Below are 455084 nucleotides of genomic sequence, written 5' to 3'. Positions count from 1 at the left end.
CAGGACGCGGCGGCCGAACCATTGCGCGAAGTCGTCCACGTAGGTGAACACGGCCGGCACGACCAGCAGGCTGAGCACGGTGGAGGTGAGCAGGCCGCCGATCACGGCCACCGCCATCGGCGAGCGGAAGCTCATGTCCGCGCCGCCCCAGGCCATGGCGATCGGCAGCATGCCCGCGCCCATGGCGAGCGTGGTCATGATGATGGGCCGGGCCCGCTTGTGGCAGGCGTCCAGCAGGGCGTCCCAGCGGCCCATGCCCTGGTCGCGCCGCGCGACGATGGCGTACTCCACCAGCAGGATGGAGTTCTTCGTGGCGATGCCCATGAGCATGATGAGCCCGATGAGCGACGGCATCGAGAAACTCTTGCCGGCGATCAGCAGGCCCACGAAGGCGCCGCCCAGGGACAGCGGCAGCGCCATGAGGATGGTGACCGGCTGCAGGAAGTCCTTGAAGAGCAGCACCAGCACGAGGTAGATGCAGACCACTCCGGTGAGCATGGCCAGGCCGAAGCTGGCGAACAGCTCGCCCATCATCTCGGCGTCGCCCACGTCGATCAGGCGCACGCTGGCCGGCTTCTGGCGCACGGAGGGCAGTTGCCGCACGGCCTCGGTGACCTCGCCCAGGCCCTGGGTGCCCAGTTCGATCTCGAAGTTGACGTTGCGGGCGCGGTCGTAGCGATTGATGACGGCGGGGCCGCTGCCGACCTCGAGCCGGGCGACCTCGCCCAGGCGCACCGGCCCGCGCGATCCCGGCACCGCCAGGCGCTCCAGCACCGACAGGTCTTCGCGGGCCGCGTCGTCCAGGCGCACGACGATGGGCACCTGACGCTGGGGCAGGTTGAGCTTGGGCAGGTTCTGGTCGTAATCGCCCACTGTGGCCACCCGCAGCGTCTCCGCGATGGCGCTGCTGGTGACGCCCAGGTCCGCGGCGCGGGCGAAGTCCGGGCGCACCACGATCTCCGGCCGCACGAGGCTGGCGCTGGAGCCGATGTTGCCGATGCCGGGGATGGTGCGCAAATCGCGCTCCACCGCGCGTGCGGTATCGGCCAGCGCCTGCGGATCCTCGCTCGCGAGGGCGAGCACGTACTTGTCGTTGGAGCCACCCAGGCCGATCTTCACGCGCACGCCGGGCAGGTCCGCCATGGCCGCGCGCAGGTCCTGCTCGATGGCCTGCTTGAGCGGGCGCTCGCCCCGGGCCACGAAGCGCAGCGTGAGGGTGGCCTTGCGCGGGTCTCCCGCGCTCGATCCGCCCGCCATGGGGTCGGCGCCCGCGGAGCCGCCGCCGATGGCGGTGTAGATGCTGCGCACGTGGCCCACCTTCATCGCGCGCTCCGTGGCCTGGGCCACCGCGGCGCGGGTTTCGGCGATGCGGGTGCCGGGCGGCAGCTCCAGGTTCACCTGGGTCTGGGCGTTGTCGTCCGGTGGAATGAAGCCCGACGGTAGCAGCGGGATGAGTGCGATCGAACCCGCGAAGAACAGCAGTGCGCCGAGCAGCGTCAGCACGCGGTGGCGCAGTGCCCAGGCGGAGGCGCGCATGTAGGCGGAGAGCCAGCGGGGCTCCTTTTCCTCGCCGGAGAGGGGCTTGAGGATGTAGGCCGCCATCATCGGCGTGAGCAGCCGGGCCACGACCAGCGAGGCGAACACTGCGAGCGCCGCGGTCCAGCCGAACTGCTTGAAGAAGCGCCCGGGAATGCCGCTCATGAAGGCCGTGGGCAGGAACACCGCGATCAGGGTGAAGGTGGTGGCGATCACCGCCAGGCCGATCTCGTCGGCCGCCTCCATGGCGGCCTGGTAGGGCGTCTTGTCCATGCGCAGGTGGCGCACGATGTTCTCGACCTCGACGATGGCGTCGTCCACGAGGATGCCCACCACGAGCGAGAGGGCCAGCAGCGTGATGATGTTGATCGAGAAACCGAGCAGGTACATGCCGATGAAGGCCGGCAGCACGGACAGCGGCAGCGCCACCGCCGAGACGATCGTGGCGCGCCAGTTGCGCAGGAAGAGCCACACGACGATGACGGCCAGGATGGCGCCCTCGTACAGCAGGCGCATGGAACTGTCGTATTCGCCACTGGCGATTTCCACGAAGTCCACCGTGCGGGTGAGGTGCAGGTCCGGGTGTTCCGCCACCAGCTGGTCCAGGGCGCGCTGCACGCCCGCGCCCACTTCCACCTCGCTGGCGCCGCGGCTGCGCGAGACCTCGAAGCCGATCACCGGCTTGCCGTCCAGCAGCGCGGCGGTGCGCGGCTCGGCCACCGTGTCGGTGACGGTGGCGATGCGGTCCAGGCGCACGTGCCCGCCGGCAGACAGCGGAATGTCGAGCGCGGCGATCTCCTGGGCCGTGCGGACGGTGGCGATGGTGCGCACGGGCTGCTCGGCGCCGCCGAGGTCGGTGCGCCCGCCCGCGCTTTCGGTCTGCACCAGGCGCAGTTGGCGCGAGACGTCGGCCGCGGTGGCACCCAGCGACTGCAGGCGCAGCGGGTCGATGGCCACGCGCACCTCGCGCTGCACCCCACCCACGCGGCTGACAGCGCCCACGCCGGGCACGGCCAGCAGGCGGCGCGTGAGCGTGTCGTCCACGAACCAGGACAGCGCCTGGTCGTCCATGCGGTCGGACGCGATGGCGAAGGCGAGGATGGGCTGCGAGGAGAGTTCGAGCTTGGTGACGATGGGGTCGCGCAGGTCGGCAGGCATGTCCGCGCGCACGCGGGAGACGGCCGAGCGCACGTCGTCCACGGCTTCCTGCACGGGCTTTTCCAGCCGGTATTCGGCCGCGATCGTGGCCGTTCCGTCCACCAGGGTGGTGGTGATGTGCTTGAGGCCCTGCGTGGTGGCGATGGCGTTCTCGATCTTGCGCGCCACGTCGGTCTCGAGTTGCCCCGGCGCGGCGCCGGGCAGGGCGGCGGTGACCATCACGACCGGCAGGTCCATGTCCGGGAAGTTCTGCACCTTCATCGCGCGGAAGGACAGCAGGCCCGCGAAGGTGAGCAGCACGAACAGCATCGCGGCCGGGATGGGGTTGCGGATGGACCAGGCGGAAAGGTTCATGGCTGCGGGCCCTCGGGGCTCTGGCGGAAATGCGGATGCGGCATGGGCGGGGTCGGCTCTTGTTGCTTCTCTGCTCTATCGTGCGGCGCTGGCACTCTTCGCGGCCGGGGCGGCGGCTGGCGCGGCTGCGCCGGATGCCTCGACGCGCACGGTATCGCCATCGTTGAGGAATGCGCCGCCGCGTTCCACGAGGGTGGCGCGTTCCTGCAGTCCCGAAAGGATCTCCACGCGGTCGCCGTTGCGCTGGCCGGTCTTCACCTGGCGCATCGCCACGCGGCCGCCGTCGCCGACCTCGAACACGGCACTGAAACCGTCGCGCACGACCACCGCCGATTGCGGGATGGTGAGCGTCTCGCGCTGCGCGAGCAGGAAATCGCCGCGCGCGAACATGCCGGCGCGGATGTCGGGGTGGGCGGGCAGATCGACATAGACGAGGGCGTTGCGCGTCTGCGGGTCCACCGTGGGTGCCACCACGCGCACGGTGCCTTCCACTTCGGCGCCGCTCGCGGCGGTGATGCGGGCGCGGATGCCCGGCCGCACGCGCGGCAGCTCGCTGGAGGTGACCTCGGCGCGCCATTCGAGCCGGCCCTTGCGCACCATGCGGAACAGCTCGGTGCCTGCGCCCACCACTGCGCCCACGGTGGCGGTGCGCGCGGAGATGACGCCGCTGTCGGGCGCCAGCACCTGCGCGTGCTTCAGGCGCAGCTGCTGCGCGGACAGTGCCGCCTGGGCGGCTTCCACGCGCGCTGCGGCGGTCTCGCTCGCGGTGGTGTATTGCTGGATCTGCTGCTGGCTCAGGGCGCCGGAGGCCTGCAGCGTGCGGGCGCGCTCGGCGTTGGCGGCGGCCTCGGCGGCGCTCGCGCGGGCTTCCAGCAGGCTGGCGCGGCTCTGGGCCAGCTCGGCCTGCACCGTGTCTGCGGAGAAGACGGCGAGGACCTGCCCTGCGCGCACCGTGTCACCGACGTTGACGCGCACTTCGGTCAGCCGCAGGCCGTTGCTTTCGGTGCCGATGCTCGCCTCCTGCCAGGCGGCGACGTTGCCGTTGGCCGGCAACCGGGCAGCGAGGGACTCGCGGCGCGGCGTGGTGGTGGTCACGGTGAGTGCGGGGCGGGGCGCCGGCGCGGCGGCATCCTTGCCCTTGGCGGCTTCGGCGTGGGAGGCGCCGGGCGTGGCCAGCACGAGTGCGCCGCCGGCGACGGCGGCGAGGCAGGCGGCCGACAAGGCCAGGAGCAGGGAAGGGCGTGAACGCAGGCGCAGCATGGAAAGGGTCCGGGAGTTGCGGTCGTTGAAACGGTTCGGGGCAGGGCGCTGGAGGCGCTGGTCGGTGTAGGGCCGGGTGCCGCCGCGCACTAGCGGGCCGCCACCGGTGTGGCAGGCGGTTCCCAGCCGCCTCCAGCGGCGCGGTAGAGGCCGATCCACGCCGCCATGCGCTCCTGCCGCAGAGTGATGAGCGCGGTTTCGGAGTTGAGCGCGGTGCGGCGCGTCTCCTCCAGTTCCAGCAGGCTCGCGAGGCCGCCGCGCCAGCGCGCTTCGGTGGCGACGAAAGAGGCCCGGTAGCCTTGCGCGGCGCGCTCGGCGTCGGCGCTGCGTGCGGCCGTGCTCGCGAGCCGCACGAGGGCCTGTTCCACCTCGCTCACCGCGCGGCGCACGTTGGCGCGGTAGAGTTGCGCGGCTTCTTCGTAGCGGGCCTCGGCGGCATCGACCTGGGCGGCACGCCGCCCTGCATCGAAGAGGGGCAGGCTGATGCCCACGGGGCCGATCGACCAGGTGTTGGTGGCGACGCTGGTACCGCCCGTGCTGCCCCATGCCCGGCCGATCGACCCGGCCAGCGTGAGGCGCGGGAAACGCTGGGCGCGCGCGTTGCCGACATCGGCACTGGCCGCGGCCACCTCGCGCTCGGCGGCATACACGTCGGGCCGCTGGGCCAGGACGCGGGCCGGCAGGGCATCGATGGCGAAGAGCGCGTCCGGGAGGGCCTGCGGCGCCGGGGACGCGGCCGCCCGGGCGCGCAGCTCCGCTTCCGGCATGCCGGTGAGCGCCACCAGTCCCTTCAGGTCGATGTTGCAGGCCATGCGCTGCTGCTCGGCGCGCACGCGGCCTTCGGCGCCGCTGGCCTGCGCGAGCGCCAGCGTGGCGGGCGCGGTGAAGCCCGCGCGCTCACTGGCTTCGGTCAGGCGCGCGCTCTCCGTGCGGGAGCGGGCATCGGACTGCGCCACCTCGGTCAGCCGCAGGCACTGGCGCCATGCATCGTATTGCGTGGCCACCTCGGCCGCGACCGAGACGCGGGCCTCGTGCCATTGGGCCTGCGCGCCCGCGAAACGCTGGCGGGCGGCCTCCTCGGCCGCAGCATTGCCCCCGAAAAGATCCACTTCCCAGCCCGCCTGCACGGTACCCTGGACGGTCGTGGCGAGGCCGGCGGCCTGCTGGCTGGTGCCCCGGCTGGCATTGCCCTGGGCATCGAGCGTCGGCAGCAGCGCGGCGCGTGCAGCCACCTGGGTGGCACGTGCCTGCTCCACACGGGAGCGTGCCTGGGCGATGTCCGGGGACACATCCTGCGCCCGGCCGATCAGCTCGGTGAGCAGCGGGTCGCCCAGGCGGTCCCACCAGCGGGCAAGGTCTTCGACGCGGCCCTGGTGCGGCAGCGGGGCCTGCCAGCCGGCAGGCATGGCCGCTTCGGCGCGCGGCGTGGGCGATGTCACCGCGCAGCCGGACAGGGCCAGCAGTGCGGCGGCGCAGAGAAGGCGGCGTGGGCCAGGAAGGAGGGTCAGCGTCATGGTTTCGGCGTCTTGCGGCGGGCCGGTGCAGGAGGGGCGGAGGCCCTGGCAGGTGCCCGGGCCGGGGCGGGCGTGGCATGCCGCCAGGTTTTCTCGGCCGCGATCATGGCCAGCGCATAGTCCACCATGCGGTCGGCCCAGAGCTCCACGGCCTCGGCCGTGGCCAGCAGTTCGGGCTTGATGGCCTCGATGTCGTCGCGATGGCCCCACAACTGGAACGCCATGCTGGAGAGGGTCAGTGCCAGCCGGTGGATGGCGAGATCCGCCGTGGCGACCCCCAGGTGGCGGCGCAGCAGGCGCACGAGCGCGTCATGGGGCTGGCGCACGTCCTTGTCCAGCGCGCGTTCCCACTGGCCCGTGGGCTCGAGCATTTCCCGGATGTGCAGTCGCACGCTCTGGCGGGCCAGTTCGCCATGGCTGAGGGGGGCGAGCGCTGCGTGGAAGTAGCGCCGCAGCGCCTCTTCCATCGTGATGCCGGGCTGGGTGAAGGCGGAGCGCAGCGACTCGTGGTCCCACGTGGGTTCGGTGAAGACGGCGCTGTAGAGCGATGCCTTGTCGCCGAAGTAGTAGCTGACGGCCGCCACGTTGGCCTGCGCAGCCGCGGCAATGGCCCGGACCGAGGTCTTGGTGTAGCCCTGCTCGGAAAACAGACGCAGGGCGGCGGACAGCAGGCGCGCCCGCGGGGAAGCCGGCTCCTCTCCCGTCGGGGCTGGAGACGATGCCGGAGGCGGGACCTCGGCAGAACGTGGACGTCGTGCGGGCATGGCCGCGGATTACACCACATTCAATCAAACGTTTGTTTGAATGGATTGGGTGCTCCGACCGGCGTCCCGCCGTAGTCCCGCCATATCGGCTGGACGGTGGGTGCCGTTCAGGCGGGAGCGCGGGCCTCGATGAAGTCGCGGCAGCGTTCGGCGCTTTCCGGGCCGAAGACTGCCGTCCAGCCTGCCGGAACCACCAGGAAGTGCGGCCACAGGGACGCCTGGCCTGCGGCGTTGTGCAGCACGAGAAAGAGGCCGTTGCTGTCGTCAAGGGGATGGGTCATGGGAAAGCTCCGTTGCAGTTTTTCTTCATGGCTACGCAAGGGCCGGCTGCAGCCGGCTGCGTTCCGCCGGCCGGGGCAGGTTCTCCAGGGCCTGGGCGATGCTTGCCAGCGCGTCGTATCCCGCAAAGGCATCCCGCAACGCCTGGGCGCGTTGCCGGTAGGAGGCATTGCCGAGCAACTGGTGGATCGCGTCCGCGATCGCGCGGCTACCGGGCTGCCCGGTCTTCAGGTTGATGCCTGCTCCCGTCCACGCGATGCGGGCCGCGATTTCCGGCTTCTCCTCCGTGCTTCCGGCCACCACCATGGGGATGCCGAGGCTGAGGGCATGGTTGACCGAGCCATAGCCGCCGTTGGTCACCAGCGCGTGCACCTTCGGCAACAGGCGGTCATAAGGCACGAAGTCGAGGACGCGGGCATTCGCGGGAACTGCTGCCGCGACCCCGGGCGGCACGGGCCCGCCCGTGGTGGCGATCACGTGCAGGTGCGGCATGTCGGCCAGCGCCTTGAGCGTGGGGACGATCAGGTGGTTCGGGTCCTCGTTGGCCAGCGTGCCCTGCGTGACCAGCACCACGCTGCGGCCATCGTCCAGCGTATGCCACCACGGCGGCGGCTCGAAGCCCTGCGAGGGCGGCGCGAGCAGCGGTCCCACGAAGCGGACCGTTTCGGGCAGGTCGCTGCGCGGGTACTCGAACGCCTCGGCCGTGAGCTGCAGGTAGAGGTCCGGCAGCGTGAACATGGCATCGGCGAAGAACCCTGGAAGCGGCGGACACCCCAGTTGCGCGAGCACGCCGTCGAAATGGCGCTGCACATCGTCGAACGTCGTTCGCCGGACCATGGCCTGGAGCGCCTGGTATTGCAGTCGCTGCTGGGCGGTGGCGGGCGGCGGCAGCGCCGAGCCGAACATGGCCGTGTCGGCGCTGGAGAGCGCCAGCGCGCTGATGCCCAGCCCGACCACGGGCGGCCTTGCGCTGCGCGGCCCCAGCAGCAACGGCATGGTGCCGCAGAACATCGTGTCCGTGACGATGGCATCGGCGTCGAAGCCGCCGTCCAGTATGCGCCGCAGGCCTTCGTACTGCAGCGCGATGGCGTCGGCGAAGAAGTGCTTGAGGCCGTAGGCGAGCCGGGGTGGGCCAGGCGGCAGCCGTTGCAGTTGCGGATGCTGCTGGCCGAATTCGCGAAAGTCTTGGCCGATGCCGGGCAGCAGCGGAACGAAGCTGGCGCCGGTACCTTCGGCCTGGGTGCGGAAGATGCCGCCGGTGTGGATCCGCACTTCGTGGCCGAGCTGGACGAGGTGCCGTGCCACTGCCAGGACGGGCATCACATGTCCGGGCAGGGCGGTGGCGGCGAGCAGATAGCGTGCCATGGATCAGTTTCTCCTGCGATGGGTCAGCCGAGGGCCACGGCGGGTTGCGCGCCGGCGGCATCGGCAGCGTCGCCGATGCCGAGGTGCTCGAAGTAGCGCCGCAGCAACTCACGGTCCGCCGAGCGGATCGGTGCCCCCGCGGCTTGCAGCCGTTCCTGAGTGGCAGCGGCGCAGACGATGGCCGGCACGGAGTTGTGGAGGTCGTAGCCGTCCAGGATCGTGAGGAGTGCCGCCAGGTCGAGGTCCTGCGTGATGGCCAGGCGCTGTTGCGCATGGCGCATCCAGTCGGCGAAATCCGTGGACTGCAGCGGCCTGCCGATCTGCTGGAACACGACGCTCATGTCGTTGACGTGCAGCGGATCGGATCCGAGCAGATGGAAGACTTCGCCCCACGAGTCCTGCCGGAGCGAGAGCCGCACGATCGCCTGCGCCACCTCGTCCACGGGCGTCAGGCTGATGGAAAGATCCAGATGGGGCGACATCCCCAGCTCCGCATACAGCCGGGCCAGGCGCCAGAACATGTCGGTGTCGTTGCAGATGGCCCGTGCCTTGTCTCCCGTGACCGCGCCCAGGCGGTAGATCGCCACGGGCAGGCCCCGTGCCTGCGCGGCCCGGGCCAGGTGGTCGGCCACCCACTTGCTCTTCGCGTAGCCGTTTCCCAGTCCGTCGGGTGTGGACAGGGCGGCCCGCTCGGTCACCACGGGCGTTTCGGGGTTCATGCCGATCACGGCCAGCGTGGAGACGTAGTGCAGTACTTTCGGCCGGCCCTGGGCCGTCCATTCCAGCAGGGTGACCACGCTGTCCACGTTGGACGGCTTCAGGGTCTCGTAGGGATGGAGGTAGTCCACCTGTGCGGCGCAGTGGTAGATGGCATCGCATTCGGCCACGCGCCGGATGGCGTCTTCGGTCATGCCGAGCCGCTCCGCGGCGAGATCGCCGGTGGCGATCTCGACGCGGGAGGCATCCCACGCCCCGCCGAGGCGGCGCTCTGCCAGCGCGTGCTGCAGGCGTTGCAGTCCCGCGCGCTCGTCGGGTGCGCGCACATGGCAGATGATGGTGGCGGACGTTTCGCGCAGCAGCGTGGCCAGCAGGTAGCTGCCGACGAAGCCGCTCGCGCCGGTCAGGAAGACCCGCTGGGGGCTGGCCGGTGGCGCGGGCAGGTCCGGCTTGCGGATGTGCCCGGGCAGCGCGATCTGGGCCCTCAGGTCGGTGGCGGGGCGCATGCCCCCGTTGGTGTCGAACCAGACCGCGAGCTCTGCGATGGTGTGCCGGTTGTAGAGTTCGGCCGGCGGAAAATCCGGGTGCATGTGTTCGCGGATCTTCATTCCGAGCTGCATGGCCATGAGCGAATGCCCGCCAAGGTCGAAGAAGCTGTCATGGATGCCCACCTTCTCCACGTGCAGCGCGCTGGCCCACAGCCCTGCGAGCTTCTTCTCGATCGCGGAGCGCGGAGCGACATAGCCCGGGTCAGAAATGCAGGCGGTGGGAGCTGGAAGCGCCCGGCGATCGAGCTTGCCGCTCGGCCCCAGCGGCAGTTCCGCCAGGGTGACGAAGGCGGAAGGCACCATGTATTCGGGCACGCGCTGTGCCACATGGGCCCTAAGGGAGAAGTCGTCCAGCCGGTCCCCGGCAGCGGGCACGCAATACGCCACCAGCATCGTGCTTCCGCCGGAGTCCTCCCGCATCACGACGGCAGCCTGTTGCACGCCGGGATGGCGCATCAGCGCGGATTCGATTTCGCCCGGTTCGATGCGCAGGCCGCGTATCTTCACCTGGTGATCGGAGCGCCCGAGGAATTCGAGCGTGCCATCGTTGCGCCACCGCGCGAGGTCACCGGTGCGGTACATGCGGCTGCCCGCCGGCCCGTGAGGATCCGCGATGAAGCGCTCCGCAGTGAGCGCAGGACGGTTCAGGTAGCCCAGCGCCAGGCCGTCGCCTGCGATATACAGCTCGCCCGTGGCACCCACCGGCAAGGGTTGCAGGCCCGGGTCCAGCACGTACATGCGGGTATTCCAGATGGGGCGCCCGATCGGGATGCGTGCCAGGCCGGCACATGCCTCGGGCGTGCATGCCCAGGCGGTGACGTCGACCGCCGCCTCGGTGGGGCCGTAGAGGTTGTGCAGTGCGCACCACCCCAGCATGCCGTGGAACCGCGCCGCCAGCGAAGCAGGCAGGGCCTCGCCGCTGCAGACCACCCGGCGCAGCGTGTGGCACGCAGCCGCCGCAGGCTCCTGCAGGAACAACTCGAGCATCGAGGGTACGAAGTGGGTGGTGGTGACGCTTTCCCGCGCGATGAGGTCCGCCAGGTAGGAAGGATCGCGGTGCCCGCCGGGCCGTGCGATCACGAGCGTGGCACCTGCGATCAGCGGCCAGAAGAACTCCCACACCGAGACATCGAAGCTCGAAGGCGTCTTCTGCAGCACGCGGTCTCCGGACTCCAGCCCGTACTCCGCCTGCATCCAGCGCAGCCGGTTGACGATGGCGGAGTGGGGCACCACGACGCCCTTGGGCCTGCCGGTGGACCCCGACGTGTAGATGACGTAGGCCGGTTGCGAGGGGTGCAGCGCTGCGGCCGCGGGGGCGCCGGCAGGCGCATTCTGCTGGACGCCGGCCTGTGGTTCCGCGGCATCGACGAGAAAGCGCGGAATGCCGCCATCGAACCGCCCGGAGAGCTCCTGCGTGGTCATGAGGCACACGGGCTGTGCGTCGTCCAGCATGAAGGCGAGGCGGTCGGCGGGAAAGTCCGGGTCGATCGGCAGGTACGCCGCCCCGCTTCTCAGGACCGCGACCAGGGCTGCCACCAGCTCCAGCGACCGTGGAATCGCCAACGCGACGAGGCGGTCCGGGCCGGCACCCATGGCCGCCAGGCGGCGGGCCCATTCCCTGGCCTGGCGGTCGAGCTCGCCACGGGTCATGGAGCGGCCTTCGAAGCGCAGCGCGACCGCGCCGGGGTCGCGCGACAGGCCGGCGTCCAGCAATTCGGCCAGGTGGGCCCCGGGCTCCGTACGGACCGTTCCGCCGCACCTGGACAGGAAGGCCAGGCGTTCATCCTCGGTGATGACCTCCACGCACCCGATGGCCTGCGCGGGAAGATCGGTAAGGGTGTCGAGCACGCCGAGCAGCCGGGCCTGGTGCGCTGCCAGTTCGGGGACGGTGTAGAGATCGGCATGGGCGTCGAAGTCGATCCGCAGGTCCTGGCCATTCCCGTGCTCATACATGAAGATGCCGAGATCCTGGGGGGATCCGTTGGTGAGGTTGCGGGTCTCGATGGAGCAGTCCCCGAAGCGCAGTGCGTAGTCGAAGGGCTCCACGTTGACCATGGTGGTGAAGAGGGGGTGGTCCTTCGCCTGCAGTTCCAGGTCCGTGCGCAGCTGCTCGGAGCGGTAGGCCTGGTGGCGCAGGATCTTGCGCATCTGCTGGCTGACCTCACGCAGCAGGGCCGTGAAGGGCAGCTCGGGCCGCATGGACAGGCGCAGGGGCACTGCGTTGGCGACCATGCCGGGCACGCGCCGCATGCGGTCGTTGTAGCGCGCCGTCACCGGAACGCCGATCACCAGGTCGGACACGCCCGTCATGCGGTAGAGATAGGTGGCCGTCGCGGCGATGAGGATCTGCGGCAGGGTGGAGCCGTGCAGCGCGGCCGTATCGCGCAGTGCGGCGACGCGCGCCGCCGGCCAGTGCGCCGTTTGCCGCAGCAGGCTGCCGATGTTGTTGCTGCGCCGTTCCGCGAGGGTCAGCGGCTCGGGGCGGTCGCGCATCCGCTCCATCCAGTATTCGCGGTCTTTCAGGGCGCGCGCGGAGTCGCGGTAGGCCTGGTCCTCCTCGATCAGGACGGACAGTGGTTTCAGCTCCGAATCGGCCGGCGCAGCCGTGCCGTTCACCAGCGCCGTGTACAGGTCTGCCGCCCGGCGCGCGACGATGACGGCGGCGAAGCCGTCGTTGGCGTAGTGGTGCCCGCGCTGGTACCAGATGTGGTGGTCCTGAGCGATGCGGAGCACTGCGCTGTACCACATGGGTTCCCGCTCGACATCCGTGCGGCGGGCAGAATTTTCGACCATCCATTGTTCCGCCGATGCCCGGGGATCGCCTTCGCCACTGAAATCGAGCAGGGAGATGCTGCCCGAGAACTCGGGCTCCAGCCACTGCCGGGGGCCCTGGGGCGTGTCTTCGACACGCAGCCGGAGGGACTCTGTCTCCGCGCACAGGGTGCGCAAGGCCTGCAGAAACAGCTGGGGATCGAACTTCCCCCGAATCTCGATGGCCTCCGCGATATTGAAGTGGGCATCGGGCGGCGCGAAACGTGTAAGGAGCCACATGCCCATCTGGGCTGCGGTCAGTGGAAGGTAATGGACAGGGGAATGACTGGCGCGCATGGCGGCTCCGTTCGGCTCGTTGACAACGATGGAATGGGAGACGGACCAGGAGATCGCCACGGGCGCGGGCCCGCGGAGTGGTTCGTTGGCACAGCCGCGCTCGACGCGCTGAGGGTGCAACCCCAGGCGCCGAATGACCGTGTACAGGCAGGATGCCCTCCCTCTTGACTTCGGCCCCTCGAGAGGCTCTTCAAAGCGATGAGTCCGCGTCTCCAGCGGTCATCGGCACGCTGTTGTGTAAGTTCTTGTTGCTAGCGCGTATCGTTGCCAAAAAGCTCCCCCGCATCAATGTCCCGCCATTTATGGCTGGGATAAGGGAAGTCCCCTACTTTGCTTCGGGAAGGAGGCGAGACGCCGCGGGGAATGGCGGCGGCTTTGCGCCGCCGCGGGGCATCACGTAGCCGTCGTGCCGCCGAACACCGCCCGCCACAGCGCCATCACCGCCTCGCGCTCGGCATGCAGCGTGGAGGGCGCCACGCGCGTGGGCTCTTCGTTGAGCCGCGCGCGGTGCTGCACCTGGCGCAGTGTCCGGTAGGCCGACGCGGCGGCCGCACCGACGCCCGCGGGCAGCAGGCCGGCGGCCTCCGCGCGCTGCAGCAGCGCGATGTTGCCGACGTTGTCGCACAGGCCCGGGTGCTCGCCCGCGTGCGCGAGCACGAGGTACTGCACGGCGAATTCCGCATCCACCATGCCGCCCACGCCGTGCTTCACGTCGAACTGCCCTGGGGGCACCGGATGCGCGGCACGCACGCGCTCGCGCATGGCGACGATCTCCGCGTGCAGGCCGGCGGCATCGCGCGGGGCCGTGATGACGGCCGTGCGCACGGCGTCGAAGCGGTCGCGCAGCGCGTCGCTGCCGAGCACGAAGCGCGCGCGCGTCATGGCCTGGTGTTCCCAGGTCCAGGCGGTATTGCTGCCGCGGCGCTGCTGGTAGTTGGCATAGGCCTCGAAACTCGTGACCAGCAGGCCCGAGCTGCCGTTGGGCCGCAGGGCGGTGTCGATCTCGTAGAGGTCGCCTTCGCCGGTCTTCACCGTGAGCCAGTTGATGAGCTTGCGCGCGAAGGCGGCATAGATCTCGGGTGCGCGGTCATCGTCGTCGTCGAACACGAAGACGATGTCCAGGTCGCTGCCGTAGCCCAGTTCCTTTCCGCCGAGCTTGCCGTAGCCGATGATGCCGAACTGCGGCACGTCGCGGTGCCGGTTGCGCAGCCGGTCCCAGCACCACGCGGCGGTCACGCGCAGCACGCAGTCGGCCAGGGCCGACAGGTCGTCGGCCACCTGTTCGACGGTGATGCGCCGCTCCACGTCGCGCGCGAGGGTGCGGAAGGTCTCCGCATGCTGGGCGCGGCGCAGCAGATTGAGCAATGCCTCGTCGTCGTCCTCGCCGGTGGAGCGCAGCGACCCGATGCGCAGTTCCATCTCGTGCTCGAAGTCCGCCGGGACGAAGCGCTCGGACAGCAGCGCGTCCCCGGCCAGTTCGTCGATCACGCCGGGATGCTGGAGCATGTAGCGGGCGGGCCACTGGGCGGCGCCCAGGAGGTGCATCAGATGCTCATGCACCGACGGGCGCTCCAGCAGCAGCGCGAGGTAGCTCTCCCGGCGCAGCAGCGGCTCCAGCCAGGCGACGAGCCGCACCGCGGCGTCCTCGTTCACACGGCCTTCCGCCAGCCAGCGCGCCGTGCGCTGCACCAGCCGCAGCAGCCGGGCGCGGGCTTCATCGCGCAGCGCGGCCACGCGTGGATGGTCGCGCCATTCGGCCACGCGTTCGCGCACTTTCGGGGGAAGTTGTTCCAGCAGCGTGTCGAGTTCGGGCACCGGCGCCGATTGCGCGCGCGGGCCGCCGCAGCCGCCTCCACTGCACTGGCGCTTGCCGGGGCCACCCAGCAGCGTGTCGAACTCCTGCGCCACCAGTTCGCGGTGCGCGTCGAGCTGGTGCAGGAAGGCGCAGCAACCAAGCCCCAGCGTGCTGGCGATCCAGGCGAGGTCGTCGTCGCGCGTGGGCAGCACATGGGTCTGCTGGTCGTCCAGGTACTGGATGCGGTGCTCCACGCGGCGCAGGAAGGTATAGGCCTCGGCCAGCGCATCGGCCGTCTCCTGCGGCATGAGCCCGGCGCGCGCGAGGCGCTGCAGGGCTTCCAGCGTGGGGCGGCAGCGCAGTTCCGGGAACTGTCCGCCGCGCACCACCTGCAGCAACTGAACGGTGAATTCGATCTCGCGGATGCCTCCGCGCGAGAGCTTGACGTCGTTGGCCCGCTCGGGGTGGCCCGCGCTGCGCTTCGCGGCATGGTCGCGGATCTGCCGGTGCAGCGAGCGCAGCGAGTCGAACACGCTGTAGTCGAGGTAACGGCGGAAGACGAAGGGCAGCACCACGGCACGCAGCCCCTGCACGGCCGGATGGCCCAGGCCGTCGCGCGGCGCGACGATGCGGCTCTTGAGCCAGGCGAAACGCTCCCATTCGCGGCCTTGCACCTGCAGGTATTCCTCCAGGGCGGCAAGCGAGACGGCGGGCGGGCCGGAGTTGCCGTTGGGGCGCAGGGCCAGGTCCATGCGGAACACGAAGCCGTGCTCGGTGGTCTCGCCCACGAGGGCATGGATGGCCTTCACGGCCCGCCCGAAATATTCCTGGTGGGAGAGGCGGCCGCGGCCGCCGTCCACCCCGGCGGTCTCGCCTTCGTGCTCATAGACGTAGATCACGTCGATGTCGCTGGACACGTTCAGTTCGCGCGCACCCAGCTTGCCCATGCCGACGATCCAGAGCGCCACCGGCCCGCCATCCGGGCCCTGCGGCGGGCCATGGCGGGCGTCCAGCTCCTGGCGGGCGTGGCGCAGGGCTTCGTCCAGCGCGAGTTCCGCAAGTTCGGTCGTGGCCCGGGTGACGTCGGACAGCGGCGCGCCTTCCTCGCAATCCAGCCGGATCAACCGCTCCATGACCAGCTGCCGCAGCACGCGCAGGGCGGCGCCCGTGTCGTGCCCGCGCGCACGCAGGGCCTGCAGGGCCTCGGCCATGGTCTGGCGGGTGGGGGCTCCCGGCGGCAGCAGCGCGGTTTCGCCGGCATAGCGGCGCTGCAGCCGCTGGTGGAATCGGGAATGGGCGGCCCCGGCGGCATGCTCCGCGCAGGCGCGGCCGGGTTCAGCGAACGGCGTGGACATATGGCAAGGAAGAGGCACTGAAACTGTACATACCGACACCCTTTGGGGCTGAACCCGCACAGCGGGCGCGGGTCATAATTCCTGCCACATCCAAGCCCACCATGATTGAGACGACACCGCACCCCTCCCGCCTGCTCCGATGCATGGCGGGCCTTGCGCGGTGGTCACTGGGACTGCTGATCGCCTTCTGGCTGCTGGTCGCCGTGGCCTGGGGGGTGCTCCACGGCTGGATTGTGCCGCGAATCGGGGAGTGGCGCCCCGCACTGGAAGCCCAGGCCACGAAAGCCTTGGGGGTACCCGTGCGCATCGGGGCCCTGTCGGCGCGCTCGGAAGGACTGGTGCCGGCCATCGAACTGACCGACGTGGCCCTGCTCGACCCGCAGGGCCGCGAAGCCCTGCGCCTGCCGCGGGTGGTGGCGGCTCTCTCGCCGCGCTCTGCGCTGCGCCTGGGATTCGAGCAGCTGTACATCGAGCGGCCCGAGCTGGACGTGCGCCGTGAAGCCGACGGCCAACTGGTGGTGGGCGGCATCCGGTTGCATGGCGGGGCGGGCTCCGGCGACGGCGGCTCGGCTGCCGACTGGGTGTTCTCGCAGGGCGAGGTGGCGCTGCGCGGCGGCACGGTGCGCTGGACGGACGCGATGCGTGGTGCGCCTCCGCTGGAGCTTTCGGATGTGGACATCGTGCTGCGCAACCGGGGCTGGCGGCATGCCATGCGACTGGACGCCACGCCGCCTCCGGCCTGGGGCGACCGGTTCACGCTGATGGGCCGCTTCCGGCAGCCGCTGCTCACCACCCATGGCGGTGCCTGGAGGCAATGGAGCGGACAGTTGTTCGCGCAGTTCGGCCGGGTGGACGTCTCCCGCCTGCGCCAGCATGCGGACATCGAAGGCATCGACGTGGCGCAGGGGCGGGGTGCCCTGCGTGCCTGGCTGGACGTGCGGCGGGGCGAGGTGGCCGGCGGCACGGCGGACGTGGCGCTGGCCGACGTGGAGGCCACGCTGGGACAGGGCCTGGAACCCCTGGCGCTGGCTTCGGTCGCGGGCCGCGTAGGTGGGCGCTGGCTGGAAGGCGGCTTCGAGGCGTCCACCGAAGGGCTGCAGTTCCTGACCCGCGACGGCCTGCGCTGGCCTGGCGGGAATGTGTCCATCCGGCAGGCCGGCAGGGACCCGCGTGCACCCGAGCGCGAGCAGGGCGAGTTGCGCGCCGACCGGCTCGACCTGGCGGCGCTGGCCCAGGTCGCCAGCCGCCTGCCGCTGGGCGACGCGCTGCATGGGGCGCTCGACCGGTTCGGTCCGCGGGGCGTCGTGGAGGAGATCCAGGCGAGCTGGCGCGGTCCCCTGGATGCTCCCCGGCAATACCAGGCCCGGGGCCGGGTCGCGGGCCTGGCGCTGGCCGATGGCGCTGCGGTGAAGACCTCGGGCACGCCAGGCGTGCGGGGTGCCGCGGTGGATTTCGAGCTCACCCAGGCGGGCGGCAAGGCGTCCGTCGCGATCGAGGACGGCGCCCTGGTGCTGCCGGAGGTCTTCGAAGACCCCGCCGTGCCGCTCGAGCGGCTGTCCGCCAGCGTGCGCTGGCAGGTGGAGGGTGAGCGCATCGCACTGCAGATACCGGACCTCCAGTTCTCCAACGCCGACGCCCAGGGCGAGGCCCGCGTGGCCTGGACCACAGGTGACCCGAAGCGGTCCTCCAGCCGCTCCCGCTTCCCGGGCGTGCTGGACCTGAGCGGCGAGTTGCGCCGCGCCGACGGCACGCGCGTGCACCGCTACCTGCCGCTGACCATCCCCGCGGAAACCCGGCACTACGTGCGCGATGCGGTGACGGCCGGCACGGCGTCCAGCGTGCAGTTCCGCGTCAAGGGCGACCTGCACGACATCCCGTTCAACCATCCCGGACAGGGGGAATTCCACATCGCCGCCAAGCTCCGGGACGTGACCTATGCCTATGTGCCGCCGGGCCTGCAGCATGCGGGCGATCCGGTCTGGCCGGCGCTCACGCAACTGGCGGGCGAACTGGTGTTCGACCGCTCCAGCATGGCGGTGCGCGGGGCGACAGGCAGCTTCGCGGGCACGCCGCGGCTGCGCGTGGACCGGGTGGAGGCGCGAATTCCCGACCTCGCCCACAGCGTGGTGGGCGTGCAGGCCCAGGCACAGGGCCCGCTGGCCGACATGCTGGCCTTCATGGCGGCATCACCGCTCTCGCGCCTCACATCGCATGCCCTGGACCAGGCGACGGGCACCGGCAACGCCGGCCTGCAGTTGTCCCTGAGCCTGCCGATCAGCCACATCGACCAGTCGAAAGTGCAGGGCAGCCTGGCGTTCGCGGGCAACGATGTGCGCATCACACCGGACGTGCCCGTCATCACCCGCACCCGGGGCGCGGTGCAGTTCAGCGACACCGGTTTCACCCTGGCGAACGTGCAGGGGCGGACGCTGGGTGGCGACCTGCGGCTGGAGGGCGGCATGCGGTCCGTTGCATCCGGGACGAGTGCGCTGGAGTCCTCGGTGCAGGTGCGGGGCCAGGGCGTGGCCACGGCCGAGGGCCTGCGCGAGGCCGTGCAGTGGCCCGGGCTGCCCGAGCTGGCCCGCCATGCCACGGGCAGCGCCGCGTATGCGCTGACCCTGGGCGTACGCCGCGGCCTGCCGGAGGTGCTGGTGACGACCAATCTGCAGGGCATGGCGCTGGACCTGCCTGCACCCCTGGGCAAGGCCGCCGATGCCGTCCGCCCGGTGCGGTACGAATCGCAACTCGCCCGGGAGTCGGCCGCGCCCCCCTCGGATGCCGGCGCCGAGCCCCCGGTTCGCGAGCAGATGACGGTGGACATCAGCGGCATCGGTTCCGCGAGCTATGTGCTGGACCATTCCGGTCCGGTGCCCCGCGTGCTGCGCGGTGCCATCGGCATCGGCCTCGCGCCCGGCGAGTCTGCGGTCATGCCGGAGCGGGGGGTATCGGCCAACGTGCATACCGACCTCCTGGACCTGGACGCCTGGCAGAACGTGCTGGGCCGGCAGGCGGCAGGAGCCGCTCCGGCGTCCGCGCCGGATGCGGGCGCTTCCACCGCTGGTGCTGCCTCGGGCGCCAGCGCGCGCATGCCCGAAGGTGGCGCGCAGGAGTTCCTGCCGACGGTGCTGGCCGCGCGCGCAAAAACACTGGTCCTGCAGGGGCGCACGCTGCACGATGTCGTCGCAGGAGGTTCCCGCGAGGGCACCACCTGGCGGGCCAACCTGGATGCCCGCGAACTCAGCGGCTATGTGGAATACCGCCCGGACGGCGAGGGCGACGAGTCCGGCGGCCGCGTGTTCGCCCGCCTGTCCCGGCTCTCCGTGCCCCAGAGCGAGGCCCAGCAGGTCGAGGAGTCGCTGCTGGACAGCCGCACCGAAAGCACCACGATGCCCGCGCTGGACATCATCGTGCAGGACTTCGAACTGCGCGGCCGCAGGCTCGGGCGCATCGAGGTGGAGGCACAGAACCGCAGCGGCGCAGGCACTCCGAGGGAATGGCGCCTGTCCAAGCTCAACCTCACGGTGCCGGAGGCCACGTTCACTTCCAGCGGCAACTGGGTGCTGCTGGGCGGCGGGGCCGCGGGAGCGCGCCGCCGCACCTCCATGGATTTCCGGCTCGACATCCGCGATTCCGGACAGTTGCTGGCCCGCTTCGGCATGGAGGGCGTGGTGCGCCGCGGCAAGGGCCGCATGGAGGGGCAGGTCGCCTGGATGGGGGCTCCCCTCGATCCCGACTACCGTTCCATGTCGGGACAGATCAACGTGAACGTGGAGTCGGGCCAGTTCCTCAAGGCCGACCCCGGCCTGGCCAAGCTGCTGGGGGTGCTGAGCCTGCAGTCGCTGCCGCGGCGCCTGACGCTCGACTTCCGCGACGTGTTCAGCGAAGGCTTCGCTTTCGACTTCGTGCGGGGCGACGTGCGCATCGAGCAGGGCGTGGCCACCACCAACAACCTGCAGATGAAGGGCGTGAACGCCGCGGTGCTCATGGAGGGCAGCGCCGACCTGGACCATGAAACCCAGAACCTCCATGTCGTGGTGGTGCCCGAGATCAACGCCATGACGGCATCGCTCGTGGCGACGGCCATCAACCCCGTGGTGGGGCTCGGAAGCTTCCTGGCGCAGGTGTTCCTGCGGGGACCGCTCATCCAGGCGGCGACGCAGGAGTTCCGCATCGACGGTACCTGGACCGACCCGCGCATCGCGCGCGTGCCGCGGCGCCGCACGGGGGCGGAGCCGCCTGCAACAGCGTCCCCCGAAGGGGCCGCGGCCCCTGCGCCAGCTTCCGCTGCTTCCCAGCACAAGGCGCCCGCATCCAGTGGCGCAGAGGAGAAAGAGCCATGATGAACGCCGCCGCACTGCAGATGGTTTCCGGCCTCCAGGTCCAGGACAACCTCCGGCAGGCCCGCCGCCTGCTGGAGGATGCCGCTACCCGCGGCGTCGAACTGGCGGCCCTGCCCGAATATTTCTGCGCCATGGGCGCCCGCGATACCGACAAGCTGGCATTGCGCGAAACCTTCGGCGAAGGGGTGATCCAGGATTTCCTCGCGCAGGCGGCGCGCGAGCTGCGGATGTGGATCGTCGGCGGCACGCTGCCCCTGCGCTGCGGCAGCGAGCACCACGTGCGCAACACCACCCTGGTGTTCTCGCCCGCGGGCGAGTGCGTGGCGCGCTACGACAAGATCCACCTGTTCCGGTTCGACAACGGGCGCGAGCGCTTCGACGAGGCCGCCGTCATCGAGGCCGGCGGCACGCCTGCGCGCTTCACCATGACCGCCCGCGACGGCTCTGCGTGGCGCGTGGGGCTGTCGGTGTGCTACGACCTGCGCTTTCCCGAGCTCTACCGCGACCACGCACGTGCCGGCGTGGACGTGCTGCTGGTGCCCAGCGCCTTCACCCACACGACGGGCCAGGCCCACTGGGAGGTGCTGCTGCGCGCCCGCGCGGTGGAGAACCTTGCCTACGTGGTCGCGCCGGCGCAGGGCGGCACGCACGAGAACGGCCGGCGTACCTGGGGCCACAGCATGGTGGTGGACCCGTGGGGGCAGGTGCTGGCGCAGCAGCCCGAAGGCCCTGCCGTGGTGGCGGCACCCCTCGACGAGGGCCGACTGAGGCAGGTACGCGCCCAGCTGCCTGCGCTGGACCACCGCGTCCTGTGAATACGCCGTGAGCACCGCCCCGACGCCGGAAGCCGGCACGGAAGCCGACGGGCCCGCTCCTCTGCAGCCCGCGGCGGGCGCGCTGGCGCGCTGGCCCTGGCGCCGGTGGCACATCGCATGGCGGCGCTGGTCGCTCTGGACCGCGCTCGTGCTGCTCGTGGCCGGTATGCTGGTCACGCAGGTGTGGCTGGCAGGGCGCTACGAAGCCTCCGAAGTGCAGAACCGCCTCGACCGCGACGCCGCCGATGCCGTGGCCGACATCCGCACGGGCTTCACCCACAACCTGCAGAACCTCCAGGCGCTGCAGGCGGGCGGCCCCGACAGCGCCAGCTGGGAGGCGCGTGCCGCCCAGCTCCTGGGCAGCCGCCGCGAACTGGTGCGGATCGAATGGCGGGACCCCGCCCTGCGCGTGCGGGCGCATGCCGAAACGCCCTACCGGCCCGTGCAGTGGGACGCGGAAACCCGCAGCGGCACGCACTCCAACACTGCCCTGGCCTGCGGCAATGCGCGGCGCGTGGGCGGGCCCTCGTATTCGGGCAGCTACTACCAGCCGCTGGGCGAGGGCCGGGGCGCGGAAATGATGGAGCTGTGCATCCCGTTGACGAACGAAGGGGTCAACACCGGCTACCTGGTCGCCACGTACTCGCTGCAGAACGTGCTGGTGGAGATGGTGGTGCCCGGGCTCAAGCGCGGCCAGGAGGTGTCGTTCACCGAGGCCGACGGCACCCGGCTCGCCATGGTGGGCGCCAACCGGCGCGGCACGCGCATGTTCAGCACGCAGCAGCTCTTCGACCTGCCCGGCACGGCCCTCGTGCTGCGCATGGACAGCTGGCACAGCGCGCCCAGCGTTTTTCCCAACGTGCTCACGGCGGTGGTCACGGCCATGTCCATCGCGCTGATCACCGTGCTCGTGGTGCTGGTGCGCGACAACCGCCGGCGCCTGCGTGCCGAGCGCGACCTGGGCGATGCGCTCGCCTTCCGCAAGGCCATGGAGGATTCGCTCGTCACCGGACTGCGTGCCCGCGACCTCCAGGGGCGCATCACCTACGTCAACCCCGCCTTCTGCGAAATGGTCGGATTCTCCGCGCAGGAGCTGCTGGGGCAGGCCGACCGGCTGCCCTACTGGCCGCCGGAGTTCGCCGACGAATACCTGCGCCGCCAGCGGGTCCGGCTGTCGGGGCAGCATCCTCCTCCGCGCGAGGGCTATGAATCCACGTTCATGCGCAAGGACGGCACTCGCTTTCCGGTACTGATCTTCGAGGCGCCGCTGATCAATGCACAGGGCCTGCATACGGGCTGGATGAGCGCCTTCCTGGACGTGAGCGAGCAGCGCCGCATCGAAGAGCTTTCGCGGGCCTCCCAGGAGCGCCTGCAGGCCACCGCGCGCCTGGCCACCGTGGGCGAGATGGCATCGCTGCTGAGCCATGAACTCAACCAGCCGCTCGCGGCCATCGCCAGCTACGCCTCCGGGTCGATCAACCTGCTGGAATCGGCGGAAGCCGCGCCAGGTGCCCACGGTCCGGCGTCGTTCCTGCCGGACGTGCGGGTGGGCCTGCAGCGCATCGCGCAGCAGGCCGAGCGCGCTGGACGGGTGATCAAGAGTGTGCATGACTTCGTGCGCCGCCGTGACCAGACCCGCGAGCCCGTCGCCGCGGAAGACCTGCTGGACGCCGTGCTGCCCCTGATCCGGCTGCAGGCGCACAAGCTGCGCGTGCAGATCCGCATCGGCGTGGAGCCGCAACTGCCCCGCGTGCTCTGCGACCGCACCATGGTCGAGCAGGTGCTGCTCAATCTCGCGCGCAATTCCATGCAGGCCATGGACGAGCCTGGCACGCCGCACCGCCTGCTGGAGCTGAGGGTGCGGCGCGCGGCCTCCAATGCGCAGAATGCGTGGCTGGAATTCCAGGTGATCGACGCCGGCCCGGGCATCCCGGACGACGTGGGCGCCAAGCTGTTCACGCCGTTCTTCACCACCCGCGCGGAAGGCATGGGGCTGGGGCTGAGCCTGTGCCGCACCGTGGTCGAGCAGCATGGCGGCTTCCTGGGCCACGCGCCGCATGCGCCGCGTGGTACGGTATTCACCTTCACCCTGCCGGCCTGTCCTTCCGCCGGCACCGAACCCGACACCGAACCCCGGAACGCCTGATGGAACCTGTCTCCAACGCCACCGTTTACATCGTGGACGACGACGCCGGCGTGCGCGAAGCGCTCGCCTGGCTGCTGAGGTCGCGCCGCGTGCCCAGCGAGTCCTTCGACAGTGCGGAGGCCTTCGAGGCCATGCTGGGCGACAGGCCCGTGCTGCGCCAGCCGTGCTGCCTGCTGCTGGACGTGCGCATGCCCGGCATGAGCGGGCTGGCGCTGTTCGACCGGCTGGCCGAGCGCGGGCTGATCGGTGCCCTGCCAGTGATCTTCCTCACCGGCCATGCCGATGTGCCCACGGCGGTGGCCACCGTGAAGCGCGGCGCTTTCGATTTCTGCGAGAAGCCCTTCTCGGACAACCTGCTGGTGGACCGCATCGAGCAGGCCCTGGCGCAATCCGCCCGGTACCTGGAGGAAGCGCACCAGCGCAACGACCTGCGGCACCGGCTCGCCGAACTCACGGAGCGGGAGAGCGACGTCATGCGCCTGGTGGTGGAAGGGCTGCCCAACAAGCTGATCGCGGACCAGCTGGACATCAGCGTGCGCACGGTGGAGGTCCACCGCGCGCGCGTTTTCGACAAGATGCAGGTCAAATCCGCCGTGGAGCTGGCGAACCTGCTGCGCTCGGCCGGTTGACCGTGCGGCAGGCGGGCGTCAGCCCTGGCGCGGGCGCTCGCCCACGTAGATCTCCACGCGGCGGTTGCGTGCCCGGCCTTCGGCCGTGTCGTTGGTGGCCACGGGTTCGCGTGCGCCCCGGCCTTCCACCTGGATGCGCGCCCCGCTCACGCCGCGGGAGGTGAGGTAGTTGCGCGTACTGGTGGCCCGGTCGAGCGACAGCGGATTGTTGATGGAGTCGTTGCCGGTGGAGTCGGTGTAGCCGACGATGCGCACCTCTGCATTGGGATTGTTGCGCAGCCCTTCGGCGAAACGGTCCAGCACCGGAGCGAAGTTGGGCTGGATGTCGGAGCGGTTGGTCGCGAACGAAATGTCGCTGGGAATGTCGAGCTTGAGCTGGTTGTCCTGCGTCTGGGTGACCACCACGCCGGTGCCCTGCGTCACCTGCTGCATTTCCTGCTTCTGGCGCTCCATGTGCTGGGACCAGATGTAGGTGCCCAGGGCGCCTACGCCAGCGCCGATCAGCGCGCCGGTGCCGGCATTGCCGCCCGTCACGGCGCCCAGTACGGCGCCGCCGGCGGCACCCACGCCTGCGCCGGTGGCGGTGCGGCGCTGGGTATCGGTCATGTTGGCACAGCCGCTGGCGAGCAGCACGGCAGCGGTGGCGGCGATGAGTGTGCGGGAAGTGCGCATGGAAGTTCTCCTGTTGTCGTTCGGTGGGACGCCATGGCCAGGCCCGCGGTGCAGCGGAGTGCGGCCGGCCCGGCTGGCGCCTGGAGGCATTTTTCGCGTGCCCGAACCCGTCCGTGACCCGGCGGAGGCCGCCTGCCCTTGCAGGCCCCGTCCTACTTTTCGCCGTCCGGCGGCCGGCTGTCCGGCGGGGGCAACTCGCCCCGCCGCCGCCCGGAGAACATGGTCCACCACACGATGGCGACGAGCACGGCGAGCGCCAGCAATGCTTCAAGCAAAATCAGCCCCATGAATCTCCGTCTCCTGCGCCTGGTGACAACGGCGCTGATTGTAGGAACGCTGGCTGCCTGCTCCACGCCGCCGCCCGTTCTGCCTCCGGCCACCACGCCTTCCGGCCCGCTCATCACCCTGCCTCCGGGGCCCGGCGTACCGCTGCCGCCGGAGCCGGGCGGGCCGCTTCCCCCCCCGATGGCGCAGCCCAAGAGCCGCTGGATCCCGGTGCACTGGTCCGAGTTGCCCGGGTTCTCCAACGATGCGCTCTACGAGGCATGGAACGCCTGGCTGCGCAGCTGCGAGCGGCCACTGCCGGCCTTCGCGCCGCTGTGCCCCGAGATCCGCCGCCTCTCCATCGCCACGCCGGAAGAGCAGCGCGAATGGATGGTGTCGCGCCTGCAACCCTACCGCATCGAGTCGCTGGACGGCAATCCGGACGGCATGCTCACCAGCTATTACGAGCCTTACCTCGATGCCAGCCGCACGCCGGGCAACGGATTCACCGTGCCGCTGTACGGCCTGCCGGCAGGCTACGGCCAGCGCAAGCCCTGGTACACGCGCCAGCAGATCGACACTCTGCCCGAGGCCCAGGCCGCCCTGGCGGGCCGTGCCATCGCCTGGGTGCGCGACCCGGTCGAGGCGCTGGTGGTGCATATCCAGGGCTCGGGCCGGCTGCGCATCCAGGAACCCGACGGATCCGTGCGCCTCGTGCGCGTGGCCTTCGCGGGCACCAACGACCAGCCCTACCAGAGCGTGGGTCGCTGGCTGCTCGACCAGGGACTGGTGCGCGACGCGACCTGGCCCGGCATCCGCGCGTGGACGCTGCAGAACCCGCAGCGCGTGCCCGAGATGCTCTGGGCCAACCCGCGCTACGTGTTCTTCCGCGAGGAGCCGCTGCCGCCCCTGGACGCCGCCTTCGGTCCGCGCGGTGCGCAGGGCGTACCGCTCACCCCGGGCCGCTCCATCGCCGTGGACCGGCAGAGCATTCCCTACGGCACCCCTGTCTGGCTGGCCTCTTCCGGCCCCACCGCGCAGCTGCAGCGCCTGGTGCTGGCGCAGGACACCGGCTCGGCCATCCTGGGCGCCGTGCGGGCCGACTACTTCGCCGGCTGGGGCCAGGAGGCGGGCGACCTGGCGGGGCGGCTCAAGCAGGGGTTGCGGCTGTGGGCGCTGTGGCCGAGGCCATAACTTGGCGGACGTCTGTAATGTATATATATAACTGATGCATTTTATAAGCAAAGATATTTTATAAAAATATTCCTCCACTGCAGAATGCCGGAATTTTCTGGAGGATTGCATGCTTCTGCGCTCGGTATGGCTGTTTTTTCTTCTGTCTTTCGGTAACGCATTTTCGCAGGGGCTTCCTGTAGTCACGGTGACTGCAAGCGGAATATATGATTTTGGTTTTGAAGGGTATGGACCGCAGTCGGTGGGCTCCGTGGGTATTCATGAGCCTTTTCCAGGTTATGTGCAACTCGTCGCAGGTGCCGAGCGTTACATTCAGGCATCCAACGTGCGGTGCAGTGCCACCGGAGACCTGAAGAATGTCACTTCGCAAAGCTCCGTGGAAAGCCGGTGGCTTGCTGCGGAACAGGTTTATCGGAGGTTGAAGGTGTTCGACGGTTTTTGGTCATACTGGGGCAGATCGAACAGGCCGGATGACAAGGGTTTTTTCGTAGTGATCTATGCCGATGGATATGAGGAGCAGTGGGCTGTCCTGAATCCCACATTCTCGGCAGTCACGCCAGGACATCCTATGCCTGGAACGTTGAAGCCAGGCAAGGACGCAGGCGAGGCAGGGGCGGTACAAAATCACTCTGTATGCGGTTGAAAAGCTATAAGGCATTGGGAATGCTGTTCGCTGCCGGGCTGGTGGTCGTGCTCATCGTCCACCTGGCTTTCAAGGGCAGAGGCGGAGCGCCGGAAACAAAGGAGGCGCAGACCATCGTCGTGGCGCCTGTTCCGGAAACCACGGAGCAGGCTCCTGCGCCTGCCGCACCGAGCCCAGGAGGGTCTGCGGCAGAGAAGGAAGAAAAGCGGCAGTCAGGATGGACGGTTCTGTTGCGGCAGGCAAGGGACTACAGGGTTCTATTCCATCAAATGGTCGGCAGCCCGAGGGATGGAAATGGCTTGTATGCGCTAACAATTCTTTTACGGTGCGCATCCGTGCGAGACGAGCCTGCTCCGCCCAGTTGGATCCCTCAATCTGCAGAGCAGCAGAAAGCCAAGATCCTGCGCGAGGAGCGTTGCGCGTCATTCATCGACCAGGAACTGTCGGGTGATGCCATGCTGGCCCTGACCCGGGATCCGAGGGTCGCCAATGACACATACCGGCGCCTGGGAAAGGAGTGGGCGAGCGTTTCAAGCGATCCTCAGGCGCGCATGCCTGTCCTGGAGCGGGTGCTCCGCACCGGCGATCCGCTGCTGATGGAAAACTTGGCTGGATCGCTCTTCCATGCTCCCGATGGAGCCTCGATCGTGTTTTCCGGAAAAGCCTATACCGATGCGGCCGATCAACGTGTGCTGGCCATTGCCTGGGTGGCGGCTACTTGCGGGGCCGTGCCGGGTTGCGATGGCCCGGGAGATGATTATCTCGTCAATGCATGCGCTGCCCGGAATTTGTGCGTTGATTCTCGGCAGGTACTTTTCGCATTGGACGCGCAAGAACGTTTCGGAGACCGGGGGGCTGCGCTCTATGCCGAGGTGTATCCGCAAATGGTGGAGGCTATCCGCCAGCGCGATGCTGGCGTATTCGCTTCTCGTGTGAAGGCTTCCTGAGTACGCGCAGCACGGACACCCGCAGGCTTCCAGTGTCTCATCCGCACAATGCATATCGTGTAGTCTGCTCCTTCCAAAACATCATAGGGAAGGAGAACCGATGACACCGATCCGCACAGCGATCCTCCACATGGCCGCGCTGCTCGCCTGCAGCGCCGCCTGGGCCCAGGCTCCAGCCAATGCCGCAGCCGCCACGGGGCCCGTGCTCCGGCCGGACACCACCGGGCGTTTCATCCCCTTCGTCACCCCCCTGGGCGAAGCGTCCCGGCCGCCGAAACTTCAGTTCGAGGTGCGCACCCCGCCCGGCAGCCCGCAATCCGCCGCCCGCGGCTTCGCCGTCACGATGGACACGGGCTCCACCGGGGTGGTGATCTCCGCGGCCGATCTTCCCGGCTATTCCGACGATGAAGCGGGCCCGGCGGGCTGGGAGTTCCTGTCGAGCAGCAAGCGGCTGTGGGTGGGGCGCTGGGTCGTGCGCGACCTCGTGTTCCGCGCCGCGGAGGGGGGCGTCGTGGCCCGCGTGCCCGTCCTGGCAGTCCAGAAGGAAATGATCTGCCCCTGCTGGGACGAGAAAGCCAACCAGCCGGTCTGCGAGCAGCCCACGAAGACCACGGTCCGCCCCAAGGGGATCGTGTACATGGGCGTGGGGTTCGGGCGCGAACACGATGGCCAGCCGCAGGGCACGCCGGACAAGAATCCACTGCTGAACCTGGTCGCCATCGACGGCCGGCCCGTGCGCGAAGGCGAAGTGCATGCCGGCTACATCGTGACGAAATCCGGCGTGCACGCCGGGCTCACGCCGGCCAATGCTGCGGGCTTCGGCGCCACCAGGCTGCAGCCTGGAAGCCTCCTGGCCAACGGGCAGCCGGCATCCAGCGACCCGCGTGACTGGCAGCAGGCGTCCATGGCCGTGTCCGTGGCCGGCCGGGCACCCGAAGCAGGATCGGTGCTCGTGGATACCGGCATTGCGCAGATGTACCTCACGGTGGCCGACCCGGCGTCGCTGCCGACGCAGCAAATCCCCAACCCCAGCCGTCCGGGCCACACCAGCAATGGCCTGAAGGAGGGCACGCCGGTGCAGGTGCTGTTCCCGGACGCGCAGGCGCCGGTGGCCCGGTATGTATTCAACGCGGGCGGGGCCGGTGCGCCGCGGGCCGTGCTCGTCAACCGGCCGCCCTCCGGCTCTGCCGGCTCCACCTGCGCGGCTGGCAGCACCGTCGCCCAGGGGGCTTCTGCGCCATTCGGGCGCCCGGCCTTCGTGAACACCGGCATGAACCTCCTGCAGCAGTACGACGTGCTGTTCGATGCCGAAGGGGGCTGGTTCGGACTGCGGCCTTTGCCGCGATAAGGGGCTGATACGCGGCGGCGCCAGCCGGTTCAGCGCTCCAGCTCGACCAGGTAGCGGGTCACCACCGGCGGCGCATCGGCCACGTGGAATGCCAGCTTGCGGTCGCGCAGCGCCACATCCGAGGCGGTGACGCGGTCGAAGCGCCGCAGGTGTTCCGTCCAGGACTCGTCCACGATGCGCTCCACATAGCGGGCAGGATCGGCGATGTCGTGCTGCAGCTGCCAGTCGAGCGCGCCCTGGCGCAGGCGGCTGCGGCGGCTCTCCTGCATGGTGTCGCGGAATTCCAAGGCCCGGGCCGGGTCGATCACGTATTCGATGGTCACCACCACGTGGCCCTGCTCGGGCGTCGTGGGGGCGGTGGGCACCTTGAAGGCGCGCGAGGGGCTGAGATCCTCCTCCATGGACCGGTCCGCCACGGTGCGCTGCACCAGGGCCATGGCCGCGGTGCCGGTGAGCGCGGCGAGCGCCAGGCTCACGTGCACGCTGGTCACGGAGGCCACCTGCCCCCAGAAGGCCGCGCCGGCCGCCGTGGCGCCCATGATGGCCATCTGGTAGATCGACATGCCGCGCGCGCGCACCCAGTTCGGCAGCGCCAGCTGTGCCGACACGCTCAGCGAATTCGCCGTGGTGATCCAGGCCATGCCGCCCACCACCATCGCCGGCACCGCCACATAGACGTTCGGGGCGATCGCGACCACCGACGTGGCGAGCGCCTGCAGCAGCGCTCCGCGGCCCACGAGCGTGTCGCGCGGCATCGCCTGGCGCAGCCGCGGCAGGAACATCGCCGCCGCGATGGCCCCGGCGCCCATTGAGGCCAGCAGCAGCGTGAAGGTGCCCGCGCCGCCGCCCTCCAGGTCGCGCGCCACCAGCGGCAGCAGCGCGAGCAGGGCGGTGGCGTGCAGGAAGAAGATCGAGATGCGCCAGAGCACGGCGCGCATGCGCGGCGATTCGCGAACGAACTGCACGCCCACGCGCATCGCGCTGCCGAGCCGCTCGCGGCCCAGCGGATTGGGCACGTGCGTGCGCTTCCAGCGCATGATCGTGAAGCCCGCGATCACCGACAGCACGGCATTGAGCACGAACACCCAGGCGCTGCCCGCGCTCGCGATGATCGCGCCGGCCAGCAGCGGCCCGACGATGCGCGAGGCATTCATGGCCACGCCGTTGAGCGCCAGCGCCGCGGGCAGCTGCGCGCGGCTGACCAGTTCCGGCACGATGGCCGCGAACACCGGCCACCGCATCGCCAGCCCGATGCCGTTGGCAAAGGTCAGGCCCAGCAGCAGCGGCGCCGTCATGCCGCCCGCCAGGATTGCCAGGCACAGCACCAGCGCCACCGCGGCCACCCAGAACTGCGTGGCGATGAAGTAGCGCCGCCGGTCCAGGATGTCCGCCAGCGCGCCGCTGGGCAGCCCCAGCAGGAACACGGGCAGCGTGGAAGCCGTCTGCACCAGCGCCACCAGCACGGGCGAGGTGGTGAGCGTCGTCATCAGCCATGCGGCCGCGACGTCGTTCATCCACATGCAGGTATTGGCCGCGAGCCAGGTGAGCCACAGCATGCGGAACACCGGCACCCCGAGCGGAGCGAGAGGAGAGAGCTCGGCACGCCGCGCGGCGTCCTGGCCGAGCTGTGCGGCCGCCGCGGCCTCGGCGGTGGCGGCTGTCCGGGCGGCGGGTGTGGCGGCCGGGTCTTCGATCAGGCGGCCAGGGGGCAGGGACGTGGAGGAGGAACTGTCGTGGGGCGGCTGGGGTGGCATGTCCTTCCGATTCTGCGGGAGTTAACGGCGATGCGCCATGGGCGACGCGTTCTTCCCGCCTGCGCTCCAGGGCATGCGAGGGGTGGACGGGCACGGAAAGCAAGCAGATCAGCGCTTCGACCTCAGGCTGGCCTGGCATTGCCGGCGCAGAGCTCTCGTCACGGCAATGTCAGTTCCTCGGGGTCTTCTTCGATTCCCAGCCGGGACTGCAGGTCCGGGCCCAGCCTCGACAGCGCCGGTCCCGCGCACGCATGGTGCGCCACCATGGCGCCGTCTTTCCAGACCATCACTCCGTCTTTTTCGCCCCAGCGGCCGAAGGCACTGAAGACCACGTAGGAGTAGGCACCTCGATGGACGCGCAGATAGTTGCCCCCACCTGCCGAGTACCAAAGTCGCTTGGCCTTGAATTGCTCACGCCAGTTGCTGCTGTCCGTCTTGTCGGGAACGTTGATTTCCAAGTTCCCGGGCTTGCCGAAGCGGTACTGCATGTAGCCTTGCGGGCCGCCCGGCTGTCTGGAGGCACAGACGGCAACTGCTCGCTGATTCTTGATGGTGCATGCGAAAACAGGCTCTTCTCCCGATCGGCAGAGGGAAGTTCCGAGGTTTTGCGTTGCGGCAGCGTGGCCGGTAGCCACGGCAGTGAGGCAGACCACACCGCCTGCTGTCCAGATGACTTTCCAGAAAGGATGCATGGCTTTGCGGCAATTATCCAAATGCTTCGTCATCGCCGCAAATGCGCCAGCGGCAACGCCCCTCCCGCCTTCACCTCCCCCAGCGAAAAGCTCGTGTGCATGTCCTTTACGTTGGGAAGGTTCAGCAGCACGCCGCGCGCGAACTGCGAGAAGCTCTCCAGGTCGCGCGCCACCACCTGCAACTCGAACGTGCCGGTGCCGCTGATGTAGTGGCAGGCCACCACTTCGGGGATCTTGGCGATGGCCTCTTCCATCTCGCGCGTGAGGCCGCCGGTGCTGCGGTCGGCATCCAGCCGCACGAAGGCCAGCACGCCCAGGCCGATCCGGTGCCGGTCGATCTCCGCGTGGTAGCCCTTGATGAAGCCTGCCTCCTCCAGGGCCCGCACACGCCGCCAGCATGGCGCGGCCGAGAGGCCCACGCGCTGCGCCAGCTCGGCATTCGTCAGCCGGGCATCGGCCTGCAGTTCCGCGAGGATGGCGATGTCGAATTTGTCGAGTTCTTCCATTTCGTTATTGTTTTCAGAAAGGATCTTTCTGAAACGAGGGTAAACACGGCACGAAAACGAAAGGACATATCCGTTCGTCCTGCCTACACTGGCATGCAAAGCCCGCCCCACCGGGCGCGCCGCCCTGCCCGCGCCCACGAGGCCGCGGCATCCCCGACGATGATGGAGAGACAACCATGAACGCACCGCTGCCGGAGCACATTCGCCGCGCCCTGGAAACAGTGTCACTCGATGACAAATACACCCTGCCGGAGGGCCGGGCCTTCATGAGCGGTGTGCAGGCCCTCGTGCGCCTGCCCATGCTGCAGCGCCAGCGCGACGCCATGGCCGGGCTCAACACCGCCGGCTTCATCAGCGGCTACCGGGGCTCTCCGCTGGGCGGCTACGACCAGGCGCTCTGGGCGGCCCGGAAGCACCTGGCGCAGAACCACATCGTCTTCCAGCCCGGCGTGAACGAGGAACTGGGCGCGACGGCCGTCTGGGGCACGCAGCAGCTGGACCTCTATCCCGACAAGAAGAAGTACGACGGGGTGTTCGGCATCTGGTACGGCAAGGGCCCCGGGGTGGACCGCTGCTCCGACGTGTTCAAGCACGCCAACATGGCCGGCACGGCGAAGCACGGCGGCGTGATCGCCATCGCGGGCGATGACCACATCAGCAAGAGCAGCACCGCGCCGCACCAGAGCGACCACATCTTCAAGGCCTGCGGGCTGCCGGTGTTTTTCCCGAGCAGCGTGCAGGAGATCCTGGACATGGGCCTGCATGCCTTCGCCATGAGCCGCTTCTCGGGCGTATGGTCGGGCATGAAGACCATCCAGGAAGTGGTCGAGTCGTCCAGCAGCATCTCGGTCGATCCGGACCGCGTGAACATCGTGCTGCCCGAGGATTTCGCGATGCCTCCCGGCGGCCTGCACATCCGCTGGCCCGATGCGCCGCTCGAGCAGGAAGCGCGCCTCATGGACTACAAGTGGTATGCGGCCCTCGCGTACATCCGCGCCAACCGGCTCAACTACAACGTCATCGAAGGGCCGCAGGACCGCTTCGGCATCATCGCCAGCGGCAAGGCCTACAACGACACCCGCCAGGCCCTGATCGACCTGGGCCTGGATGACGACACCTGCCGGCAGCTCGGCATCCGCGTGCACAAGGTCAACGTGGTCTGGCCGCTGGAGGCCACCATCACGCGCGATTTCGCGCAGGGCCTGCAGGAGATCCTGGTGGTGGAAGAGAAGCGCCAGGTCATCGAATACCAGCTCAAGGAAGAGCTCTACAACTGGCGCGCCGACGTGCGCCCCAACGTGCTGGGCAAGTTCGACGAGGTGGAGGGAGACAACTCCGGCGGCGAGTGGAGCATGGCCAACCCGAGCCAGAACTGGCTGCTGCGCCCGAAGGCCGACCTGACGCCCGCCATCATCGCGCGCGCGATCGCCAAGCGACTGAAGAAGCTCGGCGTGTCCGACGACGTGGTGGCGCGCATGGACGCGCGCCTGTCCGTGATCGACGCACGCGAGCGCTCGCTCGCCGAGACCGCCGCCGACACGGGCGACCGCACGCCGTGGTTCTGCAGCGGCTGCCCGCACAACACCAGCACCCGCGTGCCCGAGGGCTCGCGCGCCGTGGCCGGCATCGGCTGCCACTACATGGTGAACTGGATGCCGGGCCGCAACACCTCCACCTTCACGCAGATGGGCGGCGAGGGCGTGACCTGGGTGGGCCAGCAGCCGTTCTCGCTGGACAAGCACGTCTTCGCCAACCTGGGCGACGGCACGTACTTCCACAGCGGCCTGCTCGCGATCCGCCAGAGCATCGCTGCCGGGACCAACATCACCTACAAGGTGCTCTACAACGACGCCGTGGCCATGACCGGTGGCCAGCAGGTGGGCGAGCGGCCCGAGGGCCACTCGGTGCTGCAGATCATGAACAGCCTGAAGGCCGAGGGCGTGGCCAAACTGGTCATCGTGACGGACGAGCCCGCCAAGTACGACGGTGTGCCGCTCGCCGAGGGCGTGGCGGTGCACCACCGCGACGAGCTGGACCGCATCCAGCGGGAGTTCCGCGAGATCCCCGGCTGCACGGCCATCATCTACGACCAGACCTGCGCCACCGAGAAGCGCCGCCGCCGCAAGCGCGGCACCCTGGCCACCCCCGACAAGACGGTGGTCATCAACGAACTGGTGTGCGAAGGCTGCGGCGACTGCTCCGTGCAGTCCAACTGCCTGTCCGTGGAGCCGCTGGAGACCGAATTCGGCCGCAAGCGCCGCATCAACCAGAGCACCTGCAACAAGGACTATTCCTGCCTGAAGGGTTTCTGCCCGAGCTTCGTCACCGTCGAGGGCGGCACGCTCAGGAAGCCGAGGAAGGAGAAGAAGGGCGACCTGTCGGCGCTGCCGCCGCTGCCCGAGCCCGTGCTGCCTGCGGCCGAATCCGCCTGGGGCATCGTCGTGGCCGGCGTAGGCGGCACGGGCGTGATCACCATCGGCTCGCTGCTGGGCATGGCCGCCCACCTGGAAGGCAAGGGCGTCATCACCCAGGACGCTGCCGGCCTCGCGCAGAAGGGCGGAGCCACGTGGAGCCACGTGCAGATCGCCAACCGCCCCGAGGCCATCTACACGACCAAGGTCGATACCGCCAAGGCCGACCTCATTATCGGCTGCGACTCCATCGTCGCCTCGCTCAAGACCACCATGGCCGCGATGCAGCCGGGCCGCACCTTCGTGGCGCTGAACAACCACGGTTCGCCGACAGCGTCCTTCGTGAACAACCCCGACTGGCAGTTCCCGGGCCAGCACTGCGACACGGCCATTGCCTCGGCCGTGGGCGAGGAGCTGCTGGGCAGTTTCGATGCCGAGGAGGTGGCGGTGCAGTTGCTGGGCGACAGCATCTACACCAACCCCCTGATGCTGGGCTACGCGTGGCAGAAGGGCCGCGTGCCGCTGTCGCGCGCCGCGCTGATGCGCGCCATGGAGCTCAACGGCGTGCAGGTCGACAACAACAAGGCTGCCTTCGAATGGGGCCGCCGCTGTGCGCACGACCTGGCCGGGGTGCGCGCGCTGTTCCAGACGGCGCAGGTCATCCATTTCGCGAAGAAGCCCGCGCTCGCCGAGATCATCGCGCGCCGCGAGGAATTCCTCACGGGCTACCAGAACGCGGCCTACGCGGCCACCTACCGGGCCTTCGTGCAGAAGGTGCAGGAAGCCGAGGCGCGCTTCGGATCCACCACCCGCCTCACCGAGGCCGTGGCACGCTACCTCTTCAAGCTCATGGCCTATAAGGATGAATACGAGGTGGCCCGCCTGCACACCGACAGCGCCTTCACCGGGAAGATCGCCGGCATGTTCGAGGGCGACTACCGCGTGGTGCATCACCTCGCGCCGCCGCTCACCGCGAAGAAGAACGAGCGCGGCGAACTGGTGAAGAAGGCCTATGGTCCCTGGATGCACAAGGCCTTCGGCGTGCTGGCGAAGATGAAGGGGCTGCGCGGCACGGCGCTCGATCCCTTCGGCCGCACCGAGGAGCGCCGCACCGAGCGCGCGCTGATCCAGGAATACCGCGCCTGCATCGAAGAACTGCTGGCCGGTCTCACGGCGGAGAACCTGCCCCTGGCCGTGGAGATCGCACGCATTCCCGAACAGATCCGCGGGTATGGCCACGTGAAGGAGCGGCACCTGGAAGCGGCCCGCAAGCAGTGGACCGGTCTCATGGCCCGGTGGCGCGGCGGTCCGGCGGAGGTGGCGCTGCGGCAGAGTGCCTGAGGGACCCCGGGGGGCGGCGGAACTGCGCCGGCCGTATAGTGTCCTCCGGAGGAGCGGCTATCCATGAGAATCATTCCGCGCCATACCCCTGCACGCATCGCACGGGCGCTCTCTTTGTCGCTGGCGGTAACGTCGTCGCTGGGAGGCGTTGCGCTGCCTGCGGTTGCAGCATCCGAATCGTCCCGCGTGCCCGTCGATCCGGCGTTCTCTCGGCCCGATCCGCGGCGGATGCCAAGCCGGGCCGCATTGCGTTCGTTTTTGGCTGCAAAGGCCAGCACATCGCATGCGAACACCTTCTGTTTCGTGCAGAGGCGGCTGGACAGGCCCGATACATCGGAGCCGGGCACGAGTGTGCTGTCCATGATCTGGTACGAAGGCGAGTCCGTGCATCGGATAAACCGCGTTCGACCAGGTCAATCGTACGTACCTGACAGGATGGACCCGGACACGGAGGGCCGGATGCTGGCCTATGCCACCGGCGTCGTGAATCTGAAGACCGATGTCGTACCAACGGATACGGATGTTGGCACCAGTACATCCCTGGTGAGCCGGTCGTGGGTCGATCGAATACTCATGCAGTGCCGGCGTGCAGGGACTACGGTTCGGATACCGGCGTTCAAGCCACCCATGCCGAAGCAATAAGTCAGAAAACAAATCGCGGATATCCGAGGGGGAGTTTCCATGGCCAATGCCATCCTGAAATACATGCACGGCAATCCCGTGCCGGGCACGATCACTCTCGTCGAGGGCAATGTTCTGCGCGTCAAGCTGGAGAAGATAGACAAGCGCTACACGCTGGCGGCAGTGAGCGATTACCCCAACGTGCTGGAGGTCACGGGCACGACGCACAACAGCCGAGCGGATGCGTAGGGTTTCACGGTGGCCGCGCGCAATGCCGGCAATGCCAAGCTCATGCTCCAGTCCGAGCGCGGCGCCAGCGCCTCTGTGCTGACGATCACGCCGGCGCTGGTAAGCGTCACGGTGAAGAAGGTGGTGCGTCTGCCCGGCCCTGAGTCTGATGCTGGCCTCCTGGTGCGGCTCTTCCTCGTAGAGATGCCTGCGCCCCAGGAGTGGACGAGGGCCGGGATTGGAGGGCCGGATGCGGCTATGGACGGAATGCGCATGATGCGCAGGGTGATCGCCAACCGGCTGGGCTCCGGCAGCGCCAAGGAGTTCATGGCGGCCGGCGCCCGAAATATCCGGGACATCGTGACTGCCAGTGACCGAGGGCAGGTGCAATTTGCCGGTTTCCAGCATTACCCGCAGATTGCCAGCGGGAAGCAGGAATTGATAGATGCCCGGATGGCCATCGTCAACGATGCCACCAACACGGCCTGGCATGCGAAATACGTGGCGTTTTACGAGGCCGCGCTTTTGGCTGCAACGGAGCCGCTGCCACCAGATCCCAGCCCGACAGGGCTGTTTGGATGGCGGACGGACGACTCCGGGGCCCCCTCGCCCGACTTCGTGGAGTTCAAAACCGTGGGAGGCAATACCTTCTTCACGCACAGGCGCCTGCGCATCCCTGGCCGCTGAGCCTTCCGTGCCTCGGATACGGCTCGGCCCCTGCATAACCCAACGGCCCGCGGGTTATGCCGCCAGGTCGCTGAAACACGCCGCATACAATCCCCTGTTGCCCTGCGGCAGGCGCCCATGCGCCTCTGCGTGCACGATCGGCCCGGTGACCGGGCCGGACGACCCTCTTTTCACCGGAGCCTGTAGCCGTGTTTATCTCTTCCGCTTTCGCCCAGACCGCCCCGGCCGCCGCGCCCGCCGGCGGCATGATGTCCTCGCTCACGAGCATGCTGCCGCTGGTGCTGATGTTCGTGGTGCTGTACTTCATCATGATCCGGCCCCAGATGAAGCGCCAGAAGGAGCACCGCGCCATGATCGACGCGATCGCCAAGGGCGACGAGGTGGCGACGGCCGGCGGCATCCTGGGCAAGGTCACGCGCCTGTCCGAAGGCTTCCTGCACATCGAGATCGCCTCGGGCGTGGAAGTGCAGGTCCAGCGCAGTTCCGTGTCCCAGGTCCTGCCCAAAGGCACGGTGAAGTGAGGGGCAACCCCCTGAGCGGCTGCGCCGCTTCCCCCTTCTCTCGCGCTGCGCGTGGGAAGGGGGACGACGCCAGCGCGGCGGGGCGGCCCTTGCGCGGCGTCTGCTGGCCTGCGCCGCGCCCATTCCAGGCGCCGCACGATGGTGCGGCACGCCGTGGTCAATTGAGATGATAAGAGCGCGATCATGAATCGTTATCCGGTCTGGAAGTACGCGATCCTCGTGGTCGTGCTGCTCGTGGGGATCCTGTACTCCCTGCCCAATGTGTTCGGCGAGGCGCCCGCGGTGCAGGTGTCCTCGGCCAAGGCCTCGGTCAAGGTCGATGCCTCGCTGCAGCGGCGTGTCGAAGAGGCGCTGCAAGGCGCCGGCATCACGCCCGACGCGGTGAGCCTCGACGGCAACTCGGTGCGCGCGCGCTTCGACACGCCCGACACCCAGCTCAAGGCCAAGGACGTCATCCAGAAGGCCCTGGTGCCCGACGCGGCAGATCCGCAGTACATCGTCGCGCTGAACCTCGTCTCCCGTTCGCCCGCATGGCTCACGGCGCTGCATGCGCAGCCCGTCTATCTGGGCCTGGACCTGCGCGGCGGCGTGCACTTCATGCTGCAGGTGGACATGCAGGCGGCGCTCACCAAGAAGGCCGAGTCCTTCGCGGGCGACCTGCGCACCTTCATGCGCGACCGCAACATCCGCCACGGCGGCATCAGCCGCGACGGCCAGACCATCGAGGTGCGCCTGCGCGACGAGGCCGCGGCCACGGCCACGCGCAACCTGATCTCCGACCAGTTCCCCGACCTCGTGGCCACCTCCAGCCCGGACGGGCAGGGCGTGATCGTGCGCGCGACCATCAAGCCCGAGGCCCTGCGCAAGGTGCAGGACCAGGCGCTCAAGCAGAACATGACCACGCTGCACAACCGGATCAACGAACTCGGCGTGGCCGAGCCGGTGATCCAGCAGCAGGGCACGGACCGCATCGTCGTGCAGCTGCCCGGCGTGCAGGACACCGCCAAGGCCAAGGACATCCTGGGCCGCACCGCTACGCTCGAGGTGCGGATGGTGGACGAGAGCACCGAGGCGCGCGGCGCCGAGCGCGGCTCCGGCCCGGTGCCGTTCGGCAGCGAGCGCTACCCCGACCGCAACGGCCAGTTCGTCATCGTCAAGAAGCAGGTCATCCTGACGGGTGAGAACCTGACCGACGCGCAACCCGGCTTCGACGGCCAGACCCAGGAGCCGACCGTCAACCTGACGCTCGACGCCAAGGGCGCGCGCATCTTCAAGGACATCACGCGCGAGAACATCGGCAAGCGCATGGCCATCGTGCTCTTCGAGAAGGGCAAGGGCGAGGTCGTGACGGCCCCGGTGATCCGCTCCGAGATCGGCGGCGGCCGCGTGCAGATCTCCGGCCGCATGACCACGGCCGAGGCCAACGACACCTCGCTGCTGCTGCGCGCCGGCTCGCTGGCCGCGCCGATGGAGATCATCGAGGAATTCACCATCGGCCCCAGCCTGGGTGCCGACAACATCAGCCGCGGCATCCACAGCGTGGTCTGGGGCATGGTGGCCATCGCCGTGTTCATGTGCGTTTACTACGCGCTGTTCGGCGTGTTCTCCACCATCGCGCTGTCGGTGAACGTGCTCATGCTGATCGCCGTGCTGTCCATGCTGCAGGCCACCCTCACGCTGCCCGGCATTGCCGCCATGGCGCTCGCGCTGGGCGTCGCCATCGACTCGAACGTGCTGATCAACGAGCGCATCCGCGAGGAACTGCGCGCGGGCGTCGCGCCGCAGGCGGCCATCCATGCGGGCTACGAGCGCGCCTGGGCGACCATCCTCGACTCCAACGTGACCACGCTCATCGCCGGCCTCGCGCTGCTGGCCTTCGGCTCGGGCCCGGTGCGGGGCTTCGCCGTGGTGCACTGCCTGGGCATCCTGACCAGCATGTTCTCGGCCGTGTTCTTCTCGCGCGGCCTGGTGAACCTCTGGTACGGCCGCAAGAAGAAGCTCAAGAGCGTGTCCATCGGCCAGGTGTGGAAGCCCGGTCCCGACACCCCGGCGGTACCCTCCGCGCCGGCCAAGACGAACTGACCGAAGGAAGACTCGCCATGGAATTCTTCCGCATCAAAAAAGACATCCCCTTCATGAAGCACGCGTTGGTCTTCAACGCGATCTCCTTCATCACCTTCGCGCTGGCCGTCTTCTTCCTCTTCACGCGCGGGCTGCACCTGTCGGTGGAGTTCACGGGCGGCACCGTGATGGAGGTGGCCTACACGCAGGCGGCCGACACCGGCAAGGTGCGCGAAGCCGTTTCGCGGCTCGGATACTCCGACGTGATCGTGCAGAACTTCGGCACCTCGCGCGACGTGATGATCCGCCTGCCCGTGCAGAAGGGGGCGACCTCCGCTCAGCAGAGCGAGCAGGTGATGGGGGCCCTCAAGGAGCAGGACCCGGGCGTCACGCTGCGCCGCACGGAATTCGTCGGTCCGCAGGTGGGCGAGGAACTCGTGCACGGCGGCCTCATGGCGCTCGCCATGGTGGTGGTCGGCATCGTGGTGTACCTCGCGTTCCGCTTCGAATGGAAGTTCGGCGTCGCGGCCATCATCGCCAACCTGCACGACGTGGTCATCATCCTGGGCTTCTTCGCGTTCTTCCAGTGGGAGTTCTCGCTCGCCGTGCTGGCCGGCGTGCTCGCGGTGCTGGGCTACTCGGTGAACGAATCCGTGGTGATCTTCGACCGGATCCGCGAGGCCTTCCGCAAGTACCGCAAGATGACCACGCACGAGGTCATCGACCACGCCATCACGAGCACGATGAGCCGCACGATCATCACCCACGCTTCCACCGAGGCGATGGTACTGTCGATGTTCTTCTTCGGCGGCCCGAGCCTGCACTACTTCGCGCTCGCGCTGACCATCGGCATCCTGTTCGGCATCTACTCCTCGGTGTTCGTCGCCGCTGCCATCGCCATGTGGCTGGGCATCAAGCGCGAAGACCTGGTGAAGGCTCCGGCCCGCAAGGAAGGCGACCCCAACGATCCCAACGCCGGGGCCGCAGTCTGAGCTTTTACGCCACATTCCGGCCCCCGGCGGGCGGCCGGGAGCGGCCTGGTTAGCATTTGCGCCGATGGAATTCCGCGGGGTGGTTCGTCCGTTGGATCTCTGCAGATTCCCGTATGCCGACAGGCCTGTAGCGCGCTCATAATCCGCGGCGTATGGAGACTTCGTCCACCTTCCCGTCAAACGCGAGGCGCCTGGCCCGCCTGGGGCGCCAGCGTTTCATCGAGGGACTGGGCGAAGGCCTGCCCGCCCTGGACGCCGAGCTCCAGGAGTTCACCACCCACCTCATGGGGCTGACGGCCACCCAGCGCGTCATGCAGGAGCGCCGCGACCTGTGGATGCGCTACCAGCAGTTCCATGGTGCGTGGATCGCCGGCGCGGCGCGGTCGCTGCGTGATGCGGTCACCACGCTCCCCAGTACGCGCAGCGCCGCGCTCGCCGGGGGATTTTCGCTCGCAGGGCTCGAGCTGGTGAGCGACGACGTGGTGGAAAACAAGATCCTCGCGTCCCGCATCGGCCTGTCCGTGGCGGAGCGGGCCGGCCCTGCCTTCGACGCGGTGCGCAGGCACCTGCAGCATCTCGAAGGCGAGGAGCCCGGCGAGCGAGACCTCCTGCGCCCCGAAGTCCTGGCCCTGCATCTCGTGGATCCGTGGGTGGCCTGCGGCCTGCTGCGCGCGGACCTGCAGGCCCTGCTCGAGCCGCTGCAGCGCGCCCTGGGTGCGCTGGTGCTCGCGCAATACGAGGCCCTGGTCCGCTTCTTCGAGGAGCAGGGCGTGCGACCGGACGACGACCTGCGTTCGCGCGTGCGCCGTACGGGCGGGACGACGGTGCAGGGAGGGCTCGGGTCCCCTCCTGTCTCCGGAATGGGGGCAGGCATGGCCATGCCGCAGGCCGGGGACCCGTCCACTGGCGGTGGATTGCGCGCTCCTTCCCGGCCCATGGGGACCATGCCGGGCGGGGTTTCGGGTTTCGCCGGCACGCAGGCTGCTGCCTACGGCTCGCCCCTGGCCCGGGCCCGCCAGCGCGCGCAGGGCGTGATGGGGCAGTTGCGCCGGATTCTCGTGCAGCCGGCCATCGCGGCGTTCAGTCCCTCGGGCGCCGGGCGCATGGCGGGCGATGCTCCTGCTCCGGCGGCACCGGCGTCGGCGGCGCTCCAGCAGGCACTCGCGGAACAGCGGCTGATGGCCGACAGCTTCTACCAAAGCGAGATCGCCACCCTGGTCCTGGACTATCACAGCCCCGCCGCGGTGGTGCAGGTGGCAGGCGCTGCGCGCGAGCGCACCGCGGAGCTCAAGGCCAAGGCGGAAACGCCGGGCGAGAAGGCCATCATCGAGGTGGTCGCGCTGATGTTCCAGAGCATCCTGAGCGAAGACCGCATCCCGCCCGCGGTGCGCGTGTGGTTCGCGCGGCTGCAGGTTCCCGTGCTGCGGGTGGCCCTGGCCGAGCCGGAATTCTTCAGCGACATGGCGCATCCCGCCCGCCAGCTCATCGACCGCATGGGCGGCGTGGTCCTGGGGTTCGATACCGCGGCGATCCAGGGCAGCGCCCTGGAGGCCGAGATCCGGCGCGTGGTGCAGGTGATCGAGCAGTATCCGGAAACCGGACAGCGGGTGTTCCAGCTGGTGCTCGCGGAGTTCGAGGCTTTCATTTCCAGGTTCCTCACGGCGCCCCAGGCCACCTCGCGCATCGTCAGCGTGGCGCAGCAGGTGGAGCAGAAGGAGACGATGGCGATCCAGTACACCATCGAGCTGCGCAACCTGCTCAAGGACATGCCGGTGCGCGACGAGATCCGCAGCTTCCTGTTCAAGACCTGGGCCGAAGTGCTGGCGCTGTCGGCCGTGCGCAGCGGCGCGCAGCATGCGGACACCGCGGCGTTCAAGCGGGCGGCTACCGACCTCGTTTGGGCCGCCAGCGCCAAGCCCCAGCGGGCGGAGCGTGCGCAGGTCATCCAGAGCCTGCCGGGCCTGCTGCAGCGGCTGCGGCAGGGCCTGGAGCTGCTGGGCGTGACCGGCGCGCCGCAGGACGTGCACATCAAGATCCTCACCGACACGCTCGCCGACGCCTTCCTCTCCAAGACGGCGTCCATCCCGCAGGCGCACATCGACGCGATGGCCCGGCGACTGGACCACCTCGAGGACTACATGAGCGACGCCACGCTGGGCGACATGCCGCTCGATGCCGACTACCTGGAAATGATGCTGGGCATCGATGCCTCGTCCATCCACGTCGCGGCGGACAACGGCACGCCCGTGGACGAGGCCATGGTGGCCTGGGCGCGCGAACTGCAGCTGGGGGCGTGGTTCACGCTGGACCACAACGGTGCCTCGGCGCAGGTGCAGTACGCATGGCACAGCGAGCGCCGGCAGCTGCATCTTTTCGCGGCGCCGGACGGTAGCAGCTACCTGTTGCAGTTGCGGCGGATGGCCGCCTACCTGCAGGCAGGCCTGCTGGTGCCGCAGGAAGAGGAAGCCCTCACGATGCGCGCTACGCGCGATGCGCTCGCCAAGATCGACGCGAACCCGGAGCGGCTGCTGGGTTAGCCCCGACTGCCGGTTCTCGGCTGCCGGGTGGACCACATGGTGGCTTCTTCATTCCGGCAGGTCGCCGTCGTTCTCCATCCGGCCGCCGACCACGCGCCGCACCACGTCGCCCGGGAAGCCGCGAGCCGCGAGGAAACGCATCTGGCGTGCACGCTCCTGGGGTGTTTCCGGGGGCGTGCCGAAGCGCTGGCGCCAGACGGCAAGGGCGCGCGCAGCCTCGGTGCCGCGCAGGCGCTCGGCCGTCTCGCGCACCAGCGCATCGTCCAGCCCCTTGGCGCGCAGTTCCTGCACCACGCGCTGCGTGCCCAGTCGCGCCGCGCGGCGGTTCACCACGGATTCGGCCACGCGGCCGGCATTGATGAAGTCCCTGGCCTGGAGTTCATCGAGCACCGCGTGCAGGTCGTCGCCCTCCTGCACGTGCCGTGCAAGCTTCGCCTCCAGTTCGGAGCGCGAATGCTCGCGCTGGGCCAGCAGGCGCAGCGCGCGGCCCTTGAGGGAGAGGGGGGAAGAAAGACCCATGGGAGTCGCAGCCGCGCCGGCCCGCCGCGCAAGGCGGCAGGCCGGCGCTTCGGATGCCCAGTGGATCAGGCCTCGTCGCCGGCAGCGGCGCCGGCTGCCACGGGCGGCAGTTGCGAGACGCCCAGGCCGTCGCGCACCTTGTTCTCGATCTCGCGGGCCAGGTCGGCGTTCTCGCGCAGGAACTCGCGTGCGTTGTCCCGGCCCTGGCCGATCTTCTCGCCGTTGTAGGCGTACCAGGCGCCGCTCTTCTCGATGATGCGGGCGTTCACGCCCATGTCGATGATCTCGCCCTCGCGGCTGATGCCTTCGCCGAAGAGGATGTCGAACTCGGCCGTCTTGAAGGGCGGGCTCACCTTGTTCTTCACCACCTTCACCTTGGTCTCGTTTCCGATGGCCTCGTCGCCCTTCTTGATCGTGCCGGTGCGGCGGATGTCCAGGCGCACGGAGGCGTAGAACTTCAGCGCGTTGCCGCCCGTGGTGGTCTCGGGGCTGCCGAACATCACGCCGATCTTCATGCGGATCTGGTTGATGAAGATGACCATGCAGTTCGTCTTCTTGATCGTGGCGGTGAGCTTGCGCAGCGCCTGGCTCATCAGGCGGGCCTGCAGGCCGGGCAGCGCGTCGCCCATCTCGCCTTCGATTTCGGCCTTGGGGGTCAGTGCGGCGACCGAGTCCACCACGATCAGGTCCACGGCGCCGGAGCGCACGAGGCTGTCCACGATTTCCAGGGCCTGCTCCCCGGTGTCGGGCTGGCTGATGAGCAGGTCGGGCACGTGCACGCCGAGCTTCTGGGCGTACTGGATGTCGAGCGCGTGCTCGGCATCGACGAAGGCGCAGGTGCCGTTCTGCTTCTGCATCTCGGCGATGACCTGCAGCGTGAGCGTGGTCTTGCCGGAGGATTCGGGGCCGTAGATCTCGATCACGCGGCCGCGGGGCAGGCCGCCCACGCCGAGGGCGACGTCCAGGCCCAGCGAGCCGGTGGAGACGACCTGGATGTCCTCGATGGCTTCGCCTTCGCCCAGGCGCATGATGGTGCCCTTGCCGAACTGCTTTTCGATCTGGGCGAGGGCTGCCTGCAGGGCCTTGGCCTTTTCGCTATTGGCGGCGTTGTTCTTGACGGGTGCGTCCATGGAGTGCTCCTGAAAGAGGAAAACGTGGAAGAAAAGGCCGGCGAATGCGATGCCAGGGGTGGCTGTCTTCAATCACAGGCTGGATGCTTGACCAGTAGTGTAGGGGCGTCATACTTTCCGAACAATGCATTTTTTGGTCAGTTTGCCTGACAATTGACGCATGGCCTTCTCCCCGTATCCGCAGCCTCCGTCGGCCACCCTGGCTACCCGGGACGACGCCTGGCGCCTCACCCACCTGGGCCGCCTGCTCGGCCATGCCATGCGCCGCTTCGACGCGCGTGTGCTCGAACTGATGGCGCACGATGTGCAGGTCCCTCTGGCGCTGTCGCACCTGGCCGCCCGCGACCAGGTCAGCGCGGCCCACATCCACATCACCCGCCACCTGTCGCTGCAGGGCGACCGGCTCACCGACCTGGCGGCGCGCGCCGGCATGGCCAAGCAGTCGATGGCCGCGCTGGTGGACCAGTGCGAAGCCTGGGGCCTCGTGGCGCGCGAGCCCGACCCGCACGACGCGCGGGCGCGACGGGTGCGTTTCACCGCCACGGGCCTGGCTTGGCTGCAGGCCTTCCGCAGTGCGGTCGCGCAGGCCGAGGCGGAATTCGGCGCGGAGGTGGGCGATGCCGTGGCCGCTGTCGTGCGGCTGGGCCTGGAGGCGTATGCGGGAGGCGATGGCGGGGAGCCGTGATCTGCGTCCGTCCCGTTCCGTCACATCCCGACCAACGGCCGATGTCCCTAGAATCGGCGGGACGCCCGGATGCCGGCCAGACCGGCTGCGGCGCAATCCCAAGAACACCGGAGACAGGCCCATGCGCATCCTCATTGCCGAAGACGATCAGGTTCTGGCGGATGGCCTGCTGCGCACGCTGCGGGGTTCCGGCGCCGCGGTGGACCATGTGGCGAGCGGCAGCGATGCCGACACCGTGCTCGCGACGACGCAGGAATTCGACCTGCTGATCCTCGACCTCGGCCTGCCGCGCATGCATGGGCTGGACGTGCTCAAGCGGCTGCGTGGCCGCGGTTCGGCGCTGCCGGTGCTGATCCTCACGGCGGCCGACAGCGTCGACGAGCGCGTGAAAGGCCTGGACTACGGCGCCGACGACTACATGGCCAAGCCCTTCTCGCTGCAGGAACTGGAGGCGCGCGTGCGCGCCCTCACGCGCCGCGGCATGGGCGCCACCAGCAGCACCATCCGGCACGGCCCGCTCGTCTATGACCAGGCAGGGCGCATGGCCACCATCGATGGCAAGCTGGTCGAGCTGTCCGCCCGCGAACTGGGCCTGCTGGAAGTGCTGCTGCAGCGTGCCGGGCGGCTGGTGAGCAAGGAGCAACTGGTGGAGCGGCTCTGCGAGTGGGGCGAGGAAGTGAGCAACAACGCCATCGAGGTGTACATCCACCGCCTGCGCAAGAAGATCGAGCGCGGGCCGATCCGCATCGCCACGGTGCGGGGGCTGGGCTACTGCCTGGAGAAGGTCGCCGCCTAGCGCGACCTCCTGCTGCCGCGGGCGACGTGCCTTGAAGATCTTCCAGCGCGAACAGCGGTCGCTTTTCGGGGAGATCCTCGACTGGATGCTCACGCCGCTGCTGCTGCTGTGGCCGGTGAGCCTGGCGCTGACCTGGCTCGTGGCCCAGGGGCTGGCGAACAAGCCCTTCGACCGGGCACTGGAGTACAACGCCCACGCACTCGCGCAACTCGTCACGGTGCAGGACGGCCGCGCGCAGTTCAACCTGCCGCAGCCCGCGGGCGAGATCCTGCGCGCGGATGAATCCGACATCGTTTACTACCAGGTCCTGGGCCCCCGGGGAGAGTTTCTGTCCGGCGAGCGCGACCTGCCCCGGCCGCCGCCGCCCGACGACGACCGCCCGCTGTCCGGCCAGGTGCGGCTGCGCGACGCGGAGTTGCGCGGCATCGAAATCCGCGTGGCGGCCATCTGGGTGCGTCTGCCGGTGCCGGGGGCTCCCGCCGCGCTGGTGCAGGTGGCGGAAACACGGGAAAAGCGCAGCGTGCTCGCCACCGAGATCATCAAGGGCGTGATGCTCCCGCAGTTCGTCATCCTGCCGCTCGCCGTGCTGCTGGTCTGGCTCGCGCTGGCACGCGGCATCCAGCCGCTGCACCGGCTGGAAGAGCGCATCCGCGCACGCGATCCGGACGACCTCTCCCCGCTGGACCACCGGGCGGTGCCGCTGGAAGTGGCTCCGCTCGTGGATTCGGTGAACGACCTGCTGCGGCGCCTGCAGGATTCGCTGGCCACGCAAAAGCGCTTCCTGGCGGACGCGGCCCACCAGCTCAAGACCCCGCTGGCGGGCTTGCGCATGCAGGCCGACCTCGCGCAGCGCGAAGGAACCAGCACCGAAGACCTCAAGCGCTCGCTGCAGCAGATCGGCCGCGCCAGCGTGCGCGCGACCCACACGGTCAACCAGCTGCTGGCGCTGGCGCGCGCGGAAGCGGGCGGTGCCGTGCTGGCGCGGCAGCCGGTGGATCTGGCGCGCCTGGTGCGCGAGGCCGTGCGCGACTGCGTGCCACGGGCGCTGGAGAAGTCCATCGATCTCGGCTACGAGGGCGCCCAGCCGGCGGACCCCGGCGTGTGGGTGGACGGCAACCCGACCCTGCTCAAGGAGCTGGCGCGCAATCTGCTGGACAACGCGATCAACTACACGCCTTCGAGCAGCGGCCGACCCGGGGTGGTGACCGCGCGCGTGCTGGCCGATCCGTTCGGCCGCATCGTGCTGCTGCAGGTGGAGGATTCCGGCCCCGGTGTGCCGGAGGCGGAGCGCGAACTGGTGTTCCGCCCTTTCTACCGGGCGCTGGGCACCGATGCCGACGGTTCGGGCCTGGGCCTGCCCATCGTGCTGGAGATCGCGCGCCAGCATGGCGCGCAGGTGCGGCTGGAGGATGCCCATCCCGGCCTGAATCCACCGGGGGCATGTTTTTCGGTGCGATTCGCTGCCGGGGACGATCCGCAGCCAGCGTGAGCCAGTCGCCCTGCCGAAAAGCTCACACCGAAAAGCTGCGGCAGGCACGCAAAAGCCCGCCGGGCGTTGCCGGGCGGGCTTTTGCATCACCCACGGCTCCCGGAACCAGGAGCCGTGGGCAAGGGCGTGGTCATCAGTTCGTCATCGGCACGGTGCCGTGCTCGTACATGCTGGCCACGGCGCTCACGTCACCGCCCAGACGGCGAACTTCGGCGACGTACTCGGGGCCGCTGCGCAGACGCTGGTACTCGGCCAGGCGCTCCTGGTACACGGGGTCGCTGGCCAGGGAGCGTTCACCTTCCTGGAACTTGTCCAGGCCGGCGCGGCGCCACAGGTTGGCATCGGCGATCACTTCAGCGCGCGACAGGGGCTGCTGGCTGGACTGCGCGGCCACCGGGGTGGGGCCGGCCCATTCCTCCTGGGACAAGGGGGCTGCCGTGGCGGCGGTGGCACCTGCGAAGGCGATGGTGGCGATGGCGATGAGATGCTTGCGATTCATGGCGATGAGTCCTTTCTTCGACAAGGGGAACAATGTGCAGCGCGCCGGATTGCGTTCTGCATGGGACGAAGTTTGCGCCTCATCCCTGCCGCTGCATGTGCGAAAACGCACGGATTCGTGTAGGTCTGTGTCCGACCGGCCTGTGCTACCGGGAGTTCCGCAGCGTGGGAGAACAGGTGGTTTCAGACGCAACGGAGGGTGTCGCTCAGTTGCCGCCGGTGGCAGTGCCCTGGCCCGCCACGGTGCTTGCTTCTCCGCCCTGGCGGCGCACTTCGGCCAGGTATTCTGGGCCGCTGCGCAGGCGACGGTACTCGGCCAGGCGCTGCTCGTTGGCGGAGTCCGCGATGAAGCTGTGGTCGCCCTGGCTCATGCCGCGCAGGCCGGCACGATTCCACAAAGCGAGGTCGGCGGCCACTTCGGCGCGCGACAGCGGCTTGCCCTGCGCGGCGGGCTCGGCGCCGAACCATTCTTCCTGCGAAGCGGGTGCGGCCGATGCGGCGCCGGCGAAAGCGAGTGCGGCCAGGGCGAGGATGAGGGCGGAGGGACGGCGTGCGTTCATGATGGTTTCCTTTCGGTTGGGTCATCGCCGCGTTGCGTTGTTGCGTTGCGGCATGGAGGCAAGTGTGTCCCCTCGACCCCGTCCAGGTCTGTGCGAAAGCGCACAGCTTGCGTCAGATGGCCGCAGCGGAGGCTCAGCCGGCGGAGGGCATGCGCAGGGACGACGGCCGCGCCACGTGCAGCACATCGAGGGGCCGCGAGCGCCCCCGCACGGTGATCGCGCCGGGTATGCCGAGCTGGTCCTGCATGCCTGCCAGGCGCGCCACGTCCGCCGAGAGCACGAGCCGCGCGCCCACCACCTTGGAGTGGTCCTGCAGCCGGCTCGCGGTGTTCACTACCTCGCCCACGGCCGTGAAGGTGGTCGTGTCCTCGAAACCCACCTGTCCGACGGCGACGGCGCCCGCATGCAGTCCCATGCCGAAATCCAGCGCGTGGCCGAATTGCCCCCGGAAGGCTTCGTTCCACGCCTCCATGCGTTCCTCGATGGCCGCGGCGGCCGCCAGGGCCTGGCGGCAGGCCGTGGGAAGGTCGCAGTCCAGCCCGAAGAGGGCCATCACGCTGTCGCCGATGAACTGGTTGGGCAGCCCCCCGGACTCGCGCACCGCGCTGCCCACGCGCTCGAAATACTGGTCCAGCACCCAGGCAAGATCGAAGGGCCATTGGCGTTCCGCCAGCCCCGACCAGCGGCGCAGGTCCACGAACAGTACGGCAACCTGGCGCTCGCTGCCCAGCCGTGCGGCCGCCGGGCCGGCCCCGGGCTGGAAGAGCGGCGTGACGCGCACCCGGCCCTGCGGCCGCAGCTGGCAGGCCAGGCGCACGCCCTCCGGTGCGTTCACGCGCTGCAGCGTGCGCAGTTCATCACGCCCGGGCGGGGGCAGGGCGCCGTCTTCCGCTTCCACTCGCACGCGGCAGGTGGAGCAGCGCGCCCGTCCCCCGCACAGGGACAGGTGCGGGATGCCATGCAGGCGGCTGGCTTCCAGCACGCTGGTGCCCCGGGCCACCTGCACGGTGCGGCCAGGGTATTGCAGCGTCACGCAGCCTTCGCCGCGCAGGCGGCGCAGCGCACCCGCCGCGAACCGGAACGCCACGAGGGCTGCCAGCGCCATCAGCCAGCCGAGCTGCAGGCCCTCGCCCAGGGCGCGCGCGGCCTCCGCGGCCGGGCGCGGCGGTCCGGGTGCGCGCACGGCTTGCGCGGTCCAGGCGATTTCCCGGCCCATGGCCAGCGTGCCCAGCAGCGCGAGCACCGGCAGCAGCACGGCCGCCGCCAGCAGCAGCGCCTGGTGGCGGCGCCATGCCGCGCGGTGGCGCATGGCCAGGTGCAGGCCGAGGCAGCCATGCAGCCAGGCGAGTGTCAGGAGCAGCGCCTGGCGCGCCAGTGACTCGGGCGACCAGATGGCGCGCACGATGCGCAGGTAGGAGGGCTCCACGCCCCAGGTGCTGGCCAGCCAGCGTGTGCCCACCACGTGCGTGACCAGCAGCAGTGGCAGCAGCAATCCCAGGGCGATGCGCAGGGCCTCGACGGGCGGCATGCGCCAGCTGCGCCGCTGCCAGAGGGCGGTGCCGGCCATGGCGAGGTGCACGGCGAAGGCGCCGTACAGCAGCACCGTGCCGGGAGCCGTGGCCCACGCGGCATGCACCGCGCGGCGCAGCACCTCGGCTGCCTGCAGCGATACCAGGCCCGCGGCATGCGTGGCCAGGTGCAGCGCCACGTAGAGCCACAGCGTCAGTCCGCTGGCCCAGCGCAGGTCGCGCGCCGAGGGCCGGCGGCGCGGGCGGGCGGGGAGGTCGGCGGGATCGGGGGCGGAACGGGACATCGGTGAGGGAGCGCGGCGGCTGAGCATAATGCCCCGAGGCCGGCGGTGTCCGTCAGCCGGCCCTTTCCCTTTTTCCGTGGTTTTCGCATGGTGTCCGCCCCCCGACGCAGTTCCTCACCCGCCGCCCCCGTTCCTTCGAGTTTCGCTCTGCGGGGGGTGGCGCTGTTCGAGGGGCTGGATGCGCAGCGGCTGGACCGGATCGCCCAGCAGTGCCGCTGGCAGCAACTGCCTGCGCGGCGGCGCCTGTTCTCGCGCGCCGCCGCGGGAGCCGAGGTGTATTTCATCCTCACCGGGCAGGTGCGCGTGACCACCTACTCGGCCAACGGCCGGCAGGTCACTTTCCGCGACTGCGGCCCGGGGGAGCCCATCGGCCTGCTGGCCGCGCTGGACGGCGGCGCGCGGTCGGCCGATGTGGTCACCCTGGCTCCCACCCTGGCCGCGAGCCTGCCGCCGGAAGACTTCCGCCGGCTGATGGCCGAGGAGCCCGCCGTGGCGCAGCGCGTGGTGGAAGGCCTGTGCGTGCTGGTGCGGGAGTTGTCGGAGCGCGTGATCGATCTCAGCACGCTGGGCGTGCAGAACCGGCTGCATGCGGAACTGCTGCGCATGGCCCGGGCCTCGGGCGGCGCGGATGCCGCAGGCCGGGCGCGCATCGATCCGGCGCCGGCGCATGCGGAAATGGCCAGCCGCATCAGCACCAACCGCGAGCAGGTGACGCGCGAACTCGGCGTGCTCGTGCGGCAGGGGCTGCTGGAGAAGGCGGGACGCGCCTTCGTGGTGACGGACCTGGCGCGGCTCGAGCGCATGGTGGCCGAGGTGCGCGGAGGCTGACCCCGCCGGTCAGGCCGCCGGGACCGCGGGCGGTTCGGCCTGCTGCAGGAGCCAGGCGCGGAAATGGCCCAGCGCGGGGGGCTGGGGGCGTCCGCCCTCATGGCAGAGCCAGTAGCCCCGCCGGCTGGTGAAGCCGGCGTCCGGCAGCGGTTCCGTGACGGTGCCGGCCGCGATTGCGTCGCGGACGAGGCAGCGGGGGACCAGGCCGAGGCCCAGGCCCATGGCGACGCCGCGGATGACGCTCTCGAACAGATCGAGCACCGGGCCGTCGAAGCGGCCCAGCCTCTGCACCCCATGGCGCTCGCCCCAGTGCTCCCAGGCGTCGGGTGACGACACGTGCCGCAACAGCGTGTGTCCTGCGACGTCGGCGGGCCTGCGCAGCGCCGGCAGCGGGTGCTCCGTGCCGCCGGCTCCGGGCGGCGGAGCGATCAGCGCCACGTCGTTGCCGGCGATGTAGTGGGCATGCATGCCGGGCCAGTGGCCGTCGCCGAAGAGGATGGCGCAGTCCGCCTCCGGGCCAGGCAGGGTATTGATGACCTGCCGTGTCAGGTGCAGCGTGATGCGCGGATGCCGCTGCCGGAAATCCGCCAGCCGGGGCACCAGCCACTGTGCCGAGAAACTGGGCAGGGCTGCCACCTGCAGGGCGCCGCCGTCGTACTCGCTGGCCACCAGCTCGAGCGTGGCGGCTTCCAGTCGGACGAGCAGCGACCGCACCGCCAGTTCGTAGCGCTCGCCCGCCGGCGTGAGGATCAGGCGCTGGCGGCTGCGCTCGAACAGCGGTACGCCCACCCAGCGCTCGAGTTCCTGGATCTGCTTGCTGACGGCGCTCTGGGTGAGACCCAGGGGCTCCGCGGCCGCCGACACATTGCCGCAGCGGACCACGGTGCAAAGCGTACGCAGCAGGTGCAGAGGGGGGTTGAGTCGGCGCAGGGGCATGGGGCAGGGTTCAGGAGCGTGCGGCGATGAGGGTATGCCGAATCGGAATGCTAACCGGCACGCCCTTTGCGTCATTCGTGCATTTATTCCATTAATCTCATCGATAACCTCAAAGGAAACCATGCAGCGTCGTTCCTGGCTCGCGGCCCTGGCCGCCTCACCCTTCATCGGCAATTTCGCGAGGGCGCAGGAGGGCAGGCCGATGCGCATCGTCGTGCCCTTTCCTCCGGGCGGCGCGACCGACATCGCGGGACGCGTGCTGCAGGAGCCCCTGCAGCGCCTGCTGGGCCATCCGGTGGTGATCGACAACCGTGCCGGCGCGGGCGGCTCCATCGGCATGGCCGAGGTGGCGCGCTCCCCGGGCGACGGGCTGACCTTCGGCGTGGCGACCGTGTCCACGCATGGCGTGAACCCTGCCGTCTTCTCGCGGCTGCCCTACGATCCGGTCCGCGACTTCGCCGGGGTTACCGAGATCGTGAAGGCGCCGGGCATCCTCGTGGTCAATCCGCGGGAAATGCCGGTGCGCAGCTTCGGCGAGTTCGTGGCCTACCTCAAGGCGCGGCCCGGCCAGGTGTCCTATGCATCGCCGGGCAACGGCACCATCGGCCACATGTGGGGCGAGCTGTTCAAGATCAGCACCGGCACCTCCATGGTGCATATTCCCTACCGCGGCGCCGGCCCGGCGGTGAACGACGTGCTGGCCGGCCAGGTGCCCGTGTATTTCGACCAGGTCGCCTCCGCGCTGCCCTACGTGAAGAGCGGCCGGCTGCGGGCACTCGCCGTCTCCTGGCCGCAGCGGCTCGCGGACGTGCTGCCCGAGGTGCCCACCTATGGCGAGCTGGGGCATCCGCAGGCCAACGAGCCGTCCTGGTTCGGCCTGGTGGCCCCGGCCGCCACGCCGCCGGCGGCGGTGCTGCGCGTGCAGCAGGCCGTGGGCACCGCCCTGAAGGAGCCTGCGGTGCGCGACCGGCTCGCCGGCCAGGGCCTCTATCCCACGGGCACCGCGCCCGCGGACTTCTCCCGGCAGATCGAGCAGGAGATCGCCAAGATGCGGAAAATCGCTGCCTATGCCCAGATTCACCTCGACTGACCCGATGAACGGAGCCCGCCGATGCCCGCCCCGCAGCCGATGAGCCCCGTGGCCGCCGCCGTATCGGTGGTGCCCGGCAACACCCCCCTGGTCCTCGATTCGCCGCACAGCGGCACGGATTACCCCGACGACTTCCGCGCCGCGCTGGCCCGGGACGTGCTGCGGCGCGCGGAAGACACCCATGTGGAAAAGCTCTACGCCTTCGCGCCTGCCCTCGGCGTCGCATGGGTGGAGGCGCATTTTCCGCGGATCTACCTCGACGCCAACCGCGACACCACGGAGATCGACACCACGCTCTTCGATGCCGGGTGGCCCGACCCCGTCACCGCCGATCCGGCGGTGCTGCAGAAGGTGCGGCTCGGCAAGGGCCTCATCTGGAAATGCACCGACGAGGGCCTGCCCATCTATGACCGGCCGCTCTCGGTGGCCGAAGGGCGCGCGCGCATCGAGCGCTGCTGGCGGCCCTACCATGCCGCGGTGCAGCAGGCCATCGAGGCCGCGCATGCGCGGCACGGCTACAGCCTGCACCTGAACTGCCATTCGATGCCCTCCGTCGCGGCCAGCCATGCCACGCTGCATCCGGGCCTCGTGCACGCCGACTTCGTCATCGGCGACCGCGACGGCACCACCGCCGACCCGGCGCTGTCGCAGGCGCTCTGCACCTTCCTGCGCGGGCGCGGCTACGGGGTGGACTACAACCATCCCTACAAGGGCGTCGAGATCGTGCGCCGGTACGGAGACCCCGCCCGCGACCGGCACAGCATCCAGGTGGAGATCAACCGCCGCCTCTACATGGACGAGCACACGCTGGCCTTGCACCCTGAGGGCTTCGCGCGCCTGCAGGCCGACCTGCGCGCGCTCGTGGAGTGGCTGCTGACGGTCGATCCGCGGCGCCCCACGGGCGGCTGACGCGGCGCTGCGCACCGCAGCGAGTCGTGGCGGGCGGTTCGCATTTCGCGACACCGCGTCGTACGGGGGCGGAGCAGGGAAGGGGGCGCCCCCTAGATTGGAGGCGAGCCGCTTTCCATGTCCTTCACCGCCCCGCTGCCATGACCTCGCCCCTGCTCACGGCGCCTTTCGGCGCCTCCGTCCTGTCCTTCATGCCCCCGGAACGCGGGGGGGCGTTCGCTGCGGCACGCCAGGCCGCAGCCTCCCCCGGCACGCCCCTGCTGCACGCCTGGTACGAGGCGCTGCAGGCCTGGTGCGAGGCCGATGCGGCCCGGCAGCCGCCGTGGCAGGGAGGCGCCTCCGAGGGGTTGCGGGGCCTTTTTTCGGCGCGGCGGAGCAGGGGCGCCGTCCGCGATGAGCGGGCCGAGGCGTTCGCCGGCCGCTGCCGGGAGTTCGCCGCGGCCGCGGCCCGGATCCTGGAGCGTGGAGACGCTGCGTTCGGCGCCGCGCAGGGCGGCCTGGAATTGCGAGAGATCGCCGTGGGCCGCCTGCTGCTCGCCCATGCCGAAGGCGCCCCCGCGCTGGACCTGCACGGCCTGGGGCTGACCGACCTGCCGCCCGGCCTGGAAACCCTGGACATCCTGGAGCGGCTGGATATCTCCTGGAATCCGGGGCTGGGAGCGCTGCCCGAGCGGCTCGCCCGCTGCCGCGGGCTGCGGGCGATCGATGCGCGCCACTGCGGCATCACCGAGGTGCCGCCGCAGATTGTCTCGCTGCCCCGGCTGGAAACTCTGGACCTTTCGGAGAATGCGGAACTGCGCGCGCTGCCCGCCGGATGGCGCCTGGACGACCCGCGCCTGCGGCTCGAAGGCACGCCCCTGCAGGGCATCGCCGGCCTGCTGCGCCCCCTGCCGCTGACGCCGCGCCAGCGCGGCACGCTCGCGGAGCATATGGACACCATCGCCCGCGCGTGGCCCCTGCTGCAGGCCCGGATGCGGGCGGAGCCCCGTGTCGCGGACCAGGTCGGCCTGCTGCGCGCCCGGCTGTCGCTCGCGGTGCGCACCGACGGCATGGGCACGCAGGAAGCCTGCGAGGACGCGCACCAGGCCATCGCGGAGTGGCTGGACAACGGGGATCCGCTGACGACCGCACGGATCATGGAACTGGGTTGGCGCATCAACTTCCGCCCGTCCGGCACGGGCCTTTTGCGCACGCAGGAATACGCCGACGATCTGCCCGGCCCCCAGGGCGCCGGAGCGGCTGCCGGCGCGGGCCGGCCGTCGCCCTGCGCGCTGCCGCCGCTGCTGGCGGCGCTCGAGTCCTGGCTGTCGGCGGGCGATGCGCCCGATGCGGCGCTCGATCCGCTGTCCGCCATGGAGCGTGCCGTGCTGCTCTACCGCGCCCTGGTCGTCCTCCGCCCGCTGCACAAGGGCAACGAGCCCACGGCCCTCGCGGCCATGGACTGGGCCCTGCAGGAGCAGGGCCTGCCGCCGGTCCTGCTGCCCGACGACCCGGCCCTGCCCACGGCGGTCCTGTTCCGGTTTTCGGGCATCGCGGCAGCGGATGCGGCGGCAGAGCTGCTGCAGGAAACCGTCCGGCACATGGACGCGCTCGTGGCGCGGCTGGTGCAGCACGGCCTCGCAGTTGACGCCGCTGACTAGCCCACGGTGCGCCTGTGTGACGGCGGCTGCCTCGCGCGCGCGGTTCTTCCATTCTCGATTCACCAGCCATGACTCCCTCCCGCATCACGACGACTGCCGAACCGCGACGCACGCGCTCCTATCCCTTCGGGCCGTCCCAGGTGAATGGAGGATCAAGCCCGCGCAGCGAACCCGGGGCCTCCAGGGCGAGGAGCGCTGGATGGCTGGCCGGACTGGAGCCCCGGCATGCGGGGCCGGGGCGCGAAGGCGCGGGGGCCCTGCGCAGGGGCCGATGGGCGGGGTCTCCGAACGCCGGGCACGGGGAGTGGAGCCGGGCCCTGCGTGATTGGTGCGCCGCGGACCCCCATCGGGCCCCCCAGGGCGGTTTCTGGTCGCGCATGGCCGGCAGCTTTTCACGGCAATCCGGCACGCAGAACCACCAGGGAAGCTTCATCGAGCAGCGGGAAGACGCCGCCGCCCGCATCCTGCAGGCCCATGCGCAGCGCTCCACGGCGCTGGATCTCAGTGGTCTTGCGCTGTCGGAGCTGCCCCCCGGACTGGGGCGGCTGGACCATCTGGAAACGATCGATCTTTCCGACAACACCGGGTTCTACCGCCTGCCCGAGGTGCTTGCTCAATGCACCGGCCTGCGTGCCATCTCCGTCCGCAACAGCTTCGTCACCGAAGTTCCTGCTGCGCTGTTCGCGTTGCCCCATCTGGAAACGCTGGACCTGTCCGCGAATTTCGAACTGTGCGAGTTGCCGCAGGAGATCGGACAGGCTGTACGGCTGAGGCAGTTGCTGCTGTCCCACTGCCGCTTTTCCACATTGCCGGCTGCCGTGGCCGCGTTGCCGGCGCTGGAACTGCTGGACCTGTCCCACAATCCGCGGCTGCACGCCGTGCCCCCCAGCGCTGCGCCCGGTGCCTGCCGGGTGAAACTGCAGGGCACGCCTGCCGAATTCACGGCCCAACTGTTGCGCGCGCCCGCGTGGACCCAGGCCGAGCGCACCGCGCTGTCGGACCGCCTGCGTGCGGTGGCATCCCGCGCCACCGCCATGCAGGGTGCCTCCGGCGCGGCGTTCGACGATGGGCCGCGGCTCGCGTTGTTCCTGCAGGAGCGCGCAGACGGCACGGCCACGGCGCAGTCGTGGAAGGATGCCGCACGCCTGGTCGATGGCTGGGTGGGGGCGGGGCGCCCTTTCAGTGCGGATGCGTTGCTCGAGCTGGGCTGGATTGCCAATGGCCGCCCATCGACGGGGCCGAGCCTGCGTTCGCACGAGTTCCAGCGCGTGCCTGCAGGCGGCGGTGTCGAGCCCGCCGTGGCGGCGTTCCGCAGCTATCCCCCCGTGCAGTCGTTGCGGGGCCAGATGGAGGAAATCGCCGCGCAGCTGGAGCGCCGGCTTTCCCGGGACGATCCCCTCGCGGCCGTCGAGTGCGCCGCGCTGCTCTACCGGGCCTTTGTCAGCTTGCGCCCACTGCCCGCCGGCAATGCGCCAGCTGCCTTGCTTGCGATGGATTGGGCGCTGCTGCGGCAGGGGCTGCCTCCCATGCGGCTGCCCGAGGGGGATGACGAGCTGTGCGATGCCATGATGTTCTCGGACGGCAGGTCACCGGACGGCGCACGGGAACTGGTGCACCAGGTGGCGGAGGGCCTGGCGCAATGGGAGGCCTCGCGAGTTCCGGGCCGGGCTGCCGCAGATTAGCCGCAGTTGCGCAGTGGCCGGCCCGCGAGGGCCGTGCGCAGCTGCGTTTCGGCCTGGGCACGCAGCGCGGGCGTGGCCGCCGGCAACCGCAGCACATGGCCGGTGGCGTCCGAGCGCTCCTGCACCACCCGGGCCGTGCGCACGCCCTGCGTGCCCAGCGCCGCCAGCGCCCGCTCGGCGGCCTCCTCGGTCGAGAAGCGGCCCAGGGACAGGCCCGGCTCCAGGGCAGGGCCCGGCCGGTCGTAGGCGACCTTGCGCGCACGCAGTTCGGCGCGTTTTTTCTCCAGCGCGTCTTCGTCGGCGAAGCGCCCCATGTACACCATCCACCGGCTTGCGACCGACACGGGTTCCAGGCTCCAGCTGTTTGCGGGCAGGGCGGCGGCGGCCGTGCGCAGCGCCTCGGTCTGGCGCGCGTCGAACGGGCCGGCCTGCAGGCAGGCCGTGCTGTCGGCCGCCGCGGCCTGCGCCGGCCCCGCGGAGGCGGGGGCGGGGTGGGATGCCTCGCTGGCCGGGGTGGGAGAGGAAGAGGGCGCCGCCGGCGGCGGGGACGCGGGCGCCGATGCCGCATCGCCGGACACCGGTCGGCCGATGCGCAGGTTCTCGGGCTGGATCTGCTGCTCCAGCCGCTGGGGCTCCGACTGTTCGGCCGGCGCGAGGCCCCAGTCGCGCAGCAGGCCCTGTGCCCAGGCGTAGTAGCCGGCATTGGCCAGCAGCAGGACGAGGACGGCGGCGCGCAGCATGGTGAACGGCTCCTTTCAGTTCCGCGGCAGCGCCTGCCCGGCCGGCCGCACGCTGATCTCTGCACTGGTCACGGCCTGCAGGCCCTGGGCCGTGCGCACCAGCAGCGCCCCGTCCGCGGCCACGCCCTGCGCGGTGCCGGCGGTGCCGTCGCTCAGGACCACGTCGCGGTCGCGCAGCACGTCGCGCTGCAGGAAGCGCGGCTGCACCGGTGCGAATCCATGGGCCTCGAACGACTGCAGCATCGCGACCAGCGGCGGCACGGTGCGCAGCAGTGCCGCGGGGGCGTCGAGCCGGGCGTCGATCTCCTGCAGGCTGCCGGGCGGCGTGGACAGGCCCTCGGCCGGCGGAGGCCGCACGTTGATGCCCACCCCGGCCACCACGTAGCGCGCGGCGCGGTCCGGCCGGCCGCCACCCCAGGCGCCGGCAGCGCCCACGAGGCTGGCGGTTTCCACCAGGATGCCGCCCAGCTTGCGGCCATCGTCCAGCCAGAGGTCGTTGGGCCATTTCAGGCCCAGGCGGGGCTGGCCGGCCCGGGGCACCGGCTGCAGGCTCTCGGCGATGGAGACCCCCACGGCCAGCGACAGCCCGGACCAGTCCGCCGGCGCGAGCGGCAGGCCCAGCGAGAACATGAGCGAATCGCCCGCGGCGTTCTGCCAGGCGCGGCCCAGGCGCCCGCGCCCGGCCGTCTGTACCTCGGCCACGAGCAGCGTGGGCTCGCATTGGCCTGCGCGCGCACGGCGCATGAGTTCGGTGTTGGTGGAATCGATGCTCGGCAGCACTTCGACGGTGAAGCCCGGCAGCAGCGGGGCCACGGCCTCCCACACCGCCTCGGCGGGCCAGCGCAGCGGCTGCGCCGTGCCGGTCATCGGCGTGCGCCCTTGCGGCCGGCCTTGGGCGGCGGCGCGGAGGGCCCCGGCGGCGCCCAGCCGCGCTTGGGCGCCAGCAGCGTGCCGCGGCAGCTGGCGCTGCCGCAAAAGCAGGGGTACTCGGCCTTGAGCTTGGGGGTGTAGCGCTCGTCGATGATCAGGCCGTAGTCGTAGTTCAGCTCCTCGCCCGCATGGATGTTGCGCAGCGCGGTGATGAAGATGCGGCCGTCGCGTTCGTCGGCGTAGCAGTTGGGCGCGCAGCTGTGGTTGATCCAGCGCGATGCATTTCCGCCATGGTTGGCATCGATGACGCGGTCTTCATCCACATGGAAATAAAAGGTATGGTTCGGCTGCAGCGGATCGTGCGGGTGGCGGTCCTGGGCCTCCTGCCAGCTGATGATCTCGCCCGTGTATTCGATCAGCACTTCGCCTTCGGCGATATCCTGCACCGCGAACACGCCCTTGCCGTGCACGCCCGAGCGCCGCACCTGGATGCGGCGGCCGCCCCTGGCGGCGGAAGGGTCGGCGGCGGGCGTGGCGGTTCGGGGCATGGCGAAACTCTGTTAGTTTGAATAGGCACACATGCGCAGGCGCGCGTGTGCATGCGCGTGTACGCGCGAGAGACCGGAATTGTAGAAGCGCCCTCCGGGGCCGACCCCACAGAAAATGACCAAGACCCTGGTAATCGCAGAAAAACCGTCGGTGGCGCAGGACATCGTGCGCGCGCTCACCCCCGTGGCCGGCAAGTTCGACAAGCACGAGGACCACTTCGAGAACGACCGCTACGTCGTCACGAGCGCGGTGGGCCACCTGGTCGAGATCCAGGCGCCCGAGGAATTCGACGTCAAGCGCGGCAAGTGGAGCTTCGCCCACCTGCCGGTGATCCCGCCGTACTTCGACCTGAAGCCGGTGGACAAGACCAAGAGCCGCCTGAACGCGGTGGTCAAGCTCGCCCGCCGCAAGGACGTGACCGAACTCGTCAACGCCTGTGACGCGGGGCGCGAGGGCGAACTGATCTTCCGCCTCATCGAGCAGTACGCGGGCGGCGCCAAGGGCGGCCTGAACAAGCCCGTGCGGCGCCTCTGGCTGCAGTCCATGACCCCGCAGGCCATCCGCGACGGCTTCGGCAACCTGCGCTCCGACCAGCAGATGCAGGGCCTGGCCAGCGCCGCGCGCAGCCGCTCCGAGGCCGACTGGCTCGTGGGCATCAACGGCACGCGCGCCATGACGGCCTTCAACTCGCGCGACGGGGGCTTCTTCCTCACCACCGTGGGCCGCGTGCAGACGCCCACGCTCTCGCTCGTCGTCGAGCGCGAGGAGAAGATCCGCCAGTTCGTCAGCCGCGACTACTGGGAAATCCACGCCGGCTTCCATGCCGAGGCCGGCGAATACCTCGGCAAGTGGTTCGACCCGCAGTGGAAGAAGGTCGCCGACGACCCCGAAGCCCGCGCCGACCGCGTCTGGAGCTTCGAGCGCGCCCGCGAGATCGCCGACGCCGTGCGCGGCAAGGCCGCCACCGTCACCGAAGAAAGCAAGCCCACCACCCAGGCCTCGCCCCTGCTGTTCGACCTGACCAGCCTGCAGCGCGAGGCCAACGGCAAGTTCGGCTTCTCGGCCAAGACCACGCTGGCACTGGCGCAGAGCCTGTACGAGCGCCACAAGGCCCTGACCTACCCGCGTACCGACTCCCGCGCCCTGCCGGAAGACTACCTGCCGGTGGCGAAGGACACCTTCGGCATGCTGGCCACAAGCGGCATGCGCCACCTCGCGCCTTATGCCCGGCAGGCGCTGGACGAGAACTACGTGCGCCCGAGCAAGCGCATCTTCGACAATGCCAAGGTGAGCGATCACTTCGCCATCATCCCGACCACGCAGGCGCCCAGCGGCCTCTCCGAGGCCGAGCAGAAGCTCTACGACCTGGTGGTGCGCCGCTTCATGGCCGTGTTCTTCCCGAGCGCCGAATACATGGTCACCACCCGCATCAGCCAGGTGGTGGGGCATTCGTTCAAGACCGAGGGCAAGGTGCTGGTCAAGCCCGGCTGGCTGGCCATCTATGGCAAGGAAGCCGCCAACGAGGTCGAGGACGGCAAGGCCGGCGACAAGGGCCAGCCGCTGGTGCCCGTCAAGCCCGGCGAGATGACGCACACCGAATACGCCGAGGCCAAGGCCCTGAAGACCAAGCCGCCGGCCCGCTACTCCGAAGCCACGCTGCTGGGCGCCATGGAAAGCGCCGGCAAGCAGGTGGAAGACGAAGAACTGCGCTCGGCCATGCAGGAGAAGGGCCTGGGCACTCCGGCCACGCGCGCCGCCATCATCGAAGGCCTGCTCACTGAAAAGTACATGCTGCGCGAGGGCCGCGAGCTCATCCCGACGGCCAAGGCCTTCCAGCTCATGACGCTACTGCGCGGCCTGGGCGTGGAAGAACTCTCGCGCGCCGAACTCACGGGCGAGTGGGAATACAAGCTCGCCCAGATGGAGAAGGGCCAGCTCAGCCGCGAGGCCTTCATGCAGCAGATCGCCGCCATGACCGAGCGCATGGTGAAGAAGGCCAAGGAATACGACCGCGACACCATCCCCGGCAACTACGCGACGCTCTCCACCCCGTGCCCCAACTGCGGCGGCGTGGTCAAGGAGAATTACCGGCGCTATGCCTGCACGGGCGCCGACGGGCGCGGCGACGGCTGCGGCTTCTCGTTCACCAAGTCGCCCGCGGGCCGCACCTTCGAGCCCGCCGAGGCCGAGGCCCTGCTGCGCGAGCGCCGCATCGGCCCGCTGGAGGGCTTCCGCTCCAAGGCCGGCTGGCCGTTCACGGCCGAGGTCACCATCGTGCGCGACGAAGAGGCCGGCAATTTCAAGCTGGAATTCGACTTCGGCGACGACCGCGCGGGCGAGGCGTCGGGCGAACTGGTCGAGTTCACCGACGAACCGCTGGGCCCGTGCCCCATCTGCGGTGCGCCCGTGCACGAGCACGGCAGCAACTACGTGTGCAGCAAGGCTGTGCCCACCGCCGCCCAGCCCACGCCCAGCTGCACCTTCAAGAGCGGCAAGGTCATCCTGCAGCAGCCCGTGGAGCGCGAGCAGATGGCCAAGCTGCTCGCCACCGGCAAGACCGACCTGCTCGACAAGTTCGTGAGCATGCGCACGCGCCGCAACTTCAAGGCCTTCCTGGCCTGGGACAAGGAAGCCGGCAAGGTGAACTTCGAGTTCGAGCCGCGCGAGAGCAAGTTCCCGCCGCGCAAGTTCGCCGGCAAGGCCGGCGCGGCTGCCGGTGCGGCGAAGGCGGGCACCGCGGCCGCCGCCAAGAAGGCCGCCAAGCCCGCTGCCAAGGCCGCGGCGAAGAAGTCCAGCACTGCCGCCAAGGCCCCGCGCAAGACCGCAGCCGGCAAGCCGCCGAGCGCCGCCCTGGCCGCGGTGATCGGCCCGGAGCCGGTCGGCCGGCCCGAAGCAGTGAAGAAGATGTGGGAATACATCAAGGCCCACAATCTGCAGGACCCCAAGGACAAGCGCACCATCAATGCCGACGCCAAGCTGCGCGAGGTGTTCGGCAAGGAATCGGCCGGCATGTTCGAGCTGGCGGGCATCCTGGGCAAGCACCTGCAAGGAGACAGCGAATGACCCCGCGCGATACCGCAACCCCCCGTCATGCCTCCGCCCCCCCGCGTGCCTGGGCGGCGGCCGCCCTGCTGGCGGCATCGGCGGCCCTGGCGGGCTGCGGCACGGTGGCCTCCCGGCCCGCCAACGACCCGGCCACGGGCACCGGCGCCCAGGCGGGCGAGAGCGGTGTCACGGTGTTCGGCACCATTGATACCGGTGTGGGGGCTGTGCGGTCCTCGCGCTGAGGCAGCCGGCCTCCGGCCGGCTTGGCCGGCACCGGTGCCGTGAATTTCCCTCGCAGTTACGCCCTACGGTTGCGTTACGGTGTGTACGCAACCTTATCAACATCCACCGCGGGTTTTCGTCAGGAACGAATAAGCATCCGCCCTTATAAGGTGTTTCGGAATGAAACAACTATGGGAGCGGAGAAGGCATGGAGACATGGATCCCAGCCTTGGGCGAGTGCGCTGCACGCATGGCGTCCGAAGATCGCCGGCTGGCCACGCGGCTGGAACGGAAACGCGGAGAAGACTATTTGCTTTGGCGGGATGCGCCCGCCGGGCCAAAGCAGACACGGCCCGACTTCGCGATGCTGCACTCGTGTCGGGGCGCGCTACTCCTGAAAGCAGAGGACTGGCGCCAATTCCCCCTCCGCACTGCCACGTGTAAGTACTTAGCGATTGCGCCAAGTGATCAGCCCCGAGGGGATGATGATCACCCTGCAGTAAGTGCGGGATTGAGCTATGCAAAGGCGGTATGGCGTTGTTGTGCCGCTATTACACGGATATGGAGGAGTGCGCTACCACCTTGGAGCAAAAGAAACTATCGCACTGCGTCCAAAAAATGGTTAGACGAATCCAGGTCAAATCACTCCTGCATCCTTGTCTTTCATGAAAGCCATGAGCAATTGTTCTGATATTGACTGCTTTCTGAAACCTGCCTTAACAGGAGGGCAGCTTTGGCGGCGGCGCTAAAAATTTGCTTAATCTTAAACTAAGCAGAGTCACTTCCGTAGAAAAATTTCGGATAAACATCTGTCGTCTAAATCTAACCCCTCTTGGATTGGTTAAAAATGAATAGCATCGTCTCAAACCACGGATCAAATGAAGTCCCGAAGGTTAGCTTAGGGAATGGTGAGCTTGTAAGCATGAAAATCGTGCAAGAAATTTATGCAGAGCTGACTGGCAAAGAGGAGTCGCTTGATAACCAATATAATGTCAATCACGAAGTTGGCTACGACGATTTATATCAGCTAAATGCAAAAATATTCCAATTAACTGAGCAGTACAATATTATTGCCAGCAACTGCAGTCTTACTATTTATCACCAAAACAATCAACGACAAAATTTTAGCAGCTTTGAAAGGTTTTCGATTTATGACAAGAGTGTGCCGTCGCCCACTGATCGTCTTATTATTGAGTACAGCTTCTTGATCCTCCTGCCACAATCACAAAAACCACAATCCTATAAAATTACAATATCACTTGGATCTCGAGCCGCGCATATAAAAACGCTGAAGAAAGAAAGCAGGTTTAAAAATCATATATTTTTTGAAATGCTTTCGGATGTGACTGGCGAGTCAGAAATTAGATTCATTGATTACAGTGTTGCTCGGAATTTTCAAATTACTATAAAAGATTGGTTTGACTCTCTTGAGTCAAATCAAGAGCGAAAAATTATTAATATTCTAAAGAGGAGCAAGCACCATTTCGCATCGATACTATCTACAATCGCAGTTGTTATTTTTGCAATATCTACTGCGTACTATTTTTCACGGCAAGCAGAAAGTTTTGGTGATTCGGTAAAATTTATCACTCTCACCGTAGTCGGCTCGCTTTTGATTAACAAGATATTTGTTGATGTCGGGCATTATATGGCCATTGCTATCTCGAGAATTTTTCCAGTATCACTTATAAAATTGACAAAGGGGGACGAGTCTTTGGCCAAAGAAGTTCGTCAAGATAATAATTTAAATTTTCTCAAATTCATTTTGACCCCGGCATTATCAGTTGCACTAAATATTCTATCAACTTGGCTGTGTGTTAAGCTCGCAATTGGTTGAATAATTATTTGTTAATACAATAGGGGACCTCTCAAAACCTCCGAATTCGCAAATTGAAGCGTCGTGACTCGTTGATTTATAAGAGCACTGAGTGCCCGATGTCGGGGTTTTGAGAGGCTCCAAATAGCGTACAGAATATGGGTGCGAGGTGCAAATTCCATTTGGTAAATGCGATTCAAAAATAACCAGGCGGTCTCAAACCTGAAGTGCAGCGCATGCTACGGCTGGCAAGGTGCATCTTGTTTGCGATGAGTCCGAATTGAGCAGCCCGCGTTTGACCAGCGCACCCAGCGCATCGGCGGCGCTCTGGTCGCTCATCTCGAGCATGGCCTTGAATTCACCGCGCAGCATTTCTTTGCCACTCAGGACTATGTAGTGCAGGCCGCGAGGGCCGCTTGGCGGACGCCTTGTTTGAGATGACTTCGTGGGCCGGGCAGGCTTCGATCCGGTTCTTGATGGCCTCGAAGTCCAACAGACCTGCCATGAAGCGGACTTGGTCCAGGCAGGTGTCCCGCACTTAGTGGACCCGCGCGATCAGAGCTTGCTCGCTCAGCTTGCCGCCGTACAGGTCGCCACGGTGCAGGCTGTGAACGTCGACCAGCAGCGCGTGTACATCCGACTGTTTCGCCAAGATCGATTCGCGTCTAAATATATGAAAGCAAAAGATTTTTTGGTGAATTGCCAACCTCTTTGCCAAGTTCTTTGACGGCCATTCCACGCTCCGGGCAGAACAGACTTCGTGTGTTGTTGGCCACGTCGCCTTGCTAGCGTCTTCTGCTGTTGCGCCTCGTCGAACGATAACGCCCGACGTTACAAGCGCGGGACTTCACTGGACTAACGCATAGGCCACATTCCTTCCCCCACCCTCCACCCGCACCAACACGCCCTTGCCCAGCAGATCGGTGATATCGCGCAGCGCAGTATCCGACGAGCATTTGGCAATGGCCGCCCACCGGGCGTTGCTCAGCTTCCCCTCCATCCCATCCAGCACACGGTTCAGCACCAGCGTCTGCCGCACGTTCATGGGCACATCCGCCCAGCGCTGCCAGAACTGCGCCTTGGCCAGCACATCCGCCACCAGGTCGTCGGCGCCCTGCACGGCGCGCAGCAGGCAGCCCAGGAACCAGGCCAGCCAGGGCGTGACGTCGAGCGTGCCGCGCTGCGTGGCTTCCAGTTGTTCGTAGTAGCGCTTGCGTTCGCGCTGGATCTGCGCGCTCAGGCTGTAGAAGCGCTGGGCGCTGCCCTCGGCGCAGGCCAGGGCCATGTCGCCTACGGCGCGGCTGATGCGGCCGTTGCCGTCGTCGAAGGGGTGCAGCGTGACCAGCCACAGGTGCGCCAGCCCGGCATGCACGATGGGGTCGCCTGCCGGCGGCGCATTGAACCACTGCAGGAAGGCAGCGGTTTCTGCGTCCAGCGCCGTGGCGGGCGGCGCTTCGTAATGCACCTTCTCGCGGCCGATGGGGCCCGAGACCACCTGCATGGGCCCTGCCGCATCGTCGCGCCAGGCGCCGGTGCGGATGCGCAACCGGCCGCTGTAGCCCGTGGGGAACAGCGCGGCATGCCACCCGAAGAGGCGTTCCGCGGTCAGCGGCTCGGCAAAGCGCTGGGTGGCGTCCAGTACCATGTCCACCACGCCGTCCACATGCCGGTCGGACGGGGCCAGCGCGCCGATGCTCACCCCCAGGCGGCGCGCGATGGACGAGCGCACGGCGTCCAGGTCCAGGGATTCGCCCTCGATGGCGCTGGTCGTGACGACTTCCTGGGTCAGGGCGCGCAATGTGGCCTGGTCGCGTTGCGCCAGTCCCACCCCGGCCATGCGTCCGGCCAGGTGGCCCTGGGCGCGGTGCACCTCCGCCAGGGGCGCGGCGAGCGCCAATGCGTCGAAGCGCCACTGCGGCCAGTCGGGGCGCTGCCAGACATAGGTACGGCGGCGAGGGGAGTTGTCGGGCCACATGCGGTGATTATGGCGTTTATTCGCCGCAGAATCTGCGGCGAATAAACGCCGGCACGGTTCCGCGACCACGCGAACCGGACGCTGCATGGGCGAAGCGCCCCCCGCTGTCGTCCCAGGATCCTGCGCGAGAATCCGGCACCGAACCCGGCCCGACCGTGGGCCCCTCCATCCATCCATCCAGCCATCCAGCGAGCGATGCCATGACCCTTCCCGTGAGTGCTCCCCCGGACGACCGCGACGATCCTTCCGGCCTCGAATACGTCGGCTTCTGGGCCCGCCTGGGCGCGACGCTGCTCGACACGGTGCTGCTGCTCGTCGTCACCGTGCCGCTGCTGGCGGCGGTCTATGGCTGGGACTATTTCAAGCAGACGGAGCGGCTGGTCGCGGGGCCGGCGGATTTCCTGATCTCCTGGGTGCTGCCGGCGGTGGTGGTGCTGCTGTTCTGGTTCTGGCGGCAGGCCACGCCCGGCAAGATGAACATCGGCGCCCGCGTGGTGGATGCGGAGACGGGCCGGCCGATGACGCCCGGGCAGGCGGTGGGACGCTACCTGGCGTATTTCGTGTCGGCGATCCCGCTGTGCCTGGGCTTCGTGTGGGTGGCGTTCGACCGGCGCAAGCAGGGCTGGCACGACAAGCTGGCGGGCACGGTGGTGGTGCGGCCGAAGCAGCGCAAGTCCGAGGCGGTGCTGTTCGCCAAGGGCCGGTATTAGGAGCGTGAGTGAGCGAGACCGTGCGTTCAGACTTCCTGTTTATCCCCTTCGCTTCGCGAAATAGCCGCAACGGCGGCGGCAAGCCCTGAATAATTGACAGGCTTTCTCTTGGACCCAGGAGCGCTCATGGTTATTGCGCGCAATTTCCCTTCAGTTGCAACACCATCCCCAGTTCACTCGGAAACCCAGGCACCGGCTACGTCGGCCCTGCTGCCCGAGGCGCAGTCGTTTAGAAGTACTGCACCTTTTGGCTTGCCGGCGGGGCTGACGCGACGACAGGTGCCCGTCCACGGCGGCGATCCGTCGCCGCGTGCTCCGCGTGCCGGTCTGGATCGGCTCTCACGCGCCGCGCAAACCGGTCAGCCGGCGAAGACCGCCGGGACTTCGGTGGGCTGCACCGATATATTTAATCGCCTGAAGGAAAAGTTTGGCCGTCATGCATGCAGCCCTCCTTCCGATAAAAGCCTTTTCGAGTCGAGTCTTCAATACGGACTTGTGCAAGCGACGGGTCTCAAGACTGCGTTCGGGAGCGACAAAATAGGGTCGGGTGGGGTGTGCGCCGGACTCTCCACCATATGGATGAATCTCCACTGTGCCGCTCCCGATGGAAGCGTCAATACGAGACTGAGCGCGGTGGGGTCGTTCGAGGGCATGCAGCACGCCCTCATTTTTCAAAAAGCATATCACATGAACCACGAGCATTTGAGACGTGGCTCTGGCTTCGGACGATCGCTGGAAACGAAGGCGCGAGCAGACCTCGACGGGCTGTACGGAATCACCAGGGACATGCGGCCGATCAAAAGCACGAGTTCTGCGGCGAAAATAGCCGCCACGATGGCGAGCATTGATGGCTATGCCAGCCTCATTTTCTATCGCACAGATAAGGCCTGGAAGACGACCGGCCATGAAATGGGCCTGCACCGAAATCCTGAAGACGGCATGATCACGTTCTTCGACCCGAACCATGGGGAGTTTCGATTCAAGTCCGAGGACGCAGCCCAGTTCCTGCGAACGTTGCGAGAAAAGTACAGGCTGAAAAGCGATGTGTCCTTCGACTGGGCATTGACCAATGTCCGGCCGAACAATACCGGTTCGAGTACGCCACTCGACTTTTTGGTGGACTACGTAAAAGCGGATCAGGAGCGCTTGTCTCGTTCCTAATTAGCGGTTCGACACCACAGATGGCCCGGTCCGATTACAGGGCTGTTGTGGGACCGCATTGGCTGAAAATATCGGATCCGCGCGCATGGGCGACGCATGGCCGACCTGGCGGCCGCTACGATCCCTCTCCCATCCAGCAGTCCGGCGCACAGCCCGGCCTGGCCGGCAAGGCCTTTCCAGGAGACACATCGCATGTTCAGCCACGTCATCGTCGGCGTCACCGACCTCGAGAAATCCAAACGCTTCTACGACGCGCTGCTCGGCACGATCGGCGTGCCGCCCGGCATGGCCAACAAGAGCCGCTATTTCTACCGCAGCCCCGGGGGGCTGTTCGGCATCACGCTGCCGATCAACGGCGAGCCCGCCACGCACGGCAACGGCAGCACCATCGGCTTCGCGATGCAGTCGCCGGAGCAGGCCGATGCCTTCCATGCGGCTGGCGTGGCGAACGGCGGCACGACCTGCGAAGACCCGCCGGGCTACCGCGAAGGCCCGGTGGGCCCGCTGTACCTGGCCTATCTGCGCGATCCGGACGGCAACAAGCTCTGCGCCATGTACCGGCCACCCAAGGCCTGATCACGGCAGGTCCGCGAGGAAGCGCGCGACGCGCTGCGCGAGCTCATGAGGCCGCTCGCGGTGCGGCACATGCGCCGCGCCGGGCAGGATCTCCACGCGCGCAGGCCCGGCCGCCCAGCGGGCGATGCGCGCGGGCTGCTCGAGGGATCCGTATTCGTCCCGGTCGCCATGCAGCGCGAGCACGGGGCAGTGCACGCGCGCCAGCACGCCGGCCTGCGACCAGCCGGCGAAACCGGGATCGAGCCAGGTATCGACCCAGGCGTGCAGCACCCACCGCGCCTTGTGCTCGTCGCCGCCGTGGTGGCGGGCGAGTCGCTGCAGTGCCTCGGGGCTGTGCTGGAACTGGTCGCGTGCCTCGCGGATGCCCGCCAGCGTGCGTTCTTCCACGCAGGCCTGCGCGGCCACGGTGACGAGGGCGACGCAATCACCGGTGCCGCTGCCGTCCGCCGCGCAATGGGCGGCCATGGCCCCACCCACGCTGTGGCCGAGCGCCACGTAGCGGCCGATGCCGAATTCCGAGCACAGCGCGGGCAGGCTGGTGTGCGCCTCGGCCGCGATGAAATCCGGCGCCAGCTCGCCTGTGCAGGGACCGGATCGGCCGAAGCCGGGCCGGTCGTAGGCGAGCACGTCGCGGCCGGTGGCCCGGCACAGTGCCGCAGGAAAGTCGCGCCACAGCGCCACGCAGCCCAGCGAGTCGTGAAAGAGGACGACGGGGGCCGGCGCGGTGCCGGGGTTGGCATCGCGCGGCGCAGGCTGCCACCGGCGGGCGAACAGCCGGCCCCGGGCCGATTTCACCCAGGCATCGTGCGCGATCGGCTCCGGCATGTCAGCGGGCAGGGCGTGCGGAGGGGCGCTCATGCCCGGCATTGTGCGGCGGCCCATGGGGTGCGGCCGTCACCGGGGTGCCAGCCTCCGGGGGCGATACGGGATACTCCCTGCCGCCGAATCCTTCCCATCCTTTCTTCTTTCATCCAGCTCAGCAAGGACCTGCCTTTGAAATCCGCCAGCGCCACCCTGTTCGACGAGGCCTATTACCAGCGCTTCTATTTCGACAAGAAGACCAGCGTGGTGGACCCGCAGCACATGGAGCGCCTGGGCCAGTTCGTGTGCAGCTACCTCAAGTACCTGCGGGTGCCGGTGGAGCGCGTGCTGGACGTGGGCTGCGGCATCGGGCTGTGGAAGGACATCGTGGCGCGCCATTTTCCGCAGGCGCGCTACCAGGGGCTGGAGTTCAGCGCCTACCTGTGCGAGCGCTACGGGTGGCAGCAGGGGTCGGTAGTGGACTATGCCGCCAGCGAGCCAGCGGACCTGGTGGTCTGCCAGGGCGTGCTGCCCTACCTGAGCCCGCCGGACCTGAAGGCCGCGCTCGACAACCTGGCGCGCCTGTGCCGGGGAGCGCTCTACCTCGAAGCGGTGACGCGAGAGGACTACGAGCAGGACATCATCGATGAGGACCTGACGGACCCTGCGCTGTTCCGCCACCGCGCCGAGGCCTACCGGCGGGGGCTGTCGCGCCATTTCCGGGCCGTGGGCGGGGGGCTGTGGCTGCGGCGCTCGCTGGAAGTCCCGCTGTTCGAACTCGAATACGCCGGCGAATAACCGCCGGCACTGTGCTTTCCATCAGGCAGAAAGAAATTGTTTATCGCATAAAATTTCAAATAGATACAAATCAGCAGAGAGAAGGAGGCTCCCCGTGGCGACTTTCATTCCCGCCATCGGCAGCTGTACATCCCGCATGACCGCGGGCGAACGGAGGCTGGCCCAGCGGCTGGAGCGCAAGCTCGACGGCGATTACTCGGTCTGGTACGACGTGCCGGTGGGGCCGAAGCAGACCTACCCGGATTTCGTGGTCCTGCATCCGCGGCGCGGGGTGCTGATCCTGGAGACCAAGGACTGGCACCTGGAGACGGTGCGCAAGGCCACGCGGCAGTACTGGGAGATCGCCCCGGACGGCAGCGCTCCCAAGATCGTGAAGAACCCGCTGGAGCAGGCCCGCCATTGCGCGCTGGAGTTGGTGCGTGCGCTGGAGCGCGATCCGCAGCTGGTGCAGCCCGCGGGGCCGCACCAGGGCAAGCTGGCGTTCCCGTGGGGACACGGCGTGGTGTTCACGCGCATCACGCGCCGGCAATTCGAGGCGGCGGGGCTGGCGGAGGCGATCGCGCCGGACTACGTGGTCTGCCAGGACGAAATGCTCGAGGACGTCGAGCCCGAGGCTTTCCAGCAGCGGCTCTGGCGCATGTTTCCGCATGCCTTCGGCGGTGCGATGTCGCTGCCGCAGATCGACCGCGTGCGCTGGCACATGTTCCCCGAGGTGCGCGTGCCCGTGCAGGGCGCGCTGTTCGCGCAGTGCGGCGGCGTGGACGAGGTGCCGGACCTGCTGCGCGTGATGGATCTGCAGCAGGAGCAGCTGGCGCGCTCGCTGGGCGAGGGCCACCGGGTGATCCATGGCGTGGCGGGCTCGGGCAAGACCATGATCCTGGGCTACCGCGCCGAGCACCTCGCGAAGCTGCACGGCGCGCTGCCCGATGGCGCCAAGCCGGTGCTGGTGCTCTGCTACAACGAGCCGCTGGCCGTGAAGCTGGCCAGCGCCATGGAGGCCAAGGGGCTGGGCGACCGCGTGCACTGCCTGCATTTCCACAAATGGGCGCGCGCGCAGCTCGTGGCCTACGGGCAGGGCCTGCCGGCGCCGTCGCTGCCGCGCGAGGCCTTCTTCGCGGACATGGTGGACCGCGTGGTGCGCGGCGTGGACACGGGCCACATTCCCAGCGCGCAGTACGCCGCCGTTCTGATCGACGAAGGGCACGATTTCGAGCCGGAGTGGCTCCGGCTCGTCTCCCGGATGGTGGACCCGGCCACCAACAACCTGCTGGTGCTCTACGACGATGCGCAGAGCATCTATGCCCGCGCGCGGCAGAAGCAGTTCAGCTTCCGCAGCGTGGGCATCCAGGCCCAGGGCCGCACGTCCATCCTGAAGATCAACTACCGCAACACGCGCCAGATCCTGCAGACCGCCCACCTGATCGCGGCCGACCTGCTCGCCCCCGAAGACAGCGGCGAGGACGGCGTGCCCCTGCTGCAGCCCGTGAGCTGCGGACGCGACGGCGAGGCGCCGGTGGTCGTGCGCCTGCCCTCGTTCCGCGCCGAGGCCGCCCAGGTGGCCGACCGCCTGGCCGCGGCCCACCAGGAAGGCCACGCCTGGGGCGACATGGCCGTGCTGTGCCGCCACTATGCGCAGATGGAGGAGTGCGCCACCGCGCTGCGCCACAAGGGCCTGCCGCACCAGGTGCGCAAGGGCACGGGCAGCTTCCACCCGGCGGACGACACCGTGAAGGTGATGACCATGCATGCCAGCAAGGGCCTGGAGTTCCCGGTGGTGGCACTGGTGGGCGCGGGCCACATGCCATCCGACGGCGAGGACGAGCGCGAGGAGGCCCGGCTGTTCTACGTGGCGGCGACGCGCGCCACGCACCGGCTGGTGATCACCGCGAGCGGGGAGGGGGCGTTTGCGCAGCGGCTGGATGGGGTGGGGGTGGCGGCTTGAGCCCTGCGCGTTTTACTCGAAAATAGGAAAGGGACGGTTGCGTGACTGATGCAGCTAATCTAAAACTCGCGGACATTGCGGCGTTGGCACCCATAATTCTTGGTGTAGGCCTGTTTCTTGCTTTTGTTTTTACTTTATATATTACGAAGTCACTTCATATGCTGCGCCGTCGCCTCTGGTCTCTGGTGCATGGCAAAGATGAGATATCCGATTCAGTAGTTCGAGCTTATGTAGATGAGTTGACTAATGTGTCGGCCTTCCGATTTTTTTCGGGTGTCTCCATGCGAGACATACAGGGTGTGCATGACATAGTGAAATGGTGCCAATTTTACAAGGTAGATTTGAAGGATTTGCGCGATTGCGGAGAGTATTTTGACTTCAGTTGCAGGAGAGTGGTGGAGGAGAAGCTTCCTGGTTATTTAAATAGATGGATGACATTCGGCTCTTCGTTGGTGCTTTTGATCGTCGGGGCAATCATCATAGCGTCATCCATTTCCCCATCTCTTGGCTTGGTGTTTACGGAAAGTCAGCGTTATTTTTTTGCAAGAGAAACATACGTCAGAAGGATATGGGCTTCTGAGGACGAAAAATTTGTTATTGAAGATTGCCAAAAATCAAGAGAGTTGGAGGCGGTGCGTACAGGATTTCATATTGATGAATTAAATTTGATTTGTAAGTTCATGCCTGATAAATCATTCAAGAATTATTATTCTGAAAAACTTGCCGAGCAGCGGGCTGCGTCTGTTATTTTTGGCATGATTTTTATTATTTCTGCTTGGTTTGTGCTTGGAAAGCTTATTCGCTATACGGCTGCAATGAAGTTGCTCAGGCGCCGTTTGAGTCCGCATGTTTCTGCAGGCCAGATGGAGCTTGATTTTGGAGGGGCTGATCAAAAGTAAGATCAAGTGTTACACCAGAGTGTTTGCATTCACGTATTCTGGTTCCAGAATTCAACACATGCCAACCTTTCCTCACCAATACGTCCCGCTGCAGCCCGCCCGGCGTGCCTTCTGCCGCGCAGTCGCACTGCTATCCGGTGCCGTGGGCCTGGGCGCGGCGCTGATCACGCCGCCCGCGCAGGCCCAGCCCTCCTACACCATCACCACGCCGCAGATCCAGGACGCCCTGGCCGAAAAGCTGCCGCGCCGCTACCGGCTCGGCGGACTGCTGAACCTGGAGGTGCAGGTGCCCGCGCTGCGCCTGCTGCCGGCACAGAACCGCATCAACGCGGTGCTGCCCGTGGTCGCTTCAGGGCTGGCGGTGTCCGATGGCGCACGCGATGCCTCCGGCTCGCTCGACGTGGATTTCGGGCTGCGCTACGAGCCCTCCGACCGCACGCTGCGCGCGCAGCAGATCCACGTCAATTCGCTGCGCATCGATGGGCTCCGGTCGTCTGCGTCCGAGATGCTCAACGCCTACGCGCAGCAGCTGGCCACGCAGTCGCTCGGCGAGGTGGTGCTGCACACCCTGCGCCCGCAGGACCTGGCGCTGGCCGACGGGCTGGGCATGCAGCCCGGGCCCATCACGGTGACGGAGCGTGGCCTGCGCGTGGATTTCGTGCAGAAGCCTATGCCTTGATCGCATCGCATTCATGCAAGTGGGGAGGAAGTTCGTGATGGCCCTGGGACCCGGACCATGAACCCCGCAGTCTGTCCGGTGTGCGGTATCTCGGGAGCGGACGAGGCGGGCCGTGGAGGCCCGCAGGGGGCCTGGGTGCAGTTCATCGACTACGAAGGCACCGAGGCGTCCGGACTGCGGCATCCCGAAGGACTGGCCTATTTCTGCGCAGCGCACCACCCGGCCGCACAGGCGCTCGTGCAGCTTTCCTGTGTCGAGGCGCTGGCGCAGTTGCGTGCGCAGCACCCTGGCGCTGTGTGACATCGCCACACGGGTTGGCGGGACGGGGCGGAGCCGTCCTACAGCACACGGAATGGCGCGGGCTGCACAGTGGGAAAGGCGCTTGCAAGCCGCCGTGTCGTGCCGCGGGCCCGCCACGCGAGGCCGCGCACCGACTCCCCCGTGCCCGCCCATGAAACGCAGCATCGATCCTTCAACCCTTTCCTCTGTCCCGGATCCGGCGGCTTCTGCCCATGCCCCCGCCGGGCCCATGCCACCGCGCGCGGTACATGCCGAAAGCCTGGCGGACATCCTCGACCAGATGGCGGCGCTGGCCGGACGGTCCGGCGCGGTGCGCGTGGAGGACATGGTGGCGGCGTTCGGCCGCCGCAGCTACGGTCCGCTGCTCGTGGTGCCGGCCCTGCTGGAGCTGTCGCCGGTGGGGGCGGTGCCCGGGGTGCCGACGGCGCTCGCGTGCGTGGTGGTGCTGTTCGCGGCGCAGATGCTCGCGGGCCGCCGTCATGTGTGGGTGCCCGGCTTCCTGGCCCGGCGCAGCCTGGGCGCGGCGCGGTTGTCGCGTGCCGTGCGCGCGCTGCGTCCCTGGGCGGAGCGCGCCGACCGCTGGTTCCACGGGCGGCTGTGCGCGCTGACGGGCGGTGTGTTCACCCGGGTGGCGGCAGCGGGCTGCATCGCACTGGCCTGCACGGTGCCGCCGCTGGAACTGGTGCCGTTCGCCAGTTCCGCGCCCATGTCGGCGGTGGCGATGTTCGGCCTGTCGGTGATGGCGCGCGACGGGTTGCTGATGCTCGGGGCGATGGCGCTGGCCGGGCTGGCCGTGGGGCTGCTGGTCTGGATGGCCTGACGGCGCCGTGCCGCATCCGGCCTTTCGTGCCGCAGTGCATGGCTTCGGAGCGTGCCACGCCCCGGGGATGCGGCGGGCGCATGCTGGAAGGCATGTCACCGCGATCCACCGCGGAGTGCTGGCGCATCGCCGGCCACGCCGTGCCTCGCATCCGGAGCACAACGATGAAATCAGTCACACGCTTGTTCAACCAGGGGGCCCAGATAGTCCAGGGCGGGTTCAGCCAGCTGTCCGCGAGGGCCCGCGGCTATACCAAGCTTCCCTCCTCGGGCAAGCAGCATGCACAGCCCGAAGGCCTCAGTGCCCGCCACAACAGTTCGCAATCCGCGTCGATGGCGCCGCGCAACGCCGCGCGGCCCGGGACCGCGGGATACGCCGCCCCACAGGGGCAGACCCATGCGCAGCCCATGCGTTACGGCGCGGCCCCCAGGCCGCAGGGGGCGACGCCTCCTCCGACGCGGCCGGCTCCGCATGCCTTCGGCACGTCGCTCCATCCGATGGCGGCGCAGCATTTCCAGCCACCGCCGCAGAAAACACCGGCCGCCGGTACCACCCCGGCCCGCATGCAGCGCGTGCCGGGGCCGGCAACGCACGAGGCGGCCGCGCGGCCGCCGGTCGGCCTGCAGCACGTCGCTGCCATGGCGGCGGAGCCGGCAGCGACGCCCCTGTCGGCCCGTGCGAGGCCCTCCGCATCCGGAGCGCGGGCCGAACGACACGGCGGGGCGGCCTTGCACCGCCATGCGGTGCCCGCAGCCAGCCCGGGCCGGACGCAGCAGTCGCATGCGGCCCAGGTGGCCGAGGCGGCGAAGGCGCTGCAGGAGCGGCTCAATGCTTCGTCCAGAAAAATCAACGACCTGGTCATGCTGAGCGGTGAAGCCGAGGAGGCGGGCGACTACAAGACGGCCGACGCTGCAGAGGACGCCATCGAGGCGCTCAAGCAGGAGCGCGAACCCATCATCCTGATGAACAACATCCTGAGCGGAGCCGACCGTGGCGGTGCCCGGCAGATGCAGGCGCTGCGCGGGTTCTCTGGCGCGCCCGCTCCGGTGGACCCGCGCTCCCTGCGCCATGCGGGCGAGTTGCGCCTCCAGGCCCAGGCGCTGCGCAGCAATGCCGCAGCCCTGCGCAGCGCGCAGGCGCAGTTCGGCCCCGTCAGGGATCTGGCCGGAAAGGCCGAGACCCTCAGGACGGCGCTCAAGCAGCATCAGTTGCCGCCCGCGGCGCGCCATGAGCTGGAAGCCGTGCTGCGCGGTTTCGAGAACTACGCCGCGCTCGACGCCATGGTGCGCGATGCCGATCGCTCCATTCGCCGCATGGGCGGCATGGGCCTGATGGACGGCATCCCGACCACCGCCGCCGAGCGCATGGCCGCCGACGATGCCGAGCGCAGGGCCGCCCAGGAGGCGCTGGACAACGGCTACTGATCCGGCGGGACCAGGGGCGCGTCCGGCATCGTCCTACGCGGCCGTGCCGCCGCATGGCCTACAACCGGGGCAAGAGCCCGGCCACAAGGGCCGGGCATCGCTTTTGCAGGATATCTCCATGCCCCTTTCCGACGATCCCGATCGCGCCCTGCGCGAAGATCCCTCTTCCTCCGATCCCGAGACGGCCGACGCGGACGCGCAGGCCCGGGAGGCCGACGCCGCCCACGTGCCTGAGCATCCGGTGGTAGTCATCACGGGAGCCTCCAGCGGCATCGGCCATGCCACCGCACTGGCCTTCGCGCGCCGCGGGGCCTGCCTGGTGCTGGCATCGCGCAACCCCGATACGCTGGCCCCCGTGGCGCTGGCCTGCCGCAAGGCCGGCGGCCATGCCATCGGCGTGCCCACCGACGTCACCGATGCCTCCGCGGTGCGCGTGCTCGCGCAGAAGGCGCTGCGGCATTTCGGGCGCATCGATGTCTGGGTGAACGGCGTGGGCGTGGGTGCGATCGGCCGCTTCGACGAGGTGCCCGTGGAGGCCCACCGCCGGGTGCTGGAGGCCAACCTGCTGGGGCACCTGCACGGCGCGCATGCGGTGCTGCCGCATTTCCGGGAGCGCGGTGCGGGCCGGCTCATCAACCTCATTTCCCTGGGTGGCTGGGTGCCGGCGCCCTACGCCGCGGCCTACACCGCCAGCAAGTTCGGCCTGCGCGGCCTGTCCGAAAGCCTGCGCGCCGAGGTGTCCGACCTGCCGCACGTGCACATCTGCGACGTGGCGCCGACCTTCGTCGATTCGCCCGGCCTCTCGCATGGCGCCAACTACACGGGCCGCCGCATCCGGCCGCCGCTGCCGATGGTCGATCCGCACCGGGTCGCCGAAGCCGTGGTGGGGCTGTCGAGGGCCCTGCGCCCCCGCTCCGTGACCTGGATGGGCCTCGGCGCGCTGCCTGGCCGGGTGGCGCATGCGGTGGCTCCGGATACCGTGGCGCGCTGGATGCGCTGCCTGTCCGACTGGGGCCTCGCCAGGGCACACCCGGAGCCCGAAAGCGATGGCAACCTCTTCGCGCCCTCGCAGGGCACGGCGGTGGCCGGCGGACACCGCAAGCGCCGTGCGGGCGCGCTGGGGCTGGTGGCGGCCCTGGGCGTGGCGGGCATCGCCTACGGCTGGTGGGCCGGGCGCCAGCGGCGCTGACCCGCAGACCACGCCGGCCGCTCCGGGCGGCGACAGCTCATCCATACCTCGACCGTGGCGAGGGGGCATTGCGGGCGCGGCACAATGCCGCGTTTTTGCGGGTCCGGGCGATGCCGGGGCCCGCGACAGACCGCCCTTCCATGGTGTTTTCGCTCTCCTGGTTCGTACCCCGTGGGCGTGCGCTGCTGCGCAGTCCGTGGCTTCCCCTGCTGCTGGTGGGCCTGCTGGCCCTGGGCCTGATCGTGCTGGGCCACGACGGCAAGCGCGTGGCGCAGCTCGTGGCACTGGCCGCGCCCCCCTTCGTGTGGCTGTTCCGGCCCGTGCGCCGCGCCTGGGTGCATCGCCTGCGGGCGGCGCTGCTGTGGGCCTGGGCGATGGCGTTCGCGCTCGACGGCGTGGCGCGCGCCTACCTGCTGGATGCCTACCAGGCCGCGCCGGACAGCGCGATGGTGCTGGGTGCCGTGGCCAATACCAATGCGCGCGAGGGCGCGGAATACCTGCGCATGCACTGGCGCGCCGCGCTGCTCGCGGCATGCGGCGTGATGGCGGTGGCGGTGGTCCTGGCGGCCTGCCTGTCGCGGGGGCTGCGCAGCCCGGAGCCATCGGCCCGGGAACGGCCCCGGCCACCATCGCGCGCGCGCCGCGCGGCCCTGTGGGGGCTGGGCGGCGCGGTGATGCTGCCGGGTGCCGCGGCCTATGCCAGCAAGCCGTGGCGGCGGCTGCACCCGGTGCTTTTCTGGACGCAGTGGGGCGACAAGGTGGAGCACGTGCGTGCCGACTGGGCCGGCCAGCAGGGCGCGCGGCAGGCGCTGCTCGAACGCGCGCGCGCCGATGCCCCCTCCATGGCGGAAGACGGGCCCGCGCTCGTGGTGCTCGTGATCTCCGACAGCGTGAACCGCGACAACATGTCGCTCTACGGCTATGGCCGGCCCACCACGCCGGGGCTGCAGGCGCAGCAGGCGGTGCTGGGCGAGGCGTTCACGGCCTTTCGCCATGCCTGGTCGGCCGATGCGACCACGCTGCCCGCGCTGCGCAATTTCTTCCGCTTCGGCGAGCCCGATGCGGCACACCCCCAGCATGCGCTGGCCATCGCGCGCGCGGCCGGCTACAAGGTCTGGTGGATGAGCAACCACGACGACGTGGGCATCGAGCAGGTGCATGCGCGCATGGCGGACATCACCGAGATGAACAACCGCACGCCCGGCCGCTCCGGCGCCTCGCTCGACGGCGAGGTGCTCGACTGCCTGGAGGAGGCGCTGGCCGATCCCGCGCCGCGCAAGCTGCTCGTGCTGCATCTCATGGGCGCGCACCCGCATTACGACCTGCGCTTTCCGGAGGGCGCCAATCCCTTCGACGACCGGCCGGATGCGGTGGATGCCAGCCTGGCACGCGCCGGCAGGCCGGCCTGGCTGCGGGACCGGCGCGAGGAATACGACGCCGCGGTGCTCTACCACGACGGCATCGTCTCCACCATCCTGCGGCGTACCCGCGAAGGCGGCACGCCAGGCGGCTACCGGGCCTTCATGTACCTCTCCGACCATGGGCAGGAGGTGGGCCATGGCGCCAACTGGGCCGGGCACAGCCCCTCCACGCCCGCGGGCTACCGCATTCCCGCCATGGTGTGGCACAACGGCCGCGCGCCGCGGGCCCCGCAGGGGCTGGAGCGGCGCCCGCTGCGCGCGGACTGGGCGGGCCATACGCTGGTACAGCTGCTGCGCATCGACTGGAAGGGCTACCGGGCCGACCGCGACGTGCTCAGCGGGGCCTACCGGTGGTCTCCGCCCGAAGTGGCGGCCCTGGCGGAAGCGCGTGGCGCGCAGGCACAGCCCGGGCCGGCCGCGCACTGATGATCGCGCGGAAGGGGGAGTGGCCGTGTGGGGCCTCCTCCTACAGCCGCTGGCGCGATGCGTGCCTAGGATGGCTCCAGCCGCTGCGCGCGGCCTGCCCCGCCGCATGCCGGTTCCGGCTGCTTCCCCGAACGCTCCACGGCGCCGCGGCACCACCAGCACAGGACACACGCCATGAAGTCTTCCGCCCCCACCGCCGGCGTCCGCGCTGCCGCTGCCGCGCCCACTGCCGTGCCCTTCACGTTCTACGCAGCCAACGGCCGCGTCTATGCGAGCAACGTGAAGGACAAGCTCATCGACCTGGGCCGCCTGGACCGCGACGGCACCGGCTACGCCTACCAGCTCGATGCCGACGAGAAGATCGCCGCGGGCGGCTTCGAATCGCCCGAACATGCGCTGGCTGCCATCGTGGGTGCGATCACCTTCCTGTTCCTCGACGGCCAGTTCACCGCGCTGGCCGACGTGGGCGGCGAGCGGCCCGATCTGATCGACGCTCCGCAGATCCACGTCACCCTGGATGCCCTGGGCAAGGGCGAGCCGGCCATCGCGGCCGATGTCTGAGCCCGCAGCGCTGGCGCCGGTACGGCCGGGCCGCCACGTGCCGGAGCCATCCTGAACAGGGTGGCAGGGCAGCCCTGGCCATGGGCCGCTGCCGCATTTCTTTCCTTTCTTTTTTCTTCCACCGACGCCGCTCCGGCTCCTCCCCATCGCGGGAGGCGGGGCGGGCCATCGAGCAAGGAGCTGCATGCTGAACGACGCCCCCTCCACCGCCTCCCTCCTGTCCTGGTTCCGCGACGAGACCGTCTGGGGCCTTTCGCTGTCTAGCATCGCGCTGGCCGTCGCCTCGGCGCTGGGCGTGTACCTGGGCATCACGCTGCTGCTGGGCCTGGCACAGCGGCGCTCCCGGCGGCTCGCCGAGGCGCGTGCCGCGCAGGGGCGCGAGGGGGCGGGCAGCGTGGCGGCCGTGGCCGCCGAAGTGCTGGGCGGCACCAGCCACCTGCTGATCCTGCTGGTGGCGCTGCTGGTCGGCGTGGGCATGCTGGACCTGGCGCCGCGCTGGCAGGCGCGCGTGGGACAGCTCTGGTTCATCGCGCTGGCGCTGCAGATGGCGCTGTGGGGAACGCGCGCGATCGGCATCGCCATCCGGCGATACGAGGCGCGGCACCTGGGGGCACCGTCGGTGCAGGTGAGCGCCTCGGGAACGCTGATGTCCTGGGGGCTGCGCACCCTGCTGTGGGCCACCATCGTGCTGGCGATGCTCGCCAACCTCGGGGTCAACATCACGGCCTTCGTGGCGAGCCTGGGCGTGGGCGGCATCGCCATCGCCCTGGCCGTGCAGAACGTGCTGGGCGACCTCTTCGCCTCGCTCGCCATCGCGGTGGACAAGCCCTTTGAGGTGGGCGATTTCATCGTGGTGGGCAGCGTGGCGGGCACGGTGCAGCAGATCGGCGTGAAGACCACGCGCATCCGCAGCCTGGGCGGCGAGCAGGTCGTGATGTCCAACACCGACCTGCTCAAGCAGACCATCAACAACTACCGCTACCTGCAGGAGCGGCGCATCGTCTTCACCTTCTCCGTGAGCTACGCCACCACCGCGGCGCAGGCCGAGGCCGTCGCCCAGGTGGTGCAGCGCATCATCGAGGCGCAGGACAAGGTGCGCTTCGACCGCGCGCACCTCAAGGGCTTCGGCGCCAATGCACTCGAATACGAGGTGGTCTATATCGTGCTGGACGCAGGCTACAACGCCTACATGGACGTGCAGCAGGCCATCAATCTCGCGATCCTGCGCGAGCTGGGCACGCTGGGCGTGCAGTTCGGCGTGCCCGTGCGCCAGGTGCAGATGGTTCCACCCGCGCGTGCCGACGTCCCGGAGGCCGGCGGTTCTTCCCAGGAGGTGTCCCCATGATCGAAACCCCCCGCATCGTCCAGATGGAGGCGCAGCCGGCCGCGCTCTGGCCCGTGTCGTGCACGCGCGAGGAAATCCAGCAGGTCATGGGCCGGAGCGTGCGCGCCCTGATGGACGCGCTCGCCGCGCAGGGCGTTTCTCCCGCCGGGCCGCTTTTCACCCACCATCTGCGCCGCCCCACGGACACCTTCGAGTTCCATCTCGGCGTGCCCGTGGACAAGCCCGTCGGCCCCGGGCCGGACGGCGGCCTGCAGCCCGGCGAGTGGCCGGCCATGCGCGTGGCGCGCACCGAGTACCGCGGACGTTATGAAGACCTGCCGCAGGCGTGGGAGACATTCCACCGGTGGATCGGTGCCCAGGGCGTACGGCCGGCGGAGGATGTGTGGGAGCGCTACCTCACCGGGCCGGAAACCGGCAGCGACCCGGGCGGGTGGCGCACGGAGCTGATCCAGCCGCTCGCGGACTGAGACGGTCCCTGAGGCGGCCCCGCAGGAGGAAATCCTTATGCGAGGTGTGGCCGGATGGCTGCCCGTATATCCGTTTTTCGAGTTTTCAGCCACATCCCGGAGCGCGTGGCACGTGCATGGCTTCGGGCTGCATGTCCCGGCTTCGGCCGGTGATCGGGATTCCATGGAAGGGAACCGCACAGTTTCCCCATCTTCATGTCTTTTCTCCGATCATGGTTTCCTCTCCATCCATCACGCCTCCTTCTTCCCCCCGTGCCACGACCGTCCCGGCCGGCGCCGGGAGCCCGTCGTCGTCCGGCACCTCCGCAACGTCGGGCCGCTCCGGCAGGCTGCCCGAGTCCGGCGCACCACGGCGGTCTGCTCCGGCGGCCGCGTCGGCATCGGGCGCACCGCGGCCGCGTGCCGCCGTGTTGCCGTCGGTGACAGGTGCGGCGGGTGCGGCGGGTGCGATGGCCGCCGGGGCGCGCCCGGCCCTGTCCGATGCGGCCTGGGAGCGCATCGCCATGCTGCCGCCCGCGCAGCGCCAGCGGTTGAACGCCCGGGAGCGGGAGACGCTGGCGGCCGCGGTGCAGGCGCTGCGCAGCCATGTCGAGGCCGAAGGGCTCGATTTCATCCCCGTGTTCGGCCACTGGTCGCTGCGCACCGACAACTACCGGGAGCTCGGCAAGGCCAGCCAGGAGGAGGTGCGGGAAGGCCGTGACACGGTTCCTGCACGCATCGGCGACTACGGCATGGATTTCGTGGCGAGCACGGAATACCGGGGCCGGCCGCAGCATCCCGGCGCCGTGGCGTCCATCGCGCCGTCCCCTGGCGGGCAGGTGCCCGGCACGCTCCTGAAGCTGCCCTTCGATCGGGCGGAGGAATTGCTCACCGTGCTGCTGACGCGCGAGATCGGCGCGGAGGCGGACCTGCGCGCGCCACCCGATGCGCAGGGCCGGCCCCGCTCCAGCCTGATGTACCAGCCGGCGGTGCGGCCCGTCACGCTGCAGGACGGCAGCACGGTGCATGCGCTGCTGTTCGAGACCAACCCCGATGGCGCCAAGTCGTTGCGGAGCGTGTTCGGCGACTCGGCGGGGCTGACCGCCGGGCGGCTGGCCTTCTTCATCGCGGGCGAGGGCGGGTTCGTGCGCGATGGCAAGCGCTACGGCGGGCCGAGCGCCGACTACTGGAAGGCAGGGATGCAGCGGCTCGAAGCGTCGGGCGATGCGCCCGATCCGTTGCTGGCCGAGGCCTACCGCATCGCCACGTCCAGCCGCTCCGCGGACGGCGGCCTGTCGCTCGATGCCATGGTGGGCGCCGCCGTGCCGCGCGGCACGTGGCACGGGCACCAGGGCTGGCTCGGCCGGGCCGAGGCGCGGCTGCCGGCGGTATATGCGCAACCCGGCAGCCCGGCCGCGCTCGCCGCGCACCGGCAGCACCAGCGGACGCTGGATACGGCCCTGGCGGCCTGGCTGTCGGGCGAGGGTGCTGGCGCGGTCCGGTTGGAGGGCGGCGACCTGCGCGCGGCCCTGGCCCATGAGCTGCCGGCGCTGCTGAAGGGGCAGGGCTTCGACCCCATGGTTTATGCGGCCTCCGCCATGGGCGAGCAGGGATATGGCCGCCATCTGCTGTACAGCGAATCGGATGCCCGCAGCGGCATGCAGGGCCTGTTCAGTCTGCAGGCCGTGGCCTTCGACGTGCAGCGGTACCCGCAGGCCCTGGCGCATCCGGAGGTGTGTGCGGTGTTCGATACGCCAGAGGGCATCGCGGTGGCGGTTTTCCTGCATCGCGATATCGACGGCGTGTCGGGCGGGCTGGAGCTTCCGCTGCAGGATCCCTTCGACGCAAAGCGCCGGCGCCTGCATTGACAGCTCTGCGGCGCACCCGTGGGCAGGGACGATCGTTCCACCTGTGCGCCGGTGCGTTGCAGGCACCGGGCCTTGGGACTGTCGCGGACACCCCCACGTGTTTTGGAGCTTTTCTGGAGAATCCACGCATGTCCACCCCCTCCCCCCTGCTCGGCAGCCAGCCCCTGGGCCCGCTCTGGCCCACGCTGGACCCCTTCCTTTTCTGCGCCCACCACGACGATGCCTACCCGCGCGGCAATGGCCGCCTGGGGCCCGACGCGCCGCTCACGGGCCGGCAGATCGGGCAGGATTTCTCGCGCAAGGACGGCTGGAGCATGTACCACGGCGACGAGGTGCCCGGCTTCCCGCCCCATCCGCACCGCGGCTTCGAGACCGTGACCATCGTGCGCACCGGCCTCATCGACCATGCCGATTCGCTGGGCGCTGCCGCCCGCTTCGGGCAGGGCGACGTGCAGTGGCTGACCGCGGGCCAGGGCATCGTGCATTCCGAGATGTTCCCGCTGCTGGACGCGCAGCAGCCCAACCCGCTCGAGCTGTTCCAGATCTGGCTCAACCTGCCCGCGGCGGACAAGATGGTTCCGCCGCACTTCACCATGTTCTGGGCCGGCGACATCCCGCGCCTGGTGTCCACCGACGCTGCCGGGCACCGCACCGAGCTCACCGTGATCGCCGGGCGTGTGCCCGGAGCGAATGCGGAGCCGCTCGCACCGCCCCCGCATTCCTGGGCCGCGCGCGATGCCTCGGACGTGGCGATCTGGACGCTGCGGCTCGATCCCGGCGCGCGCTACACCCTGCCTGCCGCGGTAGGGGAGGGCACGCGGCGCATGCTCTACCACTTCGCGGGCGAGGGCGTGCGCGTGGCCGGCGAGACCGTGGGCCATGCCGCGCTGGAGTTGCGCGCAGGCGCCGCGGTGGAACTGGTCAACGGCAGCACCGAACAGGTGGCCGAGTTCCTGCTGCTGCAGGGCCGCCCGCTGGGCGAGCCCGTGGTGCAGTACGGCCCCTTCGTGATGAACACCGAGGCGCAGGTCCACCAGGCGCTGGCGGACTATCGCCGCACGCAGTTCGGCGGCTGGCCCTGGGGCGACGGCGCACCCGTGCACGGCCCGCAGGCGCGCCGTTTCGCGCGGCGTCCCGGCGAGCCTGCCGACGAAGTGCCCGCGGCGATCGCGTCCTGATCCGCTCCGTGATCCCGCACCGGGCCCGGGGCCGGCGGCGTGCGCTGCCAGCCGGTGATGCGGGACAATCGGTGCACGTTTTTTTCTTCCGACTCCACCGTACCGCCAGCACCCTGCCGCCATGAATATCTCCAAGGACACCGCCGTCACCCTGAGCTACAAGATCACCAGCCCCGAGGGCAAGCCGCTGGATTCGGGCCACGTGGCCTACCTGCACGGCGGCTACGAGAACCTGTTCCCGAAGGTCGAGGCAGCGCTGGACGGCCAGGCCCCCGGCTTCGCCACCACCGTCGAGCTGGCGGTGGCGGATGCTTTCGGCGAGCGCGACGAGAGCCTGGTGCGCACCATTCCCAAGGCCGAATTCCCGCCCGGCGTCAAGGTGGGCGGCCAGTTGCGCGGCGTCGGCGACGACGGCCAGCCGCAGCTCTTCAATGTGGTGAAGATCAAGGGCCCCGTGGTGCACCTGGACGGCAACCACCCCCTGGCGGGCCAGGCCCTGCGCTTTTCCTGCAAGGTGACCGAGGTGCGACCGGCCACGGCCGATGAGGTCGCCCACCGCCATGTGCATGGCGGGCACGGCCACCACCACTGATACCGCTCAATACTCCACGTCCACCACCACGTTGTCCTGGTACACCCCGGGCGGCGGCGGTGCCTGGTCGCCGTAGATGCGCGCCGTGTAGGGCAGCACGATGGGCGTGGTGCCGTCCGTGACGGCCGTTCCGGCCGTGCGCGTGCCCGCGGCCGTGCCCCAGAGGCTGCCGTCGGCCCGGAACAGGTCGTAGGCCAGCCGGTTCGCGCCGCTGGCCATCTGCCTGCGGCCAGCCGACGGATAGGTACCCGGGCCGAGCCCCACGGTCACGGAGAGCCCGCGCGTGCAGACCACCGAGACATTGCCGGACACCGCCGGGAAGGCTGCCGGCAGCGGGGCGGAGCCGAACTGCACGTTCGGCGCGGACAGGGTGCAGTCGTTCGTGACCACCAGTTGCACGGTCAGCAGGCGGTTCACGTTGCCATTGCGCGGCGTGCCCACGCAGAGGCCGCCCACCCCGAGCAGGCCTTCGCAGATGTTGGCGTAGGTCCAGTTCACGGTGAGGGTGTCCGTATAGGTGCCGGCGGGCACGTTCGCGCCCACCGCGGTGGTGACGCGCAGCGGCACGGAGGCCGTGTTGTTGCTCAGCAGCGCGAGCACGTTCGCGCCGCTCGCATTGATCACCAGCAGGCCCTGCGTGTAGCTGGCGCCCGCCAGGTTGGTGATCTGGTAGGGAATGGCCGGCTTCGCCCCGTCCTTGAGCGTGAGCCCGGTCGTGGGGCTCACGAATTTCGCCTGCACTGTCGGCGTGCCCAACGTGGACAGCACGATGCCGCCGCACCCCAGCGTGAACTGCGCCGTGGTGGTGATGGCAGGGCCGGAAAGCACGCGCTGCGAGGGCACGGTGCCGAGGTTGCCGCCGGTTTCGCTGTTCACGCAATCGGCCGACGCCGTGTGGCAAAGGGCGGCCAGCAGGCCGGCGGTCGCCAACGGCAGGACGGTGCCCCGCGGCTGCCGTGCCGGGCGTGGTGCGCCGGTCACAGCGCCTCCTCCGCAGTCTTGGCAGTGGAGGGCTGCGCCCCGCCCTCGCGGCAGACCACGCGCAGGTCGCGCTGCGCCGCATGCTCCGCGGCATCGAAGGCGGCCCGGCATTCCCGCCCGTCGGGGGTGCGGACAGCGAGCGTGTTGCGCGTGTGCAGCGCGGTCAGGTAGACCACGCCGTCCCACCCCACCACCGTGGGTACCTGGCCCTGCTCGTGCACGACGGCGCTGCCCGGCGGCAGCGGCACGCCATCCGCGTCCACCAGCGTCAGGGTGGCCGTGCGCATGCGCAGCACCGGCATGCGCACCAGCGTGCCCGTGCCTCGCGCCACGGCCACGCGGCGTTCCAGTGCGGGGGTGTGCACGTCCGGCGGAAGCGACAGCGGATCGATCGCATAGCGCGCGGGATAGTAGGCCGGCACGTTGGGTACCAGCAGGTAGCCCTGCCCGTCGGTGCGCCCCGCGGGCTGGTGGTTGACCGTGATCGGCACGCCGGGCGCACCGTCCGTCGAGATGAGCGCGAAGCCGTCCGTGACGCGGTTGGCGGCGAACACGTAGCCATCCATGGCGCCCAGCGACCCGGAGGCACCCGCCCAGTGCGTGGTGTCCGCGGCCGCGCCGAAGAGGCCGCCCTGCACCATGCCGTGCCGGCCCTGGTACTGCGCGCTCGCGAGGCGGTAGTTGCCTCCCGTGCCGCCGGCAGGGCCGCCGCCGCGGGTCTGGGCGATGCGCCAGCCGAAGCCGCCGTCGCTCGGCAGGCTGCGCTGCAGCCCGAGTTCCCCCTGCGTCCGTCCGTCGGTGTGCGCCGCGGCGGCCTGCGCCGTCAGCAGCGGGTCGAGCAGGTAGGTCAGCTGTGCGCGCACCTGGGTCTCCCCGGTTTCGACGGTGCGGCCCGCCGTCAACGAGAAAAAGGCGTCGCGCCCGAGGGGCGTGCTGTAGCTGGCGTAAGCGAGCCGGCTGCGCTCCGCGCCCGCGCCGCGCAGATCGACCCATCCCGCGCCCAGCGACGCGGAGCCGACCACCAGACTTGCATTCACTTGACGGCTGAGGCGCGATGGCTGCAGGCTGCCGCCATAGTCCGCGGCATCTCCGAAGCCGTGCAGGCGCCGCGTTTCCAGCAGCGAGATCCCGCCGCGCGGCGTGTTGTACTGGTAGCCCGCGCTCCACTGCCAGCCTCCGCGCCGATCGGACAGGAGGGTGTCGCCAGGCACTGCGCGGCCGTAGGTGAGCGATGCATTGAACACGCCCAGCGTGCCCCAGCGCACGAGCCCGCCCGCGCCCAGCACGCCCAGGCCGCGGGCGGCCTGGGCCTGGGCCTCGACCGTGACCGCATCGGTCACGCCGCGCCGCAGCACGCCTGCGGCCAGCGGCCGGCCATAGGCGAAGCTGCGCAGGCCGTAGCCGCGCCGCAGCGCCCCGAGCGAGACCGAGTAATCGGTCCACCCCGGGCGCAGCAACTGGCTGCTGACGTAGAACGGCACGGACGTCACCACCTGGCGGCCCAGGGCATCGGTGGTGACCACGGACGCCATGCCGGCGCCGTTCACGGCCGGCAATTCACCCAGAGTGAACGGTCCGGGCTGCACGGTGTGCCGGCTGGCGCGGAAGCCGTTGACGAAGACGTCCACCGCCGACGGTACGGCCGCCTGCCCGGCGAATTCGGGCATCGGATACGTCACCAGATCGGGCCGTGCTGCGAAGTTGCGCGCCCATTGCACCCCGCCCAGGCGCACGGGCGTGGTCCAGGGCAGCGCGCCGGTGATCAGGTCCCCCGCCGTCCAGGCCGTGGCACTGCCGGCGTCGATATCCGTCCAGGCGGTGTCGTAGCGCAGGTAGCCGTTGCCGCTGCCGCCGTCCACGCGGCGCAGCACGCCCGTGTGGGAAACCACCCCGTGCAGGCCGAAAAAGCGCTGCTCCGTCCACAGCGAGGCGGCCGTGCGGCCCTGGGTACGCGTGGCGTAGAACTCGTAGTTCATCAGCAGTCCGGTGCCCCGGGAGAGCGCCACATCCTCCGGCGATTCCCCGGCCAGCCGCTGCATGGGCAGCCACTGCGCCGGCACGTCGATGCGCAGGCGCTGCGCGAGGCTGTCATAGGCCACGGAAACGCCCGGCAGCGTGTCCACGGCCACGGGCGTGCCGTCGGGCTGGTCGGTCTGCACGTGCAGGCGCCGCAGCGCAGCCGCATCGATTTCGAAGTGCGATCCGCGCTGGCGGACCGCAACGAGTCCTTCTCCGGGCCGGCCGTTCACTTCCACCTCCAGGTAGAGGGCGGTGGCTTCCGTGGACGGGCCCGCGGCGGATGGCGGCGGCGGAAGGTCGCCTGCGGACAGCCATGGGGGCAGGCAGGCCAGCAGCGCTGCCAGCCGGCGGGCACGCGCGGGGGCAGGGCGGCGGCCCGCGGTGTCATGGCTCGGCACGGGGCAGGGACGCCTCGCGTCCGTTGATGGTGGCAAGCAATTCCGGCTTGGCGGGGGGGGGCTCGTCCAGCACCCAGCGCCGCTGGCTGTGTGGCAGCACGTAGCCGAGCAGCCCCGGGGTGACGACCGGCCCGTCCCGGCCCGGGGCCTGCCAGCGCACGGCCGTGAGCCGCGCATGGCCGGCACCCGTGTTGCGGACCACGAGGTGCTGCCTGCCGTCCGGGCTGCGGTCCACGCTCCAGCGCAGCTCCGGCTCCAGCGTGTCACCCGGCGCCAGGGAGGACAACAGGTCCGCGTGGGTGGCGGGCATGCGCGGACCCAGCGTGCCGGGGGCATAGACGAACAGCGGGATCGCATAGCGGATCTGCAGCCGCACGCCGAACTGGGCGGGGGGCGCTGCCCGCGAGGCGCCCTGCATGGCTCCCGGGGCGGGGGGCGCCGGCAATTCGTCGAGCAGCACCCGGAAGGCCTGTTCCTGCCCGGGCGGTACGGGCTGGGTCGCGATCAGCCGCACCATCTGCCGCGCCCCCGGGGGGATCTGGCTGATGGGCGGGCTCGCCACCACGGCCTGCTGGGGTGTGAAGTGGTCGTCGCCCTCTTCCTGGTGCCAGGCGAACACCCGGGCCTGCATGGCCACCGGCTCCGTCCCCCGGTTCTCCACCCAGAGCGCGACGGCCCGCTGCTCGCCCGCGATGACGGGATCCACCGGCCAGATCATCAGCGGCGCAGCCGCGTGCGCCGTACCCGGCAGGGCCGCCGGCAGCGCGCAGGCCAGCGCCGAGGCGGTCAGCCGCAGGCAGGCCCTGCGGTCCGGGCTGCGAAGGGGGGACGGCGGACCGCTACCTACCACGACAGCGTCACCTGCACGGTATCGGTATAGACGCCCGCCGGCAGGCCGAACCCGGGGAACGTGGCCGTGCCCTGGAACGGCAGGGCAGCGGCACTGCCGCCGAGCGTGAGGCCGGCAGGCACGTTCGGGACGAGCGCCGTGGCGGGGGCCGTGGCCAGCGCCAGCGCGTAGGGCACATAGGCGCCCGCGCTGTTGGAGAGCCTGCGCTGGCTGCCCTGCGCGTTCTGTCCGGCATCTGCCGCCACCTGCACGGCCGTGCCCGGAGTGCACTGGATCAGTGCCTGCCCGCCGGCACCGGAGCCGGAGAGCCGCGTCTCGCTGCCGGTGCGGACGGCGGAGTGCGTGCCGAAGTCGATCGTCCCGAAATTCACGCCCGTGACCTGCCCGGGAGCACCCGACACCAGGCAGCCGCGCACGATGGCGGCGTTCACCGACAGGGTGGCCGTGGTCGGGATCGTGGCGGGTACCGCGGGCAGCGGCAGCAGCGTGGCCAGGCACAGCAGCGGAGCGGCCGAAGTCCGCACTGCCGGCCGGCCGGCAGCCCCCCCGCGCCACGCCGCGGCGCGGATGGCATGTGGCATCGAAAGATCTCCCTCGCCGCCGGAGGCACCGGCGGTCCGTGTTTCAGAAGGTCAGCGTGACCTGCAACTGGTCGGTGTAGAGGCCTGCGGGGAGCGCCACCGCGTTGGTCTTGTTCACCAGGCCATAAATGGGCAGGGTGAACGGATTGCCAGCCGACGGCACGGCGATGCCCGTGACGGCCGTGGCCGCCGTATAGGGCACCGTATGGCCCGGATCGCGGTACACGTCGTAGGGAAGGAAGGCGCTGCCGTTGGACATCGCGCGCGTGCCCGTGCCGATGCCCGCGCCTTGTCCAGCATGGGTGCCGCTGTCGATCGTGATGCTGAACGCGGTGATCTCGGGCGAGCACACGATCTGCGTGGCCCCCGCGCCGCCTTCGCCGCCGCTGGCCGTGGCGGTGGCCGTGCCCACGAACGTCGCAGGCCGGGATCCGAAGTCCAGCGTGCCGAAATCCGCGCCCGATACGGTGCCCGGGCCGCCGTTGATCACGCAGCCGGAGGTGAGCATCATGCGCGCGCCGAGCACCCCCGACAGCGTGGCCGCACCGAGCGGCGCAGCGCCTGCGGCCAGCGCCAGCACGGCTGCGGCAGCCAGGGGGCGGGCCTTGCGCCCGGCAATCCGGCCCTGTCGCGGTGCCGGATGGGTGGATATCGCTTCCATCGCTTTCTCCTCCACAGAAAAAACCGGTGCGGAAGCTGCGGCCTGTGCCGCTCGCCGCCGTCCGTGGCGTTTTTGCCCCTGCCCCCTGAAAAGCTGCTTCCTGCTAGGGAAGCGCGGATGGATCAAGCCACCACTGATGCGTTGTTGTACAGCATGTTGAACGCGATGGGAATGCCTGTGTATAGGGGGAATTCCATAGCAAGCGGCAGCCGCCGCCGACGGCCTGCGCTACTGCCGAGTTGCATCGGCACGGCGCGGCGCCGGCTAGCGCCGCAGCAGGGCCTGACGCAGCAGCCGGGCCGCGCGGTCGCGGATCCGGAAGGGACTGTGCCCGGGCGCAGGTCGCGATTTCGCGCGGATGCAGGCCGCCAGGAAGTCATGCAGGATCGGCGCGTCGTCCATGGTCTGCGAGGCGCCCGGCTTGAAGAATTCCGGGTGCCACTGCGTCGCGGCGATGTAGCCGCGCCCGGAGTGGGCGTTGCGGCGGATCGCCTCGGGCACACCGTCGGGATGGCTCCAGGCCTCGATTTCGAAGCCGGGCGCCAGGTTCTTGATGCCCTGGTGGTGGATGCTGTTGACCACCATGCGCGGCTGCTGCGGATACAGCTGCGACAGCCGCGTGCCGGGCACGATCTCCACCTCGTGGAAATGCTGGTCGTAGGTGACCGCGTTGCGGTGCTGCTGGGCACCCGGGTGCTGGGTCTCGATGTCCTGGTAGAGCGTGCCGCCGAAAGCGACGTTGATGAGCTGCAGCCCCCGGCACACGCCGAAGATCGGCTTGCCGGCCTGCTCGAAGGCCTCCACCACGGCCAGGTCGTACAGGTCGCGGATGCGGTCGCCGAGCCAGGCATCCTTCAGCGGCACCTCGCCATAGCTGCCGGGCCACACGTCGGCGCCGCCATGCATCACGACACCGTCCAGCCATTCGGCGTAGTGGGCCAGGGTCACGTCGCCGCGGGCCGTTTCACCGGTCGGGCAGGGCACCATGACGACCATCGCGCCGGCCGACATGATCCAGTGCGCGATGGATTGTTCGACGTACTGCAGCGTCTTGTTGGTGAACAGCGACCGGGCGGGGTCGGCATGCGAGAAGCAGGCGGACAACCCGATCTTGAGCCGCTGGGCGGCCGGAAGTGCCGGGGCACGCCGCGCAGGGGACGTGCCGCGGAAAGGGGGGACATCAAGCATGGGGAATTTTTAGCCCATCCCGCGCGACTCTGCTGTAGGAACCCGCCGCCCGCTCGCCGGGGTCTCGTGCCCTTCGTGCCCTGCCTTCACCGACCCATGGGGCGGCGAACGTGCGTGCCTTTGTGCGTGAGGTTGCGCGTTCCGTCACCTTTGGAAGCACAGCCGTGGCGGGGCACCTCTTGCATTTCCGGAAGCCGCCGCGACTCTCGGGGTGACAGAGCATCTTTTTTTCGTTCCCACCGAGGAGGCATCCATGCAAGTACAGGTCCAGCACGACGAACACATCCAGGGCGGCGAGTCGCTCGTCCAATGGGTCCAGACCGAAACCGCCAGCCGGCTGGCGCGCTTCCGCGACCACCTGACCCGCGTGGAAGTGCATTTGTCGGACCTCGATGCAGGCAAGTCCGGCGGAGGCGACAAGCGCTGCGTGGCCGAGGCGCGGCTCGCCGGCCGGCAGCCGATCGCCGTGAACGCCGATGCCGACAAGGTCGCCGATGCCTTCATGGCGGCCGTGGAGAAGCTGGCCCGTGCCATCGATACCGACCTCGGACGGCTGAAGGACAAGAACGGCCGCGAAACCATCCGGACCGCCACGGAGTAAGGGCCGGCGCGGCCCCGTCCGCCGCGGCGTGCGGAGCGGTGGCTGGCTGCGTCAGGTGCCGCGCCCGGAACGGACGTGCGCGATGCGCCGGCGGGGTACCGTGGCCGGCGCCTCCACCATTCGCCCGCTGCGCTCGGCCGCACCCTGCGCCAGCTCGCCGATCAGTGCGGCCTCCGGCAGGTTCTTCCAGTAGCGCACCGGCATCTCGCGCCGCATCATGTCCAGCTTGAGGCGCGCGGGGTTGAAGGTGTGCCGGTAATAGGTCAGCCAGAGCGCTTCGCCGGCATCCGGCGGTGGCGCATCCGCGCGCGTGGCGGCCGGTCCGGTCTGCAGCGTGGTGCCGTCCCAGTGCAGGCTGCATTCGGGCGTGAGCAGCGCCCACCGCATCTGCGTGAAGCGTTGCACGAAGAAGGCGGCATTGGCCCGCACGATGAAATGGTCCGGCTCGAACCAGGCCACGTGCAGCGGGGCGGCGCCGCCATCCTCCACCGGGCGGAAGCGCACGAAGGCGCGCATCTTGTGCATGTCCCGCCGCACGGCAGCGGCCATGCGCTGCACGCGCGCGATGTCCGCATCCAGCGGATCGTGGCGCAGCGCCGGCTCGTGCGCCATGCGCCAGAGCGTTCGGTAGAGCAGCGCGAAACGGGCCGGGTCGCGGTGCAGGCTGGCGCTCTCGCACAGCGCGACGAATGCCCGCGGCACATGCACGGGCGTGCCAGCCGGGTCCCCTGCGCCTTCCGGGGCGGATGGCGGCGCGGCGCCCTGCGCGTCACCGGCCGCGCCGAAGAGATCGCCTTCCCCCTCGCCGGTGACCTGCCAGGCCACCTGTTCCGGCGCCATTCCGGCATGCAGGCAGGCGCGTGCGCCCGCCCGGAACCCCTGCCAGTCGGCAGGGTGCTGCAGGACGATGGTGCGGTGCGCGGTGCTGCCGGCGGTCATGCGAACAGGCGGGCTTGCGGCGGCTGCGGCGACAGCCAGGCGCGCAGGCGTGCCGGGTCACGCAGTCGCTCGGCCGGACGGTGGTCGGCCACGCAGACGAAGGGCAGCACGCGGGACAGGGGCACGTGCAGCCGGCCCAGGTCGGCATGGCCCAGCCGGCGCACGCGCCGGGCGGCCAGCAGGCGCTCCACCGTGCGCACGCCCAGGCCCGGCACGCGCAGCAGCCGTTCGCGCGCCGCGGTGTTCAGGTCCACGGGGAAGTGCTCCGGGTGCGCCACGGCCCAGGCGAGCTTGGGGTCCATGTCCAGCGACAGCATGCCGCCCGTGCCGTCGCCTTGCGGCACCGGCGGAACGATCTCGTCGTGGGTGAAGCCGTAGAAGCGCATGAGCCAGTCGGCCTGGTAGAGCCGGTGCTCGCGCACCAGCGGCGGCGCAGCCAGGGGCAGGGCCCGCGGTGCATCGGGAATGGGGCTGAAGGCGGAGTAATACACGCGGCGCAGGCCGAATCCTCCGTAGAGTCGCGCGCTCGTGGCCAGGATGGTGCGGTCGTCCGCGCCGTCCGCGCCCACGATCATCTGCGTGCTTTGCCCACCCGGGGCGAAGCGCGGCGCCTCCGCCCGCCGGGCGCGGCCGGGCAGCGAGACGATGCGCTCCGTGCCGGCGCGCGGACCCTGCTGCTGCGCCCGCGCCTGCCGTGCTTCGTCGATGTGCACCGCCAGGCGGCCCATGGAGCGCTGGATGGCGGTGCCATCCTTCTCGGGCGCCAGCGCTGCCAGGCCCTGGGAGGTGGGCAGCTCGATGTTGATGCTCAGCCGGTCGGCGTAGCGGCCCGCGCGCTCCAGCAACTCGGGGGCGGCGTCCGGGATCGTCTTGAGGTGGATGTAGCCGCGGAAATCGTGGTCCTCGCGCAGCGCCCGGGCCACTTCCACCACACGCTCCATGGTGTAGTCAGGGTTCTGGATGATGCCGCTGGAGAGGAACAGCCCTTCGATGCAGTTGCGGCGATAGAAGTCCAGCGTCAGGTCCACCACCTCCTGCACCGAGAAACGGGCACGGGGGACGTTGCTGCTCACACGGTTCACGCAATAGAGGCAGTCGTACTGGCAGTAGTTGGTGAGCAGGATCTTGAGCAGCGAAATGCACCGCCCGTCGGGCGCATAGCTGTGGCAGATGCCCATGCCCTCGGTCGACCCGATGCCCTTGCCGCCCACGGAGTTACGCACCGACGTGCCGCTGGAAGCGCACGATGCGTCGTACTTGGCGGCGTCCGCGAGGATGGCGAGCTTGGATAAGGTGGACACTGTATTAATTTACAGTGCCTGTGGCTGAAGATGCCCAAAGCCCATGCGGAGGGTACGCCTTTGTTTTGATCGACCCTCCCGGCGCAGCGGATCCGGCGCGTCAGAAGGAACTGCCCGGCTGCTGCAGGAACAGTGCCTCGTCGGCGGTCGTATCGCGGCCCAGCACCGCGTTGCGGTGCGGAAACCGCCCGAAGCGGTCCACGATCGCCTGGTGCTGCAGCGCGAAGTCCAGGTTGTTCGCCTGCCCCAGCGCGGTGAAGAGCCGCACGGATTCCGCCTGGATGCGGGCCGACTCGCTGTGCATGAACGGCATGTACAGGAATGCGCACCGGGGCGGCGGCAATGCGGTGTCCAAACCCTGCGCGATGGCCTCCTGCGCGAGCGCCAGGGCCATGCCGTCCTGGGCGAACGACGCCGCCTGCCCGCGCAGCAGGTTGCGCGAAAACTGGTCGAGCACGATCACCTCGGCCAGACGCCCTGCAGCATCCGTGCGCCATTCCCACAGTTCGGCCAGCGATGCCCGGCGGTGCAGGGTTGCGAAGCGCGCGCGGATGGCCTCGTCGAAGGCTTCGTCCTTGCGGAACCATTGTTCGGGCGTGGTTTCATCGAACCAGAAATGCAGGACGTCGTGGGCGGTCATGGGATGCAGTATCGGGCAGCGCCGCGCCGCGCAGCAGAAAAGCCCTGCCGGCGCGGAATGCGCCGGCAGGGCCGGGAGGCCTGGATGGCCTGGAGGGCCTGGACAGGGATGGGGTTCAACGCCCCCGCAGGTTGCCCTTGTCGTCGGCGATGACGATTTCCACGCGCCGGTTCATGGCGCGGCCCTCGGGCGAGCTGTTGTCGGCCACTGGGTAGGTCTTGCCGTATCCGCGGGCGGTGATGCGGTCCGGCGCGACGCCGCGCTGCACCAGCGCGCTCTGCACGGCCTGGGCACGGCGCTCCGACAGGCTCTGGTTGTAGGCGTCGCCGCCCACGCTGTCGGTGTGGCCTTCGATGATGAGCTTGCGGTCGGGGAACTGGCGCAGGAAGTTCGCCAGCTTGTCCAGCCGCGGGCCGGCCTGGGCGGACAGTTCGGCCTTGTTGAACGCGAACAGCACATCGCCCAGCGTCACCAACAGGCCGCGCTCGGTCTGCTGCGCCTCGATGTCGCGCAGTTGCGCTTCCAGGGCGCGGACGCGGGCGGCGTTGTCGGCGGCGCGCTGTTCGGCGCTCGCGGCCTGCAGTTGCGCCTGCTGGGCGCTGCGGGCATTCGCCTCGGCCTGCATGCGGGCCCGGTCGGCTTCGCTGGTCAGGCGCAGGCGCTCGGCATCGGCGCCCGCCTTCTTGATGTCGGCATCCAGCACCCGCGACCGGGCCACGTTGGAGGCGATGTCGGCGCGCTGCGTGGCGAGGTAGGCGAGGTGGTTGGCCTCGGCGGCGTCGTTCTTGTCGCTCCAGACACGGTCCGCACGGGCCAGCGTATCGGTGGCGGCCTTCAGCTCCAGCGGGGCGTTCTGCACGACGGCCGGGTCATTGGCCGCACGGTTGACGGCGATGCGTGCGGTTTCGACCGAATCGAGCGGGGCGCGCGTCGCGCAGGCGGCCAGGAGGCCAGCGGAAACGAGCGCAGCGGCGAGGGCGGTGGTACGGCGGAGGGTATTGCGCATGGTGTGGTTCTCCCTGTCGGGTGTCATTCTGTCGGGGCTCAGCGGGCGGGAGCCGGGGTGGGGGGCACCGGCATGCCGGGCACGGCGGTCGGGTTGGCGGCCGGCCGGGGCGCGATCGCAGGCGCCGCCATGGGCGCAGGCATCGGGGCAGGCACGGCGGCGGCGCCGGGGGCCACCGCGGGAGCGGGATCGCGCCGGGTGATTTCCGACTGGAGCGACTGGATGCTGGTGCGCACCTGCTGCAGCGTGGCGGCGTTGTTGGCTGCTTCGGCCTTGGTTTCGGCGACGCGGGCATCCGCTTCCGCCTCGGCGGCATAGCGGCGTGCCATGTCGTACTGCTTGTCGGTCATGGCCTTCTCGGCCGCCACCAGCTTGTCACGGGCGCGCTGCAGTTCCACGGGCGCATTGGCGGCGACCTGCGGCTCGCCGGCCACGCGGTTGACCGTCGTGCGGGTCACGGCCATCTGGTCGGTCGGGGGCGGCGTGGACGAGCATGCCGCAAGCGCTCCCAGGGCCACAACGGCCGTGGCGGTGCGAATGAAGGTGGCAGTCTGCATGGCGGAACTCCTTGTGAATGGGGGCGAATACCGGAGGCGGCGAGCGCGACGGTAAGGAAGGTTTCCGATTGTTGGCAGCCGGCCCGGCCGGGCACGTAGGTGCAGCGCAGCAGGTGCCGTGGGCCGTTTCTTACGGTTACAGGGCTCCCGCGAGCCGGGCCGTCAGGCAGAAGACGGCACGATGTCGCCACTGCCGGAGCGTCCCATGTGCTCCCGCACGGCATCCAGCAGCAAGGTGGCCAGCCGCTCCGAGGCGGCGTCCATCGGATCCCGGGCGCGCCCCAGCACCAGGTCCATGGACGGCAGTTCAGGCAGGCCGCAGGCCGCGGCCGAAAGGAGCCTGACGTGCGCCGGAAGGCCGAAGGCCGTGCGCACGGACAGCCCGAGCCCCGCCGCCGTCGCCGCCCACAGCGCGCCCAGGCTGCTGCTGTGGAAGGCATGGCGCCAGGGCAGGCCCGCGTGCTCCAGCGCGGCCGTGACGATGCGCCGCAGGGGACAGGGGTCTTCGAGCAGCACCAGCGGCAGCGGCGGGCGCTCCGATGGCGTGGGTGCGTGCCACCCCTGCCACCAGGGCGTGCCGTCCAGCGTATCCGTGCCGGCCGGGCCGATCCAGTGCAGTGGCAGGCGCATGACCGGCTCGGCCCGCATGCACGACAGGTCGATGCCCGCGTCCCAGAGCAGCGCCAGGTCCAGCTGGCCCACGGCGAACCGTTCGCGCAGTTCGGTGCTGCGGGCCACGGACACTTCGATCCGCACCTGGGGATGCGCCCGCGCGAAGCGCCCCAGCACCCCGGGCAGCAGCGTCTCGCCCAGGTCTTCCTGCAGGCCCAGGCGGACGAGGCCGTGCAGCGGGCTGCCACTCACGGCGGCGGCCGCCTCGTCGTTCAGGTCGAGCAGGCGGTGGGCATAGGCCAGCAGGATTTCTCCGGCCTCGGTGAGCACCAGGCCACGGCCGGACTTGCGCAGCAGGGGCGTGCCCGCCTGCGATTCCAGCTTCTTCAATTGCGCGCTCACCGCCGAGGTGGAACGCCCCAGCTTGTCCGCGGCGCGCACGAAGCTGCCCAGCGCCACCCCCGTGGCAAAGGTGCGCAGCACGTCGAGGTCGTAGAGGGTGCGGGCCATGGGAGATCGTCTCCGGGTTTGAATCATCCTGAAAACCAGGATGGTGGATTCATTATTTTCTGATTTTCAGAATGGTTGCGGGCGCGGACACTGCGCCGCATGACGACCTGCACTTCGATGTCCGCGGCCCGCGCCGCGCCGCCTCCCGCTCCCGCAGCGTCCCGCTCCCGGCACCGCTGGAAGGTGCTCGCAGCCGGGGTGTGTGCCAACGCCGCGTTTTCCGTCGCCTTCAGCGGCATCCCCATGACCGCCGTTCTGATGCGCAGCAGCTACCAGCTCGATGCCGCCGCGCTGGGATTGATGCTGGGCCTGATGGGGCTGGGCATCGCCGTGAGCGAAATGCCCTGGGGCGTGCTCACCGACCGCTGGGGCGACCGGCCGGTGCTGCTGGCGGGACTGGGGGGCACCGCGCTGGCATTGGCCGCCATGGCGCTCTGGGCCGCGCCTTCGGCGGGGCACCTGCCGGCCAGGGAGTTGCTCGCTGGCGGGCTGGTGCTGGTCGGCCTGCTGGGAGGCAGCGTCAACGGTGCCAGTGGACGGGCCATCATGCAGTGGTTCGCCGAGGGCGAGCGGGGCCTGGCCATGAGCATCCGCCAGACGGCCGTACCGCTCGGCGGCGCGGTCGGCGCGCTGCTGCTGCCCGCGCTCGCAGGGCACGGCGGTTTCACCGCCGTATACGGGGTGCTGGCGGCGCTGTGCCTGCTGGCGGCGCTCATGGCGGCGGCCTGGGTGCGCGAGCCCGGGCGGGCGGCGCATGCCGCCGCGGCTGCCGCGCCCGCCGCGGGTTCCGGCGGGCCGCTGCGCGATGCACGCACGTGGCGCCTGGCCGCAGGCATCGGCCTGTCGTGCGCGCCCCAGTTCGCGGTACTGTCGTTCGGCACCGTGTTCCTGCACGACTTCGTGCATGCCGGGCTGGCGACCACCACAGCGACCATGGCAGCGGTACAGATCGGCGCGATGGCGCTGCGCGTGTGGAGCGGTCGCTGGACCGACCGCCACCGCAATCGTCCGGCCTATCTGCGGGCCTGCTGCGGATTCAGCGCGCTGCTTTTCGCCGCCATGGCGGCGCTGGCCGGCTGGCGCACGGAGGGGGTTGCGCAGGGCGTGCAGGGGCTGCTGCCCGCATTGCTGGCGGCCTGCGGCCTGTGCGTGTCGGCCTGGCACGGCGTGGCGTACACGGAACTGGCCGTGCGGGCGGGCGCCGGCCGTGCGGGCACGGCGCTCGGCATGGCCAACACCAGCGTATTCATCGTGTGCTTCCTGGTGCCGATGCTCATTCCCCACCTGCTGGCCCCATGGGGCTGGGGCGCTGTCTGGGGTGCGGCTGCGGGCTGCACGCTGGCGGGGCGGTGGCTGATGGTGCCTCGGGTGTCGGCCGCCCCTCCATGCAGCGCGTAGCACGCCGCCTGTGAAAAAGCCCGGCGGCCGCAAGGCCCCGGGCTCGATCGCGCCCGGGCCGCATCGCGGCGGCCGGGCATGTGGCTGGCAGATTACTTGCCCGCCACCACGCGCACCATTTCCAGGCACTTGTTGGAGTAGCCCCACTCGTTGTCGTACCAGGAGACGACCTTCACGAAGGTGCCGTCCAGCGCGATGCCGGCATCGGCGTCGAAGATCGAGGTGCGGGCGTCACCGCGGAAGTCGGTGGCCACCACCTTGTCTTCCGTGTAGCCCAGCACGCCCTTCAGTGCGCCTTCGGACTGGGCCTTCATCTCGGCCTTGATCTCTTCGTAGGTGGCGGCCTTCTCCAGTTCCACCGTCAGGTCCACCACCGACACGTCGGAGGTGGGCACGCGGAAGGACATGCCGGTCAGCTTCTTGTTCAGCGCGGGGATCACCACGCCCACGGCCTTGGCGGCGCCGGTGGAGGAGGGGATGATGTTCTCCAGGATGCCGCGGCCGCCGCGCCAGTCCTTGTTGGACGGGCCGTCCACCGTCTTCTGCGTGGCCGTGGCGGCGTGCACCGTGGTCATCAGGCCGCGCTTGATGCCCCACTTGTCGTTGAGTACCTTGGCCACGGGGGCCAGGCAGTTCGTGGTGCACGAGGCGTTGGAGATGATGGCCTGGCCGGCGTACGTGTCGTGGTTCACGCCATAGACGAACATCGGCGTGTCGTCCTTGGAGGGCGCCGACAGCACGACCTTCTTCGCGCCGGCGTCCAGGTGCTTCTGGGCCGTCGTCTTGTCGAGGAACAGGCCGGTGGACTCAATCACCACGTCGGCGCCGATCTCGCCCCACTTCAGGTTGGCCGGATCGCGTTCCTGCGTCAGGCGGATCTTCTTGCCGTTCACCACCAGCGTGTTGCCCTCCACCGACACGGTGCCCTCGAAGCGGCCGTGCACCGAGTCGTACTGCAGCATGTAGGCCAGGTAGTCGGGCTCCAGCAGGTCGTTGATGCCCACGACTTCGATGTCGCTGAAGTTCTGCACGGCCGAGCGCAGCACGTTGCGGCCGATGCGGCCGAAGCCGTTGATACCGATCTTGATGGTCATGGGTAGTCCTTTATGGAAGTGAAAAAAAGGGTGGAAACAGTGAATTCTGCGGGTGATGTATCTCTGCAGCGGGAATGCATCTCAGCCGTATTCTTTTCGGCGGTACGCCTGCTCGAGCCGATTCTTGTCCCATACCCCGTCCCGTGCCGCCATGAGGAGCATGCCCAGGGTCACCGGGATGGTGGGTTTCTTTTTTCTGAAAGCAGAAAGGAGCCAGAGGCCTTCCGGTTCGAAGTAATCTTCGGAGCGATAATCTCCTGTCGCCACGTTGAATCTGGATGCAAAAGCTTCCATGAACTGGAATGCATCATCTCCCGTAAGACCCAGGTCTTTCACCAATTCGGTGTCCGGGGTGTAGGTAATGCGGCGCCCTAATTGGCGCAGGCCCACCGAGTCGATGTTCGATGCAAGCTGGGTCAGTTGTTCCCACAGGTCGGGGGAGCTTACCATAGGCGGTCTTCCTCCCTTGCGAGCGCGTTGTAGGTCGTTATCGTCTTGTTGACGATCTGGAAAACGTCATAGGCCAATATGGTCCAGCCGACGCCGGGAACCAGGCGTCCAACGAAGGCCCCCAGGTTTTTCGTGAACGTTATCTTGAGCGTGGTCAGACTGGCGCCGGTAATCGTCGGCAGGGAGAATGGCAGGCGGTGCTGAAGTAATCTTCTCGATACGACGGAAGCCACGGAGGTTCCCTGCGTGGCGCCTGCGAACTTGCCGCGCGTCGGCAATATGGGCTGCCCCGAGAGGATGGCCGCCGCAGCAGCAATATCCACGCCACCCAGCTGTTCCAGTGTCTTGTCGATTGCTATCCAGAAGAAAAGCTCCTCTGGAGACAGTTGGGTGAGTCCGTTATAAGCGTAGGTGCCCGCCATGATTACCGCTGCCCTGGGCACCATTCGTTGAAGGTATGTACGCGATCGAACATGGCGGTATGCTGGTTTCAGTAGTTCTCTATGAAATCAACATCGACGGCTCTGCAGGTGCATGCATGGCCGCCAACAACCTTGAACGAAAAAGATGCATGGATGCCCATGCCAAGGTGAAGCATCGCACGACGGCACCCACCGCCACCGTCGCCATGGACATCAGCACCTTGCGCACTTTGCTGCTGGATGCCATCGCTGGATTGACGGGGGTGCGGTCGGTGCAGTGCTGCGGTTTCAGCGGGCCTTCTTCAGCCGCGCTGCGCCGATCGCCACCATGACGGAATCGGCCACGTTCTCCGGCGTGAAGCCGAAATGCTTGAACAGCACCGGGGCCGGGGCCGACTCGCCGAAGGTGTCGATGCCGACCACGGCGGCGCAGCCGTACTTCCACCAGCCGTCGGTCACGCCCATTTCCACGGCGATGCGCGGCACGCCGGCCGGCAGCACGCTGGCCTTGTACTTCGTGTCTTCGCGGTCGAAGGTGGTGGTGCTGGGCATGGAGACCACGCGCGCGGCGATCTTCTTCTCGGCCAGCAGCTTCTGCGCGGCCAGGGCCAACTGCACTTCGGAGCCGGTGGCGATGATCACCGCCTGGGCCTTCTTCTTGATGCCTGCGTCGGCCGGCTCACTCAGCACGTAAGCACCGCGCGAGATGTCGCCCAGGTCGCGCTTGGGGGCATAGGCGAGGTTCTGGCGCGACAGCAGCAGGGCGGTGGGCCGGTTGCGGTTGGACAGGGCCACGCTCCAGGCCACCGCGGTCTCGGCCGTGTCGGCGGGGCGCCAGACGTCCAGGCCCGGAATCAGGCGCAGGCTGGCGGCATGCTCGATCGACTGGTGGGTGGGGCCGTCCTCGCCCAGGCCGATGGAGTCGTGCGTGAACACGTGCACCACGCGCAGCTTCATGAGCGCGGCCATGCGGATGGCGTTGCGGCTGTAGTCGCTGAACGTGAGGAAGGTGCCGCCGTACGGGATGAAGCCGCCGTGCAGCGCGATGCCGTTCATGATCGCGGCCATGCCGAACTCGCGCACGCCGTAGTTGATGTGGCGGCCGCCCAGCTTGGCGGTCTCCGCGCCGCCGGTGTTGACTTCCACCTGCACCACGTCGCCGTTCTCGTCGAAGCGCAGCGCGGGCGTGCTCTTGGTGTTGGTGAGGTTGGAGCCCGTCAGGTCGGCGCTGCCGCCGAGCAGCTCGGGGAGTGCTGCCGTGAAGGCTTCCAGCGCGAGCTGGCTGGCCTTGCGGCTGGCCACGGTCTCGGCCTTGGTGTGGGCGTTCACCACGGTGTCCACGGCGGTCTGGGCGAAGTGCCTGGGCAGGTCGCCCGCCATGCGGCGCAGGAATTCGGCGGCCAGCTCGGGGTACGCGGCGGCGTAGGCATCGAAGCGCTGCTGCCAGTCGGACTCGGCCTGTGCGCCGGCGTCCCTGGCGTTCCAGTCGGCGTACACCTCGGCCGGGATCTCGAAGGGCACGTGGCTCCAGCCGATGGCGTTGCGCGTCAGGGTGATCTCATCGGCGCCCAGCGGTTCGCCGTGGGCCTTGGAGGTGCCGGCGCGGTTGGGCGAGCCCTTGCCGATGGCGGTCTTGCAGACGATCAGCGTGGGCTTGTCGGTGCTGGTCTTGGCGCTCTGCACGGCGGCGGCCACGGCCTCCACGTCATGGCCATCGACCGGGCCGATCACGTTCCAGCCGCTGGCGCGGAAACGGCCGGGGGTGTCGTCCACGAACCAGGGCGCGACCTGGCCGTCGATGGAGATGCCGTTGTCGTCGTAGAGCGCAATCAGCTTGCCCAGCTTCCAGGCGCCGGCTAGCGAGATCGCCTCCTGGCTGATGCCCTCCATCAGGCAGCCGTCGCCGAGGAACACGTAGGTGTGGTGGTCCACGATGGTGTGGTCCACGTCGCCGTTCCTGCGGTTGAACTCGCGGGCCAGCAGCTTCTCGGCCAGCGCGAAGCCCACGGCGTTGGTGATGCCCTGGCCCAGCGGGCCGGTGGTCGTCTCCACGCCGGGGGTGATGCCGTATTCGGGGTGGCCGGCCGTCTTGCTGTGCAGCTGGCGGAAGTTCTTCAGCTCTTCGATCGGCAGGTCGTAGCCCGTGAGGTGCAGCAGCGCGTACAGCAGCATGGAGCCGTGGCCGTTGGAGAGCACGAAGCGGTCGCGGTCGGCCCACTGCGGGTTGGCGGGGTTGTGGCGCAGGTGGCGGGACCACAGCGCGACGGCCATGTCGGCCATGCCCATCGGGGCGCCGGGATGGCCGGAATTGGCTTGTTGAACTGCATCCATTGCGAGTGCGCGGATCGCATTCGCCATCTGTTGAGAATTGGCCATCAGGGGCGGCTCCGGAAGGGGCTGGGAGGGGGAAAACCGCGCATTTTACCGGGCCACCCCCGGCCTTGCCCACGGGAAGTCCGAGCCCTGCACTACAGTGCGGGCCATGCAAGGCCTGCACCTCACCGCCGATCTCCATGGCTGCCGCTGCGCGCCGCGCTGGCTGCTCGATGCCGATGCGCTGGGCGAAGCCTGCCTGGACGCCGTGCGGGCGGCCGGCCTGCAGGCGGTAGGCCGGCTGTTCCATTCCTTCCCCGCGACCGCACACGGGCCGGGCGGGGTCACCGCCACCGTGCTGCTGGCCGAGTCGCACCTGTGCATCCATACCTGGCCCGAGCAGGCCGCCGTCACGCTCGACGTGTACGTGTGCAATTTCGGCGCCGACCATTCCTCCCAGGCCCGGACGCTGCTGGACGCGTTGCTCGCACTGTTCGAGCCCGCCACGGTGCAGCGACATGCGCTGCACCGCGGATGGGTCGCAGACGATGGCGATGGCGCCCGGATTTCCGCTCCATGATTCCTGCATGACGCCTTTCCCGACCTCCACAGGCTCCTTTCCCTCCACTTCCCATGCGCAGCCCCCGGCCATGCTGCTGGCCGCCGGCCGGGGCGAGCGCATGCGCCCGCTGACCGACGCCACGCCGAAGCCGCTGCTCGCCGTGCGTGGCCGCCCGCTGCTGCAGTGGCACCTGGAGGCCCTGGCCGCGGCCGGCGTGGGCTCGGCCGTGGTCAACACGGCCTGGCTGGGCGACCAGATCGGCGAGCGGTTCGGTGACCGGTTCACCGCAGGGGAGGGCTCCGCGGGCACCGGGACGGTGGCGATCGCCTATTCCCACGAGGGCCGCGACTTCGGCGGCGCGCTCGAGACGGCTGGCGGCATCGCACGGGCCCTGCCGCAGCTCGGTCAGGTCTTCTGGCTGGCGGCGGGCGACGTGTTCGCGCCCGATTTCCGGTTCGCGGCGGAGGATGCGGCAGCCTTCACGGCCGGCGATGCGCTGGCCCACCTGTGGCTCGTGCCCAATCCGCCGCACCATCCGCGCGGCGATTTCGGCCTCTCGCCCGAGGGCCGCGCGCTCGACCTGCCGGCGAACGACCCCGGCCCGCGCTACACCTACAGCACGCTCGCGCTGCTGCGGGCGGAACTCTTCGCCGAGCCCTGGTGCGACATCCCTCCTGGCAACCCCGGCGGCGTGGCCGCGCCGCTCGCGCCGCTGCTGCGCCGGACGATGGGGCAGGGGCGCGTCACGGCGTCGCTCTACACCGGGCGGTGGACCGATGTGGGGACGCCGGAGCGGCTGGCGGCGTTGAACGAGCCCCCAGCCGGCACAGCCACCTGAGGCTGCACTCGGTCAGGCACCGGTCCGGATGGCTGCGGGATCGGCTGCGGCCGTGTCTATCGAGGGCTGCAGCATGCCGGTGAGGCTGTGCGCCATACCCGTGATGCCCGCATTGGACAGGCCTGCATCCTTCATGACTGCATCCACGATGGGCTTGGCCAACTGGTACTGCAGCGCCGAGTTCATCACCTGCTCCGGAAAGGTGGCGGCTCCGGCAGCCGGGGCCCCGTCCTGCGGCACGCCGGCAGGGGATCCGCCCGGCATCCCGTTGACCTGGAAGATCCGGATGGAGTCGATCTTCTCCATCGGCCGCACGGCCTGCTCGAGGATGTGGGGCAATTGCTGGAGCAGTTGCGTGCGGACCTGCAGGTCGATCTGCGCGGCCGACAGGGTGTTCAGCGCTTCGTTGATGGCGCGCTTGCCCTCGGCTTCCGCCAGGGCCGCGGCCTGCCGAGCGCGGGCCTCGATGGTGATGGCCTCCGCGCGGTCCATGGCGGCTTCCTTTTCCGCGGCAGCAGACACGCGCACGGAGATGGCGTTCTGCTCCGCCTCTTTCGACGCCTCGATCAACTGGATGTTCTTCTCGCGTTCCGCCACGGCCACGAGCCGCGCCGTGTTCACGGCCTCTTCCGCCTTCACCGCCTCCGAGCGTGCCAGGTTGGCGGCGGCATCGGCATCGGATTGCTCGCGCGACTTGTTGGAGATCGCGATCTGCGTGTCCTGCCGGGCGATCTCGACCTGCTTGCGCTGCTCTGCGCGCTTGGTTTCGGTGTGGCGTTCCAGCTCGATTTCGCGGGTCTGGATCACGAGGTTCTTCTCGATCTCGGCGGACTTGATTTCACGGTCGGCTTCGATGCGCTTCTGGCTCACCTGGCGTGCTGCCTCGATCTGCGCTGCTTCCGCCTCCCGGTTGCGCTCGGCCTGCTGCGTGGCGATGAGGGCGGACTGCTCGGCGCGCGTGTTCTCGATTTCGCGCTTCTGGTAGAGCGAGGCGAATTCCTGGTCTTTTTCGATGGTGAGCTTCTGGCGGGTGGCGTCCAGGTTCTTGGCGCGCACCAGCACTTCCGTGTCCTGCTCGACATCGTTGCGCTGCTTGCGGCGCGCTTCCGTCTGCTCGGTCAGCCGCGTCAGGCCCTCGGCATCGAAGGCGTTGTTGGGGTTGAAGAACTGCTTGTCGGTCTGGTCCAGGCTGGTGAGGGAAACGGACTCCAGTTCGAGGCCGTTCTTCTCCAGGTCTTCCGCCACGGCGTTCTGCACGGCCTGCACGAAGTCCCTGCGCTTGTCCTGCAACTCCTGGATGGTCATGGTGGCCGCGGTGGCGCGCAGCGAATCGACGAACTTGTCTTCCACCAGCGCCTTCAGTTCATCGGGGCTCATGGTGCGGGCACCGAGCGTTTGCGCCGCGATGCTGACGGCTTCCTCCGTCTGCTTGACGCGCACGAAAAACGCCGCCGTCACGTCCACCCGCATGCGGTCCTTGGTGATCAGGCTTTCGCGCTCGCGGCGGACCACCTCGAGCTTGAGGGTATTCATGTTCACGAGCACGCGCTCGTGGAAGACCGGCAGCACGATGGCACCACCGTCCATGATCACCTTCTGCCCGCCCAGGCCGGTGCGGACGAAGGCCGTTTCCTTCGTCGATCGCTTGTACAGGCGCGCGAAGATGAATCCGACCGCGAGCAGGGCGGCCAGTGCGACGGCAGAGATGATGCCCATTTCAATCATGTTGTTCATGGTTTGTCCCGACTCCCTCGGGGTGTTGGTTGGTATGGCATTGGCGATGAAGGCCGCGGCACCGGGCCGCGCTCACATCAGCGCCGGATGGGGGTTGGCGATGCACCGGTAGAACGCCCCCGCCTTGCGGACGATCAGGATGTCGACGCCTTCCTCCAGCACGTCGTCGTCGATGTCCGGTTCCACCATCAGGTAATGGGTGCGGCCGTGCGCATCGCGCACGCGTGCCTGGGCCGCCCAGCCGCGCCGCGCGGTGCCGGCGGACACCACGCCGGTGCGGCCCACCAGCGACAGTTCGCTGACGGCACTGGTTTCGTCGTGCGGCAGGATGTGCGCCACCAGCGCTCCCAGGCCGCGGACCATGACCAGCCCGGAGGGCAGTGCGAGCAGGCCGGCACCCCAGGCGGGCAGGTAGCGGCCCAGCGCGGCGTGAGCCACCATCTGCAGCGCATAGCCGAAGATGGCGTAGCCCGCCAGGAAGAGCACGAGCAGCACGAGCGACGGCACCTTGCCCAGGTGCAGCCAGCCGAGGACCCGGTCGAGTCCCGTATCGGATGCCACCTCTGGCAGCCATCCGTCGATCAGATTGCTGGGGCTGACGGCCACCAGCATGCCGAACCCCTCGATGAGCGCGATCGCGACGATGAGCGCGAAGGCAACGCCGAAGGGCAGGTTCTCCGCAGCGGTGAAGAAGCCCACGATCAGCGGTTGCGCAGTTGCGCCATGCGTTCGTCGATCCGGTGCTGCCGCGTGAGCTCTTCCAGTTCCTTGAGGTGCGCCGCCTGTTCCAGGGCTGCGCCTGCCGCGCCGGGCGCAAGGCCCGTATGGCGCTGGTACAGCCGGTCGAAGGAGCCGGTCGCCGATTCCAGCCGGTCCTGCCGGGAGGCGGGCTTCATGGAGGCGGCGGCCGCCGTGGACTGCGCAGTCGCCCGGCTGCGCATGAAGTCGTCGAGTGCCTCTGCCATCTCGCGCTGTTTGCCCAGCAAGGCGGTGATGTAGCCCTTGAGCTCCTCTTCCTTGTGGACGTGTTCCGCCAGGGCGGACTCGAGCACCGGAAGCTGCGCCTCGATATCCAGCTGCCGCGCCACTGCGGCGCGCGCGAGATCCTCCCGGCCCGCATCCAGCGCGGTGCGCGCCTGGTGCGCGATGTCTGTGTGCTGTCCATTGAGCCTGGCGTGCTGCTGCTGCGCCAGGTGGCGGTTGGCGCTCACGAGCCCCAGCTCGTGCCGCACCTCCGAGATCACGGCCTCCACCTCACGGATGGATTGTTCCATCACGGCTTCGGGTGCGTGGTTCTCCAGCCGGTCCACCAGGGCATGCACGCTGCCTGCGATGACGCGGCCGACGCGGGTTTTCAGGGAATCTGCCATCTCTTACTCTCCTTTTTGATGGATGCTACTGGCCAACTCGACCGCGGCGGCCATGTGCCTGCGCACCACACCGGGGTCGTAGGCCTCGGCATCGGTGGTGGCGGCCTGCCGCAGCAGGCCGGCCGCCAGGGCGAAGGCGCGGCGGACGAGCATGTCCTCCAGCCGTGCGGCGTCCGCTGCCGTGTGGGGGGCGTGGCTGATCACCATGGCCAGGCTGCTGGTGACGTGCTCCAGCAGCAGCTCGAGCACTTCGGAGTGCCGGGATGTCTCGGCCTCGGCGCGCACCAGCGCGTTGCGCGCTGTCGCCGTGATGTCGCGGGCCCAGGCATGTGCGGTGGGATAGTCCATGCCGCCGTCGTGCTGGCGCTTGAGCTGGCCCAGCAGCACGCGCAGCTTGTCGCTGTTGGTCGTCGCGCCTTCCACGGGAAGACGCGCCAGCCACAAATAGAGGTCGCTGGGAATCCGGGCGGACAGAGGTTCCATCGACTGGCCGGGTGGCGGCATGGAGCGGTCCTTTCTTCGGGTTGACATTGATTGTATTCAAATGAATTCAAACGTCAACGCATTGGCGTGCGGCAGGCGCCGCGGAGCGGGAGGGGCGTCGCGCCGCGCCGGATGCCGCATGTCTCCGGATGGCATGACAATGCACGCATGACCGCCCTTTCCTCCCTCCACGCCCGCCGCCGCGCCCACCTCGCCTCCCTGCTGGGCGAGGGCGGCATCGCCATCATCCCCACGGCGCCCGAGCACCTGCGCAACCGGGATACCGATTACCTCTACCGGCACGACAGCTACTTCTACTACCTCACCGGATTCACCGAACCCCAGGCCTGGCTGGTGCTCACCGCGGAAGGGCGCTCCACGCTCTTTTGCCAGCCCAAGGACCTGGAGCGCGAGATCTGGGACGGCTACCGCCTGGGGCCCGACGCTGCCGTGGCGGCGCTGGGCGTGGATGCCGCCCATTCGACGGCGCAGCTCGAGTCGCTGCTGCCGCGCCTGCTGGAGAACCGCGAGCGGGTGTGGTTCCCGTTCGCCACGCACGAAGGCCTGGCGGCGCGGGTGGATGGCTGGCTGCAGAAAGTGCGCGCCCGCGTGCGTTTCGGTGCGCTGTGCCCGGCGCAGCAGGGCGACCTCTGCACGCTGCTCGACGAGATGCGGCTCGTGAAGGACGCGCACGAGCAGGACGTGATGCGCCGGGCCGCCCGCATCAGCGCAGGCGCCCACATCCGCGCCATGCAGTGCAGCGCGCGCATGCTGCGTGCCGGCGAGGATGTGCGCGAGTACCACCTCGATGCCGAGCTGCTGCACGAATTCCGCCGCCATGGCTCGCAGGCGGTGGCATACAACTCCATCGTCGCGGCCGGTGCCAATGCCTGCGTGCTGCACTACCGCGCCGACGCGGCGCCCGTGCGCGCGGGCGAACTGGTGCTGATCGATGCGGGTTGCGAACTCGATGGCTATGCCAGCGACATCACGCGCACCTTCCCGGCCGACGGCCGCTTCACGGGGCCGCAGCGCGACGTGTACGACCTCGTGCTCGCGAGCCAGCATGCGGCCGTGGCCGCCACGAAGGCGGGCGCGCGCTTCAACGACCCGCACGACGCCACCGTGGCCGTGCTGTCGCAGGGCCTGCTGGACCTGGGGCTGATCGACAAAGCGAAGTACGGCTCCGCGCAGGACGTGATCGAGCAGCGCGCGTATTTCCCGTTCTACATGCACCGCACGGGCCACTGGCTGGGCATGGACGTGCACGATTGCGGCAGCTACGTGGAGCCGTCGGAAGTGGGCGACAGCAGCGAGCGCAAGGACCCGCTGTCGGGCGAGACCATCACCAACCGTCCCAGCCGCATCCTGCGCCCGGGCATGGTGCTGACCATCGAGCCGGGCCTCTACATCCGCCCCGCACCCGGCGTGCCCGAGGTGTTCCACCACATCGGCATCCGCATCGAGGACGATGCGATCGTGACCGGAGACGGCTGCGAGCTGATCACGCGCGGCGTGCCGGTGGAGGCGGATGAGATCGAGGCGCTGATGCGCGGGTGAGCGCGGCCGGTCCAGCGCCGGAAGGTGTCCTCGGGCCGCAGTCAGTCCACCAGCACGAGCTGGCCGCGCATGGGTTCGGCGTGCGTGGGAAACGAGCAGTAGTAGGTGTAGCGTTCATCGGTGCGCAGGCGTGATACCGGGAAGGTGACTGAGGCGTGCTCGCCCCCCGACAGCATCTGCGTGGCCGCGATGACGCGCGCATCGCCCCGCGGTACCCAGGCGCGCTCCGGTCCGGCCCGCTGGCCGTCGGCGATCACGGCATCGATGTCCGCCGAACGCGCCAGCACCCAGTTGTGGCCGGCTTCCTGCCAGGGCTTCCTGCCGGTGTGCACCAGATGCACCGTGAAATTCTCGCAGCGGCGGCTCACGCGGATTTCCTGCGTGCTGAAGCGCTTGCCGGGCCGGCCTTCGATCGAGGCTTCGCAGGCGGTGCCGGCGCTGGCCGCGGCAGGCGGATGGCCGGCATGCGTGGCGGGCTGGGCGTGCACCAGCGCGGCGAAAGCGGTGATGGCCGTGAGTGCGAGGCCGCTCAGCACAGGGTGGGCCGGAAAGGGATGGGACATGGAGACTCCTGAGAAGTGAAGGAAAAAGGGGGGCGAGTGGTGCGCGCCTGTCAGGCGGCGGTGAGCCCGTCCACGATGACCTGTGGCAGCCCGCGCGAGCACGGCTCCACGCGCGCCTGCACGCCATATACGCGCGCCAGCAGGGCCGGATCGATGGCTTCTGCAGGAGGCCCGTCGGTCATCAGCTGGCCGTCTCGCAATACCAGCACGCGGTCGGCATGGCGCAGCGCGATGCCCAGGTCGTGCAGCACCACCAGCGTGACCATGCCGTGGCGCACGGTCTCTTCGCGCACCAGCGACATGACGTGGAACTGGTGGTTCAGGTCGAGCGCGGAGAGCGGCTCGTCGAGCAGCAGCACGCGCGGCTGGCGGATCAGCGCCTGGGCGAGGCCCGCCAGTTGTGCCTGCCCGCCGGAGAGCTCGTCCAGGTGCCGCATGGCCAGGTGGCCGATGCCCAGGCGCTGCAGCAGCTCGGCGCTTTCTTCCACTGCCCCCTCGGCGCGCAGGCCGTCGCCGGCGCGCGTGTCGTGGGGCGATGCATTGCGCGCGGCCAGCAGCGATTCGATGACGCGCAGGTGCACGGCCGCTGGCAGTGCCTGGGGCAGGTAGACGATGCGGCGCGCGCGTTCGGCCAGGCTGGCGCGCTCCAGCGCCTGCCCTTCCAGCGCCACGCTGCCATCGGCGCGCACCAGGCCCGCCAGGGCCCGCAGCAGCGTGGATTTGCCGCTGCCGTTGGGGCCGAGCACCGCCGTCACCGTGCCCGGCTGCAGCGCCGGGGCGGTGAGGCCGTCGATCACGCGGCGGCGCCCGTAGGCCACGCCCAGGTGCGCGATGTGCAGCCCGGCACTCATGCGCGCCCCCGGGTGCGCAGCACGATGGCGAGGAAGAACGGAATGCCTACCAGCGAGGTGACGATGCCCACGGGAATGACCACGCCGCCGATCAGCGTCTTGGAGGCGACGGAGGCCAGCGACAGCACCAGCGCGCCCGTGAGGGCGGCGGCCGGCAGATAGAAGCGGTGGTCGTCGCCCACCAGCCGGCGCGCGATGTGCGGCGCCACCAGGCCGATGAAGCCGATGCTGCCCACAAATGCCACCGACAGCGCGGCCAGCAGGCTGATGCGCAGCAGCGCGCCGAGGCGCAGCCGGCGCACGTCCACGCCGAAGCTCGCAGCGCGGTCCTCGCCCAGCCGCAGGGCCGTCAGGCGCCAGGCGTTGGCCAGCGAGAACGGCACCACCGCTGCCAGCGCCAGGGCCAGCACCGCGAGCTTGGGCCAGGTGGCACGCGAGAGGCTGCCCATGGTCCAGAACACCAGGCCCTGCAGCGCCTCGGCCGTGGCGACGAACTGCAGCAGCGACACCAGCGCGTTGAAGCTGAACACCAGGGCGATGCCGAACAGCACCACGCCGGTGGCGCTCATGCCGCCCCAGCGCGCCACGAGGTCGAGCAGCAGCGCCGACGCCATCGCGAACAGGAAGGCATTGGCGGGCACGGCCCATGCCGCGGGAATGCCCGGCAGGCTCCAGTCGAGCACGATGGCCAGCGCCGCGCCGAAGGCCGCGGCCGACGACAGGCCCAGGGTGAACGGGCTGGCCAGCGGGTTGGCGAGCACGGTCTGCATCTCCGCGCCGGCCAGGCCCAGTGCCAGCCCCACCGCCACGGCCATCAGCGCGTAGGGCATGCGGATGTCCCAGACGATCACGCGCAGCGCCGGCGTGGCGTGGGCCGCGTCCAGCAGCGTCTCGCCCAACTGCGCGAGGGACAGTCCCGACGGCCCGGTCGTGAAGTCCAGCAGCAGCGCGGCCGCGATGCCGGCCGCCAGCGCCGCCAGCACCAGCAGGCGCAGCCCGGCCAGCCGCCGGTAGGCCTGCTGCAAAGGCGTCTGCGGTGTGGCGGGGCGGGACGGCAGCGGCAGCGCGGGGTTGATCCGGTCTGCGGCGGTGGTCATCGGGGCGCTCCGCTGGCGGCCGGCTGCAGATCACCCCAATAGGCGCCTTGCAGCGGCAGGGCTTTCAGGAAACGACGGTTGATCTCGTCCTGCGTGGCCTGCGGATCGATGTCGGCGAAGCGGTCGGGATGGAACCACCGGGCCATCGCCTCGATGGCCAGGATGTTGGTGGGCGCGTCGTAGAAGTTGTGCCACAGGCCGTGGGCGCGGCCCTGGCGCACGGCGGAGAGCACCTCGAAACCCTGGCGCGCCGTGAGCGCCTGCAGGCTGGCCGACAGGTCGGCCGGCGCGATGCCGGCGCCGGCCTTGAGCATCAACCGGTTGCCCTGCGGGCGGCTGCCGGTGGCGATGTAGACCGCGGGGTCTTCCGCGATCAGCGCTTCGAAGTGCAGGTCGCCGATGGCCCCGGGCACCTTGCCGGCGGCCACGTTCACGCCGCCCGCGGCGTCGATGAACTCGGCCATGTTGCCCTGGCCCACCGTGTGGCAGCAGCCGTCCCACACGCCGGCCAGCAACTCTGCGAAGACGCGCGGGCGCTGGGCGGGCGGAATGGACTGCACGCGCGATCGCACGCGCTGCAGGTGCTCTTCGTAGAAGCGCGCATAGGCTTCGGCGGCCTCTTCGCGGTGGATGGCCCGCCCCAGGATGCGCATGCTGGCCGGCGTGTGCTGCACCGGCTGTGCGCGGAAGTCGATGAACACCACCGGCACCCCGGCTTTCTCCAGCTCCTTCACCAGCCCGCTCTGGCGCCCGGGGCCGTGGCCGCCCAGGCCGAAGATCGCGATGTCGGGGCGGGTGGAAACGCTCTGCTCCGAGCTCACGCTGTCTTCGGAGGTGCGCCCGATCACTGGAATGCGGTCGATGGCCGGGAAGCGCCGGCGGTAGTCCGCATAGCCGTTGGGATCTGCGAAGGGCAGTTCGCCCTGCCAGCCGGCGATGCGCGCCAGCGGCTGGTCGCCTTCGATGAGCGCCAGGGCGTACAGGAAGCGGCCTTCGCCCAGCAGGATGCGCTCGACCTTGTCGGGAATGGCGACCGTGCGGCCGACGATATCGACGACGGTGCGCGCGGGCGCGGCGATGGCGGGAAGGCACAGGGCGGCACAGAATGCGCCGGCGGTGCAGGCGCGCAGCAGGGCGCGGCGAAGGATTGGGGAAGAGAAGATGGAGATGGACGAAGACGTCATGGCACGGGCCGCATCGCGCGGTCTGCTTGCTTAGAATGCAAATCGTTCTTATTGAAAACGGTGCACTCTAGTGAGGCAATCGACCGATCGGGCCCCGGCCCGGCGCCCGGATGCAATGCCATGTTGCAGGGCGGGCGCCCAACATATTCCATTACAAATCCTCACCGGGGGCGGGCCGGCATGAGCGCGCCGGCGGGCTCCGAGGGGGCGCGCATCCTTGTCGTGGACGACGACCCCGAGATCCGCGAGCTGCTGTGCGATTACCTGCGCGCGGCCGGCCTGCGGCCCGCGGCGGTGGCCGACGGCGAGGCGATGTGGCAGTGGCTGGCGCGGCACACGGCCGACCTCGTGGTGCTCGACCTGATGCTGCCCGGCACCGACGGCCTGGCGCTGTGCCGCGCGCTGCGCGAGTGCACGCACATCCCGGTGGTCATGCTCACGGCGCGCGGGGCGCTGCTTGACCGCATCCTGGGCCTGGAGATGGGCGCCGACGACTACCTGCCCAAGCCCTTCGATCCGCGCGAGTTGCTGGCGCGCATCAACGTGGTGCTGCGCCGTGCGCGCCAGGTGCCCGCGCACCTGCACGAGCCCGAAATGGCGGCCACGCTGCGCTTTGCCGGCTGGTGCCTGGATGCGCGGGAGCGCCAGCTCGTCTCGCCTGCCGGCGTGGTGGTGGCGCTGGCGCAGTCGGACTTCCGGGTGATGCAGGCGCTTGCGCAGAACCCCCGCCGCACGCTCAGCCGCGACTACTTGGCCGAGCATGCCTTCGGCAAGGAGCGCTCGGCGCTCGACCGCGCCGTGGACGTGTGCGTGAGCCGCCTGCGCCAGCACCTGGAAGACGACCCGCGCCAGGCGCGCCTGATCCGCACCGTGCGCAACGCGGGCTACCAGCTGGCCTGCGACGTGGTGGCGCAGCCGCTGCCATGAGTGGCAACCCCGGCAGCCCGGACCATCGCGGCGCGACCGTCCCGCCGGCCCCGCTGCAGTCGGGCCGGCTGCGCCGCCTGTGGCAGTACCTGGTCCGCGCACTCTGGCCGCAGACACTCACCGGGCGCATCGTCGCGATCCTGGTGGCGGGCATGCTGGCCGCCCAGGCGCTCACCGGCACCATCTGGTGGGACATGCGGCGCGGCCAGCTGCTGGAGGTGCCGTTGCGCGTGGTGGCAGCGCGCGCGGCCGACGCGTTCACGCTGCTGGCGTCGCTGCCGCCAGAGGCGCGCGGGGCGGCGGTACGCACGCTGGCCTCGGTGGACCATGGAATCTCGCTGGTCGATGACGGGGACGCAGCCCTGCTGGCCGCCGCTCAGGTGCCGCCGGATGCCGTCCCCGACGCCACCGCGCGCCGGATGGTGGCCGACGTGCTGGACCGGCGGGCCGGCGCGCCGGTGCCGCTGCGCCTGTTGTCGGTGGAGTTGCGCGGCGATGGCGGGCAGGGCACCGGCACCGGCGCGCTGCTGACGGCGCGCGAGCCCGAGGCGCATGTGCACCTGTTGCTTGGCCTGGGCGCCGGCCAGTGGCTGCAGGTGCGGGCGCGCGAAGGCGAATCGGGCTACGCCGTGCGGCCTTACTCGGCGCTGGCGGACTACGTGCTGCGCATCTACCTGCTGCGCATCGCGGTGGTGGTGGCCGTGGCGCTGGTGGCCGTGCGCATCGCCATGCGGCCGCTGGCACGCATGGCCCGCGCGGCCGACGCGCTGGGTCGCGACCTGCAAAGCCCGCCGCTCGACACCAGCGGTCCGCGCGAAGTGCGCCAGGCCGCGCAGGCCTTCAACGCCATGCAGCGGCGCATCGCAGACGGCGTGGCCGAGCGCACGCGCTTCCTGGCCGCCGTCTCGCACGATCTGCGCTCGCCGATCACGCGGCTGCGCCTGCGCACCGAAATGCTGGAGTCCGACGCGCTGCGCGCGAAGTTCCGCGCCGATCTGCAGGAGATGGAAAGCATGGTGTCCGCCACGCTCGACGTGCTGCGCGGCGCCGGCACCCCAGGCCCGCGCCAGAGCGTGGACATCGATGCCCTGGTGGGCAGCCTGGTGCAGGACTTGCACGAATCCACGGGGCAGGCCATCCCGGTGCATGGCATGGCGCATGCGCCGTTGCCGGGCTATGCGCAGAGCCTGCGCCGCTGCCTGCAGAACCTGCTGGAGAACGCCTTGCGCTACGCCGGCAGCGTCCAGGTGCAGATCGAGGACACGGCGCGGGAGCTGGCCATCACCGTGCGCGACGGCGGCCCGGGCATAGCCCCCGCGCACCTGCCGCACGTGCTGGAGCCGTTCTACCGCGCAGAGGGGTCGCGCAATGCGGCGTCGGGCGGGTTCGGCCTCGGCCTGTCGATCGCCGACATGGTGGCGCGCGCCCATGGCGGGCGGCTGGAGCTGGCCAACCGGCCCGAAGGTGGCCTGGACGCGCGCCTCGTCCTGCCCCGGACGGCATCCGGCGCGGGCAACGGCCCGGCCCCCGGGGTCTCCCTCGAAGCGCTGTAACCGGTTTTCATGCAAAATTGAAACCCGATTACATTCCGTTCGCCCATTCCTACAGGAGACTACCCCCATGCGCATCCGCCGAGCCACCAAGATCGTCGCCACCCTGGGGCCCGCGTCGAGCGATCCGGTCCTGCTGGAGCGCATGATCGCCATGGGCGTGAACGTGGTGCGGCTCAACTTCAGCCACGGCACGGCGCAGGATCACATCGACCGCGCCGAGAAGGTGCGCGCCGCGGCCCAGCGCGCGGGCCGCGAGGTGGCGATCATGGCGGACCTGCAGGGCCCCAAGATCCGCGTGGGCAAGTTCGCCGAGGGCAAGGTGTGGCTGGAGCCCGGCGCGCCGTTCGTGCTCGATGCTTCGCGCACCGAGCTGGGCGACGGGGCCGGCGTGGGCCTGGACTACAAGGAGTTGCCGCGCGACGTGAAGCCCGGCGACATCCTGTTGCTCAACGACGGGCTCATCGTGCTGAACGTGAACGCGGTGCGCGGCGAACAGGTCCACACCACCGTGCGCGTGGGCGGCGAGCTGTCGAACAACAAGGGCATCAACAAGCAGGGCGGGGGCCTCACGGCGCCGGCACTCACCGCCAAGGACATGGAGGACATCAAGACCGCCATGAGCTTCCAGGCCGACTACGTGGCCGTCAGCTTTCCCAAGAACGCCACCGACATGGAAATGGCGCGCCAGCTCTGCAACGTGGCCGCCGCCGAGTTCCGCCACAAGCCGGGCCTGATCGCGAAGATCGAGCGCGCCGAGGCCGTTCCGCGGCTGGAGGAGATCCTGCGCGTGTCCGACGGCATCATGGTGGCTCGCGGCGACCTGGCCGTGGAGGTGGGCAATGCCGCCGTGCCCGCGCTGCAGAAGAAGATGATCCGCATGGCGCGCGACATGGATAAGGTCGTCATCACCGCCACGCAGATGATGGAGAGCATGATCACCAACCCGGTGCCCACGCGCGCCGAGGTGAGCGATGTGGCCAACGCGGTGCTCGACGGCACCGACGCCGTGATGCTCAGCGCCGAGACGGCCGCTGGCCGCTATCCGCTGGAGACGGTCGAGGAAATGGCCAAGATCTGTGCCGCTGCCGAGGCTGCCGAAGACCCCGAGCGCGATTCGGATTTCACGGGGCAGACGCTGGGCCGCATCGACCAGTCCATTGCCATGGGGGCGCTCTTCACCGCCCACCACCTGGGCGCCAAGGCCCTCGTGGCCCTGACGGACAGCGGTTCCACGGCGCTCTGGATGAGCCGCCACCGCATCCACATCCCGATCTACGCGCTCACGCCCAAGGTCGCCACGCAGCGCAAGATGGCCATGTACCGCAACGTGCGGCCCCTGCTCATGGATACCAGCGTGGACCGCGACACGGCGCTGGAGCAGGCCGAGAGCCACCTCAAGAGCCGCAACATCGTGCAGCAGGGCGACCTCTACGTGATCACCTGCGGAGAGCCGATGGGCGCACCCGGCGGAACCAATATGCTGAAGATCTGCCGCGCCGGCTGATCCAGGTCCGCAGCACCTGGCGGGCCAGCCATGCGCTGGCAAGGCCCGCCAGGGCGCCAGCGACCACGTCCGAGGGCATGTGCACGCCCAGGCAGACGCGGCTCCAGGCCACCGCGGCGGCCAGGCCGTAGGCCAGCCACCGCCAGGCGGCGGGAGTTCCCCGGCCCAGGCCCGTCATCAGTCCGCGCGCCAGGGCGAACGCCGCCGCCGCATGCATGCTGGGAAAACCTGGGCGCGCGCCTTGTTCGATCCACTGCATGCCCAGCCCCAGTTCTGCCGGGCGGGGAATCGGCACCAGGGACCGGAAAACGCGCACCGTGCACCAGGCGATCAGCATCGACAGCAGTGCCATGACGACGGCCCGCCGCGTGGAAGGCAGCCCCCGCGCGAGTTCGAGCAGCAGCATCAGTCCAGCGAACACCGGCAGGTCCTGCGACAGCCAGCGGGCCGTGGCGATGATGGCCTGCGGCGTCGCGGCGGTCGCATTCAGCGCGAGGAACAGGGGAAGGTCAAGGGCTGGCATGGGGAGCATTGCTTTCCGTGGGCAGGAGGCTGTCGGGCTGCGGATGGAAGCGGCGCAGCGCTGCCATGGCCAGGTCGCAGGCCCATCCCGTGGTCCAGCAGAGCCAGCCGGTCCACAGGGTGTGGCTCATGAAGTGCGCGCCCCGCGCCTGCTGAGCGAAACCCAGCACGAAGCCCGCGGCGAGCGATGCGGCCAGCCACCACCGCGCGGCGCGCGGCAGGTGGCGGCGCAGCACGAAATGGCCGCCCAGGAAGGCAAAGCCGGCCGCGGCATGACCGGCGGGGAAGCAATGGCCGCTGCCCCCGTCGAAGAGGCCGTGCGACCAGTGCGACACGTACCGCGCCACGCCGCCGAACTCGGCCAGGTCCCAGGGGCAACTGGTGGCGCTGGCCCGCTTGAACACGGAGATCACGGCCAGGGCGAGCAGCGCGCTGACCGCCATCTGCAGCCGGCCAGCGGTGGGCACCCGGCGCAGCCAGCCCACGGGCCACCACACCGTCGCGGCCAGCAGCACCATGATCACCCAGCCTGCGCGCCGCGCGCCCTCGTGCATCACCGAGACGAAGACCCAGTCGTCGCGCAGGGGAAACCCTCCGGCATTGCCGAAGACATGCGCCAGCGCCATGTCGAACGGCGTGGCGTCCCAGGCGGCCAGCAGGCACAGGCTGGCCAATGTCCAGAAGAAAGGCGAGGCCGCGAACCGGACCGGGGCGGAGCCGGTCCGCGGGGCCAGGGCCGGAAGGGAATCGGCGGAAGTCGTTGGATGCATGGGCCGCGACGTTAGGGGGCGCCGATTAACGCCGTCTTAATAACCCCGCGCCCCGGTCGGCCGCGGCGTCCCGGGGGGGCCACAATGGCGGCATGAGAATCCTCGTAGTCGAAGACGATGCCGGCATCGCCGCCGGCCTGCGGAACAATCTGCAGCAGCGGGGCTATGCCGTGGACATCTGCAGCAGCGTGGCCGCGGCCTGGAGTGCGCTGCGGTCCGAGCGGTTCGATGCCGTGCTGCTGGACCTCGGGCTGCCCGACGGCGATGGAGGGGAGTTGCTCACCCGCCTGCGCGGCGCCCCCGAGGCGCCGCCGGGTGCCCAGCCGCTGCGGTTGCCGGATCCGGCCACACCGGTGCTGATCCTCACGGCACGCGACCAGGTCCACCAGCGCATCGCGGGCCTGGACCAGGGCGCGGACGACTACCTCGCCAAGCCCTTCGACGTGGATGAACTGGAGGCCCGCCTGCGGGCCCTGCTGCGCCGCGCTGCCGGCCGGGCCTCCCCGGTGATCCGCGTGCACGACATCGAACTGGATCCGGCGGCACGCACCGTGCGGCGCGCCGGCCAGCTGGTGGAGATGTCGCCCCGCGAGTTCTCCGTGCTGCTCGTGCTGCTCGATGCCCGCGGGCGCGTGCTGTCGCGCCAGCAGATCGAGGAGCGCCTCTACAACTGGCAGAGCGGAGTGGAAAGCAATGCCATCGAGGTCCACATCCACCACCTGCGCAAGAAGCTCGGCAGCGAGCGCATCCAGACCATGCGCGGCGTCGGCTATTTCGTACCCTGGGAGTGACGGCATCCATGGCTGCCTCGACACTGGCTTCCGCCCATATTCCCTCGCTCACCCGGCGCCTGCTGCTCTGGACGCTGGGCGTGCTCCTGGTGGTGTGGGCCACCTTCGTCGGCATGGCCTATCTCACGGGCATCGAGGAAGCCGACGAACTGACCGACGGCCACCTGGCCAGCGTGGCGGCCCTGCTGCTCAACCTGCGGCCCGGCGAGACGGTCACCCCCGAAGAGGCCACGCGGCGCGCACCGACGCCGTGGCTGCGGGCGCACGACTACCAGCAGTCGCTCAATGTGGTGCAGTGGGACGCGTCCGGCCACCTGCTCTCGCACAGCGGCGACGCCCCGCTGCCGCCTTTCGACGTCCCCGAAGGGTTCGCCACCCTGCACCTGGGCAAGCAATCCACGCCGTGGCGCAGTTTCTCCCAGTGGGACGGCACGCGCTCGCGCAAGGTGGCCGTGCTGCTCGACCTGGAAGAGCGCGACGATCTCGCCGAAGACATCGCCGCGCAGATGGTGCAGCCCGGCCTGTGGCTGCTGCCGGTGGTGATGCTCGTGCTGGGTTTCGCGGTGCGGCGCGGCCTGCGGCCGCTCTACACCCTGTCGGAGGAGGTGGCGGCGCTGGACGTGGCCGGCGCCGGGCGCCTGCCCACCGGGGGCACGCTGCGCGAATTCGAATCCGTAGTGGCCTCCATCAACACGCTGCTCGACCGGCAGCAGGCCGCGCTCGTTCGGGAGCGCCGCCTGGCCAACGAAGTGGCGCACGAGTTGCGCACGCCCCTGTCGTCCATCGTACTGCAGGCCCGTGCGCTGGATGGCGGCCTGGAAGGCCCGGCCCAGGCCGAGGCGCTGGCCCGCATCGGCCAGGACGCGCTGCGCGCCGGCCATGTGCTCAACCAGCTGCTCGCCCTGGCGCGGGCCAGCCGCACCCGGCTGCATGAGCTGGAGGCCGAGGTCGATCTGGCGGAGCTGGCGCGCAGCGTGGCCGCGGATTACGCCCAGGCGGCCTGGCAGCACGGATCCGCCCTGGGCGTGGCCGCGGACGGCCCCGTGGCGGTGCGCGGCAATGCCGTCTTGCTGGAGATGGCGGTGCGCAACCTCGTGGAGAACGCGCTGCGCCATACGCCCGCCGGGACGCGGGTGGAGATCCAGGCCGGCTCCGCGGTGGGGGGCGGAGCGTGGCTGCAGGTGTGCGACGACGGCCGGCGCGCGCTGCCGGGCGGGCCGGAGGGGCCGGCCGTGCGGGCGCCGGTGGACAGCCTGCACCTCGGGCACGAAATCATCGTCCGGGTGGCCGAGGCGCATGGAGGGCGTTTCGGCGAGGAGCCTGCGCCCGCGCCTTTCACCACGTGTTACCGGGTGGAACTGCGGACGGCCCCGGGGACTGGGACCCCCGGCTAAAATGTGCCGGTTACGAAGCGGTTACCGCCGCCGGGCGCCACCGACAATGCTCCGGCCCCGCCCGTGTCCTGCACACGGTCCGGGCGCTCCATCCCCACCCTTGAATGGAACCACCCCATGCCACTCGTCTCGATGCGCGAAATGCTCGACCATGCCGCTGAAAACCTCTACGGCATCCCCGCCTTCAACGTCAACAACCTGGAGCAGGTGCAGGCGGTGATGTCGGCGGCCGACGAGGTCGGTGCCCCGGTGATCCTCCAGGCCAGCGCCGGGGCCCGCAAATATGCCGGCGAGCCCTTCATCAAGCACCTCATCCAGGCTGCCGCCGAGATGTACCCCCACATTCCCCTGGTGATGCACCAGGACCACGGCACCAGCCCCGAGGTATGCCAGGGCGCGCTGGGCCTGGGCTTCGGCTCGGTGATGATGGACGGCTCCCTGATGTCCGACGGCAAGACGCCGTCCTCGTTCGACTACAACGTCGATGTCACGCAGAAGGTCGTGGCCATGGCCCACAAGGTCGGCGCGACGGTGGAAGGCGAACTGGGCTGCCTGGGCAACCTGGAAACCGGCGATGCCGGCGAGGAAGACGGCATCGGCGCCGAGGGCAAGCTGGACCACAGCCAGATGCTGACCGATCCCGAAGAGGCCGCCCAGTTCGTGAAGGCCACCCAGCTCGACGCGCTGGCCATCGCCATCGGCACCAGCCACGGCGCCTACAAGTTCAGCCGCCCGCCCACGGGCGACATCCTGGCCATCAGCCGCGTCAAGGAAATCCACGCCCGCATCCCCAACACCCACCTGGTGATGCACGGTTCGTCCTCCGTGCCGCAGGAACTGCTGGCCATCATCAACCAGTACGGCGGCAAGATGAAGGAAACCTACGGCGTGCCCGTGAAGGAAATCCAGGAAGCCATCAAGTACGGCGTGCGCAAGATCAACATCGACACCGACATCCGCCTGGCGATGACGGGCGCCGTGCGCAAGTTCCTCGCCGAGAACCCCGACAAGTTCGATGCCCGCGAGTGGCTCAAGCCCGCCCGCGAAGCCGCCAAGCAGATCTGCAAGCAGCGCTACATCGAGTTCGGCTGCGAAGGCCAGGGCGCGAAAATCAAGGGCCGCACCCTGCAGGAGATGGCCGGCCTGTACGCCTCCGGCGCGCTGGCGCAGGTGGTGAACTGACGCACCGGGAGCGGGGTGGCGGGTTCGGGTTAAGCTCGGACCCCGCCTTCCGGCCGGGTCGCGTACATCGCCGCCGCCCGCCCGGATGTCCGCGGGATTCTTCCGCATTCCTTTCGAGGCGCCCAGTTCCGTGAAAAAGCCGCCCCTGTCGTTTCTGCCCGCGCGTGCGGGCCTGTGCCTTCCCCTCGCCGGGGCCGTCCTGCTCTCCCTCGCCGCCTGCGCTCCTGTGCAGCCATCGCTGCCGCACGTCGGCCGGGCCCAGGTCGAACTGCCTCCGGGCGACTGGGAGGTGCTGCAGCGCGGCAAGCAGACGGTCGTGGACGTGCTGCCCGACGACACGGCCGACGACCTGCCGATGGAGACCACCGTCATGGGCCTGCGCGGTCCCGGCAAGGACCGTCCGCTCCTGGCCCTGGTCTTCGTGCAGACCAACGCCACCAACTACCCGCGCGACACCACGCTGTGGACGCTGCCCTGCCCGCAGCAGGACGGCGTGTTCGTGGAGGACCGCACCCGCGGCAGCCCGGCCCGTGCCGATTGCCTGCGCTACCGCCGCCGCGCCGATACGGGCAACTACCTTGCGCTCAGCCGCCCCGGCGTGTCCCGGTGGATGGCGGAGCAGCGCCTGGCCCCCGGCGTGCCCTATTCGCACGTGATGTACCGCTACGCGAACAACGGCGGCGGCTTCATCTCGGTGGACGTGGTCGCGGCCCAGAGCCTGCTGCGGCCCGTCACCCACACCAACGACGAGTTCCTCGTGGCCGGGCGGCCTGCCTTCCGCTGGAGCGAGAAGCTTGCCGACGCGGCGCGCCTGAGCGTGTCGATGATGGACGGACGGATGGTCTTTCCGCCGTTCCCCATCCCGTCCGCGATTTCCCCGCAGTTCCCCCCGCTACTCCCCCGGCCCAGTGATGGCCCGGCCGACCCCGGGCCTCAGCCCCCGGTGGGCGGGCGCTAGGGTAAGCCCAGACACGCACCCGGGGCCGGTACCCCGAGAATGCGGGTTTCTTTGTAACAGCAGGTTCTGGAGACATACAGCATGAACGACCGTCCGTGGCTTGCCGCGTATCCTGAAGGGGTGCCGGCCGACATCGACCCGACGCAGTACCCGTCGCTCGTCGCCCTGATGGAGGAGGCCTTCCAGAAGCACGCGGACCGCACGGCCTACAGTTTCATGGGCAAGGACATCAGCTTCGCCCAGACCGAAGTGCAGAGCCGCCACCTGGCCGCCTACCTGCAGGGCCTGGGTCTCGCGCGCGGCGACCGCGTGGCTGTCATGATGCCCAACGTGCCGCAGTACCCGGTCGCCGTCACGGCCATCCTGCGCGCGGGCTTCGTGGCCGTGAACGTGAACCCGCTCTACACGCCGCGCGAACTCGAGCACCAGCTCAAGGACTCGGGCGCGAAGGCGATCATCATCGTCGAGAACTTCGCCGCCACGCTGCAGGCCTGCATCGGCGCGACGCAGGTGCAGCACGTGGTGCTGTGCGCCATGGGCGACCAACTGGGCCTGCTTAAGGGCCTGCTCGTGAACTATGTGGTGCGCAAGGTCAAGAAGCTGGTGCCGGCCTTTTCGCTGCCGGGCGCCGTGCGCTTCAACGACGCGGTCGCCAAGGGCGCGCGCGGCGCCCTGCAGAAGCCAGACCTGCGGCCCGACGATGTCGCGCTGCTGCAGTACACGGGCGGCACCACCGGGGTGTCGAAGGGGGCTGTGCTGCTGCATCGCAACCTGATCGCCAACGTGCTGCAGTCGGAGGCCTGGAACGAGCCCGCGATGCGCAGGATCCCGGAGGGCGTGCAGCCCGCGAGCGTCTGCGCGCTGCCGCTCTACCATATCTTCGCGTTCACCGCGAACATGATGCTGGCCATGCGCACCGGCGCCAAGACCATCCTGATCCCCAACCCGCGCGACCTCGCCGCGGTGCTCAAGGAACTCTCCAACCACACCTTCCACAGCTTCCCGGCCGTGAACACGCTCTTCAACGGCCTGGCCAACCACCCGGACTTCAACACGGTGGACTGGAAGAACCTCAAGGTGTCCGTCGGCGGCGGCATGGCCGTGCAGGGCGCGGTGGCGCGCCTGTGGCTCGAGAAGACCGGCTGCCCCATCTGCGAGGGCTACGGGCTGTCGGAGACCAGCCCATCGGCGAGCTGCAATCCTGTCACCACGAAGGAATACACCGGCACCATCGGCGTCCCCCTGCCCAGCACGCGCATGAAGCTCATCGACGACGAAGGCCGCACGGTGACAGAACCTGGCCGCGCCGGCGAGATCGTCATCCACGGCCCGCAGGTCATGGCCGGCTACTGGCAGCGCCCCGACGAGACGGCCAAGGTCATGACCGAGGACGGGTACTTCAAGACCGGCGACATCGGCACCATGGACGAGCGCGGCTTCTTCAAGATCGTGGACCGCAAGAAGGACATGGTGCTGGTCAGCGGCTTCAACGTCTACCCGAACGAAGTGGAGGACGTGGTGGCCGCACTGCCGGGCGTGATGGAATGCGCCGTGGTGGGCGTGCCCGACGAGAAGACCGGCGAGGCCGTGAAGCTCGTCATCGTCCGGAAGGACCCGGAACTGACCGAAGCCCACGTGCGCGAGTTCTGCAAATCCAACCTCACCGGCTACAAGCAGCCGCGCGTGATCGAATTCCGCGAATCGCTGCCCAAGACGCCCGTGGGCAAGATCCTGCGCCGCGAACTGCGCGACAGCAAGAAGGCCTGACGGGCCACTCGCCCAGCGGCCGGCGGCGAAGTGCCGCCGGCTTTTCCACCATGCCCCGAACCGCCATCCTCAGCGCCCTGCCCGAAGAGCAGGCCGGCCTCTCTTTTGCCCTGCAGGCGCCTGAACGTGTCGTGCACGCCGGCAGGACGTTCTTCTGCGGCACGCTGGAAGGGCAGGACGTGGTGCTGGCCCTGTCCGGCATCGGCAAGGTAGCCGCGGCCACCACTGCCACGGCGCTCGTCGAGCGCTTCGGCGCCGCGCGCATCGTGTTCACGGGCGTGGCGGGCGGCCTGGGGGACGGCGTGCAGGTGGGCGACGTGGTGGTCGCGCACGACTACCTGCAGCACGACATGGACGCATCGCCCCTGTTCCCTCGCTGGGAACTGCCCGGCTACGGCCGCGCCCGGCTGGCGTGCGACCCGCACCTGGCCGGCCTGCTCTCGGCGGCGGTGGACGGCTGCCTGCAGGATCTGGGCACGCAGGCAGGCGCCATGGAAGGCACCGCCCGCGCACCCTGCCGCCACACCGGCCTCGTCGCCAGCGGCGACCTGTTCGTCTCCACCGCGGACGGTGCCAAAGCCCTGTGTGACGCATTGCGCGCCGAGGACCACGACGTGCTGGCCGTCGAGATGGAAGGCGCCGCGGTCGCCCAGGTCTGCGCGGACTATCGGCTTCCCTTCGCCGCCGTGCGCACCATCTCCGACCGCGCCGACGACACCGCCCACGTGGACTTCGCCCGCTTCGTGGAGACCGTGGCCGCGCGCTACGCGGACCACATCATCCGCCGCTTCCTGCGGATGGTGTGAGGGGGGTTACTTCAGCCACCCCCGCTTGCGGAAATACCACATGGGCCCCACCGCGCTCGCCACCATCAGCGCGATGCCGTAGGCGTAGCCATAGCTCCACTGCAGTTCCGGCATGAACTGGAAGTTCATCCCGTACACGCTCGCGATGAGCGTGGGCGGCAGCAGCGCGACGCTCGCCACCGAGAAGATCTTGATGATCTTGTTCTGGTTGATGTTGATGAAGCCGACCGTGGCGTCCATCAGGAAGTTGATCTTGTCGAACAGGAACGCCGTGTGGTTGTCCAGCGACTCGATGTCGCGCAGGATCTGCCGCGCATCCTCGAACTGCTCGGCGTTCAGCATCTTGCTGCGCATCATGAAGCTCACGGCGCGGCGCGTGTCCATCACGTTGCGGCGGATGCGGCCGTTCAGGTCCTCCTGGCGCGCGATGGCTGCCAGCACCTCGCCGGCGCGCGCATCCGTCACGTCGCCCGCCAGCACCTGGGTGCTCACTTCCTTGAGCTCGTCGTAGATGCCCTCGAGCGTGTCGGCGGAGTATTCCGCGTCCAGGTCGAACAGCTTGAGCAGCACTTCCTTGGCATCCTCGATCAGGCCCGGCGCCCGGCGCGCGCGCATGCGCAGCAGCCGGAAGACGGGCAGGTCCTCGTCGTGGATGGAGAACAGCACGCCCTTGCTCTTGAGCGTGTCGTTGACCAGGTTGAGGATGAAGGCCACGCGCACCGAGCGGGGGTTGTCCTCGTCATCGATCAGGAAGTCGCTGCGGATGTGCAGCTCGCCGTTGTCTTCCTCGTAGAAGCGGGCGGATTCCTCGATGTCCTCGTCCATCGCGTCTGCAGGGATCTGCAGGCCGTAGTGCTGCTTGATCCAGCGCTTTTCCTCGAGCGTGGGCGATTCCAGGTCCACCCAGATCGGCTGGAAGCGAGCGAGGTCTTCCAGGGATTCGATCTCTTCCTGGACGAGGCGGCCGTTGGCGAGCGTGAAGATGTTGAGCATGGGCTCGTTCCCGGTGGGTTGGCGCTGTGGCGCCGTTGGCGAAGGGGTGCGGGGGAGGTGCTTTCAACCCCCCGAAGGCCCTGGGCGTGCCGGGAGTTGAAAGCTACCGACTGGGGTAGGTTTCCACGGAGCTTTCTCCAAAAAAGCAAGCTGCGAATTATCGCATTGCGCAAGAGTGGCCGTGTGACGGCCGCATGACGGCCGTGTATCAGGCCGGGGCCGCGGGAGACGATGCCGCCCGCACGTGGGCGAGCGCCCGGCACAGGTCGGCCCAGGCGGCGGCCTTGGCTTCGGGCGCGCGCAGCAGATAGGCCGGGTCGTAGGTGACGACTGCGGGCGTGCCGTCCGGCAGTTGGTGCGTCGTGGCGCGTAGCCGGCCGAGCGGCTCGCGGCTGCCCAGCACGGCGCGGGCGGCCGGCAGGCCCAGCACCAGCACCATCGCCGGCCGCAGCGTGGCAATGGCGGCCTGCAGCGATCCGGCGGCGTTCCCCGGCCCTTCCGCCGTCCCGGCGTCGGCCCGTTCCACGGCGGAAAAATGCGTGCGCGGATGGCGGTGCAGCCGCATCGCGCGCAACATGTTGTCCAGCAGCTTGCCGGCGTCCCCGGACAAGGGAGCGTCCGGCGACAGGCTTTCCCCGACCACGAGCCAGCCGCTGCCGAGCTCGGTGGGCGTGGCGGCGGGGTCGGCCTGCGGATAGAGAGACTGCGGTGCATGGAGCCGCAGCACGGGCCCGGAGGACTCCGGCATGCGCGCCCCGGCGGCGGGCGCTGCCGGGGCATGCTGCGCGGGGGCGGCGGGCCGCGGCGCGGCTGGCGTGGGTGCCTGCCGGACACCTGCATCCCCGGCAGCAGGCGGGCCCTGGACTGCGGCTGCACGGACCGGTGCGGCCGGCTGCGCGGCCGGTGCCGGGGCTGCCTGTACCGCAGCGGGTGCCACGGGTGCCGGCGCCCATACGGTGATGCCCATTTCGGCCAGCATGGCGCGCTGGCGGGCGTCGAGGTCGAGGCTCATAGGGGTCGGCTCATCACGATGGCGTCTTCGCGGCCCCCGTCCGCCGCGGGGTAGTAGCGCTTGCGCTCCCCCACGGTGCGGAAGCCGTGGGCCAGGTAAATGTCGCGGGCGCGCTGGTTGCTCACGCGCACCTCCAGCCAGAGCCACTGGGCCCGCTGGCCACGTGCCCAGAGCACGAGCGCGTCGAGCAGCACGCGTGCCCAGCCCTGGCGCTGGTGGGCGGGAGCGACGGTGAGGTTGAGCAGGTGGACTTCGTCCACGCCGCGCATGGCCACGAAATAGCCGATCAGCTCCCCGTTGCCGGCCACCAGCAGCGGCGCTTCGTAGCCCGCTGCCAGCGCGTCCGTGAAATTGCCGCGCGTCCACGGGTGCGAGTAAGCCTGCCGCTCGATCTCCAGCAATGCGTCCAGGCGGTCGGGCGTGAGCGGCTCGAAGCGGACTTCGTCCGGGTCAGGGAGATGGGCGCTCATGGCTGCGGGGAGGCGCCTGCGCCCGTGGCGCTGGATGGGTTGCCGGCAACGGATGCCGCCTCGCGGGCCGCGGCCCGCTCGGCCGTGGTCTGCGCCACCTTGTCGCGGACGTAGCGCGGCAGCGCGCCCGAAGCCGGCATCGCCTGGCCGGCGGCCAGCAGCGCGGGCGCCAGGCGCAGCAGGGCTGCGGCCGTGGGCAGGGCGGCCACATGCGCCGCGGCGGGTGTTCCGGGCGCGAGGCGCTCTCCGTAGGCGGCGCGGGCATTGCCGGCCACGGCGTGGCCTTCCGGCACCTGCACGGCCTCCGGGGCGCAGAGGCCGAAGGCGTCGCCGTCCGTTCCCTGCCATCCTCCTTGCGCATGCCATGTGTAGCGTGCCGCATAGACCTCGTCCATCCGCGCGTCGAGCACTGCCACCACCTGCGTGCAGCCGTGGGCGGCGCGGGCTTCTTCGGCCACCGCGAGCAGGGTGTCCACCGGCAGCACGGGCACGCCTGCACCGCCGCGGGCCCCGAATGCCAGGCCCTGGGCCACGGCGCAGGCCGTGCGCAATCCGGTGAAGGAACCGGGCCCGCGGCCGAAGACGATGGCGTCCAGCGTATCGAACGATAGCCCGGCCTCCGCCAGCAACTCCCGGATCGCCGGCAGCAGGCCGGCCGACGCATGGGCCCCGCCCGGAGCGCTGCGCTGCCAGAGGCGCGCCGGCCCACCGTCCGCCGCCTTCCGCTGGACGGCGATGGACAGGGTGTCGGTGCTGGTGTCGAAGGCGAGCAGGTGCATGGTGCGATGGGGGCGGCGGCACCGCGGCCGCGGTGCCGGGCGGGTGGGGCGTGCAAGAAGGGGGATTATCCGCGCTGCGCCCCGGGCGAGGATGCGCCAGGGGGATCGCTAGACTTCCGGACCATGCCCGCACAGACCCTTTCTCCGTCCCGCCGACCTTCCTCCGCTCCCCGGGGCCGCCTGCTGGCCCTGGGGGCCTGCATGGCCTGCTGGGGCCTTTTTGCGCCCCTGGCGATCGCCCAGTCGCAAAAGGCCCTTCAGGCCGCCGCACGCCCCGCAGCGGCGGTCCGCGTGGCAGATACCGCCCTGCCGGCAGCGGTGGAGGCCGCCCTGCAGCGCGCCAAGGTGCCCGCCGATGCCGTCGCCTTCGTGGTGGCCGATGCCGACGGCCGCCAGCCGCCACGCCTGTCCTGGCGCGCGCAGGAGTCCATGAATCCGGCATCGGTGATGAAGCTCGTCACCACCTATGCCGCGCTGGAACTGCTGGGGCCGGCCTACACCTGGGACACCCCGGTCTATCTGGACGCCAGGCCGCAGGGCGGCAGCCTGCGCGGCAATGTGTACATCAAGGGCGTGGGCGACCCGCAGCTGGTGATGGAGCGGCTCTGGCTGATGCTGCGGCGCCTGCAGGCGCAGGGCGTGCAGGTCATCGTCGGCGACATCGTGCTCGATCGCTCCGCCTTCGACCTGCCGGCCCATGACGCCGGGCAGTTCGACGGCGAGCCGCTGCGCCCCTACAACGCCTCGCCGGATGCGCTGCTGGTCAATTTCAAATCGGTCACGCTCACCTTCGTGCCCGACGTGGCGGCCGGGCTGGCGCGCGTGGTGGCCGAGCCGCCGATGGCCGGGGCACCCTGGCCCTCCACGGTGCCGCTCTCGGCGCCGGGCACGGAGTGCGGCGACTGGCGCGCGGCGCTGCGGCCGGAGGCGGCGGCAGGCGATGCCGCGGGCAGCGTCGCCTTCCAGGGCGTGTTCCCTGCGGCCTGTGGCGAACGCGCCTGGTCTGTCGCGCCACCCGATCCACAGGGCTTCGCGGCCCGTGCCGTGGAAGGCATGTGGCGCGAACTGGGCGGCAAGCTCACCGGCAGCGTGCGGGAGGGGCGGGTGCCGGCGGGGCTCGCGCCATCGTTCACCGTGTCGTCGCCGCCCCTGGCCGAAACGGTGCGTGCCATCAACAAATACAGCAACAACGTGATGACGCAGCAGCTATTTCTGACCATCGCGCTGCAGAAGAACGGCACGGCCACCTTCGACGGCGCGCGCAACGCGGTGGCCCAGTGGTGGCGCCAGCGCGTGCCGGGGGCCGAACCGCCCGTGCTGGACAACGGCGCGGGCCTGAGCCGCGAGGCGCGCGTGAGCGCGGCGTCGCTCGCGCGCATGCTGCAGGCCGCATGGGCCTCGCCGGTCATGCCGGAACTGCTGTCTTCCCTGCCCATCGCTGGAACGGACGGCACCCTGCGCCGCTCCGCGATGGGCCGCGCAGCCCGTGCCGCGCACCTCAAGACCGGCACGCTGCGCGACGTTTCCGCGCTCGCCGGCATCGTGCACGGAGCGGGAGGGCGCCGCTACGTGGTCGTGGCGCTGGCCAACCATCCCAACGCCGCGGCGGCCCGCCCGGCCATGGAAGCTCTGGTGGACTGGGCCGCGTCGGAGCGCTGAGCCCACACGAAAAATGCAAATCCGCAGTGCGGAACGCGATACCATGTTTATTGCCGAGCCCGGCGTCCCGTTGCCCAGGCATGCGGTATCGGTAGTTCCCCTGCCCTGCAAGGCGTGCGTGCGGGATTACGATAGGTTCCGGCAAAGTGCACGATCGTGCTTTTTTTCCCAATCCAGACGGAGCAAACGTGATCTCTAAAACCATCTACAACAGAGCGTCCTGGTCCGTGGTGGCCGCCGCCTGCATGCTCGCGGCCTGCGGCGGCGGCGGTTCCGACACCACGCCGGCGGCGCCGGTGACGTCCGTGAAGGTCATGGGCGACAGCCTGGCAGACAGCGGCACCTTCGGCTTCAAGTTCACCGTGCAGGGCACGGCAGCCACGGGTGCAGGTTCCTCGCAGATCTGGCCCGACCGCGTCGCGTCCAACTACAACCAGACGCTGTGCGCCCACTACCTCTTCAACGGCTCCAGCTTCAACACCAGCGCCAGCTGCACCAACTACGCTGTTGCCGGCGGCCGCATCAACAACCCCACGGCGCCCAATGCGCCCACCTCGATCCTCCAGCAGATCAAGGATGCCGGCTCGGCCGGGTTCGCCGACGGCGATCTGGTGCTGATCGACGGCGGCGGCAATGACGCCGCGGACATCATCGGCGCCTACCTGCGCGTGCCCCGCGACGGTGGTGCCGCCTACCGCACGCTGCTGCTCACGCAACTCGACGCGGCCACCGTTTCCAGCGCCTTCGCGGGCGGCGCCACCGGCCTCGCCCAGGTGGGCGGCCTGTACATGCAGGCAGTGGCCACGCAGTTCGCGGCCACCATCCGCTCCAACGTCCTGGACAAGGGCGCCAAGCGGGTCGCCGTGCTCAACGCTCCGGGCGTCACGCTCACGCCGCGCTTCCGCTTCGTGCTGGCCGGCGTCGCCGCCGCCAATGGTTCCGCCGCGGCCACCCAGGCTGCCGCGGTGTTCGACGGCTGGGTGCAGGCCTTCAACGCCAAGCTCGGTGCCTCGCTGAGCGGGGACAGCCGCGTGGCGGTGGTGGACTTCTACAGCAACTTCAAGGACCAGGCCGTCAACCCCTCCCAGTACCAGCTGACCAACGTCACCACCCCGGCCTGCCCGGTCGCGGGCACGGACAGCGACGGACTGCCTACCTACAACTTCCCCACCTGCACTGCGGCCGCCCTCTCGGCGACCACTCCGCCTGCGGGCGCCACCGGCGGCGCAGACTGGTGGAAGAGCTACGGCTTCGCCGACAGCTTCCACCCCACCCCCTACGGGCATCAGCTGATCGGCCAGCTGGTGGCACGTTCGCTCGCCCAGGCGGGCTGGCTCTGAAGCGGACAGGAGTATTCGCCATGGCTCGATTCCTCTCATCCCTTCCTTCCTCCGCCGCGCTGGCCGCTGGCGCACTGGTGCTGCTCGCCTCCTCCGGCGCGTCTGCGCAGGTCGCGGGCACCTGGAGCGTGCGCCTGGGTGCCACGCACATCTCGCCCCAGGTCAAGAGCGGCAACCTGTCCGCCCCGGCCTTCCCCAACACCCAGGTGGACGTGGGCTCGGATACCGCGTTCACGGGCGGCATCAATTACATGGTGACCGACAACTGGGCGGTGGACGTGCCTTTCGGCATGCCGTTCAAGCATGAATTCCGGGGCGCCGGGGCCATCGACGGCGTGGGCAAGGTCGGCGAGACCAAGGTGCTTCCCGCCACCGTGTTCGCGCAGTACCGCTTCGGCGAGGCGAAGTCCGCTTTCCGCCCCTACGTGGGGCTGGGCGTGACCTATGCCAAGTTCTTCAAGGAGCGCACCACCGCCACGCTGAACGGCCTCACGGGCGGCACGCCTGCCAACCCCACCACGGCCTCCATCGACGACAAGTGGGGCATCACGCCGCAGATCGGCTTCGTCTGGAACATCAACGACAAGTGGTTCGTCGATGCGGCCTACTACAAGAGCTTCCTGAAGACCAAGACGCATCTGTCCAGCGGCCAGACCATCGACATTCGCCTGAATCCCAACGTCTTCGCCGTGGGCATCGGCTACCGGTTCTGAACCTCGAAGCGATGGCGCATGAAAAAGCCGACCCCCAGGTCGGCTTTTTACTTGACGCTCCGATGGAGGAGGGCCGCACCGGCGAGGGCCGGTGCTGCGGCAGGGCACATCACCAGCGGGCGCGCAGGCGGTCGTAGGCGTAGGTGCCGAACTGGCGGTGGGCGGACGGCGTCATGTAGATGCTGTCGGCGAACACGTAGCGGTTCTGGTCCGCGCCGCTCACCAGGGTGGATGCATTGCAGCGCAGGGAGCTCACCTGGCCCGTGCCGATGCCGATGTCGTTGCCCGAGGCGACCGACGTGCACACGGGAGTGTCCGTGTTGGTGAAGTTGTAGCCGCTCGGGGAGCCGGTGAACAGGTTGCCGTAGTACTCCAGGTCCACGTACAGCACGGTCTTGCCCAGGTCCTCGATGTTCACGAGCAGGGACTGGTTGAACCGCGTGCTCGCGGTGCTCAGCAGGCTCTGCTGGCCCAGCGCCACGGCCCAGGGGCTCTTGCCGAGGTCGTAGGTGCCGATCACCACGACGTGCTTGGCGCCCGCGTTCGACAGGCGGCGCACCTGGGCGGCCAGATCGCTGCCGGCAGTGGCTGCCGCCGCGAGGAACTGGTCATTCGTCATCGTGCCGGCATTCACGGCCGTCATGCCGGCGACGAGGTCGCTGATGCCGCCGTTCATGAGCACGAGGTTGCTGTCGCCCAGCGTATTGGATGCCAGGAACGTGGTGATCTGCTGGGTGATGGAAGGCGCCGAGCCACCCGCGGCATCGGTGGAGGCAGTCACCCGGGCGTTGCCCTGGGCGTAGGCCGTGCCGCCCGCCGAGGATGGCCTGAGCGTGCCTCCGTAATTGTTGGCGATCTGCAGCGTCCAGTTGTTGGTGGAGCTGTCGTTCACGGTATAGAGGGCACCGTTCTGGCCGACGTCGGTGAAGGCATCGCCGAAGGTGATGATGCGATCGGGCGAGAGTGCCGACTCCGTGGTGCTGGAACCGCAGGCTGCCACGAGCGCCGCCGATGCACAGGCGGCGATCAGGAAGGAGCGGCGCATCCAATTTGCTGCCATATGTTGTTCTCCAGAAAAATTGAGCAAGAGTGTAACGACTGGCGCTGTAAGGCTTTGCAACCGGGCGTGTCGCCGAGGCGTCGCGGTGAATGCGGTTCAGGCGGCGGCAGCCCGCTGCAGGCGGTCCCTCACGCCCTCCCAGTCCGGTGTCTCCGGCGGTGTTTCCACCCAGATGAGTTTTACACCCGCGTCATCGAAGTCCCGCAGGGCCGCGAAAAGTTCCTGGGCCGCGGCTGCGGCAGCTTCCGGCATGCGGCGCAGCACCACGCCGGACGATGGCGAACGGAGAGGGGCGCGTGCGTACACCGCCAGGTGGCGCGCGTCGGCACCCAGCAGCTCCAGCCCGGCCCGCAGGGCCTTGGCGTCCATGAGCCGTACCTTGGCACTGGGCGCATAGTGCGCTTCCAGCGTGCCGGATGCCCGGGGCGTGTGCGACGGCAGCTCTTCCTTCGAAAGGGGGACGAGTCCGCAGGCCGCGGCGATCTCGGCGCGGGTGATCGCTCCGGGGCGCAGCAGCACCGGCACGCCGCGCGTGCAGTCGATGATGGTCGATTCGATGCCCACCGTGCACGGTCCTCCGTCGAGGACCAGCAGGCCGTCCCCGAACTCGCCCTGCACATGCTGCGCGGTGGTGGGGCTCACCCTGCCGAAGCGGTTGGCGCTGGGCGCCGCCACGCCATGCACCGGCTGGCCGCCCAGGGCCGGGTCGTCCGATGCGCAGGCCTTGAGCACGGCCTGCGCCACCGGGTGCGCCGGGCAGCGCAGGCCCACGCTGTCCTGGCCGCCGGCCGCCGCGGCGGCCCTGTCCGGCAGGCGCGGAAGGATCAACGTCAGGGGCCCGGGCCAGAAGGCCCGTACCAGGGCCTCGGCGAAGGCCGGAATGGAGGCGGCGAAGTGCGGTATGCCTTCGGATCCCGCCACGTGCACGATCAGCGGATGGTCGCTCGGGCGGCCCTTGGCTTCGAAAATCTGCGCCACCGCTGCATCGCTGGCGGCATCCGCTGCCAGCCCGTACACCGTTTCCGTGGGCAGGCCCAGCAGTTGGCCGGCCCGCAGCGCCCGGGCTGCCGCATCGATGGAGGAGGGGAGCCGGCCGTCGAGGATCATGTCGGCGGGCCTCAGAACGCGGCGATGCCCAGCAGCGCGGCTGCCTGCAGCGCCGTGGCGCGCGCGGCTTCCGCGGTGGGCGCGGTGACGTTCAGGTGGCCCATCTTGCGGCCCTGCTTGGCCTCGGTCTTGCCGTACAGGTGCAGGTGGGTGCCCGGCAGGGCCAGCACGGCGGCCCAGTCGGGCGTGCTGGCCGCTGCTGCTCCGCGGGCGAACCAGAGGTCGCCCAGCAGGTTCAGCATCACGGCGGCGCTGTGCTGGCGCGGCGCCACCAGCGGCAGCCGTGCCATGGCGCGGACCTGCAGCTCGAATTGCGACACATCGCAGGCGTTCTGGCTGTAGTGGCCGCTGTTGTGGGGCCGCGGCGCGATCTCGTTGACCACCAGGGAGCCGTCTTCGAGGACGAAGAATTCCACGCACAGCACGCCCGTGTAGCCCAGCCCCTCCGCGACGGACCGGGCCGCCGCGACGGCCTGCCGTGCGACCGGCTCCGGCACGTTGCCAGCATGCACTTCGGTCACCGCCAGGATGCCGTCGCGGTGCAGGTTGCGCTGCACCGGCAGGTTGACGCATGCGCCGTCATGCCCGCGCGCCACGATCACCGAGCACTCGAAGGCCAGTGGCAGGCGCTTTTCCAGCACGCAGGGTACGTGGCCCATTGCTTCCCAGGCGGATGCGAGTTCCTCGCGGGTGGCCACCCTGGCCTGGCCCTTGCCGTCGTAGCCGAGGCGCGCGGTCTTGAGGATGCCCGGCAGGAGCGCCGCAGGGGCGTCTTCCAGCTGCCCCGGCGTCTCGATCACGGCGTAGGGCGCGCACGGCACGCCGCACTGCACGAAATGCGCCTTCTCCCGCGCGCGGTCCTGGGCAATCGCCACGGCGTCGGCCGCAGGCGCCACGGGGCGCTCGGCACCGAGCATGCGCAGCGCCTGCGCGGGCACGTTCTCGAACTCCGTGGTGATGGCATCCGACAGGGCGGCCAGGCGTGCCAGTCCGTCCGGATCCTCGTAGGCCGTCCGGATGTGGTGGTGGCTGATGCGGCCGGCAGGGCTTTCGGCGTTGGGGTCCAGCACCGCCGTGAAGTAGCCCATGGCCTGGGCGGCATGCGCGAACATGCGGCCCAGCTGGCCGCCGCCCAGCACGCCGAGGGTGGCGCCGGGAAGGATGGGGTGCTGCGTGGAGCCGGGCATCGTCATACCGCTTCGGTCGGAAGCGCCATCGCGCGGGCCGCAGCGGTCTGCTCCCGGCGGAATGCCTCCAGCCGCTCGCGCAGGGCCGGGTTCTCGCTGGCCAGCAGGGCGACGGCGAAAAGCGCCGCATTGGCGGCGCCGGCCGTGCCGATCGCGAAGGTGGCCACCGGAATGCCCTTGGGCATCTGCACGATGCTGTGCAGCGAATCGACGCCCTGCAGGTGCCGGCTGGCCACCGGCACGCCCAGCACGGGCACGGTCGTCTTGGCGGCCAGCATGCCCGGCAGGTGGGCCGCGCCCCCCGCGCCGGCGATGATCGCCTTCAGGCCACGCTGCGCTGCCGACTCGGCATAGGCGAACATGTCGTCGGGCATCCGGTGTGCCGAGACCACGCGTGCTTCGTGGGCGATGTCGAATTGCTGGAGAATCTGCACTGCGTGTTGCATGGTCTCCCAGTCGCTGCTGGAGCCCATGACCACGCCGATCTGGATGGGTTTCATGTGGAGTGGGGGTGCGCGCGGCGCGCACCCGCCTGAGTGGAACCCGGGATTTTACTTTTGGCGCGCCCCGCCTGCTGCACACAATGATCGACGTCACCGTAGAGAATTTCGAAGCCGAGGTCATCGCCGCCTCGATGGAAGTGCCCGTCCTGGTGGACTTCTGGGCCCCCTGGTGCGGCCCCTGCAAGTCGCTCGGCCCCATCCTCGAGAAGCTGGAAACCGAGTACGCGGGCCGTTTCAAGCTCGTGAAGATCGATTCCGACCAGGAGCAGCAGATCGCCGGCATGTTCGGCATCCGCAGCATTCCCACCTGCGTGCTGATGATGAACGGCCAGCCCGTGGACGGCTTCATGGGCGCGCAGCCCGAGGGGCAGGTCCGCGCCTTCCTCGACAAGCACGTGCCCAGCGCCGATGAACTGCTGGCCGAGGCCGAGGAAGAGGCCGCCCAGGAGGCGCTGGAGGATGGCGACACCGACACTGCCCTCGAAAAGCTCCAGCATGCCGTCGCCACCGACCCCGCGAACGACGATGCGCGCTTCGACTACGTGAAGCTGCTGCTGCAGCTCGGACGCGTGGACGACGCCAAGGTCGCCTTCGCGCCCGTCATCGCCAAGGCCCCCGGCTCGCGCCGGCTCGGCGCGCTCAAGGTGTGGATGGACGCGATCGACGCCGCTGAAGGCGCCCCGGACGCCGCCGCCGCGGAAGCCGCGTTCGCGCAGAGGATAGGCGCCAACAAGCGGGACTTCGACGCGCGCTTCGAACGCGCCCGGTGGCTCATCGCCCGGCAGCGCTGGACGGACGCCATGGACGAACTGCTGGAAATCCTCATGCGCGACAAGGCCTGGAACGACGAGGCCGCGCGCAAGACCTACGTCGCTGTCCTCGAGGTCATCGAGCCTCCCCGCTTGAAGGTCGCAGAAGGGCAGATCCCCCCGGAGGATCCGGTCGTGGCCACCTACCGGCGCCGCCTCTCCAGCGTGGTGCTGAGCTGATGTGACGGGCATGGCGCGCACCGCGCGCGCATTCCAGGACCGCCGCGCCGGAATGTGGCGGCCGTCCCGCCGCGTGGGTTGGCTCGCGATGGCCGTGCTGGCGATGTGCGCCACGGGCTGCGGCATCCTGCCCCCGCCGCCCGATGCCGTGGTGACGGGGCTTGCCTATGCCCGGCAGCGCATCTTCATCCCGTCGGGTGGCGCGTTCGAGGTGGCCATCCTGGACGTGACCGATGCGGATGCGCCGCCTGTCATCGTCGGGCGCCAGACCCTGGAAGAGTTCGAGCGGCTACCGGTGACGCTGCGCATTCCCTACCGCTCCGCGCAGGTGGTGCACGACCGGCGGTACGTCGTCCGCGCCATGGTATCGGTGAACGGCATCGCCTGGATGGCGAGCGAAGGGTTGAATCCGCTGCAGCGCGATCCCGCCTACCGCCACGTGGACGTGCTGCTGCAGCCGCTGCCGCGCATTGCTGCCACCGAACAGGCCACGGTACCGCTCGCGCAAACATACTGGAAGCTCACGGAAGTGGACGGAATGGCTGTGCCGCCCGCCCCTGCCGGCCGGCCGCAGGCGCATCTGGTCGTGCAGCCCCAGGAAGGACGGATCACGGGATCCGGCGGCTGCAATCCCTTCATTGCCACCTACGAGATGTCCGGGGGCGAACTGCGCATCGGCACCATCGATTCGGGGTTGCGGCTGTGCTTCGATACCGGGCTGGCCGAAGGGCTGTACCTCGAGGCGCTGCGCGCCGCAAAGCATTACCGCATCGAGGGGCGGCAACTCGTGCTCGCCCGCGAGGACGGGCCGGGCAAGGAAAAGGTCCTGCTGCGCTTTGAGGCTCCCGAGCTGCGCCTGAAGTGACGCAGCGGGCATGCGGACGCAGCCGGCTCAGTCACTGGCCGCCGGTCAGGCGCTCCAGGGCCTCGCGGTACTTCGCAGCCGTCTTCTCGATCACCTCGCGGGGCAGGCGCGGCGCGGGCGCGGATTTGTTCCACGGGGCTCCGTTCACCTGGGCCTGCTCCAGCCAGTCGCGTACGAACTGCTTGTCGTAGCTGGGCGGATTCTCCCCGGCGTCCAGCGCCGCCTCGTAGCCTTCCACGGGCCAGTAGCGCGAGCTGTCGGGGGTGAGCACCTCGTCCATCAGCACCAGTGTGCCGTCGGGAGCCAGGCCGAACTCGAACTTGGTGTCGGCAATGATCATGCCCTTTTCCAGCGCGATCGCGGCCGCGGCCTCGTACAGAGCGATGCTCGTGTCGCGGATCTTCGTGGCCAGGTCGATGCCCACCATCTCCACGGTGCGCTCGAACGTGATGTTCTCGTCATGCTCGCCCACGGCCGCCTTGGCTGCCGGCGTATAGATGGGTTGCGGCAGGCGCGACGCGTTCGTCAGCCCTTCGGGCAGCTGCACGCCGCAGACCGCGCGGCTGGCCTGGTACTCCTTCCAGCCGCTGCCCGCGAGATAGCCGCGCACCACGGCCTCCACGGGAATCGGGCGCAGCCGCTGCACGAGCATGGAGCGGCCGCGCACCTGTGCGGCCTCTTCGGGCGACACCACGCTTTCCGGCGCGTCACCCGTCAGGTGGTTGGGGCAGAGGTGCCCGAGCTTGTCGAACCAGAACAGCGCCATCTTCGTCAGCAACTCGCCCTTGCCCGGGATCGGCTCGCCCATGATGACGTCGAAGGCCGAGATGCGATCGCTTGCCACCATGAGGATGCGGTCGTCGCCCACGGCGTAGTTGTCGCGGACCTTGCCGCGTGCGAGCAGTGGCAGCGAGGCCAGGGACGAGGTGTGCAGGGCGGAAGGGCTGGGCAGGGTCATGGTGTGAAAAGGGTTGCAAGCGGTAATCCGGCCCCGTGCCGAGAAGCGCGTCGGGACTGCCCGGATTCTAGGGCGCGCCCTGCCGTAAAGCCTGTGCATTGTGCGCCCGTCCCGCCGCCCGGTCACCTGTAACAGCAGTATCCCCGGCCGTGCCGCGGTCAGGATTGCATTTCCCGGCAGTGGCGCGCATAGTGGATTCGACAGCGCATGCATGAGCTCCCTTCCGTCGAGCCGCCACCTCGGTCGCCGAGGCGACGGCGTTTACTTCAACGTGCCAAGGAGACTTGTTTATGAATCTGACGATCAGCGGCCACCACCTCGAGGTCACCCCCGCCCTGCGCAGCTATGTGACGGGCAAGCTGGACCGGATCAGCCGGCACTTCGACCAGGTGGTTGACGTGAAGGTGCTTCTCACCGTCGAAAAGCAGAAGGAGAAGGAGAAGCGCCAGCGCGCTGAATGCAATGTGCATGTCAAGGGCAACGACCTGTTCGCCGAGAGTTCGCACTCCGACCTCTACGCTGCGGTGGACGAACTGGTGGACAAGCTCGACCGGCAGGTCGTGCGCCACAAGGACCGCCTGCAGGACCACCATTGCGCCATCAAGCGGGCACAGCCGGCGTAACCGCGAACCCCAAGTGAGCGTCAAGGATTCCATTCAGCGGGATTGACCGGCTTCCACCCTGGCATCGCCCGCAAAGCCGCCAGAAAGGCGGCTTTTTCATGCCCCTTTCCGGGGGCTCAGGGTTTATGCTAAGGGGTGCATAATCGCAACCCTTCACCATGAACCGTCTAGCTTCCATATTGCCGGCCGCTCAAGTGCTCGTGAGCGTCGATGCCACCAGCAAAAAGCGTGCTTTCGAGGAGGCGGGGCTGTTGTTCGAGAGCCAGCATGGCCTCTCTCGCGCGCTCATCACCGACAGCCTCTTCGCCCGGGAACGCCTGGGCTCGACCGGTCTGGGCCATGGCGTCGCGATTCCCCACGGACGCATCAAGGGCCTGAAGGCGCCCATGGCGGCCGTTTTCCAACTGGCGCATCCCATCGGCTTCGACGCTCCCGACGAGCAGCCCGTGGGCCTGCTCATCTTCCTGCTCGTGCCGGAGGCCGCCACGCAGAAGCACCTGGAAATCCTTTCGGAGATCGCGGAACTGCTGAGCGACGGGCCGCTGCGCGAGCGCATCAAGGCTTCCACCGATGCGGCCGAGCTCCACGGGCTCATCGCCGGCTGGCAATCCGCGCAGGCCACCGCGTGATTCGCTTCTTCCTCGCTGCAACGGTCCGCAACACGTGAAACCCAACGTCGTCAGCGCCGACGTCCTCTTCGAGGCCTTCCGCTCCGCATTGAAGTGGGAATGGGTCGCAGGTCTCGGTGCCTCCGAGCGACGGTTCGACGAAGTCGCCGTGCGGTCCGCCCGCTCGGGTGCGGATCTGGTCGGCTACCTGAACTACATCCACCCCTACCGGGTGCAGATCCTGGGCGAGCGCGAGATCGCCTACCTCGTCAATGCCACGCCCGAGGACTGCAAGCGCCGCATCGCGCGCATCGTGACGCTGGAGCCGCCGGTGCTCGTGCTGGCCGACAGCCAGATGGCACCCGATGCGTTGCTGTCCATGTGCGAGCGCGCGCAGATCCCGATGTTCGCCACGCACGAATCGTCGGCCTTCGTCATCGACGTGTTGCGCGCCTACCTGTCCAAGCACTTCGCCGACCGGATCACCATGCACGGCGTGTTCATGGACATCCTGGGGCTGGGCGTGCTCATCACGGGCGAGTCGGGGCTGGGCAAGAGCGAGCTCGGGCTGGAACTCATCTCGCGCGGCAACGGGCTGGTCGCGGACGACGCGGTGGACTTCTTCCGCATCAACCAGACCACCATCGAGGGCAAGTGCCCCGACCTCCTGCAGAACCTGCTGGAAGTGCGCGGCATCGGCCTGCTGGACATCCGGGCCATCTTCGGCGAGACGGCGGTGCGCCGGAAGATGCGGCTGCGCCTGATCGTGCATCTCGTGCGCAAGGAAACGCTGGAGCGCGAGTACGAACGCCTGCCCTACGAACCCCTCACCCAGGACGTGCTGGGCGTGCCCGTGCTCAAGGTGGTGATCCAGGTCGTGGCGGGGCGCAACATCGCGGTGCTGGTGGAGGCGGCGGTACGCAACACCATTCTCAACCTGCGCGGCATCGATACCTACCAGGAGTTCGTCGAGCGCCACCGGCGCGCCATGGAGCAGCGGGACGGATCCTGAAGAAGGCCGCCCGCCCGGCGCGCAGCGGGGCGGTGTCCGATGCGGTGGTGGTCAGCGGCCGGAGCCGGACGATGCCTTCGCCGCGCAGGTGGCGCACTGGCCATAGAGCGCCATGGAGTGGTCCTGCACCACCCAGCCCTTGGCCTTGGCCACGAGCTGCTGGCGCTTCTCGATCTCGGGATCGAAGAATTCCTCCACCTTGCCACAGACCATGCAGATGAAGTGGTCGTGGTGCTGGCCTTCGTTCAGCTCGTATACCGCCTTGCCGCTCTCGAAGTTGCTGCGGATCAGGATGCCCGCCTGCTCGAACTGGGTGAGCACGCGATAGACGGTGGCCAGGCCGATGTCGGAACGCTCGTCCAGCAGCACGCGGAACACGTCTTCGGCCGTCATGTGGCGCTGCGCGCCCTTCTGGAAGATCTCGAGGATCTTCAGGCGGGGCAGGGTGGCCTTGAGCCCGGTGCTCTTGAGTTCGTCGATGTTCGTCATGACAGGGTCCTTCGGTGTGCCAGGGGCGCGCGCCAAGGCCTGGAAGACCAGCCGCTACAATGGTCCGATCATATCGTCTATGCCTATTTCCATGTCCGTCCACGCCCATCGCAGCGCCCGCATGGGCCTGATCCTGTTGCTCGGCACGGGCCTTTCGGCCTGCGGCAGCTTCGATAGCGCCAGCAACCGCATCGCGAGCATGATCACCCCCTACAAGGTCGAGGTGGTGCAGGGCAATTTCGTGTCCCGCGAGCAGGTCGAGGCGCTGCAGCCCGGCATGTCGCGCCAGCAGGTGAAGGAAATCCTCGGCACGCCCCTGGTGACCAGCCTGTTCCACGCCGACCGCTGGGACTACGTCTTCACCCTCAAGAGGCCCGGGGTCGAGGCCCAGTCCCGCAAGCTGACGGTGTTCTTCAAGAACGACGCCTTCGAACGCGTCGAGGGCGACGAGATGCCCACCGAGGCCGAATTCGTCGCCACGCTCGGCACTTCGCGCAAGACCAAGCCCAAGGTGCCGCAGCTCGAGGCCACGCCCGAGCAGCTCGCCAAGTACCCCAAGGCCGCTACCGCCACGCTGCCGGAGCCAGCCGATTCCGCGGTGCCGCCTCCGCCGTCGAGCTACCCTCCGCTCGAATCCACCACCCGCTGAGTGGCCGGCAAAAGCCACCTCCTTCGAACCCTTCCTTCGCGCGCAATGACCGTATCCGCTGCTTCGACCCCGTCTTCCTCCGGCGCTCCGGCGCCGATCCGCGTCGCCATCGCGGGGGCGTCCGGCCGCATGGGCCGCATGCTGATCGAGGCGCTGCGCGGCAGCGGCGACGAACTGGTCCTCGCGGGCGCCCTGGACGTGCCGGGCAGCCCGTCCCTGGGAACCGATGCCGCGGCCTTCCTGGGCCATGCCAGCGGCGTAGCCATCACGGCCGACCTGCATGAAGGCCTGGCCGGCTGCGACGTGCTGATCGATTTCACCCGGCCGGAAGGCACGCTGGCCCATCTGGCGGCATGCGCGGAGCATGGCGTCAAGGCCGTGATCGGAACCACCGGCTTCACCGACGCCCAGAAGGCCGAGATCGAGGCCTTCGCACAGCGCACTGCCATCGTCATGGCGCCCAACATGAGCGTGGGCGTGAACGTCACCTTCAAGTTGCTGGAGATGGCGGCCCGGGCGCTGTCCACGGGCTACGACATCGAGATCATCGAGGCCCACCACCGCCACAAGGTGGATGCTCCCTCCGGCACGGCGCTCAAGATGGGCGAAGTCATTGCCCAGGCCCTGGGCCGTGACCTCAAGGACTGTGCCGTGTACGGCCGCGAAGGCCTGACCGGCGAGCGCGATCCGTCCACCATCGGCTTCGCTGCGGTGCGCGGCGGCGACATCGTGGGCGACCATACGGTGCTGTTCGCCGGCACGGGAGAGCGCATCGAGATCTCCCACAAGTCCTCCAGCCGCTCGGGCTATGCCCAGGGCAGCCTGCGCGCGGCCCGCTTCCTGGCGGCGCACCGCACGGGCCTGTTCGACATGTTCGACGTGCTCGGCCTGCACGGCTGATCGCCTTCCGCCGGCACGGCACGGCACGGCCCGGTAACGGCAGTTCCGCCCGCCCTTCTCCTTTCTCTTGGTGGCGTATCCATGAACGCGTGGCACTGGTGGCATCAGGGGGACACGGTCACCCGCATCTCGGCCCTGCTGCTGCTGGCCATGTCCATTGCAAGCTGGGTGGTCATCCTCTGGAAGGCGCGCCTGCTGCGGCGCGCCGTGGCCGGGGTGGAGCGGAGCACCGCCGAGTTCTGGCGTTCGCCCACGCTGGAGTCGGCGCGCGAGCGACTGGTGCCCGTCGATCCGGACGGCCTGGTGCGGCCCCTGGTGGACGCCGCCGCCGGCATCGCCAACAACGCCCAGGCCGGCTCGCTGGCCGCGAGTGGCCAGCGCTCCCAGCAGCTCACGCGCGTCCTGCGCGATGCGCTGCACCGGGTCCTGGCGCGCCTGCAGTTCGGGCAGGTGCTGCTGGCCACCGTGGGCTCCACGGCGCCTTTCGTCGGCCTGCTCGGCACGGTGTGGGGCATCTACCATGCGCTCACGGCGCTGGCCGGGGGCGGGGCGGTATCGATCGATCGCGTCGCCGGTCCGGTCGGCGAGGCGCTCGTGATGACGGCGGCGGGCCTGGCCGTGGCCATTCCCGCCGTGCTGGCCTACAACCTGTTCGGGAGGTGGATCGGCCGCGTGGAGGCCGACCTCGAAGGCTTCGCCCTCGACCTGCGCGAACTGCTCCTGGACGAAGCCCCGTCCCGCGGCGGCTGATCCTCCGCCTCCAGCCCGCCTCCGAACCATGGCATTCGGCCGACTCGAACGCACATCCGCCCCCAAGCCGATGAGCGACATCAACATGACGCCCCTGGTGGATGTCATGCTGGTGCTCGTGGTCATCTTCATCCTGGCCGCGCCGCTGCTGGCCAGTGCCATCCGGCTCGACCTGCCGCGGGCGGAGGGCTCCACGCAGGGTGCCTCCGGCGATTCCGTGGAAGTCGCGATCGATGCCGCAGGCCAGGTCTTCGTCGGCGGCGTGCCCGTGGATGGCGCCGCCCTGGCCGAGCGGCTGCGCGGCGTGGCGCAGGCGCATCCGCAAGCCGAGGTGCAGTTGCGTGCCGATGCCGGCGTGCCGTATGGCCGGGTGGTCGAGGTGATGGGCGCTGCCCACGCCGCAGGCCTGCACCGCATCGGATTCGTGGCCGAGCCCGGGGCCACCCCGCCGGCCACGGCCGCCGCCGCGCGCCCCTGAGCCGCCTGCCGGGGCGCTCCCCTCCGGCGGCCGCCGCTGATCACCCGTCCAGGGCCTCGCGCACCACCGGTGCGCCCGGCGCCTTGCCCCGGAAGACGCTCAGGCGCTGGCCGCCTGCCCGCTTGGCGGCATACATGGCCAGGTCCGCGTGGTGCAGCAGCGTGGCGGCGTTCGTACCGTCACGGGGGTACTGGGCGATGCCGATGCTGGCGCCCAGGCTCCAGCACCGGCCATGGAGCAGCACGGGGCGCACCGCGGCCGCCAGCAGCCTGCGTGCGGCCGCGGCTGCCTCGCGGCTGCCGCAATGGGGCAGTACCGCGGCGAATTCGTCGCCCCCGATGCGGGCCACGATGTCGGCCCGCCGCGAGGCACCCTGCAACCGCTGCGCCACTTCGCGCAGGAGGTCGTCGCCGGCCCGGTGGCCCAGCTGGTCGTTCACCTGCTTGAACCGGTCCAGGTCGATGAAGGCGATCGCCAGGCAATGGCCTTCGCGGCGCGCCTCGCGGATCAGGCGCTCCGTGGCTTCCAGGAGGAACGCCCGGTTGGGCAGTCCGGTCACTGCATCCTGATAGGCCAGCCGGCGGACGCTTTGCTGGGTGTGCTCCCGCTCCAGCAGCAGTGCGCACATCCGCGCTCCCGCCTCCAGCGCGTGCAGAGGCAGGCCGTCGCAGCCCAGGGCGCTCCGGCCGTGCAGCGTGAAGGAGCCCAGCAGCCGGCCGTCGCGGCCCAGGACCGGGGCAGACCAGCAGGCCGTGAAGCCCCGCGCGGCCAGCGGCTCCCGCCACGGGGCCCAGCGCGCGTCCGCCGCGATGTCCGTGCAGGCGGCAGAGGCCGAGCGCCAGGCGGCCGCGCCGAGGGCGTCCCCGTCCTGCCCGGCGGGCTGGCCGTCGATGTGCACGGCCAGGACATCTTCCAGCTGGGGGGCCGCCAGGCACCTCAGCCGGTGCTCGCCGTCCAGCTCCAGCACCGACACGGCGATGCCCGGCAGCATGGCTTCGATGTCCTCGCACAGGCCGGCAGCGATTTCGGACAGCGGCAGGTCATGCGCCATCGCGTCGAGCACCCGGTGCTGCAGCCGTTCGCGCACCTTCGTGGCCGTGATGTCGGTCAGCATGCCGGTGAGCAGCCCGGCCGCCGGCAGGAGCAGCGCCTGGACCCAGAGTGGCGTGCCGTCCGCAGGGTGCAGCAGTGTTTCGCAGCGGTAACCGGAGGCTGCCGCGGGCAGGGCGCCCCCGAGCAGCAGCCGGTGCAGGTGGGGATCGGAAGGTGGGCGCGCCAGGAGGTCTGCCATGCGTTGCCCGGGCAGGGATGCGGCCGGCAGCCCCAGCAACTGGCCTGTTCCCTCGCTGGCGCAGGTGAACCGGCCCCGGGCATCCAGGGCGAAGACCGCGCAGCCGCCGTGGCCCATGCCGCACAGCAGCGCCGGCCAGGGCGCATCAGGGCACGGCGGGGGCCGGGCCTCTCCCCCGGAGGGCCGTGCCGCCGGCACGGCAGCGGATTCCATTTTTGCGATGTCTTCCATGCTGCGCTCGCCTCCCACGAGAGTCGTGCCGTCGTACGTGCGGATCGGCTACTATTGTCAGCAATTGGTATGAAATCATCATAGCAAATGGTTCCATCCGGCATGCTAACTTGGTTTGATGGACGAGCGTCGGATTCAGGAGCAGCGGCGGGCACGGCTCGCCGATGCCGTGCGCCGTCTGTCGGAGGGCAACGTGGCTGCCTTCGGTCGCCTGCTGGGCTACCGCGGCGGCGCCTTCGTGCGCCAGATGCTCTGCGGCAACCGTGCCGTGTCGGACAAGACGGTGCGCCACATCGAGTCCCTGCGCGGCATGCACGCCTGGTTCTCGCAGCCGCCGGCGCCGGCCGGCATCCGGGAAACCTCCGTCGCATACGACTTCGACGCAGGACCTGAGATGTACGAGCTCTTCCCGGTCTCCCTGCATTTGCGGCCCGGCATCGCGGATTACGCGATCTGGCCCGACGAGACCGATGAAGATGCTCCCATCACCTTCCACCGCCACTGGCTGGAGCGTCGCGGCTACATGCCCCAGTGCCTGCTGGCCATCCGCGTGCGCGGCTGCGGCATGGAGCCTTCCATCCAGGCAGGCGACATCGTGGTCGTGAACACCTCGGACACCACGCTGCGCGACGGGCAGGTCTTCGCCATCAACGGCTTCGGCGAAGTGCTGCTGCGGCGCGTCCAGCGCGATGGCGGGCGCTGGTGGCTCTCCTGTGACAACCCCGACCAGGCCCGCTACCCGCGCAAGGCCTGGGCCGAGCCGGACTGCATCCCCATCGGCCGGCTGGTATTCAAGCAGAGCGAGTCCATCTGAAGCTGCCCGCGGACCTCCGGCCGCGGCGCCCTGACGAGGGTGTCCGCATCCCGCCTAAAATCCGGCGAACCCCTCCTCCTGCGAAAACGCCGGTGGCCGCCAGTGCGGCCCGGTCCCCTTTTTTCCATGCAAGACAAATACACCCCCGCCGAGGTCGAGCGCGCCGCGCACAGCCACTGGACTGCCCGCGATGCCTACCGCGTGACCGAAGACGCCGGCAAGAAGAAGTTCTATGCCTGCTCCATGCTGCCCTATCCCAGCGGCAAGCTGCACATGGGGCACGTGCGCAACTACACGATCAACGACATGCTCACGCGCTACCTGCGCATGAACGGCCACAACGTGCTGATGCCCATGGGCTGGGACGCCTTCGGCCTGCCGGCCGAGAACGCGGCGCTCAAGAACGGCGTGCCGCCCGCGCAGTGGACCTACGACAACATCGCCTACATGAAGAAGCAGATGCAGGCGATGGGGCTGGCCATCGACTGGTCGCGCGAAGTCGCCACCTGCGACCCGGATTACTACCGGTGGAACCAGTGGCTGTTCCTCAAGATGCTGGAGAAGGGCATCGCCTACCGCAAGACCCAGGTCGTGAACTGGGATCCGGTGGACCAGACCGTGCTCGCCAACGAGCAGGTCATCGACGGCCGGGGCTGGCGCACCGGCGCGCTGGTGGAAAAGCGCGAGATCCCCGGCTACTACCTGAAGATCACCGATTACGCGCAGGAACTGCTCGACCACGTGCAGGTAGGCAACCCGAATGCCACGCTCACCGGCTGGCCCGACAAGGTGCGGCTGATGCAGGAGAACTGGATCGGCAAGAGCGAGGGCGTGCGCTTCGCCTTCACGCATGACATCCGCGGAGAAGACGGCCAGCCCATCGGCGGTGGCCGCATGTACGTGTTCACCACGCGTGCCGACACCATCATGGGCGTCACCTTCTGCGCCGTGGCGCCGGAGCATCCGCTGGCCGCCCATGCCGCGCGCTCCAACCCGGAGGTCGCCGCGTTCATCGAGGAATGCAAGACCGGCGGCACCACCGAGGCCGAGCTGGCCACGCAGGAGAAGAAGGGCGTGCGCACGGGCCTGACCGTCACGCATCCGCTCACGCAAGAGCCGGTCGAGGTATGGGTGGGCAACTACGTGCTCATGGGCTATGGCGACGGCGCCGTCATGGGTGTGCCCGCGCACGACGAGCGCGACTTCGCCTTCGCGCTCAAGTACGGCATCGAGATCAAGCAGGTCGTGCTCGTCGATGGCGAGACCTTCGACTACCACCGCTGGCAGGACTGGTACGGCGACAAGCAGAACGGCGTCACCATCAACTCCGACAGTTTCAGCGGCCTGTCGTACCCCGAGGCTGTCTCCGCCGTGGCGCATGCGCTGCAGGAAAAGGGCCTGGGCGAGAAGAAGACCACCTGGCGCCTGCGCGACTGGGGCGTTTCCCGCCAGCGCTACTGGGGCACGCCGATCCCGATCATCCATTGCGACGAGCATGGTGCGGTGCCGGTGCCCGAGAAAGACCTGCCCGTGGTACTGCCGCAGGACTGCATTCCGGACGGCTCCGGCAACCCGCTGCACAAGCACGAGGGCTTCCATGCCGGCGTGAAATGCCCCGTCTGCGGCAAGGCTGCGCGGCGCGAGACCGACACCATGGACACGTTCGTGGATTCGTCGTGGTACTTCATGCGCTATTGCGACCCGAAGAACCCCGACGCCATGGTGGCCGGCGGCGCCGACTACTGGATGCCCATGGACCAGTACATCGGCGGCATCGAGCACGCGATCCTGCACCTGCTCTATGCGCGCTTCTGGACCAAGGTCATGCGCGACCTGGGCCTGGTGAAGGTGGACGAACCATTCACCAAGCTGCTCACGCAGGGCATGGTGCTCAACCACATCTATTCGCGCCGTACCGAGAAGGGCGGCAAGGAATACTTCTGGCCGCACGATGTGGAGCATGTCCTGGACGAGGCTGGCAAGATCACCGGCGCCCGCCTGAAGAACGCGGTGGGCGACCTGCCGGCCGGCACGCCGATCGACTACGAGGGCGTGGGCACCATGTCCAAGTCCAAGAACAACGGCGTCGATCCGCAGGATCTGATCGAGAAGTACGGCGCCGATACGGCCCGCCTCTACACCATGTTCACGGCCCCTCCCGAGGCCACGCTGGAGTGGAACGACGCCGGGGTCGAGGGTAGCTACCGCTTCCTGCGCCGCGTGTGGAATTTCGGCGTGAAGCTCACGGGCATCGATGCCGCGGCCACCGAGGCCGCCATCCAGGGCGCCGAGAGCCTGAAGGACGTGCAGTTCGGCAAGGAGGCCAAGGCGCTGCGCCTGGAGATCCATACCGTGCTCAAGCAGGTGGACTACGACTACCAGCGCATGCAGTACAACACCGTGGTCTCCGGTGCGATGAAGATGCTCAACGCGCTGGAAGACTTCAAGTCCACGGACGCGCCCGGCGGCCTGGTCGCGCTGATCGAGGGCTTCGGCATCCTGCTGCGCGTGCTCTATCCCGCCACGCCCCACATTGCCCATGGCCTCTGGAGTTCGCTGGGCTACGCGAACACCCTGGGCGACCTGCTGGACGCACCCTGGCCCCAGGTGGATGCCGGCGCACTGGTGCAGGACGAGATCGAGCTGGTGCTGCAGATCAACGGCAAGCTCCGCGGCGCGATCCGCGTGCCGGCCGGCGCCGACAAGGCGGAGATCGAGCGCATCGCCCTTGCAAGCGAGGACTTCCACAAGCACGCTGCCGGCGCCGCACCCAAGAAGGTCGTGGTCGTGCCGGGCCGGCTGGTGAACGTGGTCGTCTGATCGTTTCGCCGCCCGTTTTGAACCCATTGCACCCGAGAGTCCGCACCATGCTGCAGCGCAAACGCTCGTTCCTGACCTTGCTGGCCGCAGCACCGCTGGCCGCCGGCCTCACTGCTTGCGGCTTCCATCTGCGCCGCGCGCCGGAGTTCCAGTTCCGCACCCTCTACATCCAGGCAGGGGCGGGATCTGCCCTGGGCCGTGAACTCGAGCGCACCCTCAAGGGCTCGGGTGGCAACCTCACGGTGCTGCGCGATCCCGCCGACCTGCCCAAGGCCGACGCGGTGTTCGAGCTGCTGTCCGAGCAGCGCGAGCGCGTGGTGGTGGGCTACAACGCGTCCGGCCAGGTGCGCGAACTGCAACTGCGCCTGCGCATCCGCTTCCGGCTGCGCAACCAGCAGGGCACGGAGCTGATCGCGCCGACGGAACTCCTGCAGCAGCGCGACGTGAGCTACAACGAAAGCATTGCCCTGGCCAAGGAGGCCGAAGAGGCGCTGCTCTACCGCAACATGCAGACCGACCTCGTGCAGCAGCTGCTGCGGCGCCTGGCCGCGGCGCGTCCGCAATGAGGATGGGCTGGCCACTTCCCGGGGCCGGTGGTGCGTCGCCATGCAGATCGCACTGAACCAGCTGGCCGCACACCTCCAGAAGGGGGTGCGGCCGCTCTACGTGATCCACGGCGATGAGCCGCTGCTGCAGCAGGAAGCGGCAGATGCCATCCGTGCATCCGCGCGCGAGCAGGGCTATACCGAGCGCAGCAGCCACACCGTGGCGGGTGCGCACTTCGACTGGAGCGCTGTGCTGGCGGCGGGCGGTTCGCTATCGCTTTTCGCGGACAAGCAGGTCGTGGAAATCCGCATTCCCTCGGGCAAGCCGGGGAAGGACGGCGGTGCGGCCCTGCAGCAGATCGCCGCGTCCGCCGCGGGCAACGAGGGCACGCTGACGCTCGTCATGCTGCCGCGGCTGGACAAGGCCACGCGCACCGGCGCCTGGTTCTCGGCCCTCGATCGCGAGGGCGTGAGCGTGCAGATCGACCCGGTGGAGCGCGGCGTCCTGCCGCAGTGGATCGCACAGCGACTGGCGGTGCAGGGCCAGCGCGTGGCCCCGGGGGAGGAGGGCCAGCGCACGCTGCAGTTCTTCGCCGACCGGGTGGAGGGCAACCTGCTGGCCGCCCACCAGGAGATCCAGAAGCTCGCCCTGCTGCACCCGCCCGGTGAACTCTCCTGGAGCCAGGTCGAGGCCGCCGTGCTCAACGTGGCACGCTACGACGTGTTCAAGCTCTCCGAGGCCGTGCTGTCCGGCCAGGTCGCGCGCATGCAGCGCATGCTCGACGGCCTGCAGGCCGAAGGAGAAGCAGAAGTACTGGTCCACTGGACACTCGCTGAGGACATACGCTCCCTGAAGCGCGTGAAGGATGCGGTGAATGCCGGCAAGCCGCTGCCCATGGCCCTGCGCGAGAACCGCGTCTGGGGGACGAAAGAGCGGCTCTTCGAGCGCATCGTGCCCCGTTTTTCCGATGCCGCCGCGTCGCGCCTGCTGCAGTCCGCCCACATCGTGGACGGCATCGTCAAGGGCCTGAAGGTGCCCGACTGGCCCGCGGATGGCTGGCAGGCACTGCATCGCCTGGCGCTGCAACTGTGCAAGGCTTGCGCGTCCCGGTGACTTTCCGCGGCCCCGGCATCCCTGGGCGACCCGCTGATCACGGCGCGGCAGGTGCCGGGGACGGGGACTGGAACTGCCCTTCGCCGGCCTGTTTCACCAGCATCCTGAGCCGCTGGATGGCGGGGTCGCGCATGCTGTGTTTGCGCCAGCCCAGCTCGATGGCATAGCGGGGCAGGGCCAGGGGGCATTCGGTCCAGCGCAGCGGACTGCAGCGGGCCATGGCCAGCGCGGCATGCCGCGGCAGCGTGGCCACGCAGTCGCTGTCCATCAGCAGGTACGGGAGGGCCGCGAAATGCGTGGTCGATGCCTGTACGAGCCTCTTCTTGCCCTGCTCCTTGAGCGCTTCGTCCACGGCACCCACATAGCCGCGAGCGGACACCAGCACATGGCCCCGGCGCAGGTACTCGTCCATTCCCAAAGGGCCTTCGGGGAGGAAGCGGCCATCGCACACGCACGCGTAGCCGGCCGTGCCGATGACCTCGTGTCCCAGCAGGTCGGACGTGATTCCGCCCGAGGTCAGGCTCAGGTCGATCTCGCGGGACAGCAGCATGTCGCCGGCCACGAGTCTGTGCGTCTGTCTCAGGATCAGCCGCAGTCCGGGCATCTGGGACTGGATCCTGGCGATCAGCGGTCCGCCGAGGGCCATCTCGAAATCGTCCGACAACCCCAGCGTCAGCGTTCGCGATGCGTTGCTGGCCAGCCGGGATGACACGGCCAGGCTCTGGCGGCAGCGGTCCAGCGCATCGGCGACGAGGGGCCTGAGTTCCATCGCACGCGGTGTCGGGCGCAGGCCGCGGCCTGTCCGTTCGAACAGATGATCGCCATACAGCACCCGCAGCCGCGCCAGCGCGGCACTGACGGCCGACTGCGTCAGGTTCAGCCGGGCGCCGGCGCGGCCGGCGCCGCCCTCTTCGTACAGTGCCTCGAACACCTTCAGAAGGTTGAGGTCCATCTGTGAGAAATCGATCTGGCTCATATCTGATGGGCATTGTGAACGGTTGATGCGCTGCCCGAACGCACGCACCATGGGCGCATCGACTGCTTCCGGGATCCCGGCCCATGACCGCCATCGCCCCTCAGACCGCCGCGACTGCTACGACCGTGGCCGCCCTCCAGATCGGATCATCGCCTTCGGGCACCGGCCAGTCGCTCCAGGACATTCTGGCGTTCGAGGGGAGAATCCAGGCCAGCGGGGCGAGGCTGGTCGTGATGCCGGAGGCCCTGCTCGGCGGCTACCCCAAGGGCGCCCTGTTCGGGACCCACCTCGGCTACCGCACGCCGGAAGGCCGCGAGGCCTTCGCCCGCTACTTCCACGAGGCGATCGACGTGCCGGGGCCGGAGACGGATGCGCTGGCGGCACTGGCCGCCCGAACCGACGCGACGATCGTCATCGGCGTGATCGAGCGGGCTGGCAATACGCTCTACTGCACGGCCCTGTTCTTCTCACCGCAGGAGGGCTTGGTTGCGAAGCACCGCAAGCTCATGCCCACCGGCACGGAGCGGCTGATCTGGGGGCAGGGCGACGGCTCGACCCTGCCGGTGCTGGCGACGCCGGTGGGACGCATCGGCGCGGCCATCTGCTGGGAGAACCACATGCCGCTGCTCAGGACGGCGATGTATGCCAAAGGCGTGCAGGTCTGGTGCGCGCCCACGGTGGACGAGCGCGATGTCTGGCAGGCGTCGATGCGCCATATCGCACACGAAGGCCGCATGTTCCTCGTCAGCGCCTGCCAGGTGCAGCCTTCGCCCCGGGCGCTGGGCATCGACGTGCCGCACTGGGATGCAGATCGCCCGCTGATACAGGGCAACAGCGTGATCGTGGGACCGATGGGCGATGTGCTGGCCGGGCCGTTGAAGAATGAAACCGGTCTTCTCACGGCGCAAGTCGATCTGGAGGCGCTCACCCGCGCGAAGTACGACTTCGACGTGGTCGGGCACTATGCCCGGCCGGACGTGTTCTCGCTCTCTGTAGATGGACGTCCCAAGGCCGCGGTGTCCTTCCAGGGGTGATGTCGGGTCGCTCAAGAAGGGCGCAGGACTCCACCGGCTTTGTCCACCCAGGCCTGCAGGCTGTCGATCAGGCCGCCCTGGCTGAAAGAGCAGCTTTCCTCCGAAAACAGCGCCGAGGATTCCAGCCGGTCCAGCAGATCCGCCAGCACCTGGGCGTAGCGCGGAGGCAGTGCCTCCAGCAGCGCTGTCTGTGCGCGTGCCTTCTCGCTGAAGGCGTGCGGCGCCATGCGCGCGGAGCGAAGGTCCTCCACGGCCGTGGCGAGGGCGGTGAGCTGGGCGGCTGGCAACGGAGTGGTCGGGGTGGTCGTCATGGCCGGCGAGGGTAGCAAAACCGGGACATGCTGCCCGGCGGGGAAACCCGCGCCGGGCAGGCTGCGCAGCGATGCGTCAAAATCACGCCCATGAACGCGCAGCACATCGCCGAAACCCTCCACGCCCTCGGATCCCAGGCCAAGGCCGCCTCCGCGCTGATGGCCCGGGCGCCATCGGCCGTCAAGAACCGGGCACTGCTGGCGCTGGCCCGCCGCCTGCGCGACAACACCACCGCCCTGCAGGCGGACAATGCCCGCGATCTCGAGCGCGCCCGGGCTGCCGGCCTGGCCGAGCCCATGGTGGACCGGCTCAAGCTCACTCCCAAGGTTCTGGAGACCTGTGCCCTGGGCTGCGAGCAGCTCGCGGCGATGGGCGACGTGATCGGCGAGATATCCGGCATGCGCCAGCAGCCCAGCGGCATCCGCGTGGGCCAGATGCGCGTGCCGATCGGCGTCTTCGGCATGATCTACGAAAGCCGCCCCAACGTGACCATCGAGGCCGCCTCGCTGAGCATCAAGAGCGGCAACGCCTGCATTCTGCGGGGCGGTTCCGAGGCCATCGATTCCAATCGGGCCCTCGCGCGCCTCGTGCAGGAGGCGCTCGAGGAGGCCGGCCTGCCCTGCGATGCCGTGCAGCTCGTGCAGACCACCGACCGCGAAGCCGTGGGGCACCTCATCGCCATGCCGCAGTACGTGGACGTCATCATCCCCCGCGGCGGCAAGGGCCTGATCGAGCGCATCAGCCGCGATGCCAAGGTGCCTGTCATCAAGCACCTGGACGGCAACTGCCACACCTACGTGGACGACCCCTGCGATGTCGCCATGGCCGTGAAGGTGGCCGACAACGCCAAGACGCAGAAGTACAGTCCCTGCAATGCCAGCGAAGGGCTGCTCGTCGCGCGTGGCGTGGCCGCTGAATTCCTCCCGCGGATCGGCGCCGTCTATGCGGCCAAGGGCGTGGAAATGCGCGGCTGCCCGGAGGCCCTGGCCCTGCTGGCCGCCGTGCAGGGCGCCGCGCTCGTCCCCGCCACCGAGCAGGACTGGTCCGAGGAATACCTCGCACCCATCATCAGCATCAAGGTGGTGGACGGCCTGGACGAGGCGATCGGCCACATCAACCGCTACGGCAGCCACCACACCGACGCCATCCTCACGCGGGACCACATGCACGCCCAGCGCTTCCTGCGCGAAGTGGACTCGGCCAGCGTGATGGTGAATGCCAGTACCCGTTTCGCAGACGGCTTCGAGTACGGCCTGGGCGCCGAGATCGGCATCAGCACCGACAAATTCCATGCGCGCGGCCCGGTGGGCATCGAGGGACTCACCTCGCTCAAGTGGGTGGTGCTCGGCGAGGGCGACATCCGCGCATGAGCGGACCGCTGCCGGCACACGCCCTCCGCCCTTCCTCCGTTCCTGCCGCATGAAGATCATCATCCTGGGCGCGGGCCGCGTGGGCGAGAGCGTGGCCGACAGCCTGGTGTCCGAGAAGAACGACATCACCGTCATCGACACCGACGCCCGGCGCCTGCGCGACCTGGAGTCGCGTTTCGACCTGCGCGGCGTCGTCGGCAGCGGCATCGATCCTGAAGTGCTGGCCGAGGCCGGAGCCGCGGATACCGACCTGCTCATCGCCTGCGCCGCGCTCGACGAGACCAACCTGGTCTGCTGCAAGATCGCCCAGTTGCTCTTCAACGTGCCCACGCGCATAGCGCGCGTGCGCTCCTCGGGCTTTGGCACTGGCGACGAGCGGGGCCGAGCGCTGCTCGGCAAGGAGGGCTTGGCGGTGGACCGCATCATCTGCCCGGAAGAGTCCCTTACGCGCTACATCGGCAAGCTCGTCCAATATCCCGAAGCCCTGCAGGTGCGGGAGTTCGCGGGCGGCCGTGCCTGCCTGGCCTCTGTCCGGGCCCGGGCCGGCGCACCGGTCGTGGGCATGCGCATCGCCGACATGCGTGCCAGTGCTCCCGATGTCGCCATGCGCGTGGTCGCGATCTACCGCCGCTTTCCGGAAGAGCCCGACCGCTTCGTGGCCTGCGACGGCACCACCCGCATCGAGGCCGGTGACGAAGTCTTCGTGCTCGCTGCCCGCGATCAGGTCCCTCGGGTGCTCGCGGCGCTGCACCAGCGCGGCGGCGTGCCGCCGCGGCCGGTGCGACGCATCATGATCGCGGGCGGCGGCCGGGTGGGACTGCGGCTTGCGCGCCAGTTGGCGGAGCAGGGCGGCTTCCACGTCAAGATCCTGGAATCGAATGCCGATCGCTGCACGGAACTGGCCTCGGTACTGCCCGCGGAGGTGCTCGTGCTGCACGGGGATGCCACCGACGAAGACCTCCTCGGCGATGAATGTATCGAAGAGGTGGACCTCTTTCTCGCCCTCACCGACGACGACGAGGACAACATCATGGCCTGCCTGCTCGCCAAGCGCATGGGCGCGAGCCGGGTGCTTGCACTGATCAACCGCCGCTCCTATGCCGACCTCATGCACGGCACGCAGATCGACATCGCGCTCTCGCCGGCACAGGCCATGCTGGGCGAACTGCTCGCCTATGTGCGCCGCGGCGATGTCCAGGCGGTCCACAGCCTGCGCCGGGGCGTTGCCGAAGCGCTGGAGATCGTCGCCCGCGGCGACCGAAAAAGCTCGCGCGTAGTCGGCCGCCGCGTCGGCGACATCCACCTGCCGCATGACGTGCACATGGGGCTCATCGTGCGCGGCCTCGGCGAGCACGCCACGGCCGATGCGGGCGAGGGCATGTCCGTCCCTGCCGGCGAGCCGGAGGTCATCATCCCGCAAAGCCACACGGTCATCGAAAGCGGTGACCATGTGGTTTTCTTCCTGCCGCACAAGCGGCTGGTGCGCGAGGTGGAAAAGGCCTTCCGCGTGAGCGCGACGTTTTTCTGACCGCGATGTCCGTGCTTTCCGCGCTTTCCGAGGCCCTGCCGGACCTGCTGCCGGTGCTGCGCGTGTTCGGCGCGTTGCTCGCGATGTTCTCCTGGGCCCTGGGCGTTCCCCTGGGAGCGTCCATTTGGGCGGGCGACGGCCTCTGGCCGGTCTATGCCGGCAGCCTGGGATTCACCTTCGCGTGCGGCTGCGCACTCTGGCTCGGTCTGCGCCGGCATGCGCGGGAACTGCAGCCCCGCCACGGCGTCATGCTCGTGTCGCTGGTCTGGCTGGTGCTGCCGCTGTTCGCATCCCTGCCGCTCATGGTGGCGCTGCATGCCATCGGCCGCCCCATCGGCTTCACCCATGCCTACTTCGAGGCTGTCTCCGGACTCACCACCACCGGTGCGACCGTGCTGTCCGGGCTCGACTCGCTGCCCCTGTCGGTCAACATCTGGCGCACCTTCATGCAATGGATCGGAGGCATGGGCATCCTGATCCTGGCCGTCGCCGTGTTGCCGCTGCTCGGCGTGGGCGGCAGCCAGCTCTTCAAGGCCGAGGCCGCGGGCCCCGTCAAGGACACCAAGCTCACTCCCCGCATGACCCAGACAGCCAAGGGCCTCTGGGGCGTGTATGTCGTGTTCTCCCTGGCCTGCGCGCTCGCGTTCTGGGCTGGCGGCATGGCGGTCCCGGATGCGCTGATGCACATGTTCGCCACGGTGAGCCTCGGAGGGCTGTCGCCGTACGACGCCAGCTTCGGCCACTTCCACTCGCCCCTGCTGGAGGCGATCGCCATCGTCTTCATGGTGCTGGCCAGCTGCAACTTCGCGCTGTACTTCGTCGCCCTGCGCAAAGGGCACTGGCGCACCTGCTGGCGCGATCCGGAACTGCGTGCCACCGTGTGCACCCTGCTCGGCAGCGGCCTGTTCGTGGCGCTGCTGCTCTGGTTCAAGGGCATCTACGGGCCCCTGGACGCGTTGCGGCACGGAATGTTCCACACCGTGTCCGTCGCCACCACCACCGGCTTCGCCACCACGGACTACCTCGGGTGGCCGGTGTTCGCCCCGGTCTTCCTGCTCATGCTGTCCGGCGTGGCGACCAGCGCCGGCTCGACGGGCGGGGGCATCAAGATGGTCCGTGTGCTCATCCTGCTGCAGCAGGCGCGCCGCGAGATGACGCGGCTCGTGCATCCGCGCGCGGTGCAGCCGGTGCGCCTGGGTTCCGCCGTGGTCGAGAACCGGATGATCTTCGCCGTGCTGGCCTACATGCTGGTCTATGCCGCCACCATCACGGTGCTCAGCATGGTCCTGCTGCTCACCGACCTGGACGTCGTCACCGCCTTCAGCGCCGTGATCGCCAGCGTCCACTGCACCGGCCCCGGCCTGGGCCTCATCGGCCCCGCAGCCAATTACGCCGTGCTCACCGACTTCCAGCTCTGGGTCTGCACGCTTGCCATGCTGCTCGGCCGGCTGGAGATCCTCAGCTTCATGGCTTTGCTCACGCCCGCTTTCTGGCGGCGCTGATCCCGCGGCACTTCGCGGCGGAAAAAGCTTGCGAACCCGGCTCGTGCCCCCAAATCCCTACAATCGACTCCACTTTCGGCGCAATGCCGTCTTCCCTGATTTCCGAGGGTACCCCATGGTTCCGCATCTCATCACCGCCCTCACGGGGCCGATCAACGAGCTAGAACAGCGCATCCTCGACGCCATGCCTGCGATCGAGCGCTGGTTCCGGCTCGAGTGGATGGAGCACACACCGCCCTTCTACACCTCGGTGGACATCCGCAATGCCGGCTTCAAGCTTGCGCCCGTGGACACCAACCTCTTCCCCGGAGGCTGGAACAACCTCACGGCCGAGATGCTTCCGCTGGCCGTGCAGGCCGCCATGGCCGCGATCGAGAAGATCTGCCCCGAGGCGCGCAACCTCCTCATTGTCCCCGAGAACCACAGCCGCAACACGTTCTACCTCGCGAACGTGATCCAGTTGCAGCGCATCTTCAACATGGCCGGGCTCAACGTGCGCGTGGGCTCCATCAGCCCCGAGATCAAGAAGCCCACCACCGTCACGCTGCCCAACGGCGACTCGGTCACGCTGGAGCCGGTCGTGCGCGACAAGGGCCGCCTGGGGCTCAAGAACTTCGACCCCTGCACCATCCTGCTCAACAACGACCTGTCCGCCGGCCCTCCGGGCATCCTGGAGGAACTGCACGAGCAGTACCTGCTGCCGCCCCTGCATGCCGGCTGGACCGTTCGCCGCAAGAGCCGCCATTTCCAGAGCTACGAGGAGGTGTCCAAGCGCTTCGGCAAGCTCCTGGGCATCGACCCCTGGCTCATCCATCCGCTCTTCAGCCACTGCGAAGGGCTGGATTTCAGCGAAGGTGCGGGCGTGGAGGCGTTGCGCTCCGCCGTGGATGCGCAACTGACCAAGGTCCGGCGCAAGTACAAGGAATACGGCATCAACGAAAAGCCGTTCGTCATCGTCAAGGCCGACAACGGCACCTATGGCATGGGCGTCATGACCGTGCGCGACGCCAAGGACCTCGACGCGCTCAACCGCAAGACGCGCAACAAGATGGCCATCGTCAAGGATGGCCAACCGGTGACCGACGTCATCATCCAGGAAGGCGTCCTGACCCGCGAGCGCGTGCACGAAGCCGTGGCCGAGCCCGTCGTGTACATGATGGACCGCTACGTGGTCGGAGGCTTCTACCGCATGCATGCCGAGCGGGGCGTGGACGAGAACCTCAACGCGCCCGGGGCGAGCTTCGTGCCGCTCGCCTTTGAGCAAAGCACCCACCTGCCCCAGCCCGGGGCCCGGCCCGGCGCCAGTGCGCCCAACCGGTTCTACATGTATGGCGTGATCGCCCGGCTGGCGATGCTGGCGGCCAGCTACGAACTCGAGGCGACCAACCCCGAGGCCGAAATCTACGAATAAGCCTCTCCGCAGCGCCGTAGCCGCCCCGCCTGGCGCTTAGTTGCTGCCCTGCAACATGGCGCGGCCTGCAGGAGTGCTTTCCCCGCTCCTTGTCACAATAGCGGTCCCCCAATACCGGAACCCCATCCGGCACGGTGCCGGAGGGGCCCTGCAGTGCAACGCTCCAAATCCTCGCTTGCGGCGCTCACCCTCGGCGCCATCGGCGTCGTGTATGGCGACATCGGCACCAGCGTGCTGTATGCCGTCAAGGAAGTCTTCGGCTCCGGCCACGTGGCCTTCACGCCCCAGAACGTCTATGGCGTGCTGTCCATCCTTTTCTGGACGCTCACCACCATCGTCTCGCTGAAGTACGTCGTGCTTGTCCTGCGGGCGGACAACAATGGCGAGGGCGGGCTCATCGCCATGCTGGCCCTGGCTTCCCAGGCCGTGAAGGACAAACCGAAGCTGCGTTCTGCACTGCTGGGCATCGGCGTGTTCGGAACCTCTCTGTTCTATGGCGACGGAGTCATCACGCCCGCCATCTCCGTGCTTTCGGCGGTGGAAGGGCTCGAGGTTGTGTCGCCGCACTTCGGGCGGGCCGTCATCCCCCTCACGCTCGTCGTGCTGTTCTGCCTGTTCGCCGTGCAAAAGCGCGGCACCGGTGGCATCGGGCGCTATTTCGGGCCGGTGACGCTCGTGTGGTTCACCTCCATCGCCGCCCTCGGCGTGCCGCACATCATGGGTCACCCGGAAATCCTGGGAGCCCTGAGCCCGCACCATGCGCTCGGCTTCATCTGGCGCAATCCGGGAACGAGCTTCATCATCCTGGGCGCGGTGGTCCTCTGCGTGACCGGGGCCGAAGCCCTCTACGCCGATCTCGGGCACTTCGGAAAGAAGCCGATCCGCCTGGCATGGTTCAGCGTGGCGATGCCGGCCCTCACCATCAACTATTTCGGGCAGGGCGCCCTCCTGCTCGCCGAGCCGGAAGCCGTCAAGAACCCTTTCTACATGATGGCCCCCGACTGGGCCCTCATCCCGCTCGTGATCATGGCCACCATGGCCACCGTCATCGCCTCCCAGGCCCTGATCACCGGAGCGTTCAGCGTGACAAAGCAGGTGATCCAGCTGGGCTACCTGCCGCGGCTGAACATCCTGCACACCAGCGTACGGGATACCGGACAGATCTACATACCGTTCGTCAATTGGGCACTGTTCCTCGCCATCGTCCTGGCCGTGGTCATGTTCCGCTCCAGCAGCAACCTCGCGGCCGCCTACGGCATCGCCGTCACGCTGGACATGCTCATCACCACCGTGCTCACATTCTTCGTCATCCGCTATGGCTGGCGGTACCCGCTGGCGTTGTGCATCGGGGCCACGGGCTTCTTCTTCCTCGTGGACCTGGCCTTCTTCAGCTCCAACCTGCTCAAGCTGCTGCAGGGCGGCTGGTTCCCGCTGATGATCGGCTCCATCGTCTTCATGCTCATGATGACCTGGAAGCGCGGCCGCGAACTGTTGAACGAAAAGCTGCGCGCCGACGCCATCGACCTGAGGGACTTCCTCACGGCCGTATTCGTCAGCCCGCCCACGCGCGTGGATGGCACGGCCGTCTTCCTGACGGCGGAGCCGGGCGCGGTGCCGAACGCGCTGCTCCACAACCTCAAGCACAACAAGGTCCTGCACCAGCAGAACCTGTTCGTCACCGTCCGCAACCATGAAGTCCCCTGGATCGGTCTCGACAAGCGCCTGCAGGTCGAGGCGCTCGGCGGCGACTGCTGGCAGGTCATGGTGCACTACGGCTTCAAGAACGACCCGGACCTTCCTGGCGCGCTGGCACTCATGCGCGGGCGCGGGTGCGAACTGGAGTCGATGACCACCAGCTACTTCCTCTCCCGGGACGTGGTCACCCCGACGATCGGCAGCGGCATGGCCCCATGGCGGGAAAAGCTCTTCGCCCAGATGCACCATAACGCGAGCGGTGCGGCAGGCTTCCTCAACCTGCCCAGCAATTCCGTGGTGGAGCTGGGCTCCAAGATTGAGATCTGAAAGGACGGGGCAGCCCCGGGCGGCCCGGGGCCATCCTCGTGGAGCGGGACGTACGTCCGTGCCGGGTGACAGAATCCTGCCCCTCATGCGTTCCTTTCTCAGAGATATCAGCCTGTCGGCCGCCGCTGCAGGATTCGTCGCGGTACTGGTGGGGTTCACCAGCTCGGTCACCCTGGTCTTTCAGGCGGCCCAGGCCTTCGGTGCCACGCCCGCCCAGATGACTTCCTGGATGTGGGCCCTCGGGCTCGGCATGGGACTGTGCTCCCTGGTTCCTTCGCTGCTCCTGCGCCAGCCGGTGATGGTCGCCTGGTCCACGCCCGGTGCCGCGGTGCTGGCGTCGGCAGGCCTGGCAGGCGGCTACTCCATGGGAGAGGCGGTAGGCGCCTTCATGCTGTGCGCCGTGCTCATCGCCCTTGCCGGCGCCACGGGCTGGTTCGAGCGCGCCATGCACCGCATCCCGGCAGAGATCGCCTCCGCGCTGCTGGCCGGCGTGCTGGCCCGGTTCGGCATGCAGGCCTTCGCGGCGGCCCAGACCGCACTGCCGCTGGTCCTGCTGATGCTTTTCAGCTACCTCATCGCTCGCCGCTGGTTGCCGCGCTACGCCATCGTGCTCACGCTGGCTGCCGCCATCGCGTTCACGGCCGCCCAAGGCCAGATATCCCTGGCGACCGTCCATCTCGCCTGGGCCGTCCCGGTCTTCACGGCCCCGGAGTTCACCGCGTCCGCAGTCATCGGCCTGGCGCTGCCACTTTTCGTGGTCACCATGGCATCGCAGAATCTTCCGGGGGTGGCCGTCATCCGGGCCTCCGGCTACCCGCTGCCGGTGTCCCGCCTCCTGACCATGACCGGGCTGGCCACCCTGGCGCTGGCGCCCTTCGGGGCCTATGCCCTGAATTTCAGTGCGATCACCGCTGCCATGTGCATGGGGCCCGAGGCGCACGAGGACCGATCGCGTCGCTACACGGCTGCCGTGGCCTGCGGGGCGCTGTACGTCGTCATCGGCCTGTTCGGTGCGGTGGTGACCGGGCTGCTGACCGCATTCCCGCGCGAGCTGGTGGTCGCCATCGCCGGCCTGGCACTGCTCGGAACCATCGGCTCCGGCCTGTCCACCGCGCTGCGCGACGATGCGCACCGTGAAGCCGCGCTCATCACCTTCCTCGTTACCTTGAGCGGTGTCGTGATCGCTGGCGTTGGCTCCGCCTTCTGGGGCGTGGTCGCCGGCGTGCTCACGCTATTTGTGCAACAGTACGGACGCCGCCCTCGCGACGCCTGAAACCACCTTCCCAGCCCTGACGAAATCATGAACATTCTTTTCGTTGCCGATCCGGTCGAACACTTCAAGATCTACAAGGACACCACGTTCTCGATGATGCGGGAAGCCCAGCGCCGGGGGCATGTGGTGAGCGTTTGCGAGCCGGGCCACATCCGCTGGGAGCAGGGACGCAAGGTGACGGCGCGCGTACGCGACCTCCACCTCACGGGTGACGCGCAGGCCTGGTTCACCGTGGCAGGTGAGCGCGAGGCCGAGCTTTCCGGATTCGGCGCCGTGCTCATGCGCAAGGACCCTCCTTTCGACAGCGAGTACTTCTATGCCACCCATCTCCTCGAGCAGGCGGAGCGGGAGAGGGCAAGGGTCTTCAACAGGCCCCGTGCGCTGCGCGACCACCCCGAGAAGCTGGCCATCATGGAGTTTCCCGACCTCATCGGGCCCACGCTCGTGACGCGGGATGCGGGCGACATTCGGCGCTTCCACTCGGAACATGGGGACATCATCCTCAAGCCGTTGGACGGGATGGGCGGCATGGGCATCTTCCGCGTCAAGGCCGACGGACTCAATCTGGGCAGCATCATCGAAACCCTCAACCACGATGGCGCGCAGACCGTCATGGTGCAGAAGTTCCTTCCCGAGATATCCGAGGGAGACAAGCGCGTCCTCATCATCGGAGGCGAGCCTGTACCTTATTGCCTTGCGCGCATTCCCCAGGGATCGGAAGTCCGTGGCAATCTCGCTGCCGGTGGCAAGGGCGTGGCGCGCGCTCTCACTGCCCGCGATGTCGAGATCGGCCGCCGGCTCGGCCCCGTATTGCTGGAGCGGGGCATGCTCCTGGCGGGAGTGGATGTCATCGGCGATTGCGTTACCGAAATCAACGTGACGAGCCCCACCTGTTTCCTGGAGATCTTCGACCAGACAGGATGCGACGTCCCGTCCCTGTTTGTCGATGCGCTGGAGAAACAGTTGAATTTGCGCTGAGGGCGCTTTTTTGTTGCTATACTAGCGGGCTTCGCTACTGAGATTGCTGCGGTTCCTGAGGGGGTTGTGGTGATGGTAGGTGGTGAAGGCGGTAGAAGAGAAAAGTTTTGCTGAGAGTTGCGCTGGTGATAAAAACTGGTGTAGAATTCAAGGCTTCGCTGATCTGAGGTGCTGCAAGAGATTGTGGTGGTTGAGGTTGGCGGGTGGTTGGAAGTCGAAAGACAAATAACCACAAGGTTTGACAGGACTTTAAAAACTCTGTTAGAATTCAAGGCTTCGCTGATTACAGCGAGTTGAGAAGAAAAGAGAAATCTGATCTTCTGGTTCCTTAAAAATATACAGCCGATAAGCGTGGGCGTTTGATGGCGAGTGCCAAGTTCTTCGGAACTAGTGCTTAGCACTACAAACGCTCATGAGAATAGAAGTGAAGTTCACTTCAATTCCGTTTTTATGAGTGAAGTCGAAAGACTTTAAATTTCAAGATCGAACTGTAGAGTTTGATCCTGGCTCAGATTGAACGCTGGCGGCATGCCTTACACATGCAAGTCGAACGGTAACAGGTCTTCGGATGCTGACGAGTGGCGAACGGGTGAGTAATACATCGGAACGTGCCCGATCGTGGGGGATAACGAGGCGAAAGCTTTGCTAATACCGCATAAGATCTATGGATGAAAGCAGGGGACCGCAAGGCCTTGCGCGAACGGAGCGGCCGATGGCAGATTAGGTAGTTGGTGGGGTAAAGGCTTACCAAGCCTACGATCTGTAGCTGGTCTGAGAGGACGACCAGCCACACTGGGACTGAGACACGGCCCAGACTCCTACGGGAGGCAGCAGTGGGGAATTTTGGACAATGGGCGCAAGCCTGATCCAGCCATGCCGCGTGCAGGATGAAGGCCTTCGGGTTGTAAACTGCTTTTGTACGGAACGAAAAGCCTTCTTCTAATAAAGGGAGGTCATGACGGTACCGTAAGAATAAGCACCGGCTAACTACGTGCCAGCAGCCGCGGTAATACGTAGGGTGCAAGCGTTAATCGGAATTACTGGGCGTAAAGCGTGCGCAGGCGGTGATGTAAGACAGATGTGAAATCCCCGGGCTCAACCTGGGAACTGCATTTGTGACTGCATCGCTGGAGTACGGCAGAGGGGGATGGAATTCCGCGTGTAGCAGTGAAATGCGTAGATATGCGGAGGAACACCGATGGCGAAGGCAATCCCCTGGGCCTGTACTGACGCTCATGCACGAAAGCGTGGGGAGCAAACAGGATTAGATACCCTGGTAGTCCACGCCCTAAACGATGTCAACTGGTTGTTGGGTCTTCACTGACTCAGTAACGAAGCTAACGCGTGAAGTTGACCGCCTGGGGAGTACGGCCGCAAGGTTGAAACTCAAAGGAATTGACGGGGACCCGCACAAGCGGTGGATGATGTGGTTTAATTCGATGCAACGCGAAAAACCTTACCCACCTTTGACATGTACGGAATCCTTTAGAGATAGAGGAGTGCTCGAAAGAGAACCGTAACACAGGTGCTGCATGGCTGTCGTCAGCTCGTGTCGTGAGATGTTGGGTTAAGTCCCGCAACGAGCGCAACCCTTGCCATTAGTTGCTACGAAAGGGCACTCTAATGGGACTGCCGGTGACAAACCGGAGGAAGGTGGGGATGACGTCAAGTCCTCATGGCCCTTATAGGTGGGGCTACACACGTCATACAATGGCTGGTACAGAGGGTTGCCAACCCGCGAGGGGGAGCTAATCCCATAAAGCCAGTCGTAGTCCGGATCGCAGTCTGCAACTCGACTGCGTGAAGTCGGAATCGCTAGTAATCGCGGATCAGAATGTCGCGGTGAATACGTTCCCGGGTCTTGTACACACCGCCCGTCACACCATGGGAGCGGGTTCTGCCAGAAGTAGGTAGCCTAACCGTAAGGGGGGCGCTTACCACGGCAGGGTTCGTGACTGGGGTGAAGTCGTAACAAGGTAGCCGTATCGGAAGGTGCGGCTGGATCACCTCCTTTCTGGAAAACAGCATTCAATATTGAACGCCCACACTTATCGGTTGTTGGAAGAAGTCGGTGCTAACCGACATGGGTCTGTAGCTCAGCTGGTTAGAGCACCGTCTTGATAAGGCGGGGGTCGTTGGTTCGAGCCCAACTAGACCCACCAAATCTTCCGAACATAAGATGCGAGGATCAGTGGGGGATTAGCTCAGCTGGGAGAGCACCTGCTTTGCAAGCAGGGGGTCGTCGGTTCGATCCCGTCATCCTCCACCAACCAATATGTCCTGCGGTAGGGCAAAGAAACTAACACCAAAGCGGCTTCGCAAGAGGCCTCTTTGTTGTTGGTCCGGTATAGACCGGGTCAATCGGCTGTTCTTTAAAAATTCATAGAGTCGAATCAGCGTTGCCGGCGGAAAGCAGGAAACTGCACCGTGCCGTCGGCAACAAAAATTTGATTGCGTCAAAACGAATATTCAATTGAGCGAAAGCTGATTGAAATTCAGTAATGACGAATTGTTCTCTAGGTAGCAATACCGAAGAAGAATTCACATTACGGCATAACGCGCGAGGTGAAAGACCTCGCAAGTCCTTGAAAGAAAGCGGAGATGTCTCGCAAGAGATGTCAAAGTTATAGGGTCAAGTGACTAAGAGCATGTGGTGGATGCCTTGGCGATGATAGGCGACGAAAGACGTGATAGCCTGCGATAAGCTTCGGGGAGCTGGCAAATAAGCTTTGATCCGGAGATTTCTGAATGGGGAAACCCACCTCGCAAGAGGTATCGCATGATGAATACATAGTCATGCGAGGCGAACCGGGTGAACTGAAACATCTCAGTAGCTCGAGGAAAAGACATCAACCGAGATTCCGAAAGTAGTGGCGAGCGAAATCGGAGGAGCCTTCTAGTGATAGCACGACTGTTAACAAAACGGAATGGAAAGTCCGGCCATAGTAGGTGATAGCCCTGTATGTGAAAGCAGACGTGTGGTACTGAGCTAGAGAAAAGTAGGGCGGGGCACGAGAAACCCTGTCTGAATATGGGGGGACCATCCTCCAAGGCTAAATACTCATCATCGACCGATAGTGAACAAGTACCGTGAGGGAAAGGCGAAAAGAACCCCGGGAGGGGAGTGAAATAGATCCTGAAACCGCATGCTTACAAAAAGTAGGAGCCCGCAAGGGTGACTGCGTACCTTTTGTATAATGGGTCAGCGACTTACATTCAGTGGCAAGGTTAACCGAATAGGGAAGCCGTAGAGAAATCGAGTCCGAATAGGGCGTCCAGTCGCTGGGTGTAGACCCGAAACCAAGTGATCTATCCATGGCCAGGATGAAGGTGCCGTAACAGGTACTGGAGGTCCGAACCGACTAGTGTTGCAAAACTAGCGGATGAGCTGTGGATAGGGGTGAAAGGCTAAACAAACTTGGAAATAGCTGGTTCTCTCCGAAAACTATTTAGGTAGTGCCTCAAGTATTACCTTCGGGGGTAGAGCACTGTTTTGGCTAGGGGGTCATGGCGACTTACCAAACCAAGGCAAACTCCGAATACCGAAGAGTAGAGCTTGGGAGACAGAGCACCGGGTGCTAACGTCCGGACTCAAGAGGGAAACAACCCAGACCGCCAGCTAAGGTCCCTAAAATTGGCTAAGTGGGAAACGAAGTGGGAAGGCTAAAACAGTCAGGATGTTGGCTTAGAAGCAGCCATCATTTAAAGAAAGCGTAATAGCTCACTGATCGAGTCGTCCTGCGCGGAAGATGTAACGGGGCTAAGCCAGTTACCGAAGCTGCGGATGCACAGTTTACTGTGCGTGGTAGGAGAGCGTTCTGTAAGCCTGTGAAGGTGTCTGGTAACGGATGCTGGAGGTATCAGAAGTGCGAATGCTGACATGAGTAGCGTTAAAGGGGGTGAAAAGCCCCCTCGCCGTAAGCGCAAGGTTTTCTACGCAACGTTCATCGGCGTAGAGTGAGTCGGCCCCTAAGGCGAGGCAGAGATGCGTAGTTGATGGGAAACAGGTCAATATTCCTGTACCGATGTGTAGTGCGATGTGGGGACGGAGAAGGTTAGCTCAGCCAACTGTTGGATATGTTGGTTCAAGCCTGTAGTCGTGCCTGGTAGGCAAATCCGCCGGGCTTAGATGAGGGGTGATAACGAGTCTGCTTGCAGACGAAGTGAGTGATACCCTGCTTCCAGGAAAAGCCACTAAGCTTCAGCTACACACGACCGTACCGCAAACCGACACTGGTGCGCGAGATGAGTATTCTAAGGCGCTTGAGAGAACTCAGGAGAAGGAACTCGGCAAATTGATACCGTAACTTCGGGAGAAGGTATGCCGCAAGTAGGTGAACTTGTACAAAGGGAGCCCAAAGCGGTTGCAAAAAATCGGTGGCTGCGACTGTTTAATAAAAACACAGCACTCTGCAAACACGAAAGTGGACGTATAGGGTGTGACGCCTGCCCGGTGCTGGAAGATTAAATGATGGGGTGCAAGCTCTTGATTGAAGTCCCAGTAAACGGCGGCCGTAACTATAACGGTCCTAAGGTAGCGAAATTCCTTGTCGGGTAAGTTCCGACCTGCACGAATGGCGTAACGATGGCCACACTGTCTCCTCCTGAGACTCAGCGAAGTTGAAATGTTTGTGATGATGCAATCTCCCCGCGGAAAGACGGAAAGACCCCATGAACCTTTACTGTAGCTTTGTATTGGACTTTGAACGGATCTGTGTAGGATAGGTGGGAGGCTTTGAAGTGAGGACGCTAGTTCTCATGGAGCCAACGTTGAAATACCACCCTGGTGCGTTTGAGGTTCTAACCTAGGTCCCTTATCGGGATCGGGGACAGTGCATGGTAGGCAGTTTGACTGGGGCGGTCTCCTCCCAAAGCGTAACGGAGGAGTTCGAAGGTACGCTAGGTACGGTCGGACATCGTGCTAATAGTGCAATGGCATAAGCGTGCTTAACTGCGAGACTGACAAGTCGAGCAGATGCGAAAGCAGGACATAGTGATCCGGTGGTTCTGTATGGAAGGGCCATCGCTCAACGGATAAAAGGTACTCTGGGGATAACAGGCTGATACCGCCCAAGAGTTCATATCGACGGCGGTGTTTGGCACCTCGATGTCGGCTCATCTCATCCTGGGGCTGTAGCCGGTCCCAAGGGTATGGCTGTTCGCCATTTAAAGAGGTACGTGAGCTGGGTTTAAAACGTCGTGAGACAGTTTGGTCCCTATCTTCCGTGGGCGCTGCAGATTTGAGGAAGCCTGCTCCTAGTACGAGAGGACCGGAGTGGACACACCTCTGGTGTATCGGTTGTCACGCCAGTGGCATTGCCGAGTAGCTAAGTGTGGAAGAGATAACCGCTGAAAGCATCTAAGCGGGAAACTCGTTTCAAGATGAGATCTGCCGGGGCCTTGAGCCCCCTGAAGAGTCGTTCAAGACCAGGACGTTGATAGGCTGGGTGTGGAAGGCGTGCAAGCGCTTAAGCTAACCAGTACTAATTGCTCGTGCGGCTTGACCCTATAACTTTGACAACACCGTCAAGGTTGTTATGCCAAGTGACGCAATCAAACACACAAGCTGATTTGCTCTATGAATTCGCCGTCCAGCCCCACAAAGGCTCGATAGCAACCCTTTATGCCTGATGACCATAGCAAGTTGGTCCCACTCCTTCCCATCCCGAACAGGACAGTGAAACGACTTTGCGCCGATGATAGTGCGGGTTCCCGTGTGAAAGTAGGTCATCGTCAGGCTCCTACAGCCCAAGCCGCCCTCAGATCCTCATCGGTCTGAGGGCGTTTTGCTTGGAGGATGGTTGTATCGGGTGTGTGGATGCAGGCGGCAGTTGACTTTTTGCCAAGAAAGTATGGTAGAATTCTGAATTCTTCGGAGGGGTGCCCGAGTGGCTAAAGGGGGCAGACTGTAAATCTGTTGGCTTACGCCTACACTGGTTCGAATCCAGTCCCCTCCACCAGATGTGAGTGATGAAGGTGTCGCGCAAAGACGTCCAGTCGATGCGGGAGTAGTTCAATGGTAGAACCCTAGCCTTCCAAGCTAATGACGCGGGTTCGATTCCCGTCTCCCGCTCCATGTCTGTTTGAAGATTTTTGTCGAGTGATCGACATGCCCATGTGGCTCAGTGGTAGAGCACTCCCTTGGTAAGGGAGAGGTCGCGGGTCCGATTCCCGCCATGGGCACCATAGTTTCAGGGTGCGTCCGATGGGTTGCGCCAATGTCTAGACGTGTTGTATAGATTTTTCCGGAGTAGGAAATGGCAAAAGGTAAGTTCGAACGTACCAAGCCCCACGTGAACGTGGGCACGATCGGCCACGTGGACCATGGCAAGACGACGCTGACGGCAGCGATCGCCACGGTGCTGTCCGCCAAGTTCGGCGGCGAAGCCAAGAAGTACGACGAAATCGACGCAGCGCCCGAAGAAAAGGCCCGCGGCATCACCATCAACACCGCACACGTGGAATACGAGACGGCCAACCGCCACTACGCCCACGTGGACTGCCCCGGCCACGCCGACTACGTCAAGAACATGATCACCGGTGCCGCCCAGATGGACGGCGCCATCCTGGTGTGCTCGGCCGCCGACGGCCCGATGCCCCAGACGCGCGAGCACATCCTGCTGGCCCGCCAGGTGGGCGTGCCCTACATCATCGTGTTCCTGAACAAGTGCGACATGGTGGATGACGAAGAGCTGCTCGAGCTCGTCGAAATGGAAGTGCGCGAACTCCTCGACAAGTACGACTTCCCCGGCGACGACACCCCCATCGTGCGCGGCTCGGCCAAGCTGGCCCTCGAAGGCGACAAGGGCCCCCTGGGCGAGCAAGCCATCGACAAGCTGGCTGAAGCCCTGGACACCTACATCCCGACGCCTGAGCGCGCCGTGGACGGTGCCTTCCTGATGCCCGTGGAAGACGTGTTCTCCATCTCCGGTCGCGGTACCGTGGTGACGGGTCGTGTCGAGCGCGGCATCATCAAGGTCGGCGAAGAAATCGAAATCGTGGGCATCCGCGACACGCAGAAGACCACCTGCACGGGCGTGGAAATGTTCCGCAAGCTGCTGGACCAGGGCCAGGCTGGCGACAACGTCGGCCTGCTGCTGCGCGGCACGAAGCGTGAAGACGTCGAGCGCGGCCAGGTGCTGTGCAAGCCCGGCTCCATCAAGCCGCACACCCACTTCACGGCTGAGGTGTACGTGCTGTCGAAGGACGAAGGCGGCCGCCACACGCCCTTCTTCAACAACTACCGTCCGCAGTTCTACTTCCGCACGACCGATGTGACCGGCGCCATCGAGCTGCCGGCCGACAAGGAAATGGTCATGCCCGGCGACAACGTGTCGATCACCGTCAAGCTGATCAACCCCATCGCCATGGAAGAAGGCCTGCGCTTCGCCATCCGCGAAGGCGGCCGTACGGTCGGCGCCGGCGTCGTGGCCAAGATCATTGCCTGATCAGGAGTCATAGGGGTATAGCTCAATTGGCAGAGCGTCGGTCTCCAAAACCGAAGGTTGTAGGTTCGATTCCTACTGCCCCTGCCAGTCACCTGGCATAAAAAAGCCCGCCAGACACCTGGCGGGCTTCGGTGTCTTGTGAAAGCGCAATTTTGCAACCGGAATGAAGAATGGCAGCGTCTCAGCAAATTGAAACCGTAAGTACAGGCGCCGACAAGGCCAAGCTGGCCGCTGTCGTCGTGTTGCTGATTGCGGGTATTGCCGGTTTCTACCTGCTCTCCAAGCAGGGGGCTGCGGTCCAGTGGGCGGTCCTGATCGTCGCGATCATCGCCGCTGCAGCCGTGTTCGCGATGTCCGAGTCGGGGCGCCGCTTCACCGGTTTCGCCAAGGATGCCTGGAAAGAGGTGAAGAAGGTCGTGTGGCCCACCCGCAAGGAAACCTTGCAGATGACGGCCTACGTGTTTGCCTTCGTTCTGGTGATGGCGCTGTTCCTCTGGTTCACCGACAAGACACTGGAATGGGTGCTCTACGATCTGATCCTGGGCTGGAGGAAATAACATGAATGACGCCGTCGATCAAAATCTCTCGCCTGCCCAGGTGCCTGCTTCGTCTGCCAATCCGGACCTGCGCTGGTATATCGTGCATGCCTACTCCGGGATGGAGAAGGCGGTAGAGCGCAACATCACGGAGCGCATCAACCGCGCGGGCATGCAGGACAAGTTCGGCCGGATTCTCGTCCCGACGGAAGAAGTCGTGGAAATGAAGAACGGCCAGCGCAAGACGACCGAGCGGCGCCTCTTTCCCGGCTACGTGTTCGTCGAGATGGTGATGGATGACGATACCTGGCACCTTGTGAAGCACACCAGCAAGGTGACGGGGTTTGTGGGCGGTGCGAAGAACCGTCCCGCGCCGATCTCCGAGGACGAGGTCCAGAAGATCGTCAACCAGATCCAGGAAGGCACGGACAAGCCGCGCCACAAGATCGAATTCATGGTGGGCGAGTTGGTCCGCGTGAAGGAAGGTCCATTTGCCGACTTCAACGGCTCGGTCGAAGAAGTCAACTACGAAAAGAGCCGCGTGCGCGTCTCCGTCATGATCTTCGGCCGTTCCACCCCGGTGGAACTCGAATTCGGTCAGGTCGAAAAGACCTGATCCGCACCTCCGGGTGCACCCATGCGCTTTTCCTGACTCGGCGCACAGAAGTGGAGTCATCAACCCCGGGGAGCCTGTCCGTCAGGCGCTATCACCCGTAAGGAGTCGCTATGGCGAAGAAAATCGTCGGCTTTATCAAGCTGCAAGTGCCGGCAGGGAAGGCTAACCCCTCTCCTCCGATCGGTCCCGCGCTGGGTCAGCGTGGCCTGAACATCATGGAGTTCTGCAAGGCGTTCAACGCCCAGACCCAGGGCGTCGAGCCCGGTCTGCCGCTGCCCGTGGTCATCACGGCTTTCGCGGACAAGAGCTTCACCTTCATCATCAAGACGCCCCCGGCGACGACCCTGATCAAGAAGGCGATCAAGCTGGAAAAGGGTTCCGCGAACGCCCTGAGCACGAAGGTCGGCAAGATCACCCGCGCACAGCTGGAAGAGATCGCCAAGACCAAGCTGAAGGACATGAACGCTGCCAACGTGGACGCTGCCGTCCGCACGCTGGCTGGCTCCGCCCGTTCCATGGGCGTTACGGTGGAGGGCCTGTAAATGGCTAAGCTGACCAAGAAGCAAAAGGCCCTGCAAGGCAAGGTCGACAGCACGAAGCTGTATGCGTTCGCCGATGCCGTGGTGCTGGTGAAGGAAGCCGCAACCGCCAAGTTCGATGAATCCATCGACGTGGCCGTTCAGTTGGGCATCGACGCCAAGAAGTCGGACCAGGTGGTGCGTGGCGCCGTCGTGCTGCCGAACGGCACGGGCAAGACGACCCGTGTGGCCGTGTTCGCCCAGGGTGCCAAGGCTGAAGAAGCCAAGGCTGCCGGCGCTGACATCGTGGGCATGGACGATCTGGCTGCACAGGTGAAGGCCGGTGACATGCCGTTCGACGTGGTGATCGCTGCTCCCGATGCCATGCGCGTCGTGGGTACGCTGGGCCAGATCCTGGGCCCGCGCGGCCTGATGCCGAACCCCAAGGTGGGTACGGTGACGCCCGACGTCGCCACGGCCGTGAAGAACGCCAAGGCTGGCCAGGTGCAGTTCCGTGTCGACAAGGCCGGGATCATCCACAGCACGATCGGCCGTCGTTCGTTCGACAACGACAAGCTCCAGGGCAACCTGGTGGCCCTGATCGAGGCACTGAACAAGGCGAAGCCGGCAACCAGCAAGGGTCTGTACCTGCGCAAGGTGGCCGTGTCCTCGACCATGGGTGTCGGCGTGCGCGTCGATACGCAATCCATCTCGGCCTGATAGCCAAGAAATCTTGAGGTGCCGCAAGGTGCCTCGGTGGTGGGCCGGCGCAGCGATGCGCCGGGCCATCCAAGACCGCTGGTGTGCAGCCCCGGTTGCATTTAAATCCACGGAGCCAGCGCAGATGGCGATCCCGCTGCAGATGGAATTCGATTCCAAAACAGTTGGTCGCTGCAACAAGAGCGCGCATGAGGGGTTCCCCGAGTGTGCATATGAAGGAGTAGACCTTGAGTCTTAATCGCAGTGAGAAAGAAGCGGTCATCAATGAAGTGACCAGCCTCGCCGCTAAAGCTCAAACGCTCGTGATCGCGGAATACCGTGGCATCACGGTGGCCGACATGACGAAACTGCGCGTTGACGCCCGCAGCAAGGGTGTGAGCCTGAGTGTTCTGAAGAACACCCTGGCCCGCCGTGCTGTGGCTGGCAGCCAGTTCGACGTGGTGGCCGACCAGATGACCGGTCCTCTGATCTATGGCTTCTCCGAAGACGCTGTGGCCGCCGCCAAGGTGGTGGCCGATTTCGCGAAGACCAACGACAAGCTGGTGATTCGCGGCGGCGCCTTCGCAGGCAAGGCCCTGGACGTGAACGGCGTGAAGCAACTGGCCAACATCCCTTCCAAGGAAGTGCTGCTGGCCCAGCTGTGTGGCTTGCTGATGTCGCCGATCTCCCGCACCGCCGTGGTGCTGGGTGCTCTGGCCGCAAAGAAAGGCGAAGGCGAAGCAGCAGCCGCTTGAGGCTTTGCTGCAGTCGTTCCCTCTTTAAACCAATTGTTAGGAAAAAATTATGGCATTCGATAAAGACGCATTCTTGACCGCCCTGGACAGCATGTCCGTGATGGAACTCAATGACCTGGTGAAGGCCATTGAAGAGAAGTTCGGCGTGAGCGCTGCCGCCATGGCCGCTCCTGCTGCCGCTGGCGGCGGCGGTGCAGCAGCTGCTGCCGAAGAGAAGACCGAGTTCAACGTGGTGCTGGCCGAAGCCGGTGCCAACAAGGTCGCGGTCATCAAGGCCGTGCGCGAAATCACCGGCCTGGGCCTCAAGGAAGCCAAGGACCTGGTGGACGGCGCTCCGAAGAACGTCAAGGAAGGCATCGCCAAGGCCGACGCAGAAGCCGCTGTCAAGAAGCTGGTGGAAGCCGGCGCCAAGGCCGAACTCAAGTAATTCGGCTGCTTTGGCAAGGCTGGAGGCTCCGAAAAGGGCCTCCAGCCTTTCCGCGCTTCTGAGAAGCGCAAGTGTGCAGAGCACACCAGAAAGCAGGAACGGGCGCCGGCCTCGGCATCCACCTCCTGTTTCCTAGTGTCTTCTGACAACCCGACAACAGAAGACGCCTTGGTTCGGGCGATGTGCAACGCATCGCCGTCCGCCATGGTTGGTAGTGGCCAACCGCCAAGCCCGCAAGGCCGCGCTCCTTGTGGGGCAGTAGTCGTCGAAGACCCCCATCCATGTCTTTGCCCGGAGATCTCATGGCCCCAACATCCACGTACAGCTATACCGAACGCAAGCGCATCCGCAAGAGTTTCGGTAGCCGCGACAGCGTGCTCAAAGTGCCGTACCTGCTGCAGATGCAGAAGGACGCGTACACCGCTTTCCTCCAAGCGGACATGGCACCGCAGAAACGCACCAACGAAGGCCTGCAGGCCGCATTCAACGCAGCGTTCCCGATCGTCTCGCACAACGGCTTCGTCGAGATGAAGTTCGTGGAGTACAACCTGGCCAAGCCGGCGTTCGACGTGCGCGAGTGCCAGACCCGCGGCCTGACGTTCGCCTCGGCCGTGCGTGCCAAGGTGCAGCTCATCATCTATGACCGCGAGTCCTCGACGTCGCAGTCCAAGGTGGTGAAGGAAGTGAAGGAGCAGGAGGTCTACATGGGCGAGGTGCCCCTGATGACCGACAAGGGCTCGTTCATCATCAACGGCACCGAGCGCGTGATCGTGTCGCAGCTGCACCGTTCGCCCGGCGTGTTCTTCGAGCACGACAAGGGCAAGACGCACAGCTCCGGCAAGCTGCTTTTCTCCGCACGCATCATTCCCTACCGCGGCTCCTGGCTGGACTTCGAGTTCGACCCGAAGGACATCCTGTATTTCCGCGTGGACCGTCGCCGCAAGATGCCGGTCACGATCCTGCTGAAGGCCATCGGCCTGAACCCGGAATCGATCCTGGCGAACTTCTTCGTCAACGACAACTTCCGCCTGATGGACAGTGGCGCCCAGATGGAGTTCGTGGCCGACCGCCTGAAGGGCGAAGTGGCGCGCTTCGACATCACCGACAAGTCCGGCAAGGTCGTCGTGGCCAAGGACAAGCGGATCACCGCCCGCCACACCCGTGAACTGGAGCAGTCCGGCACGACGCACATCAGCGTGCCGGAAGACTTCCTGATCGGCCGCGTGGTCGCGCGCAACATCGTGGACGGCGATACCGGCGAGATCGTGGCCAAGGCCAACGAGGAACTCACGGAAGCGCTGCTGAAGAAGCTGCGTTCGGCCGGCGTGCAGGACCTGCAGGTCATCTACACGAACGAACTGGACCAGGGCGCGTACATCTCGCAGACGCTGCGCATCGACGAGACGGTGGACGAGTTCGCCGCCCGCGTGGCCATCTACCGCATGATGCGCCCCGGCGAACCGCCGACGGAAGACGCCGTGCAGGCCCTGTTCCAGCGCCTCTTCTACAACCCGGACACGTACGACCTGTCGCGCGTGGGCCGCATGAAGTTCAACGCCAAGATCGGCCGCGACGAATCCACCGGCCCGATGGTGCTGTCCAACGACGACATCCTGGCCGTGGTGAAGATCCTGGTGGACCTGCGCAACGGCAAGGGCGAAGTCGATGACATCGACCACCTGGGCAACCGCCGCGTGCGTTGCGTGGGCGAACTGGCCGAGAACCAGTACCGCACGGGCCTGGCGCGTATCGAGAAGGCCGTGAAGGAGCGTCTGGGCCAGGCCGAGCAAGAGCCGCTGATGCCGCACGACCTGATCAACAGCAAGCCGATCTCGGCCGCCCTGAAGGAGTTTTTCGGTGCGTCGCAGCTGTCGCAGTTCATGGACCAGACCAACCCGCTGGCGGAAATCACGCACAAGCGCCGCGTCTCGGCCCTGGGCCCGGGCGGCCTGACCCGCGAGCGTGCCGGCTTCGAAGTACGCGACGTGCACGTCACGCACTATGGCCGCGTCTGCCCTATCGAAACGCCTGAAGGCCCGAACATCGGCCTGATCAACTCGCTGGCCCTGTACGCCCGCCTGAACGAGTACGGCTTCATCGAGACGCCGTATCGCCGCGTGGTGGACGGCAAGGTGACCGACCAGATCGACTACCTGTCGGCCATCGAGGAAGGCAAGTACGTCATCGCCCAGGCCAATGCGACGCTGGATGCCGAAGGCCGCCTGACCGGCGACCTGGTGTCGGCCCGCGAGAAGGGTGAATCCACGCTGCTGTCCGCCGAGCGCGTGCAGTACATGGACGTGTCGCCCGCGCAGATCGTGTCGGTGGCCGCATCGCTGGTGCCCTTCCTGGAGCACGATGACGCGAACCGCGCACTGATGGGCGCCAACATGTCGCGCCAGGCCGTGCCCGTGCTGCGTCCGGAAAAGCCCATGGTGGGCACGGGCATCGAGCGCGTGGCGGCCGTGGACTCCGGCACCGTGGTGACCGCCAACCGCGGCGGCATCGTGGACTACGTGGACGCCACCCGCATCGTGGTGCGTGTGAACGACGCCGAAGCCGTGGCCGGCGAAGTGGGCGTGGACATCTACAACCTCATCAAGTACCAGCGTTCCAACCAGAACACGAACATCCACCAGCGCCCGATCGTGAAGAAGGGCGACGTGCTGGCCAAGGGTGACGTGATCGCCGACGGTGCCTCGACCGACCTGGGCGAGATCGCCATCGGCCAGAACATGCTGATCGCGTTCATGCCCTGGAACGGCTACAACTTCGAGGATTCGATCCTGATCTCCGAACGCGTGGTGGCCGAAGACCGCTATACCTCGATCCACATCGAGGAACTGGTGGTGATGGCGCGCGACACGAAGCTGGGCGCCGAGGAAATCACGCGCGACATCCCGAACCTGTCGGAACAGCAGCTGAACCGCCTGGACGAGTCCGGCATCATCTACGTGGGCGCGGAAGTGCAGCCCGGCGACACGCTGGTGGGCAAGGTCACGCCGAAGGGCGAGACCACGCTGACGCCGGAAGAGAAGCTGCTGCGCGCCATCTTCGGCGAGAAGGCTTCCGACGTGAAGGACACCTCGCTGCGCGTGGACCAGGGCTCCTCGGGCACCGTGATCGACGTGCAGGTGTTCACGCGCGAAGGCATCCAGCGCGACAAGCGCGCCCAGCAGATCATCGACGATGAACTCAAGCGCTTCCGCCTGGACCTGAACGACCAGCTGCGCATCGTGGAGGCCGACGCGTTCGACCGTATCGAGAAGCTGCTGAACGGCCGCGTGGCCAACGGCGGCCCGCAGAAGCTGGCCAAGGGTACGAAGATCGACAAGGCCTACCTGGCTTCCGTCGAGAAGTTCCACTGGTTCGACATCCGCCCGGCGGAAGACGAAGTGGCGACGCAGCTCGAGTCGATCAAGAACGCCCTGGAGCAGACGCGCCACAGCTTCGACCTGGCTTTCGAAGAGAAGCGCAAGAAGCTCACGCAAGGCGACGAACTGCCGGCTGGCGTGCTGAAGATGGTGAAGGTGTACCTGGCCGTCAAGCGCCGCCTGCAGCCTGGCGACAAGATGGCCGGCCGCCACGGCAACAAGGGCGTGGTGTCCAAGATCGTTCCGGTCGAGGACATGCCCTACATGGCCGACGGCACGCCTGCCGACATCGTGCTGAACCCGCTGGGCGTGCCTTCGCGGATGAACATCGGGCAGGTGCTGGAAGTCCACCTGGGCTGGGCCGGCAAGGGCATCGGCCAGCGCATCGGCGACATGCTGCGCGACCAGGCCAAGGCAGCCGAGATGCGCAAGTTCCTCGAAGAGGTCTACAACTCGCGCGGCCGCAAGGAAGACCTGTCGATGCTGAGCGACGACGAGGTGATGGCCATGGCCGGCAACCTGACCAACGGTGTTCCGTATGCGACGCCGGTGTTCGACGGTGCGTCGGAAGCCGAGATCAAGGACATGCTGAAGCTGGCCTATCCGGACGACATCAAGGAGCGCAAGGGCCTGACCGACAGCCGCACGCAGGCCTACCTGTACGACGGCCGCACGGGCGAGCAGTTCGAGCGTCCCACGACGATCGGCTACATGCACTACCTGAAGCTGCACCACTTGGTGGACGACAAGATGCACGCCCGTTCCACCGGTCCGTACTCGCTCGTGACGCAGCAGCCGCTGGGCGGCAAGGCCCAGTTCGGCGGCCAGCGTTTCGGGGAAATGGAAGTGTGGGCGCTGGAAGCGTACGGCGCCTCGTACGTGCTGCAGGAAATGCTCACCGTGAAGTCCGACGACGTGCAGGGCCGTACCAAGGTGTACGAGTCCATCGTCAAGGGCGAACATGCGATCGAGGCAGGCATGCCCGAGTCGTTCAATGTGCTGGTCAAGGAAATCCGTTCCCTGGGCCTGGACATCGAACTGGAACGTTCTTAAGAAGTACTAGGAGATAGGGTTTATGAAGTCTCTACTCGACCTGTTCAAGCAATTCACGCCGGACGAGCATTTCGATGCCATCCGCATCGGCATGGCGTCGCCGGAGAAGATCCGTTCCTGGTCCTTCGGCGAGGTGAAGAAGCCCGAGACGATCAACTACCGCACGTTCAAGCCCGAGCGCGACGGCCTGTTCTGCGCCAAGATCTTCGGCCCGATCAAGGACTACGAGTGCCTGTGCGGCAAGTACAAGCGCCTGAAGCACCGCGGCGTGATCTGCGAGAAGTGCGGCGTGGAAGTGACCCAGACCAAGGTGCGCCGCGAGCGCATGGGCCACATCGACCTGGCCGCACCTTGCGCGCACATCTGGTTCCTGAAGTCGCTGCCGTCGCGCCTGGGCCTGGTGCTCGACATGACGCTGCGCGACATCGAGCGCGTGCTGTATTTCGAAGCCTACGTGGTGACCGACCCCGGCATGACCCCGCTGAAGAAGTTCGGCATCATGTCCGAGGACGACCATGACGCGAAGCGCAAGGAATACGGCGACGAGTTCATCGCCAAGATGGGCGCGGAAGGCATCAAGGACCTGCTCGAAGGCATCGACATCGACCTGGAGATCGAGAAGCTGCGCGGCGACCTGACCGGCTCCGAAGTCAAGGTGAAGAAGAACGCCAAGCGCCTGAAGGTGCTGGAAGCGTTCAAGAAGTCGGGCATCAAGCCCGAGTGGATGGTGCTGGACGTGCTGCCCGTGCTGCCGCCGGACCTGCGTCCGCTGGTGCCACTGGACGGTGGCCGCTTCGCGACCTCCGACCTGAACGACCTGTACCGCCGCGTCATCAACCGCAACTCGCGCCTTCGCCGCCTGCTGGAGCTGAAGGCTCCGGAGATCATCGCGCGCAACGAGAAGCGGATGCTGCAGGAAGCCGTCGATTCGCTGCTGGACAACGGCCGCCGCGGCAAGGCGATGACGGGCGCCAACAAGCGCGCGCTGAAGTCGCTGGCCGACATGATCAAGGGCAAGTCCGGCCGGTTCCGCCAGAACCTGCTGGGCAAGCGGGTGGACTATTCCGGCCGTTCCGTGATCACCGTGGGCCCGACGCTCAAGCTGCACCAGTGCGGCCTGCCGAAGCTGATGGCCCTGGAGCTGTTCAAGCCCTTCATCTTCTCGCGCCTCGAGCAGATGGGCATCGCCACGACCATCAAGGCGGCGAAGAAGGAAGTCGAATCCGGCACGCCGGTGGTCTGGGACATCCTGGAAGAGGTCATCAAGGAGCACCCGGTCATGCTGAACCGTGCTCCGACGCTGCACCGCCTGGGCATCCAGGCCTTCGAGCCGATCCTGATCGAAGGCAAGGCCATCCAGCTGCACCCGCTCGTCTGCGCGGCCTTCAACGCCGACTTCGACGGTGACCAGATGGCCGTCCACGTGCCGCTGTCGGTGGAAGCGCAGATGGAAGCCCGCACGCTGATGCTGGCCTCCAACAACGTGCTGTTCCCCGCTTCGGGCGAGCCCTCCATCGTGCCTTCGCAGGACGTGGTGCTGGGTCTCTACCACGCGACCCGCGACAAGATCAACGGCAAGGGCGAAGGCCTGATCTTCTCCGACACGGGCGAAGTCCAGCGAGCGCTGGATGCCGGCCAGGCGGAGCTGCATGCCCGCATCAGCGTGCGCCTGACCGAATGGACCAAGGACAAGGCCACGGGCGAGTTCGTGCCCTCGACCTCGCTGGTCGACACGACCGTCGGCCGTGCACTCCTGTCCGAGATCCTGCCCAAGGGCCTGCCCTTCAGCAACATCAACAAGTCGCTGAAGAAGAAGGAAATCTCCAAGCTCATCAACGTGAGCTTCCGCAAGTGCGGCCTGAAGGAAACCGTGGTGTTCGCGGACAAGCTGCTGCAGAACGGCTTCCGCCTGGCCACGCGCGCCGGCTTCTCGGTGGCGATCGACGACATGCTGGTGCCCCCGCAGAAGGCGGACATCCTGGCACGCGCCGAATCCGAAGTGAAGGAGATCGAGCAGCAGTACGTCTCCGGCCTGGTGACGGCCGGCGAGCGCTACAACAAGGTGGTGGACATCTGGGGCAAGGCCGGCGACGACGTGTCCAAGGTGATGATGGACCAGCTCAAGGTCGAGAAGACCACCGACCGCCACGGCAAGGAAGTGAACCAGGAGTCCTTCAACGCCATCTACATGATGGCCGACTCGGGCGCCCGGGGTTCCGCAGCGCAGATCCGCCAGCTGGCCGGCATGCGCGGCCTGATGGCCAAGCCGGACGGCTCCATCATCGAGACCCCCATCACGGCGAACTTCCGTGAAGGCCTGAACGTGCTGCAGTACTTCATCTCCACCCACGGTGCCCGGAAGGGCCTGGCGGATACGGCGCTGAAGACCGCGAACTCCGGCTACCTCACCCGCCGCCTGGTGGACGTGACGCAGGATCTCGTGGTGACCGAAGAGGACTGCGGCACGAGCAACGGTTCGGTGATGCGCGCCATCGTCGAAGGCGGTGAAGTGATCGAGTCCCTGCGCGACCGCGTGCTCGGCCGCTCCACGGCCGAAGAGGTGCTGCACCCCGAAACCCGTGCCGTGCTGGTGCCGGCCGGCCAGATGCTGGACGAGGACACCCTCGAAGAGCTGGAAGCCGCCGGCGTGGACGAGGTGAAGGTGCGTACCGCACTGACCTGCGAGACGCGCTACGGCCTCTGCGCCAAGTGCTATGGCCGCGACCTGGGCCGTGGCGGCCTGATCAACCTCGGCGAAGCCGTGGGCGTGATCGCTGCCCAGTCCATCGGCGAACCCGGCACGCAGCTGACCATGCGTACGTTCCACATCGGTGGTGCCGCTTCGCGTGCCGCCATCGCTTCGAGCGTGGAAGCCAAGTCCAACGGCGTGATCGGCTTCAATGCCACGATGCGCTACGTGACCAACAGCAAGGGCGAGCTGGTCGTCATCGCACGTTCGGGTGAAGTCATCATCCAGGACGAGCATGGCCGCGAGCGCGAGCGTCACAAGGTGCCGTACGGCGCGACGCTGACGGTGAAGGCCGACCAGCAGGTCAAGGCCGGCACGATCCTGGCCAACTGGGATCCGCTGACGCGACCGATCATCACGGAATTCGCCGGCCAGGTGAAGTTCGAGAACATCGAGGAAGGCCTCACCGTCGCCAAGCAGGTGGACGATGTGACCGGCCTGTCCACGCTGGTCGTGATCGATCCGAAGCGCCGCGGCTCCGCCAAGGTGGTGCGCCCGCAGGTGAAGCTCGTCGATGCGAACGGCGCCGAGGTGAAGATCCCCGGTACCGACCACTCGGTGACGATCGGCTTCCAGGTCGGCGCGCTGATCCAGGTACGCGACGGCCAGGACGTGGGCCCCGGCGAGGTGCTGGCACGTATTCCGGTCGAAGGCCAGAAGACCCGCGACATTACCGGGGGTCTGCCGCGCGTGGCCGAGCTGTTCGAAGCCCGTTCGCCCAAGGACAAGGGCATGCTGGCCGAGATCACCGGCACGGTGTCCTTCGGCAAGGAAACGAAGGGCAAGGTGCGCCTGCAGATCACCGATCCGGACGGCAAGGTCTGGGACGAACTGGTGCCCAAGGAAAAGAACGTGCTGGTCCACGAAGGCCAGGTGGTGAACAAGGGCGAGTTGATCGTCGATGGCCCGGCCGATCCGCAGGACATCCTGCGCCTGCTGGGCATCGAGGAGCTGTCGCGCTACATCGTCGATGAAGTGCAGGACGTCTATCGCTTGCAGGGTGTGAAGATCAACGACAAGCACATCGAGGTGATCGTTCGCCAGATGCTGCGCCGCGTCGTGGTCGAGAACCCGGGCGAGTCCGGCTACATCGCCGGCGAGCAGGTCGAGCGTTCGGAGATCCTCAACACCAACGAACAGCTGCAGTCCGAGGACAAGATCCCCGCGACCTACAGCAACGTGCTGCTGGGTATCACGAAGGCTTCGCTGTCCACCGACTCGTTCATCTCGGCCGCCTCCTTCCAGGAAACGACCCGCGTGCTCACCGAGGCTGCCATCATGGGCAAGCGCGACGAGCTGCGCGGCCTGAAGGAGAACGTGATCGTGGGCCGCCTGATCCCGGCGGGCACGGGCCTGGCCTACCACCAGGCACGCAAGGCCAAGGAAGCCATGGACGACGCCGAGCGCCGCGCCATCGCCGAAGCCGAGGCGGCCGAGATGGCCACCACGGGTCCCGATGAAGCTCCGGAGGTCGAAGGCTCCGGCGTGGAAAGCGGCTCGGCCGAGTAACCCACGGCCCTGCCTGCAAGCCTGCCGGCCTGCCGCAACGCTCCCGCTCTGTCGCTTGTGGCAGGCCGGGAGCGTTTTTTCAGGTGCGGCGCTGGCTGGCGGGCCGGCGGGCCGTGCCCTTCTTCTTTTTTGATTTCGCGCCTTCGCGGGGGTCCGCGGGGCGCTTGCCATTGCTGCGATGCTGACGACCTGGATTTTTCTGGCGGTGCTGCTGTTCTGGGCGGTGGGCGCCTACAACCGGCTGGTCCGGCTGCGCTCTGCTGCCATTCAGGCGTTCGGCGGCCTGGACGTGCATTTCGTGCGTATCACGGGCATGCTCGGCGAATACGAGGCGGCGCAGAGTCCTGCGCTGCCTGCGCAGTCGGAGGTGCGCACGGCCCTGTGGGCGGCGACCACCCAGTTCGGTGCCTGCCTGGCCGTGGCACGCGCGCGTCCGCTCGATGGCGGGGCCGCGGCGGCGCTGGCGGCTGCCCGCGAGGTGCTGCGCACGGCCTGGGCGGCGGCGGTGCGGGCGGCCCGTGAACCGCGTGAACCGAGCGAGGGCGCAGCCGGGCCCGGCGATGGCGAGGCGAGCGGCCCGGACTCGCCACCGGCCGTGGCAGCCCCGGGCGAAGACGCCCTGGCGCTGTGGGAAACACGGTGGCAGGAGCTCTGGGCCCATGCGGCCCTGGCCACCGGGCAGTTCAATGATGCCGTGGGCTCCTACAACGGGGCCATCCGGCAGTTCCCCGCCCGGCTGCTGGCCTGGCTTTTCGGTTTCCATGCAGCGCAGGCGCTCTGACGGCGCCTGGCGACCTTCCTTCGTCCTTTCCCGGCCCTCCCATCCATGCCAGCATCCCCCGCGCATCCTTCCTCCTCCCGCCCGGATTCGTCCGGAGGGGCGATTCCCCTGTGGCGGCAGCTCGATGCGGTCGTGGATGCCGTGATGGCGGTGCGCGGCGGCCAGTCGGGCACCGCGGCCCTGGCGGCCGTGGACCCGGTGCTGCGCGCCGGGGTGCAGGCGCTGTTCTTCGCGGTGCTGCGCCAGCTGGGCCGTGCGGAAGCGCTGCGGGCGCAACTGGCACCGCGGCGGCCCAAGCCGCGCGTGGATGCGCTGCTGTGCTCCACCCTGGCCCTGGGCTGGCAGGCCGGTGCCGCTCCCTATGAGCCGTTCACGCTCGTGAACCAGGCGGTGGAGGCGGCCAAGCGCCATGCCGCCACGCGCGGGCAGGCGGCTTTCGTGAACGCCTGCCTGCGCCGCTTCCTGCGCGAGCGGGATGCGCTGGTGGCCGCCACCGAGTCGGACCCCGTCGCGCGGTGGAACCATCCGGCGTGGTGGATCGAGCGCCTGCGGAAGGACCATCCCGGCCAATGGGAGCAGATCCTGCGGGCCAACAACGCGCAGGCCCCGATGGCATTGCGCATCCACCGGGGCAAGGTGGACATGGCAGGCTACCTGGCCGCGCTGGAGGCGGCGGGCATGAAGGCCTGGCCGGTGACCGACACCGGGCTGGTCCTGGAGTCTCCGCAGCCCGTTCAGCGGCTTCCCGGGTTCGCAGACGGCTGGGTTTCGGTGCAGGATCTCGCGGCCCAGCAGGCCGCCCCCCTGCTGCTGTCCGGCCTGGACCTGGGCCGGCCGCTGCGGGTGCTGGATGCCTGCGCGGCGCCGGGCGGCAAGACCGCCCACCTGCTCGAATATGCAGGCGCCGGATCGCCGGTCCACGTGACCGCGCTGGAGATCGACCCGCTGCGCAGCGCGCGCATCGGCGAAACCCTCCAGCGACTGGGCCTGCAGGCGCAGGTGCTGGTGGCCGATGCCGGGCGCCCGGAGGACTGGTGGCAGCAGGCCTGCGGCGGAGAGCCCTTCGACGCCATCCTGCTGGATGCGCCCTGCACGGCGTCGGGCATCGTGCGGCGCCATCCGGACGTGCGCTGGCTGCGGCGTCCCGGGGACATCGCGCAGCTGGCCACCCAGCAGGCGCGGCTGCTGTCCACGCTCTGGCCGCTGTTGCGGCCGGGCGGGCGCATGCTGTATTGCACCTGTTCCGTGTTCCGCGCGGAAGGCGATGACACGGTCCAGTCGTTTCTTGCGAACAACAATGATGCCCATTTGCTGCCTTCTCCCGGACATTTGCTGCCCCGGGATCCCGGCGATGGCGGCAGCGTCCGCGAGAATCCATCCCGTGAGCATGACGGTTTCTTCTACGCACTCCTGGGCCGGCAGGCCGCCTGAGGCCAGGCCGGCGCCGGGCTGGCGCGCACGCCTGCAGTCCGCATGCGCCCTGGCCCGGCACCGCGCCTGCTGGACGCTCCTGCTGTGCCTGGGGTTGTGGCTGTCCCTGCCGGCGCCGGCCGCCGCGCAGGCCGGAGCCGGCGAGATCACCGACCTGAAGCTGGAGGCCGCGGATACCGGCCTGTATCTTTCCGCCGCACTGCATTTCGAACTGCCGGACCTGGCGGAGGATGCGCTGCTCAAGGGCATCACCCTCTATTTCGTGGAGGAGGCCGAGGTGCTGCGGGAGCGCTGGTACTGGTCCGACAAGACCGTCGCGCGTGCGACGCGTTACCTGCGGCTGAGCTACCAGCCCCTCACGCGGCGCTGGCGGCTCAACCAGTCCACGATGCCGTTCCAGGCGAGCGGGCTGGGCGTGGCGCTCGGCCAGAGCTATGACGAACTGGAAGAGGCGCTGACGGCGATGCAGCGCATCTCCCGCTGGAGGATCGCCGATATCGACGACATCGACCGCCAGGCCGCGCACCTGGTGCACCTGCGCTTCCGGCTCGACATGTCGCAGCTGCCGAGGCCGTTCCAGATCGGCGCCATGGGCCGCTCCGGCTGGGATCTCGCGATTTCCCGCACCGAACGCCTGGCCATCGAGCCCCAGCCATGAGCCCGACGCCTTCCGATCCCGCATCGCCCCGGGAGCCCGTGACCGTCCGCAGCGGCCGGCAGGCCCGTGCCGCGCGCTGGGCGCTGGGCGTGTCCGTCGCCGTGATGAGCGCCATCGGCCTGGTGCTGCTGTTCCTGCTCACCGTCTCGACGAACAACCGGGCCATGTACGAGCGCAACTACGCGTGGCTCTTCGGGCTGAACGTGCTGGTGGCGCTGCTGCTCTTCGCCGTGCTGGCCTGGGTGGCCGTGCGCCTGGTGGTGCGGTTGCGCAAGGGCCGCTTCGGCAGCCGGCTGCTGGTGAAGCTGGCGGGCATCTTCGGGCTGGTGGGACTGGTGCCGGGGCTGCTGATCTACGTGGTGTCCTACCAGTTCGTGTCGCGGTCCATCGAGAGCTGGTTCGACGTGAAGGTGGAGGGCGCCCTGTCCGCGGGGGTGAGCCTGGCCCGGGCCACGCTGGACACGCTGGCCAGCGACATGGCGGCGCAGGCGCGCACGGCCAGCATCCAGCTGGCGCCGGTGCCGGATGCGGCCGCGGGCCTGGTGCTGGAACGCATCCGCGACCAGCTGGGCGCGACGGACGTGGTGCTTTTCAATTCGGCGGGGCAGCCGGTGGCGAGCGCCGGGCAGTCCCGCTTCGACCTCAATCCCGAGCGACCGGCGCCGCAGCTGCTGCGCAATGCCCGGCAGCAGCGCTCGGCCTTCCAGATCGAGGGGCTGGACGAAGCGGCCGACCCGCAGGCCGTGCAGAACGCGCGGGTGAAGACGCTGGTGATGGTGGGCACCACGAGCGTGGGCCTGCTGGAGGAGCCGCGCTACCTGCAGGCGACGATGCGCCTGCCGCAGGTGGTGGTCGCCAACGCCCTGGCCGTACAGGAGGCGAACCGCGAATACCAGGAGCGCGCGCTGGCCCGCGGCGGGCTGCGGCGCATGTACATCGGCACGCTCACGCTCAGCCTGTTCCTGGCGGTGTTCGGCGCCGTGCTGCTGGCCGTGCTGCTGGGCCGGCAGCTGGCCAGGCCGCTGCTGGTGCTCGCCGAGGGCGTGCGCGAGGTGGCATCGGGCAACCTGAGCCCCAAGGCGGTGCTGCAGACGGGCGACGAACTGGGCGGCCTCACCCGCTCCTTCGCGGTCATGACGCAGCAGCTGGCCGATGCGCGCTCCGCGGTGGAGCACAGCATGGGCGAGGTGGATGCCGCGCGCGCGCGCCTGCAGACCATCCTGGACAACCTGACGGCCGGCGTGATCGTGCTGGACGCGCAGGGCCGCATCCAGTCCACCAACCCGGGCGCGACCCGCATCCTGCGCGCCCCCATGGCGGCGTTCGAGGGCCGACCGCTGGCCGAGGTGCCGGGGCTGGCGGCCTTCGCGGCGGCCGTGCAGGCGCATTTCGACGCCTTCCTGGGCGACCGCGAGCAGCAGCACGGGCTGGACCACTGGCAGCACCCGTTCGACCTGCACGTGGGCGGAGGGGACCCCACCCATGCGGGGCCGGCCGGCAACGGAACGAGCCTGGTGGCGCGGGGCGCGGAGCTGCCCGACGCGCTGCGGCTGCTGGTGTTCGACGACATCTCCGAAATCGTCTCGGCCCAGCGGGCCCAGGCGTGGGGCGAGGTCGCGCGCCGGCTGGCGCACGAGATCAAGAACCCGCTCACGCCGATCCAGCTGTCGGCCGAGCGGCTGGAGATGAAGCTGACCGGCAAGCTGGGCGCTCCGGAAGAGGCGGTGCTGGCCAAGTCGGTCAAGACCATCGTCGACCAGGTGGATGCGATGAAGCGCCTGGTCAACGAGTTTCGCGACTATGCGCGGCTGCCCGCGGCCGAACTGCAGCGCCTGGACCTGAACGCGCTGGTGGGCGACATCCTGCACCTGTATGGCGCGGAGACTGCCACGGTGCCGGTGGAGGCCGAGCTCGACCCGCGGTGCCCGGCGATTGCCGGCGACGCCCAGCAACTGCGGCAGGTGATCCACAACCTGCTGCAGAACGCACAGGATGCGAGCGAGCAGCGCGCGCGCGAGCAGGGCGTGGCGCCCGCCCCGGTGCGCATCGCCACGCGCTGGAGCGAGACCTCGCGCCGGGTGCGCCTCACGGTGAGCGACGCGGGCACGGGCTTCCCGGCACACATCCTGCAAAGGGCCTTCGAGCCCTACGTCACCACCAAGCCCCGCGGCACCGGCCTGGGCCTGGCGGTGGTGAAGAAAATCGCCGACGAACATGGGGCGCGCATCGATCTTTCCAATCGCGTGGAGGACGGCGTGATCCGGGGGGCACAAGTGTCGCTATCATTCGCGCCTGAAACCCCCGTGGTTTATTAACAACACGTTACACGCAGCCCCGCAGCAGCATCCGTACCCATGGCAAACATATTGGTGGTTGACGACGAACTCGGTATCCGCGACTTGCTGTCCGAAATCCTGAACGACGAAGGACACAGCGTGGACCTGGCCGAGAACGCCACCCAGGCCCGGGCCGCCCGGTCGGCGAACGCCTACGACCTGGTCCTGCTCGACATCTGGATGCCCGATACCGACGGCGTGTCCCTGCTCAAGGAATGGGCGACGGCCGGGGCGCTGACCATGCCCGTCATCATGATGAGCGGGCACGCCACCATCGACACCGCCGTGGAGGCCACGCGCATCGGGGCGTTCTCGTTCCTCGAGAAGCCCATCACGCTGCAGAAGCTGCTCAAGGCCGTGGAGCAGGGCCTGGCCCGCACGGTGCCTGCGCCCGCGGCGGCTGCACCGGCCGCGGTGCCTGCGCTGGCCGCCACGCCGGCCTCGGCCGCCGCCGCGCCCGCATCCGACGCACTCCAGGCCCCCGCATCGGCCAGCGCGGGCGGACCGGGGCTCGCCTCCAGCGGCCCCAGCTCGCACCAGGGGTTCGACCTCGACCGCCCGCTGCGCGAGGCGCGCGACGGCTTCGAGAAAGCCTACTTCGAATTCCACCTGGCCCGCGAAGGGGGCTCCATGACGCGCGTGGCCGAGAAGACGGGGCTGGAGCGCACCCACCTGTACCGCAAGCTTCGGCAACTGGGCGTGGACCTGGGGCGGAGCAAGCGCAGCCAGTGACGCAGGGTGCGCTGGCGACAATTTTTCAGAAAATTCGCGGCCAGGGTTCCTGGGGGCGTTTTTCCTGGCTATAATTCAAGGCTCAGGCCCGGTAGCTCAGTTGGTAGAGCAGCGGATTGAAAATCCGCGTGTCGATGGTTCGATTCCGTCCCAGGCCACCAAATCGCAAAGCCCCTGATCTTTCACGAGGTCAGGGGCTTTTTGCTTGGCAGCAACGGCGACCGCGGCAACAGCCTGAATGCCGTGGACGCCACCCCCAGCATGCCGGCGATGCAGAGCATCACCGCCCGGTAGGGGTCATGGCCGTGGTGCTGCGCCCAGGCGGCCAGCAGCCCGGTCAGCCACTGCATCAGCGCCACCCCGAGGAACATCGACATCGTGTAGAGCGACAGCGCGCGGCCCGTCATCTGGGCCGGGTAGGAGGAGCGCACGTCGGCATACTGGAGCACGCTGTAACCCGACAGCAGGCCCATCGCGAAGATCAGCACGACCGTCGCCGCGGCATGGTGCAGGAACGCCATCAGCAGGAAGAAGGCACCCATGAGCAGCGAGAAGAAGGTGATCCACTGGCGGCGGCGCTGCGCACCCGGGTCCAGGCGGCCGAAGAGCGCGGGGACGAAGAGGGCGATCAGCGACAGCACCAGGGCCACGTTGCCGCTCTCGACCAGCGAGAAACCGAACCGGCCCATCAGCAGCGGCCCCAGCCACAGGCCGCGCAGCGTCAGGAACGCGGCATAGCAGCACATGCCGAGGATCAGGATGCCCCAGGTGTGCGGCATGCGGAACAGGTCTGCGAAACGGCTGGCCGCCTGCCCCCAGGATTCCTTGGGCCGACCGTCGGATTGCGGCAGTTCCGGTTCATGCACGCGCAGGTAGATCAGCAGCCAGGACAGCAGCGAGAGCGCCGCCAGCACGCCGAAACCCAGGCGCCAGCCGCCGTGCTGCACCAGCCAGGCCAGGGGCGTGCCCGTGAAGATCAGGCCCAGGCCGCCCACGCCCATGCCCACGCCCGAAAAGAAGGCGAAACGCTGGGCCGGAAAGTGCCGGGAAATGAACACCGTGCAGGCCAGGAAGGCCGGCGAGCAGCCCACGCCGATCAGCAACTGCCCCAGCATCAACCAGCCGTAGCTCGGTGCAGCGGCGGAGACCGCCGCACCGATCACCGCCAGGGGAAACGCCGTCAGCACCGTGCGGCGCAGGCCGTACAGGTCCATGCCGATGCCCATGAGCAGCTGGGTCACGCCGAAGGACAGGCCGAACAGCCCGGCGAACGCGCCCAGCGAATCGGGCGAGATGCCGAAGTCGGCCTGCAGGCCCGTGGCGATGATGCTGGTGACCGTGCGGAAGGCCTGGCTCAGCGCGAAGCCCGACAGCAGGCAGAGGAACATGGCCCACAGGGCGCGGGAGGGCGGGGCGGGGTCTGCTAAGGGTTCTGCAGTGGGGGTGGCGGGTTGAGGTTCGGGCACGGCGAAGGGGATGGGCGAACGGCGGTGGAGGTGGGCCGGATTCCTGGGGCGGGAAGGTACCAGCCTAGCGAATCTGCGCACGGTTGGCGGTCACGCCGCGGACATGGCGCAGGGCACGCCATCGAACGTTCGTTCATGGTGCTCCATCCTGGCCGGCCAATCTGTGCGCAGCATTCTGCAAGCCGCCCAGGATGCTGTCAGCCACCTGCTCGGGAAAGTCCACAGGTAACTTCGTCCGCACCGCCGCGATCACCTGGGGCGTGCGCGCGGTCAGGTCATCGAGGATGAACGCAACCTCCCGACCGTCGTCGGTCACGATGCCATGGCGGGCTCCCAGTGCCAGCCAGTGTCGGCGCAGGATGTCGCGCATCTTCCAGTGCGCGTTCTTCGAGCGCACGGCCATGGCCATCCGCGCCTTGAACGGTGAAAGCTTTCCGGGTTCCTCGCCGAGCACCGGCCAGGCCGACAGCACGTCGTAGAGCGGGGTGAGCTGGTATCGTCCGCCAGGCCTCTGGTGCAGGCTGAAATTCTTGGCGTGGCCGTCCGTGGCGCAGAGCATCCAGAACAGCACCTGCGCCTGGAAGAAGGTTCGGCGGTCATGCTCTCGTGTCACCGAACCTGCCAGCAGATCCAGAATGCGGTCCATCCCTGGGCCGCCATCGGCTTCGTACTTGGCATCGGGATGCGTGCCGGTGGCCTGGCACATGTCCTCCTGGGGAAGCCGGACGAGGCGGCGATCGCCCGCAGGGCTGTTCCACCATGCCCGGTCGAAGCGTTCGACCGCCAGGGCCTTCATGTCCTCGAACTGCAGGAGTTCACACACCGCCACGGGCAGACCGAATTCGCGCAGGATCAGCGAGCACAGCCACTCGTTCTCGACGGAGTCGCGCATGTCGATCTTCAGGCCACCGATCAATCCCAGGGGCAGTTTGAGGATGTGCGTGGTGGGCGTGCTTGCGCGGGGCAGGTGCCATTGCCCATCGTGGTGGAGCAGGGCGGTCTTTTCCTGGGCCCCGGCGATGGAGATCCGGAAATCGTCGTCGCTGCCCACCATGCCCAGGATGTTCGTGGCCGTGGTGCCGCGCAAGATCTGCGCGACCTGTGATTCGTTCAGGGGCTCTGCCTCCAGGGGGACGATGCCCGCCGAGGCCTGGTCGGCAGGCAGGATTTCCAGCGCGCCCACGCAGTCGCGGCCGATCTCTGCCAACAGGTCGAAAGCGTCGGTGGTGCCGGTCCGGTAGCGCCGGGCGATCCGCTCGCGGATGTCCCTGCTGTCGGGCAGCAGGTTCTCGAAGTATGTGCGGACCTGGGGGCCGCGATGCGGCGCATTGCCCGGGGTGAAAGGCAGGGACAGAGACAGCGCTCGCCCTTGCTCCGACCGGGTCCACGCGGTGTCGTACTGCAGGGTGTCAGGCGCGTTCGGAGACAGGTGCCAGGTGCCGACGAATGCACCGTTCATCCAGAGATTCAGAGAGCGCTTGTGCGAACGGCGACCCATGGCGTTCACCAATTCGGAGTGCCGCCCGCCACCCGCAGCGACTCCGGACTCGGGGAAGGTGCCGGCGCGGAATTGTCGAGCACCATCTCCACGCCCAAAACGCTCAATAGCTGCAACAGCCGTGCTGCACCCATGTTCCCGGCGTTGCGCTCCAGCGCGGAGTACGTTTGCTGAGTGACACCCAGGCGCAAGGCCACATCGCTTTGCGTCAGCCCGCTCTGCTTGCGGAAGGCCTGGAGCAGAGCGGGCAGCTGATCTGCCGTGCGTACCGTGAATCCGGGCATACAAACCTTAGGCTGTATTTCGAATTTACAGATTATAAGCAGTAAGTTGGAATAACAGCTTTTGAAATGTAAATTGCTTTTCTTTGAGGGACGCCCGTACACGACACAGTACCTTCATTCCGAGGCCGATTTGCCCTCCTCCTCGCCCCGGATTTCCCCCGCATTGAACGCCTGCCGGTACCGTGCCGCCGCCGGATAGGCCGCGCGGCGCACGCGCATGATCGAGCCCAGGGGGCGGTGCGCGGCCAGGCCGCGCCAGGGGCTGAAGGACAGGCGGTCGTCTTCCTGCGGGCTGTGCTCCGGGTCCCAGGTCGCCTGGGCGGGAACGTGGACGCGCGCGACGGCGACGTAGGGCGACAGGTCCTGCGGCCATTCCACGGAGGCGTCCTCCAGCGGCATCTTCTCGATGTCCACGCACAGCTGCACGCGCAGCTCCCAGGTGCCGCCGTGGGCGCGAAGGGCGTCCGACACCGCATCCCGCAGTGCGTGCGGGCTGGCGGAGAGGTCCACGGGCGCTTCCTTGAGGGCTGCGATCTCCGGCGATACGGGGGCCAGGCTGAGCTTGGCCATGTAGGGGCCGAACAGCAGCGGCACCTGCGTGAAATACGTCTCTCCCAGCGGATGGGTGGCCGGGTGTCCGCCCATGGCCTTGAGGGTGGCGCTTTCGCCGCCGGCCTTCTCGACGAGGCTCTCCAGCCCGCGCAGCGCGGCCGAGAGGATCTTTTTGGCCTGCGGGGCCTTGTCGGTGGTGGCGGCCAGGAGCTTGAGGCTGCGCAGGAACTGCTTCGCCGTGGCCGCGGTGAAGACGGGCCCGTTGACCATGAGGAAGTCCTGCTCGGCGAGGCCGTCGGCCGGGTCCAGGCGGGGGCCGTCCGCACCCAGCACCTTGAGCGCCAGGCCGCGGGGGGTGGAGACGGCGTCGTCCAGCAGATCGCCCGGCGTGCTGGAGATGCGCATCACGACATCGTGCGTGCCCGGCCGCGCGAACAGGCCCTGCGCGAGCGGCGGCAGCAGGGGCAGCACCTCCAGGGTGCCGTGCAGGATGCCGTGGGATTTGGCGTGCACGCTGCGGTAGGCGCGGCCTTCGTCCTTGGCGACGGTCTCGCTGATGCGGCGCATGGCCGCCAGCAGTTCCGCGTTGGTCTGTTTCTCGTCCTCTTCGGGGACTTCGTAGTCCGGGCGGTAGGGCAGGGGATGGGGCGGCGGCGTGGGGGTGGAGTGGGGCATGTGGCGGCGCTGGGAGATGTGGTGTGAAACGTGGTGCTCAGGGCTGCGCTGGATGGGCCGGAGGGACCGGGACGCTGGCCGTGGCCCGCCCGACACGGACCGGAATGCACTTGGATGCGGGGACGTGGCTCTTGTCCGCATGGTGGCCCAGCGGCACGAGCGGGTTGCACTCGGGGAAGTAGCCCGCCACGGAGCCGGCCGGCAGGTCGAAGGGCACGGCCTGCAGGCCCTCCAGCTGCCGCAGGTGGCCGTCGTCCAGCGCGGTCGTCACGTGCACGGCGTCGCCCTTTGCGAGGCCGCGGCGGGCCATGTCGTCGGGGTGCATCAGCAAGACGTTGCGCGTGCCGTGGATGTTGCGGAAGCGGTCGGTCAGGCTGTAGACGGTGGTGTTGAACTGGTCTTCGCTGCGCAGGGTCATGAGGTTCAGCACGTCGGCGTCCTGCGCCGTGGTGGTGTCCGCTGGCGGCACCACGAAGCAGGCCTTGCCGCTCGGGGTCTTCCAGTGGCGCTCACGGGCGGCGTTGGGCTTGGGCAGGCCGCCGGGCTCGTGCAGCCGGTGGTGGAAGTTCCGGAAGATGTCCGGCCAGGTGGCTTCGATGGCGGTGCGCACGAGCGTGTAGTCGCCTGTCCAGGCCTCCCAGGGCACGCGCGGATTGTCCGGCAGCGTGGCCCGGGCGATGCCCGCGACGATCGCGGCTTCGGAACGGAGCGTGGGCGCGGCGGGGGCGGCGACACCGTGCGACGGGTGGATCACGCCCATGGAGTCTTCGATCGACACGGTCTGCGGTCCGGAGGCCTGCGTGTCGATCTCGATGCGGCCGAGGCAGGGCAGCAGGTAGGTGTCCTGCGCGGGAACGGCGTGGGTGTGGTTCAGGCGCGTGGCCACGTGGACGGCGAGCCGCAGGCGGCTCCAGCCCGCCTCCAGCCGGCGCGTGTCGGGCGCGGCGCGCACGAAGTTGCCGCCCAGGCCGATGAAGGCACGCACCGAGCCGTCGATGATGCCCTCGCAGGTGGCGATCGTGTCGCGGCCCTTGTGGCGCGGGGGCTCGAAGCGGTAGAGCCCGGCGAGGCGGTCCAGCGGCGCGAGTTCGGGCTTTTCCGTGATGCCGACGGTGCGCTGGCCCTGCACGTTGGAGTGGCCGCGCACCGGGCAGATGCCCGCGCCCGGCTTGCCGATGTTGCCGCGCAGCAGGAGCAGGTTGCTCACCATCTGCACGTTGGCGACGCCGTGGCGGTGCTGGGTCAGGCCCATGCCGTAGACGGCGATCACGCTGCCGGCCTGCGCGTAGGTCTGCGCGGCCTGTGAGAGCGCGGCGCGCGAGAGGCCGCTGTCCCGTTCGATGTCGTCCCAACGGCTCGCGCGCATCGCGGCGGCGAACGCGTCGATGCCCTGCGTGTGCTGCGCGATGAAGTCCACGTCCAGCACCCGGGTGGCACCGTGCATCTGCGCCTCGTCGTCGGCCTCGATGAGCCATTTGCACAGGCCCGTGAGCGCAGCGAGGTCGCCGCCGTTGCGCACCTGCAGGTACTGGGTGCTGATCGCCGTGTCCTTCGGCGTGAGCATGTCCACGGGCGACTGCGGGTTCGCGAAGTGCAGGAGCCCGGGTTCCTTGATCGGGTTGAAGGTCACCACGGGCACGCCGCGCTCCCGCGCTTCCTGCAGCGGATGGAGCATGCGCGGGCTGTTGGTGCCGACGTTCTGGCCGAAGAAGAAGATGGCCCCGGCGTGCCCGAAATCCTCCAGACGCACGGTGCCCACCGGCACGCCGATGGTTTCCGGCAGCGCGACCGAGGTGCTCTCGTGGCACATGTTGGAGCTGTCGGGCAGGTTGTTGTTGCCGTACAGCCGGGCTAGCAATTGGTACATGTAGCTGGTTTCGAGCGAGGCACGGCCGGAGGCGTAGAAGATGGCTGTTTGAGGGTCTTCGGCGCGCAGCTCCTTGAGCGCATGACCGATGCCGGCGAAGGCTTCTTCCCAGGTGACGGCGACATACCGGTCCTGCGCAGCGTCGTAGCGCAGGGGCTCGGTCAGGCGGCCTGCGGTCTCCAAGTCGAGGTCGGACCATTGCCGCAGTTCGGCGAGCGCGTGGCGCGCGAAGAAGTCCGGGCCCGCGCGCTTGTCCGTGAGTTCCCATGCGGTCGCCTTGGCGCCGTTGTCGCAGAACTCCGCGGCCCTCGGCTGGGCCGGTTTGCCCCACGCGCATCCCGTGCAGGCGAAGCCGTCGGCCTTGTTCTGGTGCCGCAGGGCGGCGAGCGTGGTGAGCGGTGCGCCCTCCTTGAGGACGCTGACGGCGACGGCCTTCATCGAACCCCAGCCGCCGGCGGCGTGCGGGTAGGGCGGAATGGGTTCTACAGGGGGCGTGGCACGGGAGCTCATCGCGTCTCCCTGGCCGAGGCACTGCCCGCCGCGCGGCAGGCAAAAAGAGAGGAGGCGTGATGGAAGCGCATGCGGGCCACGGCGGGGTAGAGGGTGCTCCACTGTGCGCGTGGCGGTCTGGCCGCAGGCGTCAGCCGGACCGTGGCGGCGGCGTAGGAGGCCATGCCGAGCTCGGCAGGTGCCCTGCCGGAAGCCGGCACGCCCTACCGTGCTGGCCAAGCGCAGAACCGCACCTGCGTGCGGTCCGGGCCTTTGGAGCGGCTAACACGACCCTTCTGGCGTCGTTGCCGCATCTGGTCGTACTGCTCGTACTGCCTGCGATGCGGCGCCTAGCCAGAACCGCTTCGCTGGGTCGTGTGAGCCGCTCTTAGCGCGGCCGGCTTCAGCGCGGCAATGCGATGCGCAGCACGTCGAAAGGCAGCAGCGGGGGCGGTGCCTTCTGCCTGTCGAGCTGCCCGTTCACCACCAGCAGCGCGGAGCCGTGCAGGGCCGCGGTGGTCGGGTACTTCAGGCGCGGATCGCGCAGGCGCTGCACGATGCGGCCGCTGCTCCAGTCGCTGGCGAGGGCGACGCGCACCAGCTCGTTGTTCGCGTTGCGCATGACGTAAAGATCGCCTGGGCCTGCGAGCACGAGCCCGTCGCCGTTGCGCAGGTCCCCGCCTTCGAGGCGGACCTCGGCCACGTCGCGCGTGGCGGTATCGATGCGCCAGAGCTGGCCGGTCGCATGCTGCACGGCGAGCAGGCGGCGGCCGTCTTCGGAGGCCACGATGCCGTTCAGGTTCATCTGGTTGGGCTGGTAGCGGATCGGCGTGTGGCGCAGGTCGAGCCATGGCTCCAGCGCGGCGGGCGCACCGGGTGCCGTGGCGATGCGCCAGAGCACGGGCCGGAAGGAGTCGGTGACGTACGCATGCTGCGGCGCGAGCGCGATGTCGTTGAGGAAGGCCTGCCCGTCCTTCGGCCCCTCGATGACGGCGAGCGTCGCGGCGCTCTGCAGATCGACGACGGCCACGGTGTCGGTGGCGCCGCCCGCCACCCACAGGCGTCCGTTGCCGTCCACCTTCATGCCCAGGGCCGCCTGGCGGCCGGGCGAGCCGCCGAGCTGGAAGCGCTCGGCCTTCTGCGTGCCCCGCGCGATGCGGTAGAGGTGGCCTTCGGTGCTGGAGCCGACATAGGCGATGCCCGTGCGCGGATCGACGGCGATGCCTTCGGGGTAGGCGTTGGCGCCTTCGATGGTGGCGCGGCCCTGCACCATGCTGGGCGCGGCCGGCTCGATGAGGCCGCAGGCCAGGCGGCCGCCGGAGTTGCCGGCCGGATCGCTGGCGTAGTCGTCCTGCTTCTCGTGGACGACGAGGGTGCGGCCGAGCACCGAGGTCTTGCCCGCGAGCAGCGTCACATGGGGGTTGGTGAAGCGCAGCGAGCCCTTGCCGTCCGCGCCGACCTGGATGTTGGGCGCCTCGCCCGCGTGCACCTCGTGCGGCGACTGGCCCGGGCGGCCGTGGTTGCGCGCCATGTAGGGATCGAAATGGCCGCCCGCGGCCCCGAAATCGACCACGCGCCCCGTGGCGGCATCGGGCCCGGGAGCGCATTCGCCATTCGCATGGATGTGGAAACCGTGCAGGCCCGGGGCCATGTCCTGCACCTCGATCGCGATCTCCACGCCGCCACCCTGCGGCAATTCCGTGAGCATCGCGCGGCCGGCCGGGGCACCCGCGGCGGTTTTCAGCAGGACGACGGCCGATGTCGCGTCGGGCGCGACCATGTCGGTCGCCGTGCCGGCGCCGCCCGGGATGCCGATGGCGCTTTGCGCGGGGGGCATGTCGTAGTTCTGCAGGGCAGCGCAGCCACCGAGCAGCAGGGCGGCGGCGCCCGTGGCACAGGCACCGGCAAGGGAGGAGAGTCGGAAGGAATGGGTCATGGCGGCACGCAGAGAATGTGGGAGGAGGAGCGAGGCGGCCGGTCAGCGGTTGCCGTGGCTGATGCGGTAGATCACGCCGTTCTGGTCCTCGGCGAGCAGCAGTGCGCCGTCGCGCGCCTGGGCGAGGCCCGCGAGGCGGCCGAACTGCGCGGGCCGGCGGGCCTTGTCCTGCTCCGCGGGTGCGGCCGCGGGGCCGGGCTGCGATGCCACCGCGGCGGGCGTGGACATGAGCCAGCCCGCGGCGAACTCCTCCGTGCCGGTGGGACGGCCTTCGGCGTCGAAGCGCACCCGCACCACGTTGTAGCCGCTGGGCTGCGAGCGGTTCCACGAGCCGCGGAAGGCCACGAAGGCGTCGCCGCGGTACTGCTGCGGGAACTGCTCGCCCGTGTAGAAGACGAAGCCGATCGGCGCGGCATGGGCGGTGTACTGCAGCAGCGGGGCCTCGGTCGTGGGGCAGAAATCCGCCTTGGTGGTGTTCGGCGGTTCGTTGACCTGGAACTTGGTCACCTGCCGGTCGCCCCAGCAGTAGGGCCAGCCGTAGTGCTTGTTGGGCAGGATGGCGTTCAGTTCTTCGGGCGGCGTGTCGTCGCCCTGGAAGTCGGAGCCGTGGTCGAAGCCGTAGAGCACGCCGGTGCGCGGATGCCAGCCGAAGCCGATGGTGTTGCGCAGCCCCTGCGCCACCACTTCGCGGCCCGATCCGTCCGGGCGCATGCGCAGCATCGTGGCCGATTCGCCGTTGGTCTCGCGGCAGTTGTTGCAGGTGGAGCCCACGGTCAGATACAGCCAGCCATCGGGCCCGAAGGCGATGGTGCGGTTGGGGTGCTGGCCGGCATCGGGCAGGTCGTCGGCGAGGATGCGCGGGGCCGAGAGCGTGCCGTCCGGCTGCACGTCGGCCACCATCAGCTTCTTGTCGGTCACGAGGTACAGCTTGCCGTCACGCAGCGCAAGGCCATGCGCGTATTTCGCGTTCTGCAGCACCACCTTCTGCTGGTCCGCGCGGCCGTCGCCATCGCTGTCGCGCAGCCACAGCACGTCGCCCTGCTCGCGGCGGCTGGCGTACACGTCGCCATTGGGCGCGACGGCCAGCCAGCGCACGTTGTTCAGGTCCCTGGCGAACACCGAGACCTTGAAGCCTGCGGGCACGCGCAACTGCCCGAGCAGCGATTCATCGAAGCGCACGGGCGTGGGTTCGAGCACGCCGCCCGTCACGGTGGTGGGGCCGTCGCCGGGCGGGAGCTGCGCCTGCGCGGCGAGGCTGCAGGCGGCCAGGGACAACAGGGTGGCGGCGGCACGGAGCGGGAGTGCAGGGACGGGCATGGAGCGGCTCGCTGGTGAGCCCACCGATGGGTGGGCGGGTGGAATGCGGGGGCTGGTGGGCTCACGCATTCTTCGAGTCCTGTCCACTGCATGCCGGTCGGCGAGACGCCTTCCGCTGTGTAGGAGCGGCTGCGTTGAACCCGCGTTTTCGTAACAGCGATCAACGGCTGACGGGATTCGACAGGCCGTCAGTGGTCTGCCGCGGCAGGGCTGGTGAGGGGGCCGGTGGCTGTGAAGGGGGCGGCGCGGGAGGGAGGTCTCCGGGCGGACGCGGCAGTTCATCGGGGACCTGGTGCAAAGGGTGGTGTGCGGGATCGGTGGCCATTGGGTGTCTCCTGAACGAGATATGTCGGCAGTCACGGACTGCCCACTATCGAGGCGTGTCGGGCCAAGCCGCGTAGGACCGCCGCGCCCGCAACTGCGTCACTCCCCCAATGGCGCCGATGTTTGTATCTTTGTTTTTCTTAAGTAACTTCATGAAAATATAATTGCTCATCAGTGCGGCATGACTGATTGCCCTCTGAAGCAAGCAATCGGCGCGGCTCCGTCAAAGCAAGGCGCCAGTAAGAAGCCCATCCATCACCGTCGAAAGTCTTCATGTACCGATTACGACTCATCGCGATGCTTTCCATCGCGCTGCTCCTTGGCGCTTGCGCGTCGCCCCTGCGGACGAGCCTGACCCCCGAGCAACGCAGCAAGGTCACTGAACTCACGGCCCATGTGGTGGTGGTGCAGGACGAAGTGATTGCCGCTGTGCAACCGTCTACGGTCGGGGCAGCCAATGGCCTTATCGGCGCCATGATCGATAGCCACATCACGAACAACCGGGTGAAGGAGTCTCAAAGCGCCCTCGGCCCTTTCTATGCCGCCATCGAGGATGTCGATTACCGCAAAGAATTCAACCAATCGATCCAGCAGGAACTTTCCGGGTATCCGATCAAGATCAGCCGGTTTACGACGACGCCCCGCGCCGTGTCGAAAGACGAAATCACCCGGTTGCGCTCCGATCTCCAGCCGGGGCAGGCGCTGCTGGTCATCCTTCCCAGGTACACGTTGAGCATGGACTTCCGCACGTTCGATGTGGAGTCGATGGTTGGCATCTGGCTGCGGCCCGGCGAATCGGAGTCCCAGATGCCAAGCCAGCGCGGGCAAATGCGCTATCAATCTGCGCCCGTGGGGCCGGGCGGCAGGGAATCGCTCGCGCTGTGGGCGGCGCAGGGGGCGGCTCCTTTTCGCAATGCCATGCGCGAGTCCATTGCAGAAACGGTCCGGATGGTGATGCTGGACATCGATGTGGCCGCCAAAGCGCCTGAGGAGAAGGATCTCCAGACTTTCCCGTTCAACCAGGGAATGGGGAAAGGGGAGATCAAGGGGCAGGTACTGAAGACGGGCAACGGCCGGGTCATTCTGCTGGGCTCCGATATGAAGCTCTATTCCCTGCCGCACAGCGGCAGCCTCGCGACGACAGCGCAGCAATGATTCCGGGAACCGACATGCATCAACAAACCCAATGGATCACCGGCCTGGCCGTTCTTCTGCTCAGCACGGCCGCTGCTGCGCAGCCCGCGGTGCCTGACAAGGACGCGGCATTCACTGTGAAGATGACATACGACCCGAGCGAGAGCGAGGCAGGCACCATGTCGTCCTTTCAGGCCAGCCCTTGTGTCCTGCACATCGCAACTGCTTCAGATGCCCGGCAAAACAAGGAAACCATAGGGCAGTCGTTCAGCGGCCCGCTTCTGGCGGAAGGCGTCAGCCCGTGGATGACTGAGGGACTCAAGCAACTCAAAGCCTTCGGTTACACCATCGGGAGCACGCCGCCGGACGGCACACCAGCCGCGGACGGCCTGACCGTGCGTACCACCTTGACGCGGGCATACACCTGGCATGTCGGCATGAAGATTTTCAGCATGGTGGGAGTGAAGGCCGAGTTCGCGGACCGCAACGGTGTGCTGCAGCAAAAGTATTACCGCTCCCATGGCGACAAGACCAATATGTGGGGAGCGCAAGGCGAGTACGTGACGACGCTCAACTATGGTCTGAACAACCTGCTGCCTTTTCTGGCGCGGGACATGCAGTCGCTGTGCAAGGGAGAGAAGGTCGAGGGCTATACCTACGCCGGGCCTGACGGGCTGCCGAAATAAGCGGAGCGGGGGCGCGGTGGGGAGTCTTGTTGGCTTCCTACCGGCTTTCTGCGTTCGTTCAGCACCGGGTCGCCTCGCCGCCAGATCTGGCGGCTTCGCATACGGTGACGGCTGTGGACGTTCAATCTACACTAGGTCTATCAACCTCTTCGGCGCCACCAACTTCCGTGATCTGGGCGGTTGCTCAGACTGGGGCGGGCGGCGTGTGCGTTGGCGGTGCATGTTCCGCCTCATCGCGACCACGCATCTAACCCTCAAGTGCTCGTCAACGTATTCCGCGCTTCGGCATCGCCGAGATGCTGCGGCAGGTTTTTGGGGCGGGGACCATAAACTGCCAGAAGCCGCCCGCTGGTCCCGTCATCTCGTACGGTGGGGCTGGGATCACAGCCGATCGCATCTGGATCCAGTTTGGCAGAATACTGAAATTGAGTGACGGGGAAGAGGTCAGCCCATTTGCGGCATGGCGATGGGAAAGATGCATAAAAGAAGAGACGCGATACCGGTCATTGATCTTTTTGCCGGCCCTGGGGGACTTTGCGAAGGATTCTCATCTGTTGTGGACGCGACAGGGAGCCGTCGTTTCGCCGTAAAGATTTCCATTGAGAAGGATCCGGTCGCTCATCGGACTCTGCTGCTGCGGGCGATCTTCCGCCAGTTTCCCGATGGCAAGGTTCCGGGCTGCTACTACGACTACGTCCGCGGCAAGATAAACCGTGAGCAGTTCCTGGCCCATCCTGAGATCAAGGCCGTGGCGGAGCATGCCGCCAGGGAGGCTCGATGCGCTGAGCTGGGCGTCACACCGGCCAGTGAGGTTGACGGCTGGATCCGCGAAGCCCTGGGCGACCAGACAGATTGGGTGCTTATCGGAGGCCCGCCTTGTCAAGCCTACTCGCTCGCAGGCCGGTCACGGCTGCGCAGCAAGGACGTGAAGAAGTTCGAGGCCGATGCCAAGCACTTCCTCTACATTGAATACCTGCGGATCATCCAGCAGTTTGCCCCGGCGGTCTTCGTGATGGAGAACGTCAAGGGGATGCTCAACTCTACCAATTCCGGCAAGCGCATCTTCGAGCAGATCCTCACCGACCTGAAAGCGCCCAAGGCCGGCTTGAGCTATGAGGTCCGCTCCCTTGTGGTTCACAAGGCGGAGGGCGAGCTCGACCCTAACGACTATGTGATCGAGGCTGACGACTACGGTATCCCTCAGAGTCGGCACCGGGTCATCCTCTTTGGCATCCGATCGGACATAGCGGCGGCGACCCAGGCGCTCAAGGATCGCCCGGGGGACTTCCTGCTTTGTAAACAGCCCAAAAAAGTCGGCGTGAGCGCCGCATTGGCCGGCCTGCCGGAGCTGCGCAGCCGCTTGTCCAGAGAACCTGACTCGCAAGAGGCATGGATCAAGGCCGTCAAGGAGTCTCCGAGCACCCTGGTGGGGTGGCGTGTGCCACTGCGGGCTGTCATCGAGTCAGCCATGGAGAAGTTCATCAAGAAGGCCGAGAAGCAATCGAGCTTCGGCGGTCCCTTCATAGAGACAGTCGTCGATCCGGGGAACTGCATGCCCCAGGATCTGCAGGACTGGTATCTTGATCCCAAGCTCGGCGGCGTCTTGCATCACGAGACCCGCAGCCATATGCGCTCGGATCTCCACCGCTACATGTTCGCCTCGTGTTTCGCCGCGACGCAGAAATATGCGCCGGACCTGCGCGACTTTCCGCCCAGGCTGCTGCCCGATCATGTGAACGTGGACGAGGAGACGATCCCCTTCAAGGACCGCTTCCGCGTCCAGATGGGCAAGCATCCGTCGTCGACAGTTGTGGCGCATATCAAAAAGGATGGGCACTACTACATCCACCCCGACCCGGGCCAGTGCCGCAGCTTGACGGCGCGCGAGGCCGCCCGCTTGCAGACCTTCCCCGACAACTACTTCTTTGAAGGGAACAGGACAGAGCAATACGGCCAGATAGGCAATGCCGTTCCGCCATTGCTGGCCAAGCAGATCGGCCAGATCATCTCCGACTTCATGGCTTCGCCGCGCAAGCGGTGAGTAGCCCCGAAGCGCAGGTCAGTCGGCGATGCGGAAGTCTCGCCATTGGCCAAGTTGCAAGCCCGATCCCACTGCCATGCCTCAGCCCTTCGACGGCGCTCTGATCTCGCCAACTGGGGCATCGCTGTCAATCCAGGCCCGCAGGGCATCCGACAAGCCCTCGGCGGTCACTGGATCACGTGTCGAGCACTCCCAGACGTTGAGCACTCGCCACCCCATCTCCGCAAGCTTGTCGGCAGCGCGTCGGTCGCGATCGACATTGCCTTGCAGCTTGGTCGTCCAGAACTCAGTTCGAGTGGATGGCGTCTTGGCGTATTTGCATCCCTGGTGGGCATGCCAGAAGCAGCCGTGCACGAAGATCGCGATTTTGCGGCCTGGCATGGCGATGTCGGGCGTGCCCGGTAGATCGCGACGATGCAGACGGAAGCGGTGTCCCATCGCGAACAGTGCTTTGCGGACCAGCATCTCTGGCAGAGAGTTCTTGCCTTTGATGCCGGACATCATCTGGCTGCGTTTGGCGGGGCTGACGACATCGACCATGGCGGACCACGATACGCTAAGCGAGTCCGGTCTGCCGATCAGGCAACCTTGACTTCCGGGATGTCGTCCGCCGGCTCTGAATAGCTCGCACCCATCACGGCGTCCTTGCACTCTGGCCGCTTGGCCCACTCCGACACCATGCGTCCCCCGGAGGTGGTATGCAGCGCGTCGTTGACTTCCCGGGCCCAAGTGGCGATCTGCTTCATGAGCTCTGGCGAAACGGCCTGCTTTTCCCAGATGCGGTTCAGATCGATGCGCGAACCGAGCTTCTCGGAAAGAACGGATATCGTGTAAGCCGTTACGTTGGCTTGGAAGGCCTGGAACATCGGCCGCAGCAGCTTTTGTGCGTCGCGGTATAGCTTGGCCTTGGCGATCATTGCCTTGAAGTCCGCCACGCTGGGCAGCGGAGCCTCCTGGCCCTCGGAGGGAGACAGCGCGGCCATGAAGCGGTCGAAGTTCTTCTGCGAGCCCATGCTCACGATATCGGGCTTGCAGTCCCAGGCGTTGAGGTATTTGGCCAGGTCCGTCTTGGTCACGCGCCTTACGCTCGGGATTGCATCCTTCAAGGCCCTGAGGCGGGCTGGGGTGTTGCCCTCGCGAGATAGCAAGGTGTTGTAGCTGCCGGCGGCGCGCTCATAGAACCACTGACCAACGCCATCGGGGCAATAAACCGAGCGCGAGAGCTTTTCGATTTCGACGTGAAAAGGTTTGTTGGCGGACAGGTCCGATTGCCGGACTGCGTTTTGGCTGTTTGCGAAGCGCGAGATGTCTGAGACCAGAGCCTCCTCCTTGATGGAGTCGTGCGCTTTCATCACGATGATCTTGGCCGGCACACGCACGCGGCTCAGATCGGTGTCCGGATACTTCTTCTTGGTGAAGTAGAGCGACGCGGTGGTCTGTCCGCCGTTGACGATCTGCAAGCCTTTGAGCCAGGCGATGCCTTGCTCGCCCTGCGAGGTCTTGCCCAGCACCATCTCGTCGGCCACGATGACAATGCCGTTGTTGTAAGCCATGAAGCGCTCGGGCGCGGAGCGAAGCGTCGACTGAATGCCGGCGTTGACGCCCTTGCCCTTGACGCTGAGGAACGAGCGGACATTCGCCTCCAGCAGACGCGCGCCGAACTTCTCATAGAGCAACCGCAGCGCTTCGCCGGGAACGGCTGTCATCGCATAGTTGTAATCGTCGTTTTCGCCCGGGACGTAGACGCAAGGGAGGGGGGAGCCAGAGACCTCGTTGAAATCAACTACCAGCTCATCTCGTGGCTTGCCTTCCGAGGTATGCCGTTGCAGCCGCTCGATGTCCATCACCTCTAGGCGCACGGCCTTGCCGCCTATGTCGCGCGTCTTGAAGCTCTTTGACTTGGCGACCCGGTCGGTGATGACGTAGATGCGGATCTGTTCAAGGTCGTTGTATATGGCCTGCAGCGTCTCGGCCAGCGAGCGCACGTCACTGGATGGGTCGAGTCTCTGAGCCATCTTGCCTTCGGCGCACAGCGTCAAGAAGCGCAGGCAGCGCTCGGCTGCCACTTTCGTCTCGGAATCGGGGATGGGCGTGATTTCTTCGACGCCAGCATAGAGGCTCACGAACAAATCGAGCTGGTCGCCTTCGTCGGAGAGGGAATAACCGCTCAGCCGCAAGATGGCATTGCCCACGGTGCCTTCAAAGTGGCATTCCACGGGCTCGAAGGTCATGCCGATTTCCGACATGTGCTCCATCACGATGCCAGCGAAAACCAGCTCTTCATAGAGAGCGCCTTCACGCATCTGGGATTTGACGGCGGACTGCGTTTCGCGCAGGAATTCCGACAGGCTTGAACTCATATTGCTCCCAATTTCTTCAATGCATCGGCGGTCGGGATGCTCGGTCCCGCGGCCTTGTCCAGATCGATTTCGTATGTGGCCTTCGTGATGCCCAGCGGCACACTGCCTCGGGTGAGGCGCGGAAATCCCTCATTCACCTCGACGACGAGAGTGTCGACCAACGTGAAGCGGCGGATGTAGCGGTCCGCGTGGGCGTCGAAGTAGCCGGCGGCGATCAACCGCTCACTGAGCAGGCGCACGGCCTCGGGTTCGCCCGCGGCGACATCGCGCATCTCCGCCACCAGCTCCGGCAAGCTCTTTCCCGCATCGGTTTGACGCAGCTTGGCGCCGGCTAAAAAGAGCGGTTGGCGCACAGAGTCGTCGAGCTGATCGAGCGAGCCGATCTTGGCGGGAAATCCAGCGGCTGCCAGGGTGGCTTTGACTTCGATCGCTCCCGTGCCCAGCTCGAAGTCGCGGACGCCATCGAGCGGGCCGACCCACGATTCGATCGCGGAGGCCGCCGACACTCCCTCGTCGATGATCACCCGTAGCAGCGTGAGCTCGCCCATCAAGCCGATCTCGGATTCCGGGCTCAGCGACTGAGAGCCCTTGCGCATGAACTCTTGCCAAGCGCCCACCCGACGAAGAAATGCTTGCAGCAGCTTCGGCTCAGCCGCTCCCGTCGCGGCGGCTTCGTCCAGCGCGCCAACAACATCGCAGGCCATGGCCGCGAAAAGCTCGGCGCTGCCGGCGGCTCGGCGAGTCAGCGCGAGCCGAAGCCGACCCGTGCCATTCGAGTCCGCGCGCTCGACGCTGAAGCCTTGGCCCTCGGGCAGCTTCTCGGCAGGCGCTAGTCGAACCGATGAGAAGCCAAGCAGGATTGCTTCGGCGTTGTCAGGAGAGCGCCGACCCGCCTCAATATCGATGGGGCCGGCTGGCGGTAGCGCGATGGCTTGCCAGCCAGGCGCGGGGTCGCTGGATGACAGGGACGACCAAGCCAGCAGAAACTCTTCACTCGGACGGGCCATATTCCTGCAACCAATAGAGGTAGTTGACTTCGTATTCCACGCTGATCGCTTTGTCGCTTGCGGGAAACGCGATGGCGAAGGCCATGATGGGCTTGTCCCAACCAGGAACGATGAGGCGATCACGTGTCTTGACCTTTTCCTTATCGCTTTCCTTGTAGAAATAGGGTGTGAGCGGATAGAGCAGCAGCAACCCGCGATCCGCGTCGCCCCCGAGCTTGCCTCGCGCCGCTCGGATGCCTTTGCCGCTGGGGAAGCTCGGCGGATTGGTGGGGTCGCGCTTGGATGCGGCTTTGGTGAGAGCCAGTGCCTCCCTCCAAGCGCCATCGTCAAGGTCAATGCCTTCGTCCTTCGGATCGATGAGGACGCCGATCGCGAACAGCTTTGGATCTACTCTATCTTCCTCGTCCGGATCCTCCGTCTTGCGGATCGAATAGCTCGTCGACTGCTTTCCTCCGGGAAAAGTGTGCGGAGCGCCGTCGCCCATGCCGCCGCCGAGCAAGGCGACGTTCCACTTGGAGAGCTGACCAATGCCGATCATCTTGACTATGAACTCGGAAAGCAGTGCGGCCTTCGCGCTGCTGGCATTAGGGTGGGTCGTATAGGCGCCCAGGAAAGTCAGCACTTTGGACGCGTCGACATCCTTCCACAGGCGCGCTCCGGGCCAAGAGTCCTGTGCGCCATCCCGCGCGTACTTCGGATCGCAGAGCCAGTTGTCGCCGAGGGATGTGATCAGAGCGTCGGTGGCGTCGAGGTTCCGCTTCTGGATTTCCGCATCCCGGTGGAAGAGGATGGTCTGCGGGCGCGTGCCGCTGTAGCTCAGCGAGAGCGTCTGAGCATTCCGCATCTTCAATGGGGACGTGACGGTGAGCACCTCGTGCGACATGACTTTGAGGCCGTATTGCTCCGGCGTCAGCTTGGCGTCGGCCATGAAATCGAACTCCTCGCGGAGCTCCTCCGACGCGTCGGCGATGTGGGCGAACCACCTGACCAGGTCGGCCGAGGTGTAGAGGCGGCAAAGATCCAGGTAACCCGGGCGATACCCGAACCAACGGCCCATTTGCATGAGCGTGTCATACATCTTCGTCGTGCGGACGAAATAGCTCACGCACAGGCCCTCCAGAGTAAGGCCTCTGGCCAGCTTGTCACCCCCAACCGCGATCACTTTGAGCGCCGCTCCGGGGGTCGCGTAGTCGAGCGCATCCTTGGCTGTGCCGTTGATCGATCGGACCTCGATATCGTCCAGCACGTCGGGCAACGCGCCAAGGACTTCTTCCCAACTTGGCATCGCGGGCGGGCGCTCCTCGGGAGGAGAAAGCTCTGCAACTTGATCTCGGATCGGCAGGAAATCCTGCTCCCAAAGCTCGCGCAGTTGCTTCAGAAGCGCGTCGGCATCGATGCCTCGGGTGATTTTCTGCCGCATGCGCCGAACGACCTCTTCGACCTGCTCGCGTACATGGTTCTGCACATCGACGAAGCGCGTGACGTGGATCAACATCGAGCTGTGCTGGTCCCCCTGGCCGCGCAGCTCCCGCACCGCGCAGGCGAGGACGAACACGCAGATCGCCTCTCGCAACGAAGGAGGAATGGTCTCTTGGCCGTTGTAGGTCGGGACGTGCGTCTTCTTGTGCTTGGGAGGCATCCAGCCCAAGTCGACCTCGGGGTCGTAGTGGTCCCCGATATTCCGCGAGAGCGGTAGCGCGCCCACGCGCCCCTCCTTGGTCATCTTGCCGAACATGCGGGCCGGGCCCACATAGTTGGACGGCGCGGCCAAATTGATGATGAAGGCGCGCGGGAAGAGATCGGGGCCTTCCTTGGCGGTCGCGCCCTTGTGGTGGATGAAGATGTTGGCGAACGGCGTGGCGGTGTAGCCGACATAGGCCTTGCGGGTGAAGGCGTGCAGCACCTGTCGGATCAGGCTGTTGATGGTCTTGGGCTGATGCTCTTCGTCCGGCGTACCGTCGTCGTTGAACATCTGCTCGCCCGTGTCGACCGATGCGTGGTCCGCCTCGTCGTCGATTACCAGCAGCGGCAGTTTCGTCACGAGCTTGCGCCCATCGACAGAGTCGGTGCTGTCGGCCACGCGCGTTCGGATCCAGTTGAGCAGCTCGGTGAGGACGGTCTTCTGCTTCTTCACCACGAAAAGCCAGGGCCGCTCTTCGGGAGAGATGCCATGGAAGTGTTTCGCGATGGACTTGTTGAAGTCGCCGTTTTCAGCGCGGGTCGTCGCGGAGTTGGTCTTCAAATCCTCGCCGAACTCAGCCACACCGATGGGCATACCTGGATCCCGGTCGACCGTTGTCTCGTAGCCGAGGAAACTTTCCTCAAGCCGCATCTGGGTTTGCGAGCGCAGATTGTTGTGCATGCCCGCGAGCACGATGATGATCTTGTAGCCAGCGTCTGCGGCCTTGCAGATGAGCCCCGAGTAGTTGCTGGTCTTGCCCGATTGCACATGGCCCACGACGAGCCCGCGGCGGTCCCAGTCATCCGCGCGCTGAGGGTCCTCCAGCAGGCCCAGGATCTCGTCGGTGGCGTCATTCAGCTCTTCGACGACCTTGTCGGAGAGCTTGGCTTCGAGGAAGTCCCGGTAGCGGCGCCAGTAGTGCCAATCGCGCTTGCGAGCCGCCGAGAGCCAGTCGAAGTGGTTGGTGCTGTCCTTGAGTGTGGTGGACTTGCCGATCCGGTGGCTGAACCGTTGGATCAGAGCGGTGACGGCCTTGGCCTGGTCCACAGCATGCGGCGAATCGCCAGCGAACATCTTCGCCGCGAGCTGAACCTTGTCTGCGATGAAGGCCGGCGTGATCTTGGATGGGTCTTTCTCGGCCTTCACCAGCCGCTGCGCGGTGGCGATGACGTTCTCAAGCAATTCCGCTTGGGCGGCTGCCTCTTCTGCAGCGGTCATTGGTTCCTCCCTAGTTTTGCGACCAGCGTCGGGTATTTTTGGAATGGTTCGGTCCTGAGCAGCGACTTTCGGGCCTCGTCTTCACTCAGTCCTTTGCGCTCGATCAGGTCATCGAAGAGAACGGTGGCTACCTCGATGACCGCGGCCGGGGGCTCGCCCTCAAAACCCGTGCGCGGCGTTTCCTTGTTCTCGGCCGTATCCAGCCAGATGCGCTGGACTGGCACCGTCTCCTCGATGACCCTCAGCATCGCCTTCACCAGCGGCTGCAGATCTCCCGCGCGTTCCAACACGGCGGCCACGGACGCATGCGACTCATCGATACGGTAGCGCGTGCCCGCCTTGAGCTTGTCGACCCGCCAAGCTTGTTCAATGGGTTGATTGCCAGCGGACGGGGCCGGAGATCCACGGAATGCGAATACGCGGCGGGCGCGATCACGGGTGTTGTCGGCCAAGGCCATCAACCACGGGCGCAGCGACACCGGCGGTCGCGCCGTCGACTTGCGAACGTCGATCTTCCAATCGGCATCGGCCGTGTTCGGGATATCCAGCTGGATGCGCGCCAGGCGATGAACCTCCTCGCGATTCCACGCCTTCGGTTTGCCTAGTCCAAGCCATCCGCCGGCGACCAGCAAGCGCTCATTGCGGTAGACGTAGAAGCCTTGCTGCGCGGTCCAGCCGGCCGGACCAGCGTTCGCTTCGTATTCGTTATTGCTCAGCTTGTCACGGTGAGGCAGGACGTGACACTGGACCAACACCAAGCCGCCATTGGTTCGCTGCTGCGCGATGGGCGAGGACCAAGGCTTGGCAGGGTGCCCAGTCATGAATGGATCCCAGGGCGCGACGGGGCGATTGTTGACGAACAGCCTGATCTGCGCCCGCGGCCCCTGGAGCAATCGATGAAACACCATGGCCAAGTGCGCTTCGACGTTGTCCAGAAGGTCGCCGAAGTTGTCCGCCGTATAGCCGGCGGTGACGATGCGGTCCAGCTTTTCCCAAAGCACCAGCGTTCCTGCTGCCCTGCCATCGAGGCCTGCCAGATGCCGCTCGGAGCCGTCGGCCGGGCCTTCGAAGAGCAGCCAGTCGCTTTGCGGGTCTGCCGCCAGCTCATCGAGGTCCCAACGCAGACAGCTTCGCTCGCTGCCCTTGACGCTGGCGACGGTCAGTCGCCGGCACTGTGAAAGCGAGGCGGTCTTCAACCCCATGCCAAAGCGCCCGAGGTCGTGGGCCTCGCGTGTCGCCAAAGGGTTCTTGTCGCCTAGACGCATCGCGCCTTCAAGCTCTGGGTCACTCATGCCGCGCCCGTCATCCAGGATCAGCACGCGGCTTTCGGGGCCGTCCCATCGGAAATCTATTCGGACCTCGCTCGCGCCGGCGGAGATGCTGTTGTCAACGATGTCGGCCAATGCTGCCGCGGTCGAGTAACCCAAGCCCCGCAGGGATTCGAGCATCGCTATCGCGCGAGGCGGAGCTTTACGGGTCTTCGAGGTCATTTCCAGTAACCTTTCCCTGGCCAAAAGGCGAAGCCGAAATCAAGGAGCTTGCGAATCAAAAGGCGGTGCTTGTTGTCGCGGGGTTCAAGAAGCTCCACCCAGATGCTCCCGGAGGTCAGGCGGCTGTCGTCGACCCGGATGCCGAGTTCAACAGCTTGGGAGAGGAGTCGATCGAGGGCGGAGGGCTTCGAGGAGTCGGCCGTTTGGCTGGCCTCGCGCTGCGGCCTTGGCGCAGCCTTGCGCTTGGGCGCCTCGGGATCTGGCTCCGCTTCGGGCGCATCGGCGCCGTCGGATGCGTCCGCGGGCTCCGGCTCATGCCGGCCAGGGGCGAACGGATTTTCCTCGGACTCCAAGCCCAGGACCAGGCGGGCGAAGGGCTCGGAGCGCGCGTGATGCTTGAGTTTTCGGATCGCCTTGGCTTCGATCTGCCGAATGCGCTCGCGTGTCACGCCGAAGCGCTGGCCAACCTCGTCAAGAGTCAGCGCCTCATGGACGCCGATACCGTATCGCAGGCGCAGAACGTGCTCTTCCTTGCGATCCCTGGTCGAGAGCGAGGAGATGTAGCGATCGAGCGCCGCCCTCACCTGGTGCGTTTCGACAGCGTCTGCCGGGTCTGGCAGCCAATATGCGTCGCGGGCATCGAGGGAGATCAGTTCATCGACGGGCGATTCGTCAATGCGCGAGGGCTCCGGCGCGATGCGAAGCAGCGCGGCGAGCTTGTGGCGCGGCATTTCCATGCGCTCCGCCAGCTCGTCGAGGCTTGGCGCACGGTCAGCGAGCATTTCAAAGCGTTGGGCGATACGCTCCGCGCGCTGAGCCTTTTCGTATATGTGGACAGGCATGCGGATCGTCCGGGCCTTGTCGGCGACATAGCGGCTGATTTGCTGCCGGACCCACCAGGTGGCATAGGTTGAGAACCGAAATCCGCGACGCCAGTTGTAGCGATCGACCGCTTTGAGCAGGCCGACGTTGCCCTCCTGCGCCAAGTCGTCCAGCGTCTCGCCGCTGTAAAGGTATTTCCTGGCGTGGAAGAACGCCAGTTTCAGGTTCGCCGCAGTCATGCGGTCGCGAGCGATCCGGAAACTCTTCATGGCTCGAGCGAAAGCGGGGCAAGGCGCCGCGCCTTCCGCCGCATCGATCAGCTCCAGGAGGAAGCGCCGATTCAAGCGCAGGGCGGAAAGCGCCTGGCGGACTTCTTCGGGCGATGCCCGCTGAGGCGCGTCTCTTTCAACGAGCGTCGCTACCCGCTGAAGCGCTTCGGCAAAGGTGGCGTCGCCCGCATCCGTTGGAGTTTGGTCCGTCGACTCGTAATCGACTACCTCTTCTGGCTCCTCCTGCGTTGGCGCATCGGCCTCCAGGCTCTCTGTGGTGGTTGGCTCCGGGTCTGCATCGGCGCCACTGATCCAAATCGACGAGGGCACGCGATCGCCTGCGATGACGGCTGCGCCGGCGGCAAGCGTCAGCGCGAGGCCTTCCGACCACGCCGCCAGGGCGTCGAGCGCAGCCTCGAGACTTGCCTCCATCTCTTTGGCGAGCTGGAGCTCTTCCTCGGCCGTGAGAAGCCGCAGGCGTTGGAACTCATGCTGGTAGATCCGCAAAGGGTCATGTCGCGGCGATGCTGCGCGGTCGATGGCAGCGAAAGCCTCATCAAGCGCCGTCTCCTCGTCGGTCGTCTCCTCGGGAGCGACGAACACCTCGAAGCTCTCGCTGGCGTCGACGTATTCAAAGCGTTCGTCGACTTCGGCTCCAAGGTCGTTAATGACCATGGTCAGAAAAGCCTCAGCCTCGGGATTGGCCGAGCGGTCTTCGTTGGTCGACTGGGCTTGGACATCCAGGCGTGGCACGCTGCCTTCCCGGATAGCCCGAAGCAACAGGCGTCGTAGCAGGGTGCGGCCTTCCGCGTCGTCGATGCGCGCCAGCGGTAGGGCTACCTCGGGGAGGAAAGCCTCGATGTCGTCCCATCCGGTTGAGGAGTCAACCGGTTGGTGAAAGGTGATCTCATCTTGGATCGTAGTGGCCGAGGCCTGGACAACAAGATCAGCCTCGGGCCGCGCGGGCTCATTCTCGGACTCCCAGCCGGACACATCGAATTCCCATGCATCGCTTGCGTCCACAGTGGTCGACAATGGATTGGACGGCGGTTCAGGCGCTGTTGGCAACTGCTCCAGTAGTGCGAGCCTGGAGTGGGCTGCAACCTCAACGGAAACGCTTGCCGCTGCTGCTGTCACATCTACGGCAGTGCCAACACTGGTCGCAGCAAGGGGCTCGGCTGCTGAGCCAAGCTCAACCTCCGGCGCAATGTTGGCCGAAGGAGCGATCGGTTCCGGCGCGCGGACGGCCTCGAGGACCGCGGCAGTGTCACGCGATCCAACGGCGAGGGCAATTTCAAGGGCCGTTTTCCCCGTCGGATCGAGCAGGCGGTGGTCGGCTCCAGCGCTCAGCAGCAACCTGCAGATCGCTGGCTTGTTGCGTGCGGCGGCGAGCATGAGCGGCGTCATACCGCTGGAGTCTCGCGCGTCGAGGTCATCGCCTCGATCAATATGAATTTGAACGGCGCTCTCAACCCCGGCCATGACGGCCATTCGAAGGAACTGGCTCAGGGGGATGGCGTGGGCGACGCTCGGTTCGTTCATCAAGGCGCAGCCATCCCGCCCGCCAGATCAGCGGGTCCTCCCAGATGCGCATCAAGCGCGCTGTCACACTTTGATGTCAGGCGCTGGTCGTGGCCAAGCACTCGCATTTCTCCCTGGACCGTTTCGGTCTTTTTTAAATTATCTATTAGTTACAAATTCTAATGGAGCGAGAAACGCGAGAACGTCCTCGTTCTCACTGATAAGACTGTCAACCGAGCGGTTTCACAGGCGGCGGCTCGGCGCGGCCTCGGGAGATCGTGAGCGGGCCACACGCCTCCGATCAAAAGAGATTGGCAGCCTCCAAGAGGAATTTCTCTGCCTGTCCCCGCATTCCTCTCGCGATCGGGTCCCAGATGCGCTCGGGAAAGCTCCGGGGCAGCCGCGCTTCCACGGACTCTAGGGCCTGACCGACGCCACCAACCAGGCCCTGCATCGCCTCCCAGATTGGAGGGCCGCCGTTTTTCATGGCGAGGGCATGCCAGTGCCGGGCCCGTATGGTGTGGATCTCGTAGTGCGTGTTTTTCGAGCGCAGCGCCATGGCCAGGCGCACATCGCGCAAATGCAGTTGTCCGCGTTTCCTGCCCACGTAGGGCCATACGGACAGCACGTCGTACAGGGGCGCCATGTCGTAGGCATTGCCCTGGCGCAGGAAGATCGAAAAGTTCTTCGCATGGCCGTCGGGCGCTGCCATGAGCCAGAAGGTCAGCTGGGCCAACTGGAAAGCCATGCGGTCCGTGTCCGCATCAGCGCTTCCGGCCAGCAGCGTGAGGCCCGTCGCGACGGACGGCCCGCCATCGCTTTCGTACTTCAAATGTGAGGGCAGGCCCAGCGCCTGGCAGAAGTCTTCCTGGGGGAGCCGGGCGATCCACTGGCCGCCGTCCATCCATTCGCGGTCGAAGCGCTCCACGATCAGGGCTTTCTGGTCGCCGAACGTGGCCATTTCGGTGCGCGCCATGGGCAGGCCGAGCGCCTGGATGATCTGCGCGCACAGCCATTCGTTTTCGACAGAGTCGAACATGTCCACCTGGGTGGTGTTGGCAATCACGCCGAGCGGGAGCTTGAAGATGTGGGTGCTCGGGGTGGCGCCGACGGGGCTGCACCACTGGCCGTTGACCTGCACGAAGGCGGTCTTTTCCTGGGCTCCGGCCAGGGAAATACGGAAGGGCCGAGCTTCATTGGCATGCCGCGCGAGCGGGTCATCGGGCACTGCGCGGAGCGCTGCCGCGACCTGTTCGTCGGTCAGCGGCTCACCTGCCACACGGTTCCACCCGTCCGGGGTCGTTCCTTCCGGAAGCAACTGCACGGCGCCAACGCAGTCACGGCCGATGGCCTCCAGCAAGGTGAACGCATCGCGTGTTCTGGTCTTGAATCGCCGGGCGATGCGCTCGCGGATCCGTTCGTTGTCAGGCAGGAGGTTGTCGAAGTAGTTCGCGACGACCTCTCCCCTGATGTCCAGGGTGCGGGTGAGGGGCAGCGACAGGGACAGCGGACGTGACTTTCCGGACTCCAGCCATGAGGGGGCATACGAAAAGCTGTGGGCGCCCCGGTGGACCCGCCAGGTGCCGACGAATTCGCCATTCATCCACGCATTGAGCGCGACCATTACCAGGAGCCCTTCTTGGGTCGAATGACGAAGTTGCGCATGAATGTCGGGGTGACATCGGCCAAAGGCTGTTTGCGCCACTGGCCCGCCGGTGGAATGTTGACCGGCGATTGCCTGGCCGGCCTGCGGGGCTTGTTTGCAGGAGCCGTGTGGGGCTGGGGGAGGGTGTCCGGCTGGTCTGCGATCACTTCGGGGGTGCCATCCCGCACCACCAGGGAGGCACGCAACGCCGAGAGCACCTTCATCAACTGATCGACGCTCACGGCGCCGGGGTTGCCTTCGATCTCGGCGATGCGGGCCTGCCCCACGCCCAGCATCTGTCCGAGCGCGGCCTGGGTGAGGCCGCGGGCCTTCCGGAGTGCGCGCAGGTGCTCACGGAGTTGGCTGGTCAGGTGGAGGGGGTAGTCCATGGTCATCTCTATCGGTAAAAGCCAATATATCTGTCAAAGCCAGTTTTATCAAGATATTGGTTTTGGTACATGAATGGAGAATATTGGGGATAGCCAATTATTCTGGAGTTGCACGAACGCTTCATCGCGGAGCTGGGGATCAAGTGATCGTCCGAGGTGTGTGTGCCCGCAGTTCAGGACATGCATGCACCGACGGTTCAGGGCTTTCAATCCGGCGAGCCGTCCCGGCCGTGCTCCCTGCGCAATTCCTCCGCCCTGTGGCGTATTCCCTCCCTCTCTTCCGGCCCCACCGTCTCCAGCCGCGCCAGCTGTGCCTCCATGCGCGGCACGCCTGCCAGCAGCTCCCTGTGTCGCAGCAGGAAGTCCCAGTAGAGCGTGGTGAAGGGACAGGCCGTGTCGCCCAGGATGGCATCCGGGTCGTGGCGGCAGGTGGTGCAGGGGCCGCCCATGCGCTGGATGTACTTGCCCGTGGCGATGTAGGGCTTGCTGGCCATCAGGCCGCCGTCGGCGTATTGGGACATGCCGAGGGTGTTGGGCAGTTCCACCCACTCGACGGCATCGACATAGACCGCGAGGTACCACGCATGCACGGCCTGGGGCCGCACGCCCAGCAGCAGGGCGAAAAGGCCGGTCACCATGAGGCGCTGGATGTGGTGGGCGTAGCCGTGGTCCAGCGTCTGCCGGATGGCCTGGCGCAGGCATGCGAAGGGGGTGTCGCCGGTCCAGTACCAGGCGGGCAGGGGCGCATCGGCACCGAGCGCGTTGCGGTCCCGGTAGGACGGCATTTCGGTCCAGTAGATGCCACGCACGTATTCGCGCCAGCCCAGGATCTGGCGGATGAAGCCCTCGGCGCTGGCCAGCGGTACTTTGCCGCTTCGGTAGGCGGCTTCGGTCGCCGCGACCACCTCGCGCGGATGGATCAGCTTCAGGTTGAGCGCCGCGGACAGGTGCGAGTGGTAGAGCCAGGGCTCGCCCGGCCACATCGCGTCCTGGAAGGGGCCGAACGCCGGCAGCCGGTGGTCCACGAAGTCTGCGAGCGCATGCAGGGCCTGCGCGCGGGTGACCGGCCAGGCGAAGTCCTCCAGGAGGCCCGGGTGGTCGCCGAAGCGCCGTGAGACCGCCTGCAGTACCTCGCGGGTGAGGGCGTCGGGCTCGAACCGGCAGCGCGCTGGCACCATTCCCGGCCCTTGCGGCCCGAAGGGGCGCCGGTTGTTCTTGTCGTAGTTCCACGCACCGCCTTCGGGCCGGTCTCCGTCCATCAGGATGCCGTGGCGGCGGCGCATGGCCCGGTAGAAGGTTTCCAGGCGCAGCGGCCGTCCGCCCAGTTGGCGCCGGAAGTCGGCGAACTCGCGCACGGTGGCGAAGAAGTGGCGGTCGGGGCGGGTGTCCAGGGGCAGCCCGGCATCGGCCGCTACGGCGGACAGTGCCTTCCAGACGCGCCAGTCCCCGGGGGCGGTCATCACGAGGCGCTGCGGCCGGTGCGTGCGGATCGCCGCGCGCAACGCATCGGCCAGCGTGCGGCACGGCGCACCGTGGTGGTCGTCCAGCTGCCGGTAGTCCAGGGGGCGACCCAGTGCCCGCAGCGCCTGCGCGAAATGCCGCATGGTGGCGAGGAAGAGGGCGATGCGCGGCCGGGAGGACCAGACGTGCGTGGATTCCTCTTCCACCTCCGCCATCCAGACGAGGTCCTGCTGTGGATCGAACCCGTCGAAGGCCGCTGCGTCCGGATCGAGCTGGTCGCCCAGAACGAGCACCAGGCTGCGCACCGGCCAGGCGGGTGTCGTCATGGCGGGCGGCGGTGATTCCATGCCCGGGAATATAGGCCGCCCGGAAGCCGCAGCAGAAGCAGGGCGTTTGGGTGGCGGGTTAAGATGCCCGCAACGCTCCGGGGTGCACGCTTGTGCTGAGATCCACACCCGAGAACTTGAACCGGGTCATTCCGGCGGAAGAAGAGCTGTCACCACCATCCTCCAGCCTCCGCAGGCGCGCCGCGTGGCGTGCACGGCATGGCCGGCGTGACCTTCGGAGCATCGTTCACAGGTCACGAAGGAAGAAGCTCCATGGACAAGGTCGCTGCGCTGGTCGCGGACATCCTCGCATTCATCGCGATGGAGGAAGAAGGCGGCTGCACCGACGCACAGTTCGACACGCTGGCCCTGCGGCTGTTCGCCCACCAGTATTCCGCCAACCCCGCCTACCGCACCTTCTGCCAGCGCCGCGGCGCCACGCTGCGCAGCGTGGAGCGCTGGAGCGACATCCCCGCGGTGCCGATCGATGCCTTCAAGGCGACGGAGCTGCGCAGCGAGCCGCCGCGGCCGGACGAGCGCGTGTTCATGACCAGCGGCACGACCCGGGGCGCGGAGGCGCGCGGGCGGCATTTCCACCCGCGGCTCGATGTGTACGACCTGTCGATGGCGCGCAATTTCCAGCGGCGCTTCATGCGCGGGGCCGGTCCCATGCCGATGGGCATCCTGTTCCCCGACGAGCACCTGATGCCGAATTCCTCGCTGGCGCACTACCTGGCGCTGGCCCGGGCCGTGTTCGGCAGCCCGGTCAGCCGCCATTTCGTGGGCGCGCACGGCATGCACGTGGTGAGCCTGTGCGCGGCGCTGGAGGCCGCGGAGCGCACCGGCACGCCGTATGCGCTGCTGGGTGCGAGCTACAGCTTCGTGCACCTGATGGAGGCGCTGCATGAGAAGGGCCGCCGCTTCCAGTTGCCGCCGGGCAGCCGCGTGCTGGACACGGGCGGCTACAAGGGCCAGTCGCGCGAGGTGCCGCCGGAGGATTTCTACGCCGGGCTGTCGTACACGCTGGGCGTGCCGCGCGAGCTGTGCATCAACATGTACGGCATGACGGAACTGAGCACGCAGTTCTACGACGACGGCAATGCCGTGGTGCCCTCGGTCAAGTCCGGGCCGCACTGGATCCGGTCGCGGCTGGTGGACCCGGCCACGGGCCGCGACGTGCCGGCCGGCGAGCGCGGCATCCTCGTGCATTGCGACCTGGCCAACTACAACTCCGTGACTACCATCCTGACCGAGGACGTGGGCGAGTGGGCCGAGGGCGGCTTCCTGCTGCTGGGCCGGGCCGAGGGCGCGCAGGCCAAGGGCTGTTCGCTGGCGGTGCAGGACTTCATGCGGGCCACCGGGAAATGACACCCGGGGCGGCCACGACCGGCATGGCCGTGCAGCGGGTGCGGGCGGGCTACCTGCCCGGCATCGACCCGCAGGACGTGGCCTGGCAGGTGCTTCCCTTCGCCCAGGGCGACGTCCGGCTGGAGGTGGAAGTACCCGTGCTCACGCCCGCGCAGATGGACGCGCTGGCCCGCCGCGTGCGCGAGGCCGCTGCCCGCCATCTGCAGCCCATGGCGGTGGAGCAGGTCATCGGCGTGATCGACCGGGCCATCGCCCGCCTGCTGGACCGCGGCGATCCGTTGCGGCGGCAGGCCGAGGCGCTGCTGCCGCTGGTGAGCGGGTACGACGCGGAGATGGTGCGGCTGGGGCTCACGGGATTTTTCAAGACCTTCCGCGCGCCGCAGCTGCGCCGCTTCGTGGCAGAGGATTTTGCCAACCCGCTGGTGCTCGACGGCTTCCAGCCTGCGCCGAAGGGCGGCGCGGTGCGCGCCTTCGGGCCGGGCCTGCTGGTGCACAGCTGGGCGGGCAATGTGCCCGCGCTGGCGCTCTGGAGCTTCGTGTGCGGCCTGCTGGTGAAAGCGGGCAGCATCGGCAAGCTGCCCAGCGCCGAGCCGCTGTTCGCGGGCTGGTTCGCGCAGTTGCTGGCCGAGGTACATCCGCCGCTGGCCGGCTGCTTCGCCGTGGTGTGGTGGAAGGGCGCGGGCGGCGACGACGCGGCGGCGCTCTATGGCCAGGCCGACACGGTGCTGGCCTATGGGGGCAACGATGCTCTGCATGCCATCCAGCAGCGGCTGCCCGTCACCACGCGCTTCCTGCCGCACGGGCACAAGCTGGGCTTCGGCGTCGTCTCGGCGGCCGCGCTCGATGCGCTGGAGGCCCCGGCCGTGGCGCGCCGGGCCGCGTGGGACGTGATGCGCTACGACCAGCAGGGCTGCTATTCGCCGCATGTGTTCTACGTGCAGCGCGGCGGCGCCGTGTCGCCGCGCGCCTTCGCGGGCTACCTGGCGGGCGAACTGGCGCAGTTGCACCGGCGCTTTCCGCGCAGGACGCTGGATGTGGAGGAGTCCGCCGCCGTGGCGGACTGGCGGCAGGCGCTGGAATGGCGCGGCCTCTCGGCGGCCGGCGGTGCCGTGGCCGACGAGCTCATCGGCACGCCCGACGACCCCTGGAGCGTGGCCTATCGCGACGCCCCGCAGCCGCTCGCGCCCACGGCGCTGCAGCGCAGCGTGCAGGTGGTGGCCGTGGATGCGCTGGAAGACGTGCCGCAGGCCATCGCCGGCCACGGGCCCTTGCTGCAGACGGCCGGCATCGCGGCCACCCCGGGAGAGCTGCGGCACCTGGCGGCGCTGCTGGGAGCGGCGGGCGTCACGCGCATCGCCGCCATCGGCGCGATGAGCGTGCCCGAGGCCGGCTGGCACCACGACGGCCGTTTCAACCTGCTGGACCTGGTGCGCATGGTGGAGATCGAGCAATCCGCCGAAAGTGCGGCAGAAGCGTTCGCGCCGTATGTCGACTGAGCCGACCGAGACCGCTGCAATGGCCGGTGCCGGGCAGGGAGGCGGCGATGCCTTTCTCGCCATCGAGCAGGCCGTGTTCGCCTACCCCGGGCGCGCGCCGGTGGTGGACGGCGTGAGCTGGCGCATCGCCGCAGGCGAGGTGCATTGCCTGGTGGGCCGCAGCGGCTGCGGCAAGACCACGCTGCTGCAACTGGCCGCGGGCCTGCTGCGCCCGCAGTCGGGCCATGTGCGCATGCAGGGCCGCGATGTGTCCGCGCCCGGGCCGCAACTGGGCTTCATGTTCCAGGCGCCCACGCTGCTCGAATGGCGCAGCGCCATCGACAACGTGTTGCTGCCCGTGTCGCTGCAGCGCCGGCCCCAGGCGGCCGACGTGGAGCGCGCACAGGCGCTGCTGGACCAGCTGGGGCTGGGCGCGCATGCGCGGCACCATCCGCGCCAGCTCTCGGGCGGCCAGCAGAGCCGCGTGGCGCTGGCGCGTGCGCTGGTGCTGGAGCCCGCGCTGCTGCTGCTCGACGAGCCTTTCGCGGCGCTGGACGCCATCACCCGCGCCGAGCTGCAGGACGACCTGCTGCGCACCTGCCGGCAGCGCGGCACCACCGTGCTGTTCGTGACGCACGACATCACCGAGGCCGTCTATCTGGGCGACCGCATCGCCGTGCTGCACGCGGGCCGCGTGGCGGACGACATCCGCATCGACCTACCCGCGCCGCGCACCCAGGCCATGCGGCACGACGCGCCTTTCAACCGCCTGTGCGCGCGCGTGCGCGCCGGCCTGGACGGGGTGGGCGCATGAGTGCATACCGCGGGCAGGGCGCGCCTTCGTCTGCCTGGCCGTACCGCGCCCTGGGCGCCGTGCTGCTGCTGGCGCTGCTGGGCGCGTGGGAATGGGTGGCCCGGCATTCGGGCCTCTCGGCGCTGGTGCTGCCCGCGCCCTCCGCCATCGCGGCATCGCTGTGGCAGGGGCTGCGCACGGGCTATTTCGTGCCCCATGTGCGGGCCACGCTGGCGGCGCTGCTGCTGGGGCTGGCGGGCGGTGGCCTGGCGGGCCTGGCGATCGGTATCGCGCTGGCCGAATCGCCGCTGCTGGAGCGCGTGCTGCGGCCCTATGTGGTGGTCAGCCAGGTGGTGCCCAAGCTGGCACTGGCGCCGCTGTTCGTGCTGTGGTTCGGCTTCGGCATTCCGTCCACCGCGCTCATCACCGGGCTGATCTGCTTCTTCCCGCTGATGGAGAACACCTTTACCGGGCTGCGGCAGGCGGATGCGCAGCGCCTGCAGCTCTTTCGCATGCTTGGGGCCACGCGCGCGCAGACGCTGCTGCGCCTGAAGTTGCCACTGGCGCTGCCGGCCATCCTCGCGGGCCTGCGGATGGCGGTGGTGCTGGCCCTGGTGGGTGCCGTGGTGGGTGAGTTCCTCGGCGCCAGCCAGGGCCTGGGCGCGGTGGTGATCGCCGCACAGGGAATGATGGATACGTCCCTGATGTTCGCGGCGCTGGTGCTCATCGCGGGCATCGGGCTGCTGCTCTACCAGGCCACGCTGTGGCTGGAGTGCTGGCTGCTGCGGCCCTATGCCGACCGTTCCTGAACGTTCTTTTCCCTTTCTCTTTTTCGACGACATGCAACGACCTGAATTCCTCTCGCGCCGCACGCTGCTGGCGGCGTCCGCAGGCCTCGCGGCCACGCGCTGGGCGGGCGCCGCCACGCCGTCCGCACCTGCCCTGGGCAAGATCACCGTCGCGGGCTGGAGCAAGCCCATCAGCGAGATCACCAACCTGCTGGCCGAGCCCGAGAAGGGTTTTTTCAAGGCGCGCGGCGTGGAGCTGGGCTACCTGCCCGGCGCGGGCGGCGGCGATGCGCTGCGCAACACGCTGAGCGGGCAGGGCGACGTGGCCTTCACCGATCCGGGCTCGTTCTTCATGGCGCTGGACAAGGGCGAGAAGCTCACCGCCATCTACGACATCTACCCGCAGAATGTGTTCAACGTGGTGTCGCTGCAGTCCTCGGGCATCCGCACGCCGGCGGACCTGAAGGGCAAGCGCATCGGCGTCTACAGCCTCTCCAGCGGCACGCGGCAGAACCTGCTGGTGCTGCTGCACCAGGCGGGGCTGAAGGAGTCGGACGTGACCATCGTGGTCACCGGCCTGCTCAACTTCGCGCCGCTGCTGCAGGGCCAGGTCGATGCCACGGCGGCCACCGACACGGGCCTGGCCGTGGGTCGCCGCAAGGGCCTGGGCGCCGTGAACGTGATGCAGGTGCGGGACTACCTGAATGTTTCCAGCGACCTTTTCGTGGTGCGCAGCGAGGTGCTGCCGCAGAAGAAGGCGCTGCTGCGCGCCTTCCTGCAGGGCTACCGCGACAGCGCCGCGTGGATGATGGCCCGGCCCGAAGAGGCCGCTGCGCTGGCCGTGAAGGTCGCGATCGACGGCACGCAGCAGGATGCGAACCTGGAGGTGATCCGCCTGCGCAACGCCTCCGCCCAGCCCTCTGTGCCGGGGCAGCCGCTGGGCGCGTTCAACCTCGCATCGCTGCAGAAAGCGGCCGATGCCTACCGCGCGTTGGGCCTGGTGCAGAACGGCATCCGCGTGGCCGACGTGGTGGACGCCAGCCTGCTGCCCGCGGCGTGACCCGCCAGGCCTTGAGGAGTGAGGAGCACGCCATGAAGTTCAAGGGCCAGGTCGTTCTGGTGACGGGCGCGAGCCGGGGCATCGGCGCGGCCATCGCGCGCGCTTTTGCGCAGGAGGGCGCCACGGTGGCGATCAACCACCTGTCCAACGACGCGGCGGCGGCCGAGACGGTGGCGGCCTGCCGCGCTGCCGGCGGCGATGCCTGGGCCATCAAGGCCGACGTGGGCGACGCCGATGCGGTGCGCGCCATGGTGGATGCGGTGGTGCTGGATGCCGGCCGCATCGACGTGGTGGTCAACAACGCCTTCCGGCCCTATGCCTTCGATGCACGGCGCCGCGCGCTGTTCGACGGCCTGCAGTGGAGCGACTACCAGGCCCAGTTCGACGGCGCCGTGGGGGGGGCCTTCAACGTCTGCCAGGCGGTGCTGCCGCACCTGCGCCAGCGCGCGCGGGGCAGCATCGTGAACATCGCCACCAACCTGGTCGAAAACCCGGTAGTGCCGTACCACGACTACACCACGGCCAAGGCCGCGCTGGTGGCCTTCAGCCGCAACCTGGCGGCCGAACTGGGCCCCGTGGGCATCCGCGTCAATTGCGTGGCACCGGGGCTGGTCTATCCCACGCAGGCGAGCCAGTCCACGCCCGAGGCGCTGCGCGACGCGATCACCGCCGCCACGCCGCTGCGGCGCATCGCCCGGCCCGAGGACGTGGCGGGGCCGGTGCTGTTCCTGGCCTCGGAGTGGAGCGGCTTCATGACCGGGCAGGTGCTGTTCGTCGATGGCGGATTGGTGATGAGGTGACGGCGCGCTGAAGGACCGGGCCCAATTCGCGGCGCCGGCCTACATGGCATGCCGTGCTTCGGGCGCGGCGTTTGCGGATAGTCGGGGCATGTCCGAGAAACTGCTCTTCCTGCTGCAGCGGCTGGTGCGCAAGACCTGGCTGCGCTGCGCGCTGTTCGCGCTGGCGGCCGTTGCGGCCGTCATGCTGGCCACCTGGCTGGGCCCCTGGATTCCCGATGGCGTGGCGCTCCAGCTGGGCTCCGACGCGCTCGACAGCCTGCTGAACATCCTCGCGTCCAGCATGCTCACGGTGTCGATCTTCTCGGCCAGCACCATGGTGGCGGCGTTCTCGGCCGTGGCCAACAGCGCCACGCCGCGCGCATCGCAACTGCTGATCGAGGACTCCACCGTGCAGAACACCCTGGCCGTGTTCATCGGCGCCTTCCTCTACGGCGTGGTCGCGCTGGTGGGGCTGCACGTCCACTTCTATGGCGACGGCGGGCGGCTGGTGCTGTTCGGTTTCACGCTGCTGATCCTGCTGGGCGTGGTGGTGGTGCTGCTGCGCTGGATCGACTATCTCTCGGTACTGGGCCGGCTGGGCGAAACCATCCGGCGCCTGGAGGACGCCACCCGCAAGGCCATCGACCAGCGCCTGGCCAGGCCCTTCCTGGGCGGGCGCCCCCAGCGGCCGGGCGAGCGCGGCGCCCATGCCGTGCGCAGCGACGCGACCGGCTTCGTGCAGCACGTGGCCATGGACCTGCTGCAGGCCCGGGCCGAGGCGCTGGACGGCCACCTGCACCTGCACGTGCTGCCGGGCGCATTCGTGGCGCCCGACACCGTGCTGGTCAGCAGCGACCGGTCCATCGACGATGCGGCGCGTGCGGCCATCCTCAAGGCGGTGCTGATCGGCCACGGCCGCAGCTTTGACCACGATCCGCGCTACGGCTTCGTGGTGATGGGCGAGGTGGCGGCGCGGGCCATGTCGGCCTCCATCAACGACCCCGGCACCGCGATGGACGTGATGGGCGCGGGCGTGCGCACGCTGGCCCACTGGGCGCACCGCCAGCAGGCGGCCGACCGCGAGGCCGATGCCGCCGCAGTCGAGGCGCCGGCCTGCGACCGCGTGAGCGCGCCCGCGCTGCGCGAGGCCGGCATGGTGGAGGACGTGTTCGAGCCGCTGGCGCGCTACGCAGCCGCGTCGGTGGAGGTGGGCGTGGCACTGCAGCGCGCGCTGCATTCTGTGGGCGCGTTGCACTGCGCGCTGCGCGAGCCGAGCGAGCGCCTGTCGGCCTATGCGCTGGAGCGCGCCGCCCATGCCGGCCTGTGCGGCAGCGACATGGCGGCGCTGCAAAACGCCGCGCGGGGGACGCGCAGGTGATTTGAAGTCGCGGGCGCTTTCGCTACAGTGCCGGCATGGCTTCTTTCTCGCGTTCATTGCCCCTGGCGGGCGCCACCAATTTCCGTGACCTGGGCGGCTATGCCGGGCAGGACGGGCGCCCGGTGCGCTGGCGCCGGCTGTTCCGCTCCGACCACCTGGCGTGGCTCACCGGGCAGGATGCCGAGACGCTGGCGCCGCTGGGGCTGTCGCGCGCGATCGACTTCCGCGGCGAGGCCGAGAGCGCCGCGCTGGCCTACGTCCTGCCCGGCGTGGCCTACCACCCGCTGCCGATCGAGCCGACCGTGGTGCAGCGCGCCAAGGACATGGCGCTGGCCAACCGGCAGATCACGCCCGCCATCGCCGTCGAGCTGATGCAGGACACGTACCGCGCCTTCGTATCCGACAACGCGGAGCAGTTCGCCGCGCTGTTCGGGCACCTGCTGCAGAGCGACGCACCGCTGGTCTTCCACTGCACCGCGGGCAAGGACCGGACGGGCTTCGCCGCGGCGCTGATCCTGCTCGCGCTCGGCGTGCCGCGCGACGTGGTGATGCAGGACTACCTGCTCACCAACAGCCTCTACCAGCCGCCGGCCCATTTCACGGGCACCGCGCCGGCGGAGGTGATGAATGTGCTCTGGCGCGTGCAGGAGGAGTTCCTGCATGCCGCGCTGGATGCGGTGGACCGGGACCATGGCGGGCTCGACCGTTACCTGGCGGCGCGCCTGGGCGTCGGCCCCGCGGAGCGGGCGCGGCTGGCGCAGATGTACCTGGACCCGGCGGGCGGGTGATCGCTGCGGCGGCCCCATGAAAAAAGCCGGCATGCGCCGGCTTTTTTCATGCTCGGGGAGCGCGGTCTCAGACCGTGGCGTCCTTGAGCTTCTTCAGCGCGCGGGTCTTGATCTTGACCGATGCGGGCTTGGCGGGGAACCAGCGCTCTTCGCCCGTGAACGGGTCCTTGCCGAAGCGCTTCTTCTTGGCGGGCACTTGCTGCAGGCCGATCTTCATCAGGCCGGGCAGCGTGAATTCGCCGGAGCCCTTCTTGTGCACCGAACCCAGGATCGTGGCTTCCAGCGCGGCCATCACGGCCTTGGCGGCCTTCGGCTCCACGCCGGCCTGCTCGGCCAGGTGCGCGATCAGCGAGGTCTTGGTGAACGTGGCCTTCAGGGGCTTGAGCGCTGCGGGCGCGGCCTTCGCGGCAGGTGCTGCCTTGGGGGCAGCGGCCTTCTTCGCGGGAGCAGCCTTCTTCGCGGGTGCCGCGGCCTTCTTCACCGCGGGAGCGGCCGCCTTCTTTGCCGGGGCGGATGCGGCTTTCTTTGCAGTTGCCATGGTTGGTTTTCTCGTGTTGACGTATTGAGGATTCCAGACGGGCTGGTCGGCGGATTCTATGGCGTTTGCCCGCCTGTGGCGCGGGTTGCACGCGCTTTTGCGGCTGCAAGGTGCGCGCAGCCTCGCATCCGGAGCCTTCGGACACGTGTGCGGCGCGTGCGAAAAGCCTGTAATGGTTGCGTGGATGCAGGGGCTGGCCGCGTTGGTGGAGCCGCGCAATCGCGTTAAGCTGCCACCCACGGCGCCGGTGCCCCGGCGCAACGCAGCGGTATGTTCCGCCCCACGCAAGGAGCCCAGGCCATGAGCAGCAACGACAGCAATTCCGCCGGCAGCGACACCTCCCCCTTCGGTTTCGGGCGGTTCGTGCCGGGCTTCGATTTCCTGCAGAACCTCGCCAAGGGCGCTGCGGCGGGCATGCCGCAGATGCCGCCGCTCTCGGGCTGGGTAGCGCCCACGATCAGCGTGGAAGAGCTGGAAAAACGCATCAGCGAACTGAAGGCGGTGCAGTTCTGGCTGGACCAGAATTCCCGCGCGCTCACGGCGACCGTGCAGGCACTGGAAGTGCAGAAGATGACGCTGTCCACGCTGCAGGGCATGAACGTGGCGATGGGCGACATCGCGAAGGCGTTCACGCCGCAGGCGGCGCCGTCCTCGCAAGGGCCCGCGCCTGCGGCGCCACGCCCCGATCCCTTCGCACGGGCACCCCGTGCCGCGCCGCCCGAGCCGGCACCCGCTCCGGAGCCGGCCGCACAGGCTCCGGCGGCATCGGGACACGAGTCTGCCGGCGACACCGGCACCGAACCGCCTGCCGCCGCGCCGGGCGTGGTGGACCCGATGCAATGGTGGTCCGCGCTCACGGGCCAGTTCCAGCAGATCGCCGCCAATGCGATGAGCGATGTCTCCAAGCTGCCCGCGATGGACGCCACGCGCGGCATGGCGGCGGAGGCGCTCAAGACGGCCACCGACATGGCGACGCAGTTCGCCGCGCAAGGCATGCAGGGCATGCAGGATGCCGCGCGCCAGGCTACGGAGGCCGGCACCGCGGGCACGCGCGCCGCAGGCAAGGGCCAGGACGGCGGCGGGGCGGCCCGCAGTGCGAAGCGCCCGCCTTCCGCGGCGGCCCCTGCGCCGCGCGCCGCCGCCAGGGCCTCTTCCACGAAGGCCTCTCCCGCGAAGGCCCCGGCAGGGGCGCTGCCTGCGGGCGCACGCCGCACCGCCAGTCCCCAGCCCGGGCCGAAGGGCCGTTCCTGACGGGCGCGGCCGCCATCTGCGACCGCGGTCCACCGATGCTTCCGACCATGAAACTCTTTCCCAACGGCCATGCCACCCACCCGCAATGGCGCATGGCCGCCGCGCTGGTGCTGGCGCAGCTGCGCGCGCAGATGGCCTTGCCGCACTACGCCAGCGCGCCCACGCTCGGCGTGCTCTACATCACGGACCACTACGCGGAGGACGCGGAGGCGCTGCTCGATGTGCTCGCGGCCGAACTCCCGGAGGTGACCGACTGGAGCGGCACGGTGGGCGTGGGCGTGGCGGCGAACAATGCCGAGTATTTCGACGAGCCGGCCCTGTCGGTGATGCTGCTGGACCTGCCGCAGGACCAGTACCGCGTGTTCTCGGGCGTGGCGCCGCTGTCGCGCGGCGGTGCTTCCGCGGGCGGCTTCGTGCCGCACACGGCGCTGGTGCATGCCGATGGCGATACGCCGGACCTCGCCGAACTGATCGCGGAGATGTCGGACCGCACCGAGTCGGGCTACCTGTTCGGCGGCATCGCGGCGAGCCGCGGGCGCAGCGTGCAGTTCGCGGTGGGCGGCAACGGCAACATCGCGGGCCAGGGCGCGGCGCGGGGCGTGTTCGGCGGCGGTCTGTCGGGCGTGGCGTTCGGCAGCGGCGTGGGCATGCTGTCGCGCGTGACCCAGGGATGCCAGCCGGTCGGCCCGTTCGCGCAGATCACGCGCGCGCAGGACAACGTGGTGCTCGCGCTCGACGGCGAGCCCGCGCTGGACGTGCTGCTGGGCACGCTGGGCATCACCCTGGAAGGCGATCCACAGCCCGCGCTGCGCGCCCTGCACGCGACGCTGGCGGGCCTGGTGGACGAGGGCTCGCAGCCCATGGGGCGCACGGGCCATTTCGGCACGGACGTGCGCGTGCGGCATCTCGTCGGGCTGGATCCGATGCGGCATGGCGTGGCGCTCGCCGACAAGGTGGAGGAGGGCATGCGGCTCGCGTTCTGCCAGCGCAACGTGGCGGCGGCGCGCGCCGACCTGATGCGCATCTGCGCCGAGATCCGCGAGGAGCTGGCGCCGGAGCCGCAGGAGCCCGCGGCCGCCCCGCCGCCGTCGCATGCGGGCGAACGCGCGGCGCTGATGCGCGCGCTGGACCATGCCACCGGGGGCATGCCCGAGCGCACGATCATGGGAGCCATCTACGTGAGCTGCTCGGGCCGGGGCGGGCCGCACTTCGGCGGGCCCGGCGCCGAAATGCAGATCGTGCGGCACGCCCTGGGCGACGTGCCGCTGGTGGGGTTCTTCGCGGGCGGAGAGATCGCCCACCACCGGCTCTACGGCTACACCGGCGTGCTGACCGTGTTCACCTGCGCGGGCCCGGGCGAAGCTTAGGCCGCGCCCGGGTGCTCAGGCCAGCGCCGGTACGGCGGTGCGGCCCCGCGGCATGCCCGTGAAGGCGAAATCCACCTCGGGCACGATCCCGCTCACGATGCTGGCGATGGCGCGGCCCGAGCCGCAGGCATGCGTCCAGCCCAGCGTGCCGTGGCCGGTGTTGAGGAACAGGTTGGGCAGCTTCGTGCGGCCGATGAGCGGCACGTTGCTCGGCGTGGCCGGGCGCAGGCCCGACCAGAACTGTGCCTGCGAGGTGTCGCCCGCGCCGGGGAACAATTGCTCCACGCGCTTCACGATGGCCTCGCAGCGCACCGGGTGGAGGTCGCGGCCGTAGCCGTTGAGTTCCGCGGTGCCGGCGATGCGCATCACGTCGCGCGCCGGCTGGCCGTCCCGGGCCGCGCGGGTGTAACGCGAGAAGACCAGCTTGTATTCGTCGTCCGTCAGGCTGACCTCGTAGGCGGCGGAGGCATCGCGCACGGGCAGCGTCACCGAATAGCCCTTGGCCGGATAGATGGGCAGGCGCAGGCCCAGCGGCTCGGCCAGCAGCGGGCTGAACGAGCCCATGGCCAGCACGTAGGCATCGCCGCGCACGCGCTCGAAGCGGCCTTCCGCGTCGGTGATCTCCACGTGGTCGATGGCCCCGGCCGCAGTGCGCAGCGCCGTGATGTGGCAGCCCATGCGAAAGCGCACGCCGGCCTGTTCGGCCCGCTGGGCCAGCGCGCGCGTGAAGGCATTGGCGTCGCCGGATTCGTCGGCATCGGTGTAGGTGGCGCCCGCCAGCTGGGAGCGGATGGAAGCCAGGGCCGGTTCGATGCGCACGGCCTCGTCGGCGCTCACCACGCGGCGTTCGCAGCCGAGCTGGCGCATCTGCTCGGCCGGTGCGAGCGCTCCGTCGAATTCCTTGCGGCTGGTGTAGAAGTGCAGGATGCCCTGCGCTCGCTGGTCGTACTGGATGCCGGTGTCGCGGCGCAGCTGCTGCAGCGTTTCGCGGCTGTAGGTGCCCAGGCGCACGATCTGCTCGATGTTGTGGCGCGTGCGCGCCGGCGTGCATTCGCGCAGGAACTGCAGGCCCCAGAGCCACTGGCGCATGTCGGAGCGCAGGCGGAAGAGCAGCGGCGCATCTTCCCGGCCCAGCCATTGCAGCAGCTTGAGCGGGGCACCCGGGTTGGCCCACGGCTCGGCGTGGCTCACTGAGATCTGGCCGCCGTTGGCGAAGCTGGTTTCCGCGCCGGGCGTGGCCTGGCGGTCGATCACGGTCACTTCGTGGCCGAGCTGCTGGAGGAAATAGGCGGAGGTGGTGCCGAGCAAGCCGGCGCCGAGGACGATCACGCGCATCTTCAAACCTTTCGAGGGTGAAGCGCCGGGCGTGCGCGTGCAGGCAGCTATGGGTCGATAGCGTGCAGCAGGCGCGTGGCCCGGCTGCCGCTCCCCCTGTCCTTGGTACCTGAGAGATTCACCCCGCGGCCAACACGGCGCAGGGCTTGCTCCTTCGGTGCGCCACAGGCTGTGGCGGCTCTCCAGACGGCATTCGATGGTGTGCAGTACGGTACCTGAGCGTGTATGGGAGTTTGCGCCTTCGGTGGAACGCCAGCCGGGCCGGGCCGTTCGCTCTCCTGCGGGGCGGATCGTAGCAGCGAAACCGCGCCGCGCATAGCGTCCGGCGCGGCCGCGGGTTCAGCCGGCCTGCGGGAAGACGGCTTCGCCCAGGTTCAGCATCAGCCGGTTGGCCCAGGCGAACAGGGCGGCGGCGTGCAGAGCGTCCAGGATCTCGAGGTCGGACAGGCCGGCGTCGCGCAGCGGCTGCAGGTGCTGCGCGCCGAACGTGCCGGGCGTGCGCGTGAGCGCGGCGCTGGCCTGCACGATGGCGCGTTCGCGCGCATTGGTGCCGGCGGTGTCGGGTTCCTGGAAGATCTGCGCCATCACGTCGTTGCGCTTGGCCAGTTGCTCGAAGCGCTGGGCGTGCACGGAGGCGCAGTACACGCAGCCGTTCACGCGCGAGACCACGGTGCTGGCGACTTCGCGCTCGGCGCGGGCGAGGCCGCCCGGCGCGTACATGATGGCGTTGAAGGCCTGCGAGCGCTCGGACAGCACGCGGGGCTGGTGCGCCAGCAGCAGGTAGAAGTCCGACGTGCGGGCCTTGGGATGGCTGAGGTCGAGCACTGCGTTCTGCTCGGGGGTGGCCGTGGCGGGATCGAGCACGGGCAGCCAGGCTTTCCAGTCCAGCGTTTCGCTGGTGTAGCCGTTCACGCGCAGCGGCTCGCCGGGCGCGGGCAGGTTGGCGGGATGGACGAAGGGGGCGGCGTCCGCCGGTTGCGCTGCGGTAGCGGCCGGCGCGGCGCCTGTCTCGCCCAGTTGCGCCAGCGCGGCCACGCCGGCCACCACGCGCAACTGGTAGGTGACGAAGCCGATCAGCTGGGCGAGCAGCACCGTGTCCGGCACCGGGAGGCCCGCGGCGGGCAGGGCCTGCAGGGCGGCCTGGTCGCTTTCGGCGGGGTGCGTGGCGAGCGTGCGCGCGAAATGCACGATGGCCTGCAGGCGGGCGTCCGCGATCGCGGCGTCGGGCGCATCGACGAGCGCCTGCACGGCCGGCGGGGGATGCAGGGGCTGGAGGGCCGCGCGGTAGTGCGCCGCCAGCGCGGGCAGGCCGCTCACGCGGGCGATGTCGTGCGCCACGGCCAGGCGCTCGGCCTGCGTGAGGCCGCCGGGCAGGCCGGGGCCGAAGAGGGCGTCTTCGCAGCCCTGCGTGGCCGTGGCGACCTTGTCGCGCTGGTGGCGCACGGCATGGGCCGCGCTGCCGGGCACGAGGCCGGCGATGTGGTCGATGGTGTCGCGGGATGCGGTGGTGGTAGCGGCGGTGTCGGTCATTGGCAATCCGTTGCAGTGGGCAGGAAGAGAGGGCGGGGGCGGCAGGTCAGCCGGGCAGGACGCGCCGGGCGGTGTCCGCGGGCGTCCATTCGTCGCCCAGCAGTTCGGGCTCGGCATAGGCCTGCAGCACGCCGAAGTGGTAATCCACATCCTCGCGGTAGAACAGGCTGGCAAGGCCGGTGGCCAGCCGGCGCGCGCCGTCGCTGATGGCAGGGATGTCGCCCGAGACGGTGCCGTGCGACAGCGCGGCTGGATAGCAGAAGCAGTGCACGCGCTCCAGGCCGGGGCAGTCACCGGGCAACTTCTCCCGGAACTCGAACACGGGGCCCAGGTCGGGCGAGTCGGCCAGTTCCTGGTCTTCGTCGCCCGGCGGCGGGGTGTAGCGCGTGCCCCAGGTGCGCACGTGGGGAGCGATGGCCGCGAACTCGGGCTTCTGCGCCCAGTCGATGGCGAAACCGGTCGAGACGATCAGGAAGTCGAAGGCGAAGGTGCCGTGCGGCGTGGCGACATGCAGCGCGCCGTCGGCCGGGTTCTCCCGCACGCCCTGCACCGGGCAGCCCAAGTGGAAGAAGGCGTTGGGGTGGCGCGAGACGCGCAGCGTGCTGCCGTGCGGCGGCGGCACCTGCGTGGTGTTGATGTAGTGGCGGATGCGCCACTTCCAGGCGTCCGGCAGGTCGTGGTGGCCGTGCGTGAGGCCGGGCACGCCCGAGCCCTTGGACTTGTTGATGCGGGGCAGGTCGGGGCGGCGCACCAGCAGGTCCACGCTGGCGGCACCGGATTCCAGCGCCGTGGCGGCGCTGTCCATGGCCGACGAGCCGGCGCCCACCACGCCCACGCGCAGGCCGCGCAGCGTGGCGTAGTCCAGCACATCGGACGAATGCGCCCAGCGGCCGCGGCCGACCCCCTGCATGAAAGCCGGGATCTGCGGCCCGCCCAGGCCGTCGCGGCCGGTGGCCAGCACCACGCGGCGCGCGAACCAGGTCGTGGCCTGGCCCTGCGCCTGCACGTCCACCTCCACCAGCCCGTCGCCGCGCGGCCGCACGGCGGTGACCGCATGGCCGTTGCGCACGTCGGCCCGGGTGACGCGCCGGTACCAGCGCAGGTAGTCCATCCACTGCAGCCGCGGGATCTTGTCGAGCGCGGCCCAGGCGTCGTCGCCCCACTGGGCCTCGAACCACGCACGGAAGGTGAGCGAAGGCACGCCCAGCGCCGGGCCCGTCAGCTCCTTGGGCGAGCGCAGCGTTTCCATGCGCGCCGTGGTGGCCCAGGGCCCTTCGTGGTCCTCCGGCGCGCGGTCCAGCAGCACCGCAGGGATGCCCTGCTGCGCCAGCGCCATGCTGGCCGCCAGCCCCGCCTGGCCGGCGCCGATGATGAGCACGTCGATGACCGGCCGGCCCGCGTGCGTGCGCTGCGGCAGCCAGGCCTTCGCGCGCCAGTTGAGGGTCAGCAGATCGTGCTGCAGCCGCTGTTCAAGAGCAGCCAGCCCGGCCGCGCCCAGAGGGGAGGAGATAGCCATGGAAAAGATCGATGCAGTAGCAGAGCAGGTAGTGCGATGGGATGCGATGGCAATGCCGGGCCGGCTTCGTCACGGCGCCTGAAACCGGCGCGGCCCAAAGCCAGCGACCCCCGCGGAACTGGCTCCGCCAGGCCGCTGGGGGTGCCCCCCTTCCCGAGGCGCGCAGCGCCACGAGAGAAGGGGGGAGCGGCGAAGCCGCTCAGGGGGTTGTCCTCTAGTCCACGCTGATTTTCGCGTCCTTCACCACCTGCGCCCACTTGGCCCGGTCCTTGTGCACGGTCTGGGCGAACTGCTCCGGCGTCTCGATGCGCACCGTGTTGCCCTGCGACTCGAAGCGCTGGCGCACCTCGGGCTGTTCCAGCACCTCGCGCAGCGCGGTGTTGAGCTTGCGCACGATGGCCGGGTCCGTGCCCTTGGGCGCGAAGATGCCGAACCAGATGGAGCTGTCGAAGCCCTGGGTGCCGGGCAGCCCGCTCGATGCGATGCTGGGAACCTCCTTCACGGCGGCCACGGGCTTCGCGGTGGTCACGCCCAGCAGGCGCACCTTGCCGGCCTTGTAGTGCGGCAGCACGGTCTGCACCTGGTTCATGATGCAGCAGGTCTCGCCGCGCACCACCGACGTGATGGCCTCCGGGCCGCCCTTGTAGGGCACGTGCACCATGTTCAGGCCCAGGCGCGCGTTGAATTCGGCGAACGCCATGTGGGTGCCGGCGCCGTTGCCGGTGGAGGCGTAGTTGTACTTGCCGGGATTGGCCTTCACGATGTCGACGAATTCCTGCAGCGTCTTCGCGTCGATCACGTTCGGGTTCACGGTGAGCACGTTGGACACGTCGATGAGCGTGCCCACGGGCACGAAGTCGGCCTCCACGTCGAAAGGCAGCGTCTTGTAGAGCGCGGCATTGCTGCCGTGCGTGGCCGCGGTGCCGAAGGCCAGCGTGTAGCCGTCCGGCTTCGCGCGGGCGACGTACTCGCTGGCGATGTTGCCCGCGGCGCCGGACTTGTAGTCGATGATGACCGGCTGGCCCAGCTTCTGGCTGAGCGGCTCCTGCACGGAGCGGGCCACCACGTCCACGCCCGAGCCGGCCGGGAAGCCCATGATGAGCGTGACGGGCTGGCGCGGCCAGTCGGCGGCGCCGTGCGGATCCGCCGCGAGGGCGGGGGAGGCGGCGGCCAGGGCCGCGGCGGCGAGCGCGGCGGCACCCAGCCAGGAGAAGGAATCGGAAAGACGGCGCATGCGAAGGGTCCCAGGAAAGAACAGGATCCCTGCCCGGACAGGGCCGCCCGGGTGGGGCGGTCCGGTGGGAAGCAAGGAATGCGCCATTGTGGGCAAGGCTTCATGCCCGCCCGCCCATATGGTTATGGGGTATGGCCCCCGGCGCCGGCCGGGCGGCAGGGGGATCAGCGCCGGTAGGGATCGTCGGGCCGGCGGTCGTAGCGGTTGGGCACGCCGTCGCCGTCGCGGTCCCACCCGCCACGGCGCATCTCCCAGCGGCCGCCCTGCTGCACCCAGCCCGGCTGGCGGTACACATAGCCCGGCCGCGCGCGCAGCCAGTGGCCCGGAACCCAGACGTGGCCGCGGCCGCGCCATTCCCAGTGGCCCTGTTCCCAGACCATGCCGCGGCGCGGCGGCGGCACGCGTTCATAGCGGGGCGGGGGCGGCGCGGACCAGCGCTCCAGCACCACGGGCGCGGGCGCGACGTACTGCGGACCGGATTGCACGATGACGGTGGCGCTGGTGGCGGCCTGCGCGGCGGTGGTCACCGTGCCCATGGCGGCGGCCAGCGCGAGCGAGGCGGCGGAGAGGGACAGGGCCTGGCGGTGGGTCATGGAAGTCTCCTGAAAGGCTCGGAATCCCGGTGCCGGGCCCGGTCGGCCCCGGTGGTCCCGGTCATCCATGGCCCCATGCTCGCCGCGGAGCGTCAACGCCGTGTCGCCCCGGTGTCGCCGCCGTGCGAAGCGGTGTGTGCAGGTGTTTCCCGCGTTCGTCCGCACGGGTGTCAGCGCGCCGCGCCCAGCTCCGGCCAGATGGCGGCCCAGTCGTGCGGGCGCAGGTCCTTGCGCGTGACCTGGCCGCCCGTGGCCTGCTCGATGGCCACGCAGTTCAGCGGGGAGGGGATCCGCCGGGCGTAGCCGTGCTGCCACTGCCGGATCTGCGCGTCGCTCTTGATCGGCGACCCGTACTGCGCCATGCGCAGCCGGAGCTGGCGGACGCTCAGGGCGCCGTGCTGTTGGAGGTATTCGTGCAACGTCATGTCCCGCCCCGTGGAAAGTAGCAATTGCTCTGGATTCTATTTTTGCAAAGTAGCAAAAGCAACCGTAGCGTGTGCTACTTTCCGCACCATGGACGAAACCGCGTTGCAACTGTATCGGCGCCAGCGCCTGGATGAGGCGATTGCCCATCTCACGGCGGGCAACGTCACCGCGTTCGCGCGCCTGCTGGGGTACCGCGACGGGGCTTTCGTGCGGCAGATGCTGTCGGGATCGCGCGCAGTGTCGGACAAGACGGTGCGAGCGATCGAGACGCTGCGCGGCATGCGCGCCTGGTTCCAGGCGGACGGAGAGGCGCCCCTGCAGGCGGGCGAGCGGGACCCGGCCTATCCGGATGCGGAGACCGGCGCGGGCATGGATGCCGTGCTGGTGCTGGAGGTGCGCCGCCAGCAGGACCTGGGCGCGCGGCAGGGCGCCGAACCCGCCTGCACGGCGGACGGCGGCATGCGCACCATCGCGCTTACCCACGAGTGGCTGGAGCGCCGCAGCCTGCGCGCGCGCGACCTGATCGCCGTCGCGGTGGGCGACGACAGCATGCAGCCGTCACTGCATCCCGGGGACGTGGTGGCGGTGGATACCCGCGAGCCGTCGCCGGCCGACGGGCAGGTGTTCGTGGTGGACTACGAGGGCGCCTGCCTGGTGCGGCGGGTGGTGCGCGACAGCGGTGCATGGTGGCTGGCCGCGGAGAACGCGCTGCGGTTCCCGCGCAAGCAGCTCACGGCACCCTCTGCCCGGCTCGTCGGGCGGGTGGTGCACGTGCACAGCGAGACGCTGTGAGCCGCGCGCTGCCGCCCCGCCTCGGCGGGGCGCCAGCCCGTCAACTGGAAACGCTTCGCAGCGGCAGGGCGCTCCTCGCCGTCCACACGCCCTGGCGCAACTGCTTTTTCGTGTAGAGGCCCCGCAGGTAGTCCACCTGGTAATCCTCGTGCGCGGGAAGTTCCGAGAACTGGAAGTTGGCGAGGTCCATGAGCCGGGTCGTGTTCGTCGCGGCGTCGTAGCGGCCGATCTGGAAGAGCGGCTCCTGCAGGTGCTGGAGGTGCGACATGCCGTCGGTGAGCATGACGAGGGCGCCGTCGGCCACCGCCACCGCCTGCGGGACGATGGCCATGCCGCAGGAGGTGACCAGCTGCAGGTCCAGGGCCCTGGCCTGCGGCCCCAGCGTCTGCGCCACGGTGTTCATGGCGTTCGCCACGACCTGCTTGGCATGGTCCAGGCACACCTCCAGGCCCACCGCCATCTCGTCCCAGAAAACCAGGTTGTCCAGGTTCTGGTCCGGATTGAGCTGGAAGCTGTAGGTGGTGGTGGGGTCGAGGTTGGCGTGCCAGTCCTGGGGCGGGCCGTCGATGTGGGAGATGTAGTGCTTCTCCATGAGGATGTAGGGCACGCTGGCATCGAGGCGGGCGCGGCTGCCGCGCAGCATGATCGCGGTGTTGAGCAGGTTCATCCGGTGGTCGTCCTGCATCGGAAGCACCGAGCAGACCGTGCCGGCGACAACGACCCAGTCGCGGAACAGCGTCGAGCCCTGGATCACGGCGTAGAGCATCTCGGCCAGCGCATAGCGTGCATCTTCGGGATAGGAACCGAAGCTGGTGTCCCGCAGGAAGCGGTCGCCGGCGGACTCTTCGCGGGAGGCCTTGCGGAAATAGAACTCCGGGGCGATGAACACCTTCAGCGTGCGGGCGTCCTGCATGCCCTCCACGTTCTGGAGGGTGGTGGCCGTCCAGAACAGCACGTTGACGAGGCGCTGGGCGCGCGCCTGCAGGTCCGGATCGTCCAGCCGGATGCGGGGCGCGCCCGAGCGGGAGTCCACGCTGCCGGGCGGCGTGGGATAGAAGGTCGGCACCATGTAGCTCAGCGGCAGGACCGAGGTGTAGCCGCCGGTCGGCAGGATGTCTTCGATGGTGATGGGCACGTGAAACCTCTCTCTCTTGGGGGGGGTGGGAAAACCGGGGCGGCGTGCTTTCGCGCACGTCATGCGGCCTGCCTGAGCAGCCAGTAGATTTCCTTGACGGTCTGCAGGGCGATGGTCTGGTCCTCCGCGGGCACTTGCGCCAGCGGCAGGCCGCGGGACACCGACAGCCCCGGAAAGACCTCGATGGGCACGCCGTTCGTGTCCGTGGACAGCGGACGGGGTTCGGGCACGCCGGCGAAGGCGTGGCGCAGCAGCGAGACGGCCATGCCCAGCGCCACGAGCGCGAGCAGCGCGAGCACCGTGACGAGCAGCCTGATGGGCGGGATGGGGATCTTGCGGATCAGGCTGGCGATGAACATCACGGCCATCAGGGCATCGATGTTCAGTGGCGAATTCAGCACGCGCACCATCTCCGTCTGCACGAGCAGCCCGGGCTGCTGCAGGAAATCGACGGCATAGCTGCGCTGGCGCACGACCACGGGCACCGGGACGCTGCGCGTGCCCAGGGTGTTGTCCTCGGCCTGGTAGGCGACGCGGCTCCAGCCCGGCGAGATCGCCTCGGGCGCGGACAGCTGCAGCCATCCGAAATCGCTGCGCGGCAGGGCGATGTCCGGGGCCGGGGCCTGCACGATGAAGAAGCCCGCGGGACTGCCGGCGCCAGGCCCTGCCGCCTGCCGGTATGCCGTGGGGAAGGCGACCACCACCACCTGCTCCGGCAGCGGGCGCCATGCAGGCTCGGTGCGCGGCATGGGCGGCTCGTGTGCGGGTCAGCCGGCGCGGCCCCGCGCCATGGTCGCTTCGTAGAGCGCCAGGCCCTGGACGATCGCGGCGGCGCTGACGGCGAGCGACCCGAAGATCACCGGCGAGGGCTGCTCGCTGCGCAGGGCCTGCGCCATGAGCGCGTAGCCCGCATCGGCCTCCGGCAGGGCGGTCGCGTTCAGCGCGGCGGCCGCGGCCAGGGGCGCGTCGACGATCGAGCCGGAGGCTGCCATGTCAGGCGCCCGGGGCGGCCGGCAGGTTGTAGAGCTTGCGGATGCGGTCCAGCACCTTGTTGTTCTCTTCGGTGATGACGCGCATCTGCTCGTCGGCATCGCCTTCCACGCCCAGCAGGGCGATGTTGGTGGCCACCCTGGTCATCGATTCGGCGATGTCCTCCACGGCCTTGCCCAGTTCCTCGATGGATTCCTGCGGTTTCATGCTGTCTGCTCCTTGTCTGGGGTGTTGGCGGCTGCGGCCGGCGCGGGGGCCGGCCTCCAGCCGTCGGATTCGGCCATCCGCGTGACCACGGAGGAATTCACGAACCCGATGCATTGTGCGAAGCTGCCGGGGCCGTGCACGACCTCGTGGTCGTCTTCGATCGTGCTGGATGCGAGCACCGAGAGCACGCCCGTGCCCTGGTTGCGGATCACGTAGCAGTCCCCGCTGTCCAGCGCGGCGCTGAAGCCGCTGCGCAGCCTGCCCTCGATCTGCTGCATGAGCAGCCGGTTGTGCTGCTCCATCGGGGCGAGGGTCCGGGAAAGGGATTCGTCCATTCCGCGCTCCTCAACGGGTGGGCAGTGCGCCGGGCACGGCCTGGAGGCCGGCCAGCGCCTGGGCGGCTTCACCGCCGGCGAGCACCTCCGTGGCGGAGCGTGCGGTGGCGGGCTGCAGGTCCTGCACCTGGTTCACCGCCTGCGCCAGGATGGCAAGGTGCAGCCGGTTCATGGCGTCCTGCCGGGCCACCTGGTTCTGCGCGCTCAGCTGGTTGCTCGCGACCTGGTTCGCGTAGGCCTGGTTCGACAGGGCCGACGGCTGCTGGGCGGTGGCCATGCCCGACAGGGCCACGGCTTCGATCACCGCGGCCGGCAGGCCTTCGCCGCCGGTGATGTCCTTGATTTCGATGCGTCCCATGTTTCCTCCCTCGTCGCGGAAATGCGGGGCGGCCCGGGGGCCGCCCCGCCTGCGCCGCCGGTATTACCGGCGGATGCGGGTCACCTGGATGACCACCCCCGGCTTCTCGATGCCGATCTGGATGTCTTCCTTGGCGATGTTGCCCGGGATCAGGATCGGCGTGGCCCCGGGCGGCACGACGAGCATGCCGTCCTGCACGCGCAGGCCCAGGTCCACCAGCGCCTTGAGGTCCTTCAGCAGGCCCTTTGGCGGGATTCCGCCGGGCGAGCCCGTGAAGGCCTGCAGCACGCTCTTGAGGTCGGCGATGGTCTGCGCGAGCTCGTTGCTCGTCAGCACATCCACCGCGGAGCGCGCCTCCAGGGGGCCGATGTTCCCGATGGTGTTGGTGGCCTTGGCCACCAGCGGCAGCCCGAGTTCGCCGACCGCGCGCTGGTTCGACACCGCGTTCTGCTGCCCGAGGTTGCTGGTGCTCACCACGTTGGAATAGGCGAGGTTCGACAGCATCGCCGGCTGCTCCGAAATCGCTTTCAGATTGCCGATCGCCACTGCGCTCACCACTTGTTCGTCAAGCATGTTCTGCCCTCCGTTTCAGGCCCTGCGGCGCAGGGCGTCAGCCCTTGAAGGCCTGCAGCGTGGCCTTCATGTCGGCGATGGTCTGCGCCAGCTCGTCGTTGGTGAGGATGTCCACCGCGGAGCGGGCTTCCAGCGGGCCGAGGTTGCTCACCGTGTTGGAGGCCTTGGCCACGATGGAGATGCCCAGTTCGTTCATGGCCTGCTGGTTGGCGACCGCGTTCTGCTGCGACAGGTTGGTGTTGGCCACCGTGTTCGAGTAGGCCAGGTTGGACAGCATCGCAGGCTGCTCCGAGATGGCCTTCAGGTTGCCGATGGCGACGGCGCTCACTACTTCTTCGTTCAAAGCCATGGTTTCTTCTCCTCGTTGGTCAGGTTGTTGAGATGTGACATGGCGGCTTGCCTACCGCCGCCCCGGAATGGGGAGGATGGCTTGCGCCCGGCCGGGGCCGTGCGCGAACGCATGCGTTGTCCGGGCCGCGCGGCCGGTCAGCCGGCGGTGCCCCGGCGGTTCTGCATCATGTCCATGTCCCGGATCAGCTTCTCGATGTCCCGTGTCAGCTGGTCGATCGTGTCCTGGTTCTTGCAGTTGTCGATCATGGCGATGCTCTTGGCGGTGGCGGCCATCTGCACCTGGTTCATCGCCTGCTGCTGGCTCAGCGCGATCTGCTGCTGCATGTTCTGGTTGAAGATCTGCTGCGCCAGCGCGAGGTTGGCCAGGATCGCCGGCTGCTCGCCGATGGATTTCGCGTTCGAGATCGCGATGGCCTGTATGACATCGGACGGAAGCGAATCTGACATGGAGCCCTCCAGTGGTGTTGTCGTGTGCCGCGGTGTGGCCGCGTGCTGGATGCCATCTTATTTTTGGGCGCCGCGGCCCGGAAGTATCGTTACGGTTAAGCCCGCCGCCGCGTTACCGTAACCGTGCAGGCCCGGCGCAGCGGCGCCGGGCCGGACACTGCGCGCCGCCCACGTAGCACCGCGCGTATCAGCGCTGCCACGGCCGCCGGCCGCACCCATCCCGCTATCCCTCGATTCGTGCGAAGCTTTTCGCGGGGGACGGCTGCCGCGGCACCGCACGCAGTCTCCCCGCATAAGAACGAACAGACGAATGAGGGAATTGACTGTGAAAGACGGGAACGAGGACATCAGGGAGGAGGACGTCCGCGCCGCATGCGATGCGATCGTGCGGAGCGAGTCTTTCGCGAAGGCGCACCGGATGCAGCGGCTGCTGCGCTTTCTCGTGACGCAGGCGATCGCGGGCGACAGCCGCAACACCAGCGAGTACGCCGTCGGCATCGAGGTATTCGGCCGGGACCCGGCCAGCTTCCTGCCGTCGGAGGACCCGATCGTGCGCGTGCAGGTGGGCCGCCTGCGGCAGCGGCTCGACGCCTACTACGCGGGCAACGATCCGCCGCACGGCATCGAGATCCATATTCCCGTCGGCACCTACATGCCGGTGGTCCGGCGCCGCGGCGCCGCGCTGCGCGATGCCGGGTTCGCGCACCTGCTGATGCTCCAGCCGCTGCACTGCATCGCCGAACGGGTGGACGGGCAGGCATTCGCCTACGGGCTGCACGAGGAGTTGCTGGAACAGCTCTACAAGTCGTTCGGCGACGTGCTCATGGCGTCGGGGCCGCCGCCTGCCCCTGCGGCCGCCGCCGGACCGGTGCCGCGGTGCGCCCAGCGCCTGGTGGCGCGCCATTCGATCGAAGGCAGCGTCCGCATCGATGCGGAGCGCATCCGCGCGTCGATACGGCTGGTGGATTCCTCGCTGCGCCGCATCACCTGGGCGCGCAATTTCGACCGCTCCGTGCAACTGGGCATCGAGCAGCAGGAGGAGCTCGCCGCCTGCATCTGCAGCGCGCTGCGCCAGATATTCCGGCGCTGAGGGTCAGCGCCGCATCGCGGTGAAGGCCTCGAACTCCCAGCGCCGCATCGCCAGCAGCACGGTATAGCCCTCGCGGTCGCGCTCGGGCAGGCGCTGGTCGGCGAGGTGTTGTTGCGCGAAATCGTGCGCCACGCGCTGCAGGCGCTCCTGGAAGGCGGGCGCGAGGCTGCGCCCGATGGCGCCATGCACCATCAGCACGCCTTCGCCCGGGCCGTCGAAGCCGCCCGAAAAATAATCGAGCAGGGCATGGTCGCGGAAGTAGTGCATCACCGGGCCATGTGCGCGCCAGCGGAAGGTCTTGGCGAGCTTGAGCCGGTAGCGGTTGAGCGGGCGCAGCTCGATGATACCGATGCGGTCGAGCTGCGCGAGGTACTTGACGCCTTCCGCGTCCGAGAGCCGGTAGGTGCCGAGGATCTGCTCCAGCGTCCACTGGCTCAGCACGCAGATGGCCATGAGCAGCAGCTTCTTGTCGGCCACCACGGCCCGTTCCTGCTCCAGCGAGAGCTGGTCGAGCAGGGGCTGGCTGTCGGCCACGCGGCGCGCGAGGTCGGCGAAATCCAGCCGCAGCGCGCGGCAGATGGCGTCGATGCGCGACAGCGGCATGTCGCCGCGCGCCAGCATGCGCTTGACACTGGATTCGGCCATGCCCAGGGCCTGCGCGAGGTCGGCATACGTCATGTGCGCGGCCTTGAGTTCCTTCTTCAGGGCGATGACGAGGTCGGCGGTGGTGCTCATGGGTATCGATTATGGATACTGCGAGTGGCCGGCGGCAGTGCTGGTTGCACCGGGCGATGCTGAAGGCCGGGCGCGGCACGAGACTGCCCGGCACATCCACTGCACGCGCCTTCCATGCACCCCCTCGCTTCCTCTTCCTGCACCGCGCCCCTGCCGCCGTCCCGCCGCGAAGGCATGCTTTGCGCCGTCCTGCTGGCCGGCGTGGCGCTGGCCCTGGCGGGGCCCTTCGTTCCGCCCGGGCCGCAGGCGTATGCCTATGCCGACCAGCGCACGCTCTGGGGCCTGCCGCATGCCATGGACGTGCTCACCAACCTGCCGTTCGCGCTGCTGGGGCTTTTCGGGCTGGCGCGGCTGGCAGCCCGGGTGCGCGAAGGCGCGCTGCGGGCGGCCACCGCGGCGGCGGCGGGCCTGTTCTTCGCGGGCCTGCTGCTGACCGCCGGGGGATCGGCGCTCTACCACTGGCAGCCCCACGGCATCACGCTGCTGGCGGACCGCGCCGGCATGCTCGTGGCGTTCGCCGGCATGCTGGCGCTCGCGGTGGACGAGCGCATCGGCGCGCGGGCCGCCGCCCTCGCGGGGGCCACGGTGCTGGCCGGCGGCGCGGCTGCGCTGCGCACCTGGGGCATCACCGGCGACCTGTGGCCCTGGGCCGTGCTGCAGGGCGGCGGCATGCTGCTCCTGCTGGCCCTGGCGGCCGATGCGTGGTGGTGCCAGCGGGCCGGCCGGGCACCGATGCCGGGGCGGCTGGGCGTTTCCCTGGCCGCGGTGATCGCCTGGTACGGCCTGGCGAAACTGCTGGAGGCTGGCGATGCGGCGGTGTTCGCTGCCACGGGGCACCTGGTGTCCGGCCACAGCCTCAAGCACCTGGCCGCGGCGATGGCGGCCTGGCCGCTGCTGGCGGCGCTGGCCCCGGGCCGGTATTTCGCGCGCTGCGAGCGCGGCACGCCCTGGCGCGGGCGGCGCGAAGGCACAATGCCCGCCGGCGCGAAGGTGAAATGACGCGATTTCCACACACTCCCCAGGAGCACGGCATGAGCCAGGAACAGATCCGCATGGCGGCGACGGAGGCCGCCTCCCCGCCGGATGGCGGGCACGAGAGCCACCCCAACCAGTTCGCGCTGCTGCGCCAGCGGCGGTTCGCGCCGTTCTTCTGGACGCAGTTCGCGGGGGCCGCGAACGACAACCTCTTCAAGTTCGCCTTCACCGTGATGGTGACCTACCAGCTGAGCGTGTCGTGGATGCCGCCTTCGATGGCGGGGCTGGTGATCGGCGCGCTCTTCATCCTGCCGTTCCTGCTGTTCTCGGCCACGTCGGGCCAGCTCACGGACAAGATCGACAAGACGCGCATGATCCGCGTCGTGAAGAACCTGGAGATCGCCATCATGCTGGTGGCGGCCTGGGGCTTCCTGGCAGCCAGCCCCGTGGTGCTGCTGGGCTGTACCTTCCTCATGGGGCTGCATTCCACGCTGTTCGGCCCGGTGAAGTTCGCCTACCTGCCGCAGGTGCTGTCCGAGCGCGAGCTCACGGGCGGCAACGGGATGGTGGAGATGGGCACCTTCGTCGCCATCCTGCTCGGCCAGGTCGCGGGCGGCCTGCTGGTGGCCGTGCCCGGCGTGGGCCATGCCTGGGTGGCGACTGCCTGCGTGGTCGTCGCGCTCGCGGGGCGGGCGGTGGCGCAGTTCATCCCGAGCGCGCCGGCCACCGATCCGGGCCTGGTCATCAACTGGAACCCGGTCAGCGAAACCTGGCGCAACCTGAAGCTGGCGCACGGCAACCCGGTGGTGTTCCGCTCGCTGCTGGGCATCAGCTGGATGTGGTTCTTCGGGGCGGTGTTCCTCTCGCAGTTCCCCAGCTTCGCCAAGGAGGTGCTGCATGGCGACGAGCACGTGGCCTCGCTGCTGCTGGTCGTGTTCTCGGTGGGCATCGGCATCGGTTCGCTGCTGTGCGAGGTGCTTTCGCGCCGGCAGGTGGAGGTCGGCCTGGTGCCCCTGGGCGCGATCGGCATGAGCGTGTTCGCCATCGACCTGTATTTCGCCTCGCGCGGCCTGCCGCCCGCACCCGCCATGGGCCTGGGCACCTTCCTGGCGCAGCCCGCGCACTGGCGCGTGATGGCGGACCTGCTGCTGCTGTCGCTGTTCGCCGGCCTCTACAGCGTGCCGATGTACGCGCTCATCCAGATGCGCAGCCAGCCCACGCACCGCGCGCGCATCATCGCGGCCAACAACATCCTGAACGCGCTCTTCATGATCGGCAGCTCGGTCATCGCGGGCGCGCTGCTGTCGGCCGGCTGGAGCGTGCCGCAGGTGTTCCTGTTCACCGGCATCGCCAATGCCCTGGTGGCCGGCTACATCTTCCTGATCGTGCCGGAATACCTGCTGCGCTTCGCGGCCTGGGTGCTGTCGCGGCTGGTGTACCGCTTCCGCGTGCGGGGCGATGCGCATATCCCCGCGCAGGGCGCGGCGGTGCTGGTCTGCAACCACGTGAGCTTCGTCGATGCCGTGCTGCTCATGGCCGCGAGCCCCCGCCCGATCTATTTCGTAATGGACCACCGCATCTTCCGCGTGCCCGTGCTGGGCTGGCTGTTCCGGCTCGCCAAGGCGATTCCCATCGCGCCCCAGAAGGAGGATGCCGCCATTTACGAGGCCGCCTTCGAGCGCGCGGCGCAGGTGCTGCGCGAAGGCGACCTGCTGGCCATCTTCCCCGAGGGCGGCATCACCCGCGACGGGCAGCTGCAGCTGTTCAAGGGCGGGATCATGAAGATCCTGGAGCGCGCGGCGGCCGAAGGCGTGCGGCCTCCGGTGGTGCCGATGGCGCTCACCAACCTGTGGGGGTCCTTCTTCAGCCGGGTGGACGGCAACGCCATGGCGCGCCCGTTCCGCCGCGGCCTGTTCAACCGCGTGGGGCTGAACGTGGGCGCGCCGGTGCCGGCGGAAGCCGTGCAGCCCGAGATGCTGCAGGGGCGCGTGGCGCAGTTGCTGGACCGGTGATGCAGGGCGAAGACAGCGGCGCGCTCGCGTTGCGCATCATGGATTTCCTGCGGGGCATCGGCCTGCCGGTGCGCGAGGCGCCGTTGCCGGACGGCTCCTTCCTGCCCGGCGTGCGCATCGAGCGCGGCGGGCTCTGCGTGGACCGTGAGCGGCTGGCGTGGCCGGGCGACCTGCTGCACGAGGCGGGCCACCTGGCGGTGGTGCCTGCCGCGCTGCGCGCGGGCATGGACGACGCGCTGCAGGACCTGCCGGCCGTGGAGCACGGGGGCGAGATCGAGGCCACGGCCTGGGCCTGGGCGGCCTCCTGCCACCTCGGGCTGGATGACGCCGTGCTGTTCCACGATGGCGGCTACCACGGGCAGGCGCAGAGCCTGCGCTTCACCTTCGGCATGGGCGTGTACCTCGGTCTCGCGGGGCTCGCCGCGACAGGCATGGCGCTGTCGCCCGTGCAGGCTGCGGCGCAGGGAGGTGAGCCCTACCCGCGCATGCAGGTCTGGCTGCGCCCCTGAACCGGGGCGCCCGTCAGAAGGTTTCCCAGTCGTCGTTGCTGGAGCGGGCGGGCGGGGTCCTGGCGGAGGCCGGGGCGGCCGGCTTGGCTGGGGCGAGGGCTGGCCGTGCGGCGGCCGATGCCTGCGCCGGTGCGGGATGCTTCGGTGCGGTGGCGATGCCGGGCGCAGGGCGCGGGCTTGTGGCGGGCGCCTTGGCATGCTGCAGCGCGGCGGAAGCGGCACGGGCCGTGTCGCGGCTGCGGGACTGCGCCTGGGCGATGACGGCCTGGGAAGCGTTGGCATCGACCTGGAAGACGCTGACGAGCTGCACGAGGCGTGCGGCCTGGGAGTTGAGGCTGTCGGCGGCGGCGGCGGATTCCTCCACGAGGGCGGCGTTCTGCTGTGTGACCTGGTCGAGCTGGTTGACGGCGTCGCTGACCTGGGAGATGCCCTGCTCCTGCTCGTGGGTGGCAGCTCCGATCTCGGCGATGAGGTCGGCGACGCGGCGGGCCTGCTCGACGATCTCGCCCATGGTGGAGCCGGCCTCGCCCACGAGTTGGGAGCCGGTCTCGACCTTGGAGACGCTCTCGCCGATGAGGGCCTTGATCTCCTTGGCGGCCTGTGCGGAGCGCTGCGCGAGGGTGCGGACTTCGGAAGCGACGACGGCAAAGCCCCGGCCCTGCTCGCCGGCGCGAGCGGCCTCGACGGCGGCGTTGAGGGCGAGGATGTTGGTCTGGAAGGCGATGGAGTCGATGACGCCGATGATGTCGCCGATTTTGCGGGAGGAGTCGGTGATGTCCTGCATGGTGCGCACGACGTTGCCCACGACTTCGCCGCCGCGCGCGGCGGTGGCGGAAGCGGAGGATGCGAGCTGGGATGCGGTGCGGACGGTGTCGGCGTTCTGCTTGACGGTGGAGTTCATCTGCTCCATGGAGGCGGCGGTTTCCTGGAGGTTGGAGGCCTGCTCCTCGGTGCGCTGGCTGAGGTCGGCGTTGCCGGTGGCGATCTGGGATGCGCCGGTGGCGATGGATTCGCTGCTGTGGCGGACCTCGGAGACTACTTGAGCGAGGTTGGCGCGCATGGCGCCCATGGCGGCGAGGACGGAGGAGGAATCGCCGGGGCGCAGATCGACGTGGACGGCGAGGTTGCCGCGGGCGACTTCCTGGGCGATCTGTGCGGCGTAGGCGGGTTCGCCGCCGAGCTGGCTCTTCACGCGGCGCGTGATCGACCAGGCGAGCAGTGCGCCGAGGGCGGCCGAGACGGCGGCGAGGACCAGCATCAGCCGGCTGGCGCTGGCCGCCTGGTTCCGGGCTTCCGTGCCGGTGTCGGCCATCAGTTGCTGCTGGTAGGCGCCCAGGTCTTCCATGGCCTGGAAGTAGGTGCGCTGCAGGGGACGGACTTCGTTCAGCAGCACATCCCGGGCTGCGGCCATGTCGTTCTTCAAACCGAGGCCCACGGCCTTGTTGACGGCAGCGGCATAGGGCGCACGTGCCTGCAGCAGTTGCTGCAGCAGCTCCCGGCCGCGCTGCGAGTGGATGGTGGTCCCCAGTTTTTCGAGTATTTCCGAATTGCGGGCGGTCGCCTTGTCGATCCGCTGCCTTTCCGCTTCCATCTGCTGCGCGTTTTCCAGCAGGGCGATGTTGCGCACGCTGCGGGCTACGAGGTTGACGTTGTCCTTGAGCTCCTGCACCTGTGCCACCTTGTCGATGCGGTCCGAGGTGAGCAGGTCCACGTCTTCGGAAACGGCTCCCAGCTGCAGTTTGCCGACAGAGGCGAGAAGCAGGCCCAGAAGGATAAGGGCGGAAAAGCCGGCACCCAGCATGGTGCCCAATTTCATGTCGCGAAAGATGTTCATGGTGTTACTTCCTGGGAAGGTCATGGGACGCCCCGGGGCCTTGCCGGGACCGGCCGCACAGCGAAGTAACGGATTGTTATTCGGTTGGAAATAAATTGCTGAAAATGATGCATTTTCTGGCGAAAAATGAGGAAATAGGCGAATTTTGCCTACAGTCCTCCTGGCGTTCATTCCGCACGGATGTTCGCGCGCTGCGCGATGGCGCGCATGCGTGGCAATTCCTCCTCGATGCGCGACTGCACGGCATCGGCGGGTTCATAGGCCGGCTCCAGCCCGCTGGCGGTGAGCTTGCTGCGGACCTCGGGCGCCGCCATCGCCTCTGCCAGGGCCTTTTGCAGCCGGGTCCTGGCCTCGGCCGGCAGTCCGCGCGGCGCGACGACGGCCAGCCAGGAGTCCGCGGCGAACCCCGCAAAGCCGCTTTCCGCCACGGTGGGCACGCCGGGCAACTGCGTCGCGCGCGTGGCGCCCATGACCGCGATGGCCTTGATCTTGCCCGCCTTCAACTGCGGCAGTGCCGCCGCCACCGTGTCGATGGTGAAGGGAATCTGCCCGCCCATCAGGTCCGCCATGGCCGGTGCGCTGCCCCGGTAGGGCACGTGCATCGGCCGGATGCCGGTGGCGGCCCATAGCAGTTCGCCCGCGAAATGGCCCGTGGTGCCGTTGCCGAACGATCCGTAGGAAAACTTGTCGGGCGTGCGCTTGACCGCGGCGATCACCTCCGCCAGGTTGCGGGCCGGCACGTCGCGGTGGGCCAGCAGCACCAGCGGCACGCGCGCCACCATGCCGATGGGTTCGTAGCTGCGCAGCGGGTCGTAGGGCAGCCTGGGGTTGAGCGCGGGGTTGCCGGTGAAGGTGGATCCCGAACTGATCAGCAGCGTGTAGCCGTCGGCCGGCGCGTTGGCGACGAAGCCCGCCCCCACGATGGTGCCCGCGCCGGCCTTGTTCTCGACCACGACCGGCTGGCCCAGGGCGTCGCCCAGCGGCTTGCCGATCAGCCGGCCCACGATGTCCACGGCCCCGCCGGGAGGGAAGGGCACGACGAGCTGGACGGGCCTGGCAGGGTAGCCCTCGGCGTGCGCGGCGGGCACCGGGCCCGATGCCGCGATGGCCATGAGGAGTGCGGCACCGGTGCGCCGCAGCGCCGGCAGGTACTTCGTCATATCGGGCCTCCTTCCGGCGGGGAACGGGGGAACAGGCGCGGGGCCGCGGCGGGCTTCAGCCGTTGCGGAACAGGAAGCTGTAGGCGTTGAGCGCCGGCACGCCGCCCAGGTGGGCGTAGAGCACGCGCGAGCCTTCCGGGAATTCGCCGTTGCGCACCATGTCGATCATCCCGTGCATGGATTTGCCCTCGTACACCGGATCGGTGAGCATGCCCTCCTGCCGCGCGCACAGGCGGATGGCTTCCAGCGTGCCCTCGTTGGGCAGGCCGTACTCGGGGCCGCCGTAGCGCGTGTCGAGCACGACGTCGGCGTCGGTGATCTCGCGGCCCAGTTCCACGAGTTCCGCCGTGTTGCGCGCGATGCGCAGGATCTGCTCGCGCGTCTGCTCCGGCTTGGCGGAGGCGTCGATGCCGATCACGCGGTCCGCACGGCCGTCGGCCGCGAAGCCCACCACCATGCCGGCCTGCGTGCTGCCGGTGACCGAGCACACGACGATGTAGTCGAACTGGAAGCCCAGTTCCTTCTCCTGCTGGCGCACTTCCTCGGCGAAGGCCACGAAGCCCAGGCCGCCGCGCGGATGCTCGGAGCAGCCCGCGGGGATGGGGAAGGGCTTGCCGCCGGCGCGGCGCACGTCTTCCATGGCCTGCTCCCAGCTGGGGCGGATGCCGATGTCGAAGCCCGCGGCGTCCAGCCGCACGTCGGCGCCCATGATGCGCGACATCTCGATGTTGCCCACGCGGTCATACACCGCGTCGGAGTAGTTCACCCAGTTCTCCTGCACCAGCACGCACTTCATGCCCAGATGCGCCGCCACCGCGGCCACCTGCCGCGTCTGGTTGGACTGGATGCCGCCGATGGACACCAGCGTGTCGTAGCCGCCCTCGATCGCCTCGGGGATCAGGTATTCGAGCTTGCGGGTCTTGTTGCCGCCGAAGGCGAGGCCGGAGTTGCAGTCCTCGCGCTTGGCGTACAGCTCCACCTTGCCGCCCAGGTGCGCGGACAAACGCTTCAGGGGATGGATGGGCGTGGGGCCGAAGGTGAGGGCGTGGCGGGGGAATTTCTGCAGGTTCATGGATGCGGTGCCAGGGGCGAGAGGAACGGAGGGAGCAGGGCCGGGGCCCGGGTCCGGCGCAGGGCCTGCGAGGCCGTGCACCGTTGACTGCATCGTAGGAAAATGCGCGGGAAACAGGGTTGCAAATGCAGGCGGGAAATCGTGCATGAAATGCATGAGTGGCTGCGTATTGCGTTTTTTGGTTCCAGGAGATCGCTCATGTGCGCAACAAAATTACGCAGGCAGAGTGGCGCTGCCGAGCTGCCACTCGCTCCCCCCGCGCCGCCGCCTGCGGAGATCGACCGCACGGACCGCGCCATCCTGCGCGCGCTGCAGCGCGATGCGTCGGTATCGAACGTGGCGCTGGCCGCCAAGGTGCACCTGAGCCCGCCGGCCTGCCTGCGCCGCGTGGAGCGCCTCAAGCGCCTGGGCCTGATCGACCGCACGGTCGCGCTGCTGCATCCGCGCGCGGTGGGCGCGGGCATGCTGGTGATGATCGGCGTGGTGCTGGACCGCTCCACGCCCGAGTCCTTCGCCGCGTTCGAGAAGGCCGCCGCGCAGATATCGGGCTGCATGGAGTGCCACCTCGTGACGGGTGAGTTCGACTATTTCATGCTGGTGCGCACGCGCGACAGCGACAGCTTCAACCGCCTGCATGCGGAGCAGCTGCTCTACCTGCCGGGCGTGCGGCAGGTGCGCTCGTTCATGGCGCTGCGCAACGTGGTGTCCACCACGGAGCTGCCGCTGGCCATCTGACGGGGGCGGCATGCCGCCCCTGCGCCCTCAGGGCTGGCGCACCATGTGCGGGTAGATCAGGCCGTAGCGGCCCGCCAGGCCCGCCGCGACGCCGGGGTTGGTGAGCTTGATGAACGCGGCGCCGGTCACCGGCAGGCCGGCCGGATCCGGGATCTGCAGCGCGGCCCAGCCGGACTGGAAGCCATTGCGCAGCGGGGCGCGCGCGACGGTGCTGGACAGCGGGGAGACGCCGTTGAAGGCCGCCACCGACACGGTGCCGCACAGGCGCGGCACCAGGGGCAGCGCGGAGGGGATCGCGGCGCCGTTCGTGGACACCGAGGCCTCGCGCGAGAACACCAGGAACGACCAGTTGCCGTTGGCGCTGCACACCTGGTTGCCGGACACCGTGGTGTTGTCGGAATGGAAGAACTGGTCGCCCGTGCCGGCCGGCGGCACGATCGAGAAAGTGCGCGCGCCGGCCGCGTAGTCCATGGCCACACTGTAGCGCTTGGTGGGCATGGCGAACACCCAGTCCGTCTGCGCGGTGATCGAGGATTCGAGCGCGTACTGGTTGCGCACCTCGCGCGCATTGAGCAGTTCCGACACCTCGGCGGCCGTCCTGCGGGCGTTGGCTTCCGAGGCGGGCAGGTGGTAGGGCGTGGAAAGATCGGGCAGGTCGTAGGCGCGTGCCTGTATCACCGCGCTCATGGTCGGCACGGTGGATGTGCCGTCGATGTCCTTCTGCCGCGATGCGAAACCGGCCGACACCAGCAGCGGATCGGCCGTGAAGCGCTCGGGCTGGGCGATCGCCTGGTCGGTGGGCGGGAACAGCACGTAATTGCCGCGCCCCGGCTGGCCGGCCGCGTTCACGGCCTGCAGCGTGGTCATCGGGGAGGAGAACGTGGTCGCGCCGGGCACGTCGATGATGTACCAGGTGCCCCCCACGCCGCCCGATGGCGTGGCGAAGCCGCGGGCGGCAGCGGTGGCCTCGTCGCCAGCGTCCTGCTGCAGGGCGGCATCGATGGCCGACCCCGTGCACGGCGCCACTTCCGACACCTGGCGGATCGCCGTGAACAGCGCCGAGCGCTCCTGCCCGCTCGCGCCGTACACCGCCGCCGAGGGAATGTCGGCGGCGACGATGGCTTCGATGGAGCCCTCGCGCGTGTGGCTGGCGCGGTCGGCCGCGCCCAGGGCGGGGTCTAGCCGGTCGGTGGCGAATGGCTGGGAGACCCCGGCCGCGAGCTGCGGCGACGTGCAGGAGCCGTCCGCGGTGGTGATCTGCGCGCGGCCGTCGGACCCGGCCGTGATGGCCCCGGTCCACATGTCGCCGGGCGAGAGCAGCAGCGTCATGGTGAGCAGGCTGTCGCCGTTGGCGGCGCCGCGCACGCGCAGCTTGATGGCCTTGCCGTTGGACAGATCCGTGTTCGCCAGGTGCAGCACGGTCATCTGGCCCTGCTGCGCGGTGAAGTAGGGCACCAGCAGCACGTGTCCGAGCTGGTTGGTGGCGGGCTGCAGGGCGACCGCGTCCGTCGCGCCCAGCTGGCTGCGCGACGGTGCGCTGCCGGTGCCGGCCACCACGCCGGCCAGGGCGGGCGCGGCGAATCCGCAGCCGCAGAGCAATAGAACGCCCGCGGTACGGGCGAAGTTCGGTGCAGGCATGGGCTCCTCCTTGGGGTCTTGTCCTATGGGAGGCTGCAGCCTAACCGATGGGATTGGGCTTGACCATGGAGCGGCCCATGCATTCGCGGCACCGGCTGGTCATCCGCAGGGCGGCGACCGGCCGGTGCCGCAGGCTACGGTCGCGGGCGGGTGACGATGTGGGGATACAGCAGGCCGTAGCTGGCAGCCATGCCGGGTGCGACCGATGGGTTGACAAGCTTGATGAAGGCATGTCCTATCACCGGTGCCACGTCAGCTCCGGGTACCACTCGTGCCCAGCCAGTCGTCTCCAGGAAATTCGGCAGTTCCCGCGGCCACAGCGCGACGGAGGCCGACAGCATCGACGGCGTGGACGTGGTGGTAAGGTCGCGCTGATGGATCGGCACGACGGTGGCAGCGCCGCAAAACTTCGTGCCCACCGTGTTGCCAATGCCCTGTTTGCCAGCGCGCGTGTAGTCATAAAAGAGCGCGTAGCCGAAGCACACCCGATTGTTTTGAACGGTGGTGTTTTGTGAGTGGACTTGTTGCGGCCCCTCTCCAGCCGGAGGGACGGCTGAGTAGGTGGGCTGCCTGGTCGTGTAGTCCATGCCCACGCTGTAGCGCGTCGTTGGCATGCTGAAGACCCAGTCGGTTTGGGCGGAAATCGACTTTTCCACCGAGAACTGATTGGAAATTTCAGTGGCTGTCAACGCGCGCGACACCTCGTATGCCGTGCGGGCTGCGTTTGCCGGCGATGCAGGCAGCCGGAAGGGGGTGGAGAGATCGGGAAAATCGTACGCCCGGGCTTGCACCACGGCTGTGGCCGTAGGTTCCGACACCACGCCGTCGACACTTTTCACGCGGCCGGAGAGCATGGCCGAAACCAGCAGCGGATCGGACGTGTAACGCTCGGGCTGGTCCATGGCCTGCTCCGTGGCCGGAAACTGCATGTAATTGCCGCGCGCTGGCTGCTCTGCTGCGTTGACGGCCTCCAATGCCGTCATGGCCGAGGAAAACGTGGTGGCGCCCGGAACATCGATGATGTACCAGGTGCCGCTGATACCCCCCGACGGCGTTGCGAAGCCCAGAGCGGCGGCGGTGGCTTCGTCGCCGATGTCCTGCAGCGTTGCAGCATCGAGTGCCGGATCATTGCAGTCTCGCTTATAGACCGGATTGAGGGCTTTCGACAGTGGGGACTCAATGCTTCCGTCCGCATTGCGCCTGTATTGGGGGATGTCGGCTGTCAGGATGGCCTCTACGGTTCCTTCGCGCGTCTGGTTGGCGCGCTCGGCCTGCGAGAGCGCGGGATTGAGGCGGTCGGTCCCGAGCGATTGCGGAACGCCAGTGGCCAGCCGGGGCACGGTACAGGATTCATCGGTCGTCGTGATTTGCGCGCGCCCGTCCGCGCCTGCCGTAATCGCGCCGGTCCAGATGTCTGCGGGTTTGAGCAGAATGGTCATGGACAACAAGCTGTCGCCATTGGCGGCACCGCGCAGGCGGAGCTTGATCGCCTTGCCGTTGTCAGGGTCCGTGTTGACGAGATGCAATACCGTCGCCTGTCCGTTCTGGGCCGTGAAGTAGGGCGTGAGCAGCACATGGCCCCGGTGGCTGGCCGAGCGCTGCATTGCCACCGCGTCCGTGGCGCCCAGCTGGGAGGCCGAAGGCGCGGTGCCGGTGCCGGGAATGACCCCGGCCAGGGCGGAGGCGGCGAAGCCGCAGAGCAGTGCGCCAGCGGCGCGTGGGACGAAGGGCAGCAGGGGCTTGGCAGGCATCGGGTGTCTTCTCCGGAAGCGTTGTCTTTGTGAAGGGCGCAAGCTAACGGAGGCGGCGCTGTCGTGCAAACGGGAGGTCGATGGGAGATTCCGTAAAAAAGTATCGCCTGGCGATACCAGTCGTCCAAGCCCCTGCCACTGCGCCGCTTCTTGAAGCCGGCCTGCCGGCGCGGTGGACATGATGCCGCCCATGTTCCACCACGGGCCGCGAGCCCCCGCTTCCATGCCACGTCCTTCCGCCTCCTCCCCTGCCTCGTCTTCCACGCCCCTGGTCCAGCGCGATACGGCCGCCTGGCAGTTGCAGGTCTGGGTGTCGTTCGGCATCGCCGCGTTCTGCTGCGCCGTGGGCCTGGCCTGGCTGCCGGGCGAGCGGCTGGAGCAGATCTTCATGGTGATGGGCTACGTCTTCTGCCTCTCCGCGGTGTTCATGCTCGCCAAGTTCGTGCGCGACAACCAGGCCGCCGCGCGGCGTGGCGTGGGCGATACGCCGCTCTTCAAGCTGGTGGTCTGGGGCGGCTTCGCCGTGGCGGTGGGGCTGACGGGATGGGGCCTGCTGGACATGGAGATCTCCCCTACCTACAAGGCATTCCTGGGCGTGAGCTGGCTCTACCTGCTGACGACGGCCTTCACGCTGGCCAAGATGCTGCGCGACCGCCACGAGGCCGACCTGGCCGAAGCACGGCTGCTGGGCCGCCGCGAAGCGATGCAGGCTCCGGCCGCGGCCTCTCCCTTGCCGGAAGCGCCCACTGGCGAAGCGTCCTGACCGCGCCGTGAACTGAGTCCGGGAGACCGCCATGTCGCGTTTTTTGTACCGATCCCTGCTACTTCAGGTCACAACTTCCCCACGTGGGTGGGGGGCTGGGCGTTGGCTGGCGGGGCTGGCTCTCGCCAGCGCCGCCATCGTGTCGGCGCCGCCAGCGCGGGCGCAGAGCGATGCTTCTGCCGCGCTGTCGATGCTGCCCGTGGCGTCGGTCGTGGGAACGGCGTCCGTCGGATCCGCGGCTGTCGGCGCGGTGGCCACCGTGCCCGTGGCGCTCTCTGTGGCCGGCGCGGTGCTCACGGTGCGCGCGGTGGAGGCGTCGGCCGCCGGCACGGTCTATGTGCTGGAGCGTGCTTCCGACGGCGCCCGCGTGAGCGTGGAGGTGGCGGGCCGCGCCGCCTCGGGCATCGCGGCGGGCGTGGGCACCGCCGTCACCTGCAGCGTCATCGGCACGGGCGTGGTGCTGTCGGCAGCGGGCGAGGTACTGGCGTTCGTGCCCAATGCGCTGGGCCGGGCGCTGCTGCACAACGAGCGGTTGTGAGCGTGCCGGCCATGGTCCACTTCCGCACCATGCTGCGCCCTGCCGCCGTGGGCGCAGCCCGGCTCCTGCTGGCTGCTGCGCTGGCGATGGGGTCCACCGCGCACGCCGGCCGCTCCTGCGAGGCGCGCAAGCCCACGCCGCAGGCCATCGAACGCGGCATGCAGCTGGCCGAGCGCACCGCACGGGCGCTCGATGCGGAGCACCAGCGCTCCGGCGCGCGGGTCGTGCTGCTGGCCCGCGCCGGGCAGGACCTGTCCAAATACGGCGTGCATTACTCGCACATGGGCTGGGCCTACCGCACGCCCGAGGGCCTGTGGCGCGTGGCGCACAAGCTCAACGATTGCGGCACCGCCGTGGGGTCCCTCTACCGCCAGGGCCTGGGCGAATTCTTCCTGGACGACCTGTGGCGGCACGAGGCCGTGTGGCTGGTGCCCGCGCCCGAGGTGCAGGCACGGTTGGCCGCGGTGCTGGCCGAGCGCTCACGCACGCTCGCGATGCAGCAGCCGGCCTACAGCATGGTGAGCTATGCCTGGGGCACGCGCTACCAGCAGTCGAACCAGTGGGCGCTGGAGACGCTGGCGATGGCCATGGAGCCGGGGGCCGTCCACACACGCGCCCAGGCGCAGGCCTGGCTGCGCGCCCGGGGCTACGAGCCCGCGGTGCTGCGCATCGGGCCGCTCACCCGGCTGGGCGGGCGCGTCACCGCGGCCAACGTGGCCTTCGACGACCATCCGCCCCGTGACCGCTTCGCCGACCGCATCGCGACCGTCACCGTCGATTCCGTGCTGGCATGGATGCCCCGGGCCGGGCTGGGCTCGGACGTATCCACGCTCTCGCTGGACCGCTCTCCCTGAGCACCGCATGATCGGTGCCCTCTTCGAACGAATGGATCAACCAAAGGAGTCCGACATGGGCAAATCCCTGCGCCTGTCCGAAAAGTGGTTCCGCCGCGGCCTGTGGCTGGTGTCGCTGGTGTTCGCCAGTTTCCTCATCGGGTTGGGCGGCACGCTGGTGGGAGACCTGCCGCGCGTGGAAGCGCCGCTGCAGCTCGATGATTTCCTGGACCGGACCGCCGCGGAGGCGCTGCGCAACGAAGTGCGCGCGTCCGACGGGGCAGAGCGGCAGGCGCAGGCCGCGCTGGAGCAGGCCCAGTTGCAGCGCAGCAAGGCGCGCAGCGAAAGCCAGGCGGCGCACGAGAGCTTCAACAACTGGATCGCCACGCGCAGCGCCACGCAGCAGTCGGAGCACAACCCCGAGGTGGTGGCCCGCACGCAGGAACTGGATGCCTTGAAGGCCCGCGAGCGGCAGGCGCAGCGGTCGGTGGAGGCCCAGCAGCAGGCCGCGCTCGATGCCCGGCAGGCCGCGGCCGCCGCGCGCCAGCGCCTGGAGCAGATGGAGGCGGCCGGCTACGAACAAATGCGGGTGGCCCAGCGCAAGGTGGAGTTGCGGGTGTTTCTCTACCGGCTCGCGCTCACGCTGCCGCTGCTGTTGGTCGCGGGCTGGCTGTTCGCCAGGAAGCGGCAGAGCACGTGGTGGCCGTTCGTCTGGGGCTTCATCTTTTTCGCGCTGTTCGCGTTCTTCGTCGAACTCGTTCCCTACCTGCCCAGCTACGGCGGCTACGTGCGCTATGCCGTGGGCATCGTGGTGACCGTGCTGGTGGGGCGCTACGCCATCCTGGCGCTGAACCGCTACCTCGAGCGCCAGCGGCAGGCCGAGGCGCTGCCCGACGCGCAGCGGCGCGAGGAACTGAGCTACGACGTCGCCCTGGCGCGCCTGGCCAAGGGCGTGTGCCCGGGGTGCGAACGGCCGGTCGATTTGAAGAACGAGACGATCGATTTCTGTCCGCACTGTGGCATCGGGCTGTTCGACCGGTGTGGAAACTGCCGTACGCGCAAGAGCGCCTTCGCGCGCTTCTGCCATGCGTGCGGAACCGGCAGCGTGCGGACCGCAGGACAGGCAGCCGGGGAGCCGTAGGCCGGATGGGAGAACCGGCGAAGGACAATGGCTATAAATGATAAAAATAAACAATGAAATAGGGAAATGCAAAAGAGAATCTCTGCGTAAATTGATGTTTTCTTGAATAATTCGGGTCTGGCTGCATCAATTTTTGCTTTCCTCTCCAGAGACTCCCTCCATGTCCTCCCTGCCTGATCCCGCTTCCAGCGACATGCTCGTCGCCTTCGCCCAAGCCATCCGGGCGTCGCAGCCTTCCATCGAACTGGACGCGCGGGGCCATGTGGTGGCGGTCCATCCCGGCTTTCTCGAGATGAGCCAGCATGCGGAGGGCGATGTGGTGGGCCACCACTACCGCAGCTGTTTTCCGCGGGCAGCGGAATGGCTGGATGCCTGCTTCGCCCCGGATGCCGCGGAGCCGGTGCGGAGCGCCACCGGCCGCCATTTCGGCAGCTGGAAGCGGAACTGCGTGACGCGCACGCAGGCCTTCGTGCTGCGGGGCGAGGACGCCGCGGTGCGGCAGGTCGTACTGCTGCTGGAAGATGTGTCGGACCAGCGCGCCGCCCTGCGGGAGCACGAGGGCCACATGAACGCCATCGACCGCTCCATGGCCATCATCGAGTTCGACCTGAAGGGCCATGTCCTGCGGGCCAACCGGAACTTCCTGGACACCTTCGGCTACAGCGCCGAGGAGATCGAGGGGGTGCATCACCGCATCTTCTGCGACGCAGAGCACGTGCGCAGCCTCGAGTACCGCGAATTCTGGGAGCGCCTGGCCGCCGGCGAATTCCAGAGCAGCGAGTACCGCCGCATCCGCAAGAACGGGCAGGACGTGTGGATCCAGGCGTCCTACAACCCCATCCTCGACGAGGACGGCCGGCCCGTGAAGGTGGTCAAGTACGCCACCGACATCACCCACGCCAAGCAGCGCAACACCGAGAACGCCGGCCGCGTCGAGGCCATCGGCCGCTCCATGGCAGTGGTCGAGTTCGCGCTCGATGGCACGGTGCTGGCGGCCAACCAGGCGTTCCTCGACACGATGGGCTACACGCTGGACGAGGTGCAGGGCCGGCACCACCGCCATTTCTGCCAGCCCGAACACGCCGCGAGCCCGGCCTACCGGGACTTCTGGCGCAAGCTGGGCGACGGCGAGTTCGAGGCCGGCGTGTACCGCCGCGTGGCCAGGGACGGGCGCGAGGTGTGGCTGCAGGCATCGTACAACCCCATCTTCGACGGCGAGGGCCGGCAGGTGAAGGTCGTCAAATATGCCACCGACATCACCGCGGAGCAGATGCGCAACGCCGAATACGAGGGCAAGGTCAATGCCATGTCCCGGGCGCAGGCCGTCATCGAGTTCGACCTGGAAGGCAATGTGCTGCATGCCAATGCCAACTTTCTCGACGCGATGGGCTACACCCTGCGGGAGATCGTGGGGCAGCACCACAAGATGTTCTGCGAGCCGGAGTTCGTGCGCTCGTCGGAGTACCGCGATTTCTGGGCCCGGCTCAGCCGCGGCGAGTTCTATTCGGGCCTGTACAAGCGCATCAGCAAGCACGGCTACCCGGTGTGGATCCAGGCAACCTACAACCCCATCATCGGGCCCGATGACAACCCGGTGAAGATCATCAAGTACGCCATCGACGTGAGCGGCCAGGTCGAGCGCGAGCAACTGGTGCAAAGCCGGGTGGCCGAAATGGGCCGCTCGATCCAGCAACTGACGGAGACCATCGGCGAGATCGCGCGCACCACCCGCCACTCCACCGAGCTGGCCGCCGTGACGCAGGCCGAGGCGCGGCGCGGCAGCCAGACGCTGCTGCGTTCGCTGGACGCCACCAAGGCCATCCAGGAATCGTCCGACGACATCAACGCCATCATCCAGGTGATCGGCGACATCGCCAACCAGACCAACCTGCTGGCCTTCAACGCGGCCATCGAGGCCGCGCGGGCGGGCGAGCACGGACTGGGCTTCTCGGTCGTGGCCGACGAGGTGCGCAAGCTGGCCGAGAAGTCGTCGCAGGCGACGCGCGAGATCACCAAGCTCATCGCCGAATCGGTGGCGCGCGTGCGCCAGGGCGGCGACATCTCCTTGCAGGCGGCGGAGAACTTCGAGCGCATCGTGCAGGGCGTGGACCAGACGACCGCATCCATCGCGGGCATCCACACCGCGACCGAGGCGCAGACCGCCGCCACGCGCAGCGTCGCCCAGTTGCTGGATGAACTGACCCGGGTTTCAAGGCGCGCCGGCGTGGATCCGGCGAACGCTGCAACGCCTGCGGCGCGGGTGGGGGCATGACGGCCGGGGCGGCGGTGCTGCACTTCGGAGTCGTTCGCGCCGCGGGCCAGGACATCGCCATCGCTTCCAGTGAACTGGTCGAGGCGGTGGACATGCCTCAGCAACTGCTTCCGCTGCCCGAGCCGTCCTCGGTAATGGCGGGCATGTTCCTGCTGCGGGGTCGGCTGATTCCGGTGCTGGATCTGCAGCGGCTGATGGCTCCTGCCGCGTCCCCTTCTGTCGCCCCTGCCTTTTCGCCGGCGGGCGACGGCGTGCAGCCAGGTGCCGTGGCCCCGGCCGCCCCGGGGGCGGCAAGCCGGCGCCGCCAGGTGGCGGTGGTCGCGCATGGCCGCCGCCGCCTGGGCATCGGCGTGGACACCATCGCGGGCGTGCTGCGCGTGCCGCCTTCGGCCGTCACGCCCCTGGGCGGCGCGCAGGACGGCCTGTTCGGCCACTGGGTGACCACGCAGGAGCCCGCGAGCCGCGCCTTGCCGGTACTGCAGGTACCGGCCTTGCTGGAGCGCACGCCGGGCGTGACGCCTGCGGTGGATCCTCCCGCGGGAGCGCCCGGCGCGGCCCCGGCGCAGGCCGCCGCGGCGACGCGCCGGCATACGCTCGCGTCCCTGGAGGGCCAGGTGCTGGCCTTCGATTTCGCCGATGTGCCCGACATCCTGCCGATGCCGCCCATGCGCGCGTTCTTCGCGGCCGGCGGCCCGCTGCGCGGACTCGTGCCATGGCGCGGCTGCGATGTGCCGGTGGTCGATCTGCAGCGGCTGCTCGGCATGGAGCGCGCTGCGCCGGACGGCGCCCAGGCCCCGTCCCCGGGCGTGTCGAAGCCCCTGCTCATGGTGCTGCAGCGCGGAGGGAGGCGCATCGGCGTGCAGGCGGACGCCGTGCTGGGCATGGAGACGGCAACGCCCGACGCCACGGTGCCCCTGGGCCCCGGCGCCAGCCTGAACCCCGGATGCTATGCCGGCGCCATGCGCACGTCGGCACACGGTATCGCCGCCGTGCTGCGGGTGGAGGGGCTGCTGGCCCATCCGGTCGTCGCTGCTTTCCTCGACAGCCGGCCCGCCGCCGCAGGCACGCAGGCCGGGCCGCAGGCGGCGCGTGGCGGCGGTGCCCGCACCACGTTCCTCGTCTATCGGGCCGGGGGCGACTGCGCCACGCCGCTCGCCGAGGTGGAGGAAATACTCGACTACGCCACGCCGGCCGTGCAACTGGATGGCGCGGGAAGCGGCATGTGCGGCCTGGTGGAGCGAAAGGGCCGGCCGCTGGAAGTCTTTTGCCTGCGCACCCTGCTGGGCAGCGCCAAGGCCGGGCCCACGGCGCAGTCGCGGGTGCTGGTAGTGCGGCACGGCGAGCGGCTGCGCGGCTTCCTGGTGGACAGCCTGGTGTCGCTGGTCGCGGCCGATGCCACGGCGGAGATCGGACACGAGCCCTCCACGCCTTCGGAGGGCTCGCGGCGCCCGGGCAGCGGTCTGGGGCGCATGCTGACCGTGGGAAAGGGGGCCGATGCCGTCACCTGCCGGAAGGTGGGGCTGCACGCGCTGCTGGAGCAATCGCTCCACGATTTTCCGTAAGGCATTTTCTCCTGGTAACCCAGGCCGGGGCTGTAGGCGCTTTCTCCTACACCCCGGGGCCTGCATGCTTTTCAGACTGGGGTACGACGCATTGCAGGAGAACCCATGCCCCTCGACCCCCGCACCGCCGGCCCCCGGCCGCCGTTCAAGGACCAGCAACCGCTCACGCCGCCCGGCGCCGAAACCGACATGCATCCGCAGCCCGACTACGGTGCCGCGTCGTACCAGGGCTCGGGCAGGCTGCAGGGGCGCCGCGCCGTCATCACGGGCGGCGACAGCGGCATCGGCCGCGCGGTGGCGCTGGCTTTCGCGCGCGAGGGCGCCGACGTGCTCATCGCCTACCTGCCCGAGGAGGAGGGCGACGCGCGCAAGACCCTCGAACTCGTCACCGCCGAAGGCCGCCGCGCCGTGGGCGTGCCGGGCGACATCCGCGAAGAGGCCCACTGCAATGCCATCATCGAGCGCGCGGTGAAGGACCTGGGCGGCATCGACATCCTGGTCAACAACGCCGCCTACCAGATGGCGCACGAGAGCATCGACGAGATCTCGGCCGAGGAATTCGACCGCACCTTCCGCACCAACGTCTATGCCACGTTCTACCTGAGCAAGGCGGCGGCCCGCCACATGCCGCCGGGCAGCGCCATCATCAACACCGTCTCGGTGAACGCGGACAAGCCCAACAAGACGCTGCTGGCGTACGCCTCCACCAAGGGCGCGCTGCAGAACTTCACGGGCGGGCTCGCGCAGTTGCTGGCCGACAAGGGCATCCGCGTGAACTGCGTGGCGCCCGGCCCGGTCTGGACGCCGCTGATCCCGTCCACGATGCCGATCGAGCGCGCGCGCGAGTTCGGCAAGCAGGTGCCGCTGCAGCGCCCCGGCCAGCCCGCCGAGGTGGCGCCGGCCTACGTGATGCTGGCGTCCGACCAGGCGAGCTTCATCTCGGGCGCGACGGTGGCGGTGACGGGGGGCGTGCCCATCATCTGACCGTCCGGCACGGCGATACCGTATCAGGCGCCCATCACCACCGGGCCGCCCTGCGCGATCGCGCGCTGGTACGCCGGGCGGGCGTTGATGCGGTCGCGGTAGGCCTTCAGGGCGGTGAACTCGACCGCACCGCTGGCGCGCGCGATCGCGGCTTCCACAGCGAAGCTCATCTGGAAGTCCGCGATGGTGAGCGCATCGCCCGCGAACCACGCATGGCGTGCGAGGTGGTCTTCCATGAAGGCGAGGGCCGTGAGCAGGTTCGGGTCCACCAGCTTCTTCTGCGCCTTGCCGCAGATGGAGTAGGCCACCGGCCGCGCGAAGAACGGCATGGGCTGCGTGGGCAGGGTCTTGAAGACGAGCTTCATCACGAGCCAGTTCATGAGCGAGCCCTCGGCGTAGTGCATCCAGAAGCGGCACTGCCGGTGTTCCGGCGTGCCCGGCCGGGGCACGAGATGGGCCAGCTCGCCCGTGGCCTGCGCGCCGTAGCGCTCGGCGATGTGCTCGATGATCGCGCCGGACTCGGCGATGATCTCGCCGCCGTCGTCGATCACGGGGGATTTGCCCAGCGGGTGGATGCGCTTGAGCTCCGGCGGCGCCAGGCGGGTGCGCGGGTCGCGCTGGTAGCGGCGCAGGTCGTAGGCCACGCCCAGCTCTTCCAGGAGCCAGAGCACGCGCTGGGAGCGGGAGGTTTCGAGGTGGTGGACGGTCAGCATGGGCGCATGGTAAGGCCGTCCCGGCGGCGCAGGGCGTAGGCCGTGGCCGATCCGCCCGCCGATGGTTTCCCGGCCGACTTCCCGGAAGGTGCGCGTTCCTATACGCCCCGCGCGCGGTCGGCCGCGAAGCGAACGCGGAACTCGCCGAAGCGGCCCGCGTCGAGCGACTCGCGGATCTCCCGCATGAGGTTCAGGTAGTAGTGCAGGTTGTGCACGGTGGTGAGCATCGGGCCCAGCATCTCGCCGCAGCGGTCGAGGTGGTGCAGGTACGCGCGGCTGAATCCGCCGCGCCCGCCGTCGGCCCAGGCCACGCCCTCGGTGCCCGCGCAGGCGTGGCAGGTGCAGGTCGGGTCCAGCGGCTGGTGGTCGGCCTTGTGGCGCGCGTTGCGGATCTTCAGGTCGCCATGGCGCGTGAAGATGGTGCCGTTGCGCGCATTGCGCGTGGGCATCACGCAGTCGAACATGTCCACGCCGTCGGCCACGCCCTGCACGAGGTCTTCCGGCGTGCCCACGCCCATCAGGTAGCGCGGCTTGTGGGCCGGCAGGCGGTGCGGCGTGTGGGCCATGATGTCCAGCATCTCGTCCTTGGGCTCGCCCACGCTCACGCCGCCCACGGCATAGCCGGGGAAGTCCATCTCCACCAGCCGCTCCAGCGATTCCTGGCGCAGGTTCTTGTACATGCCGCCCTGCACGATGCCGAAGAGTGCGTTGGGGTTGCCCAGGCGGTGGAATTCGTCCTGGCTGCGGCGCGCCCAGCGCAGGCTCATCTCCATCGACTTGCGCGCCTCGGCCTCGGTGGTCTTGTGGCCCTTGGTCTCGTAGGGCGTGCATTCGTCGAGCTGCATGACGATGTCGGAGTTGAGCGTGGTCTGGATCTGCATGCTCACTTCGGGCGACATGAAGAGCTTGTCGCCGTTCACCGGGCTCGCGAAATGCACGCCTTCCTCGGTGATCTTGCGCATGGCACCCAGCGACCAGACCTGGAAGCCGCCCGAGTCGGTGAGGATGGGCTTGTTCCACTGCTCGAAGCCGTGCAGGCCGCCGAAGCCCTGCATCACGTCCAGGCCCGGGCGCATCCACAGGTGGAAGGTGTTGCCCAGGATGATCTGCGCGCCCATCTCGTGCAGGCTGCGCGGCATCACGCCCTTGACGGTGCCGTAGGTGCCCACCGGCATGAAGATGGGGGTCTGCACCACCCCGTGGTTGAGCGTGAGCGTGCCGCGCCGCGCGTGGCTGGCGGGATCGGTCGCGAGAAGTTCGAATTGAAGCATGATCGGGCGATTGTCCCAGACGGCCGCCTGCGCGCCGGCACTACACTGGCCCGCAGCGGCGCCGCGTTTCGCGGCCCTCCGGCCGGCCCCCAGAAGAAAGGACATTCCCGAACATGCTCAAGATCCTCGTCGCCGTCGATGGCTCCGAACTCTCGCTCGATGCCGTGCGCCACACGCTCGCGCTCACGCGCCAGGGCCTCGCGGCCTCCGTCGTGCTCGCGCACGTGCAGGAGCCCGCCACCCTCTACGAGATGGTGGTCTCGCGCGACCCCGACCTCATCGCCGCCGCCAGCCTGGAGGCCGGCCTGCACCTGATGGCCCCGGCGCGCGCCCTGGTCGATGCGGCCGGCGTACCCTGCGAATCCGAAGTGGGCGTGGGCGACGTCGCCCCCACGCTGGCGGACATCGCCGAGCGCACCCAGTGCGGCCTCGTCGTGATCGGCGCCCGCGGCCAGGGCGCCATCGCCAGCGCCCTGCTGGGCTCCGTATCCCAGGCCCTGGTGCACGCGAGCCCCGTGCCGGTGACCATCGTCAAGCACCCCGACACGACCGCCGCCACGCAGCCGGCGGACCTGCCCGGCGACGGAGGCGAGCCCGATCCGGTGTGAGTGGGAAAAGCTGGAGATGACTGCCAGGCGGTAGAAGCGAAAGCCGCTGAGCCCGGCTGGCTGACTGGCTGGTGAGGCAGGGGGTTCCCATCGGGCAAGCCCTGTGTGCTGCCAGCGGCCTCACCCCTCAGAAGGCCGCGGAGCAGGCCACGCCAGCAGACGCCGCGGGACTGGCTTCGCCAGACCGCTGGCGTCGTCCCCCTTCCCGGCGGGCGCAGCACGGCGAGAGAAGGGGGAAGCGGCGAAGCCGCTCAGGGGGATGTCCCTGTTTATGCCGCCTTGCGGAACCCATCCGGATGCGCGGTGCCGCCACGCTGCAGCTTGCCGTGCGGCAGGCTCGCCAGGCGCGAGAACATGCGGCGGCAGTAGCCGGAGATCCAGAGGCATTTGTTGAGCTCGTCCACGGGCAGCGGGCCCGACACGACGACGATGTCGTTGGCGGCCTGCAGGGCGCCCGCGGCGCGCAGGCGGCGGCGGGTGTTGTTGGCCCACGAGGTGATGCGCGAGGGCGTGCCGTGCTGGTGCACCTGGCCGGTGTGCTGGTCGAACGCGATGGCCACGGTCTCGGTCCTGAGCTTGAAGCGGCGCTCGCCGGTGACGGCGCTGGGTGCCTCGCGCATGTCGTACAGGTAGTACGCGCCGGCCTTGAGTTGGTATTGCATGTCCATGGTGACGACCTCCGAGCAGGCATTGTCGAGCGGCCCCGGACAGGCAATCGCGCGGAAAAGGGCCGGAAAACCGTTCTTATCCGCGCCGCGGAAGAGGGCCGGACTGGCCTTCGGCGCGGGGGCTCGGGCTGCGGCGGAGAGGGGGACACGAAAGGCCTGGGAATGCCGTGCGCCGCGCGTGCCATTGTGTCGGCACGCCCCGGCCGCTTCAACCCGCTGGCCAGGGCAAAGGGTAACGGGTTGTGAGGCGCGCGGCGGTGGGACCGCGCGCCCTGCCTCAGAAGTCCACGAGGCTCAGGCCCACGCTGAGCACAGTGCGCCGGCGGTTGTAGTCGGTGATGGTGTCGCCGTAGCCGCTGAACAGCGCGGTGTGGAACCGCAGGTTGCTCTTGAGACCGCCCAGGTCCGTGCCCACCGCGCGCATCCATTCCAGCCGCACGGCGCCGCGGCCGGTGGAGCCGAAGGCGCTGCGCGCCATCAGCGACAGGGTGTTGTCGCGGTCGTAGTTCCAGCCGAGCTGCACCTCGCCGCGGCCCATGTAGTCGATGATGTCCGGATTGTCGTCGTCCGCGGCGCTTTCCTTGAGGCGCTTCCAGACGCGCGCGCTCACGGTCCAGCGGTTGTCCAGCTCCATGCCGGTCATCAGGTACACGCGGTTCCAGCTGCGCGACAGCGGCAGGTTCTGGCCGTTGGACTGGTGCACCAGCCCGATGCCGCTGTAGCGCCAGCGCCAGCCGAAGGGCAGCTTCGCGTCGGTGGGATAGACGTACATCACCTCCGGCTCGTGGTCGGTGGCGCGGAATGGCCGCGAGATGTCCGGGCTGAACAGTTGCCAGTACGACTGCTGCGTGTAGCCGACCCAGAGCGAATCCTTGAGCGTCGGGTGGCCCTGCGTGAGCAGGCCCTGCGCGATCTTGGTGCGCACCGAGAGCTGGATGCGGGTTTCGGTGGTGCGGTAATCGACCGCCGAGGCCGCGGTGTGGTCGGCTGCCGGCGAAGAGGGCTGGCGGTTCACGGTGTCGGACGCCACGACCGAGAACGAGATCGGCCGGTAGCCGCGGAAGCGGAAGGTGCCGCAGTCGCTGCCCGATTCCAGCTCCCAGAAGCGCGAGAGCGTGCTGTACTGCTCGTCGCGGCAGCCCTCCACCTGCGCCACGTCGATGACGCGCGTGGCCGGCAGCGTGGTGTCCACCGGCGTGGGCGGCGCGTTGTCCCCTGCCGCGGCCGCGGCGGACTTGCCCGTGCCCGTGGACGGCGCGGCGGCCACGGTCGGCGCCTGCTGCCATTTCTGCTGCCCGGCCCACTGGTCGAAGCAGGCCAGCCGCGCCTCGCCGCTGCCCATGGCCGTGCAGCGGCGCCAGGCGTCGCCCGCGGCGCCGGAGGGCGCGGGCGGCTGCTGCGCCAGGGCAGCGCCGGCGGGTGCGCAGAGCGCGAGCGCCAGGGCCCCCAGCCGCACCGGGCGGGTGGCGGCGGGCCGGCCGGCCTGCGCGGCGCGAACGAAAGGCTTCGGTTGTCGTGTGCGTTGGTCCATGGTCCGCGGATCTCCTTGCCGCAACTGCCCCACGCCCACCGGCCCATCCGGTTGGCGTGGATGATGATGAAGTGCTTCTGCCTGCCGCCCGCCGGATGCCCGGGGCCCGCCCGGGATGGATGGCGCGTGCGGCGGGTTCATGGTGCCGTCGGGGCGGGGGACTTGCGTGCCGCGAACTCGGCGCGCAGGGCGCGCAGCTTCTCGCGCGGGTCTTCGCGGGCGGTGTTCTTGTCCAGGCCCATCTCTGCGATGAAGCGGCTGGGCTGGGCGGCGACCATCTCGCGGCCCTTCTTGCGGCGCTTCGTCCAGCTCACGGCCAGGCTGCGCTGCGCGCGGGTGATGCCCACGTACATCAGGCGGCGCTCTTCCTGCAGGCGCTGCAGCGTGTCGTCGCTCACCTTCTGCTGGCGGCCCTCGTCGTCGTCGAGCTTGAAGGGCAGCATGCCCTCGGTCACGCCAACCAGCATCACGTGCGGCCACTCCAGGCCCTTGGAGGCGTGCAGGGTGGAGAGGACGACGAGATCCTCGTCCTTCTCGCGCTCGCTGATGGTGGACAGCAGCGCGATGGTCTGCGCCACTTCCAGCAGGCTCTTGGTTTCCCTGGCCACCACGGCGCCCGCGGTGTCCTCGATCTGCCCGCCCGCGCGCTGGCTCATCCAGTCGCAGAATTCGAGCACGTTGGTCCAGCGCGCGCCGGCCACGGTCTCGCTGTCCTCGCTGTCGTAGAGGTACTGCTCGTAGCCGATTTCCTTCAGCCAGTCGGTCATGAAGGTGCGCGCATCTTCCGCGCCGTGGGTGTGCCGCGCCTTGTATTCCAGGTAGTTGATGTAGCGGCCGAACTCCAGCACGCTCTCGTGCGCCTTGCGCGGCAGCACGGCCTCGAGCATGTGGTTGAAGAGCGCGCCGAACATGCTCACCTTGTGCTGCGTCGAGAACTCGCCGAGCTTGGCCAGCGTGGTGTGGCCGATGCCGCGCTTCGGGGTGGTGATGGCGCGCAGGAAGGCCGGGTCGTCGTCGTTGTTGATCCACAGGCGGAACCAGGCGCACAGGTCCTTGATCTCCGCGCGGTCGAAGAAGCTGGTGCCGCCCGAGACCTTGTAGGGAATGTTGGCCTTGCGCAGGGCTTTTTCGAACGGCTTGGCCTGGTGGTTGGCGCGGTAGAGGATGGCGAAGCTCTTCCAGGCCGGCTGCGGGTTCAGCGTGGCGCGCAGGCTCTGAATGCGGGCCACGGCGCGCTCGGCCTCGTGCTCCTCGTTGTCGGCATCGACCACGCGCACCGGCTCGCCCTCGCCCAGTTCCGAAAACAGCGTCTTCGGGTAGAGCTTGGGGTTGGGCTGGATGACGTTGTTGGCCGCGCGCAGGATGGCGCTGGTGGAGCGGTAGTTCTGCTCCAGCTTGATGACCTTGAGCTGCGGGTAGTCCACCGGCAGCTTCTTGAGGTTGTCCAGCGTGGCGCCGCGCCAGCCGTAGATGGACTGGTCGTCGTCGCCCACGGCGGTGAAGCGGCCGCGCTCGCCTACCAGCAGCTTGAGCAGTTCGTACTGCGTGGCGTTGGTGTCCTGGTATTCATCGACCAGCACGTGGCCCAGCGACTTCTGCCACTTGGCGCGCACCTCGGGGAAGTCGCGCAGCAGGCGCAGCGGCATGCCGATCAGGTCGTCGAAATCCACGCTCTGGTATGCCGTCAGGCGCTCCTCGTAGCGCTGCATGATGACGGCGATGCTGCGCTCGTTGTCGTCCCTGGCCTGGGCGAGGGCCTGGGCGCTGTCCAGGCCGGCGTTCTTCCAGGCGCTGATGGTCCACTGCCACTGGCGCGCGGTGGCGATGTCGGTGGTGCCGCCGGCCGCGTCCTTGATGATGCCGGTCACGTCGTCGGCGTCGAGGATGCTGAACTGGGGCTTGAGGCCGAGCACGTGCCCGTCTTCGCGCACCATGCGCACGCCCAGGGCGTGGAAGGTGCAGACCAGCACGTCTTTCGCCGCACGGCCGATCAGGTGCTGCGCGCGCTCGCGCATTTCCGCGGCCGCCTTGTTCGTGAAGGTGATGGCGGCGATGCGTCGCGGCTCCAGGCCGGTCTCGATCAGGCGGCCGATCTTCATCGTGATCACGCGCGTCTTGCCCGAGCCGGCGCCGGCCAGCACGAGGCAGGGCCCCTCCGTGTAGTGGACGGCCTGGAGCTGGGCGAGATTGAGACCGGCGGACATGCGGCGAGCGGAGACGGGAGGAGGGCTGGAAAGCGTGGGGGCGAGGGCAGCCGCCAGCCCGGGCATGGGCAGCCGGGCCGGGAGGCGGGTGCAGATGATAACGGGGCGGTCCGCCGCCGGGTTGTGCGGGGGAATGCGGCCCGCGCCGATGCGGCGGCGTCCTACAGGCTGCGCGCTGCGAGAATGCCGCGTGCTCTCCGTGCTGGCCGTCACCTTTCCCTTCTTCGCGCTCGTGCTGTGCGGGTACCTGGCCACGCGCGCCGGGCGGCTGCCGCTGGCCGCGATTCCGGGGCTGAATGCCTTCGTCCTGTACTTCGCGCTGCCTTGCATGCTGTTCCGCTTCGGCGCGCGCACGCCCATCGCCGAACTGCTGGACCCTGCGGCCGCAGGCGTGTACCTGGCCTGCGGCCTGGCGCTGGTGGCCGCGGCCATCGCGCTCACGCGCCGCCGGCTGGGCTGGAACGACGCGGCCTTCGGCGCCCTGGCGACGGCCTTTCCCAACACCGGCTTCATGGGCGTGCCGCTGCTGGTGGCGCTGCTCGGCCCGGCGGCCGCGGGGCCCGTGATCCTCACGATGCTGCTGGACATGGTAGTGACCACGGCGGTCTGCGTCGGCCTGTCGCGCCTGGGCGGCGGGGATGCGCCCGGCACCGAGGGCGCGCGGGCGGCGCTGGGGCGGGCCCTGCGCGGCATGGCCGCCAATCCCATGCCCTGGTCGATCGCGCTGGGCGCGCTGGCCTCGGGGCTGCAGGTTGCCCTGCCGGGGCCCGTGGACCGCACCGTGGGCCTGCTGGCGGATGCCGCGGCGCCCGTCGCCCTGTTCACCATCGGTGCGGTGCTCGCGCGCGCGGGCATGGCCGCGCATCCGGGCGAGGCCCTGCGCCCCCGGGACGGCCTGGGCGCGGCGCTGGCCAAGCTGGTGGTGCATCCGTTGCTCGTCTGGGGCGCGGGCCATGCGGCGATCGCCGCGGGCGCGCCGCTGTCCGCCCCGGCGCACACGGCGCTGGTCCTCGCGGCGGCGCTGCCGAGCGCCAGCAACGTCTCGCTGCTGGCGGAGCGCTTCGGCGCGCACACGGGGCGCATCGCCCGGGTGATCCTGGTGTCCACGGTGCTGGCTTTCCTGAGCTTTTCGGCCGCGGTGGCCGTCTGGACCTGACCGCTTCGCATTCCTGGGGCCGGCTTCGGCCCGGTCATCGGGACGTTACGTGGTTTCACGACATTGGCGGCGTTGCAGGCGCCCCGTGCGGCGCCTTCGTGAACCAGGAGTTCCACCATGACCACCCCTTCCGCTGTCCCGGCGCAGCCCGACCCCGTGGCCGCACGGACGTATCTTTCGCAGATAGGAACCCACCTGGGCATGCCGCCCGACCTCCTGACATCCCTGCAGTCCGGCGAGCCCTTCGTGGGGCCTTCCGGCCTGCTGTGCCGCATCCATGTCCGCCGGGACGAAGACCGCTGGGCGGCCTACCCCGAAGTCCTGCTGCCGCTGGCTGCCGCCGAGCTGGGCGGGATGGACGTGCCGCGGCTGCTGGGCGTGCAGGAGCAACTGATCGGCGGCGAGGGCTGGTTGCTGGGCCTGATGGAAGACGGGGGGCTGCTGGGCCTGCGGCCACTGCAGGCGCGGCATGACGCCGCACGCGTGGCGGCCGACATGGACCGCGGCCACCTGCTGGCGCGGGCCGCCCTGGATGCGCTGGTGCCGCCCGGGGACCCCGGGGCATCCGGCGCCGGACCTGCCGCAGCGCCGGCCGCGGGAGCCGCACCGTGATCCGCGGCTCCGAGCAGGCGCTGCTGCGCGGCACGCAAGGCCGTTCCGACCGGTTCGAGGAGTCCGGGGAGTCTTCGGCGCGCGCGCAGGGGAGGGAAACCGTCCCGCCGTCCCGCAGCCTGGTGCCACCCCAGGCGCTGGCGGTACTCTCCGCCGAAAGGCAGGCCCGCGCGGCCGGCCTCGACGCCTCGGCTTCCCACCGGCGGGCAGCCCTGCCGTCGGAGCCCGGCGGCAGTTCGCGGTACTTTTCCGCGCGCCTGGATCCGGGGGATTTGTCCGGGGAGCCGGGCTTGTCGGCCCTGCGGGGCTCACAGCGCGAACGGCCGGACGTCGAGGATTTCTCCCGCAGCAATTCGGGATCGAGGCTGGATCTCGACACCGTGGAGCGGCGCGGCGTGGACCGCGAAGCCGCCGCCCAGGAGGCCAGCGGCGACGAAGGCGACGGGACGGACCTGCCCGTCGTCCGCCTGCGCATGCAGGTCATGGCCCACCTCGGCGCCATGCCGCTGGCCGAGGACGTGCAGGACCGCGCGGAGGTGCAGGCCCAGATGGAGACGGAGTACGTCCAGTGGGCCGCGGACCGCCTGCTGGAGCGCCACAAGGCCTATGGAGCCACCGGGGGCTACCACTTCCGTGAACACATGGAGCCCGTGGGATGGAAGCGTGCCTCCGTGGCCATCGCCTACGAAAGCCTCAAGGGCTTCATGACCTCGGCCACGCGCACGCCGTCGGGCGGCGCGATCTCGACGCTGCGCGACAACGAGGATGGGGACACCGCCTCCAAGATCTGGCCGGCCGTGTACGGCGGCATGATGGCAGGCATGGTGAACTACCTCACCGAGTCCATCGTGGTGCCGGCCATGGACCGCCGTTCGCGCGTGGCGAACATGCCGGGCTTCAAGGCGGTGGACCCGAAGGTGCTGGTCCCCGATCCGGCACCCGTGCAGCTGGAAGTGACCGCCGGGGGCGCCAAGCGTTTCTGGCGCCCGGCGCGGGATTCGGAAGTCGGCCGCACCTCCACCACGGAAAGCGTGGACCGGCCCACCCGCAACGCCCTGCGCGGCGCCGCGTTCGACCACCGCAAGACCGTGGAGACGCGCCAGAAGCTCATGGACGGCAAGGCCGAGGCCGCATTGCTCAAGCCGGTGCTCACGGCCAGCGCCAATGCCACGCGCCGCAGCCTGAGCAGCGAGGAGACGCTGGCGTCGCCCCTGCGCGCCCTGGGCTTCGGCGCAGTGGCCTCTGGCACCGCGTCGGCAGTGAACAAGGCGGTATTGGAAACGACCAAGGCGCTGCCGCGCACCGGGCAGGTGGCGGTGTCCGACCTCGTGGGCGGCACGCAGCGCGTCAACCTGTTCCGGCTGGCGCTGCCCGACGATACCCAGGCGCCGCTGCAGTGGCGCGATGCCCGGCGCCTGCCCGGCTTCGCCTGGAACGTGGCGCAGGAATCCGTGCCGCTGCTGGGCGAGGCATTCCGCACGAGCGCCGGGGCGTTCCATGCCGCGCGCGACTTCTTCGTGCGCAGCGTGGGCGGCAACGTGGTGATCGGCGCGGTGGCCTCCGCGGCCGGGCTGCAGTTCGCCTCGATCGTCCGCGGCCGCTATGGCGTGCCCGACGGCGACGAGCCGCCCAACTCCCGGGGCGGGGTGATGCAGCAGGCCGGGCAGAGCTTTTTCAGCGAACTGGGCTGGAGCGGCTGGAAGGCGCTGATGGGCGACATCAGCGGCGAACTGACGTCGCGCCTGGACCGCCGGCGCGACCAGACGCAGGAGCGCCTCTGGCGCGAGGCCCGCGGCGAGATGCGCGCGCTGGACCCGATGCTGGAATCCCTGCTGAGCGCGTCGATGCGCTCGTTCGTGCCGCCCGCCGGCCGCCCCGCCACGGGGGCCGCGCGGGGCGTGGCAGCCGCGGATTCCTCCGATGCCGCGCTGCGCCGTGCCGAGGAGGGCCGTGCCCCGGCGCCCGCAACCGGGGGCGACGCCGTGCGCGGCCAGGTATCGGAGGCGCTCGCACGCCTGGCGGATTTGATGCGGGCGAGCCCGCAGGGCATCATCGAGCACGGCGCCGTGGCGTCGGCCGCGGACAGCCTGCGCCAGCTGACCAGCGCCCACGGCGAGGACGTCCTGCACCTGCACGGCGTGGACCGCGCCCGGCTGCTGGATGTGCAGGCCCGCCTGGAGCGCGTGGTGCGCCACCTGGAGCAGCGCGAGTCGCTCATCGCCTGGCGGGAAGGGCCCCGGCCGCACGCCGACTGACCTTCGGCCCCGCCGGCCGCGGCCTCCTCAGATCGCCAGCGGATCCACGTCCACCAGCCAGCGCACCAGCCCCCGGTGCGCCGGGTCCGCGCGGCAGGCGTGCAGCAGCGGCTGCCAGGCCGCCAGGGAGCGCTGCAGCGCCGCGCGGCTCGGGCTCTCCAGCAGCATCTGCGCGCGCTCCACGTTGGCCACGCGCTGGATCGCCAGGGGCACGGGCGGGAACACCGTCACCTGCTCCAGTCCCGGAAGGCCCGCCTGCCGGGCCGCCTCGGCGCAGCCGGCCAGGAAGGCCTGCGCCACCTCCTGTGTGCGCGCGTCGGCACGCACCAGCGCCTGGAACGCGAAGGGCGGCATGGCGGCCCCGGCGCGCTCGGCAAGCTGCCGCGCGGCGAAGGCCGGGTAGTCGTGCCGGCGCAGCGCTGCGTACACTGCGTGGTCGGGGTGGTAGGTCTGCACCCACATCTCGCAGGCGCCGCCCTGGGCGGCCACGTAGCCCGCGTCCCGGCCCGCGCGGCCCGCTGCCTGCATGAGCAGCGCGAAGAGCCGCTCGGGTGCCCGGAAATCGCTGGAGAACAGCGCGCCGTCCGGCTGCACCGCCGCCACCAGCGTGATGCGCCGGAAATCGTGCCCCTTGGCGACCATCTGCGTGCCCACCAGCACGTCCACCTCGCCCGCATGCACCTGGGCGAGCTGCTCTTCCAGCGCGCCCTTGGCCTTCGTGGTGTCGGCGTCGATGCGGGCCACGCGCGCGGCGCGGCGCTCCGGCGTGATCACGTTGCGCAGCAAGGCCGCCAGCTGCTCTTCCAGTTGCTCGGTGCCGCGCCCGATCGGCGCGATGTCCGGGTTGCCGCAGCCCGGGCAGGCGTAGGGCACGCGCTGCGCGAAGCCGCAGTGGTGGCAGCGCAGCGAGCGGTCGATCTTGTGGAACACCTGGTGGGCGCTGCAGTGCGGGCAATCGCTCTTCCAGCCGCACTCCGTGCAGTGCAGCACCGGCGCGAAGCCGCGGCGGTTGAGCAGTACCAGGCACTGCTCGCCGCGCTCCACGCGCTCGGTGATGGCGGCCACGAGCGGCGGCGAGAACACGGCGCCGCGCGGCTGCTGCGCCATGTCCACCAGCCGCACGCGCGGCAGCGCGCCTGCGCCGATCCGGCTGGGCATGTGCAGCCGCAGGTAGCGCCCGCCCGGATCGCCCTCGGCGGGCGGCCGGCTCGCGTGCCAGCTCTCGAGCGACGGCGTGGCCGATCCGAGGATCACCTTGGCGCCCTGCTCGCGCCCGCGCCAGATGGCCAGGTCGCGCGCCGAGTAGCGTGCGCCTTCCTGCTGCTTGTAGCTCGCGTCGTGCTCCTCGTCCACCACGATGAGCGCCAGGCCCGGCAGGCTCGCGAACACCGCCATGCGCGTGCCAAGCACGATGCGGGCCTGGCCGGCATGCGCGGCCAGCCAGCTTTTCAGCCGCTGCGGGTTGGTCATGCCGCTGTGCAGCGAGACCACGCTGTCCGCCCCGTAGAGCGGTGCGAAGCGCGCCAGGAAGCGCGCCTCCAGCTGCGGCGTGAGGTTGATCTCCGGCACCATCACCAGCACCTGGGCGGCGGGGGCTGCGGCCAGGGCCTGCTGCACGCAGCGCAGGTACACCTCCGTCTTGCCGCTGCCCGTGCTGCCGTAGAGCAGGAAGGGGCCGGGCTGTGCAGCGATGGCGTCCGTGGCCGCCTGCTGCTCGGCGCTCAGGGCATGGGGTTCGGGCGCATAGGGCGCAGCGGCTTCTCCAGCCGCGGTGGCCGGTGCACGGCGCAGGCGCCGCGCGAGCTGCGCGGGCGTGAGGTCGCGCAGCTGTGGCGGCAGGGCGGCCAACGCCACCTCGCCGAGCGCCCGCTGGTAGTAGCGCGCCGCGAAGGCCACCAGCCGCCGCCAGGCGGCGTCCAGCGGCGCGAGCCCCTCCAGCACGCCTGCCACCGGCCGCACCGCGGCGCCGCGCGGCAGTTCGGGCGCGTCGGCCGGCGCATCCCACACCACGCCCAGCACTTCGCGCGTGCCCAGGGGCACCCGCACCAGCGTGCCCGGCTCCAGCGGGTAGGTGCTCGCATAGCTCAGCGGGCCGCCCACCGCGCTGTGCGCGGGCGTCTGGACGGCGACCGAAACGATCACGCCGCCGCCGGTTGCGGAGGATGGCGATGCGGCGGACGGGGCGTGGGATGGGGGCTGGGACACGGAAGGGACTGGGGCAAAGGCCAGGGCGGCGCCCGAGTCTGCCGCAAGCGGTCGCCGGGTGCACGGAGGGATTTTGGGCCGGGTTGTGGATAACTTTGTGGGCATCCGGGGACATCCAGGGGGCAGGCGGTGCACAGCTGCTTCGCGCAATGGTGTTCCGGTGTTCCCAGGGTGTCGAAAAAATCCTTGTGAATCAAGGATGTTGGGCCAACTGTTTCAAGTTCCGCCTTCGGCCTGCGCCTGTGGATTGCTGCGCCGCCGCATGCGCCGAAGTGTGCATAAGTGGCCTTGTCAAGAGTTCCCCGGCCCCCCGGATTGTGGTAGGCGGGGGCTTCCTGGTGCGGTTCTGCCTTCGGTTCACCCGGCAAGTGCTTGATTTGACGAGGGTTTTGGAGAAATCCAGAGTTTCTGTGGATAACTTTGTTGATATCCACTGCGTACCGCGCGCAGGCCCTTGAAAACACGGGCTTCCATCACGCTGCCCGGAAATTCGGCAGCAGCTCCGCTTTCCATATGAATCAATGACTTGGCGCCGTTCGAAGAAATCGACGGCGCCGTCACGCCGCGTGCTCGCGGGCCGCACGGCTGCACCGCCCTGGTGCCGGCGATGTGAATAAGTCAAGGGGCGCCGCCGGCCCGGCCGCATGCCGCATGGCCGGGCCGGCACGCGTTGGCCTGCTTCAGGCGCGGCCCGTGCCCACCGCCGCGCGCATCGCCCGCGAGTGGCCATGCACCGCCTCCACCAGGGCGGCGACATGCTCCGGCGGCGTGTGCTGGCTGATGCCGTGGCCCAGGTTGAAGATGTGCGTGGGGCCGGTGGTGCCGCGGTCCGTGTGCGGGGCGCCGAAGCGGTCCAGCACGGCCCGCGCCTGGGCGGCGATCGCCTCCGGCGGCGCGAACAGCACGTTCGGGTCGATGTTGCCCTGCAGCGCCTTGCCGGGGCCGCCCACCGCCCCGCCCACCAGGGCGCGGGCCCGTGCCAGATTGGCCGTCCAGTCCAGGCCCAGCACCTCGCAATCCAGGCCCTGCATGTCTTCCAGCCACAGGGCCCCGCCCTTGGTGAACACGATGCGCGGCACGTCGGTGCCGTCCACGCCGGTGCGCTTGAGCTGCGCCAGCACGCGCGTGGTGTAGGCCAGGCTGAATTCCTGGAAGGCGCCATCGGCCAGCACGCCCCCCCAGCTGTCGAACACCATCACCGCCTGCGCGCCCGCGTCGATCTGCGCGTTCAGGTAGGCGGCCACGGCATCGGCATTGATGGCCAGGATGCGGTGCATCAGGTCGGGCCGGGAATACATCAGCGTCTTCACCAGCCGGTAATCGTCGCTGCCCTTGCCCTCCACCATGTAGCAGGCCAGCGTCCACGGGCTGCCGGAGAACCCGATCAGCGGCACGCGGCCATCCAGCGCCCGACGGATGGAGGTGACGGCGTCGAACACGTAGCGCAGCTTTTCCATGTCGGGCACGGCCAGCTCGGCCACCGCAGCCTCGTCGCGCACCACCCGGGCGAAGCGCGGGCCCTCGCCCTCGGCGAACGTCAGGCCCAGGCCCATCGCGTCCGGCACCGTCAGGATGTCGGAAAACAGGATCGCCGCATCCAGCGGAAACCGCTCCAGTGGCTGCAGCGTGACCTCGGTCGCGTAATCCACGTTGGTGGCCAGCCCCATGAAACTGCCCGCGCGCGCGCGCGTGGCCTTGTATTCGGGCAGGTAGCGGCCGGCCTGGCGCATCAGCCACAGGGGCGTGTAGTCGGTGGCCTGGCGACGGCAGGCGCGCAGGAAGGTGTCGTTCTGGAGCGGGGCGAAACTCATGGCGGGCATTGTCGCAGGGCCCGCCGCCGCCCTGCGCCCGCGGCCGGGCCGGCCTTGCCCCAGATCAAGCCTGTGGCCCGCCGCCCGGGGCCGCACCCCGCCGCCCACCGGCCCGCGCACCCCCGCTGCGCGGCGGAAACGGCGCCGCTCCCGCCGGCTGCCGCTCCAGCTGCGCGGCCCGTTCCTGCAGCCGCGCCAGGCTGCGGTCCAGGGCGTCCAGATGATGAGCGTCCAGGCTCAGCGCCAGAGCCTGGTTGATGGCGCGCACCTCCGGCCACAGGGCGGCATGCAGCCGCGCGCCGGCTTCCGTCAGGTGCAGCCCCGCCGGCCGGCCGTCCGCCGGGGGCTTGCGCTGCACCAGGCCCTTGTCCTCCAGCGAGCCGATCGCCCGCGACACCCGCGCGCGGTCCAGCTCCAGCCGCACCGCCAGCACCGAAGGCTGCAGCCCCGGCTCCTGCGCCAGCCACATCACCACCCCCCACTCGCGGCGCGTGATGCCATGGCTGCGCTCGCACAGGCGGGTGACGAGGCGGCCCGACGCCGCCGCCAGCTTCACCAGCCGGTACAGCAGCAGGTCGCCGGGCTGTGCCGGCGCCGCCAGCGGGTTGCCTGCGGAAGGGCCGGAGGGTGCGGAACGGGCGGCAGGACGGGAGGGGCGCGTCGCCATGCGGGAATGTCCTCATCGGGGTTGATTTGAACAATTGTCGCGCCGCTGCGTACAGTGCCTGCCATCCCTGCCGATGGAGTGCACCGCCATGACCCTGCGCCGCGAATTCCTCTTGAACACCCTGGCCCGCCCGGTCCTGGCGGGCGCCGCCGCCTCCCTGGGCGCGGGCGCCGCGCTGGCCCAGCCGCAGGACACCCCCCTGCGCATCGTCGTGGGCTACGCCCCGGGCGGATCGAGCGACCGCGTCGCGCGCATCGTCGGCGACAGGCTGCAGCGCGTGCTGGGCAGCCCCGTCATCGTCGAGAACAAGGTGGGCGCGGGCGGCCGCATCTCCGCCCAGTACGTCAAAAGCGCGCCGGCCAGCCAGCCCATGCTGCTGCTGGCCAACCCGGCCGTGATGGTCGTCTCTCCCCTGGTGGTGAGCGACGTGGGCTACCAGCCCGACCAGGATTTCGTGCCCGTGAGCGAGGTGAACAACTACGTCTTCGGCGTGGCCGTGGGCGCCGCCGTGCCCGTGCGCGAGATGCAGCACCTGCTGGCCTGGATGCGCGCCAACCCGCGCTCGGCCAACATCGGCGTGCCCGCCACCGGCAGCCTGCCGCACTTCTTCGCGCTCATGCTGGGGCAGAAGGCCGGCATCGCCGCCGAAGCCGTGGGCTACCGCGGATCGGCCCCGCTCATCACCGACCTGGTCGGCGGCCAGATCCCCGTGGCCGTGGACACGCTGGACGCCCTGCAGCCCCAGCACGAGGCCGGCAAGCTGCGCCTGCTGGCCGTCTCCAGCGAGCAGCGCCTGCCCGAACTGCCCCAGGTGCCCACGCTGCGCCAATCCGGCGTGGACCTGGCCGCCTCCGGCTGGAACACCCTGTTCGCGCCGCGCTCCATGCCGGCAGCGCAGGTGGACCGCTACGCCGCGGCCATCCACAAGGTGATGCAGGACAAGGACGTGGCCAAGCAGTTCAAGGACAACCACCTGGACCCCGTCGCCAGCACCCCCGCGCAGACGCGCCAGAGCATCGCCGCCTACCGCAAGCAGTGGGAGCCCGTGATCCGCGCCTCCGGCTACCGCCCCTGAGCCGCCCCGCCGAAGGAGACGACGCCATGCCGCAGCAGAAAGAGATGCCGCAAAGACCGAACATCCTCTTCATCGTGGCCGATGACCTGGGCTATGCCGACCTGGGGTGCTACGGCGGGCGCGATGCCGCCTTCGGCCCCGTCTCGCCCGTGCTGGACCGCCTGGCCGCCGGCGGATTGAAGCTCACCCAGGGCTACTCCAACTCGCCCGTGTGCTCGCCCACGCGCTTCGCGCTCATGACGGCGCGCTACCAGTACCGCCTGCGCGGCGCGGCCGAAGAACCGATCCGCACCGCCACGCGCGGCAACGACCGCCTGGGCCTGCCGCCCGCCCACCCCACGCTGCCCTCGCTGCTGAAGGACGCCGGCTACCGCACCGCCCTCATGGGCAAATGGCACCTGGGCTACCCGCCGCACTTCAGCCCGTTGAAATCGGGCTACGAGGAGTTCTTCGGCCCCATGTCCGGCGGGGTGGACTACTTCACCCACTGCGGCGCCAACGGCACGCACGACCTGTGGTTCGGCGAAGAGGAAAAAGCCCAGGAGGGCTACCTGACCGACCTCATCACCGACCACTCGGTGGACTACATCGAGCGCATGGCCGCAGGCGCGCAACAGGGCTCGCCCTTCTTCCTGAGCGTGCACTACACCGCCCCCCACTGGCCCTGGGAAACCCGCGACGACGAGGCCCTGGCCCACGAACTGCGCGACAGCAAGCAGTCCATCTACCACCTGGCCGGCGGCAACGTGGAAACCTACCGCCGCATGGTCCACCACATGGACGAGGGCATCGGCCGCATCATGGACACGCTGCGCGCCCACGGCCTGGAGCGCGACACCCTCGTCGTCTTCACCAGCGACAACGGCGGCGAACGCTTCTCCGACAACTGGCCCCTGGTCGGCGGCAAGATGGACCTGACCGAAGGCGGCATCCGCGTGCCCTGGATCGCCCACTGGCCCGCCGCCATCGCCCCCGGCGGCACCAGCCCCCAGCCCTGCCTGACCATGGACTGGAGCGCCACCATGCTGGAGCTGGGCGGCGCGCAGCCGCACCCCGATTACCCGTGGGACGGCCGGACCCTGGCGCCCCTGCTGCACGATGCGGCCTGGACCGCCGACCGCCCCCTGTTCTGGCGCATGAACCACCGCGGCCAGCGCGCCATGCGGCAGGGCGACTGGAAATACCTGCGGGTGGATGGGGTGGATTACCTGTTCAACCTGGCGCAGGACGAACGCGAGCGGGCGAACCTGGCGCCGCTGCAGCCGGGACGGCTGGCGGAGATGGTGCAGGCCTGGGAAGCGTGGGAGGCGACCATGCCGGCGATTCCGGGGGATGCGACGGTGAGTCTTTGCTACACGGACAAGGACATGCCGTCCAGATAGGCGGCCCGCACGCGGCCGTCTCAGTCGTCGAGGGCCTTGCGCACCTCCACCTGGAACTGCTCACTGTTGCGCAGGCGCTGGTACTCCTGCAGCGCCGCCTGGTAGGCGGGCACCTCCATCCCATAAGACAGCGCCAGCGTTGCGTAACGGTCTGCGCCCGCCCGGCGCCAGAGCGCTAGGTCCGCGATCACTTCCGCGCGGGACAAGCCCGGCGTGCCGCTGGGCGGCGTGGCCTCGCGGGACTGCGAATGGGCGGAAAGCGAGGCGGCGAGCACCAGGACCGCGACGGCGGCTTTGGCGGGGCGATGGGAAGGACGGCTTGCGCCGGGATGTGTGTGGTACATGGCTTGCCTGGAATGACGAGATGGCGAGGAAGGTGCGTCAGCTTCCGGGAGGGAGGCGACGCGCGGAAACGGTGTTAAGGGCGGTCGGGCAGCGGGGTCGGGAGGCTCCTTTCCATGGCGGCGGGTGGGTGGTGCTCCGGGCCGGCGAAGCCGCCGGAACAGGCATCGGCTAGTGGCCGGCGGCAGCAACGGCGGCGGGCTGCGCTGCGGTCCATCCCCCTCCCAGCGCTTTGAAGAGGGCGACGACGGCGCGCGCCGATTCCGTGCGGGCCACGGCCTGCGCGTCCTGCACGCCCAGCAGGCTTTCGTCCGCCTGGAGCACTTCGATCAGGCTGACGACGCCCCTGTCATAGGCCGCACCGGAAGACCGGCGGGCACGCGCGAGCGAATCCGCGCCCTGGTCGAGCACCGATAGCAGGGCCTGCTTCCTGTCCAGGGCGATCAGCGCGTTCTCCACGTCTTCGGTGGCCCGGAGCACCGCCTGCCGGTAGGCCGCCAGCGTCTCGGCCTCCTGGGCGCGGGCCTGGTCGATCTGGGCATCGATGCGCCCGAAGTCGAACAGCCTCCAGCGCAGGCCGGCCCCGGCCCCGGCCTGGGCCGCGCCGCCGGAAAAAAGATTCCCGGAGGAGACGGACGTCGCGCTGCCGATGAGCCCCGTCAGCGAAATCTTCGGGTAGTACTCGGCCATCGCCGCGCCGATGCGTGCGTTCGATGCCGCCAGGCGCCGTTCCGCGGCGATGAGGTCTGGGCGTTCTTTGAGCAGATCGGCCGGGGTGCCGTTCAGTGCAAGGACCGGAAGCCCGGGCACCGGCCGCGGGTCGGCGAGTTCGGCACGGTGGGTGCCGGGCGCGGTTCCCAGCATCACGTCCAGGGCGTTCATCGCCGCCTCCAGCGCCTGCTCCAGTGGGGGAACCGTGGCCTGGGCGCGATGGAGCGCTCCCTCTGCCTGGCGAAGCTGGAGTTCCGGCGCCAGCCCTTTCTTCCAGCGCAATGCCACCGTCTCGCGCAATTGCTGCTGCGTGCGTACCTGCTCCCGGGCGACGCCGAGCCGTGCCTGCAATCCGCGGATCTGGATATACGTGTCCGCCACCTGGGCGGCCACCGCCAGCCGCACTGCCGCTGCGGCCGCGTCCGAGGCCTGGTAGTCCGCGACGGCCGCTTCCCTGGTGCGCCGCAGGCCGCCGAAAAGATCCAGCTCCCAACTGGCCGTGGCATTGGCTTCGTAGGCACTGCCATACCGCGCGAATCCCGGCATGGTGTCGAGCACCCGGCCCAGGGGTGTCTCCAGGGATGAATAGTTTCTCGCGCCCTGGGCGGCCACGCCTGCAGACGGAGCCAGTGCCGCATTCGCTGCCGCCAGCCCTGCGCGGGCCTGCTGCACTCGGGCGAAAGCCTGGGCCAGATCCAGGTTCTGCTGCAGCGCGGCTTCCACGAAGCGGCCGAGCCGGGGATCGTCGAACCGGGTCCACCAGGCCGCGAGGTCCGTCCGCACGGCGGGAGCGGCGGGAGTGCCGGCTGCCAGCACCTTGTGCCCCCTATAGGCATGCGGAACGTCGACAGCCGGGCTCCGGTACGCCGGTCCGACGGTGCAGCCCGCGACAAGGCCGGTCAGGACCAGCAGCAGGGCCGCGGTGGGAAAACGGGGCATGGGCAAGTAACACAGCGTCGTCATGGCTGTGACTATATTACTATTCGGTCACTGGTTGTTGTTTTTCTTGGGGGGAGTAAGCTCAGGGCATGTCCATCCCCACCCTCTACCCTGTTTCCGCACGGGGGCCGGCCGAACACGATGTCCGCGAGCAGATCGTCGCCGCGGCGAAAGAGCACTTCAGCCGGTACGGCTACGAGAAGACCACCGTCTCCGATCTGGCGAAGGCCATCGGTTTCTCGAAGGCCTACATCTACAAGTTCTTCGAGTCCAAGCAGGTCATCGGGGAGTTGATCTGTTCCAACTGCCTGAAAGAGATGGAGGCCGAGGTCCGCCAGGCCGTGCACGCTGCGGACCGCCCTCCGGAGCAGTTGCGGCGGCTCTTCAAGGCGGTGGTGCAGACCACGCTCCGGCTTTTCGCCGAGGATCGCAAGCTCTATGAAATCGCCACTTCGGCGGCCGCGGAGCGCTGGCAGGCGGCTCTGGCATACGAGAAAAGCCTGCACCAGCTCTTGCTTGACATCCTGGAGGCCGGGCGGCTGTCGGGAGACTTCGAGCGCAAGACCCCGCTGGACGAGACTGGCCGGGCCATCTTCCTGATCCTTCGCCCCTACCTGAATCCGTTGCTGCTGCAGCACAGCCTTGAACATGCCGAAGAGGCGCCGGTGCAGCTGGCTGGCCTTGCCTTGAGAAGCCTGTCGCCGTGAATTGCATGTGACCATTGACATTTTTGGTCACAAAACAAAGAATCGTGTCCTGTTTTCGCTCACAGGACCGCCATGCTTCGGCAACGTTTTCTCTCCATCGCCGCCCTCGGCGCGTTATCGCTGGCAGTGGCCGCCTGCGACCAGGCCACGCCTCCGGACCCCCGCACCCGCACGCCCCTCGTCCGGACCGCCTTGGTCACCGCCGGGACATCGCCCGAGCGAACCTTCACCGGGATCGTCGCAGCAAGGGTGCAAAGCGATCTCGGATTCCGGGTGTCCGGCAAGGTGTCGGAAAGGCTGGTGGACACGGGGCAGGCCGTCAGGCGTGGCCAGCCGCTGTTCCGTATCGACCCGGCCGATCTGGCGCTGGCCGCGAGCGCGCAGGACGAGGCCGTGGCCGCCGCCCGTGCACGCTTCGCGCAGGCCGCCGAAGAGGAGGCACGCTACCGGGACCTGCAGGGCACGGGCGCCATCTCCGCATCGGCGTATGACCAGGTCAAGGCCGCAGCCGATGCGGCCAAGGCGCAGTTCCGTGCCGCCGAATCCCAGGCCTCGGTCGCGCGCAATGCTGCGCGGTATGCCGAGCTCACGGCCGATGCCGACGGCATCGTGATGGAGACGCTTGCCGAGCCGGGCCAGGTCGTCGGTGCCGGCCAGGTGGTCGTGCGCATCGCGCGCGCCGGCAAAAGGGAGGCCGTCATCCAGTTGCCCGAGACGCTGCGTCCCGTGCTGGGGTCGGTAGCGCAAGCGAGCCTGTTCGGCAGGGAGCACGCCCCTGTCCAGGCCCGCCTGCGCCAGTTGTCCGACGTGGCGGACCGGGCCACCCGTACGTTCGAAGCGCGCTACGTCCTGGAAGGAACCGGCCCGGCCCAAGCACTCGTGGGCAGTACGGTCACGGTGCGCCTGGCGGGCTCTCCGTCCTCCGCGGCCACGCCGAGCGTCCGTGTGCCCCTGGCCTCCCTCCTGGACGACGGACGGGGGCCGGCGGTCTGGGTCGTCGACGACGGCCGGGTGCGGCGCGAGCCCGTGGCCATCGCCCAGGTCGAGGACGAAACGGCGCAGGTGGCTGGAAAGCTCCGCCCAGGAGAGCGGATCGTGGCGCTGGGCGCGCACCTGCTGACGGAAGGGGCCAGGGTCCAGGTGCTGGACCATGCCCCGGCAAACGCCGCGTCCACGGGAGCCGCCCGTGAGTGAAAGCCGTTTCAATCTCTCGGCGCTCGCTGTGCGCGAGCGTTCCATCACCCTGTTCCTGATCGTTCTGATCTCCCTGACCGGGGTGATGGCCTTCCTGAAGCTGGGCCGCGCGGAAGACCCCGCGTTCACCGTCAAGGTGATGACCATCGTCACGGCATGGCCGGGCGCCACGGCCCAGGAGATGCAGGACCAGGTCGCCGAGAAGCTCGAAAAGCGCATGCAGGAGCTGAAGTGGTACGACCGCACGGAAACCTTCACCCGCCCCGGCCTCGCCTTCACCACCCTCACGCTGCTGGATTCGACGCCGCCCTCGGAGGTGGAGGGCGAGTTCTACCAGGCGCGCAAGAAGATCGGAGACGAGGCCCGGACGCTGCCGGCCGGCGTGATCGGCCCGATGGTGAACGACGAATACGCGGACGTGACTTTCGCGCTGTATGCGCTGAAGGCCCGGGGCGAGCCGCAGCGCGTGCTGGTGCGCGATGCCGAGTCACTGCGCCAGCGCCTGCTGCATGTGCCGGGCGTGAAGAAGGTCAACATCGTGGGCGAGCAGTCCGAGCGGATCTACGTCGAGTTCTCCCATGAACGCCTGGCCACGCTCGGTGTCGATCCCCAGGATGTCTTCGCGGCCCTGAACCGGCAGAACGCACTCACGCCCGCGGGCTCGGTCGAGACCGACGGTCCCCAGGTCTTCATCCGCCTGGATGGCGCGTTCGACGGGCTGCAGAAGATCCGCGACACGCCGATCGCCGCCCAGGGCCGCACGCTGAAGCTCTCGGACATCGCAACGGTCCGGCGGGGCTACGAAGACCCGTCGACGTTCATCATCCGCAACGGCGGCGAGCCCGCGCTGGTGCTCGGCGTCGTCATGCGCGACGGCTGGAACGGGCTGGACCTGGGCGCGGCGCTGGACGGCGAAGTCGATGCGATCAATGCGGAGATGCCCCTGGGCATGGCGCTGACCAAGGTGACGGACCAGTCCGTGAACATCAGCGCGTCGGTCGACGAGTTCATGGTGAAGTTCTTCGCCGCGCTGATGGTGGTGCTCGTGGTCTGCTTCGTCAGCATGGGATGGCGTGTCGGGGTGGTGGTCGCGGCCGCGGTGCCGCTGACGCTGGCCGCCGTCTTCGTGATCATGGCCGCCACGGGCAAGAACTTCGACCGCATCACCCTCGGGTCGCTGATCCTCGCGCTGGGACTGCTGGTGGACGATGCCATCATCGCCATCGAAATGATGGTGGTGAAGATGGAGGAAGGCTACGACCGCGTGGCGGCGTCCGCCTATGCGTGGAGCCACACGGCCGCGCCCATGCTGTCGGGAACGCTGGTGACGGCCGTGGGCTTCATGCCGAACGGGTTCGCGCGGTCCACCGCGGGCGAATACACCAGCAACATGTTCTGGATCGTGGGCATCGCGCTCATCGTGTCGTGGGTGGTGGCGGTGGTGTTCACCCCCTACCTGGGCGTGAAGCTGCTGCCGGAGATGAAGAAGACCGTGGGCGGCCATGCGGCGATGTACGGCACGCCCCGCTACGAGCGTTTCCGCCGGGTGCTGGGCAGGGTCATCGCACGCAAGTGGATCGTCGCCGCGGCGGTGGCCGCTCTCCTGGTGGGGGCCGTGCTGGGCATGGGCCTTGTAAAGAAGCAGTTCTTCCCGGTCTCCGACCGGCCCGAGGTGCTGGTGGAGCTGCAGATGCCCTATGGGACCTCCATCGAGAAGACCAGCGCAGCCGCGGATAAGATCGAAACCTGGCTTGCCGGGCAGAAAGAGGCGGAGATCGTCACGGCCTACGTAGGGCAGGGCGCTCCGCGCTTCTTCCTGGCCATCTCCCCGGAACTGCCGGACCCGTCGTTCGCCAAGATCGTGGTGCGCACCGGCAGTCCGCAGGAGCGCGACGCACTCAAGCTGCGGTTGCGCGAAGAGATCGCGCGGGGCCTGGCCCCCGAGGCGCAGGTCCGGGTGTCGCAGATCGTGTTCGGCCCGTATTCGCCGTTTCCCGTCGCCTACCGCGTGTCGGGCCCCGACCCTGAAAAGCTGCGCGACATCGCGGCGGACGTGCAGCGGGTGATGCAGGCCAGTCCGATGATGCGGACGGTGAACTCCGACTGGGGTGTGCGCGTTCCCGTAGTGCATTTCAGTCTTCAGCAAGATCGCCTGCAGGCCGTGGGGCTCACGTCCGAATCCGTCGCGCAGCAGCTGCAGTTCCTGCTGAGCGGCGTGCCCGTGACGGTGGTGCGCGAAGACATCCGCACCGTGCAGGTGACGGCACGCTCCGCGGGCGCGACGCGGCTGGATCTCGCGAAACTCGGCGACTTCACGCTGGCCACCGCTACCGGCCAGCGCATACCGCTCTCGCAGATCGGAGAGGTGGGCGTGCGCATGGAGGAGCCCGTGCTGCGCCGCCGCGACCGGATGCCCACCATCACGGTCCGGGGCGACATCGCGGAGACGCTCCAGCCACCCGACGTGTCGGCGGCCATCACGAAGCAGTTGCAACCCATCGTGGACGCGCTGCCGCTGGGCTACCGCATCGCCGAGGCGGGCTCCATCGAGGAATCCGGCAAGGCCATGGCGGCCATGGCGCCGCTGTTTCCCATCATGATCGCCGTCACGCTGATCATCATCATCCTGCAGGTGCGCTCCATCTCCGCCATGGTCATGGTGTTCCTGACCAGCCCGCTGGGCCTGATCGGGGTGGTGCCGACGCTGATCCTCTTCGGACAGCCCTTCGGCATCAACGCGCTGGTGGGGTTGATCGCGCTGTCGGGCATCCTGATGCGCAACACGCTGATCCTGATCGGGCAGATACAGCAGAACCAGGCGGAGGGCCTGGACCCGTTCCGGGCGGTGGTGGAAGCCACGGTGCAGCGCGCGCGGCCCGTGATCCTCACGGCCCTGGCCGCCGTCCTGGCCTTCATTCCGCTGACCCATTCGGTGTTCTGGGGGACGCTGGCGTACACGCTGATCGGCGGCACGCTGGCAGGGACGGTGATCACTCTCGTGTTCCTGCCCGCGATGTACACCATCTGGTTCCGGATCGGGCCGCCCGGCGATGCCGGCGCATCCCGTCCCGATCCGGCGCCGGCCGCCGTGCATCCGGTCGCTTGAACCCTGCGCGGGATGCGCCGTTCGACGACCATATGAGTCAGACCCCGATGACCACCCAATTCCTGCGCGACATCGCATCCAACCCGGCCAACGCCGCCATCCTCGGACGCTGGAATACCCTTGCGCCCGAGCTTCCGAACGCATGGCTCGTCGCCGGTTGCCTGTTCCAGACCATCTGGAACCTGCAATCCGACCGCCCAGCGGGTGCAGACATCAAGGACTACGACATCTTCTACTTCGACGACAGGGACCTGAGCGAGGCGGGCGAAAAAGCGGCGCAGGCCCATGCGGACTCCGTGCTGTCCGACCTGGGCATCACCGTCGAAGTCGCGAACCAGGCGCGCGTGCATCTCTGGTACCCGCAGCACTTTGCGCGTCCGTGTCCACCACTCACCTCTTCCGAAGACGGAATCCGGCGCTTTCTCGTCCTCGAATCCTGCGTGGGCGTGCAGCCCGGCAAATGCCATGCTCCCAACGGAGTGCATGGCGTCTATGCCGGCAGGCTGTCGCCCAATCCACTGACTCCGTACCCTGAACTGTTCGCGGCGAAGGTGGCGAGTTACCGCGCGCGGTGGCCCCACCTCCGGAAGACGGCGCCGCAGGCAGACCGCATCTGACCCGAGCGTTCACCTGCGGGCGCGTATTTTCTGCCTTCTTCCTCCGCTCCTGCCCTCTCAGTCCAGCGTCCCACCTTCCACCAACCTCGTCACCAGCGGATGCATCACCTTCCTCGCACTGAAGATCAGGTGAAACTGCTCCTGCACGTCCGCCGTCGTCCCCACCGCCACCAGACCATGCGTGCGCGCCAGGTGCTCGCCCATCGATTCCGGCGCGGGCATCACGCCCATCCCGGTGCTGGCAAAGGTGGCAAGCAGGGCGCTGTCCTCGAACTCCCCCGCGATCCGCGGCCGGATGCGTTCCCGCTCCAGCCAGTGGTCGATGCGTGCCCGGGCGGCGGCGTGTTCGGTCGGTAGCAGCACGGGCACGACGGCGAGGCTCTGGGGGAAATTCCGGGCTGCTGCTTCGGCCCACTGGGGCGGCGCATACCACGCGATGGGGCTGGTGCCCAGCAACTGGCTGGTGGTCTTCAGGGCCGGGTTGGGCGGGGCGGGGCGGTCAGCCAGCACGGCGTCGAGCTTGTGCAGGGCCAGTTCGCCGAGCAGGGGCTGGAATTCGCCCTCGTGGCACAGCAGGCGCAGGTGGGGCGCGTCCAGCACGGGGGTGAGCAGGCGGTGCACGGCCACCTTGGCGATGCCGTCGGAGATGCCCAGGTTCAGCCGCAGCACGCGGCCGGTGGCGGCTTCGGCCACGCGGTGCTGCAGCTGCTCGCCCAGCGCGAAGATCTGGTCGGCCTCGTGCATGGCGGCCACGCCCGCGTCGGTGAGCACGAGGTTGCGGCCTTCGGAGCGCAGCAGGGCGGTGCCCAGGTCTTTCTCCAGCGAGCGCACCTGGGCGCTGATGGTCTGCACGGCCATGTCCAGGCGCTCGGCGGCGCGGGCCACGCCGCCTTCCTTGGCGACCACCCAGAAGTAGTACAGGTGCCGGTAGTTGAAGCTCTGGCTCATTTTTTGTAGGACAAGGAAGCAAAACAGTTCGTAAAAACCGAAGTGATCTTACGGCCGGGCTATCTTCTTTTCCGGGCCCGCAGGCCCGACAGTGCGGGTTCGCATTCCCTCTTTGTCTTCCCCACTTCGATTGCCCTCCATCATGACCACCACCCGACTTCTTCTGGTGCCGCATGCCGCACCGCCGGGCGCCGAGCCAGCCGGGCCCGGCGCTTTTGTCGTTGTTCCATCGACCACCAACGCAATGCGCCGCGTGCGCCGGGAGGGCTGAAGCCATGGTGGAAACCATCGGAACCCCCTGGATGTGGGCCGGCTTCGGCCTGTTCGTGGTCGTGGCGATCGCCATCGACCTGCTGGTCATGGAGCGCCAGGGCGCGCACAAGGTGACCATGAAGGAAGCGGTGAGCTGGAGCCTGCTGTGGTTCTCGCTCGCGTTCGTGTTCGTCGCCATCCTCTGGTGGTACCTGGACGGCTCGCAGGGCCGGGAGGTGGCCAACACGGTGTCGATGCAGTTCATCACCGGTTACCTGGTGGAGAAGAGCCTGTCGGTGGACAACATCTTCGTCTTCCTGATGATCTTCAGCTACTTCGCCGTGCCGGCGGAGTACCAGAAGCGCGCACTCATCATCGGCATCATCGGCGCGATCGTGCTGCGCACGGTGCTGATCCTGGCGGGCGCCTGGCTGCTGGCCACGTTCCACTGGCTGCTGTACGTGTTCGGCGCGTTCCTGGTGATCACGGGCGTGAAGATGTGGATCGCCGCGGGGCAGGAGCCGGACATCTCCACCAACCCGGTGTTGAAGTTCCTGCGCAAGCGCATCCGCATGTCGGATTCGTTCGACGGCGAGAAGATGACGACCGTAGTCAACGGCGTGAAGCTGTTCACCCCGCTGTTCGTGGTGCTGATCATGATCGGCGTGACGGACGTGATCTTCGCGGTGGACAGCATCCCGGCGATCTTCGCGATCACGAGCGACCCGTTCATCGTGCTCACGGCCAACATCTTCGCGATCCTGGGCCTGCGCGCGCTGTACTTCCTGCTGGCCGACCTGGCGGACCGCTTCCACCTGCTGGCCTACGGCCTGGCGATGGTGCTGGTGTTCATCGGCGCGAAGATGCTGCTGATCGACCTCTACAAGATCCCGATCGGCTACGCGCTGCTGGTGACGGGTGCGCTGATCGCGGGCTCGATCGTGGCCTCGCTCTGGACGTCGCGCGGCAAGGATGGTGGCGGCGGCGGTACGCCCCCCGCGCTGCCCGGCACGGGCGCATGAGCCCGGCCTGAACCGGAAAGACCGACACCATGGACCTGACGATGATCGAGGCCGTGATGGCCACCCTGCTGGCCGCGTTCGCGCTCACCACGTTCCTGAGCTGGCGCGGCGGCAACGAGCGCCGCGACGTGCGCCTGCTGGCGGCCCTGACCGGGGCCTGGGGCGCGGCCACCGCGGTGGCGGTGGCGCTGTGAGCGCCGCCGGCTCGGTGGCGGGGTGGCTCGCGCAGCCGCTGGCCCGTGCGATGACCGGCGTGCGCCGTTGGTTGCGACGCCGGGAGCCGGCCACCCGGGCGCTGATGGAGCGGCCGTCCCTCTCGCGGCTGCGCCCCTGGCTGGAGCGGCGCCAGCTGCTGTGCCTGCGTCGCGAGGCGCTGGCGCGCGGTGCGGCGGCGGGGCTGTTCTGCGGGCTGATCCCCGGGCCGCTGCAGATACCGGCCGCGGTCGCCGCATGTGCCGCATTGCGCGGCAATGCGGTGGCCGGTGCTGCAGCCACGCTCTACACCAATCCCCTGACCACGCTGCCGCTCTATGCCCTGGCCTTCCAGGTGGGCGCCTGGGTGCTGCCGGGCGAGCAGCGGCTGCCGGCCTGGGAGGGGTGGTCCGCCACGGGTGGCGTGGAGGCCATGGCTACGTGGATGCACGCATTGGGCGCGCCGCTGGCCGTGGGACTGCCGCTGCTGGCGCTGGGTTTTGCGGTGATGGGGTACGCGGCGGTGCAGGCGCTGTGGTGGGTGCCGGTGTGGCACCGGGCGCAGCGGATGCGGTGAGACGGCGGGAGGGCATGCCGTCCGTGCGCGTTCCCGCAGGCAGCGTCCGGGTGATGCAGGGCACACTGGCTGCCGCCCCGACGCCGTTCAGTGGCAGGCGTTACGCGCGTGTCCGTTCGACGCCCACCAGCATGCGATGGAGTTCGTCGAAGTCCGGATGCTTCAGCAGTTCGACCAAGTCTTCGCGGCGTTGCATCGCCAGCGACACGAAGTCGCCTTCCTGCTTGCCCAGCGTAAGCCAGGGATGCCGCACGCCGCTGCCATAGATATCCAGTTCGCCTTCCGGGACGAAGAGCGGATCGTTGTAGACATAGGTCCAGTAGGGCCAGGAATCCTCTGGCTCTTCAGACGGCGATTCGAACCTCGCCGCTGCGTGGCGCTTGAGGGCGTCCACAAGCTTTCGCGGGGTTTTTTCGGCTTGCTCGGGAGAAAGATAAATACCCCAGTAGAACTCTTTCGGATCCACTTGAAGATGCCACCATTCGAAGCAAAGCAACAACTCCGGTCCCCAGCCGAGTTCGAGTGAAAAGGGCATGGGTTTGGATGCCTTCAGCAAGTTGTCCGATACGCCCCAGTGCAGGGCGGTGCCTGCGGCTTTTGCTGCAGTATCCAGTTGCCGCTGCAATTGCGCCAGCTTCTGCTTTTGCCATTCTGCGAGGCTGTCGCGCATCTGGAAGGCGCTGGCAAGGGATTGTTGATTCGCGGTGAAGGCTTCGGCGATGTGGTTCATGGCGGCTTCCGGTAGATCGTTGCCCATGCGGCGTTGGAGGTAGTTGCAGAGTTCTTCGACGAACCACCGTACCTTCTGTGCCTGGATGCGCGGCAGGCTGTCCTGCAGCCATCCCACCACCTCGGGCCAGAGCAGATAGACGAAATGCCCGCTGCGTATGCGTTCCTCGCACTCCCGTTGGGGCAGGCTCGATGGATCCGGCGCCTGGTGGCCCAGATAGATCAGCATCCAGGAGCCGTGTAGCCCCTGGAGATGGTCGGAGTAGTCGAGCAACTGCTGTCCGCTGTCGCGCGAGTGTCGCCAGGGCTTGTTTTCGATGCCGATGCACCCGCCTTGCAGTTGCACGTACAGATCGATGAAGCGGCCGTTCTTCGTCCCATGTTCCCGCTGGACCTGCTTGACAGGGCTTGCCGCGAGCCAGGTGGCCGCCACTGGCGGGTGGGCTGCCTGCAATTCAGGCGAAGGAGATGTTTCTTCACGGGCGGTGATCACCTGCCGCGGCGCTGGCTGTTGCAGGGCGTTCTGCTGCCTGAGCACCAGTGCCACGAAGCCATCCCAGAACAGCCGGCCCTGGCCATGCGTGCCTTTCGGATCCAGCAGCAGGGCCAGGTGCCGGGAGATGTCTATCTCGTGGTTGCGCTGGGCATCGAACGGAGAAAAATCCGGCGCCAGCAATGGCGCCATGAGCTTCTGCGCGTGCATCCAGCCCTGATAGCGCACTTGCACGTTGCCAAGCAAGGCGCTGGCATCCGCCTTCGTGGGGCCCTCGTCCCTCATCCTTCTTCTCCTTTGGAGCTTGTTTTATGGACGAGCGACAACCTACCACCCGCAAACTGCGCTGCGGCGCCGGTGGCCCCGTCCGCGACGCCTTTTCCCGCGAGAGATCACTCTGGGAGGCGTGCCCTTGCGTTTCGGCGGTCAGGCGCGCCACGCGCTGAACGCCGACACGCCGGCCAGCGCGATCAGCAGCGCGCCGTAGCCGAGCGCGGTGGCATGCAGCCCGTACAGGCCCGTGAGCAGGCCGGCGGCGATGGCGGGCAGGGCGAAGGCGAGGTAGCTCAGCACGAAGAAGCTGGCCATGAGGCCGGCACGGTCCTGCGGGGATGCCATGGGCACCAGGCAGCGCACGGCGGCGTTGAAGCCGCCGCCGAAGCCCAGGCCCGCCACCAGCGTGCCCCCGAAAAATGCCACCGGGCTGTGCCAGGCCACGCCCGCGAGGGTGACGGCCAGGCCCAAAGCCAGCGCCGCGGCGCTGCCCTGCAGCACGCCGCGCGGCGGGCGCTGGCGCACGGCGCCGATGGCCAGGGCGCCGGGTAGCACGAGCGCGGCGATCAGCAGGCCGCCCACGAGTGGCGAGGCACTGTGCGTGACCAGCTTGCCGAGCGACGGGCCGAGCGAGAGGTAGAAGCCGCCGAGCGCCCAGCCGGCCGTGCTGAGCGGCAGGATGCGCAGCAGCGGGGCCCGCGCGGCGTGCGGCACGTGCATGCGCGGCACCAGCGAGCGCCAGGCGCCGGGGCGGCGCGGCACCGTCTCGGGCAGCCAGAAGGCGGCGGCGCACTGCAGCGCGATCACCACCAGCAGCAGCTCGAACACCAGGTGCGTGGGCGAGGGCAGGTACTGCACCAGCACGCTGGTGCCGAGGGCGCCGATGGCCATGCCGATCATGGGGGCCACGCTGTTCATCAGCGGGCCGCGCACGGGGTGCAGGTCCACCAGCAGGGCGCTGAGCGCGCTGGTGGCCATGCCCGTGGCCACGCCCTGCAGCACGCGCGCCGCGACCAGCCAGGCCACGGATTCGGCCTGCCAGAAGGCCGCTACCGAGACGCACTCCAGCGCCAGCGCCGCGATGACCACGTTGCGCCGGCCCACATGGTCCGACAGCGCGCCGAAGCACAGCAGCGCGGCGAGCAGCGCGAACGCATAGCTGGAGAAGATCACCGTGAGGCTGAAGGCCGAGAAGCCCCACATTTCGCGGTAGATCGCATAGAGCGGCGACGGCGCGCTGGACGCCGCCAGGAACACCATCAGCACGGACACCGCGAGCCACAGCGCGGCATCGGGCCCGAGCCGGCGCGCGGGCCAGGCCAGGGGCAGGGACGAGGGGGCGGGAGACAGGGCGGTAGGCATGGTTTTAACGCTAAAAAATTGCGTTAGCGGATTGTCTCACTAAAGCAAATTCTTTGCTTTATGGCCCGCCCGGACGGCTCGCCTCTCCTAGAATCGCCCCATGACGTCTGGAACCACCCGATTGCGTCCCGGCGGGCGCAGCGCCCGCGTGCAGGCTGCCGTGCACCAGGCCGTGCGCGACCTGACGGCGCTGCACGGCCGCGATGCGCTCACCATTCCGCAAATCGCGGCGCAGGCGGGCGTCACGCCGTCCACCATCTATCGCCGCTGGGGCGACCTGGTGGAGTTGCTGGCGGACGTGTCGATCGAGCGCATGCGCGACGAGGCCGGGCCGCCCGACACCGGCAGCTTCCGCGGCGACCTGCTGGCCTGGGGCGAGCAGTTCCTGGAGGAGATGTCGTCCGGCCCGGGCCGGCAGATGCTGAAGGACGTGCTCACCGCCAGCGGCTATGGCGATGGCTCGGCGCCTTGCCAGTGCATGCACATCACGGCCGGGCAGATCACGGTGATGGTGGAGCGCGCGCGGTCCCGCGGGCAGGCGACGCCCTCTGTGGACTGCGTGCTGGACACGGTGGTGGCGCCCATCATCTACCGGCTGCTGATGGGGGTGGACGCGCCCACGGTGCAGCAGGTGGTGCAGTGGGTGGATGCCTGCATGGCGCGTTCGGATGCGGATGTGGGTGCGGGGGGGGCGCGCTAGCACGGTGCCTTCGCCGCGGGACGTCGCGGTGGCGCCCCGCGGATGTGGAATCTCCGCATCTGGCCTGCACCGGAGGGGATGGGCGTGGCACGATGGCTTGCGTTCTTCCCCCAGGTCCGCAGCCGCCATGGTTTCTCTTCCGTTCCCTTGCCTGTCCCGCGTTGCGATGGCGGTGCTGTGCCTCTCCTGGCCGGCCGTGGAGGCGGCGGCCGGAAAGGCTGCCACGCCGGCGGGGGCTGCCGTGCCGGTCTGGACCAATGCACTGGGCATGCGGTTCGTGCGCGTGCCCGCCGGGAGCTTCCGCATGGGCAGCGACGAGCCCGTGGAGCGCCTGGCCCGCGATTACCCTGGCATGGAGGCCCGCCGCCTGGCGGTCCTGGATGACGAGGCGCCGGTGCACCGCGTGCGCATCACCCGAGCGTTCTACATGGGGCAGACGGAGGTCACGGTGGGGCAGTTCCGGCGGTTCGTGCTGGCGTCGGGCTACCGCGCCGAGTCCGAGGCCGACGGCACGGGCGGCTATGGCTACAACCCCGCCTACGATCCGGCCACGACGGTGCGCGGCGACGCGTTCGAGGGGCGCAGTCCGCGCTATTCATGGCGCGATCCGGGCTTCGCGCAGGGCGACGACCATCCGGTGGTCAACGTCACCTGGCACGACGCGCACGCCCTGGCCGCGTGGCTGAGCGCCACCGAGGGCCACCGCTACCGGCTGCCGACCGAGGCGGAGTGGGAATATGCCTGCCTCGCGGGCCGGCAGGCGCGCTACGGCCACGGGAACGATCCGGCGGCGCTGGCGCGCCATGCCAATACGTTCGATCAGGATGCCGCCCCCTACTGGCCGCGCTGGCAGGCGCAGGCCGTGCCGGGCCACGACGGGCACGCGTTCACGGCGCCCGTGGCGAGCTATCCGCCCAATGCCTTCGGGCTGCATGACATGAACGGCAACGCCTGGGAATGGGTATCGGACTGGCATGCGGACGACGCCTACGCGCGGTCCGTGCGCGAGGACCCGCAGGGCCCCGCCACGGGCACGGTGCGCGTGCGGCGCGGGGGCTCCTGGCACACCTGGCCGCTGTATGCGCGCTGCACCTACCGCAACTGGAACACCCCGGAGACGCGATACACGCTGGTGGGGATGCGCCTGGTGCGGGAGGTGCAGCAGGCGCCGCGCTCGCGGCGGTAGCGCGTCATGCATTCCGGGCCGGGCTACAGAGCCGCCAGCGCCGTTCGCAATTCCCTCTCCCCCAGGATCTCCGAGAACACCACCGGCTGCCGGCCGGGCGCCTGCAGCACATAGACCGGCACGCCGCTGCGCCCCAGCTGCGCCAGCGCGGCGGTGATGGCGGGGTCGCGGCGCGTCCAGTCGGCACGCAGCAGGGCCACGTTGCGGCCGGCGAATTCGCGCAGCACGGCGTCATTGGCGAGGGTGGTCTTCTTGTTGAACTGGCAGGTGACGCACCAGGCGGCGGTGTAGTCCACGAACACGGGGCGGCCCTGGGCGAGCAGTTCTTCCGCCAGGCCCGGTCGCCATGGCTGCCAGGCCGCGGTGTTCGGCACGGTCCCTGCCGCGCCAGGGGCTGCAGCGGCCACCGCGGGCGGGGCCATCTCGACGATTTTCGGCACGGCCGCCACGGCCAGGGCGGCGAACACCACCAGCGAGAGCGGCGCCATCGCCATCCGGGCCCGGCCCGCGAGCGTGAAGGCCCACACGACCATGCCGAGCGCCACGAGCAGCGCGAGCAGGGCCGCCGCGCCGTCGATGCCGCTCTGCTGGCCCAGCACCCAGACCAGCCAGACGACGGTGGCGAACATGGGGAAGGCGAGGAAGCGGCGCAGCGTGTCCATCCAGGCGCCGGGGCGCGGCAGGGCGCGCGCGACGGCGGGCACCCAGCTGGCGGCCAGGTAGGGCAGGGCGAGGCCGATGCCGAGTGCCGCGAACACCGCCAGCGCCTGCGCGGCCGGCAGCGTGGCCGTGAGGCCGACCGAGGCGCCCATGAAGGGAGCGGTGCAGGGCGAGGCCACGGCCACGGCGAGCACGCCGGTCAGGAAGGCATCGGCCACGGGGTGGCGGGCCTGCAGGCCGGCCAGGGAGGAGGGCAGCATGCGGCCGAACTCGAACACGCCGGAGAGGTTGAGGCCGATCAGCGTGAACAGCGCGGCCAGCGCCGCCACCACGGCGGGCGACTGCAGCTGGAAGCCCCAGCCGACGGCCTCGCCGGCCGCGCGCAGCGCCAGCATGGCACCGCCCAGGGCCAGGAAGGAGAGCACCACGCCGGCCGTGTAGGCGATGCCGCCCAGCCGGTGGGCGCGCCGGTCCTGCCCGTGGCGCGCGAACCCGGCCACCTTGATGGCGAGCACCGGGAACACGCAGGGCATGAGGTTGAGCACCAGACCGCCGAGCAGGGCACCCAGCAGCGCGGCCGCCAGGACGCCGGCCGGTGCCGGGGCGGCGGGCGCCACCGGGGCCGGTGCCGATGCCTGCTGCGCATTCGCGCGCAGCGCGGCCTCCAGGGCGGGCGAGACGGTGGCCATGGAGGCCGGCCGGGGCCAGCCGCCTTCCACGGGGAGCTCGGCGCGCCATCCCCGGCCGCCCTGCGCGAGCACGACGGGCAGGGGCATGGGGCCTTCGCTGCGCTGGGCGGACAGCGGCACGCGCGCGGTCCAGACGTCGCCCTGCCAGTCCTGCGTGCCGTCGTCGGCGGTCTCGATGATGCCGGGCGTTTCGGGGAAGAAGTCCAGCGGCTTGCCGCGCACTGCCTCGGGCAGGCCGGCCACGGTGAGCACCAGCATGCCGCGTTCCACCCGCGCGTGGCTGCGGGTGCCGCCGGCAGCCGCGGCTGCCGGCGGCGGCAGCGGCTGCGGATGGGCCTGGCGCGCCGCCTCGAAATCCTGCGCCTGCATGGCGGTGGTGCTGGCGATGGGCACCTGCAGGGTGAAGGTGCCCTCTTCGGGAATGCATTCCTTGCGGCAGACCAGCCAGGAGGCATGCAGGGTGAAGGTGGCGTTGCGCGCCAGCGGGCCCGGCGAGAACGCGCCGGAGACGGTCATGGGCACGGGCAGCAGCACCGTGCCCTCGTAGCCGTAGTTGGCCAGCGTGCCGATGGGGATCTTGCGCGGCACGGGCCAGGCGATCTCGCCCGCGTCGATGCCCGGCGGCAACTGGCGCCATTCGATCTGCGTGGGCAGGCCGGAGTCGCCCGGGTTCTTCCAGTAGGTGTGCCACTCGGGCTGGTGCGTGATCGACAGGCCCAGCCACAGCGGCTTGCCCGGCCCCACGCCGTCGGGCGCGTGCGCCACCAGTTCGGCGCGCACGTGCGGGGTGGTGACGGTGCTGCTTCCGGCCACGGGGCCGGCAGGGGCGCCGCCGGCTGGCTGGGAGAGCAGCTGGGCGGAGGCCGGGGCCGCCAGGGCGCAGGCAGCCAGGAGGGCGAGGGGCGGCAGCAGGCGCTGCAGGAGGCGGACGGACATGGCGCGGGTGAGAGCGGCGCGGGCGGCGTTGGTTCCTGGACGCGGGCTCAGGCCGCGAAGCCGAGCACCACGCGGCGGGCCATGGCGCCTTTTTTCTCGATTTTGGTGACGACCACCGCGCCGATCTCTGCGGTGTTGGCGACGTGGGTGCCGCCGCAGGGCTGCAGGTCGATCCGGGGCTGGCCATCGGTGCCCACGCGCACGGTGCGCACCTGGCCGCTGCCGCGCGGCGGCTGCACGCTCATGCTCTTGACGAGGTCGGGCTGGGCGTCCAGCTCGGCATCGGTGATGGCGCCGATGGTGACGGGGTGCGCTTCGGCCACGAGCCGGGCGATGCCGGCGTTCAGGGCGGCGGCGTCCAGCGGGCCGTCCATGTGGAAATCCAGCCGCGCGGCGTCGGGCGTGACCGAGCAGCCGTTCACGGGCTGGGCCACCAGGTGGCACAGCAGGTGGGTGGTGGTGTGGAAGCGCATCAGCCGGTGGCGGCGCTCCCAGTCGATGCGGGCGGTGACTTCCTCGCCCACGGCGGGGGGCTCGGCGCCCGGGGCCGGCACGTGCACGATGGCGGCCGTGGGCTTGCCTTCGGCGTCCTTGGCCTTGCGCGTGTCGGCGATCGGCACCTCGCGCCCGCCGGCCCGCACCAGCACCCCGGCATCGCCCGCCTGCCCGCCGCCCAGGGGGTAGAACACCGTGCGGTCGAGCACGATGCCGCCGTCGGGCAGCACGGCGGCCACGGTGGCGCGGCATTCGCGCAGGTAGGCGTCTTCACGGAACAGGTCGCGGGTGGGAGCGGCAAGGGCATCTTCGTGGGTCATCCGGCGATGGTAGCGCCGTCGTCCTGCACGTCGCTGGGACGCCCCGCGGCCGGCCCTGTCCGAAGGCCGCGGAGCAGGCCATGCCAGTGGACGCCGTGGAACCGGCTTTGCCGGGCCACTGGCGGCGTCCCCTTGGGGGATGGCGCGCAGCGACTCAGGGGGTTACGACCAGTTTTCCGATGGTCCGGCCGCTCTCGATGCGGGCGTGCGCCTCGCGCAGCGTGGCGGCCGAGAGCGGACCCAGGGTGCCGGTGAGCGTGCTGCGCAGGCGGCCGGCGCGGGCGAGTTCCGCCACTTCGGCCAGCAGTCGGCCCTGGGCGGCCATGTCGGGCGTGCCGAACATCGGACGCGTGAACATCATCTCCCAGTGCAGCGACAGGCTCTTGCGCTTGAGCGGCATCACGTCGAGCGAGGGCATGTCGTCGATCACCGCGATGCGGCCCTGCGGGCGCAGGCATTCCACGTACTGCGCGAGGTACTGAGGAGTGTGGGTGAGGCTGGCCACGGCATCGACGGCCTCGATGCCCAGGGCCGCGAGCTGCGGCGCGAAGGGCTCGCGGTGGTCGATGACCGCATGCGCGCCCAGGTCCAGGCACCACTGGCGGGTTTCCGGGCGCGAGGCGGTGGCGACCACGCGCAGGCCGGTGAGCTGGCGCGCGATCTGGATGAGCATCGAGCCCACGCCGCCCGCGCCGCCCACCACCAGCAGCACGGGGGCGTCGGCCGCCGCCGCTGCCGGGCCGGTCGCGGCCCCGGGATGGCGGGCGAAGCCCAGGCGGTCGAACAGCAGTTCCCAGGCGGTGATGGCAGTGAGCGGCACGGCGGCGGCTTCGGCGTCGGTCCAGGTGGCCGGCGCATGGGCGGCGATGCGCGCATCCACCGCATGCAGCTCGGCATTCGTGCCGGGGCGGTCGATGGCACCGGCATAGAACACACGGTCGCCCACGGCGAAGCCGCGCACCTCGGAGCCCATCGCCTCCACGGTGCCGACCGCATCCCAGCCGAGCACCTTGGGCTGGCCGGCCTCGGCGGGCGCGGCGCTCGCGCGCACCTTGGTGTCCACCGGGTTCACAGAGACGGCGCGCACGCGCACCAGCAGATCGTGCGGGCGCGGCACGGGCGCGGGCAGATCGGAAAAATCCTGCAGGCCCTGGCCGGGAGCGGCATCGAGGGCATGGGGGGTGAAATAGCCGACGGCTTTCATGGGGAGTCCTTTCTGAGGGGAGATGGCAACGGCCTGGCGCGGATCGCCCGGGATCGGTAGGGCGCCACGGAAGGGTTGCCATGATTCTGGTGATTCAAAATGCGATTGATAAGCCGCCAGAAATCGCTATCACCTGCAAATGAAATTTGAAAATCTCTCTGATCTGCGCGTGCTGGTGGAAGCCGCGCGCGGGGGCTCGCTCACCGCCGCCGCGCGGGCGCTGGAGGTGACGCCCGCGGCCGCCAGCGCCATGCTCAAGCGCCTGGAGGCGCAGGTGGGCGTGCGCCTGTTCGAGCGCTCCACGCGCGCACTGCGCATCACCGCCCAGGGCGGCACGCTGCTGGAATACGCCGAACGCGCGCTGGAACTGCTGGACGAAGGGGCCGGCCTGGCGCAGAGCGAGACCGGCGCGCTGCGCGGCACGGTACGACTGGCCGCACCCACCGATCTGTCGCGCGTGCTGCTGCCGCGCTTCGACCGGTTCATGGAGCGGCACCCGGGCGTGCAATTGGCGCTTTCAGCCAGCGACCGCCTGCACGACGTGCGGCGCGATGCGGTGGACCTCGCCCTGCGCTACAGCGCGGAGCTGCCGGATTCGCAGTTGGTGGCGCGCGCACTGCACCGCACGCGCCGCCTCGCCTGCGCGGCACCGGAATATCTCGCGCGCCACGGCACCCCGCGGCACCCGTCGGAACTGGCCGCGCACCGCTGCATCGCCATGGCGATCGCGGGCCGGCGCGAGGTGCGCTGGACCTTCGAGCGCGCGCCGGGCCATCCGCCCGAGACCGTCGGCATCACCCTGCGCGCCGAGCGCAGCGTGGACGACGGCGCCCTGGCCCACGCCTGGGCGCTGGCCGGCGGGGGCATCGTCTACAAGTCGCGGCTGGACGTGCAGGCGCATCTGGACAGCGGGCAACTGGTGGAACTGCTGCCCGGGTGGCTCGGGCAGGCGTACACGGTGTACGCGGTGCTGCCGAGCCAGCGGTTCGTGCCCGCAAGGGTGCGGGCGCTGGTGGAGTTCCTGGCGGAGGAATGGCGCCCCGGATGATGCCGGGGCGCCCGCTGAGGTCACGCCCGGGCTTCGGCGAGCCGGAGCGCTTCGCGGGCCTTCAGCGTCTTCTTCACCGTGCCCCAGATCGCCCAGGCGAGCAGCGCGCCCGCCACTGCCAGCAGGGAAGCGCTGATCGGCCGGGTGACGAAGACGGACGGGTCGCCGCGCGACAGCAGCATGGCGCGGCGCAGGTGCTCCTCGACCATGGGCCCAGGATGTAGCCGAGCAGCAGCGGCGCGGGCTCGAAGCGCAGCACCATCAGCGCGTAGCCGACGATGCCCAGCAGGGCGACCATGTAGATGTCGAAGGTGTTGTTGTTCACGCTGTACACGCCCAGCGCGACGAACACCAGGATGGCCGGGTACATCCACGAGAACGGGATGCGCAGCAGCGCCACCCACAGGCCGATGGTGGGGATGTTGAGCAGCACCAGCATGATGTTGCCGATCGCGAAGCTGACGATCAGGCCCCAGAAGAGCTCCGGCTGTTCCGTCATCAGCATCGGCCCGGGGGTGATGCCGTGGATGATGAGCGCGCCCAGCATCACGGCCATCACCGCGTCGCCCGGAATGCCCAGCGACAGCGAGGGCACGAAGGCGGTCTGCGCCGCCGCGTTGTTGGCCGATTCCGGCGCGGAGATGCCTTCGATGGCGCCCTGGCCGAAGCGGCTGGGGTCCTTGGCCACGCGCTTCTCGACGGCGTACGACATTAAGGCCGCGATGGACGACCCCACGCCGGGCAGCGCGCCCAGCGCCGCACCCAGGGCGGAGCCGCGCATCATGGGCTTGACGGTTTCCTTCATCTCCTGCCGGGTGGGCATCATGGAGCGCATGGTGATGTTCTCCGGCTGCTTCTCGGTGTCGGTGGAGTTGATGCAGCGCACGACTTCCGCCACGCCGAACAGGCCCATGGCCAGCGCGACGAGGTTGATGCCGTCCATCAGTTCGGGGATGTCGAAGCTGTAGCGCGCGACGCCGGTGTTGACGTCGGTGCCCACCATGCCCAGCAGGATGCCGAACACCACCATGGCCAGGCCCTTGGCGGCGGAGCCCCCGCTCATCGACGATGCGGCCACGAGGCCCAGGACCATCATCGAGAAGAACTCGGCGGGCCCGAACTTCAGCCCGACCTCGGCGATCATGGGCGAGAACAGCACGAGCAGGATGAGCCCGGACATCGCGCCGACCAGCGAGGCGATGGTGGTGACGAACAGCGCGAGGCCGGAGCGTCCCTTCTTTGCCATCGGGTAGCCGTCCAGGCAGGTCACCGCGGAGGATGGTGTGCCGGGCAGGTTCAGCAGGATCGCCGCGGTGGAGCCGCCGTACTGGGCGCCGTAGTAAACGCCGGCCAGCATGATGATCGCGGCCGTGGGGGGGATGTGGTAGGTGATCGGCAGCAGCAGCGAAATGGCCGCGAGCGCGCCGATGCCCGGCAGCACGCCCACCAGCGTGCCGAGGAACACCCCGAAGAAGCAGTACGCGAGGGTGCTGGGTTCGGATGCGACCTGCAGGCCGAGCCAGAGGTTGTCAAGCAATTCCATGGGGTGTCTCCTAGATGCTCCAGGGCCAGGTCGGCAGGACCATCTGCAGCCCGACGACGAAGATCAGCACGGTGATGAGCGCGACCACCGCCGAGACGGTGAACTGCGTGCGCAGGCGCATCGGCGCCGGCACCAGCGCCACCAGCGACGCGGTGAACGCGGCCAGGATGATTCCGCCGGTGCGCAGCAGCACCGCGAAGACCAGCAGGCTGGCCACCGAGAAGGCCAGGTTTTTCCACTGCACGACGATGGGCGAGCCCTGGCGCCAGAGCGCCGGCAGGGCCACCAGCAGGCCCAGCACGGCCAGCAGCCACCCCAGGACGATCGGGAAGTAGCCCGGGCCCATGCGGGCCGAGGTGCCCATCGCGTAGTGGACGTGGCCATAGACCGCGAAACCTGTGCCGATGACGCCCATGGCGGCACCTCCGATCACGTCGTGGATGTCTCTCAATTTCACTCGCTGTCTCCTTTCAGGTTGAAAAATGGCAAGGCTGCGCCCTGCCGTTGCGGGCATGCGGTCGAAAAATGGATGGGGCTAGAGGAAGAGCAGCGCCGAAGCGGCTATCGCGGTGGGTACGAGGGCGCCCAGCAGCAGCGCCCCCACGCTGACGGTTTCATCCCGGAACCCGCCCTTGAGCAGCGAGACCCCGGCGGGGTTGGGTGCATTGGCGATCACGGTGAGCCCCCCGCCGGCCACGGCGCCGGCCACCAGCATGTACCTGGCGGCGTCCGTCATCCCTTCGATGAGGGAGCCGAGGTAGGTCAGCGCGGCGTTGTCGGTGATGGCCGTGAGGCCCAGCGCGCCGAAGAACAGCACCACCGGCTCCAGCCCTTCGACGATGGGCCGCAGCCACTACTGCTGCATGCCGCCCAGCACGACGAGGCCCGCGAGGAAGAAGCCGACGAGCAGCGCCTCTTTCAGGATCAGGCGGTTCTGGTGCTGCCGGTACGCCTGGGCGATGCCGAGGAACAGCAGGAACAGGCCGAGGAAGATGACCGGGTGGTGCGCGGCGGCGATCACCGCGGCCAGCAGCGCCACGTGCACCGCCACGAGCGGCCAGGGAACGGTGGCGGACGATCCGCCGCGCGCCGGCTCCGGTGGACGGACGAGGTGACTGCGCAGCACGAAGGCCGCGAGCGTGGCGTTGGCGGCCACCGCCAGGGCGGACTTCCACCCGAAGTGGGCCAGCATGAACCAAGAGTCCCAGCCCCAGGTGGCCGCGACCATCAGGACCGGCGGGGCCGCATAGGAGGTGAGCGTGCCGCCGATCGAGACGTTCACGAACAGCACGCCCAGGGCGAAGTACTTAGCGCCCTCCGGCACGTCCTTGCGGAACAGCTGGCCCGAGAGCATGAGGGCCGCGATGGTCATCGCAGCGGGCTCGGTGACGAGCGAGCCCAGCAGCGGGACCACGGCGAGGCCGAGCCATGCGGTGGCCAGCGGCGTGTCCACCGGCAGCGCCCGCGCCGCGCGCTCCAGCAGGTCGTTGATGGTCTGCAGGATCGGCCGGGATGCCGCCATCACCATGACGACGAACACGAAGAGCGGCTCGGTGTAGTTGCGCGATTCCGCGTATTCCACGGCTTCAGAGCCGCCCGCGACGAGGGCCATCACGGCCACGAGGACGATCGCCCACAGGCCGAAGACGACCTCGACCTCGCCCAGGAAGTGGAAGATGCCGGAGTGTTTGGGAAAGCGGTGGGACAGGCGCTCGAACTGCTTCGCGGTGAACGTGTGCAGCAATGCGATGCCGAAAAGGAGAGCCGCAATGGACTCCATGGATGGGTGCATGGGAGATGGTCGGCAGTGATCCGCGAGGCGGCCCGACCTTCGCTAAACCTGCCGCACCCCATGTGACGACACCCTGGCTGGAATTCTATCGGCGTGACCCGGAGTCCGCGTACGCGATATCGCGTACACCCTGGACCGCCGCATAATGCAGGCCGCCGGCGCGCACACCGCATCGGCGTCTTCACACATCCTCTCCCCGTTCCGGTGACTGCCCTCCTGCCCCGCCTTCGCCGCCTGGCCCCGCTGGTCCTGGCGTGGTGGATGCTCGCCTTCGGCATGGCCGCGGCGTCGCCGCTGCTGCACCCGCAGAGCCTGCAGGTGGTGTGCAATGCGGCGGGCGCCGCCAAGCTGGTGGCCGTGCAGGACGATGGCAGCGGCCTGCGCGAGATGGGCCAGCACGGCCTGGATTGCGCGCTGTGCCTCGCGCCCGGGGCTCCGCCGCCCGCGCCGCAGGTGCTGGCGGTGCCGATGGAGCAGCCGCTGGCGCATGTGCTGCAGCCCGTGGAGGCCGCGCGCCTCGCGGCGCTGGTGGGCGCGCCGCTGCCGGCGCGCGGGCCGCCGGCGCGGGCCTGACCGGCCTGCCTTTCTTCCGGCAGGGCTGCCGCGCTTGCTGGCCCCTCGGGGCCGCCTGTCGCGGCAGAGGTCTTCCTTCTCCTTTCGTCTCCCCGCTTTTTTCCCGTCGATGGCCGCGCTCGCGTGGACCTGACGGGCACTGCTTGCACGAGGTGGATATGGACCGGCTTCGTCGTCGTCGCTTCCGTTTGTCTTTTCGTTTTTCTTTTCCTTCTTCGTCTTCTCCCGTATTCCGGCTTCCATGGCCTGTGGCCGTCGGGCGTGCAGTGCGCCGTTCGGCGCCGGCCGCGCTGGCGGCCCTTCCCGTGCTGGCGGCCTGGGGGCAGGAAGTGCCCGGGGCCGCCGGCAGCCATGGCACGGCGGCAACCTCCGCTCCGGCGGAGGCCGGTGCCGCGCTCACGCTGGGAACGGTGGAAGTGCGCGAGGGCCCCGGCGGCGCGCTGCCGGCGCGCAGCGTCTCCACGTCGGTGGACATCGTGGGCGGCGAGGTGCTGCAGGATGCCCGCGTGGACCACACCTGGGAGCTGTTGGGCCGCGCGCCCGGGGTGCAGGTCACGCCGTTCCGGCAGGGGGTGGATGCAGGGCGCTTCTCCTTCCGCGGCTTCAATGGCGAGGGCCGGGTGAACGCGGTCAAGCTGCTGATCGATGGCATCCCGTCGAACGACAACGCGGGCGGCATGCCGTTCCTGGATGCGGTGTTCCCGCTCGACATAGAGGCAGTGGAGGTGGTGCGCGGCACGAACGACCCGCGCTATGGGCTCAACAACATCGCGGGCAACGTGAACGTGCTCACGCGCGCGGGCGGCAACGAAGGCCGCGCGACGCTCACGGCGGGCAGCTTCGGCACGCGCGACGTGCAGGTGGTCAAGGGCATCGAGTCGGGGCCTTGGAGCCAGAACTACGGCGCGTTCTGGCGCACGGGCGAAGGCTGGCGCGACCATGCGGAAGGCACGCAGCGCGCGCTCTCGGGCAAGTGGTTCTACACCGATCCGGGCGGCGGCTGGCGCGCGGGCCTCACGGCGCGATATTTCCGCAACGCGGCGGATGAATCCGGCTACCTGACGCGCGAGCAGGCCGCGGCGCAGCCGCGCTGGTCGCCGCCGTGGTCGTCCTCGGACCACAGCACGCGCGAGACGGGGCAGTTGGGGCTGCATTGGGACGCGCAAGTGGCCGAGCGCCTGTCGTGGACGGCGCGCGCCTACGCCAACCACTATGAGAACCAGCGCTGGGTGCGGTTTTCGCAGGCCGGCGTGCAGCAGGAGCGCGACAACGACGAGGACCAGCGCGGGCTGTCGGGCGTGCTGACGTGGCGGCCCGCGGTGGCCTGGGCGCACGCGTTCACCCTGGAGGGCGGGGTGGACGCGCAGTGGCAGGACAACGGCGCGCAGCGCTGGCGCACGGTCGATCGTGTGCGCACTTCGCAGTTCCGGGACTGGGATTTCGACGTGCATACGCAGGGGGCGTATGTGCAGGCGGTGGTGCAGCCGGTGGCGTCGCTGCGCATCGTGCCGGCGCTGCGCGTGGACCGGCTGGGCGGGGATTTCACCGACCGGCTGACGGGGCAGCGCTACGGCATGCACGGCTACGGCACCATCCGCCAGCCCAAGCTGAGCGTGGCCTGGACGGCGCGCGAGGGCGTGACGCTGTATGCCAATGCGGGCCGCACCTTCCAGGTGGGCACGGGCATCGATGCCTACCGCACGCAGGCGCGCGACCTGGGCCCGTCGATCAACGACGGATGGGAGACGGGTGTGCGCTGGCAGCCTGCACCGGGCTGGGAGGCGCGCGTGGCCACGTGGCAGCAGCGCGCATCGGGCGAGGTGGCGCGCGTTCTCGGCGTGGACGGGCTGCCCGATCCCGGCGGGCTGGGCAACGTGGGGCGCACGCGGCGCACGGGCTGGGACGCGCAGCTCAATGCTCGCCTGGGCGCGCGCTGGACGGGCTGGATCGCCTATTCGCACCAGGTGGCGCGCATCACCGTGCCCGATCCGTCCGCGCCGGACACCGCCGGCCGGGAGGTCGAGAACGTGCCGCACTACCTGGCGAGCGCTGGCGTGCAGGTGCGTGCCACGGAGGTGTTGCGCCTGTCGGCCACGGTGACGGCCCAGGGCGACTATTACCTGGACCGCACCAACACCCAGGGCCGCGCGGGGCGCTACGCACTGCTGGACCTGGGCGCCACCTGGCAGCTCACGCCCACGGCGGATGTCGGCGTGCAGGTGCGCAACGCGACGAACCGGCGCTACGTCTATGCGTGGTATGACAGCGGCTCCTCGGGCTATTCGCCGGGCGACGGCCGCAGCGTCGCGGTCAGCCTGGGATGGAGGTTCTGACCATGGCATTGACCACCAAGACCACCGCGAAGATCACCGCCGCAAGCCTGTACCGCGCGGTGTGGCGCTGGCATTTCTATGCCGGGCTGCTGGTGCTGCCGTTCCTGGCCTGGCTGGCGGTGACCGGCGGGGCGTTCCTGTTCCAGGCCGAGATCGATGGTTGGGTCCACCGCGATCTGCTGCGCGTGGCGCAACCCGTGCCACCGGGCGCGGCCCGACCGCCCAGCGCGCTGGTGGCCGCTGCGCTGGCGGCGCAGCCGGGGCAGTGGTTCCGCTACACGCCGGCCGCGGGGCCGGGTGACAGCGCGAACGTGGGCATCGCCACCGCGGACGGGCGGCGCGTGGCGGTGTATGTGGATCCGGGCTCGGCGCGGGTGCTGGGGCAACTGCCCGAGCGGGGCACGCTGTCCTGGCAGATCCGGCGGCTGCACAGCCTGAAGGTGATCGGCCCGGTGGCGCGCGGCGTGATCGAGATGGCGGCGGGCTGGGCCGTGGTGCTGGTGGCGACGGGGCTGTACCTGTGGTGGCCGCGCGGCCGCCGGGGCGGGGTGGTGTCGGTGCGCGGGCGCCCGGCCGAGCGGGTGTTCTGGCGCGACCTGCATGCGGTGCTGGGCCTGGGCGTGGGCGCGATCCTCGCGTTCCTGGCGCTGACGGGAATGCCCTGGTCGGTGTTCTGGGGCGCGCAGGTGAACGCCTGGGCGAACGGCAGCCACTGGGGCTATCCGGCCGGCGTGCGCGTGCAGCTGCCGATGTCGGCCGTGCCCGTGGCGGACACGCTGGCCGTGCCGTGGAGCCTGCAGCAGGCGCGCGTGCCCGTGGCCTCTGCCGTGCCGGCCGCGATGGTGGCCGGCGGGCGCGGGGGGCATGGCGGGCATCCGGGCCATGAGGGACACGTGGGCGATGCAGGCCAGGACGGGGCCGGGGAGCACGCCGGTCACGGTGCAGAGGCGGCAGCGCCCGCCACCGGGCCGCAGCCCCTGCCGGCCATGCCGCCGATCGGCCTGGACGCCGCGATGGCGGTGTTCACGCGGCTGGGCATGGCGCCTGGCTTCGGCGTGGCTGCGCCGCAGGGCGCGGGCGGCGTCTATACCGCCTCGGCCTATCCGGCCGATCTCGGCCGGCAGCGCGTGGTGCACCTGGACCAGTACAGCGGCCGTCCGCTGCTCGACATGGGCTATGCCGACTACGGGCCGGTGGCGAAGGGGCTGGAGTGGGGCATCAACGTCCACCTGGGGCAGCAGTACGGGGTGGCCAACCAGATCGTGCTGGCCGTGGCCTGCGCCGGCATCGTGCTGCTGTGCGTCGCGGGTGCGGTGGCGTGGTGGAAGCGCCGCCCGGCCGGGGGGCTGGGCGTGCCGCCGCTGCCGGCGCAGCCGCGCGCGCTCTGGGTGGTGGCCGGGATGATGGCCGTGGCCGGCGTGCTGCTGCCCCTGCTGGGGCTGTCGCTGCTGTGCATGCTGGCGGTGGACGCCGCCTGGCGCAGGCGGCAGGCGGGTGCTTTGCAGGGGTAGGGCCCGCAGCGCTCGGCAGTGCGGGCCCGCCCGGCGTCAGAAGGTTTCCCAGTCGTCGTTGTTCTGGCTGGATGCGCGGGCGGGCGCCGGGGCGGCCGTCTGCGCCGGAGGCAGCGCGGGGCGGGCGGCCCCTGCTGCCGATGCCTGCGCCGGTGCGGGATGCTTCGGTGCGGTGGCGATGCCGGGCGCAGGGCGCGGGCTTGCGGCGGGCGCCTTGGCATGCTGCAGCGCGGCGGAAGCGGCACGGGCGGTGTCGCGGCTGCGGGACTGCGCCTGGGCGATGACGGCCTGGGAGGCATTGGCATCGACCTGGAAGACGCTGACGAGCTGCACGAGGCGTGCGGCCTGGGAGTTGAGGCTGTCGGCGGCGGCGGCGGATTCCTCCACGAGGGCGGCGTTCTGCTGGGTGACCTGGTCGAGCTGGTTGACGGCGTCGCTGACCTGGGAGATGCCCTGCTCCTGCTCGTGGGTGGCAGCTCCGATCTCGGCGATGAGGTCGGCGACGCGGCGGGCCTGCTCGACGATCTCGCCCATGGTGGAGCCGGCCTCGCCCACGAGTTGGGAGCCGGTCTCGACCTTGGAGACGCTCTCGCCGATGAGGGCCTTGATCTCCTTGGCGGCCTGGGCGGAGCGCTGCGCGAGGGTGCGGACTTCGGAAGCGACGACGGCGAAGCCCCGGCCCTGCTCGCCGGCACGTGCGGCCTCGACGGCGGCGTTGAGGGCGAGGATGTTGGTCTGGAAGGCGATGGAGTCGATGACGCCGATGATGTCGCCGATTTTGCGGGAGGAGTCGGTGATGTCCTGCATGGTGCGCACGACGTTGCCCACGACTTCTCCGCCGCGCGCGGCGGTGGCGGAAGCGGAGGATGCGAGCTGGGATGCGGTGCGGACGGTGTCGGCGTTCTGCTTGACGGTGGAGTTCATCTGCTCCATGGAGGCGGCGGTTTCCTGGAGGTTGGAGGCCTGCTCCTCGGTGCGCTGGCTGAGGTCGGCGTTGCCGGTGGCGATCTGGGATGCGCCGGTGGCGATGGATTCGCTGCTGTGGCGGACCTCGGAGACTACTTGAGCGAGGTTGGCGCGCATGGCGCCCATGGCGGCGAGGACGGAGGAGGAATCGCCGGGGCGCAGGTCGACGTGGACGGCGAGGTTGCCGCGGGCGACTTCCTGGGCGATCTGTGCGGCGTAGGCGGGTTCGCCGCCGAGCTGGCCCTTCACCTGGCGGGTGATGGACCAGGCGACCAGTGCGCCGAGCGCGGCCGACAGCACGGCCAGCACGATCATGGTGTTGCCGGCGGCATTGGCATCGCTGCTGGCAGTTTCCGCCATGTCCGTGGTCATCTTGCGCTGGTAGGCGATCATGTCCTCCACGGCCTTGAAGTAGGCGTTCTGTGCGGTGCGCATCTCGCCGAGCAGCACGGTGCGCGCGTTGACCATGTCATTGGCGAGGCCGAGCTTCGCGGCCTTCTCGACGGTGGCGAGGAACTGCGGACGTGCTTCGCCGATGCGGTCCATCAGGGCCCGGCCTTCGGGCGAGCGCACGCGCTGCTGCAGCTTGCCCATGAGTTCCGACGTCTCCGCGATCACGCCGTCGAGGCGCTTTTTCTCTTCGGCCATGGATGCGTCGTCTTCCAGCAACGCGAGGTTGCGCACGGCGCGGGCGACGACGTTGGTGTTGTCCTTGACCTGCTGCAGGTGCAGCAGGATGTCGAGCCGGTCGCGCGACAGCGTCTGGAGGTTGGAGCCCGTGCGGTCGAGCTGGATACGCCCGTAGGCAGCGACCAGGAAGCCGATGGCGATCACGATGGCGAAGCCCGTGCCGAGCATGGCTCCGAGCCGGATGTTCTTCAAGAAGTTCACGAATTCCTCCCTTATGGCGATTTGCTGTGGAACATATAAGACGCTATCACTTCGATAATTGTTACTTATTGTTTTTATTTAATACAAGGTGATAAAGGAAGGCGGTGCCTATGCACGCAGTCGGATTGATCGCTTCCGGTGATGAACGCGACCGTGCACGCAGCGTGCCGAGCCTGTGCATGCCCATGCCCTACGATGCGCCCATGCCTTATCCCTCCCGCTTCTGGGCCGAACTCTCCACCCGCGATTTCTCCGAGGCCCGGGCCTCGGGCCTGGCGGCGCGCACCGTGGCCGTGCTGCCCGTGGCCGCCATCGAGCAGCATGGGCCGCACCTGCCGCTCAGCGTGGACGCCGCGCTGCTGCGGGGCGTGATCGATGCCGCGCTGCCGTTGCTGCCACCGGACCTGCCCGTGCTGTTCCTGCCGCCGCAGGATGTGGGCCTGAGCACCGAGCACACGGCCTTTCCGGGCACGCTCACGCTGTCGCCGTCCACGGTGATCGCGCTCTGGAGCGAGCTGGGCGCCTGCGTGGCGCGCGCGGGGGTGAAGAAGCTGCTGCTCTTCAATGGCCACGGCGGCCAGGTGAGCGTGATGGACATCGTGGCGCGCGAACTGCGCCAGCGGCATGGCCTGCTGGTGTACAGCGCGAGCTGGTTCAGCCTGCCGCTGCCGGAGGCGGTGCAGGGCCTGTTCAGCGCCGAGGAACACCGCTTCGGCATTCATGCCGGGCAGATCGAGACCTCGATGATGCTGCACCTCGCGCCGAACACCGTGCGCATGGCGCATGCCGGCCGGTTCCGCTCCACGTCGCAGGACCGCGCGGAGCGCTACGCCATCCTCGGCAACGGCCGCAGCGCGAAGATGGGCTGGGCGATCGAGGACTACCACCCGTCGGGGGCCGTGGGCGACGCGGCCGGTGCCACGGCCGGGAAGGGCCGCGCCGTGGTCGAGGCCGCCGCCGCGCAACTGGCGGCGCTGCTCGGCGAGATCCACGACCTGCCGGACGGCACGCTGGCAGGGGCGCCCGGAGGGTGAGGCGCTGCCGGGCCGCCCTGTTCAGGCGTGCGTCGCCCAGCCCGCGTGTTCGGGCGTATCGAGGTGCGGCAGGGTGTTGAATGTCTGCAGCATCAGCCGCTTGGGAGCGATGCTGAATTCGGTCACCGCGGTGTTGCGGATGCGCATGTTGAGGGCGATGGTCACTTCCGGCGGGGTGGAAAGCACCGCGCCCACGGCGGTGGAGATCGGACCGCCGCTGGAGACCAGCAGCACGTTCTGGCCCGCATGGTGGCGCCGCACGTGGTCCAGCACGGCGCGCACGCCGTCCGAGAATCCCGTCCAGCTCGGCATGCCCGCCGGGCTGATGGTGCCGCCCATCCACTGCGCGAGCGCATCGCACAGCAGGCGGAAGTGCTGGCGGTAGAGCTCGGGCGTGTCTGCGGGCGGCAGGGGCTGGGGATGGATGGCCGTGATCAGGGCGGCGCTGTCGTATTCGTTGAGCGTGGGCAGCGCCTGCAGCGGCTCGGGCGCGGCCTGCAACCCCTCGGCGATGCCGGCCAGCGTCTGTGCATGCCGTCGCAGGGTGCCCGTATAGACGGCGTCGAAGCGCATGCCGCGCTCGCGCCAGTAGGCGCCCAGCCGTGCTGCCTGCTCATGGCCGCGGGGGCTGAGCTGGTCGTAGTCCTCGGCCCCGAAGGAGGCCTGCGCATGGCGTACGAGGTAGAGGGTTCCCATGCACGGCAATGTGGCAGAGCGGCCGGCCGCGCGATGTCGCGGCAGCGACGGGGTGTCGCGGACGCGCCGCACCCCGTGCGCGCATGGCCCGCGCAGCCCGGGTGGCCGCACCTGGTCAGTGGCTGGCGGCGGCCAGCACACCCGCGAACGCCTGCGCGTCCACGTTGCCGCCCGTGAGCGGCAGGCCGACCACCTGGCCGGCAAGCCGCTCGCGCTCCTGCAGCGCGGCGGCCAGGGCGGCGGCGCCCGCGCCTTCGGCCACGTTGTGCGTGTCGGCGAACAGCGCGCGCATGGCGGCCGCCACCTCGTCGTCGGTCACGCGCACCACGTGGTCCAGCCCGGGCGCGAGGATGGCCAGCGCCTCCGGGTCCGCCACGCGGCAGGCCATGCCGTCGGCGAGCAGCGTGGACACGGGGGCTTCCACCACGCGGCCGGCGGCGATCGAATCCGCATAGGTGGTGGCGTGGGCGCTCACCACGCCGACGATGCGCACGCCGTGCCCCAGCGCCCGCTTCGCGGCGAGGGCCGAGCAGGCGCCCGAGCCCTGGCCGATGGGCACGTAGGCCACGTCCATGTGCGGCACGGCGCGCAGGAACTCCCACCAGTAGGTGGCCACGCCGCGCAGCAGGTCGGCATGGAAGCTCGGCACCATGTGCGCGCCGCGCTCGGCCGCCAGTTGCATGGCGTGCTCGCGCGCTTCCTGGAAGTCCTGCCCATGCTCGATGAGCGACACGCCCAGGGCGCGCATGGCGGCGTTCTTTTCCACCGAATTGCCGTGCGGCACGACGATGGTGCAGGCCACGCCGTGGCGGCGCGCGGCCCAGCCCAGGCTCTGGCCATGGTTGCCGCGGGTGGCGCTGATCACCTCGCGCGGCATGGCCCCGCGGCGCGCGAGCTGGTCGAAATACGTGAGGCCGCCGCGGATCTTGAACGCCCCCACGGGGGTGTGGTTCTCGTGCTTGATCCAGCACTCGGCGCCCAGGCGCTCGCCGAGCAGTGCCCAGCGGTACTGCGGGGTGGGGGCGAAGTCGGCATAGACCACCTTCGCCGCGGCCTCGATGTCGGCGAGGCCCGGCAGGGCGGCGTGGGGCCGGGCGGATGCATCGGGCGAGGAGGCGGGCAGGGCGGCGTTCATGGCGTGGCCTTTCTTTCGGTGAAGAGGATCTTGAGGGCGAGCACGCCGAGCACGGTGCCCATCAGGTAGCGCTGCGCGCGCACCCAGGCGGCGCTGCGGTGCAGGAAGCGGGCCACGCGCGCGGCGAACAGCACCAGCAGGGCATTGACCAGCGCGCTGATGCCGATCTGCAGCGCGCCCAGCGTGAAGGTCTGCGCGAGCCACTGGCCGCGCTCCGGGTGCAGGAACTGCGGGAAGAAGGAGACGTAGAACATCGCCACCTTGGGGTTCAGCGCGCTCGTGAGAAAGCCCATGAGGACCAGCTTGCGCGGCCCGTCGTGCGGCAGGTCGCGCGCTTCGAACGGCGCGCTGCCGCCGGGCTTCACGGCCTGCCACGCCATCCACAGCAGGTAGGCGGCGCCCGCGATGCGCAGCACGTCGAAGGCCAGCGGCACGGCCACCAGCAACGCCGACAGCCCCAGTGCCGTGGCCAGCAGGTGCACGCCGAAGCCGGCCACCACGCCCGCGAGCGAAAGCAGTCCGGCGCGCGGACCCTGGGTCAGGCTGCGCGAGACGCAATAGACCATGTTCGGGCCGGGCGTGAGCACGAGCACCAGCGCCGCGAGCGCGAAGAGCAGCAGTTCCTGCGGGGTGAAGGTGAAGGCGGACATCATGGCGCGTTCTCCGGGATCAGTGACGTGCAGTTGACGGTGCCGAGCGGTGTATTGAGGGTCGCCACGAGGCGCGGGGCGCAAGAGCGGCCAGCGGGCGCGCGCAGCAGCCCGTGCACGCCCGCCGCGGCGCAGGCGCCCTGCAGCGCCGCGGCGTCGGGGTGCTCCAGCGCGAGCGACTCCAGCGTGACGCCGCTGTCCGGCAGGCTGTGGCACGGATGGCGCTCGCCCCACTGGATCAGCGTGGGCAGGCAGCCATCCATCAGGCGGGCGCCATCGGGCCGCACGGTGATCCGCCACTCCAGCAGGCCGAAGGGGGTCGGGCGTCCGGCGGTGATGATCTCGCCCCGGTCCACGCCGCGCGCGGCCAGCGCGGAATGCGCCGCGGCGATGTCGGGCACCGAGGCCACCCAGTGGACCAGTTGAGGGCCCTGCCGGGCGACCTGCGAGCGCAGGGCCTCGTCGTCCATGTCGAACCAGCGCCGGTGGCCCGGCGGCTGGGCCGGCCGTGCCTGGGGATCGATGGCGATGACCTCCAGGTAGGCGCGCGGGTGCGCGGGCCCGGAGATGTTCAGCAGCCGGTTGTGGGTGCCCATGAGCGGGTGCGCGCCGCCGGCCGCGGGCTCCACGCCCAGGGTCCGGCGGCACCAGCGGCTGCCTTCCTCCAGCGAGCCGGCCACCACCACGAGGTGGTCCACGCACGCGGCCCGGGCCGGGTCGAAGGCGGCAGGGATCACAGCAGCACCTGTCCATCCACGCAAGTGATGGAGCCGCCCCCCACCCAGATGTGCTCTCCGTCCTGCTCGACATGCACGCGGCCCGCGCGGCCCAGGGCGGTGCCCTGGCTGGCGATGTAGCGGGGCGGGGCCAGGTGGGCACCGATCAGCCATTGCGCCAGGGCGGCGTTCAGGCTGCCGGTCACCGGGTCCTCGGCCAGGCCGTTGTTGCCGGGGAAGAAGGCACGCACCTCGAAATCCGGCGCGTCCGCCTCCTCACCGGAGTGGCTGCCGATCACGCCCACCTTGCCGCGGGGGCCCACCACGCCGACGTCGAGCGCGCCCAGCACGGCCCCGTCGGGCCGCAGCGCGAGCACGGCCTCGGCCGATGAGAGCATCACGCCGCGCCAGTTCGGGCCGTTGTCGCACCAGGCGTGGCCCACGATGTCGGTGCGCTGCAGCCCCAGGCCGCGCGCGATGAGTTCCACGTCCGACTCCGGCAGCGGGCCGCTTTTCTTGAGCGGCGGGGCTGCGAAGGCCAGCCGGTTTCCGTCCTGCCGCAGCGTGACCAGGCCCACGCCGCATTCCTGCACCACGCGGCCCGGGGCGCGGGGCCGGCCGCCGGCCTCCAGCCAGGCGTGGCAGCTGCCGAGGGTGGGATGGCCCGCGAACGGCAGTTCGCGGCCGGGGCAGAAGATGCGCACGCGGTAATCCGCCCCGGCCGCACGTCCTTCGTCCGTCGGGGGCAGCAGGAACGTGGCTTCGGAGAGGTTGGTCCAGTTCGTGAAGTGCTGCATCTCCTCGGTGGACAGGCCTTCGCCGTCGAGCACCACGGCCAGCGGGTTGCCGAGGTACGGGCGGTCGGTGAACACATCGACTTGCTTGAAGGGACGCTGGTGCATGGTGGGCTCCTGTGGAAAAAACGAACGGGCACGACCCTCCCCGGCGGCCGTCCTGGCCGCCGTGGCATCGGGTGGAAACAGCCGCCGCGGGCGGCGTCAGGCGAGCGGCTGGTCCAGCACGCCCAGGGCGCCGCTGCGCGCGCGCAGCGCGTTGAACCAGCGCTCCAGGTGCGGCCGGGCAGGACGCTCCTGCGGCAGGCCCCACCAGCGGTGGATTTCGCAGCCCACGGGAATGTCGGCCATCGTGAAGCGGTCACCTGCCAGGTAGGCATGCCGCGCCAGGTGCGTGTCGAGCAGTTCCATCAGCGGTTCGGTGGCCGCGACCGAACGGGTGATCGCAGCCGGGTCGCGCTGCGCCGCAGGCGTGCGGATCCACTGCAGGAAGGCGTCGCGGCCGGCCGGGTTGAGGGTGGTCTGCTGCCAGTCCATCCACTGCTCGGCCAGGAAGCGCGTGGGCAGGTCTTCCGGATAGAGGTCGCCCGGCGCATGGCGCGCGCAGAGGTAGCGCACGATGGTGTTCGACTCCCAGAGCGAGACGCCCTCGTCCTCGATCAGCGGCACGAGGCCGTTGGGATTGAGCGCCAGGAACTGCGGCTCGCGCACGAGCCCGAACTGGCCGCCCGCGTCGGTGCGCTGCAGCTCCAGCCCCAGCTCCTGCGCTGCCCAGAGGACCTTGCGCACGTTGATGGACGACACGCGTCCCCAGAGTCTCAGCATGGCGTCAGGCCTCCGCGGTTTGCGGCAGGCGCGCGCGGATGGCGGCGGCCAGGGCGGCGATGCCTTCCTGGATCTGCTGCGCGCTCGCGGTGACGAAGGACAGGCGCAGCGTGCGCGCGTCGGCGTTGTCCGCATAGAAGGCCGCGCCGGGCACGAAGGCCACGTTGCGCTCCACGGCTTCGGGCAGGAGATCCAGCGCGCTCATGCCTTCCGGCAGGCGCGCCCAGAGGAACATGCCGCCGTCGGGGCGGTTCCAGGTCACGCCCAGGCCCTGCATCTCGCGTTCCATGGCCGAGAGCATCGCGTCGCGTTGCTGCTTGTAGAGCGCGCGGATGGTGGGCACGTGGCGGTCCAGGAAGCCGCCCTTCATCACCTCGGCCACCATGCGCTGGTTGAATCCGGGCGTGTGCAGATCGGCCGCCTGCTTGGCCTGCAGCAGCTTGGGGTAGAGCGCGTGCGGCGCCACCAGGAAGCCCAGGCGCAGGCCGGGGGCCAGCACCTTGGAGAACGAACCCAGGTAGATGCAGCCTTCCGGGTTGCGGGCGGTGAGCGGCAGCGGCGGGGGCTGGTCGAACCAGAGGTCGCCGTACGGGTTGTCCTCCACCAGCGGCAGGCCCAGCTCGGCGGCCTTGGCCGACAGCGCCACGCGGCGCGCCTCGGTCATCGTGCGGCCGGTGGGATTCTGGAAGTTGGGCAGCAGGTACATGAAGCGCGCGCGGTCCGCGCCCGAGCCCACCTTGGCCGCCAGGTCGTCCACCAGCGGGCCTTCGTCGTCGCTCGCCACGCTGTGCACGTCGGGCTCCATGGGCGTGAACGCCTGCAGGGCGCCGAGATACGTCGGGGTCTCCACCAGCACGCGGCTGCCCGCGTCGATGAGCACCTTGGCCACCAGGTCCAGGCCCTGCTGCGAGCCGGTGGTGATCAGGATCTGGTCGGGCGACACGTCCCAGGGCAGGAAATCCGCCACGGCCTGGCGCAGCGGCAGGTAGCCCTCGCTCGCCGCGTACTGCAGCGAAGATGCGCCGTCGTTGCCCAGCACTGCCGCGCAGGCCTGTGCGAAGTCATCGACCGGGAAGGTCTTGGGGGAGGGCAGTCCGCCCGCCAGGCTGATGATGCCGGGCTTCTCGGTCACTTTCAGGATCTCGCGGATCACCGAGGGGTTCATCTTCGCGGCGCGTTGGGCCAGGGTCCAGGTCGTCATGGAAATCATCTCCTGCGGCAGGCCCGGGGAAGGAAGGGGCCGTGCCTCGTTCGTGTCGTCGTTGTCGAAAAAAGCCGTCGTGCGGCCGGTCGGAGGGGCAAGGGGTGGGCCCCGCCAGGAAAAGAGCTTAACTGCGCGGCGGCCTCCCCGGGGTGGCAGGACCTGCAGGGGCGCGCTGCCCGGCGGGCGCGCTGCGGCCGATGAGGACCGTGGCCATGACGGCGAGCCCGACGCCCAGGCTGGCCGCATCCAGCCGTTCACCGAGCAGCGGGACGGCGAACAGCATGCCCAGGAACGGCTGCACCAGCTGTACCTGGCTCACCCGCACGGTGCCGCCCAGGGCCAGGCCCCGGTACCAGGCGAAAAAGCCCAGCCACATGGAGAACACCGATACGTACGCCAGAGCCGCCCAGGCGGCAGGGGCCACGGACGCCGCGGCATCGGGCGAGGGTGCGAAGAGCCAGGCTGCCGGCAGCGCCACGGGCAACCCCATCACCAGCGCCCAGCAGATCACCGCGCCGGCCGGCATGCGCAGCGACAGGCGCCCGCCAAAGCCGTAGCCCACGGCCGCGCAGAACACGGCGGCGAGCAGCAGCAGGTCGGCCGGGTGCCATGCCAGCCCGCCGCCCCCGGGGCGCTGCAGGGCGAAGGCCACCACCAGCGCGGTGCCGGCCAGCGCACAGAGCCAGAAGCGCGGCGACGGCCGCTGGCGGTGCAGCAGCGCGCCCACCAGCGCGGTGGCGAGCGGCAGCAGGCCGATGATGACGCTGGCGTGTACCGCAGCCACGTGGCGCATGGCCAGCGAGGTCAGCAGCGGAAAGCCGAATACCACGCCGAGCGACGTGGCGGCGAGCGGCAGCCAGTCTTCGCGGGCCGGCAGCGACGCGCGCTGCGCCAGCAGCAGGGCCGCCGACAGCAGCCCCGCGATGGCGGCGCGGGCGATGGCCACGAACGCGCCCGGCAACTGCGGCGCCTCGGGCGTGCCCACGGCCAGCCGCGTCATGGGCAGCGTGAGCGCGAAGATCGCGACGCCCAGCAGCCCCCAGAGCAGGCCGCGGGTTTCGGCGGAACGCACCGCCGCGGGCCGCGGTGCGGGGGATGCCGTGGACGCGGGCACGGCGCTCATGCCGTCACCATCCAGGCGGCGGTGGCCGCGAGCACCGCCGCCATGCCGCGGTTGAACCAGAGCAGGCGGGCGCCGCGGGCCAGCCACTGGCGCAGCAGCGCACCGGTGGCGGCGTAGAGGAAATTGCTGGCGAAGGCGAACACGATCATGACGGGCACCACCACCGCCAGGCGCGGCAGGCTGTCCGGCCGGCCGGCCACCCAGCCCGCCACGATGGTGAGCGCCAGCAGCCAGGCCTTGATGTTCACGAACTGCAGTGCGGCGCCGGACCAGAAGCCCACGTCCATGCGGGCCGCATCGGCATCGGCGAGCCGGCCGCTGCGCGAGAGCTTCCAGGCCAGCCACAGCAGGTAGGCGATGCCCACCGCCTTGATGCCGGTGCGCAGGGCGGGCACGGCCACCACCAGGCTGCCGATGCCCGCGGCGCACACCAGCAGCAGCGCCGACCAGCCCAGCGGCACGGCGCACACGAAGCGCATGGCCGGCCGCAGGCCGCGGTTGGCCGCGATGGCGGTGGACAGCGTGGTGTTCGGGCCGGGCGAGAAGCTCATGGCAGCCGCCAGGACCAGGAGTGCGGTGAATTCGACCAGGGGCATGGGTGCGGCGGAGTTGCGGGCGGGATACGTGCGGTTACGGGACCCACTGTAGGCACGATTCCGCTACAGTACCAATACAGACAGCTGCACAAGTTCATGAACTGTACAGGTGTGATGAGCGACACAGTTTCCAGAAAGCCTTCCATGCTGACCCGCACGCCCGAACGCACCCTGACCGAGCAGCTCGCCGAGCGATTCGCGGAACGCATCCGCAGCCGGCTGCTGCCCGTGGGCGCGCGGCTGCCGTCGGTGCGCGAATGCGCGCGCCAGCAGAGCGTGAGCACCCACACCGTGGTTGCCGCCTATGACCAGTTGCTGGCGCAGGGCCTCGTGGAGGCGCGGCGCCAGCGCGGGTTCTTCGTGCGCGATGCGCTGCAGAGGTCTCCGGCCCCGGTGCCGGGCGCTCCCGCCGGCGCGCCCCCGGCCGCACCGGGCGGACCGGCCGCGGGGGCCTCGATCCTCGGCGCCGCTGCGCTGCCGATGTCGGGCTCGCACATCAACGCCACCACCCTGATCCGCGGCATGTTCCATCAGGCCTCGTCCAAGCCCCAGCCGGGCGCCGGCGTGTTTCCTCCGGGCTGGCTCGAAGACGCGCGCTTCATGTTCGCTGCCGTGCGCCGCGTCACCGCGGGGCGTGCGCTGCAGGATGGCTCCCTGGTCTATGGCGAGCCCCGGGGCGACGCCGGATTGCGCGCGGCGCTCGCGCGGCGGCTGGCCGACCTCAGCGTGCCGGCGGAACCCGCGCAGATCATCACCACCATCGGCGCCACGCATGCCCTGGACATCGTGAGCCGCACCCTGCTGAAGGCCGGCGACCCGGTCATGGTGGAGGAGCCCGGCTGGTCGGTGGAGTTCGCGCGGCTCGATGCGCTGGGCATGCGCGTGCTGCCCGTGCCGCGCGGTCCCGAGGGGCCGGACCTGGACGTGATGGCGCGCTACTGCGAGGCCCATGCGCCCAAGCTGTTCGTGAGCGTGAGCGTGCTGCACAACCCCACCGGCTACAGCCTGTCGCCGGGGCATGCGCACCGCATCCTGCAGCTGTCCCACCGGCACGGCTTCCACATCGTCGAGGACGACACCTACGGCCACATCGCGCCTGACCACGCCACGCGCCTGTCGGCCCTGGACGGGCTGCGCCGCACCATCTACGTGAACGGCTTCGCCAAGATCCTCGCGCCCAACTGGCGGGTGGGCTACTTGGCAGCGCCCGAGGGCCTGGTGGAGCGGCTGCTGGACACGAAGCTGCTGTCCACGCTTACCACGCCTTCCATCCTCGAGAAGGCCCTGGCGCAATGCATCGAGCAGGGCCAGCTGCGCCGCCACGCCGAGCGCATGCGCCTGCGCCTGGCCCAGGCGCGGGCGCGCAGCGTGCAGATCGCGCTGGAGGCCGGGCAGCGCTTCGCGGCCGAGCCCGCGGGCATGTTCGGCTGGGTGGAAACGGGCGTGGACACCGACATGCTCGCCCAGCGCATGCTCGACGAGGGCTACCTCATCGCGCCCGGCGCGCTGTTCCACGCCACCCGCCGGCCCTGCACGCTCATGCGCATCAACTTCACGACCACGCAGGATCCGGGGTTCTGGAAGGTGTTCCGGCGCGCGGCGGGCGGACAGGGTTGAACGGAGCGCGCCAGCCGCTTCACTTCCCCGCCGGCCGCTCCACAACCAGATCGGAGATCACCCGCAGCAACCCCCGGTTGATTTCCTCCAGGTCCATCTCGTGTGCCTCGCAGAGCTGGCGGATCGGTGCGGCATCCTCGGATTCGAGCGCGCACGCCATCTCCAGGCTGGGGGCATAGGGGCCCTGGTGCAGCACGGCCGCGTCGTAGATGCGCTCGGACAGGGGCAGGCGCCGCAGGATGGCGCCCAGCGGCTCGGACAGCAGTTCCCCCAGCTGCGACAGCAGCCCGCAGAGGTAGACCTCGCGCCGCAGGTCGTTTTCCACCCCGGCGTCGAGCAGGCGCTCTGTCAGGTGCGCGCGGATCACCATGGACTCGCGGATGGGCTGCAGGTTGGGATCGGTGCTCGCATGCGGCAACTGGTCGCCCAGCCAGCGCTGGAGCGACCCATAGCCCATCATCACCAGCCCGCGCCGCAGCGAATCCACGCCCGTGCGCAGCCCCAGCGCGGCGGAGTTGGTATAGACCATGAACCGGTAGGCGAGCAGGGGGTCTTCGCCGAGGATCTGCTCGAAGGCTTCCAGCGACTGCTCCGCGTCGATGGCCCGCATCAGCTTGTGCACGGTCTCGTGGGCGGGCTGCAGTTGCTGGTGGCGCAGGCTGTAGAGCACGTCTTCCGAAGGCCAGCCGGCGATGGCGAGCGCGCCGTGCCGGTCCAGGCAATGCTCCATGAGCGGGCGGCTCGCGATGTTCTCGTAGATCTGGCCCGCGATCACCGGGCTGGGCTGGGCGGGGGCGCCGCGGATCTGGCCGCCGGCCGCGCGCAGCGCCGCCATGGCGTCGTTGGCGGACAGCGACAGCAGGCTGTTGTCGAAGCAGGCCGCGACCTCCGCTGGCGGCAGCCGGTCCAGCGCGCCGCGCCAGACCAGTTTCAGGCCCCGCTGGTGCGCCGCCCGCACGCGCTCGAAGATGCCGGTGTCGGCCAGCCATGCATCGGGCACGCTGATCCAGGGTGATCCGCGCGGCGCCTGGGCGAGCAGGTCGATGAGCAGCTGCGGGCTCTGCGGCGACAGCAGCAGCGGCGGCGAGCCCGCGCTCCAGAGCTCCTGCAGCGTGCGCAGCAGGTGCGGCGCATCGACCACGGCTTCGCCGGCGTTGTGGACGTGCAGCTGCACGGCCGTGAGCCGGCGCGCGGCGTTCCAGAGAGGGCGATAGCCCAGGATCAGGCTGCCGAGGACGGATTGGACCATGTTGGGCTTTGCGGGGCGGGCAGGCGGAGGAGGCCGGGCCCGGTGCCCCGCTTGTCTCGCTTCCGCTTAGCTGATGTAGTTGAACAGCGACAGCTTCTGCACCTGGGCATAGGACTGCAGCGCTGCCTGGTAGCCGGTCTGGTTGTTCTGGAAATCGGAGATGCCCTTGATCATATCGAGATCCTCGGCGCGCGAGCGGTCCGCCTCGAGCTGGTCCGCGCGCTTGTCCTGGTCACCCGTGATGCGGTCCGCGCGATTGAGCAGCTCGCCCGCATAGCCGCGCATGTTCTGGATGCGCTCCAGGCCGATGTCGATGTTGTTCAGTGCCTGGCCCACGGCCTGCGCGGCCGCGTTGCCGTTGGTCGCGCCGCCGATGTCGCGCACTGCCTGGTCGATGCTGCTGAAGATGCTGGCGCTGGGCTTGAGCGAAATGGTGTCGCCGTTGGCCGGAGAAAAGTTGTAGGTGCCGTCGTTCTGTTTGGTAGGCGTGCCGGTGATGTTGAAGCTCACGCCCGGGATGCCGGTCACCGCGATCGACACGGGCTTGTCCGCCGGGAAGTCCGGCACCGTGACGGGCGCGGACGCCACGCCGGTGGTCATGTTGGTGATGGTGTAGGTGGCCGTGGTGGTGCCGGCCGTCGCGCCGGGACCCACGCCACTGAACACGATCTGGTAGTCGTCCCCGGTGATGAGGGAGGTGTCCCCTGCCTTCACGCCATCGGTCGTCAGGAGGCGGCCCGTGGGGATGTTGCTCACCGAAGCCGTATAGACGCCGTCGCGCTTGGGCTGGAACATGAAGGCGGATTCGCCGTCCAGCGACATCGGCAGCGAGGTGGCTGAGCCCGAGGCCTGCCCGGGCAACCCGGCGAAGCTGTAGTCGGGGCTGCCCGACTGCGGGCCCAGGAAGGGCGCCAGCGCGCTGCCCAGCGCACCCAGCAGCGGCAGGCCGTTCGTGTCCTTGCGGTTGACCATGTCGGACAGCTGCTCCCGCAGGCCCTGCACCTGGTTCATGATGGTCTTGCGGTCTTCGGGCTTGAGGGTGCCGCCACCCGCACTCACGATGAGCTGGCGCAGTTCCTGCACGATGTCCACGGCCTGGCCGAGCGTGGATTCGGCCTGTGTGACGGTGTTGCGCGCGTTCTCCAGGGCCCGCTGCTCGCTCTGCACGCGCGAGATGCGCGTGATCGCGCGCTCGGCCTGGGCGGCCGCCACCGGATCGTCGCTCGCGCGCACCACGCGCTTGCCGGAAGTGAGGTTTTCCTGCAGGTTGGAGAGCGCGGTCTGGCGCTGCGACAGGTTGCGCAGTGCGTTTTCGTACTGGTTGGCGCTGGCGGTGCGGTAGAAGGTACTCATGGCGTGCTCCGGTGGGCCGGGGGCGATGCGGCGCGGGCGGCGTCAGCGGCCCATCGTCTGGATCAGGTTGTCGAAAATGCTCTGCGCGATCTGCAGCACCTTGGCCGAGGCCTGGTAGGCCTGCTGGTACTGGATCAGCTTGGCGGCTTCCTCGTCCAGGTTCACGCCCGCCACGGCGGAGCGGTCACGCTCGAGGTTGGTGGAGATCGTGGACGAGACGTCCGATGCGTACTTGGCGTTCTGCATGCGCGTGCCCACCTGCGCCATGAGCCCGGCGTAGCCGTCGCTCATGGTGGCATCGTCGAACATCTTCACGTCGCCGAGCGCATCGATCGCCGAGGCATTGCCGGCGTTGCGCTTGTAGGCGTCGCCGTATTGCGCATCCAGCGCATTGCCCACTTTCACGGTATCGCCCGTGCCCGGCGTGCCCTTGAGCGTGATCTCCCAGCCGTCGATGGTGATGGGCTGGCCCGGCGTGTAGGCCAGGCCCGTGGTGCCCGAAGCGGGCGAGGTCGATCCGGTCACGCCGTAGGTGGCCGGCGGACCCGCGGTGAAGGTGAGCGTCACGCCGCCCGGCGTCGGGGGGGGCGTGTAAGGGCTCGCAGTGGCCTTGATGGAACTGAGTTGCAGCGAGCCGTTGTTCGCCGTGCCCATCGCGGCGTTGACAGGGCTCGCGGCGGCGAGGTCGCGCGGCGACAGCACCTTGGCCTCGATGTCCCGCGCCGCGCTGCTGAACGGCCTGAACATCACGCGCTCGCCAGCGGCGCCGGCGGTCGTCATGTTGAACGTGAGCCCGTCGATCTGCTGCCCCGCGAGGTTCGCAAGGTCGGTGAAGGCCGTGGCCTTGCCGTCGGACAGGCGCACCACCTGTCCCGCGGGCGGCGTGGTGAAGCGCACTTCGTAGTCCGAGGCGGCGAACTTGGTGGCGTCGGAGAACGACACATTGCCCACCGCCGTGCCGCTCGTGTAGCCCGGCATGCTGGCCGGCACGGTGAACAGGTCCTTGCCGGCCTGCCCGTCCAGCGTGAGGCCGAGCTTGTGCTGCGCGTTCATCGTCATGCCGATGGCCTGCGCCATGCGGCCCAGCAGGTTGCGGCCCTCGGCCAGGTCATTGTTGTGGAACCGCAGCAGGCCGGAGAGTTCGCCCCCGCCGAGCATCCCGTCGTCCAGCTCGATGGGCTTGGTGCCGGGCGGGCTGAAATACACCTTGAGCTGCCCGCTGCCCGGGAACATGCTCGATTCCTGCACCTGCAGCGGCGTGGCCGTGGTGCCCAGCACCAGCGGCTGGCTCCCCGCCACGAACAGGCCCACGGTGCCGTCGTCAGCCGCCACCTGCGTGGTCTGCACGTACTGGTTGATCTGGCGGATGATCTGGTCGCGCTGGTCCAGCAGGTCGTTGGGCGTCTGTCCGTTGCCCTTCACGCGCGCGATCTGCTCGTTCACGCTCGCCATCTGCTTGGCCAGGGCGTTGAGCGCGTTCACGTCGCCGTTGAGCTGTTCCTTCACCGTGTACTGGATCTCGTCCACGCGCCCGGCCGCCGAGCGCATGCGCGCGGCGGTCTCGTCCATGCGGGTGATGGACACCGTTCGCGCGGTCATGTCCATGGGCGAGGCCACCACGTCCTTGAACGAGTTGAGCATGTCGGTGATGGCCGCACCCAGTCCGCTGGTGCCTCCTCCGAACACGTCCTGCAGCTGCGACAGCCGCTCCGCGCGGGTCTTGTCGGCCGACTGCACCGAGTCCGCCGCCGCAGCCTGCCGCGTCAGCAGCTCGTCGTGGTTGCGCAGGATGGTCTGCACGTCCACGCCCTGGCCGATGTAGCCGCCACCGGTGAATTGGCCCTGCACCGTCTGCAGCGACAGCGTCTGCCGCGAGTAGCCCGCGGTGTTGACGTTGGCGATGTTGTGGCCCGCGGTCTGCAGGGCCACCTGGTTGGCGAGGAGGGCGCGCGCGCCGACGTTGAGCAGACTCATGTGCGTTCACCCGCCTTCATGCCGAGGGCCCCACGCGCAGCGTGCTGTGGATGGCCCGGCTCAGCTTGTGCGCGTACTCGGGGTCCGTGGCGTAGCCCGCCTTCTGCAGCTCGGCCGCATAAGCCACGGCCGAATGCGTCTTGCTGCGGGCCTTTTCGTAGCGCGGGTTGTCGTTGATGAGGCGCGCGTAGTCCTTGAAGGAATCCTCGTAGGAATCGTAGGCGCGGAACTTGGCCGTCACCTTGCGCGGCGTGCCGTTGATGTATTCGGTGGTGGTCACCTCCGCCACCTTGCCCGTCCAGCCCTTGCCGGCCTTGATGCCGAACAGGTTGAAGGAATTGCTGCCGTCCTTGCTGCGGATCTCGCTGCGGCCCCAGCCGGTCTCGTGCCCGGCCTGGCCGAGCATGAAGCTCGCGGGGATGCCGCTTTCCTGCGACACGCGCTCGGCTGCGTCGCGGTGGTGCTGCACGAAGCCGTCGCGGCCCTTGGGTGCAGGGGCGTAGGCGTTGGCAGCTGCTGCGGCGCGCGCGGACTGCTGCGGCTGCAGGCTCAGCGTGGACGGCGGGGAAAACGTGGGCGCGGCCTCCTGGCCGCCGCCGATCTGGCGCGTGAGCTGGCGCTGGATGGCTTCCGAGAGCCCGCCCTGCAGGCCCGACATCTGCACCGAGAACTGCTGGTCCAGCATGTCCTGGCCCAGGTTGCCCTGCTCGCCTTCCATCAGGCCGGACTTCATCGTCGCCTCGCGCATGCTCTTGATCATCTCGCGCATGAAGAGCGATTCGAACTGCTTGGCCGCTTCCTTCGCGGCCTTCGGGTCGTTCTGCCCGGCCTGGAACTTCAGCGCATCCAGCGAGCGCGCATCCACCGCCAGCGCATTCGAGGCCGTGGCGGGGGCGGAGGACGTCAGGCTGAGCGACATGGCGGTCTCCCTGCAGTCAGGCGGTGGCGGACACGGCGGCCATCAGATGACCTCCAGTTCGGCATTGAGCGCACCTGCGGCCTTGATGGCCTGCAGGATGGCCAGCAGGTCCTGCGGCGTGGCGCCCAGCGTGTTGAGTGCGCGCACCACGTCGGCGAGCTGCGGCGAGGGCGGCATCTGGATGATGTTGCCCGGCTCCTGCTTGATCGCGATGTCGCTCTTCTGCGCGACCACGGTCTGCCCCTGAGAGAGCGGATTGGGCTGGCTGATCACCGGCGTGGAACTGATCGTGATCGACAGGTTGCCGTGCGCGATCGCGCAGGGGCCCAGCGTCACGGCCTGGTTGAGCACGATGGAGCCGGTGCGCGCATTGATCACGACCTTGGCCGCCGGCGTGGCGTCGGCCAGCGGAATCTCTTCCAGGTCGGCGATGAAGTTCACGCGGCCACCCGGGTCCTGCGGGGCGCGCACCTGCACCGTGCGGCCATCTAGCGCCGTGGCGATGGACGCGCCCTTGCCGAGCTTGTCGTTGATGGCCCGCGCCACCTTGCGCGCGGTCTGGAAATCCGAGGCGTTGAGCCCGAGGTTGATCGTGTCGCCGTCATTCAGCGGCGTGGGCACCGAGCGCTCCACCTGCGCGCCTTCGGGAATGCGGCCCGCGCTCAGGTGGTTGATCTGCACCTTGCTGCCGCCGGCCGCGGCGCCTGCGCCACCCACCACCAGGTTGCCCTGCGCCAGCGCGTAGATCTCGCCGTCGGCGCCGCGCAGCGGCGTGGCGATCAGCGTGCCGCCCTTGAGCGACTTGGCATTGCCCATGGAGGACACGTTCACGTCGATGAACTGCCCGGGCTGGGCGAACGCCGGCAGCTGCGCCGTCACGATCACCGTGGCCACGTTCTTGAGCTGCGGCGCCGCCGTGCCGGGCGGCAGGCTGATGCCCATCTGCTGCAGGTAGTTGGTGAGCGCCTGCGTGGTGATGGGCATCTGCGTCGTCTGGTCGCCCGTGCCGTCCAGGCCCACGACCAGGCCGTAGCCCGTCAACTGGTTGCTGCGCACCCCCTGCACGGCCGCCACTTCCTTGATGCGCAGCGCGTGCGCGGGCGCCATCGCCCCCAGCAGGGCGAGCGCGGCAAGGCCATGCGCGAGCCCCAGCCGCAGGGCGGCCCGGTGCGCGCGTGCGAGGAAGGAGGTGGGGGCAGGAGACTTCATGGCACCGATTGTGGGATCGAAGGGCGCCGGGGGATGGAGGGAAAAGCCGCCGGATCACCCGCTTTATGAGGGAACAAAGGGGGCGTCCCTCCGTGCGCCGCCGGGCCGCAGAAAGCAAAAAACCCGCACCACCGTGAGGGCGATGCGGGCAGGTGAAAGAGTGCGGCCGGGTTCGAAAGCCGGCGTCGGCTCAGAACGGCGCCACCGAATTGAACGCCCGAGCCAGCCACCCCATGGCCTGCGCCTCGGCCGGGGAGCCCCTGCCGCGCGACTGCACGCGGGCATTCGCCACCAGGGTGGAGCTGACCACGCTGCCCGGCTGCAGCGAGCGCGGGTCCACGGTGCCCGAGAAGCGCAGCACGTCCACGTTCTCGGCCACGCCGATCTGCTTCTCGCCCGCGATCACGAGGTGGCCGTTGGGCAGCACGTCCACGACCGTGGTGGTGATGGTGCCGGTGAAGGTATTGGTACTTTGCAGGTCGCCCTTGCCCTCGAAGTTGTTGGTGCTGTTGCCGCCGAGCTTCAGCTTGCCGATGTCGCTCGCGCCGATGAAGGGGAACGCGGTCACGCCGGCCGTGTTGGCGGCCGTGCGGTCCACCTTGGAGCTGGACTTCTGCGATGCGGAGATCGTCTCCACGATCTGGATGGTGACGATGTCGCCCACGAGCCGCGCGCGGCGGTCCTCGAATGCCGGCCGGTAGCTGGCTGCATGAAAAAGGCTGCCGGTGGCCGGGCCGGTCGCGCGGGGCGCCGTCTGCACGGCGATCGGCGCCTGGGTGGGCGGCATGTCGATCGGCGGCGGCGGATTGACGGAGGCGCAGCCCGTGGCGGCCAGCAGGGCGGCCACGGCGGCGAGGCGCAGCGGGGCTGCGCGGAGGAAGAGGGAGGCGGCGGTGTGCGGCATGGTCGGTGTCCCGGCGGTGGTCAGGAAGGGGAGGGCGCGCATCACAGCTGCGCGAGCTTGGCCAGCATCTGGTCGGATGTCTGGATGGCCTTGGAATTCATTTCGTAGGCGCGCTGGGTCTGGATCATGGACACCAGCTCTTCCACCACGTTCACGTTGGAGGTTTCGAGGAAGCCCTGGCGGATGATGCCCAGGCCGTTGGTGCCGGGCGTGCCCTGCTGGGGCTGGCCCGACGCCGCGGATTCCTTGAACAGGTTCTGCCCGATCGGCTCCAGGCCGGCCGAGTTGATGAAGCTCGCCATGCCCAGGGTGCCGATCTGCTGCGGCGCGGTCGTGCCCGGCACGGTGGCCGAGACGATGCCGTCCGTGCTGATGCTGATCCCCGTGGCGTTGGCCGGCACGGTGATGCCGTTGGCCACGGGCAGGCCGCTGGAGGTGACCAGGCGCCCCTGGGAGTCGAGCTGGAACGATCCGTCGCGCGTGTAGCCCGTGGTGCCGTCCGGCATCGTCACCTGGAAGAAGCCGTTGCCGTTGATGGCCACGTCCAGGTTGTTGTTGGACTGCGCCAGGCTGCCCTGCGTGAAGTTGCGGCTGGTGGCCACCGTGCGCACGCCCAGGCCCAGGTGCAGGCCGGTGGGCAGCTGGTTCTGCTCGGTGGTCTGCGCGCCCACCTGGCGCAGGTTCTGGTAGATCAGGTCCTCGAACACCGCGTTGTTGCGCTTGTAGCCGGTGGTGGAGACGTTGGCGAGGTTGTGGGAGATCACGTCCAGCTGCGTCTGCTGGGCGGACATGCCGGTCTTGGCGATCCAGAGCGAATTGATCATGGCGGTTCCTCGGGGAATGCGGGCTTGGCTTGGCGTGCGGTGAGAGGGGCGTAGGCGCCGGCGTCAGCCGTTCAGGTTGAGCAGCTGGGCGGCCGTCTTGTCGTTGTTCTCGGTCGTCTGCAGCAGCCGCATCTGGGCTTCGAACTGCCGGGAGGCGGCGATCATGCCGACCATGCTTTCCACGGCGTTCACGTTGGAGCCCTCCAGCGCGCCGGACAGCAGCCGCGCATTCGGGTCATTGGGCATCGGATCGCCCGATGCGGTGCGAAAGAGCGCGTCGTCGCCGCGCTTGAGCGGGTCTTCCGGCGTCGGGGTGGCGAGCTTCAGCCGTCCGATCGGGGTGGGCTGCTGGCCCGCCACGCGCGCAGTGATGGTGCCGTCCGAGCCCAGGGTCACGTCGGCGCCGGGCGGCACGTCGATCGGGCCGCCGCCGTCGGACAGCACGGTGAGTCCGTTGGAGGTGCGCAGCTGGCCCTCCGCATTCACCTCGAAGCTGCCGTTGCGGGTATAGGCCTCGGTGCCGTCCAGGCCCTGCACCGCGAACCATGCGTTGCCCACCGCCATCGCATCCAGGTTGCGGCCGGTGCGCTGCACGGGGCCGGGCGTCTCCACATGGCCGGAGGTCGCCTCCAGCGCGAACACGCGCGTCTTGGAGCCGTCGCCCTGCACGGGCACCGAGCGGAAGGTGGACATCTCCGCGCGGAAGCCGTTGGTGGAGGCGTTCGCGAGGTTGTTGGCCAGCACCGCCTGCCGTTGCGCGGCAGCGCTGGCGCCCGTCATGGAGGTGTAGATGATGTGGTCCATCGCTCGGCCTGGATGAAGGAAGGGGGTCGGAGGTCAGTGGCGGATCAGCGGGATCGGGCCGTCAGCGCAGGTTCACCAGCGTGGACATCACCTGGTCCTGCGTCTTGATGGTCTGCGCGTTGGCCTGGTAGGCGCGCTGTGCGGTCATCATGTTCACCAGCTCGGCCGTGAGGTCCACGTTGGAATCTTCCAGCGCGCCGGAGCGCAGCCCGCCGAACTTGCCTTCGGTGGGCGTTCCGAGCACCGGCTGGCCCGACTCGAACGTTTCCACCCAGTTGTTGCTGCCCACCGAGGCCAGGCCCTGCGTGTTGCGGAAGCTGGCCAGCGCCACCTGCCCCTCGGCGCGCGTCACGCCGTTGGAATAGCGCGTCATCACCGTGCCGTTGTTCTCGATGCTGATGCCCGTGAGTTCGCCGGCCGTGTAGCCGTCCTGCGACAGGTTCGACACGGCGAAAGCCTTGCCGTACTGCGACACGCCGTCGAGCTTGATGTTCACCGTGTAGTCGGCCAGTCCGTTCGGGTTGGGCGGCGTGGGTTTCACGGTGAGCGGCATCTGGAAGCCGGTTTCCGGTGCAGTCGCGGTCGGCGAGACGATCTTGCCGCTGTTGTCGAACTTGATCTGGCCGATGGGCGTGGCCACCACCGGCGGCGTGGCCGTGGCGTCGTCGAGCTTGTCGTACACGTCCCAGGTGTTGGCACCGTTCTTCTGGAAATACAGGCTCACCGGCTTGGCCACGCCCTGGCTGTCGTACACGTTGATGGACGTGCCATAGGTGGAGCGCGGCGTGGCGGGCACGGGAGGCGTGGCCGTGGCGTCGCCGGCGGCATCGGGGGCGCGGGCGTCGAGGTTGAATTCCGCCGTGATCGCCGTGGTCTGCTTGGCAGGGATCGGCTTGGACGTGGGGAAGGACAGCGGCGCGGCGTTGCTCGCCGTGCGCTTGCCCGTGATCGGGTCCAGCGCATAGCCCATGACCTGCGCCTTGGTGTTGGTCACCAGCTGGCCGTTGCTGTCGAGCTTGAAGTTGCCGGCGCGGGTGTAGGCGCGCGAGCCGTCGGGCTGCTGCAGCGTGAAGAAGCCGTCGCCGTTGATGGCCACGTCCAGGCTGTTGCCCGTGACGGAGATGTTGCCCTGGTTGAACTGCTGCGCCACCGCCGACAGTTCCACCCCGATGCCGGCATTGGTGCCGCCCGCGGAGCCGATGGCATTGGCCACCATCTCGGCGAATTCGGCGCGCGAGGCCTTGAAGCCGACGGTGCCGGAGTTGGCCACGTTGTGGCCGATCACGTCCAGGTTCTTGCTGGCGGCGTTGAGGCCGGACAGGCCTTGCTGGAAGCTCATGGTGCTCTCCTCGGGGGACGGAAAAGGGGTTGTTGTCTTGCGGAATGCGCGAGGCCGTCAGAGCACCGCGCGGATGTTGCTGTAGTTCACGGTGCCGCCCGTGTCCAGGTTCAGCGTGAGGGCGCCGGCGTTGGAGCCGGTGCCCACCACCTTGGCCTGCATGAGCGGCGTCGCCTCGACGGCACCGTCCTTGGTGGATGCCACCACGCGGAAGCTCAGGTCGCTGCGGGTGCCGCTGTACTTGCTGCCGTCCCAGCTGAAATCGTGGCGTCCTGCCGCGCTCGCGCCCACGTCCACCGTATCGACCACCTGGCCGCCGGGGGTGACGACCTCCACCTTGACGTCGGTGGCGGCGCCCTTGAGGTCGAAGGACCCGGTGCCGGCACTGTCCTTGAAGGTCATCTTTGAGCCCTCGGTCAGCACGTTGCGGCCGATCATCATCGTGCCCTGCAGGGTCTGCATGGTCGTGAACTGCTCGGCCATGGTCTGCATGCTCAGGTTGAGCTGCTGGATGCCCGTCACCGTGTTGATCTGCGCCATCTGCGAGGTCATCTGGGCGTTGTCCAGCGGATTCATCGGATCCTGGTTGTTGAGCTGCGCCACCAGCAGCTTCAGGAAGCGGTCCTGCGCGGCGGCCGGGTCGGTGGCGGAGTTCGAGCTGGAGCCCGTGTTCACGGTGGCCGTGGAGCCGATGGGGTTGAGGATCATGGTGCGGTCCTTGGGGAAGGGATTACTGGCCCATCTGCAGCGTCTTGAGCAGCAGCGACTTGGTGGTGTTGAGGACCTCGACGTTGTTCTGGTAGGAGCGCGAGGCCGAGATCATGTTGACCATCTCTTCCACCGGATTCACGTTGGAGTGCGTGACGTAGCCCTCCGCGTCGGCCTGCGGATGGGTGGGATCGAGCACGCGCTTGCCGGGCGCCTGGCTCTCGCTGATGGCGCTCACGCGCACGCCAGCCGCACCTTCGTCACCCATGGGCGCCGTCTGGAAGACCACCTGGCGTGCCTTGTAGGCCTGGCCGTCGGGGCCGGCCACGGCATCGACGTTGGCGAGGTTGCTGGCCACCACGTTGAGGCGCTGCGCCTGCGCGCTGATCGCGCTGCCGGAGACGCCGAAGATCGAGAACATGGACATGGCGGTGATCGCTTTCCTGGTGCGTTGCGGGCGGCGAAGGCGTGCGTGCGCCCTTACTGGCCCTGGATCGCGCTCAGCATGGTGCGCGCGTTGCCGTTGATGAAACGCAGCGTGGCCTCGTAGCGCACGGCGTTGTCGGCGAACGCGGCCCGCTCGCGGTCCAGGTCCACCGTGTTGTTGTCCAGGCTCGGCTGGGTCTGCACCGTGTAGCCCAGGGTGCCGGGCGCGCCGCTGCCGGTGGTGGCGCCGGGCAGGGGGATGTGGCGCGGATCGGTGGCGCTCTGCTGGCGCTGCAGGGCGCGCTCCACCGCGCTGAACGAGGCACCCTCGCCCTGGCCGGTGGCATCGCGCAGCGCATCTGCGAAATTGAAGTCGCGCGCCACATAGCCGGGGGTGTCTGCATTGGCGATGTTGCTCGCGATGGCGCGCTGGCGCTCGGCACGCAGCATGAGCGCGTTGCCGTGGAAATCCAGCCTTTCGGTCAACTTGTCGAGCATGGGGCACCTTGCGGAAATCGGGGGGGATCGGGGCCGCCGCGCGGCACGGGCCACGGGTTTTCGGCGTGGTCCGATTATGGAAACGGGCCCTTTTTTCTAAAGCGCGAAGAACGCGGGGATTGGCGCGCAGTTCGGTCCATCGCCGGCGGCCCACACGCCCTAGAGTTCAGGTTGTGCAATGGCCCCCGGACCGCCCCGTCCGGCCGGCCCCGTCCATCGCCGCAGCCCGGCTGCCCAGGAGGCCCCCATGTCCCCCCATTCCCACCTGCCGTCTTCCCGTCCCGCCCCGCGCCGCGCCCGTGCGCTGGCCCGCATGGCCGGTGCCGCGCTGCTGGCCTGGAGCGCCGCCGCGGCCGTGCATGCCCAGGGCGCGCCCGCCGCGGACGCGACGGCCGACCTGGGCTCCATCACCCAGCGCTGGCTCGACGACGCCCTGCAGCGCAGCCAGGTGTCGGGCGGCTCCATGCCGCTGCGCATGGAAGTCAGCGTGGGCCAGCTCGACTCGCGCCTGCGCCTCGCGCCCTGCGCCCGGGTGGAGCCCTATCTTCCCGCCGGCTCCCGGCTCTGGGGCCGCACGCGGCTGGGCCTGCGCTGCGTCGAGGGTGCCACGGCGTGGAATGTCTTCCTGCCCGTCACCGTCAAGGCCTACGGTCCCGCCTGGGTGCTTACCGGCAACGTCGCCTCCGGCGCCGTGCTGACCGAGGCCGATGCCACCCAGGCCGAAGTGGACTGGGCGGCTGAGACGACCGCCATCGTGGCCAACCCGGAAAACTGGGTGGGACAGGTGGCATCCCGCCCGCTCATGGCCGGGCAGGCACTGCGCCAGCACATGGTGAAGGCCCCGATGGCCTTCCGCGCCGGCGCCCCGGTGCGGGTCGTTGCCCAGGGACGCGGCTATTCGGTAACATCCGCGGGGCAGGCCGTCACGGCAGGCTCGATCGGGGAGACTGTGCGTGTCCGCATGGACAATGGCCGGGTCATCGCGGGCATTGTGTCCAACGATGGAACGGTGGAAGTCGGCTTGTGACGTCCTGTTTCCGATAAAAGCCTAAAGTCCGCGCTCCGATGGCCGAAAACATTGCTACTGTGCCCCACATCGAACGGGGTGGGAGAGTGCGATGAAGATCAGTCAAAACCCGGAATTGCCGAATTCGCTGACGCAGCAGGTCCAGGCTGCGAAGCAGCAGGCCAAGGCGGCTGCGCCGGCGCCTGCCGCCGAAGAGGCCACCAAGACCGCGACCACGGTCGCCACCTCGGGCGGTACGCCCGTGACGTTCTCCAGCGCCGCCAAGGCGCTGGATCCGTCCCTGCGCAGCAGCGCGGATTTCGATGCCAACAAGGTCAAGGCCGTGCGCGCGGCCATCGAGAAGGGCACCTTCAAGGTCGATGCCGATGCCATCGCCGACAAGCTGCTCTCGAACGCCCAGGAAATCATCGCCCACTCTCCCAAGAGCCACTGATCCCGGCCCTTGTCCCGGCGCGGCCGTAGCGCACACGGTCCGCGCTCCGCATGGGCCGGTCGGCACAGGACCGACCCATGCACCCCTCCTCCGCCTCCCCGTCTTCCCCCCGCTCTCCTGAAACCCTGCTCGGCGCCGTCGAATCGCTCCTGGCCGACGTGGGGGCCCTGCTGCTGCAGGCGGATGCGCCCGCGCTCGAGCGCCGTGCCCCGCTGCTGCAGCAGGCAGCGCTCGACCTGTCCCGCTTCCTGGAAAGCCGGCCCGCCTCCGCGCCGCCCCTGCCGGACGACTGGACGCGCCGCATCCAGGCCGTGCGCAGCCAGCTGTCGCTGCAGCGCGAGCAGCTGGCCCGGCTCGCCGCGCTCACGAACCGCCAGGTGGCCACCTTCCTGCCTCCGGACCAGAACGGCACCACCTATGGCAGCCGCGGCCCTGCCGGCACCGGCATGCACGGCGGCGCTGCCCGGATCTACCGCTCGCAGGGCTGAACGGGCCTGCCGCGGCCCGCAAGGGGGTCTGCGCCACAAAGACCAAGGGCCCCGAGGGGCCCTTTCTCTTTCTCATGGCTGTCCCGGACGGCCGGGATGCCGGCGCCGGGCTGCGTCAGTGGCTGCGCATCTTCGCCCGCAGCCGCGCGATCGACTGGCTGTGCAGCTGGCAGATGCGCGATTCGGTCACGCCCAGCACCGCGGCGATTTCCTTCAGGTTCATGTCGTGCTCGTAGTACATGCCCATGATCTGCTGCTCCCGCTCCGGCAGCGCCTTGATCGCCGCCACCAGGGAGGCGCGCAGGCGCTGGTCGCGCAGCATGGCCATGGGGTCGGCCGCGCTGTCGGCCACGTGGCGGTCGAGGAAGCCGTCATCGTCGTCGCCGTGCGTCATGTCTTCCAGGTAGACCAGCTGGGTGCCGCGCACCTTGCTCAGCAGGGACTGGTATTCCGCGAGGCTGAGTTCCAGCTCCGTGGCGATCTCGGACTCGAGCGGGCTGCGGCCGAGCTTCTGCTCCAGCCGGGTCACGGCATGCTCGATCTCCTTCTGGCTCTTGCGTGAACTGCGCGACATCCAGTCGCCTTCGCGCAGCTCGTCGAGCATGGCGCCGCGGATGCGCTGGGAGGCGAAGGTCTCGAACTGCACGCCCTGCGTCACCTCGTAGCGCGACAGGGCCTCGCTGAGCCCGATCATGCCGACCTGGATCAGGTCGTCCAGCTCCACGTTGGGCGGGAGCTTCGCGATCATGTGGTGCGCGATCCGTCGGACCAGCGGCGCGTGCTGGCGGATCAATGCATCGCGGTTGAGCTGTCCTTTGGCGGTGTACATCGGATCAGTGGCTCCGTGCGAAGGGCTGGGCAGGCCGCTGCGTACCGAAGGGCGGGGCGGCAGCGACCGGCGCGGCGCCAATGGTGCCCGCGTTTTCCAGCAGTTGCAAGGCCAGGCGCTGCAGATCCTGTGGATGGTTGGCCCGCAGGGTGGTGGTGCGCAGTTCGCTGCCCAGGTGCCGCTCGGCGCAGCGCTGCAGGGTGGCGAGCGTGGCGTGGACCCGGTGCAGGCCCGCGGGCCGGTCGGTGGGCAGCACCGAGGCCACCGTGCAGGGGACGCCCGCATGCAGCGCCATGTGCTTGAGCTGGCGGTAGCTGCGCATCGCATGGTCGCCGCCCTCGGCGATCAGCAGCGGCACCGCGGCCGTGTCACGCACCAGGGGCGCCAGCGCCTCCGCCGGGGCATAGATCGCCAGCACCGCGTAGGACCGGAAGAAGGGCTGCAGGGTCTGCTGGGCGGCCACCGCATCGGTGCTCTGGCGGGCCAGCCGGCGCAGTCCGTAGGCGGCCGGCAGCACGGCCAGCGAGGCCGCCGCGGCGCCTCCCGTGTCCAGCGGCGCGCCATCCTGCCAGGACGGCTCGGCCAGCAGATGGGCCAGGCCGGGGGAGGCATCGGTCTCGCGCGCGGTCCCGTCGAGAACGGCCACGGGATACCCCATGCGCTGCAGCGCCGAGCACACCTGGAAGAAGGTTTCGAGCCCATAGGCCGCATCCGGCTGCGCCAGGATGGCCAGCAGGCGCAGGGGCGACTCGGGCATCAGGCGCAGCAGGCTCGCGCCCTGGTGGAAGGCAGTGTCAAGCATCGACCAGGGCCCTTTCCGTGGCGAGTTCGGGAGAGTGCGAGAAGAAGAAGTTCAGGTCCGAGGCCTTCGGGTCGAACGCCGACTTCGCGGGCGAGCGCATGGAGGTGGCGATCAGCTTCTGGGCATCGGCCGCTTCCCAGTCCTCTGGCACGCGCTGGCCGTTGGTCACGCCGCGCAGCACCATCTGGTGGCGGATCAGCGCATCCACGGCCGGGCCGAGCTTCACGGCCTCGTCCACCTTGGAGAGGATCGCCTGCTGCGAGCCGCCGGTCCTGAAGCCGGTGAGCACATCGTCCAGCGTGTCGCCGTGGCAGCCCGCGTTGAGCACCAGAAGGCGGTTCACGCCGGGCAGGTCGAGCACATCGAGCATGTCGCGCTTGCGCGGGTCGCGCGGGGCGATGCCGGTGGTGTCGATCAGCACCATCTTCTTGCCGGCCAGCAGGCCGAGCAGGTCCTGCAGGGCGGCGCGGTCATGGGCGAGGTGCGCCACCACGCCGAGCATGCGGCCGTAGGAGCGCAGCTGCTCGTGGGCGCCCACGCGGTAGGTGTCCAGGGTGATCAGGCCGACGCTGGCCGGGCCGTGGATGCGGGCGCACAGGGCGGCGAGCTTGGCGGTCGTGGTCGTCTTGCCCACGCCGGTGGCCCCCACCATCGCATACACCCCGCCTTCTTCATAGAGCGGGCGCTGGTGCGCATCGGTCTTGAGGTTGCGTTCCAGCACCTCCATCAGCCAGCGCACGGCATGGCCGGCACCCAGCTCTTCGGGCAGGCGCTCCAGCACGGCGCGCGCCAGCGAGGGCGAATAGCCCGCCCGGATGAGCTTGAGCATCAGGTTGGACTGGATCGGGTTCTGCCGTGCCTGGCCCAGCCAGGCCAGCGTGTTGAAGCGGTCCTCGATGAGGTCCTTCATGGACTGCAGCTCGCTCATCAGGTTCTGCTGGCCCGCTTCCTGGGCGAGCGAGGGCACGGGAGCCTGCACGCGGCGTTCGCGCACGGGCTGCTCGGGCGGCAGTCCCAGGGGGATGGCGTGCATCGGGTTGTGCCGCGGCAGCGGGGCGCTGGCGGGTGCCATGGTGCGTTCGGCCATGCGCGGGGCTTCGGGGCGGGACAGCGGCGCTCGCTCGGGCTGCAGGAACTGCTGTGGTGCGGCGGCGGGGGCGGGGGCGGGGGCGGGCGCCGCACCGTGCATGGCTTCGTGGCGGCGGCGCAGCATGCGCTCTCGCACGTAGTCCTGGAAGGAGAGCGTGCTCATCGCCAGCTGTTCCGTGTCCTGCGCCACCGGGTTGCGTGGGGCCTCGGCCCGCTGCGCCGCGCGCAGCGGCCGGCTCGACTGCGCCGGGTTGGCGGCCATGTCGGCGGCGCGTTCCTGCAGCCGGGAGGCGGCCGGGGCGCGTTCCTGGAGCCTGGGGGCGGCGGGTGCCGGCTCGGCAGCGGCGCTCTCCAGCGAGGACAGCGTGTCTTCCGCGGTGGCCATCACCTCGACGCCGCCGGCGATCTGGCGGTTCGACAGGATCAGCGTGCCGTCCCCGAAGGCCATGCGTGCCTTGGCCAGGGCCTCACGGGAGGTGGGAGCGGTAAAGCGTTTGATGTTCATGCTGCACCTTTGAGGATCGGGCCGATGCGGATGGTGTGGGTTTCAGGGATCTCGCTGTGGGCGAGCACCTGCAGGCGCGGGGCGACGCGGCGCACGAGGCGCGAGACGGCGTTGCGGATGGCGTCGGGTACGAGCAGGCAGGCGGGCATGCCCATCTCTTCCTGCCGCATGGCCACTTCCGCGGCCTTCTGCGTGAGGATGTCGGCCACGCCCGGGTCGAGCGAGGGGCCGGAGGCGTTGCCCAGGGCCTGCACCAGCAGGCGCTCCAGGCCCGGCTCGATCGCGATGACGTTGAGCTCGCGGGTCGGGCCGTAGATCTGCTGCACGATGGCCGGCGAGAGGGCGATGCGCACGCGGCGCGCCAGCTCCACCGGATCGCTGACCGTGCCCGCATGCTCGGCGAGGGTCTCGATGATGGTGCGGATGTCCCGGATGTGCACGGACTCTTCCAGCAGCAGCTGGAGCACCTTCTGGAACGTTGCGATCGACACCATTTTGGGAACCACTTCCTCGATGAGCTTGGGGGCCAGTTTGCCGACGTGTTCCACGAGCTGCTGCGTTTCGGTGCGGCTCAGGAGCTTGGCGGCCTGTACTTGCATCAAGTGTGACAAATGGGTGGCCATCACGGTTTCGGAATCAACGACCGTAAAACCCGCCATTTGTGCGGCTTCCTTCTGGTGCTCGTCGATCCAGTGGGCCGGCAGGCCGAATGCCGGGTCGGTGGTGGGCGTGCCGATGAGCGGCGTGCTGATGCCGCCGGGATTGATCGCCAGGAACATGCCCGGGAAGGCCTCGCCCTCGCCCACCACCACGCCGCGCAGCGTGATGCGGTAGGCGCTGGGCTTGAGCTCGAGGTTGTCGCGCACGTGCACGGCCGGGGGCAGGAAGCCCACTTCCTGGGCGAACTTGCGGCGCACCCCCTTGATGCGGGTCAGCAGGTCGCCCTGGCGGCTCTTGTCCACCAGGGAGATCAGCCGGTAGCCGAGCTCCAGGCCCAGCAGGTCCACCGGCTGCAGATCGTCCCAGCTGGCCTCCCCGTCGCCCACGGGGGCGGGCGGCGCCTCCACCGGCTTGGGGGCGTTGGCGCGCTGGTACAGCAGCCAGGCGGCATAGCCGATGCCGCTGCCCAGCACCAGGAACACGGCGTGCGGCATGCCGGGGATCAGGCCCAGCATGATCAGGATCGCGGCGGCCACGCCCAGCACGCGCGGCGACATGAAGAGCTGCTGCACGATCTGGCGGCCCATGTCCTGGTCCTTGCCCACGCGCGACACCACCATGGCGGCGGCCACCGAGATCAGCAGGCCGGGAATCTGCGCCACCAGCGCATCGCCGACGGCCAGCAGGATGTAGCTGTTGGCGGCCTGCGACGCGGACAGGTCGTGCTGCAGCATGCCGATGGCGAAGCCGCCTACGATGTTGATGAGCAGGATCAGAATGCCGGCGACGGCATCGCCGCGCACGAACTTCGAGGCACCGTCCATCGAGCCGAAGAAGTTCGCTTCTTCCTGCACCTCGGCGCGGCGGCGCTTGGCCTCCTTCTCGTCGATCAGGCCGGCGCTCAGGTCGGCATCCACCGCCATCTGCTTGCCGGGCATGGCGTCCAGCGTGAAGCGTGCCGAGACCTCGGCGATGCGCTCGGCACCCTTGGTCACCACCACGAAGTTGATCACCACCAGGATGGCGAACACGATCAGGCCGACGGCGAAGTTACCGCCGATCAGGAAGTGCCCGAAGGCCTCGATCACCGCGCCGGCGGCGCCCGGGCCGGTGTGGCCTTCCAGCAGCACCACGCGGGTGGAGGCCACGTTCAGCGACAGCCGCATCAGGGTGGTGAGCAGCAGCACGGACGGGAAGGCCGCGAAATCCAGCGGCCGCAGCATGTAGGCCGCCACCATCATCACCATGAGCGCCACGGCGATGTTGAGCGTGAAGAAGGTATCCAGCAGCCAGGCGGGGATGGGCAGCACCATCAGCGCCAGGATGGCCACCACCAGCAGCGGGGCCGACAGGCCCTGCAGTGCGGAGACATTGGTGCCGGCCCACTGGCGGGCGGAGGCGATCGTGGGGGTCTTCATGGCGCGTCACCTGCAGTGGAAGCGTCGGACGGTGCGGCCTTCGTGAGCGGATCGAGCTCCGGCGGCACGTAGGGGTCGGGCTGGGCGTCGGGCATGCGGCCTTCGCCGCGCAGTGCGGCCTTGAGCCGGTACACGTAGGCCAGGATCTGCGCCACGGCCGCGTACAGCTGGGAGGGAATCGGCTGCTCCAGCTCGGCATTGGCATAGAGCGCGCGGGCCAGCATGGGCGACTGCAGCACCGGCACGGAATGCTGGTTGGCCAGTTCGCGGATCTTGAAAGCCAGCAGGTCCGTGCCCTTGGACACCACCTGCGGCGCACCCATGGTGGCCTCGTCGTAGCGCAGCGCCACGGCGTAGTGGGTCGGGTTCATCACCACGAAGTCGGCCTTGGCCACGTTGCCCAGGCTGGCGCGGTTGGCGATCTCGCGAGCGCGCTGGCGCTGGCGACCCTTGACCTCGGGGCTGCCCTCGGACTGCTTGTGCTCCTGCTTCACTTCCTCGTGCGACATCTTCTGCCGCGACTTGAAGAAGAAGGCCTGCAGCGGCACGTCGATGAGGGCCGCGAGGAACACGACCAGCAGCAGCAGCGCCATGCCGCCGGTGATCCACTCGGCCACGTAGCGCAGGGCCACGGGGGAGGGCTGCAGCACCAGCATCGCTATCTTCTCGATGCTGGTGCTCATGAAACTCCAGGCCACGGCGGCGAGGATGCCGGTCATCAGCACCATCTTGAGCACGGTGACCATATGCTGCTTCGAGAACAGGTTCGAGAAGCCGGAAAGCGGGTTGATCCGGCTGAAATTGGGCATCACCGGCTTGAAGGTGAACAGCCAGCCGCCGGAGCCGATCGCGCTCGCCACGGCGGCCACGGTGGTCAGCACGGCGAAGGCAAAGCTCGCGGCCACCCCGACGAAGGCCATGTCCTGCAGCCGCTGCAGCATGGAGCCGGTGGCGAGCACCGTCTCGGCGTTGAACGAAAGGTGGTGCGCGATGGCCCGCTGCAGGTGCTCGATCAGGGAAGGGGCCAGCGCATAGGTGCTGACCGCGCCCATGCCGAGGACGGCGAGATGGGAAAGATCCCGGGACCGCGCAGCCTGGCCTTCCTCGCGCGCTTGCTGGAGCTTGCGCTCGGTCGCGGGTAGCTGTTTGTCTTGGCTGGAGGAGTCCATGGTGGCATGACGGAGGGGGTCATGCCGATTGTCGTGAGGGGTGCCGGAATCTAAAGTGCGAATAGACGGCCGGGAAGCCGCTTATTCCTCCGCGCCGTCCAGGGGGCAGGGACGGTGGCCGTGCAGGCCCGCTGCGAAAACGGCCCGCCGGGCCGGAAAAGCCCTGCCCGGCCAGGCAGGGCAGGGCGTGAAACCAGGGGCGGGCCGGCGCAGGGCTGCCGTGCCCGCTGCCGGGCCGGCGGGGGGTCAGAAGCCCAGGCTGGCCAGCAGGTCGTCCACTTCCGACTGGCTGGAGACGACGTTGGGGGTGTTTTCCGGATCCACCACCGGGCCGGCGAGGTGTTCGCGCCGGGGCTCGGGGGCGGCGGCGACCGGGGCAGGCGCGGGCATGACCGGCTGGGCCTGGGGGGGCGCCGTCTGGATGAGCAACTGCACCAGCTGCTGCTCGATCGTGCCGGCCAGGCTCACCACGCGCGCGATCACCTGCCCGGTGAGGTCGTGGAAATCCTGCGCCATCATGATCTCGGTGAGATGCACGTCGGCTTCCTTGGTCACGCGCTCCACGTCGTGCAGGAAGTTCATGATCTCGCCCTTGGCCACGGCGGCCACCGGGTCTTTCACCAGGGATGCCACCACGCGGCGCGTCTCCTCGGCGATGAAATCGTGCTGTGCCTTGGCCTGCTCGACGCGGTTGAGCACCTTCTCCGCGGCTTCGCCGGTGAGCCGGGCGATGTAGGAAAGGCGGCTCTGGGCATCGGGCAGCTCGCCCATGGAACCCTTCAACTGCTCGGCGTAGCCCAGTTCCCGCAACGCATCGTGCAGCTGGCGGGTGAGCTGCCCGATCTTGTTGTGGACATCCGCAGAGTCCGGGGCGTCGTGGTCCGGCGTGTCCATGGTCAGAGTCCCAGCTTCTTGAGGATGAGCGTGACTTTTTCTTCCAGCGTCGCCTTGGTGAAAGGCTTGACGATGTAGCCGGCCGCGCCGCCCTGGGCGGCCGCGACGATGTCTTCCTTGCGGGCCTCGGCCGTCACCATGAGGACGGGCAGGTGCTTGAGTTTGTCGTCCTTCTTGATCTCGGCCAGCAACTGGAACCCGTTCATGTTGGGCATGTTGATGTCGGTGACCACGAAATCGAACTTGCTGTTGCGCAGCTTGTTCAGTGCCACGACGCCGTCTTCGGCCTCGTCGGCGTCGGTGAACCCGCTTTCCTTGAGCAGATTGCGCACGATGCGCCGCATGGTGGAGAAGTCGTCAACGATCAAAAAGCGAAGGGCAGTGGTCACGTGGGACCCTTTCGGTCGGAAATTGCAGGAGCTATTGTCAGGGGCAGCCGCTTTGGTGACAAGACGTTACGGCTGCTGTGTCGATGCTGGATTTTCACGCTTTTCGGCCGCCAGTTCCGATATGGGGATCTGCGGGGCCTTTTTGCCCAGCAGCCGTTCCTCGGCTTCCTTGGTCAGAACCGTGATGGTGATGCGCCGGTTCACGGGTGCGCGCGGGTTCTCGGGCTCCAGCAGATCGCTGGCCGCGAGCCCCACCACGCGGCCCAGCTTGGCGTCGGGCATGCCTGCGGCCACCAGTTCACGCCGTGAGGCATTGGCGCGGTCGGCCGACAGCTCCCAGTTGCTGTAGCCCCGGTCGCCGTTGCCGTAGGGCGCGGCATCGGTGTGGCCGGCCAGGCTGATGCGGTTTTCCACCCCGCCGAGTGCCGCACCGATTTCCCGAAGAATATCGCGCATGTAGGGTTTTACCAACGCACTGCCGCTGTCGAACATCGGGCGGTTCTGGTCGTCCACGATCTGGATCTGCAGGCCATCCGGCGTCACGTCGATGCGGATCTGCGACTTGAACTCCTTCAGCCGCGGGTTTTCCGAGATCAGCGCGTCGATCTTGGCCTGCAGGGCCTTGATGCGCATCTGGTCCTGCCGGGCCTGTTCGGCGCGGGCGTTCTCGATGTTGGTCCGCCGGCTGGTGGCGGTGTCGGAGTCGGAGCGCCGGACCTGGCCGTGCACCTTGGAGAGGTCGTTGCCGCCGCCGGGAATGATGCTGGAGCTGTTGCCCGAGCCGTCGCCGCCCTGCATCGCCACCTTGAGAGGCGACGCGAAATACGCGGCGATGCCCTGCAGCTCGCCCTTGGCCGTCGAGCCCAGCAGCCACATGAGCAGGAAGAACGCCATCATGGCCGTCACGAAGTCGGCATAGGCGATCTTCCAGGCGCCGCCATGGGCGGCATGGCCGCCCTTCTTGACGCGCTTGATGATGATGGGCTGGAGCTTCTTGTCGGCCATGGCGTGCACCTCCGGCGGATGCCCGGATTACTTCTTGCCCTTCACGTGCCCTTCCAGCTCCGCGAAGCTGGGCCGGTCGCCCGAGAAAAGCACCTTGCGGCCGAACTCGATGGCCGTGGCGGGGTTGTAGCCCTGCATGCTGGCCAGCAGGGTGGTCTTGATGCACTGGAGCTCCTTGGCGGCGTCCTCGAGCTTCTGCTCCACGAGGCCGCCCAGCGGCTCCACCACGCCATAGGCGAGCAGAATGCCCAGGAACGTGCCCACCAGGGCCGAGCCGATCATGCCGCCCAGCACCGAGGGCGGCTGGCCCACCGAGCCCATGGTGTTCACCACGCCGAGCACGGCGGCCACGATGCCGAAGGCGGGCAGGGCGCCGGCCAGCCGGGCCAGGGCCGCCACGGGGGCGTGGGCCTCCTGGTGGTGGGTCTCGATCTCGCTGTCCATCAGCGATTCGATCTCGTGCGCGTTCAGGTTGCCCGACACCATCATGCGCAGGTAGTCGGTGGTGAACTCGATCACGTGGTGGTCGTGCCCGACCGTGGGGTATTTCTTGAAGATTTCCGACTCGTGGGGCGCCTCCACGTCCTTCTCGATCGCCATCAGGCCTTCCTTGCGGGCCTTCTGCAGGATCTCGTAGAGCATCGCCATCAGCTCCATGTAGCGCGCCTTGGTGTACTTGGAGCCCTTGAACGCCATCGGCAGCGCCTTGAGCGTGGCCTTGAGCACCTTGGGCTGGTTGTTCACCACGAAGGCGCCCAGGGCGCCGCCCAGGATGGTGACGATCTCGAACGGCAGCGCATGCAGCACCACGGAGATATTGCCGCCGTGTGCGATGAAGACCCCGAAGATGCACCCCAGGCAGACGATGTAACCGATGATGACGAACATGCAGGTGCTCGAGGGTATGCAGGGCCAGGAAAAGGCCGCCTTCCAGGACTATGCGAAGGCGGCCAAGGGAGAATACGGATCGTATCAATGGTATCGGACAGCATTCTCCACACTTGAATGGAATCGGGGCTCCGCTGTCCGTTATTCCGGCAGCCAGGCGCGGAGCCAGTTCTGGAGGTGGGCCCCCTCGAGCATCCAGTCGCGCTCGACAGCGGCCCTGAGCGCGTCGCCCGACCGCGCGGCGGCTGCCGGGTCGTGCACATGGGCGCGGATGGCATCCACCCAGTCCTTGAACCGGTTCTTGACCAGGGTGACCGGCAGCCCGCACTGGTAGGGCCGCGCGTCGCTGGCGATCACGGGATAGCCGCACGCGCCGTACTCCAGCAGCCGCAGGTTGCTCTTGCATTCATTGAAGAGGTTCTGCTCCAGCGGGGCGAGCGCCAGGTCCAGGTTCAGGCTGGCGAGCATGGCCGGATAGCGCTCGATGGACACCGGGCCGTGGTATTCCCGCACATAGGGCTTGATGCGGTCCGGGCACATCCCGAAGAAGATCCAGTCCACCTCGCGGTGCAGTTCTTTCACCACATCGGTGATCAGCTCCAGGTCACCCTGGTGGCTGATGCCGCCCGCCCAGCCGACGCGCGGCCGCCCGCCTGTCTGGCGGCTGCCCTGCAGTCCGCGCCACCAGCGCGGCGGCAGGCGGTTCTGCACCACCCGCATGTCCGGGTGGATACCCTTCAGGGCTTCGGCCAGGGCGTCGGTCGAGACGACGAAGCGGTCCATCATGCCGACGGAGCGGCGAAGCTGCCGCAGCACGTCCTTGGGCATCTCCTGGCGGTGCGTATTCTTGAGAGGCAGGTTGGGCAGGTAGTCGTCCAGCTCGGCCACCATGAACACCGGGCACAGGCGCTGGATGCGCTGGATGAGCTGGAGTTGCTCTTCATTCACCTGGCGCTGCAGCACCAGGGTATCGGGTTGCAGCCGGTGCAGTTCCTCGGGCGTGAAGTAGCGGCTGGCGAACCGCGCATCGGCAATGCCGCTGCCGTGCATGGCGCGCACCGGCTCGATCACCCGGTAGTGGCCGCAGCCGGAATGGTCGGCGGCCAGCGCCAGCACGACGGGTTGGGGCCGCCATGGCAGGGGGCGGCGGTTGATGGCAGCGTCGGTCTCCACGTCGAAGCCGGTGCCGTGCAAAGAGAGGTTGGGGTTGTAGGCCGGGTCGCGTGCCACGACGGGCAGCCACTTCTGGTACATGGCGTCCTGCTCGCCCATGAAGCGTGCCCGCTTGGCCTCCTGCGTGGCCACATCCACGGACTTCTGGCTCACGCTGCCTTCGTGCAGCACGACGGCGTGGGGCGTCCAGACGATGAGGTAGCCGGCCTGGCGTACCTTGAGGCACAGGTCCACATCGTTGTACGACACCTTGAAGGCTTCCTCGTCCAGCCCGCCGACCTCTTCGTAGACCGAGCGGCGGATCATCAGGCAGGCAGCGGTGACCGCGCTGTAGTTCTGGTCCACCTCCAGGCGATTCATGTAACCGGGCGCATCGGCCGGCAGGCCGATGAAGGGGTGGTCTGCCGGGCCGCGCAGGCCCAGCACGACGCCGCCGTGCTGGATCGTGCCATCGGCGTGCAGTAGCTTGGCCCCTACGATGCCGACCTCGGGCCGCTGCGCATGGTTGAGCATGGCGTCCAGCCAGTCGCCGCGCAGCGTGGCCGTGTCGTTGTTCAGCAGGATGAGGTACTCGCCGCGCGCCACGCGCGCCGCCGCGTTGTTGATGGCGGAATAGTTGAACGGATGCGGATAGCGCAGCACGCGGATGCGCGGATCGTCCATCGCTTCCAGCCCGCCGATCCACGCGCAGGCGGACGGATCCGTGCTGCCGTTGTCCACCAGGATGATTTCGTAATTCTGGTAGGCGGTCTTTTCCAGGAGGGAGCTCACGCATCGCTCCACCATGGCGAACTGGTCCTTGGTGGGGATGATGATGGAGACGGACGGCGTGGCCTCATGGCCGTAGTGCACCCGGTAGCGCCCCGGCAGGTTGGCATCGACCCTGGCCTGCACATATCCCCGCGCATGCAGGTGCCGTGCGATGGCCGTGATCTCGTCAGGGCGGCTGGACAGCTGCGGCAGGGCGGAAACGAGCAGCGGCTCGCTGACATGGCCGATGCATTCGATCCCTTCGGCCATGATCAGCCGCAGGATCAGATCCAGTTCCGCTGCCCCTGGGGCCTGCGGATCGAAACCGTCTGCCTGAAGGAATGCGTCACGCCTGAAGAGCCAGTGCCGTGCCATGCCCTGGGGGCACGAAAGCAGCAGGTCCAGGTTGAAGTCGGGCCGGAACAGGGTTCCCAGGCTGCCGGAGCCCGTATCCACCAACTCGTCTGCATAGATGGCCCGGCATTGCGGGGCGCTGCCGGCTTCCAGCAGCAGGGTCCACAGGCCATGGGGAGTGAAAACCTCACCGGCCTCCACGAACAGCAACCAGCCGGAACCGGCCGCGGCCACCTGCCGATTGGCGATCGCCGGCCATTCGGCAAGTGATTGCATTTCCACATGCTCGACCCCCGGCCGGGCCGGCCCGGGAGCGCGTGCAAGCACGGTGGCCTGCAATGCGAGCCCCGGCAAGCGCAGCGCTTCCAGGCTGTGAAGCGTGGCCGCTACCTGGTTGCTGTCGCCCTGGGCATCACGCACGAAGATGTGCACGGACGGGGCGGGCACCACGGTTTGCAGATGACTCTTCATCAACTGCAGCTGGGCCTCGCAGGGCATGCGCGCGGAGAGCCAGGGGCCCAATGCATCCACCAGTGGTGGAGCACCGCTCTGCATGCGCTCCAGGCGCGTGCCCAGATCGACCGTATCGAACATCCCTGGCAGGGCCAGCGGCGTGACGCGGACGAATTGGTTGTTGGTGGCTCGAACCCACCCCAACTGCTTCAGCGTGCGGCTGAAGTAGGCGTAGCGTTCCCGCCCGATATGGGCGTGGAGCCGCCCGAGGTGGCTGGTCTGCTCATTCGAAATGCGCAGGCACGACAGTGGCGCCTGCAGCAACGCGAGGTGGCCCAACCTCAGCAGCTGGACATGCATCGTCACGTCGCCAAGCCAGTAGACGGGTTCGTTCTCCAGCGAAAACTGCCTGCCCGCCAGCGGCAGCACATGCTCCCTGCGCACCATGACGGTACTGGGTTCGCCGATGAAATTCACGGTCCAGTCGGCCAGCAAGGAAACGAGGTCCCCACCTTCGATGAGGACGTCTCCGTTGAAAGGGTACTGGGTTGCCGCGATGTCCGGGTGCCTGCGGCCCTGCTCGTCGATGACCTGCCGGCGCGAGGACACGAGTGAGACGTCGTCATGCCGGTCCAGTACGTCGGCAAGGGTCCGGAGGCATCCCGGCAGAAGAATGTCGTCGTCGTAGAGAAACTTGATGTAGGCACCGCGGGCCAGCCGGATGCATTTGCCGACGTTGCCTTCCTCCCCCAGGGGTTCGGGATTCTTGAAGTAGCGGATGGCAACGGGCGATGTCCGCGGTTGTGAGCTGCCGCAGAGGTAGGGCGTGACCGCTTTCTCGACGGCATCACCCCGGCTGTCATCGCAAACCACGATCTCGAAGCTGTCGAACTCCTGCGCCAGCGCGCTTTGCAGCGCGGCGTCGAGATAGGTCGCCTTGTAGGCCGGGATGGCCACCGTGACCTGCACGGGGGATGCAGAATCCGGCTCGCCTTGCTCGCCGACGCCATCCTCCGCGTCCTTGCGCAGCAGCCAGCTGGGATGGGCGCATCCTGGCTCGGCGGGCTTGCGCCCGATGTGCAGGACGGAGCGGGCGCTGATGCCATGCTCGGAAAAGGCCGCTGCGCCCAGGTCGTCCTGGGTCAGCGAAGCCATCGCAAAACCTGCATGCTGCAGGCGTCCGATGAAGTCCTTCTTCGCGTAGAGCCGTACGTGGTCGTCCTGTCCGAACCGGCGCCAGCGCTCTTCGACCCGGCTCTCCTGGGGATCCTCGTCCGTGGTCGCCGCCGTGGCCAGCAGGGGCACCATCAGGATCGCGCAGCCGCCTGGCGCCAGGACCCGGTGCAGCTCGCGCATCGCCAGCTGATCGTCGTTCACATGCTCCAGGACGTGCGAGCAGATGATGAGATCGAAGGAATCGTCCGCATAGATCCGCATGTCGGTGATGTCCACGCGATCATCTGCGAGCGGGGATTGCAGATCCGCCGACCGGTAATTGCGCCCACCGAGACCTCGCAGCATGCTGGAAAGCGCCGGGGCCGGCGCTATGTCCAGAATCCGCAACTGCGGCAGGCTGGGGCGCAGCAGATGGCGCCGAATGAAATAGGCATACAGGCGATCGCGATCCGAGGCCATGCATGCAGGACAGCTGTAATGGGCGGTGTTCAGCGTCTCGAAGTCCGACATCGAAAACGATGCGCCGTGCTTGCGCAGGGACGAAGCGTAATGATCCGGTACGGGAAGGAAGTGCGTGACGCCATTTCCGCAGACCGGGCACGTGAAAAGGTCGGTGGGGGCAGAAGCCATGGTGGAGGTGCTCTGGTGATGGCGTTAACTGGCTGCGCAGCAGATGGAAAACAGGGAACCTGCAAGATCGGGATATTCCAGTCCCAGCTGGTAGAGGCCCTCCAGCTGGCTGGCCCCCAGGATTCCACCCGCGAACATCGCATTCATCTGGAAGTCGGCAAACGGCTTCAGCATGAGGCCACCTGTATGCACACTGGAAAGTCCTCCTGCCGAGATGTCCCTCGCCAGTTGCACGCGGTCGTAGGTTCGCCTGTGGCCGTGCCGCCGGTCGTTATCCGTCAGTTCATAGAGGTCGTCGACCAGCCCCATGTGGCGTGCCATCTGCCTGGACAGCGCACGCGCATTGGGCACCACAATGAACACCTTGCCACGTGGGGCGAGCAGGGTGCGAACCTTGCGCAGCAGGGCACGGGGGTCGATCACGTGCTCGAGAACGTAGCTCAGGAAAATATGCTCGTACGTCGTCGTGGATTCGAACTCTTCGAACAGCGACTGAATGAAGACCGCGTTCGGAATGCCGTGCGATCGGGCTTTTTGAAGAAAGACGGAGGATCCGTCCACCACCGTGAGGCTCTCGAAATGCGGTGCCAGCAGCTGGGTCATGTAGCCAAAGTCACAGCCAAGCTCCAGCGCATGGCTGTGCGGGGTGAAATGGGGCGTGAATGCCCGCATGGCCATGGACCTGATGGCAGCATCCTGGGGGCTGTCAGCGGTGGTGTAGGTGGCCGCCAGGCTCTCCAGGAACGTCTTTTCATCCATGATGGCTTTCCTCCTGCGATGGGCGGTGTGGGCGCGGCGCGAAACCCTGCTCCGTGAGAAGTTCGATCATGCTCAGGTCGAACGTCGGTATGCCCAGGGTTTTCCGGACTTCCTGGCGTTCGGAAAAGCTGTCGTCCACAAAGATGGGGTGGCCATCGGGCTGGATGTGGGCGGACTTCGTGCTCCCATCGGTAATATGGACCACCCGGTCGAACAAGCCATGCAGCCGGTGCTGTTGCAGTGTCTTTTCAATATCCAGTGCGTGCCGTGTCAGGAGCGTGACGGGCTTTTTGGCATTGATGCACTGAAATATCAGCTTCAATGCTTCCAGGTGCACTTCGCCATTGAGAATGAGCGTGTCGTCGAGGTCGATATAGAGCGCGTCGAATTCAATGTCGTGCCGATAGCGGTTGCGCAGGCTGCGATCCAGTTCCACGCTGCCCTGGTTTTGCTGTATCTGAAGGTTCAATCCGTCCTGTTCCATCAGGCTGAGCAGCGGGAAGTTGATCCCCTGGACCCTGTGGGCCGCCATGGCGCCCGCAACGCGGGGTGCCACCTCCAGCAACGTGAGGGCTCCTGAGGCCGAGCGCTTTACCTGAAAGAACCAGGCGCCCCGCATCTCCAGTTGCGTCGCGATGGCCCTGGCCATGCTCTCGATGCCCGGCAGATCCACGGTCACCGTGCAGTTGGATATGCCGTTGCGGACCCGGTCGCGGCGGCGGGCATGGCAAAAGAGCAGCCCCTGGCGAAGCGAGGAAAAGCAATCCACCGTGTATTCCTCGCCAGGAAGGTATTCGCATACCAGCGGGTCATGGGCGGTTCTCAGGGCGTGTGCCAGTTGCTCCTCGTCATCCGCTCGAAAAGCATTCAGGGAGCCCTGGCCGCGGTCGGGCTTGATGAAGACGGGAAATGTGTCGATGGAGCGAGGGTCGAATACCCTCGGTGTCTGGATGAACGCCTCGAGGCGTTGATAGGTGGCCCGTTTGGATCGCGTGGTCTCGCAGGTGTCTGCAGAAGGAGCGATTACCTTGGCACCCAGCGAGGCCCGCATCTTGCTGAGTGCCGTCAGGGCATCATCGTGTGCAGGAAATACGTAATCGATCTCCAGCCTTCTGCAGAGTCCGGCAATTTCTGATGGGAATGACGGGTGGGTCACATGCGGCAGCACATGGTACTCGCTATAGAGCAGGCGGGCGTGATTGGGAATGTCTTCGCCCGCTGCGAAAAGGCTTGTGTTGCGGCAGCCCTTGAGCGCTGCAAATATCTCCAGGCCGATTTCTGTTCCGGCTGGAAATACAAGCACCCTTCTTTCCGGCATTCCGCCGTTGCCTGCGATCTGCTGCTGCATCTGTGCCGGGCTTTCCATGGATGAACCGGGTTTCCGTATCCTGGCTTACGCTGCAGCTGCGCCGATGCCGATATCTCGGATCAGGGCGGCAATCATCTCCACTGTGCCGTCTGCAAGGGCGGGGTACATCGGCAGGCAGAGGATGGATGCCGAAGCGCGGTGGGCATTCGGCAGGTTCTGGGCATTGGCGGACGGAAGTGCCTTGTACATCGGGAAGCTGCTGATGGGCGGGTGGAAGTATCTCCGGCCATGGATGCCATGGAGCTTCAGGTGCTCGTAGAGCGCATCGCGCGAAATGGGATAGTCCTCGCCGACCAGTATGGGGAAATATGCGTGGTTGTGCCGGTACGCGTCGCTCTGGATGAATGCAACGCCGTCGATCCCGGCCAGCAGCCGACGGTACCGGGCGTGGATATCGGCCCTGCGCGCGATCACCTTGTCGATATGCTGCAACTGCAGCAGGCCGAAGGCGGCATTGACCTCGCTCATCTTGCCGTTGATGCCTGGCGCCACCACGGTCACTTCATCGACGAATCCGAAGTTCTTGAGGTGGTCGATGCGCCGCTTGGTCTTCGCGTCGGGGCTGACGATGGCGCCCCCTTCGAATGTGTTGAACACCTTTGTGGCGTGGAAGCTGAGCACGGACAGGTCGCCATGCCGCAATATGCTGCCCTCCGCATCGCGCACGCCAAACGCATGGGCCGCGTCGTAGATCACCTTCAACCCGTAGTTGTCGGCAATATTCTGGATGGCGGCAACATCGCAGGGGTGGCCGTAGCAATGCACGGGCAGGATCGCAGTGGTCTGGGGCGTGATCGCTGCCTCGATCTTCGCTGGATCGAGGTTCAATGTCTGCGGATCGATGTCCACGAAAACGGGTTTGATGCCGTTCCAGAGAAGCGAATGGGCGGTGGCTACGAAACTGTAGGGAGTCGTGATGACTTCCCCGGTGATACGAAGGGCTTGCAGGGCGGTGACCAGTGCAATCGTTCCGTTCGCGAAGAGGGAGATGTGCTGCAGTCCCAGGTATTCCTGCAGCTTGAGTTCAAGTTCCTGGTGGCAGGGGCCGTTGTTGGTCAGGATCTTCCTGTCCCATATGCCTTTCAGGTAGGGAAGAAATTCCTCCAGGGGCGGAAGGTACGGCTGCGTGACGTAAACCGGTGTTTCTTGCTGCCGTTCTGACATGGGAAGTCCCTAGAAGTTTTCACATGGGCGTATTGTGCGCAAGCGTGGCAGTTGCCAGGTGCGCCGCAGTGCTGCCGGATGACCCCAGGACAACTTCCCGACGAATTGCGGCCAGAACGATCCTCCTGCTGCAAACAGGAAAACCCACCCACAGGGGACGGCGGTGATAACCGCGCGTCGGCCGGCGGGGCCTGTGGCCGGCTTGATGGCTTATTTCAACAGGGACAGCACGCCCTGGGGCAGCTGGTTGGCCTGTGCCACCATCGCCGTGCCGGCCTGCTGCAGGATCTGGGCGCGCGACAGGTTGGCGGTTTCCGAGGCGAAGTCCGCGTCCTGGATACGGCTGCGCGAGGCGGACATGTTCTCGGACGACGTGTTCAGGTTGGCGATCGCGGTCTCGAACCGTGACTGCAAGGCACCGAAGCTTGCACGCTGGCCATTCACCGCGGAGAGCGCGGCATCGATGATCTTCAGTGCGCGCGTGGAGCCGTCCACCGTGGATACGTCGATGGTGCTCACGGATTTCATGCTGGAGGTGGTGGCCGTGGTGGTCGTCATGGTGTCGCCCGTGCCGCTCACCGTGTAGCCCTTGTCGGAGTTGTATTCCACCGTGCCGCGCGAGGCCACGGTGGTGCCGGTGCCGGCCGCCGTGGCGGTGGTGAACGTCAGGTCGCCTGTGGACAGCGTCTGGGTGGCGTCCTGCGAAGCCAGCGTGATGCCCGCGGCGCTTCCTGCGCCATTGGCGATGTTGATGTCCTTGCCCGATTCGTTGGTCAGGATCAGGCCGGTGTTGTCGCTGTTGAGCTTGGCGGTGATGCCCGTTTGCGAAGACACGTCGTTGAAGGCCTTCACGGCTTCGGCCAGGCCCGCAGCGGAACTGTTGGCGGTGACGTTGAACGTCACGTTGGCCGCGGTAGTGTTCTCGCCCTTGACCGCCAGCGAGAAAGAGCCGTTGCCGGAGAACTTCAGTTCGGAGACGTTGCGGGCCGAGGCCGTCACACCGGTGGAATCGGCCACGGCGTTGACGGCCGAGGCGATGTCGGCGGCCGTGCCGGAGGCGGCGACGTTGACGGTCTTGGTCTGCAGGCCGGCGATCACCACCGTGCCGGCGGCGGCGCCTGCCGAACCGGCCGAGGCGCCGGTGGTGGCTGCGCCGGAGGCCGAAGCCGTCAACTGCGCGCCGTAGTTCATGGTACGGAAGTTGCCCGTGGTGGCCGTGATGGTCTGGTTGGCGTTGGCGCCGACCTGGAAGGTGGCCGAGCCGAAGGAGCCGTCCAGCAGCTTCTGGCCGTTGAATTCTGTGGTGCCGGCGATACGGTCGAGTTCGGACAGCAACTGGCCGACTTCCGCCTGGATGGCCTTGCGGTCGCCGGCCGAATTGGTGGCGTTGGCCGATTGCACCGACAGTTCCCGCACCCGCTGCAGGATGTTCCCCGCGCCCGCCAGCGCACTTTCCGCCACCTGGGACAGCGAAATGCCGTCGTTGGCGTTCCGCGCCGCCTGGTTCATCCCCCGGATCTGCGAGGTGAAGCGCTCGGAGATCGCCAGGCCGGCGGCATCGTCCTTGGCGCTGTTGATGCGCAGGCCCGAGGACAGGCGCTGGATGGAGGTGTTGAGCGACGACTGGCTCAGGCTCAGGTTCCGCTGGGCGGTGAGCGAGCTGATGTTGGTGTTGATGGTGGACGCCATGGCGGAACTCCTGCGAGGCTGGGAACAAACATTACTGCCGGCTCAAGCGCTACCCCTCCGGCGGACTTTGTGGGAACGATGGAGGGATTGTTGGGGAGCCCGCCCCGGGGCATTGGGGGGATAAGACACACAAAAACCGCTCAATCCATGTGTTCGTGCCTAAAGTTTTCTGCCGGACACCCGAAAACATCTCCAACGGGACGTATGAGCAGCACTCGAGTCGGCCCGCCGTTCAACAGATGGCCCGCAAGGATCTGTGAACTCTGTGGCCAGGCGGTTCCGGGCCCAGTTGGCGGCAACGCCATATCCAGTCAGTTCTTTTCAGGAGATTTGCAATGGCATCCACCATCAACACCAACGTCAGCTCGCTTACCGCCCAGCGCAACCTGAGCCTGAGCCAGTCGTCGCTCAACACTTCCATCCAGCGCCTGTCCTCGGGCCTGCGCATCAACAGCGCCAAGGACGATGCCGCCGGCCTGGCGATCTCCGAGCGCTTCACCTCGCAGATCCGCGGCCTGAACCAGGCCGTGCGCAACGCCAATGACGGCATTTCGCTGGCGCAGACGGCGGAAGGCGCCCTGAAGTCCACTGGCGACATCCTGCAGCGGGTGCGTGAACTGGCCGTGCAGTCGGCCAACGCCACCAACTCCTCCGGTGACCGCAAGGCCATCCAGGCCGAAGTCGGCCAGCTGCTGTCGGAAATGGACCGCATTGCCGGCAATACCGAATTCAACGGCCAGAAGCTGCTGGACGGCTCCTTCGGCTCGGCCACCTTCCAGGTCGGCGCCAACGCCAACCAGACCATCACGGCCACCACGGGCAACTTCCGTACCAACAACTATGGTGCCCAGCTGACGGCCTCGGCCTCCGGCGCGGCCACCTCCGGCGCCTCGGCCGGCTCGGCAGGCGCCGCCGCCGGCACGGTGGTGATCGCCGGCCTGCAGACCAAGACCGTCAACGTCGCCGCCTCCGGCACGGCCGCCGACATCGCCTCGGCCGTCAATGCCGTGGCCGATTCCACCGGCGTGACGGCCTCGGCCCGCAACGTCTCGGAAATGAAGTTCTCCGGCACCGGCTCCTTCACCCTGGCCGTCAAGGGCGACAACTCCACCGCGGCCAACGTGACGTTCAACGTCTCGGCCACCAGCACGGCCGCCGGGCTGGCCGAAGCCGTGAAGGCCTTCAACGACGTGTCCTCGCAGACCGGCGTCACCGCCAAGCTCAACAGCGACTCCTCCGGCCTGATCCTGACCAACGAATCGGGCAATGACATCAACATCGCCAACGGCTCCAGCAGCGCCGCGGGCATCACGCTGGCATCGCAGGATGCCGCGACGACGCAGTCTTCGGGCACGCTGACGTTCACCACCGCCACTGCGGCGGGCACCGGTGCCACCGTGGCCTCGCGCGGCACGGTGGAATACAAGTCCGACAAGGGCTACACGGTGAGCGGCACGGGCGGCACCATGACGACCACCGCGGCCACCAGCTCCACGCTGACCAAGGTGAGCGACATCGACGTGTCCACCGTGGACGGATCGACCAAGGCCTTGAAGATCATCGACGCCGCACTCTCGGCCGTCAACGGCCAGCGAGCGAGCTTCGGTGCACTCCAGTCCCGGTTCGAGACGACGGTGAACAACCTGCAAAGTACGTCCGAGAACATGTCCGCTTCGCGCAGCCGCATCCAGGACGCCGACTTCGCTGCCGAAACCGCCAACCTGTCGCGCTCGCAGATCCTGCAGCAGGCCGGCACGGCGATGGTGGCACAGGCCAACCAGCTGCCCCAGGGCGTGCTGTCCCTGCTGCGTTGATTGCGCAGGGCTGAAGGCGGGGCCAGGCGGCCCCGCTGCATTCGGGCGGCAGCGATTTCGGTCGCTGCCGCTTTGCCGCTGGTGGCGCGAGCGGGCTGCAAGCGGTGGATTAGGTAGGTTATCCTGTGCTTATCGGCGCGATGCAGCGTCACCGGGACGGGATAATTCCGTCGATACAACGCATCGCATCGACTGAACGGAGGTGATATATGCCGAGCTTTTCTTCGTTGGGCATCGGCCTGGGTGGGAACGTCAATGTCAATGACCTCATCAAGGTTGCCGTGGATGCCGTCAAGCTTCCCATCACCCGGACCAACGGCCTGACGCAGCAGGCGGCCGTGACCAATGCGAAGGTATCCGCCTTCGGCCAGCTCAAGTCGCTGGTGTCCACGCTGTCGGATGCCGCCAGCAAGCTGACCAGCGTCACCGGATGGAACGGCGTGGCTGCCACGTCGTCCAGCACCGATTCCGTGACCGTGACGGCGGTGGGCGGGGCAGCGGCGACGTCGTTCAACGTGCAGGTGCAGAACCTGGCCAAGGCCCAGTCGTCCATTTCCGATGCGTTGACGCCTGCCAAGAGCCCGGTGGGCGCCGGCACGCTCACCCTCACCACGGGCACCTGGAGCGGCAGCCCCAAGAGCTTTGCCGCGGGCCAGGACCCGGCGGTGAACATCGACGTCAGCGCGACCGACACGCTGGAGGATGTGGCCAGCAAGATCAACGGCTCCAAGGCCGGTGTCACCGCGACGGTGCTGACCGATGCCTCGGGGCAGCGCCTGATGCTGCGCAGCAAGACCACCGGAGAGAGCGCGGGCTACCAGCTCGGCGTGACCGACGCGGATGGCAGCAACAGCGATTCCTCCGGCCTTTCCCGGGTGCTCTCCGGCTCGACCGAGTATGCGCAGAATGCCAATGCTACGGTCAATGGCGTGGCCGTGACGTCGGGCACCAACGTCTTTGCGAACGCGGTGGCGGGCGTGACGTTCACGGCGGTCAAGACCATCGCGACAGACGTATCCATCTCGGTGTCCAAGGACAATTCTGCCGTCAAGGCCAACATCCAGGCTTTCATCACGGCCTACAACGCCGTCAACAGCGCGCTGAACGACGCCACGAAGTACGACAAGGACACGAAGACGGCCGGGCTGCTGCAGGGCGATTCGAGTGCGGTGACGCTTCAGAACACCTTGAGAATGACCCTGCAGTCGATCAACCAGTCCGGTGCATTCCGCGCGTTGTCCGACGTGGGGGTGGTTTCCGCCGGGGGGGCCGGCAACCTCTCGCCCGACGGCAGCCTGACCCTGGACTCCGCCAAGTTCGACAAGGCCATGCAGAGCCCCGATGACGTGAAGGCCTTCTTCCGCGGCGCCGACGGCGGCAGCGTCACGGACGGCTTTGCCGGCAAGCTCCAGGCCGTCACCTCCAAGCTGCTGGGTTCCGGTGGCTTCTTCGCCAGCAAGGACCAGTCGTACAAGGATGTGCTCAAGCGCAATGCCGCCGATATCGAGCGCATCACCGACCGTGCCAGCGAGGTGGAAAAAAACCTCACCGCACGCTACACGGCGCTGGACACCAAGATGTCCACCATGAACCAGCTCAACAGCTACATCCAGCAGCAGGTGGTCGGCTGGAATAAAACCCTGTGAAGAGGGGCTTCAGTTTTGTGGCGGAACGCCGATAAATTGAATAACAAATTCCGAGGAGCGCCGCCATGTTCACCGCTTACCAGTCCCGTGCCAATGCCTACCAGCGCATCAATGTTGAAACGAGCATGCACACCATTGACCAGCACCAACTGGTCAGCCTTCTGTATGCAGGGGTGTTGAACTCCATAGCCACGGCGCGTGGTGCATTGGCCCGGGGCGACGTGGCGACCAAGTGCGCAGCCATCTCCAAGGCGGTGCGCATTCTGGAGGAGGGGTTGAGCACGGCCCTCGATCGCGATGAGGGCGGTGTGCTGGCGAGCAACCTGGAGGCGGTGTACGACTACAGCCTGCGTCGCCTGATCCAGGCGAATGCCAAGAACGACGACGCAATGCTGGAAGAAGTCGCGCGCCTGATCGAGCCGATAGCCCAGGGCTGGAACGAGATCAAGAAGGTGGCCGTGGCTGCGGCGGCTGCCAACGACGTGGCCCACCCCGTGGTGGCGGAGGCCTGAGATATGAACGACATGCTGATTGACTACTACAAGGCCATCGAAGACAGCAGCGCGCGGATGCTCGAAGCCGCCAAGCTCAAGGACTGGGACGAGGTCGTACGCTGCGAAGGCGCCTGTGCCGTCCTGATCGAGCAGCTGCGCTTCAAGTCCCAGGACCAGCAACTGCTGCCCGAGCACCGCCGCGAGAAGACGCGCATCATGCAGCGCATCCTGCGCAACGATGCCGAGATCCGCTGCCTGGCCGAACCCTGGCTCGCCCAGTTCGAGCACCTGTTCGAACGCCAGCCGATGATCATGCACTGACCACCTGTGTGCCCGCCATGCCGCGGGCCACGCGTGTCGCCTTCCTGCGGCGCCGGATGCACGAATGCCTCGCTCCTGTACTGGGAGCGGGGCATTTTCTTTAGGGGGATGTAACGACGAAAGGGCCCCTTGGCAGGGGCCCCTTGACCGGCAGACCGCGCCCGGTGGCGTTGGAACCGGAGGTCAGACCTGCATGTTCATGATGTCCGTGTAGGCCTGCACCATCCGGTTGCGCACGTGCAGGGTCGCCTGGAAGCCCACCTGGGCCTTCTGGATGGCGATCATGGTTTCTTCCAGGCTCACGGCCGGGTTCTCCATCTGCACTTCCTGCTGCAGGCCGCTGGCCCGGTTCTGGGCGGCGCTGACGGACTGGAGTGCGCCCTTGAGCGCCGTGGAGAAGCCGACTTCCTGGCCGGCTGCGGCTTCCGGCGCGGCCGTGGCACGGCGCGCCAGGCCGGCGCCCGTCAGGGGAGCGGTGGAGCTGGAGATGCGGAGGTCCATGGCGGGCGGAGGAAAGGGTTGCGGGGGATGGTGCAATCCTAGGGCCCGGCGCCCGGCGCATCCTGGGGAATAGCTGGGAAAACGGGCGCCTTATCCGGCTGCCGGGGTCAAGGCCGGCAGCCAATAATCGCGGCACGCCAGATCCCGTGTGCCGTGGCGGTCCCCTTGGAAAGCACCATGTCCGCAGTCGCCGAAATCCCCGTCGCTCCCCCTGCCAGTACCAGCGCGCCGTCCGTGCTCCAGCGCTTCTCCGCGCTGGACCGCTCCAAGCGTCTGCGTTTTGGCGCGGGCATCGCGCTGCTGGTGGCCGCGGTGGTTGCCGCGGTGGTGCTCAATCGCCAGCCGGACTACAAGGTGCTGTTCTCCAACCTGAGCGACAAGGACGGCGGCGCCATCGTGGCCCAGCTGTCCACCATGAACGTTCCCTACAAGTACTCGGAGGGAGGCGGCGCCATCCTGGTGCCGGCCGAACGCGTGCACGACGTGCGCCTGCGCCTTGCCACCCAGGGCCTGCCCAAGGGGTCGGTGACCGGTTTCGAACTCATGGAAACCAACCGCTTCGGGGTGACGCAGTTCCAGGAGCGGCTGAACTTCCAGCGCGGGCTCGAGGGTGAGCTGACGCGCTCCATCCAGGCGCTGTCGTCCGTGCAGAGCGCCCGCGTCCACCTGGCGCTGCCCAACCAGAACGGCTTTTTCCGCGAACAGCAGAAGCCTTCCGCTTCCGTGCTGCTGAGCCTCTATCCCGGCCGCTTCCTCGACCGCACCCAGCTGGCCGGCATCGTGCACCTGGTGGCTTCCAGCGTGCCCGAGATGTCGCCTTCCGCCGTCAGCGTGCTCGACGATACCGGCAAGCTGCTCTCGCAGTCGCCCGACACGGCCGCCGGCAGCGGCAGCGCCATCGATGCCCAGCAGTTGTCCTACGTGCAGCAGATCGAGCAACAGTACACCCGCCGCATCCTGGACATCCTGGAGCCGGTGGTCGGCAAGAACAACGTCAAGGCCCAGGTGACGGCCGAGGTGGATTTCTCGCAATCGGAGCAGACGTCCGAGCAGCACCGGCCCAACCAGACGCCCGACAGCAGCGCCGTGCGCAGCCAGCAGGTGGTGGAAAGCTCGGGCGGCACCCAGGGCAACCAGCCCCCGGCCGGCGTGCCGGGCGCCGCCAGCAACCAGCCGCCCCAGCCGTCCACCGCCCCCATCAACGGCGCCAACCCCGCGCCCACGGCGGGCAACGGCCAGCAGGGCCAGGCCGCCGGGTCCAAGCGTGAATCCATCACCAACTACGAGGTGGACAAGACGGTGCGCGTCACCCGTGCCGGCAGCGGCGCGATCAAGCGCGTCAGCGCCGCCGTCGTCGTGAACTACCAGGCCATCGCGGAAGCGGCGGGCAAGGCGCCGCAGGCCAAGGCCTTCACGCCCGAGCAGATCGAGCAGATGACGGCCCTGGTGCGCGAAACCATCGGGTACAACAAGGACCGCGGCGACTCGGTCAACATCATGAACACCCAGTTCCTGGTGGACAACACGCCGGCGGTCGAGCTGCCGCTCTGGAAGCAGCCCGAAATGATCGAACTGGTCAGGAGCCTGGGCTGGCCGGTGGGCATGTCGCTCTTCGCCGCGCTCATCCTCCTGGGGCTGGTGCGGCCGGCGATCAAGGGCATGAACCAGCCGCCGGCGCCTGCTGCTGCGGTGGCCTCGGGCCGCCAGGTGGACGCGATCGAGGCCGACGAGCCCGAGCGTCCGGCCCTGGCCGCGCCCACCAAGCCGGAAGACCTGATCCAGACCCCCGAGCAGATGCGCCTGGAGGAGGCGCGCGTCCTGGCCAAGGAAAATCCCATGGCCGTCGCCAACATTCTCAAGGTGTGGGTAAACGGCGAGTCTTGAAACGCGGCCCCCATCCGTCGATGATGGCGCCGATGAGCACTCCCACCCACCCCTTTCCCTACGCACCGGTGACTTTCCATGGATGAGCAAGGCCTGAACGACGCGGCGATCCTGCTGATGTCCCTCGGCGAGGAGGAAGCCGCCGAGGTGTTCAAGCACCTGTCCCCCAAGGAGGTGCAGAAGCTCGGCGAGACCATCGCCCGCATGCGATCCGTCTCCAAGGACAAGGTGGACGGCGTCATCAACCGCTTTTCCAACGACGCCGCCGCGCAGAGCCTGCTCGTGTCCGACACCAGCAACTATGTGCGCGCCGTGCTCAAGCGCGCACTGGGCGACGACAAGGCCGCGCTGCTGATCGACCGGATCCTGCAGGGCGGCGACGTCTCGGGCATCGAGAGCCTCAAGTGGATGGATCCGCTCTCCGTGGCGGAACTGCTGCGCAACGAGCATCCGCAGATCGTCGCGGCCATCCTGGTGCACCTGGATCCCGAACAGTCCGCAGCGGTGCTCATGCAGCTGTCGGACCGCCAGCGCGGCGAGGTGCTGCTGCGCGTGGCCACGCTCGAGGGCATCCAGCCCACGGCGCTCAAGGACCTCAACGAAGTGCTCTTCAAGGTGCTCGCCGGCGGCGACAAGATCCGCAAGAGCTCCCTGGGCGGCGTCAAGGCGGCCGCGGAAATCATCAACCTGCTGGGCTCCAACATGGACACGGTGGTGCTGGAGTCGATCCGCGGCTACGACCCCGACCTGGCCCAGAAGATCATGGACAAGATGTTCGTCTTCGACGACGTCAACAAGCTGGACGACCGCGCCATCCAGACCGTGCTGCGCGAAGTGGCCTCGGAGACCCTGGTGGTCGCGCTCAAGGGCGCCCAGCCGGAACTGCGCGAGAAATTCCTCTCCAACATGTCCTCGCGCGCCGCGGAAGCCATGCGCGAAGACCTGGAGTCGCGGGGGCCCATGCGGCTGTCGGAGGTCGAGGCGCAGCAGAAGGAAATCCTCAAGACCGTGCGTCGGCTGTCCGACGAAGGCCAGATCGTGATCGGAGGCGGCGGCGATGACGCATTCGTATAGTCCCCGCGGCGCCTACACGCGCTTCATCCCGAGCGAGGAAATCGCCGATGTGACGCAATGGCATTTCGGCGCGGTGGATGGCTCCGACCTGCTTGCGCCGGTGGAGGCGGAGCCGGAGGCGGCCGAACTGCCGCCTCCGGGCATCGACGAGGCCACCCACCAGGCCGCGGTCGAGGCCGCGCGCGAGGAAGCCTTCGCGCAGGGCAAGGCCCAGGGCGAGGAGGAAACCGCCCTGGCGTGGCAGCAGCGCATGGACGACTACATCGGCGGACAGGGCCGGGAGACGGCCGCGCGGCTGGAGCGGCTGGTGCTTGCGGCCGACGCCGGGCTGACCGATCTGCAGCAGCGCATGGCGCAGGAGATACTGGAGCTGGCCTGCGACATCGCCCGCCAGGTCGTGCGGCAGGAGCTGTCCAGCGGGCCGCAGGCCCTGCTGCCCGTGTTGCGCGAGGCGCTGGGCATGCTGGTGGCCGAGGGGCGGCCGGCCACGGTGCGCATCCATCCGGCCGACTGGTCGTTCCTGGAGCAGCCGCTCACCACGGAGTACGCCGGGGCGAAGATCCAGTGGGTGCCGGATGCCTCCGTGGGCGAGGGCGACTGCCTGGTCGAATCCGCCGGCACGGTGGTGGACGGCTCGCTCGACAGGCGCTGGCGCCGCGCCATCGCGGCCCTGGGGCTGTCGTCGGCCTGGAAGATCGAGGAGCCGGGCCATGGCTGACAGCGCCACCGTGCCCGATCCGCAAGTGCAGGATTCGCCCTGGGATGCGTTCCTGTCCGGTGCGCGCGAGCGGCTGGCCGAGGGCACGGCGCTCGAAACCCGCGGAACCCTGACGCGCCTGACCGGGCTCGTCCTGGAGGCCGCGGGCATCCGTGTCCCCGTGGGATCGCAATGCCTGGTGCAGATGCCCGGCCACGAGGCCGTGCTGGCGGAAGTCGTCGGCTTCTCGGGCGACCGGGCCTTCCTCATGCCTGCGGGCGACATCCACGGCCTGTCCAGCGGCGCGAGCGTGGTGCCGGCCGCACCCTATGTCCCCGTGCCCCGACTGGGCGATTCCACGCGCCCGTCGACGGCCGCGGGCATCCTGCGCCTGCCCATGGGCGACGGCCTGCTGGGCCGCGTCGTGGACTCGCAGGGCCTGCCGCTCGACCATGGCGGGCCGGTGCAGGATGTTTCCTCCGAGCCCATGGACCGGCGCCAGATCAACGCCATGGACCGCGACCCCGTGCGCGAGATGCTGGATACCGGCGTGCGGGCGATCAATGCACTGCTCTCGGTGGGCCGCGGGCAGCGCCTGGGGCTTTTCGCCGGGTCCGGCGTGGGCAAGAGCGTGCTGCTCGGCATGATGGCCCGCTATACGCAGGCCGACGTCATCGTCGTGGGGCTCATCGGCGAGCGGGGGCGCGAGGTCAAGGAGTTCGTCGAGGACATCCTGGGCGAACAGGACCGCGAGCGCGCCGTGGTGGTTGCCGCGCCGGCCGATGCGCCGCCGCTGCTGCGCATGCAGGGCGCTGCCTACGCGACGGCCATCGCCGAGCACTTCCGGGACAAGGGCAAGCACGTGCTGCTGCTCATGGATTCGCTCACCCGCTATGCCATGGCCCAGCGCGAGATCGCGCTCGCGATCGGCGAGCCACCGGCCACCAAGGGCTATCCGCCGAGCTGCTTCGCCAAGCTGCCGGCGCTGGTCGAGCGCAGCGGCAACGGACTGCACGGCGTGGGCTCCATCACTGCCTTCTATACCGTCCTGTCCGAAGGGGATGACCAGCAGGACCCCATTGCCGACTCGGCCCGGGCCATCCTCGACGGCCACATCGTGCTGTCCCGCGCACTGGCGGAGACCGGGCATTTCCCGGCGATCGACATCGAGCAGTCCGCGTCGCGGGTCATGCACAACGTGGCCTCGCGCGAGCATTTCGACCTCGCGCGCCGGTTCCGTGCCGTGTACTCGCGCTATCAGAAGAGCCGCGACCTGATCCAGGTCGGCGCCTACATGAGCGGCTCCGACCCGGCGCTGGACGAGGCGATCCGCCTGCAGCCGGCAATGGCTGCCTTCCTGCAGCAGGACATGTTCGAGGCCGCGCCCATGCAGGACAGCCTGCATGCGATGGCGGCCGTACTGGGCCCGCAGGCCTGACCGAAGGAGCGGCACCGCCATGGCCTCCCTCAATGCATTCCTGGTCGCCGTCGAGATGGCGGAGCGCCAGCGCGACGCGGCGCGCCAGGCCCTGCAGGACCTCCAGCGCGCCCGGATCGCCTCCGAGGCGCAGCTGCAGCAGCTGCAGGGGTATGCGCACGAGACGGAAGGGCGCTGGGGCATGCGCGCCGACGCCACGGTCAAGCCGGAGGTCATGTACCACCATTACCAGTTCATGGACCGCCTCGGGCACGCCATGGGCGTGCAGAGCAGCGTGATCGGGGAACAGGAGGGCCGCGTGCGTGCCGCGGGCCAGGCCCTGCTGCAGGCCGAACTGCGCGTCGCGGCGCTGCGCAAGGTCGTGGAGCGCCGGCGCCACGACATCGCCCAGGCCGAAGCGCGGCGGGATCAGAAACAGACGGACGAGCGCGCCGCGCTGCGGTTCGGCAAGGCCCCGGGTGCGGGGCAGGGCCCTGGCGGGCCAGAGGAGCTGACGACATGAGCAACGACATCCAGAACCGCACGGCCCGCGCGCCGTCTTCGGCCCACGCAGCGCACGAGTCCCGGGGCGCCAGGGGCGCAGGCAAGACCGGCAACGCAACGGCCGCGGATGCCGGCACCGATGCCACCAGCAGCCAGGGCGGTTTCTCGATGCTGCTGGCATCCCTCGGGGCCGGGCTGGACGGTACCGATGCCGGAGCCGGTGCGCTGCCGGGGGCGGACACGGGCCTGGGCGCCGCCCTGGCCGGTGGCGCGCTGGCTGGCGATGCACTCCCATCCGGCGGTACGGCGGGCAATGCCGCAGGCGCACCGGGCCTGCCCGGCATGGATCCGCTGGCCATGGCGCTGCAAGGCATGGTGCCGGGCGGCACGGCCGGGGCCTGGCCTGCCGCGGCGGGATCGCTGGGCGGCGGGGCGGGGGGCTCCCTGGCGCAGGCGCTCCGGCCTGCGGGCCTGATGGACGCGAGCAGCCTGGTAGGGCAGACGGCGCTCATCGATGGCGCTGCCGATGTTTCCGGGGCCGCCGCCAATGCGGCCGGCAAGGCCTTCGCGGCGTCCCGGGGCGGGATGGCGCGGTCCGGACACGCCGCCATGGGCGGCGCGGCCAATCCTGCTCTCGAGCCGGCTGGCGCGGGTGGCGGCCTGGTCGTTCCGCTCCTGGGGGGCAAGGACGGAGATCTTCCCGGCGCGCATGCCCTGGCCCAGGCCGTGGCTTCTGCGTCCTCCGCATCGGCGGGGGCTACGGCGCAATCGGATCGCCGCGATGCGGGCACCGCCGGCGGACTGCAGGCTGCCGCACGTGGCGGCGAATCCTCCATGGTGACCGCCTCTGCCGTGGGCGGCGCCCTGCAGGACCTGGCCCGGCAGGCAGGCGGGCGGGCGGATGCGGCACCGGCCTCTCCCGGCATGGAGCGGACCGTGGTGCCGGCATCGGATGGAGCGCAGGCGCCGGGTTCCTTTGCCGCGGGTGCAGTCGGGGAAGGGGCGGCCGGTGTGGCGGACCCCTCGCAGATTCCCATGGAAGACCAGATCGCCGAACAGGTGGCTTACTGGGTGCACCAGAAGACCCAGAATGCCGAACTCACGATCGACCGGGACGGCCAGCCGGTCGAGGTATCCGTGTCGCTCACGGGCAACGAAGCCCATGTCGCATTCCGCAGCGACCAGTCCCAGACACGGGACATGCTGGACACCAGCGTGGCCCAGCTGCGTGAACTGCTGCGCGGAGAAGGCCTGGAACTCGCGGGCGTGTCCATCGGGCAGTCCGGCGCGGGCGCGGGGGGCGATGCCTCGGGGCGCCCGTCAGGGCGCGGCGAGGGCGGCGCGCGCATCGGCCGCGTGCAGGCTGCCGGGGGGGGCACGCAAGGCGTTGCAGACACCCCCCGGCCTGCATCCCGTCCGGACCGTGCCCTGGACGTCTTCGCCTGAGCGCGGGCGGGAGTCCGGGGAGGGCTTGCGCAACCACTGGAAAGCGGGCCTTTCCGCCGCTATTCTGGCTATTATCCGCCGCGCCGGTATCCAATAATGGCCCCTAGCGGAAGGTCTGCGCTCGATGGAGTGCGGGAAAGCCTTCCAGGGCACCCGGCCCCGGCCAGTCCCTCTCCACCGAATCCGTTGCGCAAGGAAACCCAACGTGTCTGCCTCCCCCCCTGCCGCAGCCGCCGCCAAGCCGAAAAGCAAGAAGCTGGTCCTCATCATCGCCATCGTCGCGGTGCTGGTGCTGGCTGGCGGTGGCGCAGCCTGGTTCCTCCTCTCCAAGCGCAGCCATGCCGACGAAGACGAAGAGGGCGGCGGCGGCCATGCCAAGGCCGCGCAGGCCGAGCACAAGGAAAAGGTGGCGCCCACCTTCCTGCCTATCGAGAACATGGTGGTGAACCTCGCCGACACCGGCGGCGAGCGGTTCGCCCAGATCGGCATCACGCTGGAGCTGGCGGATGCCAAGACGTCCGACCAGGTCAAACAGTACCTGCCCAGCATCCGCAGCGCGATCCTGATGCTGGTGTCGCAGCGCACCTCCCAGGAGCTCCTCAGCCGCGACGGCAAGGAGAAGCTGGCCGTGGACATCCGCCGCGAGGTATCCAAACCCCTGGGCTACACCGTGCCCAAGCCGCGCAAGCGGCCCGCCAGCGACGAGGAAGACGACGGCGAAGAGGCTCCGCGCCCGAAGGCCGACAACAATCCCGTGCGACAGGTGCTTTTCTCCAGTTTCATCATCCAGTGAGCCGGCAGGAGATTTCCCATGAGCGAATCATTCCTTTCCCAGGAAGAAGTCGATGCCCTCCTGGAAGGCGTCACGGGTGAAAGCCAGAAGTCCGTCGAAGAGGCTGCGGACACCGGTGCCATCCGCAACTACGACATTTCCAGCCAGGAGCGCATCGTCCGTGGTCGCATGCCGACCATGGAAATCGTCAACGAACGGTTCGCCCGCAACTTCCGCATCGGCCTGTTCAACTTCATCCGCCGCAGCCCGGAAATCTCGGTCGGCACGGTGTCCGTGCAGCGCTACAGCGCCTTCCTGCGTGAACTGGCGGTGCCCACGAACTTCAACATCGTGGCCATCCGCCCCCTGCGCGGCAGCGGCCTGATCGTCTGCGAGCCCTCGCTGGTGTTCGGCATCATCGACACGCTCTACGGCGGCGTCGGCAAATTCCAGACGCGGATCGAAGGGCGCGACTTCTCCCCCACCGAGCAGCGCGTCATCAACCGCCTGGTCGATGTGATCTGCGCCGAATACAAGAAGGCCTGGCACGGCATCTATCCGCTGGAACTGGAGTACCAGCGTTCCGAAATGCAGCCGCAATTCGCGAACATCGCCACCCCGAGCGAGATCGTGGTGTCCACCGCCTTTCAGCTCGAGATCGGCGACCTCTCGGGGGCCATCCATATCTGCATGCCGTACGCGACGCTGGAGCCGATCCGCGACGTGCTCTATTCCTCGACGCAAGGGGATTCGATCGAAGTCGATCGCCGCTGGGTGCGCGTGCTCACCCGCGAGATCCAGGCGGCCGAGGTCACCCTCGTGGCGGAACTGGCCCGCGCGGATGCCACCGTCGAGCAATTGCTCGCCATGAAGCCTGGCGACTTCATCGAACTCGACCGCGAGCCGCGCATCCAGGCGTCGATCGGGGGAGTGCCCATCTTCGAGTGCCAATACGGCACGCACAATTCCAAGTACGCCATCCGCATCGAGGAGTGCCTGCGCAACCCCGATGTGAACTGGCTGGGAGAAAAGAATGTCAACTGAAGGCGACAACAACGACAACGACGGCAAGAGCGCGGCGGACGATCCGTTCGCCGGCTGGGCCGAAGCCCTGGAGGAGCAGAAGAGCTCCGACGAGGCTCCGCCCACGGACCAGGGCGGCCCCCTCGCGGGCGACCCCGTGCGCCCCTTCTCGTCGAGCAACGAGGCGCCGGTCAACGACATCAACATGGTGCTGGACATCCCCGTCCAGCTGTCGGTGGAGCTGGGCCGCACCAAGGTGCCCATCAAGTACATCCTGCAGCTGGCGCAAGGGTCCGTCGTCGAGCTCGATGCCCTGGCCGGTGAGCCCATGGACGTGCTGGTCAACGGCTACCTGATCGCCCAGGGCGAGGTCGTGGTGGTCAACGACAAGTTCGGCATCCGGTTGACCGACGTGGTCACGCCTTCGGAGCGGCTGCGCCGCGTGAGCCGTGGATAACGCCGCTCCGGGCGCCGGCATGGCGCAGACCCTGGTCGTCGTCGTCCTGTTCATCGCCGTGGTGGCGCTGCTGCCCTGGCTCATCCGGCGCCTGCAGCAACGCCAGGCCGGTGCTGCGGGTTCCGGCATGGGCGCGGCGGCCAAGGTGCTTTCCGCCGTGCCGGTCGGCCCCCAGCAGCGGGTGGTGACGGTGGAGGTCGGCCCGGAACACCAGCGCGTCTGGCTGGTGCTGGGCGTCACGGCACAGCAGGTCCGGTGCCTGCACGTGATCCATCCCTCGGCCGCGGTGCCGTCGCCCCTGGCCCACGTGCCATCGCCCACGTCCTTTGCTGGCGAGATGGCAGCGGCTACCCGGCGCCAGGATGCGCCCGTTGCGCATGGCTGAGCCCATGCGCTCCGGCGTGAACCGGCCGCGGCATGCCGGCCTGGCCATGGCGGGCGTGCTCGCCTGCGCGGCGCTGGCCCCCGCCTCCGCCTGGGCGCAGGCCGCTGGCGGCGGCAGCCTGCCGGTCCTCATCGGCTCCGGCGCGGGCGGGGCCAGCTATTCGGTGCCCATCCAGACCCTGCTGTTCTTCACGGCACTGTCCTTCCTGCCGGCCCTGCTGCTCATGATGACCGGCTTCACCCGCATCGTCATCGTGTTGTCGCTGATCCGCCAGGCGATCGGCACGCAGTCCGCGCCGCCGAACCAGGTCATCATCGGCCTGTCGCTGTTCCTGACGTTCTTCGTCATGGGCCCCACGTTCGACCGCGTCTATGCGGACGCCTACCTGCCCTACAGCAACAACACGATCACCTTCGAGCAGGCCGTCGAGCGCGCGGAGGCGCCCATGCGCTCCTTCATGCTCAAGCAGACAAGGCAGTCGGATTTCGCCCTGTTCGCCCGGCTCGCGAAGCTGCCGTCCGGGGCCACGGCGGAGACCGCGCCCATGCGCGTGCTGGTGCCCGCCTTTGTCACCAGCGAACTCAAGTCGGCCTTCCAGATCGGGTTCATGATCTTCATCCCGTTCCTGGTCATCGACATGGTGGTCTCCAGCATCCTCATGTCACTGGGCATGATGATGCTGTCGCCGGTGCTGGTGGCGCTGCCGTTCAAGCTGATGCTGTTCGTGCTGGCGGACGGATGGAACCTGCTGCTCGGCTCCCTGGCCGCCAGCTTCGTGACCTGACGCCAACGAGAAGGAATTCCCATGACCTCCCAAATGGTCCTGACGATGGGGCGCGACGCGCTCACGCTGCTGCTCATGGTGTCCATGCCGGTGCTCGGCGCGGTCATGGTGATCGGGCTGCTCGTCAGCATCTTCCAGGCCGTCACCCAGATCCAGGAGGCCACGCTCGCCTTCGTGCCCAAGCTCATCGCCGCCATGGTCGTGTTCGCGGTCGCGGGGCCCTGGATGATCACCTCCCTCGTGGACTACATCCGGCGCACCATCGAATCCATCCCGTCCGTCGTCACCTGAGCGCGGCGTGATCACCTTCTCCGAGGCGCAGATCATGGCCTGGCTCTCGCCGGTGCTGTGGCCGTTCCTGCGGGTGCTGGCCGTCTTCATGGTCGCGCCGGTGTTCTCGATGCGCAGCATCCCCGTCCGCGCCAAGATCGGCCTGGCCTTCCTGGTGGCCGTGTGCGCGCAGGCCGTGCTGCCCGACCAGCCCGTCATCAGCGTCAACGGCCGCGGAGCGCTCGGCGCGGTCGCCCAGCAGGTGGCGGTCGGCATGTCGGTCGGCTTCGCGGTGCGGCTGGTCTTCTCCGCGGTCGAGCTGGCGGGCGAGGTCGTCGGCCTGCAGATGGGGCTCAACTTCGCGTCCTTCTTCGATCCCTCCACCAGCGGACAGGTCAGTGCGGTGGGCCGCTTCTTCGGCCACATGGCCATGCTGCTCTTCGTGGTCATCAATGGCCATCTCATGGTGCTCATGGCCGTGGTGAAAAGCTTCGACAGCTTTCCCGTGGATGGCAATTTCCTGCAGTCGATCGGCCAGATGCGCCTGCACGATCTCGGCGCCTCGCTGTTCTCCAGCGCGCTCTGGATCGCCCTGCCCATGATCGCGCTGCTGACATTCGTCAACCTGGCCCTGGGCGTCATCTCGCGGGTGGCGCCGCAGATGAACATCTACGCTGTGGGGTTTCCGGTGACCCTGACCGTCGGGCTGCTGGGCATCGCCGCCACGCTGCCCATGCTCGAGCAGCCGGTGCTCACCCTCATGCAGCAATCCATCGACCTCTTCGCATCGCAGCGGTGAACGGCCGGCCGTTCACACCAGCTGGTTGCGGATGGCGTACACCGTCAGTTCGGCGTTGTTGCTGAGCTTGAGCTTTTCCAGCACACGAGACCGGTACACGCTCACGGTCTTCGGGCTCAGCATGAGCTCTTCCGCGATATCCGAAAGGCGCTTGCCGGACGCGATCTTCACCAGCGTCTGTAGCTCGCGTTCGGACAGGGCCTCGTGGGGCAGCTCGGGCGCGGGCTGCGCCAGGCTGTCCGCGAGCATCTGCGCCACCTCCGGCGTCAGGTACTTGCGGCCCTTCATCACGGTGCGGACGGCCTCGATCAGTTCCATGGGATCGCCCGCCTTGTTGGCATAGCCCTGCGCCCCGGCCCGCAGGCAGCGCAGGGCGTACTGGTCCTCGGGGTACATCGACACCACGAGCACCTTGATGGCCGAGTCCGTTTCCTTCAGGCTGCTCAGAACCTCCAGCCCGCTGCGGCCCGGCATGTTCAGGTCCAGCAGCAGCACGTCGCAGGGCGCCTTGCGCAGGATCTCGCGCAGTTCCGAATAGCCGCCGGCCTCCCCGGTCACCTGGATGTCCGGCGCCTCGGTGAGCGTGTCACGGATGCCGCGCCGCAGCACGGCATGGTCGTCGCACAGCACGACATGGATCATGGCATTTCTCCCGGGTCTGCTACGTCCTGGCCGACCTGCGGCTCCAGCGGGATCGACACGATGACCGAGGTGCCGCGCCCGGGCTGGCTGCTGATGTCCAGCCACCCTCCGACCGTTCTCGCCCGTTCCTGCAGGCCCTTGAGCCCGAAGGACTTCGGCTTGTTCCGCGTGGCGGGCTCCATGCCGCAGCCATCGTCCGTCACCTCCAGCGTCAGCACGCGCTCGCTGTCCGAGAGATCGATGGTGACATGCCGGGCCTGGGCGTACTTCGACACATTGGTCAACGCCTCCTGCGCCGTGCGGTAGGCCACCAGCTGCACGTCGCCGGGCACCTCGATCGTATCCCGGCTGGAATGCAGCCGGGTGCGAATGCTGGTGCGGCGCTCGAAGCTCTCGGCCAGCCACTGCACCGCGGCCACCAGCCCCTGGTCGAGGATGGGCGGGCGCAGGTTCATCATGATGCGCTGGCTCGCCTCGATGGCATGCTGCAGCATCTCGGTGGCGCTGCCGGCATGGTCCCGCACGGCCTCTTCCGTGGAATGCCGGGCGATCCACCCCACGTCGAATCGCACTGCCGTCAGGGAGCCGCCGATGTCGTCGTGGATTTCGCGGGCGATCGCTGCACGCTCCCGCTCGATGGAAATCTGCAGGTGCTCGGTCAGTTCCGCCAGCCGCCTTTCCGACGCCGCGAGGTCGCGCACTGCCTGCTCCCGCGCCCTGCGCGCTTCATGCACTTCGATGGCGCGGCCGATCACGTGAGGCAGCCGGGCCATGTCGTCCTTCAGGAGGTAGTCCGCCATCCCCAGGCGCATCGCATCCACGGCTGCGGCCTCGCCGATGGCGCCGGACAGCAGCACGAAGGGCGGGGCGTCGCCGCGTTCGCTCACCCAGCGCCACGCGTCCAGCGCCGTGAAACCGGGAAGACGGTAGTCGGCGAGGACCAGATCGAATCGCTCCGCATCCAGCCAGGCCATGAACGACTCCATCGTGTCGGCGTGGCGTATTTCATACATCCCGTTGGCGCGGCGCAACGTAATACATGCCAAAGCATGGTCCGCAGGGGAATCTTCGAGATGCAGGATGCGCAGGGGTTTAACCATTACTCCTGAGACCATATGAACGCTATCATAGGATACATATTGGAACAAACGGCGCACCATGGCGTGCCGTTCGTGCCCTGCAGGAGCGCTTCGCCGACCGGGCGGTGCGTCGTTGCCGGTGGTGTGGCCACCAGCGTGTTTGCCGGAATGGATTTAGCGTGCCTTGAGCCGCCTGCTGCCATGGAGAAACCATGCAATCTACGCTAACAGGCCCCGATGAGCCAGGAGTCCAGCTCCCCGTCATGGTGGCTGCGGAACTTCAGGATTCCCTGCTCGTCGTCATGCGCGACCTGCACCGCCTCGAAGGCTTGCTCAGCCATGCTACCGACAATCTGCTTGCCCGCTTCGGCGAAGCCAACCAGGCCCTGTCGGACGAGTTGATCAAGGGCTCCCCGGAGCTGCTCGCGCTGCGCACTGCCTTGAGGAGTGCCGTCACCGAACTGCAATTCCAGGACATGGCTTCGCAGCTGATCTGGCACACCACCAAGGTGCTCCAGGGCTGCGCGTTCAGGCTTGCCTCCGAAGCCATGGGCTCCGAAGAGGGCGAGGAGGCCGCACCGTTCGCCGAGATGGCGCCAGACCGCCCCAATCCGGTCACCCAAAGCGAGATGGACGCCGGTTCCATTGATCTCTTCTGACCTTGCCCCGTCTGGTTACCTTATATATTCAAGTGAGTTGGAGCCTTAAATGCAATCGATCCTCGCCGTTGATGATTCGCCCTCCATGCGCAAGATGGTGTCCTTCACTTTGACGGGTGCCGGCTACCACGTGGTGGAGGCCGTTGACGGCCAGGATGCCTTGGAAAAGGCGGAAACCCATGACATCCAGCTGGTCCTCGCCGACCAGAACATGCCCCGCCTGGATGGCATCGGCCTCACGCGCAAGCTGCGCGAGCATCCGCGCTTCAAGACCATCCCCATCCTGATCCTCACCACCGAGTCCAGCGACCAGATGAAGCAGGCCGGCCGCAATGCCGGCGCCACGGGCTGGCTCGTGAAACCCTTCGATCCCAACCGCCTGATCGAGGTCATCCAGAAAGTGATCCGCTGAGCCTCGGCGTCATACACAAGCACAAGGGAGCCATTCATGGCCGAAAACTACCAAGAAGGCGCCGGCGGCGATTTCGACCTCAGCCAGTTCTATCAGATCTTTTTCGAGGAAGCTGGAGAGAACCTGGACCAGATGGAGCACATGCTGCTGGATCTGGACCTGAGCGCGGCCAACGACGAAGAGCTCAACGGCATATTCCGCTGCGCGCACTCCATCAAGGGGGGCGCCGCGACGTTCGGCTTCTCCGACGTCGCCGAACTCACCCACCAGATGGAGTCCCTGCTGGACCGCCTGCGCAGGCACGAACTCCAGCCCATCCCGCAGATGGTGGACGTGCTGCTCGAGTCCGCTGACGCCTCCCGCAGCCTGCTGGCCCGCCATCAGGCGGGCGGCCAGGGCGAGGCCGTGTCCACGGGCGACCTGGTGCGCCGCATCAGCGAACTCGCCGCGGGCGTCGTGCCTGCTGCGGGCCCCGCCACGCCGCCACCCCCGGCTCCTGCGCCCGCCCCGGCTCCCGTGCAGGCCGCGCCGGCCCCGGCCCCCGTGCCTGCTCCCTCGTCGATGCCCGCACCCTCCGGCCCCGGCGTGGCCCGTTCGCTGGAAATCCGCATCGGCCCTGTCGAGCGCAACGAACAGGCGGACGCCATCAAGGACCTGTTCCGCGACATCGTCGGCCTGGGCACCATCCGCGACCTGCCCTCCGACCAGCCAGGCGTGCGCGTGTTCGGCGTGGAAACCACCTCCACGGACGACGACCTGCTCGATCTGTTCGCATTCCATGTCTCGAAGGAGCAGGTGCGCATCACTGCCGCCGGTGCGGCCGAGCCCGAGCCAGCCGAGGAGGCCCCCGGCGTGGCGTCCGCCCCGTCCGCCCCCGGCGGCGCGCTGGAGGTTTCCTACGGGTTCTTCCCGGGAGCCCCCGGCATGCCCGGCGAGCGTCCGGATGCCGTTGCCGCAGGCGCCTCCGCCGGCGGTGCTGCCGATGGCTCGGCATCGAGGCCGGCAGCCGCCGGCGGACGCGCCGCGGAGACCAAGGCCGTCAGCCAGGCGCAGATGGAATCCACCACCATCCGGGTGGCCGTGAACAAGGTGGACCAACTGATCAACCTGGTGGGTGAACTCGTCATCACCCAGGCCATGCTGGCGCAGAACAGCCGGGGCCTCGATGGCGCGGTGTACCAGCAGCTGCTCGCGGGCCTGGCAGACCTCGACCGCAACACCCGGGATCTGCAGGAATCGGTGATGTCCATCCGCATGATTCCGATGTCCATCGTGTTCAGCCGTTTCCCGCGCATGCTGCGCGATCTGGCCAACAAGCTGGGCAAGAAGGTCGATCTCGTCACCCTGGGCGAAGCGACCGAGCTCGACAAGAGCCTCGTCGAGAAGATCACCGACCCGCTGACCCACCTGGTGCGCAACAGTTGCGACCACGGCATCGAAATGCCGGCGGACCGCCTCGCTGCCGGCAAGTCCGAGCACGGCACCATCACGCTGTCCGCTTCGCACCAGGGCGGCTCCATCGTCATCGAAGTGCGTGACGATGGCCGCGGCCTGTCGCGCGAGAAGATCCTGCGCAAGGCACGCGAGCGCGGGCTGGACGTTTCCGACCAGATGAGCGATGCGGACGTCTGGGGACTCATCTTCGCCCCCGGCTTCTCCACCGCCGACGAGGTCACCGACGTGTCCGGCCGCGGCGTGGGCATGGACGTGGTCAAGAAGAACATCGCCGCGCTCAACGGTTCCGTCGAGATCGATTCCGCCGAAGGCTACGGCATGCGCGTCTCGGTGCGGCTGCCGCTCACCCTGGCCATCATGGACGGCATGTCGGTCGGCGTCGGCGAAGAGGTCTACATCCTGCCGCTGTCGTCCGTCGTGGAGTCCTTCCAGGTCAATCCCGACGACGTCAACACGGTGGCCCAGGGCTCGCAACTGGTCAAGGTGCGCGACGAGTACATGCCCGTCATCGCCCTGGAGAAAACCTTCCAGGTGCCACGCATCGACCAGAGCAAGTCCAGCAACATCATGGTGGTCGTCGAAGCGGACGGCAGCCGCGTTGCATTGCTGGTGGACGAGCTGCTGGGGCAGCACCAGGTCGTGGTGAAGAACCTGGAGACCAATTACCGGAAGGTGCCCAACGTGTCGGGCGCCACCATTCTGGGCGACGGCACTGTGGCACTGATCCTCGACACCGGGGCCCTGGTCCGCCGTGTCCGCCATTGATACGCCGCTGGGCAGACTGAAGGAGAGCCACTCATGGCGACTGTGATGGAAAAAACGAACGAAGCGGCTGGCGCTTCCGTGGGAGGCGCCCGCGAATACCTGACGTTCCGCCTCGACCAGGAGGAGTACGGCATCGACATCCTCAAAGTCCAGGAAATCCGGGGCTACGAGCCGCCGACCCGCATCGCGAACGCGCCCGAATTCATCAAGGGCGTCACGAACCTGCGCGGCACCATCGTGCCCATCGTGGACATGCGGCTCAAGTTCGACTGCTCCAAGGCCGAATACAACAGTTTCACGGTGGTCATCATCCTGAACCTGCGCAACCGGGTCGTGGGGATCGTGGTCGACTCCGTGAGCGACGTCATGGAGCTCACGTCCGACCAGATCCGGCTGGCCCCGGAAATCGAAAGCTCCATCGACAGCAACTGCATCGTGGGCCTCGGTTCCGTGGGCGAGCGCATGCTCATCCTTCTCGACATCGAGAAGCTCATGTCCAACCCGGACATGGGCCTCATATCCACGCACGATTGATCTGCCGGGAGGGGCGAGGCAGACAGGCCCTTCCCAAGCCAACGCGGAACAAGAGCGGCGTTTCGCCGGTGCACCGGCCGGTTGCCAGAGATGCGGAACTGAAACGAATCCAACATGCGCCAGACCTCTTCTTCTTCCGTCCCTCCGCGCGACACGGAGTCCAGCGCCGCCCCGTCCTCGGGTCCCCTGGCCCAGGGGCGGGAGTTCGTCTGGACCAATGCGGATTTCTCCCGCGTGCAGGCACTCATCTACCAGCGCGCAGGCATCAGCCTGCACGACGGCAAGCACGCCATGGTCTATAGCCGCCTGTCCCGGCGGCTGAGGGAAACGGGGCACACCAGTTTCCACGAATACCTGAGCTGGCTGGAGAACCACGACGGGCCGGAATGGCAGGAGTTCGTCAATGCACTGACGACCAACCTCACCGCATTCTTCCGGGAGCAGCACCACTTCGAGATCCTTTCGGGACTGCTGCGCAGCCGCCCCTCCGGGCCCTGGAGCGTCTGGTGCAATGCCGCATCCACGGGGGAAGAGCCTTACTCGATCGTGATGACCGCGATCGAATCGCTGGGGGCCAATGCACCCTTCAAGCTCACGGCGAGCGATATCGATTCCCGCGTCCTTGCCACCGCATCCGAGGGCGTTTACCGGCTGGACAGCGTGAAGGGCCTGAGCCCCGAGCGGCTCCAGAAGTTCTTTCTGCGGGGCAAGGGCCCGAACGCCGGCCTGGCGCGGGTCAAGCCCGAGCTGCGGCGCGCCATCGAATTCATGAGCGTCAACCTGATCCGCGACGACTGGCCGTTCCGCGAGCCCTTCGACGTGGTCTTCTGCCGCAATGTGATGATCTATTTCGATGCACCCACGCAGCGCAGAGTACTGGAGAAGATCCACCGTGTGCTGAAGCCGGGAGGCATGCTGTTCGTCGGGCACGCGGAAAACTTCAGCGAATCCCGTGATCTGTTCAATTTGCGCGGCAAGACCGTCTATGAGCGCCGATAAAGGCCGCATTCCGCAAGAAGCCCTCCATGACCCCAAACCGCCCTGGCTCCCTTCCCGCGTCTGGTGCTTCGTCCCCTCCCTCGTCACTCGACGGGGCTGACCGCCGCCGGGCTCCCCGCATCGCGCCCCTGAGCGCCGATATCTATTCGGCCGCGGCTGCGCCCGCCAAGCAATCGACGCTGCAGGAACTGAAGGCCCGCTCCCGCCGTCCGGGCGAGGCCTCCTTCTTCTTCTTCGACCACCACTTCCAGCACAACGCCGTCAAGGTGCTGCCCGGGGAGTATTTCGTGTCGGACGAAAACCTCGTGATCATGACGGTGCTCGGGTCCTGCATCGCCGCCTGCCTCTGGGACAGCCGCAGCCGCGTCGGCGGGATGAACCATTTCATGCTGCCCGACGGCGACTCCAACGACGTGTCGGGCCGCTATGGGTCCTATGCCATGGAATTGCTCATCAACGAGATGCTGAAACTGGGCGCGCGCAGGGAAACCATGCAGGCCAAGGTCTTCGGCGGCGGGCAGGTCATGCACAATTTCACCACCATGAACGTGGGAGAGCGAAACACCACCTTCGTGATGAATTACCTGCAGACGGAGCGAATTCCCATCGTTTCCGAGGACGTGCTCGATATCTACCCGCGGAAAGTGGTATTTTTCCCCGTGACGGGCAAGGCCATGGTCAAGCGGCTGGCCCATGCCCATCCGGAGGCCCTGGTCGCGCAGGACGTCAAGGGCAATGCGGCCACCGTGGCCAAGGCCACGGCCGGCGGGTCGGTGGACCTTTTTTGATTGAGAAGGACAAGAGGGAATGAGCAGGAAGATCCGGGTGATCGTGGTGGATGATTCCGCGCTGGTGCGCAGTCTGCTGTCGGAAATCATCAATCGGCAGCACGACATGGAGTGCATCGGGACGGCCAACGATCCGCTCATCGCCCGGGAGATGATCCGCGAGATGAATCCCGACGTGATCACGCTGGATGTGGAAATGCCGCGCATGGACGGCATCGACTTCCTGGGCCGGCTGATGCGCTTGCGCCCCATGCCCGTCGTGATGATCTCCACCCTCACGGAGCGCGGTGCGGAAGTCACCATGAAAGCCCTGGAGCTGGGGGCCGTCGATTTCGTGGCCAAGCCGCGCGTGGGACTTTCCAGCGGCCTCAACGAACTGGCGGCGCAGATCGTGGACAAGATCCGCGTGGCCGCGGTTGCCCAGGTACGCCGGGCCCCTGCGCCGCGCCCTGCCGAGAAGGCCGCCCAGCCCGGTGCAGCAGCGCCCATTGCGCCGGCCGCCACGCTGCTCGGGCGTCTTTCCACCGAAAAGCTCATCTGCATCGGCGCATCCACGGGCGGGACGGAAGCCATCCGCGAAGTGCTCGTGCAGATGCCGGCCGACTCCCCCGCCATCGTGATCACGCAGCACATGCCACCCGGGTTCACGACGAGTTTCGCCGCCCGCCTCAACGGCCTGTGCCAGATCACCGTCAAGGAGGCGGTGAACGGCGAACGCATCCTGCCCGGCCACGCCTACATTGCACCGGGGGGCAAGCAGTTCCATGTCGCCCGCAGCGGCGCCAACTACGTGGCCGTGGTGGACGATGGTCCTCCGGTGAACCGCCACAAGCCGTCGGTGGAGGTCCTCTTCAAGTCCGCGGCCGCCGTGGTCGGCAAGAATGCGTTCGGCGTCATGCTCACCGGCATGGGCAATGACGGTGCTGCCGCCATGCGCGAAATGAAGGACGCCGGCAGCTACAACTACGTGCAGGACGAGGCCAGCTGCATCGTCTTCGGCATGCCCCGGGAGGCCATCGCGCACGGAGCCGCCGACGAGGTCTTGCCCCTCACCCAGATCGCGCCAGCGCTGATTACCCGCCTGCGCGGGGCGACGGACCGCCTCCACCACCGCATCTGAGGCATGGCTGCGGCAGCAGCAGTAGGTATCCGGCCGCTGCTGCCTGCCTTCACTGCTCGGACAGTTCCGTCCAGCGCTCGAGGGCTGCCATGAGCTCGTCCTCGATCTCTCCTTCCCGCGTGTGAAGCGCCGCGGCCTGCGCGCCGTCGCGGACATACAGGCTGCCATCCGCCAGTTCTGCACGGATGGCGTTCTGCTCCGCCTCGAGGGCCGCAATGCGCTCCGGAAGCAGTTCCAGCTCCCGCTGTTCCTTGTAGCTGAGCTTCTTTTTCACCGGTGCTGTGCGCTTTGGGGATGGGGCGGACGCTTCCTTGTCCACCGTTTCCTGCGCCGCTGGGCGCGCCGGGGCGCCGGCCAGGGCCCGGCTGCGCCGGGACTGCACCAGCCAATCCTGAACGCCTCCTTCGTATTCGCGCCATCGCGCATCGCCCTCATAGGCAATGGTGCTGGTGACGACGTTGTCGAGGAACATCCGGTCGTGGCTGACCAGGAACACCGTACCGTCATAGGACTGGAGCAGTTCCTCCAGCAGATCCAGCGTATCGATGTCCAGGTCATTGGTGGGCTCGTCCAGCACGAGGACATTGGCCGGGCGTGCGAAAAGACGTGCCAGCAGCAGGCGGTTGCGTTCCCCGCCGGACAGCGACCTCACGGGAGACTGCGCCCGTGCAGGCGAGAAGAGGAAGTCCGACAGGTAGCTCTTGACGTGCTTGCGCTGCTTCCCGATCTCGATCCACTCGCTGCCCGGGCTGATGAAATCTTCCAGGGTCGCGTCGAGATCCAGCGCGTGGCGCATCTGGTCGAAATAGGCGACCTCCAGGTGGGCGCCCCGGCGGATGGTGCCGCTGTCCGGTGCCAACTCGCCCAGGATCAGCTTCAGCAAGGTCGTCTTGCCGGCGCCGTTCGGGCCGACCAGCCCGACCTTGTCGCCGCGGAGGATCGTGGCGGAAAAGTCCTGCACGATGGCTTTGTCCCCGAACGCCTTGGCCACGTGCGCCAGCTCGGCCACGATCTTTCCCTGGTAGCCAGACGCGGATCCGGACGCGATGTCCATCCTGACGCTTCCCAGCGCGTCCCGGCGCGCCGCGCGGCTCGTCCGCAGGGCTTCCAGCCGGCTGATGCGGCTCTGGCTCCGGGTGCGGCGGGCTTCCACTCCTTTGCGTATCCATATCTCTTCCTGGGCCAGCAGCTTGTCGGCCTTGGCGGCGATCACCGCCTCCTGCGCCAGCTGCTCGGTCTTCTGCTGCACGTATTGTCCGAAGTTGCCCGGGAAAGACAGCAGGCGACCCCGGTCGAGTTCGACGATCCGGGTGGAAATGCGGTCCAGGAACGCGCGGTCGTGCGTGATCGTGACCACGCTGCCTGGAAATGCCAGCAGCAACTCTTCCAGCCATTCGATGGAATCCACGTCGAGGTGGTTGGTCGGCTCGTCGAGGAGCAATACGTCGGGCCGGGTGACGAGCGCCTGCGCGAGGGCGACCCGCTTTTTCAGGCCGCCGGACAGGTCTCCCACGCGGGCTCGCGGATCCAGGTGCAGCCGCTGCATCGTTTCCTCCACCCTGCGCTCCCAATTCCAGCCCTCCACGGCCTCGATCTCGGTCTGCAGCGTATCCAGGTCGGCCCCGGTGGCGCTTTCATAGCGTTGCCGCAGCGCGACCACGTGCGCCAGCCCTGCGGCCGTGGACTCGAACACCGTATGCCCCGCGTCCAGCAGCGGTTCCTGCGCCACATAGGCGATCCGCAGGCCCTGTTGGACATGCATCGCCCCATCGTCCGTGTGCGCCAGCCCCCCGAGAATCTTGAGCAGGGATGACTTGCCTGCACCGTTGCGGCCGATCAGCCCCACGCGCTCGCCCGCCTCCAGGGAAAAGTCGGCATGGTCCAGCAGGGCGGTATGCCCGAAGGCCAGTTGTGCGTCTAGGAGGGAGATGAGAGCCATAGATATAGATAGTGGAAGGCGAACCCAGGGGACATCGTGCACCTTTGGTAGGGCGGGTTGCAAAAAATGCCTGCACGACGCGAAATTGTTGCTATACTAGCGGGCTTCGCTACTGAGATTGCTGCGGTTCCTGAGGGGATTGCGATGAGGGTAGGTGGTGAAGGTGGCAGAAGAGAAAAGTTTTGCTGAGAGTTGCGCTGGTGCTAAAAACTGGTGTAGAATTCAAGGCTTCGCTGATCTGAGGTGCTGCAAGAGATTGCGGCGGTTAAAGTTGGCGGGTGGTTAGAAGTCGAAAGACAAATAACCACAAAGTTTGACAGGACTTTAAAAACTCTGTTAGAATTCAAGGCTTCGCTGATTGCAGCGAGTTGAGAAGAAAAGAGAAATCTGATCTTCTGGTTCATTAAAAATATACAGCCGATAAGCGTGGGCGTTTGATGGCGAGTGCCAAGTTCTTCGGAACTAGTGCTTAGCACTACAAACGCTCATGAGAATAGAAGTGAAGTTCACTTCAATTCCGTTTTTATGAGTGAAGTCGAAAGACTTTAAATTTCAAGATCGAACTGTAGAGTTTGATCCTGGCTCAGATTGAACGCTGGCGGCATGCCTTACACATGCAAGTCGAACGGTAACAGGTCTTCGGATGCTGACGAGTGGCGAACGGGTGAGTAATACATCGGAACGTGCCCGATCGTGGGGGATAACGAGGCGAAAGCTTTGCTAATACCGCATAAGATCTATGGATGAAAGCAGGGGACCGCAAGGCCTTGCGCGAACGGAGCGGCCGATGGCAGATTAGGTAGTTGGTGGGGTAAAGGCTTACCAAGCCTACGATCTGTAGCTGGTCTGAGAGGACGACCAGCCACACTGGGACTGAGACACGGCCCAGACTCCTACGGGAGGCAGCAGTGGGGAATTTTGGACAATGGGCGCAAGCCTGATCCAGCCATGCCGCGTGCAGGATGAAGGCCTTCGGGTTGTAAACTGCTTTTGTACGGAACGAAAAGCCTTCTTCTAATAAAGGGAGGTCATGACGGTACCGTAAGAATAAGCACCGGCTAACTACGTGCCAGCAGCCGCGGTAATACGTAGGGTGCAAGCGTTAATCGGAATTACTGGGCGTAAAGCGTGCGCAGGCGGTGATGTAAGACAGATGTGAAATCCCCGGGCTCAACCTGGGAACTGCATTTGTGACTGCATCGCTGGAGTACGGCAGAGGGGGATGGAATTCCGCGTGTAGCAGTGAAATGCGTAGATATGCGGAGGAACACCGATGGCGAAGGCAATCCCCTGGGCCTGTACTGACGCTCATGCACGAAAGCGTGGGGAGCAAACAGGATTAGATACCCTGGTAGTCCACGCCCTAAACGATGTCAACTGGTTGTTGGGTCTTCACTGACTCAGTAACGAAGCTAACGCGTGAAGTTGACCGCCTGGGGAGTACGGCCGCAAGGTTGAAACTCAAAGGAATTGACGGGGACCCGCACAAGCGGTGGATGATGTGGTTTAATTCGATGCAACGCGAAAAACCTTACCCACCTTTGACATGTACGGAATCCTTTAGAGATAGAGGAGTGCTCGAAAGAGAACCGTAACACAGGTGCTGCATGGCTGTCGTCAGCTCGTGTCGTGAGATGTTGGGTTAAGTCCCGCAACGAGCGCAACCCTTGCCATTAGTTGCTACGAAAGGGCACTCTAATGGGACTGCCGGTGACAAACCGGAGGAAGGTGGGGATGACGTCAAGTCCTCATGGCCCTTATAGGTGGGGCTACACACGTCATACAATGGCTGGTACAGAGGGTTGCCAACCCGCGAGGGGGAGCTAATCCCATAAAGCCAGTCGTAGTCCGGATCGCAGTCTGCAACTCGACTGCGTGAAGTCGGAATCGCTAGTAATCGCGGATCAGAATGTCGCGGTGAATACGTTCCCGGGTCTTGTACACACCGCCCGTCACACCATGGGAGCGGGTTCTGCCAGAAGTAGGTAGCCTAACCGTAAGGAGGGCGCTTACCACGGCAGGGTTCGTGACTGGGGTGAAGTCGTAACAAGGTAGCCGTATCGGAAGGTGCGGCTGGATCACCTCCTTTCTGGAAAACAGCATTCAATATTGAACGCCCACACTTATCGGTTGTTGGAAGAAGTCGGTGCTAACCGACATGGGTCTGTAGCTCAGCTGGTTAGAGCACCGTCTTGATAAGGCGGGGGTCGTTGGTTCGAGCCCAACTAGACCCACCAAATCTTCCGAACATAAGATGCGAGGATCAGTGGGGGATTAGCTCAGCTGGGAGAGCACCTGCTTTGCAAGCAGGGGGTCGTCGGTTCGATCCCGTCATCCTCCACCAACCAATATGTCCTGTGGTAGGGCAAAGAAACTAACACCAAAGCGGCTTCGCAAGAGGCCTCTTTGTTGTTGGTCCGGTATAGACCGGGTCAATCGGCTGTTCTTTAAAAATTCATAGAGTCGAATCAGCGTTGCCGGCGGAAAGCAGGAAACTGCACCGTGCCGTCGGCAACAAAAATTTGATTGCGTCAAAACGAATATTCAATTGAGCGAAAGCTGATTGAAGTTCAGTAATGACGAATTGTTCTCTAGGTAGCAATACCGAAGAAGAATTCACATTACGGCATAACGCGCGAGGTGAAAGACCTCGCAAGTCCTTGAAAGAAAGCGGAGATGTCTCGCAAGAGATGTCAAAGTTATAGGGTCAAGTGACTAAGAGCATGTGGTGGATGCCTTGGCGATGATAGGCGACGAAAGACGTGATAGCCTGCGATAAGCTTCGGGGAGCTGGCAAATAAGCTTTGATCCGGAGATTTCTGAATGGGGAAACCCACCTCGCAAGAGGTATCGCATGATGAATACATAGTCATGCGAGGCGAACCGGGTGAACTGAAACATCTCAGTAGCTCGAGGAAAAGACATCAACCGAGATTCCGAAAGTAGTGGCGAGCGAAATCGGAGGAGCCTTCTAGTGATAGCACGACTGTTAACAAAACGGAATGGAAAGTCCGGCCATAGTAGGTGATAGCCCTGTATGTGAAAACAGACGTGTGGTACTGAGCTAGAGAAAAGTAGGGCGGGGCACGAGAAACCCTGTCTGAATATGGGGGGACCATCCTCCAAGGCTAAATACTCATCATCGACCGATAGTGAACAAGTACCGTGAGGGAAAGGCGAAAAGAACCCCGGGAGGGGAGTGAAATAGATCCTGAAACCGCATGCTTACAAAAAGTAGGAGCCCGCAAGGGTGACTGCGTACCTTTTGTATAATGGGTCAGCGACTTACATTCAGTGGCAAGGTTAACCGAATAGGGAAGCCGTAGAGAAATCGAGTCCGAATAGGGCGTCCAGTCGCTGGGTGTAGACCCGAAACCAAGTGATCTATCCATGGCCAGGATGAAGGTGCCGTAACAGGTACTGGAGGTCCGAACCGACTAGTGTTGCAAAACTAGCGGATGAGCTGTGGATAGGGGTGAAAGGCTAAACAAACTTGGAAATAGCTGGTTCTCTCCGAAAACTATTTAGGTAGTGCCTCAAGTATTACCTTCGGGGGTAGAGCACTGTTTTGGCTAGGGGGTCATGGCGACTTACCAAACCAAGGCAAACTCCGAATACCGAAGAGTAGAGCTTGGGAGACAGAGCACCGGGTGCTAACGTCCGGACTCAAGAGGGAAACAACCCAGACCGCCAGCTAAGGTCCCTAAAATTGGCTAAGTGGGAAACGAAGTGGGAAGGCTAAAACAGTCAGGATGTTGGCTTAGAAGCAGCCATCATTTAAAGAAAGCGTAATAGCTCACTGATCGAGTCGTCCTGCGCGGAAGATGTAACGGGGCTAAGCCAGTTACCGAAGCTGCGGATGCACAGTTTACTGTGCGTGGTAGGAGAGCGTTCTGTAAGCCTGTGAAGGTGTCTGGTAACGGATGCTGGAGGTATCAGAAGTGCGAATGCTGACATGAGTAGCGTTAAAGGGGGTGAAAAGCCCCCTCGCCGTAAGCGCAAGGTTTTCTACGCAACGTTCATCGGCGTAGAGTGAGTCGGCCCCTAAGGCGAGGCAGAGATGCGTAGTTGATGGGAAACAGGTCAATATTCCTGTACCGATGTGTAGTGCGATGTGGGGACGGAGAAGGTTAGCTCAGCCAACTGTTGGATATGTTGGTTCAAGCCTGTAGTCGTGCCTGGTAGGCAAATCCGCCGGGCTTAGATGAGGGGTGATAACGAGTCTGCTTGCAGACGAAGTGAGTGATACCCTGCTTCCAGGAAAAGCCACTAAGCTTCAGCTACACACGACCGTACCGCAAACCGACACTGGTGCGCGAGATGAGTATTCTAAGGCGCTTGAGAGAACTCAGGAGAAGGAACTCGGCAAATTGATACCGTAACTTCGGGAGAAGGTATGCCGCAAGTAGGTGAACTTGTACAAAGGGAGCCCAAAGCGGTTGCAAAAAATCGGTGGCTGCGACTGTTTAATAAAAACACAGCACTCTGCAAACACGAAAGTGGACGTATAGGGTGTGACGCCTGCCCGGTGCTGGAAGATTAAATGATGGGGTGCAAGCTCTTGATTGAAGTCCCAGTAAACGGCGGCCGTAACTATAACGGTCCTAAGGTAGCGAAATTCCTTGTCGGGTAAGTTCCGACCTGCACGAATGGCGTAACGATGGCCACACTGTCTCCTCCTGAGACTCAGCGAAGTTGAAATGTTTGTGATGATGCAATCTCCCCGCGGAAAGACGGAAAGACCCCATGAACCTTTACTGTAGCTTTGTATTGGACTTTGAACGGATCTGTGTAGGATAGGTGGGAGGCTTTGAAGTGAGGACGCTAGTTCTCATGGAGCCAACGTTGAAATACCACCCTGGTGCGTTTGAGGTTCTAACCTAGGTCCCTTATCGGGATCGGGGACAGTGCATGGTAGGCAGTTTGACTGGGGCGGTCTCCTCCCAAAGCGTAACGGAGGAGTTCGAAGGTACGCTAGGTACGGTCGGACATCGTGCTAATAGTGCAATGGCATAAGCGTGCTTAACTGCGAGACTGACAAGTCGAGCAGATGCGAAAGCAGGACATAGTGATCCGGTGGTTCTGTATGGAAGGGCCATCGCTCAACGGATAAAAGGTACTCTGGGGATAACAGGCTGATACCGCCCAAGAGTTCATATCGACGGCGGTGTTTGGCACCTCGATGTCGGCTCATCTCATCCTGGGGCTGTAGCCGGTCCCAAGGGTATGGCTGTTCGCCATTTAAAGAGGTACGTGAGCTGGGTTTAAAACGTCGTGAGACAGTTTGGTCCCTATCTTCCGTGGGCGCTGCAGATTTGAGGAAGCCTGCTCCTAGTACGAGAGGACCGGAGTGGACACACCTCTGGTGTATCGGTTGTCACGCCAGTGGCATTGCCGAGTAGCTAAGTGTGGAAGAGATAACCGCTGAAAGCATCTAAGCGGGAAACTCGTTTCAAGATGAGATCTGCCGGGGCCTTGAGCCCCCTGAAGAGTCGTTCAAGACCAGGACGTTGATAGGCTGGGTGTGGAAGGCGTGCAAGCGCTTAAGCTAACCAGTACTAATTGCTCGTGCGGCTTGACCCTATAACTTTGACAACACCGTCAAGGTTGTTATGCCAAGTGACGCAATCAAACACACAAGCTGATTTGCTCTATGAATTCGCCGTCCAGCCCCACAAAGGCTCGATAGCAACCCTTTATGCCTGATGACCATAGCAAGTTGGTCCCACTCCTTCCCATCCCGAACAGGACAGTGAAACGACTTTGCGCCGATGATAGTGCGGGTTCCCGTGTGAAAGTAGGTCATCGTCAGGCTCCTACAGCCCAAGCCGCCCTCAGATCCTCATCGGTCTGAGGGCGTTTTGCTTTTTTGCTTTCAAGCCGCTGCGTTTCACGCGCATGGCAGCCGCTGCACGTCGCAATGACGTGGACCCCGTTTTCGGACGGCCAAGCAGTTTTCCTTTTTTTGATTCCATGGTGGTTTTTGTGCCGGCCTGGCGCGTGTGCGTCCGGGGGGAGCGGCACATCCGCAACAGGCTTTGGTTGGGGCTACGGTACGATTGACGTGTGCGTCAACCTGAGGCGATGCGTGCACCTTGCTGTCTCCACATCCTGTTGTCCCTGTTCATGGCCGTCACTTACACCATCAGCGATCTCGCCAAAGAGTTCGACCTCACGACGCGTGCGATGCGCTTCTATGAAGACATGGGGCTGCTCCAGCCCGAACGTTCCGGGCCGGGAGGCCGCACGCGCATCTACTCTGCCAGGGACCGCACGCGACTGCGATTGACGCTGCGTGCGAAACGGCTGGGCCTCTCGCTGGCGGAAGCCAAATCCATCATCGACCTGTATGACAGCCCCAGGGATACCGGCGTGCAGTTGAGGAAGTTCCTGGATGTGTTGGCAAGCCATCGACAGCAATTGGAAGAACAGATGGCTGATCTGCAGGCCAACCTCGATGAGATCCGGGAACACGAAAGGGAGGCGCGATCGCTGCTCTCCAAGGTGGAGAAATCCAGCAAGGGCCGGAATGCTCCATAATTGACGTTTACGTAAACGTCATTGCGCCTGCTGTGCTGCAGGCTTTGGCCGCAGGCACGCCGAAGGCAGCCTTTGCCACCCCTTCAAGGAGACAACCCTATGAGCATTTCCTCGTTGCCCGGACTGAACTTTCAATTGGGTGAAGACATCGATGCGCTGCGCGATGCCGTGCGGGAGTTCGCACAGGCCGAGATTGCGCCCCGCGCCGGAGAGATCGATCGGGACGATCAGTTTCCGATGGATCTCTGGCGCAAGATGGGCGAGCTGGGAGTGTTGGGCATCACGGTCTCCGAAGCCTATGGCGGTGCGCAGATGGGCTACCTCGCCCACATGGTGGCGATGGAGGAGATTTCCCGCGCCAGCGCGTCGGTGGGGCTCTCCTACGGTGCCCACAGCAATCTGTGCGTGAACCAGATCCACCGCAACGGCTCCGAGGAGCAAAAGCGCAAGTACCTGCCGAAGCTGGTGTCCGGCGAGCATGTCGGCGCCTTGGCCATGAGCGAGCCCGGCGCGGGTTCGGATGTGATCAGCATGAAGCTCAGGGCCGAAGACAAGGGCGGCTACTACCTGCTCAACGGCAGCAAGATGTGGATCACGAACGGCCCGGACGCCGATACGCTGGTGGTCTATGCCAAGACCGAGCCGGAACTGGGGGCGCGCGGCGTCACTGCCTTCCTGATCGAGAAAGGCATGAAGGGCTTCAGCATTGCGCAGAAGCTCGACAAGCTGGGCATGCGGGGCAGCCACACCGGGGAGCTGGTGTTCGAAAACGTGGAGGTGCCAGTCTCCCAGGTGCTTGGCCAGGTGAACGGCGGAGCGAAGGTGCTCATGAGCGGGCTGGACTACGAGCGCGCAGTACTCACTGGTGGCCCCCTGGGCATCATGCAGTCCGTGATGGACAACGTGGTGCCCTACATCCATGACCGCAGGCAGTTCGGCCAGAGCATCGGCGAGTTCCAGCTCATCCAGGGCAAGGTGGCGGACATGTACACGGTGCTCCAGGCGGGGCGCTCCTTCGCCTACACCGTGGCCAAGAACCTGGACATGCTCGGCACGGAGCACGTTAGGCAGGTGCGCAAGGACTGTGCCTCGGTCATCCTGTGGTGCGCGGAGAAGGCGACATGGATGGCCGGCGAGGGCATCCAGATCTTCGGTGGCAACGGATACATCAACGAGTACCCGCTCGGCCGCCTCTGGCGGGATGCGAAACTCTACGAGATCGGCGCCGGCACCAGCGAGATCCGCCGCATGCTGATCGGCCGGGAACTGTTTGCCGAGACCGCCTGACTTTTGTACAACGCTCCAGAAAGAAGCCTGATGACCGCTCCCAGCATCGATGAACTGTTCGTCCACAACCGCGCGTGGGCCGCACGGATGGAACGGGAGCGCCCTGGCTTTTTCACGGAGCTGATGGCGCAGCAGAAGCCCCGGTACATGTGGGTGGGCTGCTCGGACAGCCGGGTGCCGGCCAACCAGATCACGGGGCTGGAGCCGGGCGAGGTGTTCGTGCACCGGAACGTCGCGAACGTGGTCGTGCCCACGGACCTGAACTGCCTCTCGACCATCCAGTACGCGGTGGACCAGTTGCTGGTGGAGCACCTGATGGTCGTGGGCCACTATGGCTGCGGCGGTGTGCGTGCGGCGCTGGAAGGCGTTCGCGTGGGGCTGGCCGACAACTGGATACGCCACGTGAAGGATGTCCGGGACCGCCACAAGGAACTGATCGCCGCCACGCCGGCGGACCTGCAGCTCGACGTGCTGTGCGAGCTCAATGCCATCGAGCAGGTGGTGAACGTGGCGCAGACGACGGTGATGGCCGATGCCTGGGGCCGGGGGCAGAAGGTGACGCTGCACGGCTGGTGCTACGGCCTCAAGGACGGGCTGATCAACAACCTCCACATGACGGTGTCGGGTATCCAGGGACTGGATTCCGTGTACAAGGCAGCGATCCAGGGCGTGGCCAACCGCCTGCGGGGCTAGGACACCATCTTCCGCAACGTGTCGATGGAGCAACCAGCCATGTTCCCACGGCGTCTCGATTCTCCGGCCGCATACGGCATCGCGCAGGCGATGATGGACGGCTTCAATCGCCATTACCGGCTGTTCCGTGCCGAGTCGGCGCGCGCGAAGCACCGCTTCGAAACGTCCGACTGGTCGAGCCAGCAACGCGCGCAGCGCGAGCGCATCGAGTTCTACGACCTGCGCGTGAAGGAGTGCGTGCGCAGGCTCGAGAAGGAGTTTTCAGCAGGGGCTCAGCCGATGGACGTGTGGTACCAGGTGAAGCTGCATTACATCGGCCTGCTGGTGGGGCACCGGCAACCCGAGCTGGCCGAGACGTTCTTCAATTCGGTCACGACCAAGATCCTGCACCGAACGCACTTCCACAACGACTTCATTTTCGTGCGACCAGCCATCAGCACGGAGTATCTCGAGAACGACGAGCCCGGGGCGCGGCCGACCTACCGGGCCTACTACCCTTCGCCGGACACGCTGCAGGAGACGCTGGTGCGCGTCGTGGACAACTTCCAGCTGCAGGGCGAGTTCGAGGACCTTGCGCGCGACGCGGCGCGCGTGGCGGACGTGATGCGTCCCCGGCTCGGGCCGGCGAAATGGCGCGCCAATTTCCAGATCCAGGTGCTGTCCAGCCTGTTCTACCGCAACAAGGGCGCGTACGTGGTGGGCAAGGTGATCAACGGGTTCCAGGAAATCGCTTTCGCGCTGCCCATCCTGCATGGGGCCGATGGCCGCTACGTGATCGACGCGGCGCTGTTCGGCGAGGACGACCTGCAGATGCTGTTCAGCTTCGCCCGGGCCTATTTCATGGTGGACATGGAGATACCGAGCGCGTATGTGCAGTTCCTGCGCAGCCTGATGCCCCGCAAGCCGCGGGCGGAGCTCTACAACGCCCTGGGGCTGGCCAAGCAGGGCAAGACGCTCTTCTACCGGGACTTCCTGCACCACCTGCGCTATTCGAGCGATCGTTTCCGCATCGCGCCTGGTATCAAGGGCATGGTGATGCTGGTGTTCGACCTGCCGTCGTTCCCGTTCGTTTTCAAGGTCATCAAGGACTACTACCCGCCGCAGAAGGACACCACGCGGGAGCAGATCAAGGGCAAGTACCTGCTGGTGAAGCAGCATGACCGGGTGGGCCGCATGGCGGACACGCTGGAATACAGCGAGGTGGCTTTTCCGCGCGAGCGTTTCGAGGACGATCTGATCGCCGAGATCGAGAAGTTCGCGCCCAGCCAGCTGGAGATCAGCGACCGCGACGGCGACGGGAATGTCGAGGTGATCCTCAAGCATGTGTACATCGAGCGGCGCATGATTCCCCTGAACATCTATCTGCAGGAGGCGTTCGATGCCGGGCCGCACGACGTGCGCGCGCGGCAGCAGATGGAGCGCAGCGTGGTCGAGTACGGCAACGCGATCAAGGACTTGGTGGCTGCCAACATCTTTCCCGGCGACATGCTCTGGAAGAACTTCGGCGTCACCCGCAACGGCAAGGTCGTTTTCTACGACTACGACGAGATCGAATACCTCACCGATTGCCATTTCCGGAAGGTGCCGGCCCCGCGCAATGAAGAGGACGAGTTTTCGGGAGAGGTCTGGTGGGCCGTGGGGCCGCGCGACGTGTTTCCCGAAACCTTCGGCCCTTTCCTGCTGGGCAACGATGCCGTGCGGGAGGTGTTCATGCGCCACCACGCGGACCTGCTCGATCCGGTCTTCTGGCAGTCGCACAAGGAGCGCATACAGGCCGGGCACATGTACGACGTATTTCCCTATGACCCCGAGCGGCGCTTCGGCGCCGGCTCGCCGGCCTGACCCATGCCGCGCGGCGCGGCCGGGCCTGCCCGCTGCGCTGTTCTTCCCTGACCCGGACCCACACATTTCACAGGAGACTCCGAATGCAGCAAGATCCCATCGTCATCATCGGCGCCGCACGCACGCCCATGGGGGCTTTCCAGGGCGATTTCTCGGGCCTGGCCGCCCATGACCTGGGGGGCGTGGCGATCCGTGCGGCCGTGGAGCGCGCGGGCATCGCACCGGAGAGCGTCGGCGAAGTGCTGTTCGGCAATTGCCTGATGGCGGGGCAGGGGCAGGCGCCTGCCCGCCAAGCCGGGTTCAAGGGCGGGCTGCCCAAGAGCGCCGGAGCCGTCACGCTGAGCAAGATGTGCGGCTCGGGCATGAAGGCCGCGATGTTCGCGCACGACATGCTCCTCGCAGGAGCGCACGAAGTGATCGTGGCCGGCGGGATGGAGAGCATGACGAATGCGCCCTATCTGCTGCAGAAGGGCCGCGGCGGCTATCGGTTGGGCCACGACCGCATCTTCGACCACATGATGCTCGACGGGCTGGAGGATGCCTACGAGCCTGGGCGCTCCATGGGAACGTTTGGCGAGGACTGCGCGGCGAAGTACGGATTCACCCGCGAACAGCAGGATGCATTTGCCGTGGCGAGCGTGCAGCGCGCGAAGGCCGCGACGGAATCCGGCGCGTTTGCGGCCGAGATTGCGCCGGTGACGGTGAAGACGCGTGCCGGCGAGACGGTGGTGTCGGTGGACGAGGGGCCGGGCAAGGTGCGGCTGGACAAGATTCCGGCGCTCAAGCCGGCGTTCAAGAAGGACGGGACCATCACTGCGGCATCGAGCTCGAGCATCAACGACGGCGCCGCGGCGCTGGTGATGGTGCGCGAGTCCACGGCCCGCCGTCTCGGCGCCGTTCCGATCGCGCGCATTGCGGGCCATGCCATGCATGCGCAGGAGCCCAATTGGTTCACCACCGCGCCCGTGGGCGCCACGCAAAAGGCGCTGGCCAAGGCAGGCTGGAGCGTGCAGGACGTGGACCTCTGGGAGGTGAACGAAGCCTTTGCGGTAGTGCCCATGGCACTCATGAAGGAGCTGGACGTAGCGCACGACATCGTGAACGTGAACGGCGGAGCCTGTGCGCTGGGGCATCCGATCGGCGCGAGCGGGGCGCGCATCATCGTGACCCTGATCCATTCGCTGAAGGCGCGCGGCAAGCGGCGCGGGCTGGCGACGCTGTGCATCGGCGGTGGCGAAGGCACGGCCATGGCGATCGAACTGGTGTGAGCGCTTCCGTGTCGGAGGATCGCTCCCGCCATCCGGTGCTGGTGATCGGGGCGTCGCGAGGCATCGGCCTGGAGTTCGTGCGCCAGTACCGCGAGGCAGGACGGCGCGTGATCGCGACGGTGCGCGATGAGGCCGGACGCGCACGCGTGGGTGCGCTGGGCGCCGAGGTGCTGACGGTGGATGTCGCCCGGCCGGCCAGCGTGAGCGGCCTGGCCTGGCAGCTCGATGGCGAGAAGATCGGCCTTGCGCTGTATGTGGCCGGCGTGATCCGCCGACCTGGAGTACTCACGCCGCCGACGCAGGAGGATTTCGATGCGGTAATGCATACCAACGTGCTCGGCGCGATGCAGGCGCTGCCACAGGTGGCGCCCCTGGTGGCGGAAGCCCGTGGCGTGTTCGCGTTCCTCTCGTCCTCGATGTCGCTGATCGGCAGTGTGCCCAACAGCGGGTCGTGGCTGTACCGCACGAGCAAGGCCGCGCTGAACATGGCCGTGGCGGCCGCGCAGCACGACTATCCCCAGGCGACGCTCGTCACGCTGGACCCGGGCTGGGTGCGTACGGACATGGGTGGGGCGGGCGGCCTGCTGGAGGTGGCGGAGAGTGTCGAGCGCATGCGCGCCGTGCTGGGGAGCGTCACCCCGGGTGACCGGGGGCGGTTGCTGCACCACGATGGAAGAAGGGCGATGCAATGGTGAGTGCCAGCCCTGGCGGAGTGGCGGAGGTTGCTGCGTGAGCGCGCCGGTGTCCCATGGGGACAATCGCTTCAATCTGCTCCGGCTGGCGGCTGCCGTCGCGGTGCTGTTGTCGCATGGCGAGTTCCTCTACCGGTTGACGCTGCCGGTTCCGTTTCCTGGCCACACACTGGGCTCGCTGGCGGTCTATTGCTTTTTCTTCGTCAGCGGCTACCTGGTCTTCCAAAGCTGGGAACGGGAACCTGCGCTGGGTGTTTTCTGGGTGAAGCGCGTGGCGCGCATCTTTCCTGGATTGGTGGTTGCGAGCGCGTTTTCCGTATGCGTGGTGGGTTGGGCCATGACGCGATTGCCGGCCACGGAATATTGGACGCACCCCGGGACGTGGCTCAATTTCTTCAACAATGCGGCAGGCATCGCGACGGTGCAGGTGCTGCCTGGCGTGTTCGAATCCAATCCTTTTGCCCGGGCGGTGAACGGCTCGCTGTGGTCGATCCGCTATGAGCTGCTGATGTACGTGTTGCTGTCGGCGGCCGGCGTGGCAGGAGGGCTGCGGCGGCGCTGGATCTTCCCGGTGGCGGCGCTGGGGATGGCGGCATGGTGGTTTCTGGCCCGCCGCATGGGCACCGGTGTTGCAGTGCCTGCCTGGCTGTCCGAGTTGTTCGGCGCGTCCGAGGTTTCCGCGCTCGGCGTGCTGTTCCTGCTGGGCTGCTCCTTTGCGGCGTACCGCGTGCGCACCCATGCGTGGATGTGGATCGCAGCCGCCTGCGGTGCATGGATTGCGTCCGTCGCCACCGGAGCGGGGAAGGTGCAGGTCGGGGTCTGGGCGATGGTGGCGGCCGGCACTTTCTGGCTGGCCCACGCTGGGGTGCGCCGCTGGCGATGGAACGGTTTCCCGCGCGAGGATTTCTCCTATGGCGTCTATATCTACGCCTTCCCGATCCAGCAGGCGATCACGGAAATATGCCTGCGCCAAGGGTGGAGTTTGCCTGTCTGCCTCGCGCTTTCCCTGGCGCTGACTTTCGCCATGGCCGCTTTTTCGTGGCACTGCTTGGAAAAGCCCTGCATATGGCAAGGACGTCGTTTGGTGAACTGGTTGCGCGGCGCCCGGCGGCCGGACATCCACCGTCCGGCGCAATGACGATGGAATGCTGCATCCGGCCGGCACCGTCTTTTTTCTTCTAACGATATGGAGACAAGCACATGCTGTTGACGCAGGACCAGGAGATGATCCGCGACGCGGTGCGCGATTTCGCGCAGACGGAGTTGTGGCCGCATGCGGCCCGCTGGGACAAGGAGCACCTGTTTCCCCGCGATGCGCACCGGGGCCTTGCGGCCCTGGGGGCATATGGCATCTGCGTGCCGGAGGAGCACGGCGGCGCCGGGCTGGATTATCTGTCGCTGGCGCTGGTACTGGAGGAGATCGCGGCAGGTGACGGCGGCACGAGCACGGCGATCAGCGTGACCAACTGCCCGGTCAATGCGATCCTGATGCGCTACGGCAGCGAGGCGCAGAAGCGCCGGTGGCTCGAGCCCCTGGCACGCGGCGAGATGCTGGGGGCGTTCTGCCTGACGGAGCCCCATGTCGGCTCGGATGCCTCGGCGCTGCGTACCACGGCGGTGCGGCATGGGGACGAATACGCCATCGACGGCGTGAAGCAGTTCATCACGAGCGGCAGGAACGGGCAGGTGGCGATCGTGATCGCGGTGACCGACCGCGCGGCCGGCAAGCGTGGCATGAGCGCGTTCATCGTGCCCACCGATACCCCCGGCTACGTCGTGGCACGGCTGGAGGACAAGCTGGGCCAGCACAGCAGCGATACGGCGCAGATCCTGTTCGAGGGATGCCGCATTCCGGTGGAGAACCGGATCGGCGCCGAGGGCGAGGGCTACAAGATCGCGCTGGGCGCCCTGGAAGGGGGGCGCATCGGCATTGCAGCGCAAAGCGTGGGCATGGCGCGCAGCGCCTTCGATGTGGCCGTGCAGTATGCGAAGGAGCGCGAGAGTTTCGGCCAGCCGATCTTCCAGCACCAGGCCGTGGGATTCCGGCTGGCCGATTGCGCCACGCAGCTCGAAGCCGCTCGCCAGCTGATCTGGCACGCGGCGGCCCTGCGGGATGCGGGGCGCCCCTGCCTGAAGGAGGCCGCCATGGCCAAGCTGTTCGCGAGCGAGATGGCCGAGCGTGTGTGCAGCGCAGCCATCCAGACGCTGGGCGGCTACGGGGTGGTGAATGACTTTCCCGTGGAGCGCATCTATCGCGATGTGCGGGTGTGCCAGATCTACGAGGGCACCAGCGACGTGCAGAAAATCCTCATCACCCGCGCGCTGGCCTGAGCGCGGATTGCGGGGGCTGCGATGCGTGGCGGTGCGCTGCTCACCCGCGGTCCGCGATGCCTCCGCCACTGGCGCTGCTGCGTTCGCGCAGTACCACGGTGATCTGGCCGTTGGTCTCGATGGTCGCGCGCTCCACTTCGTGCAGGTGCAGGCAGCCGCCGGCACGCAGTGCGGCGGCGAGGTCCTCCGCGGACAGCAGTTCCCGGCGCATGAGGAGCCGGTCCACCCGGCCGTTGTCCACCAGGGTCTGGGGGCGGCCGTCCACCAGGTGGGCGAGCCACGGGAAGCGGAAGGTGGCCCGGGCCAGCACCACGTGGCAGCAGATGAGCGTGGATGCCGAGATGAGCCCGCCGATGAGCGAGTTGTCGCCTGCATTCATGGAGTTCTGCACCGCATTCGACAGGATGAGCAGCAGCACGAGGTCGAACGGCGCGAACTGACCCGTCTGGCGCTTGCCCGTGAGCCGCAGGAACGTCAGCAGGAATGCATACACCACCACGCCGCGCAGGATGAATTCCCACCATGGCACGCTCAGAGCCCACATCGTCGATCTCCAGGAAATGAAGGGGACCGGCATGCATGCCGGCCCGACCGGGAGTGTGCCATTGGTCGCGGATTGGCAGGCATCTGCAAGAATGCCTCCCCGTTCCCATGCCGATGGTCGCCGTGTCCCGTTTGTCTTCCTCCCCTTCCGAGTGCCCTTGCGGGCGGCTTTCGAGCCGGCGCACGCCGCTGTCCTATGCGGATTGCTGCGGCAGGTACATCGACCATTGGGACACCTGCCCCGCGCCCGATGCCGAAAGCCTGATGCGGTCGCGCTATACCGCCTTCGTGCAGGGGAATGCGGACTATCTGCGCGCCACCTGGGCCGCGGAACACCGGCCGCCATCGGTGGCGTTCGAGCCGGGCGTGCACTGGCTCGGCCTGGAGGTGCGGTCGCACCGCCCGCTGGGTGAGGACCGGGCCGAGGTGGAGTTCGTGGCGCGCCAGCGCGACGCGGGCGGTCGGGCCCACCGCCTGCACGAGCGCAGCCGCTTCGTGCGCGAGGGCGGGCGCTGGTTCTACGTGGATGGCGAGTTTCCGCGCGGCTGATGCCGGCCTGCTCCACCCCGGCTGGTCCTGATCGCGCCCCTTCATCCACTCATTGCCATACGATGCCCACTGCTCCTGACAGCCTGTATCCCGATGCGTGGCGCGACGATGGCAGCGACGACGCCCAGGCATCCGGTGCCGGGCTCGATCTGGCGGTGCGCCGCCGCTTGCTGGATTCGCTCGCATCGCGGGGAGGTACCTCCGAGATTCCCGCCCTCGTGATCCCCGGTGTGCTGACCTGGCTGTACGCGCGCAACGGCGCTCCGGCCACGCACATGCTGGTGTGGTGGGGAAGTTTTCTCGTCTTCGTCTGCGTGCTTCTGTTCCTGCTGCGGCGCTTCCGCCGCGATGCCGCGTTGCCCGACCACGTGGTGGTCCCGCGCTGGGAGGGGGCTTTCCAGGCGATGGCGGCGATGGATGGCGCGTGCTGGGCGGTTCCCATCCTGCTCACGCAAGCTGCTCCGCTGGAGTTCCGGTTGCTGACGTACCTCGTCATTTGCGCGGTGCTCGCGGTGGGGACCACTTTCCTGGCGCCGCATCCACGGGTGTTCTTTCCGTTCTTCGCGGCGATCTACGGGCCCACCCTGGCTGCCGCGGTCTGGTATTTTCCCGATCGCTGGCAGGCCATGCTGCCATTGACCGTGCTCTATGGCGGAGTGATCCTGCGGCATGCGTGGGGATCGCGGCGCTTCGTCGTGCAGCAGGTCGAGATGGAGCGCCAGCGCCTGCAGCTGGCCGAGCGCTACCTGGCCGCGAAGGAGCAGGCCGAGCGCGCCCTGGAGGAGAAGAACCGCTTTCTTTCCACGGCCAGCCATGACCTGCGGCAGCCGCTGCATGCGATGGGACTGCTGGTGGAGTCTGCGCAGCAGCGCAATGCCGATGCGCGGCTGGTGCCGGTGCTGGAGGGGATCCAGGACTGCGCCCGCTCGCTGACCTTCCTTTTCAACGCACTGCTGGATCTTTCCCGGCTGGAGTCCGGGGCCTATGCCGTCGTGCAGGAGGATGTCTCTCTCGCAGAGGTGCTGCACGACGTGTCCACGGTGTTCGGCCCGGATGCGCGCCATCGCGGCCTGCGGCTGGAGGTCTATCTGCCGCGGAATCGCCCGGCTGTCGTGCGTGCCGATGCGGCGCTGCTGAGGCAGATGGTTTTCAACCTGGTGCAGAACGCACTGCGCTACACGCGCGCAGGTGGCGTGCTGATCGGCGCGCGGATGCGGCGCGGGGTCTGGCGCGTCGAGGTCTGGGACACCGGCCCGGGTGTGCCGCCGGAGGACCGGCACCGCATCTACGCGCCCTTCTACCGGGGCGAGGCCCGCTGGACGCAGGAAGTCGCTGGCCATGGCTTGGGACTGTCGGTGGTGGCCCGGTCGGCGCGGCTGATCGATGCGGAATACGGTTTCGAATCCCGGCCGGGACGCGGCTCGTGCTTCTGGCTGGTGTTGGAGGCGGTGGACGCCGGAGCGCGGAGCGCGAACTCTCCGGCGGGATCGGCGGTGGTGCCGCTTCCACCGTGGCAGCAGCGCCTGGGCTCGCTGTCGGGCAGTTGCCTGGTGGTGGAGGATGATCCACAGGTGGCCCACGCCGTGGCGGAGTTGCTTCGGTCCTGGGGGCTGCATGTCGCGATGGCCGCGACGGGGGCACAGGCCCTGGAGCAAGCGGCGTCCGGCAGGGCGCCGGATGTGGTGCTGTGCGATCAGCGCCTGGGTGGAGGCGAGAGCGGCTTCGATGTACTGTGCGCGCTGCTCCAACGGTTTCCGTCCGCGCGCGGGGCGATGGTCAGCGGCGAATATGACGCCGCCCCGCTGGCGCAGGCCGAGGAAGATGGCTACCTCGTCTTCCGCAAGCCGCTCGTACCGGAGGCGCTGCATTCCGTGCTGGCACGCTGGCTGGACGGGAGGTCCTGAAGTCTGGCCGCCGTCCGGCGATGCCTGGCAGCGACGCGGTGCCGCGTCTGTGGATGTGCTGCCGGGTAACAAAAACCCCCCTCCGGTGGGGTACGGAAGCGGCCCCGTTCTTCCGACAATGCCTTGCGTCCGCTTTCTGCGGCGTTTCCACGGCAGGCCGTGCCGGTCGCTTCATGGTGCCCGGGCCACGCGCGGCCTTGCCGTCCCTTTGGGTGACAGACGGCGCATCGGGTACCGGCCCCGGCAGGCGGCAGGCCTGCATGCGGTAGATTCGAGTGTGCTTTGCGGCGCTCCAGGCGGGCGCCGCTTTTTTTGGTGCGCACCTTCAACGGATCTCTGCCATGCCCTCCGACGCCCTGTCGCTGCCCCCTTCCGCCCGGCTCCGGGCGCTTGCTCCGATCGATGCCGTGCTGTTCGACTGCGACGGCGTGCTGGTGGACAGCGAGCCGATCACCCACCGCGTGCTGCGTGCCATGCTGGAGGAATCCGGGTGGACGCTGACGATCGAGGAGTGCATGCGCATCTTCATCGGCAAGGCCGTGCGCAGCGAAGCCGCCCGGATCGAGGCGGAGACGGGCCGTCCGCTGACGGACGAGTGGATGGCAATTTTCTATGAGCGGCGCAATGCCGCCCTGGCTGCGGAGCTGCAGGCCATCCCGGGGGCGCGGCGGGCCGTGGAGGCGGCCCATGCCCACACGTCGGGACGCATTGCCTGTGCTTCCGGCGCCGACCGGCACAAGGTGGAGCTGCAGCTCTCGAAAGTGGGGTTGCTGCCGCACTTCCAGGGGCGCGTGTTCAGCGGGCACGAGATGCCCCGCACCAAGCCGGCTCCGGACGTGTACCTGGCCGCGGCCGCTGCGTTGGGGGTGCCACCCGGCCGGTGCCTTGTCGTCGAGGATACGGTGACGGGCGTCACGGCGGGCGTGGCCGCTGGTGCCACCGTGCTGGGCTACAGCCCCGTGGCCTGGGGCCATGACCCCGCCGCTGCCCTGCGGGCGGCCGGGGCGGTGGAGGTGATCGGCGCGATGGACGAGCTGTGCACATGGCTCGGGGTGGCCCAGGACCCGGGCGCCGCGCCGCGGTGTTCATGAGGCTGTCGCATGGCGGGCGTAGCCTTGCCGGCTTCGTGCCAGCTTTCCTTCTGCCATGCCCACCGCCTGTCTTCCGCTCCGCCTGGCCGTTCCGGCCCTGTTTCTTGCCCTGACGCTTGCTGGCTGCGGAGGCGGCGGTGGTGGCAGCTTCACGCCCGTGCCGTCTTCGGGTGCCTATGCCACCAAGACCGCCTACCAGCCCCGGCAGTCTGCTGACAGCTATGAGGCACCTCCGCCGGGCTTCTCGAAGGTGTATGCCGAACTGGTGGCCCGGCATGGTTCGCGGGGGCTGTCCAGCCTCAAGTACGACGATGCGGTGCTGAACCTCTGGATGCGGGCGCAGGCCGATGGGGCGCTCACCCCGCTGGGGCGCCAGCTCGGGCCGGATGTCGAGAAGATCATGCGGGCCAATTTCCTGCTGGGCTGGGGCGTCGACGGCATCGGCTCGCCGGGCTACGGCAACCTGACCCAGGTGGGCATCGCCGAGCATCGCCAGTTGGCGGCGCGGCTGGTGCAGCGCGATGCCGAACTGTTTACCGGGCAGCGCTTCCAGGGGCAGCCACGGCAGGTGGAAGTGCTGCATTCCGGGCAGGACCGGGCGGTGGACAGCTCGCAGTTCTTCGCGGCGTCCCTGGCTGCAGCCGCGCCTGCCGTGGCCGGAGCGATCGTGCCTGCCGTGGTGGATCGCTACCAGCTCTATCCGCACAAGCTGTCGGCCACGGGCGATGCGGTGTCCGACGGCTCCGCGGTGCATGCGGCGGTGCTCGCCGCCAGCCTGGATTACCAGCGCTACGCGGCAGGCAAGGATGCCGCCGGTTACGGCGCGGAGGCCGCGGCCAAGGTGGCTGCTGCGCGTGCCACGCCCGAGGTGCGGGTCCATGCGAGGGCGGTGCTGGAGCGCCTGTTCACCGCGGATTTCATCGACAGGCTGGATGCCGGGAGCTACAGCTTTTCCAACAATGGCACGCACACCTTCGCGAGCGCGGACGGCCGCTTCACGAGCACGCTGACCGGGGACGGCAAGACGAAGATCCAGGGCGCCGTGGACGCGGCAGCGCTGCTCTACGAGCTCTACATCATCGCGCCGGGCATGCGGCAGGAGACCGGCGGCGTGGATTTCGGTGCGTACATGCCCGCAGAGCATGCGCCGACCTTCGCGTACCTGCAGGACATCGACGATTTCTACGGCAAGGGGCCGGCCGCGACCGAGTACGGCGGCGTCACGACCCGTTTCACGCAGGCGCTGCTGCAGGATTTCTTCGACGAGGTGGGCCGCATCGCGCAGGGCCGGATGGGGCGGGTGGCCCGGCTGCGTTTCACCCATGCGGAGGTGATGATTCCGTTCGCCGCGCGGCTGGGGTTGCGCAATGCCTCCACGCCCGTGCCGCGCGCGCAGACCTATGCCTATGCCCTCAATCCCTGGCGCGGCGAGGATGTCTCCCCGATGGCCACGAATGTGCAGTGGGACGTGGTACGCGACGCGGGCGGCAAGGTGTTGGTGAAGATGCTGTTCAACGAGCAGGAGGTGGATTTCCCCGCGGCCTGCGAAGGGGCACGCCATGCGGGCGGCAGCCGGTATTACGAGTATGCCGGGCTGAGGCGCTGCTACGGCCTGTAGGCGCGCTGGTGCTGCCGGTAGGCGGTGGGGGACATCCCCGTCCACTGCCGGAAGGCGCGCATGAAGCTCTTCTCGCTGGCGAAGCCGGCCGCCCGGGCCACGGCCTTGACGGGCCTGTCCGTGCGCTGGAGCAGGTCCCGCGCGCGCTGTTGGCGGGCCTCGTCCTTCAGGGCCTGCAGCGAGGCGCCTTCCTCCCGGAGCTGGCGGTGCAGGGTGCGGGGCGAGACGTGCAGCGCGGCGGCCAGCGTCTGCGCGCTGTGGGACAGCTCCGGTGCGTGGGCCAGCGCCTGCCGCACGCGCTGTACCAGCAGGCGGTCGCGGCGGTACTGGCGCACGGTGAGGGGCAGGGCGCGTTGCAGCATCAGCCGCAGCGCGTCCTCGTCGCGCTGCAGGGGCAGGTCGAGGTAGCGGGCGTCGAATCGCAGCAGGGCCTGGGGGGCGCCGAAGCGCGGAGCCACCCCGAACAGCAGTGGATAGACCGCGGCATGGGGCGGCGGCATGAACGGAAAGGCCGCATCCAGCAGCGGCAGCCGGGAGTCGATGAACCAGCAGGCCAGCCCGAGGGCATTGCGCAGCACGGAGACGGTGCAGAACTCGCGCAGCACGCCCAGCTCGCTCTGCTCGGACAGCGACAGCGTGGCGGTGCCGTCCACGGCATCCAGGTGCAGGCCGATGTCGTCCGCGAGGAGCGCATGGTGACGGCACCAGCGGCGCAGTGCGATGCCCAGCGTGGGTGAGCTGATGGAGGCCCGCGCCAGCATGCCATAGCTGCCCCAGGGCAGGCGCCGGGAGAACCAGCCGAGTGCCTCGTCGTCGAGTTCTCGCATGGCGGCGGCGGACAGCGCCTCCATCTGCAGGGCGGTGATGCGGGCCTGCGGATTCTGCAGGCTGCGTGGCGGGATTTGTGCCGCTGCCAGGGCGTTGGCGGGGCTCATGCCGCGCTGGACATAGGCATGCACGATGGCATCGACGAAGGCCATGGGGGTGGCTGCCACTGGCTGCGTTGCGGCGCTGGCAGGTGCCTGAGGCTTGGTCGTCATGCAGGAAGTGTGCGGCTCCGTGGCGCGAATTGCAACCTGTGTGGCCTGATCGGTGGCCCGGGCGGCGGCTCGCAGGCGTATGCTTGGTCCGTGCGGCCGTGCCCGCCGGCATGCTGTCTTGCATGTGCGGCGACCGCCGGCCGCCGGTCCGCCAGAGACCGCATGACCAGGAGACAAATGCCGTGACCCAGACGTCCGATCCGTCCGTCCTTTCGCCCGCCGCCAGCCACGTGCGCGGCGACACCCGCGTTCCCCTGATCGAGCAGACCCTCGGAGATTTCTTCGCCGGCATGGCGGAGCGCCAGCCCGGCCGGGAAGCCCTCGTGAGCCGCCACCAGGGTCTGCGGTACACCTATGCGGAACTGCATGCCGAGGTGCGGCGCCTTGCCGGCGCGCTGCTGGGGCTGGGGCTGCAGAAGGGCGACCGCGTGGGCATCTGGTCGCACAACAACGCGGAATGGGTGCTGATGCAGTTCGCCACCGCGCAGGTGGGCCTCGTGCTGGTCAACATCAATCCTGCCTACCGCACTGCCGAGGTCGAGTACGCGCTGAACAAGGTGGGCTGCAAGGCGCTGGTGGCGATGGCCCGCTTCAAGACCAGCGACTACCTGGGCATGCTGCGTGAACTGGCGCCCGAGTGGAGCCAGCAGTCTCCGGGGCAACTGGCCGCGCGGCGCCTGCCGCACCTGCGCACCGTGGTGTGGATCGACGCGCCGGGGCAGGGGGGCACCGAAGAGCCCGGAATGCTGCGGTTCTCGCAGCTGCTCGCGCGCGGCGATGCGCAGGACGCCCGCATCGACGAGGTGGCGAAGACGCTGGGCGCGCAGGACCCCATCAACATCCAGTTCACGAGCGGCACCACCGGCTTTCCCAAGGGCGCGACGCTCACGCACCGCAACATCCTGAACAACGGTTTCTTCATCGGCGAGTGCATGCGCCTCACGCCGCAAGACCGGCTCTGCATCCCGGTTCCGCTCTACCACTGCTTCGGCATGGTGCTGGGCAACCTCGCGTGCGTGACGCACGGCAGCACCATCGTCTATCCGAGCGACGGCTTCGATCCGCTGGCGGTGCTGGAGACGGTGCAGGCCGAGCGCTGCACGGGGCTGCATGGCGTGCCCACCATGTTCATCGCCGAGCTGCAGCATCCGCGCTTTGCGGAGTTCGATCTCTCGACGCTGCGCACCGGCATCATGGCGGGTTCCCCCTGCCCGATCGAGGTCATGAAGCGCGTGGTGAGCGACATGCACCTGGAGCAGATCACGATCGCCTACGGCATGACCGAGACCAGCCCCGTGAGCTGCCAGAGCAGCACGGACACGCCGCTGGACAAGCGCGTTTCCACCGTGGGCCTGGTGCAGCCGCACCTGGAGGTGAAGATCATCGACCCGGATTCCGGCGAGCCCGTGCCCCGCGGCCGCTCCGGCGAGCTGTGCACGCGTGGCTATTCGGTGATGCACGGCTACTGGGGCGATCCTGAAAAGACGAGCGAGGCGATCGACGCGGAGGGCTGGATGCACACGGGCGACCTGGCCACGATGGATGCCGAGGGCTACGTGAACATCGTCGGGCGCATCAAGGACATGGTGATCCGCGGTGGCGAGAACATCTATCCGCGCGAGATCGAGGAGTTTCTCTACCGGCATCCGCAGGTTCAGGACGTGCAGGTGGTGGGCGTGCCCGACGAGAAGTACGGCGAGGAACTGTGCGCCTGGATCATCGCCAAGCCCGGCGAGCAACCCACCGAGGACGGCATCCGGGCGTTCTGCCAGGGCCAGATCGCGCACTACAAGGTGCCGCGCCACATCCGGTTCGTTTCCGAATTCCCGATGACGGTGACCGGAAAGATCCAGAAATTCAAGATCCGTGACGCCATGAAGGAGCAGCTCGGCCTGACCGAGCGCGCCACCGCCTGAAATCCTCCCCTGATCCTGCCATGATCCTCGAATCCCGCCTCAACCCCCGCTCGGCCGATTTCCAGGCCAATGCCTCCGCGATGCGCGTGCTCGTGCAGGACCTGCGCGACCGCGCGGCCCAGGTGGCCCTGGGCGGCAGCGAAGCCGCGCGCGCCAAGCACACGGCGCGCGGCAAGCTGCTGCCGCGCGAACGCGTGCGCGAATTGCTGGACCCGGGCTCCCCCTTCCTGGAGATCGCGCCGCTGGCTGCGCTCGGCATGTACGGCGACGAGGCGCCGGGTGCGGGCCTGATCGCGGGCATCGGCCGGGTGAGCGGCGTGGACTGCATGGTGGTGTGCAACGACGCCACGGTCAAGGGCGGCACCTACTACCCGATGACCGTGAAGAAGCACCTGCGGGCGCAGGAGATCGCGCAGCAGAACCGTCTGCCGTGCATCTACCTGGTCGATTCGGGCGGCGCCAACCTGCCGAACCAGGACGAGGTGTTTCCCGACCGGGACCACTTCGGCCGCATCTTCTACAACCAGGCACAGATGAGCGCGCAGGGCATCGCGCAGATCGCGGTGGTGATGGGCAGCTGCACGGCGGGCGGGGCGTATGTGCCGGCGATGAGCGACGAGTCCATCATCGTGAAGAACCAGGGCACGATCTTTCTGGGCGGCCCTCCGCTCGTGAAGGCAGCCACCGGTGAGGTGGTGACCGCAGAGGACCTGGGCGGCGGCGACGTGCACACGCGGCTGTCGGGCGTGGCCGACCACCTCGCCCAGAACGACCTGCACGCGCTGCAGCTCGCGCGCCACGCGGTGCGCAACCTGAACCGCGAGCGCGCGCCGGCCGCCGGCACCGTAGCGCCGCAGGCGCCTGCGTTCGAGGCGCAGGAACTGTACGGCGTGATTCCGGTGGACACGCGCAAGCCGTTCGACGTGCGGGAAATCATCGCGCGCATCGTGGACGGCAGCGAGTTCGACGAATTCAAGGCGCGCTACGGCACCACGCTGGTCACGGGCTTCGCGCGCATCGAGGGCATGCCCGTGGGCATCATCGCCAACAACGGCATCCTGTTTTCGGAGGCGGCCCTCAAGGGCGCGCATTTCATCGAGCTGTGCTGCCAGCGCAAGATTCCGCTGGTGTTCCTGCAGAACATCACCGGCTTCATGGTGGGCCGCAAGTACGAGAACGAGGGCATCGCGCGCAACGGGGCCAAGATGGTGACGGCGGTGGCCACGGCGGCGGTGCCGAAGTTCACGATCGTCATCGGCGGCTCGTTCGGCGCCGGCAACTACGGCATGTGCGGCCGCGCCTATTCGCCGCGCTTCCTCTGGATGTGGCCGAACGCTCGCATCTCGGTGATGGGCGGCGAGCAGGCCGCGAGCGTGCTGGCCACCGTGCGGCGCGACAGCATCGAAGGCAAGGGCGGCACCTGGAGCATGGAGGAGGAAGAGGCGTTCAAGGCGCCGATCCGCCGCCAGTACGAGGAACAGGGGCACCCCTACTACGCCACGGCGCGCCTGTGGGACGACGGGGTGATCGACCCCGCGGACACGCGGCGCGTGCTGGCGCTGGGCCTGGCTGCCGCACGCAATGCGCCCGTCGAGGACACGAAGTTCGGCATTTTCCGCATGTGAGGGCCCCACGGGCCCGACCATCCTGACAGCACAAGGAGGAATCCACCATGACGACCACCGAATACCGACACCTGCACGTCGGCCAGGCCGGAGCGATCGCGCGCGTCACCCTCGCGCGGCCGGAGGTGCGCAATGCGTTCAGCGACGAGGTCATCGCCGAGCTGACCCGCGCGTTCGAGACGCTGGGCCGGCAGGAGAATGTGCGCGCTATCGTGCTCGCGGCCGAAGGCCCCGCCTTCTGCGCGGGCGCGGACCTGAACTGGATGCGCCGCATGGCCGACTATTCGCGCGCGGAGAACGTCGCGGACGCGGGCCGGCTCGCGGCGATGCTGCGCACGCTGAACGATTGCCCCAAGCCGACCATCGCGCGCATCCAGGGCGATGTATATGCGGGCGGCGTGGGGCTGGTGGCCGCCTGCGACGTGGCGGTGGCGGTGGACACGGCCGCGTTCTGCCTGAGCGAGGTGCGGCTGGGGCTGATTCCCGCCACCATCGGGCCCTATGTGGTGCAGGCCATGGGCGAGCGCGCGGCCCGCCGCTATGTCGTGACCGGCGAGCGCTTCGGCGCGCTGGAGGCGCTGCGCGTGGGGCTGGTGCATGAAGTGGTGGATTTCGAGCAGCTCGACGAAAAGCTCGACGCCATCGTGCAGGCGATCGCCGCGGCCGGGCCGCAGGCGGTGGCCGCAGGCAAGCGCCTGGTGCGGGACATCGCCGGGCGGCCCATCGACGACGCGCTCATCGCCTCGACGGTGGAGGCCATCGCGGACATCCGGGCGAGCGGCGAGGGGCGCGAGGGCGTGCAGGCTTTCCTGCAGAAGCGCAAACCGGCGTGGCTGCCGGCACGCGACTGAGGACGCCCCTGCGGGCCCGCCGCCATGGATGCCCTCTGGCTGCACATCGTCCAGTGGCTGCACGCCGCCGGACTGCACGTGGATGCGGGCACGGCCCAGGCCGTGGCGGAGCAGGCGCGGCATGCCACCGGCGCGCTGGACATGCCGGGCCTGCTGGCGCTGGCCGCGGGGCTCGGCTGGGCCAGTGGCTTCCGGCTCTACGCGGTGGTATTCCTGGTCGGGGGCATGGGCGCTGCCGGCTGGCTGGCGTTGCCGGAGGGGCTTCGCATCCTGCAGCACCCGGCCGTGCTCGTGGTGAGCGGGTTGCTGCTGTGCGTGGAGTTCGTTGCCGACAAGGTGCCCTGGTTCGACAGCCTGTGGGATGCCGTGCATAGCGTGATCCGCGTGCCCGCGGGCGCCCTGCTGGCCGCCGGCGTGTTCGGCCCGGACAACGGGGGAATGGCGCTGGCGGCCGGCCTGCTGGGCGGCTCGCTGTCAGCCACGGCGCTGGCCACCAAGATGACCGCGCGGGCCGCCGCCAACACGTCGCCGGAGCCCGTGTCCAACTGGCTGCTGTCGTTTTTCGAGGACGGCCTGGTCGTGGTCGTGGTCTGGCTGGCCACGCAGCATCCGGTGGCCTTCGGTATCGCGCTGGCCTGCATGGTGGCGTTGTCGGTGCTGTTGCTGGTGGTATTGCTGAAGTTCCTGCGCGCCGTGCTGCGGCGGCTCTCTGTTTTCTTTTCCCGGCCTGCGGCCCCGGCCACGAGATGAGTGCGGCGGCCTGATTTTGGAGTGAGACGCAAAGATGTTTGAAAAAATCCTGATCGCCAACCGCGGAGAGATCGCCTGCCGGGTGGCCGCCACCGCGCGCCGCATGGGCGTGAAGACCGTGGCCGTGTATTCCGATGCCGACGCATCTGCCCGGCACGTGGCAGCCTGCGACGAGGCGGTTCACATCGGCGGCAGCGCGCCGCAGGAGAGCTACCTGCGCTGGGAGCGCATCCTCGAGGCGGCGCGTCGCACGGGGGCCCAGGCCATCCATCCGGGCTATGGGTTCCTGTCGGAGAACGAGGAGTTCGCGCAGGCCTGCCAGGACGCCGGCCTCGTCTTCATCGGCCCGCCGCCGTCCGCCATCCAGGCGATGGGGCTCAAGGCGGAATCCAAGCAGTTGATGGAAAAGGCCGGCGTGCCGCTGGTGCCGGGCTACCATGGTGCCGACCAGGATCCGGCGCTGCTGCAGCGCGAGGCCGACCGCATCGGCTACCCGGTGCTCATCAAGGCGAGCGCAGGCGGCGGCGGCAAGGGCATGCGCGCCGTGGAGAAGGCCGCCGATTTCGCGGCGGCGCTGGAGTCGTGCAAGCGCGAGGCGATCAACAGCTTCGGCGATGACGCGGTGCTGATCGAGAAGTATGTGCAGCGTCCGCGCCATATCGAGATCCAGGTGTTCGGCGACACGCATGGCGGGTGCGTGTATCTCTTCGAGCGCGACTGCTCCGTGCAGCGCCGACACCAGAAGGTGCTGGAGGAGGCGCCCGCGCCGGGCATGACCGGGGAGATGCGGGCACGCATGGGCCAGGCCGCCGTCGCCGCCGCACGAGCCGTAGGCTACGTGGGGGCCGGCACCGTGGAATTCATCGTCGAGCAGCGCGAGGGCGGCGCGATGGATTTCTTCTTCATGGAAATGAACACGCGCCTGCAGGTGGAGCATCCGGTGACGGAGGCGATCACCGGCCAGGATCTCGTGGAGTGGCAATTGCGGGTGGCCGCGGGTGAGCCGCTGCCGCTGGCGCAGGACCAGTTGCGCATTTCCGGCCATGCGATCGAGGCGCGCATCTGCGCCGAGAACCCGGACAACCAGTTCCTGCCCGCCACGGGGCGCCTGGCCATCTATCGCCATGGCCCTTGCACGCATTTCGAGCGCGGCATGGTGCGCATCGATGCCGGCGTGCGCGAGGGCGACGCGATCAGCCCGTTCTACGACTCGATGATCGCCAAGCTCATCGTGCACGGCGACACGCGCGAGCAGGCGCTGGCGCGGCTGGACGAGGCGCTGTCGCGCATGCACATCGTGGGGCTGGCGACGAACGTGCAGTTCCTGCGGCACGTTCTGCGCACCGGGTCCTTCTCGCAGGCCCGCCTGGATACCGCGCTCATCCAGCGCGAGCAGGCGGTGCTCTTCCACCAGTCGCCGGTGCCGCTGCCGCTGTCGCTGGCCGCGACCGTGGCCCATGCGCTGCTGGCCGAGCAGGCGGCCGAGCTGCCGGGCGACCCGTTCGGACGCCGGGACGGATGGCAGGGATGGGGGGAGAGCCACCGGCGCTTCGAGGTGGAGTGTGCCGGGCAGCCGGCCTCCGCGACGCTCACTTACCGGCCCGGCGAGGCGCCCCTGCTCCGGGTGGAGGCCGGCGGCGCCGTGCTGGCCGAGGGGCCGCTCGGCTTCGGGCGTCCCGGCGGCGCGGAAGGGAAGGGCGAGGCCATCGACCTGTCCTTTGCCGGCGAGCGCACCCGGGCCACGGTGCACGCCCGCGGGGAGGCCCGACACGTCTTCATGCCGCGGGGCGCTGCGCAGCTCACGGCCATCGACCGGCTGGCGCATGCGGGCGAGGCGCAGGCCGAAGGCGGCCGTCTCACCGCCCCGATGCCGGGCAAGGTGGTGTCCTTCGCCGTGCGCGCGGGTGATCGCGTGGCCAAGGGCCAGGCCCTGGCCGTGATGGAGGCCATGAAGATGGAGCACACGATCGCCGCGCCTGCCGATGGCATGGTGGAAGAGCTTCTCTATGCGCCCGGCGATCAGGTGACCGAAGGGGCCGAGTTGCTGCGCCTGGCCGCGGCGGCATGACGGCGCGCCGAAAGCCTGTGTGACAGCGCGGACCATGCCCTCTGCGATAGGCTCCGGGGAATGACCGACATCCTGTTTTGCTGTACCGATACGCCGCCCGCGCCCTGGCTGGAAGGCCTGCGCGCTGCCTTGCCCGATGCCCGCATCACGGTCTGGGAGCCCGGCGCCCCCGAGGCCGACTACGCGGTGGTGTGGGCGCCGCCCCAGCAGTTCCTGGACGAGCAGCCCCGGTTGCAGGCGCTGTTCAACATCGGCGCGGGCGTGGATGCGCTGCTGAAGCTCCGTGTGCCCGAAGGCTGCCGCATCGTGCGGCTCGACGACGCGGGCATGGCCGTGCAGATGGCGGAATACGTCTGCCATGCCGTCATCCGCCATTTCCGCGAATTCGATGCCTACGAGGCGGCGGAGCATGAAGGCCGCTGGGCTTTCCGCAAGCCGCGGCTGCGGCATGATTTCCCGGTGGGCGTCATGGGGCTGGGCGTGCTGGGCGAGCGCGTGGCGCGCGCCCTGGCGCATTTCGAGTTTCCCGTGCAGGGCTGGAGCCGCTCGCCCAAGGCGATCGAAGGCGTGCGCACCTTCCACGGGGCCGACGGGCTGCAGGATTTCCTGGCGGCGAGCCGCGTGCTGGTGAACCTGCTGCCCCTCACGCCCGACACGACCGGCATCCTGCGCCGCGATACGCTTTCGCGCCTGCTGCCGGGCGGCTACGTGATCAACGTGGCGCGGGGAGCGCACCTCGTGGAGGAGGACCTGCTGCCCCTGCTGGACAGCGGCCATCTCGCGGGTGCCACGCTGGACGTCTTCCGCACCGAACCTCTGCCCGCGGACCATCCGTTCTGGGGTCATCCACGCGTCACCGTCACGCCCCACACCTCCGCACGCACGCTGCGCGCGGAGAGCATCGCCCAGATCGCGCGCAAGATCGATGCCCTCCGCCAGGGTGCTGCCTCGGTGCGCGGCGAGGTCGATCCATCGAGGGGCTATTGAGGCTGCCCGAATCCCGCGAACCTTTTTCAGGAACCCTCCCATGCCATCCCTTCCCACCCGAGCCAGGCTCGTGGACGTCGGCCCGCGCGACGGGCTGCAGAACGAGAAATCTCCCGTGCCGGCCAGCGTCAAGATCGGCCTCGTCCACCGGCTGCAGGCGGCCGGGCTGACCGAGATCGAGGTCACGAGCTACGTGAGCCCCAAGTGGGTGCCGCAGATGGCGGACAACCATGAGGTGATGGCCGGCATCGAGCGGCGGCCGGGCGTCCGCTATTCGGTGCTGACGCCCAACCTGAAGGGCTACGAGGCAGCCGTGCTGGACCGGCCCGACGAGATCGTGGTGTTCGGCTCTGCCAGCGAGGCGTTCAGCCAGAAGAACATCAACTGCAGCATCGCCGAGAGCATCGAGCGCTTCGCGCCGGTGGTGGAGGCCGCGCGCGCTGCCGGCATCCATGTGCGCGGGGCGATGAGCTGCACCGTGGGCTGCCCGTACGAGGGCGAAGTGGCGCCGGAGCGCGTGGGCTACCTGGCCGGGCTCATGAAGGGCATCGGCGTGCAGCACATCGGCGTGGCCGACACCATCGGCGTGGGCACCCCGCGCAAGGTGCAGCGTGCCATCGAGGCGACGCTCGAGCACTATGCGGTGGAGGATGTTTCCGGCCACTTCCACGATACCTACGGACAGGCCCTGGCCAACACCCTGGCCGCGCTGGAGATGGGCGTCTGGCAGTTCGACACCTCGGTCGCCGGCCTCGGCGGCTGTCCCTATGCCAAGGGCGCGACGGGCAACGTGGCCACCGAAGACGTGGTGTACATGCTGCACGGCATGGGCATCGAGACGGGCATCGACCTGGATGCGCTGGTCGATGCGGGGGCCTACATCAGCGATTTCCTCGGCCGCAAGCCGAATTCGCGCGCGGCCACGGCGCTCTTGAACAAGCGCGCGGGCTGATGCGCCGCAGGGCGGGGCGCGGCACAATCCGGCGCTTCGTCCATTCCACCATTTTTGCAGGAGGTCTCGCACATGTGCGGTGCTGAACTTCAATCCCTTCCCGACGGCGTGCAGCGCGTGGCCGCCGCACTGCAGGCCAAGGGCCATGCGCAGGGCCCCCGCATGCTGGACAGCTCGGCGCGCACCGCGCAGGAGGCCGCCGATGCCCTGGGCATCGCCGTCGGCCAGATCGCCAAGAGCATCATCTTCCGCCGCAAGAGCGACGACGTGGCCGTCCTGGTGGTCACCTCGGGCGACCGTCGGGTGGACGAGAAGAAAGTGGAAGCACTCGTGGGAAAGGTGGGCCGCGCCGATGCGGAGTTCGTGAAGGCGCGCACCGGATTTTCGATCGGCGGCGTCTCGCCCGTGGCCCACGCCACGCCGCCGGTGACGCTGATCGACCGCGAGCTGTTCCGCTTCGACGAGATCTGGGCGGCCGCGGGCCATCCGCACGGCGTGTTCCCCCTGCGTCCGCAGGACCTGGAGGCGCTGACCGGCGCGCCGGTCGTGGACGTGGTCCAGCCGCCCGCCGCATGAATCCCGTCCAGGCGCTCGCAGAGCGCGCGGCACAGGCCGCCGCCGAGGGCAGTTTCGTGCCCGGCAGCACGCAGGCGCCTCCCTCGCCCTGCATCGGCGTGTGCCGCATGAGCGCCAGCGGCAGCCATTGCGAAGGGTGTTTCCGCACCCTGGACGACATCCGGGACTGGTCCGTCGCGGGCCCCGACGCGCGCCGCGCGGTCTGGTCGGCCCTGCTGCGCCGCGCGGGCCTGGCGGTTCCCGCGCCGCTTTCCGGCATCGCCATGGAAAGGACTTCGCCATGAAGCACATCGTCTTCTACCTGGATTTCGTTTCGCCGTACGCGTGGCTGGCGTTCGAGCGCCTGCCCCAGGTGCTCGAGGGGCTGAGCCATTCGGTCGAATACCGGCCCGTGCTGCTCGGTGCGCTGCTGCAGCAGCACGGCAACCCCGGCCCCGCGGGCATCGCACCCAAGCGTGCCTGGACCTACCGCCATGCCGAGTGGCTGGGCCATGCGCTGGGAACGGGGCTGGACATGCCGGCGCGGCATCCCTTCAATCCCCTGCCCCTGCTGCGCCAGTCCCTGGCCTGCAGCGAGGACGGGGCCATCAACCGCTTCGTGGCCGGCACCGTGCTGCGCCACGTGTGGCTCGGCGGTGCCGATGCGCTGGATCCCGGGCGGCTGGAGGACCTGGCCCAGGTGCTCTCGCCGCAACGGCGCGCGGAATCGCCGGGCGAAGAGCCGGGCGCCAGAGCCAAGGCGCTGCTGCGCGCGAACACCGATGCGGCTGCCGCGCAGGGCGTGTTCGGCGTGCCCGCCTTCGTGGTGGACGGCCAGCTCTTCTGGGGGCTGGATAGCCTGCCCATGCTGCGCGCCCGCCTGGAGGGCGATCCGTGGTTCGAGGGGCCGCGATGGGACGCGGTGGCGGAACTCCCTTCCGGTTTGACGTAGCGCCTGCTTTCCCTGCATGCGGGTTTGTCCCGGGGAAGGGTTTTCCCCGGAGGTGCCGTGCTTGTCAGACTTCGGTCAGATGGCGGCTCGATAGTGCGACCCAGGTTGCACGCGGTGTCCTGGAGGGGGCGCGCGGAGCAGTCGCACTGATCACCTCATGGAGACAAGCACCATGGCTACCAATGTCGCTCCCCGGCCCATGTCGCCGGAAGAAAGAAAAGTCATCCTGGCCTCGTCGCTGGGCACCGTTTTCGAGTGGTATGACTTCTACCTGTACGGTTCGCTCGCCGCCATCATCGCCAAGCAGTTCTTCAGCGGGCTGGACGCGGGCTCCGCGTTCATCTTCGCGCTGCTGGCCTTCGCTGCCGGCTTCATCGTGCGGCCCTTCGGCGCGCTGGTGTTCGGGCGGCTGGGCGACATGATCGGGCGCAAGTACACCTTCCTGGTCACCATCCTGATCATGGGCCTGTCCACCTTCATCGTGGGCGTATTGCCGACCTATGCCAGCATCGGCGTGGCCGCGCCGGTCATCCTGATCGCGCTTCGCATGCTGCAGGGCCTGGCCCTGGGCGGCGAATACGGCGGCGCGGCGACCTACGTGGCCGAGCATGCGCCGCAGGGCAAGCGCGGCGCCTATACCTCGTGGATCCAGACCACCGCCACGATGGGCCTGTTCCTGTCGCTGCTGGTGATCCTGGGAACCCGCACCGCCATGGGCGAGCAGGCCTTCACCGACTGGGGCTGGCGCATTCCGTTCCTCGTTTCCATCCTGTTGCTGGGCGTGTCGCTGTGGATCCGGCTCTCGCTGTCGGAGTCTCCCGCGTTCCAGCGCATGAAGGCCGAGGGCAAGACCTCCAAGGCGCCGCTGCGCGAATCGTTCGGCCAGTGGAAGAACCTGAAGATCGTGATCCTGGCGCTGATCGGCCTGACCGCCGGCCAGGCGGTGGTCTGGTACACGGGCCAGTTCTATGCGCTCTTCTTCCTCACGCAGCAGCTCAAGGTGGACGCCGTCACGGCCAACCTGATGATCGCCGCCGCCCTGCTGATCGGCACGCCGTTCTTCGTCGTCTTCGGCGCGCTCTCCGACCGGATCGGCCGCAAGCCCATCATCATGCTGGGCTGCGTTCTGGCCGTGCTGACGTATTTCCCCGTCTTCAAGGCGCTGACCGAAGCCGCCAACCCCGACCTGGCCGCCGCGCAGGCGAAGAACAAGGTGGTGATCGTGGCCGACCCGGCCGAGTGCTCGTTCCAGTTCAACCCGACCGGCACGGCCAAGTTCACCAGCTCCTGCGACGTCGCCAAGCAGGTGCTGGCCGCCAGCTCGGTCAGCTATGACAACGAGGCCGCGCCGGCCGGCACGCCCGCGGTGATCAAGATCGGCCAGACCACGATCCCGAGCTACGCCGCCCGCGGGCTTTCTGCCGAAGAAGCCAAGGCCAAGGATGCCGACTTCAAGAAGGCCGTGGCCGAAACGTTGAAGGCCGACGGCTATCCCGCCAAGGCCGACCCCGCCAAGATGAACAAGGTGATGATGATCGTCATCCTGACCTATCTGGTGCTGCTGGTGACCATGGTGTATGGCCCCATCGCAGCGATGCTGGTGGAGATGTTCCCCACGCGCATCCGCTACACCTCGATGAGCCTGCCGTACCACATCGGCAACGGCTGGTTCGGCGGCCTGCTGCCCACCATGTCGTTCGCCATCGTGGCGCAGACGGGCAACATGTACAACGGCCTCTGGTATCCCATCATCATCGCGGGCATCACGGCCATCATCGGCACGCTGTTCATCCGCGAAACCAAGGACGTGGACATCTACGCGGGCGATTGAACGGGCTTGCCCGGGAATACAGCCGCCCGGCAGGCGGTATTCCCGGGCAGTGCGAATTTCCAATTGGCCGCCGACAACCTCCGGGCCGGCAAATGGCCCAATACGGCAGGCTCGGGCGTGCACCAATCAAGGGCATTCGACGGTCCCTTGCGTGAAAGGTCCTTTGACCGATTAACGGCGCGGATCCCGTGCTTTTGGCGAAGGCGCACTTCACACCACTTCTGGCAAACGGGCCTCGCTGTATGAAAACCCCGTGATTTGCGGCCGGGGGGCCGCCAAGTGTGGGGAAAAAGCGCCAAAGTGTGGCAGTTAAGCGTCAGCTTCGTTATCAAGACGACTTTCAACCATGCTAAAGAGGTTGTTACATCTAGAATTTGAGTGGTAGCTGCACTTGCATTTTGTTGCCACAAGCCTGCGCGGTGCCTACTTCCACCTTCCGAACAAGTATCCGAGGACATCACATGCAAAAGACCCATCGTCTGGCTCTCGCCGCCTTGGCCCTTCTGGGCAGCACCGCCGCATTCGCGCAAAGCAGCGTGACGCTGTACGGCCGCGTCAACACCAGCGTCGAACATTCCAAGGTGGGTGATCTGTCGCAGTCCGGTGTGAACAACAACGCGTCGCGTTTCGGTTTCAAGGGCGTGGAAGACCTGGGCGGTGGCCTGAAGGCTGGCTTCCAGCTGGAAAGCGGTTTCGACAGCTCCACCGGCGCAGCTGCACAACAGTTCTTCGGCCGCCAGAGCGAAGTGAACCTGTCGGGCGGCTTCGGCATGGTCCGCCTCGGCAACTGGACGCCTGAGTCGTACTACGCCATCGCCGACTACGGCGTGCAGGACCAGCCCAACCACGACACGGGCAACTTCTCCAACCAGCTGTACACCTCGGTGGCCTTCGGCAAGACCAACAAGGTCGGCTACCGTACCCCCATGCTGGGCGGCTTCTGGGCTGAAGCCACGGTCAGCGCGCACGAGCGCACCGCTCGCACGAACCCCTTCGGCGTGAACGCAGGCACCAAGAACGCCTACGACGTCGCTGCCAACTGGGAAGGCGGCAACCTGGCCTTCGGTGCCGGCTACGCCAAGCTGGGCGACAACTGGGACGCCGGCGTGCGCGGCCACTACACGATGGGCCCCGTGCAGCTCGGCGCCTACTACCAGCGCAACGACTACGAGCTGGTGGGCACCCGCAACTCGGTGGGCATCGCTGCCCAGTACGCCTTCGGCGCTTCGGAAGTGGTGGCCAACTACATCTGGGCCAGCAAGTGGAACAACGTGGCTGACTCCGGCGCTCAGCAGCTGATCCTGGGCTACAACTACAACCTGAGCAAGCGCACCAAGGTGTACGCTGCCTACACGTACGTCAAGAACAAGTCCGCCGCCAACTACGCCTATGGCTTCGTGAACGGCACGAACACGCTGGCCACGGGTGCGGATCCCCGCACGTTCGGCCTCGGCGTTCGCCACAACTTCTGATCGCCGCACCTGCCGGGGCCCGCATGGGCCTGCGGCACCGGGTGATCCAGCATGAAGCCTCACTCCCGCAAGGGCGTGGGGCTTTTTTTACATCCCGCCAGGAGACAAAAAGCATGTGGAAAATCATCGTGGGCTTCGTTCTGTTCGCTGCCCTGTCGTTGTTCGTCATCATGAAAGCCGGGGACAAGGTGGACATGAGTGGGGAAAAGCATGGCGCGGATGCCGTGCACGCTCCGGACACTGCCGCGCCTGCTGCGGCCCCGGCATCGGCGGCGTCCGCTGCCAGCCGCGCTCCGTAAGGCCGCGTCCGGCATGTCCGGCGGTGCCTGCACCAACCCGGACGCCCCATGCAAAAAGCCCGCATCGCGGGCTTTTTGCATGGGGAGGCCGAGGGGCCTGCGTGGGGATCAGCGGCGGAACTTGCCGTCGGTGCCGATGATGGACAGGTCGGCAAAATCCAGGCCCGTATGGTCTTCGGGGCTGAAGTTGACCTCCAGGCCGCCGATGTCGAATTTCTGGATGCCTTCCAGCGCTGCCTGCAGGCGTTCGCGCGTGGGCTTGGCGCCCGCGCGGCGCAGTCCCTCCACCAGCACCTTGGCGGCGGCCAGGCCTTCGAGCATGGCGGGGCTCACTTCCTTGCCATGCGCCTTCGCCAGGTCGTGCGCCTCGCGCACGAGCGTGTAGTTCGTCGCCCGTTCGTTCGGGAACACCTGCGTGACGATGACGCCGCGTGCATTCGCACCCAGGCTCCTGGCGAACCCGGACGATGCGTTGTTGGAGAGCGTGACGAGCTGAGCGCCCGAACCGGCCGCCCGGAATGCCGCATAGCCTTCGGCCGTCGCGGCTCCCGATGCGACCATGAGCACGGCCTGGGCCTGCGCCTGCACGAGCTTGGGCGCGATGGCGGAGAAATCGGGCTTGGTCCGGTCGAAGCGCTCCTGCAGCACGGGCTTGAGCTTCGCGGCATCGAAGCCCTTGAGCGCGCCTGCCAGTCCGTCGGCGCCGAAGCTGTCGTCGGTGATGACCACCGCGATCCGCGAGATGCCCATCGAAGCCAGGTGGGTGATGGCTTTCTCGGCCTCGCGCTGGTAGGGCGCGCGCACATTGAAGATGTGGCGGCGCACGGGGCGGTGCAGCACCATCGCGCCCGTGGACGGTGCCACGAGGGGCACATCGAATTTGTCGAGCAGGGGGATGATGGCTTCCGTGTGCGGTGTTCCGCGCGTGAGGAACATCGCGAGCACGTTCTGCTCTTCGATGAGCTTGCGCGCGTTGACGAGCGTCTGGGCAGGGTCGAACTTGTCGTCGAGCGAGATGAGCTCGATCTTCTGCCCGTTCACGCCGCCCCGTGCGTTCACCGCGTCAATGTAGAGCTTCGCGCCTTCGGTGGTTTCCTGCACGCCCGACGACACGGGCCCGGTGAAGCCGGCCGTCTGTCCCACCAGCAGCTGGCTCCAGGCCGCCGGAGAGAACAGGGAAGCGGCCGCGAGGGCCAGGGCGGCGCCGGTGGTCTGCCAGGAATGGGCCATGATGGTGGAATCTCCGGGTAAGGGCTGGATTGTTCGGGGGAGGGCGCGGGCCGGCGGCGGTGCCCGTTGCTGCGGTGCAAAACGTCCCGGAAGATGCCCGAACGCTGCCATGGTGACAAGAGGTGACAACCCTGGGCGCAGGGGATTGCCCCGCGCAAGCGGTTGTCAATGGCGCCAACCGCCCCATATGGATAAGCCACTCTCCGACTCCGGCCAGCCATGTTCCTTTCCTAGAATGGCCCGCCTCCCCTCCGAAAGATCCTCCCGATGACCCAGGGCCTGATTCGCATCCATGGCGCGCGCCAGCACAATCTGAAGAACCTGGATATCGACATCCGCACGGGCGAACTCACCGTGGTGACCGGGCCCAGCGGCTCGGGCAAGTCCAGCCTGGTGTTCGACACGCTCTATGCGGAAGGCCAGCGCCGCTACGTGGAAACCTTCAGCGCTTACGCGCGCCAGTTCCTCGACCGGATGGACAAGCCGGCCGTGGACAAGGTGGAGGGCGTGCCGCCGGCCATCGCCATCGACCAGACCAATCCCGTGCGCTCGTCCCGCTCGACCGTGGGCACGATGACGGAGATCAATGACCACCTGAAGCTGCTGTTCGCGCGTGCTGCCCAGCTCTTCGACCGGCAGACGGCGCAGCCGGTGCGCCACGACACGCCGGACACCATCTATGCCGAGCTCCAGCGCCGCTGCGCTGAGGCGGGCGATCCGCGCGTCGTGCTGACCTTCCCGGTCGAGCTGCCGGCGGATACCTCCGCCGAGCAGGTGGAGCAGTGGCTGTCCGCCAGCGGTTTCACGAAGGTGCAGGCCGAGCGTGAAGTCGGCACCCCGACAGGCCCTCGCAAGGTGCTGGATGTGGTGGCCGACCGGTTCCGGCTCGGCAATGCCGAGCGCGCCCGCGTGGTCGAGGCCATCGAGGTGGCGATCAAGCGCGGTGCCGGGCGGTTGAACGTCTATCGCCTGCAGGAAGACGGCGAACCCGACCTGTGGCGGTTCTCCACCGGGCTGCACTGCCCGGACAGCGACCTGCGCTATGCCGAGCCTATCCCGTCGATGTTCTCGTTCAATTCCGCCGTGGGCGCCTGCGAGGCCTGCCGAGGCTTCGGACGGGTGATCGGCGTGGACTACGGCCTGGTGATTCCCAACGACCGGCTGACGCTGCGCGCCGGCGCGATCAAGACCATCCAGACGCCGGCCTGGAAGGAGGCGCAGGACGACCTCATGCGCCACGCGGAGGCCGCGGGCATCCCGCGCGACACGCCCTGGTACAAGCTCACGGAAGAGCAGAAGCGCTGGGTGATCGACGGCACGCCGGGCTATAAGGAGGGCAACTGGAACAAGCAGTGGTATGGCATCCGGCGGTTCTTCGAGTACCTGGAGAGCAAGGCCTACAAGATGCACATCCGGGTGCTGCTGTCCAAGTACCGCAGCTACACGCCATGCCCGACCTGCGGCGGCGCACGCCTGAAGACCGAGAGCCTGCTGTGGCGGGTGGGCAGCAAGGACGATGCCGATGCGGTGCTCGAACCGTCCCGGCGCTTCATGCCGCTGGGCGTGGCCTGGAGCCGCGCCCAGCTGGAGGCGCTGCCCGGCCTCACCCTGCACGACCTGATGCTGCTGCCCATCGAGCGGCTGCGCCGCTTCTTCGCGCGCATGGCGCTGCCGGAGGGCGACGCCGGCGCCGGAGGCGATGCGCAGGCCCTGAAGCTGCTGCACGAGGAAATCACCACGCGCCTGAAGTACCTGTGCGACGTGGGCATCGGCTACCTCACGCTGGACCGGCAGAGCCGCACGCTGTCCGGCGGCGAGGTGCAGCGCATCAACCTGACCACGGCGCTGGGCACCTCGCTGGTGAACACGCTCTTCGTGCTGGACGAGCCCAGCATCGGCCTGCACCCGCGCGACATGCACCGCATTACCGAGGCCATGCTGCGCCTGCGCGATGCGGGCAATACGCTGGTGGTGGTGGAGCACGACCCGGCCGTGATGCTTGCGGCCGACCGCATGATCGACATGGGCCCGGGCCCGGGCGAGCGCGGCGGGCAGATCGTTTTCGACGGCACCACGGCCGACCTGCGCCGCGCCGATACGCTGACGGGCGTGTATCTGGGCGGGCGCCGGCAGATCGGCGCGGGCGTGAAGCGCATGGTGGCGGAGTCCACGCCGCGCCTGATCCTGGAGGGCGCGCGCGAGCACAACCTGCGGGATGTATCGGTGGAGTTCCCGCTGCAGCGGCTGGTCACCGTCACCGGCGTCTCGGGATCGGGCAAATCGACCCTGATCCAGGACGTGCTCGCGCCGGCGCTGCTGCGGCATTTCGGCAAGGCGACCGAGTCGCCCGGCGTGCATGACCGGCTGCTGGGCGCCGAGCAACTGGGCGACGTGGTGTTCGTGGACCAGTCGCCCATCGGCAAGACGGCGCGCTCCAATCCCGTGAGCTATGTCGGCGCGTGGGATGCCATCCGTGAGCTGTTCGCCGTGGCGCCGCTGTCGCGCCAGCGCGGCTACACGGCCGCCAAGTTCAGCTTCAACTCGGGCGACGGGCGCTGCCCGACCTGCGGAGGCTCGGGCTTCGAGCACGTGGAAATGCAGTTCCTCTCCGACGTGTACCTGCGCTGCCCCGATTGCGACGGCAAGCGCTACCGGCCGGAGATCCTGGAGGTGACGATCGAGCGTGGCGGACGCGCGGTCAACGTGGCCGACGTGCTGGAACTCACCGTGAGCGAGGCCGCCCAGGCCTTCGCCCAGGACCGCGACGTGATCCGCGCGCTGCAGCCCATCGTCGATGTGGGGCTGGAGTACGTGAAGCTCGGCCAGCCCGTGCCCACGCTCTCGGGCGGCGAGGCACAGCGGCTCAAGCTCGCGGGCTTCCTGGCCGAAGCCGCCAGGAGCGCCAGCAGCAGCCGCCAGCCGCTGGCGAAGAAGGGCACGCTGTTCCTCTTCGACGAACCCACCACGGGCCTGCACTTCGACGACATCGCCAAGCTGATGCGCGCGCTGCGCAAGCTGCTCGATGCCGGCCATTCGCTGATCGTGATCGAGCACAACCTGGACGTGATCCGCGCCAGCGACTGGCTGATCGACCTGGGTCCCGAAGGCGGCGACGGTGGCGGGCTGGTGGTGGCCGAGGGCACGCCCGAGGACGTGCGCCGGCATCCCACGTCGCACACCGGCGCTGCGCTGCGCGACTACGAGCTGGCGCTGGGCGAGGGCGGCCATTCGGTGCACGAGAAAGCCGCGGCGCTGCGCAGGGAGCAGCGCGGCGCGCAGGCGGAGCAGGGCGTGGCGGCCAGGGATGCCATCGAGATTGTGAACGCCAAGGAGCACAACCTGAAGAACCTGTCGGTGGACATTCCGCGCGGCAAGTTCAACGTGGTGACCGGCGTGTCGGGCTCGGGCAAATCGACGCTGGCCTTCGACATCCTGTTCAACGAAGGGCAGCGCCGCTACCTGGAGTCGCTCAACGCCTATGCACGTTCCATCGTGCAGCCGGCCGGCCGGCCCGAGGTGGATGCGGTCTATGGCATTCCGCCCACGGTGGCGATCGAGCAGCGGCTGTCGCGCGGCGGCCGCAAGAGCACGGTGGGCACGACCACCGAGGTCTGGCACTTCCTGCGCCTGCTGTACGTGAAGCTGGGCGTGCAGCACTGCATCCACGACGGCGCCCCGGTGCAGCCACAGACGGCCGACAGCATCGCCGCGCAACTGCTCACGCAGTTCAAGGGCCAGCACATCGGGCTGCTGGCGCCGCTGGTGGTCAACCGCAAGGGCGTCTATACCGAACTGGCCGACTGGGCGCGCCCGCGCGGCTACACGCACCTGCGGGTGGATGGCAACTTCCTGCCGACCACGGGCTTTCCGCGCATCGACCGCTTCAAGGAGCACACCATCGAGCTGCCCGTGGCCAGCCTGGACGTCGCGCCCGCGCAGGAGTCCGAATTGCGCGCCGCGCTGGCCCGCGCGCTGGAGCTCGGCAAGGGCGTGGTCCATGTGTTGAGCGGCCTGGCCGGATTGAAGGACGCCATGGCCGCCGGGCAATCCACCGCCCGCATCGGCACACTGCAGGCGTTCTCGACCAAGCGCGCCTGCCCGGTGTGCGCGACGAGCTATGCCGAACTGGACCCGCGCCTCTTCTCGTACAACAGCAAGCATGGCTGGTGCCCCGACTGCGTGGGCACGGGCGTGAAGCTCACGAAGGAACAGCGCAAGGTCTTCGACGATTCGGTGCAGGACGACAAGGACCGGGGCCGCGAACAGACCTTTGCCGAACCGGAGGCCGAGGACGTGGCCGATACCGTGTGCCCGACTTGCCAGGGCACGCGCCTCAACCCGGTGGCGCGGGCCGTGCTGTTCGCCGGCACGCCGGTGACCGAAGTGGCGCGCCTGTCGGTGGCCGAGGTGCGGCAGTGGATCGACGGCCTGCAACTGTCGGGCCGCGAGGCAGAGATCGCCCGCGACCTGGTGCCCGAGATCAAGAGCCGGCTCGAATTCCTGGAAGAGGTGGGCCTGTCCTACCTCACGCTGGACCGGGGCGCTCCCACGCTCTCGGGCGGCGAGGCGCAGCGCATCCGCCTGGCCGCGCAGTTGGGCAGCAACCTGCAGGGCGTGTGCTACGTGCTGGACGAACCCACCATCGGCCTGCATGCGCGCGACAACCAGATCCTGCTGAACGCGCTGCACAAGCTCGGTGACAAGGGCAATACCCTGGTGGTGGTGGAGCACGACGAGGACACCATCCGCCGGGCCGACCACATCATCGACATCGGCCCCAGCGCAGGCAAACGCGGCGGGCGGCTGGTGGCGCAGGGCAGCGTGGCCGACATCCAGGCCGCCGAGGATTCGCAGACCGGCCGCTACCTGCTGCACGCCATGCGCCACCCGCTGCAGGCGCGGCGCAGCATGCTGCCCGCCGAGGTAGACGCCGCAACCATTGCGCTGGCCCGGCCCGCCGATGCACCCACGGGCCGCCAGAGCGCCGCAGTCAAGAAGCGGGCGGCGCAGGCTGCGGCCCTGCAGGCCGCTGCGCTGGAGGATGCCAGGGAGCGCGCAGCCATCCGCTGGCTGACGGTGCACGGCGCGAGCCTGCACAACCTGCAGAACGTGACGGCCACCGTGCCGCTGCACCGCCTCGTGGCCGTCACCGGCGTCAGCGGTTCGGGCAAATCGACGTTGGCGCGGGACGTGCTTCTGACCAATGTGCAGGCCTGGGTGCAGCAGCGCTCCACCAAGGCGGGGCGCGACGCCATGGACGCCGGCAAGGCGCCGCCGCTGTCCGGCTGCACGGGCCTGGCGGGCTTCGAGACCATCGACCGCGTGCTCGAGGTGGACCAGACGCCCATCGGCAAGACGCCGCGCAGCTGCCCGGCCACCTATATCGGCTTCTGGGACACCATCCGCAAGCTTTTCGCCGAGACGCTGGAGGCCAAGGCGCGCGGCTATGGGGCGGGGCGCTTCAGCTTCAATACCGGCGAAGGCCGCTGCCCGGTCTGCGAAGGGCAGGGCATCCGCACCATCGCCATGAGCTTCCTGCCCGACGTGAAGGTGCCGTGCGAGGCCTGCCACGGCGCGCGCTTCAACCCGGAGACGCTGGCCGTGACCTGGCGCGGCAAGAGCATCGGCGACGTACTGCAGATGGAGGTGGACGAGGCCGTGGAGTTCTTCGCCAGCATGCCCAGCATCGCGCATCCGCTGCAGCTGCTGAAAGACGTGGGCCTGGGCTATCTCACGCTGGGCCAGCCCAGCCCCACGCTGTCGGGGGGCGAGGCGCAGCGCATCAAGCTGGTGACCGAACTCACCAAGGTGCGCGACGAGGTCGGGCGCCGCGGGCAGAAGGCACCGCACACCCTCTACGTGCTGGACGAGCCCACCGTGGGCCTGCACATGGCCGACGTGCACAAGCTCATCCGCGTGCTGCACCGCCTGGTCGATGGCGGCCACAGCGTGGTGGTGATCGAGCACGACCTCGACGTGATCGCCGAGGCCGACTGGATCATCGACCTGGGGCCCGAGGGTGGCAAGGATGGTGGCCGCATCGTGGCCGCCGCCACGCCCGAGGAGGTGGTGCGCCTGGGCACCCACACGGGCCGTGCGATCGCGCCCGTGCTGGCGCGCGGCGACTGAGCGGCCACGGCGCTCAGCGGCCCGGGTTCATCACCTCGGGTTTGCGCAGCGCCTCGTTGATGTGCTGGAGGTATTCCTGCGCCTTGGGGTTGGCGGGGTTGGCGTCGCCCGAGACGTAGTAGGACAGGCCCTGCTTCAGGCCGCCGTGGTCGGCGATGCGCTGCGCCATGTTCGATGCCGCCATCCGCAGCTGCACGGTCACGCTCTTCTCGTATTGCTCGGAGGGCACCTTCTGGCCGCCGACGCGGCTGTTGCCCGGGCCGTCGGCTGACCACTCGCGGCCATCCAGGAACTTGCGGGAGATCTGCCCGAGGCCGATCGAGGTGTTCTTCTCGCCGACACGGTCGAGGTCGCCCTCGTGCTGCATCGCCTTGCGGAATCCATCGGTGAACGCCCCCGACTCCGACTGCAGCTGGGCGCGGAAGACGCTGGGGTCCAGGCCGTATTCCCTGGCGGTCTGGTCCACCGCACGGCCGAAGTCGGCCTGCGTCTGGACCTTGGCGTCCTGTTGCTGCTCGTCGCCGCGCAGCACCGGCAGGAATTTCGGGCTGACCTTGGCCTGGGCCTCGTCCACGCTCTTCGATCCGAGATCACCGGTTGCTGCAGGTTGCGCGGCGCTGGAGCCGGAGGCTGTGGGCGTGCCGCCGGAAGCGGGAGCGGCGGCCGGTGCCGGTGCTGCCGATGGAGCGGCGCCGGACGGGCTGCCGCTACCACTGCCGCCGCCACCGCTGCGGTTGCCCTCGCCGGAGGCGGGGCTGCCGCCCTGTTCGGAAGGTTGCGCCTGGCGATGCTTGGACAGCTTCTGGAGCAGGCCTTCGAGCAGTGCCATCAGCACCTGCGCGAGCAGGGTCTGGGTGCCGGCGGGGTCCTGCGCGCCAGGCGCCTGGACACCCTGGAGCCGCGAGGAGGAGATCGATGAAATAGCCATGAATGCAGTTCCTTGCAATGTAGGGAATTGCACTCTCGCAGCGGCCCGGAGCGTGCGGGACGCGCTGCCCGAACGACTCCGCGGACATGCGAAGCCGCGCCCGCGGCTCAGGCGAACGCGTCGATGCGTCCGGCGCGGATCGCATCGAGCATGCGCCGGTAGAGTGCCATCGCGCGCTCGTAGGCACCGGGGCGGCCCTGCAGCGCGGCCTGCACATAGTCCTGGCGGCTCGCGGCGCATCCGAATCCGTTGGCACATCGGGCCAGCAGATCCCAGTCGGTGGCCCGCGTGCAGTCCAGCCCCAGCCCGCAGGGCAGCAGGTAGAAGGCGAGTTCCATGCCGTCGTCCTGCGACTGGGGATGGAAGACGCCCTCGAACCGGTAGCCACGCGTGCCCGTGCCGGCATCGGTGCGGACCGCGAGGCGCGTGGCGACGTCCTGCACGAGCAGCGGGTCGCCGGCCGCCAGCAGGTCGGACAGCAGGGATTGGCGCCGTTCGGGTGCCTGGTAGGCGGATTTGCCCGCGCGCAGGGCCATGGCCAGCAAGGGGTCCTTGCGGCGCAGGCCGTCCGCGGCGAGCCGGGCGATGCGCCGGTCCCCCGTGTCCTCCGCCGACAGGCCCGCGCACCGCTTGCGCAGGGTTTCCGCCGCCGCGCGGGCCTCGCTGGAGGCCGGGCCGGCTGTGGCCGCCCCCGCGCCCGCGATGCCGTGGCACCGGCGCAATGCCTGCACGGCATAGAACACGCCCCCCGCCTCGGGATGCGAAAGCGCATGGCGGACAAACCCGTCCAGGCGGCCGGCCCGGTTGTATTCCCGGAGCAGGTCCGCGGACAGGGGGCGGGACGCCGCGGCGGCTTCGGCGGCCTCGCGTGTGCCGGAGGATTCCTCGGCCGTGCCTGGTTGCAGAAATCCCAGTCCCGCCGCGAGCAGCAACAGGGCGGCGCCCCCCAGCATCCAGGAAGAAGTACGCAGATTCATGGTGCCCCATTGGAGGGTGGAAGGCAGGGCCGGCAGGTATCCGGCGCGAAGCGGCGTGCGCTTTTCCGAGTCGGCTGAAGCGCTTTTCGCGGTAGTGGGTGCGCTCTTTGCGCTAACGGGGTGCATCTGGGCGGAAATTCCGGCCCAGGATGCCTTCGCATGAAGCGCAGCGGAAGTAGCGCGTGGCGCCTTTCCACTCCAGGATCCCCCACCCCGTGGCGTCATGCAGGCGCAGCATGGCATGCACCCCCTTGCGCAGATGCAGGCGGGGCGATGCGGCGCAGTCGGCCAGGTCGAAGTCGCGCTGGAAGTCTGAGGCCGGCCCCTCCACGGCATGGTTCCAGAAATAGCGAACGCGCTGCTCGTCGATGACCCGGCCAGAGCAGTCGGCATCGCTGCCGGGTGCAGGTTCCACGGCGCGGGGCAGGGTGATGGCACCCAGGGGGCCGATGGACCTGGCAATGGGGGCTGCCTTCATGGGCTGTGCATGAGCGCTTGCCTGGAACAGCGCCAGCAAGCAGAGCGAGGCACTACGCAGGTTCAGGCCGGGTTGCATCATTGCCATGCCGCGGTAGCGGCTTCCGTGCGGTGCTTGTGACCGACGTCGATGTGGCGATAGAGGTTCGATTTCGAGCCGGACGGCGTCGGTGGGTCTCATCGGTCAGATACTGGAGCAAGAGCATTTGAGAAAAGCGTGGGCGCGTTGCCGGTCAGCGTGGGCAACCGGCGGCTGCCGGACACTCTGCCGGTATGTTTTCGAACACCACACTGCTACCAACCACTACGGCATGTGCAGGAGGATCGGTCCACCAATGAAGCGTGCCGTTCATCCAAAGATCGACAACCTCACTTTCGCCCAATAGGGTTTCAGGCTGGATGCGGTACAGCCTTACAAATGAAGGAGTTTTCATTTTGTAGTGCAGGATGCGTTGGATGGGTGACGCGTCATAGAATTCGACGCGATAAACATTCATTGGGCTTGTTTCCGAGCCTTTGAAAACGGGTTTGCTGGCATACCAAACGACAGCTGCCAGCCCAAGTGCGAGGACCATCCAGAGTGTCCGGGACCCCGCATCATCACTACCCTGCGGGTGCGTGTTCAGCATGTGTCGTCCCTCCTCGGCGCGAAAATCTAATGGCCCACGGCCGGGCATGCTGTAAGAAAGGGTTGCGCGCGATCCGCCCGTGCCGGCCGCCGCCTCCCCACGCGTTCTCCACCATCTGCACAAATCGCACACAAACGCTCGATAGTCGATCAAGGTTGGCTGCGCAGACTCGCGCCCATTCTTCCTTCCTCGTTCCGGATTTTTTCCTCCATGACCATCGACGCTGCCCAGCTCCTCGCGGACGAAGCCAAGTACTGCTCCTTCGGCGATACCGTCCACTACGTGAACCCGCCCAAGATCTTCACGGGCTGCGAAGGCAGCTACATGCTGGACGACAACGGCACGCAGTACCTCGACCTGCAGATGTGGTATTCGGCCGTGAACTTCGGCTACAAGAACAAGCGCCTCGAAGCCAAGATGATCGAGCAGTTGCAGGCCCTGCCCCAGGTCGCCAGCCAGTACCTGCACCCGACCAAGATCGAGCTGGCCAAGTTCATCGCCGAAGATGCCAAGCGCAAGTGGGACAGCGACGGCCGCGTGCACTTCAACGTGGGCGGCGCGCAGGCCATCGAGGATTCGCTGAAGGTGGTGCGCAACGCCAGCAACGGCAAGAGCCTGATGTTCGCCTTCGAGGGCGGCTACCACGGCCGCACGCTGGGCGCGTCCAGCATCACCTCCAGCTACCGCTACCGCCGCCGCTTCGGCCACTTCGGCGACCGCGCGCAGTTCATTCCCTTCCCCTATCCCTTCCGCCGCCCCAAGGGCATGACGGCAGAGGAGTATTCGGACCAGATCGTGCGCGAGTTCGCCCGCAAGTTCGAGAACGAATACCACGCCGTCTGGGATCCCAAGACCAACCAGTGCGAGTACGCGGCCTTCTACGTCGAGCCCATCCAGGGCACGGGCGGCTACGTCGTGCCGCCGCCGAACTTCTTCAAGGGCCTCAAGAAGGTGCTGGACGACCACGGCATCCTGATGGTGGTCGATGAGATCCAGATGGGCTTCTGGCGCACCGGCACGCTGTGGTCGGTGGAGAACTTCGGCATCAAGCCCGACGTGCTGGTCTTCGCGAAGGCGCTGACCAACGGCCTCAATGCCCTCTCCGGCCTGTGGGCGCGCGAGGAGTTGATCAACCCGAAGATTTTCCCGCCGGGCTCCACCCACTCCACCTTTGCCTCCAACCCGCTGGGCACGGCCCTGGGCCTGGAAGTGATGAAGATGACGCACGAGATCGACTTCGGCAAGCAGGTGCGCGAATCCGGCGCCTACTTCCTCGAAGGCCTGAAGGAGCTGCAAAAGCGCCACAAGGAGATCGGCGACGTGGACGGCCTGGGCCTGGCGCTGCGCGCCGAAATCTGCACCGAGGACGGCTTCACGCCCAACAAGGCGCTGCTGGACAAGATGGTGGACATCGGCCTGGAAGGCCACCTGGAGTACCAGGGCCAGAAGCGCGGCCTGGTGCTGGACGTGGGCGGCTACTACAAGAACGTGATCACCTTCGCGCCGTCGCTGATGATCTCGCGTCCCGAGATCGACGAGGCGATGGTGCTGCTGGACCAGCTCCTGACCCAGGCGAAGCGGGCCTGACGGCCAATGCGCTGGCGCAACCGGCTGGAGCCGGAGTCGCTCGTGGCGCATGCCGGCGCGCATCCGCCGGAGGGGTTCGCCTGGCTGCAGGGGCTGCCGGTGCCGGTGTTCTCGGCGCCGTTCGACCTGCTCACGACGGCGGACGACGACTTCAAGGCGCGGTTGCGCGGCTGGCCGCTGTTCGGTCGCTGGTCGCGGTGGCTGCGCGTGCGCACAGCCTTCGCGGGCACCACGGTGACGGAGTACGCCCCGCTGCCGCAGGACGCCGCGCCGGAGGCGGTCGCCGCGGCGCTGCGTACCGGTCCGGGCCGTGCTTTCGCGCTGGTGATCGCGAAGGATCTTCCACAGGATTCGCCGCTGCTGGCCCCGGAGGACAACGCCTATGCCCAGGCGCTGGTCGAGGCCTGCGTGCGGCAGGGCTTCGTGCTGGTCGAGGGCCAGGCGCTGGCCTATGTACCCATCGACTTCGGGAACCTGGACGAATATCTGGCGCGCCTGTCCTCCAGCCGCCGCAGCAACCTGCGGCGCAAGCTCCGCAGCCGGTCACAGCTGCGGATCGAGCGCGTGCCCACGGGCGATGCCTATGCCGACGATGCGCGGGTGGATGCCTGCTACGCGCTCTACGAGGCCGTGCATGCGCAGAGCGAGGTGCATTTCGACCGGCTGACCCGGGATTTCTTCGCCGCGGTGCTGCGTGACGGCGCCAGCGGCGGCATCGTCTTCGAGTACCGGCATGCCGGCACCGATGCGCTGCTGGGCTGGAACCTCTGCTACGAGCACGCGGGGCGCCTCGTGGACAAGTACATCGGCCTGTCCTACCCCGCCGCGCGCGAGGTCAACCTGTATTTCGTGAGCTGGATGGTCAACCTGGAATATGCGGTCGAGCGGGGCCTGACCCACTACATCGCGGGCTGGACCGACCCCGAGGTCAAGCGCAGCCTGGGCGCGAGTTTCACCTGGACGCGGCATGCCGTGTATGTGCGCAACCCGCTGCTGCGCGCGCTGGCCCGGCGATTCTCGGGCCATTTCGAAAGCGACCGGCGCTGGAAGGACAGCGTGGAGGACGCGGCATGAGCGGCGCGGTGCGGCCCCCGGTGGTGCTCGACGTGGACGGTTCCGTGGGCGGGCTGCCCGGGGAGGTCCGCCTGCCGCTGGCGCCGGCATGGCAGGAGCGCATCCGCTTCGGCTGTGGCATGTGCACGATGCGTGCGTTCCGGCAGGCGCTGGAACTGGCCATGCCGCCGGTGGCGGCGCACGGCACGGTGTTCATGGGCAGCGGCGATTTCCACCACCTGAGCTGGCCGCTCATCGAGCGCTGCATCGCCGCCCACGGGTTCTCCGCGGCTCAGCCGCTGCGGGTGGTGGTGCTGGACAACCACCCGGACAACATGCGCTTTCCCTTCGGGGTGCATTGCGGCTCGTGGGTGCGGCGGGTGGCGCTGCTGCCCCAGGTCTCGCACGTGCACGTGGTGGGCATTACCTCGGGCGACATCGGCACGGGCCATGCGTGGGAGAACTACCTCGCGCCGCTGCGCGCGGGCCGGCTCACCTACTGGAGCAGCGGCGTGGACACGCGCTGGGCACGCTGGCTGGGCATCGCGGACCGGTTCCGCGCGTTCCCGGACGCGGACGCCCTGATCGGCGAACTGGCGCGCATGCTCGAGCGGCAGCGGGTGCCCACCTATTTCAGTGTGGACAAGGACGTGTTTTCTCCCCGCGTGGTGCGCACGAACTGGGACCAGGGCACGCTGGAGACGCGCCATGCCGCTGCGGTCATCGGCAGCCTGCGCAACTGCGTCGTGGGCAGCGACGTGACGGGCGACGTCTCCACCCACCGCTACGCCACGGCCTGGAAGCGATGGCTGAGCGCAGGCGACGGGCAGCAGACCGGCACGGAGCATGCCGACCTGCCGGCCTGGCAGGCCGCGCAGGCCGCGTTCAACATGTGGCTGCTCGATATGCTGGAGACGGACGGCTGACGGCGCGTTGATCTAGCGGACCGGCTCATCCGCCGATCCGCACACCTGCTGCAGCACTGTGCAGATCCGGTCGAAGCCGGCGTCGTCCAGCCAGGGGCTGTTGCCGACGGCGAGCACGCGGGCAGCGAAATCCCGGGCATGCGGCCAGCCCTCTTGCGGGCCCGGGGCGATGTGCCGCGCATAGCGGGGGTAGTCGGGCAGCGCATGCACGAAGGGCAGGCTCACGCCCAGGCCCCGGCTCCACAGCGCGGCGATGGCGGCCTCGCGCCGGGCGGCATCGGGCAGCAGCACCAGCAGCGTGGGCCAGGTGCCCCGCGCGCCCGGCACGGCGCCGCTGTCCCCGATCACCTGCAGTTCAGGAATGCGCTCGCGCAGCAAGGCCATGCGGTGCCGGGCCCGTGCCTCGCCTCCGGCCAGCCAGGCGGGCAGGCGGGCCAGTGCGCGCACGCCCACGGCGCGGCGCCAGCGGCCGACCTGGTGCAGCGGAATGGCATCGTCGAAATCGTCGCCCGCCGCGGCGATGCGGTCGCCCTGTGCCAGCGCCCGCCGCAGCGGCAGGCCATAGGCCAGCGGCAGGCCGGCCGGGCGGTAGAGCGCGGCATAGCCCAGCAGCTCGGCGCTGCGGCGCAGCTCCCAGCCCCGACGCCAGGGGGCCACGGTCCGCGCGGCGCGCGCGCAGGCTGCGCGCAGGCCGGGATCGGCCACCACCAGCGCACCGCCTTCGTAGATCGTGAGCCCCTTGCCCACGGCCAGGCTGAAGAAGACCATATCGCTGCCCGTGGTGCCGACGCAGGCGCCGCCCTGCTCGCGCGCGCCCAGGGCCTGGGCCGCGTCCTCGATGACGCGGGCGCCGGCCGCATGGGCAACGGCGCGCACCGGCGCCACGTCGGTCACGCGGCCCGCCAGGTGGGTGGGCAGCACGGCCAGGGTGCGTGGACCGCAGAGCGCGGCCAGGGCATCGGGGCCCAGGTCCAGGCTGGCGGGCCGCAGGTCGCACACGCGCAGCCGCAGGCCGCAGTGCGCGGCCGCCAGGGCGACCAGGGGGCAGGTGTAGGCCGGGGCGATGACCTCGTCGCGCGCGGGCTCATGTTCGCGCAGGGCCGTGAGCGCCACCACCAGCGCTGCGGTGCCGGAGCATTCCACCTGCACCGACGGCACGCCCAGGAAGCGCGCCAGCGCACCGCCGAGGTCTGCATCGCCGCCGGGCAGCAGGTCGCGCCAGCCCAGCGGCAGGCCGGCGGTGGGCGGCGCCTCAGGCGCCATGGGGCGCGGGTGGGGGAGCGGCTGGCGGCGCCTGCTCCTCGGCCTCGCTGCGGGCCAGGCAGGCGATGCCGGCGGCGATGAGCGCGGCGCCCAGCAGCTGCGGCCAGCCGATGGGCTCGTTGAACAGGAGGGCCGAAAGCGCCAGCACGGAGACGACCTCGAGGTGCGATGCCGCGAAGGCCGGGCCGATGGGCGCGTGCTCCAGCAGCGTCATCCAGGTGAAGAAGGCGCCCACGTAGCCCACGAAGGCACCGTAGATCCAGGGCTGTCCGAAGACCCGCGACAGCCAGGCGCTGGAGAACTCCAGCGGCAGCGCGTGTTCGCCCGCCAGCTTGAAGCTGATCTGCGCGAGCGTGTCGAAGGCGACGAGGACGAGAAAGCCGATGGCGTAGAAGCGTCGCACGGCGTCACCCCTTCAGGCCGACGACGGCCACGCCCGCCGACACCAGCAGGATGCCCGCCACCCGCATCGGCGAGAGCTTTTCGCGGAACAGGAAGCGGCCGGCGATCATCACGGCCACGATGTTGATCGAACCCAGCAGCACGCCGTCGGACAGCGGCACGAGGGACAGGAACGCCAGCCAGACCAGGAATTCGGCCACGTAGCAGCCGACGCCGATCCAGATCCAGGGCCTGCGCGCCATCCAGATCCAGCGCGCCAGGCCGCTGCCCGCGCGCGGGTCGGCCGTGGCGGCGGCCTTGAAGGCCAGTTGCCCGCCCGTGTCCACCAGCATGTTCAGGAACCACAGCAGGGCCACCAGCGGCGTGATGCCGCCGCCGTCCGTTGGCGTCATGGCGCAGTGCCTTCCTGGCGCCGTGGCTCCTGCTGCCGCTGTCGCGCGACCGCTTCCGCGAAGGCCACCGTGCGCGCGAGCACCGTGCGGCGGTCGCGGTCGATGGTGATCATGTGGTAGCTGTCGTCCAGCAGCACCAGCTCCACCGGGGCGTGGCGCACGCCGCGCACGATGTCCTGGGCGTTGCCTGCCGCGGCAATGTCGTCGTTGCGGGCGTGCATCACCAGGCAGGGTGCGCGCACGGCGTCCAGGTTGCGCCGCACGTGGGCGGAAAGCGCCCGCAGCTCGATCACCGACCACCAGGGGTTGCCCGGCAGGCCGGCCGCCGCGCTGTCGCCCGAATGCATTTGCGACACCACGCGTTCGCGCAGGGCCTCGTCCTTGATGCCGTAGGGCGGTGCTTCCATGAAGACGCTGCGGCGGCCGATGCCGAGGGCCCGGAAGAGCGGCAGCAGGAAGGCCAGGCGCGTATAGGCCGGCATGCTCCAGCCGTCGTAGCGGAAGGTGGTGGACAACGCCACCACGCCGGCCACCTGCCGAGGCCGCTCGATGGCCAGGGCCAGCGCCAGCAGTGCGCCCATGGACAGGCCGCAGGCGACGACCGGTTGTCCGGTGAGCTGCATGAGCCGGTCCGCGCCGCGCCGGGCGCTGGCCACCCAGTCCTGCCAGCGCGTGGCGATCAGGTCTTCCTGCGTGCCGCAGTGGCCGGCCAGCTGCACCGCGAGCACGGTGAAGCCCGCGCGGTGCAGGCCCTTGGCGAGCAGCCGCATTTCGTTGGGCGTACCGGTGAGGCCGTGGATCAGCAGGATCCCGGTGGTGGCGAGCGGTCCGTGGCCCTCCAGCAGGTATTCATGTTCGGTGCCATGCAGGGCCGCGGGGGCCGCGGGGCGGGCCAGGGCGCTGTCGTCCATGGCCCGCAAGGTCGCTGCGGCGGCGTTCATGCCACCTCCAGCTGGCGCGGAGCCAGTGCGTCCAGCTGGTGCAGCATCTCCAGCGTGTCGGAGAAGTCGCTGAACGGCGCGTGGGCGATGTGGTTGGCTTCACAGTGGGCGATGAGCTTGTACTTGGCGAAGACGAAGTCGGCACGGCCGGAGACGCAGAAGTCCGAGGTGCTGTCGCCCACGAACAGCACACGCCCGTGCACGGCCCGCTGCTCGGCCAGCCGTTCGCACTTGCAGTTGCCGCTGGCGCGCGCGCAACTGCCGCTGGCCCAGGGCGACTCCAGGCGCCACTGGCGCGGTCCGGCCTGCACGAGGCGGTTGGCGATCACGGGCAGTCCGTCCAGGCCGTGGCGGGCCAGCACGGACTGGATGGCGTAGTCGATGCCGTCGCTCACCACCTGCACCGGCATGCCCAGGGCCTGGGCCTCGCGCACGAAGGCGGTGAAATGCGGATCGACCTCGATGGTCTCCAGGTGGGCGTCGAGCTCGGCGCGGTCCATGTCCAGCAGTGCGACCTGGCCCTTCATGCATTCGCGCGAACCGATCTCGCCGCGTTCCCAGGCGTCTTCCAGTGCCTGCCAGCCGGGCTGGCCGAAGCGCTGCAGCAGGGAGTCGGTGACGTCCCGCGTGCTGATGGTGCCGTCGAAGTCGCACTGGACCATCCAGCCCGCGGGGGACGCAGCGAGGTTCCGGGCGGAAAGGGCCGGGCGCCGGAGCGAGGACAGGGGAAAGGACGCAGTCGTCATGGTGTCATTCCTGCTTCAGGGGAAGAAAGCTCACGCGCACGGTCTGGCCGGGGCGTGCTTCCGGAGGGCTGTCGAATTCGAGCACGCACTCCACGACCCGCATCGGGCCGCGCTGGGCGTCTTCCTGCAGCCGCGAGGCGCCGAGCACGGGGCTGATGCGCACCACCCGCGCGGCGGGCAGGGCGACCGGGGCGGCGTCGCCGTCGGTCGTGACCGATGCGCGCATCCCCGGCTTCACAGCGGCCGCGTAGTTCTGGTTGACCTCCGCCCGCACGATCAGCGGCCGGTGCGGCAGCAGCGTGATCGCGGCATGGCTGCCGGCTGCGGCCGCCAGGCGCACGCCGGCCTGGGTCCTGACATGGACCACGGTGCCGTCCTCGGGGGCGCGCAGCTCGAGGCGGGCCTGCTGGCCGCGCACCTGGGCGAGCTTCTTGCGCGCCACTTCGGCCTCCGCACGCGCCACGGCGGCATCGGATTCGGCGGCGCGCAGGGCCTGGGCCGCATCCTCGGCGCGCTGCGGCTCGGCGGCGTTGGCGGCGGCGGCTTCGGCGAGCCGGGCGGCCGTGCGGCGCAGTGCGGGCACCTGCTGGGCGCGTGCGCGTTCGCGCGCCTCCGCCAGCTGCAGTTCCGCCTGCGCCACCTCGGCCTCGGCCTGCAGGCCGGTGCCGGACAGGCGCAGCAGCACCTGCCCGCGCTTCACGGCCTGGCCTTCATGCACGGCGACGGTGTCCACCACGCCTTCCTGCAGGGGCGTGAGGTCGAGCATCCCGCCCTGGACCTCGATGCGGCCGCGGGCGATGGCCACGCCGTTGGCTGCGCCGGAGGCCGGCGCGGATGCGGGCGCTTCGGGTGCAGGCATCTGCGCGGGGGTGCCACGGTCGGTGCAGGCCGCGAGCCAGGCGAGGGCCAGCGCGGAGGCCGCGCAGGCAGCGCCGCGCGCGGCGCGGGGGCCGAGGGGAAGGGAGAGGCGTTTCATGGGGTGATGGCGTCCGGCTGGCGCCAGTCGCTGCGGATGGCACCGTCTTCCATGCCGAGCACGCGGTCGGCATGGCGGACGAGGCGCGGGTCGTGGCTCACGCACAGCACGGTGGTGCCGTGGGCGCGTGCGATGCGGTGAAGGATGTCGATGACGCGCTGGCCACTGTCGGCATCCAGCGCGCTGGTGGGTTCGTCGGCGAAGAGCAGCTGGGGCGACTTGGCGATGGCGCGGGCGATGGCCACGCGCTGCTTCTCGCCCCCGGACAGCTGGGCCGGGCGCATGTGCGCGCGCTGCGACATGCCCACTTCGTCGAGGGCACGCCGTGCCTGGCGCGCGCTTTCGGCGGCGCCCAGGCCCAGGTAGCCCAGGGGCAGTTGCACCTGCTCCAGTGCGGTCAGCGCGGGAAAGAGGTTGAAGCCCTGGAACACGAAGCCCGTGTGCTGCAGCCGGAAGCGTTCCAGCGCGCGCGGGCCGAGCGCTCCCAGGTCTTCGCCCAGGGCGTAGGCCTTGCCCGCGTCCGGCTGCTGCAGACCGGACAGCAGCGACAGCAGCGTGCTCTTGCCGCAGCCCGAAGGGCCGGAGATGAGGGTGAGTTCCCCCGGGAGGATGGACAGTGAGAGCTGGCGCAGCACCGGCACCTGCACGACGCCCGAGACGAAGGATTTCTGCAGGTCCACGGCCTGCAGGCTGGGGGCTGCGCCAGGCGGCGGCGCGGGGGAGCGGGGGGCGTGGGTGTTCATCGCAGCAGCAGGGCGGGATCGGCGGCCATGAGGCCGCGCATGGCCAGGAGGCCCGAAAGCAGCGCGACGAGCGCGACCAGGCCTGCGCAGGCCAGGGCGGTGGCGGGCGTCATCGCGACCGGCACGCCCTGCGACATGGCGAGCCACAGCAGGCCGGTGCTGGCGGCGGCGCCCAGCAGCAGGCCCAGTCCGCCGATCCAGCAGGCCTGCTCGATCACCAGCCGGCCCAGCGAGCGGCGGCTCACGCCCAGCGCGTTGAGCACGGCGTATTCACGGGCCGATCCGGCCACCACGCCCATGAGCGACTGGCTGGTGACGACCGTGCCCACGAGGCAGACGATGCCCACCATGAACAGCACGGCCACGCCCGCGCCCGTGTCCAGCAGCCAGTACAGCTGGGAGCGGCGGGCGAACTGGCGGGCCGTCCAGACCTCGAACGGACCGAAGCCCGGGGCTCCGGCAGAGAACCGGGCCTGGACCTCCCGGGCCTGCTCCGGCGTGCGGGTGCGGGCCACGACGTAGGTGGGCGAGGTGGCCGAGCCGGTGCCCGCGATCTCGCGGGCGGTGTCGATCGACGACAGCACGTTCGCCCCGCCCAGGCCGCGCAGCCCGTCCACCGCGGCCACGACGTGGACTTCGTGCGCGTTGATCCAGGCCGTGCCGCCCACGCTGGTGCCCAGCGTGGAGAGGTCCGCCCGGTCCACGATGACCGCGCCGGGCGCGCGCAGCGCCGCGCGCTGCCAGCCGGTGAGCAGGTGGGAGAACAGCATGCCGTCCGGTGCGGAGCGGATGCCCGACAGGTACACCGACACGCCGCCGCTTCCGGATTGCGCGCTGCGCCAGTCCGCATCCACCCAGAGGTAGGGCTCGGTGGCCACGACCGCCGGGTCCATGGCCAGCCGCAGGTCCACGTCGCTGCCGATCGCCCGGCCGAAATTCACGCTCTGCGTGCCGGGGTAGCCGGCCCAGAGATCGGCGCCCGACGCACGCACGTACAGCGCCGCGCTGCCGAAGATGCCCAGCACCAGCGCGGCCTGTACCACCAGCAGCACGCACGAGAAGCCCACGGCGAACACGGCGGGCACGAACCGCCGCCACTCGTGGATCAGCGTCTTGCGGGCCAGGGCGATCATTGCGCCTCTCCGTCGTCGGCCGACGCGGGGGGCAGCGGCGCGCCGCCCAGTGCCTTGTACAGCGCGACGAAGGCCAGGGAGCGCGCGTCCTGGGCCGTCGCCCATTCGGCTTCTGCCTGCAGGGCCGCGCGCTGCGCGGCAAGTCCGTCGTACTCGCTGGCCAGGCCGAGCCGGGCCTGGACGCTGCCGGCACGCACGCGCTCGGCAAGCGCGGGCTGCGCCTCCGCGAGCGCATCCGCCCGGTTCTGCTGGGCCGCCAGGGCGGAGAGGGCGCCCTCGGCTTCGGCGACGGCGCCGCGCACCGTGCGCTGGTAGGTCAGCGCCGCGGCCTGCAGCGCCTCCTGCTGCGCGTCCACCTGCATGCGACGGCGTCCCCAGTCGAAGAGCGGGATGTCGATGGTGGGGCCGATGGCAGGCACGTTGTCGCTGGTGGTGCGGCGGTTGCGCGTGATGTTGTAGGCGTACAGCAGCGAGCCGGTGATGGCGATGCGCGGGTACAGCTCGGAGCGGGCCATGCCCACTTCTGCGGCGGCCTTGCGCACGGCCGCTTCCGCGGCCTGCACGTCCGGACGCGTGCGCAGCAGGTCGGCGGGCAGCGCCGAGAACGCGAAGGGCGCCAGGGTGGGCACCCGGACGGGGCCGGCTGCGCTCCAGGCCGGGTCCGGTGCCACGCGGTCCAGCAGCACGGCCAGCGACTGGGCGGCGCGTGCGCGCGCCTGTTCGGGCTCGGCGCGTGCCGCACGGGTGCGGGCGCGCTGCATGCCGGCCGAGGCCACCTCGTCGGTGGCGCCGGTCCAGGTGCGGCGGCGCACCTCCGCCAGACGGGCGGCCCGCTCGTCGAGGGCCGCCTGCCGGTCGAGCAGCTGCAGCTGCCGGCGCGCGGCCTGCAGGTCCAGGTAATTGCGTACCACCTCGGCCACGACGGCGACGCGTGCGCCCTGGCCGTCCGCCACGGCCGCGTCGCGGTCCGCCGTGGCAGATGCCCGCGCGCTTTCGGCAGCGCCGAACAGGCCCAGTTCCCAGACCATGTCGATGCTGGCGTGGAAATAGCTGTCGGTGGCTTCGATGTCCTGCAGCGTGCGTGCACCTGCGCCGAACGAGGGCCTGAACTGCACCGCCGCGCGCCCGGCCTGCAGGCGGGCTTCGCGCAGCCGGTGGGCGGCGATCGCGAGGTCGAGGTTCTTCTGCAGCGCCTCGTCCACCAGCGCGTCGAGGGCGGGATCGTGGAAGGCCTTCCACCAGGCGCGGAACTCCGGCGCCGCGGCGGCGCCGTCCGGCACGGACGAAGTCCAGGTGGCGGGCAGGGCGGGTGCCTCCGGGCGGCGGATGTCCGGTGCCGAGCAGCCGGCCAGGAACGCAATCGCCGCGGCAGCCAGGCCGAGGCGGAGCGGACGTGGAATGGGGGACGGAAGAAGCACGCGCGGCGTTACATTTGCAGGGGTGAAGCCAGGGCGGGGAGTCCGGTGGCGATGGCTGGATTGGACCGCCCCAAGCTTGAGCCGCCTTGCATGGCATATGGAGGCTTCATGGAGATGCAGGGCTTTGCACGGCAGCCCGGGCAGCTGTGGATAATTCCGCCCAGCACCTCCCGACGCCATGAACCTTCCCGCTGCCCCGCAGGCCACCGGCCCGCTCGTTCTCGTCGTCGAGGACGAGCCGGGCATCGCCACCATCCTCTCCGCCTATCTCCAGCGCGACGGACTGCGCGCCCACCAGGCCCATGACGGCCTGGAGGCTTTGCGGCTGTTCCGCCAGCTCAAGCCCGACATGGTGCTGCTGGACATCCACCTGCCCGGCATGGACGGCCTGGACCTGCTGCGCGCCATCCGCGAGGACGGCCAGACGCCGGTGATCATGGTGACGGCGCTGGCCGACGACGTGGACAAGCTGGTCGGCTTGCGCCTGGGGGCGGACGACTACGTGGTCAAGCCCTTCAGCCCGCCGGAAGTGGTGGCCCGGGTGCGCGCCGTGCTGCGGCGCGTGCAGGCCCAGCCTTCGGCACCGGCCCGGGCCGCCCAGCGCATCCGCGTGGGCCGCATCGAGATCGACCAGGAGGCCCATGCCGCCTTCGCCCACGGCGACGACGGGCGCGCCGTGCCGCTGCCGCTGACGCTGACCGAATACCGGCTGCTGGCCTGCCTGGCCGCGCAGCCCCGGCGCTGCTTCTCCCGCAGCCACCTGATCGAGCATTGCCTTCCCGAGAGCGACGCGCTCGACCGCGTGATCGATTCCCACCTCTCCAAGCTGCGCCGCAAGCTGCAGCAGGCAGGGCAGGGCGAGCTCATCGAGACCGTGCGCGGCATCGGCTACCGGCTCTGGCCCGGGGAGGGTCCCGTTGCCTGAGCACCGCCCCCCGGCCGCGCAGGGGTCGCTGTTCAGCCGGGTCTGGGTGCGGTTCGGCGTGTGCATCGCCGCCACCGTGCTGGCGACGATGGCGCTGCTGGCCGCGAGCGTGATGCTGTTTTCCGAGGTGCAGTACCGCGACTTCTACCGCAGCCTGCCCTCCGACGTGCAGGTCGAATTGGACGGCCTGCGCGACCGCGACATGGAAGACAGCCCGCGGGCGATGGAGATCTACGGCCAGTACTGGCACGGCGACCTGCTGTTCGGCGAGAAATGGTCCCTCGTGGTGGGGCTCGTGATCTGCCTGCCCATCGGCCTCGTCGTGGGATTCTGGGTGTCGCGCATCGTCACGCTGCCGCTGGCGTCGATGGCCGAGGTGGCGTCCCACGTGGCGGTCGGGGATTTCTCGGTGCGCGCCCAGCCGGGCCGCTACCACGACGAGATGGCGGAAATGGTCCGGCATTTCAACCAGATGATCGATGCGCTCGAACGCTCGGCCAAGGAGCGGCGCGCCCATGCGGCCTCCATCTCGCATGAGCTGCGCACGCCGCTCACGGTGCTGCGCGCGCGCCTGCACGCGATCTGCGACGGGGTGATCGAGGCCGATGCGGCAGAGTCCCGCGCGCTGCTGGAGCAGGTCGAGTACCTGGGGCGCCTGGTGGGGGACCTGCACACCCTGTCCATGGCGGAGGCGGACCAGCTATCGCTGGAAACCCGTGCGGTGGACCTGTCCGAGCTGGTGCGCGATGCCGTGGCGCTGCATGCGCAGCGCATCGAGGACCACGGCGTGGAACTGGCCCTGCGGCTGCCGGACGACCAGGGGCCCCATGCCATGGTGGACCCGGACCGCATGCGCCAGATCCTGTTCAACCTCGTCGAGAACGTGCTGCGCCATGCGGCGGCGGGCGGGTGGATGGAGGTCGAGGTGGCCGGCGAGGGCGGCCGCGCCGTGCTGCGCGTGAGCGACGCGGGCCCCGGCATGCCGGCGCGCCTGCTGGAGCGGCCCTTCGAGCGTTTCCCCCACGATCCCGGGCGGCGGGGCGAAGGCTCGGGCCTGGGCCTGTCCATCGTGAAGGCCCTGGTGCAGCGCCAGGGCGGCAGCGTGCGGGTGGAGAACCGCCCCGAAGGCGGCGCACGCTTCACCGTGGAATTCCCGGCCATCGACTGAACCGTGGGCGCGGGCCCATGGCACGCAGTCCTACGCACCCAGCCGTCCACGGACCACAACCGGGCCCGGCTGCGCTGCATACGATCACATCCATGCCACGCAGCAATGCGCGGCGCCCCGGATCCCCCCCTCGCCCCAATGACTGGGGTTTCACCCTGTCCTGCCTCACGGCGGACAGGGTTTTTTATGTGCGCGCCCGGTGGGAGAATCGGCGCCCATGACCGCTGCCACACCCCCCACCCCTACCGCATCCGCCTCCGTGGACACCCTCACCATCACCCGGCCCGACGACTGGCACCTGCACGTGCGCGACGGCGAGCCCCTGCTGACCGTGGTCCCCCATACGGCGGCGCAGTTCGGCCGCGCGGTCATCATGCCCAACCTGCGCCCCCCGGTCACCACGGCGGCCCAGGCGCTGGCCTACAGGGACCGCATCCTGGCCGCCGTGCCGCAGGGCGTGTCGTTCGAGCCGCTGATGACGCTCTACCTCACCGACAACATCCCGCCCGCGGAAATGGCGCGCGCTAGGGAGGCCGGCATCGTCGCCTGCAAGCTCTACCCCGCAGGCGCCACGACGAACAGCGATGCCGGCGTGACCGAGCTGCGCAAGATCTACCCGGTGCTGGAGGCGATGCAGAAGGCCGGCCTGCTGCTGCTGGTGCATGGGGAGGCCACGGGCAGCGAGATCGACCTCTTCGACCGCGAGGCCGTGTTCATCGACCGCCACCTCATCCCGCTGCGCCGCGATTTCCCGGAACTCAGGATCGTCTTCGAGCACATCACCACGCGCGAGGCCGCGCAGTACGTGGCCTCCAGCGACGCCTTCACGGCGGCGACCATCACGCCGCAGCACCTGCTCTACAACCGCAACGCCATCTTCACGGGCGGCATCCGGCCGCATTACTACTGCCTGCCGGTGCTCAAGCGCGAAACGCACCGGCTCGCCCTCGTGGAGGCCGCCACCGGCGGCAGCCCGAAGTTCTTCCTGGGCACGGACAGCGCGCCGCATGCAGCCCACCTGAAGGAGCACGCCACCGGCTGCGCGGGCTGCTACAGCGCGCATGCCGCCATGGAGCTGTATGCCGAGGCCTTCGACAGCGTGGGCGCGCTGGGCAGGCTGGAAGGTTTCGCCAGCTTCCACGGCCCGGATTTCTACGGCCTGCCGCGCAACCAGGGCACGCTGACCCTGCGCCGCGAACCGTGGACACCGCCCGAGAGCTTCCCCTTCGGCGAAGCGCTGCTCAAGCCGCTGCGCTCGGGCGAGGCGCTGGCCTGGCGGGCAGTGGCTGGCGGATCGGACTGAGCCATGGCGCCGGCGCCGGACCTGCAGGAGCGGCAACAACTGCGCATCGCGCTGCTGATCGATGCGGACAACGCGCCCGCGGAGATGATCGACGAGATCCTGACCGAACTGTCCACGCTCGGCGTGATCAGCATCCGCCGCGCCTACGGCAACTGGACCAAGTCCGCACTGTCGGGATGGCAGTCCAAGCTGCTGGAGTTTGCCGTGCGCCCCATCCAGCAGTTCGACTATTCCAAGCGCAAGAACGCCACCGACATGGCCATGACCGTGGATGCGATGGAACTGCTGTACACCGACCGGCCGGACGCCTTCGGCATCGTCTCTTCGGATGCCGACTTCACGCCCCTGGTGATGCACCTGCGTGCCAAGGGCGCGGCCGTGTATGGCTTCGGCGCGCAGCAGACGCCGCGGCCGTTCGTCAACGCCTGTTCCCGGTTCCTGTACCTCGAGGCGCTGGCCGCAGCGGCCGCACCGGCCGTGACGATCGCGCCCGAGCCGCTTCCGCCTCCGCCCGAGGCCGCTCCGGCACCGGCATCCGGCCGGCCGCCGCGCGATGCTTCCGCCGTCACCGCCGCTGATCCGCCCACGCCGGGCCACCCTGTGCGGCCCGCCGCCGGGCTGCGCATTCCCACGCCGGAGTTGCGGCAGGACACTTCGCTCATGAACCTTCTGCGCGATGCGGTGGCCGCCACGCAGGACGAGAGCGGCTGGGCGAAGGTGGGTGCCGTTGGGACGCAGATCGCCAACAAGGCCTCGTTCGACGCTCGCAACTACGGGTACGCCACGCTCACCAAACTGCTGGCCGCGACCCAGGCATTCGAGATGCGCGACGAAGGCACTTCGAAGGTCTCGGTACGCGACAAGCGCGTCGCCCCCGCGGCGCGCGGACCTGCCGGATGAGGCCCCCGGACCGGTTCGCACGGCAGGTTCTGGCATCTTCCGCCGTGCGACCGGTGGATGAGGTCGAGTGGGAACGCCCCTGGTTCACACCGTTGCGCCGTGCCGGCCGGGCGGTCGCCGCGGGCGTGCATGCGGGGCAGCTCGTCTGGCAGGCCCTCGATGCCCTGGGAACCCCGGCGTCCGGGAGGGCGGCGGGCCCGTGCTTCGTTTCCCAGGAATGCCAGCCGGTCGGCGAGGCCTACGAGGCCTTCATCTTCCGTACGGGACAGGTGCCGACCCGCGACAACCTGCACGATTTCTTCAACGGCCTGGTCTGGCTGCATTACCCGCGGGCCAAGCGCCGGCTCAACGCATTGCAGGCCGGCGCGATCGCCGCACAGGGCGTCGGCGCGGTGCGCGGCCCGCTGCGGGATGCGATCACGGTCTTCGACGAAAACGGAGCAGTGCTGTTCGCGCCGCAGGAGTTGCGGGAGGCCCTGGCCACGCGCGCATGGCGGCGCCTGTTCACGGACCTGCGCCCGCTCTGGCGGCAGGCGCGCCTGGAAATTTTCGGCCACGCCCTGCTGGAGCAGTTGGTGAAGCCCCGCAAGCCGCTCACGGCGCATGTGCTGCTGGTGCCGGATGCTCCTGAAATGGTAGCTGACATCGACGGCTGGCTGGAGGGTTCGCTGGCGCCGGAGCTGCTGACGACCAAGCCCTTCACACCCCTTCCGGTCCTGGGGGTGCCCGGCTGGTGGGCCGAAAACGAGAACTTTTGCTTCTATGATGACTCTTCCGTATTCCGCAGCGCACGCCCCGCATCACAGTACACAACAGGGGTCCCTCCGCGCTGACACGGCGGCTTGAACGCCCGACCGACATCCCCAAATTACTGTCGTGCCGGGTCCGGTACCAGGCCGTTTCCTCCCCCTGCACCCAACGCTTCCCCTTCGTGGAGAACCTTCGATGAAACGCATCGCGCTATTTCTGCTCACCAACCTTGCCGTCGTGGTGGTGCTGGGCATCGTCGCCAGCCTGCTCGGCGTCAACCGCTACCTGACGGCCAACGGCCTCAACCTGGGGGCGCTGCTCGGCTTCGCCTTCATCATGGGCTTCGGCGGCGCGATCATCTCGCTGCTCATGAGCAAGCCGATCGCCAAGTGGAGTTCCGGCGTGCGCGTGATCGACGGCACGGGCTCGGCCGACGAGGCCTGGATCGTCCAGACCGTGCGCAAGTTCGCCGACCAGGCCGGCATCGGCATGCCCGAGGTCGGCATCTTCGAGGGCGACCCGAACGCCTTCGCCACCGGCGCCTTCAAGAACAACGCCCTCGTGGCGGTGTCCACCGGCCTGCTGCAGGGCATGACCCGCGAGGAGGTCGAGGCCGTGATCGGCCACGAGGTGGCCCACATCGCCAACGGCGACATGGTGACGATGACCCTGATCCAGGGCGTGATGAACACCTTCGTGGTGTTCCTCTCGCGCGTGATCGGCTACGCGGTGGACAGCTTCCTGCGCCGCAACGACGAGAACAGCTCCGGCCCCGGCATCGGCTACATGGTCACCACCATCGTGCTCGACATCGTGCTGGGCTTCCTCGCCTCGATGATCGTGGCCTGGTTCAGCCGCCAGCGCGAGTTCCGCGCCGATGCAGGTGCCGCCCGCCTCATGGGCCGCCGGCAGCCGATGATCAACGCGCTGGCCCGCCTGGGCGGCATGCATCCGGCCGAACTGCCCAAGGGCCTGCAGGCCATGGGCATCGCCGGCGGCATCGGCAAGCTGTTCAGCACCCACCCGCCGATCGAGGAGCGCATCGCCGCGCTGCAGAACGCGCAGGGCTGATGCCCCGCATGGCAGCCGGGTTACGGCTGTCGCGTCCAGGAAGACACAGAGCCCCGCCGTGGCGACACGGCGGGGTTTTTTCATCTGCCGCGGGCTGCAGCGGGTTGCAGCCCGCGCCGGAAGATGGGGGTGGACATGACGATGGACGTGCGCGTTTCGCCCCACCGGTTGATGTCTCCCAGAAACGACTCCAGCGCCGCCATGTCTTCCACGGCCAAGGCCATCACATACGAATCGGCGCCGGTAACGTGGTGGCACTCGAGGACCTCCGCGCGGGCGCGCAACGCGTCGAGGAACGCCCGCTTGTGCGGCTGGCCGACAGTGATGCCGACGAGCGCCTGGATCGGCCGGCCCACCTTGGCGGGGTCGAGGTCCGCGTGCACGCCGCGCACGACTCCCGCCTCCTGCAGCCGCTTCAGGCGCTCTGCCGTGGCGGCCACCGAGAGTCCCGCGGCCTCAGCCAGTGCCTTGAGCGGCGCCCGGCCGTCCGCCTGCAGCGCCCGGAGCAGTTTCCAGGCCTTGTCATCCAGAATGGGTTGTTCGGTCATGGAGAGGATTTTCCGTAAAAAACACGGTGAAACGTGCCCGAGGCCGGAAGAATCGGCTTCATTGCGGTGGCCGGCCTGCCTACGATCGATGGCATGCCACTGCTCGACGTCTTTCTTTCCTCATTGGTGATCGGCTTGTCGATCGCCGCGCCGGTCGGCCCGATCGGCATCCTCGTCATCCAGCGCAGCCTGGGACACGGACCGCGCGCCGGGCTGGCCACCGGGCTGGGTGCCGCCACGGCGGATGCCGTCTACGGCGCGATCGGTGCCTGCGGCGTGCACTGGCTCGTCCAGGCGCTGGTGGCGGTGCGCGTGCCGCTCGTGTGGGCGGGAGCGGCCTTTCTGCTCTGGATGGCCTGGCAGATCGCGCGGGCACCGGCTGCGGGGCATGGCACCGGCGCCTCGGGGGGGCCGGCGCGCAGCGGATGGCGCCACTTCGTGCATACCTTCGCGCTGACGCTCTCCAACCCGGCCACCATCCTTTCATTCATCGCCGTCTTCGGAGCGATGGCAGGCCGTTCGGCGGCAACGGTGGCGGCGACCGCACCGGTGGCCATGGTCGCCGGCGTGTTCGTGGGCTCCGCGCTGTGGTGGCTGTTCCTGAGCACGGCTGTCGGGCTGCTGCGCGACCGTTTCGACGCTCGCTGGCATCTCCGTATCAACCGGATCAGCGCCGCGGTGCTGGCCGCCTTCGCCCTGTGGCAGATCGCTGCCGTCAGCTGACTTGGCGGCGGCACGGGCTCCGTCAGCCGGGCATGGCGGCGGAGGGACCGCCATCCCCGGCGCTGGCCTTGTCCAGCAGGAAGTCGATGCAGGTCCGCACCGCCCGCGTCTGGTGGCGGTTGGGCAGGTACAGCAGGTACATGTGGGTGCCGAAGATGCTCAGGCGGTACTCGTCGAGCGTGGTCACTACCTCGCCGGTGGCGATCGCGTCCTGCACCACGTAGTCGGGCACCAGCCCCACGCCCAGCCCGGCAAGGATGCCCTGGCGCAGGAACGGGAAGTGCTCGGAGATCAGCGTGGGCTCCAGCAGCACCTCGTGCCGCTCGGCGTCCTGGTAGGCGGCGAGGCGCAGCTGGCGGCCGGTCACGCCGGCGGTGATGACCGGGCCGGCGCGCAGCGCGTGCAGCGTGCGCGGCAGGCCGTGCCGGCGGGCGTAGTCGGCGGAGGCGCAGGCCAGGTAGCGCACGTTGCCCAGGCTGCGCGCCACGAGCGAGAGGGGCGGCTCCTGCACCACGCGGATGGCGATGTCCACCTCGTCACGCAGGTTGTCGGCGCGGTTCTCGAACAGCACGTCCAGCACGATCCCCGGGTACATGCGCTTGAACTCGATCAGCCAGTCGCCCATCACGATCTGCCCGTAGCCGCTGGGCACGCTGATGCCCACGCGGCCCTGCAGGCCCTGGCCCAGCGTGGTGACGGCCTCCTGCGCGGCCATCAGCTCGTTGCGGATGGTGCGGCCGTGCTCGTAGAGCCGCAGGCCGATCTCGGTGGGCTCGACCCGGCGCGTGGTGCGCTGCACCAGTTGCACGCCCACGGCCTTCTCCAGCTTGGTGAGGTGGTAACTCACGTTCGCGCGGGTCATGCGCAGCTTGCGCGCGGCCTGGCTCAGGTTGCCGCTGTCGATGATCTCGACCAGCAGGGTCAGCGAGGGCAGATCCATGGATTTGCGGAGATTGGTTGAAATCCTTTGACAGTCTGTCAATGGATGATGGGATTGTCAGAAAACATTGTCGCCGCAAGAATGTCCCGGAACAGTTATCCAGGAGACAAAGGCATGACCTCAGCAGCGGCTACCGCGTCGCCCGTGCAAACGCGCCTGCAGGGCGACGTTCTCGTCGTCCGCATCGACAACCCGCCCGTGAACGCGCTCGGCGCGGCCGTGCGGCAGGGCCTGATGGCCGCCATCGGCGAGGCCGAATCGCGGGCCGACGTGCAGGCGGTGCTGATCGTGGGCGAGGGCAAGGCCTTCATCGCCGGGGCGGACATCCGCGAATTCGGCAAGCCGCCCGTGGAGCCCTCGCTGCCCGAGGTCTGCCAGCGCATCGAATCCTGCGGCAAGCGCGTGGTGGCCGCCATCCATGGCGCCGCGCTGGGCGGTGGTCTGGAAGTGGCGCTCGCGGCGCACTACCGCGTGGCGCTGCCGGGCGCGCAGCTCGGCCTGCCTGAAGTGAACCTGGGCCTGCTGCCCGGCGCGGGCGGCACGCAGCGCGCGCCGCGGCTGATGGGCGTGAAGCCCGCGGCAGAAATGATGCTGAGCGGCAAGCCTTTGAGCGCCAAGGCGGCCCTGGCCGCGGGCCTGGTGGACCGGCTGGTGGACGGCAGCGACCCGGTGGCCGCGGGCCTGGCCTGCGTGCAGGAGCTGCAGTCCGCGCAGGCGCCCCTGCGCCGCACGCGCGACGTCGCCATCGCCGACAAGGCCGCGGCGATGGCCGAGCTGGACGCGCTGGCTGCCGACACCGCCAAGAAATCGCGCGGCCTGTTCTCGCCGCAGAAGATCGTCGAATGCGTGCGCAACGCCGTGGAACTCGATTTCGACGAAGGCATGCAGCGCGAGCGCGCGGCCTTCATGGAGTGCCTGGCGAGCCCGCAGCGCGCGGGATTGATCCACGCCTTCTTCGCCGAGCGCGAGGTCGCCAAGGTGCCGGAGGCCAAGGCCGCGGCGCCGCGGCCGATCACGTCCATCGCCATCATCGGCGGCGGCACCATGGGCGCGGGCATCACCGTGTCGGCGCTGGACGCCGGCCTGCCCGTGACCATGATCGAGCGCGACGACGCCTCGCTGGCCCGGGGCCGCGCGCACGTCGAGAAGGTGTACGACGGCCTCGTTGCCAAGGGCCGCATGACGGCCGATGCCAAGGCCGCCGTGATGGCGCGCTACACCGGCAGCACGCGCTACGAAGACATCGCCGCGGCCGATCTGGTGATCGAGGCGGTGTTCGAAGACCTGGAGGTCAAGAAAGCCGTGTTCCGCGAGCTGGACCGCGTCTGCAAGCCCGGCGCCGTGCTCGCCACCAACACCTCGTACCTGGACATCGACGCGATCGCCGCGGCCACGCAACGCCCGCAGGACGTGATCGGCCTCCACTTCTTCAGCCCGGCCAACATCATGAAGCTGCTGGAGATCGTGGTGCCGGCGAAGGTGAGCGCCGACGTGGTCGCCACGGCCTTCGCGCTGGCCAGGACGATGAAGAAGGTGCCGGTGCGTGCGGGCGTGTGCGACGGCTTCATCGGCAACCGCATCCTGGCCGTGTACAAGCAGGCGGCGGACTACCTCATGGAAGACGGCGCGTCGCCCTATGAGATCGATGCGGCGGTGCGCGGCTTCGGCTACCCGATGGGCCCGTTCCAGGTGACCGACCTGGCCGGCGGCGACATCGGCTGGGCCACGCGCAAGCGCCGTGCCGCCACGCGCGACCCCAACGCGCGCTATGTGGAGATCGCCGACCGCATCTGCGAGCGCGGCTGGTTCGGCCAGAAGACGGGGCGCGGCTTCTACCTGTACCCGGAAGGCGCCCGCACCGGCCAGCCCGATCCGGAGGTGCTGGCCATCGTCGATGCCGAGCGTGCGAAGAAGGGCGTCGTGCCGCGCAGCTTCACGCCCCACGAGATCATGCGCCGCTACATGGCCGCGATGGTCAACGAGGGCGCGAAGGTGGTGGAGGAAGGCATCGCCCTGCGTCCGCTGGACGTGGACGTGACCTTCCTCTCGGGCTATGGCTTTCCGCGCTTCCGCGGCGGGCCGATGCACTACGCCGACACGGTGGGCCTGCCGAAGATCCTGGCCGACATCCGCGAGTTCGCGCAGGAAGACCCGCTGTTCTGGAAGCCCGCGCCGCTGCTGGAAAAGCTGGTGGCCGAGGGCCGCGACTTCGGCAGCCTGAACCGCGCCGCCGCCGAAGCGCACTGACTGACCGAACGACAGCACGAGCGACCCACGAAAGACCCCATGGATCTGCAATTCACCCCCCAGGAGGAGGCCTTCCGCGACGAAGTGCAGGCCTTCCTGAAAGAGCACCTGCCCGCCGACCTGTCGCACAAGGTGCGCGCCGGCCTGCGCCTGGACAAGGCCGACATGGAGCGCTGGCACGCGATCCTGAACGCGCGCGGCTGGCTCGCGAACCACTGGCCAGAGCAGTACGGCGGGCCGGGCTGGAACGCCGTGCAGAAGTTCATCTTCGAGAACGAATGCGCGCTGGCCGGCGCGCCGCGCATCGTGCCCTTCGGCGTGAACATGCTGGGCCCGGTGCTGATCAAGTACGGCAGCGAGGCGCAGAAGCAGTACTGGCTGCCGCGCATCCTGAACGGCGAGGATTGGTGGTGCCAGGGCTATTCGGAGCCCGGCGCGGGCTCGGACCTGGCCTCGGTCAAGACCACCGCAGTGCGCCAGGGCGACCACTACGTCGTCAACGGCCAGAAGACCTGGACCACGCTGGGCCAGCACGCCAACATGATCTTCTGCCTGGTGCGCACCGACCGCGAGGCCAAGGCGCAGTCGGGCATCAGCTTCCTGCTGGTGGACATGCGCTCGCCCGGTGTCGAGGTGCGACCGATCATCACGCTGGACGGCGAGCACGAGGTGAACGAGGTGTTCTTCACCGACGTGAAGGTGCCCGCGGAGAACCTGGTGGGCGAGGAGAACAAGGGCTGGACCTATGCCAAGTACCTGCTGACCTACGAGCGTACCAACATCGCGGGCGTGGGCTTCTCGGTGGCTGCGCTGGAGAAGTTGAAGCGCGTGGCCGCCACCGTGCAGTGCAACGGCCGTCCGCTCGCGCAGGACCCGCTGTTCGCCGCGCGCCTCGCCCGCGTCGAGATCGACCTGGAGAACATGAAGACCACCAACCTGCGCGTGATCGCCGCGGTGGCCGGCGGAGGCGTGCCGGGCGCGGAAAGCTCCATGCTGAAGATCCGCGGCACCGAGATCCGCCAGGAGATCCTCTCGCTCACGCGCCGCGCCATGGGCCCGTACGCGCTGCCCTTCGAGGAAGAGGCGCTGCATGCCGGCCACGAAGACCTGGCCGTGGGGCCGGAAGGCGCCGCCGCGGCCGCAGCGAACTACTTCAACTACCGCAAGCTGTCGATCTTCGGCGGCTCCAACGAGATCCAGAAAAACATCATCTCCAAGATGATCCTGGGACTGTGACGCCATGAATTTCGAACACACCGAAGACCGCCGCATGCTGGCGGACACGCTGGACCGCTTCATCGCCGGGCAGTCCGGCATCGAGCAGCGCAACCATGCCGCCTACGGCGCGCAGGGCCACAGCCCCGCGCTGTACCGCGGCTTCGCCGAGCTGGGCGCCATCGGCGCGCTGTTCACCGAGGCCGACGGCGGCTTCGGCGGAGCGGGCTTCGACGTCAGCGTGGTGTTCGAGCGCCTGGGCCGCGGCCTGGTGGCCGAACCCCTGCTGGGCGCCCTGGTGGTGGGCCGCGCCGTCGCGGCGGCCGGCACCGATGCGCAGAAAGACACCGTGCTGGCGCCGCTGGTGGCCGGCGAGGCCGTGGCCGCGCTGGCGCACGACGAGCCGGGCGGCCACTACGAGCCGACGCGCGTGGCGGCCACCGCGTGCCGCGCGGGAGATGGCTGGGTGATCGACGGCACCAAGGGCGTGGTGCTGTTCGGCGACGGCGCCGAGTGGCTGCTGGTGTCGGCCCGCACGGGCGGCGGCACCTTCGACGCGGCGGGCATCTCGTTGTTCCTGGTGCCCGGCGATGCCGCCGGGCTCAGGCGGCAGGGCCACGGCCGCATCGACGGCGGCCGCACGGCCGAACTGGTCTTCACGAACGTGGCCGTGGGCGCGGACGCGCTGCTGGGCGCGGAAGGCGAGGGCGCCGCGCTGCTGGAGCGGGCCGTGGGCTGGGGCGTGCTGGCGCTGTGCGCCGAGGCCGTGGGCGCGATGGACGTGGCCAAGGAACATACGCTGGAATACCTGCGCACCCGCAAGCAGTTCGGCGTGCCGATCGGCAGCTTCCAGGCGCTGCAGCACCGCATGGCCGATCTGCTGTTGGAGGTGGAGCAGGCCCGCTCGGCCGTCATCAACGCCGCGGCCGCGATCGACGGCGCCGACCGCACCGCGCGCGAGCGGGCGCTCTCGGCCGCCAAGTTCAGCATCGGCCGCATCGGCACCCTCGTGGCCGAGGAAAGCATCCAGATGCATGGGGGCATCGGCATGACCTGGGAACTGCCGCTGGCGCACTATGCGAAGCGGCTGGTGATGATCGACCACCAGCTGGGCGATGAAGACCACCACCTGGCACGGTACATCTCCCTCGGTCAACCCGCGTAAGACGAAGAAGGACCCAGGCCATGACGGAGACGACCGCACCCCTGCTGCAGCGCCGCGAAGGCGCCGTGCTGGTGCTCAGCAACAACAACACCGCCGCGCGCAACGCGCTGTCGCCCGCGTTCTATGCCGCGCTCACCGAGGCGCTGGCCGCGGCGCAGCAGGATCTCGCGGTGGGCGCCATCGTGCTCACCGGCGAAGGCGGGCACTTCTGTGCGGGCGGCGACCTGCGCCAACTGGCGAAGCGGCGCGAGCTGCCCATCGAGGAGCGCCGCGCCAAGCTGGAAGGCCTGCACGACCTGATCCGTGCGGTGCGCGGCAGCGGCAAGCCTGTGATCGCGGCCGTGGAAGGTGCGGCGGCCGGTGCGGGCCTGTCGCTGGCGCTGGCCTGCGACATGCTGGTGGCCGCGCGCAACGCCGTCTTCTCCGTGGCCTACGTGAAGGTGGGCCTCACGCCCGACGGCGGCGCGACGGCCTTCCTGGCCGAATTCGTGTCGCGCCAGGTGCTGACGGAGCTGTGCCTGACGGGCGAGCGGATTTCGGGCGAGCGCCTGCATGCCCTCGGCGCCGTCAACCGCCTGGCCGAGCCGGGCGAGGCGCTGGCCAGCGCGCTGGCACTGGCCGCCAGCGTGGCGGACGGGCCGCAGCAGGCCATGGCGCGCATCAAGGCCCTCTGCCTGGCGGCACCCCAGGCCACGCTCGCAGAGCAGCTGGAGAGCGAGGCGCAGAGCATGGTGCTGTCGCAGGCCACCGAAGAGTCGCGCGAGGGCATCGCCGCCTTCCTGGAAAAGCGCGCGCCCGATTACGTGCGGCTGCGCGGCCCTGCGGGCTGACGCGCTCCCGGTGCCGGGTCGCGCAGGGGGCAGCGGCTACGCCGCCTGCCGCACCACAATGAACGAATGACTGGAGACAAGACATTGAACGCCACCACCGCTGACGCCGCATCGCCTGACGGTATCGACTTTCCGCTGGAGGGCGTGCGCGTGCTCGACCTCTCGCGCGTGTTCGCCGGCCCGCTCTGCGGCCAGGTGCTGGCCGATTTCGGCGCCGAGGTGGTGAAGGTGGAGCATCCCGGCCGCGGCGACGACACGCGCGACTGGGGCATGCGCATCGGCAAGACCGAGACCACCTACTACAACAGCATGAACCGCAACAAGCGGTCGATCACGCTGGACCTGCAGAGCCCCGAGGGCGCGAAGATCGTGCACGAACTGCTGCCGCAGTTCGATGTGGTGATCCACAAC

Annotated in this window: 392 protein-coding genes, 9 tRNA genes, 6 rRNA genes, 2 pseudogenes and 1 riboswitch (2 of these 410 only partly in view); of the genes and pseudogenes, 229 read left to right on the top strand and 180 right to left on the bottom strand. The window is 68.3% G+C overall.

Annotated features, from left to right (window positions below; genetic code table 11):
* The 8 genes from ACAV_RS22850 to glnE all read right to left on the bottom strand — a co-directional run.
* A protein-coding gene (locus ACAV_RS22850) for an efflux RND transporter permease subunit (RefSeq protein ID WP_013596943.1) crosses the window boundary here: on the bottom strand, positions 1-3048 show its 5' portion. 30 nt of this gene lie to the left of the window's left edge; only the first 3048 of its 3078 coding nucleotides appear in the window; the start codon lies at positions 3046-3048; its stop codon lies off the left edge, out of view.
* 75 nt (positions 3049-3123) lie between these two features.
* Positions 3124-4308: an efflux RND transporter periplasmic adaptor subunit gene (locus ACAV_RS22845; RefSeq protein WP_041829444.1), complete on the bottom strand. Its 1185-nt coding sequence runs from the start codon at positions 4306-4308 to the stop codon at positions 3124-3126.
* An 89-nt stretch (positions 4309-4397) separates the two neighbouring features.
* Entirely contained in the window at positions 4398-5822 is a 1425-nt protein-coding gene (locus ACAV_RS22840; RefSeq protein WP_013596941.1) for an efflux transporter outer membrane subunit, read from the bottom strand.
* Positions 5819-6586, bottom strand: a complete 768-nt coding sequence (locus ACAV_RS22835; RefSeq protein WP_013596940.1) for a CerR family C-terminal domain-containing protein — start codon at positions 6584-6586, stop codon at positions 5819-5821. Before ACAV_RS22835 ends, ACAV_RS22840 begins: the two co-directional genes overlap by 4 nt.
* A gap of 107 nt (positions 6587-6693) precedes the next feature.
* A complete protein-coding gene (locus ACAV_RS22830) occupies positions 6694-6867 on the bottom strand; it encodes an MbtH family protein (RefSeq protein ID WP_013596939.1) in 174 nt (57 codons plus the stop codon).
* A gap of 31 nt (positions 6868-6898) precedes the next feature.
* Positions 6899-8230: a glycosyltransferase gene (locus ACAV_RS22825; protein ID WP_013596938.1), complete on the bottom strand. Its 1332-nt coding sequence runs from the start codon at positions 8228-8230 to the stop codon at positions 6899-6901.
* A 23-nt stretch (positions 8231-8253) separates the two neighbouring features.
* Positions 8254-12603, bottom strand: a complete 4350-nt coding sequence (locus ACAV_RS22820) for a non-ribosomal peptide synthetase (RefSeq protein WP_013596937.1) — start codon at positions 12601-12603, stop codon at positions 8254-8256.
* Positions 12604-12996: 393 nt separating this feature from the next.
* The gene (glnE, locus tag ACAV_RS22815; protein ID WP_013596936.1) at positions 12997-15753 is read right to left on the bottom strand and encodes a bifunctional [glutamate--ammonia ligase]-adenylyl-L-tyrosine phosphorylase/[glutamate--ammonia-ligase] adenylyltransferase; all 2757 of its coding nucleotides are present in this window, start codon (positions 15751-15753) and stop codon (positions 12997-12999) included.
* 101 nt (positions 15754-15854) lie between these two features.
* Between glnE and ACAV_RS22810 the strand changes: the two genes are divergently transcribed.
* The 4 genes from ACAV_RS22810 (at position 15855) to ACAV_RS22795 (ending at position 23683) form a co-directional block, all read left to right on the top strand.
* Positions 15855-20093, top strand: coding sequence for a YhdP family protein (locus tag ACAV_RS22810; protein WP_041828853.1), 4239 nt, complete (start codon positions 15855-15857; stop codon positions 20091-20093).
* Positions 20093-20908, top strand: a complete 816-nt coding sequence (locus ACAV_RS22805) for a carbon-nitrogen hydrolase family protein (RefSeq protein ID WP_041828852.1) — start codon at positions 20093-20095, stop codon at positions 20906-20908. The genes ACAV_RS22810 and ACAV_RS22805 overlap by 1 nt, the downstream gene beginning before the upstream one ends.
* A 61-nt stretch (positions 20909-20969) precedes the next feature.
* A complete protein-coding gene (locus ACAV_RS22800; RefSeq protein WP_049791292.1) occupies positions 20970-23054 on the top strand; it encodes an ATP-binding protein in 2085 nt (694 codons plus the stop codon).
* Positions 23054-23683 (top strand): response regulator transcription factor, encoded by a 630-nt coding sequence (locus ACAV_RS22795; RefSeq protein ID WP_013596932.1) that lies wholly within the window; start codon positions 23054-23056, stop codon positions 23681-23683. The genes ACAV_RS22800 and ACAV_RS22795 overlap by 1 nt, the downstream gene beginning before the upstream one ends.
* Before the next feature lie 18 nt (positions 23684-23701).
* Here ACAV_RS22795 and ACAV_RS22790 read toward each other — a convergent pair whose 3' ends face one another.
* Together ACAV_RS22790 and ACAV_RS25215 are read right to left on the bottom strand one after the other, a co-directional pair.
* Positions 23702-24355: a YiaD family glycine zipper/OmpA-like lipoprotein gene (locus ACAV_RS22790; RefSeq protein WP_013596931.1), complete on the bottom strand. Its 654-nt coding sequence runs from the start codon at positions 24353-24355 to the stop codon at positions 23702-23704.
* A gap of 152 nt (positions 24356-24507) precedes the next feature.
* Positions 24508-24642 (bottom strand): hypothetical protein, encoded by a 135-nt coding sequence (locus ACAV_RS25215; RefSeq protein ID WP_264080721.1) that lies wholly within the window; start codon positions 24640-24642, stop codon positions 24508-24510.
* On the opposite strand from ACAV_RS25215, the gene mltA reads away from it, so the two are divergent.
* The 4 genes from mltA to ACAV_RS22775 all read left to right on the top strand — a co-directional run bounded on the left by mltA (position 24641) and on the right by ACAV_RS22775 (position 28751).
* A complete protein-coding gene (mltA, locus tag ACAV_RS22785) occupies positions 24641-25813 on the top strand; it encodes a murein transglycosylase A (RefSeq protein WP_244875502.1) in 1173 nt (390 codons plus the stop codon). The genes ACAV_RS25215 and mltA overlap by 2 nt on opposite strands.
* A gap of 109 nt (positions 25814-25922) precedes the next feature.
* The gene (locus ACAV_RS24820; RefSeq protein ID WP_157768808.1) at positions 25923-26456 is read left to right on the top strand and encodes a hypothetical protein; all 534 of its coding nucleotides are present in this window, start codon (positions 25923-25925) and stop codon (positions 26454-26456) included.
* A gap of 20 nt (positions 26457-26476) precedes the next feature.
* Positions 26477-27403: a hypothetical protein gene (locus tag ACAV_RS24815; protein WP_013596929.1), complete on the top strand. Its 927-nt coding sequence runs from the start codon at positions 26477-26479 to the stop codon at positions 27401-27403.
* Between the two features lie 100 nt (positions 27404-27503).
* A complete protein-coding gene (locus ACAV_RS22775; RefSeq protein ID WP_013596928.1) occupies positions 27504-28751 on the top strand; it encodes a hypothetical protein in 1248 nt (415 codons plus the stop codon).
* Between the two features lie 29 nt (positions 28752-28780).
* Here the strand turns inward: ACAV_RS22775 and ACAV_RS22770 are convergent, their stop codons facing one another.
* The 3 genes from ACAV_RS22770 to ACAV_RS22760 form a co-directional block, all read right to left on the bottom strand.
* The gene (locus tag ACAV_RS22770; RefSeq protein ID WP_013596927.1) at positions 28781-30505 is read right to left on the bottom strand and encodes an MFS transporter; all 1725 of its coding nucleotides are present in this window, start codon (positions 30503-30505) and stop codon (positions 28781-28783) included.
* 158 nt (positions 30506-30663) lie between these two features.
* Positions 30664-31230: a hypothetical protein gene (locus ACAV_RS22765; protein WP_013596926.1), complete on the bottom strand. Its 567-nt coding sequence runs from the start codon at positions 31228-31230 to the stop codon at positions 30664-30666.
* A complete protein-coding gene (locus ACAV_RS22760) occupies positions 31227-31703 on the bottom strand; it encodes an Lrp/AsnC family transcriptional regulator (RefSeq protein WP_013596925.1) in 477 nt (158 codons plus the stop codon). Before ACAV_RS22760 ends, ACAV_RS22765 begins: the two co-directional genes overlap by 4 nt.
* Before the next feature lie 176 nt (positions 31704-31879).
* On the opposite strand from ACAV_RS22760, the gene ACAV_RS22755 reads away from it, so the two are divergent.
* The 8 genes from ACAV_RS22755 to ACAV_RS22730 all read left to right on the top strand — a co-directional run bounded on the left by ACAV_RS22755 (position 31880) and on the right by ACAV_RS22730 (position 43102).
* Positions 31880-35455 (top strand): indolepyruvate ferredoxin oxidoreductase family protein, encoded by a 3576-nt coding sequence (locus ACAV_RS22755; protein WP_013596924.1) that lies wholly within the window; start codon positions 31880-31882, stop codon positions 35453-35455.
* Positions 35456-35518: 63 nt separating this feature from the next.
* Positions 35519-36097, top strand: a complete 579-nt coding sequence (locus ACAV_RS24275; protein ID WP_081463147.1) for a hypothetical protein — start codon at positions 35519-35521, stop codon at positions 36095-36097.
* Positions 36098-36136: 39 nt separating this feature from the next.
* On the top strand, positions 36137-36325 hold the full coding sequence (locus ACAV_RS25160; protein ID WP_225981636.1) for a hypothetical protein: 189 nt from the start codon (positions 36137-36139) through the stop codon (positions 36323-36325).
* 9 nt (positions 36326-36334) lie between these two features.
* Complete coding sequence (locus ACAV_RS22750; RefSeq protein ID WP_225981637.1) at positions 36335-36991, top strand: hypothetical protein; 657 nt, start codon at positions 36335-36337, stop codon at positions 36989-36991.
* A 188-nt stretch (positions 36992-37179) separates the two neighbouring features.
* Entirely contained in the window at positions 37180-37512 is a 333-nt protein-coding gene (gene yajC / locus ACAV_RS22745) for a preprotein translocase subunit YajC (protein ID WP_013596922.1), read from the top strand.
* A gap of 183 nt (positions 37513-37695) precedes the next feature.
* Complete coding sequence (gene secD / locus ACAV_RS22740; protein ID WP_013596921.1) at positions 37696-39594, top strand: protein translocase subunit SecD; 1899 nt, start codon at positions 37696-37698, stop codon at positions 39592-39594.
* Between the two features lie 17 nt (positions 39595-39611).
* Positions 39612-40565 carry a protein translocase subunit SecF gene (secF, locus tag ACAV_RS22735; protein WP_013596920.1) on the top strand — a complete coding sequence of 318 codons (954 nt, stop codon included), beginning with the start codon at positions 39612-39614 and terminating at the stop codon, positions 40563-40565.
* Between the two features lie 152 nt (positions 40566-40717).
* Entirely contained in the window at positions 40718-43102 is a 2385-nt protein-coding gene (locus tag ACAV_RS22730) for a DUF1631 family protein (RefSeq protein WP_013596919.1), read from the top strand.
* Between the two features lie 48 nt (positions 43103-43150).
* Here the strand turns inward: ACAV_RS22730 and recX are convergent, their stop codons facing one another.
* Together recX and recA are read right to left on the bottom strand one after the other, a co-directional pair.
* Positions 43151-43621, bottom strand: coding sequence for a recombination regulator RecX (recX, locus tag ACAV_RS22725; protein WP_013596918.1), 471 nt, complete (start codon positions 43619-43621; stop codon positions 43151-43153).
* A 65-nt stretch (positions 43622-43686) separates the two neighbouring features.
* The gene (recA, locus tag ACAV_RS22720) at positions 43687-44751 is read right to left on the bottom strand and encodes a recombinase RecA (protein WP_013596917.1); all 1065 of its coding nucleotides are present in this window, start codon (positions 44749-44751) and stop codon (positions 43687-43689) included.
* Between the two features lie 160 nt (positions 44752-44911).
* On the opposite strand from recA, the gene ACAV_RS22715 reads away from it, so the two are divergent.
* From ACAV_RS22715 to ACAV_RS22705, 3 genes are all read left to right on the top strand, one after another.
* Complete coding sequence (locus ACAV_RS22715; RefSeq protein ID WP_013596916.1) at positions 44912-45436, top strand: MarR family winged helix-turn-helix transcriptional regulator; 525 nt, start codon at positions 44912-44914, stop codon at positions 45434-45436.
* 121 nt (positions 45437-45557) lie between these two features.
* Entirely contained in the window at positions 45558-46232 is a 675-nt protein-coding gene (locus ACAV_RS22710; RefSeq protein WP_011797639.1) for a response regulator, read from the top strand.
* A gap of 31 nt (positions 46233-46263) precedes the next feature.
* Entirely contained in the window at positions 46264-47721 is a 1458-nt protein-coding gene (locus ACAV_RS22705) for a sensor histidine kinase (protein WP_013596915.1), read from the top strand.
* Positions 47722-47854: 133 nt separating this feature from the next.
* On the opposite strand, the gene ACAV_RS22700 is transcribed toward ACAV_RS22705, so the two are convergent.
* The 3 genes from ACAV_RS22700 to ACAV_RS22690 form a co-directional block, all read right to left on the bottom strand.
* The gene (locus ACAV_RS22700; RefSeq protein WP_013596914.1) at positions 47855-48220 is read right to left on the bottom strand and encodes a DUF4148 domain-containing protein; all 366 of its coding nucleotides are present in this window, start codon (positions 48218-48220) and stop codon (positions 47855-47857) included.
* Positions 48221-48425: 205 nt separating this feature from the next.
* The gene (locus tag ACAV_RS22695; protein ID WP_013596913.1) at positions 48426-48779 is read right to left on the bottom strand and encodes a DUF4148 domain-containing protein; all 354 of its coding nucleotides are present in this window, start codon (positions 48777-48779) and stop codon (positions 48426-48428) included.
* A 133-nt stretch (positions 48780-48912) separates the two neighbouring features.
* Positions 48913-50592 (bottom strand): adenylate/guanylate cyclase domain-containing protein, encoded by a 1680-nt coding sequence (locus ACAV_RS22690; RefSeq protein WP_013596912.1) that lies wholly within the window; start codon positions 50590-50592, stop codon positions 48913-48915.
* Positions 50593-50679: 87 nt separating this feature from the next.
* On the opposite strand from ACAV_RS22690, the gene ACAV_RS22685 reads away from it, so the two are divergent.
* A complete protein-coding gene (locus ACAV_RS22685; RefSeq protein ID WP_013596911.1) occupies positions 50680-51420 on the top strand; it encodes a Crp/Fnr family transcriptional regulator in 741 nt (246 codons plus the stop codon).
* A gap of 9 nt (positions 51421-51429) precedes the next feature.
* On the opposite strand, the gene ACAV_RS22680 is transcribed toward ACAV_RS22685, so the two are convergent.
* Complete coding sequence (locus ACAV_RS22680) at positions 51430-52356, bottom strand: LysR substrate-binding domain-containing protein (protein WP_013596910.1); 927 nt, start codon at positions 52354-52356, stop codon at positions 51430-51432.
* Positions 52357-52477: 121 nt separating this feature from the next.
* Here ACAV_RS22680 and ACAV_RS22675 point away from each other — a divergent pair, with 121 nt between their 5' ends.
* From ACAV_RS22675 to xopAC, 4 genes are all read left to right on the top strand, one after another.
* On the top strand, positions 52478-53446 hold the full coding sequence (locus ACAV_RS22675) for a tripartite tricarboxylate transporter substrate-binding protein (protein ID WP_013596909.1): 969 nt from the start codon (positions 52478-52480) through the stop codon (positions 53444-53446).
* Between the two features lie 21 nt (positions 53447-53467).
* On the top strand, positions 53468-54355 hold the full coding sequence (locus tag ACAV_RS22670) for an N-formylglutamate amidohydrolase (protein WP_013596908.1): 888 nt from the start codon (positions 53468-53470) through the stop codon (positions 54353-54355).
* A 140-nt stretch (positions 54356-54495) separates the two neighbouring features.
* Complete coding sequence (locus tag ACAV_RS22665; protein WP_013596907.1) at positions 54496-55995, top strand: leucine-rich repeat domain-containing protein; 1500 nt, start codon at positions 54496-54498, stop codon at positions 55993-55995.
* Between the two features lie 257 nt (positions 55996-56252).
* The gene (gene xopAC / locus ACAV_RS22660) at positions 56253-57677 is read left to right on the top strand and encodes a XopAC/AvrAC family type III secretion system effector (protein WP_353611307.1); all 1425 of its coding nucleotides are present in this window, start codon (positions 56253-56255) and stop codon (positions 57675-57677) included.
* On the opposite strand, the gene ACAV_RS22655 is transcribed toward xopAC, so the two are convergent.
* The 3 genes from ACAV_RS22655 to ACAV_RS22645 are packed head-to-tail and all read right to left on the bottom strand — an operon-like array spanning position 57674 to position 59835.
* Positions 57674-58417, bottom strand: a complete 744-nt coding sequence (locus ACAV_RS22655) for a hypothetical protein (RefSeq protein ID WP_013596905.1) — start codon at positions 58415-58417, stop codon at positions 57674-57676. The genes xopAC and ACAV_RS22655 overlap by 4 nt on opposite strands.
* A 15-nt stretch (positions 58418-58432) precedes the next feature.
* On the bottom strand, positions 58433-59284 hold the full coding sequence (locus ACAV_RS22650; protein WP_013596904.1) for a biotin--[acetyl-CoA-carboxylase] ligase: 852 nt from the start codon (positions 59282-59284) through the stop codon (positions 58433-58435).
* A complete protein-coding gene (locus tag ACAV_RS22645; protein ID WP_013596903.1) occupies positions 59281-59835 on the bottom strand; it encodes an SET domain-containing protein in 555 nt (184 codons plus the stop codon). Before ACAV_RS22645 ends, ACAV_RS22650 begins: the two co-directional genes overlap by 4 nt.
* A 115-nt stretch (positions 59836-59950) precedes the next feature.
* On the opposite strand from ACAV_RS22645, the gene ACAV_RS22640 reads away from it, so the two are divergent.
* From ACAV_RS22640 to ACAV_RS24810, 3 genes are all read left to right on the top strand, one after another.
* Entirely contained in the window at positions 59951-62899 is a 2949-nt protein-coding gene (locus ACAV_RS22640) for a DNA topoisomerase III (RefSeq protein WP_013596902.1), read from the top strand.
* Positions 62896-63123 (top strand): hypothetical protein, encoded by a 228-nt coding sequence (locus tag ACAV_RS22635; protein ID WP_013596901.1) that lies wholly within the window; start codon positions 62896-62898, stop codon positions 63121-63123. The genes ACAV_RS22640 and ACAV_RS22635 overlap by 4 nt, the downstream gene beginning before the upstream one ends.
* A gap of 827 nt (positions 63124-63950) precedes the next feature.
* A complete protein-coding gene (locus tag ACAV_RS24810; protein ID WP_013596900.1) occupies positions 63951-64940 on the top strand; it encodes a hypothetical protein in 990 nt (329 codons plus the stop codon).
* 826 nt (positions 64941-65766) lie between these two features.
* Here ACAV_RS24810 and ACAV_RS22630 read toward each other — a convergent pair.
* Positions 65767-66894: a Fic family protein gene (locus ACAV_RS22630; RefSeq protein WP_013596899.1), complete on the bottom strand. Its 1128-nt coding sequence runs from the start codon at positions 66892-66894 to the stop codon at positions 65767-65769.
* 200 nt (positions 66895-67094) lie between these two features.
* Here ACAV_RS22630 and ACAV_RS22625 point away from each other — a divergent pair, with 200 nt between their 5' ends.
* The 3 genes from ACAV_RS22625 (at position 67095) to ACAV_RS22615 (ending at position 69341) form a co-directional block, all read left to right on the top strand.
* On the top strand, positions 67095-67604 hold the full coding sequence (locus ACAV_RS22625; protein ID WP_013596898.1) for an RDD family protein: 510 nt from the start codon (positions 67095-67097) through the stop codon (positions 67602-67604).
* Between the two features lie 126 nt (positions 67605-67730).
* Positions 67731-68765 carry a YopT-type cysteine protease domain-containing protein gene (locus tag ACAV_RS24270; protein WP_013596897.1) on the top strand — a complete coding sequence of 345 codons (1035 nt, stop codon included), beginning with the start codon at positions 67731-67733 and terminating at the stop codon, positions 68763-68765.
* Positions 68766-68957: 192 nt separating this feature from the next.
* Positions 68958-69341, top strand: coding sequence for a VOC family protein (locus ACAV_RS22615; RefSeq protein ID WP_013596896.1), 384 nt, complete (start codon positions 68958-68960; stop codon positions 69339-69341).
* Here ACAV_RS22615 and ACAV_RS22610 read toward each other — a convergent pair whose 3' ends face one another.
* The gene (locus ACAV_RS22610; protein WP_081463146.1) at positions 69342-70199 is read right to left on the bottom strand and encodes an alpha/beta fold hydrolase; all 858 of its coding nucleotides are present in this window, start codon (positions 70197-70199) and stop codon (positions 69342-69344) included.
* Positions 70200-70334: 135 nt separating this feature from the next.
* Between ACAV_RS22610 and ACAV_RS22605 the strand changes: the two genes are divergently transcribed.
* The 12 genes from ACAV_RS22605 to ACAV_RS22560 all read left to right on the top strand — a co-directional run bounded on the left by ACAV_RS22605 (position 70335) and on the right by ACAV_RS22560 (position 82413).
* Complete coding sequence (locus tag ACAV_RS22605; protein WP_013596894.1) at positions 70335-70940, top strand: class I SAM-dependent methyltransferase; 606 nt, start codon at positions 70335-70337, stop codon at positions 70938-70940.
* 94 nt (positions 70941-71034) lie between these two features.
* Positions 71035-72882, top strand: coding sequence for a DEAD/DEAH box helicase (locus ACAV_RS22600; protein ID WP_013596893.1), 1848 nt, complete (start codon positions 71035-71037; stop codon positions 72880-72882).
* A 41-nt stretch (positions 72883-72923) separates the two neighbouring features.
* Positions 72924-73781, top strand: coding sequence for a DUF6216 family protein (locus ACAV_RS24805; protein ID WP_157768807.1), 858 nt, complete (start codon positions 72924-72926; stop codon positions 73779-73781).
* 58 nt (positions 73782-73839) lie between these two features.
* On the top strand, positions 73840-74460 hold the full coding sequence (locus ACAV_RS22595; RefSeq protein ID WP_013596892.1) for a hypothetical protein: 621 nt from the start codon (positions 73840-73842) through the stop codon (positions 74458-74460).
* Positions 74461-74517: 57 nt separating this feature from the next.
* Positions 74518-74760: a hypothetical protein gene (locus ACAV_RS24800; RefSeq protein ID WP_013596891.1), complete on the top strand. Its 243-nt coding sequence runs from the start codon at positions 74518-74520 to the stop codon at positions 74758-74760.
* 229 nt (positions 74761-74989) lie between these two features.
* Positions 74990-75580, top strand: coding sequence for an exopolysaccharide biosynthesis protein (locus tag ACAV_RS22590; protein ID WP_013596890.1), 591 nt, complete (start codon positions 74990-74992; stop codon positions 75578-75580).
* Between the two features lie 164 nt (positions 75581-75744).
* Entirely contained in the window at positions 75745-77004 is a 1260-nt protein-coding gene (locus tag ACAV_RS22585) for a hypothetical protein (protein ID WP_013596889.1), read from the top strand.
* Positions 77005-77122: 118 nt separating this feature from the next.
* Entirely contained in the window at positions 77123-78193 is a 1071-nt protein-coding gene (locus ACAV_RS22580) for an SDR family oxidoreductase (protein ID WP_013596888.1), read from the top strand.
* A gap of 140 nt (positions 78194-78333) precedes the next feature.
* Positions 78334-80040, top strand: coding sequence for a phosphoethanolamine transferase (locus ACAV_RS22575; protein WP_013596887.1), 1707 nt, complete (start codon positions 78334-78336; stop codon positions 80038-80040).
* Positions 80041-80214: 174 nt separating this feature from the next.
* Positions 80215-80601 (top strand): hypothetical protein, encoded by a 387-nt coding sequence (locus tag ACAV_RS22570; protein ID WP_013596886.1) that lies wholly within the window; start codon positions 80215-80217, stop codon positions 80599-80601.
* Positions 80602-80785: 184 nt separating this feature from the next.
* Complete coding sequence (locus ACAV_RS22565) at positions 80786-81946, top strand: mechanosensitive ion channel family protein (RefSeq protein WP_013596885.1); 1161 nt, start codon at positions 80786-80788, stop codon at positions 81944-81946.
* Positions 81943-82413 (top strand): GyrI-like domain-containing protein, encoded by a 471-nt coding sequence (locus ACAV_RS22560; RefSeq protein ID WP_011797611.1) that lies wholly within the window; start codon positions 81943-81945, stop codon positions 82411-82413. The genes ACAV_RS22565 and ACAV_RS22560 overlap by 4 nt, the downstream gene beginning before the upstream one ends.
* Before the next feature lie 193 nt (positions 82414-82606).
* Here the strand turns inward: ACAV_RS22560 and ACAV_RS24950 are convergent, their stop codons facing one another.
* Positions 82607-82918 carry a hypothetical protein gene (locus tag ACAV_RS24950; protein WP_167539388.1) on the bottom strand — a complete coding sequence of 104 codons (312 nt, stop codon included), beginning with the start codon at positions 82916-82918 and terminating at the stop codon, positions 82607-82609.
* Between ACAV_RS24950 and ACAV_RS22550 the strand changes: the two genes are divergently transcribed.
* From ACAV_RS22550 to ACAV_RS22540, 3 genes are all read left to right on the top strand, one after another.
* A complete protein-coding gene (locus ACAV_RS22550; RefSeq protein WP_013596883.1) occupies positions 82917-84260 on the top strand; it encodes a gamma-glutamylcyclotransferase in 1344 nt (447 codons plus the stop codon). The genes ACAV_RS24950 and ACAV_RS22550 overlap by 2 nt on opposite strands.
* 128 nt (positions 84261-84388) lie before the next feature.
* A complete protein-coding gene (locus ACAV_RS22545; protein ID WP_013596882.1) occupies positions 84389-85438 on the top strand; it encodes a pirin family protein in 1050 nt (349 codons plus the stop codon).
* Between the two features lie 121 nt (positions 85439-85559).
* A complete protein-coding gene (locus ACAV_RS22540; RefSeq protein WP_013596881.1) occupies positions 85560-86030 on the top strand; it encodes an FKBP-type peptidyl-prolyl cis-trans isomerase in 471 nt (156 codons plus the stop codon).
* 6 nt (positions 86031-86036) lie between these two features.
* Here ACAV_RS22540 and ACAV_RS22535 read toward each other — a convergent pair whose 3' ends face one another.
* The 6 genes from ACAV_RS22535 to ACAV_RS22510 form a co-directional block, all read right to left on the bottom strand.
* Positions 86037-87011, bottom strand: coding sequence for a Csu type fimbrial protein (locus tag ACAV_RS22535; RefSeq protein ID WP_013596880.1), 975 nt, complete (start codon positions 87009-87011; stop codon positions 86037-86039).
* On the bottom strand, positions 87008-89428 hold the full coding sequence (locus tag ACAV_RS22530; protein ID WP_013596879.1) for a fimbria/pilus outer membrane usher protein: 2421 nt from the start codon (positions 89426-89428) through the stop codon (positions 87008-87010). Before ACAV_RS22530 ends, ACAV_RS22535 begins: the two co-directional genes overlap by 4 nt.
* Positions 89415-90278, bottom strand: coding sequence for a fimbrial biogenesis chaperone (locus ACAV_RS22525; RefSeq protein ID WP_013596878.1), 864 nt, complete (start codon positions 90276-90278; stop codon positions 89415-89417). Before ACAV_RS22525 ends, ACAV_RS22530 begins: the two co-directional genes overlap by 14 nt.
* Complete coding sequence (locus tag ACAV_RS22520) at positions 90272-90859, bottom strand: spore coat protein U domain-containing protein (protein WP_013596877.1); 588 nt, start codon at positions 90857-90859, stop codon at positions 90272-90274. The genes ACAV_RS22525 and ACAV_RS22520 overlap by 7 nt, the downstream gene beginning before the upstream one ends.
* 43 nt (positions 90860-90902) lie before the next feature.
* Positions 90903-91520, bottom strand: a complete 618-nt coding sequence (locus ACAV_RS22515) for a Csu type fimbrial protein (RefSeq protein ID WP_013596876.1) — start codon at positions 91518-91520, stop codon at positions 90903-90905.
* 264 nt (positions 91521-91784) lie between these two features.
* Entirely contained in the window at positions 91785-92708 is a 924-nt protein-coding gene (locus ACAV_RS22510) for a gamma-glutamyl-gamma-aminobutyrate hydrolase family protein (RefSeq protein WP_013596875.1), read from the bottom strand.
* A 253-nt stretch (positions 92709-92961) separates the two neighbouring features.
* Between ACAV_RS22510 and ACAV_RS22505 the strand changes: the two genes are divergently transcribed.
* Positions 92962-93309 carry an HPF/RaiA family ribosome-associated protein gene (locus tag ACAV_RS22505; protein WP_013596874.1) on the top strand — a complete coding sequence of 116 codons (348 nt, stop codon included), beginning with the start codon at positions 92962-92964 and terminating at the stop codon, positions 93307-93309.
* 51 nt (positions 93310-93360) lie between these two features.
* On the opposite strand, the gene ACAV_RS22500 is transcribed toward ACAV_RS22505, so the two are convergent.
* The 6 genes from ACAV_RS22500 to ACAV_RS22475 all read right to left on the bottom strand — a co-directional run bounded on the left by ACAV_RS22500 (position 93361) and on the right by ACAV_RS22475 (position 98874).
* Entirely contained in the window at positions 93361-94248 is an 888-nt protein-coding gene (locus ACAV_RS22500) for a TIGR03915 family putative DNA repair protein (protein WP_013596873.1), read from the bottom strand.
* Entirely contained in the window at positions 94245-95549 is a 1305-nt protein-coding gene (locus ACAV_RS22495) for a putative DNA modification/repair radical SAM protein (protein WP_013596872.1), read from the bottom strand. The genes ACAV_RS22500 and ACAV_RS22495 overlap by 4 nt, the downstream gene beginning before the upstream one ends.
* Positions 95550-95649: 100 nt before the next feature.
* Positions 95650-96189, bottom strand: coding sequence for a DUF924 family protein (locus ACAV_RS22490; protein ID WP_013596871.1), 540 nt, complete (start codon positions 96187-96189; stop codon positions 95650-95652).
* Between the two features lie 115 nt (positions 96190-96304).
* Positions 96305-97195 (bottom strand): OmpA family protein, encoded by an 891-nt coding sequence (locus tag ACAV_RS22485; protein WP_013596870.1) that lies wholly within the window; start codon positions 97193-97195, stop codon positions 96305-96307.
* Between the two features lie 38 nt (positions 97196-97233).
* On the bottom strand, positions 97234-97752 hold the full coding sequence (locus tag ACAV_RS22480) for a DUF4398 domain-containing protein (RefSeq protein WP_013596869.1): 519 nt from the start codon (positions 97750-97752) through the stop codon (positions 97234-97236).
* A gap of 162 nt (positions 97753-97914) precedes the next feature.
* Complete coding sequence (locus ACAV_RS22475; RefSeq protein ID WP_013596868.1) at positions 97915-98874, bottom strand: LysR substrate-binding domain-containing protein; 960 nt, start codon at positions 98872-98874, stop codon at positions 97915-97917.
* A gap of 99 nt (positions 98875-98973) precedes the next feature.
* Here ACAV_RS22475 and ACAV_RS22470 point away from each other — a divergent pair, with 99 nt between their 5' ends.
* On the top strand, positions 98974-100272 hold the full coding sequence (locus ACAV_RS22470; protein ID WP_041828849.1) for an MFS transporter: 1299 nt from the start codon (positions 98974-98976) through the stop codon (positions 100270-100272).
* A 92-nt stretch (positions 100273-100364) separates the two neighbouring features.
* Here ACAV_RS22470 and gap read toward each other — a convergent pair whose 3' ends face one another.
* The 3 genes from gap to ACAV_RS22455 form a co-directional block, all read right to left on the bottom strand.
* Positions 100365-101366, bottom strand: coding sequence for a type I glyceraldehyde-3-phosphate dehydrogenase (gap, locus tag ACAV_RS22465; protein ID WP_013596866.1), 1002 nt, complete (start codon positions 101364-101366; stop codon positions 100365-100367).
* A gap of 81 nt (positions 101367-101447) precedes the next feature.
* On the bottom strand, positions 101448-101816 hold the full coding sequence (locus ACAV_RS22460; RefSeq protein WP_013596865.1) for a DUF1493 family protein: 369 nt from the start codon (positions 101814-101816) through the stop codon (positions 101448-101450).
* Positions 101810-102238 (bottom strand): STM2901 family protein, encoded by a 429-nt coding sequence (locus ACAV_RS22455; protein ID WP_013596864.1) that lies wholly within the window; start codon positions 102236-102238, stop codon positions 101810-101812. The genes ACAV_RS22460 and ACAV_RS22455 overlap by 7 nt, the downstream gene beginning before the upstream one ends.
* A gap of 35 nt (positions 102239-102273) precedes the next feature.
* On the opposite strand from ACAV_RS22455, the gene ACAV_RS24795 reads away from it, so the two are divergent.
* Positions 102274-102570: a hypothetical protein gene (locus ACAV_RS24795; protein WP_157768805.1), complete on the top strand. Its 297-nt coding sequence runs from the start codon at positions 102274-102276 to the stop codon at positions 102568-102570.
* Here the strand turns inward: ACAV_RS24795 and tkt are convergent.
* A complete protein-coding gene (tkt, locus tag ACAV_RS22450; protein WP_013596863.1) occupies positions 102527-104614 on the bottom strand; it encodes a transketolase in 2088 nt (695 codons plus the stop codon). The two genes, ACAV_RS24795 and tkt, sit on opposite strands and share 44 nt — an antisense overlap.
* Positions 104615-104720: 106 nt before the next feature.
* Here tkt and speD point away from each other — a divergent pair, with 106 nt between their 5' ends.
* Positions 104721-105131: an adenosylmethionine decarboxylase gene (gene speD, locus ACAV_RS22445; protein WP_013596862.1), complete on the top strand. Its 411-nt coding sequence runs from the start codon at positions 104721-104723 to the stop codon at positions 105129-105131.
* A gap of 7 nt (positions 105132-105138) precedes the next feature.
* Positions 105139-105951: a nucleotidyltransferase family protein gene (locus tag ACAV_RS22440; RefSeq protein ID WP_041828848.1), complete on the top strand. Its 813-nt coding sequence runs from the start codon at positions 105139-105141 to the stop codon at positions 105949-105951.
* Between the two features lie 12 nt (positions 105952-105963).
* Here the strand turns inward: ACAV_RS22440 and ACAV_RS22435 are convergent, their stop codons facing one another.
* From ACAV_RS22435 to ACAV_RS22420, 4 genes are all read right to left on the bottom strand, one after another.
* Positions 105964-107685 carry a flotillin family protein gene (locus ACAV_RS22435; RefSeq protein ID WP_013596860.1) on the bottom strand — a complete coding sequence of 574 codons (1722 nt, stop codon included), beginning with the start codon at positions 107683-107685 and terminating at the stop codon, positions 105964-105966.
* Between the two features lie 72 nt (positions 107686-107757).
* Entirely contained in the window at positions 107758-108384 is a 627-nt protein-coding gene (locus tag ACAV_RS22430) for a YqiJ family protein (protein WP_013596859.1), read from the bottom strand.
* Between the two features lie 2 nt (positions 108385-108386).
* Positions 108387-109055 carry a PspA/IM30 family protein gene (locus ACAV_RS22425; RefSeq protein ID WP_013596858.1) on the bottom strand — a complete coding sequence of 223 codons (669 nt, stop codon included), beginning with the start codon at positions 109053-109055 and terminating at the stop codon, positions 108387-108389.
* A gap of 3 nt (positions 109056-109058) precedes the next feature.
* Positions 109059-109559 carry a hypothetical protein gene (locus ACAV_RS22420; RefSeq protein WP_013596857.1) on the bottom strand — a complete coding sequence of 167 codons (501 nt, stop codon included), beginning with the start codon at positions 109557-109559 and terminating at the stop codon, positions 109059-109061.
* Between the two features lie 147 nt (positions 109560-109706).
* On the opposite strand from ACAV_RS22420, the gene ACAV_RS22415 reads away from it, so the two are divergent.
* Positions 109707-111098, top strand: a complete 1392-nt coding sequence (locus ACAV_RS22415; protein ID WP_013596856.1) for an aminopeptidase P N-terminal domain-containing protein — start codon at positions 109707-109709, stop codon at positions 111096-111098.
* A 41-nt stretch (positions 111099-111139) separates the two neighbouring features.
* Here the strand turns inward: ACAV_RS22415 and azu are convergent, their stop codons facing one another.
* From azu to ACAV_RS22395, 4 genes are read right to left on the bottom strand one after another with little or no spacing between them, the layout of a single operon-like run.
* Complete coding sequence (gene azu / locus ACAV_RS22410; RefSeq protein ID WP_013596855.1) at positions 111140-111661, bottom strand: azurin; 522 nt, start codon at positions 111659-111661, stop codon at positions 111140-111142.
* Positions 111662-111711: 50 nt separating this feature from the next.
* Positions 111712-112512, bottom strand: coding sequence for an ABC transporter ATP-binding protein (locus tag ACAV_RS22405; protein ID WP_013596854.1), 801 nt, complete (start codon positions 112510-112512; stop codon positions 111712-111714).
* Positions 112509-113609, bottom strand: a complete 1101-nt coding sequence (locus tag ACAV_RS22400; RefSeq protein WP_013596853.1) for a FecCD family ABC transporter permease — start codon at positions 113607-113609, stop codon at positions 112509-112511. The genes ACAV_RS22405 and ACAV_RS22400 overlap by 4 nt, the downstream gene beginning before the upstream one ends.
* A complete protein-coding gene (locus ACAV_RS22395; protein WP_013596852.1) occupies positions 113606-114793 on the bottom strand; it encodes an ABC transporter substrate-binding protein in 1188 nt (395 codons plus the stop codon). The genes ACAV_RS22400 and ACAV_RS22395 overlap by 4 nt, the downstream gene beginning before the upstream one ends.
* A 180-nt stretch (positions 114794-114973) precedes the next feature.
* Between ACAV_RS22395 and ACAV_RS22390 the strand changes: the two genes are divergently transcribed.
* The 3 genes from ACAV_RS22390 (at position 114974) to pyk (ending at position 118777) form a co-directional block, all read left to right on the top strand.
* Entirely contained in the window at positions 114974-115720 is a 747-nt protein-coding gene (locus ACAV_RS22390; protein ID WP_013596851.1) for a response regulator, read from the top strand.
* Complete coding sequence (locus ACAV_RS22385; protein ID WP_013596850.1) at positions 115717-117273, top strand: ATP-binding protein; 1557 nt, start codon at positions 115717-115719, stop codon at positions 117271-117273. The genes ACAV_RS22390 and ACAV_RS22385 overlap by 4 nt, the downstream gene beginning before the upstream one ends.
* A gap of 67 nt (positions 117274-117340) precedes the next feature.
* Positions 117341-118777, top strand: a complete 1437-nt coding sequence (pyk, locus tag ACAV_RS22380) for a pyruvate kinase (RefSeq protein ID WP_013596849.1) — start codon at positions 117341-117343, stop codon at positions 118775-118777.
* Here the strand turns inward: pyk and ACAV_RS22375 are convergent.
* Both ACAV_RS22375 and ACAV_RS22370 read right to left on the bottom strand, forming a co-directional pair.
* Entirely contained in the window at positions 118710-119300 is a 591-nt protein-coding gene (locus ACAV_RS22375; protein WP_049791288.1) for a phosphatase PAP2 family protein, read from the bottom strand. The two genes, pyk and ACAV_RS22375, sit on opposite strands and share 68 nt — an antisense overlap.
* Positions 119287-120069: a phosphatase PAP2 family protein gene (locus ACAV_RS22370; protein WP_013596847.1), complete on the bottom strand. Its 783-nt coding sequence runs from the start codon at positions 120067-120069 to the stop codon at positions 119287-119289. The genes ACAV_RS22375 and ACAV_RS22370 overlap by 14 nt, the downstream gene beginning before the upstream one ends.
* Positions 120070-120161: 92 nt before the next feature.
* Here ACAV_RS22370 and ACAV_RS22365 point away from each other — a divergent pair, with 92 nt between their 5' ends.
* The 6 genes from ACAV_RS22365 to ACAV_RS22340 all read left to right on the top strand — a co-directional run bounded on the left by ACAV_RS22365 (position 120162) and on the right by ACAV_RS22340 (position 126967).
* A complete protein-coding gene (locus ACAV_RS22365; RefSeq protein WP_013596846.1) occupies positions 120162-120860 on the top strand; it encodes a response regulator in 699 nt (232 codons plus the stop codon).
* Positions 120861-120868: 8 nt separating this feature from the next.
* On the top strand, positions 120869-122254 hold the full coding sequence (locus ACAV_RS22360) for a histidine kinase dimerization/phospho-acceptor domain-containing protein (RefSeq protein ID WP_013596845.1): 1386 nt from the start codon (positions 120869-120871) through the stop codon (positions 122252-122254).
* Positions 122255-122371: 117 nt separating this feature from the next.
* A complete protein-coding gene (fba, locus tag ACAV_RS22355; RefSeq protein WP_013596844.1) occupies positions 122372-123436 on the top strand; it encodes a class II fructose-bisphosphate aldolase in 1065 nt (354 codons plus the stop codon).
* A gap of 130 nt (positions 123437-123566) precedes the next feature.
* Positions 123567-124394: a hypothetical protein gene (locus ACAV_RS22350; RefSeq protein WP_244875501.1), complete on the top strand. Its 828-nt coding sequence runs from the start codon at positions 123567-123569 to the stop codon at positions 124392-124394.
* A gap of 81 nt (positions 124395-124475) precedes the next feature.
* The gene (locus ACAV_RS22345) at positions 124476-126161 is read left to right on the top strand and encodes a long-chain-fatty-acid--CoA ligase (RefSeq protein WP_013596842.1); all 1686 of its coding nucleotides are present in this window, start codon (positions 124476-124478) and stop codon (positions 126159-126161) included.
* Between the two features lie 50 nt (positions 126162-126211).
* A complete protein-coding gene (locus ACAV_RS22340; protein WP_013596841.1) occupies positions 126212-126967 on the top strand; it encodes a 5'-methylthioadenosine/adenosylhomocysteine nucleosidase in 756 nt (251 codons plus the stop codon).
* Positions 126968-126973: 6 nt separating this feature from the next.
* Here ACAV_RS22340 and corA read toward each other — a convergent pair whose 3' ends face one another.
* The 4 genes from corA to tsaB all read right to left on the bottom strand — a co-directional run bounded on the left by corA (position 126974) and on the right by tsaB (position 130221).
* Positions 126974-127960: a magnesium/cobalt transporter CorA gene (gene corA, locus ACAV_RS22335; RefSeq protein ID WP_013596840.1), complete on the bottom strand. Its 987-nt coding sequence runs from the start codon at positions 127958-127960 to the stop codon at positions 126974-126976.
* Between the two features lie 208 nt (positions 127961-128168).
* Positions 128169-128972 (bottom strand): uracil-DNA glycosylase family protein, encoded by an 804-nt coding sequence (locus ACAV_RS22330; protein ID WP_013596839.1) that lies wholly within the window; start codon positions 128970-128972, stop codon positions 128169-128171.
* The gene (gene rimI / locus ACAV_RS22325; protein WP_013596838.1) at positions 128969-129442 is read right to left on the bottom strand and encodes a ribosomal protein S18-alanine N-acetyltransferase; all 474 of its coding nucleotides are present in this window, start codon (positions 129440-129442) and stop codon (positions 128969-128971) included. Before rimI ends, ACAV_RS22330 begins: the two co-directional genes overlap by 4 nt.
* Complete coding sequence (tsaB, locus tag ACAV_RS22320) at positions 129439-130221, bottom strand: tRNA (adenosine(37)-N6)-threonylcarbamoyltransferase complex dimerization subunit type 1 TsaB (RefSeq protein WP_013596837.1); 783 nt, start codon at positions 130219-130221, stop codon at positions 129439-129441. The genes rimI and tsaB overlap by 4 nt, the downstream gene beginning before the upstream one ends.
* A 201-nt stretch (positions 130222-130422) precedes the next feature.
* Between tsaB and dacB the strand changes: the two genes are divergently transcribed.
* From dacB to ACAV_RS22305, 3 genes are all read left to right on the top strand, one after another.
* Entirely contained in the window at positions 130423-131880 is a 1458-nt protein-coding gene (gene dacB / locus ACAV_RS22315) for a D-alanyl-D-alanine carboxypeptidase/D-alanyl-D-alanine endopeptidase (protein WP_013596836.1), read from the top strand.
* 245 nt (positions 131881-132125) lie between these two features.
* Positions 132126-133220 (top strand): SGNH/GDSL hydrolase family protein, encoded by a 1095-nt coding sequence (locus tag ACAV_RS22310; protein WP_174270311.1) that lies wholly within the window; start codon positions 132126-132128, stop codon positions 133218-133220.
* 20 nt (positions 133221-133240) lie between these two features.
* Positions 133241-133933: an OmpW/AlkL family protein gene (locus ACAV_RS22305; RefSeq protein WP_013596834.1), complete on the top strand. Its 693-nt coding sequence runs from the start codon at positions 133241-133243 to the stop codon at positions 133931-133933.
* A gap of 109 nt (positions 133934-134042) precedes the next feature.
* Here ACAV_RS22305 and ACAV_RS22300 read toward each other — a convergent pair whose 3' ends face one another.
* From ACAV_RS22300 to purE, 4 genes are all read right to left on the bottom strand, one after another.
* Positions 134043-134993, bottom strand: a complete 951-nt coding sequence (locus ACAV_RS22300; RefSeq protein ID WP_013596833.1) for an SGNH/GDSL hydrolase family protein — start codon at positions 134991-134993, stop codon at positions 134043-134045.
* A gap of 96 nt (positions 134994-135089) precedes the next feature.
* Positions 135090-136100: an L-threonylcarbamoyladenylate synthase gene (locus ACAV_RS22295; protein ID WP_013596832.1), complete on the bottom strand. Its 1011-nt coding sequence runs from the start codon at positions 136098-136100 to the stop codon at positions 135090-135092.
* 11 nt (positions 136101-136111) lie between these two features.
* Entirely contained in the window at positions 136112-137293 is a 1182-nt protein-coding gene (locus ACAV_RS22290) for a 5-(carboxyamino)imidazole ribonucleotide synthase (protein WP_013596831.1), read from the bottom strand.
* The gene (purE, locus tag ACAV_RS22285) at positions 137290-137787 is read right to left on the bottom strand and encodes a 5-(carboxyamino)imidazole ribonucleotide mutase (RefSeq protein WP_013596830.1); all 498 of its coding nucleotides are present in this window, start codon (positions 137785-137787) and stop codon (positions 137290-137292) included. Before purE ends, ACAV_RS22290 begins: the two co-directional genes overlap by 4 nt.
* A gap of 83 nt (positions 137788-137870) precedes the next feature.
* On the opposite strand from purE, the gene trxA reads away from it, so the two are divergent.
* Both trxA and ACAV_RS22275 read left to right on the top strand, forming a co-directional pair.
* Complete coding sequence (gene trxA / locus ACAV_RS22280; RefSeq protein ID WP_013596829.1) at positions 137871-138779, top strand: thioredoxin; 909 nt, start codon at positions 137871-137873, stop codon at positions 138777-138779.
* A gap of 10 nt (positions 138780-138789) precedes the next feature.
* On the top strand, positions 138790-139644 hold the full coding sequence (locus ACAV_RS22275; RefSeq protein ID WP_013596828.1) for an META domain-containing protein: 855 nt from the start codon (positions 138790-138792) through the stop codon (positions 139642-139644).
* 31 nt (positions 139645-139675) lie between these two features.
* On the opposite strand, the gene ACAV_RS22270 is transcribed toward ACAV_RS22275, so the two are convergent.
* Positions 139676-140602 carry a phosphoribosylaminoimidazolesuccinocarboxamide synthase gene (locus ACAV_RS22270; RefSeq protein WP_013596827.1) on the bottom strand — a complete coding sequence of 309 codons (927 nt, stop codon included), beginning with the start codon at positions 140600-140602 and terminating at the stop codon, positions 139676-139678.
* A gap of 290 nt (positions 140603-140892) precedes the next feature.
* Here ACAV_RS22270 and hpf point away from each other — a divergent pair, with 290 nt between their 5' ends.
* From hpf to hprK, 3 genes are all read left to right on the top strand, one after another.
* Positions 140893-141225: a ribosome hibernation-promoting factor, HPF/YfiA family gene (gene hpf, locus ACAV_RS22265; RefSeq protein ID WP_013596826.1), complete on the top strand. Its 333-nt coding sequence runs from the start codon at positions 140893-140895 to the stop codon at positions 141223-141225.
* Positions 141226-141383: 158 nt separating this feature from the next.
* Complete coding sequence (locus tag ACAV_RS22260; RefSeq protein WP_013596825.1) at positions 141384-141854, top strand: PTS sugar transporter subunit IIA; 471 nt, start codon at positions 141384-141386, stop codon at positions 141852-141854.
* A 34-nt stretch (positions 141855-141888) separates the two neighbouring features.
* Positions 141889-142845, top strand: coding sequence for an HPr(Ser) kinase/phosphatase (gene hprK / locus ACAV_RS22255; protein ID WP_013596824.1), 957 nt, complete (start codon positions 141889-141891; stop codon positions 142843-142845).
* Positions 142846-142896: 51 nt separating this feature from the next.
* On the opposite strand, the gene fur is transcribed toward hprK, so the two are convergent.
* The gene (gene fur / locus ACAV_RS22250; protein WP_013596823.1) at positions 142897-143334 is read right to left on the bottom strand and encodes a ferric iron uptake transcriptional regulator; all 438 of its coding nucleotides are present in this window, start codon (positions 143332-143334) and stop codon (positions 142897-142899) included.
* A gap of 91 nt (positions 143335-143425) precedes the next feature.
* Between fur and ACAV_RS22245 the strand changes: the two genes are divergently transcribed.
* From ACAV_RS22245 to ACAV_RS22230, 4 genes are all read left to right on the top strand, one after another.
* Positions 143426-143983 carry an outer membrane protein assembly factor BamE gene (locus ACAV_RS22245; RefSeq protein WP_013596822.1) on the top strand — a complete coding sequence of 186 codons (558 nt, stop codon included), beginning with the start codon at positions 143426-143428 and terminating at the stop codon, positions 143981-143983.
* A 45-nt stretch (positions 143984-144028) separates the two neighbouring features.
* The gene (gene dapB, locus ACAV_RS22240; protein WP_013596821.1) at positions 144029-144883 is read left to right on the top strand and encodes a 4-hydroxy-tetrahydrodipicolinate reductase; all 855 of its coding nucleotides are present in this window, start codon (positions 144029-144031) and stop codon (positions 144881-144883) included.
* 81 nt (positions 144884-144964) lie between these two features.
* Entirely contained in the window at positions 144965-145633 is a 669-nt protein-coding gene (locus ACAV_RS22235) for a MotA/TolQ/ExbB proton channel family protein (RefSeq protein ID WP_013596820.1), read from the top strand.
* 28 nt (positions 145634-145661) lie between these two features.
* Positions 145662-146111 (top strand): ExbD/TolR family protein, encoded by a 450-nt coding sequence (locus ACAV_RS22230; RefSeq protein WP_013596819.1) that lies wholly within the window; start codon positions 145662-145664, stop codon positions 146109-146111.
* A 40-nt stretch (positions 146112-146151) separates the two neighbouring features.
* Here ACAV_RS22230 and ACAV_RS22225 read toward each other — a convergent pair whose 3' ends face one another.
* On the bottom strand, positions 146152-147633 hold the full coding sequence (locus ACAV_RS22225) for a diguanylate cyclase domain-containing protein (RefSeq protein WP_013596818.1): 1482 nt from the start codon (positions 147631-147633) through the stop codon (positions 146152-146154).
* Positions 147634-147751: 118 nt separating this feature from the next.
* Here ACAV_RS22225 and ACAV_RS22220 point away from each other — a divergent pair, with 118 nt between their 5' ends.
* The 4 genes from ACAV_RS22220 (at position 147752) to holA (ending at position 152926) form a co-directional block, all read left to right on the top strand.
* A complete protein-coding gene (locus ACAV_RS22220) occupies positions 147752-148447 on the top strand; it encodes a S24 family peptidase (RefSeq protein WP_013596817.1) in 696 nt (231 codons plus the stop codon).
* Positions 148448-148573: 126 nt separating this feature from the next.
* Positions 148574-151267 (top strand): leucine--tRNA ligase, encoded by a 2694-nt coding sequence (gene leuS, locus ACAV_RS22215; RefSeq protein ID WP_013596816.1) that lies wholly within the window; start codon positions 148574-148576, stop codon positions 151265-151267.
* A gap of 47 nt (positions 151268-151314) precedes the next feature.
* Entirely contained in the window at positions 151315-151833 is a 519-nt protein-coding gene (locus tag ACAV_RS22210; RefSeq protein ID WP_013596815.1) for an LPS-assembly lipoprotein LptE, read from the top strand.
* A gap of 40 nt (positions 151834-151873) precedes the next feature.
* Positions 151874-152926 carry a DNA polymerase III subunit delta gene (holA, locus tag ACAV_RS22205; protein ID WP_013596814.1) on the top strand — a complete coding sequence of 351 codons (1053 nt, stop codon included), beginning with the start codon at positions 151874-151876 and terminating at the stop codon, positions 152924-152926.
* A gap of 37 nt (positions 152927-152963) precedes the next feature.
* Here holA and ACAV_RS22200 read toward each other — a convergent pair whose 3' ends face one another.
* A complete protein-coding gene (locus tag ACAV_RS22200) occupies positions 152964-153902 on the bottom strand; it encodes a LysR substrate-binding domain-containing protein (protein WP_013596813.1) in 939 nt (312 codons plus the stop codon).
* An 83-nt stretch (positions 153903-153985) separates the two neighbouring features.
* Between ACAV_RS22200 and ACAV_RS22195 the strand changes: the two genes are divergently transcribed.
* Positions 153986-154936 carry a carbon-nitrogen hydrolase family protein gene (locus tag ACAV_RS22195; RefSeq protein WP_013596812.1) on the top strand — a complete coding sequence of 317 codons (951 nt, stop codon included), beginning with the start codon at positions 153986-153988 and terminating at the stop codon, positions 154934-154936.
* Positions 154937-154947: 11 nt separating this feature from the next.
* Here the strand turns inward: ACAV_RS22195 and ACAV_RS22190 are convergent, their stop codons facing one another.
* Positions 154948-155247, bottom strand: coding sequence for a hypothetical protein (locus tag ACAV_RS22190; protein WP_013596811.1), 300 nt, complete (start codon positions 155245-155247; stop codon positions 154948-154950).
* A gap of 90 nt (positions 155248-155337) precedes the next feature.
* Between ACAV_RS22190 and ACAV_RS22185 the strand changes: the two genes are divergently transcribed.
* The 31 genes from ACAV_RS22185 (at position 155338) to ACAV_RS22035 (ending at position 191115) form a co-directional block, all read left to right on the top strand.
* Positions 155338-156618 (top strand): glutamate-5-semialdehyde dehydrogenase, encoded by a 1281-nt coding sequence (locus ACAV_RS22185; protein ID WP_041829432.1) that lies wholly within the window; start codon positions 155338-155340, stop codon positions 156616-156618.
* A gap of 49 nt (positions 156619-156667) precedes the next feature.
* Entirely contained in the window at positions 156668-158146 is a 1479-nt protein-coding gene (trkA, locus tag ACAV_RS22180; RefSeq protein WP_013596809.1) for a Trk system potassium transporter TrkA, read from the top strand.
* A 35-nt stretch (positions 158147-158181) separates the two neighbouring features.
* Positions 158182-159648 carry a TrkH family potassium uptake protein gene (locus ACAV_RS22175; RefSeq protein ID WP_041829431.1) on the top strand — a complete coding sequence of 489 codons (1467 nt, stop codon included), beginning with the start codon at positions 158182-158184 and terminating at the stop codon, positions 159646-159648.
* Positions 159649-159763: 115 nt separating this feature from the next.
* Positions 159764-161059 carry a glutamate--cysteine ligase gene (gene gshA, locus ACAV_RS22170; protein ID WP_013596807.1) on the top strand — a complete coding sequence of 432 codons (1296 nt, stop codon included), beginning with the start codon at positions 159764-159766 and terminating at the stop codon, positions 161057-161059.
* Positions 161060-161212: 153 nt separating this feature from the next.
* Positions 161213-163081 (top strand): potassium transporter Kup, encoded by a 1869-nt coding sequence (locus ACAV_RS22165; protein ID WP_013596806.1) that lies wholly within the window; start codon positions 161213-161215, stop codon positions 163079-163081.
* An 85-nt stretch (positions 163082-163166) separates the two neighbouring features.
* The gene (locus ACAV_RS22160; protein WP_049791186.1) at positions 163167-164354 is read left to right on the top strand and encodes a benzoate/H(+) symporter BenE family transporter; all 1188 of its coding nucleotides are present in this window, start codon (positions 163167-163169) and stop codon (positions 164352-164354) included.
* A gap of 27 nt (positions 164355-164381) precedes the next feature.
* Positions 164382-165332 (top strand): glutathione synthase, encoded by a 951-nt coding sequence (gene gshB, locus ACAV_RS22155; protein ID WP_013596804.1) that lies wholly within the window; start codon positions 164382-164384, stop codon positions 165330-165332.
* Between the two features lie 485 nt (positions 165333-165817).
* A 16S ribosomal RNA gene (locus tag ACAV_RS22150) occupies positions 165818-167346 on the top strand.
* A gap of 71 nt (positions 167347-167417) precedes the next feature.
* Positions 167418-167494 (top strand) — tRNA-Ile (locus tag ACAV_RS22145).
* Positions 167495-167525: 31 nt separating this feature from the next.
* Positions 167526-167601: transfer RNA gene (locus tag ACAV_RS22140), tRNA-Ala, on the top strand.
* 361 nt (positions 167602-167962) lie between these two features.
* Positions 167963-170840: ribosomal RNA gene (locus ACAV_RS22135) — 23S ribosomal RNA — on the top strand.
* A gap of 118 nt (positions 170841-170958) precedes the next feature.
* Positions 170959-171071, top strand: a 5S ribosomal RNA gene (gene rrf, locus ACAV_RS22130).
* The 16S, 23S and 5S rRNA genes sit together here with 5 tRNA genes alongside, the layout of an rRNA operon.
* Before the next feature lie 135 nt (positions 171072-171206).
* A tRNA-Tyr gene (locus ACAV_RS22125) sits at positions 171207-171292 on the top strand.
* Between the two features lie 42 nt (positions 171293-171334).
* Positions 171335-171408, top strand: a tRNA-Gly gene (locus ACAV_RS22120).
* Positions 171409-171443: 35 nt separating this feature from the next.
* Positions 171444-171518 (top strand) — tRNA-Thr (locus ACAV_RS22115).
* A 71-nt stretch (positions 171519-171589) separates the two neighbouring features.
* On the top strand, positions 171590-172780 hold the full coding sequence (gene tuf / locus ACAV_RS22110) for an elongation factor Tu (RefSeq protein WP_011793521.1): 1191 nt from the start codon (positions 171590-171592) through the stop codon (positions 172778-172780).
* 11 nt (positions 172781-172791) lie between these two features.
* Positions 172792-172867 (top strand) — tRNA-Trp (locus ACAV_RS22105).
* Positions 172868-172950: 83 nt separating this feature from the next.
* The gene (gene secE / locus ACAV_RS22100; RefSeq protein WP_013596803.1) at positions 172951-173337 is read left to right on the top strand and encodes a preprotein translocase subunit SecE; all 387 of its coding nucleotides are present in this window, start codon (positions 172951-172953) and stop codon (positions 173335-173337) included.
* Position 173338: 1 nt separating this feature from the next.
* Positions 173339-173932 (top strand): transcription termination/antitermination protein NusG, encoded by a 594-nt coding sequence (gene nusG / locus ACAV_RS22095; protein WP_013596802.1) that lies wholly within the window; start codon positions 173339-173341, stop codon positions 173930-173932.
* 110 nt (positions 173933-174042) lie between these two features.
* Positions 174043-174474, top strand: coding sequence for a 50S ribosomal protein L11 (gene rplK, locus ACAV_RS22090; RefSeq protein WP_013596801.1), 432 nt, complete (start codon positions 174043-174045; stop codon positions 174472-174474).
* Positions 174475-175170 (top strand): 50S ribosomal protein L1, encoded by a 696-nt coding sequence (gene rplA, locus ACAV_RS22085; protein ID WP_013596800.1) that lies wholly within the window; start codon positions 174475-174477, stop codon positions 175168-175170.
* A gap of 227 nt (positions 175171-175397) precedes the next feature.
* Entirely contained in the window at positions 175398-175904 is a 507-nt protein-coding gene (gene rplJ, locus ACAV_RS22080; protein WP_011797539.1) for a 50S ribosomal protein L10, read from the top strand.
* Positions 175905-175953: 49 nt separating this feature from the next.
* Complete coding sequence (rplL, locus tag ACAV_RS22075) at positions 175954-176331, top strand: 50S ribosomal protein L7/L12 (RefSeq protein ID WP_013596798.1); 378 nt, start codon at positions 175954-175956, stop codon at positions 176329-176331.
* Positions 176332-176633: 302 nt separating this feature from the next.
* Complete coding sequence (gene rpoB / locus ACAV_RS22070; protein ID WP_013596797.1) at positions 176634-180758, top strand: DNA-directed RNA polymerase subunit beta; 4125 nt, start codon at positions 176634-176636, stop codon at positions 180756-180758.
* A gap of 22 nt (positions 180759-180780) precedes the next feature.
* The gene (gene rpoC / locus ACAV_RS22065; protein WP_013596796.1) at positions 180781-185016 is read left to right on the top strand and encodes a DNA-directed RNA polymerase subunit beta'; all 4236 of its coding nucleotides are present in this window, start codon (positions 180781-180783) and stop codon (positions 185014-185016) included.
* Between the two features lie 178 nt (positions 185017-185194).
* Positions 185195-185797, top strand: coding sequence for a hypothetical protein (locus ACAV_RS22060; RefSeq protein WP_013596795.1), 603 nt, complete (start codon positions 185195-185197; stop codon positions 185795-185797).
* Positions 185798-185842: 45 nt separating this feature from the next.
* Complete coding sequence (rsmB, locus tag ACAV_RS22055) at positions 185843-187228, top strand: 16S rRNA (cytosine(967)-C(5))-methyltransferase RsmB (RefSeq protein WP_013596794.1); 1386 nt, start codon at positions 185843-185845, stop codon at positions 187226-187228.
* Positions 187185-187886: a DUF4390 domain-containing protein gene (locus ACAV_RS22050; RefSeq protein ID WP_013596793.1), complete on the top strand. Its 702-nt coding sequence runs from the start codon at positions 187185-187187 to the stop codon at positions 187884-187886. Before rsmB ends, ACAV_RS22050 begins: the two co-directional genes overlap by 44 nt.
* The gene (locus ACAV_RS22045) at positions 187883-190201 is read left to right on the top strand and encodes a sensor histidine kinase (protein WP_013596792.1); all 2319 of its coding nucleotides are present in this window, start codon (positions 187883-187885) and stop codon (positions 190199-190201) included. The genes ACAV_RS22050 and ACAV_RS22045 overlap by 4 nt, the downstream gene beginning before the upstream one ends.
* Before the next feature lie 39 nt (positions 190202-190240).
* Complete coding sequence (locus ACAV_RS22040; protein WP_013596791.1) at positions 190241-190954, top strand: response regulator; 714 nt, start codon at positions 190241-190243, stop codon at positions 190952-190954.
* A gap of 85 nt (positions 190955-191039) precedes the next feature.
* Positions 191040-191115 (top strand) — tRNA-Phe (locus tag ACAV_RS22035).
* 21 nt (positions 191116-191136) lie between these two features.
* On the opposite strand, the gene ACAV_RS22030 is transcribed toward ACAV_RS22035, so the two are convergent.
* The 7 genes from ACAV_RS22030 to ACAV_RS22000 form a co-directional block, all read right to left on the bottom strand.
* On the bottom strand, positions 191137-192420 hold the full coding sequence (locus ACAV_RS22030; protein ID WP_013596790.1) for an MFS transporter: 1284 nt from the start codon (positions 192418-192420) through the stop codon (positions 191137-191139).
* Positions 192421-192553: 133 nt separating this feature from the next.
* A complete protein-coding gene (locus ACAV_RS22025) occupies positions 192554-193918 on the bottom strand; it encodes a type II toxin-antitoxin system HipA family toxin (protein ID WP_013596789.1) in 1365 nt (454 codons plus the stop codon).
* 5 nt (positions 193919-193923) lie between these two features.
* On the bottom strand, positions 193924-194202 hold the full coding sequence (locus tag ACAV_RS22020) for a helix-turn-helix domain-containing protein (protein WP_013596788.1): 279 nt from the start codon (positions 194200-194202) through the stop codon (positions 193924-193926).
* 114 nt (positions 194203-194316) lie between these two features.
* Positions 194317-195429 carry a catalase family protein gene (locus ACAV_RS22015; RefSeq protein WP_013596787.1) on the bottom strand — a complete coding sequence of 371 codons (1113 nt, stop codon included), beginning with the start codon at positions 195427-195429 and terminating at the stop codon, positions 194317-194319.
* A 37-nt stretch (positions 195430-195466) separates the two neighbouring features.
* The gene (locus ACAV_RS22010; RefSeq protein ID WP_013596786.1) at positions 195467-197806 is read right to left on the bottom strand and encodes an FdhF/YdeP family oxidoreductase; all 2340 of its coding nucleotides are present in this window, start codon (positions 197804-197806) and stop codon (positions 195467-195469) included.
* Between the two features lie 382 nt (positions 197807-198188).
* Positions 198189-199721 carry a superoxide dismutase family protein gene (locus ACAV_RS22005; RefSeq protein WP_013596785.1) on the bottom strand — a complete coding sequence of 511 codons (1533 nt, stop codon included), beginning with the start codon at positions 199719-199721 and terminating at the stop codon, positions 198189-198191.
* Positions 199722-199763: 42 nt separating this feature from the next.
* Complete coding sequence (locus tag ACAV_RS22000) at positions 199764-201038, bottom strand: PQQ-dependent sugar dehydrogenase (RefSeq protein ID WP_013596784.1); 1275 nt, start codon at positions 201036-201038, stop codon at positions 199764-199766.
* Between the two features lie 621 nt (positions 201039-201659).
* On the opposite strand from ACAV_RS22000, the gene ACAV_RS21995 reads away from it, so the two are divergent.
* The 4 genes from ACAV_RS21995 to ACAV_RS21985 all read left to right on the top strand — a co-directional run bounded on the left by ACAV_RS21995 (position 201660) and on the right by ACAV_RS21985 (position 205223).
* Entirely contained in the window at positions 201660-202517 is an 858-nt protein-coding gene (locus ACAV_RS21995; protein ID WP_225981644.1) for a hypothetical protein, read from the top strand.
* A gap of 14 nt (positions 202518-202531) precedes the next feature.
* Complete coding sequence (locus tag ACAV_RS21990) at positions 202532-203182, top strand: hypothetical protein (RefSeq protein ID WP_157768804.1); 651 nt, start codon at positions 202532-202534, stop codon at positions 203180-203182.
* A gap of 16 nt (positions 203183-203198) precedes the next feature.
* Complete coding sequence (locus tag ACAV_RS25210) at positions 203199-203615, top strand: tyrosine-protein phosphatase (protein ID WP_225981645.1); 417 nt, start codon at positions 203199-203201, stop codon at positions 203613-203615.
* Between the two features lie 123 nt (positions 203616-203738).
* Positions 203739-205223 carry a DNA cytosine methyltransferase gene (locus tag ACAV_RS21985; RefSeq protein ID WP_244875500.1) on the top strand — a complete coding sequence of 495 codons (1485 nt, stop codon included), beginning with the start codon at positions 203739-203741 and terminating at the stop codon, positions 205221-205223.
* An 81-nt stretch (positions 205224-205304) separates the two neighbouring features.
* Here the strand turns inward: ACAV_RS21985 and ACAV_RS21980 are convergent, their stop codons facing one another.
* From ACAV_RS21980 to ACAV_RS21940, 9 genes are all read right to left on the bottom strand, one after another.
* Positions 205305-205763, bottom strand: coding sequence for a very short patch repair endonuclease (locus ACAV_RS21980; protein WP_013596780.1), 459 nt, complete (start codon positions 205761-205763; stop codon positions 205305-205307).
* 38 nt (positions 205764-205801) lie between these two features.
* Positions 205802-207583: an AIPR family protein gene (locus ACAV_RS21975; RefSeq protein WP_013596779.1), complete on the bottom strand. Its 1782-nt coding sequence runs from the start codon at positions 207581-207583 to the stop codon at positions 205802-205804.
* The gene (locus tag ACAV_RS21970) at positions 207580-208590 is read right to left on the bottom strand and encodes a PD-(D/E)XK motif protein (RefSeq protein WP_013596778.1); all 1011 of its coding nucleotides are present in this window, start codon (positions 208588-208590) and stop codon (positions 207580-207582) included. Before ACAV_RS21970 ends, ACAV_RS21975 begins: the two co-directional genes overlap by 4 nt.
* The gene (locus ACAV_RS21965) at positions 208574-211489 is read right to left on the bottom strand and encodes a Z1 domain-containing protein (protein WP_013596777.1); all 2916 of its coding nucleotides are present in this window, start codon (positions 211487-211489) and stop codon (positions 208574-208576) included. Before ACAV_RS21965 ends, ACAV_RS21970 begins: the two co-directional genes overlap by 17 nt.
* The gene (locus ACAV_RS21960) at positions 211486-212979 is read right to left on the bottom strand and encodes an ATP-binding protein (protein WP_110088274.1); all 1494 of its coding nucleotides are present in this window, start codon (positions 212977-212979) and stop codon (positions 211486-211488) included. Before ACAV_RS21960 ends, ACAV_RS21965 begins: the two co-directional genes overlap by 4 nt.
* Complete coding sequence (locus tag ACAV_RS23890) at positions 212976-215612, bottom strand: sigma-70 family RNA polymerase sigma factor (protein ID WP_013596775.1); 2637 nt, start codon at positions 215610-215612, stop codon at positions 212976-212978. The genes ACAV_RS21960 and ACAV_RS23890 overlap by 4 nt, the downstream gene beginning before the upstream one ends.
* Before the next feature lie 280 nt (positions 215613-215892).
* Positions 215893-217215 carry a type II toxin-antitoxin system HipA family toxin gene (locus ACAV_RS21950; RefSeq protein WP_013596774.1) on the bottom strand — a complete coding sequence of 441 codons (1323 nt, stop codon included), beginning with the start codon at positions 217213-217215 and terminating at the stop codon, positions 215893-215895.
* On the bottom strand, positions 217215-217625 hold the full coding sequence (locus ACAV_RS21945; RefSeq protein WP_013596773.1) for a helix-turn-helix domain-containing protein: 411 nt from the start codon (positions 217623-217625) through the stop codon (positions 217215-217217). The genes ACAV_RS21950 and ACAV_RS21945 overlap by 1 nt, the downstream gene beginning before the upstream one ends.
* Before the next feature lie 206 nt (positions 217626-217831).
* A complete protein-coding gene (locus ACAV_RS21940) occupies positions 217832-219412 on the bottom strand; it encodes a cryptochrome/photolyase family protein (protein WP_013596772.1) in 1581 nt (526 codons plus the stop codon).
* A gap of 273 nt (positions 219413-219685) precedes the next feature.
* Between ACAV_RS21940 and ACAV_RS21935 the strand changes: the two genes are divergently transcribed.
* The 8 genes from ACAV_RS21935 to ACAV_RS21900 all read left to right on the top strand — a co-directional run bounded on the left by ACAV_RS21935 (position 219686) and on the right by ACAV_RS21900 (position 227841).
* Positions 219686-220780 carry a LuxE/PaaK family acyltransferase gene (locus ACAV_RS21935; RefSeq protein WP_013596771.1) on the top strand — a complete coding sequence of 365 codons (1095 nt, stop codon included), beginning with the start codon at positions 219686-219688 and terminating at the stop codon, positions 220778-220780.
* A gap of 23 nt (positions 220781-220803) precedes the next feature.
* Entirely contained in the window at positions 220804-222276 is a 1473-nt protein-coding gene (locus ACAV_RS21930; protein WP_041829426.1) for an acyl-CoA reductase, read from the top strand.
* 19 nt (positions 222277-222295) lie between these two features.
* Positions 222296-223069 (top strand): ABC transporter ATP-binding protein, encoded by a 774-nt coding sequence (locus ACAV_RS21925; protein WP_013596769.1) that lies wholly within the window; start codon positions 222296-222298, stop codon positions 223067-223069.
* Positions 223066-223857: an ABC transporter permease gene (locus ACAV_RS21920; RefSeq protein WP_013596768.1), complete on the top strand. Its 792-nt coding sequence runs from the start codon at positions 223066-223068 to the stop codon at positions 223855-223857. Before ACAV_RS21925 ends, ACAV_RS21920 begins: the two co-directional genes overlap by 4 nt.
* 31 nt (positions 223858-223888) lie before the next feature.
* Positions 223889-224896 carry an ABC transporter substrate-binding protein gene (locus tag ACAV_RS21915; protein WP_013596767.1) on the top strand — a complete coding sequence of 336 codons (1008 nt, stop codon included), beginning with the start codon at positions 223889-223891 and terminating at the stop codon, positions 224894-224896.
* A 32-nt stretch (positions 224897-224928) separates the two neighbouring features.
* On the top strand, positions 224929-225696 hold the full coding sequence (locus ACAV_RS21910; RefSeq protein ID WP_013596766.1) for a 3-oxoacyl-ACP reductase: 768 nt from the start codon (positions 224929-224931) through the stop codon (positions 225694-225696).
* Positions 225697-225784: 88 nt separating this feature from the next.
* Positions 225785-227053, top strand: a complete 1269-nt coding sequence (locus ACAV_RS21905) for a DUF2254 domain-containing protein (protein ID WP_013596765.1) — start codon at positions 225785-225787, stop codon at positions 227051-227053.
* Positions 227054-227088: 35 nt separating this feature from the next.
* Positions 227089-227841 carry a tyrosine-protein phosphatase gene (locus ACAV_RS21900; protein WP_013596764.1) on the top strand — a complete coding sequence of 251 codons (753 nt, stop codon included), beginning with the start codon at positions 227089-227091 and terminating at the stop codon, positions 227839-227841.
* A gap of 67 nt (positions 227842-227908) precedes the next feature.
* Here ACAV_RS21900 and ACAV_RS21895 read toward each other — a convergent pair whose 3' ends face one another.
* On the bottom strand, positions 227909-228379 hold the full coding sequence (locus ACAV_RS21895) for an HU family DNA-binding protein (protein WP_013596763.1): 471 nt from the start codon (positions 228377-228379) through the stop codon (positions 227909-227911).
* A gap of 300 nt (positions 228380-228679) precedes the next feature.
* Between ACAV_RS21895 and ACAV_RS21890 the strand changes: the two genes are divergently transcribed.
* Together ACAV_RS21890 and ACAV_RS21885 are read left to right on the top strand one after the other, a co-directional pair.
* Positions 228680-229630, top strand: a complete 951-nt coding sequence (locus ACAV_RS21890) for a PhaM family polyhydroxyalkanoate granule multifunctional regulatory protein (RefSeq protein WP_013596762.1) — start codon at positions 228680-228682, stop codon at positions 229628-229630.
* A gap of 47 nt (positions 229631-229677) precedes the next feature.
* Positions 229678-230997, top strand: a complete 1320-nt coding sequence (locus ACAV_RS21885) for an FIST signal transduction protein (protein WP_013596761.1) — start codon at positions 229678-229680, stop codon at positions 230995-230997.
* A gap of 15 nt (positions 230998-231012) precedes the next feature.
* Here ACAV_RS21885 and ACAV_RS21880 read toward each other — a convergent pair whose 3' ends face one another.
* The 6 genes from ACAV_RS21880 to ACAV_RS21855 form a co-directional block, all read right to left on the bottom strand.
* Positions 231013-232332: a D-amino acid dehydrogenase gene (locus ACAV_RS21880; RefSeq protein WP_013596760.1), complete on the bottom strand. Its 1320-nt coding sequence runs from the start codon at positions 232330-232332 to the stop codon at positions 231013-231015.
* An 86-nt stretch (positions 232333-232418) separates the two neighbouring features.
* A riboswitch (glycine riboswitch) is annotated at positions 232419-232528 on the bottom strand.
* A 143-nt stretch (positions 232529-232671) separates the two neighbouring features.
* Complete coding sequence (locus ACAV_RS24265; protein ID WP_013596759.1) at positions 232672-233862, bottom strand: CMD domain-containing protein; 1191 nt, start codon at positions 233860-233862, stop codon at positions 232672-232674.
* A 46-nt stretch (positions 233863-233908) separates the two neighbouring features.
* Positions 233909-235378 carry a SidA/IucD/PvdA family monooxygenase gene (locus tag ACAV_RS21870; RefSeq protein WP_013596758.1) on the bottom strand — a complete coding sequence of 490 codons (1470 nt, stop codon included), beginning with the start codon at positions 235376-235378 and terminating at the stop codon, positions 233909-233911.
* 214 nt (positions 235379-235592) lie between these two features.
* Positions 235593-236612, bottom strand: a complete 1020-nt coding sequence (locus ACAV_RS21865; protein ID WP_013596757.1) for a Bug family tripartite tricarboxylate transporter substrate binding protein — start codon at positions 236610-236612, stop codon at positions 235593-235595.
* A 164-nt stretch (positions 236613-236776) separates the two neighbouring features.
* A complete protein-coding gene (locus ACAV_RS21860; protein WP_013596756.1) occupies positions 236777-237205 on the bottom strand; it encodes a YXWGXW repeat-containing protein in 429 nt (142 codons plus the stop codon).
* A gap of 170 nt (positions 237206-237375) precedes the next feature.
* On the bottom strand, positions 237376-237630 hold the full coding sequence (locus ACAV_RS21855; protein ID WP_013596755.1) for a transcriptional regulator: 255 nt from the start codon (positions 237628-237630) through the stop codon (positions 237376-237378).
* A gap of 88 nt (positions 237631-237718) precedes the next feature.
* Here ACAV_RS21855 and ACAV_RS21850 point away from each other — a divergent pair, with 88 nt between their 5' ends.
* Complete coding sequence (locus ACAV_RS21850) at positions 237719-238423, top strand: S24 family peptidase (protein ID WP_013596754.1); 705 nt, start codon at positions 237719-237721, stop codon at positions 238421-238423.
* Positions 238424-238463: 40 nt separating this feature from the next.
* Here the strand turns inward: ACAV_RS21850 and ACAV_RS21845 are convergent, their stop codons facing one another.
* The 9 genes from ACAV_RS21845 to ACAV_RS21805 form a co-directional block, all read right to left on the bottom strand.
* A complete protein-coding gene (locus tag ACAV_RS21845; protein ID WP_013596753.1) occupies positions 238464-239558 on the bottom strand; it encodes a hypothetical protein in 1095 nt (364 codons plus the stop codon).
* Positions 239559-239617: 59 nt separating this feature from the next.
* Positions 239618-240307: a hypothetical protein gene (locus tag ACAV_RS21840; protein ID WP_013596752.1), complete on the bottom strand. Its 690-nt coding sequence runs from the start codon at positions 240305-240307 to the stop codon at positions 239618-239620.
* Positions 240308-240325: 18 nt separating this feature from the next.
* A complete protein-coding gene (locus ACAV_RS21835) occupies positions 240326-240550 on the bottom strand; it encodes a hypothetical protein (RefSeq protein ID WP_013596751.1) in 225 nt (74 codons plus the stop codon).
* Position 240551: 1 nt separating this feature from the next.
* Positions 240552-240755 carry a hypothetical protein gene (locus ACAV_RS21830; RefSeq protein ID WP_013596750.1) on the bottom strand — a complete coding sequence of 68 codons (204 nt, stop codon included), beginning with the start codon at positions 240753-240755 and terminating at the stop codon, positions 240552-240554.
* A complete protein-coding gene (locus tag ACAV_RS21825) occupies positions 240752-241090 on the bottom strand; it encodes a hypothetical protein (RefSeq protein WP_013596749.1) in 339 nt (112 codons plus the stop codon). Before ACAV_RS21825 ends, ACAV_RS21830 begins: the two co-directional genes overlap by 4 nt.
* A 10-nt stretch (positions 241091-241100) precedes the next feature.
* Positions 241101-241448, bottom strand: coding sequence for a hypothetical protein (locus tag ACAV_RS21820; RefSeq protein WP_013596748.1), 348 nt, complete (start codon positions 241446-241448; stop codon positions 241101-241103).
* Between the two features lie 63 nt (positions 241449-241511).
* Positions 241512-242021 (bottom strand): hypothetical protein, encoded by a 510-nt coding sequence (locus ACAV_RS21815; RefSeq protein ID WP_013596747.1) that lies wholly within the window; start codon positions 242019-242021, stop codon positions 241512-241514.
* A 37-nt stretch (positions 242022-242058) separates the two neighbouring features.
* Positions 242059-242370, bottom strand: a complete 312-nt coding sequence (locus tag ACAV_RS21810; RefSeq protein WP_013596746.1) for a hypothetical protein — start codon at positions 242368-242370, stop codon at positions 242059-242061.
* A gap of 137 nt (positions 242371-242507) precedes the next feature.
* Positions 242508-242819 (bottom strand): hypothetical protein, encoded by a 312-nt coding sequence (locus tag ACAV_RS21805; RefSeq protein ID WP_013596745.1) that lies wholly within the window; start codon positions 242817-242819, stop codon positions 242508-242510.
* A 325-nt stretch (positions 242820-243144) separates the two neighbouring features.
* Between ACAV_RS21805 and ACAV_RS21800 the strand changes: the two genes are divergently transcribed.
* Positions 243145-243909 (top strand): hypothetical protein, encoded by a 765-nt coding sequence (locus ACAV_RS21800; protein ID WP_218918154.1) that lies wholly within the window; start codon positions 243145-243147, stop codon positions 243907-243909.
* Between the two features lie 3 nt (positions 243910-243912).
* On the opposite strand, the gene ACAV_RS21795 is transcribed toward ACAV_RS21800, so the two are convergent.
* Complete coding sequence (locus tag ACAV_RS21795; protein WP_013596743.1) at positions 243913-244644, bottom strand: helix-turn-helix domain-containing protein; 732 nt, start codon at positions 244642-244644, stop codon at positions 243913-243915.
* Between the two features lie 114 nt (positions 244645-244758).
* Between ACAV_RS21795 and ACAV_RS21790 the strand changes: the two genes are divergently transcribed.
* Genes ACAV_RS21790 through ACAV_RS21780 form a run of 3 tightly spaced genes read left to right on the top strand, consistent with a single transcriptional unit; the run spans position 244759 to position 248140 of the window.
* Complete coding sequence (locus ACAV_RS21790; RefSeq protein WP_013596742.1) at positions 244759-245643, top strand: hypothetical protein; 885 nt, start codon at positions 244759-244761, stop codon at positions 245641-245643.
* Positions 245644-245696: 53 nt separating this feature from the next.
* On the top strand, positions 245697-247631 hold the full coding sequence (locus tag ACAV_RS21785) for an MFS transporter (RefSeq protein ID WP_174270310.1): 1935 nt from the start codon (positions 245697-245699) through the stop codon (positions 247629-247631).
* Positions 247631-248140: a hypothetical protein gene (locus ACAV_RS21780; RefSeq protein WP_013596740.1), complete on the top strand. Its 510-nt coding sequence runs from the start codon at positions 247631-247633 to the stop codon at positions 248138-248140. Before ACAV_RS21785 ends, ACAV_RS21780 begins: the two co-directional genes overlap by 1 nt.
* Positions 248141-248153: 13 nt before the next feature.
* Here the strand turns inward: ACAV_RS21780 and ACAV_RS21775 are convergent, their stop codons facing one another.
* The 3 genes from ACAV_RS21775 to ACAV_RS21765 all read right to left on the bottom strand — a co-directional run bounded on the left by ACAV_RS21775 (position 248154) and on the right by ACAV_RS21765 (position 252206).
* Positions 248154-249974 carry a methyl-accepting chemotaxis protein gene (locus ACAV_RS21775; protein WP_013596739.1) on the bottom strand — a complete coding sequence of 607 codons (1821 nt, stop codon included), beginning with the start codon at positions 249972-249974 and terminating at the stop codon, positions 248154-248156.
* 167 nt (positions 249975-250141) lie between these two features.
* Positions 250142-251134 carry a Bug family tripartite tricarboxylate transporter substrate binding protein gene (locus tag ACAV_RS21770; RefSeq protein ID WP_013596738.1) on the bottom strand — a complete coding sequence of 331 codons (993 nt, stop codon included), beginning with the start codon at positions 251132-251134 and terminating at the stop codon, positions 250142-250144.
* Between the two features lie 55 nt (positions 251135-251189).
* Positions 251190-252206, bottom strand: a complete 1017-nt coding sequence (locus ACAV_RS21765) for a 1-aminocyclopropane-1-carboxylate deaminase (RefSeq protein ID WP_013596737.1) — start codon at positions 252204-252206, stop codon at positions 251190-251192.
* Between the two features lie 198 nt (positions 252207-252404).
* On the opposite strand from ACAV_RS21765, the gene ACAV_RS21760 reads away from it, so the two are divergent.
* Complete coding sequence (locus ACAV_RS21760; protein WP_013596736.1) at positions 252405-252941, top strand: Lrp/AsnC family transcriptional regulator; 537 nt, start codon at positions 252405-252407, stop codon at positions 252939-252941.
* Between the two features lie 27 nt (positions 252942-252968).
* On the opposite strand, the gene ACAV_RS21755 is transcribed toward ACAV_RS21760, so the two are convergent.
* On the bottom strand, positions 252969-254579 hold the full coding sequence (locus ACAV_RS21755; RefSeq protein WP_013596735.1) for a hypothetical protein: 1611 nt from the start codon (positions 254577-254579) through the stop codon (positions 252969-252971).
* A 134-nt stretch (positions 254580-254713) separates the two neighbouring features.
* The gene (locus ACAV_RS21750; RefSeq protein WP_013596734.1) at positions 254714-256330 is read right to left on the bottom strand and encodes a hypothetical protein; all 1617 of its coding nucleotides are present in this window, start codon (positions 256328-256330) and stop codon (positions 254714-254716) included.
* A 223-nt stretch (positions 256331-256553) separates the two neighbouring features.
* Between ACAV_RS21750 and ACAV_RS21745 the strand changes: the two genes are divergently transcribed.
* From ACAV_RS21745 to ACAV_RS21715, 7 genes are all read left to right on the top strand, one after another.
* Entirely contained in the window at positions 256554-257093 is a 540-nt protein-coding gene (locus ACAV_RS21745; RefSeq protein ID WP_013596733.1) for a YiaA/YiaB family inner membrane protein, read from the top strand.
* 31 nt (positions 257094-257124) lie between these two features.
* Positions 257125-257631 carry a hypothetical protein gene (locus tag ACAV_RS21740; RefSeq protein ID WP_157768803.1) on the top strand — a complete coding sequence of 169 codons (507 nt, stop codon included), beginning with the start codon at positions 257125-257127 and terminating at the stop codon, positions 257629-257631.
* Positions 257632-257642: 11 nt separating this feature from the next.
* Positions 257643-258485 carry a DUF2145 domain-containing protein gene (locus tag ACAV_RS21735; RefSeq protein ID WP_013596731.1) on the top strand — a complete coding sequence of 281 codons (843 nt, stop codon included), beginning with the start codon at positions 257643-257645 and terminating at the stop codon, positions 258483-258485.
* A 55-nt stretch (positions 258486-258540) separates the two neighbouring features.
* Positions 258541-259605 carry a zinc ribbon domain-containing protein gene (locus tag ACAV_RS21730; protein ID WP_013596730.1) on the top strand — a complete coding sequence of 355 codons (1065 nt, stop codon included), beginning with the start codon at positions 258541-258543 and terminating at the stop codon, positions 259603-259605.
* 160 nt (positions 259606-259765) lie between these two features.
* On the top strand, positions 259766-261877 hold the full coding sequence (locus ACAV_RS21725) for a methyl-accepting chemotaxis protein (protein WP_013596729.1): 2112 nt from the start codon (positions 259766-259768) through the stop codon (positions 261875-261877).
* Positions 261874-263439, top strand: a complete 1566-nt coding sequence (locus ACAV_RS21720; protein ID WP_013596728.1) for a chemotaxis protein CheW — start codon at positions 261874-261876, stop codon at positions 263437-263439. Before ACAV_RS21725 ends, ACAV_RS21720 begins: the two co-directional genes overlap by 4 nt.
* A gap of 105 nt (positions 263440-263544) precedes the next feature.
* On the top strand, positions 263545-264423 hold the full coding sequence (locus tag ACAV_RS21715; RefSeq protein WP_013596727.1) for an SDR family oxidoreductase: 879 nt from the start codon (positions 263545-263547) through the stop codon (positions 264421-264423).
* Between the two features lie 23 nt (positions 264424-264446).
* Here ACAV_RS21715 and ACAV_RS21710 read toward each other — a convergent pair whose 3' ends face one another.
* On the bottom strand, positions 264447-265136 hold the full coding sequence (locus ACAV_RS21710; RefSeq protein ID WP_013596726.1) for a glutathione S-transferase family protein: 690 nt from the start codon (positions 265134-265136) through the stop codon (positions 264447-264449).
* A 98-nt stretch (positions 265137-265234) separates the two neighbouring features.
* Positions 265235-266407: a tRNA guanosine(34) transglycosylase Tgt gene (gene tgt, locus ACAV_RS21705; protein WP_041828845.1), complete on the bottom strand. Its 1173-nt coding sequence runs from the start codon at positions 266405-266407 to the stop codon at positions 265235-265237.
* A 113-nt stretch (positions 266408-266520) separates the two neighbouring features.
* Between tgt and ACAV_RS21700 the strand changes: the two genes are divergently transcribed.
* Entirely contained in the window at positions 266521-267015 is a 495-nt protein-coding gene (locus ACAV_RS21700; RefSeq protein WP_013596724.1) for a universal stress protein, read from the top strand.
* 269 nt (positions 267016-267284) lie between these two features.
* Here the strand turns inward: ACAV_RS21700 and ACAV_RS21695 are convergent, their stop codons facing one another.
* From ACAV_RS21695 to ACAV_RS21685, 3 genes are all read right to left on the bottom strand, one after another.
* Positions 267285-267683 (bottom strand): hypothetical protein, encoded by a 399-nt coding sequence (locus tag ACAV_RS21695; protein ID WP_013596723.1) that lies wholly within the window; start codon positions 267681-267683, stop codon positions 267285-267287.
* Positions 267684-267960: 277 nt separating this feature from the next.
* Positions 267961-269214: a phospholipase A gene (locus ACAV_RS21690; RefSeq protein WP_013596722.1), complete on the bottom strand. Its 1254-nt coding sequence runs from the start codon at positions 269212-269214 to the stop codon at positions 267961-267963.
* Positions 269215-269351: 137 nt separating this feature from the next.
* Entirely contained in the window at positions 269352-271418 is a 2067-nt protein-coding gene (locus tag ACAV_RS21685; protein ID WP_013596721.1) for an ATP-dependent helicase, read from the bottom strand.
* Positions 271419-271608: 190 nt separating this feature from the next.
* Between ACAV_RS21685 and ACAV_RS21680 the strand changes: the two genes are divergently transcribed.
* From ACAV_RS21680 to xopF2, 3 genes are all read left to right on the top strand, one after another.
* Positions 271609-272574, top strand: coding sequence for an AEC family transporter (locus ACAV_RS21680; protein ID WP_041828844.1), 966 nt, complete (start codon positions 271609-271611; stop codon positions 272572-272574).
* Positions 272575-272691: 117 nt separating this feature from the next.
* A complete protein-coding gene (locus tag ACAV_RS21675; RefSeq protein WP_013596719.1) occupies positions 272692-273186 on the top strand; it encodes a hypothetical protein in 495 nt (164 codons plus the stop codon).
* Positions 273183-275441, top strand: a complete 2259-nt coding sequence (gene xopF2, locus ACAV_RS21670; protein ID WP_013596718.1) for a type III secretion system effector XopF2 — start codon at positions 273183-273185, stop codon at positions 275439-275441. Before ACAV_RS21675 ends, xopF2 begins: the two co-directional genes overlap by 4 nt.
* A gap of 27 nt (positions 275442-275468) precedes the next feature.
* On the opposite strand, the gene priA is transcribed toward xopF2, so the two are convergent.
* From priA to ACAV_RS21655, 4 genes are all read right to left on the bottom strand, one after another.
* Positions 275469-277583, bottom strand: coding sequence for a replication restart helicase PriA (gene priA / locus ACAV_RS21665; RefSeq protein WP_013596717.1), 2115 nt, complete (start codon positions 277581-277583; stop codon positions 275469-275471).
* 420 nt (positions 277584-278003) lie between these two features.
* Positions 278004-278207, bottom strand: coding sequence for a hypothetical protein (locus ACAV_RS24785; protein ID WP_157768802.1), 204 nt, complete (start codon positions 278205-278207; stop codon positions 278004-278006).
* Positions 278208-278326: 119 nt separating this feature from the next.
* Entirely contained in the window at positions 278327-279457 is a 1131-nt protein-coding gene (gene hemE / locus ACAV_RS21660; protein ID WP_041828843.1) for a uroporphyrinogen decarboxylase, read from the bottom strand.
* A 64-nt stretch (positions 279458-279521) separates the two neighbouring features.
* The gene (locus ACAV_RS21655; RefSeq protein ID WP_013596715.1) at positions 279522-280124 is read right to left on the bottom strand and encodes a MarR family winged helix-turn-helix transcriptional regulator; all 603 of its coding nucleotides are present in this window, start codon (positions 280122-280124) and stop codon (positions 279522-279524) included.
* An 88-nt stretch (positions 280125-280212) separates the two neighbouring features.
* On the opposite strand from ACAV_RS21655, the gene ACAV_RS21650 reads away from it, so the two are divergent.
* On the top strand, positions 280213-281199 hold the full coding sequence (locus ACAV_RS21650; protein ID WP_013596714.1) for a Bug family tripartite tricarboxylate transporter substrate binding protein: 987 nt from the start codon (positions 280213-280215) through the stop codon (positions 281197-281199).
* Positions 281200-281225: 26 nt separating this feature from the next.
* The gene (locus tag ACAV_RS21645) at positions 281226-282581 is read left to right on the top strand and encodes a sulfatase family protein (protein WP_013596713.1); all 1356 of its coding nucleotides are present in this window, start codon (positions 281226-281228) and stop codon (positions 282579-282581) included.
* A gap of 20 nt (positions 282582-282601) precedes the next feature.
* Here ACAV_RS21645 and ACAV_RS21640 read toward each other — a convergent pair whose 3' ends face one another.
* Together ACAV_RS21640 and ACAV_RS21635 are read right to left on the bottom strand one after the other, a co-directional pair.
* Positions 282602-282925, bottom strand: a complete 324-nt coding sequence (locus ACAV_RS21640; protein WP_013596712.1) for a DUF4148 domain-containing protein — start codon at positions 282923-282925, stop codon at positions 282602-282604.
* A gap of 169 nt (positions 282926-283094) precedes the next feature.
* Entirely contained in the window at positions 283095-284573 is a 1479-nt protein-coding gene (locus ACAV_RS21635) for an efflux transporter outer membrane subunit (RefSeq protein ID WP_041828842.1), read from the bottom strand.
* Between the two features lie 89 nt (positions 284574-284662).
* Here ACAV_RS21635 and ACAV_RS21630 point away from each other — a divergent pair, with 89 nt between their 5' ends.
* The 4 genes from ACAV_RS21630 to ACAV_RS21615 all read left to right on the top strand — a co-directional run bounded on the left by ACAV_RS21630 (position 284663) and on the right by ACAV_RS21615 (position 290197).
* The gene (locus ACAV_RS21630; RefSeq protein ID WP_013596710.1) at positions 284663-285280 is read left to right on the top strand and encodes a TetR/AcrR family transcriptional regulator; all 618 of its coding nucleotides are present in this window, start codon (positions 284663-284665) and stop codon (positions 285278-285280) included.
* 72 nt (positions 285281-285352) lie between these two features.
* The gene (locus ACAV_RS21625) at positions 285353-286474 is read left to right on the top strand and encodes an efflux RND transporter periplasmic adaptor subunit (protein ID WP_013596709.1); all 1122 of its coding nucleotides are present in this window, start codon (positions 285353-285355) and stop codon (positions 286472-286474) included.
* Entirely contained in the window at positions 286467-289580 is a 3114-nt protein-coding gene (locus tag ACAV_RS21620) for an efflux RND transporter permease subunit (RefSeq protein WP_013596708.1), read from the top strand. Before ACAV_RS21625 ends, ACAV_RS21620 begins: the two co-directional genes overlap by 8 nt.
* A gap of 47 nt (positions 289581-289627) precedes the next feature.
* The gene (locus ACAV_RS21615) at positions 289628-290197 is read left to right on the top strand and encodes a nucleotidyltransferase family protein (protein ID WP_013596707.1); all 570 of its coding nucleotides are present in this window, start codon (positions 289628-289630) and stop codon (positions 290195-290197) included.
* Between the two features lie 57 nt (positions 290198-290254).
* Here ACAV_RS21615 and ACAV_RS21610 read toward each other — a convergent pair whose 3' ends face one another.
* Entirely contained in the window at positions 290255-291145 is an 891-nt protein-coding gene (locus ACAV_RS21610) for a LysR family transcriptional regulator (RefSeq protein WP_013596706.1), read from the bottom strand.
* 275 nt (positions 291146-291420) lie between these two features.
* Between ACAV_RS21610 and ACAV_RS21605 the strand changes: the two genes are divergently transcribed.
* The 3 genes from ACAV_RS21605 to ACAV_RS21600 are packed head-to-tail and all read left to right on the top strand — an operon-like array spanning position 291421 to position 293188.
* Positions 291421-292419, top strand: a complete 999-nt coding sequence (locus ACAV_RS21605; protein ID WP_013596705.1) for a TerC family protein — start codon at positions 291421-291423, stop codon at positions 292417-292419.
* A 29-nt stretch (positions 292420-292448) separates the two neighbouring features.
* Positions 292449-292613, top strand: a complete 165-nt coding sequence (locus ACAV_RS24945) for a hypothetical protein (protein WP_167539395.1) — start codon at positions 292449-292451, stop codon at positions 292611-292613.
* On the top strand, positions 292610-293188 hold the full coding sequence (locus tag ACAV_RS21600) for a DUF2062 domain-containing protein (protein WP_013596703.1): 579 nt from the start codon (positions 292610-292612) through the stop codon (positions 293186-293188). The genes ACAV_RS24945 and ACAV_RS21600 overlap by 4 nt, the downstream gene beginning before the upstream one ends.
* 100 nt (positions 293189-293288) lie before the next feature.
* On the opposite strand, the gene ACAV_RS21595 is transcribed toward ACAV_RS21600, so the two are convergent.
* Together ACAV_RS21595 and ACAV_RS21590 are read right to left on the bottom strand one after the other, a co-directional pair.
* Complete coding sequence (locus ACAV_RS21595; RefSeq protein WP_013596702.1) at positions 293289-294695, bottom strand: PDDEXK-like family protein; 1407 nt, start codon at positions 294693-294695, stop codon at positions 293289-293291.
* A 141-nt stretch (positions 294696-294836) separates the two neighbouring features.
* A complete protein-coding gene (locus ACAV_RS21590) occupies positions 294837-296045 on the bottom strand; it encodes an MFS transporter (RefSeq protein WP_013596701.1) in 1209 nt (402 codons plus the stop codon).
* Between the two features lie 100 nt (positions 296046-296145).
* Between ACAV_RS21590 and ACAV_RS21585 the strand changes: the two genes are divergently transcribed.
* Together ACAV_RS21585 and ACAV_RS21580 are read left to right on the top strand one after the other, a co-directional pair.
* On the top strand, positions 296146-296745 hold the full coding sequence (locus ACAV_RS21585; RefSeq protein ID WP_013596700.1) for a TetR/AcrR family transcriptional regulator: 600 nt from the start codon (positions 296146-296148) through the stop codon (positions 296743-296745).
* A 166-nt stretch (positions 296746-296911) separates the two neighbouring features.
* Positions 296912-297931, top strand: coding sequence for a formylglycine-generating enzyme family protein (locus ACAV_RS21580; RefSeq protein ID WP_013596699.1), 1020 nt, complete (start codon positions 296912-296914; stop codon positions 297929-297931).
* Between the two features lie 23 nt (positions 297932-297954).
* Here ACAV_RS21580 and ACAV_RS21575 read toward each other — a convergent pair whose 3' ends face one another.
* From ACAV_RS21575 to ACAV_RS21565, 3 genes are all read right to left on the bottom strand, one after another.
* Entirely contained in the window at positions 297955-300216 is a 2262-nt protein-coding gene (locus tag ACAV_RS21575) for a protein-disulfide reductase DsbD family protein (protein ID WP_013596698.1), read from the bottom strand.
* 47 nt (positions 300217-300263) lie between these two features.
* The gene (locus ACAV_RS21570; RefSeq protein WP_013596697.1) at positions 300264-301031 is read right to left on the bottom strand and encodes an alanyl-tRNA editing protein; all 768 of its coding nucleotides are present in this window, start codon (positions 301029-301031) and stop codon (positions 300264-300266) included.
* A 154-nt stretch (positions 301032-301185) separates the two neighbouring features.
* Positions 301186-302235: a zinc-binding alcohol dehydrogenase family protein gene (locus ACAV_RS21565; protein WP_013596696.1), complete on the bottom strand. Its 1050-nt coding sequence runs from the start codon at positions 302233-302235 to the stop codon at positions 301186-301188.
* 139 nt (positions 302236-302374) lie between these two features.
* On the opposite strand from ACAV_RS21565, the gene ACAV_RS21560 reads away from it, so the two are divergent.
* Positions 302375-303283 (top strand): LysR family transcriptional regulator, encoded by a 909-nt coding sequence (locus ACAV_RS21560; RefSeq protein WP_013596695.1) that lies wholly within the window; start codon positions 302375-302377, stop codon positions 303281-303283.
* Positions 303284-303303: 20 nt separating this feature from the next.
* Here ACAV_RS21560 and ACAV_RS21555 read toward each other — a convergent pair.
* The 3 genes and pseudogenes from ACAV_RS21555 to ACAV_RS21545 form a co-directional block, all read right to left on the bottom strand.
* Positions 303304-304826, bottom strand: a pseudogene (locus tag ACAV_RS21555) (tripartite tricarboxylate transporter permease).
* Positions 304827-304836: 10 nt separating this feature from the next.
* Positions 304837-305283 carry a tripartite tricarboxylate transporter TctB family protein gene (locus tag ACAV_RS21550; RefSeq protein ID WP_013596693.1) on the bottom strand — a complete coding sequence of 149 codons (447 nt, stop codon included), beginning with the start codon at positions 305281-305283 and terminating at the stop codon, positions 304837-304839.
* A gap of 78 nt (positions 305284-305361) precedes the next feature.
* Positions 305362-306618: pseudogene (locus tag ACAV_RS21545) on the bottom strand (putative Na+/H+ antiporter).
* Between the two features lie 204 nt (positions 306619-306822).
* Here ACAV_RS21545 and ACAV_RS21540 point away from each other — a divergent pair.
* From ACAV_RS21540 to ACAV_RS21530, 3 genes are all read left to right on the top strand, one after another.
* On the top strand, positions 306823-307191 hold the full coding sequence (locus ACAV_RS21540) for a DUF2946 family protein (protein WP_013596692.1): 369 nt from the start codon (positions 306823-306825) through the stop codon (positions 307189-307191).
* Between the two features lie 266 nt (positions 307192-307457).
* Positions 307458-309524: a TonB-dependent receptor gene (locus tag ACAV_RS21535; RefSeq protein WP_244875499.1), complete on the top strand. Its 2067-nt coding sequence runs from the start codon at positions 307458-307460 to the stop codon at positions 309522-309524.
* A 2-nt stretch (positions 309525-309526) separates the two neighbouring features.
* Positions 309527-311035: a PepSY-associated TM helix domain-containing protein gene (locus tag ACAV_RS21530; RefSeq protein WP_013596690.1), complete on the top strand. Its 1509-nt coding sequence runs from the start codon at positions 309527-309529 to the stop codon at positions 311033-311035.
* Positions 311036-311071: 36 nt separating this feature from the next.
* On the opposite strand, the gene ACAV_RS21525 is transcribed toward ACAV_RS21530, so the two are convergent.
* The gene (locus tag ACAV_RS21525) at positions 311072-312892 is read right to left on the bottom strand and encodes a methyl-accepting chemotaxis protein (RefSeq protein ID WP_013596689.1); all 1821 of its coding nucleotides are present in this window, start codon (positions 312890-312892) and stop codon (positions 311072-311074) included.
* Between the two features lie 185 nt (positions 312893-313077).
* Here ACAV_RS21525 and ACAV_RS21520 point away from each other — a divergent pair, with 185 nt between their 5' ends.
* A complete protein-coding gene (locus tag ACAV_RS21520) occupies positions 313078-313926 on the top strand; it encodes a creatininase family protein (RefSeq protein WP_041829414.1) in 849 nt (282 codons plus the stop codon).
* 21 nt (positions 313927-313947) lie between these two features.
* Here the strand turns inward: ACAV_RS21520 and ACAV_RS21515 are convergent, their stop codons facing one another.
* From ACAV_RS21515 to ACAV_RS21475, 9 genes are all read right to left on the bottom strand, one after another.
* Positions 313948-314622, bottom strand: a complete 675-nt coding sequence (locus tag ACAV_RS21515; RefSeq protein WP_013596687.1) for a histidine phosphatase family protein — start codon at positions 314620-314622, stop codon at positions 313948-313950.
* A gap of 115 nt (positions 314623-314737) precedes the next feature.
* Positions 314738-315757 (bottom strand): threonine dehydratase, encoded by a 1020-nt coding sequence (locus tag ACAV_RS21510; RefSeq protein WP_013596686.1) that lies wholly within the window; start codon positions 315755-315757, stop codon positions 314738-314740.
* Positions 315754-316410, bottom strand: a complete 657-nt coding sequence (locus tag ACAV_RS21505) for a LysE family translocator (RefSeq protein WP_013596685.1) — start codon at positions 316408-316410, stop codon at positions 315754-315756. The genes ACAV_RS21510 and ACAV_RS21505 overlap by 4 nt, the downstream gene beginning before the upstream one ends.
* Positions 316407-317144 (bottom strand): VOC family protein, encoded by a 738-nt coding sequence (locus ACAV_RS21500; protein ID WP_013596684.1) that lies wholly within the window; start codon positions 317142-317144, stop codon positions 316407-316409. Before ACAV_RS21500 ends, ACAV_RS21505 begins: the two co-directional genes overlap by 4 nt.
* Complete coding sequence (locus tag ACAV_RS21495; protein WP_013596683.1) at positions 317141-318025, bottom strand: PhzF family phenazine biosynthesis protein; 885 nt, start codon at positions 318023-318025, stop codon at positions 317141-317143. The genes ACAV_RS21500 and ACAV_RS21495 overlap by 4 nt, the downstream gene beginning before the upstream one ends.
* Before the next feature lie 96 nt (positions 318026-318121).
* Positions 318122-318742: a glutathione S-transferase gene (locus ACAV_RS21490; RefSeq protein WP_013596682.1), complete on the bottom strand. Its 621-nt coding sequence runs from the start codon at positions 318740-318742 to the stop codon at positions 318122-318124.
* 4 nt (positions 318743-318746) lie between these two features.
* Positions 318747-319943, bottom strand: a complete 1197-nt coding sequence (locus ACAV_RS21485; protein ID WP_013596681.1) for an aminotransferase-like domain-containing protein — start codon at positions 319941-319943, stop codon at positions 318747-318749.
* 127 nt (positions 319944-320070) lie between these two features.
* Positions 320071-321069 (bottom strand): DMT family transporter, encoded by a 999-nt coding sequence (locus ACAV_RS21480; RefSeq protein ID WP_013596680.1) that lies wholly within the window; start codon positions 321067-321069, stop codon positions 320071-320073.
* Positions 321066-321665, bottom strand: a complete 600-nt coding sequence (locus ACAV_RS21475; protein ID WP_013596679.1) for a LysE family translocator — start codon at positions 321663-321665, stop codon at positions 321066-321068. Before ACAV_RS21475 ends, ACAV_RS21480 begins: the two co-directional genes overlap by 4 nt.
* A gap of 144 nt (positions 321666-321809) precedes the next feature.
* On the opposite strand from ACAV_RS21475, the gene ACAV_RS21470 reads away from it, so the two are divergent.
* Positions 321810-323282, top strand: a complete 1473-nt coding sequence (locus tag ACAV_RS21470) for an aminotransferase-like domain-containing protein (RefSeq protein ID WP_013596678.1) — start codon at positions 321810-321812, stop codon at positions 323280-323282.
* 19 nt (positions 323283-323301) lie between these two features.
* On the opposite strand, the gene ACAV_RS21465 is transcribed toward ACAV_RS21470, so the two are convergent.
* The 12 genes from ACAV_RS21465 to flgB form a co-directional block, all read right to left on the bottom strand.
* A complete protein-coding gene (locus ACAV_RS21465; protein WP_013596677.1) occupies positions 323302-324531 on the bottom strand; it encodes an HDOD domain-containing protein in 1230 nt (409 codons plus the stop codon).
* A 66-nt stretch (positions 324532-324597) separates the two neighbouring features.
* A complete protein-coding gene (gene flgL / locus ACAV_RS21460; protein ID WP_013596676.1) occupies positions 324598-325884 on the bottom strand; it encodes a flagellar hook-associated protein FlgL in 1287 nt (428 codons plus the stop codon).
* A gap of 42 nt (positions 325885-325926) precedes the next feature.
* Positions 325927-327858, bottom strand: a complete 1932-nt coding sequence (gene flgK, locus ACAV_RS21455; protein ID WP_013596675.1) for a flagellar hook-associated protein FlgK — start codon at positions 327856-327858, stop codon at positions 325927-325929.
* Positions 327859-327874: 16 nt separating this feature from the next.
* Positions 327875-328777: a flagellar assembly peptidoglycan hydrolase FlgJ gene (gene flgJ, locus ACAV_RS21450; protein WP_013596674.1), complete on the bottom strand. Its 903-nt coding sequence runs from the start codon at positions 328775-328777 to the stop codon at positions 327875-327877.
* Positions 328778-328819: 42 nt separating this feature from the next.
* Positions 328820-329986 (bottom strand): flagellar basal body P-ring protein FlgI, encoded by a 1167-nt coding sequence (locus ACAV_RS21445; RefSeq protein WP_013596673.1) that lies wholly within the window; start codon positions 329984-329986, stop codon positions 328820-328822.
* 190 nt (positions 329987-330176) lie between these two features.
* Positions 330177-330890: a flagellar basal body L-ring protein FlgH gene (locus tag ACAV_RS21440; RefSeq protein WP_049791283.1), complete on the bottom strand. Its 714-nt coding sequence runs from the start codon at positions 330888-330890 to the stop codon at positions 330177-330179.
* Positions 330891-330931: 41 nt separating this feature from the next.
* Entirely contained in the window at positions 330932-331714 is a 783-nt protein-coding gene (flgG, locus tag ACAV_RS21435) for a flagellar basal-body rod protein FlgG (RefSeq protein WP_011797436.1), read from the bottom strand.
* 63 nt (positions 331715-331777) lie between these two features.
* A complete protein-coding gene (gene flgF / locus ACAV_RS21430; protein WP_013596671.1) occupies positions 331778-332518 on the bottom strand; it encodes a flagellar basal-body rod protein FlgF in 741 nt (246 codons plus the stop codon).
* Between the two features lie 61 nt (positions 332519-332579).
* Entirely contained in the window at positions 332580-333857 is a 1278-nt protein-coding gene (gene flgE, locus ACAV_RS21425; RefSeq protein WP_013596670.1) for a flagellar hook protein FlgE, read from the bottom strand.
* A 57-nt stretch (positions 333858-333914) separates the two neighbouring features.
* A complete protein-coding gene (locus ACAV_RS21420; protein WP_013596669.1) occupies positions 333915-334565 on the bottom strand; it encodes a flagellar hook assembly protein FlgD in 651 nt (216 codons plus the stop codon).
* Positions 334566-334587: 22 nt separating this feature from the next.
* Positions 334588-334992, bottom strand: coding sequence for a flagellar basal body rod protein FlgC (gene flgC / locus ACAV_RS21415; RefSeq protein ID WP_013596668.1), 405 nt, complete (start codon positions 334990-334992; stop codon positions 334588-334590).
* Between the two features lie 53 nt (positions 334993-335045).
* Positions 335046-335489 (bottom strand): flagellar basal body rod protein FlgB, encoded by a 444-nt coding sequence (gene flgB, locus ACAV_RS21410; protein ID WP_013596667.1) that lies wholly within the window; start codon positions 335487-335489, stop codon positions 335046-335048.
* 247 nt (positions 335490-335736) lie between these two features.
* Between flgB and flgA the strand changes: the two genes are divergently transcribed.
* From flgA to ACAV_RS21395, 3 genes are all read left to right on the top strand, one after another.
* Positions 335737-336516: a flagellar basal body P-ring formation chaperone FlgA gene (gene flgA / locus ACAV_RS21405; protein ID WP_013596666.1), complete on the top strand. Its 780-nt coding sequence runs from the start codon at positions 335737-335739 to the stop codon at positions 336514-336516.
* A gap of 91 nt (positions 336517-336607) precedes the next feature.
* The gene (gene flgM / locus ACAV_RS21400; RefSeq protein ID WP_013596665.1) at positions 336608-336949 is read left to right on the top strand and encodes a flagellar biosynthesis anti-sigma factor FlgM; all 342 of its coding nucleotides are present in this window, start codon (positions 336608-336610) and stop codon (positions 336947-336949) included.
* Between the two features lie 77 nt (positions 336950-337026).
* A complete protein-coding gene (locus ACAV_RS21395) occupies positions 337027-337437 on the top strand; it encodes a hypothetical protein (protein WP_013596664.1) in 411 nt (136 codons plus the stop codon).
* Between the two features lie 115 nt (positions 337438-337552).
* Here the strand turns inward: ACAV_RS21395 and ACAV_RS21390 are convergent, their stop codons facing one another.
* The 14 genes from ACAV_RS21390 to ACAV_RS21325 all read right to left on the bottom strand — a co-directional run bounded on the left by ACAV_RS21390 (position 337553) and on the right by ACAV_RS21325 (position 356602).
* Positions 337553-338266: an RNA polymerase sigma factor FliA gene (locus ACAV_RS21390; protein ID WP_013596663.1), complete on the bottom strand. Its 714-nt coding sequence runs from the start codon at positions 338264-338266 to the stop codon at positions 337553-337555.
* Between the two features lie 4 nt (positions 338267-338270).
* Positions 338271-339068 carry a hypothetical protein gene (locus tag ACAV_RS21385; protein WP_013596662.1) on the bottom strand — a complete coding sequence of 266 codons (798 nt, stop codon included), beginning with the start codon at positions 339066-339068 and terminating at the stop codon, positions 338271-338273.
* Positions 339061-340662 carry a flagellar biosynthesis GTPase FlhF gene (flhF, locus tag ACAV_RS21380; RefSeq protein ID WP_013596661.1) on the bottom strand — a complete coding sequence of 534 codons (1602 nt, stop codon included), beginning with the start codon at positions 340660-340662 and terminating at the stop codon, positions 339061-339063. Before flhF ends, ACAV_RS21385 begins: the two co-directional genes overlap by 8 nt.
* Positions 340659-342740, bottom strand: coding sequence for a flagellar biosynthesis protein FlhA (flhA, locus tag ACAV_RS21375; protein WP_013596660.1), 2082 nt, complete (start codon positions 342738-342740; stop codon positions 340659-340661). Before flhA ends, flhF begins: the two co-directional genes overlap by 4 nt.
* Positions 342737-343909, bottom strand: coding sequence for an EscU/YscU/HrcU family type III secretion system export apparatus switch protein (locus ACAV_RS21370; protein ID WP_013596659.1), 1173 nt, complete (start codon positions 343907-343909; stop codon positions 342737-342739). Before ACAV_RS21370 ends, flhA begins: the two co-directional genes overlap by 4 nt.
* Before the next feature lie 246 nt (positions 343910-344155).
* Positions 344156-344803, bottom strand: a complete 648-nt coding sequence (locus ACAV_RS21365) for a protein phosphatase CheZ (protein WP_013596658.1) — start codon at positions 344801-344803, stop codon at positions 344156-344158.
* Between the two features lie 2 nt (positions 344804-344805).
* Positions 344806-345192, bottom strand: coding sequence for a chemotaxis response regulator CheY (gene cheY, locus ACAV_RS21360; RefSeq protein WP_011797421.1), 387 nt, complete (start codon positions 345190-345192; stop codon positions 344806-344808).
* Positions 345193-345258: 66 nt separating this feature from the next.
* On the bottom strand, positions 345259-346197 hold the full coding sequence (gene motB, locus ACAV_RS21355; protein ID WP_013596657.1) for a flagellar motor protein MotB: 939 nt from the start codon (positions 346195-346197) through the stop codon (positions 345259-345261).
* A 27-nt stretch (positions 346198-346224) separates the two neighbouring features.
* A complete protein-coding gene (gene motA / locus ACAV_RS21350; protein ID WP_013596656.1) occupies positions 346225-347085 on the bottom strand; it encodes a flagellar motor stator protein MotA in 861 nt (286 codons plus the stop codon).
* A gap of 141 nt (positions 347086-347226) precedes the next feature.
* The gene (locus tag ACAV_RS21345; RefSeq protein ID WP_244875498.1) at positions 347227-351267 is read right to left on the bottom strand and encodes a glycosyltransferase; all 4041 of its coding nucleotides are present in this window, start codon (positions 351265-351267) and stop codon (positions 347227-347229) included.
* A 378-nt stretch (positions 351268-351645) separates the two neighbouring features.
* Positions 351646-352380 (bottom strand): class I SAM-dependent methyltransferase, encoded by a 735-nt coding sequence (locus ACAV_RS21340; protein ID WP_013596654.1) that lies wholly within the window; start codon positions 352378-352380, stop codon positions 351646-351648.
* Positions 352373-353728, bottom strand: a complete 1356-nt coding sequence (locus tag ACAV_RS21335; RefSeq protein WP_041828841.1) for an ATP-grasp domain-containing protein — start codon at positions 353726-353728, stop codon at positions 352373-352375. The genes ACAV_RS21340 and ACAV_RS21335 overlap by 8 nt, the downstream gene beginning before the upstream one ends.
* Before the next feature lie 45 nt (positions 353729-353773).
* Positions 353774-354913, bottom strand: coding sequence for a DegT/DnrJ/EryC1/StrS family aminotransferase (locus tag ACAV_RS21330; RefSeq protein WP_013596652.1), 1140 nt, complete (start codon positions 354911-354913; stop codon positions 353774-353776).
* Positions 354914-355123: 210 nt separating this feature from the next.
* Positions 355124-356602, bottom strand: a complete 1479-nt coding sequence (locus tag ACAV_RS21325; RefSeq protein WP_013596651.1) for a flagellin N-terminal helical domain-containing protein — start codon at positions 356600-356602, stop codon at positions 355124-355126.
* 335 nt (positions 356603-356937) lie between these two features.
* On the opposite strand from ACAV_RS21325, the gene ACAV_RS21320 reads away from it, so the two are divergent.
* The 4 genes from ACAV_RS21320 (at position 356938) to ACAV_RS21305 (ending at position 360877) form a co-directional block, all read left to right on the top strand.
* A complete protein-coding gene (locus ACAV_RS21320; protein ID WP_013596650.1) occupies positions 356938-358416 on the top strand; it encodes a flagellin N-terminal helical domain-containing protein in 1479 nt (492 codons plus the stop codon).
* Positions 358417-358625: 209 nt separating this feature from the next.
* Positions 358626-360062, top strand: a complete 1437-nt coding sequence (fliD, locus tag ACAV_RS21315) for a flagellar filament capping protein FliD (protein ID WP_013596649.1) — start codon at positions 358626-358628, stop codon at positions 360060-360062.
* 65 nt (positions 360063-360127) lie between these two features.
* Complete coding sequence (gene fliS / locus ACAV_RS21310; RefSeq protein ID WP_013596648.1) at positions 360128-360574, top strand: flagellar export chaperone FliS; 447 nt, start codon at positions 360128-360130, stop codon at positions 360572-360574.
* 3 nt (positions 360575-360577) lie between these two features.
* Positions 360578-360877 (top strand): flagellar protein FliT, encoded by a 300-nt coding sequence (locus tag ACAV_RS21305; protein ID WP_013596647.1) that lies wholly within the window; start codon positions 360578-360580, stop codon positions 360875-360877.
* Between the two features lie 183 nt (positions 360878-361060).
* Here the strand turns inward: ACAV_RS21305 and fliE are convergent, their stop codons facing one another.
* Positions 361061-361378 carry a flagellar hook-basal body complex protein FliE gene (fliE, locus tag ACAV_RS21300; protein ID WP_013596646.1) on the bottom strand — a complete coding sequence of 106 codons (318 nt, stop codon included), beginning with the start codon at positions 361376-361378 and terminating at the stop codon, positions 361061-361063.
* 177 nt (positions 361379-361555) lie between these two features.
* Here fliE and fliF point away from each other — a divergent pair, with 177 nt between their 5' ends.
* The 13 genes from fliF (at position 361556) to fliR (ending at position 372890) form a co-directional block, all read left to right on the top strand.
* The gene (gene fliF, locus ACAV_RS21295) at positions 361556-363262 is read left to right on the top strand and encodes a flagellar basal-body MS-ring/collar protein FliF (RefSeq protein ID WP_013596645.1); all 1707 of its coding nucleotides are present in this window, start codon (positions 361556-361558) and stop codon (positions 363260-363262) included.
* A 78-nt stretch (positions 363263-363340) separates the two neighbouring features.
* Positions 363341-364336, top strand: coding sequence for a flagellar motor switch protein FliG (fliG, locus tag ACAV_RS21290; RefSeq protein ID WP_013596644.1), 996 nt, complete (start codon positions 363341-363343; stop codon positions 364334-364336).
* Positions 364320-365054 (top strand): FliH/SctL family protein, encoded by a 735-nt coding sequence (locus tag ACAV_RS21285; protein ID WP_013596643.1) that lies wholly within the window; start codon positions 364320-364322, stop codon positions 365052-365054. Before fliG ends, ACAV_RS21285 begins: the two co-directional genes overlap by 17 nt.
* Positions 365047-366471: a flagellar protein export ATPase FliI gene (gene fliI, locus ACAV_RS21280; RefSeq protein ID WP_013596642.1), complete on the top strand. Its 1425-nt coding sequence runs from the start codon at positions 365047-365049 to the stop codon at positions 366469-366471. Before ACAV_RS21285 ends, fliI begins: the two co-directional genes overlap by 8 nt.
* A gap of 19 nt (positions 366472-366490) precedes the next feature.
* Entirely contained in the window at positions 366491-366973 is a 483-nt protein-coding gene (gene fliJ / locus ACAV_RS21275; protein WP_013596641.1) for a flagellar export protein FliJ, read from the top strand.
* Positions 366970-368400, top strand: coding sequence for a flagellar hook-length control protein FliK (locus ACAV_RS21270; protein ID WP_013596640.1), 1431 nt, complete (start codon positions 366970-366972; stop codon positions 368398-368400). Before fliJ ends, ACAV_RS21270 begins: the two co-directional genes overlap by 4 nt.
* Positions 368401-368605: 205 nt before the next feature.
* Entirely contained in the window at positions 368606-369193 is a 588-nt protein-coding gene (locus tag ACAV_RS21265) for a flagellar basal body-associated FliL family protein (protein WP_013596639.1), read from the top strand.
* An 18-nt stretch (positions 369194-369211) separates the two neighbouring features.
* Positions 369212-370216, top strand: coding sequence for a flagellar motor switch protein FliM (gene fliM / locus ACAV_RS21260; protein ID WP_013596638.1), 1005 nt, complete (start codon positions 369212-369214; stop codon positions 370214-370216).
* Entirely contained in the window at positions 370206-370652 is a 447-nt protein-coding gene (gene fliN, locus ACAV_RS21255; protein WP_013596637.1) for a flagellar motor switch protein FliN, read from the top strand. Before fliM ends, fliN begins: the two co-directional genes overlap by 11 nt.
* A 19-nt stretch (positions 370653-370671) precedes the next feature.
* The gene (locus ACAV_RS21250) at positions 370672-371037 is read left to right on the top strand and encodes a FliO/MopB family protein (protein WP_013596636.1); all 366 of its coding nucleotides are present in this window, start codon (positions 370672-370674) and stop codon (positions 371035-371037) included.
* 4 nt (positions 371038-371041) lie between these two features.
* Entirely contained in the window at positions 371042-371821 is a 780-nt protein-coding gene (fliP, locus tag ACAV_RS21245; protein WP_013596635.1) for a flagellar type III secretion system pore protein FliP, read from the top strand.
* A gap of 21 nt (positions 371822-371842) precedes the next feature.
* Entirely contained in the window at positions 371843-372112 is a 270-nt protein-coding gene (fliQ, locus tag ACAV_RS21240; protein ID WP_013596634.1) for a flagellar biosynthesis protein FliQ, read from the top strand.
* 7 nt (positions 372113-372119) lie between these two features.
* Positions 372120-372890: a flagellar biosynthetic protein FliR gene (fliR, locus tag ACAV_RS21235; protein ID WP_013596633.1), complete on the top strand. Its 771-nt coding sequence runs from the start codon at positions 372120-372122 to the stop codon at positions 372888-372890.
* A gap of 12 nt (positions 372891-372902) precedes the next feature.
* Here fliR and ACAV_RS21230 read toward each other — a convergent pair whose 3' ends face one another.
* Positions 372903-373532 (bottom strand): response regulator, encoded by a 630-nt coding sequence (locus ACAV_RS21230; protein WP_011797393.1) that lies wholly within the window; start codon positions 373530-373532, stop codon positions 372903-372905.
* On the bottom strand, positions 373529-374632 hold the full coding sequence (locus tag ACAV_RS21225) for a hybrid sensor histidine kinase/response regulator (RefSeq protein WP_013596632.1): 1104 nt from the start codon (positions 374630-374632) through the stop codon (positions 373529-373531). Before ACAV_RS21225 ends, ACAV_RS21230 begins: the two co-directional genes overlap by 4 nt.
* A gap of 191 nt (positions 374633-374823) precedes the next feature.
* On the opposite strand from ACAV_RS21225, the gene ACAV_RS21220 reads away from it, so the two are divergent.
* The 7 genes from ACAV_RS21220 (at position 374824) to ACAV_RS21190 (ending at position 381343) form a co-directional block, all read left to right on the top strand.
* Entirely contained in the window at positions 374824-375270 is a 447-nt protein-coding gene (locus ACAV_RS21220) for a hypothetical protein (protein ID WP_011797391.1), read from the top strand.
* A 49-nt stretch (positions 375271-375319) separates the two neighbouring features.
* Positions 375320-375682 carry a response regulator gene (locus ACAV_RS21215; protein WP_011797390.1) on the top strand — a complete coding sequence of 121 codons (363 nt, stop codon included), beginning with the start codon at positions 375320-375322 and terminating at the stop codon, positions 375680-375682.
* Between the two features lie 36 nt (positions 375683-375718).
* Positions 375719-377902, top strand: a complete 2184-nt coding sequence (locus tag ACAV_RS21210) for a chemotaxis protein CheW (RefSeq protein ID WP_013596631.1) — start codon at positions 375719-375721, stop codon at positions 377900-377902.
* A 33-nt stretch (positions 377903-377935) separates the two neighbouring features.
* Entirely contained in the window at positions 377936-378436 is a 501-nt protein-coding gene (locus ACAV_RS21205) for a chemotaxis protein CheW (protein ID WP_013596630.1), read from the top strand.
* Between the two features lie 114 nt (positions 378437-378550).
* Positions 378551-379435 (top strand): CheR family methyltransferase, encoded by an 885-nt coding sequence (locus tag ACAV_RS21200; protein WP_013596629.1) that lies wholly within the window; start codon positions 378551-378553, stop codon positions 379433-379435.
* A 26-nt stretch (positions 379436-379461) separates the two neighbouring features.
* Positions 379462-380223: a chemoreceptor glutamine deamidase CheD gene (gene cheD / locus ACAV_RS21195; RefSeq protein ID WP_013596628.1), complete on the top strand. Its 762-nt coding sequence runs from the start codon at positions 379462-379464 to the stop codon at positions 380221-380223.
* A gap of 19 nt (positions 380224-380242) precedes the next feature.
* Positions 380243-381343 (top strand): protein-glutamate methylesterase/protein-glutamine glutaminase, encoded by a 1101-nt coding sequence (locus ACAV_RS21190; protein ID WP_013596627.1) that lies wholly within the window; start codon positions 380243-380245, stop codon positions 381341-381343.
* Between the two features lie 49 nt (positions 381344-381392).
* Here ACAV_RS21190 and ACAV_RS21185 read toward each other — a convergent pair whose 3' ends face one another.
* Entirely contained in the window at positions 381393-383282 is a 1890-nt protein-coding gene (locus ACAV_RS21185) for an ATP-binding cassette domain-containing protein (RefSeq protein ID WP_013596626.1), read from the bottom strand.
* 560 nt (positions 383283-383842) lie between these two features.
* On the opposite strand from ACAV_RS21185, the gene ACAV_RS21180 reads away from it, so the two are divergent.
* The 13 genes from ACAV_RS21180 (at position 383843) to ACAV_RS21120 (ending at position 397935) form a co-directional block, all read left to right on the top strand.
* A 16S ribosomal RNA gene (locus tag ACAV_RS21180) occupies positions 383843-385371 on the top strand.
* Between the two features lie 71 nt (positions 385372-385442).
* Positions 385443-385519, top strand: a tRNA-Ile gene (locus ACAV_RS21175).
* A gap of 31 nt (positions 385520-385550) precedes the next feature.
* A tRNA-Ala gene (locus ACAV_RS21170) sits at positions 385551-385626 on the top strand.
* Between the two features lie 361 nt (positions 385627-385987).
* Positions 385988-388865 (top strand): 23S ribosomal RNA (locus ACAV_RS21165).
* Positions 388866-388983: 118 nt separating this feature from the next.
* Positions 388984-389096: ribosomal RNA gene (rrf, locus tag ACAV_RS21160) — 5S ribosomal RNA — on the top strand.
* 312 nt (positions 389097-389408) lie between these two features.
* Entirely contained in the window at positions 389409-389822 is a 414-nt protein-coding gene (locus ACAV_RS21155; protein WP_013596625.1) for a MerR family transcriptional regulator, read from the top strand.
* Positions 389823-389921: 99 nt separating this feature from the next.
* Positions 389922-391109, top strand: coding sequence for an isovaleryl-CoA dehydrogenase (locus ACAV_RS21150; RefSeq protein WP_013596624.1), 1188 nt, complete (start codon positions 389922-389924; stop codon positions 391107-391109).
* A gap of 30 nt (positions 391110-391139) precedes the next feature.
* Positions 391140-391802, top strand: a complete 663-nt coding sequence (can, locus tag ACAV_RS21145; protein WP_013596623.1) for a carbonate dehydratase — start codon at positions 391140-391142, stop codon at positions 391800-391802.
* A gap of 39 nt (positions 391803-391841) precedes the next feature.
* Positions 391842-393644: a bifunctional isocitrate dehydrogenase kinase/phosphatase gene (aceK, locus tag ACAV_RS21140; protein ID WP_013596622.1), complete on the top strand. Its 1803-nt coding sequence runs from the start codon at positions 391842-391844 to the stop codon at positions 393642-393644.
* A gap of 83 nt (positions 393645-393727) precedes the next feature.
* The gene (locus ACAV_RS21135; RefSeq protein WP_013596621.1) at positions 393728-394912 is read left to right on the top strand and encodes an acetyl-CoA C-acyltransferase; all 1185 of its coding nucleotides are present in this window, start codon (positions 393728-393730) and stop codon (positions 394910-394912) included.
* The gene (locus ACAV_RS21130) at positions 394909-395607 is read left to right on the top strand and encodes an SDR family oxidoreductase (protein ID WP_244875497.1); all 699 of its coding nucleotides are present in this window, start codon (positions 394909-394911) and stop codon (positions 395605-395607) included. The genes ACAV_RS21135 and ACAV_RS21130 overlap by 4 nt, the downstream gene beginning before the upstream one ends.
* A 34-nt stretch (positions 395608-395641) precedes the next feature.
* Positions 395642-396742 (top strand): acyltransferase family protein, encoded by a 1101-nt coding sequence (locus ACAV_RS21125; RefSeq protein ID WP_013596619.1) that lies wholly within the window; start codon positions 395642-395644, stop codon positions 396740-396742.
* Between the two features lie 62 nt (positions 396743-396804).
* Entirely contained in the window at positions 396805-397935 is a 1131-nt protein-coding gene (locus ACAV_RS21120; RefSeq protein WP_013596618.1) for an acyl-CoA dehydrogenase family protein, read from the top strand.
* 40 nt (positions 397936-397975) lie between these two features.
* Here the strand turns inward: ACAV_RS21120 and ACAV_RS21115 are convergent, their stop codons facing one another.
* Positions 397976-398479 carry a DUF421 domain-containing protein gene (locus ACAV_RS21115; protein WP_013596617.1) on the bottom strand — a complete coding sequence of 168 codons (504 nt, stop codon included), beginning with the start codon at positions 398477-398479 and terminating at the stop codon, positions 397976-397978.
* Positions 398480-398586: 107 nt separating this feature from the next.
* Here ACAV_RS21115 and ACAV_RS21110 point away from each other — a divergent pair, with 107 nt between their 5' ends.
* The 4 genes from ACAV_RS21110 to ACAV_RS21095 all read left to right on the top strand — a co-directional run bounded on the left by ACAV_RS21110 (position 398587) and on the right by ACAV_RS21095 (position 403640).
* Complete coding sequence (locus ACAV_RS21110) at positions 398587-399027, top strand: YchJ family protein (protein WP_013596616.1); 441 nt, start codon at positions 398587-398589, stop codon at positions 399025-399027.
* A 62-nt stretch (positions 399028-399089) separates the two neighbouring features.
* Complete coding sequence (locus ACAV_RS21105) at positions 399090-400931, top strand: ATP-binding response regulator (RefSeq protein WP_013596615.1); 1842 nt, start codon at positions 399090-399092, stop codon at positions 400929-400931.
* A 341-nt stretch (positions 400932-401272) separates the two neighbouring features.
* Positions 401273-402022 (top strand): HAD family hydrolase, encoded by a 750-nt coding sequence (locus tag ACAV_RS21100; protein WP_013596614.1) that lies wholly within the window; start codon positions 401273-401275, stop codon positions 402020-402022.
* Positions 402023-402077: 55 nt separating this feature from the next.
* A complete protein-coding gene (locus tag ACAV_RS21095; protein WP_013596613.1) occupies positions 402078-403640 on the top strand; it encodes a histidine phosphatase family protein in 1563 nt (520 codons plus the stop codon).
* Here the strand turns inward: ACAV_RS21095 and ACAV_RS21090 are convergent.
* Positions 403628-404680 carry an AraC family transcriptional regulator gene (locus tag ACAV_RS21090; protein ID WP_013596612.1) on the bottom strand — a complete coding sequence of 351 codons (1053 nt, stop codon included), beginning with the start codon at positions 404678-404680 and terminating at the stop codon, positions 403628-403630. The genes ACAV_RS21095 and ACAV_RS21090 overlap by 13 nt on opposite strands.
* A 182-nt stretch (positions 404681-404862) precedes the next feature.
* Here ACAV_RS21090 and ACAV_RS21085 point away from each other — a divergent pair, with 182 nt between their 5' ends.
* The 13 genes from ACAV_RS21085 to ACAV_RS21025 all read left to right on the top strand — a co-directional run bounded on the left by ACAV_RS21085 (position 404863) and on the right by ACAV_RS21025 (position 418938).
* Complete coding sequence (locus ACAV_RS21085; RefSeq protein ID WP_013596611.1) at positions 404863-406596, top strand: AMP-binding protein; 1734 nt, start codon at positions 404863-404865, stop codon at positions 406594-406596.
* A gap of 20 nt (positions 406597-406616) precedes the next feature.
* A complete protein-coding gene (locus tag ACAV_RS21080; RefSeq protein WP_013596610.1) occupies positions 406617-408221 on the top strand; it encodes a carboxyl transferase domain-containing protein in 1605 nt (534 codons plus the stop codon).
* 47 nt (positions 408222-408268) lie between these two features.
* Positions 408269-409072 (top strand): enoyl-CoA hydratase/isomerase family protein, encoded by an 804-nt coding sequence (locus tag ACAV_RS21075; protein WP_013596609.1) that lies wholly within the window; start codon positions 408269-408271, stop codon positions 409070-409072.
* A 24-nt stretch (positions 409073-409096) separates the two neighbouring features.
* Entirely contained in the window at positions 409097-409822 is a 726-nt protein-coding gene (locus tag ACAV_RS21070; protein ID WP_013596608.1) for a DUF4126 domain-containing protein, read from the top strand.
* Positions 409823-409856: 34 nt separating this feature from the next.
* Positions 409857-411890, top strand: coding sequence for an acetyl-CoA carboxylase biotin carboxylase subunit (locus tag ACAV_RS21065; RefSeq protein ID WP_013596607.1), 2034 nt, complete (start codon positions 409857-409859; stop codon positions 411888-411890).
* A gap of 60 nt (positions 411891-411950) precedes the next feature.
* Positions 411951-412877 carry a 2-hydroxyacid dehydrogenase gene (locus tag ACAV_RS21060; protein ID WP_013596606.1) on the top strand — a complete coding sequence of 309 codons (927 nt, stop codon included), beginning with the start codon at positions 411951-411953 and terminating at the stop codon, positions 412875-412877.
* A 40-nt stretch (positions 412878-412917) separates the two neighbouring features.
* Positions 412918-413829 (top strand): hydroxymethylglutaryl-CoA lyase, encoded by a 912-nt coding sequence (locus ACAV_RS21055; RefSeq protein WP_013596605.1) that lies wholly within the window; start codon positions 412918-412920, stop codon positions 413827-413829.
* 72 nt (positions 413830-413901) lie between these two features.
* The gene (locus ACAV_RS21050) at positions 413902-414405 is read left to right on the top strand and encodes a YbaK/EbsC family protein (RefSeq protein ID WP_013596604.1); all 504 of its coding nucleotides are present in this window, start codon (positions 413902-413904) and stop codon (positions 414403-414405) included.
* Complete coding sequence (locus ACAV_RS21045) at positions 414402-414689, top strand: DUF1289 domain-containing protein (protein WP_013596603.1); 288 nt, start codon at positions 414402-414404, stop codon at positions 414687-414689. The genes ACAV_RS21050 and ACAV_RS21045 overlap by 4 nt, the downstream gene beginning before the upstream one ends.
* The gene (locus ACAV_RS21040; protein WP_013596602.1) at positions 414686-415336 is read left to right on the top strand and encodes a 2-hydroxychromene-2-carboxylate isomerase; all 651 of its coding nucleotides are present in this window, start codon (positions 414686-414688) and stop codon (positions 415334-415336) included. Before ACAV_RS21045 ends, ACAV_RS21040 begins: the two co-directional genes overlap by 4 nt.
* A 172-nt stretch (positions 415337-415508) precedes the next feature.
* Positions 415509-417167, top strand: a complete 1659-nt coding sequence (locus tag ACAV_RS21035) for an MFS transporter (protein ID WP_013596601.1) — start codon at positions 415509-415511, stop codon at positions 417165-417167.
* A gap of 461 nt (positions 417168-417628) precedes the next feature.
* Positions 417629-418639 (top strand): porin, encoded by a 1011-nt coding sequence (locus ACAV_RS21030; RefSeq protein WP_013596600.1) that lies wholly within the window; start codon positions 417629-417631, stop codon positions 418637-418639.
* Positions 418640-418752: 113 nt separating this feature from the next.
* Positions 418753-418938 (top strand): hypothetical protein, encoded by a 186-nt coding sequence (locus ACAV_RS21025; RefSeq protein WP_013596599.1) that lies wholly within the window; start codon positions 418753-418755, stop codon positions 418936-418938.
* A 108-nt stretch (positions 418939-419046) separates the two neighbouring features.
* Here ACAV_RS21025 and ACAV_RS21020 read toward each other — a convergent pair whose 3' ends face one another.
* Positions 419047-420168 (bottom strand): ABC transporter substrate-binding protein, encoded by a 1122-nt coding sequence (locus ACAV_RS21020; RefSeq protein ID WP_013596598.1) that lies wholly within the window; start codon positions 420166-420168, stop codon positions 419047-419049.
* 267 nt (positions 420169-420435) lie between these two features.
* Here ACAV_RS21020 and uvrA point away from each other — a divergent pair, with 267 nt between their 5' ends.
* Positions 420436-426297: an excinuclease ABC subunit UvrA gene (uvrA, locus tag ACAV_RS21015; RefSeq protein WP_013596597.1), complete on the top strand. Its 5862-nt coding sequence runs from the start codon at positions 420436-420438 to the stop codon at positions 426295-426297.
* A gap of 13 nt (positions 426298-426310) precedes the next feature.
* On the opposite strand, the gene ACAV_RS21010 is transcribed toward uvrA, so the two are convergent.
* From ACAV_RS21010 to ACAV_RS24260, 4 genes are all read right to left on the bottom strand, one after another.
* On the bottom strand, positions 426311-427225 hold the full coding sequence (locus ACAV_RS21010; protein WP_013596596.1) for a hypothetical protein: 915 nt from the start codon (positions 427223-427225) through the stop codon (positions 426311-426313).
* Positions 427226-427332: 107 nt separating this feature from the next.
* Positions 427333-428202: a hypothetical protein gene (locus ACAV_RS21005; protein WP_013596595.1), complete on the bottom strand. Its 870-nt coding sequence runs from the start codon at positions 428200-428202 to the stop codon at positions 427333-427335.
* Positions 428203-428314: 112 nt separating this feature from the next.
* Positions 428315-428680 carry a hypothetical protein gene (locus ACAV_RS21000; protein ID WP_244875496.1) on the bottom strand — a complete coding sequence of 122 codons (366 nt, stop codon included), beginning with the start codon at positions 428678-428680 and terminating at the stop codon, positions 428315-428317.
* 232 nt (positions 428681-428912) lie between these two features.
* A complete protein-coding gene (locus ACAV_RS24260) occupies positions 428913-429308 on the bottom strand; it encodes a hypothetical protein (protein WP_013596593.1) in 396 nt (131 codons plus the stop codon).
* A gap of 210 nt (positions 429309-429518) precedes the next feature.
* Here ACAV_RS24260 and ACAV_RS20995 point away from each other — a divergent pair, with 210 nt between their 5' ends.
* Genes ACAV_RS20995 through ACAV_RS20985 form a run of 3 tightly spaced genes read left to right on the top strand, consistent with a single transcriptional unit; the run spans position 429519 to position 432874 of the window.
* Positions 429519-430895, top strand: coding sequence for an aspartate aminotransferase family protein (locus tag ACAV_RS20995; RefSeq protein ID WP_013596592.1), 1377 nt, complete (start codon positions 429519-429521; stop codon positions 430893-430895).
* A 6-nt stretch (positions 430896-430901) separates the two neighbouring features.
* Positions 430902-431969 carry a GNAT family N-acetyltransferase gene (locus ACAV_RS20990; protein WP_013596591.1) on the top strand — a complete coding sequence of 356 codons (1068 nt, stop codon included), beginning with the start codon at positions 430902-430904 and terminating at the stop codon, positions 431967-431969.
* The gene (locus ACAV_RS20985; RefSeq protein WP_013596590.1) at positions 431966-432874 is read left to right on the top strand and encodes an arginase family protein; all 909 of its coding nucleotides are present in this window, start codon (positions 431966-431968) and stop codon (positions 432872-432874) included. Before ACAV_RS20990 ends, ACAV_RS20985 begins: the two co-directional genes overlap by 4 nt.
* Positions 432875-432886: 12 nt before the next feature.
* Here the strand turns inward: ACAV_RS20985 and ACAV_RS20980 are convergent, their stop codons facing one another.
* From ACAV_RS20980 to ACAV_RS20940, 9 genes are read right to left on the bottom strand one after another with little or no spacing between them, the layout of a single operon-like run.
* On the bottom strand, positions 432887-434137 hold the full coding sequence (locus tag ACAV_RS20980) for a DegT/DnrJ/EryC1/StrS family aminotransferase (protein ID WP_013596589.1): 1251 nt from the start codon (positions 434135-434137) through the stop codon (positions 432887-432889).
* On the bottom strand, positions 434127-434540 hold the full coding sequence (locus ACAV_RS20975; RefSeq protein WP_013596588.1) for an EamA family transporter: 414 nt from the start codon (positions 434538-434540) through the stop codon (positions 434127-434129). Before ACAV_RS20975 ends, ACAV_RS20980 begins: the two co-directional genes overlap by 11 nt.
* A 4-nt stretch (positions 434541-434544) precedes the next feature.
* Positions 434545-434931, bottom strand: a complete 387-nt coding sequence (locus ACAV_RS20970; protein ID WP_013596587.1) for a DMT family transporter — start codon at positions 434929-434931, stop codon at positions 434545-434547.
* Positions 434928-435872: an alpha/beta hydrolase gene (locus tag ACAV_RS20965; RefSeq protein WP_013596586.1), complete on the bottom strand. Its 945-nt coding sequence runs from the start codon at positions 435870-435872 to the stop codon at positions 434928-434930. The genes ACAV_RS20970 and ACAV_RS20965 overlap by 4 nt, the downstream gene beginning before the upstream one ends.
* On the bottom strand, positions 435869-436618 hold the full coding sequence (locus tag ACAV_RS20960; RefSeq protein WP_013596585.1) for an MtnX-like HAD-IB family phosphatase: 750 nt from the start codon (positions 436616-436618) through the stop codon (positions 435869-435871). The genes ACAV_RS20965 and ACAV_RS20960 overlap by 4 nt, the downstream gene beginning before the upstream one ends.
* A 4-nt stretch (positions 436619-436622) precedes the next feature.
* On the bottom strand, positions 436623-437594 hold the full coding sequence (locus tag ACAV_RS20955) for an HlyD family secretion protein (protein WP_013596584.1): 972 nt from the start codon (positions 437592-437594) through the stop codon (positions 436623-436625).
* Positions 437591-438337, bottom strand: coding sequence for an ABC transporter ATP-binding protein (locus ACAV_RS20950; protein ID WP_013596583.1), 747 nt, complete (start codon positions 438335-438337; stop codon positions 437591-437593). The genes ACAV_RS20955 and ACAV_RS20950 overlap by 4 nt, the downstream gene beginning before the upstream one ends.
* A complete protein-coding gene (locus ACAV_RS20945) occupies positions 438334-439470 on the bottom strand; it encodes an ABC transporter permease (RefSeq protein ID WP_013596582.1) in 1137 nt (378 codons plus the stop codon). Before ACAV_RS20945 ends, ACAV_RS20950 begins: the two co-directional genes overlap by 4 nt.
* Complete coding sequence (locus ACAV_RS20940; protein WP_041828839.1) at positions 439467-440888, bottom strand: efflux transporter outer membrane subunit; 1422 nt, start codon at positions 440886-440888, stop codon at positions 439467-439469. Before ACAV_RS20940 ends, ACAV_RS20945 begins: the two co-directional genes overlap by 4 nt.
* A 178-nt stretch (positions 440889-441066) precedes the next feature.
* Here ACAV_RS20940 and ACAV_RS20935 point away from each other — a divergent pair, with 178 nt between their 5' ends.
* The 6 genes from ACAV_RS20935 (at position 441067) to htpX (ending at position 447005) form a co-directional block, all read left to right on the top strand.
* On the top strand, positions 441067-441813 hold the full coding sequence (locus ACAV_RS20935) for a response regulator (protein ID WP_013596580.1): 747 nt from the start codon (positions 441067-441069) through the stop codon (positions 441811-441813).
* Entirely contained in the window at positions 441806-442981 is a 1176-nt protein-coding gene (locus ACAV_RS20930) for a sensor histidine kinase (protein ID WP_013596579.1), read from the top strand. The genes ACAV_RS20935 and ACAV_RS20930 overlap by 8 nt, the downstream gene beginning before the upstream one ends.
* A 217-nt stretch (positions 442982-443198) precedes the next feature.
* Positions 443199-444284, top strand: coding sequence for a dihydroorotase (gene pyrC, locus ACAV_RS20925; RefSeq protein WP_013596578.1), 1086 nt, complete (start codon positions 443199-443201; stop codon positions 444282-444284).
* A gap of 3 nt (positions 444285-444287) precedes the next feature.
* On the top strand, positions 444288-445184 hold the full coding sequence (locus ACAV_RS20920; RefSeq protein WP_013596577.1) for an NYN domain-containing protein: 897 nt from the start codon (positions 444288-444290) through the stop codon (positions 445182-445184).
* Positions 445181-446017 carry a DUF3025 domain-containing protein gene (locus tag ACAV_RS20915; RefSeq protein WP_013596576.1) on the top strand — a complete coding sequence of 279 codons (837 nt, stop codon included), beginning with the start codon at positions 445181-445183 and terminating at the stop codon, positions 446015-446017. Before ACAV_RS20920 ends, ACAV_RS20915 begins: the two co-directional genes overlap by 4 nt.
* A gap of 112 nt (positions 446018-446129) precedes the next feature.
* The gene (gene htpX / locus ACAV_RS20910; RefSeq protein WP_011797329.1) at positions 446130-447005 is read left to right on the top strand and encodes a protease HtpX; all 876 of its coding nucleotides are present in this window, start codon (positions 446130-446132) and stop codon (positions 447003-447005) included.
* Between the two features lie 80 nt (positions 447006-447085).
* Here htpX and ACAV_RS20905 read toward each other — a convergent pair whose 3' ends face one another.
* The gene (locus tag ACAV_RS20905) at positions 447086-447553 is read right to left on the bottom strand and encodes an Lrp/AsnC family transcriptional regulator (protein WP_013596575.1); all 468 of its coding nucleotides are present in this window, start codon (positions 447551-447553) and stop codon (positions 447086-447088) included.
* A gap of 93 nt (positions 447554-447646) precedes the next feature.
* On the opposite strand from ACAV_RS20905, the gene ACAV_RS20900 reads away from it, so the two are divergent.
* Positions 447647-448276, top strand: a complete 630-nt coding sequence (locus tag ACAV_RS20900) for a LysE family translocator (RefSeq protein WP_041829403.1) — start codon at positions 447647-447649, stop codon at positions 448274-448276.
* Between the two features lie 22 nt (positions 448277-448298).
* On the opposite strand, the gene ACAV_RS20895 is transcribed toward ACAV_RS20900, so the two are convergent.
* Positions 448299-449216: a LysR family transcriptional regulator gene (locus tag ACAV_RS20895; protein ID WP_013596573.1), complete on the bottom strand. Its 918-nt coding sequence runs from the start codon at positions 449214-449216 to the stop codon at positions 448299-448301.
* A gap of 114 nt (positions 449217-449330) precedes the next feature.
* On the opposite strand from ACAV_RS20895, the gene ACAV_RS20890 reads away from it, so the two are divergent.
* The 5 genes from ACAV_RS20890 to ACAV_RS20870 form a co-directional block, all read left to right on the top strand.
* Positions 449331-451463, top strand: coding sequence for a 3-hydroxyacyl-CoA dehydrogenase NAD-binding domain-containing protein (locus ACAV_RS20890; protein WP_013596572.1), 2133 nt, complete (start codon positions 449331-449333; stop codon positions 451461-451463).
* Between the two features lie 39 nt (positions 451464-451502).
* Positions 451503-452699, top strand: coding sequence for an acyl-CoA dehydrogenase family protein (locus ACAV_RS20885; protein ID WP_013596571.1), 1197 nt, complete (start codon positions 451503-451505; stop codon positions 452697-452699).
* A gap of 4 nt (positions 452700-452703) precedes the next feature.
* Positions 452704-453843, top strand: coding sequence for an acyl-CoA dehydrogenase family protein (locus ACAV_RS20880; protein ID WP_013596570.1), 1140 nt, complete (start codon positions 452704-452706; stop codon positions 453841-453843).
* Between the two features lie 20 nt (positions 453844-453863).
* Positions 453864-454673, top strand: coding sequence for an oxepin-CoA hydrolase, alternative type (locus ACAV_RS20875; RefSeq protein WP_013596569.1), 810 nt, complete (start codon positions 453864-453866; stop codon positions 454671-454673).
* Positions 454674-454739: 66 nt separating this feature from the next.
* Positions 454740-455084: the start of a CaiB/BaiF CoA transferase family protein gene (locus ACAV_RS20870; RefSeq protein WP_049791165.1), read on the top strand. Its footprint extends 936 nt past the window's final position; only the first 345 of its 1281 coding nucleotides appear in the window; the start codon lies at positions 454740-454742; the stop codon falls past the right edge of the window.

Source organism: Paracidovorax avenae ATCC 19860 (assembly GCF_000176855.2).
Classification (GTDB): Bacteria; Pseudomonadota; Gammaproteobacteria; order Burkholderiales; family Burkholderiaceae_C; genus Paracidovorax; species Paracidovorax avenae.
The sequence above is the reverse complement of the archived record's forward strand: the minus strand, read 5'-3'. Positions and strand labels throughout refer to the sequence as shown.

What these genes read in the sequence shown, in the direction of transcription:
- ACAV_RS22845 (WP_041829444.1), bottom strand. Translation starts at nt 4,308, where the DNA reads ATGCTGCGCCTGCGTTCACGCCCTTCCCTGCTCCTGGCCTTGTCGGCC.
- ACAV_RS22840 (WP_013596941.1), bottom strand. Translation starts at nt 5,822, where the DNA reads ATGACGCTGACCCTCCTTCCTGGCCCACGCCGCCTTCTCTGCGCCGCC.
- ACAV_RS22835 (WP_013596940.1), bottom strand. Translation starts at nt 6,586, where the DNA reads ATGCCCGCACGACGTCCACGTTCTGCCGAGGTCCCGCCTCCGGCATCG.
- ACAV_RS22830 (WP_013596939.1), bottom strand. Translation starts at nt 6,867, where the DNA reads ATGACCCATCCCCTTGACGACAGCAACGGCCTCTTTCTCGTGCTGCAC.
- ACAV_RS22825 (WP_013596938.1), bottom strand. Translation starts at nt 8,230, where the DNA reads ATGGCACGCTATCTGCTCGCCGCCACCGCCCTGCCCGGACATGTGATG.
- ACAV_RS22820 (WP_013596937.1), bottom strand. Translation starts at nt 12,603, where the DNA reads ATGCGCGCCAGTCATTCCCCTGTCCATTACCTTCCACTGACCGCAGCC.
- glnE (WP_013596936.1), bottom strand. Translation starts at nt 15,753, where the DNA reads ATGTCCACGCCGTTCGCTGAACCCGGCCGCGCCTGCGCGGAGCATGCC.
- ACAV_RS22810 (WP_041828853.1), top strand. Translation starts at nt 15,855, where the DNA reads ATGATTGAGACGACACCGCACCCCTCCCGCCTGCTCCGATGCATGGCG.
- ACAV_RS22805 (WP_041828852.1), top strand. Translation starts at nt 20,093, where the DNA reads ATGAACGCCGCCGCACTGCAGATGGTTTCCGGCCTCCAGGTCCAGGAC.
- ACAV_RS22795 (WP_013596932.1), top strand. Translation starts at nt 23,054, where the DNA reads ATGGAACCTGTCTCCAACGCCACCGTTTACATCGTGGACGACGACGCC.
- ACAV_RS22790 (WP_013596931.1), bottom strand. Translation starts at nt 24,355, where the DNA reads ATGCGCACTTCCCGCACACTCATCGCCGCCACCGCTGCCGTGCTGCTC.
- mltA (WP_244875502.1), top strand. Translation starts at nt 24,641, where the DNA reads ATGAATCTCCGTCTCCTGCGCCTGGTGACAACGGCGCTGATTGTAGGA.
- ACAV_RS25215 (WP_264080721.1), bottom strand. Translation starts at nt 24,642, where the DNA reads ATGGGGCTGATTTTGCTTGAAGCATTGCTGGCGCTCGCCGTGCTCGTC.
- ACAV_RS24820 (WP_157768808.1), top strand. Translation starts at nt 25,923, where the DNA reads ATGCTTCTGCGCTCGGTATGGCTGTTTTTTCTTCTGTCTTTCGGTAAC.
- ACAV_RS24815 (WP_013596929.1), top strand. Translation starts at nt 26,477, where the DNA reads ATGCTGTTCGCTGCCGGGCTGGTGGTCGTGCTCATCGTCCACCTGGCT.
- ACAV_RS22775 (WP_013596928.1), top strand. Translation starts at nt 27,504, where the DNA reads ATGACACCGATCCGCACAGCGATCCTCCACATGGCCGCGCTGCTCGCC.
- ACAV_RS22770 (WP_013596927.1), bottom strand. Translation starts at nt 30,505, where the DNA reads ATGCCACCCCAGCCGCCCCACGACAGTTCCTCCTCCACGTCCCTGCCC.
- ACAV_RS22765 (WP_013596926.1), bottom strand. Translation starts at nt 31,230, where the DNA reads ATGACGAAGCATTTGGATAATTGCCGCAAAGCCATGCATCCTTTCTGG.
- ACAV_RS22760 (WP_013596925.1), bottom strand. Translation starts at nt 31,703, where the DNA reads ATGGAAGAACTCGACAAATTCGACATCGCCATCCTCGCGGAACTGCAG.
- ACAV_RS22755 (WP_013596924.1), top strand. Translation starts at nt 31,880, where the DNA reads ATGAACGCACCGCTGCCGGAGCACATTCGCCGCGCCCTGGAAACAGTG.
- ACAV_RS24275 (WP_081463147.1), top strand. Translation starts at nt 35,519, where the DNA reads ATGAGAATCATTCCGCGCCATACCCCTGCACGCATCGCACGGGCGCTC.
- ACAV_RS25160 (WP_225981636.1), top strand. Translation starts at nt 36,137, where the DNA reads ATGGCCAATGCCATCCTGAAATACATGCACGGCAATCCCGTGCCGGGC.
- secD (WP_013596921.1), top strand. Translation starts at nt 37,696, where the DNA reads ATGAATCGTTATCCGGTCTGGAAGTACGCGATCCTCGTGGTCGTGCTG.
- secF (WP_013596920.1), top strand. Translation starts at nt 39,612, where the DNA reads ATGGAATTCTTCCGCATCAAAAAAGACATCCCCTTCATGAAGCACGCG.
- ACAV_RS22730 (WP_013596919.1), top strand. Translation starts at nt 40,718, where the DNA reads ATGGAGACTTCGTCCACCTTCCCGTCAAACGCGAGGCGCCTGGCCCGC.
- recX (WP_013596918.1), bottom strand. Translation starts at nt 43,621, where the DNA reads ATGGGTCTTTCTTCCCCCCTCTCCCTCAAGGGCCGCGCGCTGCGCCTG.
- recA (WP_013596917.1), bottom strand. Translation starts at nt 44,751, where the DNA reads ATGGACGCACCCGTCAAGAACAACGCCGCCAATAGCGAAAAGGCCAAG.
- ACAV_RS22715 (WP_013596916.1), top strand. Translation starts at nt 44,912, where the DNA reads ATGGCCTTCTCCCCGTATCCGCAGCCTCCGTCGGCCACCCTGGCTACC.
- ACAV_RS22710 (WP_011797639.1), top strand. Translation starts at nt 45,558, where the DNA reads ATGCGCATCCTCATTGCCGAAGACGATCAGGTTCTGGCGGATGGCCTG.
- ACAV_RS22700 (WP_013596914.1), bottom strand. Translation starts at nt 48,220, where the DNA reads ATGAATCGCAAGCATCTCATCGCCATCGCCACCATCGCCTTCGCAGGT.
- ACAV_RS22695 (WP_013596913.1), bottom strand. Translation starts at nt 48,779, where the DNA reads ATGAACGCACGCCGTCCCTCCGCCCTCATCCTCGCCCTGGCCGCACTC.
- ACAV_RS22690 (WP_013596912.1), bottom strand. Translation starts at nt 50,592, where the DNA reads ATGTCCCGTTCCGCCCCCGATCCCGCCGACCTCCCCGCCCGCCCGCGC.
- ACAV_RS22685 (WP_013596911.1), top strand. Translation starts at nt 50,680, where the DNA reads ATGGTGTCCGCCCCCCGACGCAGTTCCTCACCCGCCGCCCCCGTTCCT.
- ACAV_RS22680 (WP_013596910.1), bottom strand. Translation starts at nt 52,356, where the DNA reads ATGCCCCTGCGCCGACTCAACCCCCCTCTGCACCTGCTGCGTACGCTT.
- ACAV_RS22675 (WP_013596909.1), top strand. Translation starts at nt 52,478, where the DNA reads ATGCAGCGTCGTTCCTGGCTCGCGGCCCTGGCCGCCTCACCCTTCATC.
- ACAV_RS22670 (WP_013596908.1), top strand. Translation starts at nt 53,468, where the DNA reads ATGCCCGCCCCGCAGCCGATGAGCCCCGTGGCCGCCGCCGTATCGGTG.
- ACAV_RS22665 (WP_013596907.1), top strand. Translation starts at nt 54,496, where the DNA reads ATGACCTCGCCCCTGCTCACGGCGCCTTTCGGCGCCTCCGTCCTGTCC.
- ACAV_RS22655 (WP_013596905.1), bottom strand. Translation starts at nt 58,417, where the DNA reads ATGCTGCGCGCCGCCGTCCTCGTCCTGCTGCTGGCCAATGCCGGCTAC.
- ACAV_RS22650 (WP_013596904.1), bottom strand. Translation starts at nt 59,284, where the DNA reads ATGACCGGCACGGCGCAGCCGCTGCGCTGGCCCGCCGAGGCGGTGTGG.
- ACAV_RS22645 (WP_013596903.1), bottom strand. Translation starts at nt 59,835, where the DNA reads ATGCCCCGAACCGCCACGCCCGCCGCCGACCCTTCCGCCGCCAGGGGC.
- ACAV_RS22640 (WP_013596902.1), top strand. Translation starts at nt 59,951, where the DNA reads ATGACCAAGACCCTGGTAATCGCAGAAAAACCGTCGGTGGCGCAGGAC.
- ACAV_RS22635 (WP_013596901.1), top strand. Translation starts at nt 62,896, where the DNA reads ATGACCCCGCGCGATACCGCAACCCCCCGTCATGCCTCCGCCCCCCCG.
- ACAV_RS24810 (WP_013596900.1), top strand. Translation starts at nt 63,951, where the DNA reads ATGAATAGCATCGTCTCAAACCACGGATCAAATGAAGTCCCGAAGGTT.
- ACAV_RS22630 (WP_013596899.1), bottom strand. Translation starts at nt 66,894, where the DNA reads ATGTGGCCCGACAACTCCCCTCGCCGCCGTACCTATGTCTGGCAGCGC.
- ACAV_RS22625 (WP_013596898.1), top strand. Translation starts at nt 67,095, where the DNA reads ATGACCCTTCCCGTGAGTGCTCCCCCGGACGACCGCGACGATCCTTCC.
- ACAV_RS24270 (WP_013596897.1), top strand. Translation starts at nt 67,731, where the DNA reads ATGGTTATTGCGCGCAATTTCCCTTCAGTTGCAACACCATCCCCAGTT.
- ACAV_RS22615 (WP_013596896.1), top strand. Translation starts at nt 68,958, where the DNA reads ATGTTCAGCCACGTCATCGTCGGCGTCACCGACCTCGAGAAATCCAAA.
- ACAV_RS22610 (WP_081463146.1), bottom strand. Translation starts at nt 70,199, where the DNA reads ATGAGCGCCCCTCCGCACGCCCTGCCCGCTGACATGCCGGAGCCGATC.
- ACAV_RS22595 (WP_013596892.1), top strand. Translation starts at nt 73,840, where the DNA reads ATGCCAACCTTTCCTCACCAATACGTCCCGCTGCAGCCCGCCCGGCGT.
- ACAV_RS24800 (WP_013596891.1), top strand. Translation starts at nt 74,518, where the DNA reads ATGAACCCCGCAGTCTGTCCGGTGTGCGGTATCTCGGGAGCGGACGAG.
- ACAV_RS22590 (WP_013596890.1), top strand. Translation starts at nt 74,990, where the DNA reads ATGCCACCGCGCGCGGTACATGCCGAAAGCCTGGCGGACATCCTCGAC.
- ACAV_RS22585 (WP_013596889.1), top strand. Translation starts at nt 75,745, where the DNA reads ATGAAATCAGTCACACGCTTGTTCAACCAGGGGGCCCAGATAGTCCAG.
- ACAV_RS22580 (WP_013596888.1), top strand. Translation starts at nt 77,123, where the DNA reads ATGCCCCTTTCCGACGATCCCGATCGCGCCCTGCGCGAAGATCCCTCT.
- ACAV_RS22575 (WP_013596887.1), top strand. Translation starts at nt 78,334, where the DNA reads ATGGTGTTTTCGCTCTCCTGGTTCGTACCCCGTGGGCGTGCGCTGCTG.
- ACAV_RS22570 (WP_013596886.1), top strand. Translation starts at nt 80,215, where the DNA reads ATGAAGTCTTCCGCCCCCACCGCCGGCGTCCGCGCTGCCGCTGCCGCG.
- ACAV_RS22565 (WP_013596885.1), top strand. Translation starts at nt 80,786, where the DNA reads ATGCTGAACGACGCCCCCTCCACCGCCTCCCTCCTGTCCTGGTTCCGC.
- ACAV_RS22560 (WP_011797611.1), top strand. Translation starts at nt 81,943, where the DNA reads ATGATCGAAACCCCCCGCATCGTCCAGATGGAGGCGCAGCCGGCCGCG.
- ACAV_RS22550 (WP_013596883.1), top strand. Translation starts at nt 82,917, where the DNA reads ATGCTGCCGCCCGCGCAGCGCCAGCGGTTGAACGCCCGGGAGCGGGAG.
- ACAV_RS24950 (WP_167539388.1), bottom strand. Translation starts at nt 82,918, where the DNA reads ATGGCGATGCGCTCCCAGGCCGCATCGGACAGGGCCGGGCGCGCCCCG.
- ACAV_RS22545 (WP_013596882.1), top strand. Translation starts at nt 84,389, where the DNA reads ATGTCCACCCCCTCCCCCCTGCTCGGCAGCCAGCCCCTGGGCCCGCTC.
- ACAV_RS22540 (WP_013596881.1), top strand. Translation starts at nt 85,560, where the DNA reads ATGAATATCTCCAAGGACACCGCCGTCACCCTGAGCTACAAGATCACC.
- ACAV_RS22520 (WP_013596877.1), bottom strand. Translation starts at nt 90,859, where the DNA reads ATGCCACATGCCATCCGCGCCGCGGCGTGGCGCGGGGGGGCTGCCGGC.
- ACAV_RS22515 (WP_013596876.1), bottom strand. Translation starts at nt 91,520, where the DNA reads ATGGAAGCGATATCCACCCATCCGGCACCGCGACAGGGCCGGATTGCC.
- ACAV_RS22510 (WP_013596875.1), bottom strand. Translation starts at nt 92,708, where the DNA reads ATGCTTGATGTCCCCCCTTTCCGCGGCACGTCCCCTGCGCGGCGTGCC.
- ACAV_RS22505 (WP_013596874.1), top strand. Translation starts at nt 92,962, where the DNA reads ATGCAAGTACAGGTCCAGCACGACGAACACATCCAGGGCGGCGAGTCG.
- ACAV_RS22500 (WP_013596873.1), bottom strand. Translation starts at nt 94,248, where the DNA reads ATGACCGCCGGCAGCACCGCGCACCGCACCATCGTCCTGCAGCACCCT.
- ACAV_RS22490 (WP_013596871.1), bottom strand. Translation starts at nt 96,189, where the DNA reads ATGACCGCCCACGACGTCCTGCATTTCTGGTTCGATGAAACCACGCCC.
- ACAV_RS22485 (WP_013596870.1), bottom strand. Translation starts at nt 97,195, where the DNA reads ATGCGCAATACCCTCCGCCGTACCACCGCCCTCGCCGCTGCGCTCGTT.
- ACAV_RS22480 (WP_013596869.1), bottom strand. Translation starts at nt 97,752, where the DNA reads ATGCAGACTGCCACCTTCATTCGCACCGCCACGGCCGTTGTGGCCCTG.
- ACAV_RS22475 (WP_013596868.1), bottom strand. Translation starts at nt 98,874, where the DNA reads ATGGCCCGCACCCTCTACGACCTCGACGTGCTGCGCACCTTTGCCACG.
- ACAV_RS22470 (WP_041828849.1), top strand. Translation starts at nt 98,974, where the DNA reads ATGACGACCTGCACTTCGATGTCCGCGGCCCGCGCCGCGCCGCCTCCC.
- gap (WP_013596866.1), bottom strand. Translation starts at nt 101,366, where the DNA reads ATGACCATCAAGATCGGTATCAACGGCTTCGGCCGCATCGGCCGCAAC.
- ACAV_RS22460 (WP_013596865.1), bottom strand. Translation starts at nt 101,816, where the DNA reads ATGGTAAGCTCCCCCGACCTGTGGGAACAACTGACCCAGCTTGCATCG.
- ACAV_RS22455 (WP_013596864.1), bottom strand. Translation starts at nt 102,238, where the DNA reads ATGGCGGGCACCTACGCTTATAACGGACTCACCCAACTGTCTCCAGAG.
- ACAV_RS24795 (WP_157768805.1), top strand. Translation starts at nt 102,274, where the DNA reads ATGTACGCGATCGAACATGGCGGTATGCTGGTTTCAGTAGTTCTCTAT.
- tkt (WP_013596863.1), bottom strand. Translation starts at nt 104,614, where the DNA reads ATGGCCAATTCTCAACAGATGGCGAATGCGATCCGCGCACTCGCAATG.
- speD (WP_013596862.1), top strand. Translation starts at nt 104,721, where the DNA reads ATGCAAGGCCTGCACCTCACCGCCGATCTCCATGGCTGCCGCTGCGCG.
- ACAV_RS22440 (WP_041828848.1), top strand. Translation starts at nt 105,139, where the DNA reads ATGACGCCTTTCCCGACCTCCACAGGCTCCTTTCCCTCCACTTCCCAT.
- ACAV_RS22435 (WP_013596860.1), bottom strand. Translation starts at nt 107,685, where the DNA reads ATGAACAACATGATTGAAATGGGCATCATCTCTGCCGTCGCACTGGCC.
- ACAV_RS22425 (WP_013596858.1), bottom strand. Translation starts at nt 109,055, where the DNA reads ATGGCAGATTCCCTGAAAACCCGCGTCGGCCGCGTCATCGCAGGCAGC.
- ACAV_RS22420 (WP_013596857.1), bottom strand. Translation starts at nt 109,559, where the DNA reads ATGCCGCCACCCGGCCAGTCGATGGAACCTCTGTCCGCCCGGATTCCC.
- ACAV_RS22415 (WP_013596856.1), top strand. Translation starts at nt 109,707, where the DNA reads ATGACCGCCCTTTCCTCCCTCCACGCCCGCCGCCGCGCCCACCTCGCC.
- azu (WP_013596855.1), bottom strand. Translation starts at nt 111,661, where the DNA reads ATGTCCCATCCCTTTCCGGCCCACCCTGTGCTGAGCGGCCTCGCACTC.
- ACAV_RS22405 (WP_013596854.1), bottom strand. Translation starts at nt 112,512, where the DNA reads ATGAGTGCCGGGCTGCACATCGCGCACCTGGGCGTGGCCTACGGGCGC.
- ACAV_RS22400 (WP_013596853.1), bottom strand. Translation starts at nt 113,609, where the DNA reads ATGACCACCGCCGCAGACCGGATCAACCCCGCGCTGCCGCTGCCGTCC.
- ACAV_RS22395 (WP_013596852.1), bottom strand. Translation starts at nt 114,793, where the DNA reads ATGACGTCTTCGTCCATCTCCATCTTCTCTTCCCCAATCCTTCGCCGC.
- ACAV_RS22390 (WP_013596851.1), top strand. Translation starts at nt 114,974, where the DNA reads ATGAGCGCGCCGGCGGGCTCCGAGGGGGCGCGCATCCTTGTCGTGGAC.
- ACAV_RS22385 (WP_013596850.1), top strand. Translation starts at nt 115,717, where the DNA reads ATGAGTGGCAACCCCGGCAGCCCGGACCATCGCGGCGCGACCGTCCCG.
- pyk (WP_013596849.1), top strand. Translation starts at nt 117,341, where the DNA reads ATGCGCATCCGCCGAGCCACCAAGATCGTCGCCACCCTGGGGCCCGCG.
- ACAV_RS22375 (WP_049791288.1), bottom strand. Translation starts at nt 119,300, where the DNA reads ATGCCAGCCCTTGACCTTCCCCTGTTCCTCGCGCTGAATGCGACCGCC.
- ACAV_RS22370 (WP_013596847.1), bottom strand. Translation starts at nt 120,069, where the DNA reads ATGCATCCAACGACTTCCGCCGATTCCCTTCCGGCCCTGGCCCCGCGG.
- ACAV_RS22365 (WP_013596846.1), top strand. Translation starts at nt 120,162, where the DNA reads ATGAGAATCCTCGTAGTCGAAGACGATGCCGGCATCGCCGCCGGCCTG.
- ACAV_RS22360 (WP_013596845.1), top strand. Translation starts at nt 120,869, where the DNA reads ATGGCTGCCTCGACACTGGCTTCCGCCCATATTCCCTCGCTCACCCGG.
- fba (WP_013596844.1), top strand. Translation starts at nt 122,372, where the DNA reads ATGCCACTCGTCTCGATGCGCGAAATGCTCGACCATGCCGCTGAAAAC.
- ACAV_RS22345 (WP_013596842.1), top strand. Translation starts at nt 124,476, where the DNA reads ATGAACGACCGTCCGTGGCTTGCCGCGTATCCTGAAGGGGTGCCGGCC.
- ACAV_RS22340 (WP_013596841.1), top strand. Translation starts at nt 126,212, where the DNA reads ATGCCCCGAACCGCCATCCTCAGCGCCCTGCCCGAAGAGCAGGCCGGC.
- corA (WP_013596840.1), bottom strand. Translation starts at nt 127,960, where the DNA reads ATGCTCAACATCTTCACGCTCGCCAACGGCCGCCTCGTCCAGGAAGAG.
- ACAV_RS22330 (WP_013596839.1), bottom strand. Translation starts at nt 128,972, where the DNA reads ATGAGCCTCGACCTCGACGCCCGCCAGCGCGCCATGCTGGCCGAAATG.
- rimI (WP_013596838.1), bottom strand. Translation starts at nt 129,442, where the DNA reads ATGAGCGCCCATCTCCCTGACCCGGACGAAGTCCGCTTCGAGCCGCTC.
- tsaB (WP_013596837.1), bottom strand. Translation starts at nt 130,221, where the DNA reads ATGCACCTGCTCGCCTTCGACACCAGCACCGACACCCTGTCCATCGCC.
- dacB (WP_013596836.1), top strand. Translation starts at nt 130,423, where the DNA reads ATGGCCTGCTGGGGCCTTTTTGCGCCCCTGGCGATCGCCCAGTCGCAA.
- ACAV_RS22310 (WP_174270311.1), top strand. Translation starts at nt 132,126, where the DNA reads ATGCTCGCGGCCTGCGGCGGCGGCGGTTCCGACACCACGCCGGCGGCG.
- ACAV_RS22305 (WP_013596834.1), top strand. Translation starts at nt 133,241, where the DNA reads ATGGCTCGATTCCTCTCATCCCTTCCTTCCTCCGCCGCGCTGGCCGCT.
- ACAV_RS22300 (WP_013596833.1), bottom strand. Translation starts at nt 134,993, where the DNA reads ATGGCAGCAAATTGGATGCGCCGCTCCTTCCTGATCGCCGCCTGTGCA.
- ACAV_RS22295 (WP_013596832.1), bottom strand. Translation starts at nt 136,100, where the DNA reads ATGATCCTCGACGGCCGGCTCCCCTCCTCCATCGATGCGGCAGCCCGG.
- ACAV_RS22290 (WP_013596831.1), bottom strand. Translation starts at nt 137,293, where the DNA reads ATGACGATGCCCGGCTCCACGCAGCACCCCATCCTTCCCGGCGCCACC.
- purE (WP_013596830.1), bottom strand. Translation starts at nt 137,787, where the DNA reads ATGAAACCCATCCAGATCGGCGTGGTCATGGGCTCCAGCAGCGACTGG.
- trxA (WP_013596829.1), top strand. Translation starts at nt 137,871, where the DNA reads ATGATCGACGTCACCGTAGAGAATTTCGAAGCCGAGGTCATCGCCGCC.
- ACAV_RS22275 (WP_013596828.1), top strand. Translation starts at nt 138,790, where the DNA reads ATGGCGCGCACCGCGCGCGCATTCCAGGACCGCCGCGCCGGAATGTGG.
- ACAV_RS22270 (WP_013596827.1), bottom strand. Translation starts at nt 140,602, where the DNA reads ATGACCCTGCCCAGCCCTTCCGCCCTGCACACCTCGTCCCTGGCCTCG.
- hpf (WP_013596826.1), top strand. Translation starts at nt 140,893, where the DNA reads ATGAATCTGACGATCAGCGGCCACCACCTCGAGGTCACCCCCGCCCTG.
- ACAV_RS22260 (WP_013596825.1), top strand. Translation starts at nt 141,384, where the DNA reads ATGAACCGTCTAGCTTCCATATTGCCGGCCGCTCAAGTGCTCGTGAGC.
- fur (WP_013596823.1), bottom strand. Translation starts at nt 143,334, where the DNA reads ATGACGAACATCGACGAACTCAAGAGCACCGGGCTCAAGGCCACCCTG.
- ACAV_RS22245 (WP_013596822.1), top strand. Translation starts at nt 143,426, where the DNA reads ATGTCCGTCCACGCCCATCGCAGCGCCCGCATGGGCCTGATCCTGTTG.
- dapB (WP_013596821.1), top strand. Translation starts at nt 144,029, where the DNA reads ATGACCGTATCCGCTGCTTCGACCCCGTCTTCCTCCGGCGCTCCGGCG.
- ACAV_RS22235 (WP_013596820.1), top strand. Translation starts at nt 144,965, where the DNA reads ATGAACGCGTGGCACTGGTGGCATCAGGGGGACACGGTCACCCGCATC.
- ACAV_RS22230 (WP_013596819.1), top strand. Translation starts at nt 145,662, where the DNA reads ATGGCATTCGGCCGACTCGAACGCACATCCGCCCCCAAGCCGATGAGC.
- ACAV_RS22225 (WP_013596818.1), bottom strand. Translation starts at nt 147,633, where the DNA reads ATGGAAGACATCGCAAAAATGGAATCCGCTGCCGTGCCGGCGGCACGG.
- ACAV_RS22220 (WP_013596817.1), top strand. Translation starts at nt 147,752, where the DNA reads ATGGACGAGCGTCGGATTCAGGAGCAGCGGCGGGCACGGCTCGCCGAT.
- leuS (WP_013596816.1), top strand. Translation starts at nt 148,574, where the DNA reads ATGCAAGACAAATACACCCCCGCCGAGGTCGAGCGCGCCGCGCACAGC.
- ACAV_RS22210 (WP_013596815.1), top strand. Translation starts at nt 151,315, where the DNA reads ATGCTGCAGCGCAAACGCTCGTTCCTGACCTTGCTGGCCGCAGCACCG.
- holA (WP_013596814.1), top strand. Translation starts at nt 151,874, where the DNA reads ATGCAGATCGCACTGAACCAGCTGGCCGCACACCTCCAGAAGGGGGTG.
- ACAV_RS22200 (WP_013596813.1), bottom strand. Translation starts at nt 153,902, where the DNA reads ATGAGCCAGATCGATTTCTCACAGATGGACCTCAACCTTCTGAAGGTG.
- ACAV_RS22195 (WP_013596812.1), top strand. Translation starts at nt 153,986, where the DNA reads ATGACCGCCATCGCCCCTCAGACCGCCGCGACTGCTACGACCGTGGCC.
- ACAV_RS22190 (WP_013596811.1), bottom strand. Translation starts at nt 155,247, where the DNA reads ATGACGACCACCCCGACCACTCCGTTGCCAGCCGCCCAGCTCACCGCC.
- ACAV_RS22185 (WP_041829432.1), top strand. Translation starts at nt 155,338, where the DNA reads ATGAACGCGCAGCACATCGCCGAAACCCTCCACGCCCTCGGATCCCAG.
- trkA (WP_013596809.1), top strand. Translation starts at nt 156,668, where the DNA reads ATGAAGATCATCATCCTGGGCGCGGGCCGCGTGGGCGAGAGCGTGGCC.
- gshA (WP_013596807.1), top strand. Translation starts at nt 159,764, where the DNA reads ATGGTTCCGCATCTCATCACCGCCCTCACGGGGCCGATCAACGAGCTA.
- ACAV_RS22160 (WP_049791186.1), top strand. Translation starts at nt 163,167, where the DNA reads ATGCGTTCCTTTCTCAGAGATATCAGCCTGTCGGCCGCCGCTGCAGGA.
- gshB (WP_013596804.1), top strand. Translation starts at nt 164,382, where the DNA reads ATGAACATTCTTTTCGTTGCCGATCCGGTCGAACACTTCAAGATCTAC.
- tuf (WP_011793521.1), top strand. Translation starts at nt 171,590, where the DNA reads ATGGCAAAAGGTAAGTTCGAACGTACCAAGCCCCACGTGAACGTGGGC.
- secE (WP_013596803.1), top strand. Translation starts at nt 172,951, where the DNA reads ATGGCAGCGTCTCAGCAAATTGAAACCGTAAGTACAGGCGCCGACAAG.
- nusG (WP_013596802.1), top strand. Translation starts at nt 173,339, where the DNA reads ATGAATGACGCCGTCGATCAAAATCTCTCGCCTGCCCAGGTGCCTGCT.
- rplK (WP_013596801.1), top strand. Translation starts at nt 174,043, where the DNA reads ATGGCGAAGAAAATCGTCGGCTTTATCAAGCTGCAAGTGCCGGCAGGG.
- rplA (WP_013596800.1), top strand. Translation starts at nt 174,475, where the DNA reads ATGGCTAAGCTGACCAAGAAGCAAAAGGCCCTGCAAGGCAAGGTCGAC.
- rplL (WP_013596798.1), top strand. Translation starts at nt 175,954, where the DNA reads ATGGCATTCGATAAAGACGCATTCTTGACCGCCCTGGACAGCATGTCC.
- rpoB (WP_013596797.1), top strand. Translation starts at nt 176,634, where the DNA reads ATGGCCCCAACATCCACGTACAGCTATACCGAACGCAAGCGCATCCGC.
- rpoC (WP_013596796.1), top strand. Translation starts at nt 180,781, where the DNA reads ATGAAGTCTCTACTCGACCTGTTCAAGCAATTCACGCCGGACGAGCAT.
- ACAV_RS22060 (WP_013596795.1), top strand. Translation starts at nt 185,195, where the DNA reads ATGCTGACGACCTGGATTTTTCTGGCGGTGCTGCTGTTCTGGGCGGTG.
- rsmB (WP_013596794.1), top strand. Translation starts at nt 185,843, where the DNA reads ATGCCAGCATCCCCCGCGCATCCTTCCTCCTCCCGCCCGGATTCGTCC.
- ACAV_RS22050 (WP_013596793.1), top strand. Translation starts at nt 187,185, where the DNA reads ATGACGGTTTCTTCTACGCACTCCTGGGCCGGCAGGCCGCCTGAGGCC.
- ACAV_RS22045 (WP_013596792.1), top strand. Translation starts at nt 187,883, where the DNA reads ATGAGCCCGACGCCTTCCGATCCCGCATCGCCCCGGGAGCCCGTGACC.
- ACAV_RS22040 (WP_013596791.1), top strand. Translation starts at nt 190,241, where the DNA reads ATGGCAAACATATTGGTGGTTGACGACGAACTCGGTATCCGCGACTTG.
- ACAV_RS22025 (WP_013596789.1), bottom strand. Translation starts at nt 193,918, where the DNA reads ATGGGTCGCCGTTCGCACAAGCGCTCTCTGAATCTCTGGATGAACGGT.
- ACAV_RS22020 (WP_013596788.1), bottom strand. Translation starts at nt 194,202, where the DNA reads ATGCCCGGATTCACGGTACGCACGGCAGATCAGCTGCCCGCTCTGCTC.
- ACAV_RS22015 (WP_013596787.1), bottom strand. Translation starts at nt 195,429, where the DNA reads ATGCCCCACTCCACCCCCACGCCGCCGCCCCATCCCCTGCCCTACCGC.
- ACAV_RS22010 (WP_013596786.1), bottom strand. Translation starts at nt 197,806, where the DNA reads ATGAGCTCCCGTGCCACGCCCCCTGTAGAACCCATTCCGCCCTACCCG.
- ACAV_RS22005 (WP_013596785.1), bottom strand. Translation starts at nt 199,721, where the DNA reads ATGACCCATTCCTTCCGACTCTCCTCCCTTGCCGGTGCCTGTGCCACG.
- ACAV_RS22000 (WP_013596784.1), bottom strand. Translation starts at nt 201,038, where the DNA reads ATGCCCGTCCCTGCACTCCCGCTCCGTGCCGCCGCCACCCTGTTGTCC.
- ACAV_RS21995 (WP_225981644.1), top strand. Translation starts at nt 201,660, where the DNA reads ATGCTTTCCATCGCGCTGCTCCTTGGCGCTTGCGCGTCGCCCCTGCGG.
- ACAV_RS21990 (WP_157768804.1), top strand. Translation starts at nt 202,532, where the DNA reads ATGCATCAACAAACCCAATGGATCACCGGCCTGGCCGTTCTTCTGCTC.
- ACAV_RS21980 (WP_013596780.1), bottom strand. Translation starts at nt 205,763, where the DNA reads ATGGTCGATGTCGTCAGCCCCGCCAAACGCAGCCAGATGATGTCCGGC.
- ACAV_RS21975 (WP_013596779.1), bottom strand. Translation starts at nt 207,583, where the DNA reads ATGAGTTCAAGCCTGTCGGAATTCCTGCGCGAAACGCAGTCCGCCGTC.
- ACAV_RS21970 (WP_013596778.1), bottom strand. Translation starts at nt 208,590, where the DNA reads ATGGCCCGTCCGAGTGAAGAGTTTCTGCTGGCTTGGTCGTCCCTGTCA.
- ACAV_RS21965 (WP_013596777.1), bottom strand. Translation starts at nt 211,489, where the DNA reads ATGACCGCTGCAGAAGAGGCAGCCGCCCAAGCGGAATTGCTTGAGAAC.
- ACAV_RS21960 (WP_110088274.1), bottom strand. Translation starts at nt 212,979, where the DNA reads ATGACCTCGAAGACCCGTAAAGCTCCGCCTCGCGCGATAGCGATGCTC.
- ACAV_RS23890 (WP_013596775.1), bottom strand. Translation starts at nt 215,612, where the DNA reads ATGAACGAACCGAGCGTCGCCCACGCCATCCCCCTGAGCCAGTTCCTT.
- ACAV_RS21950 (WP_013596774.1), bottom strand. Translation starts at nt 217,215, where the DNA reads ATGGTCGCGCTCAATGCGTGGATGAATGGCGAATTCGTCGGCACCTGG.
- ACAV_RS21945 (WP_013596773.1), bottom strand. Translation starts at nt 217,625, where the DNA reads ATGGACTACCCCCTCCACCTGACCAGCCAACTCCGTGAGCACCTGCGC.
- ACAV_RS21940 (WP_013596772.1), bottom strand. Translation starts at nt 219,412, where the DNA reads ATGACGACACCCGCCTGGCCGGTGCGCAGCCTGGTGCTCGTTCTGGGC.
- ACAV_RS21935 (WP_013596771.1), top strand. Translation starts at nt 219,686, where the DNA reads ATGGACAAGGTCGCTGCGCTGGTCGCGGACATCCTCGCATTCATCGCG.
- ACAV_RS21930 (WP_041829426.1), top strand. Translation starts at nt 220,804, where the DNA reads ATGGCCGTGCAGCGGGTGCGGGCGGGCTACCTGCCCGGCATCGACCCG.
- ACAV_RS21925 (WP_013596769.1), top strand. Translation starts at nt 222,296, where the DNA reads ATGGCCGGTGCCGGGCAGGGAGGCGGCGATGCCTTTCTCGCCATCGAG.
- ACAV_RS21920 (WP_013596768.1), top strand. Translation starts at nt 223,066, where the DNA reads ATGAGTGCATACCGCGGGCAGGGCGCGCCTTCGTCTGCCTGGCCGTAC.
- ACAV_RS21915 (WP_013596767.1), top strand. Translation starts at nt 223,889, where the DNA reads ATGCAACGACCTGAATTCCTCTCGCGCCGCACGCTGCTGGCGGCGTCC.
- ACAV_RS21910 (WP_013596766.1), top strand. Translation starts at nt 224,929, where the DNA reads ATGAAGTTCAAGGGCCAGGTCGTTCTGGTGACGGGCGCGAGCCGGGGC.
- ACAV_RS21905 (WP_013596765.1), top strand. Translation starts at nt 225,785, where the DNA reads ATGTCCGAGAAACTGCTCTTCCTGCTGCAGCGGCTGGTGCGCAAGACC.
- ACAV_RS21900 (WP_013596764.1), top strand. Translation starts at nt 227,089, where the DNA reads ATGGCTTCTTTCTCGCGTTCATTGCCCCTGGCGGGCGCCACCAATTTC.
- ACAV_RS21895 (WP_013596763.1), bottom strand. Translation starts at nt 228,379, where the DNA reads ATGGCAACTGCAAAGAAAGCCGCATCCGCCCCGGCAAAGAAGGCGGCC.
- ACAV_RS21890 (WP_013596762.1), top strand. Translation starts at nt 228,680, where the DNA reads ATGAGCAGCAACGACAGCAATTCCGCCGGCAGCGACACCTCCCCCTTC.
- ACAV_RS21885 (WP_013596761.1), top strand. Translation starts at nt 229,678, where the DNA reads ATGAAACTCTTTCCCAACGGCCATGCCACCCACCCGCAATGGCGCATG.
- ACAV_RS21880 (WP_013596760.1), bottom strand. Translation starts at nt 232,332, where the DNA reads ATGCGCGTGATCGTCCTCGGCGCCGGCTTGCTCGGCACCACCTCCGCC.
- ACAV_RS24265 (WP_013596759.1), bottom strand. Translation starts at nt 233,862, where the DNA reads ATGACCGACACCGCCGCTACCACCACCGCATCCCGCGACACCATCGAC.
- ACAV_RS21870 (WP_013596758.1), bottom strand. Translation starts at nt 235,378, where the DNA reads ATGGCTATCTCCTCCCCTCTGGGCGCGGCCGGGCTGGCTGCTCTTGAA.
- ACAV_RS21865 (WP_013596757.1), bottom strand. Translation starts at nt 236,612, where the DNA reads ATGCGCCGTCTTTCCGATTCCTTCTCCTGGCTGGGTGCCGCCGCGCTC.
- ACAV_RS21860 (WP_013596756.1), bottom strand. Translation starts at nt 237,205, where the DNA reads ATGACCCACCGCCAGGCCCTGTCCCTCTCCGCCGCCTCGCTCGCGCTG.
- ACAV_RS21855 (WP_013596755.1), bottom strand. Translation starts at nt 237,630, where the DNA reads ATGACGTTGCACGAATACCTCCAACAGCACGGCGCCCTGAGCGTCCGC.
- ACAV_RS21850 (WP_013596754.1), top strand. Translation starts at nt 237,719, where the DNA reads ATGGACGAAACCGCGTTGCAACTGTATCGGCGCCAGCGCCTGGATGAG.
- ACAV_RS21840 (WP_013596752.1), bottom strand. Translation starts at nt 240,307, where the DNA reads ATGCCGCGCACCGAGCCTGCATGGCGCCCGCTGCCGGAGCAGGTGGTG.
- ACAV_RS21835 (WP_013596751.1), bottom strand. Translation starts at nt 240,550, where the DNA reads ATGGCAGCCTCCGGCTCGATCGTCGACGCGCCCCTGGCCGCGGCCGCC.
- ACAV_RS21830 (WP_013596750.1), bottom strand. Translation starts at nt 240,755, where the DNA reads ATGAAACCGCAGGAATCCATCGAGGAACTGGGCAAGGCCGTGGAGGAC.
- ACAV_RS21825 (WP_013596749.1), bottom strand. Translation starts at nt 241,090, where the DNA reads ATGGACGAATCCCTTTCCCGGACCCTCGCCCCGATGGAGCAGCACAAC.
- ACAV_RS21820 (WP_013596748.1), bottom strand. Translation starts at nt 241,448, where the DNA reads ATGGGACGCATCGAAATCAAGGACATCACCGGCGGCGAAGGCCTGCCG.
- ACAV_RS21815 (WP_013596747.1), bottom strand. Translation starts at nt 242,021, where the DNA reads ATGCTTGACGAACAAGTGGTGAGCGCAGTGGCGATCGGCAATCTGAAA.
- ACAV_RS21810 (WP_013596746.1), bottom strand. Translation starts at nt 242,370, where the DNA reads ATGGCTTTGAACGAAGAAGTAGTGAGCGCCGTCGCCATCGGCAACCTG.
- ACAV_RS21805 (WP_013596745.1), bottom strand. Translation starts at nt 242,819, where the DNA reads ATGTCAGATTCGCTTCCGTCCGATGTCATACAGGCCATCGCGATCTCG.
- ACAV_RS21795 (WP_013596743.1), bottom strand. Translation starts at nt 244,644, where the DNA reads ATGAGCACCACCGCCGACCTCGTCATCGCCCTGAAGAAGGAACTCAAG.
- ACAV_RS21790 (WP_013596742.1), top strand. Translation starts at nt 244,759, where the DNA reads ATGCACCCCCTCGCTTCCTCTTCCTGCACCGCGCCCCTGCCGCCGTCC.
- ACAV_RS21785 (WP_174270310.1), top strand. Translation starts at nt 245,697, where the DNA reads ATGGCGGCGACGGAGGCCGCCTCCCCGCCGGATGGCGGGCACGAGAGC.
- ACAV_RS21780 (WP_013596740.1), top strand. Translation starts at nt 247,631, where the DNA reads ATGCAGGGCGAAGACAGCGGCGCGCTCGCGTTGCGCATCATGGATTTC.
- ACAV_RS21775 (WP_013596739.1), bottom strand. Translation starts at nt 249,974, where the DNA reads ATGAACATCTTTCGCGACATGAAATTGGGCACCATGCTGGGTGCCGGC.
- ACAV_RS21770 (WP_013596738.1), bottom strand. Translation starts at nt 251,134, where the DNA reads ATGACGAAGTACCTGCCGGCGCTGCGGCGCACCGGTGCCGCACTCCTC.
- ACAV_RS21765 (WP_013596737.1), bottom strand. Translation starts at nt 252,206, where the DNA reads ATGAACCTGCAGAAATTCCCCCGCCACGCCCTCACCTTCGGCCCCACG.
- ACAV_RS21760 (WP_013596736.1), top strand. Translation starts at nt 252,405, where the DNA reads ATGTGCGCAACAAAATTACGCAGGCAGAGTGGCGCTGCCGAGCTGCCA.
- ACAV_RS21755 (WP_013596735.1), bottom strand. Translation starts at nt 254,579, where the DNA reads ATGCCTGCACCGAACTTCGCCCGTACCGCGGGCGTTCTATTGCTCTGC.
- ACAV_RS21750 (WP_013596734.1), bottom strand. Translation starts at nt 256,330, where the DNA reads ATGCCTGCCAAGCCCCTGCTGCCCTTCGTCCCACGCGCCGCTGGCGCA.
- ACAV_RS21745 (WP_013596733.1), top strand. Translation starts at nt 256,554, where the DNA reads ATGCCACGTCCTTCCGCCTCCTCCCCTGCCTCGTCTTCCACGCCCCTG.
- ACAV_RS21740 (WP_157768803.1), top strand. Translation starts at nt 257,125, where the DNA reads ATGTCGCGTTTTTTGTACCGATCCCTGCTACTTCAGGTCACAACTTCC.
- ACAV_RS21735 (WP_013596731.1), top strand. Translation starts at nt 257,643, where the DNA reads ATGGTCCACTTCCGCACCATGCTGCGCCCTGCCGCCGTGGGCGCAGCC.
- ACAV_RS21730 (WP_013596730.1), top strand. Translation starts at nt 258,541, where the DNA reads ATGGGCAAATCCCTGCGCCTGTCCGAAAAGTGGTTCCGCCGCGGCCTG.
- ACAV_RS21725 (WP_013596729.1), top strand. Translation starts at nt 259,766, where the DNA reads ATGTCCTCCCTGCCTGATCCCGCTTCCAGCGACATGCTCGTCGCCTTC.
- ACAV_RS21720 (WP_013596728.1), top strand. Translation starts at nt 261,874, where the DNA reads ATGACGGCCGGGGCGGCGGTGCTGCACTTCGGAGTCGTTCGCGCCGCG.
- ACAV_RS21715 (WP_013596727.1), top strand. Translation starts at nt 263,545, where the DNA reads ATGCCCCTCGACCCCCGCACCGCCGGCCCCCGGCCGCCGTTCAAGGAC.
- ACAV_RS21710 (WP_013596726.1), bottom strand. Translation starts at nt 265,136, where the DNA reads ATGCTGACCGTCCACCACCTCGAAACCTCCCGCTCCCAGCGCGTGCTC.
- tgt (WP_041828845.1), bottom strand. Translation starts at nt 266,407, where the DNA reads ATGCTTCAATTCGAACTTCTCGCGACCGATCCCGCCAGCCACGCGCGG.
- ACAV_RS21700 (WP_013596724.1), top strand. Translation starts at nt 266,521, where the DNA reads ATGCTCAAGATCCTCGTCGCCGTCGATGGCTCCGAACTCTCGCTCGAT.
- ACAV_RS21695 (WP_013596723.1), bottom strand. Translation starts at nt 267,683, where the DNA reads ATGGACATGCAATACCAACTCAAGGCCGGCGCGTACTACCTGTACGAC.
- ACAV_RS21690 (WP_013596722.1), bottom strand. Translation starts at nt 269,214, where the DNA reads ATGGACCAACGCACACGACAACCGAAGCCTTTCGTTCGCGCCGCGCAG.
- ACAV_RS21685 (WP_013596721.1), bottom strand. Translation starts at nt 271,418, where the DNA reads ATGTCCGCCGGTCTCAATCTCGCCCAGCTCCAGGCCGTCCACTACACG.
- ACAV_RS21675 (WP_013596719.1), top strand. Translation starts at nt 272,692, where the DNA reads ATGACCACCCCTTCCGCTGTCCCGGCGCAGCCCGACCCCGTGGCCGCA.
- hemE (WP_041828843.1), bottom strand. Translation starts at nt 279,457, where the DNA reads ATGAGTTTCGCCCCGCTCCAGAACGACACCTTCCTGCGCGCCTGCCGT.
- ACAV_RS21655 (WP_013596715.1), bottom strand. Translation starts at nt 280,124, where the DNA reads ATGGCGACGCGCCCCTCCCGTCCTGCCGCCCGTTCCGCACCCTCCGGC.
- ACAV_RS21650 (WP_013596714.1), top strand. Translation starts at nt 280,213, where the DNA reads ATGACCCTGCGCCGCGAATTCCTCTTGAACACCCTGGCCCGCCCGGTC.
- ACAV_RS21645 (WP_013596713.1), top strand. Translation starts at nt 281,226, where the DNA reads ATGCCGCAGCAGAAAGAGATGCCGCAAAGACCGAACATCCTCTTCATC.
- ACAV_RS21640 (WP_013596712.1), bottom strand. Translation starts at nt 282,925, where the DNA reads ATGTACCACACACATCCCGGCGCAAGCCGTCCTTCCCATCGCCCCGCC.
- ACAV_RS21635 (WP_041828842.1), bottom strand. Translation starts at nt 284,573, where the DNA reads ATGCCCCGTTTTCCCACCGCGGCCCTGCTGCTGGTCCTGACCGGCCTT.
- ACAV_RS21630 (WP_013596710.1), top strand. Translation starts at nt 284,663, where the DNA reads ATGTCCATCCCCACCCTCTACCCTGTTTCCGCACGGGGGCCGGCCGAA.
- ACAV_RS21625 (WP_013596709.1), top strand. Translation starts at nt 285,353, where the DNA reads ATGCTTCGGCAACGTTTTCTCTCCATCGCCGCCCTCGGCGCGTTATCG.
- ACAV_RS21615 (WP_013596707.1), top strand. Translation starts at nt 289,628, where the DNA reads ATGACCACCCAATTCCTGCGCGACATCGCATCCAACCCGGCCAACGCC.
- ACAV_RS21610 (WP_013596706.1), bottom strand. Translation starts at nt 291,145, where the DNA reads ATGAGCCAGAGCTTCAACTACCGGCACCTGTACTACTTCTGGGTGGTC.
- ACAV_RS21605 (WP_013596705.1), top strand. Translation starts at nt 291,421, where the DNA reads ATGGTGGAAACCATCGGAACCCCCTGGATGTGGGCCGGCTTCGGCCTG.
- ACAV_RS24945 (WP_167539395.1), top strand. Translation starts at nt 292,449, where the DNA reads ATGGACCTGACGATGATCGAGGCCGTGATGGCCACCCTGCTGGCCGCG.
- ACAV_RS21595 (WP_013596702.1), bottom strand. Translation starts at nt 294,695, where the DNA reads ATGAGGGACGAGGGCCCCACGAAGGCGGATGCCAGCGCCTTGCTTGGC.
- ACAV_RS21590 (WP_013596701.1), bottom strand. Translation starts at nt 296,045, where the DNA reads ATGCCTACCGCCCTGTCTCCCGCCCCCTCGTCCCTGCCCCTGGCCTGG.
- ACAV_RS21585 (WP_013596700.1), top strand. Translation starts at nt 296,146, where the DNA reads ATGACGTCTGGAACCACCCGATTGCGTCCCGGCGGGCGCAGCGCCCGC.
- ACAV_RS21580 (WP_013596699.1), top strand. Translation starts at nt 296,912, where the DNA reads ATGGCGGTGCTGTGCCTCTCCTGGCCGGCCGTGGAGGCGGCGGCCGGA.
- ACAV_RS21575 (WP_013596698.1), bottom strand. Translation starts at nt 300,216, where the DNA reads ATGTCCGTCCGCCTCCTGCAGCGCCTGCTGCCGCCCCTCGCCCTCCTG.
- ACAV_RS21570 (WP_013596697.1), bottom strand. Translation starts at nt 301,031, where the DNA reads ATGACCCACGAAGATGCCCTTGCCGCTCCCACCCGCGACCTGTTCCGT.
- ACAV_RS21565 (WP_013596696.1), bottom strand. Translation starts at nt 302,235, where the DNA reads ATGAAAGCCGTCGGCTATTTCACCCCCCATGCCCTCGATGCCGCTCCC.
- ACAV_RS21560 (WP_013596695.1), top strand. Translation starts at nt 302,375, where the DNA reads ATGAAATTTGAAAATCTCTCTGATCTGCGCGTGCTGGTGGAAGCCGCG.
- ACAV_RS21530 (WP_013596690.1), top strand. Translation starts at nt 309,527, where the DNA reads ATGGCATTGACCACCAAGACCACCGCGAAGATCACCGCCGCAAGCCTG.
- ACAV_RS21520 (WP_041829414.1), top strand. Translation starts at nt 313,078, where the DNA reads ATGCCCTACGATGCGCCCATGCCTTATCCCTCCCGCTTCTGGGCCGAA.
- ACAV_RS21515 (WP_013596687.1), bottom strand. Translation starts at nt 314,622, where the DNA reads ATGGGAACCCTCTACCTCGTACGCCATGCGCAGGCCTCCTTCGGGGCC.
- ACAV_RS21510 (WP_013596686.1), bottom strand. Translation starts at nt 315,757, where the DNA reads ATGAACGCCGCCCTGCCCGCCTCCTCGCCCGATGCATCCGCCCGGCCC.
- ACAV_RS21505 (WP_013596685.1), bottom strand. Translation starts at nt 316,410, where the DNA reads ATGATGTCCGCCTTCACCTTCACCCCGCAGGAACTGCTGCTCTTCGCG.
- ACAV_RS21495 (WP_013596683.1), bottom strand. Translation starts at nt 318,025, where the DNA reads ATGCACCAGCGTCCCTTCAAGCAAGTCGATGTGTTCACCGACCGCCCG.
- ACAV_RS21490 (WP_013596682.1), bottom strand. Translation starts at nt 318,742, where the DNA reads ATGCTGAGACTCTGGGGACGCGTGTCGTCCATCAACGTGCGCAAGGTC.
- ACAV_RS21485 (WP_013596681.1), bottom strand. Translation starts at nt 319,943, where the DNA reads ATGACGACCTGGACCCTGGCCCAACGCGCCGCGAAGATGAACCCCTCG.
- ACAV_RS21480 (WP_013596680.1), bottom strand. Translation starts at nt 321,069, where the DNA reads ATGAGCGCCGTGCCCGCGTCCACGGCATCCCCCGCACCGCGGCCCGCG.
- ACAV_RS21475 (WP_013596679.1), bottom strand. Translation starts at nt 321,665, where the DNA reads ATGCCCCTGGTCGAATTCACCGCACTCCTGGTCCTGGCGGCTGCCATG.
- ACAV_RS21470 (WP_013596678.1), top strand. Translation starts at nt 321,810, where the DNA reads ATGCTGACCCGCACGCCCGAACGCACCCTGACCGAGCAGCTCGCCGAG.
- ACAV_RS21465 (WP_013596677.1), bottom strand. Translation starts at nt 324,531, where the DNA reads ATGGTCCAATCCGTCCTCGGCAGCCTGATCCTGGGCTATCGCCCTCTC.
- flgL (WP_013596676.1), bottom strand. Translation starts at nt 325,884, where the DNA reads ATGAGTACCTTCTACCGCACCGCCAGCGCCAACCAGTACGAAAACGCA.
- flgK (WP_013596675.1), bottom strand. Translation starts at nt 327,858, where the DNA reads ATGAGTCTGCTCAACGTCGGCGCGCGCGCCCTCCTCGCCAACCAGGTG.
- flgJ (WP_013596674.1), bottom strand. Translation starts at nt 328,777, where the DNA reads ATGTCGCTCAGCCTGACGTCCTCCGCCCCCGCCACGGCCTCGAATGCG.
- ACAV_RS21445 (WP_013596673.1), bottom strand. Translation starts at nt 329,986, where the DNA reads ATGAAGTCTCCTGCCCCCACCTCCTTCCTCGCACGCGCGCACCGGGCC.
- ACAV_RS21440 (WP_049791283.1), bottom strand. Translation starts at nt 330,890, where the DNA reads ATGCCGCACACCGCCGCCTCCCTCTTCCTCCGCGCAGCCCCGCTGCGC.
- flgG (WP_011797436.1), bottom strand. Translation starts at nt 331,714, where the DNA reads ATGATCAATTCGCTCTGGATCGCCAAGACCGGCATGTCCGCCCAGCAG.
- flgF (WP_013596671.1), bottom strand. Translation starts at nt 332,518, where the DNA reads ATGGACCACATCATCTACACCTCCATGACGGGCGCCAGCGCTGCCGCG.
- flgE (WP_013596670.1), bottom strand. Translation starts at nt 333,857, where the DNA reads ATGAGCTTCCAGCAAGGCCTGTCCGGCCTCAACGCCGCCAGCAAGAAC.
- ACAV_RS21420 (WP_013596669.1), bottom strand. Translation starts at nt 334,565, where the DNA reads ATGATCCTCAACCCCATCGGCTCCACGGCCACCGTGAACACGGGCTCC.
- flgC (WP_013596668.1), bottom strand. Translation starts at nt 334,992, where the DNA reads ATGTCCATGTTCTCGATCTTCGGCGTCTCCGGCAGCGCGATCAGCGCG.
- flgB (WP_013596667.1), bottom strand. Translation starts at nt 335,489, where the DNA reads ATGCTCGACAAGTTGACCGAAAGGCTGGATTTCCACGGCAACGCGCTC.
- flgA (WP_013596666.1), top strand. Translation starts at nt 335,737, where the DNA reads ATGTCCCCCCATTCCCACCTGCCGTCTTCCCGTCCCGCCCCGCGCCGC.
- flgM (WP_013596665.1), top strand. Translation starts at nt 336,608, where the DNA reads ATGAAGATCAGTCAAAACCCGGAATTGCCGAATTCGCTGACGCAGCAG.
- ACAV_RS21395 (WP_013596664.1), top strand. Translation starts at nt 337,027, where the DNA reads ATGCACCCCTCCTCCGCCTCCCCGTCTTCCCCCCGCTCTCCTGAAACC.
- ACAV_RS21390 (WP_013596663.1), bottom strand. Translation starts at nt 338,266, where the DNA reads ATGTACACCGCCAAAGGACAGCTCAACCGCGATGCATTGATCCGCCAG.
- ACAV_RS21385 (WP_013596662.1), bottom strand. Translation starts at nt 339,068, where the DNA reads ATGCTTGACACTGCCTTCCACCAGGGCGCGAGCCTGCTGCGCCTGATG.
- flhF (WP_013596661.1), bottom strand. Translation starts at nt 340,662, where the DNA reads ATGAACATCAAACGCTTTACCGCTCCCACCTCCCGTGAGGCCCTGGCC.
- flhA (WP_013596660.1), bottom strand. Translation starts at nt 342,740, where the DNA reads ATGAAGACCCCCACGATCGCCTCCGCCCGCCAGTGGGCCGGCACCAAT.
- ACAV_RS21370 (WP_013596659.1), bottom strand. Translation starts at nt 343,909, where the DNA reads ATGGACTCCTCCAGCCAAGACAAACAGCTACCCGCGACCGAGCGCAAG.
- ACAV_RS21365 (WP_013596658.1), bottom strand. Translation starts at nt 344,803, where the DNA reads ATGGACACGCCGGACCACGACGCCCCGGACTCTGCGGATGTCCACAAC.
- motB (WP_013596657.1), bottom strand. Translation starts at nt 346,197, where the DNA reads ATGGCCGACAAGAAGCTCCAGCCCATCATCATCAAGCGCGTCAAGAAG.
- motA (WP_013596656.1), bottom strand. Translation starts at nt 347,085, where the DNA reads ATGTTCGTCATCATCGGTTACATCGTCTGCCTGGGGTGCATCTTCGGG.
- ACAV_RS21340 (WP_013596654.1), bottom strand. Translation starts at nt 352,380, where the DNA reads ATGGATGAAAAGACGTTCCTGGAGAGCCTGGCGGCCACCTACACCACC.
- ACAV_RS21335 (WP_041828841.1), bottom strand. Translation starts at nt 353,728, where the DNA reads ATGCAGCAGCAGATCGCAGGCAACGGCGGAATGCCGGAAAGAAGGGTG.
- ACAV_RS21330 (WP_013596652.1), bottom strand. Translation starts at nt 354,913, where the DNA reads ATGTCAGAACGGCAGCAAGAAACACCGGTTTACGTCACGCAGCCGTAC.
- ACAV_RS21325 (WP_013596651.1), bottom strand. Translation starts at nt 356,602, where the DNA reads ATGGCGTCCACCATCAACACCAACATCAGCTCGCTCACCGCCCAGCGG.
- ACAV_RS21320 (WP_013596650.1), top strand. Translation starts at nt 356,938, where the DNA reads ATGGCATCCACCATCAACACCAACGTCAGCTCGCTTACCGCCCAGCGC.
- fliD (WP_013596649.1), top strand. Translation starts at nt 358,626, where the DNA reads ATGCCGAGCTTTTCTTCGTTGGGCATCGGCCTGGGTGGGAACGTCAAT.
- fliS (WP_013596648.1), top strand. Translation starts at nt 360,128, where the DNA reads ATGTTCACCGCTTACCAGTCCCGTGCCAATGCCTACCAGCGCATCAAT.
- ACAV_RS21305 (WP_013596647.1), top strand. Translation starts at nt 360,578, where the DNA reads ATGAACGACATGCTGATTGACTACTACAAGGCCATCGAAGACAGCAGC.
- fliE (WP_013596646.1), bottom strand. Translation starts at nt 361,378, where the DNA reads ATGGACCTCCGCATCTCCAGCTCCACCGCTCCCCTGACGGGCGCCGGC.
- fliF (WP_013596645.1), top strand. Translation starts at nt 361,556, where the DNA reads ATGTCCGCAGTCGCCGAAATCCCCGTCGCTCCCCCTGCCAGTACCAGC.
- fliG (WP_013596644.1), top strand. Translation starts at nt 363,341, where the DNA reads ATGGATGAGCAAGGCCTGAACGACGCGGCGATCCTGCTGATGTCCCTC.
- ACAV_RS21285 (WP_013596643.1), top strand. Translation starts at nt 364,320, where the DNA reads ATGACGCATTCGTATAGTCCCCGCGGCGCCTACACGCGCTTCATCCCG.
- fliI (WP_013596642.1), top strand. Translation starts at nt 365,047, where the DNA reads ATGGCTGACAGCGCCACCGTGCCCGATCCGCAAGTGCAGGATTCGCCC.
- fliJ (WP_013596641.1), top strand. Translation starts at nt 366,491, where the DNA reads ATGGCCTCCCTCAATGCATTCCTGGTCGCCGTCGAGATGGCGGAGCGC.
- ACAV_RS21270 (WP_013596640.1), top strand. Translation starts at nt 366,970, where the DNA reads ATGAGCAACGACATCCAGAACCGCACGGCCCGCGCGCCGTCTTCGGCC.
- fliM (WP_013596638.1), top strand. Translation starts at nt 369,212, where the DNA reads ATGAGCGAATCATTCCTTTCCCAGGAAGAAGTCGATGCCCTCCTGGAA.
- fliN (WP_013596637.1), top strand. Translation starts at nt 370,206, where the DNA reads ATGTCAACTGAAGGCGACAACAACGACAACGACGGCAAGAGCGCGGCG.
- ACAV_RS21250 (WP_013596636.1), top strand. Translation starts at nt 370,672, where the DNA reads ATGGCGCAGACCCTGGTCGTCGTCGTCCTGTTCATCGCCGTGGTGGCG.
- fliP (WP_013596635.1), top strand. Translation starts at nt 371,042, where the DNA reads ATGCGCTCCGGCGTGAACCGGCCGCGGCATGCCGGCCTGGCCATGGCG.
- fliQ (WP_013596634.1), top strand. Translation starts at nt 371,843, where the DNA reads ATGACCTCCCAAATGGTCCTGACGATGGGGCGCGACGCGCTCACGCTG.
- ACAV_RS21230 (WP_011797393.1), bottom strand. Translation starts at nt 373,532, where the DNA reads ATGATCCATGTCGTGCTGTGCGACGACCATGCCGTGCTGCGGCGCGGC.
- ACAV_RS21225 (WP_013596632.1), bottom strand. Translation starts at nt 374,632, where the DNA reads ATGGTTAAACCCCTGCGCATCCTGCATCTCGAAGATTCCCCTGCGGAC.
- ACAV_RS21220 (WP_011797391.1), top strand. Translation starts at nt 374,824, where the DNA reads ATGCAATCTACGCTAACAGGCCCCGATGAGCCAGGAGTCCAGCTCCCC.
- ACAV_RS21215 (WP_011797390.1), top strand. Translation starts at nt 375,320, where the DNA reads ATGCAATCGATCCTCGCCGTTGATGATTCGCCCTCCATGCGCAAGATG.
- ACAV_RS21210 (WP_013596631.1), top strand. Translation starts at nt 375,719, where the DNA reads ATGGCCGAAAACTACCAAGAAGGCGCCGGCGGCGATTTCGACCTCAGC.
- ACAV_RS21205 (WP_013596630.1), top strand. Translation starts at nt 377,936, where the DNA reads ATGGCGACTGTGATGGAAAAAACGAACGAAGCGGCTGGCGCTTCCGTG.
- ACAV_RS21200 (WP_013596629.1), top strand. Translation starts at nt 378,551, where the DNA reads ATGCGCCAGACCTCTTCTTCTTCCGTCCCTCCGCGCGACACGGAGTCC.
- cheD (WP_013596628.1), top strand. Translation starts at nt 379,462, where the DNA reads ATGACCCCAAACCGCCCTGGCTCCCTTCCCGCGTCTGGTGCTTCGTCC.
- ACAV_RS21190 (WP_013596627.1), top strand. Translation starts at nt 380,243, where the DNA reads ATGAGCAGGAAGATCCGGGTGATCGTGGTGGATGATTCCGCGCTGGTG.
- ACAV_RS21185 (WP_013596626.1), bottom strand. Translation starts at nt 383,282, where the DNA reads ATGGCTCTCATCTCCCTCCTAGACGCACAACTGGCCTTCGGGCATACC.
- ACAV_RS21155 (WP_013596625.1), top strand. Translation starts at nt 389,409, where the DNA reads ATGGCCGTCACTTACACCATCAGCGATCTCGCCAAAGAGTTCGACCTC.
- ACAV_RS21150 (WP_013596624.1), top strand. Translation starts at nt 389,922, where the DNA reads ATGAGCATTTCCTCGTTGCCCGGACTGAACTTTCAATTGGGTGAAGAC.
- can (WP_013596623.1), top strand. Translation starts at nt 391,140, where the DNA reads ATGACCGCTCCCAGCATCGATGAACTGTTCGTCCACAACCGCGCGTGG.
- aceK (WP_013596622.1), top strand. Translation starts at nt 391,842, where the DNA reads ATGTTCCCACGGCGTCTCGATTCTCCGGCCGCATACGGCATCGCGCAG.
- ACAV_RS21135 (WP_013596621.1), top strand. Translation starts at nt 393,728, where the DNA reads ATGCAGCAAGATCCCATCGTCATCATCGGCGCCGCACGCACGCCCATG.
- ACAV_RS21120 (WP_013596618.1), top strand. Translation starts at nt 396,805, where the DNA reads ATGCTGTTGACGCAGGACCAGGAGATGATCCGCGACGCGGTGCGCGAT.
- ACAV_RS21115 (WP_013596617.1), bottom strand. Translation starts at nt 398,479, where the DNA reads ATGTGGGCTCTGAGCGTGCCATGGTGGGAATTCATCCTGCGCGGCGTG.
- ACAV_RS21110 (WP_013596616.1), top strand. Translation starts at nt 398,587, where the DNA reads ATGCCGATGGTCGCCGTGTCCCGTTTGTCTTCCTCCCCTTCCGAGTGC.
- ACAV_RS21105 (WP_013596615.1), top strand. Translation starts at nt 399,090, where the DNA reads ATGCCCACTGCTCCTGACAGCCTGTATCCCGATGCGTGGCGCGACGAT.
- ACAV_RS21100 (WP_013596614.1), top strand. Translation starts at nt 401,273, where the DNA reads ATGCCCTCCGACGCCCTGTCGCTGCCCCCTTCCGCCCGGCTCCGGGCG.
- ACAV_RS21095 (WP_013596613.1), top strand. Translation starts at nt 402,078, where the DNA reads ATGCCCACCGCCTGTCTTCCGCTCCGCCTGGCCGTTCCGGCCCTGTTT.
- ACAV_RS21090 (WP_013596612.1), bottom strand. Translation starts at nt 404,680, where the DNA reads ATGACGACCAAGCCTCAGGCACCTGCCAGCGCCGCAACGCAGCCAGTG.
- ACAV_RS21080 (WP_013596610.1), top strand. Translation starts at nt 406,617, where the DNA reads ATGATCCTCGAATCCCGCCTCAACCCCCGCTCGGCCGATTTCCAGGCC.
- ACAV_RS21075 (WP_013596609.1), top strand. Translation starts at nt 408,269, where the DNA reads ATGACGACCACCGAATACCGACACCTGCACGTCGGCCAGGCCGGAGCG.
- ACAV_RS21070 (WP_013596608.1), top strand. Translation starts at nt 409,097, where the DNA reads ATGGATGCCCTCTGGCTGCACATCGTCCAGTGGCTGCACGCCGCCGGA.
- ACAV_RS21065 (WP_013596607.1), top strand. Translation starts at nt 409,857, where the DNA reads ATGTTTGAAAAAATCCTGATCGCCAACCGCGGAGAGATCGCCTGCCGG.
- ACAV_RS21060 (WP_013596606.1), top strand. Translation starts at nt 411,951, where the DNA reads ATGACCGACATCCTGTTTTGCTGTACCGATACGCCGCCCGCGCCCTGG.
- ACAV_RS21055 (WP_013596605.1), top strand. Translation starts at nt 412,918, where the DNA reads ATGCCATCCCTTCCCACCCGAGCCAGGCTCGTGGACGTCGGCCCGCGC.
- ACAV_RS21050 (WP_013596604.1), top strand. Translation starts at nt 413,902, where the DNA reads ATGTGCGGTGCTGAACTTCAATCCCTTCCCGACGGCGTGCAGCGCGTG.
- ACAV_RS21045 (WP_013596603.1), top strand. Translation starts at nt 414,402, where the DNA reads ATGAATCCCGTCCAGGCGCTCGCAGAGCGCGCGGCACAGGCCGCCGCC.
- ACAV_RS21040 (WP_013596602.1), top strand. Translation starts at nt 414,686, where the DNA reads ATGAAGCACATCGTCTTCTACCTGGATTTCGTTTCGCCGTACGCGTGG.
- ACAV_RS21035 (WP_013596601.1), top strand. Translation starts at nt 415,509, where the DNA reads ATGGCTACCAATGTCGCTCCCCGGCCCATGTCGCCGGAAGAAAGAAAA.
- ACAV_RS21030 (WP_013596600.1), top strand. Translation starts at nt 417,629, where the DNA reads ATGCAAAAGACCCATCGTCTGGCTCTCGCCGCCTTGGCCCTTCTGGGC.
- ACAV_RS21025 (WP_013596599.1), top strand. Translation starts at nt 418,753, where the DNA reads ATGTGGAAAATCATCGTGGGCTTCGTTCTGTTCGCTGCCCTGTCGTTG.
- ACAV_RS21020 (WP_013596598.1), bottom strand. Translation starts at nt 420,168, where the DNA reads ATGGCCCATTCCTGGCAGACCACCGGCGCCGCCCTGGCCCTCGCGGCC.
- uvrA (WP_013596597.1), top strand. Translation starts at nt 420,436, where the DNA reads ATGACCCAGGGCCTGATTCGCATCCATGGCGCGCGCCAGCACAATCTG.
- ACAV_RS21010 (WP_013596596.1), bottom strand. Translation starts at nt 427,225, where the DNA reads ATGGCTATTTCATCGATCTCCTCCTCGCGGCTCCAGGGTGTCCAGGCG.
- ACAV_RS21005 (WP_013596595.1), bottom strand. Translation starts at nt 428,202, where the DNA reads ATGAATCTGCGTACTTCTTCCTGGATGCTGGGGGGCGCCGCCCTGTTG.
- ACAV_RS21000 (WP_244875496.1), bottom strand. Translation starts at nt 428,680, where the DNA reads ATGAAGGCAGCCCCCATTGCCAGGTCCATCGGCCCCCTGGGTGCCATC.
- ACAV_RS24260 (WP_013596593.1), bottom strand. Translation starts at nt 429,308, where the DNA reads ATGCTGAACACGCACCCGCAGGGTAGTGATGATGCGGGGTCCCGGACA.
- ACAV_RS20995 (WP_013596592.1), top strand. Translation starts at nt 429,519, where the DNA reads ATGACCATCGACGCTGCCCAGCTCCTCGCGGACGAAGCCAAGTACTGC.
- ACAV_RS20990 (WP_013596591.1), top strand. Translation starts at nt 430,902, where the DNA reads ATGCGCTGGCGCAACCGGCTGGAGCCGGAGTCGCTCGTGGCGCATGCC.
- ACAV_RS20985 (WP_013596590.1), top strand. Translation starts at nt 431,966, where the DNA reads ATGAGCGGCGCGGTGCGGCCCCCGGTGGTGCTCGACGTGGACGGTTCC.
- ACAV_RS20980 (WP_013596589.1), bottom strand. Translation starts at nt 434,137, where the DNA reads ATGGCGCCTGAGGCGCCGCCCACCGCCGGCCTGCCGCTGGGCTGGCGC.
- ACAV_RS20970 (WP_013596587.1), bottom strand. Translation starts at nt 434,931, where the DNA reads ATGACGCCAACGGACGGCGGCGGCATCACGCCGCTGGTGGCCCTGCTG.
- ACAV_RS20965 (WP_013596586.1), bottom strand. Translation starts at nt 435,872, where the DNA reads ATGAACGCCGCCGCAGCGACCTTGCGGGCCATGGACGACAGCGCCCTG.
- ACAV_RS20960 (WP_013596585.1), bottom strand. Translation starts at nt 436,618, where the DNA reads ATGACGACTGCGTCCTTTCCCCTGTCCTCGCTCCGGCGCCCGGCCCTT.
- ACAV_RS20955 (WP_013596584.1), bottom strand. Translation starts at nt 437,594, where the DNA reads ATGAAACGCCTCTCCCTTCCCCTCGGCCCCCGCGCCGCGCGCGGCGCT.
- ACAV_RS20950 (WP_013596583.1), bottom strand. Translation starts at nt 438,337, where the DNA reads ATGAACACCCACGCCCCCCGCTCCCCCGCGCCGCCGCCTGGCGCAGCC.
- ACAV_RS20945 (WP_013596582.1), bottom strand. Translation starts at nt 439,470, where the DNA reads ATGATCGCCCTGGCCCGCAAGACGCTGATCCACGAGTGGCGGCGGTTC.
- ACAV_RS20935 (WP_013596580.1), top strand. Translation starts at nt 441,067, where the DNA reads ATGAACCTTCCCGCTGCCCCGCAGGCCACCGGCCCGCTCGTTCTCGTC.
- pyrC (WP_013596578.1), top strand. Translation starts at nt 443,199, where the DNA reads ATGACCGCTGCCACACCCCCCACCCCTACCGCATCCGCCTCCGTGGAC.
- ACAV_RS20920 (WP_013596577.1), top strand. Translation starts at nt 444,288, where the DNA reads ATGGCGCCGGCGCCGGACCTGCAGGAGCGGCAACAACTGCGCATCGCG.
- ACAV_RS20915 (WP_013596576.1), top strand. Translation starts at nt 445,181, where the DNA reads ATGAGGCCCCCGGACCGGTTCGCACGGCAGGTTCTGGCATCTTCCGCC.
- htpX (WP_011797329.1), top strand. Translation starts at nt 446,130, where the DNA reads ATGAAACGCATCGCGCTATTTCTGCTCACCAACCTTGCCGTCGTGGTG.
- ACAV_RS20905 (WP_013596575.1), bottom strand. Translation starts at nt 447,553, where the DNA reads ATGACCGAACAACCCATTCTGGATGACAAGGCCTGGAAACTGCTCCGG.
- ACAV_RS20900 (WP_041829403.1), top strand. Translation starts at nt 447,647, where the DNA reads ATGCCACTGCTCGACGTCTTTCTTTCCTCATTGGTGATCGGCTTGTCG.
- ACAV_RS20895 (WP_013596573.1), bottom strand. Translation starts at nt 449,216, where the DNA reads ATGGATCTGCCCTCGCTGACCCTGCTGGTCGAGATCATCGACAGCGGC.
- ACAV_RS20890 (WP_013596572.1), top strand. Translation starts at nt 449,331, where the DNA reads ATGACCTCAGCAGCGGCTACCGCGTCGCCCGTGCAAACGCGCCTGCAG.
- ACAV_RS20885 (WP_013596571.1), top strand. Translation starts at nt 451,503, where the DNA reads ATGGATCTGCAATTCACCCCCCAGGAGGAGGCCTTCCGCGACGAAGTG.
- ACAV_RS20880 (WP_013596570.1), top strand. Translation starts at nt 452,704, where the DNA reads ATGAATTTCGAACACACCGAAGACCGCCGCATGCTGGCGGACACGCTG.
- ACAV_RS20875 (WP_013596569.1), top strand. Translation starts at nt 453,864, where the DNA reads ATGACGGAGACGACCGCACCCCTGCTGCAGCGCCGCGAAGGCGCCGTG.